This is a genomic window from Ornithinicoccus hortensis, assembly GCF_006716185.1.
Taxonomy (GTDB): domain Bacteria; phylum Actinomycetota; class Actinomycetes; order Actinomycetales; family Dermatophilaceae; genus Ornithinicoccus; species Ornithinicoccus hortensis.
Genome location: NZ_VFOP01000001.1, coordinates 1036098 through 1481076 on the forward strand (window position 1 = coordinate 1036098; position 444979 = coordinate 1481076).

Below are 444979 nucleotides of genomic sequence, written 5' to 3' on the forward strand. Positions count from 1 at the left end.
CCCGGGACGGCTCGACCTCGATGAACGCCCGCACCGTCAAGGCGCTGCAGGGTTACCTGAACAACAACGTCATCGGCTGACCCAGTCGGCGACCCCCACGGGCCCGGCGCGGACACTGTCCGTGCCGGGCCCGTGGCCGTCATTGGGTAGCATCGTCGTCGGCCATCCGGACCCACCGCGGGACCGGACGGACGGCATACGCCCCTGTAGCTCAGTTGGTAGAGCATCCGCCTTGTAAGCGGACGGTCGCGGGTTCGACTCCTGTCGGGGGCTCCACGCAGGCGTGCTGGGGGACTGCAGGATTATCGGGTGACCCGGTAATCCTGCGCCTCGTGGGAGAACCTTCCCGGGACGAAGCGCCAGGTTTCGGGGTGAAGCAGCCGGTGAGCCGGGGCCGCCCGGCCGTATGCCGTCAGCGCGGGGGCATCCGCAACGCGCCGTCGAGGCGGATCACCTCGCCGTTCAGCAGCGGGTTGTCCACGATGTGCCTCACCAGCGAGGCGTACTCCTCGGGCTTGCCGAGCCGGGAGGGGTGGGGGACCAGCGCCTCGAGGGAGGACTTCACGTCCTCACCGAGGCCGGCCATCATCGGGGTCTCGAACACCCCCGGGGCGATCGTCATCACCCGGATGCCCTTGTCGGCCAGGTCGCGGGCCGCCGGGAGGGTGAGCCCGGCGACGCCGGCCTTCGACGAGGCGTAGGCTGCCTGGCCGATCTGCCCGTCGAAGGCCGCGACGGAGGCGGTCATCACGATCACGCCGCGGTCCCCGTCGGCCGGCTCGTTGCCGGCCATCGCCTCGGCGGCCAGCCGCAGCACGTTGAAGGTGCCGATCAGGTTGATCTCGACCACCGTCCGGTAGCCCTCGAGCGGCAACGTCCCGCGCCGGGAGAGGATCCGGCCCGGGGTGGCGACGCCGGCGCAGTTCACCACGACCCGTAGTTCCCCGAACCCGGTGGCGCTCTCCACGGCCGCCCGCACCTGGTCCTCGTCCCGGACGTCGGCGCCGGCGAACAGGGCCTGCTCGCCCAACTCGCTGGCCAGCTCCTCGCCGCGGCCGCCCGGGAGGTCGACCAGGACGACCTTGCCGCCGTCGGCCAGGAAGCGGCGGGCGGTGGCCTCCCCGAGGCCGCTGGCCCCGCCGGTGATGAGTGCGACGGTGCTCTCGGTGATCTGCACGGGTGCTGCCTCCTGTTGCGGGTGGGTGCGCCGACGTCCTGCCGGGCGGTTCGGGTCGGTGCCGGCGGGGTGCGCCGGCGGCTGCTCAATCCTTGAGCAGGTGGCGGGAGATGACCAGCCGCTGGATCTGGTTGGTCCCCTCGAAGATCTGGGTCACCTTGGCCTCCCGCATGAACCGTTCGAGCGGGAAGTCCTTGGTGTAGCCGTAGCCGCCGAGGACCTGCACGGCGTCGGTGGTGACGCGCATCGCCGCGTCCGTGGCGACCAGCTTGGCGACCGACGCCTCCTGGGAGTGCGGCAGCCCCGCGTCCTTGAGTCGCGCCGCCAGCAGATAGGTGGACCGGGCCGCCCCGACGGCCGCGGCCATGTCCGCCAGCAGGAACGCCAGCCCCTGGTTGTCGGCGATCGGCCGGCCGAACTGCTCCCGCTCCTTGCTGTATGCCGTGGCCTCCTCCAGCGCCCGCTGCGCCAGTCCCGTGGCCGCGGCCGCGATGCCGAGCCGGCCGGCGTCCAGGGCGGCCAGGGCGATCTGCATGCCCTGACCCTCCCGGCCGATCAGCCGGTCCTGCTCGACCGGCACCTTGTCGAAGAGCACCTCCCGCACCGTGTCGCAGTCCAGCCCCATCTTGCGCTCGGGCTCGGCGAAGGTGAGACCGTCGGCGTCCGGGGGGACCAGGAAGCAGCTCAGGCCCCGGCCGCCCTCGTCGGAGGTGCGGGCGAAGGTGGTGTAGAAGTCCGCGTGCCCGGCATGGGAGATCCAGGACTTGCCGCCGGTGATCTGGTAGCCGTCGTCGGTCGGCGTGGCCCGGGTGCGGATGCTGGCGACGTCCGAGCCGGCCTGCGGCTCGGAGAGGCAGTAGGCGCCCAGCTGGTCGCCGGAGAGCATCCCGGTCAGGTACTTCTCCTGCTGCTCCGGGGTGCCGAAGTGGGCCAGCGGCGCGCAGGTCAGGGAGTGCACGGAGACCCCGACGGCCACGGACATCCACGCGTAGGCGATCTCCTCGACCACCTGGAGGTAGACCTCGTAGGGCTGGCCCCCACCACCCAGCTCCTCGGCATACGGCAGGGAGAGCAGGCCGGACCGTCCCAGGAGCTCGAAGGCCTCCCGTGGGAAGCGCGCCTGTGCCTCGGCAGCGTCCGCCTCGGGGAGCAGTTTCGTGCGGGCGATGTCGCGGACCAACTCGATGAGTTCGCCAGCTTCCTCGCTGGGCATCAGACGGTGCACTGCCATGGGCGCACTGTACCGACTGGTCGGGACCCTCATGTACACAGCGCAGGTGCGCTTATATGATCCGGAACATGCCGCAGTTGAGGATCAGTGAAGCCGCTGCCCTGCTCGGGGTCAGCGACGATACGCTCCGCCGCTGGGCCGACCAGGGCCGGCTCCCGGTCCACCGCTCCGAGACCGGTCGACTCCAGGTGGAGGGCAGCGATCTGGCGGTCCTCGCCCAGGAGATCGCCGTGGACCACCCCTCCGGCTTGCGGGCTTCGGCCCGCAACCAACTGACCGGCATCGTGACCAAGGTGACCACCGACACGGTGATGGCCCAGGTCGAGATGCAGTGCGGCCCCTACCGGGTCGTGTCCTTGATGAGCAGCGAGGCGGTGACGGAGCTGGGCCTGGAGCCCGGGGTCGTCACGGTCGCCTCGATCAAGGCCACGCACGTCGTCGTCGCACTACCCCCTGAAAGCTGAGGTCCACCATGACATCGACCCGTACCCTGCGCCGGCTGACCGTCCTGGCCTCCGTCCCGCTCCTGGCCCTCACCCTCGCCGCCTGCGGCGGTGACGATGGCGACGACGCCGGGTCCGGGGACGACTCGAGCGAGAACGCCGAGGACGCCGACGCGGGCGCGGACAGCGACGCCGACGACGGCGCCGACACGGATACCGATGACGAGGCGGAGAGCTCTGAGGACGCCGACGAGGCGGCCGGCGGGGTCTCCGGCGACATCGTGGTGTTCGGCGCGGCCTCGCTGACCGACACCTTCACCGAGCTGGGCGAGCAGTTCGAGGCGGAGAACCCGGACGCCACGGTGACCTTCAACTTCGGGGCGAGCTCGGCACTCGCCCAGCAGATCATCTCCGGGGCGCCGGCGGACGTCTTCGCCTCCGCCTCGCCGGCCACGATGCAGCAGGTCACCGACGAGGACCTGGCGGCCGGGGAGCCCGTGGTCTTCGTCAGCAACCGCCTGGAGATCGTGGTCCCCGCCGGGAACCCCGCGGGTATCACCGGGCTGGAGGACTTCACCAACGAGGACCTGACCATCGCCCTGTGCGCCGAGGAGGTGCCGTGCGGCGCCGCCTCGGTGAAGGTGTTCGAGGCGGCCGGGCTGACGCCCGCGCCGGACACCTACGAGGAGGACGTGCGCGCGACCCTGACCAAGGTCGAGCTGGACGAGGTGGACGCGGCGCTGGTCTACCGGACGGACGTGATCGTCGCCGGGGACTCCGTCGAGGGCATCGACTTCCCGGAGTCGGGAGAGGCGGTCAACGACTACCCGATCGCGTTGCTCTCCGAGGCCCCGAACAGCGAGGCGGGGCAGGCGTTCATCGACTTCGTCCTGTCCGAGGCCGGGCAAACGGTGCTGGGCGACGCTGGTTTTGACCTCCCCTGAGCCCCGGGGCCGGGGGACCGGCATCCCGCCGGTCCTCCTGGTCCCCGCCGCGCTCGGGCTGCTCTTCCTGATCCTGCCCCTGGTGGGGCTGCTGCTCCGCACCCCCTGGGCCGACCTGGGGGAGCACCTGGGCCGCCCGGCGGTCCTGGAGGCGCTGCGCCTCTCCCTGGTCTCGGCGGTGCTGGCGACCGGGATCTGCCTGGTCCTGGGGGTGCCGTTGGCCTGGGTGCTGGCCCGGGCCACCATCCCGGGGATCCGGCTGGTCCGGGCGCTGCTCACCCTGCCGCTGGTGCTCCCACCGGTCGTCGGCGGCGTGGCGCTGCTCCTGCTGCTGGGCCGGCGCGGCCTGATCGGGCAGCACCTGTACGAATGGTTCGGGCTCAGCCTGCCGTTCACCACCCCGGCGGTCGTGATCGCCGAGGCGTTCGTGGCGATGCCGTTCCTGGTGATCGCGGTCGAGGGCGCGTTGCGCGGTGCCGACCGGCGCTACGAGGACGCGGCCGCCACGCTGGGGGCCGGCCGGTGGCTCACCTTCCGCCGGGTCACCCTGCCCCTGGTCGCCCCGGGGATCTCGGCCGGGGCGGTCCTGTGCTTCGCCCGGGCGCTGGGCGAGTTCGGGGCCACGATCACCTTCGCCGGCAACTTCCCGGGGGTGACCCGGACCATGCCGTTGGCCGTCTACCTCGCGCTGGAGACCGACCCGGAGGCGGCGATCGTGCTCGCCCTCGTCCTGCTCCTGGTGTCGGTGGCGGTCCTGGTCAGCCTGCGGGGTCGCTGGATCACGGGGACGTCCTCGTGAGCGGGGTGCAGGCGGCGCTCACGATCAGGCGGGGCTCCTTCGACCTCGCGCTGGACCTGACCGTCGCCCCGGGCGAGATCGTGGCCCTCATCGGACCCAACGGGGCGGGCAAGACGACCGCGCTGCACGCCCTGGCCGGCCTGCTCCGGCTGTCGACCGGCTGGATCCGGATCGGCGACCGCGCCGTGGACGACCCCGGGGCCGGGATCTTCGTGCCGACCGAGCGCCGTCGGGTGGGCGTGGTCTTCCAGGACTACCTGCTCTTCCCGCACCTCACCGCGCTGGACAACGTCGCCTTCGGGCTGCGCACCCAGGGCCGCTCCAGGGCCGAGTCGCGCGAGGCGGCCCGGACCTGGCTGGAGCGGGTCGGCGTCGCCCGCCACGCCCACTCCCGGCCCGCCGAGCTCTCCGGCGGCCAGGCGCAGCGGGTGGCGCTGGCCCGGGCGCTGGTCACCCACCCCCGCCTCCTGCTGCTCGACGAGCCACTCGCCGCGCTGGACGCGGGGACCCGGATGGAGGTCCGCTCCGAGCTCACCCGCCACCTGCGCGACTACGACGGCGCGACCCTCCTGGTGACGCACGACCCGCTGGACGCGATGGCGATGGCGAGCCGGATCGTGGTGCTCGAGGGCGGACGGGTCGTGCAGGACGGTCCCCCGGTCGAGGTGGCCCGCGCCCCGCGCACGGAGTATGTCGCCACCCTGGTCGGTCTGAACCTGCACCGCGGTCGGGCCACGGACACCGTCGTGCAGGTGGACGGCGGGGGAGAGCTGCACGTGGCCGAACCCACCACCGGGCCCGTCCTGGTGAGCTTCCCCCCGTCGGCGGTGACCCTGCACGTCCACCGACCGGAGGGGTCGGCGCGCAACGTCTGGCCGGGACGGATCGTCAGCCTGGAGCAGCAGGCCCACACCGTGCGCGTGCAGGTGGACGGTGAGGGGCACCCCACCGTGCTCTCCGACGTCACGGCGCTGGCCGTGGCCGAGCTGGACCTGGCGGTCGGCGCACCGGTGTGGGTGTCGTTCAAGGCCGCCGAGACGCACGTCTACCCGGCCTGACCGGGCAGCCTGGTCGGCAGCCCCTACCGCTCCAGCTCCGGCGGGGGGCTGAGCGAGGGACGCTTGGGCTCGACGTGGTCGCCGGAGGAACGGCCGGTGAGCCGCCGGTGCACCCAGGGCGCGGCATACTCGCGGGCCCAGGCCGCGTTGTCCCGGAGGGCGTCGATCCGGCCCGGTTTCGGCTGCGGGGGCAGCGGCACCCGCCAGTCGGCCGTCTCGGGCGCGTGGCCGAGCGTCTCGTATGCCGCGAGCGCCACCCGACGGTGCCCCTCCTCGGTCATGTGGATCCGGTCCGGCGCCCACATCCGCCAGTCCCGGAGGAAGTCGAAGGACCACTGGTTCATCACGTAGCAGCCGTGCCGCTCGGCGATGGTCCAGATGTGCGCGACGTAGACGCCCACCCGGGGCCGGGTGCGTTCGATGACCGGGGCCCCGACGGGGTCGGTGGGGGTGGCCAGCAGGACGTCGGCACCCGTGGACCGGATGCGGGTGACCGCGGCCTCGAGCTGGTCGGCGATGGCGTCGACGTCGGCCTTGGGGCGCAGGATGTCGTTGCCGCCGCCGACCATGCTGACCAGGTCGGGTTCGAGTGCCAGCGCCGCCTCGACCTGGCGGGTGGTGATGTCCCCGATCTTGCGTCCCCGGATCGCGAGGTTGGCGTAGCTGAAGCCCTCGGCGTGCACCGACAGCAGGGCGGAGAGGCGGTCCGCCCAGCCGATGAAGCTGTCCTCGGTGTCGGGGTCGGCGTCGCTCATCCCCTCGGTGAAGGAGTCGCCGATCGCCACGTAGCGGGACCAGGCCCGGGGGGCGGGGCGGACCGAGCCGGCGCCCTGGCGTGCGTCGGGCTCCTCCTGGCCGGTGCGTTGCTGGTGGGCCGGGGCCTCTGGGGTCATCTCTCCTCCGGGATCTCTGTGGGGCGTATGCAGGGTGCGGGCGTATGCAGGGCGGGCGGTGGTCAGGGCAGGGACCAGTCCAGCGGCTGCCCGCCCTGGTCGGTGAGCAGCGTGTCGGCGCGGCTGAACGGCCGGGAGCCGAAGAACCCGCCCCGCGCGGACAGCGGGGAGGGGTGCGCGCTCTGGATCGTGGGGACGTCCCCCAGCGCGGGGGCCAGCGACCTGGCGTCCCGGCCCCACAGGATCGCCACCAGCGGCCCGCCACGCCGGGCGAGTGCCCCGATCGCCAGGTCGGTCACCTGCTCCCACCCCTTGCCGCGGTGGCTCGCCGGGGCGCCCGGACGCACCGTGAGGACCCGGTTGAGCAACAGCACGCCGCGCTCGGCCCACGGGGACAGGTCGCCCGTGGTCGGCGCCGGCACCCCGAGGTCGTCCACCAGCTCGGCGTAGATGTTCTGCAGGCTGCGCGGGATCGGCCGCACGTCGGGGGCGACCGAGAAGGAGAGCCCGACCGCGTGCCCCACGGTGGGGTAGGGGTCCTGCCCGACGATCAGCACCCGGACCGCGTCGAGTGGTTGCTCGAAGGCCCGCAGGACGTGTCCGCCCGCCGGGAGGTAGCCGCGGCCGGCCGCCAGCTCCGCCCGGAGGAACCGGCCCAGCTCGCCCACGGTCTGCGCGGCAGGTGCGAGCACGGACGCCCACGTCGGGTGGACCAGGTCGGTCAGCGGTGCGGCCTCCGGAGTCACCCCGGCACTGTATGACGAGGGGCCCGGCTCCGGTAATCACAGTCCTGTCATTCGGTGCGCTAGAGTGGCCCGAGCAGCACCGCCATCGAGGAGGACCAGCACATGGGAGCAGCGCCCGAGGTCGACACCGCCCAGTCGGTCGCCGAACTCAGCGACCGTGACCGCCGGATCATCGACTTCGAACGCCAGTGGTGGAAGTATGCCGGGGCCAAGGAGCAGGCCATCAAGGACCTGTTCGACATGAGTGCCACCCGCTACTACCAGGTGCTCAACCAGCTCGTGGACTCCCCGGCCGCCCTGGCGCACGACCCGATGCTGATCAAGCGGCTGCGCCGGATGCGCGCCCAGCGGCAGAAGAGCCGGTCGGCGCGCCGGTTGGGCTTCGAGCTCTGAGACACCGGCCGCCGGCACGACGGCGGCCGCCCCCCCGGACACGAGGAGGCGGGGCCACCCTGATGGGTGGCCCCGCCTCTGCATACCCCGCGGTCCTCGCGGAGGTCTGGCGGTCAGCGGCGACCGGCCCGGCTCCGGCGGGCGGCCGTCCCGCTGAGCGCCAGCGGGTCGCGGCTGAGGGCGCGGGCGTTGTCGAGTTCGAGCTCGTGGCTGCGCTCCCGGGCCCGGTCACGGGCGAGGTCGGCGTTCATCATGTGGAACATGGGGTTCTCCTTCAATCTCTGGTGTGGTGCGTACGGGTGTCGCTGTCTGGGATGGGTCCGGGGTGCCGGGTCAGCCGGGCTGGTGGGCTGCCTGGCGGTCCTGCGGGGCCGGCACGTGCCGGACGTGCACGTCGCCGCTGACCGTCCTGGTCCGCAGCTCGACGTAGTCCTGGTCCTCGGCCGGCTCGCCGAGTGATTCCAGCTCGGAGCGGACGGTGCCGGAGACGGTGTTCAGGTCGGTCCAGACCGGCACGCCGGCCAGCACCCCGACGGTGACGTCCCCGGACGCGGTGCGGGCCTGGATGGCGCCCCGGCGGGCCAGCCGGATGTGCAGGTCGCCGCTGGCGCCGGTGGCCGAGACCTCCTCGCCGGACTCCTCGATCCGGATGGTGCCGGACCCGGTCTTGGCGCTGAGCCGGCCGACGGAGCGGCTGACGGTGAGGTCGCCGCTGCCGCTGACGACCTGGGAGTCCCCGCCCAGCACGCCGACGACCAGGTCCCCGGACCCCGACTTGCTGGACAGGTCGTGCTCGATGTGCTCGATCCGCACGTCCCCGGACCCGGCCGTGACCTCGACCAGCTGGGCCCGCTCGAGGGTGACGTCGCCGGATCCGCTCCGCAACGAGCAGTCGCCCACCCGGCCGGTGACCGCCAGGTCGGCGGAGCCGAGCACGGTGCTCAGGTCGCTGCCCGTCGGGACGGTCGCCGTGACCCGCAGCCCGTTGCTGCCGAAGATCGAGGTGCCGCGCTGCTTGGGGGCGATGACCGAGATGGTCCGTCCGTCCTGCTCGACCCGGGTCTCCTCGGCGAGCTTGCCGGTCACCTCGATGGTGGTCTCGGTGGTGTCGGTCGCGTGCACGGTGACCTGGCCGGCGCCGAGCTCGGTGTGCAACACGATGGGCTCGGGGGTGCTGAAGGTGCGGTTCATGATGGCTGTCCTCGTCTGTGTGATGTCAGCGTGGTGTCAGGGTGGCGGCGGCGGGTCAGGCCCAACCGGTCACTCGGCGGCTCCGGCCGCGGGGCTGGCCGGGTCGACCCGGCGGGGTGGGTGGTGCCGGTGGGGTGAATCCGGGGATGTTGGGCAGGTCGACGCTCCACCCGGTGCCACCCAGGTGGATCCCGCTGCCGCGCGTGGCGGTGCGGACGGCCTCGACCAGCCAGCTGTTCAGCGAGGTCCCGGTCTCGGTGGCCAGTTCCTCGGCCCGGACCTTCAGGTTCTCCGGCAGCCGCAGCGTGATCCGGACCTGTGCTCCCGAGTCCTCGACCTCGGTGTCCGCCGGGCCCCGGCTCTCTGGCTCGTCCTCGGCCGGGGCGATCGACTCGACGACGAACTCGACGCCACGGCCGCGCAGCCGGGTGTCCACGTTGCCGGCGGGGAGCTCGGCGCTGATCTCCGCGGCCGCGTCGGTGATCGCCTCCATCAGGGTGAGGCGGACGGCTGGCTCGAGGGCCAGCAGCAGGCGGTCGGCACCGGCGACGACCTCGGGACCACCGAGCTCGGTGGCGGCGGCGACCTCCTGGCGAAGCCGGGCGATGTATGTGCTGAGTTCCATGACGCAACTATGACACCACTATGACGTCATGTCAACGTCAACGTGGTGTCGACTGCGTCTGGGTGGGGTCCGCCCCGGCCCGGGAGGAGTGGACCGCCTACCCTGGAGGCATGCAGGAGAGCACCTGGCGCGAGCTCGCCCCAGGGGTCTACGTGCGTCACCACGAGGAGCTGGAGCTCAACTGCGGCCTGGTCGTCGGGCGGGAGCGCGCCCTGGTCATCGACACCCGGAGCACGGCCGCCAGGGGGCGGGAACTAGCCGTCGCGGTCCGTGAGGTCACCGACCTAGAGCAGGTGGTCGTCAACACCCACGCGCACTACGACCACTGCTTCGGCAACGTCGCCTTCCGGGAGTCCCAGATCTACGCGCACGCCGACGCCGTCGAGGACCTGCGCAGCACCGCGGAGTACCAGCGGGAGCAGGTCGTGGCGCACCTGCGCCGCACGGACCGCGAGGAACTCGCCCAGACCTACCTGGACACCGAGGTCGTACTGCCCTTCTACCTGATCGAGGAGGACACCGAGATCGACCTCGGGGACCGCACGGCGCACCTGCACCACGCCGGCCCCGGGCACACCAACCACGACCTCGTTGTGTCGGTGCCCGACGCGGGTGTGGTCTTCTGGGCGGACCTCATCGAGCAGGGCGCTGACCCGGCGATGGAGGACAGCTATCCGCTGGTCTGGGCGGACACGCTCCGGGTGCTCCTGGAGCGGCCCGAGATCGCCGGGGCGGACATCCACGTGCCCGGGCACGGGGCCGTGGTCGACACCGCGTTCGTGGAGCGCCAGCAGGCCACCCTGGGAGCGCTCGCCGCGGCGCTGGCCGAGGGGCTGCTGGCCGGGGTGCGGGACGTGGACGCGCTGGTGGCCAAGACCAGGGGCCTCGGGCTGCAGGACGCCACGCTGCGCGACGCGGCCGTGCGAGCCCTCGAGACGGGGCGCTCGGAGCGCTGACGCATTTGCACTCAGGGGGTCCGAGTGCTAATCATGGACCTAGCACTCGGACCATCCGAGTGATAACAGTGACCGTCCTGTCGAGGGCGTGTGCGGTCGGGCGACGTGAGCCCGTCCCGCCACGGCCGTCCGTCGCGGGCGACCGGCCGGTCCCCAACCCGTTCATGTGTGGGAGGAACCACCCGAATGGCCAAGACCATTGCTTTCGACGAGGAGGCTCGCCGCGGGCTCGAGAAGGGTATGAACACCCTTGCCGACGCCGTGAAGGTGACGCTGGGCCCGAAGGGCCGCAATGTCGTGCTCGAGAAGAAGTGGGGCGCCCCCACCATCACCAACGATGGTGTGAGCATCGCCAAGGAGATCGAGCTCGAGGACCCCTACGAGAAGATCGGCGCCGAGCTGGTCAAGGAGGTCGCCAAGAAGACCGACGACGTCGCGGGTGACGGCACGACCACCGCGACCGTCCTGGCCCAGGCCATGGTCCGCGAGGGCCTGCGCAACGTCGCGGCCGGCGCCAACCCGATGGCCCTCAAGCGGGGCATCGAGACCGCCGTCGCCGCGGTCAGCGAGGAGCTGCTGTCGCAGGCGAAGGAGGTCGAGACCAAGGAGCAGATCGCCCAGTCCGCCTCCATCTCCGCCGCCGACAACGAGATCGGCGAGATGATCGCCGAGGCGATGGACAAGGTCGGCAACGAGGGTGTCATCACCGTCGAGGAGTCCAACACCTTCGGTCTGGAGCTGGAGCTCACCGAGGGTATGCGCTTCGACAAGGGCTACATCTCGATGTACTTCGTGACCGACACCGAGCGGATGGAGACGGTCCTGGAGGACCCCTACATCCTCGTGGTCAACTCCAAGATCGGCCAGATCAAGGACCTGCTGCCGGTGCTGGAGAAGGTCATGCAGTCCGGCAAGCCGCTGGTGATCATCGCCGAGGACGTCGAGGGCGAGGCGCTGTCCACCCTGGTCGTCAACAAGATCCGCGGCAACTTCAAGTCGGTGGCCGTCAAGGCCCCCGGCTTCGGTGACCGCCGCAAGGCCATGCTGGCCGACATCGCCATCCTCACCGGTGGCCAGGTCGTGTCCGAGGAGGTCGGCCTCAAGCTGGAGACGACCGAGCTCGACATGCTCGGCCAGGCCCGCAAGGTCGTCGTCACCAAGGACGAGACCACCATCGTCGAGGGTGCCGGGGACGCCGACCAGATCGCCGGTCGGGTCAGCCAGATCCGCGCCGAGATCGAGAACAGCGACTCCGACTACGACCGGGAGAAGCTCCAGGAGCGCCTGGCCAAGCTGGCCGGCGGTGTCGCCGTCATCAAGGCCGGCGCCGCGACCGAGGTCGAGCTCAAGGAGCGCAAGCACCGCATCGAGGACGCCGTCCGCAACGCCAAGGCGGCCGTCGAGGAGGGCATCGTCGCCGGTGGTGGCGTCGCCCTCATCCAGGCCGTCAAGGCGCTGGACGCGCTGTCCCTGCAGGGTGACGAGGCCACCGGTGCCAACCTGGTGCGCATCGCCATCGAGGCCCCGCTGAAGCAGATCGCCATCAACGGCGGCCTGGAGGGCGGCGTCGTCGCGGAGAAGGTCAAGAACCTGACCCCCGGCCACGGCCTCAACGCCGCGACCGGCGAGTACGGCGACATGCTGGCCTTCGGTGTGGCCGACCCGGTGAAGGTGACCCGTTCTGCGCTGCAGAACGCCGCCTCCATCGCGGCGCTGTTCCTGACCACCGAGGCGGTCATCGCCGACAAGCCGGAGAAGGCTCCGGCCATGCCGGCCGGCGATGGTGGCATGGGCGGCATGGGCGGCATGGACTTCTGATCCACCGCACCTGATCCACCGCGTTTCTCGCGGAAAGCACGGCGGGGCGGTCTCCCTTCGGGGAGGCCGCCCCGTTGTCATGCCCGGGCCGGAGCCGGGGGAGGGGAAAGGCCCCCGGCCCCGGCACCGGTCACTGCGGCGTGAACCGCATCCGGTTGGCCTGCTCGACCAGCTCGTAGTCCTGGCCGGCCAGCTTCAGGGCGGCCGAGATGTTCTGCAACGACACCCGCACCTTCTCCTGGGTGGCGTTCCACTCCTGTGTGACGCCGGCGAAGTTGGCGGCCGCCCCGCCGCGCCAGCAGTCCTGCAGCGCGTTCAGCTTGCCCATCATGGCCCGGACGTCGCCCTCGATCTGGGCGGCGATCCGCTCGATGTCTCCCGAGGCCGCCGCGATCCGTGCGGTGTCCACGGCAAAGGTGTTGCTCATGAGCCCTCCCTGGTGATCTGGCGCGACCCCCACGGCCGGCACCTGTCCACGACACTAGGCCGACGACGGGGTGCTCGTGCGCGTTGTCCACAGGCGCCCTAGAAATCGCCTGTCGCTAGGGTCGGGAGGTATGACGGTGACCCGCTCCATCCTGCTCTTCGTGCTGGCGGCACTCCTGGAGATCGGGGGCGCCTGGATGGTGTGGCAGGGGCTGCGCGAGCACCGCGGCTGGGTGTGGGTCGGGTTGGGCGCCATCTGCCTCGGCCTGTACGGCGCGGTCGCGACCCTCCAGCCGGACGCCAACTTCGGGCGCATCCTGGCGGCATACGGCGGGGTCTTCGTCGCGGGGTCGCTGCTCTGGGGGATGGTCGTCGACGGTTTCCGGCCGGACCGCTACGACCTGATCGGGGCGGCCATCTGCCTGGTCGGGGTCGCCGTCATCATGTACGCCCCGCGGGCGGTGGACGCCGGGTGAGCATCTGGATCGATCCGCCGATGTGGCCGGCCCACGACAGGCTCTGGTCCCACGTCATCAGCGACACCTCGCTGGAGGAGCTGCACGAGTTCGCCCGCACCGTCGGGCTGCCCGCCCGCTCCTTCGAGGGGGACCACTACGACGTGCCGCAGGAGCGGTATGCCGACCTGGTGGCGGCCGGCGCGACGCGCACCGGGGCGACCGACCTGGCCCGGAGGCTGCGGGCCAGCGGGCTGCGATTCCGCAAACGCAAGGGGGAACGACCGCTGGCCAGGGTCGTCGACGGGCTGTCCGCCGTCCACGGGGCCCACGTGCTCGACGTCGTGGCCTCACCGCACGAGCCGCCGGCGGATGCCGGTGCCGCGGTGGTCCTGGTCAGGGCCGGCGACGGGTCGCTGCTCCTGGTGCGCAGCGTCGGTCGGTCCGGCTGGGCACCGCCCGGTGGCAAGGCCGAGACCGGGGAGAGCGTCCGGGAGACCGCGGTCCGGGAGGTGCACGAGGAGACCGGGCTGTCCCTCGACCCTGCCGTGCTACGTCCGGTGGGCTACGAACGGATCACCATCAGGGCGGGGGAGGAGACCGGCCCGTGGCGTGCCGGCGACAACCACATCGGGGTCTTCGGCACTCACCTCGAGGACCGCCCACCGGTCGCGCCCGTGGAGGACGACGTCGACGCCGCCGAGTGGGCGACCGTGGCGCAGGCCCGCCGCCGGTGCGGTGACCAGCCGTGGTGGCTGCTCGTCGAGGGCTGGCTCGACCACGGTTTCCCGCGGTAGGGGCGGGCAGGCACGGAGGCGGTCAGCAGGGGCTCCGGCGCAGCAGGATCAGCCGGTGCCCAGCCGGGCCAGCTCCCGGGCGACGTTCGCCTCCGCCGCGTCCTGCCAGGCACCCGCGCCGTGCGCGGTGCGGTAGATCGGCCCCCGCCCGACGAGCGAGCGCAGGATGTCGCCCCGGGCCGCGGCATACAGCGGGTCCGGGACGTGGGCGAACTCCTCCCGCACCTGGGCGCAGTACTCGTCGAACCGGTCGGCGGGAGCGGCCAGGATCCACAGGTCCGCGTCGTGGAAGGCCGCCCGGGCAGCGGTCCCGCCGGCCGGTCCCGCAGGGAACCCCTGGTGGTCCAGGGTGAGCAGGATGAGCGACTCGATGAGTTCTACCGCCGGCCCGGCGACCCCCAGGCCGCGCAGGCGGTCCGTCGCGATCCCGGCGCTCCCGCGCTCGTTGTCACCGGGCTCGGCCCGCGGGTCGTAGACGAGGTCGTGGTACCACCCGGCGATCCGCGCCACGCGCGCCTCGGCCGGTGCCAGCGCGCCGACCGACTCCAACTCGGCGAGCACGGCGAACATCTCCGCCAGGTGGTCCAGCGTGTGGTACCGGCGGTGCGGCTCGCTCCACCCCCGCGCCAGGGCCTCGCCCTCGGCCGCGCAGCGGGCCGCGTCGGCGGACGGGGCGAGGGCGGCGATGTCGGTCCGCCACCGCTCCAGCAGGGCGGAGGGTCCGGTGCCCGGACTCACCGGGGACACCGGCCTGCGCTCATGCGCTGAACGGCAGGCTCTCCCGGGCGCTCTGGCCGAGGTCGCTCGCCTTCGCCTTGGCGCTGCGGGAGGCGCTCTTGGCCGCCGACTTGGCGCCGCTGAGGAAGCTCTGGGTGGCCAGGGTGAGGCCGGCACCCACGAGCCAGATGTCCTTGGCGATCGGCACGCCGTCCGGCGTGGGGCGGATGCCGTCGTCCTGGGTCAGGCCGGGGGTCCGCAGGTACATCCCGATCAGCCCGGCACCGAAGCCCGCCAGGGCCGCGCCGGCCACCGCCGAGGGGACCTTCGGGAAGAGCAGGGCCGCGCCGAGGGCGGTCTCGCCCGCCGCGAGGAGCTGGGCGAAGTCGGTGGGCTTGAGCGAGGACAGGAAGGGGTAGGCGCCGGAGGCCATCCCGTGCAGGCCGGCCGCGGTCTCCTCGTCGGCGCCCCACTTGGACAGGCCCGAGTTCAGGATGTAGGCGCCGGTGGCCAGGCGCAGCGGGATGTGGGTCGGGTGCATGGGTGAACTCCTCGCATCGTGGATGAAGCGGTCAGGCGTCGTTGCCCGCCCCGATCATGCCCCGAGAACACGGGTGAACTCCACCCGGGGGGCGTGACAGGATCGGCCCATGGGTGAGGTGAGGGCCTGGGGACGGACTGACGTGACCGCGCTGGCGCGGGCCCACCCGGAGTGGTTCGCCACGGGTGACCCGCGGGACGATAACGCGCTCGACGGTGACCTGCACGTCACCGTCACGCTGCTCGGCTCGGGGGAGTCGTATGCCGCCTGGCTGGCGGTCGCGCTCGCCGGCGACGAGCTGCACAGGCGAGGTCGCAGGACGGCCGTCATCCGGGTCCCGCGCCGTTCCCCGGACGACCTACCCCGGCCGATGGCCGAGGAGTTCGCCGCCCTGCTGCTGGCTCCCGAGGGGGTCGGCCCCCGACCCATCCATCTGCAGGAGCCGGGCGGCGGGGAGACCGGCCCCCCGGCATACCTGGTGGTGGACCAGGTGCCGGGCCAGGTCCGCCCCCGGGGGTCGTGGACCGACGAGCTGCTGGTGGCGCACGCGGGGCAACTCGCCCGGTTGCACACGCGGCAGTATGCCGGGCACGGCGCGGTCACCGAGATCTCGACCGGCCTGGTCCCGCGCCTGAGTATCGTCGAGAGCGGCGCGGCCTCCTGGGAGTGGTGGCGGCGGGCGCACCCGGAGATCACCGCGCTGCCCGAGGTCTCCCGGCTGTGGGACGGGGTGCGGCGGTGCTTCGACGAGGCGGAGCCGGCCTTCGCGGCGCTCACCACGTTCAGCCTGGTCCACGGTGACGCGGCGGTCCCCAACATCCTGGTGTCCGGCGGGGTGCCGCGCTACGTCGACTGGGAGTGGGCCTGCATCGGGGACCCGGCCCGCGACCTGGGCTACCTCGGCGGGCCGGTCTGGGCCGACCCCTGGTACCTCCCCCTGGAGCCGGGGCGGGTGGACCTGCTGCTCGATGCGTATGTCGATGCCGCCGGCCCTCCGCGCGACCGGGAGACGCTCGCGGTCCGACGGCTGGCGTGGCTGGTCCACGAGACGTTCTTCGTCACCCTCCACCTGCGCAGGCAGGAGGACCGCGACCGGTACGGCCGGGCCATCGCCCGGATCGAGGAGGGCCTGACCGACCTGCTGGTGCGGTAGCCGGCGAAGGATCGGTCAGGACGAGGACGACGCCGCGGCGGCCGCGGCCCGCCGCCGGATGATGTGCGAGACCCACAGCAGGAACAGCTGGTGGGCCGGCGGGACCGAGTCGTCGAGGTCGAGGGTGGCCCTGCCCGACCAGAAGGTCGCGGGGTCGCCGCTGCCCACCTGCCGGCCGTCCCGCAGCACCACGTGGGTGCGCCCGGTGAAGCCCTGCGGCTTCACCTCGTAGCGCACCCCGTCACCCTCGACGGTCCAGCTGCTGCCCCAGAATCCGGTCTTGGCGGCCCGGAGCACCGGGACGTCCGAGCCGGCGAGACGGGCCACCCGGTCCCGGCCGTCCCGCCCGAAGAGCCAGGTCTGCCCGGCGACCTGCAGCTCGGCACCCTCGCGCCAGAACTCCGGGTCGACCAGGGCGACCTGATGCCCGTCCAGCAGGATCGGCACCAGTCCGTCGCGCTTGGCTCCCCATTCCAACATGGGTCCACCCAAGCACGGTTCGTGCCGGTCCTGACGGGCGACCGTCGTCGCGGCGGGTCGGTCCGGCGTCCCGCTGTCCGGACCAGCGGCTACCGTCGGGGTATGTCCACGCTCATCGGTGCCCACGTCGACCAGACCGACCCGATCGCGCAGGCCCGCGCCCGCGGGGCGGACGCCGCGCAGATCTTCCTCGGCGACCCCCAGGACTACAAGGGCCCGCAGATCCGGTACCCCGGCGGCGCCGACGCCCTGCGGGCCGCGGCGGCGGAGGCCGGGATCCTGCTCTACGTCCACGCCCCCTATGTGATCAACGTGGCCACGACCAATAACCGGATCCGCATCCCCAGCCGCAAGCTGCTCCAGCAGCACGTCAGCGCCGCCGCCGAGATCGGGGCCGCGGGCGTCATCGTGCACGGCGGCCACGTCCTGGCCAAGGACGACCCGGAGAAGGGCTTCGACAACTGGCGCAAGGCGATCGACCAGCTGGACGCGGCCGTCCCCGTCCTCATCGAGAACACCGCCGGCGGTGACAACGCGATGGCCCGTGGCGTGTCGAAGCTCGAGCGGCTCTGGGCGAGCGTGCTGCAAGCCGACGGTGGCGACGAGGTGGGATTCTGCCTTGACACCTGCCACGCCTACGCCGGCGGGGAGGACCTCGCGGGCCTGGTCGACCGGGTGCGGGCCGCGACCGGACGGATCGACCTGGTGCACGCCAACGACAGCCGGGACGAGCAGGGGTCCGGCGCCGACCGGCACGCCAACCTCGGCCACGGCACGCTGCCCCCCGAGGAACTCGTGGAGGTGGTCCGGGAGGCGGGTGCGCCGGTCATCGTGGAGACCCCGGGCGGGGAGGCCGAGCACACCGCGGACATCTCCTGGTTGCGGGAGCGCCTGGACCCTTAGGCGAGGGGGCCCGGCAAGGGCTCGGCATGCAGGACGGTGAGGCCGGAGACGGCCCGGGTCAGCACGACGTAGAGCCGGCGCAAGCCGGTCCGTTCGTCCGGCTCCGCGGCGGCGATCGCCGCGGGCTCGACGACGATCACCCGGTCGAACTCCAGCCCCTTGGCCACCGTCGCCGGGACGAGTTGCACCTGGTGCACCTCGTCGTGTTCGGTCCCCAGCACGTCGTGCGCCACTCCCGCGGCCGTGAGTGCCCGAGCGGTCGCTGCCACCCGGTCGTCGGGCACGATGAGGCCGACCGAGCCGGGTTGGCGGGCCAGCCCCGCAGCCCGGTCGACGACGGCCGCTACCAGGTCGGCCGCGGCCACCCGGTCGAGGTCGAGCCGGCCCCGGTTCTCCCGGACGGAGACCGGTGCCCCGAGGCCGGGGGCCATGTGCGGGAGCAGCCGGGCGGCATACTCGATCACGGCGGCGGGCACCCGGAAGCCGCGGTCCAGCACCTCCACGTGGGCGCCGTCCTTGCCCAGGTGGCGCAGCGACTCCTGCCACGAGCCGGTCGCCCACGGGGTCGTGCCCTGCGCGATGTCTCCCAGGACGGTCAACGAGCCGGTCGCCGCGCGGCGACCCACCGCGCGCAGCTGCATGGGGGAGAGGTCCTGCGCCTCGTCCAGCACGATGTGCCCCAGGCTCGGCGTGCGCTCGAGGATGTCCCCGAGCTCGTCCAGCAACACCGTGTCGGCCGCTGTCCACCGCGCCGCACCCTTGGTGCGCGGGGGCCTGTCCCACAGCAGCAGCTCCTGCTCCTCCGCGGTGAGGTCGCTGCCCGCAGCCGCCGCCAGGGCCCCGGGTGAGGACCACAGCTCCCACAACACCTGACGGGGGTCGACGCGCGGCCACAACGTCGTCACGTAGTCCCGGACCGGTTTCGACCGGGCGACCGCGTCCTGCACCCGGTCGTCCGGGGTGTCCCCGGCCCGCTCCATCCGGACCAGCACGGCGTGCGCCAGCCGCTGCGGGAGCATCGCCCTGGCCGCGTCGTACCGGACGCCGCGGGTGCCCAGCTCGTCCAGGATCTCCTGGACCTCGAACGCGCCCACCCGCCACTTGCGGGCACCCCGGGGCACGACCAGCGGTTCCCCGGCACTCCCCACCCTCGCCCAGACGGCCCGGCGCAACACGTCCGCCAGGCGGGCATCGCCCTTCAGCGTCGCCACCCGGGGGTCGTCCGTGGCGCGGACCGGCACGTCCCCCACCAGCTCCTCGATCGTGGTGTGCCGCACCTCGATCTCGCCGAGCGCCGGGAGCACGGCGCCGATGTGTTCCAGGAAGGCCCGGTTCGGCCCGACCACGAGGACCCCGGTGCGGGACAACCGCTCGCGGAAGGCATAGAGCAGCCAGGCCGCCCGGTGCAGGCCGACCGCGGTCTTGCCCGTGCCCGGTGCACCCTGCACGCAGACAGTGCTGGAGACGTCGGCCCGCACGATCTGGTCCTGCTCGGGCTGGATGGTGGCCACGATGTCGCGCATCGGCCCGATCCGGGGTCGCTCGATCTCGCGGGCCAGGATGGCCGATCCCCCGGTCTCCCCGGCATCGACGTCACCATCCTGCGGGGCGAGCAGGTGCTCGTCCTCGTATGCCGTGAGCTCGCCCCCGTCGACCCCGAACCGGCGGCGCAGGACGACCCCCATCGGATAGGTGCGGGACGCCCGGTAGAAGGCAGTGGAGACCTCGGCCCGCCAGTCGATGACGACCGGGTCCCCCGCGGGGTCGGACACGTGCCGACGTCCGATGTAGTGGGGGCGGGCGGCGGAGCCATCGGTCAGGTCGACGCGGCCGAAGAACAGGGCGCTGCCAGGGTCGTCCAGCAAGGCCTTGGCCCGCTGCCACAGCGTGTAGGCGAGGTGCTCACCGGCGATCTTGTCGCCGGCGTCGGCCTGCAGGGAGAGGGTGTGCTCGCGCATCCGGGCGAGCTCGGAGCGGGCCCTGGCCAGGTGGGCCTGCTCCCGGGCGAGTTCGTGGGCAGGGTCGGGGGCGGGCGGAACGGACATGGAAAGGCCACCTCGGATCGACCAGGCGAAAGGGGGGAGACAAAGACCTTAGCCGATCCGAGGTGGCCTGGCTGGGGGAATTACTGCTGCTGGTCGTCCGGCCGGGCGTCCAGCGTCACGGTGACCTCGTGGCGTTCGCCGTCCCGGACGTAGCCCAGGACGACCTCGTCGCCGGTGGTGCGCTGGCGCACCTGCGCGACCAGGGCGAGGGCGCTGTCCACGCGCTCCCCGTCGATGTCGGTGATGACGTCGCCCTTCTTCAGTCCGGCGGACGCGGCGGGGGAGTCCTCCTCGACCTGGCTGATCCCGGCGGCGGCGCTGGTGCCGCTGTCCACGGTGGCCGTCGCGTCCTCGAGGCCCACGCCGAGGAAGGCGTGCTCGGCCGTCCCCTCCTCGATGAGCTGCTCGGCGATCGAGTCCGCCTCGCTCACCGGGATGGCGAAGCCGATGCCGATGCTGCCGCTCTGGCCGCCCATCGCACCGCTGGACAGGCTCGCGATGGAGGAGTTGATCCCGACCAGCGCGCCGGACGCGTCGACCAGGGCGCCGCCGGAGTTGCCGGGGTTGATCGCCGCGCTGGTCTGGATGGCGTTGGTCACGACCGGTGCGGCCTGGGCCTGCGACATCGGGTCCATCCCCTGCTCGGTCGACTGGGTGGTGACCGGGCGGTCCAGCGCGCTGACGATGCCGGTGGTCACCGTGCCGGACAGGCCGAGCGGGTTGCCGATCGCCATGACCGGCTGGCCGACGGTGAGTGCCTGGTCGTCGCCGAGGGCGATCGGGACGAGGTCGTCGGGCGGGTCCGTCAACGTGATCACGGCCAGGTCGGTGGAGGAGTCCTCGCCGGCCACCTCGGCGTCGTAGGCGCGGCCGTCGGCGAGGGTGACCCGCACCCGGTCGGCGCCGGCCACGACGTGCGCGTTGGTGACGATGTGCCCCTCGGTGTCCCACACGACGCCGGAGCCGGCGCCCTCGCTGGTCTGGGAGGAGACGCCGATGGAGACCACGCTCGGTCCCACCTTCTCGGCGATGGTGCCCCAGTCGGACTGGGTGCCCAGCGAGGCATTGGACGCCTGCGTGGTGGCCCGACCGGAGGACTCCACGACGACCGGCTGGTCATCGGCACCCGCCTGCACCACGGCATACGTGCCGCCGGAGGCAAGGCCCGCCGACAACAACCCGACGGCCAGGATGCCGCCCCAGCGGGATGCGCGTCCGCCCTGTCGCGGCGTGGTCTGCGTGCTCATGTCGTCCTCCTGTGCGCGGCTGGCAGGGCTCTGTGCGCTGCCTCGGACACCATGGAAACCCCTCCACATCGAGAAATCCTGGAAGAAATCTGGGAGTCCGCTGGGGATCTCGATCCGGAAACGATTTGGCCCGGAACCGGCCGATGCACTTGAAGCGCGCCGCGGAACTGCCTACGTTCGAACAGATCCTCAGCCCCACACGGGGCGCGCGCCCCACGGTAAGACCCGTGAGGTGGGAGCCGCGCCCCGGCAACCGAAAGGACCAGCATGAAGATCCAGGGACGCAACCGGGGAGGCGTGTTCGTCGCCTGCTTGGCGGCCGGAGCGCTCGTGCTCACCGCGTGCGGCAGCAAGGATGACGCCGGGACCGGTGGTGGCGACGGCGACGGCGGTGGTGACACCGGGAACTCCGAGGGAGCCGGCCTGCTGGAGGAACTGCAGGAGCAGGGCACGATCACCGTCGCCTTCGCCGGTGAGCAGCCCTACAGCTGGGAGGACGACAACGGCGAGCTGACCGGCGCCACGATCGCCCTGGACCGGGAGATCTACAAGGCCCTGGGCATCGACACCGTCGAGGGACAGTACGTCGACTGGAACGCCCTCATCCCCGGGCTGAACAAGGGCGAGTACGACTCCGTCTCGGCCGGTATGTCGATCCTGCCGGACCGCTGCGCGCAGGCCTCCTTCTCCAAGCCGACGCTGATGTACACCACCGGCCTGATGGTCCCCGAGGGCAACCCGATGGGGCTGACCGACCTGCAGAGCATCGTCGACGCCGACGCGCTGGTGGCCGTGCAGTCCGCCACCATCGAGCAGGGCTACCTCGAGGACGACATGGGCTACGGCAACACGATGAGCGTGGCCAGCTCCCTCGACGGCATGGAGGCCGTCGCCAGCGGCCAGGCCGACGCCTTCGCGCTGACGGCCATCTCGCTGCGCACGATGGCCGAGAACAACCCCGACCAGCCGGTCGAGGTCACCGAGGCGTTCACCGCCGAGATCGACGGTGTGCCGCAGATCAGCGCCGGTGCGACCGTCTTCCGCAACGAGGACAACGACCTGCGCGAGGCCTACAACGCCGAGCTGGAGAAGATCGTCAACGACCCGGAGCGGTTCGAGGAGATCGTCGGTGAGTTCGGCTTCTCCGACGCCGAGCGTCCCGCCGAGGGGCTCACGGTCGAGATGTTCTGCGATGGCAGCGACGAGAGCCTCACCGAGGCCAACGACATCCAGAACGCCAAGGGAAGTGGGGAAGACTCCGACTCCGGTGACGACGCCGGGGCGACCAGCGAGGACTGAGGACCACTCGCGTGGGTGACTTCTTCTCCGATGTTGGCACGACGCTGCCGAGGTTGATCGAGAACGGTCTCCAGACCACTCTCTACGCCTTCCTCGGCGGCGCCGTGCTGATGATGATCGTCGCGGTGGTCCTCGGTGTGACGCTGCACCAGGGACCCCGCTGGGCACAGGTGATCTCGCGGATCATCGTCGAGGTCTTCCGCGGGACCAGCCTGGTGGTCCAGTTGTTCTTCCTCTTCTACGTGATCCCCACGGTGGCCAGGGACATGGGCTACGACTTCGACCTGGGCGGCATGTGGAGCGCCATCATCGGTCTCGGGCTCAACTACGGCGCCTACGGTGCCGAGGTGGTCCGGGGGTCGTTGAACGCGGTGCCCAAGGGCCAGTGGGAGACCACGACGGCGTTGTCGATGCCGTGGTTCACCAAGTTCCGCCGGGTCATCTGGCCGCAGGCGTGGGCGCTGATGCTCCCCGGCTTCAACAACCTCGCCGTGATGCTCGTCAAGGGCACCGCCGCGGTGAGCCTGGTGCTGTTGCACGACGTGACCTTCGACGCCTCGATCGCTCGGCGTAGCGTCGGCACCTGGGTCTCCTTCGGCAGCGCCATGCTGATCTACCTGGTCATCGCGCTCATCGTGTCCTCGGTCTTCCGGTGGATGGAGCGCCGGGCCCAGCAACGGTTGGGCTTCAAGGTGAGCCGGCGGGATGCGGACGCTGCGGTCGCAGAGGCGGTCGCCTGATGGTTCTCTTCGATCCCGAGCTGTTCATGGAGGCCCTCCCGATCCTGCTGGAGGCCTTCCTCAAGGTGACCTTGGTCGCGACGGTGCTCGGCTCACTGATCGCCGTCGTGCTGGGTCTGGTCTGGGCCATCGGTGTCCGCCAGCTGCCGAAGGTGCTGGGGTACCCGTTGAAATGGGCGTTGGACGTGATCCGGATGACGCCGCTGCCGGTGCAGTTGCTGTTCGCCCTCGGCATCGTGGTGGGATTCGCCCCGCGCTTCGACCGCCTCACCATCGGCATCGTCGTCCTCGGCGTGCACTACTCGACCTACATGGCCGAGTCCTACCGGGGCGGCATCGAGTCGATCCGGCAGGGACAGTGGGAGGCCGCCACCGCGTTGAGCCTGCCCCAGTCGCGCACTTGGCGGGCGGTCATCCTGCCGCAGGCGATCCGCAACACCCTGCCCTCCCTGGGCAACTGGATGATCGCCATGTTCAAGGACACGCCGTTCTTGATCTTCATCTCAGTGCCGGAGATGGTCACCGAGGCCCAGGAGTTCGGTGGAAAGCACTTCACCTACATCGAGGCGTTCACGGTCGCCGGCCTGATCTTCCTCGCGGCCAGTTATCCGACGGCGCTCCTGATGAAGAAACTGGAGAAGAAACTTGCCTACTGACAACCAGCCGACCCCGGACGGGGCTACGACAACCCCCCGGATCGAGTTCAAGAACGTGGTGAAGAAGTTCGGTGACCTCACGGTGCTGAACAACCTCAACCTGACCGTGGGTCACGGGGAGCGGGTCACCCTCATCGGCCCCAGCGGCTCCGGCAAGACGACCATCCTCCGGTTGCTGATGACGCTGGAAGACCTCACCGACGGGTATATCTTCGTCGACGGCGCCCCGCTCACCCACGCCGAGCGAGGTGGGAAGCGGGTGGCGCTGAAGCCCAAGGAGGTCAGCAAGACCCGGCGGCGGATCGGCATGGTCTTCCAGCAGTTCAACCTGTTCCCCAACATGTCGGTGATCGAGAACATCATCGAGGCGCCGGTGCACGTGCTCGGCAAGAAGCCGGAGGAGGCCCGGGTCGAGGCCAAGGGCCTGCTGGAGAAGGTCGGGTTGGCCGCCAAGGCCGACGCGCACCCCATGCAGTTGTCCGGTGGGCAGCAGCAACGGGTGGCGATCGCCCGGGCACTGGCCATGCACCCCGAGATCATCTGCCTCGACGAGGTCACCTCGGCGCTGGACCCCGAGCTGGTCGGTGACGTGCTGAACACGCTGCGCGACCTGGCCCAGGAGACCGACATCACGATGCTCATCGTGACCCACGAGATGCAGTTCGCCCGGGACGTGTCCAACCGGGTCATGATGTTCGACGGCGGCCAGATCGTGGAGGAGGGGTCCCCGGACAAGATCTTCACCGACCCCGACCACAACCGCACCAAGAAGTTCCTGGAGGCCGTCCTCTGAGGACGGCGGGACGACCCGCGGACAGCCCCCCGGTCAGGAGGCGTCGGCCGGTTCGGTGGTGAGGTGCAGCGGCAGCTCGACACGGAACGTGGCGCCCCCGCCGGGGGTCTGCAGGTGGCGGACCGTCCCGCCGTGCCGGGCCACGATGGCCGCGACGATGGCCAGCCCCAGGCCGGTGCCGCCGCTGGACCGGTTGCGCGAGGGATCCGCGCGGTAGAACCGCTCGAACACCCGGTCGGCGACGTCCGGCGGGATGCCCGGCCCGTGGTCCCGGATCTCCACCACGGCGCGTCCCCCTGAGCTCCCGAGGGCCACCTCCAGCGGGGTCCGGTCCGGGGTGTGCTCCAGGGCGTTGGCCACCAGGTTGGTGAAGACCTGCCGCAACCCGTGGTCGTCGCCCATGGTGTGGACCCCGGAGAGGCCCTCCGCGGCGGGGTCCAACGGCACCAGCCGGATGTCCCGGTCGTCCCGGCGCACCCGGGCGTCCTGGACGGTGTCGGCGGCGAGCACGGTGAGGTCGACGTCCCGCGGCTGCGTGGCCGGTTGGCTGTCGAGCCTGGTCAGCAGCAGCAGGTCCTCCACCAACCGGGCCATCCGGCCGGCCTCGTTCTCGATCCGGCTCATCGCCCCGGCCACGTCCTCGGGCTCGCGCACGCCCCCCACGCGGTACAGCTCGGCATACCCCTTCACCGTGGCCAACGGGGTCCGCAGCTCGTGCGAGGCGTCCGCCACGAACTGCCGCATCCGCTGCTCCGAGGCCTCCCGCACCGCGAAAGAGTGCTCGATGCGCGCCAGCATCCTGTTCAGCGAGTCCGACAACGAAGCCACCTCGTCGTGGGCGGCCCGCGGCGGGATCCGGCTGGTGAGGTCCCCGGCGGCGATCGCCCGGGCGGTGTCCTCGATCCGGCCGAGCGGACGGAACGAGCGGCGCACCGCGAACCAGCCGAGCAGGGCGACGGCCGCGAGCGTGCAGAAGCCGACGATGCTGCTGAGGAGGACCAGTTGTCGCACGGTGCTCTGCACGGGGGCGAGCGGGACCGCGACGGCGACGGTCAGCTGGCCGCTGCGGTGCCGGTCGGCCAGCACCCGCCACTGCCCGTCGGACCCCTCGCCCCGCACCGTGAAATAGAACGGTCCCTCGGCGAACCGCGGGTCGTCCCAGGCCACGGCGCTCAGGTCGGGACGGATCTCCTGGCTGCGCGGCGCCCAGGCGATGGCCTGGTTCGTCTCGCGGTGCGTAATCACCAGGTAGAACGGGGTCGAGGGCAGGTAGTCCTCGCCGGGGTCCGGCTGGTTCATCAGCTGGGCCACCGCGCTGTCGGCCAACGGGTCCAGGTAGGAGCGCAGGTCCGAGTCCGTGCGGTCGGTCAGGTAGTCGCGCAGCAGGTATGCCGTGAGCGTGGTCGTGACGAGGAACGCGGTGAGGGTGAGCAGCACGACCACCGAGACGAGGCGTGCGGTCAGCGACAGGTTGTGCAGCCGGGTATAGACCCGGTGGCGGGCTCCGGCCAGGGGGGTCACGCGTTCTCGCGGGGCTCTCGCAGCACGTAGCCGACGCCGCGCTTGGTGTGGATCAGGGGCGGGCCGTCCACGTCGACCTTGCGCCGCAGGTAGGAGATGTAGGACTCCACGATGCCCATCTCACCACGGAAGTCGTAGTCCCACACGTGGTCCAGGATCTGCGACTTGGACAGCACCCGCCCGCGGTTGAGCATCAGGTAGCGCAACAGCTTGAACTCGGTGGGCGAGACCTCGATGACCTTGCCGTTGCGGCGCACCTCGTGGCTGTCCTCGTCGAGCTCCAGGTCGGCCACCCGCAGGGCGGTGTCGTCCTCGTCCTCGACGGCGGTCGTGCGACGCAGGACCGCACGGATCCGGGCGACCACCTCCTCCAGGCTGAACGGCTTGGTGACGTAGTCGTCGCCCCCGACGGTGAGCCCCTTGACCTTGTCGTCCAGGGAGTCCCGGGCGGTGAGGAAGACGATGGGCACCTGGCGTCCGGCCTCGCGCAGCCGGCGGGTGACGGTGAAACCGTCCATGTCCGGCAACATCACGTCCATCACGGCGAGGTCGATGTCGTGCTCGGAGGCCATCTTCAGGGCGGTGTTCCCGTCGGCGGCAGCGTGCACCTGGAACCCGGCGAACTTCAGGCTGGTGGCCAGGAGCTCACGAATGTTCGTCTCGTCCTCGACCACGAGCAGGGTCGCTTCAGGTGTACTCATGACTCCCAGTGTCCGGCCTTTGTCTGGGAGTTGTCTGGGAGCCACCTGACCGAGCCGGGTTATCGGGCACCCGAGAAGGCCGACAACTCCTGGGCGAGGACGTCGGCGAGGGACTGCGAGTAGCTGACGGTGATGTGGTCGTCGTCGCTGTAGACGACCACGTTGCCGATCACGGCCGGGCACTCGGTGTCGTCACAAAAGTAGGTGCTGAGATCGGCGAATGTCAGGTTGGCTGGTGCGGGGTCGAGTTGCGTGGTGGGGTCCACGGCCGCCAGGGTGCTCTCCCGGGCGATGGTGCACTCCGCGGACAGCGCCCCGTGCTCGGCCATGCAGTCCACCCGGTTGAACGGTGAACGGGGGTTGTCCCGGATGGCCAGGACCGGGATGTCGTGGTCGGCAAGTTCTTGCCACACGGGCAGATACATCTCGGGCACCTCCTCCGGGTCCTCGTGGTGGGTGACCGTCGAGGTCATCAGGACGAGGTCGGGGTCCAGCTCGACCAGGAGTGGGAGGGCGTCCTGATTCCAGGTGGCGCACGTGGTGAGCGAGGGGTGGTCCTCGCCTTCTGGGAGTTGGTAGCCCACGCGACAGCCGTTCTTGAGCAGGGTGTGCACCCGCCAGCCCTCGGCCTGGGCGGCCAGGTCCAAACCGGGGAGCCAGTGGGCGGAGTGGCTGCCGCCGATCAGGACCACCGTCCGCTCGGCGTCGACGTCGCCGTAGTCGCACTCCACCACGCCGCTCTCGTGGAGAGAGGTCTGGCAGTTGTCCTTGGCGACCGACGGGACGTCGTCGGAGGCGGCGAGGACACCGGGGACCGGGTCGTCGGTGTTGCCCAGGGACAGGTCGGTCCCGTCGGTCTGGTCGACCAGCGGCGCACCCACTACCCCGGATGCGACGGTGCGCTGCACCCCGCGGTTGGCCCCGGCGAGCGCGGCCCCGGCGACGAGTGCCACCAGGGCCGCCGACGCACCGAGGACCATCCACGAGGACCGGGGGAGCGCGAACGAGCGCACCGGCTGCTCGACCAGTCGGGTGCTCAGCTCGGCCAGCCCGACGGAGGCGGCAATCAGCACGGCCCCTTCCACCACTCCCACTGCGATGACGTCGCGCCAGTGCAGGTAGAAGACGAAGACCGGCCAGTGCCAGAGGTAGATGCCGTAGGAGATCCGGCCGAGGCGCACCATCGGCCGGCGGGACAGGAGACCCGCGGCCGACCAGCGCTGGCCGGAGTTGCCGGTCGCCAGGATGAACACGGCGCCCAGGACCGGCCACAGGGCGACCCATCCGGGGAACGCCTCGCTGACCGACAGCGCCACGCCGCAACTGACGATGAGGACCAGGCCGACCCAGCCCAGCGCCACGCTGAGCACACCCGAGGGAGCGGTCATCCGGCGCAGCACCAGGGCGACGAGGCCGCCGGCCGCGAACTCCCAGAGCCGCGTGCCGGTGTGGAAGTAGGCGATCGGCTGGTCGAGGCGGGTGAGGACGACCGAGTAGGTGAAGGACGCGAGGAAGGCCGCACCCAACACCCAGCCGAACCAGATATCCAAGGCGCGGCGGCCGCGGGTGGCGAAGGCGAGGACCGCGAGGGCGGCCAGGACCAGGTAGAACTGGCCCTGGATGGACATCGCCCAGAAGTGCTGGACCGGGCTGACCGCCCCGTCCCGCTGGAGGTAGTCGACCGAACGCTCGATGAGCTGCCAGTTCTCGTAGTACAGGGCCGAGGCGCCGATGTCGGAGAATACCGAGCGCCACAGCGTCGCCGGCAGGAGCAGCACCGTCGCGGTGGCGACGACCACGAGCACCACGAGTGCCTGGGGCAGCAACCTGCTGGCCAACCGGCTCAGGTAGCGGCCCAGGTGGAGGTAGCCCTGCCGTTCGTAGTGCCCCAGGATGGTCAGCACCATCATGAAGCCGGCGATCACGAAGAAGACATCGACGCCGCCGGAGACCCGGCCGAGCCACACGTGGTAGACCGCCACCAACAACGCCGCCACGGTGCGCAGACCCTCGATCTCGGGACGAAAGCGCACGCTTCCCGGGACGGCGGGGGTGACGATCGGGGCGAGCGGGCGATCCGCCCGGGCGGGTTGGGACGTGCTCGGCCTCGCGCTGAGGTCGGTGGACACGGATCTCCTCCAGGGCAACGCGGGGCAGGTCGGCCCCACGAAAGTACCCAGCCTGGTGCGAACTACCTAGCTTGGCGCGGGCGCGTCCAAAGACCCGAGGTCATCCGCGTCGACGATGCGGTAGGCGTAGCCTTGCTCGGCCAGGAACCGCTGCCGGTGCGCGGCGAACTCCGCGTCGACGGTGTCCCGCGCGACGATCGTGTAGAAGTGGGCGGTCCGGCCGTCGCCCTTGGGCCGCAGCACCCGGCCGAGGCGCTGGGCCTCCTCCTGGCGCGACCCGAACGTGCCGGAAACCTGGATCGCCACGGACGCCTCCGGCAGGTCGATCGAGAAGTTGGCGACCTTGCTCACCACGAGCAGGTCGATCTCGCCCTCCCGGAACTGCCGGAACAGCTTCTGCCGGGTCGCGACCCCCGTCTCGCCGGTGATCAACGGGGCGTCCAGGCGCCCGGCGAGGGTCTCCAGCTGGTCCAGGTACTGCCCGATGACCAGCGTCGGCTCGCCCCGGTGCCGGGCCACGAGCTGGTCGACGACGGGGTCCTTGGCCTCCGCGCACGAGGCGAACCGGTAGCGCTCCTCCGGCTCGGCCACGGCATACGCCATCCGCATCGACTCGGACAGGCCGACCCGCACCTCGACGCAGTCGGCAGGAGCGATATAGCCCTGGGCCTCGATGTCCTTCCACGGGGCGTCGTACCGCTTGGGGCCGATCAGCGAGAACACGTCGGACTCCCGACCGTCCTCGCGCACCAGGGTCGCGGTCAGGCCGAGGCGGCGGCGGGCCTGGAGGTCGGCGGTCATCCGGAAGATGGGGGCCGGGAGCAGGTGGACCTCGTCGTAGACGATGAGGCCCCAGTCCCGCGCGTCGAGCAGGTCCAGGTGCGGGTAGTTGCCCTTCCGGCGCAGCGTGAGGACCTGGTAGGTGGCGATGGTGACCGGGCGGATCTCCTTGCGGGCCCCGGAGTACTCCCCGATCTCGTCCTCGGTGAGGGAGGTGCGGGCCAGCAGCTCGTCACGCCACTGCCGGGCGGCGACGGTGTTGGTCACCAGGATCAGCGTGGTCGTCCCCGACTTGGCCATCGCGCCGGCGCCGACCAGAGTCTTGCCGGCTCCGCAGGGCAGCACCACGACACCGGAGCCACCGTCCCAGAACCCGTTGACCGCCTGCTGCTGGTAGGGCCGCAGCGACCAGCCGTCCTCCGCCAGGTCGATCCGGTGCTGTTCGCCGTCGACGTAGCCGGCCAGGTCCTCGGCGGGCCACCCCACCTTGAGCAGCTCCTGCTTGAGGCGGCCACGCTCGGAGGGGTGGACCTCGACGGTGTCCTCGTCGACGGTCTGGCCGATCATCGGCTTGATCTTCTTGTGCCGCAGCACCTCGGCGAGCACCGGACGGTCCGTGGTGCGCAGCAGCAGCCGGGGCTCGTCACCGGACTCGTCGCGGAGCAGGGTCAACCGGCCGTAGCGGGCCATCGTGTCCGCGACGTCGAGGAGCAGGGCGTTGGGGACCGGGTACCGGCTGTGGGTCACCAGGGCGTCCACGACTTGCTCGGCGTCGTGCCCCGCGGCCCGGGCGTTCCACAGGCCCAACGGGGTCACCCGGTAGGTGTGCACGTGCTCCGGGGCACGCTCCAGCTCGGCGAACGGTGCGATCGCTCGCCGGGCGGTCTCCGCGTCGGGGTGGTCGACCTCCAGCAGGAGGGTCTTGTCGCTCTGCACGATCAGGGGTCCGGTCATCGGCTGTGCAACGTCGGTCCGCACCGTCGTTGTTCCCGCGGTGACGGCCGCCGTGGTCTCCGTCGTGGTGTCCCTGTGTGCGAGGCCGGTGCGAGGATGGGGGTATGACGCGCACGTTGCCGATGGTCGAGCCGGATCCGGACCTGCCCGAGAGCGTGACCATCTACGAGGTCGGCCCACGGGACGGGCTGCAGAACGAGAAGTCCGTGGTCCCCGTCGAGGTGAAGGCCGAGTTCGTCCGCCGGCTCCTCGCGGCTGGCCTGCAGACCGTCGAGCTGACCTCCTTCGTGCCGGCGAAGTGGGTGCCCCAGCTGGGCGACGCGGAGGAGCTGATCGACCTGCTCGGGTCGGCCGGCACGGGCCGGCAGCGCCCCGTGCTCGTGCCCAACGAACGCGGCCTGGACCGGGCCCTGGAGAAGGGGGTCTCCTCGATCGCCATCTTCGGCAGCGCCACCGAGTCCTTCGCCCAGGCCAACCTGAACCGGTCGGTCGCCGAGTCGGTGCAGATGTTCGCCCCCGTGGTGGCCCGGGCGCTGGACGCCGGCGCCTGGGTGCGGGCCTACGTCTCGATGTGCTTCGGCGACCCGTGGGAGGGGCCGGTGCCGGTCGACCAGGTGGTGGACTCCTGCTCCCGGTTGATGGACCTCGGCTGTGACCAGCTCAGCATCGGCGACACCATCGGGGTAGCCACCCCCGGTCACGTGCAACGGCTCCTCGACGGGCTGGACGGGGCCGGGATCGGGGTGGACCAGATCGGGGTGCACTTCCACGACACCTACGGCCAGGCGCTGTCCAACACGCTGACCGCGCTGTCCCGCGGGGTCAGCGTGGTCGACGCCAGCACCGGGGGCCTGGGCGGCTGCCCCTACGCCAAGTCCGCCACCGGCAACCTGGCCACCGAGGACCTGGTCTGGGCGCTGGACGGTCTCGGGGTGGAGCACGGCACCGACCTGGACATGCTCGTGGAGACGAGCGTCTGGATGGCCGGTCAACTCGGCCGCCCCTCGCCGTCGCGGGTCGTCAAGGCGCTCAGCGGGACCTGATGGCAGGGCACTGACCGGCGGCCCTTACTGGGTCATCGTCCAGCCGCTGCGATGCGCTGGACGATCTCGTTGGCCCATTCGACGGCCTCGTCGACGGTCGGCAGGACGTCGAGCCCGTCGGCGGCCTCGGCATAGAGCGTGTCCCAGCCTGCACCGGGCACGATGGTCGGTGGCCAAGCCTGCTGACGACGGTAGTCGAACAGACGGATACAGGTCGTCGCCACCTGCGCGAGGTCGAGGTTCTCTTCCCTGTCGAGGAGTTGGAGGTCGACGAGATCGCGCGTACGTTCGCTCCTCTCGCCCGAGGCGGCGTGGAGCTTCTGCGCAATCTGATGATCCGATCGCATGACGGGCACTGGCTGGGGTGCTTCCAAGCCGATCTGGGTGAAGAGTCCCGCGAGGTCGGCGGCCAGCTGATACTCGGGCTCGTCGGCATCGCCGATCTCGTTGTGTCCCAGCTCGAACTTCACGGTGCACCACGGGCGCCCCCGGTAGTTGAGCTTCACCTCGAACGGTTGCATGACATGGGCCGTAGGTGCCGCCGGCGGTCGGGGTGGGGCCTTCTCGACCAGTCTCCCAGTGAACCCCGCCCACCCGGCTGACAGGGAGTCCTAGAAGTCGCTGCGGAATCTTGCAAGTGGTCTGACTCGCGCAGCATCGAGGTCTTGAGTGAAGCGAGTGGCCCGTCCGTAGCGCAGCGCCATCGCGCTCCCACCCTTGATCGCTCCTTCGGGCAACATCTGGCTGACCACGACCAGTGCCATCCCGACCCGCCGCCGCAGGGCGAGCCCTTCGCTGCCCTCCAGGTGGCGTATGCGCTGCTCCAGCGAACGCACGCTGGTCGGTGTGCCGGAGTAACTCACGACTGAAGTCCCTCCTGCACGCGCTGCCACTCGGCCGTGGTCAACAGCCCCTCCCTGCGAGCCTGCTTCGCCGCATCCAGAAGACGCTCGGTCTCGATGCGAGCGCGACACTCAAGAATGGCGTCGGCCACCGGTTGCGCTGCGAGTCCCTCGTAGAACGTCGTCCCTACGTCTTCCTTGACCTGGGTCAACTCGACGTACGGAGGTAGCTTTGGACGAGCGCGACGGCGAACGGCAACCTTGATCCTGCGCGGGTTCACGTCGGCCAGGCCCAACAGGGCAAGAACCGCCTCCCCGTGCAAGTACGCGCCTTCTCCCGCGCGCAAGAGTGCTTCGGCAAACTGGTCGTAGATGGTTGGCGGGATGTCCGGCACGCGATAGAGCCCGTAGGCGACGTTCACCAGGCCGCCACGTGCGGCAAGCTTCGGCAACTCGATCGCGGGTACCCCAGCCTCGGATGCCGCCCTCGTCGTTACGTAACCGTAGTGATCGAGCGCGATCTCGCGCACGATTTCCCGATATGTCCCGCCGGGCGCCATGTCACAACTATACCGAAAAGCGGTAGTGTTGTGACGGACGGTTCAGTCCTGGGGCTCCTCGGTGGGGTCGTCGTCACCCTCCGGGCGAGGGGAAACGCGCCTTCTCTGGAGGTAGCGCGCGGTCGGCGACCACGTCGATGGTGACCAGCCCGCCGTCCAGGTCCACCTCACCCTTCCCGTGCGGGTCGTCCGCGGGTGTGGGTGCCGGAGCCACCTTGTCGTGCTGCTCCTTGATGTCCTGCTGCGCCCGGTGACCGGCCGGGTTGAAGATCTCGTCGAAGACGCCGAAGCCCATGGGTTGCCTCCCGCCCGCCGGGCTCAGCCCTCGTCCGGCTCGTGGGCCGCGTCGGCGTCGGCGTTGCCCGACGCGTCGTCGCCGTAGTCGGGCAGGATCAGGACGCCAGCGTCCAGGTCGACCTCGGCGCGCCCCGCGTTCGGGTCGTAGCGCTCGCCCTTGCCGGTCTCCTCGGAGCCGGACTCGCCGGCGGGATCGAAGAGTTTGCCGAACATGCCCATGGTGGCCTCCCGTGATTGCCGTCCTGCCTACCGTATGCCGTGGGGCCGGCGGACGCACCCTCGCCGCCCGGGAACCGGCTGGGTCGCCGACGCCCCGAATAGGGCGCGCGGCGGGCCTGGGCTTACCGTGTGGCGAGAGAGAGTTCGTAGGTGCGGGGATCAGGAGGCCGGGGACATGGCGACATCAGGGATCGACCGGGTTCACATGGACGTCCGGGTACGCCCCCAGGACGACCTCTTCGGCCACGTGAACGGGCGGTGGCTGGAGACGGCCGAGATCCCTGCCGACCGCGGCCGCTACGGGGCCTTCGACATGCTCCGGGAGAACGCCGAGACCAGGGTGCGCGAGCTGATCGAGCGGGCCGCGGGGTCCGAGCCGCCGCTGGACAGCCCTGCCGGCAAGGTGGGTGCGCTGTACGCCAGCTTCATGGATACCGCGGCGGTCGAGGCGCAGGGCACCGAGCCGCTGGCCGACGACCTGCGCCGGATCGCCGCCGTCACGGACGCCTCGGGCGTGGTCCAGACGTCGGGGGTGCAGGAACGGCACGGCGTGGACGGCCTGGTGCACTTCTGGGTGACCTCGGACGCCGGCAACCCGGGCACCAACATCGGCTACCTGCACCAGGGCGGCATCGGCCTGCCGGACGAGGCGTACTACACCGACGAGGACCACGAGGCGACGCGCACGGCATACGTGGCCTACCTGCGCCGGCTGCTCGAACTGGCCACGGACGAGCTGGCGGCGGCCGGGCTCGACCTCGGACCCGACGCGGCCGACCGGGTGTTCGCCCTGGAGACCCGGATCGCCGCGGCCCACTGGGACCGGGTGACCGCCCGGGACGCGGTGAAGTCCTACACCCGGCTGACCCGCGCCGAGCTGGACGACCTCACCCCCGGGTGGGACTGGGCGGCCTGGGCGGGCGGCATCGGCGCGGCGGACGGCGCCCTGGACCACGTCGTCGTCCGTCAACCCGACGTGCTGACCGCGATCGCGACGGCGCTGACCGAGGTGCCGGTCGCCGACTGGCAGGCCTGGCTCGTGGTGCGTCTCCTGGACGCGACCGCCCGCTACCTGCCGGACGACTTCGTGCAGGCCCACTTCGACTTCCACGGCCGCACCCTTACCGGCACGCCCCAGCTGCGGGAGCGGTGGAAGCGGGGCGTCGGCCTGGTCGAGCAGCTGCTCGGCGAGGCGGCCGGTCAGCTGTATGTCGCGGAGCACTACCCGCCGGAGGCCGCGGAGCGGATGGAGCACCTGGTGGCCAACGTGGTCGCCGCCTTCCGCGAGCGCATCGCCGAGCTGGAGTGGATGGGGGAGCAGACGCGGGAGAGGGCGCTGGAGAAGCTGGCCGCGTTCCGTCCCAAGATCGGCCACCCGCCCACCTGGAAGGACTACTCGGCCTACGAGGTGCTGCCGGGCGACCTGCTGGGCAACGTGCGCCGCGGCCACGCCGTCGCGGCCGACCGGGAGCTGGCCAAGGTCGGGCAGCCGGTGGACCGCGACGAGTGGTTGATGACCCCGCAGACGGTGAACGCCTACTACCACCCGATGCTCAACGAGATCGTCTTCCCCGCCGCCATCCTGCAGCCGCCGTTCTTCACGGTGGACGCCGACGACGCGGTGAACTACGGCGGGATCGGGGCGGTCATCGCCCACGAGATCGGGCACGGGTTCGACGACCAGGGCTCCCGGTTCGCCGGGGACGGGTCGCTGACCGACTGGTGGACCGAGGAGGACCGGGCCAACTTCGACCAGCGGGCCGCGGCGCTGATCGCCCAGTTCGACGGGCTCTCCCCGCGGGACCTGCCGGACCGGACGGTCAACGGGGGCCTGACGGTCGGGGAGAACATCGGGGACCTGTGCGGCCTCAACATGGCGTTGGCCGCCTACCGGAAGGTGGACGGGGGAGGGTCCCAGGAGATCGACGGCTGGACGGGGGACCAGCGGTTCTTCCTCGGCTGGGCGCAGGTGTGGCGGGGCAAGGCGCGGGCCGAGGAACTGGCCCGGCTGATGACCACCGACCCGCACAGCCCCTCCGACCTGCGGGGCAACGTCGTGCGCAACGTCGACGCCTTCCACGAGGCGTTCGGCGTCACCGAGGGCGACGGCATGTGGCTCGCACCGAGCGGCCGGGTGCGAATCTTCTGACCCCGGCCGCCCGTCCCGCTGCCGGGGGACGGGCGCGATCAGTCGGTGGCCCGCACGCCGGTGATCCGGTGGAGCAGGAAGGTGCGCGGCTGGTCCTGGTCGCCGACGGTGCCGCGCACCCGGCCACCCTCCACGGCGACCGGGCGCAGGAGCAGGGGCTGGACGCCCCCGACCTCGTCCGCGTAGCCGATCCAGACCGCGAGCCGGTCGGCGGCGGCCTCGCGCAGCACGGCCAGGGTGACGACCGGGTCGGTGTTGCGGGGTGCCCCTCCGGCGCTCCCGTCGGCGCCCCCGCGTGCCTTCTCCCCGCGTTGCATCCCCGCGACCACCTTGCCGGCGATCTCGGGGCCGACCGTGCTGAGCTGGACCGGGGCGGGGGTCCGTCGGGTGGTGCGGTGGTCACGCGCGGCCCCGAGCACGACCCCGCCGTCGCCGCCCTCGGCGATCGGGCCGTACTGCCGCTCCCGGAGCAGGTCGAGCACGGTCGGTGCGGCCACCGGGCTGACCAGGACCGTCGGGGCGATCCGCCGCAGCTGGAGCAGCCCGAGCTCACGGTCGGCCAGCACCCGGTCCAGGAGGGCCTCGTCGTCCGAGCGCAGGTAGGACGAGGCCGACCCGACCCGGGCCACCCCGTGCCGCCGGGCCACGTCCCGGACCAGGTACTCCAGCGGCTGGGGGAGCCCGGTCCTGCTCACCGCCGCGATCTCGGAGAGCACGCGGTCTGCGGACCACCCGGCGTCCAGTGCCCGGCGCACGCTGGGCTCGGTGAACCGGTGCACCGTGGCGCCACCCCGGGACTCGATGTCGGCCACCAGGCGCAGCACGGTCCGGGCCTGCCCGTCGAGCCGCCCCGGCGCGACGGCGGTGAGGTCGGCTTGCAGCAGCACGTGGTCGACGGCCGGGGGGATGTGCTCGGCCATCACGGCCGCCGCGCCGGTCTCGTCCCCCGCGACCAGCAGCCTGCCGGCCGACGCCAACGCGCCACGGCCGGTCACCGCCGCCCACTCGGCCTCTCGGCGGACGGTCTCGAGGTCGGGGTCGCCGATCCGGGACAGGCGGGCGGGGTGCCGCCAGCGCAGCAGGGCGAGCAGGTCGTCGTCGGGCGGTGCCGTGCCCGGCTCCCAGGTGGCCAGCGCCGTGAGCGCGTCCTGGCGCCGCTGCCGGCCGCCGGGCCACGAGGTCTGCAGGCTCAGCGCGTTGACCCGGTTGCCGTCGCGGTTGCCCACCAGGGATGGTGCGGCGGACATGGTGAACCAGGCGCGGGCGAGGACCGCCCAGCGCTCGCTGGCGGGACGCTCCGCCCAGTCGTCGGAGTCGCCGGTCGGCATCCAGGCCGGGTCGACGGCGTCGTCGGCCGCGACCAGCCCGGCGGCCAGCATGACCTCCACCAGCCAGGCGGCGTGCCCGGTCTCCGTCTCGGTCAGCCTCGCCACGTGGGACAGGTCGCGGGCGGACAGCCCACCCGCCCGGAGCACCCGCGGCGGACAGGCGCCCCACTCGTCGAGGACCTCGGCCACCAGGGAGATCAGCTCGGCCGCGCGCCCTCCCGCGCTGGCGTCCACGACGGCGGGGTCGAGGGGAGTGCCACCGGGGGTCGGGGGCTCCAGGGCCGGGTGCCGGTGCAGCGTCCCACCCCTGAGGGCGAGGGCGACCTGGCGGGGCAGGAGGACGTGGGCGTCGTCGATGCGCTGCAGCAACCCCCGCTCGACCAGGGCGCGGCCGGCATCACGGATCGCCCGGTCGCCGCTGCCGCCCGCCGACAGCACGCCCGTCGGGGGGCCCCACGTCAGGGCCGACAGGATCGCGCGCTGCGGGCCGTCGAGGTCGGCCAGGGCGTCGGTCAGGTCGGGACCCTCCGGCACCTGCTCTCCGACTGGGCCGAGACCGGCGGGTTCGCCGAGCACCTCGGTCACGGTGCGCACCACGCGGACCCCCTCCGGCGACCGCCAGGCCAGCGCGAGGGCGACCAGGTCCTGGACCAGGCCGGCCACCGCCGCGGACCGGGCGGGTTGCCCCAGCAGGGCCGCGACGGCTGCCGGCTCCGCCGCGCCCGCCACGGTGATCGCCTCCAGAGCCTGCAGGTGCGCCAGGTCCAGGCCGTCGAGGGCTCGTTGGACGCTCGCGCGGGTGGTGGCCCGGGCAGCCAGCGAGGTCAGGTCCGCCGGAGCGGGCCGGGCCAGGTCGGGGCGCGACCGGAGCAGCGCCACCAGCTCTGCCTCGCTGCGCAGGCGCAGGTCCTCGGCGAGGCTCCGGGCAGGTGTGGGCACGCTGGACACGCTAGCGGCCACCGACCCCGAGGGCGGCCCTGATCAGCGGCACCTGGACCGGGAGACGGGCCAGGGACACCGCGAACCCGGTCCACGACCGCACGGTCCGGCGGCGCGCCGCCCGTCGACCGAGCGTCAGGCTCATCTGCACGTTGGCGGGGAACACCGCCACGAGCAGCCCGGCGCTGGCGAGTCCCGCGGGGGCACGGGTCGCCGGGTGGACCATGCCGGCGGCACAGGCCAGCTCGGCGACACCCGAGCCCAGGACCAGGAGCCGGCGGTGCCGGCGCAGCGGGGTGGGGATGATCCCCTCGAACACGCGGGGTCGCAGGAGGTGCAGGAGGCCGGACGCCCCGAACAGGGCGGACAGCGCAACGCCTCCGGGGGGCAGTGGGCGGTGGGACCTGGGCACCGCCCCAGGGTCCCACGCGCCGCGCCTCGCCGCGTGACGGGCTGGTCGGTCCGGCCGGTCAGAGGTGCACGGTCACCTCGGCCTCGGCACGCAGGTCCTCGACCAGTTGGAGGACGGCCTCGTTCTCCTTCTCGGACTTCAGCTGCGCCTCGAGCTGGTCCTTGACGTCCTCGTAGGCGGGCATCTCCTGCGCCGGCGCACCGGTCTCGGACGCCGCGTCGCCACCCTCGGAGCCGGACTCCTCGCCGCCACCGCCCTGCTGGGCGGACAGCTCGTCGTAGAGCGCCCTGATCTCCTCCTCGGTCGGGTCCTCGACGTTGGCCTCCTGCTCGACGAGCTGGTCGACCTTGATCTTCTTCTCGACCTCGGCATCCACCTCGTCGGCGGTCATGCCCTGCTCCTCGAGGGCCGCGACGAACTCGTCCGCGGACCCCAGGCCGTTGCCCTGGGCGAGCTCCTCGAGCTCGGCCTCGATGTCCTCCGCGCTGGCCTCGAAGCCGTGCTCGTCGGAGGCCTGGAGCAGCAGCTCGTTGCTGACCAGGCCGTCGACGGTCTCCTGCCGGAGGGATTCCTCGTCGACCGGCTGGCCGGTCATCTCCGCCTGCATCGACGCCTGCTCGAAGGTCGTCGTGTAGGCCTCCGTGAAGTCGTCCTTGGAGATCTCGGTCCCGTTCACCTCGGCGACCGGGTCGGGCACGTCCGAGAGGTCGGGCGCTCCGGCCTCGGCGCCCGGGTCGCCGGTCCCCGCAGCGTCGTCGGCGCCACCGCCGGCGGTGGCGCCAGCCTGGCCGTCGCTCTCCGACGCGTCGTCGGAACCCGGTGTGGCAGAGGTGCCCTGGGTGCTGTCGGCGCCGTCGGTGCCGTCCCCGGTGTCGGAGCTGCAGGCGGCGGCCCCGAGCAGGCAGACAGCCAGCCCCAAGCTGGTCAGCCATTTCTTGTTCTGCATTCTTCTCCCTCATGTCGAAAACGGTCGGTCAACGTATCACGAATCGATAAACTCGCTTGTTCGGAATTCTCAGGGAATTGCCAGGAATGGGGATTGTGAATATGAATACACGGATGTCCGCGGGGTGGCCGTCCGTCCGCCCTTGCCGGCCGTGGACCGGGTGGGATACTGTGAGGCTAACAGCGTTAGCCGAAGGGTCTGGCGCGAGACGGGAGTAGGACGATGCCATGACCGACCAGACCGCGGAACGTCCCCACTACCAGCGCCCGGGATGGGTGACCCGCAACGTCTTCAACCGCGCCATGTCCTTCCTGACCCGTCGCGGGGTGAGCGTCGTGGGCAGCCGGGTGCTGGAGGTCCCGGGGCGCCGCACCGGCGAGCACAGGCGGGTCCCCGTCAACCTCCTCGAGCACGGGGACGCGGCCTACCTGGTGGCCGCGCGGGGTACGACCGAATGGGTCCGCAACGTGCGGGCCAACGACGGACGGCTGGCGCTGATCCTGGGGCGCCGCCGGACGACCTACCGTGCGACCGAGCTCCCGGCGGGTGCCCGCGCGGAGGTGCTCCGGGCCTACCTGGCCCGGTGGAAGTTCGAGGTCGGGGCCTTCTTCGACGGTGTTGACGACCGCTCATCCGATGCCGAGCTGGAACGGGCGGCGACCCGGCACCCGGTCTTCCGGATCGACCCGGAGCCGGCCGGATGACGGTGCCGTCCCGACCGGCTCCGTCCCTGCCGGCGCGCACGCCCCGGTCCCGACAGATCCTCGCGGTCGCGCGGGATCTCCTCGAGGCGGAGGGGCCGGAGGGGCTGACCATGCGCCGGATCGGTGCGGCGCTGGGCATCAGGGCCCCGTCCCTCTACAAGCACCTGCCCGGCAAGGATGGGGTCCGCAAGGCCCTCATCGCCGATGCGCTCCTCGAGATCGGGACGAGCCTCCACGAGGCGGTCGCGGCGACGGAGGAGTCCGCGGGGCCCGCGGTCCGGCTGCTGCGCGCCTACCGGGCCTACGCCACGGCGCACCCGCACCTCTACCGGTTGTGCACCGTCGGGGAGCTGGACCGCGCCGCCCTGCCCGCGGGCCTCGAGGAGTGGGCCGGCACTCCGTTCTTCCTGGTGGCCGGGGAGCCGTACCGGGCGCAGGCGCTGTGGGCGGCCGCCCACGGGCTGGCCGTCCTGGAGATCGACAACCGGTTCCTGCCCGGCTCGGAGCTGGACCGCACGTGGGCCTCGGCCGCGGCGTTCGGTTAGCCTGCGCCAATGCCACGGCACCCTGAGCAGTCCGGTCCGGTGACCGCCAGCACCCCGGCCGGGGTGTCCGGCCGGACGCGGCCGGTGGGGCGGGCATGAACCCCTCGACCGCCCACGCCCGGGTCCTGGTCGACGAACTCCTCCGGTGCGGGGTCCGGGACGTGGTGCTGTGCCCGGGCTCCCGCTCCGCGCCGCTGGCGTATGCCGTGCTGGCGGCCGAGCGCGCCGGGTCGCTCCGCCTGCACGTGCGGGTGGACGAGCGCACGGCGGGCTTCCTCGCGCTGGGGCTGGCCAAGGTCTCCCGCAGGCCCGCCGCGGTGATCACCACGTCCGGCACCGCGGTGGCCAACCTGCACCCAGCGGTCCTGGAGGCCGACCACGGCGCGGTGCCGTTGCTCCTGCTCACCGCCGACCGCCCGTCCGAACTGCGCGGGACCGGCGCCAACCAGACGACGCGCCAGCCCGGCCTGTTCGGCAGGGCGGTGCGCTGGGAGGTGGACCAGCCGGCCGCGGAGCGGGGCGCCGACGGCTCCGCCGAACAGGCGGCCTGGCGCTCGGACGCGTGCCGGGCCTGGGTGGCCGCGACGGGTGGCCTCGGGGGCCGGCCCGGACCGGCGCACCTCAACGTCGCCTTCCGGGACCCGCTGCCCCCTCCCGAGCCGGCCGGGCGAGCCGGTGGGGTCCGGTCCGCGCTGCCGCCGGCCCTGGCGGGCCGTCCGGACGGCCGTCCCTGGACGGCGCCCGCCCCCACGGATGCTGCGGGTCTGGACCCCCGGGTGCGGACCCTGCTCGTGCTGGGGGACCTGCCCGATCCGGCGCAGGCCGACGAGGCGCTGCGGCTGGCGATGCGCAACGGCTGGCCGGTGATCGCCGAGCCGTTCGGCGCCGGCGACCGGCGCGGCGTCGTGCCGCACGGGCCGCTGCTCCTGGCCGCCCGGGACTGGGTCGACCGGCACCTGCCCGAACGCATCCTCGTCGTGGGGCGGATCACCCTCAGCAGGGACCTCGGCCGGCTGCTGCGCAGCCCGGGGGTCCGGGTCGAGCTGGTCACAACCGGACCCGACTGGCCCGACCCGTCCCACGTGGCGCAGACCGTGCACCCCTGGGCGGCGCTGCGCCGTGCGATGTCGTCGGCGGGTGCCGGACCGGGTCGGGGCACCGGCACGACCGACGTCCGCTGGGCCGCCGCGTGGGTCCAGGCCGGCATGGACGTCTCCCGTGCGGCGCGGCGCGTGGTCGCGGCGAGCTGGCCGTCGGGGCCCGCGATCGCCGACACCGTCCTGGGGTCGCTCGCGACGGGGGACACCCTGGTCGTCGGGTCCTCGAACGCCGCGCGCGACGTCGACCTCGCCGCGTCGTGGCGTCCGGACCACGGGACGACCCGGCCCACGGTGGTGGCCAACCGGGGGCTGGCCGGCATCGACGGCACGGTCTCGACCGCCCTCGGCATCGCCCTCGCGGCCCGGGCGAGCGAGCCGGACCGGGGCGCCCCCGGCGGCGGACCGGGGTGCACCGTGGCGCTGCTCGGTGACCTGACCTTCCTGCACGACGCCTCGGGGCTGGCGTTCGGCCCCGACGAGCCGCGCCCGGACCTGACCCTGGTCGTGGTGAACGACGACGGGGGCGGGATCTTCGCCACCCTCGAGTACGGCGCCCCAGCACGGTCCGCCGACTTCGAGCGGGTCTTCGGCACCCCCACGGGGACCGACCTCGCCGCACTCTGCCGGGCCCACGGCATACCGCACGAGGTCGCCGGGGGCGCCCCCGACCTCGCGGCCGCGCTCGCCGGGACGGGCGGTGGGGTCCGGGTGGTCGAAGTGCGGGTGGACCGCTCGCGGCACCGGGACCTGAGGGAGCAGCTGGCCGCCGCCGCGGCCGCCGCCGTGCGCTGACCGGCACCGACCCGCCGTCGACCGTGCCGGGTTAGAAGCCGATGGCGCCGAACGGGTCGCTGTCGGCGCGCATCGCCCGGCTCAGCCGGCGCACCGCACCCGGCGTCAGCTCGGTGACCTGCCCCGCTGCGGCCTGGGCGACGATCGGGCGGCCCCCGAGGTAGGCGGCACCCAGCGCCTGCACGGGCAACCGCACGTCGGCGTCGGCGTCCGTGGGCAGGCAGCTGCCGACCCCGTCGGCGCCCACGGACAGTCGCCAGCGGCGCGCGTTCCACGGGCAGACGTCGTCGACGACGTCCAGGACCACGTCCACCGGCCCGCTGTAGCCGCGGGCGGTGAGCGCCTTGTCGACGTCCACGAGCCGCAGCCACAGCCCGTCGTAGTGCCGCACCCGGACCGCCCGGGGACCACCGGCCCACCAGAGCAGCGGGTCGTCGGGCGAACGGTCGTAGAAGGTCACCTTGCCGGTCAGGTCGAAGTCGACCAGCCGGCGGGCCAGGGCCAGCAGCGAGCCGGGGTCGGTCGCCCCGAGCTCGCGCACGCGCACCTCGCCCTCGGGCTGGTGGTCGTCGTTCCACTTCGCGACGCGCCGGAACACGGCATACCCGGTGAGTTCGGTGCCGCGCTGGGCGAACATCGCCCGCAACGGCTCGTGGCCGCCGCGGGACGTGGGGTGGTCGGCGAACCAGCCCCGGGCGGTGTCCTCGCCGCGGGTGACCGTGCCGAGGGTATGCCGTGCCGTCGCCAGGTGGGCCCGGTGCAGGGCGGCGGCCGCCTCGTCCGAGTCGGCGTCCACGAAGTGCGTGGACACCTCGGACGCCGACGCGTCCAGCGTCTCGCCGGCCCGGAACTCGGTCCCCCGCCCCATGTCGAGCGAGACGTCGGAGGACGCCCCGCCGTAGCCGAACCGGCCGTAGATGCCCGGCTCGGAGGCGTGCAGACCGGCCAGGGGCGTCTCGTCGCGGTCGTGCAGACCGTGCAGGTGGTCGACCATCATCCGGCGCAGGATGCCGCGGCGACGGTGGTCCGGGTGCACGCCGACCCAGGTCAGGCCCGACATCGGCAGCGGGGTCAGGTCCCCGTCCGGCCCGGGCGCGGTGACCCCCATGAGCCAGGCGCTGTAGGTGCCGACCAGCGGCACCGGCCCGTCGGAGGGGGTGCCCAGCGGCGCGGGGCCCACGGGTTCCACCCCACGGGTGCGGGTGAAGTCGAGGTTGCGGACGTAGTCCGCACCGGTCTGACCGGGGGCGACCTCGAACCAGGTGAGGTCCTCGAAGTGGCGGATGCGCTCGGCGTCGGCCGGCGTCAGGTCGACCAATCGGGTCGCGTCCCCGGGGGATGCCTCGGATAAACTCACGGGGCCACTCTGGCCTCCGGCGAGCACGCCGCGCCACACCTTTTCCAGCAGCGTCGGCCCGGCCGGCGAAGGAGCCCGAAAGACCCCGTGTCCACACCCCTGCCTCCACCGCGCATGCCTGCTTCCGCCACCGTCCCGGACCGCCGGACGGCCGGATCGCCCCTGGCGGTCGCGGTCGTCTTCGCCGCGGCGGGGTTCGTGATGGCCCAGACGCTGGCGCGGGTGCCCGCGCTGCGCGACAGCGTCGGGGCGAGCCAGGCCGAGCTGGGGCTGGCCCTGGTGGGCGGCGGGCTGGGGTCGCTCCTGGCGATGCCGCACACGGCACGCCTGGTCAGCCGGTTCGGCAACCTCCGGGTGACCGCGGTCTCCCTCGTCCTCGCCTCGCTCGGCTGGGGCTCGGTCGCGTTCGCCCCGAACGTCTGGGTGCTGGCCGGGCTGCTGGTGCTCGCCGGCGCCCCGGTGGGGGTCTGGGACGTGTCGATGAACATCCAGGGCTTCCGGGTGGAGCAGCTGCGCTCCCGCACGCTGATGCCCTACCTGCACGCCGCCTTCTCCGCCGGGACCGTCGCCGGGGCGGGTCTGGGGGCGCTCGCGGCGTGGCAGGGCATCGGCCTGGGCCAGGTCCCCGTGGGCGCGGTGCTGGCGCTCCTGGCGGGGCTGGCCGCGGTCCGGGCCTTCGTCCCCGTCGAGGACACCACGGCGGGTGACGGTGCGCAGGATCCGGCCGAGGAGAGCAGCACTGGCCGTGGGATCAGCGTCCTGGAGATCCTGATCGGCGTGGTCTGCCTGGGGGCGGCACTGGCCGAGGGCGCCGCCAACGACTGGTTGGCGCTGCTGCTGGTCGACGTCCGCGGGGCCCCGGAGGCGTTCGGGGCGCTGGCCTTCATGGCGTTCAACGTCACGATGCTCCTGGGGCGCCTGGCCGGTGGCGCGGTGACCCGCTGGTGGGGGCGGGACGTCGTGGCCCGCGTCGGCGGCGTCCTGGCAGCCACCGGCATCCTGCTGGTCACCCTGGTCCCCTCGCTCCCGGTGGCACTGGTCGGCGGGCTGCTCTGGGGGCTGGGAGTCTCGACCATCTTTCCGGCCGCGATCTCCGCGGCCGGCGAGGTCCCCGGTCGCGGCACCCGCGCGATCGGGGTGGTCAGCACCATCGCCTACGGGGCCTTCCTGTTCGGGGCGCCGACGATCGGGCTGCTGGCCGAGCGGTTCGGGTTGGACCGCGCGCTCTGGCTGGTCGTCTGCTTCCTCGCCCTGATGGTGCTGCTCGCGGGGGCCCTCAGAGCGCGGCCGCCTTGGCGCGCAGCACCGCCTGCTCCCGCTCGTTCGCGGCCAGACCCGCAGCCGTGAGCAGCTCGGACCGGGCCTCCTCGGTCCGGCCCAGTCGGGCCAGCAGTTCGCCCCGGACGCTGGGCAGCAGGTAGGAGCCGCGCAGCGCCCCTGCGGAGGCGAGACCGTCCACGATCCGCAGGGCGGTGGCCGGGCCGGTGGCCATCGACACGGCGACGGCGCGGTTGAGGTCCACCACGGGGCTCGGCGCGATCCGGCCCAACGCCTCGTAGAGCACCACGATGCGATCCCAGTCGGTGTCTGCCACGCTCGGGGCGACGGCGTGGCACTGCGCGATCGCGGCCTGGAGGGCGTAGCTGCCACGGCCCCTGCCCACCCTGTCGGCCAGCGCCAGCGCGGACTGCCCGCGGCGGATCTGCGACCGGTCCCACCGGGAGCGGTCCTGGTCGGCCAGCAGCACCGGGGTACCGTCGGCCGCCACCCGCGCTGCGAATCGAGACGCCTGGAACTCCATCAGCGCCACCAGGCCGTGCGCCTCGGACTCTCGCGGCAGCAACCGCGCCACCACCCGACCGAGCCGCAGCGCCTCGAGGGCCAGGTCGGGTCGGATCCAGCGGTCGCCGGAGGTGGCGGCATACCCCTCGGTGAACACGGCATACACGACCCCGAGGACCCCGCTCAGCCGCTCCCGCCACTGCCCCGGCTCCGGCGCCTCGAACGGCACCGTGGCGGCGGCCAGGGTCTTCTTGGCCCGGGTGATCCGTGCCTGCACCGTGGGGACCGGCACCAGCATGATCCGGGCGATCTCCTCCGTGGTCAGGCCACCGACCACCCGGAGGGTGAGGCACACCTGCGCCTCGCGCGAGAGCACCGGGTGGCAGGCGGTGAACACCAGCCGCAGCATGTCGTCCTCGATCGGCTGCCACTCCTGCTCTGCCGCCTCGGTGAGGTCGTGGGCGATGGCCTGGTAGCGCTCGGCGAGCCGCTCCCGGCGGCGCCAGGCATCGATCGCCCGGCGTTTGGCCACCGCCGTGAGCCAGGCGCCCGCGTTGCGCGGGACACCGGACTCCGGCCACTGCGTCAACGCATCCGCCACCGCCTCCTGGGCGAGGTCCTCGGCGAGCCCGAAGTCGCCGGTCACCCGGGCCAGGGTCGCCACGACCCGGGCGCCCTCGATCCGCCAGACGGCGTCGACGGTGCGTCGGATGTCGGTCATCGGTCCGTATGCCGTGGGGCCGGGTGGGGCGACCCGACTCAGCCCTTGCCCCCGGCGCCCTTGCCCTCGGCGCGGGCGGCCTGCTCCTCGCGCCAACCCTCTTCCTTCTGGACGTACTCGTTGTCCGCGAAGTCGGCGAAGTCGCACTCGTCGGTCACCCGGCGCACCTCGAGCTTGCTGCCCGGGCCGAGCGGGGCACGGCTGGCCCACTGGGCGGCCTCCTCCTTGCTGGCCACCTCCAGGATCCAGAAGCCGTTGAACAGCTCGTGCGTCTCGCCGTAGGGGCCGTCGGTGACGATCGGGGTCTCCGCGTCGAAGTCGACGACGAAGCCCTCCTCGGCGTCGGCCAGGCCCTCGCCCGCCAGGAGGACCCCGGCGTCCATCAGGGACTCGTTGTAGGCACCCATCGCGTTGATGATCTCCTCGAAGTCCATCTCCTGGGATGCCTCGGCAGCCTCCTGGGTGGCCCGCATGATCAGCATGTACTTCATCGTCCTGCTCCTTCGTCGCGCAGGGCGCCTCGTGCGCCCTCCTGCCTACCCGTCGAACGGCCGCGCCGCGGATCGACATGGCCGACCAACTTTCTCCGCCCCCGCCGTGCAGGCCTTCACACATTCTGCACATCGCGCTGGCACCGCGGCCCCGTCCGGACTCCTAGGCTTCAGAACATGACCGAAGAACGCGGGGCAGGGGCGGGCAGTCACCGGCTACTGGTCGTCGAGGACGACCCCACGATCAACCAGGCGCTGGCCGACCGGCTCGCCGCCGAGGGGTTCGACGTCGTCCGGGCGTTCGACGGACCCGGTGCGGTCACGGCATACCAGGAGCACACGCCGGACCTGGTCCTGCTGGACATCATGCTCCCCGGCTTCGACGGCCTCGAGGTGTGCCGTCGGATCCAGGCGGAGCGGCCGGTGCCGGTCCTGATGCTCACCGCACGGACCGACGAGACGGACCTGCTGGTGGGCCTGGGGGTCGGGGCCGACGACTACGTGACCAAGCCGTTCCGGATGCGGGAGGTCGTGGCACGGGTGCGCGCGCTGCTGCGACGGGTGGACCGCGCCGCCGAGCTGGCCGCCGCCCGCCCGCCGGCGGTGAAGGTCGGTGACCTCGTGCTGGACCGCGCGACCCGCCGGGTGCAGGTCGGTGCGGACGAGGTGCACCTCGCGCCGTTGGAGTTCGACCTGCTCGCGGTGCTCGCGGAGGCGGCCGGGACGGTGCGCAGCCGGGAGTCGCTGATGTCGGAGGTCTGGGGCTGGGCCGATGCCCGGGGGACCCGCACGCTGGACAGCCACGTCCGGTCGCTGCGCGCCAAGATCGGCAGCGCGCGGATCCGGACCGTGCACGGCGTCGGCTACGCGCTGGAGGCCTGAGGTATGCCGTCCACTCACCTCCGGCGGGAACGCCCCCTCGACGGGGTCACCTCGATCACCGTCAAGATCGGGCTGCTCGTCGTGCTGAGCATCGTGGCGGCGGTCGTGCTGATGCAGGTCGGCAGCCGGGCGGGGGTGCCCGGCTGGATCACCCTGCCGGTCGCCCTGGCCGGTGCCCTCGGGGTCAGCCGGTGGCTGGCCCGCGGGATGACCTCACCGCTGCGGGAGATGACGCGGGCCGCGGGGCAGATGGCCGCCGGGGACTACTCGGCCCGGGTGCCGGCGACGTCCGCGGACGAGGTCGGACGGTTGGGGCACGCCTTCAACACGATGGCCGCCGACCTGGCCGCCGCGGACCAGGAACGCCGCCAGCTGGTCGCCACGGTGTCCCACGAGCTGCGGACGCCGCTGGCCGCCCAGCGCGCCCTGCTGGAGAACCTCGTCGACGGTGTCGTCACCCCCGACGACACCGCCCTGCAGACCGCCCTGGCCCAGTCCGAACGCCTCAGCGGCCTGGTCTCCGACCTGCTCGACGTGAGCCGGATCGACGGCGGGGCGGCCCCACTGCACCTCGCGCCGGTCCGGGTGGCCGAGCTGCTGGGGGCTGCCGCCGCCGAGGCCACCGTGGGGGGCCGGGACGTCCGGGTCGAGACCCGCGTCGAACCCACCGACCTGGTCGTCGACGCCGACTCGGCCCGTCTGGCCCAGGTCGTGGCCAACCTGCTGGACAACGCGATCCGGCACAGCCCCGCCGGCGGCACGGTGACGGTGCACGCCGCCGCGGCGGACGACCGCTGGTTCCTCGAGGTCGGGGACGAGGGGCCCGGCATCCCCGCCGAGCAGGCGCAGCGGGTGTTCGAGCGGTTCGGCGTCGGCGAGGACGGGGGCGGGGGCACCGGCCTCGGCCTGGCCATCTCCCGCTGGGTCTGCCAGCTCCACGGCGGCACCATCGCCGCACTCCCACCCCCCGGTGACGCCACCGGGGCACGGGTGCGTGCGGTGCTGCCGCGCCACCCCTCCGCCCGCGACGTCCAGCCGGCCGCACCCATCCAGCACCGCACACCCACCCAGCACGGCACACCCGAGGAGAACCCCGTGACCGCGACCCACCCCACCCCCTCGTCGACCACGGCCGCGACGGACGCGCCGCCGCTGCCGGCCGCGACGACCGACGCGCTGTTCGGCGACTTCTGGCCGGAGCGGGAGAGCCTGCGGACGGCGACCGGACAGTTGGCCGGGTCGGTGGCGGTCGGGGCGCTGGCCGCCCTGGTGCTGCCCTACCGCAACATCGGGCTGGGGGTCCTCCTGGTGCTGCTGCTGGCCGGCGGACTCGTGCTCGCGTCGTCGGTCTACCGACGGCGGCGGTGGACCGTCGTCTCGGCCGCCCTCTGCGTCGGCCTCGCCTCGCTCGTGGTGCTCCGCGCCGCCGAGTGGCTGGCGGTGCTGGCCGTGCTGGTGGCGGGCGTCCTGGTCGCGACGGCGCTGACCGACGCCCGGAAGGTGCTCTCGATGCTCGCGGCCGGGGCCACCTGGGTCGGCAGCGGCATCCGCGGGCTGCCCCTGCTCGGACGGACCCTGACCGCCGCGGGCCGCCAGGAACGGCTGTGGCCGGTGCTGCGGACCACCGCCCTGTCCCTGGTCGCGCTGGTCATCTTCGGCGGACTGTTCGCCTCCGGCGACCCGGTCCTCGGGTCGTGGGTCTCGGCGGTCCTGCCGGACATCACGATCGCCGACAGCCTCGTCTTCCGCGGCTTCGTGTGGTTCCTGGTCGGTGGGGTCGTCCTGGCCGCGTGCTACCTGGCGCTCAACCCCCCGAGGGTGGAGAAGGTGGCGCTGCGGGGTGCCCGTCCGGTGTCCCGACCGTGGGAGTGGGCGGTGCCCGCAGGCGTCGTGCTGGCGGTGTTCGTGGCCTTCCTGGTCGCCCAGGCCTCCGCCATGTGGGGTGGACACGACTATGTCCTGAACACCACCGGGATGCGGTATGCCGACTACGTCCACCAGGGCTTCGCCCAGCTGACCGCGGCGACCGCGCTGACCCTGGTGACCATCGCCCTGGTGGTGCGCAAGGCACCCCGGTCCGATCCGGGCGACCGCCGGTTGCTCCGGTGGATCCTGGGTGCGTTGTGCCTGCTCACCCTGCTGGTGGTCGTGTCGGCGCTGTCCCGGATGGCGGTCTACCAGCAGGCCTACGGGTTCACCGTCCTCCGGGTGCTGGTGGACGCCTTCGAGGTGTGGCTCGGCATCCTGGTGCTGCTCGTGATGGTGGCGGGGGTCCGGATGTCCGGCTGGTGGTTGCCGCGGGCCGCGCTGGCCTCCGGGGCCGCCCTGCTGCTCGTGATCGGCCTGGCCAACCCCGAGGCACGGGTCGCGCAGGCCAACATCGACCGGTTCCACGAGGTGGGCAAGCTCGACGTGGCCTACCTGGCCAGCCTCGGGGCCGATGCCACCCCGGTCATCGAGGCCGGTCTGCCGGCCGACCTCGCGGAGTGTGTCGTCGCGGGGCAGTACGCCTCCTCGCTGGAGGACGACTGGCTCGGCTGGAACCTGGGGCGGGCCAGGGCGGCCCAGGTGTCGGGCTACGGCACCGACAACAGCAGGGGACTGGCCTGCGAGCCGCAGATCGGGGAGTGATCCCGGCGCGCCGATGAGTTCCGGCCCCGCCCCGGGTCAGACCCGTATGGCACACCCCGAGGAGCAGACGATGACCGACCCGACCACGCACACCCTGGACCTTCCCGGCGTCACCCTGACCTACGACATACGGGGCGACCTGACGGAGGCGACGGCCGACCGGCCGGCGCTGCTGCTGGCCGCCTCGCCGATGGGCGCCTCGGGCTTCCCCACGCTGGCCGGGCACTTCACCGACCGACCGGTGATCACCTACGACCCGCGCGGGGTCGAGCGCAGCGTCCGCTCCGACGGGGCCGGTGAGCTCACCCCGGAGCAGCACGCCGCGGATCTGCACGCGCTGCTGCAGGCGCTGGACCTGCCGGCCGTCGACGTGTTCGCCAGCAGCGGGGGTGCGGTCAACGCCCTGTGCCTGGTGTCCGCCCACCCGGACGAGGTCCGCACCCTGGTCGCCCACGAACCGCCCGCGGCCGCGGCGCTGCCCGACGCGGGGCCGGCGCTGGCGGTCTGCGAGGACATCTACCAGACCTACCAGCACGAGGGGATGGGCCCGGCCATGGCCAGGTTCATCGCGATCAGCTCCCACCAGGGCCCGGTGCCCGAGGACTACCTGGACGGCCCCGCGCCGGACCCCGCGGCGTTCGGTCTGCCGACCGAGGACGACGGCACCCGGGACGACCCGCTCGTCGGCCAGAACATCCGGACGATCACCGCCTACCGGCCTGACGTCCCCGCCCTCACCACGACCGCGACCCGCGTGGTTTTCGCGGTGGGGGAGGAGTCCGGGGAGGAGCTGGCGGCCCGGGCCGGCCGAGCCGTTGCCGCCGCGATCGGCACCGAGCCGGTGCTCTTCCCGGGGAGCCATGCCGGATTCCTCGGCCAGGAGTACGGGCCGGAGATGGCCGGGCGCCCGGACGAGTTCGCCGCGGCGCTGCGCCGGGTCCTCGACGGCCGCTGAGCAGGAGCGACACGGGACGGCGCGCGTTACTGCGGTATGCCGTCGGCCGAGTGTGACCAGGATCGCACCGTTCCGGTTTGGTTCCGCGAGGGTATTTAGGTAAGGGTGGTCTTACCTAAATATTTTCGGAGGAGTTCTTCGTGCGAGACATCCGCGTCGCCGTCATCGGCGCTGGCCCGGCCGGGATCTATGCCGCCGACATCCTGACCCGGGAGCACCCCGGGGCCAGCGTCGACATCATCGAGCGACTTCCCGCGCCGTACGGGCTGGTCCGCTACGGCGTCGCGCCGGACCACCCCCGGATCAAGGAGATCGTCAAGGCGCTCCGTCGGGTCCTGGGCCGGGAGGAGATCCGCTTCCTGGGCAACGTCGACTACGGCACCGACCTCAAGCTCGCGGACCTCAACCGGTTCTACGACGCGGTGATCTTCGCGACCGGGGCCGCCACCGACCGTCCGCTGGAGATCCCCGGCATCGACCTGCCCGGCTCCCACGGGGCCGCCGACTTCGTCTCCTGGTACGCCGGGCACCCCGACGTCCCGCGCGACTGGCCGCTGGAGGCCGAGTCCGTGGCGGTGATCGGCGCCGGCAACGTCGCCCTCGACGTGGCCCGGATGCTCGCCAAGCCCGCCGACGAGCAACTGGGCACCGAGGTGGCCGACAACGTCTACCAGGGGCTGAAGGCCAACCGGGCCAAGGACGTGCACGTCTTCGCCCGCCGCGGCCCCGCCCAGATCAAGTTCACCCCGATGGAGCTGCGCGAGCTCTCGCACAGCCCGAACGTGGACGTCCTCGTACACCCCGAGGGGTTCGAGATCGACGAGGCCGGCCAGCAGGCGATCAACCGCACCAAGAGCACCCGCCTTGTGGTGGACACCCTGTTGAAGTACCTGGAGGCGGAACCGACCGGCGCCGACCACCGGATCCACATCCACCTGTGCCAGGTGCCGGTCCGCGTCCTGGGCACGGACCGTGTCGAGGGTCTGCGGACCGAGCGCACCGAGCTCCAGGGCGACGGGACGGTCCGCGGCACCGGCGAGTATGTCGACACCCCGGTCCAGGCGGTCTACCGTGCCGTGGGCTACCTGTCGACCCACCTGCCCGACGTGCCCTTCGACCACGCCGCCGGCGTGGTGCCGCACGACGCCGGCCGGGTGCTCGACCTGGACGGGTCGCAGCTCACCGGCAGCTACGTCACCGGCTGGATCAAGCGCGGACCGGTGGGGCTGATCGGGCACACCAAGTCCGACGCCGCCGAGACGGTCGCCAGCCTGCTGGCCGACCTGGACGGCCTGTCCGCGGCGGAGCTGCCCGACCCGGACGCCATCGTCGCCTACCTCCGGGACCGCGACGTCGACGTCGTCACCTGGGACGGGTGGGAGCGCCTCGACGCCCATGAGGTCGCCCTCGGTGAGGCCCAGGGTCGCGAGCGGATCAAGGTCGTGCCCCGCGAGGACATGCTCGTGCACGCCTCGGGTCGCCAGCTGGTCTGAGGGGGGCTAGCGGAGGTCGACCCCGGCTCGGGGAGCGGCCCGCGAGACGGTCCCCGGTAGGGGCAGCCGCAACCGCAGCCCCGTGCGCTCAGGCGTCGAGGGCATAGCGCATCGCGGCGAGCTTGGCCTCGGTCTCGGCCAGCTCGGCGTCCGGGTCGGACGCGGCGACGATGCCCCCGCCGGCGAACAGTCGCATCGAGGAATTGTCGGTGGCGAACTGGCCGCAGCGCAGCGCGATGCCCCAGTCGCCGTCCCCGTCGGCGTCCACCCAGCCGACGGGCCCGGCATACCGCCCCCGGTCCATCCCCTCGATCTCGGCGATCAACCGCGCCGCGACGTCGGAGGGGGTCCCGCACACCGCGGCGGAGGGGTGCAGCGCGGCGGCCAGGCGCAACGAGGTGGCGCCGTTGGCCGGCTGCCCGCTGATATCGGTGGCCAGGTGGTAGACGTCGGGGAGCTCCAGGACGAACGGCTCGTCCGGCACCTCCAGCGCGGTGCAGTGCGGGGCCAGTGCCTCGGCCACGGACCGGACCGCGAAGGCGTGCTCCTCCAGCTCCTTCTCGTCGGACACCAGGTGCAGCCGGGGGTCGCTGCGGTGGGCCGGTTCCAGCTCCGGGTGGGCCTCGGTGACCGACGGCGCGGGCGTCCGGTCCCGGCGGACGGTGCCGGCCAGGACCCGGGAACGGACCCGGCCGTCCTGTAGCCGGACCAGCATCTCGGGGGTGGCGCCCACCAGCCCGTCCACCGCGAAGGTCCAGGTCGCGCCGTAGCGGTCGGCCAGCCTGCGGAGCACCCCCACCGGGTCCAGCGGCCCGCTGCCCTCGGCGACGACGTCGCGGGCCAGCACGACCTTCTCGACCTCCCCGGCGCGGATCCGGCCGATGGCGGCGCGGATGACCTCAGGCCACCGGTGCGCCGGGACGGTGCCGTCGCGCAGCTCGACACCGGGGCGCACCCGGTCCCGGGCAGCGGGGGCGGGAGTCGGTGCCTCGACGGGCGCGGCGACGTGATCGCCCTCGGGCTCGATGGTGGTCACCCAGCACCGGCCGTCCCTGCGCCCCACGACCACCTCGGGGACGGCCAGCGTGCCGCCCCGCGCGGAGTCCGGGGAGAAGGCGAAGGACCCGAAGGCGAGCAGGCCGCTGCCCGGCTGCCCGATCTCGTCCTCCACGGTCGCGGCCGACACCAGCTGGGCCCACCACTCCTCGGCGGAGTCGAACCGGGCGGTGCCGTGCGTGGTGACCTCGGCAGCGCGGCCCCAGGCGACGATGCCCTCGCCCTCCCGGACCCAGGAGAGCACGCCCGACGGGTCGGCGCCGGCGGCCACCGCGGCCTCCACCCACCCGAAGAGGTCGACGAACGGGTCCACCTCGAGGGTGCTGACCCGGAGTCTGGGCGGGGCGATGACGGTCACGGCCAACCAGCCTATGTCCTCCCGTCGGGGCGGTCGGACCAGGTGCGAGGATGAGGGCATGATCCGCGCCAGCCTGGACAAGCAACCGCACGAGGTCGCCGAGATGTTCGACGATGTCGCGGGCCGGTACGACCTGACCAACGACGTGCTCTCCCTCGGCCAGGACCGGCTCTGGCGGCGCGCGGTGGTCAAGGCGGTGGCGGCGCGGCCGGGGGAGCGGGTGCTGGACATCGCCGCGGGCACCGGGACCAGCAGCGAGCCGTATGCCGACGCGGGGGTTGACGTGGTCCCGGCGGACTTCTCCCTCGGGATGCTCGGGGAGGGACGACGCCGCCGCCCCGACCTGCCGTTCACCGCGGCCGACGCGCTGGCGCTGCCCTTCGCGGACGGGTCGTTCGACGTGGTCACGATGTCCTTCGGGCTGCGCAACGTCGCGGACGTGGGGCAGGCGCTGGAGGAGTTCCACCGGGTCACCAGGCCTGGCGGGCGGTTGGTCGTGTGCGAGTTCTCCGCGCCCACGAACAAGGCCTTCCGCACCGTCTACCGCGAGTACCTGATGCGGGCGCTGCCCAGCGTCGCGCGCCGGGTGAGCAGCAACCCGGAGTCCTACATCTACCTCGCCGAGTCGATCCAGGAGTGGCCGGACCAGGCCTCCCTCGCCCGGCGGATCGGGGCGGCCGGGTGGGAGCGGGTGCGGTGGCGCAACCTCTCCGGCGGGATCGTCGCCCTGCACCACGCGGTGCGGTAGGGCCGGACGGGTCGGCCGGGCGGACCGGGGCAGCGGGCGGACGGCGATGGGTGCCGAGATCACCGCGGTGCGGGACTTCCTGGCCGGGCACGCCCCCTTCCGCGACCTGCCGCCCGAGGCGCTCTCCGCGCTGTCCCGGTCGCTGACCGTGCGCTACGTGCGGCGCGGCACCCGCATCCGGTCGGTGGGGGAGGCGGCCCACGAGATGTTCGTGCTGCGGTCCGGCGCGGTGGACATCACCGACCCGGAGGGTGCCCTGGTCGAGCGCAGCGACCCCGGCACCTCGTTCGGCATGTCGGCGCTGGTGGACCCGGCGCCGTCGCGCTACGACTTCACCGCCATCGAGGACAGCCTGCTCCTCGTGGTGCCGGCGGAGGTGTTCGCCCGGACCTGCGCCGAGCACGCAGGCTTCGCCACGTTCTATGCGCAGGCGCACACCGCCCGGTTGCGGCGGGCGCTCGGCGTCCTGCACGCGACGACCCGGGGCGGGGCAGTGTTCAAGACGTCGGTGCGGGACCTGGTCCGCCGGCCACCGGTCGGGACCGCGCCGAGCACGAGCATCCGCGAGGCGGCGCGGCTGATGGCCGACGAACACGTCTCCTGCCTGGTGGTCCTACGGGACGGGCGGCTGGTGGGGATCCTCACCGACCGGGACCTGCGCACCCGGGTGCTGGCCACCGGGCGCGACCCCGCGGACCCCGTGTCGGCCGTCATGACGCCGGACCCGGCGACCGTCCCGGAGGACGCCCTGACCTTCGAGGTGCTGATGGAGATGGTGGCGCGTGCCGTCCACCACCTGCCCGTCGTCGACCGTGGCGGCCGGGTGACCGGACTGGTCACCGGGACCGACCTGATGCGCCTGGAGCACAACAACCCGGTCTACCTGGTGGCCGACATCGCCGCGGCGCCGGACCAGCCGGCGCTCACCCGGCTCTCCCGGCGGATCCCGGTGATCCTGGAGCAGCTGGTCGCCGAGGACGCCAGCGCGGACGACATCGGGCGGGTCGTCACCGCGCTCGGCGACGCGCTCGAACGCCGGCTGCTGGTGCTCGCCGAGACGGACCTCGGGCCGCCCCCGGTGCCCTACTGCTGGGTGGTCCTCGGGTCCCAGGCGCGGCAGGAACAGGGACTGTCCAGCGACCAGGACAACGCGCTCGTGCTCGGCGACGACGCGGACCGCGCGGACGACGGGTACTTCCTGGAGCTGGCCCGCCGGGTCCGCTCGGGCCTGGCCGCCTGCGGGTATGCCGAGTGCCCGGGTGAGGTGATGGCCACCAACAGCCGGTGGCGCGCCCCGGTCGGCACCTGGCGGCAGCACTTCGCTGGCTGGCTGGACACCCCCCAACCGCAGGCGGTCCTCAACGGCGCCATCTTCTTCGACATGCGTCCCCTGCACGGCGCGACCGAGCTGGTGACCGGACTGCGCCGCGAGGTGCTGGGGCGGACCGCGGACTCCGACCTGTTCCTGGCCTACCTGGCCTCGCACGCCGTGGGGCAGCGGCCACCGATCGGCTTCTTCCGCGGCTTCGCCCTGGAGCGCCACGGCGAGCACCGCGACACCCTGGACCTGAAGCACGGCGGGGTGGCCGCCGTCGTCGACCTCGCGCGGGTGCACGCGCTGCGCCACGGCATACCCGAGGTCAACACCCGGGCGCGGATCACCGAGGCGGCACGGGCCGGGTCGCTCAGCGTCGGGTTGGCAGCGGAGCTGCGCGACGCGCTGGAGTTCCTGGCCTACGTGCGGCTGCGGCACCAGGGGCGGGCGGTGCGGGCCGGTCGGGAGCCGGACAACTTCGTCGACCCGGCCGACCTGACCGACTTCGACCGGCGGCACCTGCGGGACGCCTTCCGGATCGTCCGGTCCGCGCAGCAGGCACTGTCCCAGAAGATGGCACTGGGGCACCTGTCATGACCCTGCTGCGCCGGCGGCACGGGGGTGCCGACCCGATGCCCGCACCGGGGTGCCCGCTCCGTGACCTGCCGCTGCTCGCGCTCGACCTGGAGACCACCGGCCTGGATCCGGTGCGGGGCGAGATCGTCGCGGTGGGGATGGTGCCGGTCGATGGCACCGTGGTGCGGCTCGACGGGGCGTGGCAGAGCCTGGTGCGCCCGGCCGGGGGCCGCGGGGTCGGGGACAGTGCCACCGTCCACGGCCTCACCGACGACACCGTGGCGGCGGGCTCCGCGCTGTCGGACGTCGTGTCCCGGGTGCTCGGGGAGCTGGCCGGGCGGGTGCTCCTCGCCCATCACGCCGCCATCGAGGTCGGGTTCCTGAGCCGTGCCTGCCGGCGGGTGGGCCGGGACTTCCCCGACGTGCGCGTGGTCGACACCGTCCGGTTGCACCGCCGCGTGCTCGGGCGGGGTCGCCCGCTGGGGCACGTGGGCGAGGACGAGCTCCGGCTGGGGAGCGCCCGCGCCCACCTGGGCCTGCCGCCCTACCCCGACCACGACGCCCTCACCGACGCCCTGGCCTGCGCCGAGCTCTACCTGGCGCAGGTGGAGCACCTCGGCGGCGCGGACGGCCTGCGGCTGCGCCAGGTGGCCAGCCGGGTGCCGCCGAGCCGCTGACGGGGCAGGTCCACGGACCGCCCGGCGGCCACCGCCCGCGGGGCACCCGGGAGTGAGGCGAACCTTAGTGATCTGTGGTGAAAGGTGGACCTAGACTGACCCGAGTTCGTGAATCCCTTCACAAGCGAGGCGTCTTCGGTGAGTGAGCAGTCGGTCGCAACCGCCCAGGTCCGGTTCGACGAGACCGCCGACGTGATCGTGGTCGGCGCGGGTCCCGGTGGATCCGCCACCGCGGCATACCTGGCCGCCCACGGACTCGAGGTCCTGCTGCTGGAGAAGACCGCCTTCCCCCGCGAGAAGGTGTGCGGTGACGGACTCACGCCCCGCGCCGTCCGGGAGCTGGTCACCCTCGGGATCCCCACGCCGGAGGACGACGGGTGGATCAAGAACTGGGGCCTACGGATCATCGGCGGCGGCATGCGGCTGCAGCTGGACTGGCCGGACAACAGCGCCTTCCCGCCCTACGGGCTGGTCCGGACCCGGCAGGACTTCGACGACATCCTGGCCAAGCACGCCCAGTCCCGCGGGGTGAAGCTGCACCAGCTCACCAACGTCGTGGGCCCGGTCCTGGACGAGCGCACCGGCCACATCATCGGGGTGCGCGCCAAGGTGATGGGCAGCGACAACCGGCCCACCGGCGAGCAGGTCGCCTACGGCGCTCCCGTCGTCGTCGCGGCCGACGGCAACTCCTCCCGGCTCTCGCTGTCGATGGAGCGCCCCAAGCGGGACGACCGGCCGATGGGCGTGGCGGTGCGCACCTACTTCACCAGCCCCCGGCACGACGACGACTACCTGGAGTCCTGGCTGGAGCTGTGGTCGACCAACGACGAGGGGGAGAAGATCCTGCTGCCCGGCTACGGGTGGATCTTCGGGGTCGGCGACGGCACGTCCAACGTCGGGCTCGGCATCCTGAACACCTCCGACGCCTTCGGCAAGGTCGACTACAAGGACGTCATGCGCCGCTGGGTCGCGACGATGCCGGAGGAGTGGACCTACAGCGAGGAGACCCAGGTCGGCCCGATCCGCGGCGCGGCCCTGCCGATGGGCTTCAACCGGCAGCCGCACTACGACCGGGGGCTGCTGCTCGTCGGCGACGCCGGCGGCATGGTGAACCCGTTCAACGGGGAGGGCATCGCCTACGCGATGGAGTCCGGCCGGCTCGCCGCCGAGGTGATCGCCCAGGCGCTGGCCCGGAGCACCCCGGAGGCCCGCGAGCGGGTGCTGCAGTCCTACCCCCGGGTGATGAAGGACGCCCTCGGGGGCTACTACACGCTGGGTCGGCACTTCGCCCAGCTGATCGGGCATCCCGAGGTGATGCGGCTGGCCACCAAGTACGGTCTGCCGCGCAAGACCCTGATGAAGTTCCTGCTGAAGGTGATGGCGAATCTGGGCGAGCCCCACGGGGGGCGCGCCGACGACCGCATCATTGCAGCACTCACAAAGATCGCACCTGCGGCATGATGGGCCCCAGCACCCCTAGGATTGGGCCGCGCCGAGCCACCCGAAAGGAGCGCGGGCTATGAGCCAGACCTATCTGCCCCTGCTGATGTTCTTAGCGTTGGGACTGCTCTTCGCGGGGGGCTCGGTGGGCACCGCGGCGATCGTGGGGCGACGCACCTACAACAGGGCCAAGGCCGAGGCCTACGAGTGCGGCATCCAACCGACACCGCAGGCCCGGGACGGTGGCCGCATCCCGATCAAGTACTACCTGACCGCGATGCTGTTCATCGTCTTCGACGTCGAGGTGCTCTTCCTCTACCCGTTCGCGGTGGCCTTCGACCAGGTCGGGCTGTTCTCGCTGATGGCGATGGTGCTCTTCCTGGTGGTCGTGTCGGTCCCGTTCGTCTACGAGTGGAGCCGGGGTGGTCTGGAGTGGGACTGAGGGACGCGATGACAGACACGTATGCAGGGCAGAACCCGGTCACGGAAGGCACGGTGTGAGGAATGGGGCTTGAGGACAAACTCCCGTCCGGCTTCCTGCTGACCACGGTCGAGGGCCTGGTCGGCCAGATGCAGTCCCGGTCGATCTGGCCGGCGACCTTCGGGTTGGCCTGTTGCGCGATCGAGATGATGGCGGTCGGCACCCCGGACTACGACATCGCCCGGTTCGGGATGGAGCGCTTCGCGGCGACCCCCCGCCAGGCCGACCTGATGATCGTGGCGGGCCGGGTGAGCCAGAAGATGGCGCCGGTGGTGCGCCAGGTCTACGACCAGATGCCCAACCCCAAGTGGGTCCTGTCGATGGGGGTCTGCGCCAGCTCCGGCGGCATGTTCAACAACTACGCCGTGGTGCAGGGCGTGGACCACATCGTCCCGGTCGACATCTACCTGCCCGGCTGTCCGCCGCGGCCGCAGATGCTGCTCAACGCGATCCTGTCGCTGCACGAGACCATCCGGAACAGCAAGTTCGGCGTCGACCGGGTCGAGGCGGCGCGCAAGGCCGAGGCCGCCGCGCTGGCCGCCACGCCGACGCACGAGATGAAGGGGCTGCTGGCGTGAGCGAGACCCCCGAGGCACCCAAGGACGAGGCCGTGACCCCCGGCGCCGACGAGGCCAGCGCGAGCCCGGCCGAGGCCGGCACCAGCCCGCACGACGACCTGCCGGTGCAGGAGACCGCGCCCACCGAGCCCGGCGCGCCGGTGGTCGTCGCCCGCAAGCGGGGCATGTTCGGCTCGTCGCTGGGCAATGACACCAGCGGGTACGGCGGGCTGGAGCGTCCCGTCCTGTTCCCCGGTGCCTCTGCGCGCCCCTACGGCGGCTACTTCGACGCCGTGGCGGACGCCCTCGAGGACTCCCTCGGCTCCGGGTACGCGGCGGCCGTGCCCGCCGTCGTCGTGGACCGTGGGGAACTCACCCTGCACGTGGCCCGCGAGCAGCTGCTCGTGGTCATGAAGGCGCTCCGCGACGAACCGGCCCTCCGGTTCGAGATGATGAACGGGGTGTCCGGGGTCAACTACCCCGAGCACACCGGGGCGGAGCTGCACGCCGTCTACCACCTGCTGTCGATCACCAACGGCAGCCGCCGGATCCGGGTCGAGGTCACCTGCCCCGACGAGGACCCGCACATTCCCTCGGTCGTCTCGGTCTACCCGGCGGTGGACTGGCACGAGCGGGAGACCTTCGACATGTTCGGGATCGTCTTCGACGGGCACCCGGCGCTGACCCGCATCCTGATGCCGGACGACTGGCGCGGGCACCCGCAGCGCAAGGACTACCCGTTGGGCGGGATCCCGGTGGAGTACAAGGGCGCCACCATCCCGTCGCCCGACCAGCGCAGGAGCTACAGCTGATGGCTACGCAGACGCACGAAGACCTCTACGGCGGACCGGACGGGGCCGACGTCGGTGGCGTGTTCACCGCCTCGGGCGGCGACTGGGACCAGGTCGTGGAGGACATCCACGAGCTCGGCGAGGAACGCATCGTCGTGAACATGGGTCCGCAGCACCCGTCCACGCACGGGGTGCTGCGCCTCATCCTGGAGCTCGACGGTGAGTCCGTGCGTGAGGCCCGGGCCGGCATCGGCTACCTGCACACCGGCATCGAGAAGAACATGGAGTACCGCACCTGGGTGCAGGGCACCACCTTCTGCACCCGGATGGACTACCTGACGCCGATCTTCAACGAGGCGGCGTACTGCCTGGCCGTGGAGAAACTGCTCGGCATCACCGACCAGATCCCGCAGCGGGCCAGCGACATTCGGGTGCTGATGATGGAGCTCAACCGGATCGGGTCCCACCTGATCTGCATGGGCACCGGCGGGATGGAGCTGGGCGCCACGACGGTGATGACCGTCGGGTTCCGGGAGCGCGAGCGGATCCTGCGGTTCTTCGAGGCTGTCACCGGGCTGCGGATGAACCACGCCTACATCCGTCCCGGCGGCGTCGCCCAGGACGTGCCGGCCAGCGCCCTCGACCTGTTCGAGTCCGAGATCGACGACCTGCGCCTGGGCATCCGCGACCTGGAGAACCTGCTCCTGGAGAACCCGGTGTTCAAGGGCCGCACCGTCGACGTCGGCCACCTGGACCTGACCGGCTGCATGGCCCTGGGCATCACCGGGCCGATCCTGCGCTCCACCGGCCTGCCGCACGACCTGCGCAAGTCCGAGCCCTACTGCGGCTACGAGACCTACGACTTCGAGGTCGTCACCCGCGACGGTGCCGACGCCTACGACCGGGCCTGCATCCGGATCGAGGAGATGTGGGAGTCGCTGAAGATCGCCGAGCAGGCGATCGCCCGGCTGCGGGCCAGCGAGGGCGAGCCGGTCATGGTGGCCGACAAGAAGATCGCCTGGCCGGCCCAGCTCTCGGTCGGCGGCGACGGCCAGGGCAACAGCCTGGAGCACATCCGGGAGATCATGGGGGAGTCGATGGAGTCCCTCATCCACCACTTCAAGCTGGTCACCGAGGGGTTCCGGGTGCCGCCGGGGCAGGCCTACGCCGCGATCGAGTCGCCCAAGGGCGAGCTCGGCGTGCACGTCGTGTCGGACGGGGGCACGCGACCGTTCCGGGCGCACTTCCGCGACCCCTCCTTCCACAACCTGCAGGCCGCCTCGGTCCTGGCCGAGGGCGGTCTGGTCGCCGACGTGATCGTGGCCGTCGCCTCGATCGACCCCGTGATGGGAGGAGTGGACCGGTGAGCACGCCAGAGCCCGAGGGCACGATGCGCACGACATTCGGCGCCGGGATCGACAAGGAGGGCCCCGGCCGCTTCGAGGGTGCCCTGCACCGGCAGGACCCGCTGCACGCCAGCGACGAGGACTGGCCGGCGGACGTCCGGGCCCAGCTGGAGGCGGACGCCGCCGAGATCATCGCGCGCTATCCGCAGAAGCGGTCCGCCCTGCTGCCGATCCTGCACCTGATCCAGTCGGTCGACGGCTACGTCACCGGCCGGGGCGTGCAGTTCTGCGCCGAGCTGCTGGACCTGACCACCGCCGAGGTCGCCGGTGTCGCGACCTTCTACACCCAGTACAAGCGGCACCCCAACGGTGAGTACACCGTGGGCGTGTGCACCAACACGCTGTGCGCGATCATGGGCGGGGACCAGATCTTCGAGGCGGTCAGCGAGCGCCTCGGCATCGGCCACGACGAGACCACCCCGGACGGCAAGATCACCCTGGAAGGCGTCGAGTGCAACGCCGCCTGCGACTTCGCCCCCGTGGTGATGGTCAACTGGGAGTTCTTCGACAACCAGACCCCGGAGTCGGCCACCGAGCTGGTCGACGACCTGCGCGGGGGCAAGCCGGTCACCCCGACCCGGGGTGCCGGCCGGGTCTGCACCTTCAAGCAGGTCTCCAGGGTGCTGGCCGGGTTCAACGACGGGCTCTCCGACGAGGGGGTGGGCGCCGGCGCGCCGTCCCTGGCCGGGCTGAAGCTGGCCAAGGAGCGCGGGTGGACCGCTCCGGGCGACGAGGCGACCCCGGGGGACCAGGACGTCACGAGTGACGGAGCGCCGCAGGCCGGCGGCGAACACAGCTCCACGGACTCCCCGGCGACCGGGGACAAGGAGGTGGACCGGTGAGCACCACGCTGACGCCGATCCTGAGCAAGTTCTGGGACCACCCGCAGTCCTGGACGCTAGCGACCTACGAGGACAACGACGGCTACCAGGCGCTGCGCAAGGCGCTGAAGATGGACCCGGCGGACATGGTGCAGGCGGCCAAGGACTCCGGCCTGCGCGGCCGTGGCGGCGCCGGGTTCCCCACCGGGATGAAGTGGGGCTTCCTGCCCCCGCCGGACGGTGGACCCCGCTACCTGGTGGTGAACGCCGACGAGGCGGAGCCGGGCACCTGCAAGGACATCCCGCTGCTGATGGCCGCCCCGCAGTTCCTGATCGAGGGGATGATCATCACCTCCTTCGCGATCGGCTGTAACCACGCCTTCATCTACCTGCGCGGTGAGGTGGTGCACGTGCACCGCCGGGTGCAGCGGGCCATCGAGGAGGCGTATGCCGCCGGCTACCTCGGCAAGGACATCCTGGGCAGCGGGTTCGACCTGGACATCACGCTGCACTCCGGTGCCGGTGCCTACATCTGCGGTGAGGAGACGGCGCTGCTGGACTCCCTGGAGGGCCGGCGCGGTCAGCCCCGCCTGAAGCCCCCGTTCCCGGCGGTCGCGGGCCTCTACGCCCGCCCCACGGTCGTGAACAACGTGGAGAGCATCGCCAGCGTCGCCCCGATCTTCCAGCACGGCGCCGAGTGGTTCGCCGGGATGGGCACCGAGAAGTCGCAGGGCTTCGGCTTCTTCTCGCTGTCCGGACACGTGACCCGCCCGGGCCAGTACGAGGCCCCGCTCGGCATCACGCTGCGCGAGCTGCTCGACATGGCCGGCGGGATCCGCAAGGGCCACCAGTTGAAGTTCTGGACGCCCGGTGGCTCCTCGACCCCGATCTTCACCGACGAGCACCTGGACGTCCCGCTGGACTTCGAGTCCGTGGCCGCGGCCGGGTCCATGCTGGGCACCCGCGCGCTGCAGATCTTCGACGAGACCACGTCCGTGGTGCGTGCGGTGGCCCGGTGGACCGACTTCTACGCCCACGAGTCCTGCGGCAAGTGCACCCCCTGTCGGGAGGGCACCTACTGGCTCAAGCAGATCATGGCCCGCCTCGAGGCGGGCAAGGGCACCCAGGACGACATCGACAAGCTCGTCGACATCTGTGACAACATCCTGGGCCGCGCGTTCTGCGCCCTGGGAGACGGCGCGACCAGCCCGATCACCTCCGCCGTCCAGCACTTCCGGGAGGAGTTCGAGGCGGGGATGCACACGCCGGCCGACGAGTTGTTCCCGCCGGAGCGCTCCACCCTGTTCGCCAAGGAGGGCCAGCCCGCATGACCGTCAACTCCTCTCCCGCCTCCGGTGGAAACGCGGTGGACACCGGCGGGAACGCCGAGGTCCCGGCCGAGCCGGACGTGAAGATGGTCGAGCTCACCATCGACGAGGTCCCGGTGAGCGTGCCGGAGGGCACCCTGGTGATCCGGGCGGCCGAGCAGATCGGCATCCAGATCCCCCGGTTCTGCGACCACCCGCTACTGGACCCGGTCGGCGCCTGCCGGCAGTGCATGGTGGATGTGGCCACCCCGGACCGGGACGGCAACTACCGGCCGATGCCCAAGCCCCAGGCGTCCTGCACCATCGCCGTGTCGCCCGGCATGCAGGTCAAGACCCAGCACACCTCCGCGGTCGCCGACAAGGCGCAGCAGGGCCAGATGGAGTTCCTGCTGATCAACCACCCGCTGGACTGCCCCGTCTGCGACAAGGGCGGGGAGTGCCCGCTGCAGAACCAGGCGATGTCCAACGGCCGGCCCAAGAGCCGCTTCGAGGACGTCAAGCGGACCTACCCCAAGCCGATCAACATCTCCACGCAGGTGCTGCTGGACCGGGACCGCTGCGTCCTCTGTGCCCGGTGCACCCGGTTCTCCGACCAGATCGCCGGCGACCCGTTCATCGCGCTGATCGAGCGCGGGGCGCTGCAGCAGGTCGGGGTCTACGAGGAGCAGCCGTTCCAGTCCTACTTCTCGGGCAACACCGTCCAGATCTGCCCGGTCGGTGCGCTGACCGGTGCGGCCTACCGGTTCCGCTCCCGGCCGTTCGACCTGGTCTCCACCCCGAGCGTGTGCGAGCACTGCGCATCCGGGTGCTCCATCCGCACCGACCACCGCCGCGGTGTGGTGCTGCGCCGGATGGCGCTGGAGGACCCCGAGGTGAACGAGGAGTGGAACTGCGACAAGGGTCGCTGGGCCTTCCCGTATGCCGTGCAGCCGGACCGGCTGCGCGACCCCGTGGTCCGCGACTCCGACGGGCAGTACCGGGTGGCCTCCTGGGACGAGGCCTACGCCGCCGCGGCCAGTGCGCTGGGCGCGGCCCGGGCCGACCGCGGGGTGGGCGTGCTCACCGGCGGCCGGCTGTCCCTGGAGGACGCCTACGCCTACAGCAAGTTCGCCCGGACCGCGTTGGGCACCAACGACATCGACTTCCGCTCCCGTCCGCACTCGGTCGAGGAGACCGAGTTCCTGGCGGCCCGCGTCGCCGGCAACACCAGCGTGACCTTCGGTGACCTGGAGACCGCCTCCGCGGTCCTGCTGGTCGCGCTGGAGCCGGAGGAGGAGTCGCCCTCGATCTTCCTGCGGCTGCGCAAGTCCAACCGGGCCAACGGCACCCCGGTCTACGCGCTGGCCCCCTTCGCCACCCGCGGGCTGGAGAAGGTGAACGGCACCCTGCTGCCGGTCGCCCCCGGCACCGAGGCTGAGGTGCTCCGCGCGATGGTCGAGCACCCCGGCGACGAGGGGCTGCTGCACGAGGCCATCCAGGCGCTCGACGCCGGCGCGGTGATCCTGGTCGGCGAGCGTCTCGCGATGGTGCCCGGCGGGTTGTCCGCGGTCGCCGCGCTGGCCGAGAGCACCGGGGCCCGGCTCGCCTGGGTCCCGCGCCGGGCCGGTGAGCGCGGCGCGGTCGAGGCCGGCGCGCTGCCCAACCTGCTGCCCGGTGGCCGCCCCCTCGGGGACGCGACCGTGGCCGCCGCGTGGGGCGCCGAGTTGCCGCAGCAACCGGGCCGGGACAGCGGGGCGATCTTTGCCGCCGCCGCCTCCGGTGAGCTGTCCGCGCTCCTGGTCGCGGGGGTCGACCCCGACGACATGGAGGACCCGCGCACCGCCCGCGCCGGGCTGGAGAAGGCGTTCGTGGTGTCGCTGGACCTGCGCGAGTCCGCGGTGCACGAGTACGCCGACGTGATCCTGCCGGTCGCGCCGCAGCAGGAGAAGTCGGGCAGCTTCGTCAACTGGGAGGGTCGGGTCCGGCCGTTCCAGCAGGCGCTGGACTCCAACGCCCGCAGCGACGCCGGGGTGCTCGACCTGCTGGCCGGTGCGATGGGCATCGCCCTGGGCACCCTCTCCGTCGACCAGGTCCGGACCGAGCTGGAGGGCCTGGCCGGCGCGACCGACCGGCCGGCCGCTCCGCAGGTCCCGGCCTCGGGCCCGCCCCGCCCGGCGCAGGGCGAGGCCGTGCTGGCCACCTGGCACCACCTGCTGGACCTCGGGTCGCTGCAGGACGGTGAGCCCTTCCTGGCCGGCACCGCCAAGACGCCGGTCGCCCGGCTCTCCCCGGCGACGGCCGCCGCCGCAGGTGTGGCGGAGGGCGATCCGCTCCTGGTGAGCACCGACCAGGGGGCACTCACCCTGCCGGTGGCACTGACCGAGATGCCCGACCACGTCGTCTGGGTGCCGACCAACTCGACCGGGTCCCGGGTCCGCGCCACCCTCGGGGTGGACGCCGGGGCCGTGGTCCGGGTCGGGGCCGCCGAACACACCGGAGGTGTCGCATGAGTGCTCTGGCCGCGGTGGGCGAGTTCGCCGCCCACGGGCCGTCGGTCCTGGCCGCCGCGCCGGTGTCGATGACCGACTATCCCGTGGCGGACTTCAGCGACACCCCGTGGTGGCTGGCGCTGATCAAGACCGTCGGTGTCTTCGTCTACCTGTTGCTCTCGGTGCTCATCGTCATCTGGTTCGAGCGGCGCGTCATCGGCCGGATGCAGCAGCGGCCGGGCCCCAACCGGTTCGGTCCGATCGGCATCCTGCAGACGCTGGCCGACGGGCTGAAGCTGATGATGAAGGAAGACGTCATCCCCAAGGCCGCGGACAAGGTGATGTTCGTCCTGGCCCCGCTGATGGTCGGGTCGCTGGCGTTCGTCTCCTTCGCGATCATCCCGCTGGGCGGCACGGTCGAGATGTTCGGGCACACCACGCCCCTGCAGCTGACCGACACGCCCGTCTCGGTGCTGCTGGTGCTGGCCGTGGCCGGCGTCGGTGCCTACGGCTTCGTGCTGGCCGGCTGGTCCTCCGGGTCGACCTACCCGCTGCTGGGTGGTCTGCGCTCCACCGCCCAGGTGATCTCCTACGAGATCGCGATGGGACTGTCGCTGGTCGCCGTCTTCCTCTACTCCGGATCGATGTCGACCAGCCAGATCGTGGCGGCCCAGGACGGTCTCTGGTACATCATCCCGCTGTTCTTCTCCTTCGTGGTCTACGTGATCACGATGGTCGGCGAGACCAACCGGCTGCCGTTCGACCTCGCCGAGGGCGAGGGCGAGCTCGGTGGCGGGTTCCACACCGAGTACTCCTCGATGAAGTTCGGGATGTTCTTCCTCGGTGAGTACATCAACATGTTCACCGTGTCCGCGCTGGCCACCACCCTCTTCCTGGGTGGGTGGCAGGCGCCCCCCGGCATCGCCGCGATCAACGACGGCATGTTCAACGAGGGGTGGTGGGGCCTGCTCTGGTTCACCATCAAGATGTGGCTGTTCATCTTCTTCTACGTCTGGCTGCGCGGCTCCCTGCCGCGGGTGCGCTACGACCAGTTCATGAAGCTGGGGTGGAAGGTGCTCATCCCCGCCTCGCTGGTGTGGGTCGTCGCGGTGATGATGATCCGCGCCGCCCAGGTCGGCTACTTCGGCGACGGACGCTACGTGCTGCCGATCACCCTGGCCGCCGTGGGTGTCGTCGTGATCGGCGGACTGCTGCTCCTGGACAAGCGCAGCAGCGATGCCCGCGAGGCCAAGCTGGCCGCCCGCAAGCCCCCCGCCGAGGTCGACCCGTTCGCGGGTGGCTTCCCGGTGCCGCCGCTGCCCGGCCAGAAGCTGGTCGAACCCCGTCGCGCGGTGACCCGGGCCGAGCCGGTCACCGTCAGCGCCGGCGGCGCCACCGGCGACCCGACCGAACCCGACAGCACGGAGGACACTCGTGGCTGAGTCACAGACCCCCGACCCGGGCTCCAAGTCCTCGGTCAACAAGGGAAGCAACGCGAAGGCGAGCGAGCGCGGCGGCTTCTTCGCCGACCTGTTCGCCCCCGTCGCGGGCTTCGGTGTCAGCTTCGGCACCATGTTCCGCAAGGTGCACACCGAGGAGTACCCCGAGGAGCGTCGCCCCACACAGCCGCGGTTCCACGGACGCCACCAGCTCAACCGGCACCCCGACGGGCTGGAGAAGTGCGTGGGCTGTGAGCTGTGCGCCTGGGCCTGCCCGGCGGACGCGATCTACGTCGAGGGCGCGGACAACACCGACGCCGCCCGGTACTCCCCGGGGGAGCGGTACGGCCGCGTCTACCAGATCAACTACCTGCGCTGCATCTTCTGCGGGTTGTGCATCGAGGCGTGCCCGACCCGGGCCCTGACGATGACCAACGAGTACGAGCTGGCCGACAGCCGCCGTGAGCCGTTGATCTACGAGAAGCACCAGCTGCTGGCCCCGCTGCGGGAGGGCATGCTGCCGCCGCCGTTCCCGATGGCCGAGGGCATGTCCGAGCGTGACTACTACCGCGGCACGGTGACCACCGCCACCGCCGAGCAGCGTGCCTACGTCGAGGAGCGGGACACCCCGGCGGAGACGGACCAGTCCGAGGAGGTCACCCGATGACCGGAGCGGAAGCCCTGCTCTTCTGGGTGCTGGCACCGGCCACGGTGCTGGGCGCCCTCGGGCTGCTGTTCGCCCGCAAGGCCGTGCACGCCGCCATGTCGATGGCGCTGGTGATGGTCTCGATGGGTATCTTCTACATCGCCCAGCACGCCGAGTTCGTCGGCATCATCCAGATCTTCGTCTACTCCGGCGCGGTCATGATGCTCTTCCTCTTCGTGGTCATGACGATCGGCGTGGACGCCTCGGACTCGATGATCGAGCCGCTGGCCGGCCAGCGGGTCTGGTCCTGGATCCTGGGCATCCTCTTCCTCGCGCTGGGCGTGACGATCGTCGGCCAGGTCTCCTTCCCGGACACGGTCGAGGCCCTCGCCGCCGCCCAGGCCGAGGGATCGATCACCGCGCTGGCCCGGGAGATCTTCAGCGTCCAGGTCTTCGGCTTCGAGGTCCTCGGCACGCTGCTGGTGATCGCGGTCATGGGCGCCATGGTGCTGGCCCACCGGGAACGGCTGCTGCCGCGCCGCGACCAGCGCGCCTCGGCCGCGCGGCGGGTCCGGTCCGGCCAGTGGCTGTCGGGCAAGCCGAACCCCGGCATCTACGCCCGGCACAACGCCTCCGACACCCCGGCGCTGCTGCCCGACGGCACCCCGACCGAGATCTCCGTCCCCCGCGTGCTGGTCGCCCGCGACCAGCTGGTCGACCCGGAGATCTTCGCGGAGGCGACGGAGACGGCATACGACTCCATCGGCACCGGGTTCCCGCACCCGGACACCCCGGTGCCGGACGACGCCGACGACCAGGCCACCCGTGACTCTGCCGGCACCCAGTCCACCGAGGAGGCACAGCGGTGAACCTCTCGGCCTACATCTACCTGTCGATGATCCTGTTCACCATCGGTTCGCTGGTGGTGCTCACCCGGCGCAACACGATCGTGGTGTTCATGGGGATCGAGTTGATGCTCAACGCCTGCAACCTGGCGCTGGTCACCTTCGCCCGCATGCACGGCTCCCTGGACGGACAGGTCTACGCCCTGTTCGTGATGGTGGTCGCGGCCGCGGAGGTCGTGGTCGGTCTGGCGATCATCATGTCCATCTACCGTGCACGTCGCTCGGCCTCGGTCGACGACGCCAACCTGCTGAAGCTGTAAGGAGCGAGCGTGCCTTTGCTTGAGACGAGCGCGATCCTGCCGCTCGCTGATCCCAGTGCCGTCCGGGCGGTCGAGGCCACCGGCACGGCCGGCCTGGCCTGGCTGCTGGTCGCCCTGCCGTTGGTGGGTGCCGGACTGCTGCTGGTCGGCGGACGGGCCACCGACAAGTTCGGCCCGATGCTGGCCACCCTGCTGTCCTGGGGCAGCTTCGTGGTCGGCGCCCTGATCGTGGTCCAGCTGCTCGGCGAGCCCGAGGGCGAGCGGTCGCTGTCCCTCCAGCTGTGGGACTGGGTGAGCGCCGGTGACCTGTCGGTCCACGTCGGGTTCCTGCTGGACCCGCTGTCGCTGGCCTTCGTCCTGCTGATCACCTTCGTCGGGTCCCTGATCCACGTGTACTCGCTGGGCTACATGGCCCACGACCCGCACAAGCGCCGGTTCTTCGCCTACCTGAACCTCTTCGTGGCGGCGATGCTCGTCCTGGTGCTGGCGGACTCCTACCTGGTGCTCTTCGTCGGCTGGGAGGGTGTCGGTCTGGCCTCCTACCTGCTGATCGGCTTCTGGTACCAGAACCCCGAGTACGCCACCGCCGGCAACAAGGCCTTCGTGGTCAACCGGGTCGGTGACTTCGCGCTGCTCATCGGGATGGCGGTGATGCTGTCCACCTTCGGCTCGCTGGACTACGCCGGGGTGCACGGCAACGCCGCGGGGGCCAGCGAGACGACCCTGACTATCCTGGGGCTGCTGCTCCTGGTCGGTGCCTGCGGCAAGTCGGCCCAGTTCCCGCTGCAGAGCTGGCTGGGCGACGCGATGGCCGGTCCGACCCCCGTGTCCGCGCTGATCCACGCCGCGACCATGGTGACCGCCGGCGTCTACCTGATCGCCCGCAGCCAGGCGATCTTCGACCTCACGCCCGACGCCCAGTTGGCGGTGGCCATCGTCGGCACGATCACGCTGGTCTTCGGTGCCATCGTCGGCTGTGCCAAGGACGACATCAAGAAGGCGCTGGCGGCCTCCACGATGAGCCAGATCGGCTACATGATGCTCGCCGTCGGGCTGGGCCCGATCGGCTACGTCTTCGCGATCTTCCACCTGATCACCCACGGCTTCTTCAAGGCCGGGATGTTCCTCGGGGCCGGCTCGGTGATGCACTCCATGAACAACGGGGTCGACATGCGCCGGTTCGGTGACCTGTCCACGAAGATGAAGATCACCTGGCTGACCTTCGGCGCCGGCTGGCTGGCCATCATCGGCTTCCCGTTCCTGTCCGGCTGGTGGTCCAAGGACCTCATCATCGAGTCGGCCTTCGTCGGCGAGGGACTGCGCCCGTGGATCTTCGGGGGCGCCGCGATGCTGGCGGCCGGCCTGACCGCCTTCTACATGTCCCGGCTGTTCCTGATGACCTTCCACGGCGACGCGCGGTGGGAGGACGACGTTCACCCGCACGAGTCGCCGCTGACCATGACGGTGCCGATGATCATCCTGTCGGTGGGCTCGGTCGCCCTCGGCGCGGCCCTGTGGCCCACCGGGATCTTCAACGACTGGCTGGAGCCCGTCTTCGGTCACGTCGAACACCACGAGCCGGTGATCCCGGTCCTGGCGATCCAGGTCCTGGTGTTCGTGCTGATGGCGGCCGGTGTGGCGCTCGCCTGGTGGAACTACGTCCGGCAGGACGTCCCGCAGGTGGCTCCCGCGGGCTCCTTCCTCACCCGCGCCGCGCGGCGTGACCTGTTCCAGGACGACGTCAACGAGATCTTCCTGCGGCATCCCGGTGACCAGCTGGTCAAGGGGATGGTCGCGGCCGACGACGACGTCGTGGACGGCGGCCTGGTCGGCGGGGTCACCGGCGGCCTGTCCGGCCTCTCAGGAGTCCTGCGCCGCACCCAGAACGGGTTCGTCCGCAGTTATGCCATGACGATGCTGGCCGGCGTCGTCGCCATTCTCGGAGTCGTGTGGGTGATGCAGTGATGACCGACTTTCCGTGGATGACCACCCTGCTGCTGGTTCCGGCCGTCGGCGCTCTCGTGGTCGCCCTGCTCCCCAAGGGGTTCGGCCGGGTCCGTGAGGTCGCCCTGGCGTTCTCGCTGGTGACCCTGGCGCTGACCGCCGTCGCCGCCAGCAACTTCGACATCGGCACCGCCGGGCAGCTGCAGCTGCAGGAGACCTACTCCTGGATCCCCCAGTTCGGCGTCAGTTTCGCCCTGGGCATGGACGGCATCGCGCTGACCATGATCGTGCTCTCGGTGATCCTGGTCCCGATCTGCCTGGTCGCGGCCTGGGACGACGTGCCCAACGAGGGGCGCCGCCAGCACGGCTACTTCGCCTGGATGCTGCTGCTCGAGGCGTTCATGGTCGGCGTCTTCGCCGCCACCGACGTCTTCCTGTTCTACGTCTTCTTCGAGGCGATGCTGGTCCCGGTCTACTTCCTGATCGGCCGCTACGGCGGCAAGCAGCGGGCCGCGGCAGCCACCAGCTTCCTGCTCTACTCGCTACTCGGTGGCCTGGTCATGCTGGTCGCCGTCATCGCGCTGTACCTGCAGGGCCCCGGCGGCAGCGACGGATTCCTCCTGGAGCGGCTGACCGGCCTCGAGATCGGCGGCACCACCGAGATCCTGCTGTTCCTCGGCTTCTTCCTCGCCTTCGCGATCAAGGCGCCGATGTGGCCGCTGCACACCTGGCTGCCCAAGGCCGCCAGCGAGGCGCGTCCGGCCACCTCGGTGATGCTGGTCGCGGTGCTGGACAAGGTCGGCACGTTCGGGATGATCCGGTTCTGCCTGCAGCTCTTCCCGGAGGCCAGCGAGTGGGCCACCCCGGTGGTGATGGTGCTGGCCGTCATCTCGATCCTGTTCGGGGCGCTGCTGGCGATCGGCCAGACCGACATGATGCGACTGATCGCCTACACCTCGATCAGCCACTTCGGCTTCATCGTGCTCGGCATCTTCGCCATGACGACGGTGAGCCAGACCGGGTCGACCCTCTACATGGTCAACCACGGGTTCACCACCGCGGCGCTGTTCCTGATCGCCGGCATGCTCATCGTGCGCAACGGCGGCAGCCGGCACATCCCGTCCTACGGCGGGTGGCAGAAGGTCACCCCGCTGATCGCCGGCACGCTGCTCGTGGCGGGCCTGTCCGGCCTGGCGCTGCCCGGCCTGAACGCCTTCGTGTCCGAGTTCATGGTGATCGTGGGCACCTTCCAGCGGTACCCGGCGTTCGCCGTCGTCGGCGCCTCGGCGGTCATCCTGGCGGCCCTCTACATCCTGCTCTGGTACAAGAAGCTCGCGACCGGGCCAGCCCCGGAGCTGTCCGCCCCGGTGACGGACATGTCCGTGCGGGAGAAGGTGGTCGTCGTTCCGCTGATCGCCGCGTTCCTGGTCCTCGGGTTCTACCCCAAGCCCGTCATCGACGCGCTGGAGCCCGCCGTGACCACCACCTTGCAGACGGTCGGGATCACCGACCCTGCGCCGACCGCCGACCTCGAGGGGAGTGATCGCTGATGTTCACCGCTCCGGAGATCGACTACCTGGCGTTCCTGCCGCTGATCATCGTCTTCGCCGGCGGCCTGGTCGGTTGCCTGGTGGAGGGCTTCGCCGGCCGCGGCCAGCGCTACGCCATCCAGCTGCCGCTGACCGTGGGCACCCTGGTGCTCGCGCTGGTCGCGCTGGTCACCGTCAGCCGGGACCACACCGGCATCACCGCCGCCGGGGCCCTGGTCACCGACGACCCGGCCCTGGTCATCCAGGGGCTGGTCCTCGCCCTGGCCCTCACCGGCGTGATGGTGATGGGCGAGCGGCTCGGCGGCGCCACCCCCGACGCGTTCACCCAGGCCGGGGTCTCCATCCCCGGTTCGCAGGAGGAGGCGCTGGCGACCAAGCTCGGCGCCACCACCACCGAGATCTTCCCGCTGACCCTGCTGTCGGTGGGCGGCATGATGCTCTTCCCCGCGGCCAACGACCTGATGGTGATGTTCATCGCCCTGGAGGTCCTGTCGCTGCCGCTGTACGTCCTCTGCGGGCTGGCCCGCCGCCGCCGGCTGCTCTCGCAGGAGGCGTCCCTGAAGTACTTCATGCTCGGGTCGTTCTCCTCCGCGTTCTTCCTGTTCGGCGCCGTGCTGCTGTACGGCTACGCCGGGTCGATGCGGCTGGACGTGATCGCCGACACGGTCGCGACCGGGGTCGGGATGGAGGGGCTGCTGGCCCCCGGCATCCTGCTGCTCTCGGTCGGCCTGCTCTTCAAGGTCGGTGCCGTGCCCTTCCACGCGTGGACGCCGGACGTCTACCAGGGGGCACCCACCCCCGTCACCGGGTTCATGGCCGCGTGCACCAAGGTGGCCGCGTTCGGCGCCATGCTGCGCATCTTCTACGTGGCCGTCGAGGGCGCCCGGTTGGACTGGCAGCCCGTGCTGGCCGCCGTCGCGGCGCTGAGCATGGTGGTGGGCGCCGTCATGTCGATCCAGCAGACCGACATCAAGCGGATCCTGGCCTACTCCTCGATCGCGCACGCCGGGTTCATCCTGGCCGGCCTGATCGCCCTGGAGCAGACCGGTGCCTCGAGCACGATGTTCTACCTGATGGCCTACGGCTTCATGACGATCCCGGCCTTCGCCCTGGTTACCCTGGTGCGGACCGCAGGTTCGGAGGCCACCCACATCACCCAGTGGTCCGGCCTGGCCCAGCGCAGCCCCTGGCTCGCCGGCGCCTTCGCCTTCCTGCTGCTCGCGTTCGCCGGGATCCCGCTGACCTCCGGCTTCACCGGCAAGTTCGCGGTCTTCACCGCGGCGGTGGACGGTGGCTACTGGTGGCTCGCGGTGGTCGGTGTGCTGGCCAGCGCGGTGACCGCCTACATCTACTTCAAGCTCATCATGGTCATGTACTTCGGTGACGAGTCCGTCGGGACGCACGTGGTGCGGCCCTCCTGGCTGACCACCTTCGCGGTGGTGGCCGGCCTGGCGATCACCCTCGGCCTCGGCGTCGCGCCCTCCCCGCTCCTGGAACTGGCCGAGGGCGCGGCCACCTTCCTGCGGTGAGCCCCGTCCCGACGACGCACGACCCCGGACCGGCCACCGTCATCCCCGGGGTCGACCCTGCGCTGAACGAGCGGATCCTGGCGGGCCTGGAGACCGTCGACGCCCGACTCACCGAGGCGGTGTCCTCGGACGAGGAGTTCCTGGCCGAGGCCGGGGGCTACCTGGCCCGCGCGGGAGGCAAGCGGTTCCGCCCCCTGCTGGCGCTGCTGTGCGCCGAGGTCGCCGGTGGGATCAACGCCCGCGTGGTCGACGCCGCCGTCGGCGTCGAGCTGACTCACCTGGCCTCGCTCTACCACGACGACGTGATGGACGAGGCGGACCTGCGCCGCGGGGTCCCGAGCGCGAACCGGGCCTACGGCAACTCCACCGCGATCCTGGTCGGCGACCTGCTCTTCGGCACCGCCTCGTATGTCGTCGCCGGGCTCGGCGCCGAAGCCGTCCGGATCCAGGCGGAGACCTTCGTCCGGTTGTGCGCCGGGCAGATCCGGGACACCCGTCCCCCCGGCGAGGGGGAGGACCCGGTCGACTACTACCTCGGGGTCCTGGCCGACAAGACCGGGGCGCTGATCGCCACCGCCGCCCGCTACGGCGCGCTGTTCGCCGGGGCCGACGAGGAGACCATCCGGACCCTCACGGCATACGGCGAGCGGATCGGCGTGGTCTTCCAGCTGGCCGACGACCTGCTCGACATCGCCTCGGACGCCGACGACTCGGGCAAGACCCCGGGCACCGACCTGCGGGAGGGCAAGGCCACCCTGCCGGTCCTCCTCGCCCGGGCGTCCACGGACCCCGCCGACGCCGAGCTGCAGCAGCTCCTCGCCGGCCCGATCGGCGACGAGGCGGACCTGGAGCGGGCGCTGACCCTGCTGCGGGAGCACCCCGCCATGGAGCAGGCGCAGCGGCACACCCTGGAGATGGCGCAGGGCGCCGAGGAGCTGCTGGCCCGGCTCGAGGACGGGCCGGCGGTGCAGGCGCTGAGGGCCATGGTCACCGGCGTCGCGCTGCGCTCGACCTGAGCGCCTCGTCAGCTGGAGCGCAGTCCGGGGTTGAGCACGCCGCGGAAGTGGACCGCCCGCCACCCGAACCGCTCGGCCGCCTCCACGTTCGGCAACCGGTCGTCGGTGAAGACCACCGCGGACCGGGTGACCGGGCGCTCCAGGTGCCGTTCGACCGCGGCGTGCGCCGCGGCATACGCACCGGGGTCCGGCTTGGCGACGCCGAAGTCGGCGCTGTTCAGCGCCACCCCGGCCAGGTGCCCGAGGCCGATCTGGTGCAGCTCGGCGGGGATGTTGTCCGTGCCGTTGGTGAACAGGAAGACGCGCTTGCCGGCCCCCTGCAGCTCCTCGATGAGGGCCACCGTCGGCCGGATCGGCGTGCCGCGGTCGGCGAGCCACGCGTCGACGGCGCGGGTCGCGTCCTCGGCGTCGATCCCGTGCTCGACCAGGCCCTCGCAGATGCTGCTGCGCCACTGGGCGAAGGTGATGTCCCCGACGATGACCGCGCCGAGCCGGCTCTCGTGGAAGGCGATCGTGAAGAACTCCTCCGACGTCAGCCCGATCCGGGCGGTGACCTCCCGCGTCGTGGCGAGGTCGAAGTCCCGCACGACACCGTCGAGGTCGAACACGAAGACCTCGGCGTCGGCGGCCATCCCGCGCAGGGTGGTCAGCGGGTCGGGGGCCGGGTGGTCGCTCTGCACGCCGCCCATCGTGTCACGGGCGGGGCACCCGGCATACCGGGAAATGCCGACGCGGCGCGCGGGTGGGCGGGCGTCCCGGGTTAAGGTGATGGACGGCAACCAGCGGCAGGGGAGTAGGGAGTCAGGCATGGCGCAGGGCGGGTCCTCGCCGACGCCGCCGTCGGCGACCCCCGAGGGGGCCGACCGCGACGGGTGGGCCGGGACGGTCCGCACCACTGAGCGCCTCGACACGGTCGCCAACGGGGTGACGCTGGTCCGCACCGTGGTGTCCGTCGTGCTCGCCGTCTTCGCCCTCGTCGAGGCGTCCGTCCCCCTGCTCATCGTGGCGTATGCCGTCTACTGGGTCGGCGACATGGCCGACGGCTGGTCGGCCCGGGCCCTGGACCAGGAGACCCGGCTCGGTGCCGTCTTCGACATCATCAGCGACCGGGCCTGCACCATCCTGTGCGCGGCGGCGTTCATCCGGATCGAGCCCGAGGTCGCCGTCCCGATCGCGGTCTTCCTGGTGCAGTTCGCGGTCCTGGACACGATGCTCACGCTCGGCTTCCTCTACTGGCCGGTGAAGGGCCCGAACGACATGCACCAGGTCGACCGGACGATCTACCGGTGGAACTGGTCGCCGCCGGCGAAGGCGGTCAACACCTCCGTCGTGGTGCTGCTGTGCCTGGTCGGCTGGCCGGTCCCGGCAACCGTGGTGGCCGCGGCGGTCGGTGTGCTGAAGGTCTGGTCCCTGGTCCGCATGCGCGGGCTGTCCACCGGCACGATCACCCCGAACTGAGCCGCGCGGGTGGACTGGCTGGACGGGCAACCCGCGGTCGTGGCGGGGCTCACCTTCCTCTACGGCTTCGCCTCTGCGCTGTTCCCCGTCCTCAACATCGAGGTCGTCGCGCTGGCGCTGCCCGTGGCGCAGCCCACCGGCTGGTTGTTCTCGGTGCTGAGCATGACGGCCGGGCAGACGGTGGGCAAGATCGTGATCTTCCAGGCCGCCCGCGGCGGCGCGGTCTGGCTGGACAGGTGGAAGGAGCGCAACCCGGGCCGCAAGGCCGGCAGCGGGCCGGCCTGGTGGCAACGGATCGTGGAGTGGAGCAACAACCTGTTCCGGTTGTTGGACCACACCTGGCCGGCCGGCGGCGTGGTGCTGCTGTCGGCCGCCGTGGGCATGCCGCCGTTGGCGGTGGTCAGCGTGGTCGCGGGGGCCCGCAAGACCCCGCTGTGGATCTTCGTGCTCGCCACCTTCGTCGGGCGCGGCGCCCGGCTGCTCGTGCTGTCCGTGCCGGTCGCCCTCGCGTCGCACTGACCGAGGCGGTACAACTGTGCCCATGGATCCCGCCAGCACCCCGATCAAGGTCTTCCTCCTGGACGACCACGAACTCGTCCGGCGGGGCCTGCACGACCTCCTGTCCAGCGAGCCCGACATCGAGATCGTCGGGGAGTCGGGGTCGGCCCAGGAGGCCACCCGGCGGATCCCGGCGCTGCGCCCGGACGTGGCGGTGCTGGACGGCCGGCTGCCGGACGGCTCGGGGGTGGAGGTATGCCGTGACATCCGGGCCGTCGACCCGACCATCAAGGCGCTGATCCTGACCTCCTACGACGACGACGAGGCGTTGTTCTCGGCGATCATGGCCGGGGCCTCCGGCTACGTGCTTAAGCAGATCAACGGCACGGAGTTGGTGGACGGGATCCGCAAGGTGGCCGCCGGGATGTCCCTGCTGGACCCGGCGCTCACCGCGCGGGTGATGGACCGGCTGCGGCACGGGGACCCGCAGCAGGCGGCCCTGAGCAAGCTCACCGAGCAGGAACGCCGGATCCTGGCGCTGATCGCCGAGGGGATGACGAACCGGCAGATCGGCGCCCAGCTCTTCCTGGCCGAGAAGACGGTGAAGAACTACGTCTCCAGCCTGTTGGCCAAGCTCGGGCTGGAACGCCGCACCCAGGCGGCCGTGCTGGGCGCCAAGCTGTTCGACAAGTAGCCCCGGCCGCGACCGCCCGGGTCGGGACCTTGGTCCCGCCGGTTGCGGCCCCTGGACCCTGGGGCCCGACCCGCTCTCCCGCGAGCATGGAAGTGGCAGGAAAACCTGCCCGCCACGACGAGGAGAAGGACGATGGCTACCAGGATCACCCACCACACCACGAGCGCGACGGCACCGGTCGAGGTCCAGGGGGCCGGGGTGCTGAGCCCGGCCGCCCGCAAGGTCATGGCGGTGCTGCGGGTCATGTTCGGCTTCTACTTCCTCTGGGCCTTCCTGGACAAGACCTTCGGCCTGGGGTTCTCCACCCCGGCGGAGCGCGCCTGGATCAACGGCGGCGACCCGACCGCCGGGTTCCTGTCCAACACCGAGGGCACCTTCGCCGCCACCTTCCAGTCGCTGGCCGGCCAGTTCTGGGTGAGCCCGCTGTTCATGATCGGCCTGCTGGGCATCGGCATCGCGCTGATCGCCGGCGCCGGCCTGCGGATCGCCGCCGTGACCGGCGCGACGATGTACCTGCTGATGTACCTGGCCGCGCTGCCCCTCACGACCAACCCGGTCATCGACGACCACCTGACCGGTGCGGTGGCCCTGATCCTGTTCGCCGTCGCCCTCGCCGGGGACACCTGGGGCCTGGGCCGCTGGTGGGCCGGCACCTCCCTGGTGCGGCGCTACCCGATCCTGCGGTGACGCCGGTGCGCTAGCCCGGTGGGGTCAACGGGACCCGCCACGACACCTCGGTGCCGTGCGGGTCCCGATTCCTGATCTCCACCTCTCCGCCGCGGGCCCGGGCCCGGCTGCGGATGTTGCGCAGCCCGCTCTCCTTGATGTGGTCCGGGACGCCCACCCCGTCGTCGCTGATCCGGCAGGTCACCACGTCGTCGGCGACGGTCACCCGCACGGTCGTCGAGGACGCCCCGGCGTGCCGGGCCACGTTGGACAGCGCCTCCCGCAGCACCGCGAGCAGGTGGATCTGCAGGTCGTCGTCCAGCGCGCTGTCGACCGGGCCCTCGAACTGCCCGACCGGGGTGAAGCCGAGGGTGGAGGCGTAGCTGGTGATCAGGCTGCGCAGGTCGGCCCGCAGCGAGCTCTGCCCGGGACGGTGCTGCAGCTCGAAGATCGTCGCCCGGATGTCACGGATCGTGGCGTCCAGCTCGGTCACCGCCGACTGGAGACGCTCCAGCACCTCCGGACGCACGGCCAGCCGGCTGGCCCCCTGCAGTTGCAGGCCGGTGGCGAACAACCGCTGGATCACCAGGTCGTGCAGGTCCCGGGCGATCCGGTCACGGTCCTCCAGGAGCGCCAGGAGCCGTTGGTCGTTCTCCCGGTCCACCTGGTCCAGCACCAGGGTGACCTGCAGCGAGAAGGCCCGCAACAGGTCCTGCCCCTGGGCCTCGCCCATCCCGGCCGGCGGGCGCCAGCCACTCACCACCAGGGCCACGACCTGCCCGGAACGCGGGTGGACCGGGAGGACGGTCGTGCGGTCGCCCCGCGGGGCGGCGTCCGGCGCTGGCGGCGTCGCCGGGTCGGTCAGGTCCACCTGTTCGCCCGTCGCCAGGCAGTGCTCGAGCGCCTCCCGCCGCGCGGCGAGGGACGCGGCGGCATCCGCGCCCGAGGCAGCCAGCACCTGTTGCCGGCCGGTCTCGTCGACGGCCACGACCGCGACCGCGCCCGCTGCCGTGAGGTCGAGCAGGTGGGCGGTCACGGTGGGCAGCAGGACCTCGATGTCGACCTCGCTGAGCAGCTCCCGCAGCACGTCCCAGATGCCCTCCATCACCTGCCGTTGGACGGCGTTGACGGAGCGCTCCTGCAGCGAGTCGATGACCGAGCCCGCGACGAGGGAGAGCCCCTCGACCAGTTGCTCGTCCTCGACGGTGAACGGCTGGCCGTCGGCCTTCTCGGTCAGGTAGAGGTTGCCGTAGACCCGCTCGCCCACCCGCACCGGCATCCCCAGGAAGGTCCGCATCGGGGGGTGGCCGGGCGGGAAACCGGAGGAGTCCGGTGCCTGGGTCAGGTCGTCCAGGCGCACCGGGCGCGGGTCGTGGATCAGCCGCCCGAGCAGACCGCGGCCGCGCGGGAAGTCGCCGATCTCCGCCCGTTCCTGCTCGGTGAGGCCGTGCGTGATGAACCGTGCCAACCGGTCCGGCTCCCGCTCGTCGATCACGCCGAGGGCGCCGTAGCGGGCCCCGGAGGCCTCGCAGGCCAGCACGACGATCCGGTGCAGCACGGCGTCCAGGTCCGTGCCGGCGCCCAGGTCGTGCACGGCGGTCAGCAGCGTGCCCAGGCGGTGCGCGGTGTCGGAGCCGGGGGCGGGCACCCGGTCGTCCTCTGCGGTGGTGGCGTCCACCGGATGAACGCTACCGTCGCCGCGCCGGGAGCCGGAAGGACCCTCCGCGGCCGGCGCGACGTACCCTGCTGCCATGAGTCGGGTCCGCGGTCTGCCGCACGCCGGGGGCGCACGATGACCCCCCGTACCCGCCGACAGCTGGCCGGGGCCTGGGCGATGGTCCCGTTCGCGCTGCTCCTGGTGGGGGCGCGGGTGTGGCAGCCCCCGGGGGAGCTGCCGACCCGGTGGTCCGGCAGCTCCCCGGACGGCTTCACCGACGGTGGCACGGTGCTGCTCACGACGCTCACCGTGGCCGGCTTCTGCTCGATCCTGGCCGCGCTCGTCGCCCTGGTGCGGGTGTTCGTCCCGGGGCGGTGGTCCCGCTGGATCGTGGCCCTGTTGGCGACCGTGTCCGGTGCCGCGGCGGCCGCCTACGGCGTGGGTGCGTGGGCCACGTCGCTGGCCGGTTCGGCGGCAGCGGTCCACCCCTGGTGGGTGGCGCTCGTGGTCGTCCTGGCGGTGCTGTGCGGTGTCGTCGCGCACCGGGTGCACGGTCTGGAGGTGCCCTCGCGCGCGGAGCTGCTGCACGGCATACCGGAGCGGTCGCGGGTCGTCCCGGTCACCCGGCCGGACCCGGCGGTCGGTCGAGCGGCCGCGGGGGGCGACGGCGACGAACGGGCACCCGGGGAGTGGACCGGGCGGTCGGCCTCCCGGCTCCTGGTGGGGCTGAGCATCTACACCGGCCTGGTCTTCGCGGTGTGCGTGGCCCTCCTGCTGTTCGGCGGGCCGCACTACCGGCTGTTGCTGGTCGCCGTGCTGGTGGTCGGGGTGCCGCTGACCCTCTTCGTGCTGGCCTGGTCACGGGTCCGCGTCGTGGTCGACGCCGGGGGTCTGCGGGTCCGTTCCGAGCGGCTGCCGGTGACCCTGATGCGGGTGCGCCCCGCCGAGGTGCTCGGCGTCCAGGTGCTGGACGTCGACCCGATGGCCTGGGGCGGCTACGGGCTGCGGGCGACCGCCGGTGCCACGGCATACATCGTCCACGGGGGTGACGCGCTCGTGGTGCACCGTGCCAACGGCCGGCGGCTCGCCCTCGAGTGCGTCGAGGGCGAGCCGCGGGTCGGTGCTGCCGTGTTGCTGCGGGTGGCCGGTCAGGCGCTGGCGGACGCGCGCTCCGGCTCGGCGGTCGGCTGACCCTGCGCCACCCCGAGGGCGCGCTCCAGCTTGGCGCCCTCGACGTCGACCTCGGGCAGCAGCCGGTCCAACCATCGGGGGAGGGACCAGGCCCGCTCGCCGAGCAGGCTCAGCACGGCCGGGGTCAGCGTCATCCGCACCAGGAAGGCGTCGACCAGCACCCCGACCGCGAGGCCCAGACCGATCGGACGGATCATCATCAACTCGGCGAAGGCGAACCCGCCGAACACCGAGATCATGATGATCGCCGCCGCGGTGACCACGCGGGCGCTGTGGTTGAAGCCGCTGACCACGGCGCGGCGGGCGTCCTCGCCGTGCACGTGCGCCTCGCGCATCGCGGTGACCAGGAACACCTGGTAGTCCATGGCCAGCCCGAACAGGACGCCGATCAGCAGGATCGGCAGGAAGCTCAGGATCGGGCCGGGGTCGTTGACCCCGAAGAACGAGCCGAGCACGCCCCACTGGAAGACCGCCACGACCACCCCGAAGGCGGCGCCGATCGAGAGCAGGAAGCCCGCGGTGGCCAGCAGCGGCACCAGCACCGACCGGAAGACCAGGAGCATCAGCACGATCGACAGCCCGACGACCACCAGCAGGTAGACCGGCAGGGCGTCGGCCAGCTTCTGTGAGATGTCGATGTTGGCCACGGTCTGACCGGTCAGGCCCAGCTCCATGTCGTTGTCGGCCCCGATCCGGTCCGCGGCGGAGTCCAGGGACCGGACGAGGTCGACCGTCTCCTGCTCGGCGGGACCGCTCTTGGGCACGATCTGGAAGGCCAGGGTCGTGCGGTCGTCGCTGACCCCGAACGGCACGACGTAGCTGGTGCCGTTCACCTGGGCCAGGTCCTCGCCGATCTCGACCTGCGCGGTCATCAGCGCCGTCTCACCCTCGGCGAGCGGCTCGTCGAGGGTCGCGACCGCGACGATCGGCCCGTTGGCGCCCGCCCCGAAGTTCTCCCGGGTCAGGTCGTAGGCCTGGTATGCCGTGGTCTCGGCGCCCTCGGACCCGCCGTCGGGCAGCCCGAGCCGCAGGTCGGTGACCGGGAAGGCGGCGACCGCGACGACGGCGACCACGCCCAGGATGGACAGCCACGGGTGCCGCTGCACGAGCGCGGCCCACCCGCGGGGGGTCGCCTGCTCCTCGGGGTCCAGGTGCTTGGCCTTGCCCCGGGAGCGGCCGAGCGCGCGGTGGCCCAGCAGGCTGAGAATGGCCGGGGTGAGAGTGATCGCGACCAGCACCGCGACGACCACGGTGCCCGCGGCGACCAGGCCCATGACGCCCAGGAACGGGACGCCCGTGACGACGAGGGCCGCGAGGGCGATGATCACCGTCAGCCCGGCGAAGGTCACCGCGTTGCCGGAGGTGCCGTTGGCCAGCGCGATCGAGTCCACCACGCCCATCCCCTGGCGCAGCTGTCCCCGGTGGCGGTTGATCAGGAACAGTGAGTAGTCGATGCCCACCGCCAGTCCCAGCATCAGGGCCAGGGCGGGCGTCACGGAGTTCATCTGGACGAAGGCGGTCAGGCCCATCGCGGCACCGACCCCGACGCCCACCCCCACCAGGGCCATCACCAGCGGGAGACCGGCGACCAGCAGGCCACCGAGCATCACCAGCAGGACGACCGCCGCGACGACCAGGCCGACGACCTCCGCCGGGCCCATCACGCTGCTCAGGTCCTGGGTGATCACCTGGCTGTACTCCACGCCCACCCCGGCGTCGTCCAGCTGGCTGCCGATCTCCTGCAGCTCCTTGCCGGTCTCCGGGTCCAGGTCGGTGGCCTCGCCGTCGAACTGCACCTGGGCCAGCGCCACGGTGTTGTCCTCGTTGACGAAGCGGAGCCCGTCGCTGAGGGCGCTGAACCGCTGGCCCAGCGCCAGGCTCTCCCGCCCCTTGTCGATCTCCTGCTGCGCGGAGTCGAGTTCGTCGCGGCCGGCGTCCAGCTCGGCCTGGCCATCGGTCAGCTGTTGGTCCGCGGCGTCCAGCTCTGCCTCGGCCTGGGCCACCATGTCGGCGGGCAGCTGGTCCCGGTTGGCCTCGAGCTGCTCGCGGCCGGACTCCCACTGGGCGCGGCCCGCATCGATCTCGGCCTGTCCCGCGGCGAGGTCCTCCCGCCCCTTGTCGATCTCGGCCTGGCCGTCGTCCAGGTCCGCGGTGCCGGACTTGAGATCCTCGGCGCCGGCGTCGATGTCGTCCTGCGTGGCGAACGGGTCGACGACGTCCGCGACCCCGTCGACGTCGCGCCACTCCTCCAGGACCGTGGCGATCGCCTGGCGCTGGGCGTCGTCGAAGCCGTCCTCGCTGGTGAACACGACCGGGCCCATGGCTCCCGCGGCCTCGGGTATCTCCTGCTTGAGGTCCTCCAGGACGGTCTGGAACCGGCTGTCCGGCATGGTGAACTCGTTGGTCAGCGGCTTCATGAACACCGCGGCGGAGGTGCCCGCGGCGGCGATGATCACGATCCAGGCCGTGAGGGTGCGCCACGGGTGCTGGGCGCACCAACGTCCGAGGCGGTGCAGGAGGGATGCCACGGTGGTCCTTTCGGTCGGCCCGGGGGCGGCCCGTGCCAGGTGTCGTGCGGTCTGAGGTCTCGGTGTGAGGTCTAGGTCTGGGGTGTGGGGTCCGGGCGGCCGGCGGCCGCGGTGGTTAGGTCGTCCACCCGCTCCGGGCGTGCGCCAGGGCGCGCAGCATCAGGGTGTTGAACTCGGCGATGGCCGCCTCGTCGACGGTGTCCCCCACCCGCTCGACCCAGGCGGCCTCGACGGCCTCGAACATCCCCATGATGGCCGCGGCGAGGGTGGCGGTGTGCAGCGCGTCCCCGGCGCCGTCCCGCCGGGCGAGCAGGTTCTCGAGCCAGCCGCGGTGGTGCTGCCAGACGTTGAGCTCGACGGCAGATGGCCGACCTGCACGCCGACCGCCGGTCCGTTCGGTGGAGCAGGCCAGCGCATGCATCCAGGTCAGCAGGTCCACGCCGAGGGGTGAGGCCTCCACGGCCCGCGTGAGGGCGGTGAGCTGGTCCTCTTCGGCCGGTCGGGCGAGGAAGGCCTCCGCGACGGCCCCGAGCGGTGCGGAGGTGCCCTCGGCCAGGGCCGCCTCGATGCTGGGGAAGTAGTTGAAGAAGGTGCGTCGGGAGACCCCCGCCGTCTCGGTCACGTCCTCGACGGTGAGCGCCTCGACGCCGTGCGCGGAGACGTGCGACCGGAGGGCGCTCAGCAGTGCCTCCCGGGTGCGCGCCTTGTTCTGCTCGCGCCGGCTGGTGGTCGTGGTCACGGGTCGAGCGTAGAAGCCGCTTTGCACTCAGTGCAAATCTGCACAGGGTGCAAAGTGTGTGACCTTGCTCTCAGCCGGTCGGCACCTGGTCGCCGGTCTCGTAGCGCACGACCGACCGGAGACATCCGTCGGCGACCCGGAAGACGACCCAGGTCGGGGTGGGTTCGGTCGGGGCGGGGAAGGGCACGTTGTCGGCGGTCCACCGGGCCAGCTCCTCGACGACCACCCGGCCCGGGGTGGTCGCGTCCTCGGTGATCTCGTGCTGTGGGTCCAGCCGGATCCCGGAACGGCTCAGCCAGCCGCGCATCAGGTCGTGTCCGGAGCCGGTGCCCCGCGGCCCGCCGACCTCGACCTCGGGGTGGCAGCAGGCCACGGCTGCCTCGATGTCGCCGGCGTTCACCGCCTCGTGCCACCGGGTCACGGTCTCCGCTGCTCCTCGCATGGGGTCAGCCTGACGGCTGGGGCGGGTCCGGGCAAGCCGCAGGGACGCGACGTCGGGCGAGCCGCAGGGACGCGACGCCGGGCGAGCCGCAGGGACGGCGGGCGACTGCGACCCTCGACCCGGCGGACTAGATGGCGGCGCCCTGGGCTGCCCGGGCCAGGCGCCGCGAGCGGCCGGCTGCGTGCACCGAGTCGACCGTCAGGACCACCAGGGCGGCCCAGACCAGGGCGAACCCGATCCAGCGGGAGGTGGGCATCACCTCGCCCAGCAGCAGCACGCCGCAGAGCAGCTGCAGCACCGGGGTGATGAACTGCAGCATCCCGATCGTCACCAGCGGCACGCGCCTTGCGGCGCCCGCGAAGAGGAGCAGCGGGATGACGGTGGCCACGCCGCACGAGACGAGGAGGGCGATGTGTCCGGCCCCCTCGGTGGTGAAGGTCGCGTCCCCGGCGAGCTGGATCCAGACCAGCAGCGCGACCGCGAACGGGGCCAGCAGGAGGGTCTCGCCGGACAGCGACTGCCAGGCCGTCAGGGTGTCCCCGACCCGCTTCTTGAGCAGCCCGTAGGCGGCGAAGGAGAAGGCCAGGCTGAACGACACCCAGGGTGGGCGGCCGTAGTCGAGGGTCAGGTAGCAGGCGGCCACCGTGCCGATCCCGACGGCGACCCACTGCCAGGGACGCAACCCCTCCTTGAGCACCAGGACCCCCAGGCCGACCGTCACCAGCGGGTTGAGGAAGTAGCCGAGCGCGGCCTCGGTCACGTGCCCGGTGAGGACGGCGAAGATGTAGACGGTCCAGTTGGCCGCGATCAGCGCCCCGGCCAGGCCGACGGTGAGCGCCTGGCGCGGGGTGCGCAGCAGGGTCGCGAACCACCGGAACTGGCCCATCACGGCCATCGCCACCAGGCACAGCACCAGCGACCAGACGATCCGGTGCCCCAGGATCTCCAGCGGGCCGGCCGGCTTCAGCGAGGCGAAGTAGAGCGGGAAGGCGCCCCACAGGCCGTAGGCGGTCAGTCCGTAGAGCGTGCCCCGGCGCAGCGTTGAGGAGGCGTCGTTCCCAGGGTTCGGTGCCGGTGCCGGCGACGGGGTGCGATCGGTCAAGCGTCCACGGTCCAGGTGTCGTTGCCGTGGAGCAGGGTGGTGAGGTCGGAGGCGTCGGTGGGGCCGCCGGCGGCGAGGCGGGCGGCGTCGACCTGGGCGCGGACCTGGTCGTCGTAGGTGGGGCGGTCGATGGTGCGGTAGATGCCCATGGGGACGTGGGCCATGGTGGGGGTGTCGAGGCGGGAGAGGGCGAAGGCGTGGGTGGGGTCGGGGTCGGTCGGGTCGTGGACGACGACCTGGTCGCGGGTGGGGCCGTCTGGGGTGTCGATGGTGTCCTCGGGCACGACGGTGAGGCGGCCGGTGGCGGCGTCGCGGACGGTGATGTGGGCGCCGTCAGGGTGCTCGGGGTCGCCGAACCTGAGGGGCTCCCCGGGGGTGAGGTGGCCGATGCGGGCGGCCGCACTGTCGCGGTCCTTCAGGAGCTGGAAGGCGCCGTCGTTGAAGATGGGGCAGTTCTGGTAGATCTCGACGAGGGCCGTGCCGCGGTGCGCGGCGGCGGCGGACAGGACCTCGGTGAGGTGCTTGCGGTCGGAGTCCATGGTGCGGGCCACGAAGGTGGCCTCGGCGCCCAGCGCCAGGGAGATCGGGTTGAAAGGTTGGTCCACCGAGCCGGTGGGGGTGGACTTGGTGACCGTGCCGATCTCGGAGGTGGGGGAGTACTGGCCCTTGGTGAGGCCGTAGATCTTGTTGTTGAACAGCAGGATGGTCAGGTTCACGTTGCGGCGCATCGCGTGGATGAGGTGGTTGCCGCCGATGGAGAGGGCGTCGCCGTCGCCGGTGATCACCCAGACGGACAGGTCCGGCCGGGCGGTGGCCAGCCCGGTCGCGATGGCGGGGGCGCGGCCGTGGATGGAGTGCATGCCGTAGGTGTTCAGGTAGTACGGGAAGCGCGAGGAGCAGCCGATCCCGGAGATGAACACGATGTTCTCCCGGGCCAGTCCGAGCTGGGGCAGGAAGGACTGGACCGAGGCGAGGACGGCGTAGTCTCCGCAGCCGGGGCACCAGCGCACCTCCTGGTCGGAGGTGAAGTCCTTCTTGGTCTGGGCGGGGGCGTCCGGGTCCAGCGTCGGCACCCCGTGGGTGCCGGGGAAGGGGAGGTCGGCGTTCTCGTGGTGGCCGTGGTGTGCGTGCTGGTCGGTGGTGCTCATTCGGTGACCCGTTCGTATGTTTCCAGGACGGCTTTGTGCAGGACCTCGGCCAGGTCGGTGGCGTTGAACGGCAGCCCGCGCACCGCGGTGTGGGACCGGACGTCGACCAGGTAGGTGCCGCGCAACAGCAGGGCCAGCTGGCCCAGGTTCATCTCCGGCACGATCACGGTGTCGTAGCTGCGCAGGACCTGCTCGAGGTTGGCGGGGAAGGGGTTGAGGTGGCGCAGGTGGGCCTGGGCGATGTGGGTGCCGGTCGTGCGGACCAGGCGGGCCGCGGCGGCGATCGGGCCGTAAGTCGAGCCCCAGCCCAGGACCAGGACCCGGGCCTGCCCGCTGGGGTCCTCGACGGTGACCGGGGGCAGCGTGTCGGCGATCCTGGCGATCTTGGCCGCGCGCAACCGCACCATCGTGTCGTGGTTGTCCGGGTCGTAGGAGATGTTGCCGGTGACGTCGGCCTTCTCGATCCCGCCGATGCGGTGCTCCAACCCGGCGGTGCCCGGGACGGCCCACGGCCGGGCGAGCGTGGTCTCGTCGCGCAGGAACGGGTGGAACACCGGCTGGCCGGCGTCGTCGGTTCCGTTCGGGGCGGTCGCGAACTGCACGGTCAGGTCCGGCAGGTCCGACACCTGCGGGATCAGCCACGGCTCGGACCCGTTGGCCAGGTACCCGTCGGAGAGCACGATGACCGGGGTGCGGTAGGTGGTCGCGATCCGGACCGCCTCCAGCGCGACGTCGAAACAGTCCGAGGGCGACCTCGCGGCGAGCACCGCGACCGGTGACTCCCCGTTGCGGCCGTGCAACGCCTGGAGCAGGTCGGCCTGCTCGGTCTTGGTCGGCAGCCCGGTCGAGGGGCCGCCCCGCTGGATGTCGATCACGACCAACGGCAACTCGGTGGCCACCGCCAAGCCGATCGTCTCCGACTTCAGCGCCAACCCCGGTCCGGAGGTCGTGGTCACCCCGAGCGCCCCGCCGAACGAGGCGCCCAGCGCCATCCCGACCGCGGCGATCTCGTCCTCGGCCTGCAGGGTGGTCACCTCGTACCGCTTCAGCGCGGCCAGCGCGTGCAGCACGTCCGAGGCCGGGGTGATCGGGTAGGAGCCCAGCACCACCGGCAGCCCGGACCTGTGCCCGGCCGTGACCAGGCCCAGGGCCATGGCCTGGTTCCCGGTGATCGTCCGGTAGGTGCCCGGCGGCATCGGTGCCGGGCCGACCTCGAACCGGATCGCGAAGTCCTCGGTGGTCTCGCCGTAGTTCCAACCCGCCCGCAACGCCGTGAGGTTGGCCTCCAGCACCTCCGGCTCGGTGGCGAACTTGGCCCGCAGGTAGGTCTCGGTCCCGTCCAACGGGCGCGAGTACATCCAGGACAACAACCCCAGGGCCAACATGTTCTTGGCCCGTTCCTTCTCCTTGCGGGTCAACCCGAACTCGGCCAGCGCCTGCACCGTGATCGAGGTCAGCCCGACCTCGTGCACGTGCCAGGAGTCCAACGACCCGTCCTCCAGGGGCGAGACGGCATACCCCACCTTGGACAGGTTCCGCTTGGAGAACTCGTCGGTGTTCACGATGACCGTCCCACCGCGCGGCACGTCACCCAGGTTGGCCTTCAACGCCGCAGGGTTCATCGCGACCAGGACATCCGGACGGTCGCCCGGGGTCAGCACGTCATGGTCGGCGAACTGGACCTGGAAGCTGGACACCCCCGGCAACGTGCCGGCCGGGGCCCGGATCTCCGCCGGGAAGTTGGGCAGCGTGGACAGGTCGTTGCCCAGGCCCGCGGTCTCGGAGGTGAACCGGTCACCCGTCAACTGCATCCCATCACCAGAATCACCGGCGAACCGGATCACCACCCGGCCCAACCGCTGCAACGGCTTGACACTCATCCCGACACAGTCACCAGATCTCGTAACGACGGCGTGCGATCCGCGGGGTGCGGACCCCTTCATGCTAAGGGGCACCTGACCTGCCGGCCGTCGCGGGAGCGGCGTGGTGCCGAAACGGCCCGACCCGGCGAGGACTCACCCGGAAGGAGGGCGCGACTCATCCGCGCGGGGGAAGCGCCCTCCGGCAGCGCTCCCTACAGTGGAGGCATGGGTGTGGGATACGGCAGGGAGTTGAGCGAGGCAGGGCACGGCCGACTTCTGGGACGGCGCCGCCGACCGGGCACGGCGGCCGTGCCGCTGGTGGCGGCCCTCCTGCTGACCGGCTGCAGCGACGGCGCGGACGACGTGGCTGACCAGAGCGACACGACGGTCGACAGCACCGCCGGCCAGGACGGCGCGTCGTCCACCACGGACGGGTCGGCCACGACGGACGACGGCGCGGCCACCACGCGCGTCCCGGACGACCGGGCCGAGGGGGTGGAGCAGCCGCAGCTGCCGGAGGGCGCCCTGGGCGAGCAGGCGCAGTGGGTGCTGGACCAACTGGCACCGGACGCGACGCCCACCACCAGCGAGGAGGCGGAGGAACGGTTCAGCGCCGACTTCCTCGACGCGGTGCCTGCCGACCAGATCGAGCCGGTCTTCGCCCAGCTCCGGTCGGCGGAGCCGGTCACCCTGGTGGACGTCACGGAGCAGGCCGGCACGGGGGACGGGTCCGGCTCCGCGGTGCTGCGGGTGACGGGTACCGAGCCGCTGGTGATCACGATCAGCGTCGATGCCGACGACCGGATCAGCGGGCTGTTGCTGCAACCGGACACCACCGCCGACGTCCCGAACGTCTCCTCCTGGGAGGACCTGGATGCCGGCTTCGCCGGGCTCGGGGCAACCACCCAGGTCTACGCCGCCGACGTGACGGGGGGCACCTGCACCCCGGTGCACGAGACGCCCGAGTCGCAGGCGGCGCCGTCCGGGTCGGTGTTCAAGCTGATCGTCCTCTCGGCGGTGGTCGACGCCGTGACCGACGGGGACCTGGCCTGGGACGACGAACTCACCATCACGCCCGAGGCCAAGAGCCTGCCCAGCGGGGAGTTGCAGGACCGGGAGGACGGTTCGAAGGTCACCGTGCAGGAGGCCGCCGAGCTGATGATCGGCATCAGTGACAACACCGCCACCGACCTGCTGATGGACGCCGTGGGGACCGAGCGGATCGAGACGGCCGTGAACGGCATCTCCACCGAGCCGGAGCGGCTCACCCCGTTGCTGTCCACCCAGCAGTTCTTCCTGCTCGGCTGGGGCGCCCCCGAGGTCCGGGCCCAGTGGGCCGACGCCGACCCGACGGAGCGGGCCGACCTGCTCGAGGAGCTGCCGGAGGACGTGTCCGGGCTCAACCCGATGGCGGTGAACGGTACGGCGTGGACCGACGGTGTCGGCTGGTTCCTCACCGGCGCGGAGATCTGCGCCGCGCACGCGGAGTTGCAGGAGCAGGCGCAGACTGAGGCCGGGGCGCCGGTGCGGGAGATCCTGTCCGGGAACCCTGGCCTGGTCCCGCCGTCCGGCACGACGTACCAGGGCTTCAAGGGTGGCTCCGCCCCCGGGGTCCTCGCGCTCACCTTCTACCAGGAGGGGGAGGCGGCCGCGTCCGGGAACGACGTCTCCGGCCGGGTGCTGGTCGTCCAGGTCCGTCACGAGGGCACCATCCTGGACCAGCCGTTCGCCGAGCTCACGCAGGCCGGGTTGGCGTTGCTTGCCGCGGGGTAGGGTGCCCGCGGCGATAGGGTGACCGGCGATGACCGATTACCTGGTGGTGCTCGCCGTGGCGCTGGCCGGGGTGGCCCTGGTGGCCGCCGCGGCCGGTGGTCGGCGACTGCTCGCGCCGCACGACCCGCGCCCGACCAAGCTGACGACATACGAGTCGGGGGTCGACCCGGTGGGGTCCGGGTGGGGCCAGGGCAGCGTCCGATACTTCGGCTATGCGCTGTTGTACGTGGTGTTCGCGGTCGACGTGGTCTACCTGTTCCCGTGGGCGCTGGTGCTGCGCACCGACCTGGGGGTGGCTTCGCTGGTCGAGATGGCGATCTTCGTCGGGGTGCTGCTGCTGGGCCTGGCGCACGTGTGGCGCCGCGGCCTGCTGAGGTGGCTCTGATGACCGTCGACCTGCCCGAGCCGCGGGTCGGGCCGGCCGCGGACAAGGCGCCGGCCGCCGTGCGCGTGGTGCTGAACTGGGGTCGGAAGTACTCCCTGTGGGTGTTCAACTTCGGCCTGGCCTGCTGCGCGATCGAGTTCATCGCCGCGTCGATGGCCCGGCACGACTTCATCCGCCTGGGCGTCATCCCGTTCGCCCCCGGCCCGCGCCAGTCCGACCTGATGGTCGTCTCCGGCACGGTCACCGACAAGATGGCGCCCGCGATCCGGCGCCTCTACGAGCAGATGCCCGAGCCGAAGTACGTCATCTCCTTCGGCGCCTGCTCCAACTCCGGCGGCCCCTACTGGGACTCCTACTCGGTGACCAAGGGGGTCGACCAGATCATCCCGGTCGACGTCTACGTGCCCGGGTGCCCGCCCCGGCCGGAGGCGCTGCTCGCCGGGATCGTGAAGCTCCAGGAGCAGATCTCCGCGGAACGCCCGGGCCGGGCCCGGGCGGGGCTGCGGCCCCGTCCGTATGCCGAGGTGCCGGTCACCGCGGCAGAGGTCACCCGGGACCTGGTCGAGCCGCCCACGGCGGAGAAGCAGGACACCGGGGAGGGCTCGTGACCACGCTCGGCAGTGGGGCGCAGACGCGCGACCTGGCTCCGGACGAGTGGCTCTCCGCGGTCACTGCGGCGCGGGACGCCGGCTACGACTACTTCGACTGGTTGTCCGCCGTGGACCAGACCGACGCCGAGGCGGACCCGGGCATGGACGTCCTGGTGCACCTCATCGCCTCCAGCCCGGAGGCGCCCCGGCCGCTCGCCCGGCTGCTGCTGCGTACCCGCGTCCCCGACGGCACGGAGCTGGACAGCCTGACCGGCGTGTTCGCCGGGGCGGCCTGGCACGAGCGGGAGACGCACGAGATGTTCGGCGTCGGGTTCGCCGGGTTCGACGACGGCACGGGTCAGGGGCTACGCCCGCTGTTGCTGCCGGACGGCTTCGAGGGCACCCCGCTGCGCAAGTCCTTCCAGCTGGCCGCCAGGGCGTCCAAGGCCTGGCCCGGTGCGAAGGAGCCGGGGGAGTCCGACTCGAGCAAGAGCAAACGGTCCCCGAGCCGGCGCCGGCTCCTGCCGCCGGGAGTGCCCGACGCCTCCTGGGGCCCGCGCTGACCCACTGGACGCGCCGGGGGAATCGCGATGGCTGACCGTAGTGGGACCTGGGTGCCGGGAGCGCCGGGGATTCTCCGGCTGCCCTCGGGGCGGCTGGTCCGGGGACGTGCGGTCGGTGACACCCCCGACCACCCGGCGGACCTCACCCTGTTCCTGCTCGGTGCTCCGCCGCCCGAGGTCGACCACGACAGCCGCTGGGTCCGGTGGCGCGACTTCGGACTCCCCGCCGACCTGGAGGCCGCCGCGTCGATCCTCCGGGAGGCCTGGCAGCGGGCGGACTCCGAGCGGGTCGAGGTCTGCTGCAGCGGAGGGCGGGGCCGCACCGGCACGGCCCTGGCCTGTCTGGCCGTGCTGGACGGCGTCCCGGCGAAGGAGGCGGTCCGCTACGTCCGGGCCGGTTATCACCCCCGGGCCGTGGAGACGCCCTGGCAGCGGCTCTACGTCGCCCGGTTCCCCGGCCCTCGCTGACCGGCGGCGTGGCTGTGCAGGCCGCCCATGCTGTGCCGGGTCCGCAGCCTGCGCGCTGGGCGCCCTGGTGTGGAAACTTTTGGGGCCTATGACCCCCAAAAGTTTCCACACCCGCCCGAGGCCGCGGGCCGTCGGCGTCGTGGTCGGGTGACCCTCGTTCGACAGGGCGAGCAGGCCAGAATGCGGCGGCCGGGGGGTGGGGGTCGCCGGTGGCTGTTCGAGGGCATCAGCAGGGGTCTGCTGCGGTGGGTACCTCGACCCGCGGCGCTGTCAATCTGGTTGACCCCCAACGGTTGACCTGTCCGCGCCGGGGGGGGGGTACGGTCCAAAAAGGGGTGGCAACGGGGCCATCTCCTAGGGAAGGGGATTCACGATGAACCGTGTTGCATCTGCGCTCGTAGCAGCAGGAGCCCTAGTGTTGGGGGTGCTTCCGTTGCGTGGAGTCAGGGACACGAGCCACAGTGCAGTCTGCGCGTGGATGTGCCGAACAACTCCAACGAGGCTTGGCTGGGGCGGCAGAACTGCGCCAACAGCATCCACATCGACGCCTACATCAAGGAGGATCGTCCTGTTCTTCCTGATATCACGGTCGGTGAAGCACACTTCGTGGGTGGGATTCGCTGGGTCGACGGCAGTTGCGCGGTGGGAGTCGGGAATTTCTATTCGGAGGTTCAGTCCAGTTCTGGTGCGAGCGCCCAGTCCGCGAGGGCCCGCAACTGCGACTGACGCCGGTCGGTGACCGGTGTGCTGGACTTCGAGGACGTCACGTATTCATACGGCCGTCGAGGGGTACTCCGCGGGGTGACCGGCTCGGTGCACAGCGGGGTCACAGCTCTATTGGGCGAGAACGGTGCCGGCAAGACGACCCTCCTGAAGTGCCTCGTCGGGCTGCACCAGCCAGGCTCAGGTGAGATCCGGATCGACGGAACGGCCGTGGGCAGCCGGCGCTCCGACGACCTGTTGCGCGCCGTGGGCTACGTGCCCCAGGACGCCCAGTTGCCACGGTGGGCCAAGGTTGGAGACGTCCTCGCCTATGCCGGCTGGCTCAGCGGTTTGCGACGTGACGAACTTCCCGACGCCCTCGCCCGCACCGCGGGTCAGCTCGGGCTTGAGCAGTTCGTCAACCGGAGGGTGGGCTCGCTGTCCGGTGGTGAACGTCAGCGGGTCGCCATCGGGACCGGCATCGTCCACCAGCCCCGGCTGTTGGTCCTGGACGAGCCCACCGCTGGGCTCGACCCCAGCCAGCGGGCGCGAGTGCGAGAGGTGATCACGGACGTCGCGTCGGATCGCGCGGTGCTGGTGTCCACCCATCTGCTGGAAGATGTGGAGCGTCTGGCAGCGACCGTCATCGTGATTGCGGGAGGGCGCACGCGGTTCAGCGGCCCCCTGACCTCCATGGTGGCCGAGGCGGGGCCGCACGGGCCGAGCAATGCCCAGTTGGAGACCGCCTTCCTGGAACTGATCCGCCCCGCAGAGGAGAGCACGTGACGAGGACGGCGTGGCTGCTCGGCTGGCCGCTGCGTCCCTGGGTACTCCCGGCGAGTGCGGTCGTCGCCGCGGTGCTCTCCTGGGTGGTGACGCTCCGCTTGCTCTCGGCGCCCTACCAACTCTGGGCGACCACCTCCTCGGTGTGGCACGAGGCACTGTGGACCACCGCCCCGGTGTCTGCCGGAATGGCAGCGCTGTGTGCCACCCTGCTCGTGCAGCGGGGATCCGCCGTGTTCCAGTCGACGCGGGTGAGAGTCGGCCTGCCGGCGCTCACCCGAGCCGCGCTGGCGTGTAGCGGGTGGGCGGTGCTCGGTCACCTCGTCGGCGTGGCCCCGCTCACCATCGCCACGGTCAGCACCGCCACAACCGGCGGTCCCCGCGTGCAGGACCTGGCGCTCGCCGTGGTCGGCATGGGCGCGCTCACCGTGCTGGGATTCGGGATCGGTGTCGTGGCCCGTCACTGGGCAGTGGCGCCGGTGGTGGCAGCTGCCCTGTTCGGCATCCTGGCCCTGCCGCACGGATCCGACTTCCGGCCGGTGGCGCTGCTCATGCCCGTGCAACAGTGGCCCGCTTCGCCCCGCTTTGTCCTCACGCCGTGGACCACCCTGTTCACCCTCACATTCCTGATCCTGCTCGCCTGCTGGGCGCTCGCGGTCGCCGCCTCTCGGTCTGGGAGACCTCGCGACGGAGGCGCTCGATGGCTCACCGTTGCTGTGGTTGTGCTGGTGGTGGCTGCGTTTGGGTGGCGGCCGGAGTTCTACCGGGTGGACGAGCCGGTGCCGTCCATCTGCGACCAGGCGGCAGGTGCTCGGGTTTGTCTGCACACGGCCTACAGCCACAGCCTGCCCGAGGTGTCTGAGACCGTTCGCGCCCTGCAGGAATCGGGCACTTCCCCGGTGTTGACCCGGGTCACTGACACGGCCGTCGCTGACCACCTGGAGCCAGCGACCGGGGAGGCGCTGATCGCCATCGACCCGGTTCCGGAGCGGCCCAACTTCGTGACCCAGGGGATCGCCGACCAGGTAGCGCTCGCTGTCACCGAGCAGCTCTTCGAGGAACCATGCTCGCGGGCCGGGGCCAGCGTGGTCTCCTACGACGTCCTCCGCGCCCTACAGGTAGCGGTGCTCGAGCGCTCCGGACGAACGGACCTGAGTGCGCGACTGGGGTCGCCCGGGGACGCCGAGGCACTGCGCCTTCTTACCGCACCCGGCAGCGTGGAAGCCGTGGTGTCGACCTATCCGGCGGAAATCGCGGCATGCCGGCTGCAGGTCTCGGACATCGAGGCCGTCACGGGCACCCCAGCCCCGTGAGGTCGCTGCTCCGCGGCGTCATGGTGACGCGGGGGATCTGGGCCGCGCTGGCCGGCGTGGGGGTGACCTGGCTCGCGGTGGTGATCGGCTGGAGCATGATCATCTCCGTACAGGTGGACCCGATGCGGCCGCCGCGCGGCATCGGCGCCGTCGAGGTCTTCGGTGGCGCGCTGGCCGTCGTCCTCCCCGTGTTGACCGCCCCGAGGTACGACGGACGGGAGCGCCTCGCCGTGGCCTCCGCCCGGATGGTCCAGGCCAGCGTGACCACCCTGGTCGCGCTGCTGCCGTTGACCGTGCTCCCGGTGTGGTGGCTCACCCTGAGGATCGGCAGCCCCACCACCGAGACGCCGCCGGTCGTGCTGTTGACCGGCAACCTGGTCTTGTTCGGCGCGGTGTCTTCGCTGTTGGTGCTGCTGTTGGGCCGGGGGTGGGGTGCCCTCGGCGCGATCCTGGCCATCGTCGGCGTGGTCATCGCCCAGCAGGTGTGGCCGGAAACCGCCTGGACCGAACTGTTCTCCACGGGGACTGAGTGGCACACCCACTGGCCGCTGACCATTGGGTGGGTGGTCGGCCTGTTGCTGGTGGCCTACCGCCGCGGGTCGGTGCCCCGCCGGACTGGGTGACGCCGCACGGTCCGGCCGGTCCTCCCGACAGGGCGAGCAGGCTGGAATGCGGCGGCCGGGGGGTGACTGTCGATAGGCTGCCGACGATGCTCAGCGAGTTGCCGCTGCTGGCGGAGACCATCGTCAAGGCCGTCGTCGTGCTGGCGGCCTTCCTTGTGCTGCCCCTCGCGGTAGGGCAGACCGAGCACAAGGTGATGGGCCACATGCAGGGCCGGCTGGGTCCGATGGAGGCCGGTCCGCACGGCATCGCCCAGTTGGTGGCCGACGGCATCAAGTTCGCCCAGAAGGAGGACGTGGTCCCCGCGGCTGCCGACCGGTGGGTGTTCCGCCTGGCCCCGGCCGTCGCGCTGATCCCCTACCTGGTGGCGCTCGCCGCGATCCCCTGGTCGTCGACCTGGATCGCCGCCGACCTGCCGGCCGGGCTGCTGTTCGTGCTCGCCGTCTCCTCGGTCGGGGTGATCGGCACCCTGATGGCCGGGTGGGGCAGCGGCAACAAGTACTCCCTGCTCGGCGGGATGCGGGCCGCGGCGCAATTGGTCAGCTACGAGCTGCCGCTGGCCCTGGCCGCGGTGTCGGTGGCGCTCGCGGCCGGGACGCTGTCCCTGGGCGGGATCGTCGGCCAGTGGCAGTGGTGGTGGTTGCTGTGGCAGCTGCCCGGTGCCGTCGTCTTCCTGGTCGCCGCGGTCGCCGAGCTGCAGCGCACCCCGTTCGACGCCCCGATCGCCGACGGCGAGATCGTCTTCGGTCCCTACACCGAGTACACCGGGCTCCGGTTCGCCTTCTTCCTGCTCGCCGAGTACGCCGGCATCGTGGTCTTCTCGCTGTTGTTCGCGGTGCTCTTCCTCGGTGGGTGGGGCGGTCCGTGGTCCGACGTCCTCGGTCCCCTCTGGACCCTCCTGAAGGCCGGCCTGGTGGCCGTGCTGATCCTCTGGTTGCGCGTCGCCTGGCCCCGGGTGCGGGAGGACCAGCTGCAACGGCTCGCCTGGCTCGTCCTCCTGCCCGCCGCGCTCGGGCAGGTCGCGCTCACCGGCCTCGGGGTGGTGATCTGGGGATGACCGAGCAGGAGGTCCGCGCCGGGGGCGCCGAGCCACCCGGCCTGCTGGGCTCGGTGAAGGCGCTCGGCAAGGGCATGGCGACCACCGCCAGGGTGCTCGCCCGCAAGCCGCACACGACGCAGTACCCCCACGTCGAGCCGGACCTGCCGGAGCGCTCCCACGGTGTCATCGCCCTGTTGGAGAGCAACTGCACCTCCTGCATGCTCTGCGCGCGGGAGTGCCCCGACTGGTGCATCTACATCGACTCGCACAAGGAGACGACCGAGCCCGGGCCGGAGGGCGGGCGGGCCCGCTCGCACAACGTGCTGGACCGCTTCGACATCGACTACTCGCTGTGCATGTACTGCGGGATCTGCATCGAGGTGTGCCCGTTCGACGCGCTCTTCTGGGCGCCGGACTTCGCGTATGCCGAGGGAGACATCCGCAACCTGCTGCACGACAAGGACCGGCTCGAGGGCTGGATGGAGCGGGTCCCGGAGGCCGCGCTGCCCGAGGGCGGGCGAGGGGGCCGAGCAGCCGCCGCGGCGGCGAAGGCCGCGGCCGAGGCCGGCCCGGTGACGACGGAGCAGACGGAGCCCGGGCGGGGGGCCGAGTGACCAGCCGGGACGTGCTGTTCGTCGCGGTGGGTCTACTCACCGCTGCCAGCGCCATCCTCGCCGTGACCTCGCGACGGGTGCTGCACGCGGGGCTGTGGCTCGTGGTGAGCATGGGCGCGCTCGCCGGCTGCTACCTGGTGCTCGGCGCCGAGCTGGTCGCCCTCGTGCAACTGCTCGTCTACGTCGGGGCGGTCGTCGTCCTGGTGCTCTTCGCGCTGATGATGACCCGGAGCGGGACCACCCCCGAGGACGCGCCGCCGGGGGTGCGCGTCCTGTCGGCGGTGGTCGCGCTCGCGGTGACCGTGCTGCTGGGCGGCACCCTGGTCGCAACCTTCGGGTGGGACGGGGTGGCGGTGACCGGGCCGGACGGGTCGGCGGTCGGCGAGGCGGTCTTCGGCACCTGGGTCTGGCCGTTCGAGCTGCTCTCGCTGCTCCTACTGGCCGCGCTCGTGGCGGCCGTCGCGGTGGCCACGGCCGGGAAGGGGAGGGTCAAGTGATCACCCCCGCACTCCCGCTGCTGCTGGTCGCCGTGCTCGCCGGAGCCGGCGCCTACGGCGTCCTGGCCCGTCGCCACCTGGTCCTCGTCCTGATCGGCGTCGAGCTGCTCATCGGCGCGGCGGGGCTGCTGCTGGTGACCGTCGGCCAGCTGTATCCCGACCCGCTCGCGTCCGGGCCGGTCCTGACCCTGTTCCTGATCACCATCGCGGCCGCCGAGGTCGTCGTGGCGCTCGCGGTCATCATGGCGCTGTTCCGGACCCGCGGTGACGTCGACGGTCACCGGGAGGTGACCCGGACGTGATCCCGCACCGGAGCCTGCCCTGGCCCGACCTCGGCGAGTGGGAGATCCCCTCGCTGCCGATGCCGGACCTGCCCATCCCGGACCTGCCGATCCCCGAGCTGCCGGGGGTCGCCGCGCAGTACGCCGTGGCGATCCCGCTGGTGGCGGCGGCGCTCGGGCTGCTGCTCACCCGGCGCTCCAGCCGAGCCGCGGCGTGGGCGGCGGTGCTCGGCTCGCTGCTGACCCTGGTGGTCGTGGTCGGCCAGGCCTACGCCCTCACCCGGGTGGAGGGCCCCGGAATCCGCACCGCCGACACCATCGGGCCCCTCGCCTTCGGCGAACTCACCGTCCCGCTCGAGCTCACGGCATACCGTCTGACCGCGCTCACCGCCGTGGTGGTGGGGCTGGTCGCCGTCGTCGTCCAGCTGTTCGCCCGCTGGTACCTCTGGTACGACCCGCGCTACCGCCAGTTCTCCGCCACCGTCTCGCTGTTCACCGGCGCGATGCTGCTCGTCGTCCTGTCCGGCGACGTCCTGCTCACCCTGATCGGGTGGGAGGTGATGGGCTGGTGCTCCTACCTGCTGATCGGGCACCTGTCCGGCAAGGACTCGGCAAACCGCGCCGCGATCAAGGCCCTGCTGGTGACCCGGCTGGCCGACGTGGGGATGTGGCTGGGGCTGATCGCGCTGGCCGCGCCGGCCGGCAGCACCCGGATCACCGACATCATCGAGCACTGGGTGGTCGTCGACGCCGACGGCACCGTGGCGACCCGTCCCGGGGGTGGGGTGCTGTTGGCGCTGGCGATGATCGGCGTGGTCGTCGCGGTCGCCGGCAAGTCCGCCCAGGTCCCGTTCCAGGACTGGCTGCCCGACGCCATGGAGGGGCCGACCCCGGCCTCGGCGCTGATCCACGCCGCGACGATGGTCGCCGCCGGCACCGTCGTGCTGACCCAGCTCTTCCCGCTGCTCCAGGCCAGCGACCCGGCGCGGACGCTGCTGGCCGTGCTGGCCTCGGTCACCGTGGTGGGGGCCGCGCTGCTGGCCTTCGCCCAACCGGACCTGAAGCGGATGCTCGCCTGGTCCACCGTCAGCCAGATCGGCCTGATGCTGGCCGCGCTCACCATCGTCCCGGTCGGGGCCGGCCCGGACGCCGCGATCCTGCACCTGGCCTCGCACGGCGTCTTCAAGGCGCTGCTCTTCCTGGCCCTCGGTTGGCTCAGCGTGCTCACCGGCGGCACCGCCGTGGCGTATGTCGTGTCCGGGCTCACCCGCTACCGCAGCGTCCGCCGCCCGATGGCGATCGGCCTCCTCTCCCTGGCGGGGGTGCCGCCGATGGTCGGGTTCGTGTCCAAGGAGCTGATCCTGAGCCAGGCCGAGGTCGTGGTCAGCGGCGCCGGGGCCGGCTTCGCCACCACGCTCGTCCTGGCCGCAGTCGGGGCGAGCGTGCCGCTGACCGCCGCCTACTGCATGCGGGCCTGGCTGGTGCTCGCCCGGGACCAGCCGGTGCGGGCCCCCCGGAACACCGGCCACGAGCGGATCGACGACTTCTTCGCCGAGCCGGAGGTCGTGCACGAGGCGGAGGGGGTCGAGGAGGCCGAGGCCGCGATCTCGGCCAGCGCCCGGTTCGGGATCAGCGTGCTGGGCTTCCTCAGCGTGGTCGGCGGCGTGCTCGCCTTCACCCCGGTGATCGAGGTGGACGTGCACGTCGACCTGCAACTGCTGATCGCCGCCCTCGTCCTGATGGCCCTGGCCGCGTTCGCGGTGTGGATCGCCTCCCGGGGCATCCGGTCCCGGGACGCCGCCGCCCGGTTGCCGGTCGCCCTCAGCCTGGCCGCCGAGCGCGGCCTGGGCGCCGGCGCCCTCTACCAGCGGGCGGTCGTGCGGCCGGTCCTGGCGCTGGCCCGGGCGGTGACCTGGGCGGACCGGGACGTCCTGGACGGCTACGTGCGGGCCACCGCCCACGGCAGCCGGGTGTTCGGCCGGCTCGGTGACCGCAGCCAGCCGTGGCGCCCGGCCGGCGCGATGGCGCTGGTGCTGCTCGGGGTCGTCGTGCTGGGTGCCGTCGGGGTGGTGCTCGGATGATCGCCGACCTCCTCGACGTGCTCGACCCCGTAGCCCCCGCGCTCCCGGTCGTCGCCGTCCTCGCGCCCCTGGTCGTCGCCCTCGTGCTGGTGGTCGCCGACCGGTTCCCCGACCCCCCGACGGAGGGGCTCTCCCGCCCGATCGCCGTCGGCGGCGCCGTGGTGTCCGCCGTGGCCGCGGGGCTGGCCGTGGTGCAGCGCCCCGAGGTCGACCTGCCGTGGATCCCGGCGATCGGGGTCCGCCTGGACCTGGCGGTCGACGGGATCAGCGCGCCGTTGGTGCTGCTCACCGCGGTCGCCGGGGTCGTCGCCGTCGTCATCCGCTACCACGAGCCCGAGCGGGACCACCCCACGGAGGAGGTGACCGCACCGCTGGACCTGGGCGGACGGCATACGGCCCAGTCCCTGGCCACCTACTACGGCTGCCTGCTGGTGGTGATGTCCGGCGCCATGCTGGCCTTCCTGGCCCGCGACGGGATCGTCTTCTTCATCGCCTTCGAGATGGTGCTGGTGCCGATGTGGCTGCTCGTCGCCCGGCACGGCGACGGCACCCGGGCGGCCGACCGCGACGGGGCCGCCGTCCGGTTCATCCTGTTTACCGCCACCGGCTCGACCCTGATGCTGGTCGGCATCCTGGCCCTGGCCACCGCCACCGGCACCAGCGACATGGGCGCCTGGGTCGGGCGCGGGGACGCCCTGGACCCCCGCGCCCAGGTCGTCGTCGCGGCGCTGCTGGTGATCGGCCTCGGGATGAAGATCCCGGTCTTCCCGCTGCACACCTGGCTGCCGTGGGTGCACTCCACCGCGCCGACCGCCGGGTCGGTGCTCCTGGCGGCGGTGCTGCTCAAGCTCGGGGTCTACGGCATGATCCGGCTCGTCGTCGCCCCGCTCCCGGACGGCTTCGCCACGCTCTCCCCGGTCGTCGCGGGCTTCGCCGTCACCGGGATCGTCTGGGCGGGGTTGGCCTGCCTGGTCGAGCGCGACCTCAAACGCCTCATCGCGTGGTCCTCCATCGCCCACCTCGGCTTCATCGTGCTGGCCCTCACGGCCGGCACCGCCACCGGGCTGCAGGCGGCGCTGTTCGGCAACGTGGCGCACGGGCTGATCTCGGCGCTGCTGTTCGTCGTCGTCGGGGAGCTGAAGCACCAGTGGGGCACCGCCGACCTGCGCACCGCCCGCGCCGCGCTGCGTGAGGTGGCCCCGCGGATGGGCTTTGCCCTCGTCGTCGGGATGGCGGCGGCCATGGGGCTGCCGGGCCTCGCCGGGTTCTGGGGTGAGTTCGGGGCGTTGTATGCCGCGTGGTCGCCGGCCGCGGACCGGACCGAGGGCTGGTTCCGGGTGTTCGCCCTGGTCGCCGCCCTGGGTGCGGTGCTGGCCGCCGCGTATGCCGCGCGCGTGCTGCGCGAGGTGTGGGCCGGGGACCGGACCACCCCGCTCATCGGCGACGCCCGCCGGGTCAACGCCGTCGTACTCGGCGTGCTGATCGCCTGCGTGGTCGCGCTCGGGGTCTACCCGGTGCCGCTGCTCGACCTCACCGAACCGGCGGTCAGCGAGCTGTTCGCCCTGGTCGGGGGTGCCCGGTGAGCCTGACCCTCCACCTCGGGGCGCTGTGGCCGGTGTTGGCGCCGACCCTCGGCGTCGCGCTGGTGCTCCTCGTCGACGTCGCGCTGCCCAAGCTGCGCCAGGTACACCTGGGCCTGGCCGCGCTGGCCCTGCTGGGCGGCGCCGCCGCCACGCTGCCGGGGCTGCGGCTGCCCGCCGGCGACCGGCTGGACGCCTTCTGCCTCCCGGGTGGCCAGTGCCTCTACGGCGCCACCTCCCTGACCTCCGGCCTGCAGCTGCTGGCCCTCGGCGCCGCGGGCGTCGTCCTCGCCCTGACCTGGGCGGAGTGGAACGCCGAGGAACGCGGCTCCGGTCGCACCGCGGTGCAGGTCGTGCTGCTGCTGGCCGCCACGGCCGGGATCGTGGCGGTGCCGGCCGCGCGGGACCTGGGCTCGCTCCTGGTCGCGCTCGAGCTGGCCACCCTGCCAACGGTCGGCCTGGTGGCGCTGGAGCGCCGCCGGTCCCGCGAGACCGTGGCCGTGGAGGGCGCCGTCACGCTGCTCATCACCTCGCTGGTCTCGTTCGCGCTGCTGGCGATGGGCGCCGCCCTGTGGGTGGCGGCCACCGGCACCGGCCTGCTGACCCCGGCCGCCGCGGGCGCGGCAGTCCAGGCCGAGCGGACCCCGCTGCTGGTGCTGGCGGCGGTCTTCGCGCTGGCCGGCATCGGGTTCAAGCTCTCGGCGGTGCCCTTCCACGCCTGGACACCGCCCACCTACGGGGCGGCGCCGCTGCCGATCACCGTGTACCTTGCGGGGGCGTCCAAGGTCGCCGCCCTCGGCGGCCTGGTGGTCGTGGTGCAGGCGCTCGCCGGGGCCGCCGACTTCACCCTCGTGGCGGTCGGGATCGTCGCGGCGCTCAGCATGACCTTGGGCAATGTCGTCGCCCTGCGCCAGAACGACCTGATCCAGCTGCTCGCCTGGTCGGCGATCGCCCAGGCCGGCTGGATGATGCTGCCGCTGAGCGCCGTCTCCAACCGGGCGGTGCACGCCGCGGCGGGCTACCTCGCGGTCTACGTGGTGGCGACCCTGCTCGCGTTCACCGTGGTCCTGGCGGTCGGCCAGGCGGTCCGGATCCGGCTCGGTGCGGACGAGGAGGAGCCGGACGAGGCGACGGAGCCGGTCGCCCGGGGGTCGGCCGGGTCGGCCGGGCACACCCTGGAGGACCACCGCGGCCTGCTCCGGGCCCACCCGTGGACCGCCACCGCCCTGGCGTTCGCGCTGCTCACCCTGGCCGGGCTCCCGCCGGCCGTGGTCGGGCTGGTCGCCAAGGTCGTGGCGCTGCGCCCGGTGGCCGGTGACGGCACGTGGTGGCTGGCCGTCGTGGCGGCCCTCAACGTGGCGCTCGGCATCGCCGTCTACCTGCGCTGGCTCGCCGTCCTCGCCGCGCGGCCCCCGGTGGACGAGCACGGCCTGCCGGTGCGGTCCGCGGACGATGGGATCAAGGTCACCGAGTCGTGGTCCGGCCCCCACCCGTGGGTCATCGGCCTGCTCACCGCGCTCCTGGTGGTGGGCAGCATCTCGCCGGTCGGGATCTTCTAGCCGCCGGCAGGTCCGCGGACCGCCGGCGGCGGGATGCGGAACACCGGAGGTCAGACGGACGTTCCAGGGACATGCACAGGCATTTCAACGGGCTCAAGACGGCGCTGCTGTTCGGCGCCATCTGGGCGCTGCTGCTCGGGATGGGCGCGGTCATCGGCTCCGGGCGCTACATCTGGTTCTTCGCGCTCCTCGGCGTCGGGATGACCTTCTACGGCTACTGGAACTCGGACAAGATCGCGATCAAGGCGATGCGCGCCTACCCGGTCACCGAGCAGCAGCAGCCGGCGATGTACCGCATCGTCCGGGAACTCTCGGACCGTGCGGGGCAGCCGATGCCGCGCCTCTACGTGAGCCCGACCGCCGCGCCGAACGCCTTCGCCACCGGCCGCAACCCGGACAACGCGGCGGTCTGCTGCACCGAGGGGATCCTGCACCTGCTGGACGAGCGGGAGCTGCGCGGCGTGCTCGGCCACGAGCTGATGCACGTCTACAACCGCGACATCCTCACCTCCTCGGTGGCCGCCGCCATCGCCGGGGTGATCACCTCCGTGGCCCAGATGCTCATGTGGACCAGCGCCTTCGGCGGCAACCGGGGCAACGGCGGCAACCCGATCGCGATGCTGGCCATGGCGCTGCTGGCGCCGTTCGCGGCCACGGTGATCCAGCTGGCGATCAGCCGGACCCGGGAGTACGACGCCGACGAGGACGGCGCGACGCTCACCGGCGACCCGCTGGCGCTGGCCTCGGCGCTGGCCAAGCTGGAGCGGGGCACCCAGGCCGCACCGCTGCCGCCGGAGCCGCAGCTGCAGAACGCCAGCCACATGATGATCGCCAACCCGTTCCGGGCCAGGGACGCCGGGCGACTCTTCGCCACGCACCCGCCGATGGCCGACCGGATCGCCCGGCTGCACGCCATGGCGCAGCGCGGCCAGCAGGGCGGGAGCGGCACCGGATCCTGAGGACGGGCGCGGGCGTTTCCGGCAGCCGGACCCGACGTGATTACCTGTCCGTATGGCGAACCTGACCCGCACCGACGCCCAGGCCCGTGCCGCGCTGGTGGACGTGACGGCATACACCGTCGACCTGGACCTCAGCGGCGGCGACCGGGGTAGCCAGACCACCTTCGGCTCCACCGTCACCATCGGGTTCGGCTGCCGGGAGCCGGGGGCGAGCACCTTCCTGGACCTCGCGGCGGAGCAGGTCCACGAGATCACCCTCAACGGACGCAGCCTGGACCCCGCCGCGGTCAGCGACTCCCGGGTGACGCTGCCCGACCTGCGCGACCGCAACGAGGTCACGGTGCGGGCGACGATGGCCTACAGCAACGACGGCCAGGGGTTGCACCGGGCGCTGGACCCCTCGGACGGGCGCTACTACGTCTACGGCCACCTGTTCCTGGACGCCGCACCCCGGGTCTTCGGCTGCTTCGACCAACCGGACCTCAAGGCCCCCTACACGCTGACCGTCACCGCGCCGCAGGGCTGGACCGTGCTCGGCAACGGGGTCGCCACCCGCAGCGGGGAGACCCGCTGGGACCTGGCGACCACGCACCCGCTGGCCACCTACTTCGTCACCGTCTGCGCCGGGCCCTACGCCTCGGTGACCGACCACCACGACGGCATCCCGCTGGGGATCCACGCCCGCGCCTCGCTCGCTACGCAGCTGCGCGAACAGGCCCCGCAGATGCTCGAGGTGACCCGGGCCGCGTTCGACTACTACCACCGGCTGTTCGGCATCCGGTACCCGTTCGGTGCCTACCACCAGGTGTTCGTCCCCGAGTTCAACGCCGGGGCGATGGAGAACCCCGGGTGCGTCACCTTCCGCGACTCCTACATCTTCCGCGGCGCCGCCACCGAGGACGAGGTGCTGGCCCGGTCCAACACGATCGCCCACGAGATGGCCCACATGTGGTTCGGCGACCTGGTCACCATGCAGTGGTGGGACGACCTGTGGCTCAACGAGTCGTTCGCCGAGTACATGGCGCACCGTACCCTGGTGGCCGCTACCGACTTCCAGGCCGCCTGGGTCGACTCCGCGATGTACCGCAAGACCTGGGGCTACGCCGCCGAGCGCACCCCGTCGACCCACCCGGTCGCGGGCTCGCCCGCCCCGGACGCCGACACCGCCCTGCAGAACTTCGACGGCATCTCCTACGCCAAGGGCGCCGCCGTGCTGCGCCAGCTCATCGCGCACATCGGCGACGACGCCTTCGTCACCGGCATCTCGGCATACCTGCGGGAGCACGCGTTCGGCAACGCGGGGCTGTCCGACTTCCTGACCGCCATGGAGACCGCCTCCGGGGAGGACCTGGGGCCGTGGGCCGGTGGCTGGTTGCGCACCGCCGGGCTGGACACGATCGGCGCCGTCGTCGGTGAGGGGAGGCTGGACCTCACCCGGACCCCGCCCGCGGAGCACCCCGCGGACCGGCCGCACACCCTGGACGTCGCCGGGTGGTCCGGCGGCACCCGCACGCTGTATGCCGAGGCGCAGCTCGCGCAGGACGCCGCCACCCTGCCGGTGGTGCCCTCAGGCCCGGTGCGGCTGCTCATCCCGAACGCCAGCGACCTCACCTGGGCCCGGGTCCGGCTGGACGCGGCCAGCGTGGCCGCGCTCCCGGAGGAGTTGCCGGCAGTGCCCGAGCCGGTCCAACGGGCGGTGGTCTGGGTGGCGCTGGCCGACGCGCTCGCGGTGGCCGAGCTCGACCCCCAGCACCTGCTGCGGGTCTTCGAGACGGCCTGGCCGGTGGAGGAGGAGCCCTCCGTCCTGGGCAAGGTCGCCTGGCTGGTCGGGTCCCGGCTGCTGGGCGTGGTGCTGCGGCCGGAGGACCGACCGGACGCCCGCCGCCGGGTGGCCGGTGCCGCGCGGCAGAGGCTGGACGCGGCGGCCCCCGGGTCCTCCCAGTCGGTGACCGCGGCCCGGTTGCTGGCGCAGACCACCGACGACACCGACCTGCTCACTCGCTGGGCCGAGGGGGTCGACCGGCCCCTGGCGCTGGTGGACGACGTCGACTTCCGGTGGACGGTGCTGCGGGCGCTGGCGCTGCTCGACGCCGTGGACGAGGCCACCATCGCGGCCGCGGAGGAGCAGGACCGTTCGCTGCAGGGCAAGCTCGGTGCCCTGGCGGCCCGGGCCGCCCGCCCCACGGAGGCCGCCAAGGAGTGGGCGTGGGACCAGCTGACCGGCGACCACGGCCGCTCCAACTACGAGCTCAACGCCCTGGCCGGTGCCTTCTGGGCCGGTGGCGACCCGGACCTGCTGCGGCCCTACGTCGACCGGTTCCACGAGGAGGTGCCGGCGCTGAGCGGCCGGATCGGGCAGGACGCGCTGGCCCGGGTGGCCTCGCTGGCCTACCCCGGGGCGATCGCGGAGCCCGCGACGGACGAGGCCACCACGGCCCGGTTGGACCGTGGCGGCCTCTCGCCCGCCGTGCGCCGCGCGCTGGTGGACCAGCAGTCGCTGCTCCGGGAGGTCCTGGCGTCCCGGGCCGCCTACCCGCCCGTCACGGGGTGAAGTCCAGCGCCTCCTCGGACAGGGCCAGCACCGCGTGGTGCAGGCCGTCCTCGTCGACCAGGTCGTAGGCCGGCACGGCGACCTCCGTGCCGTCATCCAGCGACAGGATGCCGGTCTTCAACGTGGCGTCCACGATGGTCGCCTCGTTGACCGGGTACGGGATCGGTGAGCCGGCGGTCAGCTCGAAGCGCTCCGGCGCCTGGGCCGGGTCCGTCTCCTCCAACATGAGGGCCTCGTCGTCCAGCTCGGGGATCCACACCCCGGCCCAGGTGAACCGCGGGTCCGAGGCCCGCTCGACGGCCTCGGCGGGGGACAGCAACGGGTACTCACCGAGGGACTCGTACTCGCCCAGCGAGCCGTAGGCGCCCGAGACGCCAGCACCCGACAGGGTCACCTCGATGGTGTTGGCCGGGCGGTCCGGGCGCCTGCCGGAGACGTTCATCTGGGGGTCGTCCTCATAGCGGTACACCGACCACTCGACGTCGTCGAGCGGGATGCCGGTCGTGGCCATGAACTCCTGGGCCTGGGCGATCGCCTCCTCGTCGCTCGGCAGGTCCCCGGCCGGGAGGCAGTCCTCCCCGGAGAACGGCGCCGACCCGCCGAAGAAGATGTCGAGCGTGCTCTCGCCGTACATCTCCTCGCAGTACGGGTCGGTCAGCATGTTGCTGTAGCTGAAGTCCGTGGACGACAGGGACAGGTAGATCGCACCGGAGGTCAGGTCGGCGTAGTCATCGCCCTCCATCTCCTCAACGTCGCCCTCGACCCCGAGCTCGGCCGCCCAGGAGGAGAGGAACTCCACCGGGTCGACGTCCGCCGCGCGCAGCACCTTCACCTCACCCGTGCCGCCCTCGGTGGACAGCTCCGGTCCCGCCGAGAGCACGGTGGGCCCGTAGGGGTAGTAGCTGCCGGTCGCGCTCTCCGCGCTGCCCTGGTCGTCGGCATACTCGTCCTGGATGCCGGGCTCCGCCATCCCCGACGCGCTGTCTTCCCCGGCAGCGTGGTCGGGTGTCCCGGACCTGTCGTCGTCCGTGCCCGTGGCCGCGACACCGGTCCCGCCCGGTGCGTCGTCGGCCGTCTGGGCCCCGACCGCGTAGCCGCCCGCCGCGATCGCCAGCGCGGCGGCCGCGGCGGCGGCGACCAGGGTGCTCCGGCTCCCGCGGGTGGTGCCGTCCTGGACCCGCACCGCCCGGTCCGGGTCGGCGCCCGCGGACGACCCGCCGGTGAGCCCGGCCGCCCGGAGCCCCAGCGGGGTCCGGTCCATCAGCCGGCGCCTGAGCGAGGCCTGGTCGGGGTGGGCCCCGCGGGCCGGGTCGGCGGCCCGCAACCGGTGCAGCGCCTCGTCGTCGTGGTCGTCGAACATGTCATGCCTCCTTGGTCTGGACCGGGGTGCGGAGCCCCCTGCGGCTCCGGGACCCTGGTGGTACCCGTCGGGTGGATCGGTGGGCGGGACGAGTGGGTCCCGCCGGCGGCTCACTGCTCATCGGACCAGGCCTCCCGCAGCCGGGAGCGGGCCCGGGAGAGCGCAGCCGCCGCGCCGCCGCGGCTCACCCCCAGCGCCTTGGCCAGCCCCTCGCCGTCCAGTCCCTCCCAGGCGTGCAGCATCAAGATGGTGCGGTCCCGGTCGCTGAGCCGGGCCAGGGCCGCACGCACCTGGTGGTCCTCCACGACCAGGTCCGCGGGGTCGGCGGAGTGGCTGCGGTGGTGGCCGTGGTCGTCCGGACCGGAGTCGCCGAGCAGTGTCAGCGTCGGCCTGCGGCGATGGTTGGACAGCACGTAGGAGGCGGTCCGGTACAGCCACGGCAGGACGAAGTCGGACGGGATCCGGTCCCGGCGCCGCCAGGCCGTGGTGAACACCTCGGCGGTCAGGTCCTCGACGTCCTCGCGGGGTGCCCGGCGGACGAAGTAGCGGTGCACCGCCGTGGCGTGCTCGGCGAAGACCTGGTCGAACCAGGCCCCGTCGCGAGGCTGCGCGTCAGGGCCGCCCGTGGCAGCCATGCCCAGCACCATACGGTTTCCCCCTCCGGGGCCGGTACCCCGCGGCGCGGGGCGTCTCACCCCTCCTGTGTCCGGTGGGGTGCCGGTGTTGCACCGGGGGCGGCACTCCCGTGCCCCCGACGCGGGACGGGCCGGTGGGTAGGCTCCGGGAAATGCCCGTCCCCGTGCTCGCCCCGTCAGCGGTGGTCCCCGCCTACAGCGTGGCCAAGTCGTTCACCGCCGCGGCTGTCCTGGGCGACCGGCTGGGCATCGACCCGGACCGCCCGGTGGGCGACTACCTGCCCGCCTGGGTCCCCGACGGCTACCGCCGGTTCCCGGTCCGGGACCTGTTGGCGCACCGGTCCGGGCTGCCCGACTACACCGCCCTGCCCGCATACCGGGAGGCCGTGACGGCCCGGGAGGACGCCTGGGAGACCGCGGAGCTGCTGGACCGGGTGCTCCGGATGCCGTGGGAGGGGTCACCCGGGCAGTTCCGCTACTCCAACGTCGGCTACACGCTGCTGCGGTTGTGCCTGGAGGAGACCGGCGGCGGCTTCCTGCCGGTGCTGCGGGCCGCGGTGCTGGACCCGCTCGGGGTCACCGTGCACCCGCTGGCGACCCGGGAGGACTGGTCCGGGGTCACCGCCGGCGTCGCCCGCCCCTCGGACTACGACCCGGGATGGGTCTATCCGGGCACCTTCCTGGCCCGCGGCGCGGACCTCGCGGCCGGCCTGGCGGCGTTGCTGCGCAGCGACCTGCTGGCCCCGGACCGGCGGGCCCGGATGCTGGAGCCGCAGCCGGTGCCGGTGCACGGGCACCCGCTGGACCCGGCCGGCTACGGGATGGGCGTCATGACGGGCGGTGGCCCGACCCGACTCGTGGGCCACGGGGGAGGCGGCCCGGGCTTCACGCTTGCTGTGCTGGCCCTGGCCGACGGGACGGCGGGGACCGGTCGGGCGGTGTCCGCCGAGGTGGACGACCGCCCGCTGTTCGCCGCCTGCCGGGAGGAGTTGGAGACGCTCAGCGGTAGTTCGTGAACTGGAGCGCCACGTCCAGGTCGGCGCCCTTGAGCATCGCCTGCACGGCCTGCAGGTCGTCCCGGGACTTGGAGGTGACCCGCAGCTCGTCGCCCTGGATCTGCGCCTTGACCGACTTCGGGCCCTCGTCCCGGATCATCTTGGCGATCTTCTTGGCGTTCTCGGAGGAGATGCCCTCGGAGAGGACGGCGTCCAGGCGGTACTCCTTGCCGGAGACCCGCGGCTCACCGTCGTGGGAGTAGTCCAGGTGCTTCAGCGACACGCCCCGTTTGACCAGCTTGGTCTGCAGCACGTCGAGCACCGCCTTGACCCGCTCCTCGCTGTTCGCCTTCATCGCGATGGTCTCGCCGGACAGCTCCACCGAGGCCCCGACGCCCCGGAAGTCGTAGCGGGTGCTGATCTCCTTGGCGGCCTGGTTCACCGCGTTGGCGACCTCCTGCTTGTCCACCTTGCTGACGATGTCGAACGATGAGTCGGCCATGACCGGTCCCTCCTGGGTGTCTGTGGGCGGGACCCGATCGTATGCCGTGTGCCTGCCCGGGAGTCGACCGCCCGTTGCGGGCGGTTGCGCGGAACCCTCGGCGCCGCTGCGCGACGCCGTCGCCTCGTTTTCGGCGGGGCCAGTTCCCTTGCTATGGTGACACTCGCGTTTTGCCCTGGCAGGTTGTCCGAGCGGCCAATGGAAGCGGACTGTAAATCCGTCGGCGTATGCCTACGCAGGTTCGAATCCTGCACCTGCCACCACACGGACCGGCTGGTCACCGACTCGCGAAGAGTCGGTGACCAGCCGGTTTCTGGTTCCGGATACCCCGACCCGTGGAACGTTCCGGCGGCCCCGGCACGTCTTGAGGAGGGGCGCCGGACCGGCGCCGCGACGATGTGGGAGGGATGCATGATGAGGCTCAGGACGCTGGACAAGGTGCTGTGCACGGCCGCGTTGGCGGTGCTCCTCACCGCCTGCGGGAGCACCGAGGAGGACCCCTCGGTCCTCGAGCCCGCGGAGCCGCAACCGACGAGCACCGAGGACGCCGCTCCGACGACGGAGGACGCCGCGCCGACCACCGAGGACGAGCAGCCGACCACGGAGGCACCGGCGGACGGTCTGCCCAGCGAGCCGACGGCATACGCCCAGACCTTCGTCGCCGCCGTGCAGGAGGGCGACGAGGACCTCGCGCTGCGGCTCGGACCGGTGGACGGGTTCGCCGGCGTCGAGGCGTGGGCCGAGCTCACCGCCGGGCAGCCCGAGCTGTCCGAGGACCCCGAGGGCACCCTGGTGGTCGTGCCGTTCGAGGAGGGCGGCCAGCTCCAGGTCTGGCTCGACCTCGACCTGGTCGAGGGCCAGCAGGACCACGGCGTGGAAGCGGTGGTCTACGAGGAGTCGACCTCGGGCTGACCCGCGGCGCAGGAGGGGCGGGCCACGGCATACGCACGCGATGCCATCTGTATGATGATGCGTGTCCATGCATAACTATCGACTCCGTGGAGTCCCGCCCCACCTGCGCGAGGTAGCCCATGTCCTCTTCCACCCAGGCCCCGTACGCTGAGCCCATGACGACGCACACCGACGGGGCAGCCCCCACCACCAACGCCGACTTCATCCAGCTCGAGGACAAGGTCGCGGCGCACAATTATGCCCCGCTGCCCGTCGTCGTGGCGCAGGCTGAGGGGGTCTGGGTCACCGACGTGGAGGGCAACCGATACCTGGACGCACTGGCCGGCTACTCGGCCCTGAACTTCGGCCACCGCCACCCCGGCCTGGTCGAGGCGGCCAAGGCTCAGCTCGACCGGTCGACGCTGACCAGCCGCGCGTTCCACAACGACCAGCTCGGACCCTTCTGCGAGGCGCTGGCCAAGCTCGTCGGCAAGGACATGATCCTGCCGATGAACACCGGCGCCGAGGCCGTCGAGACGGCGCTGAAGCTGGCCCGCAAGTGGGGCTACCAGGTCAAGGGTGTCGCCGAGGGACGCGCCCACATCATCGTGATGGACGGCAACTTCCACGGCCGGACGACCACGATCATCAGCTTCTCCGACGACCCGGACGCCCGGGACGACTACGGGCCCTACACCCCAGGCTTCGAGTCGGTGCCCTACGGCGACCTGGCCGCGATCGAGAACGCGATCACCGACGACACCGTCGCCGTGCTGGTCGAGCCGATCCAGGGCGAGCAGGGTGTGCAGATCCCCAAGGAGGGGTTCCTGCCCGGTCTGCGCGAGCTGTGCACCGAGAAGAACGTGCTGATGATCGCCGACGAGATCCAGTCCGGGCTGGGCCGCACCGGCACCACGCTGGCCTGTGAGTACGAGGGTGTCGAGGCCGACATCTACACGCTGGGTAAGGCCCTCGGCGGTGGCATCGTGCCGGTCTCCGCGGTCGCGGCCGACGCCGACGTGATGAACGTCATCACCCCCGGCACCCACGGCTCCACCTTCGGCGGCAACCCGCTGGCCGCCGCCGTCGGCCTCGCCGTGGTGAACATGCTGGCGACCGGCGAGCACCAGGCGCACGCCGCGGAGCTGGAGACGGTCTTCCGCGACGGGCTGGAGGCGCTCGTCGGCCAGGGTGCCGTCGCGGTCCGGGTCCGCGGGCTGTGGGCCGGCATCGACATCGACCCCGAGCTGATGAGCGGCAAGGAGGCCTGCAAGGGCCTGGCCAAGCGCGGGGTGCTGGCCAAGGACACCCACGGCTCCACGATCCGGCTCGCCCCGCCGTTGGTGATCACCCGGGAGGAGCTCACTCAGGTGGTCGACGCCCTCGGTGAGGTGCTTGCGGAGGCCCGCAACAAGGCCTGACCCAGGTCCGCCATGACCTGCCGCAGCTCCGGCGGGTCCAGCACGGTGACCGGGGCGTCCAACATGGCCAGATGGGCCGCCGCCCACCGCAGGTCCATCGCCCCGGTCACCAGCTCGCTGGTCGTGTCGTCGACGGCGCGCACCCGACCCGCGGTCGGCGGGACCCGCTCGGCCAACTCGGCCGCCGGCATACCGACCAGGACCGTAGCCACCTCCCGGTAGGGCGCCTGCTGCACCGACCGCTGGACGTACTCCGCCGCGTCCGGTGCCTCCCGGGGGGTGAACCGCCACCCGCGACCCTGCGCCCGCGCCATGCGGTCCAGCCGGAAGGACCGCCAGTCCGCCCGGTCGGGGTCGAAGGCGAGCAGGTACCAACGGCGTCCGAGCGCCACCAGCCGGTAGGGCTCGACCCGACGCTCGCTGGGCTGCCCCGCGCGGTCGGTGTAGTCGAACCGCACCATCTCCAGGTCCCGGCAGGCGCGGGCAAGCGTGAGCAGGGTGTCCGGGTCGACCCCGGCGGAGAACCCCTCGATCGCGACCGTCGACTCCTGCACCGCGGTGACGTGCGCGCGCAACCGTGGCGGGAGGACCTGGTCCAGTTTGGCCAGGGCCCGGACCGCCGCCTCGTCCACGCCCGCCACCGTGCCACCCGCCGCCAGGCGCAGGCAGACCGCGACGGCCACCGCCTCCTCGGGGTCCAGGAGCAGCGGCGGCAGCGCCCTGCCCGGCCCGAGCTGGTAGCCGCCCCCGGCGCCGCGGCTGGCCCGCACCGGGTAGCCCAGGCCGCGCAGCCGCTCCACGTCGCGCCGCACGCTGCGGGTGGTCACGCCGAGCCGCCCGGCGAGTTCCTGGGCGGTCCACAGCGTGCGGGACTGGAGCAGCCCGAGCAGCTGCAGGACGCGGGCGGTGGTGTCGGTCACCCTCCCGATCCTGCCACCGATAGCGGACTGATCCTGTCCGGTAGGGAACCTAGGCTGGGTCTCGAGAAAGGCACCACCCGGCGCGGCGCACGCGCCGGTCACCCCGAGGAGGACCGCATGAGCAGCACGCCCGACAGCTTCCCGATCACCGCGCACACCTGGGCCGAGTTCGCCCTGGAGCAGCTCACCTGGCACTGGGAGGGCCAGCTGCGGCCCCGGCTCGAGGGGCTGACCGACGAGGAGTACCTCTGGGAGCCGGTGCCCGGCGCCTGGAACGTCCGACCCCGGGAGAGCGCCACCACCTCGCACGCCGCGGGGCCGGGTGACCTGGTCCTGGACTTCGCGATCCCCGAGCCCGACCCGGCGCCGGTGACCACCATCGCCTGGCGGCTGGCGCACCTCGTCGTCGGCGTCTTCGGCGCCCGCAACGCCTCCCACTTCGGGGGGCCGCCGGCCGACTACTTCACCTGGGAGTACGCCGCGACGGCCGACGAGGCGCTGGCCCAGCTCGACGCGACCTACCAGGGGTGGGTGGCCGGCGTCCGGGCGCTGGACGAGGAGGCGCTGTGGCGCCCGGTCGGGGAGGCGGAGGGCCCGTTCGCCGAGCACCCGATGGCCGAGCTGGTCCTGCACATCCACCGGGAGGCGATCCACCACGGCGCCGAGATCGCCCTGTTGCGCGACCTGTGGGCGCACCGGGCCTGAGGCGGGTCTACCCTGCCAGGATGAGCGAGGCCGCACCCGACATCCCGCCGGACACCAAGGACTGGACCTGGACGCTGGACCGGACCTGCCAGGAGTGCGGCTTCACCGCCGGTGAGGTGGCCGCCGAGGACGTGCCGGACCTGATCACCGCCCTCACCGCTCCCTGGCCGGAAGTTCTGCGGCGTCCCGACGTCGGCGTCCGGCGCCGCGCCGACCGCTGGTCCGACCTGGAGTACGCCTGCCACGTCCGGGATGTCTGCCGGGTGTTCACCGTGCGGCTGCGGCTCATGCGGGAGCAGGAGGCGCCCGCCTTCCCCGACTTCGGCCCGGACGATGCGGCCCTCGCCGGCCGGTATGCCGAGCAGGACCCGGCCCGCGTGGTCGGGGAGCTCGGCGCGGCGGCCGCCGGCCTGGCCGCCGACTACGCGGCTGTGCCGGGCGACGGCGCCGGGTGGGAACGCACCGGGCTCCGCTCGGACGGCAAGGAGTTCACCGTGCTGACGCTGGGCCGCTACCTCCTGCACGACCTGGCCCACCACCTGCACGACGTGGGGGCCGGGCCCGTCGAGGGCTGAGTGCTGGCTAGCGCAGCATCGCCGAGCCCAGCCAGCTCTGCGGGAACCCCATCCCCTCCACGATCGGGATGACGTCCTCGCGCAGCTGACCACACAGCTCGTTGATCGCCCGGGTGACCGCCTTGGCCCGCCCGGCGGACATCCGCTGGTGCCGCAGGAACCACCCGCTGTCGGCTTCCAGGTTGGACAGCACGTAGAGGTCGCACAGCCGGTCCAGGGTCGCCCGTGCTGCCTCGTCCTCGCAGGCGTCGATCGCCGCGACGAAGGCCTCCAGCACGACCCGGTCCATGTGTGTCCGGGCGGCCAGCAGCACGTGGTCCTGGGTGGTGTTGAACGCCACGAACGGGTCGTCGGTCTCCTTGGCCAGCGCCTGGATCCGCAGCGCCAGGGACTCCAGCACGTGGCTCTCCCGGGACTCGAACATCGTCAGGTGCCACCCGCGGTCCAGCAACGTCTCGTCCTCGCTGCGGCGGCTGGCCGCCTGGATGAGCCGTTCGATCAGCGGGTTGGCCACGGTCCGGGCGATCACCGAGCCGCCGAAGGACCGCACCGCGAACTGCACCATCCCGAGCATGTCGAGGTCGCCGACCATCTCCTTGTAGTTGGTCAGCAGCCCCTTGGCGAGCAGCTGCAACAGCACCGTGTTGTCGCCCTCGAAGGTGGCGAAGACGTCGGCGTCCTGGCGCAGCACCGTCAGCCCGTTCTCGGCCATGTAGCCGGCGCCGCCGCACGCCTCGCGGCACAGCTGGATGGTCTCGTTGGCGAAGGCTGTGCTCACGGCCTTCAGGCCCGCCGCGCGGGTCTCCAGCTCACGCTGCGCGGCGAGGTCGCGCTCGGGGGCCTCCTGCACCTCGGCCAACCGCTCGGTCAGCGTGTTCTGCGCGAAGGTGAGGGCGTATGCCGTGGCGATCGCCGGCAGCAACTTGCGCTGGTGGGCGAGGTAGTCCAGCAGGAGGACCTCCTCGTCCCGGCCCGGCGCGTCGAACTGCCGGCGCTGCACGGCATACCGCGTGGCGATCGACAACGCCTTGCGCGCCGAGACCGTGGAGGCCCCGCCGACACAGATCCGACCACGGACCAATGCGCCGAGCATGGTGAAGAACCGGCGGTTCGGGCTGTCGATGGAGGAGGCGTACGTGCCGTCGTCGGTGACCCCGCCATAGCGGTCCAGGAGCATCGACCGGGGCACCCGGACCTGGTCGAAGCGCAGCGTGCCGTTGTCCACGCCGGCCAGCCCGCCCTTGACCCCGTTGTCACCGATGGTGATGCCGGGGAGCGCCCGGCCGTCCTCCCGCACCGGCACGATGGCCGCGTGCACGCCGTGGTTCTCCTCGCCCACGACGAGCTGACCGAAGACGACGGCGAGCACGGCGTCCTCCGCGGCACCGCCGATGTAGGTCTTGGTGGCGTTCTCGGTGGGGGAGTGCACCACGATCTCGTCCGTCTCGGGATCGTAGGTCAGCGTCGTCTCCAGGGCGGCGACGTCGCTGCCGTGGCCGATCTCGGTCATCGCGAAGCAGCCCGGGGTGGCCAGCGAGATCACGCCGGGCAGGAACTCCTGGTGGTGCCGGTCGCTGCCCAGCGAGGAGACCGCGCCGCCGAACAGGCCGAAGTGCACGCCCGACTTGACCACGAGTGAGAGGTCGAAGTGGGCCAGCATCTCGAACTCGGCGACGGTGCCGCCCAGGTCGGCCTGACCGCCCACGGTGGTCGGGTACCCGCGTCCGCCGTAGCCCCGGTCGGCCAGCCCCTGCAGGCGGTCGCGGACCCACCGCCGGGCCTCCGGGATGCTCAGGCCGGGGTCGCGCAGCAACTCGGCGGGGTCCAGCTCGCGCCGCGCGGTCTCCCGGATCTCCCGCCGGGGTCCGTCGATCGCGTGCCGCAGCGCCGCCCCGAGGTCGCTCACCTGCTCGGCCGGCGCGGTGCTGGCCGGGGCCTGCGAGGTGCGGACGTCGGGCGTGTGCTGGGTGGTGGTGGTACTCATCGTTCCTCCCGGGTGGGGGTGGTGGTCGGGCTCGCGCCCTGGCCGGTGAGGGCCGGGCGGAACAGGTCGGTGACGGCCGCGACGACGTCGGCGCGCGGCGGCGGTGTCGGGTCGTTCAGCCAGTGGTCGGCGGCGGTGCTCACCGCGGCCACGACCGCCAGCGCCCACAGGGTGGCGGGAGCCGGGTCGCGCTGCTGGCGCCGCAGGTGTACCTCGAGGACGTCTGCGAGCTGCTTGCCGATCCGGCCGGAGATGGTGCGCACCGGGTCGCTGTCGGGGTCGACCAGGGGTCGGGTCAGCACGAACCGGTAGATGTCCGGGTCACGCTCCACCAGCCGCAGGTAGCCGTCGGTCATCGCGGCGACCAGCGCGACCATGTCGGTCGGGGTGCCGTCCGGCCCGCGTCCCGTCTCGTCCATCGCCCGCTCCAGGTCGGAGAGGACCAGTGCGTCGACCGCCTCGACCACTGCGAAGTAGACCCCGTTGCGGTCCCCCAGGTGCCGGTACAGCACCGTCTTGCTGGTGGCGGCCTCCGCCGCGATGTCGTCCATGCCGACGCCCGGGCCGTGCGCGCGGATCGCGCGCAGCGCCGCCTCGACCAGCTGCCGTCGGCGCAACCGGCGGTGCTCGGCCCAGCGGGCATCTCGCCCGTCGGTGACGGGCACGTCGGGTTGGGAACGGGACGACATGCCCCCACAGTACCCAGTACCGGCTGTACCTGCTACGGTCGGTACCGGATACCACCGGATCGGTCCGCGCGACCGCCCACCACCAGGAGCCCGCTCTTATGCCGCAAAGTCCCCGCACCGCCGTCGTCGTGGGCGGCAACCGCATCCCGTTCGGCAAGTCCGGCGGCGCGTATGCCGCCGCCTCCAACCAGGACATGCTCACCGCAGCGCTGGACGGGCTGGTCGCCCGCTTCGGCCTGGCGGGGCAGCGGGTCGGTGAGCTGGCCGCCGGGGCGGTGCTCAAGCACAGCCGCGACTTCAACCTGGCTCGGGAGACCGTCCTCGGGTCCTCGCTGGACCCGACCACCCCGGCCTACGACCTGCAGCAGGCCTGCGGGACCGGACTGGAGACGGTGATCCAGGTAGCCAACAAGATCGCCCTCGGCCAGATCGACTCCGGCATCGCCGGCGGCGTCGACAGCGCCAGCGACGCCCCGATCGCCGTCGGCGAGGGGCTGCGCCGGGCCCTGATCGCGGCGAGCAACGCCAAGAGCCCGATCGACCGGGTGAAGGCGCTCGCCTCGATCCGGCCGGGCGACCTCGCGCCGGAAACCCCGCGCAATGCCGAGCCGCGGACCGGGCTCTCGATGGGTGAGCACCAGGCCCGCACCGCCAAGGAGTGGGGCATCACCCGGGAGGCCCAGGACGAGCTGGCCGCCGCGAGCCACCACAACCTGGCCGCGGCGTGGGACGCGGGCTTCTTCGACGACCTGGTCACCCCCTACCTGAAGCTGACCCGGGACCAGGGGCTGCGCCCCGACACCTCGGTGGAGAAGCTGGCCAAGCTGTCCCCCGTCTTCGGCAAGGGGGAGGGCGCGACGATGACGGCGGGCAACTCCACCCCGCTGTCGGATGGTGCCGCGCTGGTGCTGCTGGCCGAGCAGGAGTGGGCCACCGAGCACCACCTGCCGGTGCTGGCCAGGTTCGTGGACGCCGAGGTCGCCGCGGTCGACTACGTCGACGGCGGGGAGGGCCTGCTGATGGCCCCGGCGTATGCCGTGCCGCGGCTGCTGGCCCGTCAGGGCCTGTCCCTGGGGGACTTCGACTTCTTCGAGATCCACGAGGCCTTCGCCTCGACCGTGCTGGCCACGCTCGCCGCGTGGGAGGACGAGACCTTCTGCACCGAACGGCTGGGGCTGGACGGGCCGCTCGGCACCGTCGACCGCAGCAAGCTCAACGTGCACGGCTCGTCCCTGGCCGCCGGCCACCCGTTTGCCGCGACCGGCGGGCGGATCGTGGCCGGCCTGGCCAAGATGTTGTCCGAGAAGGGCCCCGGCGCCCGCGGCCTGATCTCGATCTGTGCCGCCGGCGGGCAGGGCGTCGTTGCAATCCTGGAGGCTGTGTGATGCCCAACCTGTTCTCAACCGTCACGTCCAACCCGGTGGCCAAGGCCGTCGGCAAGCAACTCGGGCTGCCCCAACCGGTGACCCTGCGTCGCGGGCGGGACCTGCCGACCGGCGACGTCGTGCTGGGCACCGCCCCGGTCGGTGCGGCCGGCGGGATCGTCGCCGACGCGCTGGCCGCGCTCGGGGTCCCCGCCGTCGAGGCCCTGCGCGACGACCCGGCCGCGCGCACAACCGACGACGAGGGCAGGGCCCGTCCCCCGGCATACGAGCAGCGGATCGGCGCGGTCGTGGTCGACGCCACCGCGGCCACCACCATCGCCGACCTCGAGGCGGTGCGCGCCCTGCTCCGCCCCGCCCTCAAGGGCATGGGGACCTGCGGCCGGGTGGTGCTCGTCGGCACCGCACCCGAGCTGACCGACGCGACCGAGTCGGCCGCCACCCAGCAGGCGCTGGAGGGCATCGTCCGCAGCGTCGGCAAGGAGCTGCGGGCCGGCGCGACCGCCAACCTGGTGTGGACCGCACCGGGCAGCACGGGCGCCGACCTGGCCTCGACCCTGTCCTTCCTCCTCGAGGGCCGCTCGGCCTACGTCTCGGGGCAGCCGTGGCGGGTCGGGACCGCCCCCGAGGGCGCGGCGGTCCCCGCCGACTCGCCCTTCGACGGGCGCGTGGTCGTGGTGACCGGCGCCGCCCGCGGCATCGGGGCCGACATCGCCCGGGTCTTCGCCCGCGACGGGGCCAAGGTCGTGGTCGTCGACATCCCCGCCTCCGGTGAGGCGCTGGGCAAGGTCGCCAACGAGATCGGCGGCACCGCCCTGCAGCTGGACATCACCGCGACCGGTGCCGGCGACCGGATCGCCGACCACGTGACGCACCGGTACGGTCCCGACGCCCGGATCCACGCCATCGTGCACAACGCCGGCATCACCCGCGACAAGCTGCTGGTCAACACCGACGAGGACCGCTGGGGCAGCGTGCTGGACGTCAACCTGGCCGCCCAGTTCCGGATCAACGAGGTGCTGCTCGACAAGGGCCGCGCCGGCGGGCTGGCCGAGGACGGCCGGGTCGTCGGGGTGGCCTCCACCAGCGGCGTCGCCGGCAACCGTGGGCAGAGCAACTACGCCGCGTCCAAGGCCGGGGTGATCGGCCTGGTGCGGGCCCTCGCACCGCAGGTGGCCGACCGCGGCATCACCGTCAACGCCGTCGCCCCGGGCTTCATCGAGACCGAGATGACCGGCAAGATCCCGCTGGCCACCCGCGAGTTCGCCAGGCGGTTCAACAGCCTGCAGCAGGGCGGCAAGCCGGTCGACGTCGCCGAGACGATCGCCTACCTGGCCGCCCCCACCAGCGGCGCGGTCAACGGCCAGGTCATCCGGGTCTGCGGGCAGTCCCAGATCGGGGCCTGAGGTGGCCACCACCCCGGACCCCGGCGCGGACCGGCCGGTCGAGCTGCTCGGCTCCGTCCCCGGCGGCACCGGCCTGCTGGCCAAGGCGGCGCTGACCTCGGTCGGCCGCCGCGGCGCGGGTGCCGGCCTGCCCGACCGCGTCCTCATGGTCAAGGACCAGCGGCAGGACGTCGACCGGTTGGCGGACTACGCCCGGGTCTGCGGCTTCACGCTGCGGGACACCGTGCCGCCCACCTGGTTGCACGTGCTCACCTTCGGCCTGCAGATGGACCTGCTCACCCGCCGGGACTTCCCGTTCGCCGCGATGGGCATGGTGCACGTGGCCAACGAGATGACGCTGCACCGGCCGGTCGGGGTGGACGAGGACCTGACCCTGACGGTCCACGCCGCCGACCTGCGCCCGCACCGCAGCGGGGTGGCCTTCGACGTGGTGGAGCAGGTCCGGGTCGGGGCGGACCCGGTCTGGGACGGCCGCAGCGAGTATCTCATCCGGGGAGCTCGGCTCGAGGACGGGGCGGGCGCACCCGGCGAAGGGGCGGCGGCCACGGAGCGGGCCGCGACGGACCCCGGCGCGCGGATCCAGCCGTCGAGCACGTGGCGCCTGCCTGCCGACCTGGGGCGCCGGTACGCCCGCGCCGCGGGGGACTACAACCCCATCCACCTGCACCCGTGGTCGGCCAAGGCCCTGGGCTTCCCGCGCGCCATCGTGCACGGGATGTGGACGCACGCCCGGGCGCTCGCGGCGCTGCAGTCCCGGCTGCCGGCCAGCTACACGACCGCCGTGCAGTTCCGCAAGCCGGTGCTGCTGCCCTCCACGGTCGGCTTCGGCGTCCGCCGCGACGACGCCGGCGAGGGTTGGGACTTCGCGGTGACCTCCCGCGACGGCGCCAAGGACCACCTGCTCGGCACCGTCCGCTGAGCCCTTGCGCTGAGGGGTCTCCTGGGCCTTGGCTGACGCCCCGCCGTAGGCTTGTTGACGTCCCTTGACGCGGCCGGAGGAGTTGGTATGGCCACCACTACCTCCCATGGCCACGACCTAACGTGTGGATCGACCAGGTCAAGGCAGAGCTGAGGAAGGGCCCTGAGCGGGCGTTGCCCCCGCCGGAGCAGGCTGCGGAGGTCCTCCGCGGGCTGATGGCCACGGTCCCGCACCCCCTCGCCGATCGCATCGGCCCCGTGTGGACCTCCGTCCACACCCGTGAGCAACTCGGCCTCAACACCCGCCAGGCCCTCGACAGCCGCCGCCGCAGCGGCTCCGTCCTCGGCGTCAGGGCCTCCACCGGTGAGGTCTTCTACCCGCTCTCCCAGTTCCGCATCACCCACGGCACCGTGGAGGTCCGGCCGGGCCTGGTGGCCATGTTCAAGGCCTCCGTGACCAGGATCCCTGGGCGGTAGCCACCCTGCTCACCGTGCCCGCGCCCGAGATCGGCGACCACACTCCGCTGCAGTGGGAGCGTGAGGGTCGGAGCGCCGAGGACCTGGTGCGGCTGGCCCGTCGCGTCCGACACGAGTGGGCGGCGTGAGCCGGCGCGCGGCCCCTGCCCAGAAGCCGCCACCCGACCCCGAGGCGCTGCGCGCCGGCATGCCACGCAGCACGGTGCAGGGTGCATGGCACCGGGAACACGCCGACCGCCCCGGCCCAGAGCACGCGATGGCGCTGTTCGGTGCTGCCGGAGCCGCGCCCGACCTCCACCCGGTCGTCAGCCAGTACCTTGCCGCCGTCGTGGCGGACCTCGGATTCCGCACCGTGTCCCCGCCGAGTCCGCTGCAACTCTCCGTCACCTCTGCCCCGCCCAGCGACGAGGAGACGGGTGGCCCCGGTCGTAGTCGGCCCGATTTCGTGCGCGCCGGGGAGTCCGTGTAAAGTCTGCGGAGCGTCACGCGCCCCGGGGTGCCCCGGAGCGGCTGATGCAGGCCCCTATAGCTCAGTCGGTAGAGCGTCTCCATGGTAAGGAGAAGGTCAACGGTTCGATTCCGTTTGGGGGCTCTGGTGCCCCGACTCGCGTCGGCGGACCGCCGAGGCGGGATAGCTCAGCTGGTTAGAGCGCACGACTCATAATCGTGAGGTCGCGGGATCGAGCCCCGCTCCCGCTACGCAGGCGATTGGGTGTATGGGACCCCTATCGCGTATCCTTGTGTGTCGCCGCTCGGCCCCGTCCGGGCGGCTCACCTACGCAGAACCGACCACCAGAACATTTCCGAGAGCAGGTTGCCCCGTGGCCAGCAAGAGCGCCGACGTCCGCCCCAAGATCACTCTGGCGTGCACGGAGTGCAAGGAGCGCAACTACATCACCAAGAAGAACCGCCGGAACCACCCGGACCGGATCGAGCTCGCGAAGTTCTGCTCGCGCTGCGGCAAGCACACCGCGCACCGCGAGACCCGCTGAGCGCGCCGCACCAGCCCACCACGAGGCCGTCACCCGCACAGGGTGGCGGCCTTCGTCGTCCCGGGTCGGTAGGCTCGCCCCATGGGTGTGAACGCAGACTTCGCGGGGCGCAGCTACCCGCCCACCGAGCCGTATGCCGTGCAGGCCGAGCACATCGCACAGTTCGCCGACGCGGTCGGTGCCGCGAGCGCGCTGCACCGGGACGCGGAGGCGGCCCGCGCCGCCGGGTACCGCGATGTGGTCGCGCCGCCGACGTATGCCGTGGTGATCGCCCAGCAGTGTGACGCCCAGCTGGTCCGCGACCCCGAGGCGGGCATCGACTTCACTCGGGTGGTGCACGGGCAGCAGGCGTTCGAGCACCACCAGCCGATCGTCGCGGGCGACCAGGTGGTCGGCGTCCTGCACGTCGACGCGGTGCGCCAGGCCGGCGGCCACGCGATGGTCACCACCCGCAGCGAGCTGTCCACCACCGACGGTGCGGCACTGTGCACCGCCACATCGACCATCGTCATCCGGGGAGGCGAGTGATGAGCAAGCCACCGCAGGACGTCGTGGCGGGCGCCGAACTGCCCGCCCGCACCATCACCGTGGACCGGCAGCAGCTGGTGGAGTACGCCGGAGCCAGCGGCGACCAGAACCCCATCCACCAGGACGAGGACTTCGCCCGCAAGGTGGGCCTGCCCGACGTCATCGCGCACGGGATGTGGACGATGGGCGCGGCGATCGAGGTCGTCAGCGACTGGGTCGGCGACCCCGGCCGGGTGGTGTCCTACTCCACCCGGTTCACCAACCCCGTCGTGGTGCCCGCGGAGGGCGGAGCGCAGATCGAGGTCGGCGGCACGGTGAAGTCGGTGGACGAGGGGACCCACCGGGCCACCGTCGAGCTGACGGTCACCAGCGGGGGCAACAAGGTGCTCGGCCGGGCCACCGCGGTGGTCGACCTTGGCTGAGGTCGCCGCCGACACCGACCTCGCGCCGCTGACCACCATGCGGGTCGGCGGGCCGGCCCGCCAGCTGATCACCGCGCGGACCGCGGAGGAGGTCGTCGACGCCGTCCGGGAGGCCGACGCCGCCGGCACCCCGCTGCTCGTGCTGGGCGGCGGCTCCAACGTCGTGGTGGCCGACGAGGGCTTCCCGGGCACCGTCGTGCGGATAGCCGACCGGGGCGTCACCGTGGAGTCCGCCGACGCCTGCGGAGGGGTCCACGTCAGGGTCGCCGCCGGCGAGGTGTGGGACGACGTCGTCGCGCGCGCCGTCGCCGAGGGCTGGTCCGGCATCGAGGCGCTGTCGGGCATCCCCGGCAGCGTCGGGGCCACCCCGGTCCAGAACGTCGGCGCCTACGGCCAGGAGGTCGCCCAGACGGTCGCCAAGGTGCGCACCTGGGACCGCGAGGAGGGGCGGATCCGCACGCTCTTCGCCGCGGACTGCGGGTTCAGCTACCGGCACTCGGTGCTCAAGGAGTCGATGCAGGTCTCCGGGCAGTTCACCCCGCGCTACGTGGTGCTCGAGGTGACCTTCGCGCTGCGCCCGACCGGGTTGTCCCGCCCGATCGGGTATGCCGACCTGGCCCGCGGCCTGGACGTGGCCGTGGGGGAGCGGGTCCCGTTGGCCGATGCGCGGGCCGCGGTGCTCGAGCAGCGGCGGCGTCGCGGCATGGTGCTCGAGGAGGGCGACCACGACACCTGGTCGTGCGGGTCGTTCTTCACCAACCCGGTCCTGTCCGCGCCCGAGTTCGAGGTGCTGACCAGGCGGGCCGCCGAACGCCTCGGACCGGACGGGCCGGTGCCCCCGCAGTTCCCGTCCGCCGAGGGGAGCGTGAAGACCTCCGCGGCCTGGCTGATCGACAAGGCCGGCTTCGCCAAGGGCCACGGCCTGCCGGGCCCGGCCGCGCTGTCGACCAAGCACACGCTCGCGATCACCAACCGGGGCCAGGCAGGGGCGCGCGATGTCCTGGCGCTGGCCCGGGAGGTCCGCGTCGGGGTCCAGGAGGCCTTCGGGGTGACGCTGGTCAACGAGCCGGTCCTGGTCGGCCTGGCGCTGTGAAGCAGCCCGGTCCCGCCCGCACCCCGCGGGACACCGGCCGCGCCCTGCGCCCGCTGTGCTACCTCCTGGACGGGCTCGTCGTGGTCGCCTTCGCCGCGGCCGGCCGGTCCAGCCACGACGAGGGCCTCTCGCCCGCCGGCATCGCCGACACCGCCTGGCCCTTCCTGGCCGCGCTGGTCGCGGGCTGGCTGCTCGTGGCGCTGCGGGGCAGGCCGCCGACCTCGTTCCGGGCCTGGGGCGTCCTCTGGCCGGTGACCGTGGCCGGCGGGATGCTGCTGCGCTGGCTGACCGGGGACGGCACCGCGCTGCCGTTCGTGCTGGTGGCGACGACGGTGCTGGGCGCGGGACTGCTGGCGGTACGGGTCATCCTGTCAGCGGTTGTCAGGGCTCGATCCCGGCGGTGAGGGCGTCCTCGATCGCGGTGTAGTCCGCGGTCGGGTCCAGGCCCAGCACCCCGGCCCACACCGGCACCATCTCGGTGTGGTAGTTGTGCCCGTGCCCGCCCGGTGGGACCGCGGAGATCGGCATGTCGCTGGCGACCTGCCAGAAGGTGGCCCACGGCGCCCACCACATGGTTGGGGTGACGTCCCGGCCCACCGCCTCCCGCATCCAGTCCGGCTCGGTCCACAACAGGTCGGGTGACCACCACACCACCGGGTCGGACGCGTGCTGCACGTAGACGACCCTCGGCTCCTCCCAGTCCTCGTAGCGCCCGCCGTAGTAGTCGTGGACTAGCTCCTCCGGCCGGGTGACGAAGCGGATGTGCCGCCCGTTGTTCACGACCGGGGCGATCTCGGGGGAGCCCTCGCGGCGTCCCTGCGTGAGCTCGCTCCACAACGGCGAGAACCGTGGGGTCCCCGACCAGACAGCGCCGTCCACCTGGTCCAGCATCGTGGAGGCCCGGTCGAAGGCCGCCTGGCCGCCGAACGAGCCCAGTGACTCCCCGGAGACGAACAGCAGCGGGCGGGAGTCCTCCGGCAGCGCCGACCACTCGGCATACACCGCCTCGAACAGGTCCCGGCCGGCCGTCGCCGGGGTGGTGCGGTCGGTGATGTAGGCCAGGCCGCTGGGGAAGTAGGAGTACTGCATCGACGCCGTCGCGAGGTCGCCCCCGGTGAGGTACTCCAGCGCCTGCACCGACCACTCGGAGACCCACCCTGTGCCGGTGGAGGTGAAGATGAGCAGCACCTCCCGGTCGAACGCACCGGTCCGGTGCAGCTCCCGCACCACCGCCTCGGCGGTCTCCTCGATGTTCCGGTCGTCCTGTTTGCCGGCGTACACCCGGATCGGCTCGAGGGCCGGCTCACCCGTCACCCGTTCGATGTCGGCCGCGCGCGGGCCGGCCGAGGCGAACAGCTGGCCCTGGGAGCCGAGGGTGTCCCAGGGCTCGGCGGACCCAGGGCCACCGGACCGCTCCGGCTCCGAGGGGACGCTCGCCCCGGGCATCAGCTCGGCGTTGCGGGCCAGCGACGTGGACAGGGCGATCTCCATCGCCTGCCGGTAGAGCACCTGGTTGCTCACGAAGACGACGACGACCGCGAAGACGACGGCGGTGAGCCCGGTGACCAGCAGCCGGGGGACCCGGGGGCTGAACAGCGCGCGCAGCCACGCCCAGAACCGTTGCAGCCCGCGGAACAGCAGGACCACCACCAGGAAGAGCAGGCAGCCCGCCAGGATGCCGACCAGCTGGGGCAACCACCCGCCGTAGTCCACCCGCAGCAGCCGGGCGATCCGGCCCTGTTCATTCAGCCCCAGGCTCCAGGCGAGCAGCGTGGCCAGCGCCAGCCCGGTGTACCAGGCCCGCCAGAGCCAGGTCGCGGCCCGCGGGTCGACCGTCACCCGCAGGCCGATCAGCCGGGCCAGGTGGTGGGCGACCCACCCGATGAACAGCCCGACGGCATACCCGAAGGCGGTGCTGATGCCCACGTTGGCCGCCGTCATCCACCAGGTGCGGGGCAGCAGGCTGGGGGACAGCGCCACCCAGCCCATCAACAGCGCCACGGTCAACCCCACGTCGTCGAAGCCGCGGCGCAGGCCGGTCCGGGTGGGCTGGGGCACGCCACCAGGCTACGTGGCCCGTCCCCGATGCGGCCCCGTCGTCGGGGTGCCGGGCGGGGTCAGTCGGCCGGCACCGTGAGCCAGTCGTCCACCGCCGCGAGCATCTCGGCCTGCCGGTCGGCCGGGGCCCGGGACCCGCGGATGGAGCCGCGCGCCAGGTCGGCCAGCTCGGCATCGGTGAGCTCGTGGTCCTCGCGGGCGGTCTCGTACTGTGCCGCCAGCCGCGGCCCGAACAGCAACGGGTCGTCCGCGCCCAGCGCGACCCGGGCGCCCGCGTCGAGCAGCTGCCGCAGGGGCACCTCGGAGAGCTGCCGGTAGACCCCGAGCGCCACGTTGCTGCACGGGCAGACCTCCAGGGTGGTGCCGCGCCGGGCCAGCTCGGCCAGCAGCGCCGGGTCCTCGGTGCTGCGCACCCCGTGCCCGATCCGGTCCGGGGCCAGGTGCTCCAGGGCGTCGCGCACGTGCTCGGGGCCGAGCAGTTCCCCGGCGTGCGGCACGCTGGCCAGGCCCGCCCGCCGGGCGATCGAGAAGGCCTTGGCGAACTCGGCGGTGTCGCCGCGGCGTTCGTCGTTGGACAACCCGAAGCCGACCACCGTGCCCGGCCCCTCCCCGGCATACCGGGCCGCCAGGCGGGCCAGCGCCCGGGCGTCGAACGGGTGCCGGGTGCGGCTGGCGGCCACCACCACCGCGACCCCCGTGCCGGTCACCTCGGTCGCCGCGCGCGCCTCGTCCAGCACGATCTCCAGGGTCGGGGTGATGCCGCCGAGGAAGTGGGCGTAGGACGTGGGGTCGACCTGGATCTCCAACCACCGCGACCCCTCGGCCGCGTCGTCCTCGGCGGCCTCCCGCACGATCCGGCGCATGTCGTCCTCGTCCTGCACGCAGGCCCGTGCCGCGTCGTAGAGCCGCTGGAACCGGAACCAGCCCCGCTCGTCGGTGGCCGCCCGCAACCGGGGCGGCCAGTCGGCCGTCAACGCGGCCGGCAACCGGAGGCCGTGCTTGTCGGCCAGGTCCTGCAGGGTCTCGATCCGCATCGAACCGGTGAAGTGCAGGTGCAGATGGGCTTTGGGCAGAGAGTGCACCGGCCGCGTCATGACACTGGTCTATCTCATCGGCGGCTACTGTGTGCGCATGGGCGTGATCCAGACCGAGGGTCTGACCAAGAAATACGGCCAGGTGACCGCCCTCGACTCGCTCACGATCGACGTCGACGCGGGGGTGACCGGGCTGGTCGGTGCCAACGGCGCCGGCAAGTCCACCCTGATCAAGATCCTCCTCGGGTTGCTGCGACCCACCGGGGGCCGGGCCCAGGTGCTCGGGATGGACATCGCCGCGCAGTCCCAGCAGATCAGGACGGCCGTCGGCTACATGCCCGAGCACGACTGTCTCCCGCCGGACGTGCGGGCCATCGACTTCGTCGTGCACATGGCCCGGATGAGCGGCCTGCCCGCCCACGCCGCCCGGGAACGCGCGGCCGATGTGCTCCGCCACGTCGGGCTCGCCGAGGAGCGCTACCGCCTGATGGGCGGCTACTCCACCGGGATGAAGCAGCGCGCCAAGCTCGCCCAGGCGCTCGCCCACGACCCGAAGCTGGTGCTGCTCGACGAGCCGACCAACGGCCTGGACCCCGCGGCCCGGGACGACATGCTGCACCTGGTGCAGCGGATCGGGCACGACTTCGGCATCGCGGTGCTGGTCACCTCCCACCTGCTGGGTGAGCTGGAGCGGGTCAGCGACCACGTGGTCGTCCTCGACGGCGGCCGGCTGCTGCGGTCCTCGGCGACCCAGGACTTCATGGGTGACACCGGGATGCTGCTGGTGGAGGTGCTCGGCGAGGGCGACGCCCAGACCCGGATGGGGGAGGCGCTGGCCCGTGCCGGGGTGGCCTGCCGCCCCCGTGGCCGGCTCATCGAGATCGACACCCGGGGCCGACCCCCGGTGCACGACCTGGTGCGGGACACCGCCGTCGCCGAGCAGGTCGGGATCGTCCGGATCCAGGCCGACCACGCCCGGATCGAGGACATCTTCCGGGAGGAGGCGCCCCATGGCCAGCCAGCCTGACGCACCCGGCGGCGCCCGCGGCGTCATTCACGACATCGGCTACCGCCCCTACACCGGCCCCCGGTTGGGCACCGGGGCCATCGGCCGCTCGCTGTTCCTGACCGGACTCCTGAACGCCTTCGGCATCGGCCGGTCGGGCAAGGCCAAGATCTTCCCGGTGCTGCTGGTCGCGGTGATGCTCATCCCCGCGGTCATCATGGTCTCGATCATGGTCTTCGTGGGGCTCGGCGCGGGCTTCCTGGACTACGCCGCCTACCCGCTGCAGCTCTCGGTGGTGCTCGCGGTGTTCGTCGCGGCCCAGGCACCGGTGCTGTTCTCCCGCGACCTGCGCTCCGGGGCGATCGTGCTCTACCTGGCCCGGCCGCTGAGCGCGACCGGATTCGCGATGACCCGGTGGTTGTCGCTGTTCGTGGCGATCCTGGCGTTCATCACCATCCCGGTGCTGACCCTGTATGTCGGGGCGCTGGCCTCCGAGGCCGACATCAGCGACCACACCACGGACTTCCTCGTGGCGTGGCTGGGCATCGTGCTGCTCAGTGCCCTGCTGGCCACCCTGGCCGGCCTGGTCAGCGCCTTCACCACCCGCCGCGGACTCGCCGTCGGGGCCACCATCGTGGTGCTCCTGGTCAGCCTGGGGATGAGCACCGCGATCCAGGAGATCGCCCGCTCCAGCGGCAACGACACGGTCGCCGAGCTCGCCGGGCTGCTCTCGCCGTTCACCATGGTCGATGGGGTCACCCACAGCCTGCTCGACGGCACCTCCGTCTACCCCGCGGCGCCCGATGACGTGGGGGTGGGACTGCTCTACCTCGTGGCGGCGCTGGCCTGCATCGCCGGCGGCTGCTGGTTGTTGATCCGGCGCTACCGGAAGGAGGCGGCGAAGTGAGCCAGCTCGAGCTGACCAACGTCTCCCGGTGGTACGGCAACGTGGTCGCCGTGAACGACGTCACCATGGCGATCGGTCCGGGGGTGACCGGCCTGCTGGGCCCGAACGGCGCCGGCAAGACCACCCTGCTGGCGATGATGTCGGGCTTCCTGGCCCCGTCGGCCGGCACCGTGACGCTGGACGGCGCGTCCGTCTGGCGCAACATTGAGGTGTACCGCACACTCGGCCTCGTCCCGGAGCGGGAGGCCAGCTTCGGCTACCTGACCGGCCGCCAGTTCGTGGTGGCCAACGCCGAGCTGCACAAGTTGCCCTCCCCGGGGGCGGCCGCCGAGCGGGCGCTGGAGGTCGTGGACCTGGTGGAGCCGGCCAGCCGGGCGATCGGCACCTACTCCAAGGGGATGCGGCAGCGGGTCAAGCTGGCGGCGGCCCTGGTGCACGAGCCGTCGGTGCTGCTGCTGGACGAGCCGTTCAACGGCGTCGACCCCCGGCAGCGGATGCACTTCATGGCGCTGCTGACCCGGATGGGGGAGGACGGGCGCACCGTGCTGTTCAGCTCGCACATCCTGGAGGAGGTCGAGCAGATCGCCCGGCAGATCGAGGTCGTCGTCGCGGGCCGGCACGCGGCCTCGGGCGACTTCGGGGCGATCCGGCGGCTGATGACCGACCGGCCCAACCAGTACGCCGTCCGCAGCAGCGACGACCGGGCCCTGGCCGCCGCCCTGATGCGGCTGCCATCCGTCGGCGGGGTGGGGCTGCAGGGGCGCCGTGGCCTGGAGGTCCAGGTGACCGACTTCGGTGCGTTCGCGCTGGCCCTGCCCGGGCTGGCCAAGCAGGAAGGCATCACGTTGCGCGAGGTCACCCCGACCGACGAGTCGTTGGAGTCGGTCTTCACCTACCTGGTGTCCTCGTGAACCCCACCATCGCCCGGCTCAGCCTGCAGGCCCTCTACGGCCAGCGTCGCGGCATTGTGCTCGCCGTGTTGCCCGGCGTGCTGGTCCTGCTGGCCCTGGTCGTCACGGTCCTCACCGACGGCGCGCTCGCGTTCGGCGCGGTCGTGGAGGTGCTCGGCTTCGGCCTGATCCTGCCGCTCATCGCGCTGCTGGTGACCACCAGCGTGTTGGGTCCGGAGATCGACGATGGATCGATCGTCTTCCTGCTGTCCAAGCCGGTCTCCCGGTTCGTGGTCGCGATCAGCAAGTTCCTGGTCGCCGTGCTGGTGACGGTCGTCCTGGGCGCCGGCTCGCTCCTGGTCGCCGGCCTGCTGCTGGACCCGGGGGAGCCCGGGCGGGCCGTCGGCGTGGCGGTCGGTGGTGCCGTCGCCGGGGCTGCCTACTGCGCGGTCTTCGTCATGTTGTCGGCGCTGAACCGGCACGGGATGGTGACCGGCCTGATCTACATCCTGATCTTCGAGTCCGCCCTCGCCCCGCTGCTGACGGGACTGCGCTACGTGAGCGTCGGGATGTTCGGGCGCCGGATCGCCGAGGCCTTCGACGGCGACCTCACCGCGACCGGCATGGGCCTGACGTATGCCGTGGTGGCCAGCGTCGTCGTCGTGGTCGGCGGGGTCTTCCTCTCCGGCCAGCGGCTGCGCTCCTTCCAACTGCGCGGCGACGAGTAGCCCCGGGGGCGCGTCAGCGCAGCTGCGCGGCGAGACCACGCAGCGGGTCCAGTCGGGCCAGCAGGGTGGCCTGGTAGGCGTGGTAGACGTCCGGCTTGCCGGACCAGGTGACGGCCGTGGGGCGGTTGTCCGCGTCGAGCTCGTGGTGCCAGCTTCCACCTTCCCGGTCGACCAGGACGTCCTCGACGAACGCCCACCAGCGGCGGGCGTGCTCGGCATACCGCTCCTCACCCGTCCGGGCGTGCAGCGCGGCCGCCGCGGCGACGGCCTCGGCGTGCACCCAGTGCATCCGGCGGCGGACCACCGGGCGGTCCTGCCAGTCCACGGTGTAGCAGAAGCCGGGGGCCCCGTCGGCCTCCCAGCCGTGTCGCACGCCGACCTCGAACAGGTCGCGCGCGGTGGGGAGCAGCCAGGGCTCGGGCGCCTCGCCGGCGGCCTCGAGCTGCAGGAGCAGCCGGGCCCACTCCAGGCTGTGGCCGGGGGTCCAGCCGAACGGTCGGAAGGCGTCGTCCGGCCTGTCGCGGTGGTAGTCCGGCAGGGGTGTCCAGTGCGGGTCGAAGTGCTCGGGCAGCCGGTGCCCGAAGTCACCGGCGAACCCCACGAGGTGGCGCGCGATCGCCAGCGCTGCCTCGCGGCGTCCCCGGTCGCCGGTGACCTCGGCCACCGCGAGCAGCGCCTCGACGGTGTGCATGCTGGAGTTTGCGCCCCGGTAGGGCTCCGGCTCACCGAGGTCCCGCGGGTAGGAGTCGATCACCAGCCCGGCCCCGTCGAGGAAGTGGCGCTCGAAGGTCTGCCACGACCGAGCCAGCAGCTCGTCGGCGCCCTCGGTGCCGGCCGCGACGGCGCTGGAGGCGGCCAGCAGCACGAAGGCATGGTCGTAGGCCTGCTTCCCGGTCCCCACCGGCCGGCCCCGCAGGTCCACCGACGACAGCCAGCCGCCCGGCCCCCGGTCGCGCAGCGGGCCGTCGGTCAGCGCCCGGACGCCGCCCCGGGCCAGCCGGGCGGCGTCGGCGTCACCCTGCAGTGCGGCGAGGGAGAAGACGTGCACCATCCGGCAGGTCACCCACAGGTGCACCGCGCGGTCCGGGTCCGTGCGGCCGCTCCCGTCCAGCCAGCCGAAACCCAGCCCCTCGACATACGAGGCCCGGGCGAAGTCGACCAACCGGCGCCCCTCGACGGCGAGGTCGATCACCCCTTCACCGACCCCGCCATCAGCCCGCCGACGAACCACCGGCCCAGCAGGATGTAGACCACCAGCGTGGGTACCGAGGCGATGAGCGCCCCCGCCATGCTGGCCGAGTAGTCCTGCAGCTGACCGGAGGCCAGGAAGTTCAGCGCGATGGTGACCGGGCCGTTGCGGGAGTTGGAGAAGAACAGCGCGAACAGGTAGTCGTTCCAAGCCGAGGTGAACTGCCAGATCAGGACGACCACGAAGGCCGGGCCCGACAGCGGCAGCACGATCGACCCGAAGGTGCGCAGCATGCCGGCGCCGTCCACCCGCGCGGCCTCCATCAGCTCGTCGGGGACGCCCGCGTAGTAGTTGCGGAAGATCAGCGTGGTGATCGGGATGCCGTAGGCGACGTGCAGCACGATCAGGCTGGGGACCCCGGAGGGCACGCCGAGGCCCTGCATCAGCTGGATCAGCGGGATCATCACGGCCTGGTAGGGGATGAACATCCCGAACAGCAGCAGGGTGAACACCAGGTCGGCGCCCGGGAAGCGCCAGCGGGCCAGCACGAACCCGTTCATCGCCCCGAGGAAGGAGGAGATCACCGCCGCCGGGATGACCATGGCGAAGGTGCGGCCCATCGAGGGCAGCAGCAGCTCCCAGGCGCGCGCCCAGCCGGCGGTACTCCACTCGGTCGGGGGCAGCCAGGCTCGCGCCGGGGTGGCGTCGCCCAGGCCCTTGAAGCTGGTGACCAGGAGCACGTATGCCGGGACGAGGACCACGACGACGAAGAACAGCAGGAGGGTGATCCGGGCGATGCCCCACCCGCGCCGGGGAGCGTGTGCCGGGGGCGCGGCCTCGACGGGTGTGGTCAGCTCGGTCGTCGGAGCGCTCATCGGTTCCGCTCCTGCCGGTAGGTGGAGACCAGGTAGGGCACGATCAGCACCGCCACGACGAGCAGCAGGATGGTGCCGATGGCGGCCGACTTGGCGTAGTCACCGCGGGTGAACTCGATCCACATTTGGGTGGCCGGCACCTGCGTGGTGTGGTTGGTCTGTCCGGCGATCGCCATGATCAGGTCGAACACCTTCAGCGACATGTGGCCGACGATGATGATCGCCGACAGGGCGATCGGGCGCAGCTGGGGGAACAGCACGTGCCGGTAGAGCTGCCACTCCGAGGCCCCGTCGATCCGGGCCGCCTCGTGCAGCTCCCGGGGGATGCCCCGGAAGCCGGCCAGGAACAGCGCCATCACGTAGCCGGCGAGCTGCCAGATGGCCGGCAGGGCGATGGCCGCGATCCCGAACCGTGGGTGGGTCCACCAGGAGTTCTGCAGGAAGTCCAGCCCGACGACCTCGAAGAGCCGGTTCAGCCCGGAGGCCCGGTCACCCTGCGCGTTGTTCAGCAGCCAGCGCCACACCACGCCCGAGGCGATGAACGAGACCGCCATCGGGAACAGGTAGACCGCACGGAAGAAGCCCTCGCCCCAGACGCCGCGCTCCAACAGCCACGCCCACATGAACCCGATCAGCAGGGTGCCCACGATGAACACCACGGTGTAGATGAGCAGGTTCTGCAGGGAGTAGATGAAGGTGTCGTCCGCGAACAGCTCGCGGTAGACGTCGAACCCCACGTACTGCGTGGCCGGACCGCGGCCCCGGCGGTCCGTCAACGAGGTGTTCACGTTGATCGCGATCATCCCGTAGACGAACACGCCGACCACGACCAGCGACGGCAGGACGAGCAGGAACGGCGGCGCCCAGGAGCGAAGGCCTCTGTTCACCGGAGGACTCAGCCGGCGTTCTTCTCGGCGGCCGCGACGAGGCCCTCCTGGAACGATGCGACGTCGCCGTCCGAGCCGAACTTGCCGACCGCGGCGGTGATGTCGGTGAGCCAGCTGATCGGGGCCGCCGCGCCGTGGGCCAGCGAGGAGACGATCTCGTCGTTGGCGTAGGACTCGATCGCGGTCTGCTGGTACTCGCCGAAGTCGGCGGTGTCCGCCTCGGTGTTGGCCGGGATCGACCCCTTGGCGGCGTTGAACGCGGCCTGTCCCTCGGGTCCGGCGACGGTGCTCAGCCAGGCCTTGGTGCCGTCGGGGTTGGGCGCCCCGACCGGGAGGGTGAAGGAGTCGGCCAGGAAGTCGAACACCCCGTCGGTGCCGGGCACCGGGAAGGTGGTGAAGTCGGTGCCGAAGACCTTGTCCTGCTCCTCGAAGGCGGCGACCGCCCAGTCACCCATCACGTTGAAGCCGGCCTCGCCGTCGATCACCAGCTGGGTGGCGTCGGGCCAGTCCAGGCTCTGCCGGTCCTCGTTGGTGAACTCCAGCAGGGTGGCGTAGTCGTTGAGGGCGTCGGTGACCTCCGCGGAGGACCAGTCGGTCGAGCCGTCCCACAGGCCGTTGTAGGCCTCGGCGCCGAGGTCGGCCAGCAGCACGGTCTCCAGCAGGTGCACCTGGGTCCAGTCCATCGCCACGGACAGCGGGATCTTGCCGGCCGCGTCGAGCTTCTCCAGGTCGGCGATCCAGGCGTCCAGCGAGTCGTAGGTGGCGCTGGGGTCGATCCCGGCCTCCTCCAGGACGGCGGGGTTGGCCCAGACCACGTTGGCCCGGTGGATGTTGGAGGGGACCGAGTAGATCTTGCCGTCGACCGTCAGGCGGTCGAGCAGGCTCTCGGGGAAGGCCTCGGTCCAGCCCTCCTCCTCGTACATCCCGGACAGGTCCTCGACCTGGCCGTCGGCGATGTAGTCGCTGAGCTCGGCCCCGGCGTGCGCCTGGAAGGTGTCCGGCGGGTCGTTGGTCTGCAGCCGGGAGGCCAGCACGTTCTTGGCGTCGGAGCCGGCGCCACCGGCGACCGCGCCGTTGACGAACTCGAAGTCGGGGTGCTCCTCCTGGAAGACCTTGACCAGGGCGTCGAGCCCGGCCTTCTCGCTGCCGTCGGCCCACCAGGTGAAGACCTCCACCTCGCCGCCGGCGGCGCCGTCGCCTCCGTCACCGCCGTCGCTGCCGCCTCCGTCGTCGCCGCCGCAGCCGGCGGTCACCGCCAGGGCGCCCACCGCCAGTGCGGTGCCCAGAACGCGTCGCTTCGTTGCCATCTCGTCCTCCAAGTACGTAGCCGTCACCAGGGTGTGACGCGGGACACGGTACGAGGGGCTATTAACGCTAGTCAAGACATAAAACTGCTTCGTGATCCAAGATTTATCTTCACAGTCCACGCATAATCAAGTAGCCTCCCGCCATGGACCAGTCGGACGGAGGGGCGCTCGGGCGGCTGCGCGCGACCAACCGGGAACTGCTGGTGGGCCTGGTGGAGGGTGCGGGCCGGCTCAGTCGGAGCGAGTTGACGCGGCGCAGCGGGCTGTCCCGGTCGACCGTGTCCGGCCTGGTCAAGGAGCTGCTGGCGGACGAGGTGCTGGTCGAGCACGAGGACCGGGGCACCGCCCACGGCGGGGGCAGCGGTCGGCCGCCGATCCTGCTCGGCCTCCGGGAGTCCCCGGGCGTGGTGGTGGGGATCGACGTTGGACACCGGCACGTGCGGATCGGGCTGGCCGGTCTGGACGGCACCGTCCGGGACGAAGAACGCTTCGACATGGACGTCGACGAGACACCCGATGACACCCTCGACCGGCTGGAGGAGGTGTACCGCGGGTTGCTGGACGCGGCGGGCGCCTCCGGCGCGGACGTGCGGGCCGTGGCCCTCGGTCTACCGGGGCCGGTCGACCTCGAGGGGCGGATGACCTCCTCGATCCTGCCCCGCTGGCGGGGCCACACGCCCGCCGTGGAGCTGGAGCCCCGGCTCGGGATCCGCCCGACCGTGGACAACGACGCGCACATGGGGACGGCCGGGGAGGTGACCTTCGGCGCCGCCCGGGGAGTCGCCGACCTGATCTACGTGAAGGCGGCGACCGGGTTGGGGGCCGGCATCGTCGTGGACGGGCGGCTGGTCCGCGGCGGCACCGGGATCGCCGGCGAGATCGGGCACGTCCAGGTGGACGAGAGCGGCCGGGTATGCCGGTGCGGCAGCCGGGGGTGCCTGGAGACCGAGGTCGGCGCCCGGCGGCTCGTGGAGACCCTGCAGACGGCCCACCACGAGCGGCTCACCGTCGACTCCGTGCTCGCCCTGGAGACCGAGGGCGACGCGGGCGTCGCCCGGGTGCTCGGGGATGCCGGCCGGGCGATCGGCCGGGTGCTGGCCGACCTGTGCAACGTGCTGAATCCGCAACGCATCGTGGTCGGCGGCTCGCTCGGCGCCAGCACCGCCCTCCTCGGCGGGATCCGGGAGGCGGTCGACCGGTATGCCCAGCCCAACGCCGCCGACGCGGTGTCGGTGGTGCCGGGCGAGCTCGGCGAGCGCGCCGAGCTGATGGGCGCCCTCGCCACGGCGCTGGCACAGCAGCGGTCCGCGCTGCTGCGCTGACCGCGCCCGGGGCGGGGCCTTCCCGAGCCGTCAGGCGAAGAGCTGCTGGATCCGCCCGACGCCCTCGGCCAGGTCGGTGTCGCCCAGGGCGTAGGACAGCCGCAGGTAGCCACTCGGGCCGAAGGCCTCGCCGGGCACCACGGCCACCTCCACCTCGTCGAGGATGAGCTCGGCGAGCTCGGCCGAGGTCTGCGGGGTACGGCCCCGGACCTCGCGCCCGAGCAGGCCCGCGACGCTGGGGTAGGCGTAGAACGCGCCCCGTGGGGTCGGGCACTCGACACCGTCGATCGCGTTCAGCATCTCCACGATGGTGGCGCGGCGCCGGTCGAAGGCCGTCCGCATCTCCTCGACAGCCTCCAGCGAGCCCTGCAAGGCGGCGATCGCGGCGCGCTGGGACACGTTGGCCACGTTGGAGGTGGCGTGCGACTGCAGGTTGGTGGCGGCCTTGATGACGTCCGTCGGCCCCACCATCCAGCCCACCCGCCAGCCGGTCATCGCGTAGGTCTTGGCCACGCCGTTGAGCACGACGCAGGTGTCCGCCAGCTCGGGCACCACGACCGGCATCGACGGCGCGGTCGCCCCGTCGTAGAGCAAGTGCTCGTAGATCTCGTCGGTGACCACCCAGATGCCGTGCTCGAGCGCCCAGCGGCCGATCGCCTCCACCTGCTCGGGCGGGTAGACCGCGCCGGTCGGGTTGGACGGGGAGCAGAAGAGCAGCACCTTGGTCTGCGCGGTGCGGGCCGCCTCGAGCTGGTCGACGGTCACCAGGTAGCCCTGGTCGGCGCCGGCGAAGACCTCCACCGGGGTGCCGCCGGCCAACCGGATCGCCTCGGGGTAGGTGGTCCAGTAGGGCGCCGGGAGCAGCACCTCGTCGCCCGGGTCCAGCAGCGCCGCGAAGGTGTTGTAGACCGCCTGCTTCCCCCCGTTGGTGACGAGCACGTTGGCCGGCTCCACGGCATACCCGGAGTCCCGCAGGGTCTTCTCCACGATCGCCTTCTTCAGGTCGGGCAGGCCGCCCGCGGGGGAGTAGCGGTGGTTGACCGGGTCCTGCGCGGCCGCCACGGCCGCAGCCACCACGTAGTCGGGCGTGGGAAAATCGGGCTCACCGGCCCCGAAACCGATGACCGGACGGCCCTGTGCCTTCAGGCCCTTGGCCTTGGCGTCGACGGCCAGCGTCGCGGACTCGGCGATGGAGCCGATCCGGCTGGAGATGCGTGCTTTGTCGTTGCTCTGGGTCACCGGACCATTCAACCACCGGCACGGTCCGTGGCCCCTGCCGCGTCCGGGTCGGTGGCGGCTGCCGGGCGCGGGTTCGCGCAACCGTCGGCCGATCGCGTAGACTGCTGCGTCGGGTGTGACAGCACCCACGCTGGTGGCTGCTCCGCAGCCGCCCGCGACCCCAAGGGCAATAGCTCAATTGGTAGAGCACTGGTCTCCAAAACCAGCGGTTGGGGGTTCGAGTCCCTCTTGCCCTGCGTAGTGAACGAGCACGACGAACAGTTCGAGGAAGGTACTCAGTGGCGAACAGCAGCGCCTCCGGCACCCACGGTGTCGAGAAGGCCGGCGGCCGAGCCGGTGGGCCGACCCGTCCGAGCACCTTCGTGGCCCAGGTCATGGCGGAGATGCGCAAGGTCGTCCCGCCGACCCGGCGCGAGTTGATCACCTACACGATCGTGGTCATGGTCTTCGTGGCCGCGATCATGGCGTTCGTGTTCGGACTGGACCAGGTCTACCGCCAGGTGGTCTCGTTCGTCTTCGGGAGCTGAGCCCCCCCGGATCACCCCGCGCCGGCAGGTTGTCGGCCGCGGACTCGCCGGCCGCCCCGTGCGGTCGCAATACCTGAAGTGAGGAAGTAGGTCATGTCGCAAGAGTGGACCGAGGCCGACGAGGTCACGGAGACCCCCAACGACGTCGAGGAGACCCCGGCGGCGCCGGAGCCGACCGACGCCACCGACGCGACCCCTGCGCCCGTGGAGGACGCGGACGCCGAGACCGAGGGCGCGGAGGCCGAGACCGAGGTCAGCGACGAGTCGGAGGCCGAGGTTGCCGGGGAACCGGAGACCGACGTCGCCGAGGAGCCGGAGGAGCCCAAGGACCCGGTGGCCGAGCTGCGCGCCACCCTGGAGTCCCAGTTCGGCGACTGGTTCGTCATCCACTCCTACGCGGGCTACGAGAACCGGGTCAAGGTCAACCTGGAGACCCGGATCACCAGCCTCAACATGGAGGACTACATCTTCGCGGTCGAGGTGCCGATGGAAGAGGTCACCGAGATCAAGGGCGGACAGCGCAAGCAGGTCCGCCGGGTCCGGATGCCCGGGTACGTCCTGGTCCGGATGGACCTGACCGACGAGTCCTGGGGCGCCGTGCGCCACACCCCCGGCGTGACCGGCTTCGTCGGCAACGCGCACCAGCCGGTGCCGCTCAGCCTGGACGAGGTGATGACCATGCTGGCGCCGACGGTGCAGGCCCCCGCGGCCGCTCCCGCCGCCGGTGGGGCCTCCGCTCCCGCCGCGGGCGGCGCCGCGGCTGCCGGCGGTGCGCAGCCGCAGGTCGACTTCGAGATCGGCGAGTCCGTCACCGTCATGGAGGGCCCGTTCGAGACGTTGCCCGCCACCATCTCCGAGATCATCCCCGAGAGCCAGAAGCTCAAGGTGCTGGTCTCGATCTTCGGCCGGGAGACCCCGGTCGAGCTCTCGTTCAACCAGGTCGCCAAGATCTGACCGTCGAGAGCACTGCAACCGGGTCATCGCCCACGGCGTCGGCCCACAACAGGTAAGGAAACCAGTCAATGCCCCCCAAGAAGAAGGTCTCCGGCTTCATCAAGCTGCAGATCCAGGCCGGTGCGGCCACCCCGGCCCCGCCCGTCGGTCCCGCGCTGGGTCAGCACGGTGTCAACATCATGGAGTTCGTCAAGGCGTACAACGCCGCGACGGAGAGCCAGCGTGGCAACGTCATCCCGGTCGAGATCACGGTCTACGAGGACCGCTCGTTCACCTTCATCACCAAGACGCCCCCGGCCGCCGAGCTGATCAAGAAGGCCGCCGGCGTCGCCAAGGGTTCCGGTGAGCCGAACAAGACCAAGGTCGGCAAGCTGACCAAGGCCCAGGTCACCGAGATCGCCGAGTCCAAGATGCAGGACCTGAACGCGCACGACGTGGACCAGGCCGCCAAGATCATCGCCGGCACCGCCCGGTCGATGGGGATCACCGTCGAGGGCTGATCCCCGCACGGGGTCTGCCGGCCGCCCACCGGGGCGGCACGGCATACCCCTCCCGTGGCAGGGCCTGCGCTGGCCCGTTCACCACACCTCCACCCACGCAACGCAAGGAGCAACCATGAAGCGCAGCAAGGCATACCGCGCCGCCGCCGAGAAGATCGACGGCACCCGGTTCTACAGCCCCGCCGAGGCGATCAGCATCGCCAAGGGCGCCGCGAGCGCCAAGTACGACGAGACCGTCGAGGTCTCGCTGCGGCTGGGCGTCGACCCGCGCAAGGCCGACCAACTGGTCCGCGGCACCGTCAACCTGCCGCACGGCACCGGTAAGACCGCCCGCGTGCTGGTCTTCGCCAACGGTGACAAGGCCGAGGCCGCCCGTGAGGCGGGCGCCGACTATGTCGGCTCCGACGACATGATCGAGAAGGTCTCCGGTGGCTGGCTGGACTTCGACGCCGTCGTCGCCACCCCGGACCTGATGGGCAAGGTCGGTCGGCTGGGCAAGGTGCTGGGCCCCCGTGGCCTGATGCCGAATCCGAAGACCGGCACCGTCACGATGGACACCGCCAAGGCCGTCTCCGACATCAAGGGCGGCAAGATCGAGTTCCGCGTCGACAAGCACGCGAACCTGCACTTCATCATCGGCAAGGTGAGTTTCGCGGAGTCGGCACTGGTGGACAACTACACCGCCGCCATGGACGAGATCCTGCGGCTCAAGCCGTCGGCGTCCAAGGGTCGCTACGTCACCAAGGCGACGATGAGCACCACGATGGGCCCCGGCATCCCGCTGGACACCTCCGCCCGCGCCACGGGCGCCCCGGCGGCCCAGGGCTGAGCCCAGACGCACCACCTGCCCCGGCGCCCGGCGCCGGACCGCAGCCAGGACGCCCCCGACCGGACCGGTCGGGGGCGTCTTCGTCGCTGCGGTCGCATGTCGTCGCTGCGGTGGCAGGTCGCGTTGTGCGCGGCCAGCCACTCCTCGCGCTCTGCGGTCCCGCCTCCCACGCCATGCAGATTGGGTCATGCAGGTTGAGTGGCCCGCGACGCACAGTGCATGACCCAATCTGCATGGCGCCACTGCCCGGGCCGGCCGACGGGCGTGCGGGTCAGCCGACGGGCGTGAGGGTCGCCTCTCCGCGCAACACGGCCAGCACGTTGTCCGCGGCGAGCTGGGCCATGGCGGTTCGCGTCTCCACCGTGGCCGAGCCCAGGTGCGGGGCCAGGGCCACGTTCTCCAGCTCCAGCAGCCCCTCGTGCACCTCGGGCTCCTGCTCGAAGACGTCCAGCCCGGCCCCGGCGATGGTGCCGGCCCGCAGCGCCTGCACCAGGGCCTCCTCGTCGACGATGGGGCCGCGGGCGGAGTTGATCAGGTAGGCGGTGTCCTTCATCAGGGCCAGCTGCTCGGCCCCGATCAGGTGGTGGGTGGCCTCGGAGTAGGGGCAGTGCAGCGACACCACGTCCGAGGTCCGCAGCAACTCCGCCAGGTCCAGGCGGGTGGCGCCCAGCTCCTCGGCCAGTTCCGGGGCGCACGGCCTGCGGGAGTGGTAGACGACGTCCATCCCGAAGGCCCGGGCCCGGCGGGCCATCGCCGCGCCGATCCCCCCGAGCCCGACGATCCCGATCGTCTTGCCCTGCAGCCCCTGGCCGAGCAGGTAGAACATGCCCCACTTCCAGGGCGTGCCTGAGCGGATGATCCGCTCGCCCTCACCCAGCCGGCGGCTCACCATGAGCAACAGCCCGAAGGCGGTGTCGGCGGTGGCGTCGGTGAGCACGTCCGGGGTGTTGGTGACCAGCACGTCCCGCTCCCGGCAGGCGTCCACGTCGACGTTGTTGTAGCCCACCGCGACGTTCGCGACCACCTTCAGCTGGGGGCCGGCGGCGTCGAGCAGTTCGGCGTCGACCGACTCGGTGAGCAGCGTGACCAGGGCGTCGGCACCCCGCACCATCTCCAGGAGCGCCTCCCGGGAGACGGCGTCCTCCTCGTCGTGCGCGACCACGTCGTGCTCCGCGGCCAGCGAGTCGACGGCCTGCCGCGGGATCCGGCCGGTCACCACCACGCGGCTCATGCCGACTCCACCCACTCGCCGAGCCGGCCCAGGCCCTCCCGGATCGCGGATTCGTCGATGCCGGAGTAGGCCAGCCGGATGTAGTGCCGGTCCTCACCCGGGACGGGGCGGCCGAAGTGTCGCCGGGTGCAGAACGAGACGCCGGTGGCGTGCAGCGCCTGCTCGGCGAAGTCGCCCAGGTCCGCGGTGCCGACCCGCTCCATCGCCTCCGTGACGTCCGGGAAGACGTAGAACGTCGACCGCGGCACCTCGACGGACATGCCGGGGATGGCGTTGACCAGCTCGCAGGTGGCGTCCCGGCGGGACCGGAGCACCCCGAGCATGTCCGACACCGACTGCTGGCTGCCGCGCAGCGCCTCGATCCCGGCCCACTGCACGTAGTGCGTGGTGCACGACTCGTCGTTGGTGTTCAGGGTGCTGAAGACCGAGGCCACCTCGGGCGGGGCCACCGCGCAGCCCAGCCGGGAGCCGGTCATCGCGAACTTCTTGCTGAACGTGTAGAGGATCACGGTGCGCTCGGCCATCCCCGGCAGCGCGGCGATCGAGGAGGACTCGCCCTCGTAGCGCATCTCGAAGTATGCCTCGTCGGAGAGCACCCACAGGTCGTGCTCCACGGCCAGGTCGGCGATCGCCTGCCGCTCCTCGGGGGTCGACTCCGCCGAGATCGGGTTCTGCAGGTCGTTGTAGATGATCGCCACGGTCCGGTCGGTGATCGCGGCGCGCACCTGGTCCAGGTCGATCCGGAAGCCGTCCTCGGTCGGCAGGTAGCGGTAGGGCACCGCGGTGCCGCCGTGGTACTCGATCTGCGACTCGTAGATCGGGAAGCCGGGGTTGGGGTAGAGCACCTCCTGCCCCGGGTCCATCACCGTCTGGATGAACTTGGTGATCACCGGCTTGCCACCGGTCATCACGACGACGTTGCCGGGGTCGACCTCGATCCCGCGCTGCCCGCCGATGTCCTCGGCCAGCGCCTCGCGCAGCTCCGGTATGCCGGCGCCCGGGCAGTACCCGGTCTTCCCGTCGGCGATGGCCCGGTTCATCGCCTCGACGATGTGCGGAGCGGTCGGGATGTTGATGTCCCCCAGGTGGAACGGGTAGATGGTGTTGCCGCGGGAGCCCCAGTCGGCCGCGGCCAGGGCGACGGCGAAGGCGGTCTCGGTGCCGAGCCGTTCGAGTCGTCGGGCGAGTGTCATGACAGGTTCCTCCGTCGTCGGTGAGGCGGCCTTTGCCGCGGGTGTGGGCCGGTCAGCCCAGCAGCTCCTTGAGGTACTTGGGCAGCATCGCCCACCAGGTGGGCCACTCGTGCTCGAACTCCGGGCCCCAGTCGTCGACCCGGTTGGGCACCCCCTTCTTCCCGAGCACGCCGGCCATCCGCCACGACTCGTCGATGTTCTCCCAGGCCCCGGTGCCCGAGGCCAGCAGGACGAAGCGTTTCCGCAGCACCTCCAGCTGCGGCCCCTCCAGGCCCGGGAGGAACTTGGTGGGGGAGGAGAAGTACAGGTCGTCGGTGTAGCCGCCCAGGAAGCGTTCCACGTCGTAGGTGCCGGACATCCCGATCGCGGCGCCGAACAGCTCGGGGAACCGGCAGATCAGCGCGACCGAGTTGAACGCGCCGATCGAGGCCCCGGCCACGATCACCGAGTGGCTGGTGCCGGCGTCGGCCCGGATCGCCGGCACCACCTCGTGGGCCACCGCCTGGTGGAACTGGTTGAGCAGGGCGTTGCGGTACTGCACGGTGCCGGTGCCGAGCGTCATCGCCTTGCCGGCGACGCTGTCGCAGCTGAACAGGCGGATGGCGCCGGACTCGATGAGATCGCCCAGGTGCGTCACCAGGTGGTGTCGCTCGATCTCCTCGGCGTCACCACCCGCCGTCGGCAGGACGAGCACCGGGATCCCGCCGTGGCCCCACCGGGCCAACGAGATCTCCTGCTGCATACGGGGGGACACCCAGCGTTCGACGGCTTTCATGGACTAACACGTACCGGACTGCGGGGCTCAGCACCACCCCCCGGGCCCAGATTTGGTCGGGTTGCCCGTGGACCGGTACAGTTTCGGCATACCCATGACCGCCGGTTGTCGGCGTGCCCGCGACGAGAGTCGCAGGCGCCCGGCCGAAGGTCCCGCTCGACGGGCGACCCGCGCAGGTGAACGTGTATCGCAGCATGCCGTATGGCGTGCCCGAGCCCCGTGCGCCCGCGCCGGGGCTCTTGTCGTGTGTGGCCCGGAGGGTAACCGGCACCACGACGAAGGAGGCCCCATGGCGACTGCTGAGAAGGCTGCTGCCATCGCCGAGTTGACGGACCGGTTCCGCGACTCGGGTGCGGCCGTGCTCACCGAGTACCGCGGACTGACCGTGGCGCAGCTCAGCGAGCTCCGCACCTCGCTCCGCGAGCACGCGACCTATGCCGTGGTGAAGAACACGCTCACCAAGCGGGCTGCCGCCGAGGCCGGCGTCGCCGGCCTGGACGAGCACCTGCAGGGCCCCACGGCCATCGCCTTCGTCACCGGTGACCCGGTGGAGGCGGCCAAGGGCCTGCGTGACTTTGCCAAGGCAAACCCCCACCTGGTGATCAAGGCCGGGATCCTCGACGGCAAGCCGTTGAGCCCGGAGGAGATCACCAAGCTCGCCGACCTCGAGTCGCGCGAGACGCTGTTGGCCAAGCTGGCGGGCGCCATGAACGCCTCGCTGAGCCAGGCCGTCTACCTGTTCGCCGCTCCGCTGTCGCAGGCCGCTCGCACCGTCGACGCGCTGCGGGCGAAGGTCGAGCAGGAAGGCCCCGTGGCGGACGCCGCGCCGGCCAGCACCGAGGCCGCCGAGGCCGAGGCGGAGACCCCCGCCGCGGACGAGGTTGCCGCACCGGCCGAGGAGGCCACCACCAACGTCGCCGAGGGTGGCGACGAGAGCTGACGCGACCCCGCGCCAGCGCAACCACCAACGCCACTCACGGCACCACACGGAAGGAACGCCACCATGGCGAAGCTGAGCACTGACGAGCTCCTTGACGCGTTCAAGGAGATGACCCTGATCGAGCTGTCCGAGTTCGTCAAGGAGTTCGAGGACACCTTCAACGTCACCGCCGCGGCCCCGGTTGCCGTCGCGGGTGCGGCCCCGGCCGCCGGCGGCGGCGACGCCGCTGCCGCCGCCGAGGAGCAGGACGAGTTCGACGTCATCCTCGAGGCTGCTGGCGACAAGAAGATCCAGGTCATCAAGGAGGTCCGCGCGCTGACCTCCCTCGGCCTGAAGGAGGCCAAGGACCTGGTCGACGGGGCCCCGAAGCCGGTCCTGGAGAAGGCCGACAAGGAGGCCGCCGAGAAGGCCAAGGAGGCCCTCGAGGGCGCCGGCGCCACCGTCACCCTGAAGTGACACCGTCCGGGGCACCGCCCCGGGCTGCATGACCCCGCTGCGGGCGGGACGGACCACGGTCCGTCCCGCCCGCAGCTGCTTTGTGTGCACCGCCTCCGTGCACCGTCGCGTCCTGCCCGAAGGTGCCGGCCGCACGGCGTGCCAGGGGGGACACGCCGGGGGAGGGCTTGACGCAGCGGCGACGACCAGACATCCTGCTGGTCAACAACGCGTGTGCGTGGAGGCTCACGGACGCGGACATCGCCTGGAGGGGCCGGTTGGACTGGGCTGGGGGATCCGTGTATGCTGTCGCTTTGCGCTGCCCTTCACCCGTCCTGTCACCGTCGACCGCCGCTGCGTGTGCGATCATCCCGTCGCGCCCACGCGCCGGACGACGGTCTCCGAGCGAGTGTCGGGCCCGCTGACCCTGCACGCTTGTTAGGCCCGTGGAAGGACCATCCTTGGCTGCCTCGCGCACTGCGAAGAAGACTGTGTCCACCGCTCTCATGGCTTCTGGCCGTTTGAGCTTTGCAAAGATTCGGGAGCCGTTGGAGGTACCCGACCTCCTGGCGCTCCAGACCGAGAGTTTCGACTGGTTGCTCGGCAACGAGGACTGGCAGGCCCGGGTGGCCGCTGCCCAGGAGGGCGGCCGCGAGGACGTGCCCGACCGCTCCGGTCTGGAGGAGATCTTCGAGGAGATCTCCCCGATCGAGGACTTCTCGGGTTCCATGTCGCTGTCCTTCCGCGACCACCACTTCGAGGAGCAGAAGTACTCCCTGGAGGAGTGCAAGGAGCGGGACATGACCTACTCCGCCCCGCTCTTCGTCACCGCGGAGTTCATCAACAACAACACCGGTGAGATCAAGAGCCAGACGGTCTTCATGGGCGACTTCCCGCTGATGACCGACCGCGGCACCTTCATCATCAACGGCACCGAGCGGGTCGTGGTGTCCCAGCTCGTCCGCTCCCCGGGTGTCTACTTCGAGCGTTCCCTGGACAAGACCTCCGACAAGGACGTCTACACCTCCAAGGTGATCCCGAGCCGCGGTGCCTGGCTGGAGTTCGAGATCGACAAGCGGGACATGGTCGGCGTGCGCGTGGACCGCAAGCGCAAGCAGTCGGTCACCGTCCTGCTCAAGGCCCTCGGTTGGACCGAGGCCCAGATCCTGGAGGAGTTCGGCGACTACGAGTCGATGCGGCTCACTCTGGAGAAGGACCACACGGCCGACCAGGACGAGGCGCTGCTGGACATCTACCGCAAGCTGCGTCCGGGCGAGCCGCCGACCAAGGAGGCCGCCCAGACCCTGCTGGACAACCTCTACTTCAACCCCAAGCGCTACGACCTGGCCAAGGTCGGTCGCTACAAGATCAACAAGAAGCTGGGCATCGAGGCGCCGCTGAGCGAGTCGGTCCTCGGGGTCGACGACATCGTCGCCACGATCCGCTACCTCGTCGCGCTGCACGCCGGCGAGACCTCCCTGCCGGTGACCCACCAGGGCGAGAAGGTGGACCTGCCGGTCGAGGTCGACGACATCGACCACTTCGGCAACCGCCGGCTGCGCAGCGTCGGTGAGCTCATCCAGAACCAGGTCCGGACCGGACTGTCCCGGATGGAGCGCGTCGTCCGGGAGCGGATGACCACCCAGGACGTCGAGGCGATCACCCCGCAGACCCTGATCAACATCCGTCCCGTGGTGGCGGCGATCAAAGAGTTCTTCGGCACCAGCCAGCTGTCCCAGTTCATGGACCAGAACAACCCGCTGTCCGGGCTGACGCACAAGCGTCGTCTGTCCGCGCTGGGCCCGGGTGGTCTGTCCCGTGACCGGGCCGGCATGGAGGTCCGTGACGTCCACCCGTCGCACTACGGCCGGATGTGCCCGATCGAGACTCCGGAGGGGCCGAACATCGGTCTGATCGGGTCGCTGGCCTCCTACGGCCGGATCAACCCGTTCGGCTTCGTCGAGACCCCCTACCGCAAGGCGGAGAACGGCCGGGTCACCGACGAGGTGCACTACCTGTCCGCCGACGAGGAGGACCGCTACGTCATCGCGCAGGCCAACGCGCCGCTGAACGAGGACGGCACCTTCGCCGAGGAGCGGGTCCTGGTCCGCACCAAGGGCGGCGACGCCGGCGACGTGCCGAACGCCGACGTGGACTACATGGACGTCTCGGCCCGCCAGATGGTGTCGGCCGCGACCGCGATGATCCCGTTCCTGGAGCACGACGACGCCAACCGCGCCCTGATGGGTGCGAACATGCAGCGCCAGGCCGTGCCGCTGGTCCGCGCCGAGGCCCCGCTGGTGGGCACCGGCATGGAGTACCGCGCGGCGATGGACTCCGGCGACGTGGTCCGGGCCGAGAAGGCCGGTGTGGTCCAGGAGGTCTCCGCGGACCTGCTGACCGTGGCCAACGACGACGGCACCTACCAGTCCTACCGGATCGCCAAGTTCACCCGGTCCAACCAGGGCAACTGCTACAACCAGCAGGTCCGGGTCAACACCGGTGACCGGGTCGAGGCCGGCGCGCTGCTGGCCGACGGTCCCGCCACCGACGGCGGCGAGATGGCGCTGGGTCGCAACCTGCTCGTGGCGTTCATGCCGTGGGAGGGCCACAACTACGAGGACGCGATCATCCTGAGCCAGCGTCTGGTGCAGGACGACGTGCTCTCCTCGATCCACATCGAGGAGCACGAGATCGACGCCCGCGACACCAAGCTGGGTCCGGAGGAGATCACCCGGGACATCCCGAACGTCTCCGACGAGGTCCTGGCCGACCTGGACGAGCGCGGCATCATCCGGATCGGCGCCGAGGTCCGCGACGGCGACCTCCTGGTCGGCAAGGTCACCCCCAAGGGTGAGACCGAGCTGACTCCGGAGGAGCGGCTGCTGCGCGCCATCTTCGGCGAGAAGGCCCGCGAGGTGCGGGACACCTCGATGAAGGTCCCGCACGGTGAGACCGGCACGGTCATCGGGGTCAAGGTCTTCGACCGCGAGGACGGCGACGAGCTGGCCCCCGGCGTGAACCAGCTGGTCCGCGTCTACGTGGCCAACAAGCGCAAGATCACCGACGGCGATAAGCTCGCCGGCCGGCACGGCAACAAGGGCGTCATCTCCAAGATCCTGCCGGTCGAGGACATGCCGTTCCTGGAGGATGGCACCCCGGTCGACATCGTGCTCAACCCGCTGGGTGTGCCCAGCCGGATGAACATCGGTCAGGTGCTCGAGCTGCACCTGGGCTGGGCCGCGGCCCAGGGCTGGAACGTCGACGCCGCCGCGGAGTGGGCCAAGAACCTGCCCGAGGACCTGCTGCAGGTCGATCCCGGCAGCCGGGTCGCCAGCCCCGTCTTCGACGGCGCGAGCGAGTCCGAGATCACCGGCCTGCTGGACTCCACCCTCCCCACCCGGGACGGTGACCGGCTGATCGGTGCCTCCGGCAAGGCGCGCCTGCTGGACGGCCGCTCCGGCGAGCCGTTCCCGGAGCCGGTGTCCGTGGGTTACATGTACATCCTGAAGCTGCACCACCTGGTGGACGACAAGATCCACGCCCGCAGCACGGGTCCGTACTCGATGATCACCCAGCAGCCGCTGGGCGGTAAGGCCCAGTTCGGTGGCCAGCGGTTCGGTGAGATGGAGGTGTGGGCCCTGGAGGCGTACGGCGCCGCCTACGCGCTGCAGGAGCTGCTCACCATCAAGTCCGACGACGTCACCGGTCGGGTCAAGGTCTACGAGTCGATCGTCAAGGGCGAGAACGTCCCGGAGCCGGGCATCCCCGAGTCGTTCAAGGTGCTCATCAAGGAGATGCAGTCGCTCTGCCTGAACGTCGAGGTGCTCTCCAGCGACGGCACGCAGATCGACCTGCGCGACGCCGACCAGGAAGTGTTCCGTGCCGCGGAGGAGCTGGGCATCGACCTGTCCCGCCGCGAGCCGAGCTCGGTCGAGGAAGTCTGACGGTGACCCCGGCCCGGGTGGCACCCACCCGGGCCGGGCACACCCCGGACATACCCGCCTGATTTAACGAACTACCTGAGAATCACGAGTTCTCACGAAAGAAGGATCCACGTGCTGGACGTCAACTTCTTCGACGAGTTGCGCATCGGCCTGGCCACTGCGGAGGACATCCGCAAGTGGAGCCACGGCGAGGTGAAGAAGCCCGAGACCATCAACTACCGGACGCTGAAGCCGGAGAAGGACGGTCTCTTCTGCGAGAAGATCTTCGGTCCCACCCGGGACTGGGAGTGCTACTGCGGCAAGTACAAGCGGGTGCGCTTCAAGGGCATCATCTGTGAGCGCTGCGGAGTCGAGGTGACCCGCGCCGGGGTGCGCCGCGAGCGGATGGGCCACATCGAGCTGGCCGCGCCCGTCACCCACATCTGGTACTTCAAGGGTGTGCCCAGCCGGCTGGGCTACCTGCTCGACTTGGCGCCGAAGGACCTGGAGAAGGTCATCTACTTCGCTGCCTACATGATCACGCACGTCGACGAGGACGGGCGGCACGCCGACCTGCCCTCGCTCGAGGCGCAGATCGAGACCGAGCGCAAGGAGCTGGAGAACCGCCGCGACTCCGACGTGGAGACCCGCGCGCAGAAGCTCGAGACCGACCTGGCCGAGCTGGAGGCGGAGGGCGCCAAGGCCGACGCCAAGCGCAAGGTGCGCGACGGTGCCGAGCGGGAGATGAACCAGATCCGCCGCCGCGCCGACCAGCAGATCGAGCGCCTGGAGCAGGTCTGGGACCGGTTCAAGAACCTCAAGGTCCAGGACCTGGAGGGTGACGAGATCCTGTACCGCGAGATGCGGGACCGGTTCGGCATGTACTTCGAGGGCGGGATGGGCGCGGCCGCGCTGCAGAAGCGCCTGGAGACCTTCGACCTGGAGGCCGAGGCCGACTCGCTGCGCGAGATCATCGCCACCGGGAAGGGCCAGAAGAAGACCCGCGCCATCAAGCGGCTCAAGGTCGTCACCTCCTTCCTGTCCACGGCCAACAACCCGGCCGGGATGGTGCTGGACTGCGTGCCGGTCATCCCGCCGGACCTGCGCCCGATGGTGCAGCTGGACGGTGGCCGCTTCGCGACCTCGGACCTGAACGACCTCTACCGCCGCGTCATCAACCGGAACAACCGCCTGAAGCGGCTGTTGGACCTGGGCGCCCCGGAGATCATCGTCAACAACGAGAAGCGGATGCTGCAGGAGGCCGTCGACAGCCTCTTCGACAACGGCCGCCGCGGCCGCGCCGTGACCGGCCCGGGCAACCGGCCGTTGAAGTCGCTGTCCGACATGCTCAAGGGCAAGCAGGGCCGGTTCCGGCAGAACCTGCTGGGCAAGCGCGTGGACTACTCGGGCCGTTCGGTCATCGTGGTCGGTCCGCAGCTGCGGCTGCACCAGTGCGGCCTGCCCAAGCAGATGGCGCTGGAGCTGTTCAAGCCGTTCGTGATGAAGCGGCTGGTCGACCTGGACCACGCCCAGAACATCAAGTCCGCCAAGCGGATGGTCGAGCGCGGCCGTTCCGTGGTGTGGGACGTCCTCGAAGAGGTCATCACCGACCACCCGGTGATGCTGAACCGTGCGCCCACGCTGCACCGTCTGGGCATCCAGGCGTTCGAGCCGCAGCTGGTCGAGGGCAAGGCCATCCAGATCCACCCGTTGGTCTGCACCGCGTTCAACGCCGACTTCGACGGTGACCAGATGGCGGTCCACCTGCCGCTGTCCGCCGAGGCCCAGGCCGAGGCGCGGATCCTGATGCTGTCCAGCAACAACATCCTGAAGCCGGCGGACGGTCGCCCGGTGACCATGCCCACCCAGGACATGATCATCGGCCTGTTCCACCTGACCAGCGACAGCGTCAGCGGGGCCGACGACCTGATCGTCGACGAGGACGGCGGAGAGCACCTGCGCTCCTTCACCTCCGTCGCCGAGGCCCGGATGGCCTTCGACGCCGGCACCATCAAGATCGGCACCCCGATCTCGCTGCGGGTCACCGGCACCGCGGTCCCGCCCGGCCACGAGCTCCCCGAGGGCGCGGAGGTCAGCGAGGACGGCATCGCCGCCGAGTTCACCCTGACGACCACGCTGGGGCGGGCGATCTTCAACGACGCCCTGCCGCTGAACTACCCCTACGTCAACGACGTGGTGGACAAGAAGCGGCTCTCCGGCATCGTCAACGACCTGGCCGAGCGCTACTCCAAGGTCGAGGTCGCGGCGTCCCTGGACAGCCTGAAGGACACCGGGTTCTACTGGGCGACCCGCTCGGGCACCACGGTGGCCATCTCCGACGTCATGACGCCGGACCGCAAGGGCGAGATCCTGGAGGGCTACGAGGCCAAGGACGCCAAGGTGCAGACCCAGTACGAGCGCGGTCTGATCACCGAGGACGAGCGGCGCCAGGAGCTCATCGAGATCTGGACCCAGGCCACCAACGAGGTCGCCAAGGAGCTGGAGAACTCGATGCCGAAGGACTCGACCATCTACAAGATGGTCACCTCCGGCGCCCGTGGCAACTGGTTCCAGCTGCGTCAGCTGGCCGGCATGCGTGGCCTGATGGCCAACCCGCAGGGTGAGATCATCCCGCGTCCGATCAAGTCCAACTTCCGTGAGGGCCTGTCCGTGGTGGAGTTCTTCATCTCCACGCACGGTGCCCGGAAGGGTCTGGCGGACACCGCGCTGCGGACCGCCGACTCGGGTTACCTGACCCGTCGTCTGGTGGACGTCAGCCAGGACGTGATCATCCGCGAGGACGACTGCGGCACCGACCGCGGCCTGACCATGCCGATCGCCGTCCGGACCGAGTCCGGCCTGCGCGAGCACGACGACGTGGAGACCTCGGTCTACGCGCGCACCCTCGCCGAGGACGTCGTGCACGAGGGCACCACGCTCGCCGAGGCGGGCATGGACCTGGGTGACGTGGTCATCGACGCCCTGGTGGCCGCCGGGGTCGAGGAGGTCAAGGTCCGTTCGGTCCTGACCTGCGAGTCCCTCGTGGGTACCTGCGCCAAGTGCTACGGCCGTTCGCTGGCCAGCGGCAAGCTGGTCGACATCGGCGAGGCCGTCGGGATCGTCGCGGCCCAGTCGATCGGTGAGCCCGGCACCCAGCTGACGATGCGGACCTTCCACACCGGTGGTGTGGCCGGTGACGACATCACCCAGGGTCTGCCGCGTGTGGTCGAGCTGTTCGAGGCCCGCACCCCCAAGGCGGTCGCCCCGATCGCCGAGGCCGACGGCCGGGTGCAGATCGAGGAGACCGACAAGGCCCGCCGGATCCTGCTGGTCCCGGACGACGGCTCCGAGGAGCACGCCTACCCGGTCAGCAAGCGCGCCCGGCTGCTGGTGCAGGACGGCCAGCACGTCGGGGTCGGCACCCAGCTCGTGGTCGGTGCGATCGACCCCAAGCAGGTGCTGCGCATCCTGGGCCCGCGCCAGACGCAGATGCACCTGGTGGACGAGGTCCAGAAGGTCTACCGCCAGCAGGGTGTGTCGATCCACGACAAGCACATCGAGGTCATCGTGCGGCAGATGCTGCGCCGGATCACGATCATCGAGGCCGGCGAGGCGGCGGTGCTGCCCGGCGAGCTGGTGGAGCGTGGCCGGTTTGAGACCGAGAACCGTCGGGTGTTCGCCGAGGGCGGCAAGCCGGCCTCGGGACGTCCGGAGCTGATGGGCATCACGAAGGCCTCGCTGGCCACCGACTCGTGGCTGTCCGCGGCCTCCTTCCAGGAGACCACCCGGGTGCTCACCGAGGCGGCCATGCAGGCCAAGTCGGACCCGCTGCTGGGCCTGAAGGAGAACGTCATCCTGGGCAAGCTGATCCCGGCGGGCACCGGCCTGCCGCGCTACCGCAACCTCACCGTGGAGCCCACGGAGGAGGCCAAGGCGGCCGCCTACGCCGTGCCGGAGTACGAGAACTTCGACTACCCGGCGACCTTCGGCGAGGGCTCGCGCGAGGCCGTCCGCCTGGACGACCTGTCGCTCGGGGACGACCGCTACTGATCCGGGACCGGATCCGTTGACGGACGGGCGGGTATGCCGTGGGGTCACTCCCCGGCATACCCGCCCTTCGGCATACCGGCCCCCGGTGCCCCGGGCGCGGCCGGCGTCGATTTGGCCGCGGCCGACCGGTGCCGGTATCGTGGTCCTCCGTGTGTGCGGCGCTGTCGCATGCCGTCGTCACTTCGTCGGCCAAGCTGCCGGGGTGACAACCCCTCTCGCCGGGCAGTCCGGCCGGACCCACCACCTCTCCCACCCTGGGAGAGTGCTGCGGGGAATCGGCCGGGAAGTGCAGGGGAGAGCGTCGGACCGTCTCTCGTCCATCACGGACGGTGGCCGGGTCGGCTACACCAAGGAGCGTAACCCACCAGTGATGGCGGGGAGCGCGGACAACATCGACTGACGGAGAATCAGTGCCCACAATCAACCAGCTGGTCCGCAAGGGGCGGCAGGACAAGGTCAAGAAGACCAACAGTCCCGCCCTGAAGGGGAACCCCCAGCGCCGCGGTGTCTGCACCCGCGTCTACACCACCACCCCGAAGAAGCCGAACTCTGCCCTGCGCAAGGTCGCTCGCGTGAAGCTGACCAGCGGCATCGAGGTCACGGCATACATCCCGGGCGTCGGCCACAACCTGCAGGAGCACTCGATCGTGCTCGTGCGTGGTGGGCGGGTCAAGGACCTCCCCGGCGTGCGCTACAAGATCATCCGCGGGTCCCTGGACACCCAGGGCGTCAAGGGCCGCAACCAGGCCCGCTCCCGCTACGGCGCGAAGAAGGAGAAGAAGTAATGCCTCGTAAGGGCCCCGCTCCGAAGCGCCCCCTGATGGCCGACCCGGTCTACGGGTCGACCCTGGTGACCCAGCTGGTCAACAAGATCCTGGTCGACGGCAAGAAGTCCGTCGCCGAGACCATCGTCTACGGCGCCCTCGAGGGCTGCCGCGCCAAGACCGGCACCGACCCGGTGGCCACGCTCAAGCGGGCCCTGGACAACGTCAAGCCGGCCCTTGAGGTGAAGAGCCGCCGCGTCGGTGGCGCCACCTACCAGGTGCCGATCGAGGTCAAGGGCAACCGCGCCACGACCCTGTCGCTGCGCTGGTTGGTCGGCTACTCCCGGCAGCGTCGGGAGAAGACCATGACCGAGCGTCTGATGAACGAGATCCTCGACGCCAGCAACGGTCTGGGAGCAGCGGTCAAGCGCCGCGAGGACACCCACAAGATGGCCGAGGCCAACAAGGCCTTCGCGCACTACCGCTGGTGACCCGGTCCCCGGACCCCGTATCCGCACGTAACGCTAGGGAAGAGAAACTGTGGCACAGGACGTTCTGACAGACCTCACGAAGGTCCGCAACATCGGCATCATGGCGCACATCGATGCCGGCAAGACCACGACGACCGAGCGCATCCTGTTCTACACCGGCGTCAAGCACAAGATGGGCGAGACCCACGACGGTGCGTCGACGACCGACTGGATGGAGCAGGAGAAGGAGCGGGGGATCACGATCACCTCCGCGGCCGTCACCAGCTTCTGGAAGGGCTACCAGATCAACCTGATCGACACGCCCGGGCACGTGGACTTCACCGTCGAGGTGGAGCGCAACCTGCGTGTCCTGGACGGTGCCGTGGCCGTGTTCGACGGCAAGGAAGGTGTGGAGCCGCAGTCGGAGACGGTGTGGCGCCAGGCCGACAAGTACGGCGTGCCCCGCATGTGCTTCATCAACAAGATGGACAAGATGGGCGCCGACTTCTACTTCTCGGTGCAGACCATGGTCGACCGCCTCGGCGCGACCCCGCTCGTGATGCAGCTGCCGATCGGTGCCGAGGCCGACTTCATCGGCGTCGTGGACCTGATCCGGATGAAGGCGCTCACCTGGCACGGTGAGACCAAGCTGGGCGAGGACTACGAGCTCGAGGACATCCCGGCGGACCTGCAGGCCAAGGCCGAGCAGTACCGCAACGAGCTGATCGAGAAGGTCGCCGAGGCCGACGAGGAACTGCTCGAGAAGTACCTGGGCGGCGAGGAGTTGACCGAGGACGAGATCAAGGCGGGCGTGCGCGCCCTGACCCTGGCCGGCGAGGTCAACCCCGTCTTCTGCGGCACGGCGTTCAAGAACAAGGGTGTCCAGCCGCTGCTGGACGCTGTCCTGGACTACCTGCCCAGCCCGATGGACGTGCCCCCGACCGAGGGTCACAAGCCGGGTGACGAGGAGGAGGTCATCACTCGTCCGGCGGACGAGACCGCGCCGTTCTCCGCGCTGGCGTTCAAGATCGCGACGCACCCGTTCTTCGGGACGCTGACCTACATCCGGGTCTACTCGGGTCAGATCAGCGCCGGCCAGCCGGTGCTCAACGCGACCAAGGGCAAGAAGGAGCGGCTGGGCAAGCTGTTCCAGATGCACGCCAACAAGGAGAACCCGGTCGATGTGGCCCACGCCGGTCACATCTACGCCGTGATCGGCCTGAAGGACACGACCACCGGTGACACGCTGAGCGACCTGAACCAGCCGATCATTCTGGAGTCGATGACCTTCCCGGAGCCGGTCATCCACGTGGCGATCGAGCCGAAGACCAAGGGCGACCAGGAGAAGCTGTCCACCGCGATCCAGAAGCTGGCGCAGGAGGACCCGACCTTCACCGTCCGTCAGGACGAGGAGACCGGCCAGACCGTCATCGGCGGGATGGGCGAGCTCCACCTGGACATCCTGGTCGACCGGATGCGCCGGGAGTTCAAGGTCGAGGCCAACGTCGGTGCGCCGCAGGTGGCCTACCGCGAGACGATCCGTCGCACGGTCGAGAAGTACGACTACACCCACAAGAAGCAGACCGGTGGTTCCGGGCAGTTCGCGAAGGTGCAGGTCACCTTCGAGCCGCTGGACACCGCCGAGGGTGAGCTGTACGAGTTCGACAACGCGGTGACCGGTGGTCGTATCCCGCGGGAGTACATCCCCAGCGTCGACCACGGCATCCAGGAGGCCATGCAGCTCGGCGTCCTGGCCGGCTACCCGCTGGTGGGCATCAAGGCGACCCTGGTCGATGGTGCCTACCACGACGTCGACTCCTCGGAGATGGCGTTCAAGATCGCGGGCTCGATGGTGCTCAAGGAGGCCGTCCGCAAGGCGGACCCGGTCCTGCTCGAGCCGATGATGGCCGTCGAGGTGCGTACGCCCGAGGAGTACATGGGCGACGTCATCGGCGACATCAACTCCCGCCGTGGTCAGATCCAGGCCATGGAGGACATCAGCGGCGCCAAGGTGGTTCGGGCGACCGTGCCGCTGTCGGAGATGTTCGGGTACGTTGGGGACCTCCGGTCCAAGACCCAGGGTCGCGCCAACTACACGATGCAGTTCGATTCCTACGCCGAGGTTCCCCGGAACGTCGCCGAGGAGATCATCAAGAAAATCCGTGGTGAGTGAGCGTTAGACTCTCTCCCTGCGGTACGAAGCAGACCAACATCCACCAGACATCGTCACGTCCAAAGCCAGTGACGATACGCACAACCAGTCCTGAGGAGGACCCCAGTGGCGAAGGCTAAGTTCGAGCGGAGTAAGCCGCACGTCAACATCGGCACGATCGGTCACATCGACCACGGCAAGACGACGCTGACGGCTGCGATCTCCAAGGTCCTGCACGACACGTACCCGGACCTCAACGAGGCGTCCCCGTTCGACGCGATCGACAAGGCGCCCGAAGAGAAGCAGCGCGGCATCACGATCTCGATCTCGCACATCGAGTACCAGACCGAGCAGCGGCACTACGCCCACGTTGACTGCCCCGGTCACGCGGACTACGTGAAGAACATGATCACCGGTGCCGCCCAGATGGACGGCGCGATCCTGGTGGTCGCCGCGACCGACGGCCCGATGCCGCAGACCAAGGAGCACGTCCTCCTGGCCCGCCAGGTCGGCGTTCCCTACATCGTCGTGGCCCTGAACAAGTCCGACATGGTCGACGACGAGGAGATCATGGAGCTCGTCGAGATGGAGGTCCGCGAGCTGCTGTCCTCCTACGAGTTCCCGGGCGACGACCTGCCGGTCGTCCAGGTCTCGGCGCTGAAGGCGCTCGAGGGCGACGCCGAGTGGGGCGCCAAGATCATCGAGCTGATGACCGCGGTCGACGAGTACATCCCGGAGCCGGAGCGCGACATCGACAAGCCGTTCCTGATGCCCGTGGAGGACGTGTTCACGATCACCGGTCGTGGCACCGTCGTCACCGGTCGTATCGAGCGCGGTGTCCTCAAGGTCAACGAGGAGATCGAGATCGTCGGCATCCACGAGGGCCCGCCGGCCAAGACCACCGTCACCGGCATCGAGATGTTCCGCAAGCTGCTCGACGAGGGCCGCGCCGGTGAGAACGTCGGCCTGCTGCTCCGTGGCACCAAGCGCGAGGAGGTGGAGCGCGGCCAGGTCATCTGCAAGCCGGGCTCGATCACCCCGCACACCGAGTTCGAGGGCAACGTCTACATCCTGTCCAAGGACGAGGGTGGCCGTCACACGCCGTTCTACGACAACTACCGTCCGCAGTTCTACTTCCGGACCACGGACGTCACCGGTGTCGTCGACCTGCCCGAGGGCACCGAGATGGTCATGCCCGGTGACAACACCGAGATGAAGGTCGAGCTGATCCAGCCGATCGCCATGGAGGACGGCCTGAAGTTCGCCATCCGCGAGGGCGGCCGCACCGTCGGCGCCGGCCGGGTCACCAAGATCATCAAGTGATCTGAGCCCCCTCGGGGGCGACCCGGAGCGACCACGCTCTGCACGAAGGGCCCGGACCACTACGGTCCGGGCCCTTCGCCGTCCCCTGAGGGTCGCCGTCGCCCTGCAGGATTATCGGGTTACCCGAGAATCCTGTGCTTCGTAGGAGAAGCTTCCCGGTCGATAGCGCCAGGTTCCGGGGTGAAGCTCCTGCCGGAGGGCGTAGTGGGGTCCGGGCCGTGGCCGTCGCCTGAGGGTCGCCGTCGCACTGCAGGATTATCGGGTTACCCGAGAATCCTGTGCTTCGTAGGAGAAGCTTCCCGGTCGAAAGCGCCAGGTTCCGGGGTGAAGCTGCGTCCTGAGACCGTCGGGGAGGTCCGGGCACGACAGGGGGGACCGGCGTGGACCCAGCGCTGCCGCGCGCCCTTCGTATGCCGACAGCTGGCTCCAGCGGATCCGCGGCGGTGATCTCGGGTCGGGACAGCAGCGGTGCGGGCGGCCAGCCGACCCGTGACCGCTCAGGGGACCAGGTCCGGGTCCGGCCCGCCGGGGTTACAGGCGGCCAGCGCCATCGCGGACTCCGACACCACCGGGCGCCAGGGCTCAATGTGCCACACGTCCTTGAACGGGGCGAACCGGACGTGACACAGGTGCTGGTCCCGCATGCCGGGGGAGTCGGCATCGGGGACGGCGTCCAGCAGGTCGGACCACCCGGCGTCCGGACCGGCCAGGGAGCGACAGTCCCGCAGCTCCTGGGTGGGCACGATCTCCAGCGAGCTCTGGCCGTCGACCTCGATCCACGTGGCCGAGTCGATCAGGTCGCTCGCCTCGGTGCAGCCGCCCGCCGTCGTGTCGCTGGCGTCCTCCGGGGCCGAGCCGCTCGGCGCGGTCGAGGTGGCGGCACCGTCCGGGGCGGTCGAGGTGGCGGCGGCGTCCGGGGCGCTGCCGGTGCCAGGTGACGGATCCGGACCGGCAGCGGAGCAGCCGGCAAGGACGGCGGCGGACAAACCAAGCACGAGCAGCGGCGGACACTGCCGCCGCCCGCGGGCGTTCCCCATCCGTCGCATGAGCGCCATTGTGCCGCCGCCGAGCCGGGAGATCGGGCAGGGTGGGGCGGATCACACGATGGGGGACCGCCCGGATTTGGGTAGGTCGCCCCCGGCGTGGCACTATAGACAGGTTGCTTGACGCGCGGTGCTGACCCATGTCGGCGCCGCCAGCCATCTGGAACGGCCGGATCTCACCCGGACGGGCGGTGGCAGCGCAAGCCCCGACGGTTGACCGTCGGGCTCGGACATCACGCCCCAGCGGTTTCGATCACGGGTGCGTGCCTGCGGACAGGGCGACACGCCCGACCGCGGGGGTCGGGCTCGAGGGAGGCCGGCACCCGAAGTTGAACGACGAGAGAGAGTCAGACAAGCGATGGCGGGACAGAAGATCCGCATCCGGCTGAAGTCGTATGACCACGAGGTCATCGACAGCTCGGCGCGCAAGATTGTCGACACGGTGACCCGTGCCGGCGCGACCGTGGTCGGCCCGGTGCCGTTGCCGACGGAGAAGAATGTCTTCTGCGTCATCCGGTCGCCCCACAAGTACAAGGACAGCCGCGAGCACTTCGAGATGCGCACCCACAAGCGCCTCATCGACATCGTCGACCCGACCCCCAAGGCGGTCGACTCGTTGATGCGTCTCGACCTGCCGGCTGACGTCAACATCGAGATCAAGCTCTAAGGGCACCAGCAATGACTGCTACTACTGAACGCAGCGTCAAGGGCGTCCTCGGCGAGAAGCTCGGCATGACCCAGGTCTGGGATGCCGACAACCGCCTGGTCCCCGTGACCGTGATCAAGGCCGGCCCGTGCGTCGTCACCCAGGTGCGCGCCGAGGCGGACGGCTACAACGCGATCCAGATCGCCTTCGGCGCGATCGACCCGCGCAAGGTCAACAAGCCGATGAAGGGCCACTTCGACAAGGCCGGGGTCACCCCGCGCCGTCACCTCGTCGAGGTGCGCACCAGCGACGCGGGCGAGTATGCCGTGGGCCAGGAGCTCACCGCCGAGACCTTCGAGGGTGGCCAGACGGTCGACGTGACCGGCACCAGCAAGGGCAAGGGCTTCGCCGGCGTCATGAAGCGTCACGGCTTCCACGGCGTCAGCTCCTCCCACGGTGCGCACCGCAACCACCGCAAGCCCGGTTCGATCGGCGGGGCCTCCACCCCGGGTCGGGTCTTCAAGGGCATGCGGATGGCCGGACGCATGGGCGGCGTGCGCCACACCACCCAGAACCTGACGATCCACGCCGTGGACGCTGACAAGGGCCTGCTGCTGATCAAGGGCGCCGTTCCCGGCCCCCGTGGCAGCGTCGTCCTGGTCCGCACGGCGGCGAAGGGGGCCTGACGTCATGACGACGATCACCATCAACACCCCGACCGGCGGGAGCGCCGGCACCGTGGAGCTGCCCGCCGAGCTGTTCGACGTGCAGACCAACGTGCCGCTGATCCACCAGGTCGTCGTGGCCCAGCTGGCGGCCGCCCGTCAGGGCACGCACGCCACCAAGACCCGCGGCGAGGTCCGCGGCGGTGGGCGCAAGCCGTACCGCCAGAAGGGCACCGGCCGCGCCCGCCAGGGTTCGGTCCGCGCGCCGCAGTTCGCCGGCGGTGGCACCGTCCACGGCCCGCAGCCGCGCGACTACGCCCAGCGCACGCCCAAGAAGATGAAGGCCGCCGCCCTGCGCGGTGCCCTGTCCGACCGGGCCCGCAACGGCCGGATCCACGTGCTGTCCTCCGTGGTCGAGGGCGACGCCCCGTCCACCAAGACCGCCTGGACCGCGCTGTCCGCGCTCACCGAGCGGCCGAACCTGCTGGTCGTGGTCGACCGTGCGGACGAGGTCTCGCTGAAGAGCCTGCGGAACCTGAGCGACGTGCACGTGCTGTTCGTCGACCAGCTCAACACCTACGACGTGCTCTGCGCCGACGACGTGGTCTTCACCCAGTCCGCGCTGAGCGCCTTCATCGAGGGCCGCGCCAAGGCGCCGGCCGCCGCCGAGGCGCCCGCCGCCGAGGTGCAGGTCGAGACCGCCGAGGTCGAGGCCGCCCCCGAGGCGCAGCAGGAGGCCCCGCAGGTCGAGGCGACCGACGGTGGCTTCGGTGCGGACTCCGCGCCGGCGACCGAGGACGGTTCGGCCCCCGAGGGCTTCACCGTCAAGGGCAACAAGGACTCGATGAAGTACCACGTCGAGGGGTCCCGCTGGTACGACGCGACCGAGGCCGAGGTGTGGTTCCGCACCGCCGAGGCTGCCGCGGCCGCCGGCTTCGAGCCCGCGGGTGGCGCTGCCGCCCAGGGCGCGGACACCGGTGCCGAGCTGGGCACCGCCACCGAGGAGGACGCCAAGTGAGCACCGAGATCAACGCAGCCCAGACCACGAAGGACCCGCGCGACGTGCTGATCGCACCCGTCGTGTCCGAGAAGTCGTACGCGCTGCTGGACCAGGGCAAGTACACCTTCCTGGTGGACCCCCGTTGCAACAAGACGGAGATCAAGAAGGCCGTGGAGGACATCTTCGGCGTCAAGGTCTCGTCGGTCCACACGATGAACCGCAAGGGCAAGGCGCGCCGCACCCGCTTCGGGGTCGGCAAGCGCAAGGACACCAAGCGCGCCATCGTGACTCTCCGCGAAGGCAGCATCGACATCTTCGGCACCCTCTGAGCCGGTAGTCGAGACTTAAGAACCGAGGAATACCTACATGGCTATCCGTAAGTACAAGCCGACTACGCCGGGCCGTCGCGGCTCCAGCGTGGCCGACTTTGTCGAGGTGACCCGCTCCACGCCGGAGAAGTCGCTGGTCCGTCCGCTCACCAAGTCCGGCGGCCGCAACGCCTCCGGCCGGATCACCACCCGTCACATCGGTGGTGGCCACAAGCGGGCCTACCGCGTGATCGACTTCCGTCGCGCCGACAAGGACGGCGTGCCCGCGAAGGTCGCGCACATCGAGTACGACCCGAACCGCACCGCGCGGATCGCGCTGCTGCACTACGCCGACGGCACGAAGCGCTACATCATCGCGCCGAACCGGCTGAAGCAGGGCGACCCGATCGAGCAGGGCCCGGCCGCGGACATCAAGCCCGGCAACAACCTGCCGCTGCGCAACATCCCGGTCGGTACCGTCATCCACGCCGTCGAGCTCAAGCCCGGCGGCGGGGCCCGGATCGCCCGCTCCGCCGGCACCCGGGTGCAGCTGGTGGCCAAGGAAGGCGCCTACGCCCAGTTGCGGATGCCCTCGGGCGAGATCCGCAACGTGGACGCCCGGTGCCGCGCCACCATCGGTGAGGTCGGCAACGCCGAGCAGTCCAACATCAACTGGGGCAAGGCCGGCCGTATGCGGTGGAAGGGCAAGCGCCCGACCGTCCGTGGTGTCGTCATGAACCCGGTCGACCACCCGCACGGTGGTGGTGAGGGTAAGACCTCCGGTGGCCGTCACCCGGTGAGCCCGTGGGGCCAGCCGGAGGGCCGCACCCGCCGTCCGAACAAGCCCAGCGACAAGCTCATCGTGCGTCGCCGCAAGACCGGCAAGAAGCGCTGAGTAGGAGCAGATAGACGATGCCTCGCAGTCTGAAGAAGGGTCCCTTCGTGGACGACCACCTAGTCAAGAAGGTGGATGCGCAGAACGAAGCCGGCACCAAGACCGTCATCAAGACCTGGTCCCGCCGGTCGATGATCACCCCCGACATGCTCGGCCACACGTTGGCCGTGCACGACGGCCGCAAGCACGTCCCGGTCTTCGTGACCGAGTCGATGGTCGGCCACAAGCTGGGTGAGTTTGCTCCGACCCGGACCTTCAAGGGTCACGAGAAGGACGACCGGAAGGCACGTCGCCGCTGACCGCGGCGACTTCGGACCGGACAACGATGAGTACGAACGAAAGCAAAGGGACAGCGATGGAAGCCAAGGCGCAGGCGCGGTTCGTCCGTGTCACGCCCCAGAAGGCCCGCCGCGTCGTGGACCTGATCCGTGGCAAGCAGGCCGAGGAGGCCAAGGCGATGCTGCAGTTCGCCCCCCAGTCGGCCAGCGAGCCGATCCTGAAGGTGCTGAACAGCGCGATCGCGAACGCCCGGTTCCAGGCCGACCAGACCGCGACCGCCTTCGACGAGCGTCAGCTCGTGGTCAAGGCCGCGTTCGTGGACGAGGGGCCGACCATGAAGCGGTTCCGTCCGCGGGCGCAGGGTCGGGCGAGCCGGATCCTCAAGCGCACCAGTCACATCACCGTGCTGGTCGGACAGACCGAGCAGGTCAAGGGAGGTGCCCGCTGATGGGGCAGAAGATCAACCCGTACGGCTACCGCCTGGGCATTACCACCGACCACGTGAGCCGCTGGTTCGCCGACTCCACCAAGGAGGGTCAGCGTTACCGCGACTACGTCAAGGAAGACGTGGCGATCCGCGAGCTGATGTCGACCGGCATGGACCGGGCCGGCATCTCCAAGGTCGAGATCGAGCGCACCCGCGACCGGGTCCGCGTCGACATCCACACCGCCCGGCCGGGCATCGTCATCGGCCGCCGCGGCGCGGAGGCCGACCGCATCCGCGGTGAGCTGGAGAAGCTCACCGGCAAGCAGGTGCAGCTGAACATCCTCGAGGTAAAGAACCCCGAGGTCGACGCCCAGCTCGTCGCCCAGGGCATCGCCGAGCAGCTCGCTGCCCGCGTGACCTTCCGCCGGGCGATGCGCAAGGGTATGCAGACCGCGCTGCGGGCCGGTGCCAAGGGCATCCGGATCCAGTGCTCCGGTCGTCTCGGCGGCGCCGAGATGTCGCGCTCGGAGTTCTACCGCGAGGGTCGGGTGCCGCTGCACACGCTCCGCGCGAACATCGACTACGGCTTCTACGAGGCCCGCACCACCTTCGGCCGGATCGGCGTCAAGGTGTGGATCTACAAGGGTGACCTGACCGCCAAGGAGCTCGCCCGCGAGCAGGCCGCGGCCCCGTCGCGCCCGGGTCGTCCCCGCCGGGACGGCGACCGCCCGAACCGTGGCCGCCGCGGTGAGCGTGGCGACCGTCGTGGTGGCGAGCGCAGCGACGCCCAGCAGCCGACCGCGGCAGCCCCGGAGGCCCCGGCCGCCGAGGCCACCCCGGCCAGCAGTGAGGGAGAGCAGTCCTGATGTTGATTCCCCGTCGAGTCAAGCACCGCAAGCAGCACCACCCGAAGCGGACCGGTGTTGCCAAGGGTGGGACCGCGATCGCGTTCGGTGACTACGGCATCCAGGCCCTGGAGCCCGCCTACGTCACGAACCGGCAGATCGAGTCCGCCCGTATCGCGATGACCCGTTACATCAAGCGTGGCGGAAAGGTCTGGATCAACATCTACCCGGACCGCCCGCTGACCAAGAAGCCGGCCGAGACCCGGATGGGTTCCGGTAAGGGCTCGCCCGAGTGGTGGGTCGCCAACGTGAAGCCGGGCCGTGTCATGTTCGAGCTCTCCGGAGTCACCGAGGAGACGGCCCGCGAGGCGATGCGCCTGGCGATGCACAAGTTGCCGATGAAGTGCCGCTTCGTCGCGCGTGAAGGTGGTGACAACTGATGGCTTTCGGGAGCAAGAACCTGACGCCCGAGCAGCTGCGTGGTCTCGAGGACGAGCCGCTGGCGGACGCCCTGGCCGAGGCCAAGAAGGAGCTGTTCAACCTGCGCTTCCAGACGGCCACCGGCCAGCTGGAGAGCCACGGCCGGCTCCGTGCGGTCCGCAAGGACATCGCCCGGATCTACACCGAGATGCGGGAGCGCGAGCTCGGCATCGGTCGGGACGCGGCCGAGCAGGCTGAAGACACGAACGACACCACGACCGAGAAGGTTGGCTGACTATGAGCGAGACTTCGCAGCCCGCTGAGGCGACTGCCGCCGCGCAGACCGACGCCACCACCCGCAACTACCGCAAGCTCCGCCAGGGGTACGTGGTGAGCGACAAGATGGACAAGACCGTCGTGGTGCTCGTCGAGGACCGGGTCAAGCACGCCCTGTACGGCAAGGTCCTGCGGCGAAGCACCCGGGTCAAGGCGCACGACGAGGCCAACGCGGCCGGCGTGGGCGACCTGGTGCAGATCATGGAGACCCGCCCGCTCAGCGCGACCAAGCGCTGGCGCGTGGTGGAGATCCTGGAGAAGGCCAAGTAGTTCCTCCCGGGGGCCCTGCGTCCCCGGCGAGGCCGACACCTAATCATCCACAACGTTCGGCAAGGCTCACCTGGCGCGGGAGCGTCACGAGAACCAGCACGACGAAGGAGTTCGAGAAGTGATCCAGCAGGAGTCGCGACTGCGCGTCGCGGACAACACCGGTGCGAAGGAGATCCTCTGCATCCGCGTGCTCGGTGGCTCCGGCCGCCGTTACGCGGGCATCGGTGACACCATCGTGGCGACCGTCAAGGACGCCATCCCCGGCGGCAACGTCAAGAAGGGTGACGTCGTCAAGGCGGTCATCGTGCGTACCCGCAAGGAGCGGCGCCGTCCCGACGGCAGCTACATCCGCTTCGACGAGAACGCTGCGGTGATCCTCAAGGCCGACGGCGACCCCCGTGGCACCCGCATCTTCGGCCCGGTGGGCCGCGAGCTGCGTGACAAGAAGTACATGAAGATCGTGTCCCTCGCTCCCGAGGTGATCTGAGATGGCGAAGATGAAGATCAAGAAGAACGACCTGGTCCAGGTGATCAGCGGCCGCAAGCAGGACAAGGGCGGCGACCGGGGCAAGCAGGGTCGTGTCATCGCGGTCTACCCCGAGACCAACCGCGTGCTGGTCGAGGGTGTCAACCGGGTCACCAAGCACACCAAGGCCGGTAGCAGCCAGGGCATGAGCTCCGGCGGCATCCAGGTCATGGAGGCCCCCATCCACGTGAGCAACGTCGCGCTGGTGGACCCGGAGACCAAGTCGCCGACCCGCATCCGCACCCGTCTGGAGCAGGTCGACCGGGACGGCAAGACCAAGACGCAGCGCACCCGCGTTTCGGTGCGTTCGGGTAAGGACCTCTGATGAGCACCACGACCGAGACCACGACCGCGGCCCAGCCGCGCCTGAAGGCCCGTTACGCCAGCGAGATCAAGCCGGCCCTGGCCCAGGAGTTCTCCTTCGCCAACCCGATGCAGGTGCCGGGGGTCGTCAAGATCACCGTCAACATGGGTGTCGGGGACGCCGCGCGCGACAGCAAGCTGATCGAGGGCGCGATCCGTGACCTGGCGACGATCACCGGCCAGAAGCCGGCGGTCACCAAGGCCCGCAAGTCGATCGCACAGTTCAAGCTGCGCGAGGGTATGCCGATCGGCGCCCACGTGACGCTGCGCGGCGACCGCATGTGGGAGTTCCTGGACCGGCTGCTGTCCCTGGCGCTGCCCCGGATCCGCGACTTCCGCGGCCTGTCCCCGAAGCAGTTCGACGGGAACGGCAACTACACCTTCGGTCTCAACGAGCAGTCGATGTTCCACGAGATCGACCAGGACAAGATCGACCGCGTGCGGGGGATGGACATCACCATCGTCACCACCGCCAACAACGACGACGAGGGCCGGGCGCTGCTGCGTCACTTGGGCTTCCCGTTCAAGGAGAACTGACCGTGGCCAAGACCGCCCTGATCCAGAAGGCGAACCGCAAGCCGAAGTTCAAGGTCCGCGGCTACACCCGCTGCCAGCGGTGTGGTCGTCCCCACTCCGTCTACCGCAAGTTCGGCCTGTGCCGGATCTGCCTGCGGGAGATGGCGCACCGGGGCGAACTGCCCGGCGTGACCAAGTCCAGCTGGTAAAGCACTCAGCCGGGGGAACCGCCCCGGCAACCCGAAGCCACTCCATGACTCTCTACATCGCAGGTCGGCCCGGTCCGCTACGGACCGGACGAAACCGCGGTGAGGAAGGGCACGAAGCCCAATGACAATGACCGACCCGATCGCGGACATGCTGACCCGCATCCGGAACGCCAACTCGGCGCACAAGGATTCCGTCAGCATGCCGTTCTCCAAGTTGAAGTCCCACATCTGCGAGATCCTCCAGGCGGAGGGTTACATCGGCGGCTGGACCGTCGAGGACGCCGAGGTGGGCCAGACCCTGGTGATCGACCTCAAGTACGGCCCCAACCGGGAGCGCTCCATCGCCGGTGTGCGACGCGTCTCCAAGCCGGGCCTGCGGGTCTACGCCAAGTCCACCAACCTGCCGCGCGTGCTCGGCGGCCTGGGTGTGGCGATCCTGTCCACCTCCTCCGGCTTGTTGACCGACAAGCAGGCGGCCGAGAAGGGCGTGGGTGGGGAAGTCCTCGCCTACGTCTGGTGAGGGAGGAGTAACACATGTCTCGAATCGGACGACTTCCGGTCACCGTGCCCGGCGGCGTCGACGTGGCCATCGAGGGCCGCAACGTCACCGTCAAGGGCCCGAAGGGCCAGTTGCAGCACACGGTCGCCGAGCCGATCACGGTCGACAAGGCCGAGGACGGCTCCGTGGCGGTCTCCCGACCGGACGACGAGCGCGAGTCCCGCAGCCTGCACGGGCTGACCCGCAGCCTCATCGCCAACATGGTCGAGGGTGTCACCAACGGCTACACCAAGAAGCTGGAGATCCACGGCACCGGTTACCGCGTCGTGGCCAAGGGCTCGAACCTGGAGTTCGCGCTGGGCTACTCGCACCCGATCCTGGTCGAGGCCCCCGAGGGCATCTCCTTCCAGGTCGAGAACCCGACCCGGTTCTCCGTCTCCGGCATCGACAAGCAGCAGGTCGGTGAGGTGGCTGCGAACATCCGCAAGCTGCGCAAGCCCGACCCGTACAAGGGCAAGGGTGTGCGCTACGAGGGTGAGCACATCCGCCGCAAGGTCGGAAAGGCTGGTAAGTAAGCCATGGCAAAGATCACCAAGCGCCCCAAGGGCAAGATCGCCGCGCGCGGTCGTCGCCACCTGCGCCTGCGCAAGAAGGTCACCGGCACGGCTGCCCGTCCCCGCCTGGTCGTGAACCGCTCCTCGCGGCACGTCTTCGTCCAGGTCGTGGACGACTCCACCAGCAAGACGCTGGCCTCCGCCTCGACCATGGAGGCGGACCTGCGTCAGCTCGAGGGTGACAAGACCGCCAAGGCCAAGCGGGTCGGCGAGCTCGTCGCCGAGCGCGCCAAGGCCGCCGGCATCGAGGCCGTCGTCTTCGACCGGGGCGGCAACCGGTACGCCGGTCGCGTCGCCGCGATCGCCGACGGCGCCCGCGAGGGTGGGCTGTCCCTGTGAACCTGACCGACATCGCACAGAAGAGGAACGTCTGATGGCTGACTTCCAGCGTCGAGGGGCCGGCGACTCCAACGCCGACTCCGGTCGCGGCGGCCGAGACCGTCGTGACAACCGTGACCGCGACAACCGTCGCGGTGGCCGTGACGACGACCGCAACCAGTACCTGGAGCGCGTCGTCACCATCAACCGTGTCGCCAAGGTCGTCAAGGGTGGTCGTCGCTTCAGCTTCACCGCTCTCGTCGTCGTCGGCGACGGAGACGGCACCGTGGGTGTCGGCTACGGCAAGGCCAAGGAGGTGCCGGCCGCGATCTCCAAGGGTGTCGAGGAAGCCAAGAAGAACTTCTTCCGCGTGCCCCGGATCGCCGGCACCATCCCGCACCCGGTGCAGGGTGAGGCCGCTGCCGGTGTCGTCATGCTCCGTCCCGCCAGCCCCGGTACCGGTGTCATCGCCGGTGGCCCGGTCCGCGCGGTCCTGGAGTGCGCCGGCATCCAGGACGTGCTGAGCAAGTCGCTGGGCTCCGACAACGCCATCAACATCGTGCACGCCGCGGTGCAGGCGCTGAAGGAGCTGGAGACCCCGGAGGCCGTGGCCGCACGCCGCGGGCTCTCCCTCGAGCACGTCGCCCCGGCGGCCATGCTCAAGGCTCGTGCAGAGGCGGGTGCGTGATGGCGCAGCTCAAGGTGACCCAGATCAAGTCGGAGATCGGTGGCAAGCAGATGCACCGGGAGACGTTACGCTCCCTGGGCCTGAAGCGCATCGGTCAGACCGTCATCAAGGAGGACCGCCCCGAGTTCCGGGGGATGGTCCGCTCGGTTCGCCACCTGGTGACCGTTGAGGAGGTTGACTGACCATGGCTGACACCACGGCCAAGACCGAGGGGCGGGCGGGAAGCTCCGCGCTGAAGGTCCACCACCTGCGTCCGGCCCCCGGCGCCAAGACCGCGAAGACCCGTGTCGGTCGCGGTGAGGCGTCCAAGGGCAAGACCGCGGGTCGCGGCACCAAGGGCACCAAGGCCCGCTACCAGGTGCCGGCCCGCTTCGAGGGTGGGCAGACCCCGCTGCACATGCGGCTGCCCAAGCTGCGCGGGTTCAAGAACCGGTTCAAGGTGAGCTACCAGGTCGTGAACCTGGACAAGATCGCCCAGCTGTACCCGGAGGGTGGCGAGGTGACCGTCGAGTCGCTCGTCGCCAAGGGCGCGGTCCGCAAGGGCCAGCCGGTCAAGGTCCTCGGCGAGGGCGAGATCGCCGTCGCCGTCACCGTGACCGCGGACAAGTTCTCCGCCTCCGCCCAGGAGAAGATCCAGGCGGCCGGCGGCTCGATCACCGCCACCGGGGTCTGACCCCGACACCACTTGGTATGCCGACGCCCCGGAACGCCTTCCCGCGTCCGGGGCGTCGGCATACCACCGGGATTTCCCCCCGGCCGACCGCCAGAACCCTGACGAGTGTTATCGTCAGCCGGTTCGCTGCCTGACCCGCGACGCGGGGCACCCCAGGAGGATCCGCTGTGCTTTCCGCCTTTGTGCGGGCGTTCAAGACGCCTGATCTTCGCAAGAAGATCCTGTTCACCCTAGGCATCCTTGCGGTGTTCCGGCTGGGCTCCACCATCCCCTCCCCGGGGATCGACTACGGGCTGGTGCAGCAGTGCGCCAACCTGGCCCAGCAGACCAACTCGGTCCTCGGCCTGGCCAACCTGTTCAGTGGTGGCGCGCTCCTGCAGCTGTCGATCTTCGCGCTCGGCGTGATGCCCTACATCACCGCGGCGATCATCGTGCAGCTGCTCACCGTGGTCATCCCGAAGTTCGAGGAGCTGAAGAAGGAGGGCTCCGCGGGCCAGACCAAGATGACGCAGTACACCCGATACCTGACCATCGGTCTGGCGGTCCTGCAGTCCTCCACGCTGGTCACCTTCGCGCGCAACCCCTCCTCGCTGTTCGGCCCGACCTGTTCCACCGTGATGCCCGACGACGGCGTCGTGGTGATCCTGCTGATGGTGCTGACCATGACGGCGGGCACCGGCCTGATCATGTGGCTGGGTGAGCAGATCACCGAGCACGGGGTCGGCAACGGCATGTCGCTGCTGATCTTCACCGCCATCGCGGCCGGCTTCCCCGGCTCGCTGGCGGTCATCCAGCAGCGCTCCTGGAGCACCTTCGCGCTGGTGATGGTGATGGGTCTGTGCATCATGGCCCTGGTCGTCTTCGTGGAGCAGTGCCAGCGGCGCGTCCCGGTGCAGTACGCCAAGCGGATGATCGGTCGGCGCCAGTACGGCGGCACCTCCACCTACATCCCGCTCAAGCTGAACATGGCGAACGTGATCCCGATCATCTTCGCCAGCTCGATCCTGATGCTGCCCACCCTGATCGCGCAGTTCAACACCCCGTCGGACCCGACGCAGGCACCGCCCGGCTGGGTCACCGCGATCAACACCTATTTCGGCATGGGGATCGCCGGGCAGGACACGCACTGGGTCTACATGGCGCTCTACGTGACCCTGATCATCTTCTTCACCTTCTTCTACGTCGGCGTGACCTTCAACCCGGTCGACGTCGCCGACAACATGAAGAAGTACGGCGGCTTCATCCCGGGCATCCGGGCCGGCCGACCCACCGCCGAGTACCTGCAGTACGTCATCAACCGGATCACCACCCCCGGTGCGATCTACCTGGCCGCGCTGTCGCTGATCCCGTTGATCGCGTTCAACATCCTCGGCACCAGCCAGGACTTCCCCTTCGGTGGCGCCTCGATCCTGATTATCGTGGGTGTCGGGTTGCAGACGGTGAAGCAGATCGAGTCCCAGCTCCAGCAGCACGACTATGAAGGGTTCCTCCGCTGATGCGCATGATCATCCTCGGCCCCCCCGGGGCCGGTAAGGGCACCCAGGCCGCACTCATCGCCGAGAACCGGGGCATCCCGGCCATCTCGACCGGAGACATCTTCCGCGCCAACATCCAGGGCGAGACCGAGCTCGGCCTGCAGGTGAAGGAGATCCTGGCCTCCGGCGGGTACGTCCCCGACGAGGTCACCAACGCCATCGTCCGGGACCGGCTGGCCCAGGCGGATGCCGCGAGTGGCTTCCTGCTGGACGGCTACCCGCGCACCCCCGGGCAGGTCGAGGCGCTGGACGAGATGCTCGCCGAGCAGGGCCACTCCCTGGACCTGGTGCTGGAGCTCACGGTGGACACCGACGAGGTCGTCGGGCGCCTGTTGCAGCGCGCCCAGGAGCAGGGGCGTGCGGACGACACCGAGGAGGTCATCCGCAAGCGGATGGACATCTACGCCGAGGAGACCGCGCCGCTGGCCGCGATCTACTCCGAGCGCAACCTGGTCAAGCAGGTCGACGGCATGGGCAGCGTCGACGAGGTCACCGCACGGATCACCACGTTGCTGGACCAGGCCGGCACCGCCCCCGCCTGAGCCGGCACCCGGCATACCCGCATGTCGTTCCTGCGCAGACCCAAGATCCAGGCGAAGACCCGCGACCAGCTGCTGCTGATGCGTCGGGCCGGTCTCGTCGTCGGGCAGACCCTCGAGCTGGCCCGCGAGGCCGCCGTCGCGGGCACCACCACCGGTGAGCTCGACCGGATGGCCGAGGCCCACATCCGCGGGCGGGGCGCCGTCCCGTCGTTCAAGGGCTACCACGGGTTCCCCGGTTCGCTGTGCATCAGCGTCAACGAGGAGGTCGTGCACGGCATCCCGGGGGAGCGGGTGCTCCGCGACGGGGACCTGGTGTCCATCGACTGCGGGGCCATCGTCGAGGGCTGGCACGGCGACGCCGCCCTGTCCCTCGTCGTGGGCGGCCGGGAGGCCGCGCGCCCCGAGGACCTGGCGCTGATGGACGACACCGAGGCCGCGATGTGGGCCGGGATCGCGGCGCTTTCGGTGGGCGGGCGGTTGTATGCCGTGGGGGAGGCGGTCGAACGGTCCGCCCTGGCGGCCCGGGACGCGCGCGCCGCGGAGGGGCAGGACCTGACCTACGGCGTCGTCGAGGACTACGTGGGCCACGGCATCGGGCGGGAGATGCACATGGAGCCCCAGGTGCCCAACTACGCGGTCGACGCCAAGGGCCCCACCGTCCCTGACGGGGCCACCCTGGCGATCGAGCCGATGATCACCCTGGGCACCATCGAGACCCGCACGCTCGAGGACGACTGGACGGTCGTCACCACCGACGGCTCCCGGGCCAGCCACTGGGAGCACACGGTCGCGGTCACCGCCGCCGGCCTGTGGGTGCTCACCGCCCTGGACGGCGGGGCCGAACATCTGAGCACCGCCTTCGCCCCGGTGTCCTAGCGACGCTGCTGCGCCGGCCGATTCGCTCCGGGCTGGTGCTTTCGCGTAGACTGTCGTGTCGGTCCCGGTGTGGGCTCCCTCAGGGACGCCCGGCGCTGGGCCGCAGAAGTGCAATCAACCTTGCAGAGTGTCGTGGGTCGGGCATGACCCGGACCGCGCGCCCTGCTCAGAAATGCGGAGGACATGGCGAAGAAGGACGGCGTCATCGAGATCGAGGGCACCATTGTGGAGGCCCTCCCGAACGCGAACTTCCGGGTCGAGCTGACCAACGGTCACGTTGTGCTGGCTCACATCTCGGGCAAGATGCGTCAGCACTACATCCGGATCCTCCCCGAGGACCGGGTCGTCGTGGAACTCAGCCCGTACGACCTGACTCGCGGCCGGATCGTCTTCCGCTACCGCTGAGCCCCCGGGCCCAGCACAGCACCACCACCCATCCACCCACAGATCGAAAGACGGCAACCAGAACATGAAGGTTCAGCCGAGCGTCAAGAAGATCTGTGACAAGTGCAAGGTGATCCGCCGCAACGGCCGGGTCATGGTGATCTGCGAGAACCTGCGCCACAAGCAGCGCCAGGGCTGAGCAGCAGCACCACCGAGCACGAGTCACGGACTCGAGCGCACGACATACCAGAACACGCAGCACCCGACCCCCGACATGCGGGACGTCACCCTCGGACGCGTTGGCCGAGGACCGCGGGCGAGAGCCCACCACGAAGATGCGGACCGGTGTTGCACCAGACCATCGCGAGACTCACAGGAGCACAAGCCACATGGCACGACTCATCGGAGTCGACCTGCCGCGCGAGAAGCGCGTCGAGGTCGCCCTGACCTACATCTTCGGCGTGGGACGCACCCGCGCCGAGCAGACGCTGGCGGCCACGGGTGTTGACCCGTCCACCCGCGTCAAGGACCTGACCGACGAGCAGCTGGTGCAGCTGCGCGACCACCTCGAGGCCAACTTCCGGCTCGAGGGTGACCTGCGCCGTGAGGTCGCAGCCGACATCCGCCGCAAGGTCGAGATCGGCAGCTACCAGGGCCTGCGGCACCGCCGCGGGCTCCCGGTGCACGGCCAGCGCACCAAGACCAACGCACGCACCCGCAAGGGCCCGAAGCGCACCGTGGCCGGCAAGAAGAAGGCCACGCGCTGATCCCTCGGTCGAGGCACCGCCGCGACCGTCCCGCTGGGGCCCCGGCCCCGGACCCAGACTTCACTCGTCAGTTTCAGGAGTACATGAATGCCCCCCAAGAGCCGTAGCACGGCCGGCGCCCGCAAGGTGCGCCGCAAGGAGAAGAAGAACGTTGCCTTCGGGCAGGCTCACATCAAGAGCACGTTCAGCAACACCATCGTCACGATCACGGACCCGACCGGTGCGGTGATCGCGTGGGCCTCGTCCGGCCAGGTCGGATTCAAGGGCTCGCGCAAGTCCACCCCGTATGCCGCGCAGATGGCCGCCGAGGCCGCCGCCCGCCGCGCGATGGACCACGGCATGCGCAAGGTCGACGTCTTCGTCAAGGGCCCGGGCTCGGGCCGCGAGACCGCCATCCGTTCGCTCACCGCCGCCGGCCTCGAGGTCGGTGCGATCAGCGACGTCACCCCCCAGGCGCACAACGGCGTTCGTCCGCCGAAGAAGCGTCGGGTCTGAGACCGGAAGGGAAGGTAAAGGAGAATCATGGCCCGTTACACCGGACCCATCACCAAGAAGTCCCGCCGGCTCAAGGTCGACCTGGTCGGAGGCGACAAGAACTTCGACCTGCGTCCGTTCCCCCCGGGGCAGCACGGCCGTCGCCGCACCCAGGAGAAGGAGTACCTGACCCAGCTGCAGGAGAAGCAGAAGGCCCGCTTCACCTATGGCGTGATGGAGAAGCAGTTCCGTCGCTACTACGCCGAGGCGGCCCGCCGCCCGGGTCGTACCGGTGCGAACCTGCTCACCATCCTGGAGTCCCGCCTGGACAACGTCATCTACCGCGCCGGCCTGGCCCGCACCCGCCGCGCCGCCCGCCAGCTGGTGACCCACGGTCACTTCCTGGTCAACGGCCAGCGCGTCGACGTGCCGTCCTACCGGGTCGAGCAGTACGACATCATCGAGGTCCGTCCGAAGTCGGCCGAGAAGCTGCCGATCGAGCTGGCCCGCCAGACCTTCGGTGACCGTCCGGTCCCGGCCTGGATGAAGGTCGTGCCCGGCACGCTGCAGATCCTGATCCACCAGCTGCCCACCCGTGAGCAGATCGACACGATCCTCACCGAGCAGCTGATCGTGGAGCTCTACTCCAAGAACTAACCCGGTCGGGGGGCTGTGCCCCCCGCACCCCCGGACGGCCAGGTGCCCGCTTCGCTCGGGCGCCTGGCTGTTCCGGGCCCGTCACACACATCGCCTACGGACAGAGGTATGCGGTGTGGCCGGCCTGGCCGGCACCCTCACCGGGCGTCAAATAGCGGTCGCCCGATGGAAAGGAATCAACCGTGCTGATTGCACAGCGCCCCACCCTGTCCGAGGAGGTCGTCTCCGAGGCCCGTTCCCGGTTCGCCATCGAGCCCCTGGAGCCCGGCTTCGGCTACACCCTCGGCAACTCCCTGCGCCGGACCCTGCTGTCCAGCATCCCCGGTGCCTCGATCACCAGCATCCGCATCGACGGTGTGCTGCACGAGTTCTCCACGATCCCCGGGGTCAAGGAGGATGTCACCGAGATCATCCTGAACCTGAAGAACCTCGTCGTCTCCTCCGAGCACGACGAGCCCGTCGTGATGTACCTGCGCAAGCAGGGCGCCGGCGCGGTCACCGCCGCCGACATCGCCCCGCCCGCCGGGGTCGAGGTGCACAACCCCGACCTGCACATCGCCACGCTGAACGACAGCGGCAAGATCGAGATGGAGATGACCGTCGAGCGCGGTCGTGGCTACGTCTCCGCCCAGCAGAACAAGTCCGGTGACCTGGAGATCGGCCGCATCCCGGTCGACTCCATCTACTCCCCGGTGCTGGCCGTGACCTACAAGGTCGAGGCCACCCGCGTGGAGCAGCGCACCGACTTCGACAAGCTGATCGTGGACGTCGAGACCAAGAACTCGATGGCTCCCCGGGACGCGATGGCCTCCGCCGGCAAGACCCTGGTGGAGCTGTTCGGCCTGGCCCGCGAGCTCAACGTCGAGGCCGAGGGCATCGAGATCGGCCCGTCGCCGACCGACGCCGCGCTGGCCTCCGACCTGGCGCTGCCGATCGAGGACCTGGACCTGACCGTCCGGTCCTACAACTGCCTCAAGCGCGAGGGCATCCACACCGTGGGTGAGCTCGTCGGACGCAGCGAGGCCGACCTGCTGGACATCCGCAACTTCGGGGCCAAGTCGATCGACGAGGTCAAGGAGAAGCTGGCCGAGATGAGCCTCGCCCTCAAGGACAGCCCGCCCGGGTTCGACCCGAGCACCGCGGACTACACCGAGGGTCCGGACGACGAGGCCGACGCCGGCTTCGCCGAGGACGAGCAGTACTGACCTTTCGCTAGGAGATAACGAAGATGCCTACCCCGAAGAAGGGCCCGCGCCTCGGTGGCGGTCCGGCGCACGAGCGCCTGATCCTGTCCAACCTCGCCACCGCCCTGTTCGAGCACGACCAGATCACCACCACGGCGGCCAAGGCCAAGCGGCTGCGCCCGCTGGCCGAGCGCCTGGTGACCTTCGCCAAGCGCGGCGACCTGCACAACCGCCGCAAGGTGCTGGCCATCGTCCGCGACAAGGGCGTCGTCCACCGGCTCTTCACCGAGATCGCGCCGGACATGGCCGAGCGGCAGGGTGGTTACACCCGGATCACCAAGATCGCGCCGCGCAAGGGCGACAACGCCCCGATGGCCGTGATCGAGCTGGTCCGCGAGCCGGTCGCCAAGAAGGCCGTCGTCACGCAGGCCGAGGGCGCCACCAAGCGCGCCGCCAAGGACCAGGCCGCCGCGGAGGCGGAGGTCGACACGACCACCACCGACGTCGCGCCGCTGGCCGGCGAGGGTGAACTGGCCGAGGTCAACGAGACCGCGACCGAGGACACCACCGAGGCCGCGAACACCGCGAAGACCGACGACGCCGCCGACGGTGGCTTCGGCCCGGACTCCGCCCCCGTGACCGAGGATGGCTCGGCCCCCGAGGGCTTCACCGTCAAGGGCAACAAGGACTCGATGAAGTACCACGTCGAGGGTTCGCAGTGGTACGACGCCACGGTCGCCGAGGTGTGGTTCCGCACCGCCGAGGCCGCCGAGGCCGCCGGCTTCGAGCCCGCGGGCGGCGCTGCCGCCCAGGGTGCCGACACCGGTGCCGAGCTGGGCAAGGGCGAGGACGCCTGACCGGCTGACAGCTACGGCGTGAGGGCCGCGATCCCGACGAGGGGTCGCGGCCCTCACGCTGCTCGGTCGCGGTAGCGTCGGGGCGTGCGCATCCGGATCGACCTGGCCTACGACGGCACCGCCTTCTCCGGCTGGGCCCGGCAGCCCGGGCTGCGCACGGTCGAGGAGGAGCTGGCCACGGCGCTGGGGACGGTCCTGCGCACCGAGCCGCCGCGCCTGACCGTGGGGGGCCGCACCGACGCTGGGGTGCACGCCCGGGGTTCGGTCGCCCACGCCGACCTGGACCCCGTCGCCTGGGCGGCGTTGCCCGGCCGCTCCGACCGACCCCCGGCGCAGGCCGCGGTGACCCGGCTGGCCGGCGTGCTCCCGCCCGACGTGGTGGTGCGAGCCGTCCGGGAGGTGCCGGACGCCTTCGACGCCCGGTTCTCCGCGGTCCGGCGGCGCTACACCTACCGGATCTGCGACGACCCGCCCCGGCTGGATCCGCTGCGCCGGCACGACACGGTCCGGCATAAGCGCCCGCTCGACGTGGCCGCGATGGACGAGGCGGCCCGCGCGCTGACCGGGCTGCACGACTTCGCGGCTTTCTGCAAGCCGCGGGAGGGCGCCACCACCATCCGCACCCTGCTCACCTACGGCTGGGCCCGGGATCCCGACGGCACGCTCGTCGGAACCGTGGTGGCGGACGCCTTCTGCCACTCCATGGTGCGCGCGCTCGTCGGCTCCGTGGTCCCGGTGGGGGAGGGCCGGTATGCCGTGGGCTGGCCGGTCGAGGTCCGCGACGCCGGGCGGCGGGACCCGCGGGTCACCGTCATGCCGGCCCACGGGCTGTGCCTGGAGGAGATCAGTTATCCGCCGGACGACCGGCTGGGCGAGCGTGCGGCCCAGGCCCGCGCGCGACGGACCCCGGACGGAGGATCACTCAGGGGGCCGGCGTGAGCGCCCCCCGGTGGGGCGCCCACGGCCGCCGGTGGCCGCCGGCGGCGCAGCCGGACCGACCCGAGCAGCACCCCGGTGATCACGACCAGCCCCCCGAGCAGTTCGACCGGGCTGACGGTCTCCCCGAGGAACACCCAGGCCGAGAGCATCCCGGCGACCGGCACCAGCAGCGAGTAGGGCGCGACGACCCCCGCCGGGTGGCGGGTCATCAGCCAGGTCCAGACGCCGCTGCCGGCGACCGTGCCGATGAGCACCGTGTAGGCCAGCCCGAGCAGGGCCGGGAACGCGTCGGGGGTGAACGCGGTCGACACCGAGTCCCAGATCCGGTCCGGCCCCTCCACGACCCAGGACACGGCGAACATCGGTAGCGGCGGGACGACCGACATCCACATGGTCAGGTGCAGCGGGCTCTGCGGCCGTGCCTGCCGGTTGCAGATGTTGCCGATCGCCCAGCCGAACGCGCCGGCCAGGGTGAGCAGGAAGGGCAGGACCGCGGCGACCTGGGCCCGGTGGGAGCCCACGATCGCCAGGCCCCCGACCGCGATGAGGATGCCGACCACCTGCGTGGCGGAGATCCGTTCGCGCAGGAAGGTCGCGCCCAGCAGCACGGTGAACGGCGCGGAGGCCTGCAGCACGAGCGAGGCCAGCCCGACCGGCATCCCCGCGGCCATCCCCCAGTAGAGGAAGAGGAACTGGAGGGTGCCGAAGCCGATGCCGTAGCCGACCAGCCAGCGCACCGGGACCCGCGGCCAGGGCACGAACAGCACGGCCGGGACGGCGAGCAGCAGGAACCGCAGCGCCACCAGCAGGAACGGGGGGAAGTGCTGCAGGGAGGCGTGGATGGCGGTGAAGTTGACGCCCCACATCAGGGCGACGGAGACGGCGAGCAGGCGGTGGCGGACGGGCACGGACCCAGCCTCACCCCGGCATACCGTTCAGCACAAGCGAAATGTTGTTGATGGGATCTGTAGGCTGCCTACATGGATGTCCGGCACCTGGACCTGCTCCGTGAGCTCGCCGAGCGCGGGAGCGTCACGGCGGTCGCCCGGGCCACGCACCGCACGCCGTCCGCCGTGTCCCAGCAGCTGCAGACGGCGCAGCGGGAACTGGGAGCCCGCCTGGTCGAACCGGCCGGGCGCGGGGTGCGGCTGACCGAGGCGGGTGAGCTGCTCGCCCGGCGGGCCGTCGACGTGGCCACGGTGCTCGCCGACGTCCGCGCCGAGTGGGACGCCTACCTCGACGACCCGAGCGGCACGGTCTCGGTGATGGCGCTGCCCAGCGCCGGGGAGTTCCTGCTCCCGGGGGCGCTGGTCCGCCTGGAGGGCTCGGGCATCCGGGTGCGGTGCCACGACGCCGACGTGGCGGAGGCGGACTGGGCCGCGATGACCAACGACCACGACATCGTGATCGGGCACTCGCTGCGCGGGCACCGGCCGCTCGGGACGGTGGAACTGCTCGTCACCCCGATCGTGCGCGAGCCGCTGGACATCGCGCTCCCGGCGCACCACCCACTCGCCGTCAACCGGGCCGTTCGGCCCTCCGACCTGCTGACCGAGCGCTGGATCGGGGTGCCGGTCGGGTTCCCCTTCGACACGGTGCGGGAAGCCGTCGAGGAGAGCATCGGGGCGCCGCTGCAGGTGCACCAGCGGGTCCGGGACAACCGGTTGGTCGAGGCCCTGGTGGCCGCGGGTCAGGGCGTCGCAGTGCTGCCCCGGTTCACCACGCGACCCCGGGAGGACGTCGTGCTGCGCCCGCTGGCAGGCATCGACACCGGCCGGTACATCGTGGCGATCCAGCGGCCCGACCGGGCGCGGAGGCTCGCCGTCCGTCGCACCATGGAGGAGATCGGGCAGGTAGCGGAGGGGCTGCGCGGCGCGGCGGGGACCTCCCTGGCAGAGTAGGCCGATGGGCACCCAGGAGATCCGCGAGCAGCTCGAGGCCAAGGAGGCCGACCTGCTCGCGCAGATGGAGCAGCTGACCCGGCCGCAGCAGGACCAGGGCAGCATCAGCTTCGGCAAACGGGTCGGCGAGGGGACCTCGATGGCCGTCGACCGGCTCAGCGCGGTCACCGCCCACGACACGCTCGCGGGCAACCTGGACCAGGTGCGCAGGGCGCTGGCCAAGCTGGCCGACGGCAGCTACGGGCGGTGCGACGTCTGCGACGAGGAGATCGGGGAGGCCCGGCTGGAGGCCCGCCCCTGGGCGAGCCGCTGCCTGCGGCACTCCTGAGACGCGTCCCCACCGCGCCCCGCCCCGGGGCCGGATAACCCTTTCGCCGGGCCTCCGGCCGCGTGGCACACTGACCGCGAATCGCGTGGAGGTGAGTCGGTGGGACACCTGGAGATCAACGGTGTCGGCTTCGTGCTGCCCGACGGGCGGCCGTTGCTCGACGGGGTGTCGCTGCGGGTCGGCGAGGGTGCCCGCGTGGCGCTGGTCGGGCCGAACGGGACCGGCAAGACCACGTTGCTGCGGATCGTCTCCGGCGACCTGGCCCCGCACGAGGGCTCCTTCGGTCGCAGCGGGGGACTCGGGGTGATGCGCCAGTTCATCGGGACCATGGGGCGCGACGAGGAGGCCACCGAGCAGCCCACCGTCCGCGACCTGCTGGTCTCGGTCGCGCCGCCGGACCTGCGGGCGGTGGCGCAGCGGTTGGACGCTGCCGAGCTGGCGGTCATGGAGGTCGACGACGAGCCGGCCCAGCTGGCCTACGCGCAGGCCCTGTCGGACTGGGCGGACGTGGGCGGTTACGACTACGAGACCCTCTGGGACGTGTGCACCGTCTCGGCGCTGGGGGTGCCCTTCGAGAAGGCCCAGTGGCGCAGCACGGCGACCCTGTCCGGCGGCGAGCAGAAGCGGTTGGCCCTCGAGGCGCTGCTGCGCGGCCCGGACGAGGTGCTGCTGCTGGACGAGCCGGACAACTACCTGGACGTCCCGGCCAAGCGCTGGCTCGAGGAGCAGTTGCGGGCCTCGGGCAAGACGGTGCTGCTGGTCAGCCACGACCGGGAGCTGCTCGCCCGGGTCGCCACCCGGGTGGCGACGCTGGAGCCGGGGGCCGCCGGCAGCAGCCTGTGGGTCCACCCGGCGGGGTTCGCGACCTGGCACGAGGCCCGGCAGGAGCGCAACTCCCGGCTGGAGGAGCTGCGGCGCCGGTGGGACGAGGACCATGCGCGGCTGCGCGCCCAGATGCTGATGTACAAGCAGAAGGCGGCCTACAACTCCGACATGGCCGCCCGCTACCAGGCCGCCGCGACCCGGCTGCGCAAGTTCGAGGAGGCGGGCCCGCCGGAGGTGGTCGCGCGCGAGCAGAACGTGCGGATGCGGCTGCAGGGGGGTCGCACCGCCAAGCGGGCGGTGATCGCCGAGGGGTTGGAGCTCACCGGGCTGATGGAGCCGTTCGACCTCGAGGTGTGGTTCGGCGAGCGGGTGGCCGTCCTCGGCAGCAACGGGTCCGGCAAGTCGCACTTCCTGCGGTTGCTCGCAGCGGGCGGCAGCGACCCCGAGCCCGAGCACCGGCCGGTGGGTGACGTGGTGCCGGCCCCCGTGGCGCACCGCGGGGTCGCCCGGCTCGGGTCCAGGGTGCGTCCCGGCTGGTTCGCCCAGACCCACGACCACCCGGCGTTGGTCGGGCGCACGCTGCTCGACATCCTGCACCGGGGCGACGAGCACCGCCGGGGCCGCCCCCGGGACGAGGCGGCCCGCGTGCTCGACCGGTACGAGCTGGCCCGGGCGGGGGAGCAGACCTTCGACTCGCTCTCCGGCGGGCAACAGGCCAGGTTCCAGATCCTGCTCCTGGAGCTGTCCGGCGCGACCCTGTTGTTGCTCGACGAACCGACCGACAACCTGGACCTCCACTCGGCCGAGGCGCTGGAGGAGGGGCTGGCGGCCTTCGAGGGGACGGTCCTCGCCGTCACCCACGACCGCTGGTTCGCCCGCGGGTTCGACCGGTTCCTGGTGTTCGGCGCCGACGGGGTGGTGCGCGAGTGCCCGGAACCGGTCTGGGACGAGGCACGGGTCGCCCGGGCCCGCTGAGCCGGCCGGGGCGGGGTCCTCAGGGGCGGTCGGGCCGGTCGCGCAGGTCGGTGACCCGTTCCCCGGTGGGGTCGGAGGCGTGCGGGCGGCGCGGCCCCCCGAGGTCGAGCATCACCTGCACGGTCGTGCCCAGGACCTCACCGACGGTCAGCCGCCCGCTGCGGATGTCCCTGATGACGGTGGCCACGACCCTGCGCGGCGACAGGTGACGCTGCACCGTCCGGGCGTCGCGCCACGTCTTGCGGATCACCGGATCATGCTAGCGCCGCCACGCCGGGTCCCGGCCGATGAATCCGATCAGTCGGGTCTGCACGTCGGCGTCCGGCGGCACCAGCACCGCGGGGCCGTACTGCCCACTGCCCCGCAGCAACTCCTCCATCTCCTGCATGCCGCCGAGCAACTGCCCGGCGAAGTCGGGGTCCAGCGCCTCGTCCTGGCCCGTGGCGCGGGCCAGGTCCCAGGTGTGCATGAATACGTCGGCGGTGTAGAAGGCGCTCAGCGTCTGGCCCAGCGGCTGCTCCGGGACGTGCGGGTGCACGAACGGCGAGGCCGCGGTCGCTGCGTCCTCCAGCAGGGCCTGCACGCCGTCGGCCTGTACCTGCCAGGCGGCGACCGGATCGTCCTGCACGGACGGGCCGGGGGTGAGGGAGTGCGCGCTGCCGCCGGCCAGGAAGCCGGGCAGCCAGCCCACCAGGTGGCCGACCACGTCGCGGGCGGTCCATCCCGCCACCGGGGTCGGGACGTCCCAGTCCCGGACGCCGTGGACGCGGTCGGTGAACGTGCCGGCGACCTGGAGGTGCAGCTCGGCCGGGTCGGTCGGGAGGGTCACCGGGCACCCGCCTCGCCGGCGAGCATCCGGTCCAGCTTGGCGTAGCCCTCCCGGACCCCCACGTCCATCCCGGAGGACAGCATGCCGTCCCTGCCCTCGAAGGAGTCGCACAGCGACTGGCTGCGCAGCCGGGTCCACCCGTCGCCCAGGTCCTCGAAGGTCAGTGTCTCCAGGGCGATCGCCTCGGGCATCCCCTCGTAGGTGAAGGTCTGCACGATCCGGTGCTCGCCCACCTCGGGGAACGTCCCCCGGAAGGCGTACTCCTCGTCCCCGAGGTGGCTCAGGTAGCGGTAGGACCCGAGGGTGCGGCAGTCCCAGTGGTCGATCGTCGTCGTGGTCGAGTCCGGGCCGACCCACCGGGCGAACAGGTCCGGGTCGGTGTGTGCCCGCAGCACCTGCTCCGGGGTGGCCCGGAAGTCGCGGACGATGTGGATCATCGGGACGTCCGGGTCCGCCTCGATGGCGGCCTCGGCATACCGGGGGGTGCGGTCGGTGGTGGTCATGATGCGCTGCCTTCTCTCGTGCTGGATGGGTGGGAGTCCTGCAGGTCGGCCAGGACCGAGTCCAGCCGGCGGTAGCGGGCCTCGGCCTGCGCCCGGTAGCGCTCGATCCACCGGGTCATCAGGTCGAACACCTCGGCCTCCAGGTGGACGGGGCGCCGCTGGGCGTCCCGGGACCTGGTCACCAGGCCGGCGTCCTCGAGCACCTTCACGTGCTTGGACACCGCCTGCAGGGAGACGTCGTAGGGCTCGGCGAGGTCGCCGACGGTCGCGTCGTCCCGGCAGAGCCGGGCGACGATGTCCCGCCGCGTCGGGTCCGCCAGGGCCGCGAACGCCCGGGAGAGCTGGTCCTCGTCCATTGCTGAACCTTTCTCAACCGATTGGTTGAATAAACGTACGCCGGGCGACCAGCCGTTGTCAACCATTGAGTTGAATAGCGTATGGCGGTGGTCCGACCGTCACCCGGACACCCGCCGTTCACCAGGAGGGACTACCGTGCAAGCGACAGGGCCGTCGCGGCCGCGGTGGCCCACCACGGTGTCCGGGGACCGTTCCCGGTGCCAGGACGAGAAGGAGTGCCCCCATGCCCAACCCCGTTGTCAGCAAGGCCAGCACCGTCTGGAACGGCGACCTGTTCACCGGCAAGGGATCGACCTCCCTGGACAGCTCCGGCGCCGCGTCGTTCGACGTGGAGTGGAACGCCCGGGCCGAGGGCTCGGACCGCACGACCACCCCCGAGGAGCTGCTCGCCGCCGCCCACGCCACCTGCTACTCGATGGCGCTGTCCAACGAGCTGAAGAAGAACGACACCCCGCCGACCCAGCTGAACACCACGGCGGAGGTGACCTTCGTCGCCGGCACCGGGATCACCGGGATCCACCTGACGGTGGACGCCCAGGTCGAGGGGATCGACGCGGACGGCTTCGCGACCATCGCCGAGGGCGCCAAGACCGGGTGCCCCGTCAGCCAGGCGCTCGCCGCCACCGAGATCACCCTCACCGCGAACCTGGCCTGAGCCGCCGTGGTCACAGCCGAGCTGCCGGGGGACCCTGGGGGCGTCAGCGCCATCTGGTTGCCCGGGGTGGCCGAACGCACCGGACGCACCGCGGAGGAGTGGATCGCCCTCGTCGAGGCCTCCGGCCCGGACCCGCTGGACCAGAAGCGGGTCCGGGACTGGCTGCGCGACGAGCACGGCGTCCGCCAGAACACCCGGTGGGCGATCGCCGACGTCCTGGCCCGCAAGCACGGGTGGGAGCGACCGACCATCACCGGATACACCGACGGGCTGTATGCCGGGGCGAAGGCGTCCCTGCGCCCGCTGCACGACGCGGTGGTCGACCTCGCCCTCGGGCTGGGTGAGGACGTCGAGCCGCAGGGCCGGTCGACCTACATCCCGCTGGTCCGGGCCACCCAGTTCGCCGCCGTCGCGCCGGGGCCGCGCGGCACGCTGCGGGTCGGCCTGCGCTACCGGGACGACGGACCCGAGGACCCGCGGGTGGAGCCGGCCCGCAACTTCGCGCAGGCGAGCCACTGGGTCCACCTGCCCGGCGACACCGAACCGGCCGAGGCGACCCGTCTCGAGCCGTTGCTGCGCCGCGCCTACGACCAGAACGGCTGACCGGGCCCGCCCCGGACCCGGTAGCGTCGGCCCATGGCCGGAGAGCAGCGCAACGTGTTGGGCGGTGAGTTGCAGGAGTGCGGCTCCGACCCGGTGACGGGCTTCTACCGGGACGGGCGGTGCCACACCTCACCGGAGGACGTCGGGCGCCACACCATCTGCACCGTGGTCAGCAGGGAGTTCCTGGAGCACCAACGGTCCGTCGGCAACGACCTCTCCACGCCGCGCCCCGAGTACGGCTTCCCCGGGCTCCAGCCGGGTGACCGCTGGTGCGTCGTCGCGGCCCGCTGGTTGCAGGCCTGCGAGGCCGGTGCGCCGGCCCCGGTGCTGCTGGCCGCGACGCACGAGTCGGCGTTGGAGGTGGTGCCGCTGCAACTGCTCCGCACCTACGCGGCCGACATCCCCGACGACCCCAGCTCACTCTTCTGAGGCACCCGTACCCCGCCGGTCCCGTCGCGCGCGGGCCAGCCCGTGGGCGGTCCGGAGCAGGGCGCGCACCGTCTCCTCCGTGGCGGGTCCGGGGTTCACCACCGCCAGCCAACCCAGCGGACCGTAGACGGGGTGCGGCAGGACCGTGTCCTCGGCGGCAGGGTCGACGTCCTGGTCCTCCTCGCCCGGGTCGTGGCCGACGTGGGCCCGGTATGCCGTGCGGCCGGCGGCGATGTTGACCCGGAACGCTCCGGGGCGGTCCAGTCGCGACCCAGTGTCGTCGGGGTAGTCCTTGGTCACGACGGTGGCGAACGGCTGCCCGGGCGGCAGGACGCCGTCCGGTGCGTAGTAGAAGAAGAGGTCCCCCCAGGCGAGCTCGGGCGTCCCGTCGCCCTCCCGGGGCGCCAGGGTGAGGACGCCACCCAGCCCTTCGACGTGGGCGGTGATCGCTGCGATATCCATGGGTCCAGCCTCACATTCAGGTGCTCGTGGAGACTTGTGTCGCCTAGCCTGGGTCGGTGGGCCCCAGAACTCTCAACTCGGCGCTGCGCACCGTCGACGTGGCGCGGCGGGCCGGCTACTCGGTCCAGCAGGTCCGCAACCTGGAGCGGGACGGGGCCATCGGCCCGGCGCAGCGGACGGCGTCCGGTTACCGGGTCTACCGTGAGGAGCACGTGCGGGCGGCGCTGGCCTACCGCTGGTTGGCTGCCGGGCTGGGTCCGGTCCGGGCCAAGGAGCTGCTGCGCGTCGCCCACCGGTCGACCCCGGTCGAGCTGGCGGCGCGGCTCGACGACGCGCACGCCGAGCTGGCGGCCGAGCGACGCCTGCTGGCGCGGGCGGAAGAGGCGGTGGAGGCGATCGCCGGCGAGCGGATCGAGGATCCCCGGCCGTCTGACGCGATGACCGTCTCCGAGCTCGCCGGGGCGCTCGGTGTCCCGGCGTCGACGTTGCGGCACTGGGACGCCGAGGGCCTGGTCGTGCCGGGGCGGACGGCGCCGGGGGGAGCCCGGAGCTATCGGCCGGCCGATGTCCGGGACGCCCGCATCGTGCACCAGCTGCGGCAGGCCGACTACCGGATCGGGTCGGTGCGGGAGCTGTTGCCGGACCTGCGCGGCGCCGGACGGCTGGACCAGGTCGCCGCGGCCCTGAGTGCCCGGCACCAGGCCATCGCCTCCCGGTCCCTCGCCCTGCTCCGCGCGGCTGGCTACCTCGCGGACGTCCTGCGACCGGCGCCGGGCGGTGGCGGTCAGCCCGAACGTGGGGCCTGGTCGAGCGGGAGCGCGCAGGTGTAGACCACGACGCGCTTGGCCTGGGGGTTGCCCTGGCCGACCCGGCGGTACCTGCCCAGCACCTCGGACAGCTCGGCGCGCAGGGCCGTCAGCTGCTCGGCGGTGACCTGCACCAGGTGGTCCTCGAGCCCGGCGACCTGCCACTCCTTGGGCCACCGGGTGCGCTGGCCCAACCAGCCCTGCGCGCGCTCGTGGAAGTGCGCCAGGTAGTCCAGCGCCAGCCAGTCCGCGGCCTGGGCGTCCTCCTCGTCCAGGGGCTCCTGCTCGAGGCCGTCACCGGTCGGTGCGCCCTCCTGGGCGGCCCGCCAGACCCGCTCGCGGCCGACCCCGCCCCCGGTGTCCTCGACCAGGCCGACCTCGGCCAGCCGCCGCAGGTGGTAGCTGGTGGCGCCGCTGTTGGTCTCCAGGGCGCGGGCCAGGGCCGTGGCGGTGGCCTCCCCGTGGACCCGCAGCTCGGCGAGCAGGCGGGAGCGGAGCGGGTGGGCGAGGACGCGCAGTGCCGGCGCGGACGGGGGATGGCTGGGCATATCGTGCATAATAGTTGTGCACACTTTGTGTGCACAACCTCTCTGGATGTCCGCTCCTGGGGCTGTGACCTGCAGGGTTGTCGGATTTGGGTGACCCGCGAGGGCCCCGTAGAATGGATGACTGTTGCTTTCGCAGCACACCATCCGAACGACATACGAAGGTTTGCACTGTGCGTACCTACACCCCCAAGGCCAGCGAGATCACGCGCGCCTGGCACGTCATCGATGCCACCGACGTCGTCCTGGGCCGGCTCGCCTCCCAGGCCGCCATCCTGCTGCGCGGCAAGCACAAGACCACCTACGCGCCGCACGTGGACACCGGTGACTTCGTCATCATCATCAACGCCGAGAAGGTCGCCCTGACCGGCGCCAAGCTCGAGCAGAAGAAGGCCTACCGCCACTCCGGCTTCCCGGGTGGTCTGACCGCGGTCGGCTACGAGCAGCTGCTCGAGAAGCACCCGACCCGCGCCGTCGAGAAGGCCATCCGCGGCATGATTCCGAAGAACTCGCTGGGCCGCCAGCAGCTGAGCAAGCTGAAGGTCTACGCCGGCGACACCCACCCGCACGCGGCCCAGAAGCCGGTGCCGTTCGAGATCTCGCAGGTTGCGCAGTAAGTCCGCCACGGACTACGCGGCTTAAGAAGAAAGAGAGAACGTGGCTGATATGAGCGTGAACGAGACCGAGGTCCTCGACACCGACGAGCCGGAGCTGACCGAGTACACCTCGGAGTCCGAGGCTCCCGTCGAGGCCGCCCCCCGCCCGACCGCCTCCGCCCCCGGCGCCGGCACCGGCCGTCGCAAGCAGGCCATCGCCCGCGTGCGGATCGTCCCCGGCACCGGTGAGTGGAAGATCAACGGCCGCACCCTGGAGGAGTACTTCCCCAACAAGGTGCACCAGCAGATCGTCAACGAGCCGCTGACCGTGCTCGAGCTGGACGGCGCGTACGACGTGCTCGTCCGGGTGCACGGCGGTGGCCCCTCCGGTCAGGCCGGCGCGGTCCGCCTGGGCGTGGCCCGCTCCCTGAACGGCGTGGACGCCGAGCTGAACCGTCCGGCGCTGAAGAAGGCCGGGCTTCTGACCCGGGACGCCCGCGTCCCGGAGCGCAAGAAGGCCGGCCTGAAGAAGGCCCGCAAGGCGCCGCAGTACAGCAAGCGCTGATCGACGGCTCCCACGGGGAGCCTGGATCGGGACCGTCGGCGGTCCCGGGACCTGCATCCGCAGGCCTCCGGGGCCGCCGTCGGCGTGTCCGGGGCACCCCCCGGACGACGGACCTACGGCATACTGCTCGGGGGCCCGCTCACTGCGGCCTGGCACGGAAGGCAGACAACACATGGCACGAATCTTTGGGACCGACGGTGTGCGCGGTCTGGCCAACCGGGACCTCACCGCGGAGTTGGCGTTACAGCTGTCCGTGGCGGTGGCCCACGAGCTGGGGGGACGCAGCACCTACGGCGGTGCCCGGGCGATCGCGGTCGTCGGGCGCGACCCCCGGGCCTCGGGCGAGTTCCTCGGGCACTCGGTCATGGCCGGCCTGGCCTCGGCCGGCGTCGACGTGCTGGACGCGGGAGTGCTGCCCACCCCGGCGATCGCCTACCTGACCAAGCGGATGTCCGCGGAGATGGGCGCAGTCCTGTCCGCCTCGCACAACGCGATGCCGGACAACGGGATCAAGTTCCTGGGGGCCGGCGGGCACAAGCTGCCCGACGACGTGGAGGACGCCATCACCGGCCGGATGGGCAATGACTGGGAGCGGCCCACCGGGGCCGGGGTGGGCCGGATCCGGCCGTTCCCGCAGGGGAGCGAGTTCTACCTGGAGCACCTGCGCGAGTCCGTCCCCGCACGCCTGGACGGCCTGCACGTGGTCGTCGACGCCGCGCACGGCGCCGCCAGCCACGTCGGGCCCGAGGTGTTCCGCCGCGCCGGGGCCACCGTGGACGTCATCGGGGCGGACCCCAACGGGCTCAACATCAACGACGGCTACGGCTCGACCCACCTGGAGCAGCTGCAGCGCGCGGTCACAGAGCGCGGGGCCGACCTCGGGTTCGGCTTCGACGGTGACGCGGACCGCTGCCTGGCGGTCGACGCGGACGGCCGGGTCGTGGACGGCGACCAGATCATGGCGATCCTGGCCGTGGACCTGCACGAGCGGGGCCGGCTGGAGGACGACACCCTGGTGGCGACGGTGATGAGCAACCTCGGGCTGCTCCGGGCGATGGAGGCCCACGGCATCACCGTCAAGCAGACGAAGGTGGGGGATCGGTACGTCCTGGAGGAGATGCGGGCCGGGGGCTACAGCCTCGGCGGCGAGCAGTCCGGGCACGTCATCATGCTCGACCACGGCACCACCGGGGACGGGGTGCTGACCGCCCTCGCCCTGGCCTCGAGCGTGGTGTCCTCCGCCAAGCCGCTCAGTGCGCTCGCGAGCGTGATGACCCGGCTGCCGCAGGTCCTGATCAACGTCAAGGACGTCGACAAGGACGCCCTGGAGGGGGACGAGGGGGTCCGGGCCGAGTTGGCTGCGGTCGAGGAGGAACTCGGCCGCGGGGGACGGGTGCTGCTGCGCAAGTCCGGCACCGAGCCCGTCGTGCGGGTGATGGTCGAGGCCGACTCGAGCGAGCGCGCGCAGCAGTATGCCGACCGTCTCGTCGGCGTCGTCCGAGAGCGCCTCGCGCTGCGATGAGCGGCGCACCGGAGGATCCGCAGGGTGCCCGGCTGCGTTACGCCGATGTCCGGGCGGCGGCGGAGCGGACGACGGGACGGATCCGGCCCGTCGCGCTGACCCCCGCCGACCTCGGCCGGCTCCGCGCTGACGGGTCCTCCGCCGACGACGCGCCCCGCCTGCACCTGGCCCTGGAGCTCCTCCAGCACACCGGCTCGTTCAAGGCCCGGGGGGCCGTCAACTTCCTCCGCGCCCACCTCGCGGACGGCACGCTGCGTGGCGCCGGTGTCACGATCGCCTCCGGCGGCAACGCCGGGCTGGCCTGCGCCTGGGCGGCGCAGCAGCAGGACGTCGCCGCCACCGTCTTCCTGCCCGAAGGGGCCGCGGGTCAAGGTCTCCCGGCTCCGGTCCTACGGCGCCACCGTGCGCCTGGTCGGCTCGGAGTATGCAGAGGCGCTGGAGGCCTGCCGGGAGTTCGCGGCCGCCAGCGGGGCGCTGACCTCGCACGCCTACGACGACCCGCTGATCGCCGCGGGTGCGGGCACCCTGATGGAGGAGATCCACGCCGCCCTCCCCGACCTGGACACGGTCGTCGTCGCGGTCGGCGGCGGCGGGTTGTTCAGCGGCGTCGCCGCCGCGGCGGAGCACCACGGCGTCCGTGTCGTGGCCGTCGAGCCGGAGCACTGCCGGGCCCTCAACGCAGCGGTGGAGGCGGGCGCACCGGTCGACGTCCCCGTGGCCTCGGTCGCCGCGGACTCGCTCGGCGCTCGGCGCGCCTCCGCGATGGCCCTCGCCGCCGCCCAGCAGGCCGGTGCCACCTCGGTGCTGGTGCCCGACGACGCCATCGTGTCGGCACGCCAGCGGATCTGGGAGGAGCACCGGCTCGCGGTCGAGCACGGGGCGGCCACCGCCCTGGCGGCCCTGCTGGTCACCGGTGACGGTCCGGCTGGGGGCCCGCACGGCTACCGGCCGGAGCCGGGAGAGCGGGTCTGCGTCGTGCTCTGCGGGGCCAACACCGACCCCTCCGACCTGGCCTGACCCGGAGCGCCGCCTAGCACGCGCCCGCGGTCAGGGCAGTCCGGGGCGCCGCTGCTGGTCCGGTGCGTCGGGCGGTGCGTCCTCCTCCGTGTCCTGGGGGCGACGGATCGGGACCGCCACGGCCGCGTCCGCGACGGTCGTGTCCTCGACGGCCGTGTCCTCGACGGCTTGGAGGACACCGCCCTCGGTAGCCGGGACGACCTCGGCCCCGGCGGCCACCGTGGCGCCGTCCCCGGTCACGGTCTCACCCGCGTCCTCGGTGTCCGCCTCCTGGCGGGGACGGATGCGGATCCGGTCGGTGCGTCCGGCGAATCCCTCCAGGGACCGGATGGCGTCGCGGTGCGACAGCCCGGTCATCCGGAGCAGGTCGACCGCGGCCGACCTGACCTGCCAGACCATGACGTTGCTGGTGGGGCGCTGCGTCACGGTGAGCGTCGAGGACGCGGTCGCGGCGGCCCGCAGGGCGTGCTCGCGGACCACCTCGCCGCTGGTCTGCCCGCCCACCCAGCGGCGCAGGTCACCGATGGCGCGGGCGTACTGGTCGACCGCCGTGACGATCCGGCCGTCGGGCGCCTCGCCGTGCCGCACCGTACTCGCGGTGGCGCGCGCCATCGAGCGCGCGGTGGTGAGCAACAGGTCGAGGCGTTCGACGACCTGGTAGACCGCCCGGAGCCGCCGTCGCTCGCTGAGCCGGCGCCGTCCCCGGGACAGTTGCAGCCGTTCACCGACGGCCAGGAGGGCCTCCTCGATCAAGGCCCGGGCCCCGTCCAGTTCGTTGAGCTTGGTCTGGGCCTCCGTGGCGGGCCGGATGTCGGTGGTCTCCAGGGCCCGCACCATCAGGTGCAGCGCGCTGCTGACCTCCTCCAGGGTGTCCCGGGTCCGGTCCGCGGCCACCTTCTGCGGGTCGGGGGAGAGGAAGGCGTTGAGCACGATGGCCACGGCGCCACCGATCATCGCGTCGAACAACCGGACCTGCGGCGGCGCCTGTTGGTAGGGCGCGAGGGCGACCACGATGACCGCGGCGACGGCCGCCTGGTTGGCCATCAACGGACTGGCCCGGAAGGCCACCGCGCCCGTCATCGCCAGGAAGACCGCCAGCGACAGCTGCCAGGCACCCAGCCCGACGAAGCCCACCAGCACATCGGCCAGGATCAGCCCGAGCACGACCCCGGCGGTGATCTCGATGGCGCGCAACAGTCGTTGGCCCGCGGTGAGCCCGGTCGAGACGATCGCCGCGATCGGGGCGAACATGGCGTGCTGGGAGGAGAAGACGAGCAGCGCCAACAGGTAGGCGATCCCCGCCGCCGCCGCAGCGAGCAACAGGGAGGGCAGGTAGGCACGGACCCGGCGCACCATCTGGACCAGGGCCCGACGGGGCCGCAGCCGGAACCCGGTCGGGGCCCGGGTCATGTCCGGGTCGTATCTCACACCGCCAAATCTAGCGGTCCCGGGCCGACCCGTCGTAGGCCTCGAGGATCAGATCCGCCGCGCCCACGGCGGTCAGCTCGCCGGCGATCACGCGCTCCCGCACCGCCCCGCGGACCTCGGCGACGGCCGCGTTGGCCGCGAGCCGGGAGTCCAGTTCGTCGCGCACCAGCGCCCAGGTGAAGTCCAGTTGCTGCCGGGCCCGCTTCTGGGCCAGCCCGCGCCGGCCCAGGAACTCCCGGTGCCGCAACACCCTGCGCCATACCTTCTCCACCCCGGTCCCCTCCAGCGAGGAGCAGGTGAGCACCGGCGGGACCCAGTTCTGGGTGCCGGCGTAGACCAGGCGCAGCGCCCCGGCCAGTTCCTTGGCGGTCGCCTCCGCCTCGGTGACCCGGTCCCCGTCGGCCTTGTTGACGGCGATGACGTCGGCCAGCTCCAGGATGCCCTTCTTGATGCCCTGCAGCTGGTCGCCGGTGCGGGAGATGGTCAGGAACAGGAAGGTGTCGACCATCCCGGCCACGGTGACCTCGGACTGCCCGACGCCGACGGTCTCCACCAGCACCACGTCGAAGCCGGCGGCCTCGAGGACGGTGATCGCCTGCGCCGTCGCCCGGGCGACGCCGCCCAGGGTGCCGGCGCTGGGGGAGGGCCGGATGTACGCCGAGGGGCTCGCGGACAGCTGGGACATCCGCGTCTTGTCGCCCAGCACCGAGCCGCCGGTGCGGACGCTGGAGGGGTCGACCGCCAGCACCCCGACCCTGTGACCTTGTCCGATCAGCCAGCTGCCCAGGGCCTCGATGAAGGTCGACTTGCCGACGCCGGGGACCCCGGAGATGCCGACGCGCACGGCGCCACCGGCGTGCGGGGTCAGCGTGGCCAGCAGTTCCCGGGCGGCCAGCCGGTGGTCGGCACGGCTGGACTCCACCAGGGTGATCGTCCTGGCCAGCGCGGTGCGGTTGCCGGCCAGGACGTCCTCGGCCAGTTGGTCGATGTCGACGGCCATCGGGTCAGTGACCGAGGCCCGCGCGGAGCCGTTCCAGCAGCGACAGGGCGCTGTCGGCAATCACCGTGCCGGGCAGAAACACCTCGGCGGCCCCCATCTCCCGCAACGTGGCCACGTCGTCGGGCGGGATGACCCCGCCGATCACGACCATGATGTCCTCCCGGCCCAACTCGGCCAGCGCCGCACGGAGCGCGGGGAGCAGGGTGAGGTGGCCCGCCGCCAGCGAGGAGACGCCTACGACGTGCACGTCGGCGTCGACCGCCTGCTGGGCGACCTCTTCCGGGGTGGAGAAGAGCGGGCCGACGTCGACGTCGAATCCCATGTCGGCGAACGCGGTGACGATCACCTTCTGGCCGCGGTCGTGCCCGTCCTGGCCCATCTTGGCCACCAGGATCCGCGGACGACGACCCTCCGCGGCCTCGAACTCCTCGGTCGCGGCCACCACCTTCTCGACGTTGCCGGCGCCCCCGGCCTCCTGGCGGTACACGCCAGAGATGGTACGGATGACCGCCCGGTGCCGGCCCCAGGCCTTCTCCAGCGCGTCGGAGATCTCGCCCACCGTCGCCTTCGCCCGGGCGGCGTCGACGGCCAGCCCGAGCAGGTTGCCCTCCATCGATCCGCCGCCACCCTGCTCGGCGCTGCGGGTCAGCGCGTGCAGGGCGGTCTCGACCTGCTGCGGGTCCCGCTCCGCACGGAGCCGTTCCAGCTTGGCCAGCTGCGCGGCATACACCGCGTCGTTGTCGACCTTGAGCACCTCGAACGGCTCCTCGTCGGCGACCTGGAAGATGTTGACGCCGACGACCGACTGCTGACCGGAGTCGATCCGCGCCTGGGTGCGCGCGGCCGACTCCTCGATCCGCATCTTGGGGATGCCCTCCTCGATCGCCCGGGTCATCCCACCGGCCCGCTCGACCTCCTGGATGTGCTCCCAGGCCCGGTCCGCCAGGTCGTGGGTGAGCCGCTCGACGTAGTAGGAACCGCCCCACGGGTCGACGATGCCGGTGGTGCCGGTCTCCTGCTGGATCAGGAGCTGGGTGTTGCGCGCGATCCGGGCGCTGAAGTCCGTGGGCAGCGCGATCGCCTCGTCCAGGGCGTTGGTGTGCAGCGACTGGGTGTGTCCCTGCGTGGCGGCCATCGCCTCGATCGCGGTGCGCTGCACGTTGTTGTAGACGTCCTGCGCGGTCAGCGACCAGCCGGAGGTCTGGCAGTGGGTGCGCAGCGACAACGACTTCGGGTTCCGCGGGCCGAAGTCGGACACCAGCCGTGCCCAGATCGCGCGGGCGGCCCGCATCTTGGCGACCTCCATGAAGAAGTTCATCCCGATCGCCCAGAAGAAGGACAGCCGCGGGGCGAACGCGTCGATGTCCAACCCGGCGTCCAACCCGGTCCGGATGTACTCGACCCCGTCGGCCAGCGTATAGGCCAGCTCCAGGTCGTTCGTGGCCCCGGCCTCCTGGATGTGGTAGCCGGAGATCGAGATCGAGTTGAACCGCGGCATCTTGGCCGCCGTGTAGGAGAAGATGTCGCCCACGATCCGCATCGACGGCGCCGGGGGGTAGATGTAGGTGTTGCGGACCATGAACTCCTTGAGGATGTCGTTCTGGATGGTCCCGGCCAGCTGCTCCGGGGCCACCCCCTGCTCCTCGGCCGCCACGATGTAGAGCGCCAGCACCGGCAGCACCGCACCGTTCATCGTCATCGACACGCTCATCTGGTCCAGCGGGATCCCGTCGAACAGGGTCCGGGTGTCATAGATCGAGTCGATCGCCACGCCCGCCATGCCGACGTCGCCGCGCACCCGGGGGTGGTCGGAGTCGTAGCCGCGGTGGGTCGCCAGGTCGAAGGCGACCGAGAGGCCCTTCTGGCCGGCCGCCAGGTTGCGGCGGTAGAAGGCGTTGGACTCTTCCGCGGTGGAGAAGCCGGCGTACTGCCGGATGGTCCACGGCTGGGTGGTGTACATCGCCGGGTACGGCCCGCGCAGGAACGGCGCGATCCCCGGGTAGGTGTCGAGGGCGTCCAACCCGGCCAGGTCGGCGGCGGTGTAGAGCGGCTGGATGTCGATCCCCTCGGGTGCCGCCCACGGCTGGGTGTCGGCCACGGCCCGGTCGTATGCCGTCCGGTCGGGTGTGGGCGTCTGTTCGCCGGTCAGGGGGAAACCGGCGAAGGACTTGGGCACGTGGGTCACTGGTCGCCCTCCTGGCTCGTCTCGGGCTGGGGTCGGTCCAGGTGCTCGCGGGTGCGGTGCAGGAAGTCGAGCGCGTTGTCCCCGGCCGCCGCGTGGTCGTCGACCTGCTGGCCCGGGCGGGGGGTGCCGGCCAGGATCACGCGCCGGGCCCCGGCCGCGCGGAGGGCGGCGACCAGTTCCTCGCCCCACCCGGCATACGCGGCGTCGTTGCCGGCCAGCGCCACGACGGGCTCCCCACGGTAGGCCGCCAGGACGTCGTCGACGCCGGTCGTGGCCCCGACCGTGCGGGCGGTGATGCCGCCGGCGGTGAGCAGGTTGGTCAGGAAGGTGGCGCGGGCGGTGTGCTGGGCGACGGGGCCCATGGTGGCGACGAAGAGCGGGGTGGCCGCGGGCGCGTCGCGCAGCTCCTCGAAGTCCGCGCCGTTGCGGACGACCTCGCGGGGGACCGCATACGGGCGGCGCTGCGGCAGGGTCTCGGCGACCTGGGGGAACTCGCTCAGCCCCGTGATGGGGCGGGTGCGGAGGGCCACCTGCTGGCGGCGCCGCCGGACCACCGCGGCGATGGCGCGGTCCCAGGAGCCGTCCTTGAGGTCGTGGATCAGACCGCCGTTCTCCTCGACCCGGCCGAAGAGCTCCCAGGCCGCCTCGGCGAGGTCCTGGGTGAGCCGCTCGACGGCGTGCGCCCCGCCGGCCGGGTCGGTGACCGCCGCGACGTGCGACTCGGCGGCCAGCAGGCTGGAGGTGTTGCGGGCGATGCGGCGGCTGAAGCCCTCCGGCAGCCCGAGGGGCTCGTCGAAGGGCAGGACGGTCACGGCTCCGGCGCCCCCGACGGCCGCGGAGAAGGCGGCGACCGTGGTGCGGAGCATGTTGGTGTAGGGGTCGTAGCGGGTCATCATTGGGCGGGAGGTGACCGCGTGCTGGGCCTGCCCGCGGCGCTCGGCGGGCACCCCGCTGAGCTCCAGCACCCGCGCCCAGAGCTGGCGGGCCGCGCGGAACTTGGCGATGGTCGGGAACTGCTCGGCGGTGGCGGCGTACCGGAACTCGATGAGTCCGGCGGAGGTGTCCGGGCTGTGGCCGGCCTGGGCCAGCAGCCGCAGGTACTCCGCGCCGGCCGCGATCGTGTAGGCGAGCTCCTGGACGTCGGAGCCGCCGCGGTCGTGCACAGCGGTGCCGTCGACCATGATCGCCCGCAGGCCCTCGCGGGCGGCGAGGTCGGCGACGTCCCGGACGACCTCCTTGGCCATCGGGCGCTTGTCGCGGTGACCGATCGGGTTGGCGCCGAGGTTGGTGCCCGGAGCGGGGGTGAGTTCGCGGTGCACGAGGTGGCGGACGAAGGCCGACGCCGCCCGGACCGGCTCCTCGGGGGCGTCCAGCACGACCGGCGCCAGGTCCAGCAGCACCGGCTCCAGGACGGTGTCCAGGTCCTGGAGGTCGATGCCGCCCTTGCCGAGGACCAGCCACAGGGAGGTGACGCCGTTCTCCAGGTCGTCGGTGACGTGCTGGGCGGTGCGCTCCGCGTCGGGGTCCTCGAAGCGGGCACGGATGTCCCAGGCGCCGAACGGACGGGTCGCGCCCGCGCCCCGGGTGAACGGGGCCTGCCCCGGCAGGCCCGGGTCGGGCAGCCCGGCGTCGGCCTCGGGAATCCCGAGCGGGAGCACCGCGATGTCGTCCAGGGTGGTGCCGGTCAGGGCCTGCCAGATGTCGGAGTCCGGGGCGTCGGCGGCCAGTCGACCGCTCTTGCGCAGGACCCCGGCGACGGCCTTCTCCCAGTCCTCCCGGGTGGCCTCGTGGCCCGGCGCGAGCGGTAGGTGTCCGGTGCTGGGCGGCGTCGACATGTCTTGATCGTATGGGTCAGGCGTGCCGGGTGAGCAGGCCGGTGTCCACGTCGTACAGGAAACCGCCGATTGCGGTGGAGTCGGGGATCAGCGGGTGGGACTCCACGATGTGCACGTCGGCCCGCAGCGCCTCCAACTGGTCGGTGACCACCCGGAAGCGTTGCCACGAGGCGTCCATCCCCGCCGAGGCGCCGACCTGCCGCTGCAACTCCTCCTCGGAGCTGGACGACATGGCGCACCGGGTGTGCGGCAGCACCAGGATCCGGCGCACCCCGAGCAGGTGCACCCCGAGGACCAGCGCCTCCATCGCCTGCTCGGTCACGCGACCACCGGGGTTGCGGAAGATCTTCGCGTCCCCGTGGTGCAGGCCGAGCATCGCCAGCGGCTCGATCCGGGAGTCCATGCAGGTGACGACCGCCACCCCGGCGTGTGCGATGCCGTCGAAGCCGCCCTGGGCGAAGGACTCGGCATACCGCCGGTTCGCCGCCAGCAGGTCGGCGAACGGCTCTGTCCGTGGTGTCTCGGTCACAGTCCCGGCCGCCTCTCGATGGTCATTGCCAGTGGTTTGCTCACGCTCGCGAAGAAGTCGTTGCCCGAGTCGTCGACGACGATGAAGGCGGGGAAGTTCTCCACCTCGATCTTCCAGACGGCCTCCATACCCAGCTCCTCGTACTCCAGGACCTCGACGGACCGGATGCAGTCCTGGGCGAGCCGCGCCGCGGGCCCGCCGATCGAGCCGAGGTAGAACCCGCCGTGCCGCTGGCAGGCGTCGGTGACCTGCTGGCTGCGGTTGCCCTTGGCCAGCATCACCAGGGATCCCCCCGCCGCCTGGAACTGCTCGACGTAGGAGTCCATCCGTCCCGCGGTCGTGGGACCGAACGACCCGGAGGGCATCCCCTCGGGGGTCTTGGCGGGCCCGGCGTAGTACACCGGGTGGTCGCGCAGGTAGTCCGGCATCGGCTCGCCGGCGTCCAACCGCTCCTTGATCTTGGCGTGGGCCAGGTCCCGGGCCACGACGAGCGGTCCGGTGAGGGAGACGCGCGTCTTGACCGGGTGCTTGCTCAGCTCCTCCCGGATCCGGTCCATCGGCTGGTTCAGGTCGATCGGCACGGACGACTGCTTGCCGGTCCCGGAGACCCCGACCGTCTCGGCGTCCAGGTCGGCGTCCACCTCCTCGGGCAGGAACTGGGCCGGGTCGGTCTCCAGCTGCTCCAGGAAGACCCCGTCGGCGGTGATCTTGCCCAGCGCCTGACGGTCCGCCGAACAGGACACGGCGATCGCCACGGGCAGGCTGGCACCGTGCCGGGGGAGCCGGATCACCCGGACGTCGTGGCAGAAGTACTTGCCGCCGAACTGGGCACCGATCCCGAAGCCACGGGTGAGTTCGTGCACCTGCTCCTCCAGCTCGGGGTCGCGGATGCCGTGGGCGGCCATCGTGCCCTCGGTGGGCAGCGTGTCCAGGTACCGCGCCGAGGCGTACTTGGCCGTCTTCAGCGCGAACTCCGCCGAGGTGCCCCCCAGGACGATCGCCAGGTGGTAGGGCGGGCAGGCCGCCGTCCCCAGCGAGCGCAACTTCTCGTCCAGGAACTCCATCAGCCGCGACGGGTTCAGCAGCGCCTTCGTCTCCTGGTAGAGGAAGGACTTGTTGGCCGAGCCCCCGCCCTTGGCCATGAAGAGGAACTTGTATGCCGACTCGTGACCGGGGGTGGTGTCGGCATACAGCTCGATCTGGGCCGGCAGGTTGGAGCCGGTGTTCCGCTCCTCCCAGGTGGTGATCGGCGCCATCTGCGAGTAGCGCAGGTTGAGCCGGGTGTAGGCGTCGAAGACCCCACGGGAGATGGCCTCCTCGTCCGGTCCCGTGGTGAGGACGTGCTGCCCCCGCTTGCCCATCACGATCGCGGTGCCGGTGTCCTGGCACATCGGCAGGACACCGCCCGCGGCGATGTTGGCGTTCTTCAACAGGTCCAGCGCGACGAACTTGTCGTTGTTGGACGCCTCGGGGTCCCGCAGGATCGCGCGGAGCTGGCGCAGGTGCCCCGGCCGCAGGTAGTGCGCGATGTCGTGCATCGCGGTCTCGGTGAGCAGCCGCAGGGCCTCGGGCGCGACCTGGAGGAACCGCCGACCCCCGGGGCCGTCCAGCACCTGCACCCCCTCGGTGGTCACCAGACGGTACGGGGTGTCGTCCGCACCGATGGGGAGCAGATCGGAATACCGGAAGTCGGGCATGGCTACAGGGTAAACGGGACCCGCGCAGCGATGGTTCTGGCAATGTCGGGGCGTGGGGTGTTTGATGACAGCACGAGCGCGGCCCGTCCGCGCACGGATCAGACGAAGGAGTCCGATATGAGGCAATCCCGATATCGCTCCCGGGTGGCCGTGATGCTGTGTGCGGCCTCAGCGACGATGGGACTTGCGGCATGCGGCGGTGACGACGGCGGCACCGCCCAGTTGAACTGGTACATCAACCCGGACGGCCAGGACACGCTGGCGGCAATCGCGGACCGGTGCAGCACCGACGACTACAACATCGCCATCCAGTTGCTCCCCGCGAGCGCCACGGACCAGCGGACCCAGCTGGCCCGCCGGCTCGCGGCCGAGGACAGCTCGACCGACCTGATGAGCCTGGACCCGGTGTTCGTGGCCGAGTTCGCCAACGCCGGCTGGTTGGAGCGGTTCCCCGACGACGTGGCCGGCCGGGTGGTCGACGACGACGTGCTCTCCGGTGCCGCCGACACGGTCCAGTGGGACGACGGTGTGTATGCCGCTCCGCAGTGGGCCAACACCCAGGTCGTGTGGTACCGCAAGTCGCTGGCCGAGGCGGCCGGTCTGGACATGGAGCAACCCGTGACCTGGGACCAGATCATCGACGCCGCCGCGGAGAACAACGGCACCGTGGGCGTGCAGGCCAACCGCTACGAGGCGTACACGGTCTGGATCAACGCGATGGTGCTCGGCGCTGGGGGCGACATCGTCTCCAACACCGAGGCCGGGCGCGAGGCGCAGGTCGACATCGACTCCGAGGCCGGGACGGCGGCGGCCGAGATCATCGCCAAGCTCGCCGACTCGGAGGCCCGGCAGCCGGACTTCACGGTGTCCAACGAGGGCACCAGCCTGGGCCGGATGTTCCCGGCCGACCCGGACGCCCCTGGTGGAGCCGGTGAGTTCATGCTCAACTGGACCTTCGTCTACAAGAACTACGAGGGCCAGGTCAGCGACGAGGAGTTCGCCGACCTCGGCTGGGCCCGCTACCCGCAGACCATCGAGGGGCAGGACTCCAAGCCCCCGATCGGCGGCATCGACATCGGCGTCGGGGCCTACTCCGAGCACACCGACTTCGCCCTGGAAGCGGCCGAGTGCATCACCGACGCCGACGCGCAGACCGAGCTGGCCGTCAACGACGGACTGATGCCGGCCCGGCAGTCGGCCTACGAGTCCAGCGAGTTGCAGGAGGCCTACGACCCGAGCCTGCTGGAGCTCTTCCAGGTCAGCATCGAGGAGGGCGGCCCCCGCCCGAAGAGCGCGTTCTACAGCCAGATCTCCTCGGCGATCCAGTCGGTCTGGCACTCACCCACGGCGGTGGACCCCGCCACGACACCGCAGGAGTCGGCCACCTTCCTGCGAGACGTCCTTGACGGAAGGAGGCTGCTGTGAGCGTCACGACGGCCCCGACGACGGGCAAACACGCGCAGCGCAAGCCGGAGCTCTCCGACCGGGCGCGGGCAGAGAACCGGTTGGGCATGCGGCTGGTGGCACCGGCCGTCGTGCTGATGCTGGTGGTGACGGCGTTCCCGATGCTCCGGGCGCTGTACCTGTCCATCACCAACTACAGCCTGACCGCACCGGATGACACCGAGTTCGTCGGTGTGGCCAACTACCTGACGGCGTTGTCCGACCCGCTGTTCTGGAAGGTCACCGCCAACACCGTCTTCATCATGGTCGTCACCGTGGCGGTCGAGCTGGTGATCGGGTTCATCTTCGCGATGGTCATGCACCGGGTGGTCTTCGCCCGCGGGCTGATCCGCACCTCGATCCTGATCCCCTACGGGATCATCACGGTGGTCTCCGGCTTCGCCTGGCAGTTCGCGTTCAGCAACAACAACGGCTTCGTGAACGCCTGGCTGCCGTTCGTCGAGGACGGCTTCAACTGGTTCGGCCAGTACGGCTCGGCGATCTCGGCGATCATGGTCTCGGAGATCTGGAAGACCACGCCGTTCATGTCCCTGCTGCTGCTGGCCGGGCTGGCCACGGTCTCCGAGGACATGCTCGAGGCGGCGAAGGTCGACGGGGCCACCTGGTGGCAACGGCTGTGGAAGGTGATCCTGCCCAACATGCGGGCCGCCATCATGGTGGCCATCCTGTTCCGGGCGCTCGACGCCTACCGCATCTTCGACAACATCTTCGTGATGACCGCCGGGGCCCAGGGCACGGAGTCGGTCTCGTTCCTGACCTATAGGCAGGTGATCGAGCAGTTCCAGCTCGGCATCGGATCCGCACTCTCGGTCCTGTTGTTCCTCTCGGTCCTGGTGGTGGCCTTCCTCATCGTCAAGATCTTCCGGGTGGACCTCGGCGCAGCACGGCAGGAGTCCTGATATGGCTACCAAGAATCGCATCGGCATCGTCATCGGCGCGGCACTCATCCTCATCTGGTGCCTGCTCCCGGTGGCGTGGATCATCTCCCTGTCGTTCAAGTCCCAGGACGCGATCACGACGGGGAGCCCGGGCTTCCTGCCCACCTCGGACGGCGGCGCCGGCTGGCAGAACTATGCCGACGTCATCGCCGACGAGCAGTTCCGCAGGGCGATCCTGAACTCCATCGGCATCTCGCTCATCGCCACCCTCGCCTCGGTGATCCTGGCGACGCTGGCGGCCTACGCGATCGCCCGGCTGGAGTTCAAGGGCAAGAAGTTCGTGTTGACCACCGCCCTGGTGATCGCGATGTTCCCGGTGGTCTCGCTCGTCGGGCCGCTGTTCGACATGTGGCGCACGCTCGGGATCTACGACACCTGGTTGGGGTTGATCATCCCCTACATGTCGTTCACCCTGCCGCTGGCGATCTGGACCCTGTCGGCCTTCTTCCGCGAGATCCCGTGGGAGATGGAGCAGGCGGCCCAGGTCGACGGCGCCACGTCGTGGCAGGCGTTCCGCAAGGTCATCGTGCCGCTCGCCGCACCCGGCGTGTTCACCGCGGCGATCCTGACCTTCTTCTTCGCCTGGAACGACTTCGTCTTCGGGATCTCGCTGACCTCCACGGAGGCCGCCAGGCCGATCCCGGCGGCGCTTTCCTTCTTCGTCGGGTCCGACCCGTTCAACCGACCGGCCTCGCTGCTGGCGGCGGGCGCGGTGGTCTCCACCATCCCGATCATCATTATTGTCCTGCTGTTCCAGCGAAAGATCGTCGCCGGTCTGACCTCCGGCGCAGTGAAGGGTTGATGTCTCATGGCTTCCATCGAAATGAAGAACATCGTGAAGCGGTATGGCGACGGCTTCCCGGCTGTGAACGACGTCAGCATCGACGTCGGGGACGGGGAGTTCATGATCCTGGTCGGACCGTCCGGCTGCGGGAAGTCCACCCTGCTGCGGATGATCGTCGGGCTGGAGGACATCACCGACGGCGACATGGTCATCGGCGGTAAGCGGGTCAACGACCTGGCACCACGGGACCGCAACCTGTCGATGGTGTTCCAGAACTATGCGCTCTACCCGCACCTGACGGTCTACGAGAACATCGCCTTCCCGCTGCGGCTGGCCAAGGGCAAGTTCACCGAGGACGAGGTGACCGCCCGGGTCAAGCGGGCCGCGGAGATGCTGGAGCTGAACGAGCACCTGGAGCGCAAGCCGGCCAACCTCTCCGGTGGTCAGCGCCAGCGGGTGGCGATGGGCCGGGCCATCGTGCGGGACGCGGACGCGTTCCTGTTCGACGAGCCGCTGTCCAACCTCGACGCCAAGCTGCGCGGGCAGATGCGCACCGAGATCTCCCGGATGCAGCGGCGCCTCGGCACCACGACCATCTACGTCACGCACGACCAGACCGAAGCGATGACCCTCGGTGACCGGGTCGCCGTGTTGAAGAAGGGCGTCCTGCAGCAGTGCGCGTCGCCGCGGGAGTTGTACGAGCAGCCGGTCAACCTGTTCGTGGCCGGCTTCATCGGGTCCCCGCCGATGAACTTCCTGCCGGCCCGGGTGGAGGAGGGCAAGCTCGTGCTGCCGTTCTGCGAGGTCCCCTACGGCCCGGAGTTCGCGGCGAAGGTCAAGGGCAAGGACCTGGTCATCGTCGGCATCCGGCCGGAGTACTTCAAGGACTCCAAGGTCAACCCGCCCGGCGACAACTCGATCGGCTTCGAGGCGACGGTGGACGTCACCGAGTGGCTGGGCAACGAGCAGTATGCCTACATCCCGTTCGAGTCCGACCCGAGCGTCCAGTCCAAGCTGGACGAGCTGGAGCGTGACCTGGACGGTGAGGGGATGCGCACCCAGATGGTGGTCAACCTCGATGCCCGGTCGCGGATCCTGGAGGGTGACCACACCGCCTTCCACTTCGACCCGATGCAGATGCACGTCTTCGACCCGGAGAGCGGCGACAACCTCACCCGGAACGAGGAGGAGGCCGCCCGGATTTCCCGGGAGAGCGAGGAGGAGCGCAAGCGGGCGCTGGAGCGGGCCCAGCGGCTCGACAAGGAACAGGCCAGCTGACCGGCGCCGGGTCGGTGACCGATCGGTCACCGACCCGGCGGGTCAGTCGGTGATCCCCAACTCGGAGCGGGTCGGTGCTGCAGCACCGGCCCGCTCCACCGTGTAGCTGGCGCAGTCGACCGCGCGCTCGACGGCTGGCAGGACGTCCTCCAGGGAGGCAGCCCGCAGCCGTTCCCGTGCCTGCGTCCCGCCGAGCAGGTCGGCGTCCAGGAGGCCCGAGAGCAGCCCGGTCATGAACGAGTCCCCGGCCCCGACGGTGTCGACGACCTCCACCCGCCGCCCGGCCTGCTGGTGGTCGGTGTCGGTGGAGGTCAGGTGGACCAGCGCCCCGTCACCGCCCCGGGTCACGACGACGACGGAGGGACCGAGCAGCCCCCAGAGGTGGGCGACCTCGGCCAGCGGCGCCCCGACATACAGCCACTCGATGTCCTCCTCGCTGGCCTTGACCACGTCGGAGCGGCCGATGCACTCCTCGATCCGCCCGCGCACCTCGTGGGGCTCACCCATCAGCGTCGGGCGCAGGTTGGGGTCGTAGGAGACCGTCACGGAGTCGCGGGCCCGGGACATCAGCTCCAGGACCGCGGAACCGCCCGGCTCGACGGTCGCCCCCAGCGAGCCGGCGTGCAGGTGCCCCGCACCGGTCAGGTCGACCTCCGGCGCCTCCCAGGTCAGGTCGAAGACATAGGTCGCCCCACCGGCCCCGCCCTGGGGGTCCAGCCGGGCCGTCGCCGTCGAGGTGCGGACCGCGCGGTCGCTGCCGTCCACCAGACCGACCCCGTGCTCCTGCAGGTGGTCGACGATCCGGCGCCCGCGGTCATCGCGTCCGATGTGGGCCGCGAGCCGGGTCCCGTGCCCGAGGGTGGCCAGGCCGACGGCGACGTTCGCGGGGGAGCCCCCGACGTGTTCCCGGGCCGGTCCGTCCGTCGGCTCGACGACGTCGATCAGCGCCTCGCCGATGACGACGACCCGGTCGGCCCGAGCCATCAGGAGCCGCCCTGCCCGGCCAGCGCCGCCACCTTGTCCAGCCGGTGGTGTGCCTCGATCATCCGGATCGTGCCCGACTTGGACCGCATCACCAGCGAGTTGGTGATCGCGATGCCGGAGCCGTAGCGCACGCCCCGCAGGAGTTCCCCGCTGGTGATGCCGGTGGCGACGAAGAAGCAGTTGTCGCCCGTGACCAGGTCGTCGGTCGCCAGCACCCGGTCCAGGTCGTGCCCGGCATCGATGGCGCCCTGGCGCTCGTCGTCGTCCTTGGGCCACAGCTTGCCCTGGATCACCCCGCCGAGGGCCTTGATGGCGCACGCGGTGATGATCCCCTCGGGGGTGCCGCCGATCCCGAGCAGCAGGTCGACGCCGGACTCCTCGCGGGCCGCGGCGATGCCGCCGGCGACGTCGCCGTCGGTGATGAACCGCAGCCGGGCGCCGGCGTCCCTGACCTCCTGGGCCAGGTCCTGGTGCCGCGGGCGGTCCAGCATGATCACCGTGACGTTCTCCAGGTCCTTGCGCTTGGCCTTGGCGACCCGCCGGACGTTCTCGGCGACGGGGAGGCGGATGTCGACCACGTCCGCGGCCTCGGGTCCGGTGACCAGCTTGTCCATGTAGAACACGGTGCTCGGGTCGTACATGGTGCCGCGCTCGGAGACCGCCAGGACCGAGATGGCGTTGTCCATCCCCTTGGCGGTCAGGGTGGTGCCGTCGATCGGGTCGACGGCCACGTCCACGCCCGGCCCGGTGCCGTCCCCCACGCGCTCGCCGTTGAACAGCATCGGCGCCTCGTCCTTCTCGCCCTCACCGATCACCACCACGCCGTCCATGGCGACCCGGGAGATGACGGTGCGCATCGCCTCGACGGCGGCCCCGTCCGCCCGGTTCTTGTCGCCCAGACCGACCCAGCGGCTGCCGGCCAGGGCGGCCGCCTCGGTTACGCGGACCAGCTCGAGGGCCAGGTTGCGGTCGGGGATGACCGCATCTCGTTTCGCGGGGCGGGTCTGCTCGGGTGCCATGTGGTCTCCTCCGGGGTGCGACGGTGCTGGCCCCGACGATACCGTCCGCACGGGGTGGGACGATGGGGGTGTGAACGCGCCGCAGGACACCACACCAGCCGCCGCCCCCGCGACCGCCCCGTCGGCGGACAAGCGGATGCAGCGCCTGCTGTCCTACTCGACCAAGAACATGATCTACTCCCTGGTCGCGGTGTTCGCCCTCGCGTTCGGGGTGTGGGCGCTGATGCCCGGGGACCGCGGGGTGCAGCACCAGGAGGCCAACGTGGTCAGCGTCGCCTCGTACGCACAGACCCAGGTCGACTGGCCGCTCTACGTTCCCGGGGAGCTCGGTGCGGACTGGACGGTGACCACGGTGCTCTTCGAGACCCTCGCCGACCAGCAGACCTGGCGCCTCGGGGTGGTGACCCCCAGCGACGGCTACCTGGCCCTGTCGGTGACCGACCGGGCGCAGGACCCCTGGCTGGAGATGGCCCTGCGGGACACCGCGCAACTGGGTGAGATCCCGCTGGACGCCCCGGACGGCGAGCACACCTGGCAGCAGTGGGCAGGCAACGGGACCACCGCGCTGGTGCTGCCGGCGGAGGGCGACCGCACGACCACCGCGGTGGTGCACGGCTCGGCGACCGATGCCGAGATGGTGGAGTTCGTCGAGCAGCTCGAGGTGTTCAGCGAGTAGTCCGGGCCGGGCCGCTCACCGGTCGACCGGGAGCGGGGCCACGGTCGGCGCCGGGTCGGTGGCCAGCCGGCCGTAGGTGAGGACGTCCACGCGGACCCCTTCCACCAGGAACTTGCCCCGCTCGACCCCTTCCTGGACGAACCCGGCGGCGCGGGCGACCCCGCCGGACTCCGGGTTGTTGGCGCGGTGGCCCAGCTCCAGCCGGTCCAGCCCACCGTCGGTCAGTGCCCAGGTCGCGGCGGTGGCGGCCGCCCGCGAGGTGAGTCCCCTGCCGCGCTGGTCCTCGCGGGTCCAGTACCAGAACCACCCCGTCCGGTTGGCCCGGTCGATCGGGCCGATCCCGATGCAGCCCACCATCGTGCCGTCGACGTCGATGGCGAAGACCACGCGGTCCTCCTCGCCGGGCAGCATCCGGCCGACCCACTCCCGGGCCTGGTCCGGCGTGGTGACCTCGCCCTGCCGGTCCATCCCCGCGCCCCGGAACGCCTCCAGCACGGCGGGGGCGTCGTCCGCCCGCACCGGTCGCAGGCGTGCTGTGCCCGGGTCCGGCGACGGACTCAGGAGTCCTCCCCGGCCTCGTCCATGGGCGGCGCGGGCTCGTCGTCTTCGCCATCGCCGCTGCCGCTGCCGTCGGCCCCGGCCTCCTCGGGTCCCTGTCCCGTGGCGGTCGCCGCGTCCAGCCGGGTCTGCGCCTGGTCCAGCTTGGCCTGGCAGTGGGCGGCGAGTGCCTCCCCGCGTTCCCAGAGGGTCATCGACTCCTCCAGGGGTGCGTCCCCGCTCTCGATCCGGGCGACGATCCGGACCAGTTCGTCCCTTGCCTGTTCGTAGGTCAGGTCGGAAACGTCGGTCCCGTCGCTGGGCTGCTCGGTGGTGTCGGCCATCCGAGCAGCCTAACCGCGCGGAAATTCGCGCGTCGCCACGGCGCCCGGGACGTAGCCTGGGGCCGATGAAGATCTGTGCCACCTGCGCGGTGGAGTATGCCGAGCCGCTGCCGGACGTCTGCCCGGTGTGCGCCGACGAGCGCCAGTGGGTGCCGGCCGCCGGCCAGCTCTGGACCGACCTGGCCGAGCAGCGTGCGGCGGGGGCCCGGCTGGTGTGGGAGGAGACCGAACCCGGGCTGGTCGGCATCACCGTCGAGCCGAGGGTCGGGATCAACCAGACCGCGCAGCTGGTGACCACCCCGGAGGGGTCCCTCCTGTGGGACCCGACCGGATACCTGGACGACGCCACGGTCCAGCGGGTGCTCGGGCGGGGCCCGGTGCTGGCGGTGGCCGCCAGCCACCCGCACATGTTCGGGGTCCAGGTGGAGTGGGCCCGGGCGCTGGGTGCGTCGGTGCTGGTCAACGAGGCGGACCGGGAGTGGGTGGGACGCCCCGACCCGGTCCTGGAGTACTGGTCCGGCCGTCGCGAACTCGCCGACGGGCTCACCCTCCTCCAGGTGGGCGGCCACTTCGCCGGCAGCTCCGTGGCGCACTGGTCGGCGGGCGCGCAGGGGAGGGGCGTGCTGCTCACCGGTGACTCGGTCTTCCCCAACCCGGACCGCGCGTCGGTCGGCTTCCTGCGCAGCTACCCCAACAAGATCCCGCTGTCCGCCGCCGTGGTCGAGCGCCTGGCCAGCCAGCTGGGGGCGCTGGAGTTCGACCGGATCATCGGCAACTTCGGCAACCGGATCGAGGCCGGCGGCAGGGAGGTGCTGCGCCGCTCGGCGGACCGGCACATCGGGTGGGTGCGCGGCGACTTCGACCACCTCACCTGAGCGCACCCCTCAGCTGGCGGGGAGGGACCGCGCGACGAACTCCGCGACGAGGGCATCGGGGTCCATGTCCTCCAGCACGGCCGGCAGCGTGAGGTGCTCCAGGATCAGTCCGGTCATCGCGTAGTAGAGCAGGACGGTCATCGTGTCGTCTCCTGCCAGGCCGCTCTCGCGTCGCCCCGCGACGTTGCCCATCAGGTTGTCCCGGAGGGTCCGGGTGAGCGCCGCCCGGAGCCCGGGTCTGCGGGTGGCCTCCAGGCGGAGCTCGAGCAGTGCCAGCCACCCGGTCCGGTCCTCGGCGATCCGCCAGAACAACGCCTGCATCAGTGCGGTGAGCACCTCCCGGGGCTCCGCGCCGTCGACCCCGGTCGGGGCGATCCGCAGCCGCAGGTGGATCCGCTCGGCGACCTGGTCCAGCAGGTCGTCCCGCCGTGCGAAGTAGTTGGATGTCGTGCCGACGGGGACTGCCGCCTGCCCGTCGACGGCGCGGAAGGTGAGGCCACGGGCGCCCTCGCGGGCGAGCACGTCGATCGCCGCGTCGACGAGCGCCGTCCGGCGCTGGGGATTGCGTGCCACGGAAACCTACCTCCTGCGTCGAACGGCCCGCGCGGGGTCGTCGCGGAATCTCTGTTGCTTCACCACGACAAGCAGAGTACTACTAGTGAAGTACTTCAATCGTAGTGAATGACTCTCCATCAAGGACTGATCCCATGCGAAAGCTCACCTACCTGGTCGCCACCACCCTCGACGGGGTCATCACCGGCCCGGCCAACGACAACCCGGACTTCTTCCTGTTGGAGGGGCCGCACGCCGAGCCGCAGATGCGCGAGTACCCCGAGATGGTCCCGACCCACCTGCGGGCACAGGTGGGGATCGAGGACGTTCCCCACCGGCACTTCGACACGGTCCTGCAGGGCCGGGCCAGCTATGAGGTGGGGTTGCGGGAGGGCACCACGAACGCCTTCCGGCACCTGCGGAGCATCGTCTTCTCCACGACGATGGTCCAGAGCCCCGACCCGTCGGTCGAACTGGTCCGGACCGACCCGATCGCGAAGGTGCGAGAGCTCAAGCAGGAACCAGGGAGGGGCATCTGGCTGTGCGGGGGCGGGCGGATCGCCGGCGTCCTCCGCCCGGAGATCGACGAGCTGGTGCTCAAGCTGCATCCGGTCGTGGCAGGGTCCGGCGTCCGGCTCTTCGACGGGGACTTCGCGCCCGAGCGGTGGACGTTGACCGATCAGCGGGCCTGGGACAACGGCGTGATGATGCTCAGCTACGCCCGGAGCGCGACCTGAGGACGGCACGGCTCAGCCGACGGCGCGCACCGCGAAGTCGCCCCGCGCGACGGTGACCCGCAGCAGGCCCTCCACCTCCACCTCGTCCTGGTCCCGCACGATCGTGCCGTCGGGGTGCCGCACCACGGCATACCCCCGCTCGAGCGTGTGCTGGGGGGAGACGGCCCGCAGGTGCCGGGCGAGGTGGGCGACGCGGTCGTGCTCCCGGTCGAGACGGGCGGCGAGCACGCTCCGGCCCCGGTGGGTCGTGGCTTCTACGTCGGCGCGGTGCCGGTCCAGGATCGCGGCGCGGTCGGTCATCACCGGCCGGCTGGTCAGCGCGGTCAGGGCGCGCCGTTCGGCGGCGATCCGCCGGGACAGCGCCTGGCGTCCCCGGGTGACGGCCGTGTGCAGCCCGCCGAGCTCCTCCTCGCGGTCGGGCACCACCCGGCTGGCCGCGTGGGTGGGGGTGGAGGCGCGCAGGTCGGCCACGAAATCCACCAGGGGGGTGTCGGTCTCGTGACCGATCGCGCTCACCACCGGGGTGGTGGCCTGGGCCACCGCGCGCACCAGGGCCTCGTTGCTGAACGGCAACAGGTCCTCGAACGACCCGCCGCCCCGGGCGAGGATGATGACGTCCACGTCGGGCCGGGCGTCCAGCTCGGCCAGCGCCGCGCTCACGCCGGGCACGGTGTCCGGACCCTGGACCGCGACCTGCCGGATCTCGAAGGCCGCCGAGGGCCAGCGCCGCCGCACGCCGGCGAGGACGTCCCGCTCGGCGGCGGTGTTGCGACCGCAGACCAACCCGATCCGCCGGGGGAGGAAGGGCAGGGGCTTCTTGCGGCCCGGCTCGAACAACCCCTCGGAGCGGAGCAGCTGCTTGAGGTGCTCCAGCCGGGCCAGCAGCTCGCCGACGCCGACGTGCCGCATCTGCCGGGCGTCCATCTGCAGGGTGCCCCGCTTGGTCCAGAACTGGGGCTTGAGGTGCACCACCACCCGCGCCCCCTCCTGGGGCGGGGACGGCATCGCGTTGATCGCGTTCACCGGGATGGACACCGACAGGGACATGTCGACGTCGGTGTCCCGCAGGGTCAGGTAGGCGCGGGACATGCCCTGCCGGTGGTTCAGCTGGACGATCTGCCCCTCGACCCACAACGGGCTCATCTTGTCGACGTAGTCGGAGATCTTCATGGACAGCGTCCGGACCGGCCACGGCTCCTCGGCGGTGGTGTCCCGGGCGGTCGCCGGCAGCGAGCGGGGGGTGTTCACACCCGTTAGCGTAGGCGGCGTGCGGCCCCGTCTCGTCCTGATCCACGGGACCCGCATGTCCCACCGGCAGTGGGCGCCGTATGCCGAGCTGCTGCCGCGCGCGGAGGTGGTCGCCCCGGACCTGCCGGGCCACGGCAGCCGGCTCGGGGAGACCTTCACCACCGACGCGGCCGTCGCCGTGATCGCGGACGCCGTCGCCGGTGCCGCCCCGGGCCAGCCGGTCGTGCTGGCGGGGCACAGCCTCGGCGGGTACCTGGCCTCGGCGTATGCCGCCACGCACCCGGACCGCCTCGCCGCCCTCGTGCTGATCGGCGCCAGCGCCGACCCGGGCAGCCGTGCCGCGGTCGTCTACAAGGCGTTCGCGGCGGTGTTGCCGCGCATCGGCTACGAGCGAATGGGCGGCGGGGTCGACCGGTTGCTGCGCCGGTTGGGCACGCCCGAGGAACAGCTACCCGAGCACGCCGCGTATGCCGCGATGGCGGACGCCTGGACCGCGGTCATGCAGGACTGCCGTCCCGCGCTGCTGTCGGCCGTCGACTGCCCCGTCGTCCTGGTCAACGGGCAGTACGACCAGATGCGGATCGGGGTCAGGCAGTTCCGGGCCCACTGCCGGCGGTGCGAGGAGGTGACGGTGCCGCGGGCGACCCACCTGCTCCCGCTGACCCACCCGGTCGAGCTGGCCGGGGTGCTCGGCCGCGCCGTCGACGCGGTTGCTGACGAATCCGTGTCCTGACGACGCGGTGTCCTCGCGAAGCGGTGTCCCCAGGACGGCGACCGGCCGGTCTCAGAGCCTGCCCAGCTCCCGCTCCAGGTCGTCCAGGCCGAGCGCGCCGAGCGAGAGGCCGGCCATGTGCCAGGCCTTGAGGTCGAAGGTCTCTCCCCGCGACTCGTGGGCCTTCCGGGCGGCCTCCCGGCCGGCGAGCCAGGCCCGTTCGCCCAGCTTGTAGGAGATCGCCTGCCCGGGCCAGCCGAGGTAGCGGACGATCTCGGAGTCGATGAAGTCCTGGGGTCGGCCGGAGTGCGCGGCGAAGAACTCCGCCGCCAGCTGCGGGGTCCAGGTCTCGCCGGGGGCGATGGGGGAGTCCTCCGGGATGGTCAGGCCCAGGTGCATCCCCAGGTCCACCACGACGCGGACGGCCCGCATCATCTGGCAGTCCAGGTAGCCCATCCGCTCCTCGGTGTCGAGGTAGCCGAGCTCGTCCATCAGCCGCTCGGCATACAGCGCCCACCCCTCGGTGGCGCCGCTGGAGGAGCCGATGGAGGTCTGGTAGATCGAGAGCTGTGGGGCCACGTGCACCCACTGGGCGAGCTGCAGGTGGTGGCCCGGGACCCCCTCGTGGTACCAGGTGCTGACCAGGTCGTAGACCGGGAACGTGGTCCGCCCCATCGTCGGCAGCCAGGTCCGACCGGGCCGGCTGAAGTCCATGGAAGGGCGGGAGTAGTACGGTGCCGCCGCGCTGCCCGGCGGCGCGATCATCGCCTCTACGGTGCGGATCGGCTCGGCGATGTCGAAGTGCGTGCCGTCCAGGTCCCGGATCGCCCGGTCCATCATGTCCTGGAGCCACTGCCGCACCTGCTCGACGCCCTCGACCGACCGTCCGTGGTCGTCCAGGTGACGCATCGCCTCGACGGGGGTGGAGCCGGGCAGGATCTCTCCGGCCAGCTCCTGCATCTCGGCGTTGATCCGCAGGTACTCCTGCCAGCCCCAGGCGTAGGTCTCCTCGGGGTCCAGGTCGGCGCCCATCCAGCGTCGCGCGTTGAGCAGGTAGCGCTCCCGGCCCACCTCGTCCGGGGTGCCCTGCGCGGCGGGCAGGTAGGTCGTGCGCAGGTAGTCCCGCAGGTCGGCCACCGCCCGGACGGCCGTGTCGGCGGCGGCCCGCAGGTCGCCCGACTGCTCGTCCGGTGCGCCGGCCACCAGGTTGTGGAACCAGGTCTGCCCGGGCTCCGTACCGACCCACTCGTCGTACTGGCCGATGACCGTCTCCACCTGGAGCGGCGCGGCGAACAGACCCCGCCGCCGCCCTTCCTCCAGGGACTCCACGTAGGAGTCGTAGGCCTGCGGGAAACCGGCCATGCGGCGACCGAGGCAGGCCCAGTCCTCCGGCGTCGAGGTCGGCATCATGGTGAGCAGCTGCCGGACGGCGTGGGCCGGGGAGAAGATGTTGCGGATCGCCCGGAGGTGCTCCCCGGCGGCCGAGGCCTCCAGCTGCACGCCGAGGCGCTCGCGCAACAGGGTGGCGCACCGCGCCTCCAGCGGTTCCAGACCATCGCTCCCGGCCGACGCCTCGATCCGGTCCAGCGCCGCGAGCGTCTCCCGGTCCAGGTCGTCCTTGGCCTCCTGGCCGGCCGGCGAGTAGTCCGGCACCCGGTCGTCGTGGGGGCGCAGACCGAGCGACGTGGCCACACCCGGGTCCAGGTCCGCCAGCCGGTGGACGTATCGGTCCGCGAGTTCCCGTGGGGTGGTGGCGGGTCGGTCGGTCGCTGGGGCAGGTGTCTGCGTCATCACACCATCATCGGTCGGTGGGTCCCGGCGCCGGCGAGGGGGCTCCCGGAACACCCCCGGTGGTGGGCCGGGTCAGGCCGGATCACCGTCCTCAGTCAGCAGGGGGTAGACCCCGTGCTCGTCGTGGACCTCCCGCCCGGTGACCGGTGGGTTGAAGACGCAGGCGCAGTGGATGTCCTCGACGACGCGGAGGGTGTGCCGTTCGTGCCCGTCGAGCAGGTACATGGTGCCGGGGCCTAGCGGGTGCTCCTCCCCGGTCTCCCGGTTCACCAGGGTGCCGTGTCCGGCATACACGTAGACGCACTCGACGTGGTTGGCGTACCACATCTCGGTCTCGGTCCCGGCCCGGAGCACGGTGTCGTGGAAGGAGAAGCCGACCCCGTCCTTGGCGAGCACGAACCGGCGGCTGCGCCAGTTGCCGTGCTCGACGTCGTGCTCGGTGCCGTCCAGGTCGTGCAGGTTGATGACCTTCATCGGTGTCCTCTCGTGGTGGGGTGTTCAGGCCGCCACGGCGAGCACGGAGCGGACGGACCGGTCGAGGATGTCCAGCCCGCGCTGCAGTTCCGCCGCGGTGACGGTCAGCGGGGGCATCACCTTGACGACCTCGCTGTCCGCACCAGAAGTCTCCACCAACAGGTGCTGGTCGAACGCCTCGGTCGCGACCCGCCCGGCCAGGGTGGGGTCCTCGAACCGGAGTCCGGCCAGCAGGCCACGCCCACGGTAGGCCGAGCCCGGCACTCGGGCGGAGATCTGCTCCAGGCCGGTCCGGAGCTGGGCACCCCGCTCCCGCACCTGCGCGGCGAAGGTGTCGTCGGACCAGAACTCGCGCAGCGCGGCGGTCGCGGTGACGAACGCGGGGTTGAACCCGCGGAACGTCCCGTTGTGCTCTCCCGGCTCCCACAGGTCCAGCTCCGGCTTCAGCAGTGTCACGGAGAACGGCAGCCCGAGGCCGGAGAGGGACTTGGACAGGCAGACGATGTCCGGCACGATGCCGGCCTCCTCGAAGGAGAAGAAGCGACCGGTCCGGCCGCAGCCGGCCTGCACGTCGTCCACGATCAGGAGCACGCCGAACCGTGCGCACAGGTCGGCCAGGGCCCGCAACCACTCGGGTCGGGCGGCGTTCAGCCCGCCCTCGCCCTGCACCGTCTCGACGATGACCGCCGCGGGCAGGGCGAGGCCGGAGCCGCCGTCCGCCCAGACGCGCTCCAGCCAGGCGAAGTCGGGTGTGGACCCGTCCAGGTAGTCGTCGTAGGGGGCGGTGGAGGAGTGGTAGAGGGGGGTGCCGGCGCCGGCCCGCTTCATCGAGTTGCCGGTCACCGCGAGCGAGCCCAGCGTCATCCCGTGGAAGGCGTTGGTGAAGGAGACGACATCCGTGCGACCGGTGGCCTTGCGGGCGATCTTGAGGGCCGTCTCGACGGCGTTGGTGCCGGTCGGCCCGGGCAGTTGGACCCGGTAGTCCAACCCGCGGGGCCGCAGGACCGTCTCCTCGAAGGCCCGCAGGAAGTCCCGCTTGGCCACGGTGAACATGTCCAGCGAGTGCACGACCCGGTCCTCGGAGAGGTAGTCCAGCAAGGCGGTCTTGAGGGCCGGGTGGTTGTGCCCGTAGTTCAGCGCGCCGGCCCCGGAGAAGAAGTCCAGGTAGCGGTCGCCGTCCTCGGTGACCTGTTCGGCTCCGGAAGCCCGGTCGAAGACGACCGGCCAGTTGCGGCAGTAGCTCCGGACCACCGACTCGCGGTCCTCGAAGACGTCTGTGCCCGTCGTGTCCGGGATGGTCATGGTGTCCGTCACGAGTGACTCCTAGCTCGGGCGTCGACGCCCGGTTGGTGGTGGGATCGTGCGGTGGTGCGAAGGGGGGTGATCCGGTGCAGTTGCTCGGGCTTCCAGTCCTGGTCGTCCGGGAAGTGCTCCGTGGCGAAGAGCCCGGACACGCTGTGCTGTGCCGCGTGGCGGGCGGCGAACGCCTCGAAGAGGCGTCGCGAGGCGGGGTTGTCCGCGGTGATCGTGGTCTCCAGCGTGTAGGCGCCGGTCCGCCGGGCCAGCTCGTCCAGCATCTGGCCGGCCAGGCCCTGTCCCCGCTGGGACCGGTCCACGGCGACCTGCCAGACCATCAGGGTCGTGGGCTCCTCCGGACGCAGGTAACCGGTGACGAAGCCGACGACCGCGCCGTCGACCTCGGCGACCACGGAGGTGGAGTGAAAGTCCCTGGCCCACAGGATGTAGGCGTAGGGCGGGTTCAGGTCCAACCGGACCGAGTCCCGCGCCACCCGCCACATCTGCGCCCCGTCGTCGACGTGCGGGTGGCGGATCAGCGGGGACGCCGGACGGGTGGTCGGTCGGCTCCCGGTGGCGGTCGGCGTGCTCATCGGCCGCTCCCGGCGTGCGCGAGGGCCCGCGGACTGCCGTCCAGCGGTATGCCGTCCGCGTCGAGTTCCAGGTCGAGATCGAAGGCGGTATGCACCGCCAGGGCCGCACGCTCGAGCTGGGACTCGTCGACGACGACGGACATCCTGATCTCCGACGTCGAGATCAGGTGCACCGTGATGCCCTCACCGCTCAACGCGTCGAACAGCCTGGCCGGGACCTCCGGGGAGGACCGCATGCCGGATCCGACGATGGACAGCTTGGCCACCCGCTCCTCGACGGAGACCCGGGTGAAGCCCAGGTCTGTCTGCTGCTCCCGCAGGGCGGTCGCGGCGCGGCGGGCGTCCTCCAGGGGGAGGGCGAACGAGAAGTCGATGACACCGGTATCGCTGGCGGTGTGCGTCTGCCCGATCATGTCGAGGGCGGTCACCGCATCGCTGAGCACCGAGAAGATCGCGGCGGCGCGGCCCGGGACGTCGGGGACGTTGACCACGGTCACCGTGGCCTGGTCCCGGCTGTGGGCCAGGCCTCGGACGAGGGGTTCTTCCATCGCATCCTCCTGTGTGGGATGGGTCTCGGGACGGGACCGGGCGACGACGCGCTCGTCGTCGGTGACCCAGGTCCCCGGTAGGTCGGTGAAGCTGGAGCGCACGTGCAGCGGGACGCCGTGGCGTCGCGCGTACTCCACCGAGCGCAGGTGCAGCACCTTCGCCCCGTGGGCGGACAGTTCCAGCGCCTCCTCGGTGGACAGCACGGGGAGTTGTCGGGCGGTCGGCACCATGCGCGGGTCGGCCGAGAACATCCCGTCGACATCGGTCAGGACCTCGCAGGCATCGGCCCCCAGCGCGGCCGCCAGGGCCACGGCCGTGGTGTCCGAGCCGCCCCGGCCCAGCGTGGTCACGTCGTCCTCGGGTGAGCCGCCCTGGAAGCCCGCGACGATCGCGACCGCACCGTCGGCGAGGGTCTGCCGGATGCGGTCGGGGCTCACCTCGATGATGCGGGCCCGGCCGTATTCGTCGTTGGTGCGCAGTCCCGCCTGCACGCCGGTGAAGGAGGCGGCGGGTTGGCCGTACTCGTGGATCGCCATGGCCAGCAGCGACATGGCGATCCGCTCCCCGGCCGTGAGTAGGATGTCGAGCTCACGGGCCGTGGGTCTGTCGGTGATGTGTCGGGTCAGATCGAGGAGGTCATCGGTGGTGTCCCCCATCGCGGAGACCACGACGGCGACGTCGTGGCCCGCCTCACGGGTGGCCACCACGCGACGGGCTACCCGACGTAGCCCTTCCGCATCGGCGACCGAGGAACCACCATATTTCTGAACGACCAGAGCCATGCATCTCCCGCAGGGGTTGAGGACTGGACGTGGCACGACGTTACGAGGCGGTGACGTCTCCGCTGGGCGGGGGGACCCCCTTCGCAACCATGTTCGTGGTGTTACGCAGCGGGCGCGCGCGGGGGATCGCGCGCGCGAGGCCTGCGAAGAGCCCTGGTCTGGGACGGCTGGGTTTCGACGGGGGCCTCGACCTACACTGGAGCGGTGACTTCCCCGACCACCAACCCCAGCACCGTGACCGTGCCCGGGGCCACCGCCGAGGCGGGGGCCAAGCGGGTCCTGTTGGCCGCGCCGCGTGGATACTGCGCCGGCGTCGACCGGGCGGTGGTGACCGTGGAGAAGGCGCTGGACCTGTACGAACCGCCGATCTACGTCCGCAAGCAGATCGTGCACAACAAGCACGTGGTGCGGACCCTGGAGAAGCGCGGCGCGATCTTCGTGGACGAGACCGACGAGGTGCCTGAGGGCGCGACCGTCATCTTCTCCGCCCACGGGGTGTCCCCGGCGGTGCACGCCGAGGCCAAGGCGCTGAGCCTGAAGACGATCGATGCCACCTGCCCCCTGGTCACCAAGGTGCACCGGGAGGCGGTCCGGTTCGCCCGCGACGACTTCGACATCCTGCTCATCGGGCACGAGGGCCACGAGGAGGTGGAGGGTACGGCGGGCGAGGCGCCCGAGCACATCATCCTGGTGCAGGGTCCGGACGAGGTCGACGACGTGGAGGTCCGTGACCCGGAGAAGGTGGTCTGGCTGTCCCAGACCACGCTGTCCGTCGACGAGACGATGGAGACGGTGCGCCGGCTCCGCGAGAAGTTCCCCAAGCTGCAGGACCCGCCCAGCGACGACATCTGCTACGCCACCCAGAACCGTCAGGTGGCCGTGAAGCAGATGGCCGGCGAGTGCGACCTGATGATCGTGGTCGGCTCCACCAACTCCTCCAACTCGGTGCGCCTGGTGGAGGTCGCCCTGGACCACGGCGCCAAGGACGGCCACCTGGTCGACTACGCCGACGAGATCGACGAGGCCTGGCTCGAGGGTGTCACCACGGTCGGCGTGACCAGCGGGGCCAGCGTGCCGGAGGTGCTCGTCCGGGACGTGCTCGACTGGTTGGCCCAGCGGGGCTACGAGGACGTGTCGGCGGTGACCGCGGCCGAGGAGTCGTTGTTGTTCGCCCTGCCCAACGAGATCCGGCGCGACCTCAAGGCCCGGGACGGCAAGGAAGCAGTCAAGATCCGGCACGACGCCGGGTCGCTGCACTGACCGGCCTCGGTCACGGGTTGATAAAAGTTTCCGCCCTCCCGTAGCCCGATGACCGCGGGCTCCCACCGGCCCCAAGGCGCGCGCGATAGCGCACCCAAGGCCTGCTGTCGAGCGGCTCCCTCCCCGTTTGACCCTGCCCGGACCTCTCCCTAGGTTCAAAGACGTCGTCCTGCCGGCGAGGCCGGGCCCGATGTCCACGTCGGGCTGCCCGCGACAGCGACGACGAGCCCGCCCCAGCGCCGTGCCGGGGCACGACGGGGCCGGGACCGAGGAGATGAGAACAGACATGAGCAAGACCCAGAAGACGGTGCGCCGCGTCGGCGCCATGGCCGCGGTCGCCACGGCGGCCCTGACCCTGACCGCCTGTGGTGGGGGTGACGCCAAGCTGCTCAACGACGGGGAGCTGGTGGTCGCGATGAGCGGTGAGTTCCAGCCGTTCAGCCACTTCGAGGGCGACCAGCTCACCGGCTTCGACTACGACATCGCCGCGGCCATCGCCGACGAGCTGGGGCTCGAACTGAAGACCGAGACCGGGGCGTTCGACAGCCTGATCCAGGGCGTCAAGAGCGACCGTTACGACGTGCTCATCGCCTCGATGACCCCGACCCCCGAGCGGGACGAGCAGGTCGACTTCAGCGACCCCTACTACACCTCGGGTGCCCAGGTCTTCGTCACCAACGACAGCGACTGCCAGGACCCGACGCAGCTGGACAGCCCCTCCATCGGGGTCGCGACCGGCACCACCTACGAGACCTTCCTCCAGGAGGAGGACTGGGTCGGCGAGATCGTCACCTTCTCCTCCGACATCACCGCGCTGGAGGACACGGAGGTCGGCCGGCTCGACGGCGGCATGACCGACCGACTGGTCGGGCTCTACCAGATCGACCAGGCGGGCCGGGACCTGCGCGCCTGCGGCGACCCGCTCTACACCGAGGAGCCCGCCTTCGCGGTGCGTGAGGGCAACACCGAGCTGCTCGACGAGCTCAACGAGGCGCTGGCCACGATCATCGAGGACGGCACCTACACCGAGATCTCGCAGGAGTGGTTCGGCGTGGACATCCTCGAGGGCGCCTCCGGTGGGCCCGGCGACGACGCCGAGCAGACCAGCGGTGACTGAGCCCGGCGCATGAGCTTCATCGACAGGTTCGTCGAGTACGCACCACTGTTCCTCGATGCCAGCCTGATCACGTTGCGGCTGACCGCGGTGGCCCTGGTCATCGCGATGGTCCTGGGTGCCGTCATCGCCTGGATGGTGATGAGCAAGTGGGCTCCGCTGCGCTGGCTGGCCACCGCATACATCGGCCTGATCCGCGGCACCCCGCTGATCGCGCAGATCTTCGTGCTCTACTTCGGGATCTCCGAGATCCTCCGGCTGGACGCGTTCTGGGCCGGATCGTTCGCCCTGGCCGCGCACAACTCGGCCTACATCGCCGAGATCTTCAGGTCCGGCTTTCAGTCGGTGCCCAAGGGACTGGTCGAGGCGTCCCGCTCGTTGGGCATGGGCAGACGCGACACCCTGCGACGGGTCCAGGCCCCGTTGGCCCTGCGGACCACGCTGCCGGTGTTGGGCAACCAGTACATCATCGCGGTGAAGGACTCTTCCCTGGTGTCCTTCATCGGGATGAGGGAGCTGTTCAAGACCTCCCAGAACCTCCAGGCGCAGAACTACGAGCCGTTGCAGATGTACCTGATGGTGTCGGTCTACTACCTGGTCATCGTGCTGATCCTCACCTTCGTGGTGAACCGGCTCGAACGCAGCCTGAACAAGCATCGGAGGGTCGCCGCATGAGCGCACAGTCCCCGTCGGCACAACCCCTGGTCAGCATGCGCGGCATCGTCAAGAGGTTCGGCGACAACGTCGTGCTCGACGGGGTGGACCTCGACGTCTTCCCCGGTGAGGTCGTCGTGCTCATCGGGCCCTCCGGTGCCGGCAAGAGCACGTTGCTGCGGTGCATCAACGGGTTGGAGCGGATCTCCGAGGGGACGATCACCATCGACGGGGACGAGCTCACCTACGCGGAGGGCACGATCAACCGGATCCGGTCCCGGATCGGCATGGTGTTCCAGTCGTTCAACCTGTTCCCGCACATGACCGTGGCCAGCAACATCATGATGGCCCAGCGGGACGTCCTCGGCCGGTCCGCCAAGGAGGCCCGGAGCAGGGCGCTCGAGCTGCTCGATCGGGTCGGGCTCGTGGACAAGGCCGACGCCTACCCGGAGAGCCTGTCCGGCGGGCAGCAGCAGCGGGTGGCGATCGCCCGGGCGCTCGCGATGGACCCGGCCGTCATGCTGTTCGACGAGCCGACCTCGGCGCTGGACCCCGAGCTGGTCGGCGAGGTGTTGCACGTGATGCGTGAGCTGGCTACCGCCGGGATGACGATGGTGGTGGTCACCCACGAGATGCGCTTCGCCCGGCGGGCGGCCGACCGGGTCGTCCTGATGGCCGACCGGCAGATCGTCGAGCAGGGCACCCCCAAGGAGGTGCTCGAGCACCCGAGCAGCGAGCGGGGACAGGCCTTCCTGCGGCAGCTCAGCGAGGAGTAGGCCCGCCGGAGCGCCACCCGGCGTGCCTTCCTGCCCGCCGGGCTGCGGCCCGCCGTCACCCCGAGCGGCGTTGGCCGCCCCGCTCCGACCGGCGGGCCAGGGCGTCCTCGATCGCCGCCTCCGGGTCCGCCGACCCGGGCCCGGCGACCTCGTCGAGCTCCCCGAGGAGCAACTCGGCGGTGGTCACGGGCCGCGGCGTCTCCTCCACCGGCGGGACCGTCGGCACCGGCGCCTCGGCGACGCCCAGCTCCTGCATCCGGCGGGAGGTGACCAGCACCCGGCTCTCCAGCGCGCCGACCATCTTGTTGTAGGCCTCCACCGAGCGGCGCAGCGCCCCGCCCATGTCCCCGACGTGCTTGCCCAGGGTGGCCAGCCTGCGGTGCAGCTCCTGGCCGAGCGCGAGCAGTTCGCGGGCGTTGTCGGTGAGCGCCTGCTGCTGCCACCCGTAGGCCACGGCCCGCAGCAGGGCGAGCAGCGTGGCCGGCGAGGCCAGCACGACCTTGCGGGACTGGGCGTGGTCGTAGAGGTCCGGCTGGGCGTGCAGCGCCGCCGCGAGGACGGCGTCGCTGGGGACGAAACAGACGACCATCTCGGGAGCGGTGGTGAACGCGGTCCAGTACGCCTTGTCGGCGAGCGAGTCCACGTGCCGGCGGACCGCGTCGGCGTGTGTGCCGAGCAGGGTGGCCCGGTCGGCGGGGGAGAGCTCGGGCGCCTGCGCCTGCAGGAACTTGGTCATGGGGGCTTTGCTGTCGATCACCAGCGAACGCTCGCCGGGCAGCCACACCACCGCGTCGGGGCGGATCCGTGCCCCGTGCCCGCTGACCGAGCTGACCTGCTCGTCGAAGTCGCAGCGGGTGAGCATGCCGGCGTGCTCGAGGATCCGGCGCAGCTGCTGCTCGCCCCAGGTCCCGCGGATGCCGGAGGAGTTCAGCGCGCCGGCCAGGCTCGCCGTCTCGCTGCGCAGGTCAGCGGTCGTGCCGGCGACCTCGGCGAGTCGCTCGCCGACCTGGCCGAACTGCTCCAGCCGGTCCCGCTCCAGGGCCTGCACCTGCTGCTCCACCCGGTCCAGGGTGCGGCGCAGGGGTGCCAGCTCGGCGGCGGTATGGCGGTCCTCCTCGTCGGAGGCCTGCATCGTGCGCACCTGGGAAGCGAGCACGTCGCGCTCGGCCGTGACGCGGGCGAGCCGTGCCGTTCCCGACGCCCGGGCGAGCAGCCAGCCCGTCGTCATACCGAGGACGCACGCCACGACCACCACCACGGCCACCCACTGGATCTCCATACCCAGACCATCCCAGCGGGCACCGACACAGCGGCCTTGCGACACCCCACGTTGACACATTCCCGGGAAGCCATCTACCTTGTACCCGAAACCTGAATCGTCTTTCAGGTTAGCTCGCCGACAAAGGAGTTTTCCGTGGGTTCCTCGCGCCTCATCGCCCTCGCGGCGGTCACCGCCTTCGCCCTTTCCGCCTGCGCCCCGTCCGAGTCCGACGACTCGGGTGAGGGTGACAACGGCTCGGCCGGCGGCGACGCCGGGAGCGAGACCGCTGCCGCCGGTGGCGAGCCCACCGAGACCGTCAAGGTCGGCATCATCTACTCCGAGACCGGCCCGCTGGCCGCCTACGGGGCCCAGTACAAGGCCGGCCTGGAGGCGGGCATCGACTACGCCACCGAGGGCACCGGGGTGATCAACGGCAAGGAAATCGAGATCACCTACCGGGACGACACCGGCAACCAGGACACCGCCATCGCCGCGGCGAAGGACCTGATCGGGCAGGAGTACCAGATCCTGGGCGGCACGATCGTCTCCGGCATCGCCATGGCCATGGCGGAGCAGGCCGAGCAGAACGAGATCCTCTACATCTCCGGGCCCGCCGCCGTCGACGGCCTGACCGGCATCAACGACTACACCTTCCGCTCCGGCCGGCAGAGCCTGCAGGACGTCGCGACGGCGGGTTCCTTCCTCGAGGGGGACTCCCAGAAGGTCGTCGTGTTCGCCCAGGACAACGCCTTCGGGCAGGGCAACCTCGCCGCCGTCGACGCGATCCTCGGTGCCCAGGGCGCCGAGGTGAGCAGCGTGCTGGTCCCGGAGGACGCGACGGAGTTCACCCCGTTCGCCACCCAGCTCGTGGACGCCGACCCCGACATGATCTTCGTCGCGTGGGCCGGTGCCTCCTCCGCCAACATGTGGCAGTCGCTGGAGCAGCAGCAGGTGTTCGACGTCGCCCCCGTGGTCACCGGCCTGGGCGACAGCGTCACCTTCGACGCCTACGGCCCGGTCGCGGAGCACATCAGCTTCCTCAACCACTACTTCCCGGGCGCCCCCGACAACGAGATCAACGACACGATGGTCGCGGCCATCGAGGAGGCCGGCGAGACCCCCGACCTGTTCAGCCCCGACGGGTTCGTCGCCGGCCAGATGATCGTGCAGGCGGTGGCCGAGGGTGACGACGTCGACGGCATGATCGCCGCCCTGGAGGGGTGGACCTTCGACGGACCCAAGGGGGAGTACACGATCCGCGAGAGCGACCACGCCCTGATCCAGGACATGTACACCGCCAAGCTGGTCGCCGACGGCGACAGCTGGGTCCCCGAGCTGATCGACGTGGTCCCGGGCGCAGACGTCGCGCCGCCGGAGGCCACGGGCAAGTGACCGACGTCGGCGGCGCCGCCGACAGCAGCCCTAACCCCACCACCGCCGGGACGGACCCCGGGGCCGGGACACCGGCCCTGGAGGTCCGTGGGGTAGGCCTGCAGATCGGCGGCGCGAGGATCCTGCAGGACATCTCCTTCCAGGTCGGCTCCGGCCGGATCGTGGGTGTCATCGGCCCGAACGGCGCGGGCAAGACCACGCTGTTCAACCTCATCTCCGGGGTGCGTCCGCCCACCGAGGGCACGATCCACCTGCACGGCAGGGACATCACCGGCAGCAGCGTGACCCAGCGGGCCCGTGCCGGCCTGGGCCGGACGTTCCAGACGTCCTCGCTGTTCCCGGGCCTGTCGGTGCTGGAGAACGTCCGGCTCGCCAGCCAGGCCGAGCAGGGCGGCGCCCTGTCGCTGGTCCGGTTCCCCCGGGCGGGCGACGACGCCACCGGTCGGGCCAGGGAGCTGCTGCAGGAGGTCGGTCTCGGTCGCCGCCTGCGCCACCGGGCCGGCGACCTGCCGCACGGCGACAAGCGCAAGCTCGAGATCGCGATGCTCCTGGCCACCGACTCCAGCGTGGTCCTGCTGGACGAGCCGATGGCCGGCGTCGCCTCCGGGGACGTCCCGGCCCTCACCGACATCATCGCCCGGCTGCACCGGGACCACGGCCGCACCGTGCTGATGGTCGAGCACCACATGGAGGTCCTGCTGGGCCTGGTCCAGGAGGTCGCGGTGCTTCATTTCGGCACCCTGCTGGCGATGGACACGCCGGAGGCCGTGATGGCCGACCCGACCGTACAGAGCGCCTACCTGGGAGAGACCGTATGACGACCGCAGAGCCGGTCCTGACCGTCCGGGGCCTCAGTGCCCGGGCGGGCGGGCAGCAGGTCGTGGAGCACGTCGACCTCGACGTGGCCGCCACCGGCGTGACCGCCCTCCTCGGCCGCAACGGGGTGGGGAAGACGAGCACGATCAAGGCCATCATGGGGCTGGTCGAGCGCACCGGCGAGGTCACCCTCGCGGGGAAGCGGATCGACGGGCTGGAACCGCACCGGGTCGCCCGGCTCGGGGTCGGCTACGTCCCCGAGGACCGTGAGGTGTTCTCTGCGCTGACCGTCACCGAGAACCTGCGGATCGCCGAACGCCCCGGCGTCGAGCACCGCTACGACCTGGTCTACGAGGTGTTCCCGGAGCTGAAGGAGCGTGGGGGCCAGGCCGCGGGCACGCTGTCCGGGGGCCAGCAGCAGATGGTCGCCCTCGGGCGGGTGTTGATCAACGACAACGCGGTCCTGCTCATCGACGAACCCACCAAGGGCCTCTCGCCCCGGCTGGTCCAGGAGGTCGGCCGGGTGCTGGCCACCGCCGCCGAGGTGGCCCCCGTGCTGCTCGTGGAGCAGAACCTCAAGGTGGTCCGGGACCTGGCCCGTGACGTCGTCGTGCTCACCGGGGGGCGCAGCGTGCACCACGGGGACGCGCGGGAGTTCCTGGAGGACGACCGGCTGACCCAGCGCTTCCTGGGGGTCCACGGCGGGGAAGGGGAGAGCGCGTGAGCACCATCGTCCTGTTGCTGATCACCGGGCTGGGGCTCGGTGCCATCTACTTCCTGGTCTCCTCGGGGCTCTCGCTGATCTACGGGTTGATGGGCGTGCTCAACTTCGCGCACGGCGTCTTCCTCAGCTTCGGAGCCTTCCTGGGCTGGGAGGTCGCCTCGCGGGTGGGCGCCACCTCCTGGGGCGGTTTCGCGCTGTCCCTGGTGGTCGGGGCGCTGGCCGGAGCGGCCTTCGCGGCACTGACCGAACGGTTCCTCGTGCAGCGCCTCTACAACCGGCACATCGAGCAGGTCCTGGTCACGGTGGGTCTGGCGCTCGCCGTGGTCGCGCTCTTCGACGGCATCTGGGGGACGGACCCCACCTTCGTGCGCGGCCCGGGCTGGCTGGACCAGACCACGACGGTCCTCGGGGCCCGGGTGCCCAACGACCGGTTCGTCTCGATCGTCGTCGCCGTCCTCGTGCTGCTGGCGATCGTGCTCTTCCTCAAGCGCACCCGGTTCGGCATGATCATCCGGGCCGGCGTGGAGAACCGCTCCATGGTCACGGCGCTCGGCATCGACGTGCGCAGCGCCTTCACCCTGGTGTTCACCATCGGCGGCGCGGCCGCCGGGCTGGGCGGGGTGCTCGCGTCGCACTACTTCGGGTACGTGTCCCCGGTCCTCGGCCAGACCCTGCTGATCTTCGCGTTCATCGTCACCGTGATCGGGGGCCTGGGGTCGCTCACCGGTGCGGCCATCGCCTCGGTCCTGGTGGCGCTCCTGCAGCAGTTCGCCAACTACTACCTGTCGGGCACCGGCGACTTCGCGGTCGTCGTGCTCCTGGCGGTCGTGCTGCTCACCCGACCCTCGGGTCTGATGGGGAGGAAGGCACTATGACCTTCGACCGCTCCACCGTGATCCGCACCGGCGGCGGGATCCTCCTCGTCGTGCTGATGGCCTGCCTGCCGCTGCTGAACATCACCATCCCCGGGATCCTGCCCGGCCCGACCTACCAGCCCGGTGCGCTGCACATGCTCGCCCTGGCGATGCTCATGTCGGCCGTGGCGCTCAGCTACCACCTGCTCCTCGGGGTGGCGGGACTGCTCTCCTTCGGGCACGCCCTCTACTTCGGTGCCGGCGTCTACGGCCTCGGCATCGTGCTGCGGCAGTGGGACATCCCGCTGCTGCCGGCGATGGGCCTGACGATGGTCATCGTGATCGTGCTGGCCCATGTGTTCGGCGCGATCAGCCTCCGGGTCACCGGCATTCCGTTCGCGATGGTCACCCTGGCTTTCGCGCAGGCCGGCTCGGTGCTGGCCCGGCGGGACCCGGGCAAGCTGACCGGCGGGGAGGAGGGCCTGTCGCTGAACACGGCCAACGTCCCCGACTGGCTGGTCGGTGTCTCGGACACCCGCAACGTCTACTGGCTGGCGCTCGTCGCGCTCGTGCTCACCTACCTGCTCGTCCTGTGGGTGCAGTCCTGCCGCGCCGGGCACGTCGCCGAGGCGACCCGGGAGAACGAGCTGCGGGTCCGCGTCCTCGGCATGCAGCCGTATGCCGTGAAGCTGGTGATCTTCGTCGCGGCGGCCACCATCGCCGGCGGGGTCGGGATGATCTACCTGCTGCTGCAGAGCAGCGCCGTCCCCCACGCGGTCTCGGCTGACTTCACCATCTCGCTGCTGCTGATGGTGGTGCTCGGCGGCGTCGGGTCCCGCTGGGGCGCGATCGCCGGGGCGGTGGTCTACGTCGTGCTCACCCAGCGCCTGGCGGTGCTCGCGTCCTCGGATTGGATCCGGGACCTCCCGGCGGTGCTCCGCATCCCGCTCTCGGAGCCGATGTTCATCCTGGGCACGCTCTTCGTCCTGGTCGTGATGTTCGTCCCCGGCGGCATCGCCGGTGCCGCCGGGAAGGTGACGGGTCGGCGCCACGATTCGGAGGAGGACGACGCCCCCATCACCGACGTCGTGGCAGAACCGTGACGAGCAGCGCCGCGGGTGCCCACACGCTGGGTCGGTGGACCACCGACCGCGCCAGGGTGCGCCCCGACGCGGTGGCCGTCGTCGACCGGGGCATCGAGCTGGGCTACGGCGAGCTGGAGCGCCGGGCCGAGGCGTTGGCGGCCTCCCTCCGGGGGGCCGGCTACCGGCGCGGCGACCGGATCGCCACGCTCACCGGCAACACCGCGGACCACGTCGTGGTCTTCTTCGCCTGCGCCAAGGCCGGCCTGGTGCTGGTGCCGATGTCCTGGCGGCTGACCGTCGCCGAGCTGACCGCGCAACTGGAGCACGCCGACCCCGCGGTGCTTCTGGTGGAGGAGGAGTTCGCCACCAGCGGCGAGCAGGCGGTGCGGCGGCTCGCCGCACGGGTCCCGACCGCCCGGCTGGGGGAGTCCGGTGTCGAGGCGGACCCACCCGCCCCGTGGCGCAGCGACGACACGGAGCCGACCCCCGGCATACCGGGTCCGGTCCGGGACGACGACCCCCTGCTCATGGTGTTCACCTCCGGCAGCTCGGGCCGGTCCAAGGCCGCCGTGCTCACCCACGCCACGTGTTCGTGGACCAACCTGTCGCTGTCCCGCACCCTGGGCCTGTCCGAGCAGGACGTCGTGCTGGCCGTGCTCCCGCAGTTCCACGTGGGCGGGTGGAACATCCAACCGCTGCTGGCCTGGTGGCACGGGGCGACCGTGGTGCTGGAGCGCACCTTCGACGCCGGCCGGGCGCTCCGGCTGATCGCGGACCGCGGGATCACCACCATGATGGCCGTCCCGACGCAGTACCTCCTGATGGCCGAGCACGCCGACTTCGCCACCACCGACTTCTCCCGGATGCGCAGCGCCGTCGTGGGCGGTGCCCCGATGCCGGCGCCGTTGCTGCGGACCTACCACGCCCGCGGCGTCGCGCTCACCCAGGGCTACGGCCTCACCGAGGCCGGGCCCAACGTGCTCTGCGTCCCCCCGCAGGACGCGCACGCCCGGGTCGGCTACGCCGGCAAGCCCTACCCGCACGTGGACGTCGCGATCGCCGACCCGGCGACGGGCCGGCACCTCGACGGACCAGGCACCGGCGAGCTGTTGGTCCGTGGTCCTGGCATGTTCGCCGGGTACTTCCGCGACGAGGAGGCCACCCGGGACGCCTGGCGCGACGGGTGGCTGGCCACCGGCGACGTCGCCACCCGGGACGCGGACGGGTACCTGAAGATCGTCGACCGGCTGAAGAACATCTACATCTCCGGGGGAGAGAACGTCTCACCGGCCGAGGTCGAGCAGGTGCTGCGGCAGCTGCCGTTCGTGGCCGACGTCGCGGTCGTCGGGGTGCCCGACGACCGTTGGGGTGAGGTCGGGGTCGCGCTCGTCGTGCGCCGGGCCGGGGTCGCCGGGGACGAGGCCGAGGTGATCGAGCACGTCCGCAGCCAGCTCGCGGCATACAAGGTGCCCGCCGTCGTGCGCGTCGTCGACACCCTGCCCTACGTGACGCTCGGCAAGGTCGACCGCGTCCGGGCACGGGAACTGGCGCTCGCGGCGTCGACCGGACGACAGGAGACACGGTGAGTTCAGCACCCCGCACCAGCCGGGGCACCCGCACCCGGGCCAAGATCCTGGCCGCCGCCGAGCAGGTGTTCGCCACCCTGGGCTTCCACGACGCCTCCATCGTGAAGATCACCGAGGAGGCGGGTGTCGGGCTGGGGACCTTCTACCTCTATTTTCCCGGCAAGACCGAGATCTTCGAGGAGGTCGTGCGGGACCTGAACCACCGGGTCCGGCAGGCCATGTCGGTGGCCTCCTCGGAGGCATCGACCCGGATCGAGGCCGAGCGGGCCGGGTTCCGGGCCTACTTCCGGTTCACTGCCGAGCACCCGGCGCTCTACCGGATCATCCGGCAGGCAGAGTTCGTCGCGCCGTCGGCGATGCGCGCCCACTACGCCAGCATCGTCGAGGGCTACATCGCGGGCTTGCGCACGGCGCAGGCACGGGGCGAGGTGCGCGAGCTGGACCCGACCGTGGCCGCCTGGGCGCTGATGGGTGCCGGCGAACTGATCGGTATGCGGTGGGTGCTGTGGGAGCAGGAGAACTCCGACCAGCCCGCCGGCGTGCCCGAGCCGGTCTTCGAATCGTTGATGGACCTGATCGAGGTGGCGCTGAGCGCCCCGGACACCGCGCACGACACGGACAAGGAGTCCCCATGACACCCACCCCAGAGCCGATCCCGTCGGGCGGCGCAGCCCCCGACCGCTACCGCTCGGAGGACGTCGACGTCCGGGGCGGCACGTTGCACCTCGGGGTCTGGGAGCCTGCCTCCGGCGCCGCCGAAGCGCCCACCGTGGTCGCGATCCACGGCATCACCTCCAGTCACCTCGCCTGGCCGCTGCTGCCCGAGGCGCTGCCGGAGGTCCGCGTCGTCGCCCCCGACCTGCGCGGCCGGGGACGCTCCAACGACCTGCCGGCCCCCTACGGCATGCCCTCCCACGCGGACGACGTGGCCGCGGCCATGGATGCCCTCGGCATCGGGCAGGCCGTCATCGTTGGGCACTCGATGGGCGCCTTCGTCGCCCTGGTGCTCGCCGACCGGCACCCCGAGCGGGTCCGCTCCCTGGTGCTGGTCGACGGCGGTATGCCGTTGCTCCCCCCGGAAGGGGTGTCCCCGGACCAGCTGGCGCAGGCGGTCCTCGGACCGGCCGCCGACCGCCTGCAGATGGAGTTCCCGGACCGCGAGTCCTACCGGCAGTTCTTCCGTGAGCACCCCGCCTTCGCCGGGGGCTGGACCGACCTGGTGCAGGACTACGTGGACTACGACCTGGTCGGCCAGGAACCGCGGTTGCGGCCCGCCACCGCTGTCGCGGCGCTGCACGAGGACATCCGCGAACTCGTCGACGGCGACTCCCTGCTCACCGCGCTGGCCCACCTGCGCCACGACGCCACCTGGCTGGTCGCGCCGCGGGGGCTGATGGACGAGGTCCCACCGCTCTACCCGGACGCTGCCCGCGCGCACTGGACCGCGCAGTACCCCGGCCTGGAGATGATCGAGGTCTCCGACGTCAACCACTACACGATCGTGATGGGTGAGACGGGGATGCGGGCGATCGCGCCGGTGGTCACGCGGGCCCTGGGGTCCTGACCCGCTGATGGCGCACCCGGCGCGCTACCCGGCCAGCCCGTCCTCGTCGTCCCCACCCGCATCTGCCCAGAGCGCCGCCATCACGTCGTCCTCCAGGTCGTAGGGGTCGGCGGCCCCGGCCTCCTCGTCCCGGTACTCCTCGACCAGCCGCTGCCAGGCCTCCACGGCCGCCCGGAGGTCTGCCTCCGGTGTGTCGGCGGGCCCGTCGCGGGCCGCCGCCCAGTCGGTCGGCAGGTCGGTCATCGAGTCCAGGCAGGGCGGAGCCGCGGAGCGATAGAGGTGTCCCGTCGGGGTGGTCGTCTCGACGACATCGCGCCCGTCCGGCTGGCGCACCACCTGACTGGACCAGCCGAGGGTCTCCTTGATGTAGTTGCACGCCTCGCAGAGGCCCTGGCCGTTGCGCGTCGTGGTCCGCCCGGCACCCGAGACGGGCACCACGTGATCGGCATGCCGGACGGGTGCCCCGCACCACGGCGTCCGGCAGACCTGGTCGCGGGCGACGACGAGGCGGCGCAGGCGACCGTCGAAGGCCCTCCTGCCCGAGTCCAGGTCGCGGACCGAGGCATCCTCCGGCGCCAGGAACACCCGGCGGATCCACGCGCGCGCCACCTCGCGGAGCGGGTCGTCCGGGACCTCCGGACGGGTCGTGCCCCTGCGTGCGAGGTCCCGGGCAAGCTCGGCCGGGATGGGACCGAAGCCGGGGATGCGCCCGGACGTCTCGGCGCCGGCGAACAGCGACCGGTCGGTCATCACGACCTGCACCTCGACGTCCACGCCCGTGGCTGGGGACCGTCCCGTGACGCGCTCCACGAAGGTGTCGGCCGCGATCTGCCCGCGGGTCCGTTCGTCGCCGGACCGGCGCAACGCGTCCGCCTGCTGGGTGAGCGCCGCGTAGCAGGCGACGCCCTCCTCGACCGGGAGCAGTGCCGTGACGTAGGACATGACGTCGGGGGCGGGCCGGATGGTGACCCTCCGATCGGTAGCGGCCTTGCGGGCACGGGCCACGAAGGCCTCCGGGTCGAGCTCGTAGGCCAGGGCCCGGGCGGTCGCCTCCAGCTTCGTCTCGGACACCGTCACCAGGGAGTCCGCCAGCCGGGCATCCACCGCGGCCCGGTCCGCGGGACTGAGCCCGGCCGTGGCCCGCACCACCAGACCGGCAGCGAACTCGGTGATCCGGCCGTCCAGGAGGGCCCGGTGCGTCGTGGGCATGTCGGCGATCAGGGCCTGCGCGAGCCTCAGGTGGCCCCGCCCCCGCGCCGGGGACTCCCGGCGCGCGAGGGCGACCTCCGCACCGATGCTGCGCTGGGCATCGCGGGTAGACACGCCCCGGTGCCGCATGTCGTCCCGGCGACTCGTGGCGTAGTCCACGGCGAGCCTGGCTTGGGCGCCGGCACAGGCGCCCTTCAACCGCTCGAGGACCTCGATCTGGTCGATCCGCCCCATGTCGTCGAGGTCCGGCGCGGGGTGGGCGAGACGGCGCAGCAGGGCCTCCAGCTCACCGACCGCCACCGGCCGGTCGCTGGGTGTTGTCGTCGTCGACCCCTCCATGCGACAACTGTACGAGTGGCCACCGACAGAGCGGCTGACCTGCGCTTCGGCGCCCGGACGGAGAACGGGGAGAATGGTCGCTATGCCACGCGCCGATCCCCGGGAGAAGGTGTTCTTCGCCTTCGGCATCGCCGGCCGGACGGAGCTCCCGGCGGCTGCCCTGGTCGCCATCCTGGGTGACCTCGGGTTGACCGCTCCCGGGGCCCGGAGCCTGCTCGCGCGGATGGAGCGCACCGGCGCGGTCGAGGGGATCAGGGCCGGGCGCCGGGTGACCTACCGGCCGGCCGGGCCGAGCAGGAGTGGCTTCGAGCGGGTCAGGGCCAAGGGGGAGTCGCCGGGCGCGGACTGGGACGGCAGCTACGAGGCGGTGTTCTTCTCCGTCCCCGAGACGGAGCGTGCCTATCGCGACGACCTGAGACGCAAGGCGCGCAACCTGGGGTTCGGTGCGCTGCGCCCCGGCGTGCTGATCCATGCCGACCACGGTCGCGGAGACGTCCTGACCCGCCAGGTGGGTCCACCGCCCGCGGGTGGTCGGGTGTTCGCCGGGCGCTTGGTGATGGATCTCCCCGACGCGCGGACCGCCGCGCAAGAGGCGTGGTCCCTCGACGGCCTGGCTGCGCGGTACCGGACCTTTGCCAGCGCCTGCCTGGCGGCCGTGGCGGGTGCCTCCCGCGTCCGGGTCGAGGACGCCGTGGCGGAGTATGCCCGGGTCTCCCTCGCCGCCCACGCGGTGCTGCTGGAGGGTCCGGAACTGCCCGCCGAACTGCTGCCGACGGACTGGCCCCACGCCGAACTGGCGGCGGCGCTGCGGACCCTGCACTCGGCATACGAGCCGGCGCTCTCGGCGCGGCTGGCGATGCTCCTGACGTAGGCCGTCCGGGGGCTATGCGGCGCTGTGACGGCCGCCGATCACTCCCGCGACCAGCGCCGTGACCACCGCACCACCGATGAGGAAGCCGAAACCGCCGCCGACGATGGCGGCGTCGCTGAACCCGTCCAGCAGGACCGTGATGACCATCCAGATGAAGCCCGCAATGAGTCCGGCGAGCAGCGCACTGCTGAACCTGGCGCCAGGACCCGCCCCTTGAGTCGTTGTCATGGCTCACGATCGTATGCCAAGTCAGCGCATCGCGCAGGAGGTCACCCTCCCGTGCCCAAACCCCGGACCGTCCGGCGCCGCCGCGACGGTAGACTCCTGTCCCCGTGGCCCTCACCATCGGAATCGTCGGACTGCCCAACGTCGGCAAGTCCACGCTCTTCAACGCGCTGACCAAGAACACCGTGCTCGCGGCGAACTACCCGTTCGCCACCATCGAGCCCAATATCGGGGTCGTGCCGCTCGCCGACCCACGCCTGGCCCGACTCGCCGAGATCTTCGGCAGCGCCCGGATCCTGCCGGCGCCGGTCAGCTTCGTCGACATCGCCGGCATCGTGCGCGGCGCCTCGGAGGGGGAGGGGTTGGGCAACAAGTTCCTGGCCAACATCCGTGAGGCCGACGCGATCTGCCAGGTGGTGCGCGCCTTCGTCGACGACGACGTGGTGCACGTCGACGGCAAGGTCTCGCCCAAGGACGACATCGAGACGATCAACACCGAACTGATCCTGGCCGACCTGCAGACCCTGGAGACCGCCATCCCGCGGCTGGAGAAGGAGGTCAAGGGCAAGAAGACCGACAAGGAGGTCCTCGACACCGCGCTCGCCGCACAGCGGGTGCTCGAGGAGGGGACCACCCTGTTCGTCGGTGGCGAGGCGGCCGGCGTGGACGCGAAGCTGGCCAAGGGGCTGGGCCTGCTCACCACCAAGCCGTTCCTCTACGTCTTCAACCTCGACGAGGACGGCCTCACCGACGCCAGTCTGCACGACGAACTCGCAGCCCTGGTCGCCCCGGCCGAGGCCATCTACCTCAACGCCAAGCTGGAGGCCGACCTGGCCGAGCTCGACCCGGAGGACGCCGCCGAGCTGCTCGAGTCCGTCGGCGTCACCGAGCCCGGGCTGGAACAGCTCGCGCGGGTGGGTTTCCAGAACCTCGGGCTGCAGACGTACCTGACCGCCGGCCCCAAGGAGACCAGGGCCTGGACGATCACCAAGGGGTGGACCGCGCCGCAGGCCGCCGGGGTCATCCACACCGACTTCCAGCGCGGCTTCATCAAGGCGGAGGTCGTCTCCTTCGACGACCTCGATGCGGCCGGGTCGATGGCCGAGGCCCGTGCCGCCGGCAAGGTGCGCATGGAGGGCAAGGACTACGTCATGGCCGACGGTGACGTGGTGGAGTTCCGATTTAACGTCTAGGTGCCGCCGCGCGCGCGGCTCAGTTATCAACACTGCCGCAGCCGGGGCTCCGTTCATGCATCGAGGGGATCGAGCGCGAGACCGACGGTATCCAGAATCTCCGCATCCGGACGCTCAACGGTGGGCTGTCACTGGGCCGCGCCCTCCGCCCACCGCGTGATGATGGTGCGGGCCTCCTCGACGGTGATCGCACCTGCCAGCACGTCGATCGTGAGACCGTCGGCGAGGGCAAGCACCGTTGTCGCACGCGCGTTGACGTTCTCTGCATCGGTGTCACATTCGGTGATCAAGGTTGCGACCTCGGCGCGTAGGCGTACCCAAAGATCGCGGTAGACCTCACCGATCTCCGGGTCTGTCAGGGCACGTGCCGAGAAGGCGACCCACACACGCGCAGTAGGGTCGTCGATCCCTGACGGGATGAGCAGCTTGAGCAATGTCACAAGGCGACCCCTGGCGTCCTGCGCGGACGTGGCCTGACCATACCGTTCGGCCGATCGCGCGATTACAGTGCGCAGCGCCGCTCTCAGCATGGCTGCTTTCGTCGGGAAGTGGTGCTGTACGGCCCCGATCGAGACACCGGCCCGACTCGCCACCGACCGAACACTGAGGGTCTCGAGCCCGGACTTTGAGATCAGGTCGATGACGTGCTCGGTGAGTGCGTCAGCGGCGGTTGACATGAGCACGATCGTAGAACTGTTTGGCCTTGATAGCGGCGTTTGCCACAGCGGCCGCGGGTTCCCGCCGTCCATCCGCGGTTGGCCGACCGCTGACTACCGCGAGACACAGCAGAAGGACGCCGAGGCCGAGCAGAGCGAACTGCGCCGTCTCGACGAGCAGCCCCAAGATCTCGGACAGATCCTCGTTGTTCGTCCCCAAGCCCACGTGTACGAAAGTCAGCGCAGATCCGACCGCCACCAGTGCGAGCCCCGTCGAGAGCCATGCGACGGGGGTCCGTCCGCCCTGGCGGCCCGCGAATGCGCCGATCACGACCAAGATCACGCTCACGGCGAGCAGAGCTACCCGCAGCAGCGCCCACGCTCGCATAGTGCCAAGGAACGCCTCGCCTGAGGCTCCTCCGCCGCTGAAGAGGGACAGGCGCGGCCCGAGGAATCCGACGATCGACGCTGCTAGCGCCACGACGGCACCTGCTATTCCCCACGTCACGCCCGTCCGGGCCCTTTGCCGGTACATGATCATCAACACGATGCCGCCGATCGGTGCCAGCACCCCCACTGCTTCTAAGGCCCGGAACACAGACCACTCCTTCCTTCAGACCCATACGTGCGTATGGTTGAACCACATTACCATACGCCCGTATGGATCGCTTTTGGGGTTGGTGGCGTGTAGGCTTGAGGGTGGCGACAGGCGGCTCGCCGGCAGGGCTGATTTCGAAGGGCAGCGCCGACAGAAGGGTGTTCAGAGTGCGCCTGGCTGTGGTCCGCAGGCGCGAAGCGACGTAACCCGGGGTATCCTGCGCCGCGAGACTGCCCTATGTGTGGAGACGCGGTGGAGTTCCGCTTCAACGTTTAGTCACGCGGCGCGAACATCTCCCGCTATTCAGTGGACGAGCCCGGTGAGACGCTCGCTGATGCGGCGCAGCTGCGCGCGTGCATCGGTGTCGTACGCCTGCGGATGCATCCGGCTTCTGCGCGTGCCGTCGAAGTAGTGCCCAGTCGTGTCCGCCAGCGAGGGGTCGGTCGCCAGTCGGAACACGGCCTGCGCTCCTTGGTCGGCCGAGCCGGATGGGGCGATGCCTGCGGCTCGGACCATCGTCGTATCGAGGTGCGTTCCGGGATGCAGGCAGTTCGCGGTCAAGACACTGGTTGCATGCTCCTGGGCGAGATCGAACGTGAGCATGCCGAGTGCGACTTTGCTCTGACCGTAGGCACGAGTGCCGCTATAGCCGCTATTCAGCATGAGGTCATCGAAGCTGATGCTGCTCTGGCCGGCCGAGACGACGTTGACGATGCGGGACGGCCGCGCAGCGCTGAGCGTCGGCAGTAGGAGCCGCGTCATGAGGAACGGTGCGAGGTAGTTCACCGCGAGGTGTCGCTCGAAGCCCTCTGGGGTCTGTTCGCGAGGTCCACCGGGGACCGAGATGCCGGCGTTGTTGACAAGGATGTCCAGCTGGTCGCAGGTGTCGAGGACGGTGTGGGCCAGCACTCGTACGTCGTCGAGCGAAGCGAGGTCGGCGGGTAGAAAGTGTGCCGAAGCGCCCGCCGATTCAGCCTCGGCGACCGCGTCAGCTCCTCGACGAGCATCACGGCCGTGGAGGAGCAGGTGGTTCCCGGGGCGCGCGAACCGCGTGGCGAGTCGACGTCCGATGCCGTCTGTTGCTCCAGTGATCAGGACGGTGAGGTCGGGCATGGTGCTCCTAACTCGAAACGGAGGGATACTACGGATTGTGATCCGTAGTGACTCTACGCTTACGCTGGGTCGATGGGAAGCGTTGTGCCATGAGTCCGCCCACTGGCCGTAGGCCGCGCGCCGACGCGCAACGCAACCGGTCTCGGCTCATCGCCGCCGCGCGAGCGGTCGTCGACGAGGACGGCGGTCTCGGCAGCTTGGACCGCGTTGCGCAAGAGGCCGGCGTGAGCATTGCGACGTTGTATCGGCACTTTCCTCAGCGTGACGCGTTGATCGAAGCGATCTACACCGAGGAAGTCGACGCTCTCGTGACCGCGGCCCGAGAGCTTGGAGCCGAACGCGACCCAATCGAGGCACTTCGCGAGTGGTTGCTGCTGTTCGTCGAGTTCCTCGACACCAAGAGGGGGATGTCGGAAGTCCTCGGCACGCTGTTGCGTGGCCCTGACGCGCTCTTCCGTGACTCGACCGAGCGGTTGTCGTCCAGCGTCGCTGAGCTGGTTCTTCAGGCTCAGAGCTCTGGGCAGTTGAGTGCTGGTATTGACCCGGTCGATCTGTTGCGCGCGCTCGGCGGTGTCGCGTCGGTGAATCCCAGCGAAGCGTGGCGGGCCTCTGCGGTCGGACTCGTCGATGTCCTGCTGCGAGGACTTCAGCATCGAGACGACGCCGGGAACGAGACGCGGCCGTGATGGCCGCTTCAGCGGGCTGGGCCAGCTCGCTGTGCTAACTGGATGGCCGGCAAGGCGTCACTCTGCAGATCGAGCCCGGCGTAGCCAGATGGTTCTACGTGCTGGAACTCGGTGGAGTTCCGGTTTAACGTCTAGCCCGCCGTTCAATCCCACCTTGAGTGCGACACCCATCGGGCGGATAGTGTCATGGACACAGGGGAAGGCCACGGCCGTCGCCGGCAGGCCCGACCTCACGCCGCGCGGTGCACCTGGCGGCGTCGACGATGACCATCACCGACAGGCACGGGGAGTGGCACATGGCTGAGGCGACCGAGATCCCTTCCTTCCGACCCAGCAGCGACTGGTACGAGGACTGGCCCTTCGGCGTGGACACCTCCGTTCAGGTCGAGGCGTGCGTCACCGGTTCCGCGGCGGATCGCGCGGTGGAGGCGTTCCTGGAGCCTCTCACGCGCGACCCGGGCGCCGACGGCGCGGGCGGGGTCCGCGTCCATTACTGGGGCGGGTTCACCGTCGAGTCCGCGCCCTTGACCGACGAGGACGGGTGGCGGATCGTCCTGGCCTCGGCGGGGGAGGACGGCTTCGACTCCTTGGAGACGGCGGCCGACGCGCTCGTCGACGCGCTTCGCGGGACGCCAGGCGAGGTCCGGCTGGCCTGGCATGAGCTGCCGGCAACCCGCGTGACGGAGGCGGACCAGGGCGACCGCTGACCGCGAGCGGGTGACCCGGACAGGGCCCGCGCAGCCCGCCCGATCGGCGCAGCCACCTACGATTGCGTGGTGCCACAGATCGAATCTGGTCACTGAGATTCGTGCATTGCCGGAGCGGTGCTTCGAGCTCAGCCTGTCCGTGGATGCGCATCAGGCGTCGATGTCCGACTCCGGGGAACGCGTCGTCGACGGGGTGGCGACCGGTGTGATGCATCTTGGGGACTTCGTGACGTGGAGGGCTAGGCACTTCGGGCTCCCTTTCACCGATGACGTCGGTCATCAGCGAATACGAAGCTCCTCATCGATTCGTGGACGAGCAGGTTTCGGGCCCATTTCGACGCTGGTGGCACGAGCACCGATTCAGCGCGACGGCAGAGGGGACTCGCATGACCGACATCGTCGAGTTCGAGTCGCCAGCCGGACCGCTCGGGCGGGCCGTGAACTCACTCGTCCTGACCCAATACATGACAAAGCTGTTGCGTCAGCGAAACGCCTGGTTGCTGGAGGCGCTGTCTCCTCCGGGAGCCTGACGCGCTGCACAGCGGGTGGGAAGTTGTGGTGAGGGCTCAAAGCCGGTGCTATCGTTGGTGATAGCGCAGGAGGTGATCGCTGATGTCATCCATTATCGTTCGAGGTCTCGACGAGGCGGTGAAGCGGCAACTCGCCAAGCAGGCAAAGGAGCGCGGTCGCTCCATGGAGGCCGAGGTCCGCGACATCCTCACCAGGGCTGCTCGGCGGCCACACATCGGCATGGCATTGCTGGCGGCCGCGCAGGACGTCGGGGGTGTCGAGGGCCTGGCGGTTCCAGAACGCGATGACGTCGCCCGGTGGGTGGACTTCGAGTGATCGTCCTCGACACGAACGTCATCTCGGAGATCTTCCGGCCCACGCCGGAGCAGCGCGTGGTCCGGTGGCTCGCGTCATTGACGGACGATGTTGCGATCACATCGATCACTCTCGCGGAGTTGCTGGCTGGGGTGCGCCGGCTTCCGGACGGCCGGCGCAAGGATGCACTGGCCTCACGGATCGACGCGGCGATCGAGCCGTACCGGGGGAGTCGTTCGATACTGCCCTTTGACGATGCTGCGGCCGAGCACTACGCGACTGTGCTCGCGGCTCGTGAGGCGGCGGGCGCCGCGATCAGCACCGCGGATGCCCAGATCGCTGCCATCTGCCTGGCGCACGACGCCAGGTGTGCGACGCGTAACGTGAAGGACTTCGAGCACACGGGCGTGACGCTGGTCGATCCGTGGAGGTGCGACGTGTGAAGCCTCGTTCGATCGAGATGCTCGCTCACTAAGACCTCGCCCTTGCCGATCGCATGACTGCCGGGTCCAACGTGTGGCGGCATTGTCACTGACGCATCAAACCCGTGGCAGGAGGCCGCGGACCGTGCGAGCCTGGCCGCGTGGCCATCACGATGACGACCCCCTCGACCGCTGACCTTCCCCGGGTGATCGACACGGTGGCGTCGTGGCAGCGCGACGGCGCCCCCGTCCAGGTCCATCCCGGCGACCTGGGCTGGTACCAACGCTTCGGCGCCGAAGCGCTCGCGGGGGCATTGCGGGAGTGGGCTCGCGATGGGGAGACGGTGGCGGTCGGGTTCCTCGACGAGTCGGAACTGATCCGTATGGCGATCGCCCCCGAGGCGGGTGGGGACGAGGGCATCGCCCACCACGTCGCCGACGACTTCGTCGAAGCCCTGGGCGAACTGCTGCCGCCGGGCCGGGCGATCGTCGAGGCCAGGTTCGGGACCGCGCTCCAGCAGGTCCTGACCGACCGGGGTTGGGGAGCCGACGACCCGTGGACGCCGCTGCACCGGGACCTCGCGCAGCCGGTTCCGCCCTCCACACTGCGGATCGAGGTCGTCGGGCCGGGGTTGGTGCAGGAGCGGGTCAGGGTCGAGGTGGCGGCCTTCCCCGGATCGTCGTTCTCGGTCGATCGCTGGCGGCAGATGGCCGACGGCCACGCCTATCGCCACGCCGCGTGTCTCCTCGGGTATGATGAGCAGGGGGTCGCCGTCGCCGCGACCACGGTGTGGTCGGCGGGTCGCGACCGACCGGGGGTCATCGAGCCGTTGGGCGTCCACGGCGGTCACCGCGGGCGCGGGCACGGACGCGCGATGACCCTGGCGGCAGCCGGGCAGATGCGCCGGATGGGGTGCTCGAGCGCCAGGGTGGCGACGCCGTCGTCGAACACGGCAGCCGTCGCGACGTATCAGGCTGCGGGCTTCGTGACGCCGGGCGAGGTCACCGACTTCTGTCGGCCCTGACCGGCGGCCCGGGGATGCGTGACTTTGAGGAGCTGGTCGCCGAGGCAGTCGCGGCCGACGTCACGGGTTGGGGCTTCGCCTGGCTGGCAGGACGGGCGACGGAGGAACGACCGCCGTGGGGCTTCTCCCGACAGGCGGCCGGGCGCCTCGCGCGGGCCGAGTGCGGGTTGGACATCGACACCGGCGGCGGTGAGGTGATCGACGAAGCACCCGTCCTGCCGCCGCGCATGGTGGTGACCGAGTCCTGGCCGCCCAACGCACAGCGAGCACGGGAGCTGTTGGGGCCGCGCGGGGTGCGCGTCGTCGAGACCCGGCCAGGGGCCCCGTTGCCGTTCCGGGACGGGACGTTCGACCTGGTGACCGCGCGACACCCGGTCGCACCCGACTGGGCAGAGATCCACCGCGTCCTGCGTCCCGGCGGGCACTACTTCGCCCAGCACGTGGGACCCGGTTCGGCCTTCGAACTCATCGAGTACTTCCTGGGGCCACTGCCGGAAGAGCGTCGGGGCCGCGATCCGCGGCGTGAGACGGCACAGGCCGAGGGGGTCGGTCTGGAGGTCGTGGGGCTGGGGACCGCCCGGTGCCGGATGGAGTTCTTCGATGTGGGAGCCATCGTCTGGATCCTGCGCAAGTGCGTGTGGTGGGTGCCGGACTTCACCGTCGAGCGGTACGAGGACGCCCTCCGTGCACTGGACCGGATGATGCGCGGGGGACAACCGTTCGTGGCCCACTCGACCCGGCACCTCCTCGACCTGCGCCGCCCCGGCGACCGGGCCTGACGCCCGATCACCGCGGGGGTGGTTGCCCCGCGTAACGCTCGTGCACGGCTATGAGCAGGTCCCGGACGCAGCGCGGCCCCGTCTCATAGTCCTGCCGGAGTCCGATGACCCCGGGTTCCCTCGGGAGCAGCCACGGTGGCCGTGTCCGTCACACTGGTAGACGGTCCGGGCCACTGGTGCACCGTCCGGACATTCCACCAGTGCCTCCAACCGTCTACCAGTGGGCCGAACTGCGCACTCTCGCTGCAGGCAGGGAGGGAACCGCAGGCGCACATCGACCGTCGCAGTATCGGCTCCGACCGAGAGCCACACACAACGAAAGGGGAACGGGACGGGTCGTCATCGGCCCGGCACCGGACGATATGGAACCTATGACAATCAGGTACAGCAAGCCGCTGGCGATCACGCTCCTCGTGGTGGGTCTCCTGCTGCTTGGGGTCTCGCTCATGACCGAGCAGTGGATCTCGGTGGTCGCGGGCGGGATCCTGGCCCTGGTCGGCGCGCTGAACCTGGCCAACCCGACCATCAAGATCGAGCCGCACGAGGTGCAGCTGCGCAACCCGCTCGGCATGACCCTGAAGCGGTTCCCCGTGACGGGTCCCGCCGACCTCCGCTTCGAGGGCAACCGGCTGGTGCACGTGCCCCAGGGCAAGCGGATCACCAGCCTCGGGTTCGGCTTCGACAAGGGCGACGTCAGCGCGCTCCGGTCCCAGGTCCAGCCCGGCGCCTGATCCCAGCAGGTATACCCGGCGCGTGACGGCGTCAGCCGTCGGCGAGCCAGGCGAGCGCCGCCGTGACCAGGGCCCGGGTGCCCGTGTCGAGGGTCGGTTGGACGACCGGTGCGAAGAACGGTGAGTGGTTGCTCGGGACGTCCCGGGCCAGGGTGCCCGCGGCCTGTGCCTGCGCATAGGCCGCCGGGTCCACCCCGCCGATGCCCCAGTAGGAGTAGGGGGCACCGAGCGCCGCGGGGATGTCGCTGAAGTCCTCGCTCGCCGACTGCAACGCCAGGTCCACGGAGGCCTCCCCGAACTCGGCGTCGAAGGCGTCCCGGACACGCCCGGTCGCGGCCGGGTCGTTCTCGGTCACCGGGAACGACCCGAACACCCCGATGTCGGGCTCCCGGGGAGAGCCGGACGCCTGGCACTCGGCGACCACGATCCGGCGGACCGCGGCGATGAGGGCCTCCCTGGTCTCCGGCTGGTAGCTGCGCAGATTGAGCTGGAGCACCGCCCGGTCGCCGATCACGTTGCTCTTGGACCCGCCCTGGATGCTGCCGACCGTCAGCACGGCCGGGTCGGTGGGCGCGACCTCGCGGGAGACGACGGTCTGGAGACGGACCACGATCATGGCCGCGAGCACGACGGGATCGACCCCGAACTGTGGCATCGAGCCGTGGCTGCCCCTGCCGTACACCGTGATCCGCATGCTGTCGGAGGCGGACAGGGTCGGGCCGGGGCGGGTCGCCACCTGCCCGGCGGGGAAGGCCAGCACGTGTTGGCCCAGGGCGACGTCCACGGTGCCGACCAGGTCGGCCAGCCCGTCCTCCACCATGCCCTTCGCGCCGTCGCCCACCTCCTCGGCCGGTTGGAAGAGCACGACGACCGTGCCCTGCCATGCGGTCCGGTCGGCGGCGAGGAGGGCCGCGGCGCCCAACAGGCAGGTGATGTGCACGTCGTGTCCGCACGCGTGCATGACGGGGACCCGGTTCCCCTCCGGATCCGTGGCCTCGACCGTGCTCGCGTAGTCGAGGCCGGTCTGTTCCTGCACCGGGAGCGCGTCGATGTCAGCCCGGAGCAGCACCGTGGGGCCGTCTCCGTTGCGCAGGAGTCCGACCACGCCGGTCCCGCCGATGCCGGTGTGCACGGCATACCCCAGCTCGGTCAGCTTCTCGGCCACCTGGGCGGCGGTGCGCTCCTCCTGGTGCGAGAGCTCGGGGTTGGCGTGCAGGTCGCGGTAGAGCGCCTCCTGCCACGGCCGGGTCCGCTCGATGCCTGCCAGCACGGTCGCGGTTGCTGTCGCCTGATCCATCGGTCACCCTCCCGATCGGTATGTCGTCCGCCGGCGCGGCACTCCTAGCCTCTCGCAGATCCCGGGGATCCGCCTCACCCGGGCCAGTAGTAGCTGTCCGGGGTGGCGCGCGGCCCGAAGATGGCCTGCCCCACCCGGACGACCGTGGCGCCCTCGGTGATCGCCAGCTCGTAGTCGCCGGACATCCCCATCGACAGCTCGTCCAGCCCCACCCCGTCCGGGGCGGTGTGCCGGAGGCGGTCGCGCAGCTCGCGAAGGAGCCGGAAGCAGGCCCGCACGCGTGCCTGGTCCGGGGTGAACTCGGCCAGGGTCATCAGCCCCCGCACCCGCAGCGCGGTGAAGGCCGGCAGTTGCTGGAGGAAGGCCCCGACCTCCTCGGGTGGCAGGCCGTACTTGCTCTCCTCGGCGGAGGTGTTGACCTGCACCAGCACGTCCAGTCCGCGGCCGAGCGTCTGCAACCGGCGGTCCAGGGCTCGGGCCGCCCGCACCGAGTCCAGGGCCTGGAACTCGGAGGCGAACGCGGCCACGTCCTTGGCCTTGTTGGTCTGCAGGTGCCCGATCACCGCCCACTCCAGGCCCAGGTCCGACAGCGCCGCCGACTTGCGGGAGGCCTCCTGGACCTTGTTCTCACCGAGCCGGGTCAGACCGGCCGGGACAGCCGCCCGGATCCGTTCCTCGGGCACCGTCTTGCTGACCGGGAGCAGCCGGACACCGGCAGGGTCGCGGTCCACGCTTCGCGCGGCCTCGGCGATCCGGCGCCGGACCTCGGCCAGGTTGTCCGCGACCTGGTCGGCTGTCGGGGGCTCCGGGACCGGCCGGGAGCCCGGCGGCGTCGGCGTGCTCACCGGTCCAGCCCCAGCCCGCGCAGCACCAGGGCCGCGAAGGACGCCTCGTCGAGCCGGTCGTCGACCAGCGGGGTGAGGGGGAAGGCGCTGAGCCCGGTGAACATGCCTCGACCATAGCGAGGCGCCCCGGCTGGGCCCGCGGGCCCTTCCCCCGTAGCGTGCCGGTCATGTGGACCAGTCGGTCGTGCCGATGAGCCCGGGCGGGCGCGCGCCGGTCGTGTTCGTCTTCGAGCACACCTGGTCGGTGCCGGCTCCGCCGGAGGAGGTGTATGCCGTGCTGGCCGACCCCGAGGGGTACCCGCGGTGGTGGTCCGAGGTCCGGGGTGCCGGCCGCCTCGATGGGGAACGTGGCCGGGTCCGGATCCGGAGCCGCCTGCCGTACACCCTGCACCTGGTGCTGACCCGACAGGTCCAGGACCCGATGGCCCGGGTGCTGTGGGTCTCGATCGAGGGGGACCTCCGCGGGTGGGCGCAGTGGCGGGTGGAGGCGGACGGGTCCGGGGGCACGCGGGCGCATTACGACCAGGAGGCCGTCGTGGCGGTGCGCGGCCTGTCCCGATGGGCCCGCCTCGTCGGGCCGCTGCTCCGGGCCAACCACACCGCGATGATGCGGTCGGGGGAGCGGGGCCTGCGGGCCTGGTGCGCCGGGGGACAGCACCCGGCGTGAGCCCCGTGCGCCCGTCGGGCCCGGGTCAGCGCCCGCGGTTGCGCGGGTGGTTCTTGGCGACCCGCTCGTTGCCGTGGCGGTAGTTGCCGGTTAGCCGGGCCATCAGCTGCTGGTCGTCGCCGGCCCCGACGTCCTCCAGGAAGTCGGCCGCACGGCGCCCGCGCAGCGTCGTCGCCACCCGCCCGTGGTGCAGGATCTGCACCACGGACCCGTCCCGCACGACATACTCGAACCCCGCTGGCCTCCCGCTCATGACCCCGACCCTGCCCTGGCCCGCGGTCGACCGTCTACCGGGTTTCCCGGGCCCGGAGCACGACCCCGAGCACGAGGAGGGCCTGTGCCAGCACATACGTGAGCATCACCCAGAAGCCGTGGTGGGCCAGGTGGTAGCCCGGGGCGAAGGCGTCCAGCGCGATCAGCCCGTCCGAGACCAGGAACAGCCCGCCGCCCACGCCCGCGGCCGGGTGCACGCCCGTGGCCAGGACGGCCATCGCCCCCAGGCACAGGCCGTAGACGAGCACCGGCACCAGGAGCGGCCCGGCGTGCGGGGCGCAGGCCCACACCAGTGCCGCGACGGCCAGCACGAATGCCGTCAGCAGGGGCCGGCGCACGAGGAGGACACTGCGCCGACGGTCGGGCCAGAAGGCCGCGATGTAGGCGAGCTGGGCGAGCAGGAAGGCCCCGACCATCACCAGGAACGCGGCGTCGCCGTCGGTCAGGTCGGGCGCGGTGTCACCCACCCAGGAGCACCCGAGCGCGACCAGGGTCAGCACCATCAGGCGGGGGCGGGGACGCGCGGTGAGCGTCAGGAGCGCGCCGGCCAGCGCGGGCATCAGCAGCCACTGGGTGATATCGGCCAGGCGGGTGGCCCCGGCCAGCTGGGCCGCCAGGTGCCCCACCGCGAGCACCCCGAAGGCGGCGAGCAGGAGGGTTGCGAGCACGCGCCGGTCCGCCATGGAGCCCATGCTAGGCAGCGGGTGCCGGCCAGGCCGGGAGGCGTGGTGATGGGCCATAATGGGGCATGACTTCCGAGGGTGGAGAGCAGCAGAGCACGAGCCCCGCGCCGGTGCGCCCGATCGTGGCCGGGGTCGACGGCACCGGAACCGACTCCGCCGCCGTGTTGTGGGCGGCGAAGGCGGCGGCGCTGCACCAGGTCCCGCTGCGCCTGGTGCACTCGGCCGAGGTCACCGCGGTGGGGGCGCTGGAGGACGACCCGTCGATGAGCAGCCAGGCCGTCATGGAGGTCCTGCGCAGGGAGGGGCAGGCCCCGCCGTACGCGCGGGATGCCGCCGCCACGGTGCAGAAGATCTACCCCGACCTCCCCGTGGAGGTCGTGGAGGCCTCCGGTGCGGCCTCCGCCGCCCTGGTCGGGTTCCAGGACGAGGCCCTGATGATCGTCGTGGGCTCGGGCCAGAAGGGTGGCATCGGACAGTTCCTGCTGGGCACCACCTCGCTCAACACGGCGATGCACGCGACGTGCCCGGTGGCGGTGGTCAACCGCGAGGTCAAGGTGACCGAGGCGTTCGCCGACCGGGTGCTCGTCGCCGTCGACGGCAGCCGGGACAGCGCCGCCGCGGCCGTCGTCGCCTTCCGGGAGGCCGCGCTGCGCTCGGTGCCGGTCGTCTGCCTGAGCACCTGGTACCTCGAGGTGGTCGACGGGTATGTCGTGACCGAGCCGGACAGCCCGGAGTGGCAGGCGATCGAGGAACGCCAGCGGGGGCGTGTGGAGGCATCCATCAAGGTCGCCCGCAGTCGCTACCCGGACGTGGAGGTGCAGGTCGAGATCCTGCACGGACCGAGCACGACCACCCTCGCCGCCGCCACCGGACGCACCAACCTGATGGTCATCGGCACCCGGGGCCGGGGCGGCTTCGCCGGCAAGTTGCTCGGCTCGGTGAGCCACAAGGTGCTGGAGGCCGCGGCGTGCCCGGTCATCGTGGTGAAGGCGCCCCGCGACTGACCGGCCTCAGTCGCCGGCCGACCCCCTGACCACCTGTGCGAACCGCTGCGCGAGCGGCTGCCAGGACCTGCGCAGCTGGGATTCGGCGGCACGCACCCGGTCGCCCAGTTCGCCGAAGCCCGCCCGCACCTCCGGGGTCACCTTCGGTGCCTCGTGGTCCAACCACCCGGCGAAGACGTCGGCGTTGGCCTCCGGGTGGAACTGCACCCCCCAGGCGCGCTCGCCGAACCGTGCCGCCTGCACGGTGCCGTCGGCGAAGGTGGCCAGCACCCGGGAGCCCGGGGGCAGGTCCAGGACGACGTCCTGGTTCGATTGGATGGCCGGGGCCCCGGGCAGCACGGCCCGGAGCAGCGGGTCCTCCCGCCCCTCGGCGGTGGGGTTGAACGGGCTCAGCCCCCGGTACCGGCCGTGCGGGTTGCGCCCGACGGTGCCGCCCAGGGCCAGTGCCGCGAGCTGGTGGCCTAGGCAGATGCCGAGGAAGGGCAGCCGGCCGGCGATGGTCGTGGCGATCAGCGCCCGGGTCGCGGGCAGCCAGGGCGTGCCCTCGTCGTCGGCGTCCATCGAGCCGCCCAGCACGACCAGCCCGTGGTGATCGGGGAGCGCGGCCGGGATGGCCCGGCCCGAGGATGCGTCGAGCACGTCGGTCTCGATCCCGGCGCCGTTCACCCAGGCGCCGAACCACGCCGGTGGACACATCTCCTGGTGCTGGATCACCAGCAGGCGGTGCTTCATCCGGGCAATGTAGCGGTCAGCCGACCTCGCTCACGGAGGCGGGGCCGAAGAACTCCTCACCCGTGTCGCTCGCACCCTCGGTCGGGTCGGTGACCTGGATCTCGACGGCGTGCGGTTGCAGTTCACCGGACGCGATCTGCTCGGCCCAGTGGCAGGCGACCCGGTGGCTCTGCGTCGCGCCCTCGACCTGCAGCGTGCGCAGCTCGGGACGTTCGGTGTCACACCGGGTCTCCTGCCGCCACGGGCAGCGGGTGTGGAACCGGCAGCCGCTCGGCGGGTTGGCCGGGCTCGGCAGGTCGCCGGCGAGCAGGATCTGCTCCCTGCTGTCCTCCACGACCGGGTCCGGGACGGGCACGGCGGACATCAGCGCCCGGGTGTAGGGGTGGAGGGGCAACGCGTAGAGGTCGTCCGCGTCCGCCTCCTCCACCAGGGACCCGAGGTACATCACGCCGACCCGGTCGCTGATGTGCCGGACCACGGCGAGGTCGTGCGCGATCACCAGGTAGGTGAGACCGAACTCCTCCTGCAGGTCCTCCAACAGGTTGACCACCTGCGCCTGCACCGAGACGTCGAGGGCGCTGACCGGCTCGTCGGCCACGATCAACTTGGGGTCGACGGACAGTGCCCGGGCGATCCCGACCCGCTGCCGCTGACCGCCGGAGAACTCGTGCGGGTACTTCTGCAGCGCCGTCTTGGGCAGCCCCACGGCCTGCAGGAGCCCCACGAGGCGCTCGTGGGCGTCCTGGCCCTTGACCAGCCCGTGTGCCTTCATCCCCTCCAGCAGGAGCTGCTCCACGGTCTGTCGGGGGTCCAGGCTGCCGAGCGGGTCCTGGAAGACCATCTGCATGTCGTGGCGGCGACGTCGCAGCGCCTCGCCCTTGAGGGAGGCCAGGTCGGTGCCGTCGAAGACCACCTCGCCCTCGGTGAGTTCCTCCAGCTGCAGCAGCGCCCGGCCGAAGGTCGACTTGCCGCACCCGGACTCGCCGACCAGCCCGTAGGTCTCACCGCGCAGGATCTGCAGGTCCATGCCGTCCACCGCGTAGACGTGGCCGACGGTCCGGTCGAAGATGATCCCGCGCTTGATCGGGAAGTGCACCTTGACGCCGCGGACGTCGACCAGGACGTCCCGCTCGGCGGTCGCGGTCGTGGCGCCGCCGTCCGGCTCGGTCGCGGGGTCGGGCGTCTGCTCGCTCATCAGCTGGCCTCCGTCGTCGTGGTCGGGTCCGCCGGGGCGGTCGGGGCCTGGCTGCCGTCGACGGGCAACGGGTTGTGGCACCGGAGCAGCCGGGCGTCCGGTACGGCGTCGTCGGCCACCAGGTCAGGGGTGACGGTGCGGCACGTGTCGATCGCGCTGCTGCACCGGGGGGCGAAGGCGCAGGCGGAGTCCCACGGGATGTTGTCGGCGACCGAGCCGGGGACCGGGCTGAGCCGGCGCCCGCGGGGGTCGTCCAGCCGGGGGATGGAGGCCAGCAGGCCACCGGTGTAGGGGTGCCGCGGGACCTTGAACAGGTCGTGTCGCTGGGCGCGCTCCACGATCCGGCCCCCGTAGAGCACGTTGACCTCGTCGCACAGACCGGCCACGACGCCGAGGTCGTGGGTGATCATGATCAGGGCGGTGCCGGAGTCGACCACCAACTCGCGCAGTAGCGCCAGGATCTGCGCCTGGATGGTGACGTCCAGGGCGGTCGTGGGCTCGTCGGCGATCAGCAGCCGTGGCTCGCAGGCCAGCGCCATCGCGATGAGTGCCCGCTGCCGCATCCCGCCGGAGAGCTGGTGGGGATACTCGCTGAGCCGTCGCGTGGGGTCCGGGATGCCGACCTTGTCGAGCAGTTCGGTGGCCCGGGTCTTGGCCGGCCCGCGCTTCATCCCCTTGTGTCGCTGCAGCACCTCGGTGACCTGGGTGCCCAGCGGCACCACCGGGTTCAGCGAGCTGAGCGGGTCCTGGAAGATCATCGCCAGGTCCCGGCCACGACGGTCCCGCATCTCACCGTCGGACAGCGAGAACAGGTCCTGACCGGCGAACCGGACCGAGCCGGTGACGGTGTTGCCGCGGTTCGGGAGCAGGCGCATGATCGCCAACGAGGTGACGGACTTGCCGCAACCTGACTCGCCGACCAGGCCGACGGTCTCGCCCGGGTTGACGGTGAAGCTCACGCCGTCCACGGCGGTGAACTGCCGCTTGCCCTTCTGGCCGAAGGTGACCCGGAGGTCCTCGACCTCCAGGAGTGCACCGGTTGTCGCAGAACTCACCGTCGTCACCTCCGTGACTTGGGGTCGAGGGCCTCGCGCAGCGACTCACCCATCAGGGTGAAGCCGAGCGCGACCACGATGATGCAGATCGCCGGGTAGACCGCGATGTGCGGGAAGGTGTTGAAGAACCGCTGCGCTGCGCCGAGCATCTGGCCCCACTCCGGGACGGAGTCGTCCGGGTTGCCCAACCCGAGGAAGGACAGGGCGGCGGCGTCGATGATCGCCACGGCCAGCACCAGGGTGCCCTGGACGATCACCGGACCGAGCGAGTTGGGCAGCATGTGCCGGAAGACGATGGCGGCCGGTTTCACGCCGAGGGCGCGGGCGGCGAGCACGTGGTCGCTGTGCCGCTGGGAGAGCATCGACCCGCGCAGCAGCCGGGCGAAGATCGGCACCTGGATGATGGCGATCGCCAGGATCACCGTCCACTGGCTGGGGCGGGCGAACATCGCCGCGATGGAGAAGGCCATCAACAGGGACGGGATGGAGAGCATCACGTCGACCACCCGCATGACCGCGCTGTCCATCCACCCGCCGATGCCGCCGGCCAGGGTGCCGAGCAGCATCCCTCCGGCGAGACCGCCGAGGGTGGCCAGCACGCCCACGATCAGGGTCTGTCGGGACCCGACCAGCAACCGGGAGAAGAGGTCGCGCCCGGCATTGTCGCCACCGAGCAGGTGGCCCTCCTGGGCGGGCGGGATCGGGGTGGCCGGGCTGATCTGGGACCGCAGCTCCGGCACCGCCTTCGTCGGGTCGAACGGGGCCACGAACGGGGCGATGATCGCCACCAGGACGAAGACCGAGACGATGGTCAGCCCGATCAGGAAGACCGGGTCGCGGCGCAGCCGGCGCCACGCGCTCTGGAGCAGGCTGACCCCTTCGTCCTTGGACAGGGTGCCGGCCTCGGCCAGGCTGTCGATCCGGTCCTTCTTGCGTTGACCGAACGTGGTGTCTGTCGCCATCACAGCCCTTTCACCGGGTCCGGACGCGTGGATCGATGATCGCGTAGGCGATATCGACCAGCAGGTTGACGATGATGTAGATCAGCGCGGCCATCATGATGACCACCTGGAGGATGGGGTAGTCCCGCAACGTGAAGCCCTGGGCCAGGGCGTCGCCGATCCCGGGGAAGGCGAAGACCTTCTCGGTCAGCACGGCGCCGGCCAGCAGGGCACCGATCTGCAAGCCGATGATCGTGACGACCGGGATCAGGGCGTTGCGCATGATGTGCCGGCCCCGGATGGTCGAGGAGGTCAGGCCCTTGGCCCGCGCGGTCCGCACGTAGTCCTCGTCCATCACCTCGATCACCGAGGCCCGGGTGATCCGGAAGATGATCGCGAACGGGATCGAGCTGAGCGCGAGCGCCGGCAGGATCAGGTGCTTGAGGGCGTCCCAGACGGCGTCCCACTCCCGGGTCATGATGCCGTCGAGGATGTAGAAGTTGGTGATGTGCGTGGCGTTGATCCCGACGCCGGACCTCCCCGACGGGGGCAACAGGCCCCACCGGACGGCGAAGATGTACTTCAGCACGTAGGCGAGGAAGAAGACGGGGACGGCGACACCCACCAGGGAGAAGATCACGCTGCCGGTGTCGAAGATCCCGCCGCGGCGCCGTGCCGCCAGGTAGCCCAGCGGGATCGCCAGGACCAGGGCGATCGCGATCGCGATGATGCTCAGCTCGATGGTGGCGGGGAAGCGCTGGAGGAAGACCTCCATCGCGGGCTGGCCCCGGAAGACCCCGTTGGAGATGCCGAAGTCGCCCTGGACGGCCCGGGTCAGGAACCGCCAGTACTGCACGAAGATCGAGTCGTTGAGCCCCAGCTGCTCGCGCAGCGCCGCTGCGGACTCCGGGGTGCCGCGCTCGCCGAGCAGGGCGGAGACGGGACCACCGGGCAGCGAGCGTAGCCAGGCGAAGAGCAACAGGCTCATCATGAACATGGCCAGCACTGCTTGGAGCAGCCGGCGCACGATGAATTTCAGCACTTGTCCTCCAGTGGTCCGGTACGGCTGGGTGCCCGGACACGGCGACGGGCTGGGCCAGAGTAGCCCAGCCCGTCGTGTGTCCGGCTGCGTCAGCGCTGACGCAGGGCGGGTGGTGGTGCTGTGCTGCTTACTCGGTGACCGTGACCGTGGAGAAGTCCTCGGCCGTCAACGGGCTGGCGATCAGCCCCTCGACGTTCGGACCGACCACGATCGCCGGCGGGCTGTGCGAGATCGGCAGACCGGGCAGCCAGTCCTCGCTCATGATGTTGGCGTTGAGCTCCTCGTACATCGCCGTGCGGGTCTCCTCGTCCGGCTCGCCGTCGGCGGCCCGCAGCGCGTCCTGCAGCTCCTGGTGGAACGGCAGCGGCTCGGTGCCGAACTGGTTGTCGTCACCGCAGAAGAAGGCGCACAGGAAGTTGTCCGCCGAGTTCAGGTCTCCGGTCCAGCCGAGGAAGAAGGCCGGGGCCTGCGACTGCTGGGTGCCGTCGATGTAGCCACCGGACCAGGGCTTGGACACCGGGTTCACCGTCACGCCGACGGCCTCCCAGTCGGCCTTCACCGCGTCGTAGATGCGCTGCGGGTCCGGCAGGTACGGGCGGGTGACCTCGGTCGGGTACCAGAGGTCGATGGTCAGGTCGGAGGCGCCGGCCTCGGCGAGCAGGTCCTTGGCCAGGTCCGGGTCGTAGGCGTACGGCTCGATCGAGCTGTTGTAGCCGCTCACCGTGTTCGGGATGAACTGGGTGGCCACCTCGGCTCCCTCGGGCAGCTGGTTCTGGACCAGCGTCTCGCGGTCGATGGCGTGGTAGAGGGCCTGCCGGATCAGCGGGTCCTCCAGCTGCGGGTCGGCCACCGAGTTCAGCGCCAGGTAGAGGATGTTGAACGGGTCACGGATCATCACCTGGTTGCCGCCCTCCTCCAGGGAGGCCCAGTCGACCGGGTTCGGCAGGTCGTAGCCGTTGATGGTGCCGGCCTCGAGCTCCTGCCGGCGGGCGTTCTCGTCCGGGATGATCTTGAAGACCAGGTTGGCCACGCCCGCGGCGTCGCCCCAGTAGTCGTCGTTGCGGACCAGGGTCACCGTGGCGCCGGCGTTGTCGTAGGACTCGAACTTGAACGGGCCGGTGCCGGTCGGGTGCTCCTCGGCATACTCAGGGTAGACGAATGCCTCACCCTCGGCCTTGACGTCGTTGGCGTTGTACTCCTCCATCGCCGTGGGCGACTGGATCGCGTATGCCGACTGGCTGAGCACCATCGGGAACTTGCCGGTGGGGCGGGTGATGGTGATCTCGGCGGTGAGCTCCTCGGTCGCCTCGCAGCCACCGTAGAGCGAGTCGTCGCCGAAGCCGAAGTCGTTGCCGTAGTAGTAGGCCACGGCCGGGTTCTGCCCGACCTCGTTCTGGTCGGCCCACCGCTCGAAGTTGGCGCAGACGGCCTCGGCGTTGAAGTCCGTGCCGTCGTGGAAGGTCACGCCCTCCTGGAGGTTGAAGGTCCAGGTCAGGCCGTCCTCGCTGCCCTCCCAGTCGGTGGCGAGCTCGGGGACTCCCTCGGTGCCGCCGGCCTCGATACCGACCAGGTTCTGGAAGATCTGCCGGGACACCCGGAAGGTTTCGCCGTCGCTGGCGTAGAACGGGTCGAAGGTGGTCGGCGCACCCGCCGCCCCGAAGACGAACGTGCCGTCGGTGGGCTCGGGAGCCTCACCGGAGCCGCCGTCGGTCTCGCTGCCGGCGTCGCCACCACCGTCGCCGCCGGTGTCGTCGTCGCGCTGGGACTGCGCGCAGGACGACAGGACCAGCGCCATGGCGGCTACGCCGGCGGCTGCCGCAAACTTGCGGTTGATCATCGTGCCTCCTCGAAGGGGCTCTCCAGGGCCTTGACGCCTGGGACGAGCCTGGTCGGAATGGGCGGAACCCTACGCGCAGCCACGGGGGTGGGGAAGCATTCGCCACCACTCGTTGCAGAACCTTGATCGACTTGAGACACGGGACGACACGGCATACTGACGCACCGTGCCCACCATGACCGTCGTCGCCGCCCTGTTGGTCGACGACCTGGTGCGGCCCACCCGGCTGCTGGCCGCCCGGCGCAGCGCGCCGCCGGAGCTGGCTGGCTGCTGGGAGTTCCCCGGCGGCAAGGTCGAGCCGGGCGAGGACCTGGTGCAGGCCCTGCGGCGCGAGCTGCGCGAGGAGCTGGGCACGGAGCTGACGTTGGGGGACCGACTGCCCGCGCCGCACGAGGAGGGGTGGCCGTTGACCGGCGCCTGGCGGATGCACCTGTGGTGGGCGGTCCCGCAGCACCGACCGGAACCGCTGGAGGACCACGACGCACTGCGGTGGCTGGCGCCGGAGGACCTGCACAGCGTGCCCTGGCTGCGCACCAATGTGGCGATCGTCACGGCCGTGGCGCAGCGGATGCTCGCGGGCTGAGACAATGAGCAAATGCCTTTAGCCTCACGCGACGACGTCCGTAACGTCGCCATCATCGCCCACGTCGACCACGGCAAGACCACCCTGGTCGACGCCATGCTCTGGCAGGCCGGCGCGTTCGCCGAGCACGCTGCCGCCGCCCACGCCGTCGAGCGGGTGATGGACTCCGGGGACCTGGAGCGGGAGAAGGGCATCACGATCCTGGCCAAGAACACCGCGATCTCCTACGCCGGCCCGTCCGCGGCGGCCCTGGGCCAGGTCGACGGCGTGACGATCAACATCATCGACACCCCCGGCCACGCCGACTTCGGCGGTGAGGTCGAGCGCGGCCTGTCCATGGTCGACGGGGTGGTCCTGCTGGTCGATGCCTCCGAGGGCCCGCTGCCGCAGACCCGCTTCGTGCTCCGCAAGGCGCTCGCGGCCAGGCTCCCGGTCATCCTGTGCGTCAACAAGGTGGACCGTCCGGACGCCCGGATCGAGGCCGTGGTGGGCGAGGTCGAGGACCTGTTTCTGGACCTGATGGACGACGCGGGGCTGGAGGAGGGCCTGGACTTCCCGATCGTCTACGCCTCGGCCAAGGCCGGACGGGCCTCGCTGACCCGTCCCGCCGACGGCGAGCTGCCCGAGGAGGAGAACCTCGAGCCGTTGTTCCGCACCCTCCTGGAGACCATCCCGGCCCCGTCCTACGACCCGGAGGTCCCGCTGCAGGCGCACGTGACCAACCTGGACTCCTCTCCGTTCCTGGGACGTCTCGCGCTGTGCCGGGTGCGTTCCGGCACGATCCGCAAGGGTCAGCAGGTGGCCTGGTGCCGCCGGGACGGGTCGACCGAGAAGGTCAAGATCACCGAGCTGCTGCTCACCGAGGCGCTGGAGCGGGTGCCCGCCGACGAGGCCGGCCCGGGCGACATCATCGCGATCGCCGGGATCCCGGAGATCACCATCGGGGAGACCCTGGCCGACGCCGACGACCCCCGGCCGCTGCCGTTGATCACGGTCGACGAACCGGCGATCTCGATGACCATCGGCACCAACACCTCCCCGCTGGTCGGGCGGGTGAAGGGCGCCAAGGTCACCGCCCGCCTGGTCAAGGACCGGCTGGACAAGGAGCTCGTCGGCAACGTCTCGCTGCGGGTGCTGCCGACCGAGCGTCCGGACACCTGGGAGGTGCAGGGCCGCGGCGAGCTGGCGCTGGCCATCCTGGTGGAGCAGATGCGCCGGGAGGGGTTCGAGCTGACCGTCGGGAAGCCGCAGGTGGTGACCAGGACGGTCGACGGCGCCCTGCACGAACCGGTCGAGCACCTGACCATCGACGCCCCCGAGGAGCACCTGGGGACGATCACCCAGCTGCTGGCGGCCCGCAAGGGCCGGATGGACCAGATGAGCAACCACGGCACGGGCTGGGTCCGGATGGAGTATGTCGTGCCCTCCCGCGGTCTGATCGGGTTCCGCACCGAGTTCCTCACCGAGACCCGGGGCACCGGCATCGCGCACCACGTGTTCGACGGGTACGCGCCGTGGTTCGGGGAGATCCGCACCCGGCAGAGCGGCTCGCTGGTCGCCGACCGGTCCGGCGCCGCGACGACATACGCGATGTTCAACCTGCAGGAGCGGGGAACCCTCTTCGTCGAGCCCACGACCGAGGTCTACGAGGGGATGATCGTCGGGGAGAACTCCCGCGCCGACGACATGGACGTCAACATCACCAAGGAACGCAAGCTCACCAACGTCCGGTCAGCCGGGGCCGACGTCCTCGAACGGCTGATCCCGCCGCGCCGGCTGAGCCTGGAGCAGAGCCTGGAGTTCTGTCGCGAGGACGAGTGCGTCGAGGTGACGCCGGAGGCGGTCCGGATCCGCAAGGTGGTGCTGGACCACGTGGAGCGCAACCGGGCCACAGCGAGGGCCCGCAGGTCATGAGCGCCGGGCGCCGACCGCTGCTCCCGGGGGATTCCCCCGGGGTGCTGGTCGCCGTGCACGCCCACCCGGACGACGAGACCCTGGCGACCGGGGTCGCGCTGGCGCACCACGTGGCCCGCGGCGACCGGGTGCACGTGATCACCTGCACCCTGGGGGAGGAGGGGGAGGTCATCCCGCCGGACCTGGCGCACCTGGAGGGGAGCGACGCGCTCGGCCCCTACCGCGCCGGGGAGCTGTCGGCCGCGATGGCCCGCCTCGGGGTGGACCACGAGTACCTCGGTGGCCCCGTCCCGCGCTGGCGCGACAGCGGGATGGCCGGCACCGCCAGTGCGGAGCACCCGCGGGCGTTCGTGGGGGCCGACCTGGCACAGGCCGCGGAACTGTTGGCGGCCCGGCTGGCCGAACTGGCCCCCGACGCCGTCCTCACCTACGACCCGCAGGGTGGCTACGGGCACCCGGACCACATCCGCACCCACGAGGTGACGGTGGCCGCGGTCCGCTCGCTGCCCCCGGCCGCGCGTCCGCTGCTGTATGCCGTGCTCACGCCGTCCTCCTGGGCGCGGGAGGACCGCGCCTGGCTGGCCGGGCACGTGCCCGCGGACGCCGGGCTCACCGTGCCGGGCCCGGACGAGCCGTATGCCGTGTCCGTCGTGGACGACGACCTGGTCACCCACGCGGTGGTGGACCCGGCGGCGCTGGGGTCCCAGGTCGCCGCGCTGCGGGAGCACGCGACGCAGGTCACCGTCTACGACGGCTACTATGCACTCTCCAACGACATCGCCGCGCGGCTCGCGGGGCGGGAGGGATATGCCCTGCTGGACCCCGACGGGACGTTCCCGGGGGGACCGGCTGGCGCCGGGAGGTCGTCGGGCGCGGGTGAGCCGACCGGAGGGGGAGCACCGTGAGCGGGCAGCCGGTGCCGTCGGACGGCACCGGGGCGGCCGGGGAGCCGGTGGACCCGCTGGAGTACCGCCGGGCGATCGGCCGGTTCGCCACCGGGGTCACGGTGGTGACGACCTTCGCCGGCCGGCACGACCACGCGATGACCGCCAACTCGGTGACGAGCGTCTCCCTGTACCCGGTGCTGATGCTGGTCAGCGTCGAGCAGGACTCCCGGTGGCACGAGGCCGTCGCGGAGTCCGGGGTGTGGGGGGTGAGCATCCTCGGCGAGCACGGCCGACCCACGGCCGAGTGGTTGGCCTCGCCGGGACGTCCCCTGCACGGCCAACTGGACCGGATCGCCCACCACCGGGGCCCGCAGACCGGGGTCGCGCTGCTCGACGGGGCACTGGCCACCCTCGAGTGCCGCACGGTGGCCGCCCACCCCGCGGGCGACCACACCCTGGTCGTGGGCGAGGTGCTCTCCGTGGAGAGCCCGGCCCGGGTCGAGGCCGCCCTGGTGCACTTCCGCGGGCGCTACGGGATCCTGCCCTGAGCCGCGACTCGCAGGGAGGTTCATGTCACCATGAGGGCACGTCTGGCCGAGCCCGGTGATCTCGAACTGCTCCTTCCGATGCTCTTGGACATGGGGTTCGTCGATGATGAGGCCGCACTGCGCGATCGATTCCCACTCTTCTGCGCATCCGTCGACCACCCGATCCTCGTCGCCGTCGACGAGGGCGGAGCGCTCCTTGGCTATGCCGCCCTACACGACCTGGGACAGCATCTGCGATCCGGGAACACGCACCGCACGGTCAAGCTGGACGACCTCTACACCGCACCCGCTCACCGACGCCGAGGAGTGGCAAGACTCCTGATGGAGGCGGTGGAGTCCTGGGCGCGCTCGCAACCAGTTCGCTACGTGTTCTGGTACGCGAACCAGGGGCCCGCAGGCGCCGCATACCAAGCCATGGGCTACGAGCCCGATGGGTCTGGGCAGGAAGGGTTCGACTTCTACGAGATCGATCTCGGTGATCCCCACGACAGATTGGCTCATCCTCAGCGGGGAACGTGACCGGGCATTCAACGTGGCAGTAGGGAACACCGGCGGCGTGACCGGGCCGGGGTCCCCGAGACTGTCAGGCGGAGCAGGCATACTGCTGGCGGGCGGGAGCGCCGCGACCACGAGGGACAGCCGATGAGGGAAAGCTGACGATGGAGACCGAGAGCACGCTGCACGAGGAGCCGCAGCGCAATGAGTGGTTGGGGATCACCATCCGCACCCTGCTGGCGCTGGCCGTGCTGGGCGCGGCCTACTTCGGGATCGCGCAGTACTTCGGCAACCGGATCCCCAACGGCACCACCGTGCACGGCGTGGACATTGGCAACATCACCCCAGAGGACGCACGGGAGACCGTCACCGCCAAGCTGGAGGACCTGGCCACCGACCCGGTCGTGGTGGAGATCGACGGTGAGCAGATCTCGTTGGACCCGGCGACCGCGGGACTCGGGCTGGACGTGGACGCCACGCTGGAGGGGATCGCCGGGGTCAGCTACGACCCGCGGGTGCTCTGGAGCCGGGTGACCGACAGCGGCAGGGAGCTCGAGCTGGTCGACACCGTGGACCGGGCCCAGCTCGAGGACGCCGTCGCCGAGCACGCCGACGCCTTCGGGCAGGAGGCGAAGGAGGGCAGCGTCGCGCTCAAGCTCGGCACCGTGGACGTCAAGGAACCGGTCGAGGGGCGCAGCCTCGACGTCGCCGGCACGGCCGATGCCGTCGAGGCCGGATGGCCGGACACCCGCGAGGTGGAGGGCAGCTGGGAGCCGGTGCTCCCCGCCCTGTCCGCCGAGGAGATCGATCGGTTCGTCTCCGAGGAGGCCGAGCCGGCCCTCGACTCCTCGATCGTGATCAAGGTCGGCAGCAAGTACGACGCCGCCATCACGCCCAACCAGCTGTCGCGGCTGCTGACCGTGGAGGAGAGCGAGGACCACACGCTCTCCCTGGTGCTGGACGAGGAGGGGACCGTCGAGGTCGCCCGCGGCGCCCTCGGCAAGGCCGAGAAGACCCCGCAGAATGCCTCCGTCCGGCTCGGGAGCAACGGCAAGCCGCAGTTGATCAAGGCCGACAAGGGGCGGGTGCTGGACTCCGAGGAGCTGTTGACCAAGGTCAACCGTGCCCTGTTCGAGGACGGGTCGCGGTGGATCCGGGTCGGCACGACCCCGGTCGACCCCAAGATCACCGACGAGGACGCCGCGAAGTGGACCATCGACGAGAAGATGGGTGAGTTCCGCAGCCAGTTCCCCACGACGCCGGGCAACGAGGACCGCACCGAGAACATCCGGGTCGGCCTGGGCCACGTCAACGGCACCGTGGTCATGCCGGGGGACCAGTTCAGCCTGGGCGACGCGCTGTCCCCGATCACCGAGGACGCCGGGTACGTCAAGGCCGGTGTCATCTCCGACGGGCGGCTCGTCGAGGGCCTGGGCGGTGGCCTGTCGCAGGTCTCCACGACCGTGCTCAACACCGCGTGGGAGTCCGGCGTGCAGCTGGACGAGTTCACGCCGCACTCCTACTACATCTCCCGCTACCCGGAGGGACGCGAGGCCACCATCTCGGTCCCGGTGATCGACAACAAGTGGACCAACGACACCGACAGCCCGATCATCGTGCAGACCCGGATCGAGGGCGACGAGATCGTGATGCGCTTCTGGGGCGACCGTCAGTACACGGTCCAGACGCACACCAGCGGGCGGTCCAACGTCGTGCAGCCCGGACGCAAGACCGACGACAGCCCGAACTGTCTCTACCAGTCACCGCAGGTCGGGTTCGACGTCACCGTGACGAGGGTGCTGTTGCGCGGCGGTGACGAGGTCGACCGGCGCTCCTACACCACCCACTACAACGCCTCGGACGAGGTCGTCTGCACCGGCGGATGAGCCCCGGCCAGTGGGCCTGGTTCGGCCGGCAGTGCTGCCCCGGCATACAATCGGCGGAGTATTCCGGCCCGGGGTGCCCCGGTGCCGGACCGCCGCACCAGCAGTTCCACGAGCAGGAGTTGTCCCCATGACCTACGTGATCGCCCAACCCTGTGTCGACCTCAAGGACAAGGCATGCATCGAGGAATGCCCAGTCGACTGCATCTACGAGGGTGAGCGCTCGCTGTACATCCACCCGGACGAGTGCGTCGACTGCGGTGCCTGCGAGCCGGTGTGCCCCGTGGAGGCGATCTACTACGAGGACGACGTCCCGGAGCAGTGGGCGGACTACTACAAGGCCAACGTCGAGTTCTTCGACGACCTCGGCAGCCCGGGCGGCGCAGCCAAGCTCGGACTGATCCCCAAGGACCACCCGATCATCGCGGACCTACCTCCGCAGGAACACGACGAGTGACTCCGCCCGCAGGGGGCGGGTGCCCACGCGTCCACTCCTGCACCACATCCATCCATCGAACCAGGGCCGCGCGTCGGCCCGCTGCCCGAAGGGCACGAGCAGGAGGAATATATGAGCGAGAACGCCACACTGCGACACGGTGACCACGAACTGGACCTCCCCTTCGTCCCGGCGGTCGAGGGCAACAACGGTCTCGACATCTCCGCACTGCTCAAGGAGACCGGCGACGTGACGCTGGACGTGGGCTACGGGAACACCGCCTCGTGTTCCTCGGAGATCACCTACATCGACGGCGCCCAGGGCATCCTGCGCTACCGCGGCTACCCGATCGAGCAGCTGGCCGAGAAGTCCAACTTCCTGGAGACCAGCTACCTGCTCATCTACGGCGAGCTCCCGACCGCCCAGCAGTTGGACGACTTCGACCAGCGGATCCGCAAGCACACGCTGCTCGTGGAGGACATGAAGGGCTTCTTCGGCGGTTTTCCGCGCGACGCCCACCCGATGCCGGTGCTCTCCTCCGCGGTCTCCGCGCTGGGCACCTTCTACCAGGACAGCCTGGACCCGTTCGACCCCGAGCAGGTGGAGATCTCCACCATCCGGCTGATGGCCAAGCTGCCGACCATCGCGGCCTATGCGTTCCGCAAGAGCCAGGGCCAGCCGTTCCTCTACCCGAACAACGACTACAACCTGGTCGAGAACTTCCTCTGGATGACCTTCGGCCAGCCGACCGAGGCCTACGAGCTGGACCCGACCGTCGCCCGGGCGCTCGACCAACTGTTCATCCTGCACGCCGACCACGAGCAGAACTGCTCCACCTCCACCGTGCGTCTCGTCGGGTCCTCCGAGGCCAACCTGTTCTCCTCGATCTCCGCCGGGATCCACGCGCTGTCCGGCCCGCTGCACGGTGGGGCAAACTCCGCGGTCCTCACCATGCTCGAGGAGATCAAGGCCAACGGCGGCGACGTCAAGGACTTCGTCAAGAAGGTCAAGAACAAGGAGGAGGGCGTCAAGCTGATGGGCTTCGGCCACCGGGTCTACAAGAACTATGACCCGCGCGCCGCCATCGTCAAGCGCACCGCCCACGAGATCTTCTCCAAGGTCGGCGGCGGCAACCCGCTGCTGGACCTGGCCCTGGAGCTGGAGCAGACCGCCCTCGAGGACGAGTACTTCGTCGAGCGCAAGCTCTACCCGAACGTCGACTTCTACACCGGCCTGATCTACGAGTCGATGGGCTTCCCCTCCAACATGTTCACCGTGCTGTTCGCGATCGGTCGGCTGCCCGGCTGGATCGCCCAGTGGCGCGAGATGATCAACGACCCGCAGACCCGGATCGGTCGCCCCCGGCAGCTGTACACCGGGTCCCCCGTCCGCGACTGGACGCCCTCCGACCAGCGCTGAGAGGGTGGGGCCGGGCTAACCGGCAACCGTGATGAGGACGGTGGCGCCGCTGGCGCCGCCGTCCTCATCGTTGTGCCAGGTCGGGGTCTCCTGGGACCGGTCCCACTGCATACCGTCGACCTGCACCGAGACCACCGACTCGGCCTCGGCGTGCGCGACGGCCCATGCGGCGACCGCCCAGGCCGAGTCCTCGGAGGCGGCGGTGATCGTCAGCGTGGTGCCCTCCACCTGCCCCGAGGCACCGAACGTGCGCTCGGCCTTGGCGAGCAGGTCGGTGGCCGACCCGGACTCCCCGGCCGGGTCCAGCGAGCACCCCATGCCGGCAGGGGTCTCCCCGGTGAGCGTGGAAGCGAGGACCCGGCCCTCCCACTCGTGGTCGGCATACGCGTCGGGGTAGGCGCTGCGCTGCACCTCCTGGGCCGCGACGGTGATCTCCAGGTCCTGCCAGCCCGGGACCTCGAGCAGGGCGTCGTAGAAGGCGTGGGAGGCGTAGACGGGGTCCAGGATCTCCTCCTCGGTGCCCCAGCCCTGGCTGGGGCGCTGCTGGAACAGTCCGACGGAGTCGGCGTCCCCGTAGGTGATGTTGCGCAACCCCGACTCCTGGATGGCGGTGGCCAGCGCGATGGACACGGCGCGCCGCGGCAGGTCACGCTCGACCGCGACCATGGTGATGGTGGCGGCGTTGGCGGACTGCTCGGGGGTGAACGTCTCGGTCCGCTCCGCCGCCCGGAACTCGCACTCCTGCGACCGGAGCTCGGTGAGTACCCAGCGGGCTCCCAGGACCCCGCCGGCCCCGGCGGCCAGGAGGGCCACGGCGAGCACGGCGGTGCCCGCCGCGGACCGACCGCGGCGGGTCGTGCGACCGCTCTCGGGCAGCCGGTGGCCATGGTCGTCGGGGGGCATGACGCTCAGTGTAGGTCGGCAACCTAGGGTGGTCCGCCATGAGCACCGACGCCCCCGCGACGCACCCCGGGCTGGACCTGACCGCCGACGTGGTGACCCTCACCGCCGCCCTGTGCGACATCCCCTCGGTGAGCATGGAGGAGCAGGCGATCGCCGACGCCGTGCAGGCGGCGCTGACCCCGCTGCCGCACCTGGAGGTGGTGCGGGACGGGAACGTCGTGGTGGCCCGGACCGACCTCGGCCGGGCGGAACGGGTCGTGCTGGCCGGGCACCTGGACACGGTGCCGCTGACCGACCCGCCGAACCTGCCGGTGCGCATCGAGGAGGACTACCTGGTCGGACGGGGGACCACCGACATGAAGGGCGGGGTGGCTGTGCAGCTGCGGTTGGCCGGGCAGTTGACGGCGCCCACCCGGGACGTCACCTACGTCTTCTACGACGGCGAGGAGGTGGCCGACGAACACAACGGTCTCGCCCGCTTGTCCCGGGAGCGTCCGGAGCTGCTCCGGGGCGACTTCGCGGTGCTGCTGGAGCCCAGCGACGACGGGGTCGAGGGCGGCTGCAACGGGTACGTCACCGTCCGGGTGCACACCCGCGGCACGGCCTGCCACTCGGCCCGGCCGTGGATGGGGCACAACGCCGTGCACGACCTCGCCGGGGTGCTCGACCGGATCACCGCCGCGGACCTGCCGGACGTCGACGTCGACGGCCTCACCTACCGCCAGTCGCTGAACGCGGTGGCGGTGAGCGGGGGGATCGCCGACAACGTCATCCCCGACCACGCGGTGGTCACGGTGAACTACCGGTTCGCCCCGGAGCGCGACGCGGCGGCCGCGGTCCGACACCTGCAGGAGGAGGTCTTCGCCGGGCTCGAGGTGGAGGTCGTGGACGCGGTCGACGGCGCCCGCCCGGGGCTGCACCTGCCGGCCGCCGCCGACTTCGTGACCGCGCTCGGCCTCCCGGTGCGGGCCAAGCAGGGCTGGACGGACGTGGCCCGGTTCAGCGCCCTCGGGATCCCGGCGGTGAACTTCGGGCCGGGCGAGAGCAGGTTCGCGCACATGGCCGACGAGCGGTGCCTGCTGCGCCAGCTCGGCGAGTGCGAGCAGGCGCTCCTGCGCTGGCTGTCCTGACCCACCGGGGCGGACGTCCCGACCCGGGACGTGCACGGCACAGCGTCGCCGACTAGGTTCGTGCCCGTGACTGATCAGAGGGAACACCTCCAGGGACCGGTGACCCTGCGGGGCCGCCAGGTGCCGGCCACCACCACCGACCAGCGGCTGCTGGACAGTGCCGGGCCCGCTGACTGGGTGCACACCGACCCCTGGCGGGTGCTGCGGATCCAGGCCGAGTTCGTCGAGGGTTTCGGCACGCTGTCCGAGATCGGCCCGGCGATCAGCGTCTTCGGCTCGGCCCGGACCGAGCCCGGCCACCCCACCTACGAGCTGGCCGAACGGGTCGGGCGGACCGTCGTGGAGCGCGGCTTCGCGGTGATCACCGGGGGAGGCCCGGGCACCATGGAGGCGGCCAACAAGGGCGCCACCGAGGCCGGGGGCACCTCGGTCGGGCTGGGCATCGAACTGCCCTTCGAGGCGGGCCTGAACCCCTACGTCAACCTCGGCATCAACTTCCGGTACTTCTTCGCCCGCAAGACGATGTTCGTCAAGTACGCCCAGGGCTTCATCGTGCTCCCCGGGGGGTTCGGCACGCTGGACGAGATGTTCGAGGCGGTCACCCTCGTGCAGACCGGCAAGATCACCAGGTTCCCGATCGCGCTGCTCGGCACCCGGTTCTGGCGGCCCATGGTCGACTGGTTGCAGGAGGCCCTGCTGGCCGAGGGCACGATCTCGCCGAAGGACCTGGACCTGCTCCACCTGACCGACGACGTCGACGAGGCGGTGGACCACGTGGTGGGATCCCGCGGGGCCGGGGGCGAGCCGTGATCATCCTGCTCGTGGTCGTCGTGGTGCTGCTAGCCGGGCTCGTCGCCGCGGTTCTCGCCGGACGCATCCCGGCCGGCGGCCTCCTCCCGCCGGTGAGCTCGGAGTCCGCGGCCGGGCTGCCGCGCGGGGGCATGGAGCCCGCCGACCTGGCCGCGCTCCGGTTCGACATGGTCCCCCGCGGCTACCGGATGTCGCAGGTGGACGCGGTCCTGGAGCGGCTCGTCGACGAGGTGCGGACCCGGGACGCCGAGATCGCGCTGCTCCGTGCCGAGAGGGCCGGGGAGGAGCCGGGCGCGGGGGACGACCTGGCCGTCACCGGGGACGAGGGCGGCGGTCTCCCGGGCGGGGGCGAGGAGACCGGGCATGGGGGCCGTTGAGCTGGTCCGGGTGGTCCCCGCCGACCTGGAGGCCACGTTCGCCGTCGTCGGCGACCTCACGGCATACGGACGGTTCGTCGTGGCCACCACCCTGGAGACCGACCCGCTGCCGGTGGGGGTGGGCTGGTCGTTCACCGCGCGCACCGGCGTCGGACCGCTCGTGGTGGTCGACCGGATGACGGTCACCGCGTGGGAGCCGCCGCACCGGTTCAGCGTCCGCAAGCTCGGCCCCGTGCTGGACGGCTGGGCCGACGTCCGGTTCGTCGCGGGGGCGGCCGGCACCACGGTGCGGTGGACCGAGGAGATCACGGTCCGTCCCCCATGGTTGGGACGCCGCCTGACCCTGCTCAGCGACCTCGTCACCCGGTGGCTGTTCGGGCGTGCCCTGGACCGGATGGTCGCGCAGGTCCGCGCCGCATGACCACCCGGCCCACCGGACGGTTCCTGCTGACCGTCCTCGCGATCTATACCGTCCTGCGGCTGTTCACCACCGCCGTGCTGCTCTGGATCACGCACAGCCAGCAGGACCCGGTGATCTTCACCGACGAGTACCCCCGCTACTTCGACGTGGCCACCGCCTGGGACGGCAAGTGGTACCGCGAGATCGCCGAGCAGGGCTACCCGCCGGAGCTGCCGCGCTACGAGGACGGCACGGTGCGGCAGAACCCCTGGGCGTTCTACCCGATCTTCCCGAAGACCGCGGCCCTGCTCATGCACCTGACCGGTCAGCCCTTCGAGGTCGTCGCCCCGCTGTTGGCCACGGTCATCGGGTATGCCGCGGTGCTGGTCATGGCGTTGCTGCTGCACGAGCGGGTGGGTCGGGTCGGCACCCTGGCGGCCGTCACGCTGTATGCCGCGTTCCCCGCCTCGCCGACGCTCCAGGTCGCCTACACCGAGTCGCTGGCCATCCTGCTGCTCTGCCTGGTGCTGCTGCTCCTGAGCAAGGAACGGTGGCTGTGGGCCGCCGGAGTGGCCGTGCTCACCGGTCTGGCCCGCCCGATCGCGCTGCCGCTGGGGGTCGTGGCACTGGTGGCCGTCTTCCTGCGCTGGCGGGCCCGCGGCGAGCGTCCCCTGGGTGCCGGGGAGGTGCTGCGGATGCTGGCCGCCCTGGTGGGCTGCGGGGTCTCCGGGTTGATCTGGCCGGCCCTGGTCTGGCGGGGCACCGGGGAACCGGACGGCTACACGACCACGATGTCTGCCTGGCGCGGCGGGGAGGAGATCTCGCCCTTCCAACCGACCTTGGACCTGCTGGAGTTCCTGTTCGGCGACCGGGGGACCTGGTTGCTGCTGGGCGGGACGGTGCTGCTCCTGGTCGCCGTGCTGGGGCCGTGGGCGCGGGCGCTCGGTGCCGAGCTGCGCGCCTGGCTGTTGGCCTACCCGTTCTACCTGGCGGCGGCGCTCGACCCGTGGACGAGCATCTACCGCTACCTGCTGATGATGTTCCCGCTGTTCGTGGTCTTCGTCGGCGCGGGCTGGCGACCGGGGGACCGCAAGGGGTACGTCCAGCCCACCTGGCTCACCGGTACCCGCCTGGTGGTCCTCCTGGTGCTGTTCCTGGGCTGGCAGGTCTGGTGGACCTGGGAGCTGTTCATGTTCGTGCCACCGCGCGACGACCCGCCGTGACGGTGGGTGCTCACTCGCCGGTGAAGACCGGCGTCTCCTTGGCCAGGAAGGCCGCGACGGCGGCGCGGTGGTCGGCGCTGGCACCCGTCTCGGCCATCAACCCGGCCTCGTGCTCCAGCGCCTGCTCCAGCGGGGCCCCGGCCGAGACCTCCACGGCCCGCCGGACCGCACCGTAGGCCCGGGTCGGCCCGGCCGCCAGCCGGGCGGCGAGGGCGGCGACGTGGTCGGCCAGCTGGTCGGCGGGGACGACCTCGGTGGCCAGCCCGATCGCGGCCGCCTCGTCCGCGGGCACGGTGCGCGGCAGCAGCAGCAGTTCCTTGGCCTTGGCGGTGCCGACCAGGCGCGGGAGCGACCAGGAGGACCCGGAGTCGCAGGACAGCGCGATCCCGACGAAGGCCAGGTTGAACCCCGCCGTGTCGGCGACGATCCGCAGGTCCGCGGCCATCGCGAACGCGGCCCCGGCCCCGGCGGCCACCCCGTTGACCGCGGCGATGACCGGCTTGTCCATCGTGGCCAGCAGGGTGACGATCGGGTTGTAGTGCTCGGGGACGGTGCGCCACAGCGACTGGTCCTCGGCTTGCAGGAGCTTGATGTGCTCCTTGAGGTCCTGCCCCACGCAGAAGGCCCGTCCCGACCCGGTCAGGACGACGCACCGGACCCCGGGGTCGGCCGCGACGTCCTGCAGCGCCTCCAGCAGCGCGACCTTGGTCGGCGTGTCCAGGGAGTTCATCGCCTCCGGGCGGTTGAACCGGACCGTGGCCACCCCCGCGGCCCGCTCGACGACGACGGTGTGCTGCTCCGGGCTCGCGGGCTGGTCGGCGGGCGGTTGGGTCATCACTCGGCTCCTGTCAGTGGCGCCCCGGCGAGGGCGAGGGTGTCGCTGACGAATGTACGGGCTGCCGGTCGCAGTGTCTCGGCTGCCTCCAGGAAGAGGGCCCGTGCCGCGTTGCCCGGCCACCCCTGCGGGAGCACCCCCGCGGGCAGCTCCGGGTCGATGAAGAGGAAACTGCGCCACCGGTGCACCAGCTCGGCACGGATCGGGTAGGCCTCCTCCGGGGTCAGGTCGGCACGGCCGCCGGCCACCAGCTCGGCATACCGGTCGAGGAACCCGTGGTAGCGCGCCGCCAGGTCGGTCAGGTCCCACGCCTGGGCAGCCAGCGTGGCCGGCTCGCCCAGGTGGTCGGCCGCGAAGGACTGCCAACCGACCCCGAGCGGCCCCAGCGCGGACTCCAGCTCCGGGTTGGGATGGGCCGCCACCCAGGTCTGGGCCGCCAGACGTCCGTACCCGAGGTAGCCGAGCGTCGCCGCCACCCGGTCCCGCTGCGCCCGGTCGCCGGCCCGGTCCAGCACGATGACCCGCCACCGGCCGTCCCAGGGCACCTCGACCGGCCGGTAGATGCGTTGGTGGGCGGCCGCCAACCGGGCGGTGGCGGCCGGCGTCGCGAGGTAGCCCCGCACCCCGTTGCGGCGCGCCGGGGCCAGCCAGTCCTGGGTCACCATCCGGGATACCGCGGTACGGGTCGCCGCAGGACGGATCCCGCAGGACCCCAGCAACGTCACCACGCTGGAGATGGGTGCCCACGAGCCGAACTCGGTGAGGTGGTCACCGTAGAGGTCGAAGACAGCCGATCGCGCGCGCACCGCTCCAGTGTGCCGTAGGGAGGATTTCGACCATCGGCACGGACAGGGGATAATGGGGGCAGTGATCGTAGCCCGCGGCACTTCGGCGGCGGGCACCGCGGTGCGCCGCGGCAGGAGGAAGGGTTCACGATGGCAGCGATGAAGCCGCGTACGGGGGACGGCCCCCTCGAGGTGACCAAGGAGGGCCGTGGCATCGTGCTTCGGATGCCGCTCGAGGGTGGCGGCAGGCTCGTGGTGGAGATGAACGCCGAGGAGGCCGGCGCCCTGGGCGCCGCCATCGAGGAGTGCCTGGGCGGCTGAGCCCGGGTTCCCACCCACACACCTCACGGGCTCCGGCCCGAGACGAAGACCCCCTCGCGCCGGTCGTCGGCGTGGGGGGTCTTCCTTGCTCAGCGCTTGACGGCGGCGAGCAGCCCGTCCCCGACCGGGAGCAGGGTCGGGATCAGCCGCTCGTCCTCACGCAGCGTCTTGCCCAGGTCCCGCAGGATCGTCGTGGTCTCGTCCCGGGCCGCGGGGTCGGCGACCTGGTCGTGCCACAGCATGTTGTCCATCACCAGGACACCGCCGGACCGGAGCAGCCGGATGGCCTGCTCGGCATACACGGGGTAGCTGGGCTTGTCCGCGTCGACCAGCACGAGGTCGTAGGCACCGTCGGTGAGCCGCGGCAGCACCTGACCGGCGTCCCCGCCGATCACCCGGGTCCGCTGGGTGGGGATGCCCGCTGCGGCGAAGGCCTCCTTGGCGGCCCGCTGGTGCTCCGGCTCGATGTCGATCGAGGTCAGGATGCCGTCCGGGGCCATCCCCTCGAGCAACCACAGGCCGGAGACCCCGGCGCCGGTGCCGATCTCCACCACGTGCGTGGCGCGCAGCGAGGCGGCCAGCAGCCGCAGTGCCGCACCGACCCCGGCGCTGACCGGCATGCAGCCCAGCGACTCCCCGCGACCCCCGGCCTGCTCGATCACCTCGGTCGGCGTGATGAAGTCCTCGGTGTAGGCCCACGAGGCCGGTTTCTGTGCACCCATGGGGCCAACCCTAACCTCCCCGGGGCGCTCAGGTAATTCCCAGGATCTGCTGCCAGTCTGGTCACCACGAATCACGCCGACCCCGGCAGTCGGCGGAGCCACGGAGGACACGATGGACGAGCGGACGCACGAGGAACAGGACTGGCAGCCGCCGTCCTGGGACGAGATCGTGCGTGACCACTCCGCCCGCGTCTACCGGCTCGCCTACCGGCTCACCGGCAACCAGCACGATGCCGAGGACCTGACCCACGACGTCTTCGTCCGGGTCTTCCGCTCGCTGCAGACCTACCGCCCCGGCACCTTCGAGGGTTGGTTGCACCGGATCACCACCAACCTGTTCCTGGACAAGGCGCGGCGCAAGCAGCGGATCCGCTTCGACGCACTCAGCGAGGACGCCGCGGCCCGGATCCCCAGCCGCTCGCTCGGCCCGGAGGCGGCGTACGACGCCACCCACTTCGACGACGACGTGCAGCGTGCCCTGGACTCGCTCTCGCCCCAGTTCCGCGCCGCCGTCGTGCTGAGCGACATCGAGGGGTTCACCTACGAAGAGGTGGCCCAGACGCTGGGCATCAAGTTGGGCACCGTGCGCTCGCGGATCCACCGCGGCCGTGCCCAGTTGCGCCAGCAGCTGGCCCACCGGGCGCCGCAGCCGGCCCGCCGCGGCCCGACGACCGCCCCCCTGCCCGTCCTCGGCTGAGTCGCGGAGTGCCCGCATTGCCCGGTCGGGGCGGCGATCAGGCAGAATCACCGATCATGGCCGAGCGCGAGGACGACACCCAGGGGATCCCGGTCGACCGCACCCTGCAGTGGCGCAGCGCCCCGCCCCGCAACGTCCCGGAGGCGACCCCGCCGGAAGGCAGCGGATCCGCCGCACCGGCACCCACGGCATACCACTCGGCGTTCGGGCCGGACCGTCCGGCAGCGCCCGTGAGCAGCAGCTCCGTGGCCGAGACACCCCCCGCCGCTCCGGGCCGGGGCCGTCGACGTGCCGGTGCCGGCTGGCTCGCAGCCGGCCTCTGCCTGGGTCTGGTCGGTGGCGTGGCCGGCGGGGTCCTCTCGGACCGCTACCTCGGGACGGAGTCGGAAACCCCGCGGGTGGTGGAGCCGGCGATCGGGGCGCAGATCGGCACCGGGGGCACCGCGCCGGTCACCGCCATCGCCACGACGGCGCTGCCGAGCGTGGTCTTCATCAGCGTCGAGGGGGACGACGGGGCCGGGGTGGGCTCGGGGTTCGTGGTGCGCGAGGACGGCTACATCGTGACCAACAACCACGTCATCGAGGGGGCCGCCGACGGGGGGACCATCACCGTGGAGTTCTCCCACGACCAGGAGCCGCTCCCGGCCGAGATCGTGGGCCGGGACGTGCCCTACGACCTGGCGGTGCTCAAGGTGGACCGCGCGGGGCTGCCGGCGCTGCGGTTCGGTGACTCCGACCAGCTGGAGGTCGGGGAGGGCGTGGTCGCGGTCGGCGCCCCGCTGGGCCTGGACAGCACGGTGACCGCCGGGATCGTCTCGGCCGTCAACCGGCCCGTGGTGGCCGGTCAGGGGGAGTCCACCTCCTACATCAACGCGATCCAGACCGACGCCGCGATCAACCCGGGCAACTCCGGCGGCCCGCTGCTGGACATGGCCGGACACGTCATCGGGATCAACTCGGCGATCGCGCAGATCCCCGACATGACGGTCAGCCAGTCCGGCAGCATCGGGCTCGGCTTCGCGATCCCCGGCAACCAGGTGCAGCGCACCACCGAGCAGCTCATCGAGACCGGGACCAGCGAGCACCCCGTCATGGGGATCCTGGTGGACACCACCTACCGCGACGGCGGGGCACGGGTGCTGGACCAGGCGCAGGCCGGGGACCAGGACGCGGTCGTCGACGGGGGACCGGCCGACAAGGTCGGGATCGAGCCTGGCGACATCATCCTGGCCATCGACGGGACGCGGGTGGACGACTCCAACCACCTGATCGTGCTGCTGCGGTCCCACAAGGTGGGCGACACCGTCGAGGTGCTGATCCGCGAGGCGGACGGGGCGGAGCGGACCGAGCAGGTCACCCTGGCAGGATCTGGGGAATGAACGACCCCTCGCAGCCGGCGGGAGCCTGCTGATGTGGAACCTCAACGGGACCGAGCTGCTGATCCTGATCGTGCTCGCCCTGGTCATCCTCGGCCCGGACCGGCTGCCTGAGTATGCCTCGCGGCTCGCCAAGGGGGTCCGGCAGCTGCGGGACCTCGCGGAGGGCGCCAAGGTGCAGCTGCGCGAGGAGATGGGGCCCGGCTTCGACGACGTGGACTGGAAGCAGCTGGACCCCCGGCAGTACGACCCGCGCCGGATCGTGCGGGAGGCCCTGCAGGACGAGCCGCCAGCCGCCGCCAGCGCCGACGCCGGGCAGGCGCAGCCGCCGCAGCGGGAGGTCGACCATGCCTCCGGCGGGGGCCCGACGGTCCGGTTGATGGACCCCTCCCTGCCCACGCCGTTCGACCCCGAGGCCACCTGAGGCCCGGATGAGGCCGGCGGCGTGGGAGGCGCTGGCGCGGGTCCGCTCCCGGAGCGTGGGACCGCCGCTGGACCCGGACCTCCGGGTCACCCTCAACTTCCACCCCGACCGGCTCAGCCGCGGTCGGACCGTGCTGGAGCACCTGCGGCTCGACGGGACCTACCGGTCGCAGTTCGAGACCGGGACCAGCAACGGTGGCCTGACCGCCCACGAGGGTGGCGCGCGCTGGCGGTGGGAGCGGGACATCTTCGGTGGCGCCTACGACGACGCGCCGGCCGCCGAGCGTCCGGTCTACGGTGCCCTCGACCACCGCAGAGGACCGCTCGGTGGCGCCCCGAGGTTCGGGTCGGCCTACCTGCGGCTGACCCCAGAGGTCCTGGGAAGGACGTCCTTCTGCTTCCCCGACTCGGTCTTCGGGCCCGGACTCTTCGGCACGGCAGATGCTTGCGACCTGGTGCGGCACGCCGAGGAGTATGCCCGGCGCGTGCGTGATGGCGTCGACGAGGCCGACGAGGCGCGCGAGGGCGGACTGCTCGACGCGTATGTCGAGGCGCACGTCCACGGCCGCGTCGAGCTGGCCCGGGACGTCGAGGTGCTCGCGCTGGACCCCTGCTACCGCGGCACCGAGATCGAGGAGCAGGCCCGGGCGTTGCCCGTCTCGGTCCGCTGGCACGAGGGCCGGCGCTTGACGGTGCAGGAGGCGGAGCGCCACGTGGCCTTCCGCGGACCCGAGGCAGTCGAGCTCGCGCGACGGATCGCCCGGCACGGTGAGCTCGATGCGCGGGTGATCGGACTGGCGGCAGCGGCCGGCGCGGACGGGCAGCTGCTCAAGCGGGTGTGGCACCTGGTCGCGCGGTACGGCCGGCCACGGGGCCTGACCGATCCATGGGCGGGCCCCAGCCGGGGGTGACCGTCAGGTGGGGGAGATGCTGAGCTTGCGTCCGGCCAGGCCGCGGCTGCGGCCGGACAGGCCACGGGCGACGGCGCGCAACGCGGTCGCGGCCGGGGAGTCCGGCTGACCCAGGACGACCGGGAGCCCCTGGTCGCCGCCCTCGCGGACGGTGACGTCCAGCGGGATCTGCCCGAGCAGCGGCACCTCGGCACCGATCGAGCGGGACAGCGACTCGGCGACCGTGCGCCCGCCGCCGGAGCCGAAGATCTCCTGGCGGGTGCCGTCCGGCAGTTCCAGCCAGGACATGTTCTCCACCACGCCGACCAGGCGCTGGTGCGTCTGCAGGGCGATCGACCCGGCCCGTTCGGCCACCTCGGCGGCGGCCTGCTGCGGGGTCGTGACGACCAGCAGCTCGGAGTTCGGCAGCAGCTGGGCCACGGTGATCGCGATGTCGCCGGTGCCCGGGGGCAGGTCGAGCAGCAGCACGTCCAGGTCGCCCCAGAAGACATCGCCCAGGAACTGCTGCATCGCCCGGTGCAGCATCGGGCCGCGCCACACCACCGGCTGGTTGCCGGGCACGAACATCCCGATCGAGATGACCTTCACGTCGTGCTGGATCGGCGGCAGGATCATGTCGTCGACCTGCGTGGGCTGGTGCTCCACCCCGAGCATGCGGGGCACCGAGAAGCCGTAGATGTCGGCATCGACCACCCCGACCCGCAGGCCCTCGGCAGCCATCGCCGCGGCCAGGTTCACGGTGACCGAGGACTTCCCGACCCCACCCTTGCCGGAGGCCACGGCATACACCCGGGTCAGGGAGTCCGGGCGGGCGAACGGGATCTCCCGCTCCGGGGCGTTCCCGCGCAACTGCTGCTTCAGCCCCTGGCGCTGCTCGTCGCTCATCACCCCGAGCTGGACCTGCACGTCGGTGACCCCCTCGACGGCGGACACGGCCGCGGTGACGTCCCGGGTGATGGTGTCCTTCATCGGACAACCGGGGACGGTCAGTAGGACGGTGGTGGAGACCAGGCCCTCGGGGGAGACGTCGACCCGTTCGACCATGCCCAACTCGGTGATCGGTCGCCGGATCTCCGGGTCGTTCACCGTCGCGAGGGCTGCCTGGATGGTGTCAAGGGTAGGAACGGGCATAACCCCATGGTAGGTCGCGCCGCGGCGCGCTCTGCACGTGGTCTCCCGCGGCTAGGTCCGCGGTGCCGCTCGGTCGGGCGCGGTCCCGGATCAGTCGCGGGCGTCTTCCGTCGCGTCCTCGCCGTCGTCCGGGTCGAACCTGCGCTGACGCTCGTCGAGCTCCTCCAGCAGGTTACGCAGCTCGGAACGGACGAAGTCGCGGGTTGCGGTGTCTCGTAGCGCGATCCGGAGCGCTGCGACCTCGCGGGTGAGGAACTCGGTGTCCGCCAGGTTGCGCTCGTCCCGGGTCCGGTCCTGCTCGATCATCACCTTGTCCCGGTCGGCCTGCCGGTTCTGCGCGAGCAGGATGAGCGGCGCGGCGTAGGACGCCTGCAGGCTGAGCATCAGGGTCAGGAAGATGAACGCGTAGGGGTCGAACCGCAGGTTGTCGGGGGCCAGCACGTTCCAGACCAGCCAGACCGTGACGAAGATCGTCATGTATGCCAGGAAACGGGCGGTGCCCATGAACCGGGCGAACCCCTCGGCGAAGGCGCCGAACTGCTCGGGGTCCATCTGCGGCCGCCACCGCCACGACCTGGCCTGGGCCAGCGGCTGGTCCAGGCGGTCGTCCCGCCCGGCCGCCCGGTCCACGGAGCGCTCGGCGAGGCGCTCGCGGCGGGGCCGGTTGGTGGGTTCAGACATGGTGGGCCTCCGGGGTCGCGTCGTCGTCGCGGTCCTCGCGCCAGTCGTCGGGGAGCAGGTGGTCCAGGACGTCGTCGACGGTCACCGCGCCCAGCAGCCGCCCCTCCTCGTCGGTCACCGGCAGGGCCACCATGTTGTAGGTGGCCAGGGTCCGGGTGATCTGGCCCAGATCGGCGTCGGGGCCGATCGGTTCGATGTCCTTGTCGACGACCGAGCCGACCGTGTTGTGCGGGGCCTCGCGGAGCAGCTTCTGGATGTGGCAGATGCCCAGCAGGCGGCCGGTGGGGGTCTCCAGGGGCGCCCGGGTGACGTAGACCAGGGAGGCGAGCGCGGGGCTGAGCTCCTCCCGGCGGACCACGGCGAGGGCCTCGGCGATGCTGGCCTCCGGGCCGAGGATGACCGGCTCGGTGGTCATCAGACCTCCGGCGGTGTCCTCGTCGTAGGCCAGCAGCCGGCGGATCGGGGCGGCCTCGTCCGGCTCCATCAGCTGCAGGAGCTCCTCGACCGCGTCCTCGGGCAGGTCGCCCAACAGGTCGGTCGCGTCGTCGGGCTGCATCGCCTCCAGGATGTCGGCCGCCCGGTCGGTGCTCAGCCGGGTCAGGATCTCCACCCGGTCGTCGTCGGGAAGCTCCTCCATGACGTTGGCCAACGTCTCGTCGTCGAGCGCGTCGGCCACCTCGGAGCGGCGCTTCGGGCTGAGGTCGTGGATGGCACCGGCGAGGTCCTGGGGCTTGAGGTCCTCCAGGCTCTCCAGCAACCGGTGTGCCTCCTGCCCGGGGGCGTCCAGGTGCAGGCCCTCGACCTGCTCGATCCCCACCAGCACGGTCTCCCCGCGCCGGCGCCGGAGTCGCAGCGCCGAGCTGGTGGACCCGGTGGGTCGTTTGCGGACGAACACCTTGGTCACCCGCCAGTCGCGGCTCGGTGTCATCTCCAGCGCGAGGTCCTCCACGACCGCGGGGAAGGTCTCCTCGTCCTGGGTGGCGGTGACCTCGCGGTCGAAGAGCTCGGCGACCACGAGCGTCTCGCCCGGCCGCTGCTCGAAGCGGCGCATGTTGACCAGGCCGGTGGTGATGACCTGCCCGGAGTCGATGCTGGTCACCCGCGTCATCGGCACGAAGACGCGGCGCCGGCCGGGCACCTCCACCACCATGCCGATGGCCCGTGGCCCGCGGGTGCGGACGGCACCGGCCAGGCTCACCACGACGTCCCGCACGCGGCCGACCTCGTCCCCCAGCGGGTCGAAGACACTGAGCCCGTTCAGGCGGGCGACGAAGACACGAGGGCTCACGGGGGCAGACTACCGACCGGATCGAGGATCCTCGGGACAGTGGTCCGGATCACATCACGATATGGAATACCTGACGCGATCCGTGGCTTGAACCGTGTAGCCGGGTGGCGTCTGCGAGGGAGCAGACGGTCTGGCGCCCGGCGGAATTCGACCCACCGAGCACCACACCGACGCAGGAGAAGCACACGCCCATGGGCATCATCACTGGCAACACCTACGACACCGCGACGCTGCGCGCCTACCGGCACCCGCTGCGGGCGCAGGAGATCGCGCGCCGGCCGGTCAAGCCGCGGCGCGGGCTCTTCCAGCGCTGAGCCTGCGGCGCACCGCACGAGCCGGTGCCCGCCACGATCACGAGACCCTCGACCCCCTCGGTCGGGGGTCTTGCTGTGTCAGGAGGTCGGGGCTCCGGCGTGGTGCGACACCGGCCCCCGAGGGTGCAATGATGGGCGGGTGAGCAGCCATCCGCAGATGGGATCCGCCGGGCGCATGACGGGCCTGACGCTGAACTACCCGATGTCCCTGGGCGTCTTCGACCAGTACCAGGACGCGCAGCGGGCCGTCGACTATCTGTCCGACCAGCAGTTCCCGGTCGAGAACTGCATGATCGTGGGGACCGACCTGCGTCAGGTCGAGCGGGTGACCGGTCGGCTGACGATGGGGCGGGTCGCCCTCGGCGGCCTGGTCTCCGGCATCTGGCTCGGCCTGTTCGTAGGGCTGATCTTCGCGCTGTTCGGCACCGTGGGGGACACCCTGGTGACGGTCCTCTCCTGCGTCGCCTTCGGCGCCGTCTTCGCGTTGATCTGGGCGATGCTCGGCTACGGGATGACGCGGGGCAAGCGCGACTTCACCTCGGTCTCCCAGGTGGTGGCGACCCGCTACGAGGTGCTCACCGAGCACAAGTTCGCCCAGCAGGCACGCGACCTGCTCGCCGACCTGCCCGCCCGCGAGCGGAACTGACCGCGGCGGCCGAACCCTACAAGCGTCAGCGGCGTCCGCCCGAACGGACCCAGGCCTCGACCTCGTCGGCGGTCCGCGGGAGCGCGGACGACAGGTTGCGGTGGCCGTCCTCGGTGATGACCACGTCGTCCTCGATCCGGACCCCGATGCCGCGGTACTCCTCGGGCACCAGTTCGTCGTCGGCCTTGAAGTAGAGGCCGGGCTCGACGGTCAGCACCATGCCGGGGGTCAGCGTGCCCTCCATGTAGTCCTCGCGGAGCGCCAGCGCGCAGTCGTGCACGTCGATGCCCAGGTGGTGGCTGGTGCCGTGCACCATCCAGCGGCGGTGGAACTGGCCGTGCTCGGGGTCCAGGGTCTGCTCGATGGTCACGCCGTCGGGCAGCAGGCCCCACTCGTGCAGCTTGGTGGCGATCACCCGGATCGCCGCGGCGTGGACGTCCTTGAAGGTGTTGCCGGGCTTCGCCGCCGCCAGACCCGCCTCCTGGGCCTCCAGGACGGCGTCGTAGACCTTGCGCTGGGTCTCCGAGAAGGTGCCGTTGACCGGCAGCGTGCGGGTCACGTCCGCGGTGAACAGCGAGTCGGTCTCGACGCCGGCGTCGAGCAGGAGCAGCTCACCGTCGGAGACGTCACCGGTGTTGCGGATCCAGTGCAGCGTCGTGGCGTGGTCACCGGCGGCACAGATCGAGTCGTATCCCACGCCGTTGCCGGAGTGCCGGGCGTGCAGTCCGAAGACCCCCTCCACCCAGCGCTCGCCGCGTCCGCGACGGACCGCCTCGGGGAGTTCGGCGACCACCGCGTCGAAGGCGTCCGCGGTCGCGTCGCACGCCTCCTGCATCCGCTCGATCTCCCACTCGTCCTTGACCAGGCGCAGCGTGGACAGGAAGCGGGCCAGCTCCACGTCCTCCTCGGTCTGCGCCTGCGCCTCGTCCTGCGGCTGGGTCCCGGCCTGCGTCCGGACCGAGGCGACCTGGGCGGTCACGTCCTGGTCCGCATCCGGCACGACCCGCAGCCGGACCACGCCGGCGTCCTTGGCCAGTGCGTCCGGCAGTTCGTCCAGGTGCCGGGTGGTGATCCCGAGCTCGGCGGTCATGCTCTCCAGCGTCGGGCGGGCGCCGACCCAGAACTCTCCGACGCGGGAGTCGGCGAAGAACTCCTCGCTGTCCCGGTCGGCGAGGGGGAGGAAGTAGAGGACCGCCTCGTGGCCGCCCTCCTCGAGCGGGTGCAGCACGAGCACGGCGTCCGGCTCGCGGTCCGCGCCGAGCCCGGTCAGGTGGGCGAAGGCGCTGTGCGGCCGGAACACGTAGTCGGTGTCGTTGCTGCGCACCTTCAACCCGCCGGCGGGGACGACCAGCCGTTCCCCCGGGAAGGCGTCCGACAGCGCCTGCCGGCGACGGGCGGCATACGGCGCGAAGGCTGCCTCCTGCGGCAACGTGTCCGGGCGGGGAGCCCACCCCGAGGCCACGAAGGCACGGAACTCCTCGCTCGTCGGACGGCTGCGGTGGCCCACCTTGATCTGCTTCTCACTCACCCTCCCATCGTCGCACGGTCGGTTCGGTGGCGGGCTGCGGTGGTGCCTACGCTTGGTCCGTGGCCACACGTCCCGAGCGCCGACCAGCCAGCCCGCCCTCCGGCGCCGACATCACCGGGCCCCAGGTCAGGCCGGTCCCTCGGGTGGGCAAGGTGTGGCGGGACCGGGCGCAGTGGGTGGTCCGCGGCGTGGGTCCGCCCACCGTCCCGATCGGCCTGCCCGGTCACGACGACGAGGTCACCCAGCGGCACGCCCGCATGGTCATCGACCTCGCCCTCCGGATCGGGGAGGCGATGCTCTCCACCGGGGCGTCCGCGGCCGACGTGGTCACCAACGTGCTGCGGGTGATGACCAGCTACGACATCCGCCAGGCGCACATCGACATCACCTTCACCTCGATCGAGGTCTCGATCAACCGGGGCGTGGACGAGGACCCGCTGACCGTGATGCGGGTCGTCTCGGTCCGGTCGCCCGACTACTCCCGCCTGCAACGGGTCCAGGACCTGGTGTCCCGCATCGTGGAGCCGGACGGCCTCGAGGACCGGATGCTGGTCCAGGAGGCCCGCCAGGAGCTGGGCAAGGTGCTGGCCCAGCCGCACCCCTACCGCCGGTGGGTGGTCACGGCCGGTTTCGCGCTGCTCGCGGCCGCCGTCACGGCCCTGTTCGGTGCCCAGCCCGGGATGTGGCTCGTCGCCGCGATCAGCGCCACCGTGGTGGACCGGGTCACCCGGGCCCTGGCCCGGTTCGGCGTGGCCGCCTTCTTCAACCAGGCGATCGGTGCGGCGATCCCGACGACGATCGCGGTGCTGCTCTCCTGGGCGATGGACCAGGGCATCAACGTGGCCGGGGTGCAGTCACCGTCCCTGGTGGTCATCTCCGGGATCATCGTGCTGCTGGCCGGGCTCACCGTGGTCGGTGCCGCCGAGGACGCGCTGGACGGGTACTACGTGACGGCCGGGGCCCGGGGGCTGGAGGTGCTGATCCTGACCGCGGGCATCGCGACCGGGATCTCGGTGGTGCTCGCCATCGCCGGCGCCTTCGAGGTGCCGATGGAGGTCGTCCCGACGGTCCGGGTCGACGGCTCCGCGGTGACCAACACCTTCGCGGCCGTCCTGGTCGGCATCGGCTTCGCGATGTCCACCTACACCGGCTTCCGCGGGATCGTGGTGGCCGCGGCGGCGGCCGGCACCGGGTGGGTCGCCTACGAGCTGATGGCGCTCCTGGGATTCGGCAACGCGATGACGGTGGGGGTGGCCGCCGCGGTAGTCGGGGCGTTCGGGTATGCCGCGCACCGCACCTTCCGGGTGCCAGAACTGGCGATCACCACGGCCGGGATCGTCTCGTTGCTGCCCGGACTCGCGGTCTACCGGGCGCTGTTCTGGATGATGGAGGACTCGGCCGGGCTGGTGAGCACCGCGATGGTCGAGGGGTTCCGCGCGGTCTCGATCGCTCTCGGGTTGGCCGCCGGTGTCTCCATCGGCGGCTTCGCCGCCCGGCACGCCTTCGGCCTGGACCGGGCCGCGGTGCGGGCCCGGAGGCGCGCGCGGGGCTCCTTCAGCTGAGCGGGGTGACCACCCGAGCGGGGGCACCGGTCGCCCGGCGCCCCCGTCCGACGGAGGTCAGTCCTGCCACTCCCAGGTGTCGAGGATCTCGGTGAGGAGGGCCTCACCCTCCTCCTGCTGGCTGGCCGCGGTCGACAGGGTCAGCACGTAGAGGGTGTCCCCGTGGTTCACCCAGCGCTGCGTCTGCGCGATCTCGGTGCCGTTCTGCTCGCGCAGCAGCGTGTAGCCGAAGGCCTCCTCGCCACCGATCTCGATCGGGTCCAGCAGCTCGTAGGAACCGTCGTCACCCACGAGGTCCTCGGCGGCGGCCTCGATGGTGCCCTCGATGTCGTCGATCGCCGGCTCGCCGGTGATCACCACGTTGTTGAAGAAGTCGTCGCTCATCTCGCCGGCGCGGACGGCGACCTCGACGTCCTCCGCCACCAAGCTCCGCACGTCGGTCCAGCCGTCGGGCACGGTGAGGGTGAAGGCGCCGTCGGCGGAGGTGACCGGTCCGGTCGCCCCCTCCTCCGGGGCCTCGGTGGTCTCCTCCGCCTCGTCCGCGGGGGCCTCCGTGGTCTCCTCGGCATCGTCGGCCGGGGCCTCCGTGGTCTCCTGCGCCTCGTCGTCGCCGGCGTCCTCGGTGGCCGAGGAGGTGTCGGTCGTGGTCACCACGGGGTCGTCGTCCCCAGAGCATCCGGCCAGCAGGGCGGTGGCCAGCAGGGCCGCCGCGAGCGGGGTGGTGCGGGCGAGGTGACGACGCGTCATAGACAAGCTCCTTGGGTCGGGCGGTGGGCCGCCGCGGGGTTCGTGGTCCGTTCCCAGTATGACCGGCCCCGGCCTAGGGTGGCGTCGTGAGGATCGACCTGCATACCCACTCAAACCGTAGCGACGGCACGGAAACCCCTGCCGTCGTGGTGGAGACGGCCGCCGCAGCGGGTCTCGATGTGATCGGTCTCACGGACCACGACGTGACCAGCGGGTGGGCCGAGGCCGACCGGGTGGGGCAGCAGTTGGGGGTGAGCGTGGTCCCGGGGATCGAGGTGTCCTGTAGCCACCGCGGCATCTCGGTGCACATGCTGGGCTACCTCTTCGACCCGACGAGCGCGGACCTGGTGGCCGACCTGACCCGGTCCCGGGAGTCGCGGGTGGGGCGGATCAGGAAGATGGCCGAACTGCTACAGGCCGACGGCTACCCGGTGAGCTACCAGGCGGTGCTGGACCACGCCCGGGACGAGGCCACCCTCGGGCGCCCGCACCTGGCCGACGCGCTCGTCACTGCCGGTGTGGTCGAGCACCGCAATGCCGCCTTCGAGTCGCTGCTGGCCCGGGACGGCGGGTACTACGTGTCACACTACGCCCCCACCCCGCGGGACATGGTCCGGTTGATCGAGGCCGCGGGCGGGGTGACCGTGCTGGCCCACCCGTTCGCCCAGACCCGGGGCGAGGTCGTGGGCGACGAGGTGATCGAGGAGCTCGCCGAGGCGGGGCTGACCGGCATCGAGGTGGACCACCGGGACCACTCGCCCGCGGCACGGACGAGGGCAGCCGACCTGGCGGCGCGGCTCGGGTTGCTCCCCACCGGCTCCAGCGACTACCACGGGGACACGGGCAAGCCGAACCGGCTGGGGGAGAACACCACCTCGCCCGAGGTGCTGACCGCACTCCTGGAGCGGGCCAGCGGGCACCCGATGCTCGGGGCCCCGCTGGGCTGACCGGCCGGAGCCGGCCGGGTCCTACTCGCCGGCGGTACCCGAGGGCTGGGTGCTGGGGCCGCGACGGCGACGCTGCCGGCTCCGGGTGCGCTTCGGGGCGCCCTCCGTGCCCTCGCCGCGGCGTCCACCGTGGCCGTCGCCCCGGCCGTCCCGACCCTGGCCACCGGAGCGACCACCGCCGGACCGGCCCCCGCCCGAGCGGCCGCCGCCGGAGCGACCGCCACCGGAGCGCCCGCCCCGGTCGCCACCACGACGACCACTGCGCTGACCGCCACCGCGACCCGTCTCGCCCAGGTCCTCCAGGACCTCGGCGTCCAGGCCCTCGCGGGTGCGGGCGCTGCGGGGCAGCGTGCCCTTGGTGCCCGCGGGGATGTACAGGTCCTCGTACAGGTGCGGGGAGGAGGAGTAGGTCTCGACCGGCTCCGGGATGCCCAGGTCCAGGGTCTTGTTGATCAGTCCCCACCTGGGCATGTCGTCCCAGTCCACGAAGGTCACGGCCACGCCGGTGGCGCCGGCGCGGCCGGTCCGGCCGATCCGGTGCAGGTAGGTCTTCTCGTCCTCGGGGCACTGGAAGTTGATCACGTGCGTGACCGCCTCCACGTCGATGCCGCGGGCGGCCACGTCGGTGGCGACCAGCACGTCGACCTTCCCGTTGCGGAAGGCGCGCATCGCCTGCTCGCGGGCGCCCTGGCCGAGGTCCCCGTGCAGGGCGGCCGCCGCGAAGCCCCGGGACGACAGGTCGTCGGCGACCTTGGCCGCGGTGCGCTTGGTGCGCGCGAAGATCATCGTGAGGCCGCGGCCCTCCGACTGCAGGATCCGCGCGACCATCTCGACCTTGTCCATCGCGTGGGCCCGGTAGACGAACTGCTCGACGGCGGCGACGGTGTGCCCCTCGTCGGTCTCGCCCATCGCCCGGATGTGGGTCGGCTGGGTCATGTAGCGGCGGGCCAGGGACACGACGGCCCCGGGCATGGTGGCGCTGAACAGCATCGTCTGCCGGCCCGCCGGGGTGAGCGCCAGGATCTTCTCGACGTCGGGCAGGAAGCCCAGGTCGAGCATCTCGTCGGCCTCGTCGAGGACGACGATCCGGGCGTGCCCCAGGTCTAGGTGGCCCTGGTTGGCGAGGTCGAGCAGCCGGCCGGGGGTGCCGACCACGATCTCCACGCCCTTGCGCAGCGCCTCGACCTGCGGCTCGTAGGCGCGACCGCCGTAGACGGTGAGCACCCGCATCCCGCGCTTGGCGCCGGCCTTGGTGAGGTCGGCCGCGACCTGGACGGCCAGCTCACGGGTCGGGGCGACGGCCAGCGCCTGGGGCTTCCCAGGGGCGGCCAGGTCGGCGAAGCCGTCGTCGTTCGGACCGACCGCGTTCTGCAGCATCGGCACCCCGAAGCCGAGCGTCTTGCCGGTGCCGGTCTTGGCCTGGCCGATGATGTCGTGACCTCCGAGGGCCACCGGCAGGGTCATCGACTGGATGGGGAACGGGTGGACGATGCCCTGGTCGGCCAGGGCGCTGACGATGTCGGGGTGGACGTTGAAGTCCGCGAACGTGCGGGTTTCTTCCATGGTGGGACTGTCTTTCCGGTCGGGGGGCACGCGGGTCAGTGGGCGCGTGGCAAAGTCAACGCGAGGTGTGCCCCTGCACTGTGGGCCGATCGGAGTCAAGTCCTTCGGTGGCTGCCTCTGACAGCCGGTGCATCGTGCCGACCGGGCACCGTATGTCCGGCCAGTGTATCGCCCGATGGCAGTAGGTTGGCACCATGACTGGTGATGTGGTGTCGCAGGAGCCCCCGCAGGGGTCCGGGACGGTGGACCAGGGTGCGCTGGCGGACCTGTTCGGCGCGCTGGCGTATGCCGAGCTGACGGCGAGCCTGCAGATGGCCGCGGACGCGGCGCGGGCGCCCAGCATCCCGGTCCAGTCGGCGCTCGGCCGGATGATGACGGTCGAGTTCGGGCAGTTCGAGCGTCTCACGGCCCGACTCGCCGAGTTGGGGCGGGACCCGGAGGAGGCGATGGCTCCGTTCGTCCCCGCGATCCGGGCGTACCACGACCGGACGACCCCCAGCGACTGGCTGGAGGGCCTGGTGAAGGCCTATGTCGGGGACGGGATCGCACGCGACTTCTACCGGGAGGTCGCTGTCCACCTCGAGCCGCTGGACCGGGCGCTGGTCGAGCAGGTCCTCGGGGACGGCGACCAGGACGACCTGGTGGTCGCCTCGGTCACCGAGGCCATCGAGAAGGACCCCAGGCTCGCCGGCCGGCTGGCCCTGTGGGGTCGACGGTTGGTCGGCGAGGCGATCGCCCAGACCCAGTACGTCATGGTCGAGCGGGACTCCCTGGCCTCGGTGATCGTCGGGGGAGGGCTGGGGTCCGGTCTGGACCTAGCCGAGTTCGGCCGGATGATCACCCGGCTCACCGAGGCCCACGCCGCGCGGATGCAGCGGCTGGGGCTGACGGCCTGAGCGGACTGCCGCTGCCGGCACCGACACAGCCAGAGGGCGCGGCCGCCGGTGCGGTCGCGCCCTCTGGCTGTGCTGTGCGTGGCGTGTGTCAGACCTTCTTGCCCGCCACGGCGCCGTAGATGAGGATCAGCACCGCAGCGACCACGATGCCGATGAAGAAGGCGATCCAGTCGATGCCCTTGGTGTCGGTGTTGCCGCTCAGCCAGGTGTAGATCAGCGAGCCGCCCAGCGAACCCAGGGCTCCGAGCCCGATCGTGATGGGAACGGAGATGTTCTGCTTGCCCGGCAGGACCAACCGGGCCAGGGGACCGATGATGCACCCAGCGATGAGTGCCCCGATGATGGTTCCGATCATGTTCGTGCCTTTCGAGCTGGATACCCCAGACAGCGGATATCGGATGTCTCACCTGTCACAGGAGTCACAGATGACGCGCCCCCAGCATAGGACCGGGCGGTAGGCGGCGCAGCCCGACACGCTTCCGTGACCGGGTCGTGACCTGTCGGTGCGGCGTGCGCCGACGGGGCACGCGGCACCGGCCTCTGGCTCAGCCGCGGCCGAAACCGACCCGCGGCTGCTCGGGGGAGCCGATCTCGACGTAGCCCACGGAGCTCACCGGGACGATGACCTTGCCGCCCTTCTCGTCGGTCAGGCTCAGCACGCCGGTGCCGCTCTCCACCGCGGCGGACACCGCGGCCTCCACCTCTTCCGCCGACTGTGCCGACTCCAGGCTGACCTCGCGGGCCACCTCGCGCACACCGATCCGAATTTCCATCACGACCTCCTCATGGGGGCGGACCGTCCCGTGGGCCGGTCCGACGAACTGTGTTGTGGGACGTATGTCTGTCGCCAGGGACAACTCACCTAGCCGGCGGATCCTTCCGCGCGGATCAGCGGCATCGCGCCCAGACCGCGCCAGGCGACCTGTGCGACCAGGTCGGCGGCCTGCTCCCGGGCGACCGGCCGGCCCTCGGCGACCCAGCGCTCGGCGCAGGACTGCGCGAGGCCGATGCAGGCCGTGCCCAGCAGCGCCGCCTGCTCCCCGGGGAGCCCGGTGTCCTCCTGGATGGTCCCGGCGACGGCTCCGGCGCAGGCCTCGACGACCCGGGTGAGCCGGGAGCGCACCTCCGGGTCGGAGGACTGGTCGGAGTCGAAGATCAACCGGTAGCCGGGGTCGTGGTCGACGAACTCGAAGTAGGCGCCCACGCAGGCGGCCACCCGTTCGGCATTGTCCGACGTGGAGTCCAGCGCCGCCCGCACCAGCGCGACCAACCGGTCGGCCTGCAGGTCCACCAGGCCCAGGTAGAGGTCCTGTTTGCTGGCGAAGTGCTGGTAGAGCACGGGTTTGGACACGCCCGCCCGCTCGGCGATGTCGTCCATGGCCGTGGCGTGGTAGCCCTTGTGCACGAACGACTCCTGGGCGGCTTGTAGCAACTGGGCGCGACGTTCCGTGCGGTTCATCCGCCGCCGGGTCGTGCTGATGGGTCTGCTCACGGTCCTCCTCCTCAGCAGTTCGCAATCCTACGTGGCCCCGAGGGCGATTCCCGCCCCGCCTATCCTGGCGCGATGGGACGGGCGCGGTCGAACGGAGCGGGGGACCTGCCGGAGTTCGCCGAGATCGTCCTCGACCTCGTCGACCGGGTGCCGCCCGGACGGGTACTCAGCTACGGCGATGTCGCCGAGCTGGTGGAGCGCGGCGGGCCGCGGCAGGTGGGTCAGGTGCTCGGCCGCTACGGCAGCCTCACCTGCTGGTGGCGGGTGGTCATGGCCGACGGGTCGCCTCCGCCCGGTCACGAGGACCGCGCCAGGGCGCGCTGGGACGCCGAGGGGATCCCCCGGCGGGGCGGCCGGGTGGACATGGGCCGCGCCCGGTGGTCCGGCCCGACGCCTGCCGACGGTGGTGTCGGTGGGTCCTGATGGACTGTCCGGGATGACTGCACCAAGACTCGACGCCGGACAGGCCGCCGCCGTTGCCCACCGCGGCGGGGTCCTCCAGGTCGTCGGGGGCCCCGGCACCGGCAAGACGACGGTCGCGGTCGAGGCCGTCGCGGACCGGGTCCACCGGGACGGCCTCCCGGCCGACAGCGCCCTGTTGCTGGCCCCGACCCGGGTGGCAGCCGGCGCGCTGCGGGTGGCCGTCACCCGGCGGCTGGCGGCCACCACGACCGAGCCGCTCGCCCGGACCCCTTCCGCCCTGGCATTCGCGGTCCTGCGCCAGGCGGCGGCGCTCGGTGGTGAGCCGGCGCCCCGCCTCCTGTCCGGCGCGGAGCAGGACCTGATCCTGTCCGACCTGCTGGCCGGGCACGCAGCGGGGAGTGCTCCCGCGCCGGAGTGGCCCGACTCGGTCCGGGGGGCGCTGGGCACTCGCGGCTTCCGTGACCAGTTGCGCGACCTGCTGATGCGCGCGGTGGAGCACGGCCTGGACCCCGCCGACCTGATGGACCTGGCGCAGCGCCACCAGCGCCCGGAGTGGCGGGCCGCGGCGCAGGTCCTGGAGGAGTATGACCAGGTCACAGCCCTGCGCAGCCCCGGGGCGTTCGACCCCGCCTGGATCTGCACGGCCGCGGCGGACCTGCTGGAGGAGGACCCGGCAGCGGCGCGGCGGGTCCGCCGGGCGCTGCGCCTGGTGGTCGTCGACGACGCCCACGAACTCACCGCATCCGCCTCCCGGCTGCTGCGCGCGATGCACGACCCGGCGACGGACCTGCTGTTGCTGGGCGACGGTGACCTGACGGTGCAGGGCTTCCGCGGGGCCGACCCGGCGCGGTTCGACCGGGTCGCGGCCGACCTCGCGGGCCCGGACGGACCGACCAGGGTGGTGCTGACGACCCAGCACCGGATGCCCGAGGACCTCGCCACGGCGGCACGGCGGGTGGCCGACCGGATCGGGGTCAGCACCGGCACCGCCCACCGAGCGACAACGGCCAGCCGTCCGGGTGGTGGGTGCGCGGTGGTGACCGTCCGCACCACCGCCCAGGAGACGGCATACGTGGCGGACCGGCTGCGGCGGGCCCACCTGCTGGAGGGGGTGCCGTGGTCCCGGATGGCGGTGATCGCCCGGAGCCGCGGCCGACACGACGGGTTGCGGCGCGGCTTCGCCTCGGCCGGGGTCCCGGTGGTGGTGCCCGGGGGCACCCTGCCGCTGCGGGACGAGCCCGTGGTCCGCGCCCTGCTCACGGCGTTCGCGGTGGCGCTGCGGGACGCGGCACCCGATGGTCAGCAGCCGGGGCCCACCCCGGAAGAGGCCGTCGACCTGGTCACGTCGGTGCTGGGGGGTGCCGATCCCGTGACCCTGCTCCGATTGCGGCGCGCACTGCGCGTCCGGGAGCACGGCCTCGGCTCGATGAGGGCACCCGAGGAGGCGCTCGCGGAGCTGCTGGCGGGGCCTGTCGCGGAACTGGCCGATGATCCGGACCTCGGAGCGGCGCGCGCCGTCGCGCGGGTGTTGCAGGCGGGTCGCGCGGCGGCCCCGCGGCTCGACTCCGGGCACCTGGCCGCGGACGTGACGGCCGAATCGGTCCTGTGGTCCTTGTGGCAGGCCTCCGGGCTCTCCGACCGCTGGGCCCGGCAGGCGGTGGAGGGCGGCGCCGCGGGGGTCCGGGCCGACCACGACCTCGACGCCGTGATGATGCTGTTCGACGCGGCCTCGAGCTATGTCGAGCGGTTGCCGGGGATGGGGCCGGCCGGCTTCCTCGAGCACGTCGCCGCCCAGGAGGTGAGGCCGGACAGCCTCGTCGCCCGGGCCCGGCCTGACGAGGCGGTGGAGATCCTCACCCCCCAGGGGGCGGCCGGGCGGGAGTGGGACCTCGTCGCCGTCGTCGGCGTGCAGGAGGGGGTCTGGCCCGACCTCCGGCTCCGCGACACCCTGCTCGGGTCGGAGGCGCTGGTCAGCGCCCTGCGCGGTCGACCCTTCGAGGGACCGGAGGGGGTCCGGGCCGCCCAGGGCCAGGTCCGGGCCGACGAGACCCGGCAGTTCTACAGCGCGATCACCCGTTCGCGCGCCGACCTGGTCGTGACCGCGGTGGCCGGCACGGAGGAACAGCCGTCGTCGTTCCTGGACCTGCTGGACCCGGACGGCACCGGGCGCCGGGTCGAGGTCGTGCCGCCCGCACTGACCCTCCGGGGGCTGGTCGCCGGGCTCCGGCGGGACCTCGTGCTGGCGCACCGTGGCGGTGACCTCGCCGCCCGGGACCGGGCCGCGGCCCGGTTGGAGCGGTTGGCCGCCGAGGGGATCACCGGGGCCGACCCCGACTCGTGGTGGGAGGCGCGGGCGGTGTCCGACGGGCGGCCGCTGCAGGAGACGGGCCCGGTGCGGGTATCCCCATCGCGGGTGCAGACCTTCGACGAGTGCGCGCTGCGGTGGCTGTTGTCCAGCCGTGGTGGCGACCCGGGGGGCGCGGCGTCGGCTTCCCTCGGGACGCTCGTGCACGACGTCATCTCCGAGCAGCCGGAGGCCGACCTGGAGACGCTCGACGCGGCGCTGGAGGAGCGTTGGCCCGAACTGGGGCTGGGGCACGGCTGGGCCGACCGGCGGGACCGGGACCGGGCCAGGGACATGCTGCGTCGCTATGTCGGCTATGTCGACAGCAGCCGGGCGGCCGGCTACGAGTTGGCGGCGGTGGAGATCGACCTCGACGTCCCGGTCGGGTCGGCCCGGATCACGGGGCGGGCCGACCGGGTGGAGCGCGACCCCGAGGGCAGGTTGCGGATCGTGGACCTGAAGACCGGGGCCAGCAAGCCGACGGCGCCGGAGGTCGCGCGGCACCCCCAGCTCGGGGTCTACCAGGTGGCGGTGAGCGCCGCCGAGGACCTGGTGGGCGAACCGGGCGACGAGGGGCCCGTCCAGGACCCTGCCGAGTCCGGTGGCGCGGCCCTCGTGCACATCGGCCGCGCCGCCGGCAAGGCCGCGTCCGTGCAGCCGCAGCGGCCGCTCAGGGACGATGACGATCCGCGGTGGGCGCACGACCTGCTGGAACGCACCGCCGTCGGCATGGCCGGGTCCAGCTTCCCGGCCACGGTGGGTGGCTGGTGCCGCACCTGTGCGGTCAAGTTCAGCTGCCCGCTGCAGCCGGAGGGGAGGACTCTGCGATGAGCCTGTCCGCGCACGACATCGCCGCGGCCGTGGGCAGTCCGCCCCCCACCCCCCAGCAGACCGCGGTCATCGAGGCGCCCCTCGAGCCGACGCTGGTCGTCGCGGGCGCCGGGTCGGGCAAGACCGAGACGATGGCGGCGCGGGTCGTCTGGCTGGTCACCAACGGACTGGTCCGTCCGGAGGAGGTCCTCGGCCTGACCTTCACCCGCAAGGCCTCGATCGAGCTCGCCGAGCGGATCGGCACCCGGCTGCGTGCGGTGCGGGATGCCGGGCTGTGGCGGACCGAGGACGACGGGGAGGCGTCGGCGCTGCCGACGGTCTCCACCTACCACGCCTACGCGGGACGGCTGGTGACCGAGCACGGGCTGAGGATCGGCATCGAGCCGGAGTCGCGGTTGTTATCGGAGGCGGCCAGCTGGCAGTTGGCCGGGCAGGTCGTGCGCACCTACGACGGCGATATGGACGAGGTGCCGCTGGCGGTGTCCACCGTGACCGAGGCCCTGCTGTCGGTGTCGGGGGAGCTCGCCGAACACCTCGTCGAACCGGACCAGGCCCAGGAGTTCCTGAGCCGGCTGGCGGAGCGGGTGGCGGCGTTGCCGGGCAAGGACCACCGGAAGCCGCTGAAGGTCGGCGCCGAGATGGCGCGGGACCTGCGCAACATGGCCAGGGTCTACCCGCTGGTGCAGGAGTACCGCGCGCTCAAGGCATCGCTGCGCTCCCTCGACTTCGCCGACCAGATGGCGGCGGCCGCCCGGATCGCGCGTGATCTCCCGGCGGTCGGTGTGCTGGAGCGGCAACGGTTCAGGGCGGTCCTGCTCGACGAGTTCCAGGACACCAGCGAGGCGCAGATGGTCCTGCTGGAGTCGCTGTATGCCGGGCACCCCCTGCCGGTCACAGCCGTCGGGGACCCGAACCAGTCCATCTACGGCTGGCGCGGCGCCAGCGCGACCACCCTGACCCGCTTCCCGGAACGCTTCCGTGCCGGGGGCGCTGCGGCGCCGGTCCTGGCGCTGAGCACCTCCTGGCGCAACGCCGACCGGGTGCTCAGCGCCGCCAACCGCACGGCCCGGCCGCTCCGGGACGCCAGCCGGGTCCCCGTGGAGGAGCTCGTGTCCCGGCCGGGTGCGCCGACCGGCGACATCGAGGCCGCGCGCCTGGTCACCCACGAACACGAGGCCGAGCACGTCGCCGGCTGGATCCACGCCCGATGGCTCGACGCGTCCGGGGAACGCACCGGCACCTCCGCGGCGGTGTTGTGCCGCAACCGGGCCCAGTTCGACGGGATCGTCCACGCGCTCCGCCGGCGGGGACTGCCGGTCGAGGTGGTCGGCCTGGGCGGCCTGCTCAGCGCCCCCGAGGTGGCCGACCTCGTCGCGCTGTTGACGATCACCCAGGACCCGGGCCGGGGTGACCAGTTGATGCGGTTGCTCACCGGACCGGTCTGCCGGTTGGGCGCCGCCGACCTCGACGTGCTGTGGGCCTGGGCGCGGGCCCTGCACCGCCAGGCGGGAGCCCCCGAGTCCGACCCCGCGCTCCTCGCCGAGGCACTGCATACGCCTCCTGCCGAGACCTGGACGGCGCCGACCGGACAGTCGATCTCGGCCACGGCCCTCGCCCGGGTGACCGCGCTCGGGCGGGTGCTCGACCGGCTGCGCGGCCTCGTCGGGCTCCCCGTGCCGGACCTGCTCGTGGAAGCCGAACGGCTGCTGGGCCTGGACATCGAGGTCGCGGCCGACCCGGACCAACCGGCGTCCTGGGCGCGTGCCCAGCTGGACGCGCTGGTCGAGGTCTCCGCCGGGTTCGCCGCCTCCGCGCAGCGCCCCACCCTCGGCGGGTTCATCGACTGGCTGGAGGCCGCGCGGGACCGCGAGCGGGGGCTGGAGCCCGCCGAGGTCTCGGTGTCCTCCGAGGCCGTCCAGGTGCTGACCGTGCACGCGGCCAAGGGGCTGGAGTGGGACGTCGTCGCCGTGCCCGGGCTGGCCGAGGCGGTCTTCCCCTCGCACACCCAGCGGGCCCGGGTCGAGGACGGCGGGTGGGTGGTCCCCGAGCCCCGTGACCGGGGGTGGCTGACCGGGATCGGGTCCCTGCCCTACCCGCTGCGCGGTGACGCCGACGGGCTCCCGACGATGCCGTGGGACAGCCTGAGCGACACGACACACCTGCGCGACGCACTCGAGGACCACCGCGCTGCCGGGGGCAGGCACCAGCTCACCGAGGAACGCCGGCTCGCCTACGTGGCGTTCACCCGGGCCAGGAGCGAGATGCTCTTGACCGCACCGGTCTGGTCGACCGGCTCCACACCACGGGTGACCTCACGGTTCCTCGAGGAGTTGATCGCCGACCCCGCCGTGCCGGTCCGGATCACTCGGTGGGACCCGATGCCCGACCCCGCGGACCCGGGGGAGGCGGTGAACCCGCTGCTGGAGGAGGAGACCCGGGCGGGGTGGCCGGTGGGGCCCGACGCGCGCAGGACCGAGGCGCGCGACCTGGTCCGCGCCGTGCTGGACGCCCGCACCGGAGCCGCACCGGCGGGCGCCCCGGCCGACGGGGCTGCGGCCGACGGACCGCCGGAGGAGCCGGCCGATGCCGACCGGGACCACCAGATCGCCCTGCTGCTCGCCGAACGGGCCCGGAAGCGCTCCGGGCGGGACGGCTGGCGACCGGCGAGCCCGGAGCACCTGTCCACGTCGGCGCTGGTCGAGCTCTCCGCGGACCCCGACGGCTATTGGCGGCGGCAGCGCCGGCCGGTGCCCGCACCGCCGGCCGTCGCGGCCCGCACCGGCACCGAGTTCCACAGCTGGGTGGAGCAGCACTTCGCCGCGGCCACGCTGGTCGACCTCGCGGACCTGCAGGACCTGGAGGAGGGGACGGGATCCTCCTCGGGCAGCGGGGTGCCGGACCTGGCCCGGCTCCGACAGAACTTCCTGGACTCGCCCTGGGCCGCCCGGACCCCCCATGCCGTGGAGGTGGCCGTCGAGACCCTCGTGGCGGGGATCCCGGTCCGGGGCCGGATCGATGCGGTGTTCGTGGGGGAGGACGGGCGCCACACCATCGTGGACTGGAAGACCGGCACACAGGGCGACGACGCCGCACGGCGGCGGCGGGCCGTCCAGCTCTCGGCTTACCGTGTGGCGTACTCCCGGCTCACCGGTGTCCCGGTGGACCGGATCGAGGCGGCCTTCTTCTTCGCCGCCAACGGGGTGTCGGAGACACCGGACCTGCTGGGGGAGGACCAGCTCGAGGACCTGGTGGGGGAGCTGCTCGGCGGCACCCCTCAGGCGCGGTCGGCAGACGTCTCCCCGTCCTGACCGTCGGGGTCGTCGGCCGGATCCTCAGCAGCGGCGTCCTCGGCGTCGGTGGCGGACGCGTCCGGCTCCGTCGGCATGCCGTAGAGGGTCTGCAGGCGATCCGCTGCGTCGTCCGCGTCGTCTTCGCCGGCCTCGTCGCTTTCGTCGTCGCCGAGGTCCGGCGTCGCGTCGGCGGAGTCCTCCGGTGCATCTGCCCCCTCCGCGGGGTCTTCCGGCACCTCCGGGTCCTCCGCTGCCTCCGCCTCCTCCGGAGTGACGGGCTCCGCTGTGACGGTCTCCTCCGGCGCCCCGGTCCCCTCCGGGGCGGGGATCTCCTCGGTCGGGTCCTCGGCCGGCTCGGCCTGGCGGCCCTGCACGGTCTGCCAGGCAGCAGGGCGGTCCGAGACCTCGACGACGCCGCCGTCCAGGGGGTCTGCGTCGTCCGTCTCGTCCACGTCTGCAGCGCCGTCCGCGTCCTCGGTCCGGCCCTCGGCGACGTCCTCCTCGCCGGGTGGGGGCACCGGGCCCGTCGCGTCCGGGTCGTGGTCGTCGGCCCCTGCGGAGGATCCGCCGTCCGCCTCCGTCGCCGCGTCCGGCTGCACCACCGGCTGCGGTGAGACGTTCGCCTCCGGGGCGGTCGTCACGGTGCTGTCGGACCTCGGGGTGGCGACGAGCGCGGTCCGCGGGACCAGCGAGTCGTCGACCGAGGTCAGCCGGTCCAGCTTGCGCAGCTTCTCGGCACGCTCCCGGATCACGGCGGTGTTCTCGGCGTCGACGGCGTGGGCCAGGCCGGCGACCAGCTGGAGCTCGGAGGCCAGGCGGGCCCGGTGGATCAGGTAGCCGTCGGGGCGCTGGGACCGGGCGATGGCGTAGCTCTCCAGCACGGCGTCGACCACTTCCGGGCTGGCCTGCTTGACCAGGGCGGCGAAGTCGTCCGCCGGGTCGGCGACCTGGGCGTTCTCCCACCCGGTCAGCGCGACCACGCGGCCGGTCGCCGCGTCGTCCTCGGCGAAGGCCACGAGGAACGACCCACCGTCCAGGGACCCGTGGGTGGCCGTGGTCGAGAACTGCCACAGGGGCGCGGCCTCCAGGGCCTGCTCCCACCGGGTCAACAGGCCGGTCGGGACATGGCCGGTCTCGGCGGCGCGGTCCAGCTCGGCCAGCCGCCGGGCCCGGTAGGCGGCCGCGTCGAAGACCGGCGTCCCGGCCTCCTCGAACAGTTCGCGCTGGATGTTGTGCACGGCCGCGAGCGCCCGCCCGACCGCGCTGGTCAGGCCGGGACCCACCGGGAGGTGCCGGAAGTTCAGTGCCGAGCCCTCGACATACGGGTAGACCGCGGCCCGGCCGGCGGCGCCCAGGTCGGCGTAGCCCGCCGCGGCGGGCACCTTGAACGGCAGGTGCCGGCCCAGCATCCGGATCAGTTCGTCGTTGCGCTCCAGCTCCGCGCCCCCGGCGGCATCCAGCGGGGCCCGGACGACCCAGGTCCGTCCGGTGGCGTCCTCGACGAAGGCAACCTGGTAGCGCGGGGTCGATTGGTCGGTCGCCGGCCGCACGCCGGCCACGGAGACGGGTTTCATCCCGGGCACGGCGGCCGTCGCCAGCGCGGCAAGGGCGAGGTCACTACGGGTCACCCCAACACCGTATGCCGTGTGCTTGCCCAAGCGTGGCAGGACGCCCCGTCCGGTTGTCACCCGAGCCGCCTACAGTGACCGGGTGAGCCCTTCCGTCGACTACCTGTTGGACCTCTCGCTCTCCCGGGGGACCCTCGACCGGTCCCACACCAGGAGGCGTGACCCCGGCCTGATCAAGGCCGTGCTGGCCGATCCGGAGACGCAGGTCCTGGACATGGTGGACAAGCAGGCACCGACCTGCCGTGTCGACGGGACGCTGCAACTGGTCTTCCGTCCGCCGCAGTTCGGCGACGGCGACCAGTTGGTGCTCTACCTCGGGGTGGACGGCGACGGGGTGTCCTACGTGGCGCTGCCCCGGGACAGCGCGGACGGTGGCGCGGAGGACGGCGCTGCCGAGGCACCCGGTCCGGGCTGGCGCACGCTCCGCGAGGCCGGTGCGGAGCTCGACGACACCCACGCCGGGGTGTTCACCAGCGCGCTGGCGCTGGCCCACTGGCACGCCCGGCACCCGCGATGCCCGCGGTGCGGGGCGGAGACCGTCCCCGAGCAGGGCGGGTGGTCCCGCCGGTGCACCGAGGACGGGTCGGAGCACTTCCCCCGCACGGACGCGGCCATCATCGTCGCGGTGACCGACCGGGAGGACCGGCTGCTGCTGGCCCGCGGCCCGCACTGGCCGGAGAACAGGCTGTCCGTCCTCGCCGGCTTCGTCGAGGCGGGGGAGTCGCTGGAGGCGACCGTCGCGCGCGAGGTCTTCGAGGAGGTGGGCGTGCACGTGGAGGACGTCGTCTACCGCGGCAACCAGCCGTGGCCGTTCCCGGCCTCGCTGATGGTCGGCTTCTCGGCCCGCGCGACCGACACCGGGCTCGAGCTGGACGAGGAGGAGATCGTCCGGGCGGAGTGGTTCACCCGGGGCGAGCTCAACTGGGCGGTGCGCAACGGTGACGTGCAGCTCCCGCCGAGGGTGTCCATCGCCCGGCGGCTCATCGAGGACTGGTTCGGCGGGGAGATCGAGGCCTCCGAGGAGGTCAGCCAGCCGTTCCGGGGGCGGGACTCGTGACCGTCCCGGGCACGGCCGACGACATCCTGGTCGCCCTCGACCCCGACCAGCGGCGGGTGGCCGAGCAGCCGTTGGGGCCGATGTGCGTGCTGGCCGGCGCCGGGTCGGGCAAGACCCGGGCCATCACGCACCGGATCGCCTTCGGTGTCTGGTCCGGTGCCTACCCCGCCCACCGCGTGCTCGCCGTGACGTTCACGGCACGGGCCGCCGGTGAGATGCGGACCAGGCTGCGCGGGCTCGGGGTGCCGGGGGCGCAGGCCCGCACGTTCCACGCCGCCGCGTTGCGGCAGTTGCAGTACTTCTGGCCCCAGGCCGTCGGCGGGGCACCCCCGGAGGTGCTCGGGCACAAGGCGCCGGCGGTGGCCGAGGCGGCCGGACGGCTGCGGCTGCGGACCGACCGCACCGAGCTCCGGGACCTGGCCGCCGAGATCGAGTGGGCCAAGGTCAACATGCTGACCCCGGAGACCTACCCGGCCGCGGCGCGGCGGGAGTCCCGGCAGCCGGCCGGCTACGAGCCGACCGCGGTGGCCCGGCTGATGCAGACCTACGAGGAGGTCAAGGGGGAGCGCCACGTCATCGACTTCGAGGACGTCCTGCTCCTCATGGTCGGCATCCTGGCCGAGCACCCGCAGATCGCGGCCGCGATCCGCGACCAGTACCGGCACTTCGTGGTGGACGAGTACCAGGACGTCAACACGGTCCAGCAACAGCTGTTGGACCTCTGGGTGGGGGGCCGCAAGGACATCTGCGTCGTGGGTGACCCCGCCCAGACGATCTACTCCTTCACCGGGGCCTCCCCGCGGCACCTGCTCGGCTTCGCCAAGGCACACCCCGACGCCGACGTGGTGCGCCTGGTCCGCAACTACCGGTCCAGCCCCCAGGTCGTCCAGCTGGCCAACACCGTCCTCGCCGCCGCGCCGGGGGCCAACCCGGTCCGGCTCCAGGCCGCGGGGGAGCCCGGACCCGACCCCCGGGTGACCCGCTACGACGACGACGTGGCCGAGGCGGCCGGCATCGCCGCCCAGATCGGGAAGTTCGTGGCCTCCGGGCAGGAGGCGGCTGGCATCGCCATCCTGTTCCGGACGAACGCCCAGTCCGAGGCGATCGAGAACGCCCTCGCGTCGGCGGGCCTGCCCTACCTGGTACGTGGCGGCGAACGGTTCTTCTCCCGGACCGAGGTGCGGCAGGCGATCCTGCTACTCCGGGGGGCGGCCAGGTCCGATGACGTGAGTATGCCGTTGGGCCGGGTGGTGCGGGACGTGCTGAGCGGTGCGGGGTGGACCCCCGAGCCGCCCTCGGCCTCGGGGGCCACCCGCGAGCGGTGGGAGTCGCTGCAGGCGCTGGTCCACCTCGCGGACGACCTGTCTGCCGCGGACCCCGAGTTGCGGCTGCCGGCACTGGTCGCCGAGCTGGACCGCAGGATCGCCGAGCAGCACGCGCCGACCGTGCAGGGGGTGACGCTGGCCTCGTTGCACGCCGCGAAGGGCCTGGAGTGGGATATCGTCTTCCTGGCCGGCTGCAGCGACGGGTTGTTGCCGATCTCGGTGGCCGAGGGGCCGGACCGGATCGAGGAGGAGCGGCGGCTGCTGTACGTCGGGCTCACCCGGGCGCGTCGGGAGATCCGGCTCAGCTGGGCCGGGGCGCGTGGGCAGGGCGGCCGCGCCACCCGTCGGATGAGCCGGTTCCTGCTGCCGGCGGCGGGACTGCTCGGGATGGCCCGGGAGGAGGGCGGGCCCGGACGCAGCCGTGCCGCCGGGAAACCGAAGAAGCGCAAGGTCTGCCGCGGGTGCGGGGGTGAGCTGGCGACGGCCGCCGAGCGCAAGATCGGGCGCTGCGAGGCCTGCCCGCCCACCTACGACGAGGCGACCTTCGAGGCGCTGCGGGAGTGGCGCCTGGCGACCGCGAAGGAGCAGGAGGTTCCCGCCTACGTCGTCTTCACGGACGCCACCCTCACCGCCATCGCGGAGGGGACCCCTTCGGACACTGCCGAACTCGGCCGGATCGCGGGCGTCGGACCGGCGAAACTCGAGCGATACGGGCCCGACGTGCTGCGGATTCTGGGCTCGTCCGCGGAAACTCGTTAAATACCTTGCACGGCCCTTCGCGGGGGTCGTACTCTGTTTCCTGTCCAGCCCGTAGGGATCGCTTGCGGTCGCGTGCGGGGCAGCAGTCGGAAGAGAGAGGAGGATGGAAATCATGAGGAACATCACCGTGATCGATGTGGTGGACCGGGGCGTCACCCTGCCCGATTCCATCCTCTGCGGCTCTCGGCTGCGTGGGATCGGCGGCTTTGCCGCCGGAGGAGTCGCTCCGTCCCCCGCCCCCGTCGCAGATGCGGCGTTCCCTGCTGACCAGGTGAGGTAGCCACCTAGCGCTACCGACCTCGCCGGCCGCGGAACCCGATCTGGGATCCGCGGCCTTCGTGTGTGTGCCACTACTCGCACCTGCCGGCCGTGGATCCTCCCCCAGAAACTCGGAGAGGACCCGCCATGACCGATCACGATCGGTGGCCGCAGCAGGGCCACCGACACACCGCCCAGCACACCCGCGAGGAAAGGATCAGCGTGTCTAGCCACGCAGGCGTCGTCGACGCCGCCCCCAGTTGGGACACCGCAGCGCACACCAGGGCGACGAACCTCTCGGAGGAGATGGACCTGCCGTGCCGGCAGAACCCGGCCGACCTGTGGTTCGCCGAGCTCCCCGAGGACGTCGAGATGGCCAAGGCGCTGTGTGGCGACTGCCCGCTGCGCGCGCAGTGTCTCGAGGGCGCCCTGGAGCGGGCAGAGCCGTGGGGCGTCTGGGGAGGCCAACTCGTGCTCCAGGGCACGGTCGTCCCCCGCAAGCGGCCCCGGGGCCGTCCCCGCAAGAACCCTGTCGCGGCCTAACCGCCCCGACAGTGACATCAACCGTCGTGACCACTCTTGGAAGGAGAGCGTCATGTTCCACGCCATGGATCAGGAACTCGCGCGCGCTCGGCACGTGGAGCGGATGCAGTTGCTGCAACCCGAGTACAGCAACCGTTCCGGCCGCATGCAGCACGTCCGCGTGGCATCCACGCGCGGCCGCCGCACCCGCCGCACCCGGTGAACCGTCCGATGACGGCCACCGGGGCGGACGGGATCCCGGACCGCCAACTGCCGATCAGCACGCCGACCACCTGAGGCGGAGCCACTCCTGGCTCCGCCTCAGGTGTGTTCCGGGCCGGTCAGCGGGCCAGCGGGGGCAGGTCGATCCCCGGCAGGTACCGGTCGACCACGGCACGGGTGGCCACGTCCACACCCATCTGGGCGAGCACGGCTGTGCCACCCAGCCAGACCCGGTGGATCAGCAGGTACTGCGGGGGGAGGTTGAGCCGCAGCGAGACCTGGAAGGCGGTGCCCCGGGGGTCGTTGATCTCGGAGGTGACCGACCGCAGCCAGTCCCGGGTGAAGGAGAAGCGGTCCACCCGGCAGGGCGCGACGAAAGGCTCCAGGAAGGCCAGGAGCTCCACGGGGTCGATGTCGACCGCGTCCCTGATGAACCCCTCGTCGCGCAGCCCGTCCACCAGGGTGTCCGCCTCCTCGCGCAGCGCGACGGCCAACAGCCGGCCCATCGGCACCGGCAGCCCCTCGGGCAGCCGGTCGACCGCGCCGAAGTCGACCACGCCGAGCCGGCCGTCCGGGGTGAGCCGGAAGTTGCCGGGGTGCGGGTCGGCGTGCAACAGCCCCACCCGGCTGGGGGCACCCAGCAGGAAGGAGATGTAGCGCTCGGCGACCCGGTCGAGCCCGGCCCGGTCCTGCTCGCGGATCAACTGGTTCAGCGGCACCCCGTCGAGCCACTCACTGACCACGACCCGTGGACCCGAGGCCAGGACCCGGGGGACCACGACGTCCGGGTCGTCGGCATACGCCTCGGCGAAGGCGTCCTGTGACCACGCCTCCCGGCGGTAGTCCAGCTCCTCGACCATCCGTTCCTGGAGTTCGGTGATCACCGGCGACAGGTCCATCCCGGGCAGCAACGGCCCGATCATCCGGCTGATCCGACCGAGCTGGCGCAGGTCCGACTCCAGGGCGACGCCGGCGCCCGGATACTGCACCTTCACCGCGACCGTTGTCCCGTCCTCCCACACGGCCCGGTGCACCTGGCCGATCGAGGCGGCGGCGGCCGCGTCCTCGTCGAACTCGCGGAACCGTTCGCGCCAGTGTTCCCCCAGGGACTCGGCGAGCACGTCCCCCAACTGGCTGTGTCGCATCGGCGGCGCCTGGTCCTGCAACCGGGTCAGCGCCTCGCGGTAGGGCCCGGCCATCTCGTCCGGCACGGCCGCCTCGAAGACCGACAGCGCCTGACCGACCTTCATCGCCCCGCCCTTGAGCTCACCCAGTGCCGCGAACACCTCCTCGGCCGTCCGCTGGCGCAGCTCGGCGGTGACCGACTCGCCGCTGGCCCCGCCCATCCGTCGACCCAGCCCCACGGCGGCCCGCCCGGCGACGCCGAGCGGCAGCCGGGCCAGGCGCAACGCCCGACCGGCCCCGGAGAGGGGTAACGGCGGCGGATCCTCGGCCACGGTGATCTCCTCCCTGCGGTCGGCGCCCAGCACCTGCCAGCCTAGGCGCTCGTCGCGGCCTGACACGGGCACCCGGGGTGGGCAGGCCACTGCCGGGCGGTCACCTCACCCCGGGGCAGCCGGACCTCCCACGCGACGCCCGGAGGCACCGGGCGCTCCGACAGGTGGTCGCGCACCACCATCGCGCAGACCGCGGCGGCCGCGCTCGCCAGGGCGGGGTCGACGGTGACCGGACCCGCCAGGTCGGTCGCGGCCGGTGCCACCTGCGCCAGCACCCGTGGCCAGGCGCCGTCCCGGTCCCGCCGGTGCAGGTCCAGGCAGTGCAGGCAGGGGCCATGACGGGGCAGCACCAACGGCCCGACCACGACCCGTCCACCCTGCGCCACGGCGGGTAGGTGGCCCAGCCCGCGGGCCCACCAGACCGGTGCCTCCTGCGGTGCGACGGCGCCACCGGCGACCAGGACCACCAGGTCGACGGTGCTGCCCTCGGTCCATGCCTCGCCGACCCGTCCCACCCCGCACCGCCGGAGCTCCTCCCGGACCCGGTCCGGGAACTGTCCCTGCCCCAGGACGCAGACGTAGCGTCCCTGCAGGGCACCGAGCGTCGACCGGTCCGGCTCACCCCGGGCGAGGAGCCCCTGCCGACCGAGGAGGGCCAGGAGCTCCTCCGCCCGCTCCGGCGTCACCCCGTGCCGCCGGGCGATGGTGGCCAGCTGACCGGTCGACCGGACGTCCCGGAGTGCCAGCAGCAGGTCGGTCTCGTCCTCGGTCAGACCGGTCACCACGCACCCGGGTCCCGGCCACAGCCCGAACTGCACGGTCCCGGGAGCCCGCCGGGCCGGTCGGGCGTCGGGTCGCAGGCGCAGGGGGGTGGACACCCAGGCAGCGTGGCACGCCCCGGACCGCTCCGGCCGACGCATCCACAGGACCCGGTCCCCCCGGTCACAAACGACGCGGGGCGGGACCGACGTCGTGTCGGTCCCGCCCCGCGTCGGGTGGTCTGTGGGTCAGGCGCTGGCGGCCTTGCCCAGGATGCGGTTCAGGTTCGTGCCGCAGACCGGGCACTTGCCCTTGGCCATACGCCGGCCGTTGGTCTCCACGACGTTGCCCTCGGCCTCGCGCTTTTCCTTGCACTTGACGCAGTAGAACTCGCCCTTGTAGGTCTCGCCGGTCTCGGCCATGTCACTCTCCTTCATCGCTCGGACAACTGTCCGATCTCGGGGGCCGTGTGGCCCTGTCTGCACCTCACAGTAACCGGAGCGTGCGTGCGGGCCGTGGTCCTGTGCCGAACGGGGTCCGGCGTGTCGCTGCGTGCGGGAGCCGTGCGGCAGCTCTGTCGGTGCCGCCGTCTACGGTGCTGTCATGGTCACGAGGGACTCGGTGGACGCTCCGCCGGAGCGGGTGGAGATCAGGCGCAGCGCGCGCCGCAAGCGCACCGTCTCCGCGCGGGTCGAGGGGGACCAGATCGTGGTGCTGATGCCCGCGGGCCTGAGCCGCGAGCAGGAGGAGAAGCACGTCGCGGCCCTGGTGGAGAAGCTGCGCAAGGGACACCAGCGCCGTCGGCTGACGGGGCAGGACCTCACCGCCCGGGCGGCCCGACTCTCCCGCGAGTACCTCGGCGGCCGGGCGGTGCCCACCGAGGTCAAGTGGGTGACCAACCAGGGGAGCCGGTGGGGGTCGTGCAGCCCCGACAGCGGCCGCATCCGGATCTCCAGCCTGCTGGACGGCATGCCCGGGTGGGTGGTCGACGCGGTGCTGGTGCACGAGCTGGCCCACCTGCTCGAGGCCAACCACGGCCCGCGCTTCCAGGCGTTGGTCCGCGGCTTCCCCCGGTATGCCGAGGCGTCGGCCTTCCTGGACGGTGTCAGCTGGGCGCGGGGCAACCCGGGTGGCGCCTTCGAGGGGGACGACGTGGGGGCCGGTTAGGCCGGACCCGCGGAATCGGACGGACCGTCTCCGCGGTCTGCGTCTGGCCCCTCCTCGCCCTCGCCGGTAGCGCCCCGCAGCAGCCGGTCGAGCTCAGCGTCCATGGCGTCGCCCTGGGCGGCCGCCCCCGAACCGTGCCGCTCGACATACCCGAGCGGGTCGTCCAGGTCGGCGCCGGTGGGCGCGACGTCGGGGTGGGCCCAGGCCCTGTCCCGCTCCGCCTGGCCGTGCGCGGACTCCAGGGCCGCCCACAGGTTGGCCGCGTCGCGCAGGCGGCGCGGGCGCAACTCCAGACCGACCAGGGAGGCGAATACCTTCTCCGCCGGCCCGCCCGTGGCGCGCCGGCGCCGGACGGCCTCGGCCAGGGCGGAGGCGTGCGGCAGGTGCGCCGAGACGGCCTTCTCGCAGACCAGGTCCACCCAACCCTCCACCAGGGCCAGGTAGGTCTCCAGGCGACCCAGCGCGGCCTCCTGGGCCGGACTCGGCTCCGGCGTGAACAGCTGGTCCGCCAGCGCCTCCTGCATCGCCTGCGGATCCTGGGGGTTGACCGAACGCAGCGTCTCCTCGATCCCCTCGGTGTTGATCGAGATGTCCCGGGCGTAGTCCTCGACCGCGGTGAGCAACTGCGGGCCGAGCCACGGCACCCCGGCGAACAACCGGACCCGGGCCGCCTCGCGGACGGCGAGGTAGAGGTGCACCTCGCCGGCATCTACGGACAGCCCCTCGGCGAACGCGGAGACGTTGGCGGGCAGGATCGCGACCACCTCGCCGGACAGCAGCGGCAGCCCGACCTCGGTGCCGCTCACCGTCTCACCCGCCAGCGCACCCACCGCCTGGCCCACCTGGGCGCCGAACATGGCGCTGCTCATCTTGCGCATCATCGGCTGCATCTGGCCGAGCATCGCCGCCGGGTTCATCCCCGGCGGCAGGCCCGGGATCTCGGGAAGGCTCCCGTCGGCGCCCTCCTCGCCCAGCATCTTCAACTGGTCCTGCATCGTGCTGGTGATGGCCGCGCCGACCCCCGCGGCCACAGGCTCGGTGACCCGGCGCCAGACCGGCATGGTCTCCTCGACCCACTCGGCGCGGCTGAGCGCCCGGGCCCCACCGTCCGGCGGGTTGAACTCGGTCACCTGGTCGAGCCACAGGTTCGCCACCTGGACGACCTGCTCGACGTCGCGGGTGGTGGCCGGCCCCACGGACCGGTCGCCCGCCTCCGCGACCAGCCGGCGCGCGGTGTCGGTGGCCAGCGTCTGGTTCATCGCCCCGCCGTCGTCCGCGGCCATCATGGCCTGCACCTGCGACTGGATCATCTGCATCATCCCGGGGTCCGCCGAGTCCAGACCGAGGGAGCTCAGCGCTTCCCGCAGTTCGGGGGGCAGCTGGCCGCCGAACAGGGCGGCGAACGGGTCGTCCCCGGAGCCTGCGCCGCCCGAGGGTTCCACGGGCCCTTCCCCCTCGGGGCGCTGCTCGTCGTCGGAGGAGGGGTGTTGGTCGGCCACGGTGGTTCCTTCCCGGCTGGTCCGCGAATGTCAGCAGGCTGGGGCCTGACAGGATGAGTCTTCACCATGACAACCACGAGGAGGTGCCCGTGAGTTCCCCAGGTGCACGGGTTCGCTCTCGGCGTAGCGCGGGGGCCCTGCGGGTCGGCGTGACCAAGGCGGGCTCCGGCCTGGCCGCCGTCCTCGCGGAGCAGGTCGCCGGGTCGGGGGACCACGTCGTCGGCCTGGACCAGCAGGCGGGTGCCGCCGGGGTGGTGGAGTGGCGGCTGTGCGACATCGCCGCGCCCGAGGTGGTCGAGGCGCTGCGGGACGTGGACGCGGTCGTCCACGTCGCCCACGACGCCGACCTCGTGCGCTCCCTGGCCTCACCCTCGGCGGTCCGACGGGCCCGGCTGGTGCGGGAGATGCAGACCCTCAGCACCGCGGCGGCCGCCGCCGGGGTGGGGCACCTGGTCGTGGTGAGCTCCGTGCTGGTCTACGGCGCGCGGGCCGACAACCCGGCACCGGTCCCGGACGACAGCCCGCTGCGCGCGGACGACGTCGAGGGCGTGGTGGCCGACCTGGTCGAGGTCGAGGCCATCGTGGAGACGGCGCGGACCGTCCACCCCGGTCTGGAGATCACCGTCGTCCGCCCGGCGGCGCTCGTCGGACCGTCGGTGGACACCATCATCACCCGCCACTTCGAGGCCCCGCGCCTGCTCGTGGTCCGGGACCACGAGCCGACCTGGCAGTTCTGTCACGTGGAGGACCTGGGCCGGGCCCTGCTGACCGTCCTGCACGCGGACGTCCCGCCGGTGGTGACCGTCGGGTCGTGGGGGAGCCTGACCCAGGCGGAGGTGGAGGAGATCTCGGGGATGCGCAGGATCGAGTTGTCCTGGTCCGCCGCCTACGGCGCCGCCGACCGGCTGCACCGGATCGGGGTGCTGCCGTTGCCGGCCTCCGATCTCGCCTATGTCTCCCACCCGCTCGTGGTGGAGCCGCGGGCGCTCGCCGAGCGCGGCTGGGCCCCCGCATACGACAACACCGCCGCCCTGGGCGTCCTGCTGGAGGGGGTGCGCGGGCACCACGCCGTGATGGCCCGGCGGGTGCAACGCAAGGACGCGGCGGCCCTGGGCGCCGCAGCCGGTGCCGCCAGCGCCGCGGTGGCCGCGGCGGCGACGGCGGCGCTGATGCGTCGCCGGAAGCGCCGGACCTGACCACCCGGTCCCGGTGCCCTTCAGGTTTTCGCCAGGCTGATGGGAGATGATGGCGCGGTGAGCGACTCGACCTCCCCACCCACCGGCCCCGGCGCCACCACCGTGCGGCACGCACGGATCAGTGCGGAGCCGCTGTCCGTCGACGCCGTGCTGGCCGAGGTCGGGCACGCGCGCGCCGGGGCGGTGGTCCTGTTCATCGGGACGGTGCGCAACCACGACGGTGGCAAGGACGGGGTCGTCACCCTGGACTACTCCGCCCACCCCGAGGCCGGCACCGTGCTGCAGGAACTCGTGGACTCCGCGGCGGCGCGCGACGGCGTCCGTGCCGTCGCTGCGACACACCGCATCGGCAGCCTCGCCGTCGGTGACCTCGCCGTCATCTGCGCCGTGTCGGCGGACCACCGGCCGGCCGCGTTCGAGGTGTGTCGCGGGCTGATCGAGGAGTTGAAGCAGACCGTGCCGATCTGGAAACACCAGGCGTTCGTCGACGGCGACACCCAGTGGGTAGGCCTGTGAGCGCCGGGCACGACCACACCGGCCAGGGCGGGGCGGACGGCTACTACCGGGGGTATGCCACGGCCGACACCTCCGGGCCCACCGGTGCCGGGGGCACCCGGGTCACGGTCGGGATGGCGATCGGGCTGGTGCTGTGCGTGCTGCTGGTGGCGGGGGTGGCGATCATGAACATGGTCGATGTCGCCAAGGTGCTGTACCGCCCCGGCCCGATCTACAACACCCTCGGGGAGACCAACGGGCACCCCACGGTGGTGGTGGAGGACGCCGAGACCTACCCGACCGGGGGAGAGCTCAACTTCACCACGGTGACCCTCTACGGCGGCCCGCGCTACCCGGTGAGCGCCTGGGACTGGTTGCTGGCGGAGTTCGACCCGAACACCGACATCGTGGACGAGGACCTGGTCTACCCGCCCGACATGACCGCCCAGCAGGTGCAGGAGCAGAACACCGAGCTGATGATGGAGTCGCAGGACGCCGCGGCGGTGGTGGGGGTGCGCGCAGCCGGGGTCGAGGTGCCCGAGCAGGTCAAGGTCGCCCAGATCATCGTGGACGCCCCGGCCGCCGACACCCTCGAGGTCAACGACGAGATCCGCTCCGTCGGGGGCACCGAGATCCACAACCCGGCGCAGGTCCGCGACGTCCTGCAGGGCTTCGAGCCCGGTGACGAGGTGGAGTTCGTGCTGGTCCGAGACGGCGAGGAGATCACCCTCCAGGTCCCGACCGGGGAGGACGACGTCGAGGCCGAGGACGGCAGCACGGAGACGCGGACCGTGATCGGGGTCTACCTCGCCTCCGACTTCGACCTGCCGTTCGACGTCACCATCGACGCCGGCAGCGTCGGTGGCCCGTCGGCGGGCCTGATGTTCTCCCTGGCGGTGTACGACAAGCTCACGGAGGGGGAGCTCACCGGGGGCCACGTCTTCGCCGGGACGGGCACCATCGACTCCTCCGGCACCGTGGGGCCGATCAGCGGGATCCGGCAGAAGATGATCAGTTCGGCGAACCACGGGGTGGAGTACTTCCTGGCCCCCGCCGGCAACTGCGACGACGTCCGGGGCAACGAGCCCGACGGGATGGAGGTCGTCAAGATCGAGACCTTCGACCAGGCCCGGGACGTCGTCGAGGCGATCGGCCAGGGCGAGGACGTCGACCTGCCCCGCTGCTAGTCCCGCGGGGCCCGGTCAGTCCTGCAGGGTGGCCTGCAGGGCGTGGACCAACCCGGGCGCGATGTCCTGGCCCCGCGCCACGGCGTCGTCCTCGTCGTGGCGGCGCTGCCGGAGCAGGCAGACCGACTCCCCGCTGCGCAGCACCGCCGCGAGCAGGCGCACGTCCTGACGGTCTGGGTGGGCGGCCAGCGCCTCCGTCGCGGCGACCGGGTCCGTCGGCAGGTCGCGCTCGGCCTCGGGCGGCACGACCAGGCGTTCGACCGCGAGGGCGACGCCGTCCACCTCGGGCGGCCAGGCGATCCGGCCGAGCAGGGACTCCAGGTTCGAGGTGCGCAGCATCCCCTCCTGCTCGATCGCGGTGAACCCCTCCGGGGATCCCTCCTCGAGCTGGGGGCGCAGGGTGGGCTCGCGTTCGAGCAGGTCAGCGGTCCGCACCAGGGCGAACATCCGGGGCGCCTGGTCCCACCCCAGGCGGGCCACGTGCCGCTCGGTGTCGGCGGCGGCGTCCAGCAGGAATCGCTCGGTGTCGGTCTGACCCGCCGGATCCGGAACACGGGGGCCGGCGGGTTCGTTGTCGGGAGACTCGTTCAGCGTTGCCACCAGGCCATGGTGTCACCGGATGCGGGAGGACGACCCACCGCTAGGTAGGTTAGTCCCACGGACGAACCAACTCCCGGGCCAACTCGCGGCCCGGCGGGGTACGAGCGACAAGGATTTTCGGTGAGCCAGGACAACGACCCGGACCCCGGCGACGGACGCCGGCCGGACGGCGCGGGTGCCGCTGACTCTGCAGGCGGCCCGGGCAGCGGAAGACCAGGCGGGGTGGCGACATCCCGGCGCGGCCTGTTCGGCGGGGGGCGGATCGGACCCACCCTGCTCATCCTCGTGGTGGGCGTGGTGCTGCTGGGCTGGCTGGCCACCCTCTGGACGGACTTCCTCTGGTACGACTCCCTCGGGTACCGGTCGGTGCTGACCACGAGGCTGCTGACCCAGGTCCTGTTGTTCGTCGCGGCGGCGGCCCTCACCGCCCTGGTGATCTGGAGTGCCCTCCACGTCGCCTACCGGTCGCGGCCCATCTACGCCCCGGTGAGCCCCGAGCAGCAGAACCTCGACCGCTACCGCGCCGCGTTGGAGCCGATGCGCCGGCTGGTCTTCATCGGGGCACCGGTGGTGCTCGGTCTGTTCGCCGGGTCGGCCGCCGCGTCGCAGTGGCAGACGTTCCTGCTCTGGTGGAACCGCCAGCCGTTCCTGGACGCGGACGGTGAGGTCATGACCGACCCGCAGTTCCACATGGACATCGGCTTCTTCGTGTTCACCCTGCCGTGGCTCAACGTGCTGGTCAGCTTCGCCACCCTGGTGCTGGGGCTGGCGGTCATCGGGGCCCTGCTCACGCACTACATCTACGGGGGCATCCAGCTCCAGGGCCCGGGGGAGCGCACCACCAAGGCGGCCCGGATCCACCTGTCGGTCCTCATCGGGGTGCTCATCCTGGTCCGCGCCGTGGCCTACTGGCTGGAGCGCTACGACCTGGTGACGGCCGAGCACGCCCGGATGACGGGCATGACCTACACCGACGTGCACGCGGTGCTGCCCACCCGCGGGGTCCTGGCGATCGCCGCGCTGCTGTGCGCGGTCCTGTTCATCGCCACGATCTGGAGCAAGTCCTGGCGGCTGCCGATCATCGGCCTGGTGGGCCTGGTCGTCGTGGCGGTCCTGGTCGGTGGGGTCTACCCCTCGCTGATCCAGTCGCTGCGGGTCCGTCCCTCCGAAGCGCAGATGGAAGAGCCGTACATCCAGCGAAACATCGACGCAACGCTGGCCGCCTACGGCCTCGAGGACGCGGAGATCATCGACTACCAGGCCGAGACGGAGGCGACTCCCGGCCAGCTGCGCAACGACGCGGACACCATCCCCGGCATCCGCCTGGTGGACCCCTCGATCGTGTCCCCGACGTTCCGTCAGTTGCAGGGCGTGCGCAACTACTACCAGTTCCCGGACACCCTGGACGTCGACCGTTACGAGGTGGACGGTGAGACCGCCGACACGGTCGTCGCGGTCCGCGAGCTGAACCTGGACGGTGTGTCCGAGGGCCAGCGCAACTGGGTCAACGACCACACGGTCTACACCCACGGGTTCGGCCTCGTGGCGGCATACGGCAACCAGCGGTCGGCCGATGGTGAGCCGATCTTCTACCAGCGCAACATCCCCCCGGTCGGCCCGCTGGGTGACTTCGAGCCGCGGATCTACTTCGGGGAGTACTCGCCGAACTACTCGATCGTGGGTGCGGCCGAGGGTGCGACCCCCCGCGAACTCGACTACCCGGACAGCGGGAGCGAGTCCGGGGAGACCCGGAACACCTACCAGGGCAATGGTGGCGTGGCGATCGGCTCCTTCCCCCGGCAGCTGGCCTACGCGCTGAAGTACCGCCAGATGGAGATCCTGCTGTCCGACAGCGTCACCGGTGACTCCCGCCTGCTGGACCACCGGGAGCCGCACGAGCGCGTGGAGCGGGTCGCCCCGTGGCTGCGGCTGGACGGCAACCCCTACCCGGCCGTGGTCGACGGGCGGATCCTGTGGATCCTGGACGGCTACACGGTGAGCGCCAACTACCCCTACGCCCAGCGGGAGCAACTGGGTGACGTCACGACCGACTCCCTGGTGGCCGGCTCGGACAACATCCGCTCCATCGGCAGCGGCGAGGTGAACTACATCCGCAACTCGGTGAAGGCGACCGTGGATGCCTACGACGGCTCGGTGAAGCTGTATGCCTGGGACGAGGACGACCCCCTGCTCAAGGCCTGGTCGGCGGCCTTCGACAACACGGTGCTGCCGATGGATGAGATCGATGGCGACCTGATGAGCCACCTGCGCTACCCCGAGGACCTGTTCAAGGTCCAGCGGGACGTCATGGCGCGCTACCACGTGGACACCGCCGAGGCGTTCTTCACCGGTCAGGACTTCTGGCGGGTCTCGGAGGACCCGAGCGTCGGTGGTGACGTGGACGTGCCGATGCCGCCCTACTACCTGAGCATCGCGATGCCCGGGCAGGACGAGCCGACCTTCTCGCTGACCACGAACTTCATCCCGCAGGGTGAGCGGCAGAACCTGATCGGCTACATGGCGGTCGATGCGGACGCCGGCTCCGAGGGTGGGCAGCGACGGGAGGACTACGGCAAGATCCGGGTCCTGGACCTGCCCCGCGACACCACGGTGATGGGGCCGGGTCAGTTCCAGAACGACATCGAGTCCTCCAACGAGACCTCGGAGGCGTTCACCCAGACGCTGTCGCAGTTCCTGTCGCTGAACCGGCAGCAGGGCTCCAACGTGCACATCGGCAACCTGTTGACCCTGCCGGTCGGTGGTGGTCTCCTCTACGTCGAGCCGGTCTACGTGTCGGCCCGCAGCGGGTCCTCCTACCCGCTGCAGCGTCTGGTGGTCGTCGCGTTCGGTGACCAGTTGGCCTGGTCCGACACCCTGGACGGGGCGCTGGACGAGCTCTTCGGCGGTGACTCCGGGGCTACCGCGGCGGACGAGGGCACCGGCGGCGAGGAGCCCGTCGACGAGGGCGCCACACCCCCCGACGAGGGCGACACACCGCCGGACGAGGGCGATACGCCTCCCGACGACGGTGAAACGCCGCCGGACGAGGGGACCGACCAGTCGGCCCTCGACCAGGCAATCGCCGACATCCAGCAGGCCTACGAGGACGGTCAGGCCGCCCTCGCCGAGGGTGACTGGGAGGGCTACGCCGAGGCGCAGAACCGTCTGGAGGACGCCATCAGCCGCGCGGTCGAGGCCGCGCCGGACGGCGGGTCGGTAAGCGTTGACCCGAGCGAGCCCGGTGACGGAGCCGACGACGCGGAGCAGACCTCGGCTCCGTAGCGGATTTGGTCCGCCCCGCACCGGTGACGTATGGTGGTCTCACCGTCGCGGGGTGGAGCAGTTCGGTAGCTCGCCGGGCTCATAACCCGGAGGTCGCAGGTTCAAATCCTGCCCCCGCTACCAAGAAAGTCCAGGTCAGCCACAGGTTGACCTGGACTTTCGCTTTGGGGCAAACGTGCGACCGCATCCTTTACCCATCACATGGACCGTCTGTGGTTGAGTAGCCCGCTCTTCAGGTCGGTCGACGTCGCGTGCGGCCATGGAGTGGAGGAATTCCTCTACACGAGATGCAGTGGTGTTGAGGTTTCCCTACGTAGGAGTTCCGGTCATGGCACACACGATGGATGAGTTGCTCGACCGTCTACCCGAGACCTTCAGTTACTCCCAGGCCCTGGAGCATGTCAGCCAGCGCCAGCTTCGCCGCCTGGTCGATGTGGGCAGCATCATCGCGTTCTCGCGGGGGCTATACCGCAAGAGTGATTGCCTCGGCGATGAAGATCTCATCGAAGTTGCCGCCAAGGCCGCCCGGGCCACGCTGTGCTTGCGGTCGGCCTTGGCCCGGCACGGGCTGATCGATGACATCCCTGCAGAGATCGACATCGCGATCCCGCGCGGATCGTGGACCCCGCAGACGGTCGCGCCAGTCAGGTGGCGACACTTCGACCCCGGCACCTTCGAGGCTGGTCGCGAGCAGTTCGACATCGGTGGTGGCCGCAGAATGGGCATCTATTCACCCGAGCGCACCATCATCGACGCCCTCCGGATGCGGCACCTGAAGGGAGGACCTGGTATCGAGGCACTCAAGCGGTGGCTGCGCCGCGGCGGGCAGCCTTCTGAGCTGCTCGCCATGGCCCGGTCCTTCCCACGTACCCAGTCCGTGCTGCGCGACCGACTGGGAATCCTGCTATAAGTCGGGTGAACCGCCTGCTCCTCTCCCGCCCGTGGTGAGGCACCCAGAACAACGGCCACCGGGCACGGATGAGCCAAGGGGGCGAGCCTGCGGGCGCGTGGCGTACCTCACGACATACTGGGAACCCCCAGGGTGTTGACGCTGGTGGAGGAGGCACACATGACGACACAGGCCGGCCACCGCCCACGGGTGGTCATCATCGGATCCGGATTCGGCGGGCTGTTCGCTGCCCGGGCACTCAAGCGCGACGCCGTGGACGTGACGCTGGTGGCGAAGACGACGCACCACCTGTTCCAGCCGCTGCTCTACCAGGTGGCCACCGGGATCATGTCGATGGGCGAGATCGCGCCCGCGACCCGGGAGGTGCTCTCGCGGCAGGACAACGTCGAGGTCGTCCTCGGTGACGTGACGGACATCGACCTGGAGAAGCGGGTGGTCACCGCCAACACCCTGGGTGAGGTGCACACGCACGACTACGACCATCTCATCGTGGCCGCCGGGGCCAACCAGTCCTGGTTCGGCCGGGACGAGTTCGCCGAGTACGCCCCCGGCATGAAGAGCATCGACGACGCGCTGGAACTGCGCGGCCGGATCTTCGGGGCGTTCGAGCTGGCCGAGCAGGCCGCCGCGGAAGGGCGGCTCGAGGACGTCAAACGGTTCACCACCTTCGTCGTCGTGGGCGCAGGCCCGACCGGGGTGGAGATGGCCGGCCAGCTGGTGGAGCTGTCCAAGCGCACGCTCAAGCACGACTTCCGCCACATCGACCCCACCGACTCCAGGGTGATCCTGCTGGACGCCGCCCCGGCGCTCCTGGGGAGTTTTGACGAGAAGTTGCAGGACAAGACCCGGCAGGCGCTGGAGAAGCTGGGTGTCGAGGTCCGGCTGGGGGCCAAGGTCGTGAACGTCGACGGCCGGGGCCTGGAGACCGAGGACAGCGAGGGCAACCGGACCAGGATCGAGGCACTGACCAAGGTGTGGGCGGCCGGTGTCGCGGCGAGCCCGCTCGCCAAGCAGCTGGCCGACCAGGTCGGGGTCACCGTGGACCGGGCGGGACGGATCCCCGCGCAGCCGGACCTCACCCTCCCGGGCCGGCCCGAGGTGCACGTCGTGGGGGACATGGTGACCCTGGACGGGCTGTCCGGTGTCGCCCAGGTCGCCATCCAGGGCGCGCGGCACTCTGCCAAGGAGATCCGGCGCCGGATCAACGGTGAGCCGACCGGGGCACCGTTCCGGTACAAGGACAAGGGGAGTATGGCGACGATCTCCCGGTTCCGGGCGATCGCCGAGGTCGGCAGCCTGAAGCTCACCGGGTTCGTCGCCTGGCTGATGTGGCTGGCGGTGCACCTGGTCTACATCATCGGCTTCAAGTCCCGGATCACCACGCTGCTCCACTGGTTCGTGAGCTTCATCGGGCGCGGACGCTCCGAGCGTGCGGTCACCGAGCAGCAGACCTTCGCCCGGCTCGCCATGCAACAGATGGAGCGTCCGGTCGACCTCCGCAAGGTCTCCGAACGCCCACCCGCCTCGGTGGACTGATCCAAGGAGGTGCACGGGGCGGTTCCTCGCCCGTGTGAGTTGTCGGGGGGTGCACGGGGGGGCGGAGCCCCCCGTGCGACGTCCTACAGTGGGCGGATGCCGTTGACCTACCCGATCGTCACCCGCACGCTGGACAACGGCCTGCGGGTGGTCGTCAGTGAGGACCGTTCCGTCCCCGCCGTGACCGTCAACCTCTGGGTCGACGTCGGCTCCCGGCACGAGGTGCCCGGGCAGACCGGGCTGGCCCACCTGTTCGAGCACCTGATGTTCCAGGGCTCGGAGAACGTCGCGGAGGGCGAGCACTTCGCCGCCCTCATGGCGCACGGGGGCCGGCTCAACGCCACGACCTGGTTCGACCGGACGAACTACTTCGAGACGGTTCCCACCGGGGCGCTCGACCTCGCGCTCTGGTTGGAGGCCGACCGGCACGGCCGGCTGCGCTCCGCGCTGACCCAGGAGAACCTGGACAACCAACGGGACGTGGTCAAGGAGGAGAAGCGGCAGCGCTACGACAACCAGCCGTACGGCAACGCCGTGAACGACCTCGTCGGGTTGGTCTTCCCGCAGGGACACCCCTACCACCACCCGACGATCGGCTCGATGGAGGACCTCGACGCCGCGTCGTTGGAGACCGTGCACGCCTTCTACGACCGGCACTACGGGCCGGACACCACCGTGCTCACCCTGGTGGGGGACGTTGCCGCGCAGGAGGGGTTCGCGGCGGCCGAACGCTACTTCGGGGACCTGCCGCGCACCAACCGCTCGCCGCAGCCCCGTTCCGCACCGCTCGGACCCCTGCCTGCCCCGCAACGCGTCGTCCGGGTCCAGGAGGTTCCCAACGACCGGATCTACCTGGGCTTCCGGTTCCCCCAGGGGCACACCGCCGAGTACCTCGCGGGGGCCGTCGCCCTCGACGCCCTCGGTGGGCTCGCTATCAGCCGGCTGCACCGGCGGCTGGTCCGGCGCGACGACGTCGCCACCGGTGTCTCCGCCTCGAGCATGGGACTGGTCGACGGGACCTCGCTGGCCTTCATCGCCGTCGACGTGAGCGAGGGACGGGACATCGCGGAGGCGGAGGAGACGCTGCTGGAGGAGCTGCTCGAGTTCGCCCGCACCGGTCCCACCGAGCTGGAGCTCGAGGCCTCGCTGGCCGACACCGAGCGGTCCTGGCTGGAGGCCCTGGCCGGGATGGACGAGCGGGCCGACCTGATCGGCCACTCGACCTGCCTGTATGACGACCCGCACTTCGTCAACACCTTCCTGGACGAGGTCGCCACGGTGACCGCGGAGGAGGTCCAGCTGGCCGCGCAGCGGTGGCTGCAGCCCGAGCACCGGGCCGCCGTCATCTACCGGGACGGCGATCCCGTCGACCAGGACGTGCCGCTCGGTGACCTGACCGCGGGGGAGAGCGGACCGCATACGGAAGGAGTGGCCTGATGACCACCGCCACCCCGTTGCCTGCCCGTCCCGGCGTGCGCCCGCCCGCCGCCTGGTCCTTCCCGGTGCCCGAGGTGTTCACCCTCGACAACGGCCTGTCCGTGCAGACCTTCCATCTGCCCGGCCAGCACGTCGTCTCGGTGCGGCTGGGCATCCCGGCGCCGCTCGCCGCCGAGCCCGTGGACGTCGAGGGGGTGGCCACGATCCTGTCCCGCACCCTCGACGAGGGGACGGAGGCGCACGACGCCGAGGAGATGGCCGGTCTGCTGGAGCGCAAGGGCGTCTTCCTGGGGGCCGGGGTCGGCGAGCGCGGCATCCTGGTGGACCTCGACGTCGCCGTGCGCAACCTGGGGGCCGGGCTGGAACTGCTCACCGAGTGCCTCACCACCCCGACCTTCCCCGAGGAGGAGGTGGCCCGGCACGTCCGTAACCGGATCGCCGATATCCGGCACGACCTGGCCGACCCGATGAGTCGGGCCGCGCTCGAGTTCCTGCCGACCTACTTCCGGCCCAGCAGCCGCGCGTCCCGCCCGTCCGGGGGCAGTCTCGAGTCGGTCGCGGCGATCACCTCCGAGGCGGTGCGTGCGCACCACCGGCGGATGGTGCACCCGGACCGGTCGCACCTGGTCGTGGCGGGGGACCTGACCGGGGTGGATGTGCCGGCCCTGTTGGGCCAGACGCTCTCGGCATGGGCCCCCGGCGGTGCGGACGAGGGTGCCCCACCGGCAGGGGGCGACGAGCGCGCCGACGACGCGGCCCGGATCGTCCTGGTGGACCGCCCCGGCTCCGTGCAGACCGACCTCTACCTGGGGTGTTCGGGTCCGGACCGCCGCGACCCGCACGGGTGGGGGGCCTACCAGGTCCTGTCGCTGGCGGTCGGCGGGTCTCCCCAGTCCCGGCTCGACCGGGTGCTGCGGGAGGAGAAGGGCTACACCTACGGGGTGCACGCCGGCTTCCGTCCGCGCACCCGGGGCGGCCTGTTCCTGGTGAGCGGCTCGGTCCGGGCCGACGCCACCGTCCCCGCGCTGGACACGCTCCTGGACCTGCTGGCGATGCCGGGCAGCGACCTGACCGAGGCCGAGGTGCGGGAGGCGGCCGACTTCGTCGCGCAGACCGCGCCGGGTCGCTACGCGACGGCGGACGTCCTGGCGGGTGAGGCGATCGGGCTGGCGATGGACGGGTTGGCGACCGACTTCGTCACCCGCACGCTGACCCAGGTGCGGACGATGGACGCCGCGACGGCCGGCGCCGCCTGGGACGCCCACGTGGACGGGCGCTGGACGGTGATCGCCGTGGGTGACGCCGCGGCGCACGGCTCCGCGATCGAGGCGCTGGGCCGGGGCCCGGTCGAGGTGCGCAGGAGCGGCGGGCGCAGGTAGCCGTCGCTCAGACGGGGCGTGCCCGGCCCGGCCGGCGCAGCGCGGGCCGGAGCGCCTCCGCGGCCAGGTAGTCCTCGAGCAGCAGGAACCCTTCCCGGTGCATGTCCCCGGCCACCGTCGGGCCGACGTAGCGCACGTGCCACGGCTCGTAGGTGTAGCCCGTGCGTTCGCGCTGGCCCTCGGGGTAGGAGATCACGAACCCGAACCGGTGGGCCTCCTCGGCCAGCCAGCGGCCCTCGGCGGTGTCCCCGAAGCACTGGTCCAGGTAGCAGGTGCCCTTGTCGTTGTCGAGGTCGACGGCCAGGCCGGTCTGGTGCTCGCTGTGCCCCGGTCGGGCGCTGGTGGCGTCGGCCGCCTTGCGTCCCGTGGTGCGCACCCAGTAGTCGTAGGTCTCCCGCTGGGTCTCATGGGAGCGGTATCCGCTGATCACCCGCAGCCGGTGGCCCTCCTCCTGCGCCGCGTCGAACAGGTCGGACAACTGGTCGGCGACCTCCGCGCGCAGTTGGTAGTCGGGGTCACGCCAGTCGACCAGGTCGTCCGGAGCGTAGTCGACGGGGTCCAGGGGTCGGTCCTTGGTCACCACGACGAGGAGGTTGTCCCGGTCGTGGCGCTCCAGGTCGGTGGGCGAACCGGCGCGACGGACCTGCCGGGGCAGTCGCCCACCGGTGGCCGGCGCGGCGTCCGCGCTCGCGTGGGGGGCGAGCAGACCTGTCGCGGCAAGCCCGCCCAGCGCCAGCACGGCGCGTCGGGTCAGGGGTGCCATCGGCCCCATTATGGCGCGTCGGGCCCCCCGAGCGCACGGAGCACCTCGTCGTGGAGCAACCCGTTGGTGCTCACCCCGGCGTCCCCGAAGGGACCGTCGGTGCCCTCCAGGTCGGTGAACCGGCCACCGGCCTCGGTGACGATCGGGGCCAGCGCGGTCATCTGGTGGACGTCGAGATCCGGTCCGAGGGCGACGTCGGCGGCTCCCTCGGCCACCAGCACGTGGGACCAGAACTCCCCATAGGCCCGGCTGCGCCAGGCCCGGTCGACGACCTGGAGGAAGCCGTCCCTGCGGGGGGAGTCCAACCAGGGCGAGAGGTCGCCGTAGCTCACCGAGGCGTGCTCCAGGCGGGAGGTGTCGGCCACGTGGATCCGGCGGGCCCGGGTCAGCGCCCGGCCCGTCCAGGCGCCCGACCCGATCGCCGCCCACCAGCGGCGGGCCAGGGACGGCGCCGCCACCAGGCCCAGCACCGGCGCGTCGTCCACCAGCAGCCCGATCAGGGTGGCCCACACCGGGACCCCGCGCACGTAGTTCACGGTGCCGTGGATCGGGTCCAGCACCCAGCGCCGGTTGCCGTGCCCCGTGGTGGGCAGCTGCTCCCCCTGGACGACGTCGCGGGGGCGGGTGCGCTGCAACTGGTGGCGCAGCAGTTCCTCGGTGTGCCGGTCGGCGTCGGTGACCAGCGTGCCGTCCTCGGTGACCTCGACCCTCAGCTCGGGGGAGGCGAAGGTGTCCAGGGTCGAACGTTCGACCGCGTCCGCCAGGACGTGGGCCAGTCGTAGGTCGTCCTCGAAGGTAGCCACGCCTGGCAACCTACCTGCCCGGGGGCCGGTTCAGGCCGGGGACTCACCCGTGCGGCTGCGGAGCAGCCGGCGCAACGATTCCAGCCGGGCCGCCCCGTGCGGTCCGGCCGCGCCGCCCTCGACCCAGGCATCCAGCTCACAGTCCGGCTCGTCGTGGGAGCACCCGCGGGGGCACTGCGCGGCGCCCGGGGCCAGGTCGGGGAAGTGCTCGACGAAGGTCGCCGGGTCCACGTGGCCGAGCCCGAAGGACCGCACGCCGGGGGTGTCCACCACCCAGCCGCCCTCGGGCAGCTCCAGCGCCACCGCGCTGGTCGAGGTGTGCCGGCCGCGCCCGGTCACCGCGTTGACCACCCCGGTGCTCCGCCGTGCGTCCGGCACCAGGGCGTTCACGAGGGTGGACTTGCCGACCCCGGAGTGCCCGACGAGCACGCTGACCCGTCCGGTGAGGTGGGCACGCACCTGGTCCACCCCGGAACCCGCCGCGCCGGTCCGGCCCGGGTCCGCCCCCGGCGCGAGCGAGCTGACCACGTGGGGCACGTCCAGGGCGTCGTATGCCGACAGCAACTCCTCCGGGTCCCGCAGGTCCGCCTTGGTCAGCACCAGCAGCGGGTCCAGTCCGGCGTCGTAGGCGGCGACCAGGCAACGGTCGATCATCCGGGGCCGGGGCTCGGGGTCGGCCAGGGCGGTGACCACCACCATCTGGTCGGCGTTGGCCACGATCACCCGCTCCACCCGGTCCGAGTCGTCGGCGCTGCGTCGCAGCACCGACGTGCGCTCGTGGACGCGGACGATCCGGGCCAGCCCGTCCGGGTTGCCGGTGACGTCACCGACCATGCCGACCCGGTCGCCCACGACGATCTGCTTGCGACCGACCTCCCGGGCCCGCATCGCCACGACGTCCACGTCCTCGTAGCGCACGGTGAACCGGCCCCGGTCCACCCCGGTCACCAGGCCGGTGACGGCGTCCTCGTGGGCGGGCCGCTCCTTGGTCCGGGGACGCGAGCCACGTCGGCTGGGGCGGACCCGCACCAGGGACTCGTCGTAGTGGTCGTACTTGCTCACCCGTGCACCAGGTCCGTCCAGGCGGCGGCGAAGCCCGGGAACGTCTTGTCGGTGGTCTCGACGTTCTCGATCTCCGTGCCGGGCACGGCCAGGCCGAGCACCGCCGCGGCCTGCGCCATCCGGTGGTCGTGGTAGGTCTGCAGCACGGCCGGACGCAGCGGCGCCGGCGTGATCCGCAGGCCGTCCGGGGTCTGCTCCACGCCGCACCCCATCCGCCCGAGCTCGGCCTCCAGGGCCGCCAGCCGGTCCGTCTCGTGGCCCCGCAGGTGCGCCACGCCGCGCAGCACCGACGGGCCCTGCGCCAGGGCGGCGACGGCCGCCACCACTGGCGTGAGTTCCCCCACCTCGTGCAGGTCGAGATCGACGCCACGCAGCGCGTCCCGGCCCGGCCCCTCGACGGTCAGGCCCTCCTCGGTCCACTCGGTGCGGGCGCCGAACTGCTCGAGGATCACCCGGAAGGCGGCGCCGCCCTGGGTGGTCTCCTCGGGCCAGTGCCGCAGCATGACCTGACCGCCGGTGACGGCCGCGGCCGCCAGCAGGGGAGCAGCGGTGGACAGGTCGGGCTCGACGCGCACGGACAGCCCGTGGACCGGTCCGTGGTCGACCACCCAGGTGGCCTCGCTCAACCGTGCCGCCCGCACGCCGGCCTCGCGGAGCACCTGCAGCGTCATGTCGATGTGCGGCACGCTCGGCAGCGAGGCGCCGGTGTGCCGGAGCAGCAGGCCCTCGGTGAAGCGGGCCCCTGCCAGGAGCAGAGCGCTCACGAACTGCGAGCTGGCGGAGGCGTCCACCTGGACCTCACCGCCGCGGACCGAGCCCGTCCCGTGGACGGTGAACGGCAGCGTGCCGCGTCCCTCGTCCTCGATCCGGATGCCGAGCTGGCGCAGTCCCTCCAGCAGCGGGCCGACCGGACGCACCCGGGCCTCGGCGTCACCGTCGAAGGCGACCTCGCCGTCGGCCAGCGCGGCGACCGGGGGCACGAAACGGATGACGGTGCCCGCCAGGCCGCAGTCGATCCGGGTGCCCGCCCGCAGGGTGGCCGGTGGCGTCAGGGTCCACCGGTCGTCGTCGGCGGACCGCTCGACCTGCACCCCGAGGGACTGGACCGCCTGCAGCATCAGCAGGGTGTCGCGGGAGACGAGCGGGCCCCGCAGGGTGCTGGGGCCGTCGGCCAGGGCCGCGAGCAGCAGGTAGCGGTTGGTCAGCGACTTGCTGCCCGGGACGGTGACGGCACCGTGGACGGGGCGGTCGGACGCGGGCGCGGGCCAGGCGGTCACGGTGCTCAGAACGGGAGCTTGTCGGAGACGTTGCGGCTCACGGTGCGGGCCGCGAGCTCGGCCTCCAGCCCGGCGATGCGGGCGGCATTGCGCGAGCGCCAGACCAGTCCCGGGGCCCCGGCCGTGTCCGCGGAGGCGATGAGCACCCCGCCGAGCAGCCCGAGGTTGGTGAAGAAGGCCTTCTTCTCGGCGGCCTTCACCTCGGGGTCCTCCTCCTGCCAGAACCGGTGCGCGAAGAGGGTGCCGGGCACCAGGCTGACCGCCAGCGCGGCCCCGGCCAGGCGGGGGGCACGTCCGAGGGCGAGCAGGGCGCCGGCGCCGGCGAGCACCGCGCCGTTGACCCGGACGAGCAGCTCGGGGTCGGTGGGTGCCCCCAGCGGCTCGGCCACCGTGGCGGAGAACCGCTCCGCGGCGGGGATCCGGCTGGTCGGCTGTTGCAGGGCGTCGACCCCGCGGGCGATGAAGGCGCTGGCGAGCAGCGGTCGGGCGATCTTGCGCAGCAGCATCTGGTCTCCTCGGTCGGGCATGGGTTGCCGCCTACGGTAGTCCGTCCGTGTGGGCGTCCAACCAGTCGGCAACCGTCCCGCACATCGCGACGAGACTCGTCGTCGGCGAGTGGTTGCCCGGCACCGGGTGCACGGTGACCGGACCGGGGTCGGCCCCCAGCGCCTCGGTGACCTCCGTGGGCGGGCCGAACGGGTCCTTCAGACCCTGCACGACCAGGGTCGGTATGCCGTCCGCCAGCGGGGTCTGCAGCTCGGCCACCCGGGACTTCTCCGGTCGGCCTGGCGGGTGCAGCGGAAACGCGAGGCAGACCACCGCGACCGCGCGCGGGAGGCCGATCGCGGCGTCCCCGGGGGCGTTGCGGCACGCGACGCGGGCCCCGGCGCTGCGGCCCCCGACGACGACGCGGGGTGCGGGGTGGTGCTCCAGGTAGCGGGGCACCAGGTCGCGCCAGGCGGCGTCGAGCGCGGGCGGTCGGGTCGCGACCTTGCGGCCGGCGACCCGCCACGGCTGCTCGACCAGCCCGATCTCCCAGCCGTGGTCCACCAGCCGGGTGAGCACCTGGAGGTCGGCGGCCCCGACGCCGCCACCGGCCCCGTGCCCCAGCAGCAGCAGACCCCGGGAGGTGCCGGACACGGCATACCGGTGGACCCGCGCCGGCCCCTGGGAGGTCTCGACCTCGACGACGGCGGTGGGGTCAGGCACCGAGCACCTCCCCGGTGGTCGGGTCGACGACCCCGTCGAGCGACTCGGGCGAGACCGGCTCCAGCAGGGCGGCTCCGTTGTTGCGGGTGGCGTTGACCGCGGTCCCGACCGGCCAGGTGACGAAGCGGCCCGCCCCGGGGGACTGCGCCAGCGTCCGCACCGCGTCGGGGTCCGTGGCGGTCGGGTCGAGCCAGTCGGCCCACCGGTCCCGGTCCAGGACGACCGGCTGGCGGTCGTGGATCCGGTCCAGGCCGGGCTCGGCCTCGGTCGTCAGGATGGTGAAGCTGACCAGCCAGGCCGCCGGGTCCGTGGGGTCCACGGCCCGGTCCCGCCAGAACTCGTAGAGCCCGGCGAAGGCCACCACGTCCCCGTCCTCCCTGGTCAGGAAGAACGGTTGCTTGCGCGGCTTGCCCTTGCCGTCCCGGGCGACGGGGGAGGCCTGCCACTCGTACCACCCACGGGCCGGGACGATCGCCCGGCGGGACAGGGCCGCCTTCTTGAAGGCCGGCTTCTCCAGGGCCGACTCCAGGCGGGCGTTGATCATCCGCATGCCGACCTTGGGGTCCTTGGCCCAGGAGGGGACCAGTCCCCAGCTGAGCAGCCGGAGCTGCCGGAGCGGCTCGGCGTCGTCCTGCCCCCGCGGCGGCCGGGTCAGCACGACGGGTGCGAGCTTGGCCGGGGCCATGTTGTAGTCCGGCGTCCCGGCCGGGGGATCCTGCGGATTGACCAGGGTCGACCGGGAGGGCTCACCGGTGCCGTCGACGTCGACCTCGAACTCCTCGATCAGCTCGTCGGGGTTGGCGCTCGCCGCATACCTTCCGCACATGTCTCGTCAGCCTACGCCCACCGGCCGACCCGCCGCCCGCCATAAGTTACCCGCGAGTCAGTAAAGGTTTGGCCGGATCGCTGTCTTTCCCGGATGCGAATGGATCACGGTGTTGCGGCAGGCATCCCGCCCCGGGGGTGCCGATTCCGCTCAATGAGGAGTAGTAGTGATCAGACAGTCGAAGAGGCAACGTCACGCCGCCGTGCTGGGGTCCCTCTGCATCGCCGCCGCGCTCGCGGTGCCGGGTGCCGCAGCAGGTGCCGCGCCCGGCGCCGGCGACGGGTTCGGGTCGGACCGGGTCGTCGGACAGCGCGACGGCCGGGCACCCCTGGTCGAGCCCGCGTCAGGGGCGATCGAGGGCCGCTACATCGTGCTGCTGGAGGCCGGCGCCGAGGGCACGATGGCGCCGCAGACGGTCGAGAACGCGGTGGACCGGGCCCGCGCCCAGGGCATCTCGGTGCAGCGTGAGTACGGCGAGCTGGGTGGCTACGTCGCCGACCTGGACGAGCGGCAGCTCGAGCAGGTCCGCAACGACCCGGCCGTCGCGCTGGTCGAGCAGGACGCGGTCGTCTCCCTGTCCGCCGACCAGGGCAATGCCACCTGGGGCCTGGACCGGATCGACCAGCGCAACCTTCCGCTGAACGGCACCTACAGCTACGGCGCCACCGGCTCGGGGGTGACCAGCTACGTCATCGACACCGGCATCCTCTCCGGGCACCAGGAGTTCGGCGGCCGGGCCAGCTCGGGCTACACCGCGATCCAGGACGGGCGGGGCACCGAGGACTGCAACGGCCACGGCACCCATGTGGCCGGCACCGTCGGCGGCAGCACCTACGGCGTGGCCAAGGCCACCTCGCTGGTCGCCGTGCGGGTGCTGGGCTGTGACGGCAGCGGCACCAACTCCGGGGTGATCGCCGGGATGGACTGGGTGGCCGACCACGCCTCGGGCGACTCGGTGGCCAACATGAGCCTCGGCGGCGGCGCCTCGACGGCGACCGACCAGGCCGTGGACCGGATGGTGGCCGGCGGTGTCACCGTGGTGGTCGCGGCGGGCAACGAGAACCAGAACGCCTGCAACGTCTCGCCGGCCCGTGCCGCCTCGGCGATCACGGTGGGCTCCACGACCAGCACCGACGCGCGGTCCAGCTTCTCCAACTGGGGCAGTTGCGTCGACATCTTCGCCCCGGGGAGCGACATCACGTCGGCCTGGTACACCGGCACCACCGCCACCAACACGATCAGCGGGACCTCCATGGCCTCGCCGCACGTGGCCGGCGCGGCGGCGCTCTACCTGGCGGACAACCCGGGGTCCAGCCCGGCCCAGGTGGCCGCGGGCCTGACCGGCAACGCCACGTCCGGCGTGGTCGGCTCGCCCGGCACCGGGTCGCCGAACCTGTTGCTGTTCACCGGCACGGGTGGTGGCTCCGACCCGGACCCCGACCCGGACCCGGAGCCCAGTGACCTGGTCAACGGCGGATTCGAGGACGGCAGCACCGGGTGGACGACCACCAGCGGCGTGATCAGCACCAGCGGCCCGGCCGCGCGCAGCGGGTCGGCGAAGGCGTGGCTGAACGGCTACGGCACCAGCTCGACCGACAGCGCCGCGCAGCAGGTGACCGTCCCCGACGGGGCGGACCTGTCCTTCTACCTGCGGGTCGCGACGGCGGAGACGACCGGCACCACGGCATACGACACCCTGCGCGTGCAGGTGGTGACCGGTGCCGGTGAGACGACCCTGGCGACCTTCTCCAACCTGGACGCCTCCTCGTCGTACGTCGCGCACAGCGTCGACCTGTCCTCGTATGCCGGGCAGTCCGTGACCGTGCGCTTCCTCGGGGTGGAGGACCAGTCGCTCGGGACGTCGTTCTTCATCGACGACGTGGCCCTGGGCTGACCCGATCCCGGAGGCCGTGATCCGGCCGGTTCCCGCAGGTCCCTCCCGGGCCTGCGGGGACCGGCATCACTGCCGGTAGGAGGACAGGAAGTTGCCCATCCGCTCCAGGGCGACGCGCAGGTCGCGGGCCCAGGGGAGGGTGACGATTCGCAGGTGGTCGGGGGAGGGCCAGTTGAAGCCGGTGCCGTGCACCACGAGGATCCGCTCGCGCTCCAGCAGGTCCAGGCACAGCTGCATGTCGTCGTGGATCTCGTGGACCTCCGGGTCCAGGCGGGGGAAGGCGTAGAGCGCGCCGGCCGGCTTGGTGCAGGACACCCCGTCCATCGCGTTGAGCATCTCGTGAGCCAGGTCGCGCTGCTCGTGCAGCCGGCCGCCCGGCTGGATGAGGTCGGTGATGCTCTGCAGGCCGGAGACCGCCACCTGGATGGCGTGCTGGGCCGGGACGTTCGGGCACAACCGGGTCGAGGCGAGCAGGTCGATGCCCTCGAGGAAGCCCGCGGCGTGGTGCCGGGGCCCGGAGACGACCATCCACCCGGCGCGGTAGCCGGCCACGCGGTAGGTCTTGGACAGCCCGTTGAAGGTGAGGACCAGCAGGTCGTCGGCGAGGGTGGCCAGCGAGACGTGCTCGGCGTCGTCGAACAGGATCCGGTCGTAGATCTCGTCGGCGAGCAACAGCAGCGAGTGCTCGCGGGCGACCTGCACCAGCTCGGTCAGCAGCTCCTTGCTGTAGACGGCACCGGTGGGGTTGTTCGGGTTGATCACCACCAGCGCCTTGGTGCGCGGGGTGATCTTGCTCCGGATGTCCTCGATCGAAGGCTGCCAGCCGTCCTCCTCGGCGCACAGGTAGTGCACCGGCGAGCCGCCGGCCAGGCTGGTCGCCGCGGTCCAGAGGGGGTAGTCCGGTGCCGGGACCAGGACCTCGTCGCCGTCGTCCAGGAGCGCCGACAGGGTCATCATGATCAGCTCGGAGACGCCGTTGCCCAGGTAGACGTCATCGACGTCGACCCGCGGGAACCCGGGCACGTCCTGGTAGCGGCTGACCACCGCCCGCCGGGCGGACAGGATCCCCTTGGAGTCGGAGTAGCCCTGCGCGATCGGCAGCGCCGCGATCATGTCCTGCAGGATCGTGTCGGGGGCCTCGAAACCGAACGGTGCCGGGTTGCCGATGTTGAGCTTGAGGATCCGGTGACCCTCCATCTCCAGCTGTGCCGCGCGGGCGGCAACCGGTCCCCGGATCTCGTAGAGCACGTTCTGCAGCTTGCGGGGCTGGCGGAGGGGGCGCAGGTCGACCCCGGTGGTGGCGGCGTTCACCGACACATGGTCGCACTGCCGGGGCCGTGACCCGGCACCGGTCGGATCACGGTGGGTCGCTCCGGGGGCCCGGGAATGTACCCGGGGGCAGGCGTCGTTGGACCGATCGCACGACCTGCCCACCGCCCACAACCACCAGGAGCCCGCCCGTATGTCGGTTTCGCTGCTCGCCGCCCCGGACCACCAGGCGGTGGCTCCAGGAGCCCTCCGGTTCGCCGGCCCGGGCGGTGGTCGGCACGGAGGTCTAGGCTGGGCGACGATGAGCCAGGACCAGACACCCGAGAGCACGAGCATCGACCCGGCCACGGCTGATGGTGCGGACGAGGTCGTCGACGTCGCGACCGAGAGCCCCGAGGACCGGGCGGCCCGCTTCGAGCGCGAGGCGATGCCGCTGCTGGACCAGATGTACAGCGCGGCCCTGCGCACGACGCGCAACCCCACCGACGCCGAGGACCTGGTCCAGGAGACCTACGCGAAGGCGTTCGCCGCCTTCCACCAGTACCGTCCCGGGACCAACCTGAAGGCCTGGATGTACCGCATCCTGACCAACAGCTACATCAACAGTTACCGCAAGAAGCAGCGGCAGCCCAAGGAGTCCGACGCTGCCGAGGTCGAGGACTACCAGCTCGCGCGCGCTGCTCAGCACACCTCCACGGGGCTGCGCTCGGCCGAGGCCGAGGCGCTGGACCACCTGCCCGACTCCGACGTGACCCGGGCGCTGGCCCAGATCCCCGAGGACTTCCGGCTCGCGGTCTACCTGGCCGACGTCGAGGGGTTCGCCTACAAGGAGATCGCCGAGATCATGGACACTCCCATCGGCACGGTGATGTCCCGCCTGCACCGGGGACGGCGCCAGCTGCGCGACCTGCTCACCGACTACGCGTTGGAGCGCGGGTTCATCTCCGGGGAGAAGGTGCAGTCGTGAACGGCACACCCACCCCTGGCCGCGAGCCGGACTGCACCGAGGTGGTGCTGCGGCTGTTCGAGTTCGTGGACAACGAGGCCGGCCCCGACGACTGCCGCTGGATCCAGGCCCACCTGGACGAGTGCGGCTCCTGCCTCCGGGAGTACGAGCGGGACCGGGTGCTCAAGGAGGTCGTGCGCCGCGCGTGCGGGTGCGAGCCCGCCCCGGAGCAGCTCCGCACCCAGATCATGGCCCGGATCACCCGTGTCTCGGTGACCAGGACCATCACCGAGCACTAGGCGGGCGGCACCGCCGGGCACCGATTCCCCAACAACACGCCGACGGCCCCCGACACCGAGGTGTCGGGGGCCGTCGCGTATGCCGGATGACCGGGAATCAGGCGTTCGGCTTCTTGCCGTGGTTCGCGCCCTTCTTCTTGCGGTCACGACGCTTGCGCGCGCGCTTGCTCATTCTGGCCTCCTGCAGGCTGATTGGGGTGCGCCGCCCGGACGGGTGCCGACCGGGAGACGTGCGCCACCATGATCGCACACCGTGGACGACCCCCGGTGTCACTCTTCAGCGGTACATCACCGGTGGGTAAATACTCCGTCAAGATCGGCAGGAGGACCTTCTGGCACACTCCCGCTCTTGGCAGATCTGTGACATTCTTGACATGTCTCCTGAGAGTCGGCCGGCCCCCAACCGGCCGCAGGAGTTTGCTGACCCGGCCACGGAAGGACCCAACTATGCTGCAGGCACTCTTGGACCTGGTGACGAATGGCCAGTTGGCCGACGTCCTGAACCTCATCGGGGACGTCGTCACCTGGGAGGAATGATCCCTCGGTCTGATCGGCACTGATGAGCAAGGACAGTTCCGGCACAGGCCGACCTCCCAAGCACCCATCGGAGGCGCGGTCCCCTGGAGGGGCCGCGCCTTCCGCGTCCCCTGAGCCGTCCGCGTCCACGGAGGCGAGTCCCGCCTCCCGCTGGGTCGTCAACAGCTACGTCGGCCTGCTCAACGTCGCCGCCTTCTCCATCATCCTGGTCGGTGGTTTCTCGCGGGGGATGGACCTCCGCTGGGGCAGCATCGCCATGCTGACCGCGCTGGCGGCCCTCGGCGCCTCCATGCGCGAGCGCGAGCTCGGCCCCCACGTCGGGGTGTCGTTCGGCACGGTGATCCTGGCCGCCTCGCTCCCGCTGGCCGGGCCGATCGGGGCCGCGATCGTCGGCTACGTGAGCCACATCGTCGGCGCCCGCAACTCCCGGTCGCGGGCCCGCCTGTTCAACGCGGGCATGACCGCCTGTCTGGGCGCCGGCGGCGGCCTGGTCTACCGGCTCTGCGGGGGAGAGTCACCCCTCGACCCCGACGCGACGGCCATGGCGCTGCTGCTGGGCGTCGCCGCCCCGATGGTGGTCGGCTACGCGGCGATGACCCTGCTCAACGTGACTCTCGTGGCGGTGATGGCCCGCCTGGCCGGAGGTATGTCCTTCAGCCAGGTGTTCGGCCGCACGATCCGCGGGCTGGGCTGGGGCTACGTGACCCACGCGGTGGTCGCCTTCCTGTTCGTGGTGCTGTGGGTCCCGGCCAAGGTCGGCATGTTCAGCGCCGCCCTGGTGCTGCTGCCCCTGCTGATCGCCCAGTGGACGCTGAGCCGGGACACCTACGAGCGGCGGTCGCACACCCGGACGGTGAGCACGCTCGTGGCCGCCCTGGAGGCCGCCAACCCCTATTCGGTCGGTCACAGTGCCCGGGTCGCGGAGTTGTGCCGACGGATGGCCCCGCGCCTGGGCATCACCGGCTCGACCGCCGAGGAACTGCACTTTGCGGCGCTGCTGCACGACATCGGCATGGTGGCGGTGCCGCCGCAGGCGCCCCGGGCGTCCGGTCCGGTGGACGTGGGCTTCCTGGTGGCGATGAGCGAGCACCCCCAGGCCGGCGTCCGGATGCTGCAGGACATCGACTTCCTGGCCAACGCCCTCCCCGGGATCCTGCACCACCACGAGCGGTTGGACGGCAAGGGGTACCCCGCCGGACTCCGGGGCGAGGAGATCCCCTGGTTCGCCAGGGTCATCGCGGTGGCCGACGCCTTCGACTCGCTGACGACGACCCGGTCCTACCGGGACCCGCTCGACCAGGCCGCCGCGCTGAGACAACTGCGGGGTCGGGTCGGGACCCACCTGGACGGCGAGGTCGTGGGAGCCCTGGCCGACGCGCTGGCGGCCCGGGCCTGGGAACCGACCCTGATCCACGAGGACCTGCGGTCGGCGCTCGGCGACGTCCACGACCACGACGACCCGTTGGTCAGTGACCAGTACGCGCAGTGGTCACCCGACGCCGACCACGCCGCCCCGGGGCAACAGGTCCAGGCCGCCGTCCGGCAGGGCGAGATCGACGGGACCGTCCGATGAGGGTGCAACTGTCCGGCGAGACCGTCGACCGTATCCTGGTGACCGTCGCCGCGCTGATCGTCCTCGGGTCCCTCGTGCTGCTAGTCGGCACCGTGCAACCGGTCGGTTCCGCCGCGGTGGCGCTGCACCTGATGTTCCTGGTCACGATCGCGCTCAGCGAGAACTGGCGGGTGCGGATCCCGAACTCGCGGGAACTCGCCCCGTTGGCGGTCGCCTCGTCCGTCGCGTTCGCCGTGACGGCCGAGCTCCCGCAGAACGTCACCGTCACCCACGTCCCGGGCCTGGTGATCGTGGGCACCGCGCTGGCCAGCTTCGCCGGGCACGCGCTGTATGCCCGCACCGCGGACCTGCCGATGGACCTCTCGCTCGTCGCGACCCGGGTGATCGTCGTCGCGCTGGCGGCGATGCTGGCCCGGACGGTGCCCTATGAGGGGGCGACCCTGGTGGACCGGATCGACACTGTCGGCGACGACCGCTGGTGGGTGGCGCTGGCCCTCTTCGTGGTGGCCGGCCTGGCCATCGGCTGGCAGATCCTGCTGATGAGCGTGCAGCGCTCGGCCAGGACGCACGCCATCCTGCGCCGCGCATTCCTCGAGGAGGCCACCGCGGTGGGGCCGCTGGCCGCCGCCACCACGTCCACGGCGGTCGTCGTCGCCCTGGCCGTGGGCACGCTGGGTCCGATCGCCGTCCCGCTGTTCCTGATCCCGCTGATGCTGCTCAATCTGGCGGTCGCCCGCCAGGCAGGGGTCCGCACCGCCCAGCGCCAGACGATCTTCGCGCTGTCCCGGCTCACCGACCTCAGCGGGTACACCTCCCCGGGGCACGCGGCGCGGGTGGCCGACTACTCGGTCGCCATCGGCCGGGACATGGGGATGTCGGAGCGGGAGCTGGTGGACCTGCAGGCCGCCGCCCTGCTGCACGACCTCGGCCAGGTATCGCTGCGGCGCCCGATCCCCGGCGGCGCGACCCTGCTCACCTCCCCGCTGGACCAGCGGCGGATCGCCGCGGCGGGTGCGGCGATCCTGTCCCGCACGGCGGAACTGTCCCGACTGGCCACCGTCGTGCAGGACCAGGCCGTCGCCTACCGACGGACCACGGACACCGGGATTGTCTCCCTGGCGAGCCGGACACTGAAGGTGGCCAACGCCTTCGACGACCTCGTGGGGCCCGATCGCGAGCCCGAGGCGGTGCGGCGGGCCACCCAGCGGCTCCGGCTCAGCGCCGGGTACGAGTACGACCCGCTGGTCTTCCGCTCGCTGTGCCGCGTCCTGCAGCGGGAGGGGCTGCTGTCGGGCCGGGACGTGGTGCGGCTCGACGTGTGAGCCCGGCCGGTTAGCCTGGGACGGTGCTGCTCGCTCTCGACACCGCCACCGCCTCCGTGGGGGTGGCCGTCCACCATGACGGGCGGCTGCTGGCCGAGGTCGCCACGCAGGACGACCGGCGCCATGGCGAACTGCTCGCCCCGACGCTCAGCGCCGCGCTGGACCGGGCCGGGGTGCGCACCGGTGACCTGGATGCCGTCGTGTGCGGGGTCGGCCCGGGACCGTTCACCGGGCTGCGGGTCGGCGTGGTCACGGCACTCGTCCTCGCGCACGCGGCGGACGTCCCGGTCTACGGCGTGTGCTCCCTCGACGCGATCGCGCACGACGGGGTCGGGTCCGGACTGCTCGACGATGAGTTCCTGGTGGCCACGGACGCCCGGCGCAAGGAGGTCTACTGGGCGCGGTATGCCGTCTCGGACGGTCTCGCCCTGCGGGTGGCCGGGCCGGAGGTGGCTCGCGCCGCCGACCTGCCGGCACCGTTGCGGGCCCTGCCCTGCCTCGGCCGTGGCCCGCTGCTCTACCCGGACAGCCTGACCGCGCCCGGCGGGACCGGCGCCGGGGCCCCGGAGGGGACGGTCGACGTGCGCGCCGGTGCGCTGGCAGCGGTGGCCGCCGGGGCGCTCGCCGACGGCGACCCGCACGGGGTGCTGCTCGACCCCGAGCCGCTCTACCTGCGCCGCCCCGACGCCGCCGTCCCGGGCCCCGTGAAGCAGGTGCTGGCGCCCGGGCCGTCCCCGAGGGGGAGCCGGTGAGCGCCCCCACGAGCGCCGTCGTGCGCCCGATGCGCTGGACGGACCTGCCGGCGGTGAGCGCGCTGGAGGCGCGGCTGTTCCCCGAGGACGCCTGGTCGACGGGGAGCTGGTGGGCCGAACTGGCCGGCCGTCCACGGCGCGACTACGTGGTGCTCGGCGACTCCGCCGGGACCGTCCTGGGTTATGCCGGCCTCGACCTCGCCCCCGACGTGGCGGACGTGATGACCGTCGCGGTCGATCCCGACCGGCAGGGCGCCGGTCTCGGCCGTCTGCTGCTTGGCGCGCTCGTCGACCGGGCGACCGCGCAGGGGGTGCGCTCCCTGATGCTCGAGGTCCGGGCCGACAACGCGCCGGCCATCCGGTTGTACGAGCGCCACGGGTTCGTCCCGGTGCACACCCGTCGTGGCTACTACCCGGGCGGGGTCGACGCACTGGTGATGCGACGGGACGTGACCCGACAGGGCACGGGGGTACTCCCGGGAGAGGTGTCGGTCGATGGCTGAACCGCTGGTGCTGGGCGTGGAGTCCAGCTGTGACGAGACGGGGGTGGGGCTGGTGCGCGGCACCACCCTGCTCGGGCACGCCGTGGCGAGCAGCGTCGAGGAGCACGTCCGGTTCGGTGGGGTGGTACCCGAGGTGGCCAGCCGGGCGCACCTGGAGGCGATGGTGCCGACCCTGGACCGTGCCTGCGCCGAGGCCGGGGTCCGGTTGCGCGACGTGGACGCGATCGCGGTCACCAGCGGTCCCGGCCTGGCCGGGGCGCTGCTCGTGGGGGTCGGTGCGGCCAAGGCGCTGGGCATCGCGCTGGACCGCCCCGTGTATGCCGTGAACCACCTGGCGGCGCACGTGGCGGTGGACATCCTGGAGCACGGACCGCTGCCGACCCCGACGATGGCGCTGCTGGTGTCCGGGGGACACACCAACCTGCTCCTGGTCCGGGACATCGCCTCCGACATCCAGTCGCTCGGCACCACGATCGACGACGCGGCCGGGGAGGCCTTCGACAAGGTGGCCAGGGTGCTCGGGCTGCCCTACCCTGGGGGGCCGCACATCGACCGGGCGGCCCGCGACGGCACGCCCTCGATCCGGTTCCCGCGCGGGCTCACCTCCGGCCGGGACATGGAGCGGCACCGCTACGACTTCTCCTTCTCCGGGCTCAAGACGGCGGTGATCCGCTGGGTCCAGGCCACCGAGCGCGCCGGTGAGGGCGTGCCGGTGGCCGACGTGGCCGCCAGCTTCCAGGAGGCCGTGGCCGACGTGCTCACCCGCAAGGCGGTGCTCGCGTGCCGGGAGCACGACGTCCACGACATGGTCCTCGGTGGTGGGGTCGCGGCGAACAGCCGGATCCGGGGACTCATCGAGCAGCGCTGCGCCGAGGCCGGGATCCGGCTGCGGGTGCCCAGGCCGGGCCTCTGCACGGACAACGGCGCGATGGTGGCCGCCCTGGGAGCCCAGGTCCTGCGGGCCGGTCAGGACCCGTCACCGGCCGACTTCCCGGCCGACTCCTCGTTGCCCGTGGAGCAGGTGCGCGGATGACGCGGCCGCTCCGGCTGCTCGTGCCGCTGGTCGTGCTGGGGGTGCTGGCCGCCGGGTGCGCCGGGTCCGGCGACGCGGACCGGGGGGCGGGCTCCGGCCCGACGCCCGCGCCGACGACCCCTACGGGCGAGGCCACGGGAGACTCCGGGGCCGGCGCCACCGCCGAGCCGCCGGACGGGGAGACCACCTCGGGACCCGGGGAGGACACGTCGACGGGGACCTCGTCGGGCGGGGAGGCCACCGACGCGCCACCGGCCATCTCCGGTCGGCCCTCGCCGGAGGAGCTGGACCGGGCCCGCCGCGAGGTCAGCGAGCTGTCCCTGGAGGAGCTCGCCGGCCAGCTGGTCGTGGCCTCCTACGGGGGCACCGACGCCCAGGGCGCCGCGGACCTGGTGGGTCGCTACCACCTGGCCGGCGTGATCACCCTCGGGGACAACGTGCCGGAGGACCCGGAGCAGAGGGTGGGGGCACTCCAGGACCTCACGGCGGCGGTTGATGGTGCCGTGGCGGCCGACGGACGGGACTGGCCGGCGTTCCTGGGGATCGACCAGGAGGGTGGCCCGATCACCCGGGTCGGTGCTCCCCTGCCCCGGTGGCCCTCGGGCATGGCACTGGGAGCCGCCGGCGACCCGGGGCTGGCCCACGCCGTGGCAGCCGCCTCGGGGGAGCAGGTGCGGGCCCTCGGCTACACGGTGGTCTTCGCCCCCGTCGCGGACGTCACCTCCGGTCCCGACGACCCCACGATCGCCGCGAGGTCGCCGGGGGCCGACCCGGTCCTGGTCGCCGAGATCGCCGGGGCACAGGCCGACGGGTATGCCGATGCCGGGCTGGTCCCCGTCGCGAAGCACTTTCCGGGGCACGGGTCGGTGACCGCCGACACCCACCTCGGGTCGGCCGTGCAGGACGCGGACCTGGCGACCCTGAGGGCCCGGGACCTGGTGCCCTTCGAGGCCTTGGCGGACCAGGGGATCCCGGCCATGATGACCGCGCACATCGAGGTGCAGGCGCTCGATCCCGGGCGACCCGCGACCCTGTCCGAACCGGTCCTGACCGGCCTGCTGCGCGACGACCTGGGCTTCGACGGGCTGATCATCACCGACGCGCTCAACATGGGGGCCATCGTCAACACCTACGGGACCGGCGACGCGGCGGTCCTGGCGGTGCAGGCCGGCGCCGACGTCCTCCTGATGCCCGCCGACCCCGGGGCCGCGACGGCCGCCCTGGTCGGCGCGGTGCAGGACGGGACGCTGGAGCGCGAGCGGCTCGAGGAGTCGGCCGCACGGGTCGTGGCCACCCTGCGACAGGGCGAGGAAGTGCCGGCGCCGGACCCGGGCGTCATCGGGAGCGGGCACGACCTCGCGGTCGCGGCGGCCGCCGCCTCGATCACCCAGCTGGACGGTACCTGCGGCGACCGACTGGTGGGTGATGCCATCCAGGTGGTCGGTGGCACCGAGACGGACCGGGCACGACTGGCCGCGGCGGCGGAACAGGCCGGCCTGGGCACCGGTTCCGGCGACGTCGTGGCCCTGGTCGGCGCTCCCACCTACCAGGCCGGTGGGGGAGGCGGCGGGACCGACGGTGTCACCGGGGACGTGGTCGTGGCCCTCGACGTGCCCTACCCGCTGGCCGCGAGCACGGCCCGGACCGCCCGGCTGGCCGCCTACGGCCGGGACGAGGCCACCTTCGAGGCCCTGGTCCGGGTGCTGCTGGGTGAGGCCGAGGCGGCCGGTCAGCTGCCGGTGCCGGTCGGTGACCTCCCGATCGGGTCGGGCTGCGACTGAAGGTCAGTGCGGCTGGACGTGCAGCACCACCGGACGGCCCACGATGCGGGTGACCACGACCACGGCCTCCGCCGACCCCTTCAGGCGCAGCTGTCGGCGCAGCTCGTCCGCGTCCAGCCGGACACCACGCTTCTTGATCGTCAACCGGCCCAGGTCGTGGTCCCTGGCCCAGGACCGGAGCCGCTTCGGGTGCAGCGGCAGCACCTCGAGCACGCGCCAGCGCCGGGCCCACGGCAGGTCGGTGACCTGGTCCGCGCCCACGTAGCCGACGCCGCCGTCGAGCTCCGAGCCCTGCACGGCCGCGGCCAGGGTCCCGACGAGGCCGGCCTGCAGGACGGCCCGGTCCGGCTCGTACAACCACCCGCCGATGTCCTCTGCGGTCGCCAGGGTCGGCGCCGGACCGGTGCCCGCGTCGTGGATCTCGACCCACCCGTCGTCCGTGTGCACCGCCGCGGTCCGCCCGGGCACCCGCACCGCGTCGCCCCACCAGACCGTGCACTCCAGCGCCTCGCCCCGGTAGGAGGTCCACTGCGCCTCCGCCCCTTCGGGGACCCGGGCGTGCGGGAACGCCGGGCTCAGCTTGGCGCCGGCCGCCGGCACCCGGCTGGCCACCTCGCGCACCGTGTCCCAGGACGGGGAGATCTCCTCCAGCCGGAAGATGCGCCTAGTCCGCCCCCCGGCGTCGGTCGCGCCCGGCACCCGTCGCGCCGGGTCGAGCCAGGCACCGCACCCCACCGCGTCCGGTCCGTGGGGCAGTTCCGGGAGGACCTCCTCCACGGTCGCCTGCCGGACCCGTGCCGAGGGCCACCCCCGGAGGTTGACCTCGGCGACCGCGACGGTCGCCGGGTCCGAGTCGACGGCGCTGACCGTCAGGCCCGCCGCGGCGGCGCCCATCGCGTCCGCACCGATACCGCAACCCAGGTCCCACACCCGGGTGACGCCCGCACCGACGAACCGGGCCGCGTGCCGGGCCGCGATCTCCGACCTGGTCGCCTGCTCCACCCCGTCCGGGGTGAGCAGCATCGCGTCCACCCGGTCGCCGAACTTGTCCCTGCCCCGGGCCCGCAGCCGGGACTGGGTCAGCGCGGCCGCCACCAGTTCGGGGTCGAAGCCCTCACCCCTCAGCCGGTCCCCGAGCGCGATGACCTGCTGCTCGTCATACGGAGGAAGCGCCTGGAGCAGCCCCCAGCCCTCGCCGCTGCTCAGGCGGCGCACCAGGTCCGGGCCCATCACCCCATTATCCACCAGCGCCCGCGGTGCCCGGGCCGGGTAGGTTGGCCGCATGTCGATACTGCGGTCCCGGGTGCGTTCGGCCCGGCGCGTGCTCGTCGGGGCGGCGGCCGCCACCTTCGCGGCCCAACTGGTCGCTGCGGGCACGGTGGTCGGGGTCGACGCGCTCCGCAAGCGGCGCACCACCGAGGCGCACGGAGCACCCGACCACGAGCCGAGCTCCACGGCAGTGGGGGAGAACGCGGTCACCACCTACACCTACGGCGAGCACCTCTACGACGCCATGCTCGAGGCGATCGACGGCGCGACCGAGTACGTCTACCTGGCGAGCTACATCTGGAAGGGCGACGACCTCGGCCAGCGGTTCAAGGACGCCCTGATCGCCGCGGCGGGCCGTGGCGTGCAGGTCTGCGTCGTCTTCGACGGGTTCGCCAACGTCGTGGTCCCGCGGGAGTTCAAGAAGTTCCCCGAGCCGCTAGCGGTGCTGAAGTTCCCCACGGTCCGCGGCGGGTTCCTGCTCAACCTACGGCGCACCGGCCGGGACCACCGCAAGATCCTCGTGGTCGACGGCCGGGTCGGGTTCGTGGGCGGCTACAACATCGGTGGCCTCTATGCCACGCAGTGGCGGGACACCCACGTCCGGGTCGAGGGCCCCTCGGTCTGGGAACTGACCAACACCTTCGTCGACTTCTGGAACCGGCACCGCAAGCGCATCCACCCGGACCTGCCCAACTCGGGCAACGACGACTGGACCGGTCCGGTGCGGGCGGCGCGCAACGAGCCGAGCCGGCTGGTCTACCCGGTGCGGGGGATCTATCTCGAGGCGATCGACCGGGCCACCCAGCGGGTCTGGATCACCCAGGGCTACTTCATCCCCGACCGGGAGATCGTGGACGGCCTGCTGACGGCGGCCGAGCGCGGAGTCGACGTGCGGGTCATCATGCCGGCGGTGTCCAACCACGTGATCGCCGACTGGGTCGCGCGGTCCCGGTTCTCCGAGCTGCTGCGGGGCGGTGTGCGGCTCTACCTCTACGAGGGCGCCATGGTGCACGCCAAGACCGCGACCGTGGACGGGCGGTGGAGCACCGTGGGCACCGCCAACATCGACCGGCTCTCGCTGCTGGGCAACTACGAGGTCAACCTGGAGTTCCGCGACCGCGACCACGCGGCCGAGATGGAGGCGATCTTCCGCCGGGACCTGGAGAACTGCCACGAGCTCACCGCTGAGGAGTGGGCCGACCGGAGCCTCCTGGCCAGGGTCGCCGAGGGTCTGCTGGACCCGTTCAGCCCGCTGCTCTGAGCACCGGGACCGACGGATCCTGGCACTCGGCTTGACCGAGTGCTAATGAGCGACATAGATTCGGTGTTGGCACTCGCCCCCGGCAAGTGCCAACGAGGTCAGGTCGAAGCCGACCCCCGCGACGGCGGCCCAGATCGGACCAGACAGACAGACATCTGCCAGACATTTGTCGACACACCTGAAGGGAAGGCCCCACCGTGTCGGTTTCTATCAAGCCGCTCGAAGACCGGATCGTCGTCCAGGCCGTCGAGGCCGAGCAGACCACCGCCTCCGGCCTGGTCATCCCGGACACCGCCAAGGAGAAGCCCCAGGAGGGCGAGGTCCTGGCGGTCGGCCCGGGCCGTTGGAACGAGGACGGCGACGAGCGCATCCCGCTCGACATCGCCGTCGGCGACCGCGTGATCTACAGCAAGTACGGCGGCACCGAGGTCAAGTACGGCGGCCAGGAGCTGCTGATCCTGTCCGCGCGCGACGTGCTGGCCGTCGTCGCCAACTGACGCACCGAGCCGCCCCGGTGACCCAGCGTTCGTCGCGGGTCCCCGGGGCGCTCGTCATACCCGTGCACGTGGAAGGAAGTAGGCCGATCAATGGCTAAGCAGTTGCAGTTCAACGACGACGCCCGCAAGGCGCTCGAGCGGGGCGTCGACGCCCTCGCCAACGCCGTCAAGGTGACCCTGGGCCCCAAGGGCCGCAACGTCGTCCTCGACAAGAAGTGGGGCGCCCCCACGATCACCAACGACGGCGTGACCATCGCCCGCGAGGTCGAGCTGGAGGACCCCTACGAGAACATGGGCGCCCAGCTGGCCAAGGAGGTGGCCACCAAGACCAACGACATCGCCGGTGACGGGACCACCACCGCGACCGTGCTCGCCCAGGCCCTGGTCAAGGAGGGCCTGCGCAACGTCGCCGCAGGCGCCGCCCCGGCCGCGCTGAAGCGGGGGATTGACGCCGCCGTCCAGGCGCTGTCCGACCAGCTCCTGACCAACGCCCGCGAGCTCGAGGGCCGCGACGAGATCGCCCAGGTCGCCAGCCTCTCCGCCCAGGACGAGGTCATCGGCAACCTGATCGCCGACGCCTTCGACAAGGTCGGCAAGGACGGCGTGATCACCGTCGAGGAGTCCTCGACCGCGGTCATGGACCTGGAGTTCACCGAGGGCATGCAGTTCGACAAGGGCTACCTCTCGCCGTACTTCGTCACCGACACCGAGCGCATGGAGGCCGTCCTCGAGGACGCCTACGTGCTGTTGCACCAGGGCAAGATCTCCTCGGTCGCGGACCTGCTGCCGCTGCTGGAGAAGGTCGTCGGCGAGAGCAAGCCGCTGTTCATCATCGCCGAGGACGTCGAGGGCGAGGCCCTGTCCACCCTGGTGGTGAACAAGATGCGCGGCACCTTCAACGCGGTGGCCGTCAAGGCCCCCGGGTTCGGCGACCGCCGCAAGGCGATGCTGCAGGACATGGCCACCCTCACCGGTGGCCAGGTCGTCGCCGAGGAGGTCGGCCTCAAGCTCGACCAGGTCGGCCTCGAGGTGCTGGGCCAGGCCCGGCGGATCGTCGCCACCAAGGACAGCACGACCATCGTCGACGGCGCCGGTGCGGCCGACGAGGTGCAGGCCCGGGTGGACCAGATCACCGCGGAGATCGCCGCCACCGACTCAGACTGGGACCGCGAGAAGCTGCAGGAGCGGCTGGCCAAGCTGTCCGGCGGCGTCTGCGTCATCCAGGTCGGTGCCCACACCGAGGTGGAGCTGAAGGAGAAGAAGCACCGCGTCGAGGACGCCGTCTCGGCGACCCGGGCGGCCATCGAGGAGGGCATCGTCGCCGGCGGTGGCTCGGCCCTGATCCACGCCGCCACGGCGCTGGACGCACTCACCCCGGAGGGCGACGAGGCGGTTGGTGTCGCGCTGGTCCGCAAGGCGGTCCAGGAGCCGCTGCGGTGGATCGCCGAGAACGCCGGGCTCGAGGGCTACGTGGCCACGGCCAAGGTGGCCGAGCTGCCCGCCGGGCAGGGCCTGAACGCGGCCACCGGCGAGTATGTCGACCTTGTCGCCGCAGGTGTGCTCGACCCGGTCAAGGTGACCCGCTCCGCCCTGCGCAACGCCGCGTCGATCGCCGCGATGGTGCTCACCACCGAGACGCTCGTCGTGGACAAGCCGGAGGACGAGGAGGAGGCGCACTCCCACTGAGGGTCCCCCCCACGCACTGATCGGGCCCGTCCCACCGCAGACAGCGGTGGGGCGGGCCCGATCAGGTAGGTCAGTCTCGGTGTCGTCGGGCTCGGCGTGGTCGGTGCCGGCGACGCCTCAGTTCAGCGAGGCCCGCGTCGGCATCCGGTGGGCGGCTTCGAGCAGGTCCTCGCGCTCGGCCTCGGTCATCGCCCCCCACACCCCGAACGGTTCGTGCACCCGGAGCGCGTGCTCCCGGCACTGCTCCAGGACGGGGCACTCGTGGCAGACCCTCTTGGCCATCTCGTCGCGGCGGCGACGGGCGGCGCCCCGCTCGCCCTCGGGGTGGAAGAAGACCTCCGGGCTGACGTTGCGGCACAACCCGCGGTACTGCCACTCCCAGAGTTCGGCTACCGGTGCTGGCTCGGCGCTCATCTCACGCAACCTCCCACTTCGTCTGCTGTCCTGGCGTCACCGTCGACGCCCCTGCTGGCTGACGTTCCCCAACACCCGTCACTCTAGGTGGATCGCTGCGCCTGGGGAAGCCATCGGGCAAAGACGTTGTGGCCCAGTGTGTTCGGAGGGTCCGTCGAGCCTCGGAGGCGCGGTCGGCCCACTCAGCCGGCCGACCTACACTGGACCAATGACCTCGGCTGACCCGACCCCCGACGTTCCGGCTGCGTTCAGCACGATCGGACTCACCTTCGACGACGTGCTGCTGTTGCCGGGGGAGACCGACGTCATCCCGAGCGAGGCGGACACCGGGAGCCGGCTGACCCGCAACATCAGCGTGCGGATCCCGTTGCTCTCCGCCGCGATGGACACCGTGACCGAGGCCCGGATGGCGATCGCGATGGCCCGCGAGGGCGGGCTGGGCATCCTGCACCGCAACCTGTCCATCGAGGACCAGGCCACCCAGGTCGACCGGGTGAAGCGCTCCGAGAACGGGATGGTCACCGACCCGGTCACCATCGGACCGGACGCCACGCTCCAGGAGATGGATGACCTGTGCGGCCGGTTCCGCATCTCCGGGTTGCCCGTGGTGGACGACGCGGGCGCACTGGTCGGGATCATCACCAACCGGGACATCCGCTTCGAGTCCGACTTCTCCCGTCCGGTCCGGGAGGTGATGACCCGGTCGCCGCTGGTCACCGCCCCGGTGGGGGTGGACAAGGACGAGGCGTTGCGGTTGCTGGCGGTCAACAAGATCGAGAAGCTGCCCATCGTCGACGAGCGGGGCCAGCTGCGCGGTCTCTTCACCGTCAAGGACTTCACCAAGACCGAGAAGTACCCGCTGTCCACCAAGGACGGGGCGGGACGGCTGCGGGTGGGTGCCGCGGTCGGCTTCTTCGGCGATTCCTGGAAGCGGGCGATGACGCTGGTGGAGGCCGAGGTCGACGTGCTGGTGGTCGACACCGCGAACGGGCACGCCCGCGGGGTCACCGACATGATCCGCAAGCTCAAGAGCGACCCGGCGACGTCCGGGGTCGACGTGATCGGCGGCAACGTGGCGACCCGGGCCGGTGCCCAGGCGCTGGTCGACGCGGGCGCCGACGGCATCAAGGTGGGGGTCGGGCCGGGGTCCATCTGCACCACGCGCGTGGTCGCCGGGGTCGGCGTGCCGCAGGTGACCGCGATCCACGAGGCCGCCCTGGCCGCGGGGCCGGCTGGGGTGCCGGTCATCGGCGACGGTGGGTTGCAGTACTCCGGCGACATCGCCAAGGCGCTCGTGGCCGGGGCCGACACGGTGATGCTCGGGTCGCTGCTGGCCGGCTGCGACGAGTCCCCGGGCGACCTGGTCTTCATCAACGGCAAGCAGTACAAGTCCTACCGGGGCATGGGCAGCCTGGGCGCCATGCAGTCCCGGGGACGGGGCGTGTCCTACTCCAAGGACCGCTACTTCCAAGGTGATGTCGCCGACGACGACAAGGTCATCCCGGAGGGGATCGAGGGCCAGGTCGCCTACCGCGGCCCGCTCGCCGCGGTGGCCTACCAGTTGGTGGGCGGCCTGCGGCAGTCGATGTTCTACGTCGGGGCGCCCACGGTGCCGGCGCTGAAGGAGCGCGGACGGTTCGTGCGGATCACCGCGGCCGGGCTCAAGGAGTCCCACCCCCACGACATCCAGATGACGGTCGAGGCGCCCAACTACTCCCGGAGCTGAGTCAGCCGAACTGCCAGGAGCGCTTGGACAGGCCGAACCAGAAGCCCTCGACCGCGTTCTCACCGGCCAGGTCGCCGGTGGTGTCCGCCGCGCCCAGCGCCACGTACAACGGGGCCCAGTGCTCGGTCCGGGGGTGCGCCTCGTGTGCCGCCGGTGCGACCGTTTGGAAGGTGAGCAGGGCGTCGATGTCCTGCGCCGCGATCGCCTCTGCCGCCCAGTGGTCGAACTCCGCCGACGCAGCGGGAGGGGGCGTGTCCGCACCGGCCCGCGGGACGAACCAGCGCAGGTTGTGCGTGGTGAAGCCCGACCCGATGATCAGCGTGCCCTCGTCGCGCAGTTCGGCGAGCTGACGGCCCAGCCGGAACAGTTCGCGCGGTTCCAGCGTGGGCAGCGACATCTGCAGCACCGGCACGTCGGCGTCGGGGAACATCTCGACCAGCGGCACGTAGGCACCGTGGTCCAGCCCCCGACCCTGGTCGTGCCGCACCTGCCCCCGGTCGGCGACCAGGGCGGTCACCCGGTCGGCCAGGTCCGGCGCGACGGGCGCGTCGTAGGTGACCTCGTAGTACTTCTGCGGGAATCCCCAGAAGTCGTAGAGCAACGGCACCCCGGGACGGGTGGCGCTCAGCGAGAGCGGGTTGTTCTCCCAGTGGGCGGAGACGACCAGGATGTTCTTCGGCTTCGCCAGGGTCCGGGACCACTGCGCAAGCTCGGCGCACCAGCGGGTGTCGTCGGCCAGCGGAGGGGCACCGTGGGACAGGTACAGGACGGGCTGCCGGGTGCTCGGGGCGGTGGCGTTCGACACGGTGCCATCATGCCGCGCCACGCGCCCCGGCGGGAGGGGGCGGCCGTCCGGGACCGCTGCGGATAACCTGAGCGGGTGAGCGAGATCGAGATCGGACGTGGCAAGCGCGGGCGGCGCGCATACTCCTTCGAGGACATCGCCGTGGTGCCCTCCCGGCGCACCCGTGACCCGGAGGAGGTGTCCATCTCCTGGCAGATCGACGCCTACCACTTCGACCTGCCGGTCATCGCGGCCCCGATGGACTCGGTGGTCTCGCCGGCGACCGCGATCGAGGTGGGTCGGCTCGGCGGTCTCGGGGTGCTGGACCTCGAGGGCCTCTGGACCCGGTACGAGAACCCGGAGGCGCACCTGGCCGAGATCAGCTCGCTCGACGCCCCGGGCTGCACCGCCCGGCTCAAGGAGCTGTATGCCGCACCGGTGCGCCCCGAGCTGATCACCGAACGGCTCCGGGAGATCCGGGACGCCGGCGTCACTGTCGCGGGGGCGCTCTCGCCGCAACGGACCCAGCAGTTCTGGAAGACCGTGGTCGACGCGGGGGTCGACCTGTTCGTGATCCGCGGCACCACGGTCTCCGCCGAGCACGTCTCCAGCAACGCCGAGCCGCTGAACCTCAAGCGGTTCATCTACGAGCTCGACGTCCCCGTGATCGTCGGCGGCGCCGGCACCTACACGGCGGCGTTGCACCTGATGCGGACGGGGGCCGCCGGGGTGCTCGTCGGCTTCGGCGGCGGGGCCGCCCTCCGCACCCGCAGCACGCTGGGGATCCACGCCCCGATGGCCACCGCGATCGCCGACGTCGCGGCCGCGCGCCGGGACTACCTGGACGAGTCCGGGGGCCGCTACGTGCACGTCATCGCCGACGGCGGTGTCGGACTGTCCGGCGACATCGTCAAGGCGGTGGCCTGCGGCGCCGATGCCGTGATGCTCGGTGCGGCGCTGGCCCGCGCGGCCGAGGCGCCCGGGCAGGGCTACCACTGGGGGTCCGAGGCCCACCACCCGCTCCTGCCCCGCGGGGAGCGCGTGCACGTGGGCACCTCCGGCAGCCTGGAAGAGATCCTGCTCGGCCCGGGCGTGGACGCCTCCGGCACGACCAACCTGATGGGCGCGCTGCGCCGGGCCATGGCGACCACCGGCTACAGCGACGTCAAGGAGTTCCAGCGGGTGGAGATCGTGGTCGCGCCGTACCAACCGCGCTGACCGCGGGCACCGCACGCCGCCGGTGACGGCGTGTCGGTCCGTTCGGGCGGTTGGCGGCGCCGGTCCACGTACGCTGACCCCGAGCGAAGGGAACATCGGGTATGCAGATACGCCAGGAACGTCGGTACCGGCGTCGTCGCAGGGTCGCCGGGGGAGCGGTGGCACTCGTGGTGGCGGGGGTGACCCTGACCGCCTGCCTCGGCGGCGAGGACGACGAGGGCTCCGACGAGGGGTCGGTGGCCCAGACGGACCAGTCCTCCGGTGACGGCGCCGGGGACGGTGCGCTGATGACCGGCGGGGGGCTGCTCGCGGGGGACGAGGACACCGCGAGCGCGACCGGGGACGAGGACCCGGCCGGCGGGGGGTCGGGGGAGGACACCGGGGACGACACCGGCGAGGAGGACGCGGTATCCCCGGCCGAGCAGGCGCTGCCCTCGGACGAGTCGACCATGGAACGGGTCGACTACATCACCGGCGGGATCACCCCGAAGTCGGTGGTGGCCTCCGGCCACGGCCTGGTGATCGCCAACAACATGATGTACAGCCACACCATGACGGTGTACGACTCCACCAGCCGCGAGCTGCTGGAGACCCTCTCCGACAGCGTCGTGATGGAGGACTTCGGCATCCCGGACCACCCCGGGGAGTCCAGTGGCTCGCCGGTGGAGGCGGCCTGGACCGACAACGGCAAGTACGCCTACGTCTCCCAGTACACGATGTACGGCCAGAACTTCGGGGTCGAGGGGTTCGACGACTGCAGCCCGCAGAGCGGCGTGGGGGCCTCCTACCTCTACCGGTTCAACGCCGAGCTGATGGACTGGGACCAGGTGATCAAGGTCGGGGCGGTGCCCAAGTACGTCGACATCACCCCCGACCAGACCAGGGTGCTGGTCAGCAACTGGTGCGACTCCACCATCTCGGTGGTCGACCGGGAGAGCGCCACCGAGGTGGAGGTCATCCCGGTCGACGCCGCGCCCCGGGGGATCGAGGTGTTGCCGGACAACCGGACCGCCTACGTCGCCGCGATGTATGCGAACAAGTTGTTCAAGGTGGACCTCGAGGAGGGCACCTCCGAGCTGATGATGGACACCACCCGCAAGCCGCGGCACCTGAACCTCTCGCCCGACGGCAAGTACCTCTACATGGCGGTCAGCGGGGCCAACACGATCTACAAGATCGACACGGAGACCGAGGAGATCGTCGACGAGGTCGTCTCGGGGGCCGAGCCGCGCAGCATGAGCATCTCCCCGGACGGGACCGCGCTCTACGTGGTCAACTACTACGAGCCCTCGGTGGCCAAGATCGCCACGGAGGACATGGAGGTGCTCCAGACCGAGCCCACCGACGCCAACCCGATCGGGATCACCTACGACCCGGTGACCCACCAGGTCTGGGTCGCCTGCTACGGCGGCAGCCTCTACGTCTTCGACGACCAGGCGGGCGCCGCCGGCGACTGACCCAGGGCCTACCCTGGAGGGGTGTGGCGCACCCTGATCAAACCCCGGTGGCTGCTGCTCCTCGCCGTGCTGGCCGTCGTCGTGGTGGCCTTCGCCCGGCTCGGCCTGTGGCAGCTCTCGGTCGCCCAGGACGACGCCGTCGAGCAGGCCCGTGCCGAGCAGCTGGCCCGGCCGGTGGTCCCGGTCGACGAGGCGCTGGTACCGCACCAGCGGTTCCCCGACGACGGCGCGGGTCGTCCCGTGGTCGCGACCGGTCACTACGTCGGCGACCAGCAGTTCCTGGTGCCCGACCGGGTGCTGGACGGTGAGGCCGGCTACTGGGTCGTGACGCCCCTGGTCGTCGCGGACACCGGCGCCAACCTCGCGGTCGTGCGCGGCTTCGTGACCGACCCGGCCGCCGCCGACCGGCCGGACGACACCCCGGTCGCCGTCAGCGGCACGCTCGCCCCGGGGGAGGCCCCGGAGGTCCGCAAGGACCTGCCGGAGGGGCAGCGGGACAGCATCGACCTGTCCGCGCTGGCCAACGAGTGGCCCGGGGAGTTCTACAACGCCTTCATCTTCGCCACGGACGAGGAGCCCCAGGTCACCGCCGAGCAGGTCAGGCTCATCCCGCCGCCGTCCTTCGGTGGCGAGGTCGACTGGCGCAACTTCGGCTACGCCCTCCAGTGGTGGGTCTTCGCGGCCTTTGCGGTCTACATGTTCGTCCGGTTCGTGCGGGACGACCACGAGCTGGACCGGGCGCAGGCGGGTGCCCTCGCGCAGGAGGTCCCGGCGGCACGGCATACAGTGGAGGTGCCGGACGACCCCGGCGCCAACCCCGCGGAGAGGACCCCGTCCCACCATGTCTGACCAGGCAAAGCTCGTGTTCTTCAGGGTGATGGCCTTCGTCGTCGGCGTCGCCCTGTTGGTGCTCACCCTGCACATGGTGCTGCGCTACGGCTTCGGCAACCACGTGCTCGACTGGTGGGCGATGCCGCACGGCTTCCTCTACATGGTCTACCTGGTGGCGGTGATGATGCTCGGCTTCGAGCTGCGCTGGGGGATGGGCCGGATCGTCGGGGTGATGCTCGCCGGGGTGGTGCCCTTCCTGTCCTTCTACGTCGAGCACCGGGTGAGCCGGCAGGCGCGGGCCCAACTCGCGGCACGGGCGGACGCACCGCCCACCGTGCGCCGGTAACCTGTAGCGGTGACAGACGCCCTGCATGAGCGCCCGGTACTCGTCGTCGACTTCGGTGCGCAGTACGCCCAACTCATCGCCCGCCGGGTCCGCGAGGCGGACGTGTACAGCGAGATCGTCGGGCACGACACCCCGGTCGAGCAGATCCTGGCCCGCGACCCTGCCGCGGTCATCCTCTCCGGTGGCCCGTCCTCGGTGTATGCCGACCGCGCGCCGGCGGTCGACGCGGCCCTGTTCGAGGCGGGGGTGCCGGTCCTCGGGATCTGCTACGGCTTCCAGGCGATGGCGCGGGGGCTCGGCGGCACGGTCGCCCAGACCGGGATGCGCGAGTACGGCGAGACCAAGGCCCGGATCAGCGACACCGACAGCACCCTGTTCGACGGGCAGCCCGCCGAGCAGACGGTGTGGATGTCGCACGGGGACTCGGTCTCGGCCGCGCCCGAGGGGATGAAGGTCACCGCGACCACCCCGGGTGCCGAGGTCGCGGCCTTCGAGGACGACGACCGTCGCCTGTACGGCGTCCAGTGGCACCCCGAGGTGTTGCACTCCTCGTTCGGCCAGCGGGTGCTGGAGAACTTCCTGCTCCGCGGTGCCGGGATCGAACCCACGTGGACCAGGTCCTCGATCGCCGAGGAACTGGTGGCCTCCGCACGGGAGACCATCGGGGACGCGCGGGCGATCTGCGGGCTCTCCGGCGGCGTGGACTCCGCGGTGGCCGCGGCCCTGGTGAACCGGGCCGTCGGGGACCAGCTGACCTGCGTATTCGTCGACCACGGGCTGCTCCGCGAGGGCGAGGCCGAGCAGGTCGAGAAGGACTTCGTCGCCGCGACCGGCGTGGACCTGGTGGTCGTGGACGCCCAGCAACGCTTCCTCGACGCGCTCGCCGGGGTCAGCGACCCGGAGGAGAAGCGCAAGATCATCGGGCGGGAGTTCATCAGGGTCTTCGAGCAGGCGGCCCGGGACATCGCCGGGTCCGCCGACGACGAGGGACACCCCGTCGAGTTCCTGGTCCAGGGCACCCTCTACCCCGACGTGGTCGAGTCCGGGGGCGGCAGCGGCACGGCCAACATCAAGAGCCACCACAACGTCGGCGGACTGCCGGACGACCTGCAGTTCACCCTGATCGAGCCGCTGCGCACCCTGTTCAAGGACGAGGTGCGCCAGGTCGGCCTCGAGCTCGGGGTCCCCGAGGAGATCGTGTGGCGCCAGCCGTTCCCGGGGCCCGGCCTCGGGATCCGGATCGTCGGCGACGTCACCCGGGACCGCCTCGACACGTTGCGGGTGGCCGACCGGATCGCCCGCGAGGAGCTGACCAAGGCAGGGCTGGACCGCGACATCTGGCAGTGCCCCGTCGTGCTCCTGGCGGACGTCCGCTCCGTCGGGGTGCAGGGTGACGGCCGTACCTACGGCCATCCCATCGTGCTCCGCCCGGTGTCCAGCGAGGACGCCATGACCGCGGACTGGACCCGGGTGCCGTATGACGTGCTGGCCCGGATCTCCACCCGGATCACCAACGAGGTGGCCGAGGTGAACCGCGTCGTGCTCGACGTGACCAGCAAGCCGCCGGGCACGATCGAGTGGGAGTAGCCGTGGCAGGACGGACGACGGACCGGCAGCGGTCCTGGCGGGCCACCGGCCGGATGACGCTGGCGCTGGCCGCCGGGAAGGTGGCCCGGGTGGCCTCCCGGCTGCGGGGCGGGGGTTCGGCGCTGCCCGGGCTGGTCACGGAGCGGGTCGACCCGGCCGTGCTGCGGCACACCCTGGCGGGGCTGCCCCGCGGGATCGTGGTCGTCAGCGGCACCAACGGCAAGACCACCACCACCAAGATGCTCGTCGCGGTGCTGCGCGGCCACGGGGTGCGGGTCTTCACCAATCCCACCGGGAGCAACTTCACCCGCGGGGTGATCAGTGCGATGCTCGGCGAGGTCACCCTGCGGGGGCGGCTGGACGCGGACTGCGCGGTGCTCGAGCTGGACGAGGCGCACGCGCTGAAGTTCGCCGCGGAGGTCGCGCCCACGCACGCCCTGCTGCTCAACGTCGCGCGGGACCAGCTGGACCGGTTCGCCGAGATCGACCACACGGCCCGGCTGCTGACCACCCTGGCCGAGCAGACCACCGACGGCGTGGTGCTGAACGCCGACGACTCCTTCATCTCGCGGATCGTGGACCACGTGGGGGACGGGGTCGCGGTCCACTGGTTCGGGGTGGACCCCGAGATCGCCGACCGGCTGCCGGAGCTGCAGGAGGCCGACGTCCGGTTCGCCGAGGACGAGGTGGCCCCGCACATCCGCGACGGCGACCCGGTCGGGCTGCTGCACCCCGACGACGAGCGGGCCTTCTCGGTGCTCCTGGGCGGACAGACCGTGGGTCCGGTCACGCTGAAGCAGCGGGGGCTGGCCGCGATGATCAACGCGACCGCCGCGACGACCACCGCCCGGGCCCTGCTGGGTGGGGACTTCGACGCCGCCAGCGCCGTGCGGGCCCTGCAGGCCGTCACCCCGCCGTTCGGCCGGGGCGAGGTGATCGACGTCGACGGCCACCCGTTGGAGCTCGTCCTGGTGAAGAACCCGGCGGGCTTCACGGTGGCGCTGGGGACCTACGGCAGCGAACCGGTCGCCACGATGATCGCGATCAACGACGACTACGCCGACGGCCGGGACGTCTCGTGGCTCTACGACGTCTCCTTCGAGAGCCTGCGGGAGACCGGGGTCGCGATGACCTCCGGGTTGCGCGGCTGGGACATGGCGCTGCGGCTGCGGTACGACGGGGTCGAGACGGGACGGGTCGAGACCGACCTGGACGGGGCGCTGGACTCCTTCCTGGCCGAGCACCGCGGTGGACCCACCCGGATCTTCTGCACCTACACCGCGATGATGCACCTGCGACGACGGCTGGCCGCCCGGTTCGGACTCGCCCGGTTCGGAGAGGACACCCCCGGATGAGCCTGGAACCACCGGTCGCGCCGCCCCCGACCCGGGACAGCAAGGGCGAGGTGCACGTGGTGCACCTGTACCCCCGGGAGATGAGCATCTACGGGGACCTGGGCAACACCCGGTGCCTGGCGGCACGGCTGTCCTGGCACGGCTACACCCCGGTGGTCCACGCGCACCACCCCGGCGCGCCGTGGCCGGAGCGGGTCGACCTGGTCGTGGGCGGTGGGGGACAGGACTCCGGGCAGGTCCGGGTGCAGGAGGACCTCGCCCGCCACGCCGACACGCTGCGCTCGCTCGCCGCGGACGGTGTCCCGATGCTGATGATCTGCGGGATGTACCAGCTGTTCGGGAAGGCGTTCATCACCGTGGACGGGGCCCGGCTGCCCGGCCTGGGCATCCTCGACGTGACCACCCAGGGCAACGCCACCCGGATGATCGGCCCGGTCGTGCTGGACACCGAGTTCGGCACCGTCGTGGGGTACGAGAACCACTCCGGCTCCACGATCCTGGAGGACGGGCAGCAGCCGTTCGGCACGGTCCGTCACGGGCAGGGCAACAACGGCACGGACGGCACCGAGGGGGCCCGCTCCCACCAGGTGATCGGCAGCTACCTGCACGGACCGATCCTGCCCGCCAACCCCGCGCTCGCCGACGCCCTGCTGGCCACCGCCGCCACCCGGGCGACCGGTGCCTTCGCCCCCGGAGAGGTGGACGACACGATCGCCGAGCAGGCGCACGCCCGGCAGGTCGACCGGCTGCTCCGGGCCTGAGCGCGCAGCAGCGCTACGGGGTGTCCGGGGGTGGACCGGTCTCCGGTCCCGCCCCGGTGGCGTCCGGCGCGGGTTCGGTGTCGAGCGGCTGGGCCTGTGGCAACGACTCGGTCGGGACCAGCTCCTCCCCACCGGCGCCCAGCTGCTCCGTGGTCGGGTGGTTGGGGCCGAACCACCAGAGCAGCACGGCACCGATGCCCAGGGGCACCTCGAGCAGGTGGGTGAACACGGCATACAGCAGGGCGGCGGAGGCGGCCGACGCCGGCTCGGCGCCGAACGCCACGAGGACGCCGGCCGTCCCGGCCTCGGTGATCCCCAGACCACCGGGCGTGATCGCCACGACGGTGAGGAACTGGCGGAAGGCGTAGGCGGCGAACATCTCCACGTAGGGCAGCTCCACCCCCACCGCGTGGCAGGCGACGGCATACAGGACGAAGAAGAAGCCGAACATGCCGGCCAGACCCAGGGTCATCCGGACCCCGTGGACCCCGACCACGTTGGACATCCGGTCCCGCTGGTCCTGGATCAGGTGGTCGAAGTCGCGGCCCTCCCGGACCCGCCGGGAGAACGGCCTGGCCAGCCGGCCGACGGCGCGACCGACGAGGTGGGAGACCTTGTCGGAGTAGATGACGGCGATGAACAGCCCGAGGATGGCCAGCCCGATCGCTGCGGCGATGCCGCTGCCGATCAGCACGGACCGGGGCGCGTTCACCGGGCCGACCAGGATCACCAGGCAGGCGAGCACCGGCAGCACCAGGCGGGCCAGCAGGTTCCACACCCCGGTGACCACCAGCGAGGTGGAGATGTTGCGCTTGGTGAACCCCCAGGTGCGGTACATCATGTAGGTCAGCGCGACCCCGACGGCGCCACCGGCCGGCAGGATGTTGCTGACCATCGACCCGGCGGCGTTGACCATGAGGGCGCGGAAGTGGGTCAGGCCGGGCAGCGACCCGATCAGCGTGTAGGTGTAGCAGTAGAGCCCGATCAGCATCAACGCCATCATCAGCGCCGCCACCGGCCAGCCGACCAGGGTCAGCTGGTGGCCGATCTCCGGCCAGGTGGTCTCGGCCACCCGTGGCAACCCCCACACCAGGAGTGCCCCCGCGATCGCGAACCCGACGAGGGACTGCAGGACCTGGCGCCAGCCGATCCCCCCGAACTTCGGCTCGAAGTCCGGGCCGTCGGCGGCGGTGCCGCTCATGCCGGTGCCCCGAAGATCTGGCCCTGCACGGTCCCGGGCGTGGCCGCCGGGTCGACGAAGTACTCTCGCCCCAGGGCGCGACGGTAGGCCGCGAGGGGCAGTTTCAGCACGGCCGCAAGGTTACGCCCTCCGGACCCGTCGTCGCCGCTCGCCTGCGACAGGTGGGCGGCCATGGCGGCCCGTTTCGCGGCGATCACCGGGGTGACGTCGATCCGGTGGGTGATCCGGGCGCGCGGGGTGAACCCGTGGGCCCACTCGGCCGGGTCGAACCCGGTGGGCAGGGCGTGCAGGCGGGCGGCCAGCCGCAGCGCCGTGGTGATCGGCTCCCGCGGGGCGGTCGCCTCGAGCAGCCGGGGGACCCCGGCGAGCTGCTGGGCACCTCGGACCACCTCGTGCACCCGGACGTGGTCCGGGTGCCCGTAGCCCCCCGCCGGGTCGTAGCCCAGGACCAGGTCGGCCCGTTCGCGGCGCAGGACCACGGCCAGCGCCTCGGCGGCCTCCTCGACGGGTACGTCCACGAACCGGCGTCGACCCGGTGGCGCCACCGCGGGGTCCGCGTCGAGCCCGCTGTCGGAGTAGCCGAGGTGGATGACCTCGGCCGCACCCAGCGCCTCCGCGCTGGCCCGCAGCTCCGCCAACCGCCTGGCGCCGAGCTCCCCGCCGGTGCCGAACTGCGCGGCGGCGGGCCCGGCGTCACCGTCCGTCGCGGTGACCAGGACGACCCGGTGGCCGGCCGCGGCGAGCTTGGCGAGGGTGCCCCCGGTCAGGATCGCCTCGTCGTCGGGGTGGGCGTTCACCGCCACGACGGTATGAACCATGGCCCACCTCCTCCTGCCCCCGCGACCCGCGCACAAAACCCAGTTCCGATCCGTCCACGGTACCTGGCGTGGCAGGCTGGCCCGGTGAGGATCCTGCTGGTGTCCGACTGTTACCTGCCCCGACTGGGCGGGATCGAGGTGCAGGTGGACGACCTGGCCCACCACCTGCGGGAGGCCGGTCACGACGTGCGGGTGGCCACGGCGACCCCTGGTCCTGAGACGCCCGGGGTGGTCCGCCTCCTGCCGCCGGTGCGGCTGCCGGTCCCGATCAACCCCTGGGCGGGCGCCGACCTGCGTGACCTGATGGCGCAGGCGGAGGTCGTCCACGTCCACCTGGGGATCGTGGCGCCGTTCGCCTCCATGGCCGCGACCCGGGCCACCCGGATGGGCCTGCCGACCGTCGTCACCTGGCACAGCATGTTCGGTGCCCTCACCCCGTTGCTCCGGTATGCCGAGCCCTGGCGCCGGTGGGTCCGTGGCGGGGCGGTGCCCACCGCCGTGGGGCGCGCCGCGGCCGACCAGGTGGAGCGCGCCACCGGCTCGGTGGCGCCGGTCCAGGTGCTGCCCAACGGCATCGAGGTGGCCGACTGGGCGGCGCCGGCGCCCCCGCCGGGCGGCGGACCGGTGCAGGTGGCGTGCGCGATCCGGTTCGCCCGTCGCAAGCGGCCGCTGGCGGTGCTCGACATGGTGCACCGGATGCGGGACGAGCTGGCCGGCGAGGTGGACGTGCAGGTGGTGGTCGCCGGCGACGGCCCGCTGCTGGCGCCGATGCGCGAGGTCGTGCGCCGGCAGGGGTGGGCGGACTGGCTGCACCTGCCGGGTCGGTTGCCGCGCCCGGAGCTGGCCCGGCGCTACCACCACAGCCACCTCTACCTCTCACCGGCCCGGCTGGAGTCGTTCGGCATCGCCGCCCTGGAGGCGCGGACCGCCGGGCTGCCGGTGGCGGGGCTGGAGGGCAGCGGGATCGGGGAGTTCGTCGAGGACGGGGTCAGCGGGGTGCTGGCCCCGGACGACGACGCCCTGGTGACCCGGGTCGTCGAGCTCGTGCGGGACCGCCCGCTGCTCGACCGGATCGCCGGGCACAACCGGACCACCCCGCCGGCGCAGGCCTGGCCGGCCGTCGTCGAGGCGACGGTGTCCACCTACGAGCAGGCCAGGGGGCGCCGTGCTGCGGCTCCGCGCGACTGACCCGTCCGGCGCCGTGCGGCGCGAGCGGCCGGTGCGGCACGGCGCGGACCCCGTGGAGCTGCTCCGCGCCGAGGGGCTGGAACCCACCTTCCGCGGTGCCGCCCGGGACGGCGCGGGCGATGTCGTCCTGCACTTCGAGGTCGTGCCGCGGGAGCGCCCGCACCCGTACCAGCGGATCGCCGCCTACGCGGTGGTCCCGGCGACAGTCGACGGCGTGCGGTGCGTGCTGCTCACCTCGTTCCGGGGGACCCGACGGGACGGCTGGTGGGGCCTGCCCGGCGGCGGGTTGGACCCGGGGGAGGACCCGCTGGACGGGGTGCGCCGGGAGGTCCACGAGGAGACCGGCCAGCAGGTCACCGGGCTGACCCCGGTGACCGTGGTGACCGCGCACTGGACCGGACCCTCACCCGCCGGCCGGGTGGAGGACTTCCACGCGGTCCGGCTGATCTACCACGGCGTGTGTGAGCGACCCGGCACCCCCGTCGTGCACGACGTCGGGGGGACCACCGCCGACGCGGCCTGGGTGCCGCTGGCCGACCTCGACCGGATACCGGTGCTGGAGTGGGCGCGGCCGGTGATCCTCGACGGGGTCGCCACGTCCTAAGGTTGGGCCCATGGAGTTCGTCTACAACCTGGTCGTCGGCCTGCACTTCGTCGGGCTCGTCGCCCTCCTGGTGGGGTATGTCATCGCCGTGACGCGCAAGACCGAGCCGGTGGCCCCCGGCCCGCTCATGGTGTGGGGTGCCCGGGCGCAGGTGCTCACCGGGCTGATCCTGGTCGGTCTCGGCGAGGCCGCGCTGGACCACGACTTCAACCACACCAAGATCGGGGTGAAGCTGGTCGTGGCGATCGCCGTCGCCGCGCTCGTGGAGATCTCCAACGGCCGGAACCGGCGGGGCGCCACGGCGTCGCCCATCCTGGTGCACGTCGCCGCGGTCCTGGTGATCGCCAACATGCTGATCGCCTTCACCTGGAACTGAGCCACGGGCGGGTCCGCCACAGCCACCAGAGGCCGGCGACCGGCAGCACCAGCGGGACGTAGAGGTAGCCCCGCCCGAACCCGCTCCACACCGTGTCGTCGGGGAAGCTCTCCGGCGACAGCACGCTCCACAGACCCACGGCGAGCACGCCGACCAGCTCCGTGCTGATCGCGCAGAGGCTGACCCACCAGGCGCGGGGGCCGGAGATGCACAGCGAGACCGTGGCCAGGACGTACACGGCGGCGGCGAACGCGGACAGGCCGTAGGCCAACGGCGCCTCGTGCCACCGGGTGGAGATCTGCACGGCGGCCCGGGACGCCGACCCGATCACGAACACGGCATACACGGCGATGATCAGCCGGCCCGGGCCTGAGGTGCGGGGCGAACTCACGACAGCCCCACCCCGTACCAGACCTGCCCGGCCCGCGCGGTCATCACCGCGGCGACGAACCCGGCCAGGGCCAGGACGAAGGTGCTCCACCGGCTCGGCTCCTCCCGGGCCCAGACGACCGCCAGGACCGGCAGCAGCAGCACGGTCACCAGGTAGGCCCACAGCTCCCAGGCCGGACCGACCGGGCTCTCGCCACGCAGCGAGCGGACCAGGAAGCTGCCGACGACGAGGAGCAGCACGGCCTCGAGGACGGCGGCGGCCCCCAGGCTCCACCGGTCCGGGGAACGTCCCCGCAGACCGGCGACGACGCAGACGGCGGCGGCGACCAGGCCGACGGTCAGCCCGGTCGTGGTCCACACGTCCAGGTAGCCGGACGACCCCGCTGCGCCCGTCATCCGGCCGTCCCCAGCCGGTGCAGGGCGTCCCCGGTCAACCGCTGGGTAGTCCACTCCCGCATCGGCTCGGCGCCGACCCGCCGGTAGACCTCCAGTGCCGGGGTGTTCCAGTCGAGCACGGTCCATTCCATCCGCCGGTAGCCGCGCTCGACGCAGACCGCGGCGAGGGTGGCCAACAGCGCCCGGCCCAGGCCCTTGCCGCGGTGGTCGGGGGAGACGTAGAGATCCTCCAGCCACATCCCGTTGGTGCCCTCCCAGGTGGAGAAGGTGAGGAACCAGATCGCGATGCCGACGACCTCGCCGTCCTCCTCCGCCACGTGCGCCCACGCGGTCGGGGAGCCGTCCGCCGGCCACAGGCAGTCCGTGAACGACTCGGGAGTGCCGGTGACCGCGTCGGGCTCGCGCTCGTATGCCGCGAGTTCGCGGACGAGGTCGAGCATCCTCGGCAGGTCGGCGGGTCGGGCGGGTCGGATCACCGGCCCAGCGTAATCCGTGGCGACCGGTGGAGGACGGGGCGGCCGTGTCGGGCGCGCGACCTAGACTGGCGACACGATGAGCAGCCTCTTCGACGACCTCCCGCTGCCCGGGATGGACCCCGCCCGGGCGAGCGGCACCGTTCCCCGCGAAGACACCTCCCACGGCCCGGTGGACGACTCCGGTGTGCCGTTGTGGGCGCTCGACGGGGGAGCCGCCCCCGCCCCGGAGTTCGTCGGCGACGGTCCCGCGGGGCGCTCGCCGGGTCGCGGCCGCGCGGTGGACGTGGAGGCGCTCCTTGCCGGGCTCAACGGGCCACAGCGCGAGGCGGTCGTCCATGCGGGGTCGCCGTTGCTCATCGTCGCCGGTGCGGGCTCGGGCAAGACCCGGGTGCTCACCCACCGGATCGCCTACCTGCTGGCCGAGCGCCACGTCCAGCCGGGGCAGGTCCTGGCGATCACCTTCACCAACAAGGCGGCCGCCGAGATGCGCGAGCGGGTCGCGGCGCTGGTCGGCCCGAAGGCCGCGGCGATGTGGGTGTCCACCTTCCACTCCGCCTGCGTGCGGATCCTGCGCCGGGAGGCGGCCTCGGTCGGGCTGAAGTCCACCTTCTCGATCTACGACGCCGCGGACAGCCAGCGGCTCATGGCGATGGTGGTGCGCGACCTGGACCTGGACCCCAAGCGCTACCCGCCCCGGGTGTTCACCACCAAGGTCTCCAACGCCAAGAACGAGCTGATCGACGAGGAGACCTTCGCCGCCCAGGTCGGCAACAACCCCTACGAGGCCACCGTGGCGCGGGCCTACACGATGTACCAGCAGCGGCTGCGGCAGGCCAACGCCCTGGACTTCGACGACCTGATCGCCAGCACCGTCAACATCCTGCGCGCCTTCCCCGCGGTCCGGGAGCACTACCGGCGCCGGTTCCGGCACGTCCTGGTCGACGAGTACCAGGACACCAACCACGCCCAGTACGCCCTGGTCAAGGAGCTGGTCGGGAGCGAGGACGACATCCCCGACGCGGCGGTGCACCAGGTGCCACCGGCGGAGTTGTGCGTGGTGGGCGACGCGGACCAGTCGATCTACGCCTTCCGCGGCGCCAGCATCCGCAACATCATCGAGTTCGAGCAGGACTACCCGCAGGCCAGGACCATCCTGCTGGAGCAGAACTACCGCTCGAGCCAGCGGATCCTGCGGGCCGCCAACGCGGTGATCTCGCGCAACCCCAAGCGCCGCGACAAGAAGTTGTGGACCGACTCCGGGGACGGCCCGATGATCGTGGGCTACGTCGCCGACGACGAGCACGACGAGGCGTCGTTCGTCGCGGGGCGGATCGATGAGCTCACCGACAAGGAGGGGGTGCGGCCCGGGGATGTCGCGGTGTTCTACCGCACCAACGCGCAGTCCCGCGCGCTGGAGGAGGTCCTGGTCCGGCGGGGGCTGCCCTACAAGGTGGTCGGCGGCACCAGGTTCTACGAGCGCCGCGAGGTCAAGGATGCGCTGGCCTACCTCAAGGTGGTCGCCAACCCGGTCGACGACGTGAGCCTGCGCCGGATCATCAACGTCCCCAAGCGGGGGATCGGGGACCGGGCCGTGGCCGCGGTCGCGGCGCTCGCGGAGCGGGAGCGCATCCCGTTCGTGGCGGCGCTCGGCCGCCCCGAGGACGCCCCGGGCATCGTGACCCGGTCGGTCACCGCGCTGCGCGCCTTCACCGCCCAGCTGGAGGGGCTGCAGGAGGTGGCCCGGGACCCGGAGGCTGGGGTGGCCGACCTGATGGAGGCGATCCTGGACCGGTCCGGTTACCTGGCCGAACTCCGCGCCAGCCACGACCCCCAGGACGAGACCCGGGTGGAGAACCTCGAGGAGCTGGTGGCGGTCGCCCGGGAGTTCGACGACAACTACCCGGACGGGAGCCTCGTCGACTTCCTCGAGCAGGTCTCGCTGGTGGCCGACGCCGATGAGATCCCGAACGGCAGCGACGCCGACGCCGGGGTGGTGACGCTGATGACGCTGCACACGGCCAAGGGGCTGGAGTTCCCGGTGGTCTTCCTCACCGGTATGGAGGACGGCACCTTCCCGCACCAGCGCTCGCTGGACGACCCGGACGAGCTCGAGGAGGAGCGCCGGCTGGCCTACGTCGGTATCACCCGGGCCCGGGAGCGCCTGTTCCTGAGCCGCGCCGGGACCCGCGCCGCCTTCGGTGCCCCGCAGTGGAACCCCCCGTCCCGGTTCCTCGACGAGATCCCCGCGGACCTGATCGACTGGGAGCGCACCGACTCCGACCGGGCCAGCATGTCGGGCCGTCCCAGCGCGGCGGCGACGCAGTGGTCCGGCTCGTGGTCGGGCGGCACCGGTGGCACCGGTGGCTTCGGGGGAGGCGGGCGCTCGGGTGGCGGCGGCCGCGGCGCCGGGGTGGTGCGCCTCAACCCGCGGGGGTCGGGTCCCGCCCCGCAGCGCCAACCCGTCTCCGTCACCACCGGGGACCGGGTGAGCCACGACGCCTTCGGCCTGGGCACCGTCATCCGGATGGAGGGCCAGGGCGACCGGGCGATGGCGCACGTCGACTTCGGCGGGGAGACCGGGGTGAAGCGACTGCTGCTGCGATTCGCCCCCCTGGACAAGCTCTGAGGGCCGCTACCAGCCCTCGGTGCCGAAGCGTTCGGTGAGCCAGGGGCCCGGGTCGAGGGGTTCGTCGGCGACCCGCACCTCGAAGTGCAGGTGGGCCCCCGTGGACCGTCCGGTGCTGCCGACCTCACCGAGGACCTCGCCCGCGGCCACCTCGTCACCGACCTTCACAGCCAGCGTGGACAGGTGGCCGTAGACCAGGACCGTCCCGTCGTCGAGCGTCAGCTTCACGTGCAGCCCCAGCCCGCCGGAGAACTCGGCCGTGGTCACCCGTCCCTGCCCCACGGCATACAGCGGGGTCCCGTGGTCCGCCGCGATGTCCATCCCCTCGTGCATCCGGCCCCAGCGCCAGCCGTAGGACGAGGTCCGGGTGCCTTCCAGGATCGGCCGGTGCAGCTGGCGTGCGGCGACGATGTCGGCCAGCTGCGCGCGGCTCTCGCCCGCGGTCTCGACCCCGGTGCGGAGCGAGCTCGCGCTGACCCGCGCGGTCTCGGCCAGGTCCCCCGCCGCGGTCGCGGTCCGCGCCAGCACCTGCTGCGGGACGGGCGCCGCGACCGCGGTCCGTCCGGTCGAGCGCTGGGCGGCGGGGCTCTGCCGCTGCGAGGTGTCGACCGGGGCGAGCAGGACGTCCCCTCCCGAGGGCCCGGCGGCCTGACCCGGCGGGCTGACCGCCGCACGGGGCACCGTGCCGGGACCTGCCGTCTCGGCCCCGACGCCCAGCAGGACACCGGCCGCGAGGGCGGTGAGCGGCACCGCGCGCAGCAGCGGCCGTCGCCTGCGGGGCGGTCGGTGCCGCCCCTGGGGGCGACGTCGGCCGGTGGCAGGGCTCACGGGTACTCCCGTCGGTCGTGGGCTGGGCAGGCGGCGTGCGCCCGCGACGAGGGGTGCGGGCAGGCACGAGGCGGTCCTCGACCCTAGTACGACACCGACCGGCTTGAGAATCCCCTTCCACGATGCGGAACGAACCGCGGGCGGCTGACCCTCCGGCCTGCGATACCCTGCGGATGCACCTTTCGTGGGGTGGCACCCGCCGACACCTACTCACCTGATGGGATAGCTGACTCGTGGATCTATTCGAGTACCAAGCGCGTGACATGTTCGAAGCCCACGGAGTGCCGGTCCTGCCGGCCGCCGTGGTCACCGAGGCCGGGGAGGCGGCAGCGGCCGCCGAGCAGGTCGGCGCCGCGAGCGGCGGAGTCGTCGTGGTCAAGGCCCAGGTCAAGACCGGGGGCCGGGGGAAGGCCGGCGGTGTGAAGCTGGCCAAGTCCCCGGAGGAGGCCGTCGAGGCCGCCGGGGCCATCCTGGGGATGGACATCAAGGGGCACACGGTGCACCGGGTGATGGTGGCCCAGGGCGCCAAGATCGCGCAGGAGTACTACTTCTCGATCCTGCTGGACCGCGCCAACCGCTCCCTGCTGGCCATGTGCAGCAAGGAGGGCGGCATGGAGATCGAGCAGCTCGCCGTGGAGCGGCCGGAGGCGCTGGCCAAGGTGCCGGTCGACGCCAACACCGGCATCGACGACGCGAAGGCCACCGAGATTCTGGAGACCGCCGGCTTCACCGCCGAGGAGCAGCCGGCCCTGGTGCCGGTCCTGAAGCAGCTGTGGGACGTCTACGCCGGCGAGGACGCCACCCTGGTCGAGGTCAACCCGCTGGTCAAGACCGAGGACGGCGCGGTCATCGCGCTGGACGGCAAGGTCACCCTGGACGGCAACGCCGAGTTCCGGCACGCCGACCACGCCGCGCTCGAGGACAAGGACGCGACGGACCCGTTGGAGGCCGCCGCCAAGGAGAAGGACCTCAACTACGTCAAGCTGGACGGCAGCGTGGGCATCATCGGCAACGGGGCGGGCCTGGTGATGAGCACCCTCGACGTCGTCGCCTACGCCGGCGAGGAGTTCCCCGGGTCACCCAAGCCGGCCAACTTCCTGGACATCGGCGGCGGGGCCTCCGCCGAGGTGATGTCCAACGGGCTGCACATCATCCTGGGCGACGAGCAGGTCAAGAGCGTCTTCGTGAACGTCTTCGGCGGGATCACCTCCTGCGACGCCGTCGCCAACGGCATCGTGGGGGCGCTGAAGAACCTCGGTGACGCGGCCACCAAGCCGCTGGTCGTGCGGCTGGACGGCAACAACGTCGAGGAGGGCCGGCAGATCCTCGCGGACTTCGGTCACCCCCTCGTGACGATCGAAGAGACCATGGACGGAGCGGCCCGCCGGGCCGCCGAACTGGCCGCGGCCGCCAACTGAAAGGCCGGGAGGACACACACTTATGGCTATCTTCCTCAACGCTGACTCCAAGGTCATCGTCCAGGGCATGACGGGCTCCGAGGGTATGAAGCACACCCAGCGGATGCTCACGTCCGGCACCAACATCGTCGGCGGGGTGAACCCGAAGAAGGCCGGGCAGACGGTGGAGTTCGAGGGCGGGACCTCCGTGCCGGTCTTCGGCACCGTGGCCGACGCGATCGCGCAGACCGGTGCCGACGTGTCGGTGGTCTTCGTGCCCCCGGCGTTCGCCAAGTCGGCCGTGGTCGAGGCGATCGACGCCGAGATCCCGCTCGCGATCGTGATCACCGAGGGCATCGCGGTGAAGGACACCGCGGAGTTCTACGCCTACTCCACCGACAAGGCGACCCGGATCATCGGCCCGAACTGCCCGGGCCTGATCAGCCCCGGGAAGTCCAACGCCGGGATCATCCCGGCCAACATCGCCGGCCCGGGCCGGATCGGGCTGGTGTCCAAGTCGGGCACGCTCACCTACCAGATGATGTACGAGCTGCGGGAGTTCGGTTTCTCCTCGGCCGTCGGCATCGGCGGTGACCCGATCATCGGCACCACCCACATCGACGCGCTCGAGGCCTTCCAGCAGGACCCGGAGACCGACGCGATCGTGATGATCGGCGAGATCGGCGGCGACGCCGAGGAGCGCGCCGCGGCCTACATCAAGGAGCACGTGACCAAGCCGGTGGTCGGCTACGTCGCCGGCTTCACCGCCCCGGAGGGCAAGACGATGGGCCACGCCGGCGCCATCGTCTCCGGCTCCTCGGGCACCGCGGAGGCCAAGAAGGAGGCCCTGGAGGCCGCCGGTGTCAAGGTGGGCAAGACCCCCTCGGAGACCGCCGCGCTGATGGCCGAGATCATGCAGTCGCTCGGCGGCTGACCCACCCCTGCCGTCGGAGGCGCACCGGGACCGAATCGAGCGTCCCCGGTGCGCCTCCGTCGTCCCCGGGGCGGGGCGGGTGAGCATGGGACCCGACATGACGCTGCTGCAACGCCCCCCACGGGCCACCACCGAAGCGACCGGGCAGGACCAGGCCACGGTCCTGCGCCGGGTGCGCACCCTCGGCCTGGCCGCCGTGGCCGGGTCCCTCGCCGCCTTCCTGTCGCTGATGGTGATCAGCGTCCCGGTCCTGCTGGCCTGGTTCGCCGAGTCCCTCAGCTCGGTGAGCCTGTGGCAGGCGATGGGCATCTCCGTGGACCTGTGGGCCCTGGCGCACCGGGCCACGGTCCTGGTGGGGCAGACCGAGGTGGTGCTGGCCCCGCTGCTGCTGACCTTGGTCCCGCTGCTGGCCTGCCGGTATGCCGTGAACCAGGTCCTCGTGGACCGGCCGGAGACCCGGGGCGCGCTCCGTGAGGTGTCGGGGGCCCGGGCGGCGTGGCAGGCCCTGGCCGGCACCGAGCTGTCCCTCTTCGTCGGCGGCTACGTGCTCAGCGGCCTGCTGCTGTGCGTCCTGGCCGGGCTCGGCCAGGCACCGGTGAGCGTGGCCAGCGCCGTCCCCGGCCTGGTGCTGGTCCCGGTCGTCGCGGTGCTGTGGGGCCTGTGGCGCGAGCACCGCGTGCAGGAGCAACCGACCATCGACCGCGGGCTGCGCTGGGTCGAGGACCACACGCCCGTCCTGGTCCGGCGCGGGCTGCGCCCGGCGGCCCACGCCCTGCTGATCCTGACCGTGGGTGCCCTGGTCGTCGTGGGGCTGCTCCTGGTCCTGCGCTGGGACCGGATCGCGCTGCTCTACACCACGGTGGACGCCGGCGTGGTGGGCGCTGGCGTGCTGACCCTGGCGCAGGCCGCGGCGCTGCCGAACCTCACCGTCTGGGCGGCCGGCTGGACGACCGGCGCCGAGGTCTCGGTCGGCACGGTGACGGTCGGGTGGACCGGCTCGACCGAGGGCGACCTGCCGCTCATCCCGGTCCTGGGGGCCCTGCCGGAGCCCGGCCCGCTGCCCGCCTGGATGTGGGCCGCCATCGCCCTGCCGCTGCTCGCCGGCTGCTGGGTCGGCTGGCGGTCGATCGCCGCCGCGCCGCGACTGGCCAGCTGGTGGGCCAAGGCCCAGATCGCCGGCTCCGCCTGCCTGTTCACCTCCCTCGCCCTGGGGGCCCTGTCGCTGTTGACGAGCGGTGGGATGTCGCCGGGTTACCTGAGCACCGTGGGCACCGACGCCCTGCGGGTGACTGGAGGGGCGCTGGTGCTGCTGCTCGCCGGGTCGTTGACCACGCTGAGCCTGCTGCACCTGGTGCGGGCGCGCCGGCTCACCCGCTGACCGGGCTGCGGGATCACGGCCCCTCCGGGCTACAGTGCGCGGGTGGCCGCACCGACCGATCCGTCCGTCAGCAACGCCGGCCCAGCCTCCCCGGGGCCGGTCCCCGTGGTCGTCCTGGTCTCCGGCAGCGGCACCTTGTTGCAGGCCTTGATGGACGCCTCGGCGGACCCCGCCTACGGCGTGCAGGTCGTCGCCGTCGGTGCCGACCGGCACGGGGTCGAGGGCCTGCGCCGGGCGGAGCAGGCCGGGATCCCCACCTTCGTGCACCGGGTGCCGGACTACCGGACCCGGGAGGAGTGGGACCACGCGCTGACCGCCGCCGTCACGGCATACCGGCCGCGCCTGGTCGTCTCCGCGGGCTTCCTCAAGCTGGTCGGCCCCGCCTTCCTGGCGGCCTTCGGCGGCCGCTACCTGAACAGCCACAACGCCCTGCTGCCGTCCTTCCCCGGGATGCACGGCCCGCGGGACGCCCTCGCCTACGGCGTGAAGGTGACCGGTGCGACACTGTTCGTCGTCGACGAGGGGGTCGACACCGGTGCGATCGTCGCGCAGTGCACCGTCCCGGTCCTGGCCGAGGACACCGTCGACGAACTCACCGAACGCATCAAGGCTGCCGAGCGGCCCCAACTGGTCGAGTACGTCGGCCGGATGGCCCGCGACGGCTTCACCGTCACCGGACGAAAGGTCACCATCCCATGACTGACGAGGGTCGCCGCCCGATCTCCCGGGCCCTGATCTCGGTCTATGACAAGACCGGCCTGGAGGAGCTCGTGCAGGGCCTGCACGCCGCCGGGGTCGCCCTGGTGTCCACCGGTTCCACGGCCGGGAGGATCGAGGCGGCCGGGGTGCCGGTCACCCGGGTCGAGGAGGTCACCGGCTTCCCCGAGTGCTTGGACGGCCGGGTCAAGACGCTGCACCCGAAGGTGCACGCCGGGCTGCTCGCCGACACCCGCAACCCCGAGCACGTCCGCCAGCTGGCGGACCTGGAGGTCGAGCCGTTCGACCTGGTGGTGAGCAACCTGTACCCGTTCGCGGACACCGTCGCCTCCGGCGCCACGCCGGAGGAGTGCGTCGAGCAGATCGACATCGGGGGGCCCTCGATGGTCCGCGCGTCCGCCAAGAACCACGCGAGCGTCGCCGTGGTCACCGACCCCTCGGCATACCTGCAGGTCCTGGAAGCCGTCGCCGCCGGGGGGTTCACCCTCGCGGAGCGCACGCAGTTGGCTGCCCTGGCGTTCCGGCACACCGCGACCTACGACGTGGCGGTCGCCTCCTGGATGGGCAACGTGCTCACCGACACCAGCGAGGGGACCGGCTTCCCGTCCTGGGTCGGGGCGACCTGGGAGCGGCAGGCGGTGCTGCGCTACGGCGAGAACCCGCACCAGCGGGCCGCCCTGTATGCCGACGGCTACCTCACCGAGCCGGGCCTGGCGCAGGCCGAGCAGCTGCACGGCAAAGAGATGTCCTACAACAACTACATCGATGCCGATGCCGCCCGGAGGGCCGCGCACGACCACGGGGACCAGCCGACGGTCGCGATCATCAAGCACGCCAACCCCTGCGGCATCGCGGTCGGGCAGGACATCGCCGAGGCGCACCGCAAGGCACACGCCTGCGACCCCGTCTCGGCCTACGGGGGCATCGTCGCCACGAACCGGCCGGTGACCCTCGAGCTCGCCCACCAGCTCCAGGACATCTTCACCGAGGTCGTGGTGGCCCCGGACTTCGAGCCGGCCGCGGTCGAGGTGCTCACCGCGAAGAAGAACCTGCGGCTGCTCCGGGCCACGTCCCCGTCCGGCGGTGGGATCGAGACGCGGCCGGTGTCCGGGGGGATGCTGATGCAGGCCGTGGACGCCATCGACGCCGAGGGCGACGACCCGGCCACCTGGACCCTGGCGGCCGGTGCGGCCGCCGACGAGGCGACGCTGGCCGACCTGGCGTTCGCCTGGCGCTCGGTGCGCGCCACCAAGTCGAACGCGATCCTGTTGGCCCGGGACGGCGCCAGCGTCGGGATCGGGATGGGGCAGGTCAACCGGGTCGACTCCTGCCAGCTGGCGGTCTCCCGGGCCGGGGCGGAACGGGCGGCCGGGTCCGTCGGTGCCTCGGACGCGTTCTTCCCGTTCGCCGACGGCCTGCAGATCCTGCTGGACGCGGGTGTCCGGGCCGTCGTCTCGCCCGGCGGCTCGATCCGCGACGCGGAGGTCGTCGCCGCGGCCGAGCAGGCCGGTGCCACCCTGTACTTCACCGGGACCAGGCACTTTGCGCACTGAGTCCTCGTCGCGTTGAGCGCGTCCACGTCCGGTCGGACGTTGTTCCTGGCGCTCCTGGCGGCGTTCACCTGCGGGGCGCTGCTGGCCATCCAGTCGCGGATCCACGGCATCCTCGCGGGCGGGATCGGCACCTTCCAGACCGCCTGGTGGAGCTTCGGCTCCGGGGCCCTGCTGCTGTGCCTGTTCCTGCTGGCGCCCCGCTACCGGGAGCACGTCGCGCGGATCCCGGCCGCGCTCCGGTCCGGGGGGTTGCGCTGGTGGCAGCTGCTCGGTGGGGTGTGCGGCGGCCTGCTCGTCGCCGTGCAGGCGTATGCCGTGCCCCTGGTGGGGGTGGCCGCCTTCCTGATCGCGATCGTCGGTGGCCAGGTGGTCAGCGCCCTCCTGGTGGACAAGTGGGGACTGGGGCCGGCCGGCGCCAAGGCGCTGTCGACCGCCCGGGTCCTGGCGGCGGCCGTGGCCGCGACCGGGGTCGCCATCGCGGCCACGGCCGGGGGTAACGGGGGCGGCACGTTCGGCGTCGTCCCGGTGGCGCTGGCCTTCGTCATCGGGCTCGGGTCGGCGGTCCAGCAGGCGTTCAACGGGCAGGTCGGGGTGGCCGCGCGGGACTCCCTGGTCACCGCCCACCTGAACTTCGCCACCGGGTTGCTCACCCTGCTGGTCGTGGGGGCCGTCGCGGTGCTGCGAGCCGGCCCGCCGGACCCCTCCGGGCAGCCGTGGTGGGTCTGGGTCGGCGGGATCCTGGGGATCTGCTACATCGCCCTCGCGGCATGGGCTGTCCGGCACATCGGGATCCTGCTCTTCGGGCTCGTCACGATCACCAGCCAGATGTCGATCGCCCTGGCGCTCGACCTCGCCGTCGCCGAGACCCGGGCGCTGATCGGTCCCCAGCTGCTGATCGGCATCGGGCTGACCGTGCTGGCGGCCTGCGGGGCGGCGCTGGCCGCCAACCGCGAGCGGCGCCCGCTGCCCGCTGCCCGGTGAGACCCGTGAGGCCCGGCGGCCGGCCCCACCCGCGCCGTCCCGGCGGCAGCTCCGCACACCTAGACTGGCCGGCATGACGGCACAGATCCTTGACGGCAAGGCCGGGTTGGCGACCATCAAGGAGGAGCTCGCGCTCCGGGTCCGGGCGCTGCGGGAGCAGGGGGTCCGCCCCGGGTTGGGCACCGTGCTCGTGGGGGACGACCCCGGGAGCACCTGGTACGTGAACGCCAAGCACCGCGACTGCGCCGAGATCGGCATCGAGTCCATGCGCCGCGACCTCCCCGCCGGCAGCACCCAGGCGGAGGTGGAGGCGGTGGTCGACGAGCTCAACGGCGACGACGCCTGCACGGCCTTCCTGGTGCAGCAACCCACCGGCCTCGACGAGTTCGCGATCCTGTCCCGCGTGCTGCCGGAGAAGGACGTCGACGGACTGCACCCGGTCAACCTGGGCAGCCTGGTCCTCGGGCGGGCCGCTCCGCTGCCCTGCACCCCGGTGGGGGTCGTGGAGCTGCTGCGCCGCCACGACGTCGAGGTCGCCGGGGCCGAGGTCGTGGTGGTGGGGCGTGGCCTGACGGTCGGCCGCCCGCTCGGCCTGATCCTGACCCGTCGCTCGGAGAACGCCACGGTGACCCTGTGCCACACCGGGACCCGCGACCTGGCCGCCCACACGCGGCGGGCCGACATCGTGGTGTCCGCTGCCGGGGTGCCGGACCTGGTCACCGCCGACATGGTCCGTCCCGGGGCAGCCGTCCTGGACGTGGGAGTCGCCCGGGTGGACGGCAAGATCGCGGGCGACGTCGCCGCCGACGTGGCGGAGGTGGCCGGTTGGATCTCGCCCAACCCCGGCGGCGTGGGCCCGATGACCCGCGCCATGCTGCTGACCAACGTGGTCGAGGCCGCCGAGCGTCAGGCTGCGGCCGGTGGCGCCCCGTCGATCCCTGCGGGCCCCGCCCCGACCCCGTGACGGAGCACCAGGACACCCCGGCCCCGGGCCCGGACGAGGACGCCGCGGCCGACGGGGTGGAGGTGGGGGACCAGGCGGTGGCTCCGCCGCTCCCGACCTGGCGGCGCCGCCAACCGCTGGGCTGGTGGTGGATCCTGCCGGTCGGCCTCGTCGCAGCGTTCGGGGTGCTGCTGCAGGGCGAGCTGCGCGAGTTCGGCTACGTCGTGGCGGGCACCCTGGCGACCGCCGGTCTGGTCCGGTTGGTCCTGCCCCGGGGCGCCGTCGGCGGCCTCCTGGTGAGGTCCCGGTGGCTGGACGTGGCGTGCCTGTGGGGTTTCGCGCTGGCGGTGGCCTTCCTCAGCGCGACCCTGCGGATCCGCTGACCGGCGGACGGCGCCGTCGATCCGGCATACGACGCCGTCCGGCCGCTCAGATGAGGCCGAGCTCGGTGACCGCCTGACGCTCCTCCTCCAGCTCGGCGACCGAGGCGTCGATCTTGCCGCGGGAGAAGTCGTCGATCTCCAGGCCCTGGACGATCGAGACCTCTCCGCCGGAGGTGGTCACCGGGAAGGAGCTGATCAGGCCCTCCGCGACGCCGTAGGACCCGTCGGAGGGGACCGCCATGGACAGCCAGGACCCCTCGGGGCTGCCCTGCAGCCAGTCGCGGGTGTGGTCGATGGTGGCCGATGCGGCGGAGGCTGCGGAAGAGGAGCCGCGAGCCTCGATGATGGCGGCGCCGCGCTTGGCCACGGTGGGGATGAAGGTGTTCTCCAACCAGTCCTGGTCGTCCACGACCTCGGCCGCGCTGCGGCCGCCGATCTCGGCGTGGAAGATGTCGGGGTACTGGGTGGCGGAGTGGTTGCCCCAGATCGTCATCTTGGAGATGTCGGACACGGTGACCCCGGCCTTGGCGGCCAGCTGCGCCAGGGCGCGGTTGTGGTCCAACCGGGTCAGCGCGGAGAACCGCTCGCGCGGGATGTCGGGGGCGTTGCTCATCGCGATGAGCGCGTTGGTGTTGGCCGGGTTGCCGGTCACGGTGATCCGGACGTCGTCGGCCGCGTGGTCGTTCAGCGCCTTGCCCTGACCGGTGAAGATGGCCCCGTTGGCCTCGAGCAGGTCGCCACGCTCCATGCCCTTGGCGCGCGGGCGCGCCCCCACCAGCAGCGCGATGTTCGCGCCGTCGAAGATGGTGTTGGGGTCGTCGCCGATCTCGACCCCCGCCAGGGTGGGGAACGCGCAGTCGTCCAGCTCCATGACGACGCCCTCGAGGGCCTTGAGCGCGGGGGTGATCTCCAGCAGGCGCAGCTGCACCGGGGTGTCCCGGCCGAGCAGGTCACCGCTGGCGATGCGGAACAGGAGGCTGTAGCCGATCTGGCCGGCGGCGCCGGTGACGGCGACCTTGACGGGAGTGGTGTTCACGATGTCGTGACCCTTCGTCGAGCAGGAATCTGGTCTGTGGTGACGGTAGCAGCGGGCGGGACCGGACGGGACACCCAGGTCCGTGGGGGAGCGCGATAACCTCGGGGTGCACCGAGCACCCAACCTGTCCGAGGAGTCGGCACATCCATGGCCACGATCATCTATACCCTGACCGACGAGGCGCCCATGCTGGCGACCCACTCGCTCAAGCCCGTCATCGAGGCGTTCGCCTCCACCGCGGGCGTGGAGGTGGAGACGCGCGACATCTCCCTGGCCGGACGCATCATCGCGGTATTCGGGGACCTGCTGCCGGAGGAGCAGCGGGCCGGTGACGCCCTCGCCGAGCTGGGTGAGATGTCGCACGACCCGTCCGCCAACATCATCAAGCTGCCCAACATCAGCGCCTCGCTGCCGCAGCTGAAGGCCGCCATCGCCGAGCTGCAGGAGAAGGGGTACGCGCTGCCGGACTACCCGGAGGACCCGAGTACCCCCGAGGAGGAGGACGCCCGGGCCCGCTACGACAAGGTCAAGGGGAGCGCGGTCAACCCGGTCCTGCGCCAGGGGAACTCCGACCGGCGTGCACCGGCCGCGGTGAAGAACTACGCCCGCTCCCACCCGCACTCGATGGGGGTCTGGTCCGCCGACTCCAGGACCAACGTGGCCACGATGGGTCAGGACGACTTCGCCAGCAACGAGAAGTCCGTCGTCCTCGCGGCCGACGACACGCTCACCATCGCCCACCTCGCCGGGGACGGCACCCGCACGGTGCTCAAGGACGGGCTGAAGGTCCTCGAGGGCGAGGTCGTCGACGCGACCGTGCTGCGGGCCGCCGCGCTCGACACCTTCCTCGCCGCGCAGGTCGCGCGGGCCAAGGAGGAGGGCGTCCTCTTCTCGGTGCACCTCAAGGCCACCATGATGAAGGTGTCCGACCCGATCATCTTCGGGCACGTCGTGCGCGCCTTCTTCCCGCAGGTGTTCGAGCAGTATGGCGAGCAGCTGGCGGCGGCGGGCCTGTCACCCAACAACGGGCTGGGCTCGATCCTGGCCGGGCTCGACTCGGTCGAGGGCGGGGCGGAGATCAGGGCGGCCATCGAGCAGGGGCTGGCCGACGGCCCGGAGCTGGCGATGGTCGACTCCGACAAGGGCATCACCAACCTGCACGTGCCCAGCGACGTCATCGTCGACGCCTCGATGCCGGCGATGATCCGCACGTCCGGGAAGATGTGGGGCCCCGACGGTGAGCAGGCGGACACCCTCGCGGTGCTCCCGGACAGCAGCTACGCCGGCATCTACCAGGTCGTCATCGACGACTGCCGCGCGCACGGCGCGTTCGACCCGACCACGATGGGCTCGGTGCCCAACGTCGGCCTGATGGCCCAGGCCGCCGAGGAGTACGGCAGCCACGACAAGACCTTCGAGATCGGGGCCGACGGGGTGGTCCAGGTCGTCGACTCCTCCGGCGCCGTGCTGCTGGAGCACGAGGTCGCCGCCGGTGACATCTGGCGGGCCTGCCAGACCAAGGACGTGGCGATCCGGGACTGGGTCAAGCTCGCCGTCACCCGGGCCCGCGCCTCGCAGACCCCGGCCGTGTTCTGGCTGGACCGCGAGCGGGCGCACGATGCCAACCTGATCGGCAAGGTCGAGACCTACCTGGCGGACCACGACACGGAGGGACTCGAGATCTCGATCAAGTCCCCGGTGGAGGCCACGGCATACACCCTGGAGCGGATCCGCCGCGGCGAGGACACCATCTCTGTCACCGGCAACGTGCTGCGTGACTACCTGACCGACCTGTTCCCCATCCTCGAGCTGGGCACCAGCGCCAAGATGCTCTCGGTGGTCCCGCTGATCGCCGGTGGCGGACTCTTCGAGACCGGGGCCGGCGGGTCGGCGCCCAAGCACGTCCAGCAGCTGGTCAAGGAGAACTACCTGCGGTGGGACAGCCTCGGTGAGTTCCTGGCGCTCGCGGTGAGCCTGGAGCACCTGGCCACCAGCACGGGCAACGCCCGGGCCCAGGTGCTGGCCGACACCCTCGACCGGGCCACCGAGAAGGTGCTCAACGAGAACCGTTCCCCGGCCCGCAAGCTGGGCAGCATCGACAACCGCGGCAGCCACTTCTACCTCGCGCTCTACTGGGCCCAGGAACTGGCCGCCCAGACCGAGGACGCCGAGCTCGCGGCGGCGTTCGCCGGGGTGGCGGGCGCGCTCGCGGACAACGAGGAGAAGATCACCGGGGAACTGCTGGCGGTCCAGGGCCAGCCGGCGGACATCGGTGGCTACTACCGACCGGACGAGGCCAAGGCCGCCGCGGTGATGCGCCCGTCGGCCACCTTCAACGAGGTGCTGGCCACGCTCGGCTGATTACCCGTAGCTGGGCAGCACCGGCAGGGGCTTGTCGCTCTGCACGCCGCGGTCGATGCCGCGGGTGACCCAGAGCAGGATCCGGCCGGTGTTGCCCTCCACCACCTGACCGCCGCCGCCGAGGTGGATCTTGCGGCCGTCGGACGGGATGAGGGTGACGTGCGGGCAGCCGACCTTGCCGTTCAGCCGGTCGGCGGCCTCGACCAGGGCGGCGTGCACGACCTCGGTGGGGCAGTCCTTGAAGAGGAAGCCGACATCGAGGTCGACGTGGTGCATGGTCACCTCGCGCAGCCGCATCCACGGGACCTGGCTGCCGGCCATCGTCACCGCCGTGCTGCCGGTGCGGACGTCCGTGAGGTCGGTGCGCCCGCGCAGGCGCTCGGCGCGCTGCCGGAACGCGCTGGAGGCCGTGGTCACGTCGGCGCGGAGACGCTGGAGCGACTGCTTGGCGCCCTCCTCGATGTCGGCCTCCCGCTGCTCCAGGGAGGAGTAGGCCGGCACCTCGCGCCCGGTGGACGCCCAGCCGACGAGGTGCTGCAGGGCGTCGGCGTTACGGGCCAGGTGGGCCAGGACGTGGGCACGGGTCCACCCGGGGAGCAGCGACGGGCCGCGCAGGGTCTCCTCGTCGAGCTTGCCCAGGGTGGCCGCGAGGGCCTTGTCCGCCTCGTCCAGCCGGGCCAGCGCTCGATCGACGCTGAGGTACACGGGCAGTGTCATGGGCCAACCTCCGTCTGCAGGGACCTGTCGTGTCGATCCTGCCCCCGCCCGGGCGGCCCCGCAACCGTCCGCCGGCACGGCGCGCCGGACCGGCGCGCGGTCTCCGGTGTCCTGGGGCCTCAGTCCCCGCGGCCCATCGCCCGACGCACCCGGCCGAGCCAGCTGCCCGCGGCGGCGGCGCCGCTGCTGCTGCCCAGGCCCCGCCCCACGCTGCGGTTCCTGAGCCGGCGGTGACAGCGGCGGCACAGGTAGCGCCCGGTCACCGAACGCTGGGGGTTACCCATCTGTCGCTTCCGGCAGTTGTCGCAGGTGAAGGCCACCGGTCAGGACCTCCCGCTCGCCCGGGCGACGAAGTCGGCCAGGTCCGCCGACTGCTGGAGCCGGGACGGCTCGTGGACGTACATCATGTGGCCCGCCTCGTAGTACTTGTGCTCGATGTTGGCGTCGAGCTCCGCGGGGATGGCCAGGTGCTGCAAGACCTCGCGTGCGGCGTAGTAGGGGGTCGCGCCGTCGAACCAGCCGTAGGCCACGTGGACCTGGAGGTGGGGGTTGGCCCGCATGGCCCGTGCCAGCTTGGGGGTGACGTCGACCGACCGTCCCTCGAACTCGGCGAACGACCACGGGTGGACCTTGCCGGAGATCTGCTCGTAGTGCAGGTCCGACTCGTAGCCCAGCTCGGACCGGACGTGGTGGTTGAAGGCGGCGGCGTACGGCCCGGCGATGGCGTCGTGGGAGGGGTCCGCGTCCATCAGCTCGGCGTTTCCGGCGGCCGCCGGCCCGGTGAACCTGGAGTCCAGCCGACCGACGACCCGGCCCTGGTCGCGCAGCAGCTCGGTGAAGAACCGCAGGTGCTCGATCCGCAGGTCGGCGCGGTCCACCCACTCGGGGGAGAGCCCGGTGAGCCCGGCGACCTTCCGGACGTGCTCGGCGCGTTGCGCCCCCGTCAGACGACGCCCCTGCGCCAGCGCCCAGGGATAGTCGCGCTCGCAGTACTCCTCCGCCTCGCGGACCACGGTGGACAGCGCCTTGCGCCCGTGCTTGCCGTGGTAGTGGGCGACCGCCGCGTAGGTGGGCAGGAAGCCGACGAAGGCGCGGTCGCTGTCCGGCTCGTGCAGGCCGATCGACCCCATGTCGAGCACCGAGGAGATCAGCATGATGCCGTTCAGGTACATCCCGTAGCGCTGCTGCAGGTGCTCGGCCAGGGCCGCGGCCCGGGTGGTGCCGTAGGACTCGCCCGCGAGGAACTTGGGCGACATCCACCGCTGGTTGCGGGAGGTCCACAGCCGGATGATCTCGCCGACCGACTCGATGTCACCGGTGAACCCGTGGTAGCTCTTGGCCTTGCCACCCTTCACCGCGCGCGAGTAGCCCGTGGAGACCGGGTCGATGAAGACCAGGTCGGAGACGGCCAGCAACGACTCGGCGTTGTCCACCAGGGCATACGGCGGGGCCTCCAGTGCCCCCACGTCGCCCATCTGCACCCGGCGCGGTCCGAGCAGCCCCAGGTGCAGCCACACCGAGGAGGAGCCGGGGCCACCGTTGAACGCGAAGGTCACCGGGCGCGGTGGGGCGCTCGCCGGCTGGTCCAGCACGTAGGAGGTCAGGAACACCTCCGCCTTCGCCTCGACGCCGGTGAAGACGTCGTCCTTGACCACCTCTTCGCGCAGCACGACCCGTCCGGTCGTGGCGGAGTAGCGCAGCGTGCGCCGACCGACCTTCAGGGTGTGCTGGGTGGTGACGAGGTCGTCCTCGGGTGGCGCCGGGGTGCTGCTGCGCCCCTCCTGACCTGGGTCGGGGGCGTCGGCGGCGGTGCCGTCCGGGTCCTGCGCGGGGGTTCCGTCCTGAGCGTCGTCGACCATGGGCCCGACTCTACGTCCTGCGGCTCGGCGGCACCGGCCCGTCCCCGGGGTATGCCGTGCCGCGGGTGTCCGGGCGGCCCTGCGGGGTAGGGTCGGTCGGGTGACAGCCCGTGTCGAGCAGAGCCTTACCGTGGGGGTCGCGCTGCCGATCCCGGAGCCCTGGGGAGAGCAGTTGCGTCAGGTCCGGCTCGGGTTCGGCGAGGAGCGAGCGGCGCACATCCCCACCCACGTGACCCTGCTGCCACCCACCCAGGTGGCGGTCGACCGGTGCGCCGACCTCGAGGAGCACCTGGCGGGTGTCGCCGAACGGCACGCCGCCTTCCCCATGGTGCTGCGGGGCACCGGCACCTTCCGTCCGGTGTCGGACGTGGTCTACATCCAGGTCGCCAACGGGGTGGCGCCGTGCGAGGAGCTGGAGCGCGCGGTCCGGGAGGGGCCGGTGTCGCGGGAACTCCAGTTCCCCTACCACCCACACGTCACGGTGGCCCACGACATGGAGTCCGCCACCCTGGACCGTGCCTTCGAGGAGCTGTCCTCGTTCCACTGCGAGTTCACCGCCGACCGGTTCACCCTCTACGTGCACGACGGCGACGAGGTGTGGCGCACGCTGCGCCGTTTCCAACTCACCGGGTGACCGGTCCGACGGGGGCCGGGTCGGTCAGGCCACGTGCGCGGGCACGTGGCCGATGACCTGCCGGTAGTAGTCGAGCAGCTGGTCGGTGAGTGCTGGCCAGGACCGTTCCTGCACCCGCTCCCGCCCGACAACGCCCATCCGGTGCCGGCGGTCGGCGGCACTGCCGTCCCCGGCGTCGTCAGCCAGCAACGAGGCCACGGCGGCGCGCAGGGCGCCGGGACGGTCGGGGTCGAAGAGCAACCCGGTCACGCCGTCGTCGACCAGGTCGATGGGTCCGCCGCGGCGGGGTGCGACGACCGGGAGCCCCGCGGCGGCACCCTCCTGCAGCGTCTGCCCGAAGGTCTCCCGGGTCCCGGTGTGCACGAAGACGTCGAAGGCGCCGTAGGCACGGGCCAGTCCCTCACCCTCCTGGCGGCCCAGGAACGCGGCGCCCGGGAGCATCGCCTCCAGGTCGGGGCGGCTCGGGCCCTCACCGACCAGGACGAGACGGGTCCCCGGCAACCGGTTCAGCTCGGCCAGCCGGTGCAGCTCCTTCTCCGGCGCCAACCGCCCGACGTAGCCGAGGAGGACCTCCCCGCGGGGGGCGAGCTGGCGCCGCAGGGCGATCGTGCGCGGGTCCTGCCGCCGGTCCGGGTGGAACAGGTCGGAGTCGACCCCGCGACCCCACAGCGCGACCCGGGTGACGTCGTGTTCCTGCAGGTCCGCCAGGGCCGACGCGGACGGGGCGAGGGTCAGGTCGGCCTGCGCGTGGATCCGTCGGATCCACCGCCACGCGGCCCGCGCGGTCAGGTCCCCGACCGGGCCGGAGTGCTGCCGGATGTAGCTCGGCATGTCCGTCTGGTAGATGGCCACCGACGGCAGGCCCAGCCCCCGGGCCGCGGTGAGTCCGCGCACGCCGAGCACGAACGGTGAGGCCACGTGCACGACGTCGGGCGCGAACCGGTGCAGCACCGTCTCCATCTCGTAGGAGGGCAGTCCCACCCGGAACTGCCGGACCGGGACGCTGGTGACGGGATGGATCGGGAAGCCCGCGTAGTGCTCGGGGGTGGCGGTGGTGCTCCACGGGCTGGTCCCTGGCGCGATGACCAGGGCCTGGTGTCCCTTGTCCCGCAGCGACTCCAGGACCTTGCACACGCTGTTGGTCACGCCGTTGAGGGCGGGGAGGAAGGACTCGGTCACGATCGCGATCCGCATGGGTCCGAGCGTCCCGCCCGCGGGTGGTGGGTCACCGACGTCCTGGGGGGTGTTGCGTGAGCGGGAGGTGGCCAGTGGGTGACCCAGTGCGTCGCGCGCGCCCCGGGTGCGCGGCGGGCGATCCGCCCGGACAGGCTCGGGCGGCGGCGCGGTGCGTCGCGGGGGTGGCTGGCGGGTGCTCAGGTGAGGTCCTCCCGGCCGATCCGCTGCAGCGTCTCCACGATCCCCTTGACGTCCTGGACCCGTTCCCGGGTGGTGACGAGCAGGGCGTCGACAGTGTCGATCACGACCACGTCGGGCACGCCGAGCGTCACGACGGTTCGTCCGGCGTGCGCCGCGACGACGCCGGAGCTGTCCTGGCTGATCACCTGGTCGCGGGGCCCCAGGATGCGCAGGCCGGGGTGGTCGCCGGATTCCTCCAGGAGGGTGGCCAGGGACGCGAAGTCACCCACGTCGTCCCACGGGAAGTCGCCCGGGATCACCGCCACCTTGCCGGCGGCCGCCGCCGGCTCGGCCACGGCGTGGTCGATCGCGATCTTGGTCATCGAGGGCCAGACGTCCTGGATCCTCCGGGGCTCGGCCGCGATCAGCCGGGCCCCCTCGACGAGGTCGGGGTGCCAGGTCCCCAGCATCTCCAGCAGCACGGCGGCACGGACCACGAAGATGCCGGCGTTCCACCGGTGCCGACCCCCGGCCAGGTAGCGCTCCGCGGTCGCCCGGTCGGGCTTCTCCACGAAGGTGTCGACCCGGTGCGCCGAGGGCGCCCCGTCGACCCGCCAGGGCCCGCCGACCTCGATGTAGCCGAAGCCCGTCGAGGGGTAGGAGGGCTGGATGCCGAGGGTGACCAGCGCCCCGGCGCGGGCCACCTGCACGGCCTCGCGCACGCAGCGGCGGAACGTCTCCGGCTGGCCGATGACGTGGTCGGCGGCGAACGAGCCGAGCACGGCGTCCGGGTCGATCCGCTCGATCGTCGCCGCGGCCAGGGCGATGGCCGGCATCGAGTCGCGGGGGGAGGGTTCGACGAGCAGCCGGTCCTCGGCCAGCTCGGGCAGCTGCTCCCGCACGGCGTCGGCGTGCAGGATGCCGGTGACCACGACCAGGCGGTCCTGCGACAGCGGGGTCAACCGGGCGGCGGTGTCCTGCAGCAGCGAGCGACCGCTGCCGGTCAGGTCCTGGAGGAACTTGGGGGCGGAGCGGCGGGACAGCGGCCACAGCCGCGTGCCGGATCCCCCGGCGGGCACCACCGACCAGAAGTCCGGGATCGCTTCCTCACTGCTCATCCTGGTCAGTGTAAGGACGGTTCGGGTCGCGGTCGCCACGGCCGTGCGGCTGGCGTGCCGCCGTAGGGTGAGGTCGTGCCCCAGGACCTCACCACCCGAGCCCTCGCGACCGGCTATGCCCGGGTCGCACGTCCGGTCTTCTTCCGCGCCGGGGGAGGCGACGCCGAGACCGCCCACCACCGGACCGTCGCGGCCGTGGGGGCGCTGGGCAGGAGCCGCTCCGCCGTGCGGCTGACCCGGGCCGCCCTGGCCGCCCCGTCGGGTGACGGCCCGGTGGAACTCTGGGGCCTGCGCTTCCCCAACCGGGTCGGGCTGGCCGCCGGGATGGACAAGAACGGCGTCGGGGTGTCCGCCTGGGGTGCCCTGGGATTCGGCCACATCGAGCTGGGCACGGTCACCGCCCTCCCGCAGCCCGGCAACCCGCGGCCCCGACTCTTCCGCCTCCCGACCAGTGGCGGGGTGATCAACCGGATGGGCTTCAACAACCACGGGGTGCGCGCGCTGGCCGAACGCCTGCGGGCGGCCCGTGCCGCCGGCGCCGTCGACATCCCGGTCGGGGTCTCCATCGGCAAGAGCAAGGTGACACCGCTGGAGGATGCCGTGGGGGACTACCTGACCTCGGTGGACGCACTGGCGGGGCTGGCCGACTACCTGGCCGTCAACGTGTCCTCGCCGAACACCCCGGGCCTGCGCAGCCTGCAGGACGCCGGGCCGCTGCGCGAGCTGCTCGCCGCCGTGGTGGACCGCGCCGACGCCCCGGTCCTGGTCAAGCTGGCACCCGACCTGACCGACACCGCCCTCGACGAGGCGTTGGAGGTGGCGACGGGGGCGGGAGTGGCCGGCATCATCGCGACCAACACCACCCTGGCGCGCGACCACCTGGCGCCGTCCGACCGGCCGACCGGTGACCGGGAGGCGGGCGGCCTCAGCGGTGCCCCGCTCACCGCCCGGGCGCTCCAGGTCGTCCGGCGGGTATCCACCCAGACCGGGCTGCCGGTCATCGGCGTGGGGGGCATCATGACGGCCGGGGACGCTGCCCGGATGTTGGATGCGGGGGCCCGGCTCGTGCAGGTCTACACCGGCCTGATCTACGCCGGCCCGGCACTGGTCCGGGAGATCGCGTCGGGGACGCGGTCCGGCACAAGGTAACGTGGCCGCCCAGAAACCAACCCCTCCACAGTGAAGCAGCCAGTGACAGCAACGACCCCGCCAGAACTCCAGCCGGTGCCCTCCATCGACGACCTGATCGAGCGTGTCGTCCAGACGGTCGAGGGCCGACGTGACGACCTCGTGCAGTGGCGCCGCACCATCCACCGCCACCCCGAGGTGTCCTACCAGGAGCACCAGACCACCGCCCTGGTCAGCCAGCGGATGCAGGAGGCGGGGCTGGTCGTCAGGACGCTGCCGGGCAGCGGGGCGACGGTGGACCTGGGCGCCGCCGAGCCGCGGGTGCGGATCGCGCTGCGGGCCGACCTGGACGCGTTGCCGGTGGACGAGATGACCGGGTTGCCGTTCGCCTCCCGCAAGCCGGGCGTCTGCCACGCCTGCGGACACGACGTGCACACGGTGGGCGTGCTGGGTGCGGGACTGGCCCTCGCCGCCATCGAGGAGGAACTGGTCGCCCTCGGCGTGGGGGTGCGGTTGATCTTCCAGCCCGCCGAGGAGTCGATGCCCGGGGGTGCGCACGACGTCATGGCGGCCGGTGGCCTCGACGGGGTCGACCGGCTGTTCGCGGTGCACTGCGACCCGTCGGTGGACGTGGGATCCATCGGGCTCAAGGTCGGACCGATCACGGCCGCCTCCGACTCGGTGCACGTGACCCTGACCGGCCGGGGCGGACACACCTCCCGCCCCCACCTGACCCAGGACATCACGTATGCCCTCGGCAAGGTGATCACCGACGTCCCGGCCGCGCTGTCGCGCCGGTTGGACCCCCGCTCCGGCACGGCGCTGGTCTGGGGAGCGGTCAAGGCCGGCTCGGTGGCGAACGTGATCCCGGCACGCGGGGAGTGCGTCGGCACGCTGCGGATGTTGGACTCCGAGACCTGGGACACGGCTGGTCCGCTGATCAAGGAGATCGTGCAGGGCGTGGTGGCCCCCTACGGCGTCACCGCCGAGGTGCGCTACGTCAAGGGTGTCCCGCCGGTGGACAACGACGCGGCGACCGTGTCGGCGTTCACCGCGGCGGCGACCGCCGTCGCCGGTCCGACCTCGGTGGTCTCGACCCGGCAGTCGTTGGGCGGGGAGGACCTCGGCTGGTACCTGACCAAGGTCCCCGGCGCGATGGCCCGCCTGGGCACGCGGGCCCCCGGCGGGCCGACCTATGAGCTGCACCAGGGCGACCTCGTGGTCGACGAGGAGGCGATCGGCATCGCCGCGAAGTTGCTCGCGGCCTGCGTGCTGACGTCGGTGGATCCTGCGGGCCTGGTCTGACCCGCCGGCCCGACCCGGCCGGCCCGACCCGGGACCGGCTCCCGACCTGAGGAGGGTGTCGTGGGACGGGTGTGACGGGAGTGGTAGAAGTGACACGCTTGGTCACGTCTCCATTACCTTCTGGTTACGGACAGGTGGTCTTGCCGAGAAGTTCGCGTGGGACCGGCTACGATCCCCCTCGTTACGTCCCCCCGACTTCAAGGAGTGCCCGTGCGTAGGGTGATGAAATTTGCGGCCCTGACTGCGGCCGCCACGTTGGCTCTGTCCGCCTGTGGCGACGCGCCGGAGGAAGAAGACAGCGGAAACAATGCCGACGCGGGTTCCGACGGGGGCGAGTCCACCGAGGGATCCGGTGCCGGCGACTTCACCGCCTGCATGGTGTCGGACTCTGGCGGGTTCGACGACCAGTCGTTCAACCAGTCCGGCCGGATCGGTATGGAGAATGCCGAGGCCGACCTGGGCGTCGAGACGGTGCTGGTCGAGTCCCAGTCGGACGCGGACTACGTCACCAACGTCAACGGCCTCGTCCAGCAGGGTTGTGGCCTGACCATCGGCGTCGGCTTCCTGCTGCAGGAGTCGATGACGGCCGCGGCACAGGAGAACCCGGACACCCACTTCGCCCTGATCGACTCCACCTTCAGCGAGGAGCTCGACAACGGCAAGCCGATCCTGTTCAACACCGCGGAGGCCTCCTTCCTGGCCGGCTACCTGTCCGCCGGGATGACCGAGACCGGCACCGTGGCGACCTTCGGTGGCCTGCAGATCCCGTCGGTGTCCATCTTCATGGACGGCTACGTCGACGGCGTCAACAAGTACAACGAGGACAACGGCACCGACGTCAAGGTCCTCGGCTGGGACAAGGAAGCGCAGAACGGCTCCTTCTCCGGTGACTTCGAGAACCAGTCCCAGGGGCAGACCCTCACCGAGCAGTTCATCGCCCAGGGCGCCGACATCGTGATGCCGGTCGCCGGGCCGGTCGGCCTGGGTGCGGCCGCGGCCGCCCAGGGCAGCGACGGCGTCAAGATCGTCTGGGTGGACTCCGACGGCTACGAGACCACCGAGTACGGCGACATCATGCTCACCTCGGTCGTCAAGCAGATCGCCCCGGCGGTCGAGGACACGATCGCCGCGAGCATGGAGGACTTCACCAACGAGCCGTATGTCGGCACGCTGGAGAACGAGGGCGTCGGCCTGGCGCCGTTCCACGACTTCGACGGCGACGTTCCGCAGGAGCTCAAGGACCAGATCGCCGACTACCAGGAGCAGATCATCTCCGGCGAGCTCGTCATCGAGTCGCCGAACGCCCCGTGAGGTGACCCTGCCCTGAGCAGACACACCCGCTCGGCGTAGCGGCCCGGCCTCGAGGGGCCGGGCCGCTACGCTGTCACCGCATTGATCAGTGCCGATCGCAGACCCACCGTGACGGGAGCAGGACACCCATGAAGCTGGAGTTGCGTGGCATCACCAAGACCTTCGGGCCCCTGGTAGCCAACGACCACATCGATCTCGTCGTCGAACCCGGGGAGATCCACGCGCTGTTGGGGGAGAACGGTGCCGGCAAGAGCACGTTGATGAACGTCCTCTACGGCCTGTACGAGCCCGACGGGGGTCAGATCCTGCTCGAGGACCGACCCGTGACCTTCTCCGGACCCGGGGACGCGGTCGCGGCGGGCATCGGCATGGTGCACCAGCACTTCATGCTGGTCCCGGTCTTCACCGTCGCCGAGTCGGTGGCGCTGGGCTACGAGCCCGCCGGGCCGGGCGGGCTGCTCGACCTAGGCACGGCGCGCCGCCGGGTGCAGGAGATCTCCTCCCGGTTCGGCTTCGACGTCGACCCGGACTCCGTGATCGAGGACCTGCCGGTCGGGGTGCAGCAACGCGTGGAGATCATCAAGGCGCTCTCCCGCGACGCCAGCGTCCTCATCCTGGACGAGCCCACCGCGGTGCTCACGCCCCAGGAGACCGACGAGTTGATCAGCATCATGGAGGAGCTCAAGCAGGCCGGGACCTCGATCGTCTTCATCACCCACAAGTTGCGCGAGGTGCGCGCGATCGCCGACCGGATCACCGTCATACGGCGTGGCAAGGTGGTGGGCGAAGCCAGCCCGACCTCCAGCGAGACCGAGCTGGCCTCGATGATGGTCGGCCGCTCGGTGAGCCTGACCGTCGCCAAGGAATCGGCCCAGCCGGGGCCGGAGTCGTTCCAGGTGCGGGACCTGACCGTGCACGACGCCAACGGCACGGCGGTCGTCGACCGGGTGAGCTTCTCGGTCCGCGGTGGGGAGATCCTGTCGATCGCCGGGGTCCAGGGGAACGGTCAGACCGAGCTCACCGAGACCATCCTGGGGATGACCGACGCCTCCGCCGGCGAGATCGAGCTCGACGGGAAGAACCTGCTGGACCTCGGGATCAAGAAGCGACTGCGGGCTGGGCTGGGGTTCGTGCCCGAGGACCGGTCGACCGACGGCGTGATCTCCACCTTCTCGATCGCCGAGAACCTCATCCTCGACCTCTACGACACCGAGCCGTTCGCCCGGGGCGTGCAGATGTCGCCCTCGGAGGTGCACACCAACGCGCTGCACCGCACCGAGGAGTTCGACGTCCGCTACACCAACGTGGGTGACCCGATCTCCACCCTCTCCGGCGGCAACGCGCAGAAGGTGGTGCTCGCGCGGGAGATGTCCCGACCACTGAGCCTGCTCGTCGCCTCGCAACCCACGCGTGGCCTGGACGTCGGCTCCATCGAGTTCGTGCACAAGCGGATCGTCCGGGAGAGGGACCAGGGCACGCCGGTGATCATCGTGTCCACCGAGTTGGACGAGGTGCTCGCGCTCGCCGACCGGATCGCGGTCATGTACCGCGGCAAGATCGTGGGCATCGTGGACAATGTCGACGTCGACCGTGACGTGCTCGGACTGATGATGGCCGGTGTGCCGTTGGAGGAGGCGCAGGCCGAGGCGGCCAAGCACCACTCCACGCTGGCCGCCGCCGATCTCGCTGTTGACAACGAGGAGGGCCTGTCGTGACCGAGGAACGTCCCGCGACCAACCCCGAGACACCCCCGAACGAGACACCTCCCAAGGACCCAGCCGCGAGCACCGACCAGGAAGGCCTGGGCGGCGACCAGGGACGGGCTGCCCTGCGGCAGATCGTCAACGGCAACGCGGCCATCTCCTTCCTGGCCATCGTCGTGGCCCTCGTCCTCGGCGGGTTCCTGATCGCGCTGGCCGACGAGCGGGTCCAGGAGGCCGCCGGCTACTTCTTCGCCCGGCCCTTTGACCTGCTCGGGGCGGCCTGGACCTCGGTGAGCGACGCCTACGTCGCCATGTTCCGGGGCGCGGTCTTCGACTGGCGCGCGGCGTCCTTCGCCGACTCCATCCGGCCGATCACCGAGTCCTTCGTCTACGCGATCCCGCTGATCCTGGCGGGGCTCGGGATCAGCGTCGGCTTCCGGGCGGGCCTGTTCAACATCGGCGCCCAGGGCCAGATCATCGTGGGTGCCATCCTGGCCAGCTACATCGGCTTCGCCTGGGACCTGCCGATCGGCCTGCACCTGATCCTGGCCATCCTGGGTGCACTGGTCGGGGGCGCGCTCTACGGCGCGATCCCCGGTGTCCTGAAGGCCACGTCCGGCGCCAACGAGGTGATCGTGACGATCATGCTCAACTGGATCGCCGTCTACGGCATCGCCTGGACCCTGAAGCAGGCCGTGTTCAACCCCGGCCGCTCGGGCCAGCGCAGCCCGGCCGTGCTGGACTCGGCCCTCTACCCCCGGCTGATCCCGGACTGGTTGGTCCCCGGCAACAGCTTCCGGCTGCACTGGGGCCTCGTCGTGGCGATCCTGGCGACCCTCTTCGTGTGGTGGCTGCTGGAGCGCTCGACCATCGGGTTCCAGCTGCGCGCGGTGGGTGCCAACCCGCACGCGGCCCGGACCGCCGGTATGTCGGTCGGCAGGATCACCGTGATCACCATGGTGATCGCCGGTGGCCTCGCCGGCCTCGCGGCGACCGCACAGGTGCTCGGCACTGAGAGGTCGTTGACGGCCGGGGTCGCCGCCTCCTACGGATTCGACGCGATCACCGTGGCGCTGCTGGGCAGGTCCAGACCGTTGGGCACCTTCCTGGCCGGCCTGCTGTTCGGTGCGCTGAAGGCCGGTGGCTCGCTGATGCAACGGATCACCGCCACCGAGATCGACATCATCCTCGTCGTGCAGTCCGTCATCGTGCTCCTCATCGCGGCCCCGCCGTTGGTGCGCAGCATCTTCCGGCTGCCCGATCCTGATGCGCCCTCCCGGGCACCCGTCACGAAGAAGGAGGCGGCGGCATGAGCACCCCCGTCGTCCCGCTGGCCGCCGGGACCCCCGCCGACGACATGAGCGCGGTGGCCCAGCGGATCAGCTACAAGACCCCCATCGTCTTCGCGGTGGCCACCCTGGTCTGCCTGCTCGGGTTCGCCGTCGGGGCGCCCGAGGGGGAGACGACCTTCCAGATCGCGTCGGGGTCGGGCTGGTTCACCATCCCGAACTTCGGGGTCCCTGCGGCGGCCACGGCCTGGGTCCTGACCCTGCTGCTGGCGGCGGCCACCGCCTACGCCTTCTGGCTGACCCGTGCCCGCCGCCCGATCCCGATGTGGCTGAACGCCACCGTCGGCCTGCTGTTCGTGGTCGGGTTCCTGGTGTGGGTCGGCGCGGGCAAGACCAGCGTCATCCCGGTCACCTCCCTGCTGGCCGGCGCGCTGGCGCTGTCCGTCCCGCTGATCTTCGGCGCGCTCTCCGGGGTGGTGTGCGAACGCTCCGGCATCATCAACATCGCCATCGAGGGCCAGTTGCTGTTCGGTGCGTTCGCGGCCGCGGTCATCGCCTCACTGTTCGCCCAGCCCTACCTGGGCCTGGTCGGGGCGCCCCTGGCCGGTGCGTCGGTCGGCGCCGTCCTCGCCTGGTTCTCGGTGAAGTACCACGTGAACCAGCTCATCGTCGGGGTCGTGCTGAACACCCTGGTGCTCGGACTGACCGGGTTCTTCTTCTCCACGGTGCTCCGGGCCGACGTGTCGACCTGGAACAGCCGGCAGCCGCTGGGGATCCTGGAGATCCCGCTGCTCAGCCAGATCCCCGTGCTCGGCCCCGTGCTGTTCCGGCAGACGATCCTGGTCTACATCATGTATGCCGTCATCGTGCTGCTGCAGATCATGCTGTTCCGCAGCCGCTGGGGGCTGCGCACCCGCGCGGTCGGCGAGCACCCCAAGGCGGCCGACACGGTCGGCATCAAGGTCAACCCGCGGCGGGTGTGGAACACCATCCTGGGCGGCGCGATCGCCGGACTGGGCGGGGCGTTCTTCACGGTGGGCTCCGGGCTCGCGTTCGGCCGCGAGATGTCGGCCGGCAACGGCTTCATCGCGCTGGCCGCGATGATCCTGGGCAAGTGGAACCCCAAGGGTGCGGTGGTGGCCGCGCTGCTCTTCGGCTTCTCCAAGAACCTGGGCAACGTGCTGAGCACCATCGGCTCCAGCGTGCCCTCCGAGCTGCTCCTGATGCTGCCCTACGTGATCACCATCTTCGCGGTCGCCGGATTCGTCGGACGGGTCCGCCCGCCGGCCGCCGAGGGCATCCCGTACACCAAGTGAGGGGAGACCGACCGTGACGCAGGACCATTCGACCGGACCGGACTGGGCGCTGTTGCAGGACCGCGCCCGTCAGGTGGCGGCCCTGGCCTACGTCCCGTACTCGCACTACCCGGTCGGTGCAGCCGGCCTGGTGGACGACGGCCGGGTGGTCGTGGGCTGCAACGTGGAGAACGCCGGCTACGGCGTCACGCTCTGCGCCGAGTGCGGCATGGTGTCGGACCTGGTGGCCGGTGGCGGCGGTCGTCTCGTCGCCGTGCTGTGCGTGAACCGGGACGGGGCACTGATCATGCCCTGCGGACGCTGCCGCCAGCTGATCTGGGAGCACGGCGGCGCGGCCTGCCGCATGCTCACCCCCGAGGGGGAGCGCACGATGGAGCAGGTGCTGCCCCAGGCCTTCGGGCCGGAGGACCTGGACGCCGTGCGCTGAGCCGGCGCCGTCGCCGTCCGGGCGCTCAGTCGGCGCCGTGCCCCAACAGCAGCTCCTGCGGCATCCCGTGGCCGAGCAGGTTGGTCGCGTGGGCCGGCGATCCCGCCAGGAACAGCACGCTGCCCGCGACCCCCTTCACCTTGCCGAGCAGCGCCGTGGCGGTGCTCGAGTCGAGCACGTGGCGGCCCCGCTCGGCGGGCAGGTAGACCTTGTCCCCCTTGGCGCCGGATGCCTGCTTGTCGACCACGGTCGCGGGGTCGAGGGGCTGGTGCGACATGGCGCCGGCGAGGGCATCCATCACGGAGCGGTCCTGCGGTTCGGCCTTGGCCGGACGGCCGAAGAGGAGTTCCCCGTCGGGACCGGGCGCATACCGCTGCACCGCCATCGCGGCCTGCCGGTCCCGGGACATCGTCGTGTAGGCCAGCCCCGACCCGGCCTGCTGACCCTCGTGGTCCTCCGTGGCCTCCTGCGCCGGCAGGTTCACCTGGGCGGCGAAGACGAGGGACTGCGGAGCCAGCCCCACCGCCACCGTGGGGGCGCAGGACAGCGTGATGGCCGGCCGTGGTGCCGTGACCACGCACAGCACCCGGTCGTCCCGGAGGGCGACCAGCGTGGGGAACAGCGTCTGCTCCCCGTCGCTGCGGGTCATCGACCTGCGCTTGAAGTCCTGGACGGCCGGCACGACGAGGGAAAGGGTCTGGGCGACATTCACCGGCTCAGGATGGCACACGCCTGGCAGGATGGGCCCATGAGCGAAGCCTTCGACACGGTCGACATCATCCGCGCCAAGCGGGACCGGCAGCAGCTGACCAGTGAGCAGATCGGGTGGGTGATCGACGCCTACACCCGCGAGGTGGTGGCCGACGAGCAGATGTCCGCGCTGGCCATGGCGATCCTGCTCAACGGGATGGACCGGCGGGAGATCGCCGACTGGACCGCGGCGATGATCGCCTCGGGCGAGCGGATGGACTTCGGGGCCCTGTCGCGCCCCACCGCCGACAAGCACTCGACCGGAGGGGTGGGCGACAAGATCACCCTGCCGCTGGCCCCTCTCGTGGCCGCCTGCGGCGTCGCGGTGCCCCAACTCTCCGGCCGGGGGCTCGGGCACACGGGAGGCACCCTGGACAAGCTCGAGGCGGTCCGCGGCTGGCGGGCCGACCTGAGCAACGAGGCGATGATGAGCCAGCTCGAGGACGTCGGGGCCGTGATCTGTGCGGCCGGTGCCGGGCTCGCCCCGGCGGACAAGCGGTTGTACGCGCTGCGGGACGTCACCGGGACCGTGGAGGCGATCCCGCTCATCGCCTCCTCGATCATGAGCAAGAAGATCGCCGAGGGCACCGGGACCCTGGTCCTCGACGTCAAGGTGGGGTCAGGGGCGTTCATGAAGGACGCCGCGTCGGCCGGGGAACTGGCCAGGACCATGGTCGGGCTGGGCACCGATGCGGGTGTCACGACGGTCGCCCTGCTGACCGAGATGGGCACCCCGTTGGGGCTGACGGCCGGGAACGCCCTCGAGGTGCGGGAGAGCGTCGAGGTGCTCGCCGGCGGCGGACCGTCCGACGTGGTGGAGCTGACCGTGACCCTGGCCCGCGAGATGCTCCAGGCCGCCGGGGTGACCGACACCGACCCGGTCGATGCGCTCGCCGACGGGCGGGCGATGGATGTCTGGCGGCAGATGATCTCCGCGCAGGGCGGGGACCCCGACGCCCCGTTGCCGGTCGCCCGGGAGACCCAGGTGGTGACCGCCGAGGCCGACGGGGTGCTCAGCCGGCTGGATGCCCTCGCGGTCGGGGTGGCGGCCTGGCGCCTCGGCGCGGGGCGGGCCCGCAAGGAGGACCCGGTGCAGGCCGGCGCGGGCGTGGAGCTGCACGCCAAGCCCGGCGACCAGGTCCGCGCCGGGCAGCCGCTGCTGACCCTGCACACCGACACCCCCGAACGGTTCGCCCGTGCTACCGAGGCGCTGGACGGTGCCTGGGACATCGCCGACAGCAGCGTCCAGCCCGGGCCGCTCGTGATCGACCGGGTCTCCGCCTGAGGCCGACATCCTCCGAGTCGACCAGTACAAAACTTGAGGAAACCAGACACAAGTTAGACGCGAACTTGCTTTTTCTTTAACTTCCCTTTACGTTACTGCTGGGTCGCCGGTCGGCGCACCCAACAGAGCGGCTTCGAAGGGAGCCCCTCTGGTCACTGACTGCTGACCCGCAGGACGGGGGACTTTCCCCTGCCCTGGGGCCCGAGGGGAGTTCTCATGGCTGGTGCTGCCGTTCCCATCCATGCGCTCGTGCCGGCGCACAACGAGGCGGCCGGTATCGGGGCGACCATCGAGGGCCTATTGACCCAGACCCGGCCGCCAGACTCGATCCTGGTGGTTGCGGACAACTGCACGGACGCCACTGTCGCGATCGCGGCCTCGTACGGGGTCGAGGTGATGGAGACGGTCGGGAACACGGCCAAGAAGGCGGGAGCCCTGAACCAGGCCCTGCGCGAACTCCTTCCGCGCGTGGGGGAGGACGCACTGGTGCTGGTGCAGGACGCCGATTCGGTGTTGTCCCCGGACTTCCTGGAGAACGCCGAACGCCACCTGGTCCGGCGTCCCCGACGCCACCCGAACCTGGGCGCCGTGGGCGGCGTCTTCGCCGGGTCGGAGGGTGGCGGCTTCGTGGGGCACCTCCAGCGCAACGAGTACGCCCGGTACGCCCGAGACGTCCACCGGCTGGGCGGCCGGTGCCTGGTCGTCACCGGCACCGCCGCACTCTTCCGGGCCGCCACCCTGGGCGCGGTCTCCCGGGCGCGTCTGGAGGGGCGGATCCCGGCCGGCGACGGGGCGGGCGGGGTCTATGACACCACCGTCCTCACCGAGGACAACGAACTGTCCTTCGCGCTCCTGCACCTCGGCTACACCATCGCCTCGCCGACGGACTGCACCTTGGTGACCGAGGTGATGGATTCGTGGGGGGACCTGTGGAAGCAGCGGCTGCGCTGGAAGCGCGGGGCCGTGGAGAACTGCTTCCAGTACGGGCTGACCGCCGTCACCTGGCGCTACTGGGGCCGGCAACTCCTGACCGCCCTGGGTGTCCTGGTCACCTTCATCTACCTGGGGACGCTCGTCTGGGCACTGGCCGCCGGTGGGGTGCACATCCACCCATTCTGGCTCGCAGTGACCGGCGTCTTCGTGATCGAGCGCGTCGTGACGGTGCGCTATCGGGGCTGGCGGCAGATGGTCCTGTCAGCCTCGATGTACGAACTGACCATCGACCTCTTCCTCCAGATCGTGCACGCCAAGGCCTACGCCGACGCTGCACTCAACCGCACGAGAGATTGGTGACCCATGTACAACAACATCTCCGCCCCGATGGCCGCCGGTGGTTCGGGTGGCATGCTGGCGATGACCGGGACGAACAGCCTGTGGCTGGGGTTGGCGGCGTTCGCGCTCCTGGCCCTGGGCGCGGCCGTCCTGCGGATCGGTCCGCGCCGGGCGTCTCGTGCCTCGATCGACTCGGGCCACTGGGCCTGAGCCTGCCGTGCGCTCTCGGTGGGTGGGCAGCCTCCTGCTCATCGCCGGCCTGGTCCTGCTCGGGATCGCGCTCTGGGTGCACCACGACTCGGAAGGCGGCCTGCGCTCACGGGCCGCGGCCGCGGTCGCGGCAGCGCGCGAGGAGGCGCCTGCCCCCGTCGGCCCGGGAACACCTGTCGGACCGACCCAGCTGAGCGCGCCGCCGGCAGGGGCCAGCGACCGGGGTGGCCCGGACAGCGAGGACGGATCGGCCAACGTCGTCGGTCCGGTCGACAGGGACCCTCCGCCGCTGGCCACGGCACCGTCCGTCGTCTCCGGCCTGGTGACCATCCCCTCGCAGGGGCTGGAGGCGGTGCTCCGACCGTCGGTATCGGCGACCGACCTCGATGTCGGCGTCGGACACTACCCGGGGACCGCCAGGCCCGGCCAGGAGGGCAACTTCGCCGTCGCAGCCCACCGCGGGCTGGTACCCGACCTGGACGGCCTGCAAGCCGGCGACGTCATCTCTGTGGAGTCCGCCGGTCGGGTCTACACCTACACCTGGGTGGAGTCCTTCGTCGTGGCGCCCGAGGACGTCTGGGTCCTGGACCCCGTGGCGGACGAGCGGGTCCTGACGCTGACCACCTGCCACCCGCGCTACAGCAACGCCCAGCGGCTGGTGGCCAGGTTCGAGTTGACGGGGGCGGCGCCCGCGTGAGCGCCGCCCGGTCGGTGGCGGGTGGTCAGCGCCCCTTCGGGTGCCAGACGGTCTTGGTCTCCAGGAACGCCTCCAGCCGGTGCAGGTCCGGGACCTGGGTGAAGTCCGGCTCGACCGCCGTGGTGCCGCTGCCGGCCGGGCGCAGGACGCGCTTGAGGTTCTCGGCGGCGGCCTCCTCCAGGTCGCCCCAGGCCAGCCCGTCCACGCCCGCGGACCCGGTCAGGTCGATCGCGTTGACGTCGCGGTGCGAGGCCAGCCACGGGGCGACCTCGGCGGTGCGACCGGTGATCAGGTTCACCACGCCGCCGGGGACGTCGGAGGTGGCCAGTGCCTCGGCGAGGGTGATCGCCGGGACGGGTCGGTCCTCCGAGGCCAGCACCACCGCGGTGTTCCCCGAGACCACGATGGGCGCGACGACCGAGACCAGACCCAGCAGGGAGGACTGCTGCGGTGCCAGGGCGGCCACCACGCCGGTCGGCTCCGGCGCCGAGATGTTGAAGAACGGTCCGGCGACCGGGTTCAACCCGCCCAGGACCTGGGCGTACTTGTCGGACCACCCGGCATACCAGACCCACCGGTCGATCGCGGCGGAGACGGTGGCCTCGGCCTTCGCGGCGGTGAGCCCCTCGGCCGCCTGGACCTCGCCGACGAACTGGGCGCGTCGGGACTCCATGACCTCGGCCACCCGGTAGAGCACCTGCCCGCGGTTGTAGGCCGTGGCGCCGGCCCAGCCGGACAGGGCGCCGCGCGCTGCCTTCACCGCGTCGCGGGCGTCCTTGCGGGACCCCTGCGCGGCGTTCGCCAGGAACGCGGGGGAGCGGCCGGAGGAGAAGACCTCGTAGCTGCGACCGGACTCGCTGCGGGGGAACTTGCCCCCGATGTAGAGCTTGTACGTCTTGCGGACATCCACCCGGCTCATGCGTCTGCTCCCGTCCTGACGTAGGCCGCCAGCCCGTGGCGCCCGCCCTCCCGGCCGTAGCCGGACTCCTTGTACCCACCGAAGGGGCTGGTCGGGTCGAACTTGTTGAACGTGTTGGCCCACACCACCCCGGCCTTCAGCTGGTCGGCCATCCACAGGATCCGGGACCCCTTGTCGGTCCAGATCCCGGCGGACAACCCGTAGGGGGTGTTGTTGGCCTTGGCCACGGCCTCCTGCGGGGTGCGGAAGGTGAGCACCGACAGCACCGGCCCGAAGATCTCCTCCTGGGCGATCCGGTTGGTCTGGCTGACCCCGGTGAACACGGTGGGGCGGAACCAGAACCCGTTGCTGGGCAGCTCGCACTCGGGGGACCAGCGGGTCGCCCCCTCCTCCTCGCCGATCCTGACCAGGTTGTGGATCCGGTCGAGCTGCTCGCGGGAGTTGATCGCACCGATGTCGGTGTTCTTGTCCAGCGGGTCGCCCACCCGGAGGGTCTCCAGCCGCCGCTTGAGCTTGCGCTCGAACTCCTCGGCGACCGACTCCTGGACCAGCAACCGCGATCCGGCGCAGCAGACGTGGCCCTGGTTGAAGAAGATGCCGTTGACCACGCCCTCGACCGCCTGGTCGATGGGCGCGTCGTCGAAGACGATGTTGGCGGCCTTGCCGCCCAGCTCCAGGGTGGCCTTCTTGCGGGTGCCGGCGATGGCCCGCGCGATCGCCTTGCCGACGGCCGTCGAGCCGGTGAAGGCGACCTTGTCCACCCCCTCGTGCTCGACCAGGGCGCGGCCGGTCTCCCCGGCGCCGGTGAGGATGTTGACCACCCCGGGGGGTAGCTCGGCCTGCTGGCACACCTCGGCGAACAGCAGCGCGGTCAGCGGCGTGGTCTCCGCCGGCTTGAGCACGACCGTGTTGCCGGTGGCCAGGGCCGGCGCGATCTTCCAGGAGAGCATCAGGAGCGGGAAGTTCCAGGGGATGACCTGGCCCACCACCCCGTAGGGCTTCGGGTCCGCGCCGAGCGAGGCGAACCCGAGCTTGTCGGCCCAGCCGGCGTGGTAGAAGAAGTGCGCCGCCGCGGTGGGGATGTCGACGTCGCGGGACTCCTTGATCGGCTTGCCGTTGTCCAGGCTCTCCAGCACCGCGAACTCCCGCGCCCGCTCCTGCAGGATGCGCGCGATGCGGAAGAGGTACTTGCCCCGGTCCGCACCGGACATCCGGGACCAGACCCGGCTGTATGCCGTGCGGGCCGCGGCCACTGCCTTGTCGACGTCGGCGGGGCTCGCGTCGGTGACCTCGGCGAGCACCTCCTCGGTCGCCGGGCTGATCGACTTGAACGTCGAGCCGCCATCGGTCTCGACGAACTCGCCGTTGATGAACAGCCCGTAGGAACTCTTGAGGTCGACGACGGCGCGGGACTCCGGCGCCGGTGCGTATTCGAACGTTGCCATCTGGGTGGTCCTCGGTCCTTCTGCCTCTAGTAGAGGCTGGGGGTGTCGTCGGCGATGTAGTCGGCGCCCGAGTAGGCGCCGGTGCGGATCCGCTGACGCTGCAGCAGCAGGTCGTTCAGCAGGCTGGAGGCGCCGAACCGGAACCACTGCGGGTCCAACCAGGCCTCGCCGGCGATCTCGTTGACCGTCACCAGGAACTTGATCGCCTCCTTGCTGCTCCGGATCCCGCCGGCGGGCTTGACGCCCACCTGGGTGCCGGTCAGGTCCTGCCAGTCCCGCACCGCCTCGAGCATGATCAGCGTGACCGGCAGGGTCGCGGCGGGCGACACCTTGCCGGTGGAGGTCTTGATGAAGTCGCCGCCCGCCAACATCGACAGGTAGGAGGCGCGACGGACGTTGTCGTAGGTGACCAGCTCACCGGTCTCCATGATGACCTTCAGCCTGGCGTCGCCGCAGGCCTGCTTCACCTGGACGATCTGGTCGAACACGGTCAGGTAGTCGCCGGAGAGGAAGGCCCCCCGGTCGATCACCATGTCGATCTCGTCGGCCCCGGCCGAGACGGCGTCGGCGACGTCGGCCAGCTTGACCGCGACGCTGGCGCGCCCGCTCGGGAAGGCCGTGGCCACGGCCGCGACCTTGATCCCGCTGGAGCCCAGGGCGGCCTTGGCGGTGGCCACCATGTCGCCGTACACGCATACGGCCGCGGGCCGGGGTGTGCTCAGGTCGCTGGGGTCCGGGGTCAGCGCCTTGGTGCACAGGCCCCGCACCCGGCCGGCGGTGTCCGCGCCCTCCAGGGTGGTCAGGTCGATCATCGAGATCGCGGCGTCGATCGCCCAGGCCTTGGCCGTGGTCTTGATGGAACGCGTGCCGAACGTGGCGGCGCGGGCGTCGGCCCCCACCTCGTCTACCCCCGGCAGGCCGTGCAGCCAGGAGGTCAGCGCGCTGTTGGTCAGTCGGGAGACCCCGAGGATGTCGCGGGCCCGTTCCCGGGTCGTCGCGGTGGCGTCGGGGTCGACGGCGGTGTCGGTGCTCACCTGCCGGAGTCTAACGGCCCCTAGACTCGGGGCATGCCGCTCCGACTCGACCCCGTCCGCATCCCGGTCCCCGGTGGCAAGGTCATCGAGGAGCTGGCCGGCAAGGCCAGCACGCAGCACGGGAACTACTCGGTCGCCCACATGGTGGCCCCGGCCGGTTGGCAGGAGCCGGGTCAACGACCGGACTTCGACGAGGTGACCTACGTGATCGCCGGCGAGGTCCGGGTGGAGCACGACGGGGGCAGCGAGACGGTGGCGGCCGGCGAGGCGATCCTGACCCGGTCCGGGGAGTGGGTCCGCTACTCCACCGGCGACCAGGGCGCCGAGTACCTGGCCGTGTGTGTCCCCGCCTTCACCCCGGAGAGTGCCCATCGTGACGACTGAACCCCCGACCCCGACGACCGCGCCGAGTCCGGAGCAGATCCGGGCGCTGCCCAAGGCGCTGCTGCACGACCACCTGGACGGTGGGCTCCGGCCGCAGACCATCATCGACCTGGCCGACGAGGTCGGCTACGACGGGCTGCCGGCCACCGAGGAGTCGGCGCTCGCGGACTGGTTCGCCGAGTCGGCCGACTCCGGCTCGCTGGAGCGCTACCTGTCGACCTTCGACCAGGTCCTCGCCGTGATGCAGACCCCGGAGGCGCTGACCAGGGTGGCCCGGGAGTGCGTGCTCGACCTGGCCTCGGACGGTGTGGTCTACGCCGAGCTGCGCTACGCCCCGGAACAGCACCTGCGCGGCGGACTGGACCTGGACGAGGTCGTGCTGGCCGTGCACCGGGGGGTGCAGGAGGGCATGGAGGAGGTCGCCGGGTCCGGCCGACGGCCCATCGTCGCCCGGACCCTGCTGACCGCGATGCGGCACGCGGCCCGCTCCCGGGAGATCGCCGAGCTGACCGTCCGGCACCTGGGTGACGGAGTCGCCGGGTTCGACATCGCCGGTGCCGAGGCGGGGTTCCCACCCAGCCGGCACCTGGACGCCTTCGAGTTCCTGCGCCGGGAGAACGCCCACTTCACGATCCACGCCGGGGAGGCGTTCGGGCTGCCGAGCATCTGGGAGGCCATCCAGTGGTGCGGGGCCGAACGGCTCGGGCACGGGGTGCGGCTGGTGGACGACCTGACCCTGGACGGCGTGCCGGTGACCGAGGTCGAGACCCCGTATGCCGAGTGGACCGACGACATGCTGGCCGCGGTCCGCCTGGGCGCCCTCGCGGCCTACGTGCGGGACCGACGGATCCCGTTGGAGATGTGTCCCTCGAGCAACCTGCAGACCGGTGCCGCCCCGACCATTGCGGCGCACCCGATCACGCTGCTGGACCGGCTGCGCTTCCGGGTGACGCTGAACACCGACAACCGGTTGATGAGCCGCACCTCGATGAGCGGGGAGATGGGGCTGCTGGTGGACCGGGCGGGCTGGGAGCTCGCGCACCTGCGGCGCGTCACGGTCAACGCGCTGAAGTCGGCCTTCCTGCCCTTCGACGAGCGGCTGGCGATCATCGAGGACGTGGTGAAACCCGCCTACGACGGCTGACCGAGCGGTGCCCGGCGCGGTCCTCGCGCCGGTCAGTCGGGCCGGACCTTGTTCCGGAGTGCGTCCCCCAGGGCGGAGCCCACGAGCAGCCCGAGCGCGATCGCCGCCATCAGCCCCAGGACGCCCAGCACGGACTCCACCGCGGACGAGGGATCGACCACGAGCTGGCTCACCCCGACCAGGCCCAGGCTCCCGGGGACCAGCAGCCAGAACGCCGGCAGGAAGAGCACCAACCGGGCCACGTTGGGCCGACGCAGCTCGACGAGCGTGGCGCCGAGGCTGGCCGCGACGGCACCCAGGAACCCGCCCAGCGACACGCTGCCGAGGTGCTGACCCAACAACTGCGCTCCGTACGCCAGCAGCAGCACCACCAGCACCCAGGGCGCCTCCCGCACGGCCACGCTCTCCATCAGGCTGATCCCGATCGCGATGAGCAGCAGCCCCACCGGAGGACCCCACCACCCCAGGTCGTCGACCCGCACGTTGAGCAGGGTGGTCGCGGGCAGGCCCAGGAGGTACAGGGCGGAAACGATGCCCAGGGCGAACAGGCCGAGCTGGACGACGCCGTGGACGAGTCGGGCCGAGCCGGCCTGCATCTGCCCCGCGGCCAGTTCGGACATCCCGGTGACGATGAGGGCGCCCGGGAGCAGCGGCGCGATCGGCGGGAGGATGGTCCGCAGTGCCCCCTCCAGGAGGCCGGCGCGGGCCGCGGACAACACGAGGACCGCCACCACCAGCGCCGCGAGGGTCGGCAGCAGCGTGGCGACCAGGTGGTGCCGCCGCGCCAGCCGCATCAGCGCGTCGACCGCCAGGGCGCCCAGCGCCGCGGCAACCAGGTTCGGCCAGCCGGGCTGGAGCAGCCCGGCGATCCCCACGGCGACCAGGACCAGGGCCGGACCGGATGCCCAGGAGGGATAGCGGGGCCGCAACCGGCGCAACTCCGTGAGCTCGGCCATCGCCGTCGTGCCGCTGATCTGCCGGTGGTGCAGCTGGTGCCGGATCCGTCGCACCTGCGTCGCCTGGTCCAGCCGCAGCGGTGAGGTGACCTGCTCGAAGGTGGCCGGGTCGCCGCTGGCGAGCGCGATGGTCAGGCTGGTCGGGCCCGCGCCGATCTGGGCGTCGGGGTGCCCCAGCCGGGCCGCCAGGGCCACCAGCTCGGCCTCGATCTCGTGGACCGGCTGCCCGGTCGCGATCATCGCTGCGCCGAGCTCGGCGAGCAGGGTGCGGGCGTCCCCGTCGGTCATCGGGCCAACGGGTCGGGGCCCAGGACCCTGGCCCGGAGGCGGTCCTGCCGGTCGAGCCGGATCATGTCGCGGCGCCGCCGCTCGGCCATGACCGCGGACATCACCGCCTCGGGGTGCGCCCCCTGCGGAGGCGGCGGGGCCACGTGACGCATCAGGTCGGCATACAGCGCCGTCCCGGTGGCGGCCCTGGCCGGCGGGGTGAGGTCGCCGCTGCGGGCGAGGAACTGGCGCACGGCCACGGCCAGCGCGTCCGGCACCACCCCGATGTCGGTGTCCTGGGCCCACCCCATCAGCAGGTCGGGCATCGCCGGGGGAGGCGGCAGCTGGAGCCGGCTGCGGTCGCGGACCACGTAGGTGCCGGCCAGCAGGTCGCCCAGGCGCTTGCCCTTGTCGTTGGTGGCCGCGACCAGGACGGCCACGCCACCGAGCGTCAGCCAGATCTCGACCCACCCGGTGAGCCCCCGGATCAGGGCGTGCCGGAAGCCGATCGGGCCGGTGTCGTCGCGGACCGTGCGCAGCCCGAGGGCGAGTTTGCCGACGGTGCGTCCCCGGGTCAGCGTCTCCTGGGTGACCGGGACCGCGACGAAGGCCGAGACGACGATCAGGATGACCAGGGCCTGGAGCAGCGCCAGGTCGCTGCCGACCAGCGACCAGGGCGCTATCCAGACGATGAGGGCCAGCAGCACGAAGACGATGATCAGGTCGATCGCGCCCGAGGCGATCCGGAGCGGCAGGGTCGCGGGGGGCAGGTCGATCTCGACGGCCTCGGAGGTGACGAAGCCGTCGCGTTCGAAGATGCCCCGAGCCGCCATGGTGCGGTCAGCGTACCGACCCGTGGGTCCCCGCCGCCTATCCTGGGACGGTGGATCTCGACGCGCTGGTCTCGCGCAGGCAGGGTGGGTGGCAACGGCTGTCCGACCTGTCCCGGCAGCGGCGGCTGGACGGGGAGCAGGCCGACGAGCTGCTCGACGGCTACCAGCGGGTGGCGACCGACCTGTCGATGGTCCGCTCGACCGCTCCCGACCCCTCGCTGGTGACCCACCTGTCGACCATCCTGGCCGGGGCCCGCCAACGCTCGGCGGGGGCCCGGAGCATGTCGTGGGCAGGGGTCGGCCGGTTCTTCGTCGAGGACTTCCCCGCGGCGCTCTACCGGCTCCGCTGGTGGTGGGGGCTGACCGCGATCATCAGCGTCCTGGTCGGGCTGGCGCTGGGGTCCTGGCTGTACTACCACCCCGTCGTCGAGAACACCCTGTTGTCGCCGGTGGAGGTCCAGCAGCTGGTCGACGTGCAGTTCGAGTCCTACTACTCCGAGCACGCCGCCAGCAGCTTCGCCACCCAGGTGTGGGTGAACAACGCGTGGGTCGCCGCGCAGTGCATCGCCCTCGGGGTGCTCGGGCTGCCGGTGGTCTACGTGCTCTGGCAGAACGTCTCCAACGTCGCCGTCATCGGCTCGCTGATGCACCAGCACGGCCGGGCGGACGTCTTCTGGGGGCTGATCACCCCGCACGGGCTGCTCGAGCTGACCGCCGTCTTCGTCGCCGCCGGGGTGGGGTTGCGCCTGTTCTGGGCGTGGGTGGATCCCGGGCCGCAGACCCGCCTGGCCTCCCTCGGCAGGGAGGGCCGCACCGCCGCGGGGGTCGCCCTCGGCCTCGTCGTGGTGCTGCTCGTCTCCGGCCTCATCGAGGCGTTCGTGACCCCCTCGCCCCTGCCGACCTGGGCCCGGGTGGGCATCGGGGTGCTGGCCCTCCTGCTGTTCCTCGCCTACGTCTTCACCCTCGGGCGTGCGGCGGTCCGCCGGGGCGTCAGCGGGGACGTGGACGAGTCCTTTGTCGCGGCCTCCGCCCCGACCGCCGGCTGAGCGCCGGCGGCGGCCCCCGGACACCGGCAGGTGCAGGCGCTACAGCAGGCCCTGGGCCTTGAGCGCCAGGTAGTGGTCGGCCAGCATCGGGGGTAGCGCCTCCGGGTCGGCCTCCAGGACGTGCACGCCCATCCGCTCCAGCGCGTCGCCGGTGCGCCGCCGCAACGAGATCGTGCGTTCGGCCGCGGCGGCGTCGTAGACGTGTTCCAGGTCCGAGAGGTCCTCCCGCATCCGGCCCAGTTCCGGGTCGGCCACCGATGCGAGGACGACCCGGTGGTGCGCGGTCAGGGCGGGCAGCACGGGGAGCAACCCCTCCTCGACGGCCGCGGGTTCCAGGGCAGTGAGCAGCACGACGAGGGCGCGGCGCCGGGTGAGGGCGGTGACCCGGCCGGCCAGCATCGTCCAGTCCGCCTCCACGAGCACCGGCTCGATCGGTGCCATCACGGTGACCAGCTGGTGCAGCAGCGCCGTGCGGTCGGTGTTGGGGGTGACCCGTCCCCGGATCTGCCGGTCTCCGGCGATCAGGTCGATCCGGTCGCCGGCCCTGGACGCCAGGGCGGCCAGCAGCAGGGCGGAGTCCATCGCCGCGTCGAGCCGCGGCTGGTCCTCGATCCGGGCCGCGCTGGTGCGTGAGGTGTCCAGCACCAGGATCACCCGGCGGTCCCGCTCGGGCTGCCAGGTGCGCACCACCACGTGCTGGCGGCGGGCGGTGGCCCGCCAGTCGATGGAGCGCACGTCGTCCCCCTCGACGTAGTCGCGCAGGGAATCGAACTCGGTGCCCTGCCCGCGGGTGCGCACCGCCGACCGGCCGTCGATCTGCCGCAACTGGGCGAGCCGGCTCGGCAGGTGCTTGCGCGAGTGGAACGGGGGCAGCACCCGGACCGAGCCCGGGACGCGGAACGACTGCTGCCGCGCGGCGATCCCGAGCGGGCCGGTGAGCCGGAGGGTGACCGCGTCGGTGCGGCGGTCGCCGCGGCGGGTGGGGAGCAGGTCGGTGGTGAACCGGCGCCGCTCGCCACCCGGGATGTCCACGGTGTGCGGGTCGCCGCGGGCCCCGGCCGACGGGACCCAGGCGTCCCGCATCCTGCCCCGGACCCGGCGCCGTCCGGGGTTGCCGACCCGCAGCGTGGTCGAGGCGGGCTCGCCGAGGCGCACCTGGGTGTCCGCGGAGCGGTCCAGGGAGAGCGAGGACGGCTTGGGGGCGAGGAGCAGGTCGGCCAGGAAGACCAGGAGACAGCCGAGCACCCACCACCGGACGGTGGTCATCGAGGGCCACTGGGCCACCGGGAACAGCCCGAGCAGCACCAGCGCCGCGGCCCGCCAGGTCAGTGCCACCGGTCCTCCTCCGTGCGTGGGTGTGGTCAGGTCTGTCGTGGCCGGTGCGTCAGCGGGGGACGGGCACGGCGTTGAGGGCGCTGTCCAGCACCGAGGTGACCGAGACGCCCTCCAGCTCGGCCTCGGGGCGCAGCGACAGCCGGTGCGCGAGCGTGCCGTGGGCGAGGGCCTTGACGTCGTCGGGGGTGACGAAGCCCCGGCCGTTGAGCCAGGCCCAGGCCCGGCTGGTGCCCAGCAGGGCCGTGGCGCCCCGGGGGCTCACCCCGAGCTGCAGCGAGGGGGACTGCCGGGTGGCCCGGGCGATGTCGACGATGTAGGCCGCGACCTCCGGGGCGACCTGGACCGACCGCAGGGCCGCGGACCCGGCTGCGAGGTCGGCCGGGCCGGCCACCGGTCGCACCCCGGCGGCGGCCAGGTCCCGGGGGGTGAAGCCGCCCGCGTGCCTCCGGAGGACCTCCAACTCGTCCTCCCGCGGCGGGACCGGCAGGACGACCTTAAGCAGGAAGCGGTCGAGCTGGGCCTCCGGCAACGGGTAGGTGCCCTCGTACTCCACCGGGTTCTGGGTGGCGGCGACGAGGAACGGGTCGGGGAGCGGGCGCGGCGACCCGTCCACCGTCACCTGCCGTTCCTCCATCGCCTCGAGCAGCGAGGACTGCGTCTTGGGTGGCGTGCGGTTGATCTCGTCGGCCAGCAACAGGTTGGTGAACACCGGGCCCGGACGGAACTCGAAGTCGCTGCTGCGCGAGTCGTAGACCAGCGACCCGGTGACGTCCCCGGGCATCAGGTCCGGGGTGAACTGGACCCGTTTGGTGTCCACGTCCAGGGCGGTGGCCAGGGTGCGCACCAGCAGAGTCTTGGCCACCCCCGGCACCCCCTCCAACAGGATGTGCCCCCGCGCCAGCAGCGCCACGATCATCCCCGACACGGCCGCGTCCTGACCGACCACGGCCTTGGCCACCTCGGCGCGGACCCGGTGCAGCGCCTCCCGTGCCTGCTCGGGGCTGCGCTGTCCGTGCTCCTGCTGCGACGTCGTCATCAGCCGATCATCCCTTCCTCGATGGACCGCACCTCGCGGGCGATCCGGACCAGTGTCTCGTCATCGGGCGCGGTCGGGTCCGCGAGCACCCGCCGCAGTTCATCGGTATGCCGACCGGTGGCCAGGGCCGTCTGCTGCACCACGGTCCCGGGGTCGGAGGTCGCCGGGAGCCCGAGCCGGACCGCGATCCGGCGCCGGGCCGCGAGCTGCAGCGAGGCCAGGGCCCGCTGTCGGTCCCCGGCACGCTGGTACATCCGGCTGCGGCTCTGCGTGGTCTCCACCGAGCGGACGACCGCGGGCAGCGGCTCGGTCACCACCCGGCCCAGGCGGCGGCCCCGCCACACCATCGTGGTGGCCAGGGCCACCAGGAGCAGCACGGTCGAGGGGACCACGAGGTCGGGCAGCACGTCGATCAGCGACTGGGCGGTCGCGTCCTCGCCGGCGTCCCCGGGTGCCGGGACGTACCAGACGAGCCGTTCGCTCGCGCCCAGCAGCCGGAGGCCGATCGCGGCGTGGGCCTCGGTCTCGATGTGTTCGTTGGTCAGCGCGCTGCCGATCCCGGCCAGCACGACCAGCGGCCGGTCGGTGTCGCCGGCCAGCTGCACGACATACCCGGACATCGCGCCACCCGCGTTGTAGCCCGGGCTGGGCGGGAAGCAGGCCCGCGCCAACTCGCGGTCCCCCGTGACGTCGACGAGCACGTCCCCCCTGGCCAGCCGGTCCCCCTCGCGCCAGTTCGTGGCGGTGTCCTCGCACCCGGCCCCGGCGGGAGAGCTCAGGCCGCGTTCGGTGACCCGCACCGGGAGGTCGAGGAGGTCGCCCACGTTCTGCGAGGGGTTCAGCACGAGGAGGGTGTCGGCATCCCGGGTGCGGGCCATCAGGGTGTCGCCGGCCTGGGTCCCGAGCAGCGAGGTACCGGAGACCAGGACCGTCGTCCCTGGGCCGGTGTCCTGCCGCTCCAGGGCGGGGAGCCCGCGGGCGATGGTGACCTCCACGCCCTGCTGCTCGAGCACCCGGGCGAGCGCCGCCATGCCCCCGTCCTCGGGGTTCTCCGGGTCCAGCGGCAACTGGTTGCTGCCGCGCATCCCGGCGAGGACCGCGGAGGCCACGGCCACCACGAGCAGCACGCCGACCCAGAGGGCGAGACGGCGGGTGCGCGCCCCGGTCATCCGACGAGTGCCCGGGCCGGACGGGTGCGGGCCAGGACGCGGTCGAGCTCACGCACCCGCTCCGCCTCCTGCTGATCGGTGTGCTGGTCGCCGTAGCAGACGGCGTCGAACAGGTCGGCTGCCTGGCCGATCTGGTCGGCGTGCTGGGGGAACGGGCCGCGCAGCCCCACGGCCACCTCGTGCGCGGTGGTGCCGGGCAGCTCGTCGAGCAGGGTGCGTTCCTCGGCGCCGGCCGCGATGGCCCGGTAGGAGTCGAGCAGCACCGCGTCCCAGTCGCCGGCCCGGACCGCGGCTGCTGCCCGGTCCCGGTAGTCCTGGGCCGACATCCCCGGCTCGTCGAGGACGGGGCGCGCCCCCGGCTCGCGGAGCCGGCTACCGCGGCGCGTCCCCCGGACCGCGAAGCCGACGGCCACCAGGACCAGCGCCAGGACCGCCCCGAGCAACAGGGTCGACAGGCCGGAGGAACCGGGCAGGATCTCGATCAGCCCGTCGATCCGCTCCAGCAGCCATCCGACGGCCTTGCGGACGAAGGACTCGGGACGGTGGTAGTCGCTCTTGCTGAGCTCCCGGGAAAGCAGGTCGCGCGCCTCGTCCCGGTCCGGGTCGAGGAAACCGGCGAACACGTCAGGCACCGCGGCCGGCCGCACGCTCCTGCGCCGCCTTGACCAGCCCGACGTCCAGGCCCTCCCGCCGGATCCGCTGGTCCAGGTAGAGCAGGGCGGCCACGCCGGCGGTGAACGGGGTCACCACGGCGTTGACGACGAGGGAGACGACGTGGTCGAGGACGACCTGGCCGTAGAAGAGGGCCGTGCCGTCGCCGGTGCCCAGGTTCAGCAGGGCCCCCAGGGCGAACACGAAGACCGAGCTGACGGCCACCGAGAAGATCAACCCCAGGATCCCGGCGAGGATGGTGATCCCCAGCACCCGCCAGGCCTGGCTGCCGGTGGTCAGCGCCCAGGAGCGCTTGATCCCGGTGACCGGCCCGGCCTTCTCCAGGACGACCGCGGCGGAGGCGAGCGACAACCGAGCGTAGAGCCACAGGAACAGGGGGACGCACCCGATGATCACGGGCACCAGCAGGACGGCGCCGACCGGGCCGAGCGCGACGACCAGGAGCGTGGAGACCAGGACGATGGCGAGCGCGACGGCCAGCAGCCCCACGAAGACGAGCAGGGTCACCCCGACGAGCGCCAGCAGCCGGCCGCGGACCGCCCGCCAGGTCTGGCCGATCCCGACCCTGTCGCCGAGCGCGGCCTCGCTCACCACGTAGATCACGAACCCGCTCAGCGCCAGCGTCGCGATGCTGGTCAGCAGGTTCGGGATCAGGCTGGCGAGGGCCACCTGGTCGGTCAGCGCGAGGTCGAACAGCCGCGGCAGGTACAGCGAGAGCAGCAACGAGGGCACCAGCATGATGCCCAGCACGAGGACGGCCATCCCGATGGTGGCCTCGGGATTGCGCCGCATGGTCCGCAGCGACCCCTCGAAGATGTCGCCCATCGTGAGCCGCCGCAGCGGGATGACCCCGGGCTTGTTCAGCCGCATCAGCTGCTCCGGGGGCAACTGGTGCCAGGCGCCCCCGGTGGGTGAGCCGTACTGTCCGGGTTGGGCGTACCCGGGGGGCTGCTGCCCGTAGGCCGGGGGTTGTCCGTAGGAGGGAGGTTGGGCGTACCCGGGGGGCTGTTGCCCGTATGCCGGGGGTTGGCCGTATGCGGGAGGCTGCCCGTATGCCGGGGGTTGGCCGTACTGCGGGAAGGGCCGGGTGCCGTCCTGCGGGATGGGCCGGGTGCCGTCCTGGGGGATGGGCTGGGTGCCGGAACCGTCGTCGTGGCCGGCTCCCGGGCCGGGGTCCGGGTCGTCGTCCGCCCCGGGCACGCGCCAGCCGCGCGGCTCCTGCGGCGGCTGTCCCATCTGCTGCCCTCCCTAGGCGTGTGAGGCGCTGGGCAGGTCCCGACTCAGTTCCTCCGCCTCGCGTGCGGTCATCGGCTCGGCACCCAGGGCCTGTTGCGCCCCGACGATACCTGGTTCGGCGCGACGCAGGGCCAGTCCCCGGCGCACCAGGGTGAGCGGTGGCTTGCGGCGCTCGGCGAGATCCCGGGCGAGGCGGCGGGCGAAGGTCTTCCACGGTCGGCCCCGGACGCACCAGGCGGCGCCGAGCAGTCCGCGGTCCCGCAGCGGGGCGATGGTGTGGGCGGCGAAGATGCCCTCCGCGATCACGATCGGATGACCGCCGGTGATCACCCGGTGCCGACCGGACACCCGAGAGGTGGAGATGTCGTAGACCGGCACCTCCACGGAGCCCTCCCGGCAGAGGGTCGTCAGGGCGTCGACCGCGTCCGTCAGGCACCAGGACCGCACGTCGTCCCAGTCCGGCAGCCCCTCCAGAGGACTCATCGGCAGGTCGGGGTCCCCGAGCTCGCGGTAGAAGTCGTCCAGCTGGACGACGGGCCACCCGTGCGTGTCGTGCAGACGCCGCGCCAGCCGCGACTTGCCGGCGCCGCTGGGGCCGCAGAGCACGACGACGCGGGTGGGGCTGGGGGAGTCGGCGGCCGTCACGGAGCGACAGTGTAGGTGGACCGGTCGCGTCGCACCTCACCCGTCGGGGCCCGGCGGTGCTGCCCCTGGTGAGGGTGCGGGTTCCCTAGACTGGCCGGACCATGACGATGCGACCGCGCTCCGACTCCCACCAGGACGGCGTCGACCGGACCTTCCGCACCCTGCCCGCCCGCGTGATCGGGCTGGGCCTGGTCGTCGTGTGCGTCGTGATGGGTGTCCTGCTGACCCGGGGGGAGCAGGAGCGCGACCTGAGCGTGCTGACCCCGATCGCGGTGATGGCCCTGGTGATCGCGGTCGTGTGGGTCGTGCTGCTGCGTCCCTGCGTGCGGCTCAGCCGGACCGGGATCCACCTGAGCAACCTGGTGACCGACGTCGACGTGCCCTTCGAGCACGTGGCGCGGATCGGCAACCGGTGGGCGCTGGAGGTGGTCGACACCGCCGGGCGGACGCACAGCTCGTGGGCCGTCCCGGCCCGCCGCGACTACGGTCTGCGCCGCCCGATCGACAGCTACGCCGAGGCCACCCAGAAGGGCAGGGCCCGGGAGTCGGTGCACGCCGAGCACGTCCGTGGGCACGTGGAACACGCCGTGCAGCGGTGGCAGATGGAGGGCGGGCGCACCGAGGAGGGCCAGCCGGCCCGGGTCCGGTGGGCGTGGTCCGCCCTCGGACCACTGGCCGCGACGCTGGTGTTCCTCGTCGTGGCGCTGCTCGCCGGCTGACCCGCGCACCACACCGGCCGGCGCCGCTCGGTGATCCGGCGTCAGACCCGGGTGAGGACCTCCAGGTCCGCCCGCACGGCCGCCAGGCGGCGGGCCGCCTCCTGCCTGGCCGTGGCGAGCTCACCCTCGACCGGGACGATCGCCTCGAGGTACACCTTCAGCTTGGGCTCGGTCCCGCTCGGACGCACGATCGCCCGGGTGTCGTCGGCCAGGTAGTAGCGCAGCCCCTCGGTCGGTGGGAGGTCGTCGCTGCCCTGCGCCAGGTCCTCCGCCCGTGCGACGGCCACCCCGCCGAGTTCCTGCGGCGGCGTGCTGCGGAGCCGGTCCATCACGGTCCCGATCAGCGTGAGGTCCTCCACCCGCACGGCGAACGCGTCGGTCTGGTGGACGCCGTGCTCGCGGGCCAGGTCGTCGAGCACCTCCCGCACCGTGCGCCCCTCGCGCCGCAGGCCCGCCACGATCTCGGCGATCATCAGGGCCGCGGAGATGCCGTCCTTGTCGGGCACGGTGCCCGGGTCGACGCAGTAGCCCAGCGCCTCCTCGTAGCCGAAGGCCAGGTGCGGGACCCGGCCGATCCACTTGAAGCCGGTGAGCGTCTCCGCGGCGGGCAGCCCTGCAGCCGCCGCCATGGTGCCCAGCAGGCGGGAGGACACGATGGAGCGGGCCAGCACCGTGCGGTCCGACGTCGGGTCGATCCGGCGGGCGATCACGTGCCAGCCCAGGAGGGCGCCCACCTCGTCACCACGCAGCATCGCCCAGCCGTCCGGGCCGGGGGCCGCGACGGCGCACCGGTCCGCGTCGGGGTCGTTGGCGATGACGATGTCCGGGGACTCCTGCTCGGCCAGCGCCAGCGCGGCGTCGATCGCCCCGGGCTCCTCGGGGTTCGGGAAGGCCACGGTGGGGAAGTCCGGGTCGGGTGCCGACTGCGTCAGCACGGTGGAGGGCTCGGGGAAACCGGCCGCCCGGAAGGCCTCCACCAGGACGGCCGAGCCGACGCCGTGCAGCGCGGTGTGCACGATGGAGACCTCGCGCGGGCCGGCCGGGTCGAGCACCCCGACCGCGGCGGCGACGTAGGCCTGCACCAACCGGTCGTCCAGGGTCTGCCACCCCTGCGTCGCCAGCGGCACCGAGGCGGCCGACGGCACCGCGCCGATGTGCGCGGCAATGTCGGCGTCGGCGGGTGGCACGATCTGCGACCCGTCGCCGAGGTAGACCTTGTAGCCGTTGTCCTGCGGCGGGTTGTGGCTGGCCGTGACCATCACCCCGGCATCGGCCGCCAGGTGGCCGATCGCGAAGGCGAGGACCGGCGTGGGCAGCGGCCTGGGCAGCACCATCGCCCGCCCGCCGGCGGCGGTGACCACGGCGGCGGTGTCGCGGGCGAAGACGTCGGAGTTGTAGCGCGCGTCGAACCCGATGACCACGGTCGGCTCGGGGTCCACCCGCTCCTTCAGGTAGGCCATCAGGCCGGCCGCGGCCCGGATGACGACCACCCGGTTCATCCGGTTGGGACCCGCGCCGAGGGCACCGCGCAACCCGGCGGTGCCGAACTGCAGCAGCCCGGCGAACCGGTCGGCCAGGTCCTCGGTGGCCTCGGCAGCGTCGGCCTCGTCGGTGCCCTGGACGCGGTCCAGCAGGCGGGCGAGCTCCGCGCGGGTCACCTCGTCGGGGTCGTCGTCCACCCAGGCCCGGGCCCGGGCGATGAGGTCTGCGCGGCCGGACGGGTCGGCATACGGCTCGGTCATCCCGGCCTCAGATCCGGCCGACGATGTCGGCGAGCAGGCGGCCGCACCGCTGGGCCGCGGCCTGGCCGGCCTCGAGGACCTCTTCGTGGGACAGCGGCTCCGGGCTGATCCCCGCGGCCGGGTTGGTGACCAGCGAGATGCCCAGCACCTCCAGGCCAGCCTGCCGGGCGGCGATCGCCTCCAGCGTGGTGGACATGCCGACGAGGTCGGCGCCCAGGATCTTGGCCATCTGCACCTCGGCCGGGGTCTCGTAGTGCGGCCCGCGGAACTGGGCGTACACGCCCGAGTCGAGATCCGGGTCGACCTCCAGGGCCAGCTCGCGCAGCCGCGGCGTGTAGAGATCGGTGAGGTCGACGAAGGTGGCCCCCTCGATCGGGGAGGCACCGGTCAGGTTGAGGTGGTCGCGGATGAGAACCGGGGTGCCGGGCGCCCAGTCCGGGTTCAGCCCCCCGCAGCCGTTGGTGAGCACGATGGTGCGGCACCCGGCGGCGGCTGCGGTGCGCACCCCGTGCACGACGGCCCGCAGGCCGCGCCCCTCGTAGAAGTGGGTCCGGGTGCCGAAGACCAGGGCGTGCCGGTCCGTGTCACCGATCCGGACCGACCGCATCGCGCCGGAGTGTCCCGCGACGGCGGCGGCGGAGAAGCCCGGGACGTCGGTGTTCTCGATCGTGGCCACGGTCTCGCCGATCAGGTCCCCGGTCGCTCCCCAGCCGGAGCCGAGGACCAGGGCGACGTGGTGGTCGGGCACGCCGCTGCGCTCGGCGATGACATCGGCCGCGGCCTGCGCCACGGCGAACGGATCCACCTGGGGATCGGACAGGTCGGGGAATCGGGAGTTCACCGGCTCAGCGTACCGATGGTTGGATGGTCCGGTGAGTACTCAGAAGTCAGTCGTGGTGATCGGTGGCGGACCCGGGGGGTACGAGGCGGCACTGGCAGCGGCGCAGCTCGGCGCCCAGGTGACGGTGGTCGAGCGGGAGTCCGTGGGAGGGGCGGCGGTGTTGACCGACTGCGTCCCCAGCAAGGCGCTGATCGCGACCGCCGACTTCATGGACCGGTTCTCGGCGGCGAAGCGGATCGGGGTCGGCTTCGACGGGGCGCCGGGGGACCAGGGGGTCACCGCGCACCTGGGTGAGATCAATGCTCGGATCATGACGTTGGCCACCGCCCAGAGCACCGACATCGCCGAACGGCTGGAGTCCAACGGCATCGACATCGTCCGGGGCGCCGGGCGGCTGCTCGAGCCGGGCCTGGTGGAGGTGGCGACCGAGGTCGACGCGGTCGAGTCGGGGGAGCAACCGGCGCCCTCCGAGGGCGAGGTCCGTGCGGGACGGACCGTGCAGCTGCCCGCCGACGTCACCCTGATCGCGACGGGTGCCCGGCCCCGGGTGATGGACACGGCCGTGCCCGACGGGGAGCGGATCCTCACCTGGCAGCAGATCTACGAGCTCCAGGAGCTGCCGACCCGGCTGATCGTCATCGGGTCAGGTGTCACCGGTGCCGAGCTGGCCCACGCCTACCTCGGGTTGGGCTGCGAGGTCGTGCTCGTGTCCTCCCGGGACCGGGTGCTGCCCGGCGAGGACGCCGACGCGGCGAACGTGCTGGAGGACGTCTTCCGGCGCCGGGGGATGGAGGTGCTGAACCGCTCGCGGGCCGCCGGGGTCCAGCGCGCGGGGGACGGGGTGGTCGTCGAGCTCGAGGACGGGCGCACCGTCGAGGGCAGCCATGCCCTCCTCGCCGTCGGGTCCCTGCCGAACTCCACCGACATGGGCCTGGAGGAGGCCGGGGTCGTGCTGGGCCGGGCCGGCCACATCGAGGTCGACCGGGTGTCCCGGACCAACGTCAACGGGATCTATGCGGCCGGTGACGTCACGGGCGTGCTGCCGCTGGCCTCCGTCGCGGCCATGCAGGGCAGGATCGCGATAGCGCACGCCCTGGGCGACGCGGTGGCCCCGCTGTCGCTGGGCCGGGTGTCCTCCAACATCTTCACCGACCCCGAGATCGCGACCGTCGGCATCTCCCAGGCCGACATCGACGAGGGCCGGGTCGAGGCCCGCGGCGTGATGCTGCCGCTGACCAAGAACCCGCGGGCGAAGATGCAGAACGTGCGCGACGGCTTCGTGAAGATCTTCGCCCGCAAGGGCAGCGACACCATCCTGGGCGGCGTGGTCGTGGCGCCACGCGCCAGCGAGCTGATCTTCCCGATCGCGCTCGCCGTCGCCAACCGGCTCAACGTCGACCAGTTCGCCTCCACCTTCACGGTCTACCCCTCGATGTCCGGCTCCGTCGCCGAGGCCGCCCGGCAGCTGCACTCGATGGCCGACTGAATGCCCGACTGATTGGCCCGCTGACCGTCCCCGGTCGGGCGCGTCGGGCAGACTGGGGGGATGGCTGACGGACCCCGGCCGTGGGTGCTGCACGTCGACCTCGACGAGTTCATCGCCGCGGTGGAGGTGCTGCGGCACCCCGAGCTCGCGGGCCGACAGGTGATCGTCGGCGGGCGCGGCGACCCGACCGAGCGGGCGGTCGTCGCCACCGCCTCCTACGCCGCCCGGGAGCTCGGCATCCGGTCCGGTATGCCGTTGCGCGTCGCGGTGCGCAAGGCGCCCCGGGCGGTGCTCCTGCCTGTGGACCACCCCGCCTACGAGGAGGCGTCGGAGCAGGTCATGGCCACCCTGCGCGAACTCGCAGTGGTGGAGGTGCTCGGCTGGGACGAGGCCTTCCTCGGGGTGAGCACCGACGATCCGGAGTCGTTCGCCCTGCGGGTGCGCGAGACGGTGCTGGCCGCCACCCGGCTGCACTGCTCGGTCGGGATCGGTGACACCAAGGTGCGGGCCAAGATCGCCACCGGCTTCGGCAAACCGCGCGGGATGTTCCGACTGACCGCGGAGAACTGGTTCCCGGTGATGGGGGAGCGCCCGGTGATCGACCTGTGGGGCGTCGGCCCCAAGGTGTCCCGCAGGCTGGAGGGTCACGGCATCCGGACCGTCGCGGAGCTCGCCGCGGCTCCGCGGGAGGAGCTGGTCGCCGAGTTCGGACCCAGGATGGGTGCCTGGTACGCCGACCTCGGCCACGGGCTCGGGCCGACCGTGGTCGACGACAGCCCGTGGATCGCCCGCGGGCGCAGCCGGGAGACCACCTTCCAACAGAACCTCACCACCCCGGACCAGGTGCGGGAGGCTGTCCGGGAACTGGCCGAACGCGTCGTCGAGGACACGGCGGCGGAGGGGCGGCCGGTGTTCCGGGTGGGGCTGAAGGTGCGCTACGCCCCGTTCCAGACCTTCCTGCGCAGCCACAAGCTGCCGGCGCCGACCCGGCGCCCGGAGGACGTCGTCCAGGCCGCCCTGGACCTGGTCGACCGCCTCGACCCCGAGCGGGAGGTGCGGCTGCTGGGCGTGCGGGCCGAGCTGGTCATGCCCGAGGAGGGCGACCCTGCCGAGCGCACCCCGGTGCGCGGGCGGCTCTGAACCCACCCGCATGACGGTCCCCGGGCGACGGGGCGGTGCGACGGGCGGTGACGGTGGGGACCGGGCCGACCCCGGTCAGGCGATCTCGCAGATGGTGGCGCCGTTGCCGACCGTCTCCCCGACCGAGGCGCTGAGACCGGTGACGGTGCCGGCCTTGTGGGCGTTGATCGGCTGCTCCATCTTCATCGCCTCCAGCACCACGACCAGGTCGCCCTCGGCGACCTCCTGACCCTCCTCGACGGCGATCTTGACGATCGTGCCCTGCATGGGGGCGGTGACCGCGTCTCCGGAGGCCGCGGCCGCGGCCGAGCCGCCACGAGCCCGCTTGGGGGCCTTCTTGCGGGCCCCGCCGGTGCCGCCCCCGCCCCCGAGGGCGAGATCGCCGGGGAGCGAGACCTCCAGCCGCTTGCCGCCGACCTCGACCACGATGGTCTGCCGGGGCTCCGCCTCGGACTCCCCGTCCGCGGTCGGGCCGGAGTAGGGCTCGATGGTGTTGTCGAACTCGGTCTCCATCCAGCGGGTGTGGACCGAGAACGGCGTGGTCGGGTCCGCCGGGGCGAAGGCCGGGTCGTCGACGACGGCGCGGTGGAAGGTGAGCGCCGTGGGCATCCCCTCGACCCGGAACTCGGCGAGCGCGCGACGGGAACGGGCCAGCGCCTCGGCGCGGTCCCGGCCGGTCACGATCAGCTTGGCCAGCATCGAGTCGAACGCGCCGGAGATGACGTCGCCCTGCTCGACACCGGAGTCCAGGCGGACGCCGGGCCCGCTGGGGACCTGGTAGGTCAACACGCTGCCGGGGGCCGGCAGGAAGCCGCGCCCCGGGTCCTCGCCGTTGATCCGGAACTCGATCGAGTGTCCGCGCACGGTGGTGTGGTCGTACCCCAGCGGCTCGCCGTCGGCGATCCGGAACTGCTCCCGGACCAGGTCGATCCCGGTGACCTCCTCGCTGACCGGGTGCTCCACCTGGAGCCGGGTATTGACCTCGAGGAAGGAGATCGTGCCGTCCTGCCCGACCAGGAACTCACAGGTCCCGGCGCCGACGTAGCCGGCCTCGGTGAGGATCGCGGTCGAGGCCCGGACCAACTCGTCGTGCTGCTCCTGGGTGAGGAAGGGTGCGGGCGCCTCCTCCACGAGCTTCTGGTGCCGGCGCTGCAGGGAGCAGTCGCGGGTCGAGACGACCACGACCGTGCCGTGCTGGTCGGCCAGGCACTGGGTCTCCACGTGTCGGGGCTTGTCCAGGTAGCGCTCGACGAAGCACTCACCGCGGCCGAAGGCGGAGACGGCCTCGCGGACGGCCGAGTCGAACAGCTCGGGGATCTCCTCGATGGTGCGGGCCACCTTCAGGCCGCGTCCCCCGCCGCCGTAGGCCGCCTTGATCGCCACGGGGAGGCCGTGCTCCTGGGCGAAGGCCACGACCTCGTCGGCGTCGGCCACCGGGTCCTTGGTGCCGGGCACCAGGGGCGCGCCGGCGGCGGTGGCGATGTGCCGCGCCTTGACCTTGTCGCCCAGCGCGTCGATCGCCTCGGGACCAGGCCCGATCCAGGTCAGCCCGGCATCGATGACCGCCTGGGCGAAGGAGGCGTTCTCGGCGAGGAAGCCGTAGCCGGGGTGCACGGCGTCCGCGCCGCTGCGCCGGGCCACCTCGAGCAGCTTCTCCTGCACCAGGTAGGAGTCGCCGGGTGTGCTGCCGCCCAACGAGTAGGCCTCGTCGGCCACCTTGACGTGCAGTGCGTCGCGATCCGGCTCGGCATACACGGCGACCGAGCCCAGGCGGGCGTCCGTGCAGGCCCGGGCGATGCGCACGGCGATCTCGCCGCGGTTGGCGATGAGGACTTTGCTGATCGGCATGCGCCGAACTCTAGTGCCCCCGCCCGCGACAGGGGCAGCGCGCCCGCCCGGCGGGGTCGTCGGTTCAGCCATCGGTGCCCGCCAGCCGGGTCAGGTCGGCGCGGCAGCGCTCGGCGACCCCCTCGAGCTCGCCCAGCGCCGCCTCGATGTCCCGCTGGCGGGCGAGGAGGTCCTCCCGCTGGCGCTCGATCTGCTCCAGCAGGTAGCGCAACTGGCCCACCTCGCCGGGCTGCTCGTCATACATCCCGATGATGCGGCGGATCTCCTCCAGGGAGAAGCCGAGCCGGCGTCCCCGCATGATCAGCTGCATCCGGATGTGGTCCCTGCGGTGGTAGACGCGCACGGTGCCCCGCCGCTCGGGGGAGACCAGCCCCAGGTCCTCGTAGTGCCGGATGGTGCGGTGCGTGATCCCGAATTCCTCGGCGACCTGGGCGATCGTCCAGGTCCGGCCGGGGTCCGGGGTGCGGTCGTCACCCGGGTCGGTGGGGCGCAGGGCCGGTGCACTTGTCATGGACACCAGAATGCTTTACGTTTACGTCAACGTCAAGCAGTGCGCCGACCGGTGCACGACCCTGCAGCGAAAGGCCGGCACCGATGTTCGAGCTGACCAAGGACCATGAGGACTTCCGCAACCTGGTGCGCGACTTCGCCGAGGGCGAGGTGGCCCCGCACGTCGAGGCGTGGGACCGGGACAGCCACTTCCCGGCCGACCTGGTGCCCAAGATGGGTGAGCTGGGCCTGTTCGGCCTGAACGCCCCCGAGGAGTTCGGCGGGGCCGGGCTGGACGAGGGCGGGTTCACCTACCTGTGCCTGGCGATCGAGGAACTCGGCCGGGTGGACCAGTCGATCGGCATCACCCTGTCCGCGGGCGTGGGGCTGGGGATCAACCCGATCCTGACCTACGGCAACGACGAGCAGAAGCAGACCTGGCTGCCGGACCTGATCGCCGGACGGGCGCTGGCCGGCTTCGGCCTCACCGAGCCCGAGGCGGGCTCGGATGCCGGGGCCACCCGGACCCGGGCCACGCTGGCCGACGGACAGTGGACCATCAACGGTGCCAAGGCGTTCATCACCAACTCCGGCACGGACATCACCTCCGTCGTCACCGTCACCGCCCGCACCGGCGAGACCGCCGACGGCAAGGCCGAGATCAGCGCGATCATGGTCCCCGCGGGCACGCGCGGCTTCACCGTGGAGCCGGCCTACCGCAAGCTCGGCTGGCACATCTCCGACACCCACGGCCTGACCTTCGAGGGCTGCCAGGTCCCGGAGACCAACCTGCTCGGCCAGCGGGGGGAGGGGTTCAAGCAGTTCCTGAAGACCCTCGACGACGGCCGCATCGCGATCGCCTCGTTGGCCGTCGGCTGCGCCCAGCGGATGCTCGAGGAGTCCACCGAGTACGCCAAGACCCGGATCGCCTTCGGCAAGCCGATCGGGGTCAACCAGGGTGTGTCCTTCCAGCTCGCCGACCTGGCCGTCAGCGTCGAGGCCGCCCGGCTGCTCACCTACAAGGCGGCCTGGCTCAAGGACGAGCAGGAGGCCGGCCGGCGGGGCGTCGCCGAGGTCAAGCACGCGGCCTCGATCGCCAAGCTGTACGCCACGGAGGCGGCCGTCACGGCCACCCGCACCGCCACCCAGATCTTCGGCGGCAACGGCTTCATGGAGGAGTACCCGGTCGCCCGGTTCTTCCGCGACGCCAAGATCCTCGAGGTCGGTGAGGGGACCTCCGAGGTCCAGCGGATGCTGATCGGCCGGGGCCTGGGCCTGCCCACCGCCTGACCGTCCGGCACACCGACGCGACGGGACCTGACACGATGACACCCATGACACCCCGGACCGACCGCGGACGCACCCCCTTCGCCGACCCGTCGGAGGGCGGCGACGCCAAGGTGGGCGACCTGCGCCGGCGGCTCGCCTCGGCATACCTGGCCTCTGAGGCGCCCACCGACAAGGCGCGCGCCAAGCTGGACGGCCAGCACAAGCTCTACGTGCGGGACCGGATCGCGCTGCTCTTCGACGAGGGCACCTTCGTCGAGGACGGGCGGTACGCGAACGCCACCGCCCAGGGGTTACCGGCCGACGGCGTGGTCACCGGGCGTGGGGAGGTCGACGGCCGGCCCGCGATCGTGGTGGCCAACGACCCCACCGTCAAGGCGGGCTCCTGGGGGGCGCGCACCGTCGAGAAGATCATCCGGGCCACCGAGGCGGCGCTGCGCGAGGAGCTGCCGATCTTCTGGTTCGTCGACTCCGCCGGTGCCCGGATCACCGACCAGGTCGACCTGTTCCCCGGGCGGCGCGGCGCGGGCCGGATCTTCCACAACCAGGTCGCGCTCTCCGGGAAGGTCCCGCAGATCTGCTGCCTGTTCGGTCCGTCGGCCGCCGGCGGCGCCTACATCCCCAGCTTCACCGACATCATCATCATGGTCGAGGGCAACGCCTCCATGTACCTCGGCAGCCCCCGGATGGCCGAGATGGTCGTCGGCGAGAAGGTCTCCCTGGAGGAGATGGGCGGTGCCCGGATGCACTGCACCGTGTCCGGCGTGGGGGACCTGCTGGCACAGGACGACACCGAGGCGATCGAGCTGGCCAAGCTCTACTTCTCGTACGTCCCGGACACCTGGCAGGCTCCGGCACCCCGCTACGTGGCGGAGGCCCCCGCGGCGCCGCTGACCCGGCACACCGTCCCGGAGGCCGAGTCCCAGCCGTTCGACGTGCACGAGGTCATCGACGGCCTGGTGGACGACGACAGCTTCTTCGAGATCAAGCCGCTGTTCGCGGCCGAGCTGGTGATCGGCTTCGGCCGGATGGACGGCGAGACCGTCGGGATCGTGGCGAACAACTCCGCCGTCAAGGGCGGGGTGCTGTTCACCGACTCCGCCGACAAGGCGGCCCGCTTCATCTGGCTGTGCGACGCCTTCGGCATCCCGCTGCTCTACCTGGCCGACGTGCCGGGCTTCATGATCGGCTCCGAGGTCGAGCGGGGCGGGATCATCCGGCACGGCGCCAAGATGGTGTCCGCGGTGTCCGAGGCCACCGTCCCGCAGTTCTGCGTCGTGCTCCGCAAGGCCTACGGCGCCGGGCTGTACGCGATGGGCGGACCCGGCTTCGGGCCGGACGCCACGCTGGCGCTGCCGACCGCAAAGATCGCGGTGATGGGCCCAGAGGCCGCGGTCAACGCGGTCTTCGCCAACAAGATCGCCGAGATCGAGGACCCCGACGAGCAGAGCGCCTTCGTCGCGGCCCGGCGCTCCGAGTACGAGGAGGACGTCGACCTGGAGCGGCTCGCCGCCGACCTGGTCATCGACGGCATCGTCGAGGCCGACGCGCTGCGCGAGGAGTTGCTCCACCGGCTGCGCTACGCCGCCCGCCGGGACCGGCACTTCTCGACCAAGCGGCACGGGGTCCCGCCGGTCTGATCCCCCGGTCCCGGCCGCGCTCCGGCCGGCCCGGGCGTAGATTGCCCGGATGACTCGCGCCTCGCGTCCAGGGTCGCCCGGCGGGGCCGGGGTGGCGTCGCTGCACGGGGTGCTCGGGCGGCTGCGCACCGAGTCCGGCGCTGCCGGGCTCCTGGTCGTGGTCACCCTCGTGGCCCTCCTGTGGGCGAACTCGCCCTGGTCGGGCTCCTACACCGCGCTGTGGCACACCCCGGTGAGCCTGCGGGTGGGCGACCTCACCCTGGACATGGACCTGCACCACTGGGTGAACGACGGCCTGATGGTGATCTTCTTCTTCCTGATCGGGCTCGAGGTGCGGCAGGAACTCGCGGTCGGCGCGCTCCGCGACCGCAGCCGAGCACGGGTCCCCCTGGTGGCCGGACTGGCCGGGGTGCTCGTGCCCGCCCTGATCTACCTGGCCGTCGTCGGGGGCGGTGAGGCCGCCCGGGGGTGGGGCGTCGTCGTCGGGACCGACACCGCGTTCCTGCTGGGGGCGCTCGCCATCGTCGGTCCCGCCCTGTCCAACCAGCTGCGGATCTTCCTGCTCACGCTCACCGTGGTCGACGACTTCCTCGCGGTCTCCATCATCGGGCTGGTCTACAGCGAGGACCTCGAGGTGGTGCCGCTGCTGGTGGCGGTGGGGTGTCTTGGCGCGCTCTGGCTGCTCGCCCGCACCCGGCAGTGGCGCAGCGCCCCGTATGTCGTGGTGGTGGTCCTCCTCTGGTACGCCACCGTCACCGCGGGCGTCCACCCCTCGCTCGCGGGGATGGCCGCGGGGCTGCTGGTGCCGGCCTACGCCACGCAGCGGCACAAGGTGGAGGCGGCCAGGACCCTGTTCCGGGACTACTGGCAGTCGCCGCAGGCCGGGGTCGAACGGTCGGTCCGCCGCGGGCTGGCCCGGTCCATCTCGGTCAACGAGCGGCTCCAGGAGTCGCTCCGGGGGGCCTCCGCGCTGGTGATCGTGCCGGTCTTCGCCCTGGCCAACGCGGGCGTCGACCTGCGCGGCGGGTTGCTCGGGGAGTCGCTGGGGTCGACCGTCACCTGGGGCGTGGTGCTGGGCCTGGTGGTCGGCAAGTTGGTCGGCATCGCGCTCGCGACGTTCGCCGCCGTGCGGCTGGGACTGGGCCAGCTGCCCGAGGGGGTGGGACGGGGGAGCGTGCTGGGAGGTGCCGCGCTCTCCGGCATCGGGTTCACCGTCTCGTTGCTGATCATCGGCCTCGCCTTCGACAGCGCCTCCGACCTCGGCCGGGAGGCGACCGTCGGCGTGCTGCTGGCCATGGTGCTGGCGGCCGCGCTCGGGTGGGCCATCTTCCGGCTCGCGGCGCGCAGGTGGGGGGAGACCACGGCCGACCTCCCGACGACCCTGGAGCCGGCGGCGGGGTCCGGGGCGGACCACGTCCGCGGCGAGCCGGACGCGCCGCTGACGCTGGTCGAGTTCCTCGACTTCGAGTGTCCGTTCTGCGCCCGGGCCACCGGGATGTGGCGGGACCTGCACGCGCACTTCGGTGCCGACCTGCGGTATGTCGTCCGCCACCTCCCCCTGGAGGACGTGCACCCGCACGCGTGGGGCGCCGCGGTCGCGGCCGAGGCGGCCGGGCGGCAGGGCCGGTTCTGGGAGATGCACGACCTGCTGTTCAGCAGGCAGGACGCCCTGGAGACGTCGTCGCTGCTGGGGTATGCCGACGAGCTCGGCCTGGACGTCGAGCAGTTCGCCTTCGACCTGGAGGACCCCGACGTCGCCGACCTGGTGCAGCGGTCCGCCGACAGTGCCCGGGTGAGCGGGGCGCGCGGCACCCCCACCTTCTTCGTCAACGGGCACCGGCACCGCGGACCGCACGACGCGCGGACCCTGATCGAGGCGCTCGAGCGCGCGAGGCGGGGTTAATCGGCCGGGCCGTCGACCGCGGCCAACGCGACCAGGGCACGCTCCGCGGCGGCCCGCACGCGGGCGTTCGGGTCCTCCCGGAGCCGCGCCACGGTCCCGGTGAGGTCCGCCAGAACACGCGCCCTGGCCACCTTGAGCCCCATCTCCCGCACCCGCCAGTGCTCGTCCCGCAGCGCCTGCCCCACCACGTCCACGGTGCGGCCCCGCCCGGCCTCCCCGGGCGGCCACACGTAGAGCAGGCCGCGACACCCCCACACGCGACACCAGTAGCCGGGCCAGTCCTCGCTGCCGCCCAGCCACCGGAGGTCGGGGTCGTCCGGTCGCTCGCGTTCCCCGACGAGCCGGCAGCACCAGTCCACGACCGCGTCCTCCCCGAAGGCCGCGGCCGCCGCGGCCAGCAACACCCGGGGGTGCGCGCCCGCCGGCGGCGCGGTCGGGGAGGACGGGGTCATCCCCGGCCCACCCCGTGGTCCCGGAGCTCGTGGAAGAGCAGGCCGAGCTGGCCGAGCAGGTCCCGCAGCAGCGGCAGGCTGAGCCCCACGACGGTGTGGAAGTCCCCCTCGATGGCGGTCACGTAGGGGCCACCGAGCCCGTCGACGGTGAAGGCACCGGCGACCTGCAGCGGCTCACCGGTCGCGACGTAGGCCTCGATCTCGGTGTCGGACAGCTCCGCGAAGTGCACGGTGGTGGAGGCGGTCCCGCCCACGGTGCCCCCGCTGCCGCCGGCGTCCGGGTCCCGCAGGTCGGTCAGCCAGTGCCCGGTGTGCAGCACCCCGGAGCGCCCCCGCATTGCACGCCACCGGGTGGTGGCCTCCGCCGCGTCCCGGGGCTTGCCGTGGATGCTCCCGTCCAGCTCCAGGACCGAGTCGCAGCCGAGGACGAGGTCGGCCGGGGGGAGGCCGGCCGCGACCGCCTCGCACTTGGCCCTCGCCAGGGTGAGCGCGACGTCGGCCCCGGGGAGCGGTCCGTGGACCTGCTCGGCGCGGTGCAGGGCCGCGTCCTCGTCGACGTCGGAGACGATGACGAGGGGGTCCACACCCGCGGAGCGGAGGGTGCTCAACCGGGCAGGGGAGGCGGAGGCGAGGACGAGGCGGGTGGACACCGCGTCAGGTTAACCCGGCGCCGACGCGCCCGGTCAGAGCTCTCCGAGCACGGCCCCGCGCAGCGTGTCCAGCCCGACGCTGCCGATGTCCAGGGCCCGGCGGTGGAAGGCCTTCAGGTCGAAGGCGGCGCCCTCCCGCTGCCGGACCTCCTCGCGCAGCTGCAGCCAGAGCCGCTCGCCGATCTTGTAGGACGGCGCCTGGCCGGGCCAACCCAGGTAGCGGTCCAGCTCGAACCGGGTGTAGTTCTCCTCCCCGTGGGTGTGGGCGGTGAGGTACTGCCAGGCCTTGTCGTAGGTCCAGTCACCGCCCCCGACCTCGGTCGGTGCCTCGAACCCGCAGTGCACCCCGATGTCGAGGACGACGCGCACCGCCCGCAGCGCCTGGCCGTCGAGCAGCCCCAGCCGGTTCCCGGGGTCGTCCATGAACCCCAGGTCGGCCATCAGCCACTCCGCGTACAGCGCCCACCCCTCGCCGTGCCCGGACGTCCAGGAGGCCAGCCGCCGCCACCGGTTGAGCAGCTCGCTCCGGTAGACGGTCTGGCCGATCTGCAGGTGGTGGCCCGGCGCGCCCTCGTGGTAGACGGTGGTCAGCTCGCGCCAGGAGGTGAACTCGGTGACCCCCTTGGGCACCGACCACCACATCCGACCGGGCCGGCTGAAGTCCTCGCTGGGACCCGTGTAGTAGATGCCGCCGGTCTGGCTCGGGGCGATCATGCACTCGATGGTGCGGACCGGTCCGGGGATGTCGAAGTGGGTGTCGGCGAGCGCCGCCACGGCCTCGTCGGCCTTGACCTGCATCCAGGCCCGGAGCTCCTCGGTGCCGTGCAACTGGTAGGCGGGGTCGGCGTCGAGCACCTCGATCGCCTCGGTGACCGAGGCGCCGGGCTGGATGGCCTCGGCGGTCTCGCGCATCATCGCGTCGATCCGGGCGACCTCCTCCAGGCCCCACGCGTAGGTCTCGGCGAGGTCGACGGCGGCACCCAGGAACGACCGGGACTCCAGCCGGTAGCGGTCGATGCCGCAGGCGTCGGACTCGGGCGCCCGGTCCAGCAGGGTGCCGGTCAGGAAGTCACCCAGCTCGCCGTAGGCGGCGCGTGCCTCGCGGACGGCCCCGTCCAGGTCCTGCCTCAGCGACTCCGGCAGGTCCTGGGCCGCTGCCTCCCGCACCAGCGCCTGGTAGGTGGTGTCCTCCCCGGCCTGGTCGGCACACTGCTGCGCGACCTTGGACACCTGGCGGCGGGGCGCGACGGCGCCGCGTTCGGCCGAGTAGGACAGGGTCTGCTGGTACTGGCGCAACGCGCTCGGCACGGCCCGGAGCCGCGCGGTCACGTCGGCCCAGTGGGACTCCCCGTCCTTGGGCATGATGTCGAAGACGTCGCGCAGTTCCTGCACCGCGCAGGCGACCACGTTCAGCGGGGCCGGGTCGGCGCCGTCGACCACGCGCTGCCACTGCTCGCCCGCCAGGCCCAGGCGCTCCCGGAGCGCCGCGACGGTGACCCGGTCGACGTCGTCGACGGGGCTGACCCGCTCCAGGGCGGCCAGCGTCGAGCGGTCCAGCTCGGCGCGCGCGCCGAGGCCCTCCATGGTGAGGTCGTCGATCTCCCCGTGGCGGCCCTCTGTCCCCAGGTAGGTGGCCGTGATCGGGCTCAGCCCGATGAAGGCGTCCAGGTGCGCCTCGGCGATCCGGTCGATCTCGGTCTGCGGTCGTGTGGTGTCGGTCACCCGCCGAACCTAACCCAGGCGGGGGAGCGCGCGGTACCGGATTCCGGTGCGCCGCGACGGGCCGGACACGGCATACCGTGGTCGTATGCCGTCAGCCCGGGTCCTCTCAGTCAACGTCGGCTCCGCGGTGCCGTCCGACGCCACCAGCGCGCCGACCGGGACCACCGGGATCGACAAGCGCCCGGTGGACCGGTTGGTCGTGCGCGACCCCGGCCCCAAGCACGGCGGGGCGGGCAGCGGTGTCCTGGGCGACCACATCGGTGACCAACGGCACCACGGCGGGCGCACCCAGGCGGTGTACCTGTTCGCCGAGGAGGAACTGGACCACTGGGGGACCGAGCTCGGTCGGCAGGTCGCGCCGGGGGGCTTCGGGGAGAACGTCACGACGACCGGGATCGCGATCGACGACCTCGAGCTGGGCACCGTGCTGGGCTTCGGCCCTCCGGGTGGGGACGGCGCCGTGCTCACGGTGTGCGGGCCGCGCATCCCGTGCCGCACCTTCGCCGCACACATGGGCATTGCGGGGTGGGTCAAGCGGTTCACCCAGCACGGACGCACCGGCGTCTACTGCGCTGTCGACCGGCCGGGCCAGATCGGGCAGGGTGACGCGATCACCGTGCTGTCGGCGCCCGGGCACGGCGTCGACGTGGTGTGTGCCTTCCGCGCGTTCACCGGTGACCTGGCGGCGGCGACCCGGGTGCTGGAGGCCGGGGCGCTGGACCCGGAGCACCACGCGGAACTGGCCGAGGTGGTGGCGCGCCGCACGCGGCGCCCCGCGTCCGCCCGGTAGCCGAGGATGCCGCAGCCGTCGACGGGTTGTCCGGGAAACGGCCGGATCCGTGCCAGACTTGTCCGTTGAAATCTGTTTGCCGATGCCCTCTAGCGAATGGTTGAGATGAGTCTCGTCGTCCACGTCACCGGTGCCCGCCCGAACTTCCCCAAGGCCGCCCCGGTCCTCGAGGCGCTCGCCGACTACGACGTCGAGCAACTCCTCGTGCACACCGGCCAGCACTACGACGACGCGATGTCGGACATCTTCTTCCGGCAGCTGGGCATCGCCAAGCCGGACGTGAACCTCGGGGTGGGGTCCGGCGCCCACGGGGCACAGACTGCCAAGGTGATGATCGCCCTGGAGGAGCTGTTCACCCAGCGGCGCCCGGACCTGGTGGTCGTCTACGGCGACGTGAACTCCACCGTGGCGGCGGCGCTGGTCGCGGCCAAGCTGGGGATCACCTTCGCCCACGTCGAGGCGGGGTTGCGGTCCTTCGACCTGACGATGCCCGAGGAGATCAACCGGATGGTGACCGACCGGCTCTCCGACCTGCTGCTCACCACGAGCACCGACGCCATCGCCCACCTCGGCAACGAGGGCACCGACCCCGACCGCATCCACTTCGTGGGCAACCCGATGATCGACACCCTGCTGAAGCACAGGGACCGGTTCGACGCGGCCGGGGTCCGCGAACAGCTGGGCCTGGAGGGTGACTACATCGTGGCCACCCTGCACCGGCCGGGCAACGTCGACGACCCGGCCGACGTGCGGGAGCTGGTCGCGGCCGTCCACGCGGTCGCCGACCAGGCGCAGGTCGTCATCCCGCTCCACCCGCGGGGCCGGGCGCGGTTGGAGGAGGCCGGGTTCCTCGACCACGACGGGATGCGGGTGATCGACCCGCTGGGGTACCTGGAGTTCATGGGCCTGGTCCGCGGCGCCGCCGCCGTGGTGACCGACTCCGGCGGGGTCCAGGAGGAGACCACGATCCTGGGTGTCCCGTGCCTCACCCTGCGACCCAACACCGAGCGACCGGTGACGATCACCCACGGCACCAACCAGTTGGTGACCCGGCAGACCCTGCCGGACCGGGTGCGCGAGGTCCTGGCCGCGGGACGCCTGGAGACCTGGCCCACGCCACCGCTGTGGGACGGGCAGGCCGGCCCCCGGATCGCCGCGGTGCTGGCCGGCTCGGTCGGCGCCGGGCGGCGTGCGGAGGCGTGACGGGCTCGGTCCGGGGGGAGGTCGACTCCGCCCGCGAGCAGGCGGCCGGGGCACACCACGGTCAGCGGGGGAAGTCCGCCTTCCGTGGTGACATCGAGGGGCTCCGGGCCGTTGCCGTCGGCACGGTCCTGATCTTCCACGTCGGGGTGCCGTTCATGCGGGGCGGCTTCGTCGGCGTCGACATCTTCTTCGTCATCTCCGGGTTCCTGATCACCTCGCTGCTGATCAGGGAGGCCACCGCCACCGGTCGGATCTCGCTCGCGGACTTCTACGCCCGCCGTGCCAGGCGGCTGTTGCCGGCGGCCTCGCTGGTGCTCCTGTTCACCGCGGTCGCCGGCTGGCTGGTGCTGCCGGGCCAGGACCGCGCCAACGTGGGGACCGACGTCGTCGCGGCGACCTTCTACGTCGTGAACTGGGCGCTGGCCGCCCGGTCGGTGGACTACCTGGCCGAGGACGCGGCGCCCTCGGCGGTCCAGCACTACTGGTCCCTCTCGGTGGAGGAGCAGTTCTACGTCGTCTGGCCGTTGCTGATCATCCTCGGGCTCTTCCTGGCCCGGCGCACCGCGGCCCGACCCAAGCCGTTGCTCTTCGGCCTCCTCGCCGTGGTCGCCGCGGCCTCCTTCGTCTACTCGGTCCGGCACACGGCCGCCGACCCTGCCACCGCATACTTCTTCACCACCACCCGGATCTGGGAGTTGGCGATCGGGGCGCTGCTGGCCTTCCTGGTGGTGCGGCTCACCCGTCTACCCCGGGGGCTGGCCGAGCTGCTCGCCGGCGTGGGGCTGGTGCTGACCGTCGGCTCGGCGTTCCTGCTGACCACCAGCACGCCCTGGCCGGGCTCGGCGGCACTGGCCCCGACTGTCGGCGCCGCCCTGGTGATCGCGGGAGGTTGCGCCAGCCAGTCCACCGTCACGGCCCGCCTGCTGAGCCTGCGGCCGATGGTCTGGATCGGCGGGCTCTCATACGCCATCTACCTGTGGCACTGGCCGCTGCTGGTGCTGGCCAAGGTCTGGAACCCCGACCTGCGGATCCGGCACCTGGCCCTCCTGGGCGTGCTCTCGGTCGTGCTGGCCTGGCTGACCAAGCACCTGGTGGAGGACCCCATCCGGTTCCACGCCGGGCTGAGCGCCAAGGCCGTCCGGGGACTGCTCTTCGGGCTCGCGACGATGCTGGTCACCGCGCTCGTCGGACTGGCCGTCTGGGCCACCGTGCCGAAGCTGGACCCGGACGCACCGGTGGAGGGGGCGACCGAGCTCATCGCGGACCCGGGAGCCACGGACTGGACGCTTCGGGAGGACCTGTCCGCGGTCCTGACCACCACTGGAGAGGTCACGCCGGACCCGGCCGTGGCCGCCGCCGACGCCCCGACCTACTACGACGACGACTGCCAGGTCCTGGAGGGTGACCCCGAGATCAACCCGGACTGTGTCTACGGCGATCCCGACGGGGACCGCACGCTGGCCCTGCTCGGCGACTCGAAGATGGGCCAGTGGTTCCCGGCCGTGGAGTACATCGCCGAACAGGAAGGGTGGCGCCTCGAGCTCTACCTGAAGTCCGCGTGCGCCGTGACCGAGCAGGGGGCCGCCGTCGACTGCGAGGAGTTCACCGGCAACGTGCTGGAGCACTTCGCCCAGGAGGGCGCCCCCGACGTCGCCCTGATCTCGCAGGGGTCCGACCGGACCGGGGGTGGGCTCCCGGAGGGGCTGACGGCCGCGCTGGAGGAGATCTCGGGGATGGGCACCCAGGTCGTGGTGCTCGCCGACTCGCCGCGCCCGGCGAACGGTCAGGTCTACACGTGCGTGGAGGAGAACCCGGAGGACTTCTCGGCGTGTGCCTTCGACGCGAGCGGTCAGGGCCGTGACGGTCGGGGCAGCGGCATCCTGCAGGATGCCGCGAACGAGCTCGACCTGCCGTTTCTGGACCTCAACGAGTGGATCTGCCCGCCCGGGGACCGGTGCCCTCCGGTCATCGGGCAGACCCTGGTCTACCGGCAGGGTAGCCACGTCACGGCCAGCTACATCCGGTCCCTGACGCCCTTCCTCTACCGGGGGCTGGCGACGGAGGGGCTGACCGAACGGGAGGTCGGGGAGATTACGGTCGAGGACATGCCCTGACCGAGCGTCTCCTGCTCAGCCCAGGAGCTGGTGGTAGGCCTCGTCCGCGATCCGGGTGATGTCGCTCCAGTCCCGCTCCGCCAGCACCCACTCGCGGGCCTGGTGTCCCATCTTCTCCCGGAGCCCGGGGTCGTCCAGGTAGCGCGCGAGCTGGCGGGCGAGGTCCTGGGCGTCGCCCTTGTCGAAGACCAGGCCCCGCACCTCGGGTTCGACGATCTCGGTGAGGGCGGCGACCGAGCTGGCGATGCAGGCCTTGCCCATCGCCATCGACTCGAACGGCTTGATCGGGCTGATCAGCTCCGAGACCGGCAACGGCAGCCTGGGGAAGGGGGTGATCTGGAAGATCGACAGGTAGCGGGCGACCTGGTCGTGCGGCACCCGCCCGGTGAAGGTGACCACGTCGAGCACGTCCAGGTCCTGGGCCATCCGCTGCAGTGTGTCCTGGTAGTGGCCGTCCCCGACCAGGATCACGGCGAAGTCGTCGCGCACCTTCTTGAGCGTGGCGGCGGCCTCCAGCAGCAGGTCCAGACCCTCGTAGTCGACCAGCCCCCCGGCATACCCGATCACGGTCTTGCCCTCCAGCCCGAGCTCGGCCACCAGGGCCTCGTCGCGCGGACGCGGCTCGAACTGGGCGGTGTGCACGCCGTTGGGCAGCACCCGGATCCGCTCGGCGGGACCGCCCCGGCCGATCATCTCCTCCCGGAGCGCCTCGGTGATCACGAAGGTGAGGTCGGCGTGCTGGACGACGTGCAGCTCCAGCCCGGTGAGGTAGCGGTAGGCGTCGGTGTCGGCGAACCCGGGGTTGCGGGAGACCTTCATCAGGTCCTCCAGGCCGCGCATCTCGTAGACGAACGGGATGCCCAGCCGTCGCGCCGCCCGCAGCCCGGCGAGGCCGTTGTTCTGGAAGCTGCTGGCGTGGATGAGCGAGGCCCGGTGCTCCCGGGCGACCTCCTCGAGCCGGGTGGCGAACCGCTCGATGTAGCCGGCCATCGGCGTGGTGCCGTAGTCCGTGCGGCCCGGCTCCAGCAACCGGACGTAGGTGAGGCGGTCGATCTCGTCGCGCTCGGCCACCTCACGCTGCCCCGACGCGCCCCAGAAGTCGTGGGGGAACCCGAGCCGGGTCGCCGCCTGCGCGTCCCAGCCCAGGCCCCTCAGGCCGGTCAGCAGGCCGTGGCTGCGGGTGGCGTAGCCCCCCGACCGGTGCGGCAGGGACTGGGCGAGGACGGACAGGACGGCACGGGGCCTCGGCTCGTAGGACCGGGCGCGCGGCTCGTCCACCGGCCAGCCGGTCCGGGAGATGTGGATCTGGTCGGACACCTGGTCGTGGGTCTGCCGGGCGCCCTTGTGGTTGCGGTTCCGGATGATCCGGTCGGTCATCACCTGCGCCGTGTCCAGCCAGCCGGCCCGGGCGGCCCGCTGGGCCAGCGCGACCGCGGTCCGGACGGGCACCGCCCCGACCGTCTCGGGGTCCGCCGCCGTGTAGAGCTCGCGCAGTTCGTCCCAGGCGTCCAGCGAGCCGAGCAGGCGGCTCGCGGCGCGGAACCCCTGGGGGCTGGCGGCGCCCACCCGGAGCGCCTCGGCCCGCTGCTCCGCGGGTTCACCGGCCTCCCGGATCCGGGACTCCGCGCGGATCACCTCGAGGGCCGCCGGGTCGTGGGCGACCTGCCAGGTGTCGACGTTGGCCAGGAACGCCCTGGCCTCCTCGGGGTCGTCGGTGGCGAACCAGTCCAGCAGCCTCCGGGCGTCCCGCACGGTGCGCGGCTGGGTGGTCGCGGCGAGGTCGTGGGTGGCCGCCAGCAGGTCGCGGTGCCGGCTCCGCTGCGCCACGGCCAGTGCCAGGCCGAGCGCCTCCGGGTCGGGGTCGAGCGCGAGGGTGCGGTGCGCCTCCTGAACCGCCTCCTCCAGGTCCCCGAGGGACAGGTAGGCCCAGGCCATCAGGCCGTGCCCGCTCGCGCCCAGCGCGGACTCCGGCAGCTGGCCGAGCAGCCGGAGCCCCTCCCGGAACTGCTTGCCCTCCAGCACCTGCAGCCGGGCCTTGGCGAGGACCACCCGGTGGCCGGCGGCGCCGCCGTGTCCGGGCAGGGCGGTGACCGGGGTCAGGGGGATCCTGCGCAGGGCTGCCCGGGCAGCGCGCTTGGACGTGGTGCGCAGGGCGCGCACATCGAGGTTCGGCATGGGCTGGCCTTTCTCCGGTGACCGTGGGGGCGGCGGTCACCGGCGGTGGTGGTGTTACAGGCTCACGTGGGTCGTGGGGTCGCCGTAGAAGAGCAGTCGGCCGGTGGCGGTCAGGAAGGTCGAGTCGGTCACCGTCCAGGTGTGGGCATGCCGGTCGGACCCACGCACCGACACGTAGTTGTAGCGGTCGCCGGAGTAGATCCGGATGCCCTCGGCGATGGCGCGGTCCAGGATGTCGGAGTCCACCGCCCGGGGGATGTCGCTGAACCGCAGCGACCTGACGACGTCACCGGCGAACAGCATGGAGCCGCCCTGGATGCGTCGCTCGTAGCGGTGCTCGGAGTCCGGGTAGCGCAGCACGACCCCCCCGGTCGAGCGCAACCACACGTAGTGGGCCCACTTCCCGGCGATCCCCGCGTCCGTGTAGCCGAACGTGGCGAGCAGGTCCGACACGAAGTGCGGGCCGTAGAAGTTGTCGTCGTCCATCTTGGCGATGAAGCTCCCGCCGGCCGCTTCCACCCCCAGGTTCATGCAGGACCCGAGGGTGAGGTCGGCGGCGGCGTGCACGATCTGCAGGTCCGACACCCCCGCCGCCGCGGCCCGGCGCCGCAGCTCGGCGTCGTCGGTCTCCAGGCCGTGCAGCACCAGCACGAGTTCGAGGGCGGGGTGGTCCTGGCGCGCGATGTTGCCGAAGACGTTCTCCAGCTCGTGCTCGCGGTTGGTGGGCACGACCGCCGAGACGGTCGCCGGCGCCGACGCCTCGACCTCCAGTCCGGCGGCGCCGGCGAGGGCGCGGGCCCGGTGGGCGGCGGTGTGCCCGGCCAGCACCGCCCGTTGCAGCAGCAGGCCCTCCCGGGCCACCAGTTCGGGCTGGTGGATGCGGGCCACCAGCTCGCTGCGCAGCAGCTTGGGGTCATCGACCCGGGGGATGAGCCGGGCGAGGTCGTCGGGTAGGTCGGCCTCCCGGTCCGGGCCGACCACGGGGGTCTGGGCGGCGGCGGCCTCGACCGTGGTCCAGGCTCCGCCCGGGGCGGTGGCGGACAGGTCGAGCAGCACGCTGGCCTTCCCGACGGGCGCGCGGTCACCCTCGAGCCGTTCGGCCAAAGCTCCGGGGAGCGTCACGGAGGAGGCCTTCCCGGGAGAACGGACTACCGTCGTCTGGGTCCGCGGCATGGGGGAGACCGCGCCCGAGACGAGCCGGAGCACCGAGTCGTCGGTGAGCCGGGACAGGCCGTCGACGACCACCAGGGCGCCCGCCCTCCGTGAGGTGGTGTCGTCGTCCCGGGCCAGACCGTTCGCCCGTGGCTGCGCCGCAGGGGCCCAGTGGTGCACCTCCCGGCCGGAGCCCGACAGGGCCTCGACGGTCCGCAGCGACGAGGCCCCGAGCACCTGCACGGTGCCGGCCCAGTCACCCGGCATCGTGTCGTCGGTCACCCAGAGGACGGTCGGGACGGAGGCGGCCGAGGCCGCCTGCAGGACGGGGGCCAGCGGGGTCCCGTCCCCCCAGCCGGGCACGGAGCCGTTCACGCCCTCCAGGACCACGAGGTCGGCGCCCTCGAGGGCAGCCCGCCAGGTGCGACGCTCCAGGGTGCGCTGGCGCCACTCCGGGGCGAGGAGGTCGGTCAGGCGCGGCCCGGCCGCGACCGCCACGGTGAGGGGCAGGGGCGCCGTGGGGCTGTGGGGCGCGGTCACCGCCTCGGCGGGTGCGGAGGGCGTCTGCGGCGTCGACCCGTCCGTCGGGGGAGCGGTGGGGGCCGCCGGTCGTGGAGCGCCGCCGCGGACCTCGCGGCCGGCTGCCTGCACTGCCCGACGGAGCCGTCGTCCGGCCTGGGTCACGGTGATCTTGGGAGCCATCGCGCGACATCTTCCCACGGTCGCGCCGCTCCGGTGCCGGGACGTGCCGTCCTCGAGCGTGTCCTATCCGGCAGGCCGCTCGACGGGCTGTTCAGCGGGCTGCTCTGCGGGCGCGCCGAGGTCGCGCACCAGGTAGACCCACGGGAACGCCCGGGCGCCCACCTGCCACCCTTCCTGCTCGTACCGACGCACGGCGCCGGACCACACCGCGCGGCGGTGCTCCCACTGGGTGTCCGTGCGGACCATCCGGTGGCGCAGCATGCCGGCCTCGACGGTGTGCCAGCCCAGCCGGCCGGCGATCTCCAGCTCGGCCATCTCCTCGAAGGCGGTGACCGGGCCCAGCCAGCGGTACTGCGCCGACGGCTCGGGCTCGGTGCGGGAGCCGAACCGCTGCTGCACCCCCTGGCGGCTCAACCCGAGCTCGGCACCGATCGCCGCCCAGCTCAGTCCGGCGGCGCGGGCCGCCCTGACGGACTGCTGCAGGAGCTCCCGCGACACGGACTCGGCGGCCGCGGCGCGGCGCACGAGGTGGAGCTGGTCGTCGGGGTCGGCCGGGTCGAGGCCGGGGAGCTGGTCAGCGCCGCCGCCGATGATCGCCTGCCCCACCGCCTGCCCGATCGCGTGGGACAGCGCCCCGTCCGGTGCCGCGGCGTCGGTCACTGCCGGCCACCTGCGGTGTCGCCCCCGGCGTTGTCGCGGCTGGGCAGCCACTGGGCGCCGTCGTCCAGCTCCTGCTCACCCTTCCGGGCGTGCCACAGGCCGGCGCCGATCAGGTAGGCGCCGATCACCATCAGCGCGATGGTGGCGCCCTGGAACAGGCCGCGGAGGAAGCCGCCGTCGAAGAGGTCGGCGAGGAAGTAGCACGCGAAGCCGACCAGGATCGCCGGGACGCCGGCGGCCAGCTGGAACCTGGCGCTGGCCCGGGGGCTGCGGGACTCGGGTGTAGGTGTCGTCATGACGTCAACGATAGGTTGACACTCACCAGGTGTCAACACCACCTTGACATATCGGGCGGGAGCCCGGCTACCGCGGAAGACCCGAACTGCGCCATGCGCCCGGGCCGGGGGAGAGCCGGGGGCGGGCGGCGCGGGCGTGCGAGTTCCACAGCGACCGGACCTCCCGCGCAGGAGTCGCTCCTGCCCGGGTGCCGAGGGCGGTGAGCACGGCGACGAGTGCCGCGGACTCCTCCGCCGTGGGGCGCCCGTGCTCGATGCGCACGGTGGGTGCCGGTGGGTCGGGGTGCGTCGCCGCGGGGTCCTGGTCCGCAGCCGGGGAAGGAGTGCTCACAGCGGGATGTTCCCGTGCTTCTTGGGCGGGCGGTTCTCCCGTTTGGTGCGCAGGGTGCGCAATGCCTTGGCCACCTGCACCCGGGTGTCCGAGGGAGCGATGACCGCGTCGATGTAACCCCGCTCGGCCGCGATGTAGGGGTTGGCCAGGGTGTCCTCGTACTCCTGGATGCGGCGGGCGCGCTCGGCCTCCACGTCGCCGCCGGCCTCGGCCACCTCGGCCAGCTGTTTACGGTAGAGGATGTTCGCGGCGCCCTGGGCGCCCATCACCGCGATCTGCGCGGTGGGCCAGGCGAAGTTGAGGTCGGCGCCCAGGTGCTTGGAGCCCATCACGTCGTAGGCGCCGCCGTAGGCCTTGCGGGTGATCACGGTGACCAGCGGGACGGTCGCCTCGGCATACGCGAAGAGCAGCTTGGCCCCGCGGCGGATGATCCCGCCCCACTCCTGGTCGGTGCCGGGCAGGAACCCCGGGACGTCGACGAAGGTGAGGATCGGGATGTTGAAGGCGTCGCAGGTGCGGACGAACCGGGCCGCCTTCTCCGAGGCATCGATGTCCAGGGTGCCGGCGAACTGCGTCGGCTGGTTGGCCACCACCCCGACCGAGTGGCCCTCGACCCGGCCGAAGCCGCACACGATGTTGGGGGCGAAGAGTTCCTGCACCTCCAGGAACTCGCCGTCGTCGAGCACGTGCCCGACGACCGTCTTCATGTCGTAGGGCATGTTCGCCGAGTCCGGCACCAGCGTGTCCAGCTCCCGGTCCTCATCGGTGACCTCGAGCCCGTCCTCGGCCTCGAAGACCGGCGGGTCCTCCAGGTTGTTCTGCGGCAGGTAGGCCAGCAGGTCCCGGACGTACTCGATCGCGTCGGACTCGTCGGTCCCCATGTAGTGCGCCACCCCGGAGCGGGTGTTGTGCGTCCGCGCACCACCCAGCTCCTCGAATGTGACGTCCTCGCCGGTCACCGTCTTGATCACGTCCGGACCCGTGATGAACATGTGTGAGGTCTGGTCCACCATCACGACGAAGTCGGTGATCGCCGGAGAGTAGACGGCACCCCCGGCGCACGGCCCCATCACCAGCGAGATCTGCGGGATCACCCCGGAGGCGTGCACGTTGCGACGGAAGATCTCGGCATACAGGCCGAGCGCCACCACACCCTCCTGGATCCGCGCCCCGCCGGAGTCGTTGATGCCGATCACCGGGCAGCCGATCTTCATCGCCAGGTCCATCACCTTGACGATCTTCTCCCCGAAGACCTCGCCGAGGGAGCCCCCGAAGACCGTGAAGTCCTGGGCGAACACCGCCACCGGACGACCGTCGACGGTGCCGTAGCCGGTGACCACGCCGTCGCCGTAGGGACGGCTCTTCTCCTGGCCGAACGCGGTGGACCGGTGCCGGGCCAGCTCGTCCAACTCGGTGAACGATCCCTCGTCGAGCAGTTCACCGATCCGTTCCCGGGCGGTCTTCTTGCCCTTGGCGTGCTGCTTCTCCACCGCCCGGCTCGAGCCCGCGTGGACCGCCTCGTCCGCGCGACGACGGTGTTCGGCCAGTCGCCCGGCCGTGGTGCGCATGTCCGGCGTGACGTCCTCAGTCATGGGGACAACCTACTTGTGGGCGCACCCGACTCCCGCACTCGGTCGTGCCCTCTAGCCTGAGCGGGTGCAGCAGTTGCGATGGGGCACCCCGGAGTGGCACACCACGGTGCCCTCGACGAACACCGAGGTGCTCGCCGACCCCCGACCCGGCCGGGTGGTCGTGGCGCACCACCAGAGCGCGGGGCAGGGGCGTCGCGGACGGACCTGGACCGCCCCGCCGGACACCGCGCTGGCGGTCAGCGTGGTGCTGCCCGCGCCGGAGGGTGCCGACCTGGGGTGGGTGCCGCTGGCCAGCGGGCTCGCGGTGGCGGAGGCGTTGACGGACAGTAGGTATGCCGTGTCCGCGCGGCTGAAGTGGCCCAACGATGTGCTGGTTGCCGAGGCGGGGGAGCTGCGCAAGGTCTGCGGGGTGCTGGCCCAGGCCGTCCCGGGCAGCCCGCACGGCTCCGTCGTCGTGGTCGGGGCCGGCCTCAACGTCGACCAGCAGCGCGAGGACCTGCCGGTCCCCACCGCCACCTCCTGGCGGCTGGCCCGTGGCGGCGGGGCGCCGCTGCCGGACGGAGCCCGGGAGGAGTTCCTCGCGGCCTACCTGGACCATCTGGCCCGTCACCTCGCCGACCTGCCGGCCGCGCGGCCGGCCTACCGGTCCCGCTGCGACACGCTGGGCCGGGTGGTCACCGTGCACCAGCCCGACGGGTACCAGCGGACGGGACGGGCCGTGGAGATCACCGACGAGGGGCTCCTGGTGGTGCAGTCGCGCGACACCCGGACGGTGCACCACGTGGGCGACGTGGTGCACGTGCGACCGGCTGGCTAGCCTGCCTCCATGACCTCCGACGAATCGATGCTGCAGGTCACCCGGCACGGGCCCGAGGGGCACGTGGTCGAGGTGGCGTTGAACCGACCCCAGGCGATGAACGCGATCTCCACCGCGTTCGCCGAGCAGATCACCGCGGTCACGGCCGAGTTGTCGGCGGACCCGAGCGCCCGGGCAGTCGTGCTGACCAGCACGCACGAGCGCGCCTTCTGCGTCGGGGCGGACCTGAAGGAACGCAACAACTTCACCGACCAGCAGATGACCGAGCAGCGGCTGATCACCCAGCTGGCCTACACCGGCGTGCTCAACCTGCCGATGCCCGCGATCGCCGTGGTCGAGGGGTTCGCGCTGGGCGGTGGCTTCGAGATCGCTCTGTCCTGCGACCTGATCGTGGCCGGGGAGGAGGCCACGGTCGGCCTCCCCGAGGTGTCGGTCGGGGTGATACCCGGCGGGGGTGGCACCCAGCTGCTCACCCGCCGGGTGGGCTGGTCCCGCGCCGCCTCGATGATCTTCACCGCCCGCCGGCTGACCGCGGCGCAGGGGCACCAACTCGGCGTGCTGGACGAGGTGGTGCCCGCCGGGACCGCGCGGGAGCATGGTCTGGACCTCGCCTCGACCATCGCCGGCAACTCGCCGGTGGGGGTGCGCAACGCCAAGCGGGCGATGCGTTTCGGCTCGGACGTGGACCTCGCGACGGGGCTGCAGATCGAGGACTCCGGGTGGCGGGCGACGGCGCTGTCGGCCGACCGGCAGGAGGGAATCGCGGCCTTCGTGGAGAAGCGCGCCCCCCGGTGGCCCGGAAAGTGAACCCCAGCCAACTAGGATTGAGAACATGACCCGTGTGCTGTTGGCCGAGGACGATGAAAACATCTCCGAGCCCCTGGCCCGTGCGCTGCTGCGCGAGGGCTACGACGTCGAGGTGGCGGTGGATGGCCGTCAGGCGCTGAAACTCGCCGGCGGCACGCCGCCCGACCTCGTCGTCCTGGACCTTGGACTGCCCTTCGTGGACGGGCTGGAGGTGTGTCGTCGGATCCGCCAGCAGGGCCTGACCTGTCCGGTCCTGATCCTCACCGCCCGCGGAGACGAGGTGGATACCGTCGTCGGCCTGGACGCCGGTGCGGACGACTACGTCACCAAGCCGTTCCGGCTCGCCGAGCTGCTGGCCCGGGTGCGGGCCCTGCTGCGACGCGGCGGTGAGGGGCCGGAGTCCGGCGGTGACCGTCCGGTCACCATCGACAACAACGCCCGTCGCGCCTTCCTGAACGGCCAGGAACTGCAGCTGACCGCCAAGGAGTTCGACCTGCTCCGCGTGCTCATGCGGGAGGGCGGCAAGGTCGTCTCCCGCGAGGACCTGATGCGCGAGGTCTGGGAGAGCACCTGGTACGGGTCGACCAAGACGCTGGACATGCACGTGTCGGTGCTGCGTCGCAAGCTCGGCGAGGACGCCAACGACCCCAAGCACATCGTCACGGTGCGCGGGGTCGGATTCCGGTTCGAGAACGAACCGGAAGGCTGAGCCCCCAACCCGACGTGGGTAAGGCCCTCCGCGCCCTCGCGATCCAGTCGGCGGCCATCACGGCCGGCCTGGTCGTCCTGGTGGCGTTCATCCTCGGGGCAGTCCTGTACCAGCTCGAGCAGGCCCAGGGCCTGGCCTCCGTCAGCGGGCTGGCGCCCTGGATCCTGGTCGTCTGCGCGGTGGTCCTGGTACTGCTGGCCGGTGGGATCGCGGTCTGGGTCGGCTACCTGGTCGCCGAACGTGATGCCCGCCGGCTGCTGGAGCCGTTGCGCCTGCTGGCCCAGCGCGCGGAGGAGTTCGGCAGCGGGGGATTCGCGTTCGACTCCCTCACCTCCGGCGAGGGCCGCAGCAGCGTCACCATGTCCGGCATCGAGGAGATCGACAACGTCTCCCGGATCCTGGACCGCAACTCCCGGGCGTTGTCCCGGGCGCTGTCCGCCGAGCGGTCCTTCGCCGCCGACGCCTCGCACCAGCTGCGGACCCCGCTCGCCGCGCTGCTGATGCGGCTGGAGGAGATCGCGCAGTCCGACAGCGTGCCCGAGATGCACAACGAGGCAGTCATCGCCATCTCGCAGACCGAGCGGCTCGCCGGTGTGGTGGACGACCTGCTCCACCGCACCCGGGCCGGCCACGCCGACGGTGGTCGCTCGGTGTCGCTGGACACGGTGCTGTCCACCTTGCAGAACGAGTGGACGCAGGCCTTCGCCTCGGCCGGTCGTTCAGTCTCGGTGACCCTCGAGCGCGGGATGATCGTGCGCTCGTCCGCGTCGGCGATCTCCCAGATCATGAACACGCTGCTGGAGAACGCTCTGGTGCACGGAGCGGGTGACGTGCGGGTCACCGCCCGGCGCAGCGGCCCCTCCGCGGTCCTGGAGGTCCAGGACGAGGGCAAGGGGATCCCCGACGAACTGGCCCGCCGGATCTTCGAGCGCGCGGTCAGTGGTGGCGGGGGCACCGGCCTGGGGCTGGCGGTCGCCCGGGAGTCCGCCGAGCAGTTCGGTGGCCGGCTGGAGCTGGTGCAGGCCCGCCCGGTGGTCTTCGCGCTCTACGTGTCGATGGCGCCGGCGCGCTGAGTCCCGTCGACCTGACGGTCGTCCGTGCTGTGCCCGTCGCTGTCCCGCACCAGGTGGGTGTCGAGGTCGGCCAGGGCGTCCCCGCGGAAGACGAAGGTGCGGTAGGCCCAGAACCGGAACAGGGTGCCCAGGACGAGACCCACGCCGTTGGCGCTGACGTTGTCGGCCAGCTGGCTGTGCAGGTCCAGCACGTAGCGGGAGAACCCGAGGCAGGCCACCGCGATCGCTAGGCCCAGCACGTTGAAGACGACGAAGAGGGCGAACTCGCGCGCGACGGCGGTCCGTCGGCGGTGTCGGAAGGTCCAGTACCGGTTGCCCAGCCAGGCGACCACCATGGCCACCGCGGTCGCCGCGACCTTGGCCCGCAGCGGGATGTCGTGCATCGGGCCCTCGCCGGCCCCCGGGAGGCCGAAGACGAAGTAGTTGTAGAGGGCGGTGTCGACCACGAACGCGACCAGCCCCACCACGCCGAACTTGGCGGCCTCCCTGACCAGGACGTCGAGCGTGGAGCGGGCGCGCTCGAACACGCTGGGGTGGTCACGGGTCACCGATCCAGTCTACGACCAGCACAGTAGGCTGACCCGTCGTGAGCGCCCCCGCCCAGAAGTCCTCCGCCACCCTCCCCGCCGACGCCGGTCCGCTGCGTGCCGAGGGTGGTTTCCCGGTCGTCGGCATCATCGGGGGTGGGCAGTTGGCCCGGATGTGTCAGCCGCCGGCGGTCGGGCTGTCCCTGACGCTGTCCGTCCTGGCCGAGTCGCCCACCGCCTCCGCGGCCCTGGTGGTGCCGCACTCGCCGGTGGGGGAGCACACGGACGTCGAGGAGGTGCGCCGCTTCGCCGCGGCCTGTGACGTGGTCACCTTCGACCACGAGCACGTCCCCGCCGAGGTGCTGGCCGCGTTGCGGGCCGACGGGGTGGTGCTGCACCCCGGGCCGGAGGCGCTGACCCACGCGCAGGACAAGCTGGTGATGCGGCGTCGGCTCACCGAGCTGGGTATCCCGTGCCCCCGGTGGACCGCGGCCAGCACGGCCGAGGAGGTCGACGCGTTCGCCGCGGACACCGGCTGGCCGGTGATCGCCAAGACCCCGCGCGGGGGCTACGACGGCAAGGGCGTGCGCCTGGTGCACTCGGCCGACGAGCTGTCCGACTGGCTCGCCGAGGCCGGCCGCCCGGGCCCGCTGCGCGACGGGGTGCTCCTGGAGGAGGCGGTCGACTTCACCCGTGAGCTGGCCGCCCTCGTCGCCCGCAGCCCCAGCGGCCAGGCCGCCACCTGGCCGGTGGTGGAGACCGTGCAGACCGACGGGATCTGCACCGAGGTGCTCGCTCCGGCACCCGGGCTGGACCCGGACCTGGCCGCCGAGGTGGGCGAGGCGGTGCTGCGGATCGCCGGTGAGCTCGGGGTGACCGGCGTGATGGCGGTCGAGCTGTTCGAGGTGCGCGACCGGGAGACCGGCGCCCCGGCATACCTGGTGAACGAGTTGGCGATGCGGCCGCACAACAGCGGTCACTGGACCATCGACGGGGCCGTCACCAGCCAGTTCGAGCAGCACCTGCGCGCGGTCCTGGACCTGCCGCTCGGCGACCCGACCGCGCGCCAGCCGTGGACGGTGATGGCCAACGTGCTGGGCGGGGAGCACCCGGACCTCTACCCGACCTACCGGCACCTGCTCGCCCGGGACCCGGGGCTGCGGGTCCACCTCTACGGCAAGGGGGTGCGCCCGGGGCGCAAACTGGGCCACGTCACGGTCTACGGCGGGGCGGACGAGCTGGACTCCCTGCGGGAGCGCGCGGGGCACGCGGCCGACTACCTCCAGGGAGTGATCACCGAATGACACAGCAGCACGACGGCGGGCCGGGGCCGGTGGTCGGCCTCGTCATGGGCAGCGACAGCGACTGGCCGGTCATGGAGCAGGCCGCGCTCGTCCTGGACGACCTGGGCATCGGCTACGAGGCCGACGTGGTCTCGGCGCACCGGATGCCGACGGAGATGATCGACTACGGCCGCACCGCCGCCGACCGCGGCCTGCGGGTGATCATCGCGGGGGCGGGGGGCGCGGCCCACCTGCCCGGGATGCTCGCCTCGGTGACCGTCCTGCCGGTGATCGGGGTCCCGGTGCCGTTGAAGCACCTGGACGGGATGGACTCCCTGCTCTCGATCGTGCAGATGCCGGCCGGGATCCCGGTCGCGACGGTGTCGGTCGGGGGCGCCCGGAACGCCGGCCTGCTCGCGGCGCGGGTGCTGGCGGCGGGGACGGACGCGGACGCCACCGCGCTGCGGGACCGTCTGGCCGCCTTCGCCGAGGATCTGCGCGGCCAGGCGCACGCGAAGGGGCAGCGGCTGCGCGACCTCACCCGGCAGCGCCGGGACGACCGCTCCCCGGACCGGCAGGGCTAGCCGGCCGGTCCCGGCCTCAGACCCGGAACCGCGGGTACTCGATCTTGGGGCAGGTGTTCATCACCACGTCCAGCCCCGCCTCCGCGGCGCGGGCGGCGGCCGCCTCGTCGACCACCCCGAGCTGCAGCCACAGCGCCTGGATGCCCAACCGGTCCTTCTGCGCGATGGCCTCGTCGACGATGGTCCCGACCAGGGAGGAGTTCACGAACAGGTCGACGACCTCCACGGCGGTGCCGTCGGGGATGTCGGCGAGAGCGGCATACCCGGTCTCGCCGAGCGCCTCCTCGGCACGGGGGTGCACCGGGATGATCCGGTGCCCGAGCGTGGACCGGAGGAACTGGGACACGCCGTAGGCGGTGCGCTGGGTGTTGGCCGACAGCCCGACGACCGCCCAGGTCGCCGGAGTCGTCAACAGGTGACGGATGACGGTGTCGTCGTTGCGGTGCGGACTGGTCGACATGTCCCGATTGTCTCCCGGTGCCGTCGCGGGCAGCACGCGCCCCCTGGCGCACGGCCGGGCCCGGCCAGGCCGTAGCGTGGGCCCATGCGCTTCGGAATGTTCGTGCCACAGGGCTGGCGGATGGACCTCCTCGGGATCGAACCCGCCCGGCAGTGGGAGGTGATGAAGGGCCTGGCCGTCCGTGCCGACCAGGGGCAGGCGTGGGAGTCGATCTGGGTCTATGACCACTTCCACACCACCCCCGAGCCGACCGAGCACGGCAACCACGAGGCCTGGACCCTGATGGCGGCCTTCGCGGCGGTGACCGAGCGGGTCCGGCTCGGCCAGATGTGCTCCTGCATCAGCTACCGGGAGCCCACCTACCTGGCCAAGGTCGCGGCCACCGTCGACGCCGTCTCCGGGGGGCGCACCGAGATGGGGATCGGGGCCGGCTGGTACGAGCAGGAGTGGCGGGCCTACGGCTACGGCTTCCCGGGTGCCGGGGAGCGGCTGGCCCGGCTGCGCGAGGGCGTGGAGATCTTCCGGCAGATGTGGACGACCGGGTCGGCCACCCTCGACGGTGCGCACTACCAGGTGGACGGGGCGCTGTGCTTCCCGCGACCGTTGCAGGGGACCGCGCTGCCCGGCTCGGAGCTCAACGGGATCCCGATCTGGGTCGCCGGTGGCGGGGAGAAGAAGACGCTCCGGATCGCGGCCGAGTATGCCGACTACACCAACTTCGCCGGTGACCTGGAGACCTTCACCCACAAGTCGGAGGTGCTCCGGGAGCACTGCACCGCGGTGGGGCGGGACTTCGGGTCGATCGTGCGTACCGCCGACTACAACGTCGTCATCGGTGAGAACGACGCCGAGGTCGAGGAGCGGCTCGGCTGGCTGCGCGAGCAGACCGTCCGCAGCGGGCTCTCCCAGGAGCGGGCCGACAAGGCCGTGGCCGCCGCGCGCAAGGGCCCGCTCGTGGGCACCCCGGAGCAGATCGTCGAGGCGCTGCGCGGCCTGGGCGACGCGGGCCTGGGCTATGCCATCACCTACTTCGCGGAGACGGCCTACGACACCACGGGCATCGAGTTGTTCGAGCGCGCGGTGATCCCCGAGCTCGCCTGAGCCGGTGACGGTCGACCGGGCCGTTGGTCCCGGGCAGTGCCCGAGCCTGGGTAGGCTTCCGGCATGAGTGATTTCGACCTCTTCCGCATCTCCGAGGACCACGAGGCGCTGCGCGAGGCAGTGCGCGAGGTGGCCGAGGCCCAGATCGCGCCGCACGCGGCCCGGGTCGACGAGGAGGGCGTCTTCCCGCAGGAGGCGTTGGACGCGCTGACCGCGACCGACTTCCACGCCCCCCACATCCCGGAGGACTACGACGGCGTGGGTGCCGACGCCCTCGCCACCTGCATCGTGATCGAGGAGGTCGCGCGGGTGTGCGCCTCCTCGTCGCTGATCCCCGCGGTGAACAAGCTGGGCACCATGCCGATCCTGCTCGGCGCCTCCGAGGAGGTGAAGGCGAAGTACCTGCCGCCGGTCGCCAGGGGCGAGGCGATGTTCTCCTACGGGCTGTCCGAGGCCAATGCCGGCAGTGACACCGCGGGGATGCGGTGCAAGGCGATCGCCGACGGTGACGACTTCGTGCTCAACGGACAGAAGTCCTGGATCACCAACGCCGGGGTCTCCGAGTACTACACGGTGCTGGCGGTGACCGACCCGGACGGCGAGCGGGGCCGCAACGTCACCGCCTTCGTGGTGGAGAAGTCCGACGAGGGGTTCACCTTCGGTGAGCCGGAGAAGAAGCTCGGGATCAAGGGCTCGCCGACCCGGGAACTGCTCTTCTCCGACTGCCGGATCCCCGGGGACCGGATGATCGGGGCACCGGGTGAGGGGTTGAAGATCGCGCTGCGCACCCTCGACCACACCCGCGTCACGATCGGTGCGCAGGCGGTGGGGATCGCCCAGGGCGCCCTCGACTTCGCGCTCGGCTACGTCAAGGAACGTCAGCAGTTCGGCAAGAAGATCGCCGACTTCCAGGGTGTGCAGTTCATGCTCGCCGACATGGGGATGAAGCTCGAGGCGGCCCGGCAGCTGGTCTACAGCGCGGCCGCCCGGTCCGAGCGCGGTGACGCGGACCTGCCGTTCTTCGGGGCGGCGGCCAAGTGCTTCGCCTCCGACGTCGCGATGGAGATCACCACGGACGCGGTCCAGCTGCTGGGCGGCTACGGCTACACCAAGGACTTCCCGGTGGAGCGGATGATGCGCGACGCCAAGATCACCCAGATCTACGAGGGCACCAACCAGGTGCAGCGCGTGGTCATGGCCCGGCAGCTGCTCAAGGGCTGAGAACCGCCTCCACCTGCCGGGCCAGGGTCCTGTCCTGGTCCTCGGGGACGCACCGGAGGTCGAGCAGCAGTTCCCCGTCGACGACGCGCCCGACAACCGGAGGGTCGCCCGCCCGGAGCGGTCCGGCCAGGTCCGCGGGCACGGCCACCGCCCACCCGGGGAGCACCACCCCCGGGGCGCCACCGCCTCCGACGACCCCGTCGTGCCGGCGCACCCGACCGCCGACCCGCTGGGCGAGGACATCGGCCCGCGCGCGCAGGGTGTCGGGGTCGGCGGTGCGGTAGGCCGTGACCGGGACCGTCGCCTCCCGCAGGGTCGCCTCGAGGGCAGCCAGGGTCAGTTTGTCGACCCTCAGGGCGCGGGCCATCGGGTGCCGCCGCAGCCGCTCCACGAGGTCGGGGTCGCCCAGCACCAGCCCGGCCTGGGGTCCGCCGAGGAGCTTGTCGCCGCTGGCGGTCACCAGGGAGGCACCCCGGCGCAGGGCCGTCGTGGCGTCCGGCTCCTCCGGCAGGGCCGGGTCGGGGGCGAGGAGCCCGGACCCGATGTCGACCACGACCGGCACCCCGAGTCCGGTGAGTTCCTCGACGTCGGGGGTGCCGACGAATCCGTCGACCCGGAAGTTGCTCGGGTGGATCCGGACGATGCACCCGGTGTCCGGGCCCACTGCGCCCGCATAGTCGGCGAGCCGGGTGCGGTTCGTGGTGCCCACCTCGCGCAGCCGCGCCCCGGCGCTGGCCATCAGGTCGGGCAGCCGGAAGCCGTCGCCGATCTCGACCAGTTCGCCCCGGCTGACGACGACCTCCCGGCCCGGCCCGGCGACTGCGGTGACGGCGAGCAGCAGGGCCGCGGCGCCATTGTTGAGGACCAGAGCCCTGGCGTCCCCCGGGAGCACCGCGGACAGCGCGTCCAGCACCGCCGCCCCGCGCGGTCCCCGCCGACCGCTCGCCACGTCATACTCCACGGTGGCGTAGCCCGCTGCGCGCACGACGGCCTCGACCGCCGTGGGCGACAGCGGGGCCCGGCCCAGGTTGGTGTGGACCACGACGCCGGTGGCGTTCAGGACGGGGCGGATCGCGCCGGCCCTGCCGGGCAGCAGCGCGAGGGCCTCCTCGAGGACCGCCCCGGGCGCGATCACCCCGGAGCGGGCCCGGTCCTGGGCGGCCCGCACGGCAGCGCGGACCCGGGCCTGACCCACACCGGTGGACGCGGCGCGCAGGCGCGGGTCGGCGAGCAGCCGGTCGGTCCGCGGGATGTGTCGTCGCGGGTCGGTCTCGGTCACCCTCCGAGGGTAGCCAGGTCGCCCCGCGGGACCGGCGGGGTCACCGGACGATCGTCACCGGGCAGGAGGCGCGGTGCAGCACGGCGCGGCTGGTCGAGCCCAGCAGCAGGCTGGCCAGGTCACCGCGGCCACGGGCACCGACCACGAGCAGGCCCGCATCGGCGGAGGCCTTGGCGAGCACCTCGTCGGGTCGGCCGGTCTCCACGAGGAGCTCGACCGTGGCGTCCGGGGTGCGCTCCAGGAGCCGGGCGCGGGCCTTGTCCACGAAGTGCTCGGCGCCCGCCTTGCGGTGCTCGGAGGCCTCGTCCACCGAGGCGAATCCGGAGGGCGGATTGCCCAGGGCGTCCTTGGTGGCCTTGCTCCAGGCGACCACGATGGTGACCGGCGCCCCGGTGTAGCCGGCCATGTTGGCGGCCCGGTCCACGGCCCGCAGCGAGGCCTCCGACCCGTCCACCCCGACCATGATCGGGCTGTCCGGCCCCGGCAGGTCCGCCTTGGCGGTGGGCACGATGACCACCGGGCAGCGCGCGTGCTCGCTGGTGTTGAACGCCGTCGAGCCCATCAGCGTGCCGCTGATCCGGCCCCGCCCGCGGTTGCCGAGCACCACGCACCGGGCCCGGATGGAGGCTTCCTGCAGGGCCAGCGAGGCGCTGCCCAGCGAGGTCGCGGTCGTGGCCTCGACCTTCGGGAAGTCCTTGGTCGCGAGCTCCACGCCGTGCTCGGCGATCTTCTGGGCCTGCGCGTTGGCCCGACCGGCGTCGAAGTTGCCGACACCCTTGTCCTGGGCGTGGACGATCACCCCCGACGCGTGCAGCACGACGAGCGGGAGGTTCTCGAGGTCGGCCAGCGAGGCTCCCCAGTGCAGGGCGGCCTTGCTCCGGTCCGACCCGTCGTAGCCCACCACGACGGCATCTTCGGCGATCTGCATGCTCTACTCCTGTCGTTGGTGGGGTAGATCTTGTCGGTTTTCGTGGCTCGGGGCAAGAAGCGCGCGGCCGTGCGTCGGGACGGCCCACCGGTGCGCTCGGCGGGCATGGCAGGCTGGGCGGTATGAGCCACCAAGGTGCCGGACGGGTGCGGTTGACGGAGTATGCCGCGGGCGGGGGCTGCGCCTGCAAGATCCCCCCGGGGGAACTGGAGACCCTGGTCGCCGGACTCCCGGTGGCCGCGGCGGGCCCGGATGTCCTGGTCGGGACGGAGACCGGGGACGACGGAGGGGTCGTCCTGGTGCGCCCGGACCTTGCGGTCATCGCGACGGCCGACTTCTTCACCCCCGTGGTCGACGACCCGTATGACTTCGGGCGGGTCGCGGCGACCAACGCGCTCTCCGACATCTACGCGATGGGGGGCACCCCGGTCATGGCGATCAACCTCGTGGGCTGGCCCCGGGGCACGCTGGGCACCGACGTCCTCGCCGAGGTGCTCCGGGGCGGCGCCGAGGTGGCGGCGCTCGCCGGGTGCCCGCTCGTCGGGGGTCACTCGATCGACGACCCGGAGCCCAAGTACGGCCTGGCCGTGACCGGGACGGCCGATCCGGCACGGCTGCTGCGCAACGACGCCGCGACCGCCGGGCTGCCGCTCACCCTGACCAAGCCGCTCGGGATCGGGGTGCTCAACACCTGGCACAAGCGCACCGGCGAGCGGTCGGCCGAGGCGATCACCGCGATGACCGAACTAAACGCCGCGGCCGCCGCCGCGGCCACGGACGCCGGTCTCGCGGCCGCCACCGACATCACCGGGTTCGGTCTGCTGGGCCACCTGCACAAGATGATGCGGGCCTCCGGGGTCAGCGCCCGGATCGACGCCGGGTCGGTGCCCTACCTGCCCGGGGCCCGGGACGTCGCGTCGGACGGCCACGTCAGCGGGGGGACCCGGCGCAACCTGGACTGGGTCTCGCCATCGCTGGACGCCGACGGTGTCGGGGAGCTCGACCTGTTGCTGCTCGCCGACGCCCAGACCAGTGGGGGGCTGCTGCTGGTCGGTGAGGTGGACCTGCCGGGGGCCGTCGTGGTCGGCGAGGTGCTGCCTCCCCGGGCGGACGGCGTGACCGTCCAGGTCCGCCCCTGAGGGGCCCGGCCCCGGGTCAGCGGCGCCGTGCGGTGAGGTGGCTCTTGACGACCAGCAGCTCCTTGACCGGTAACTGGTCGTAGGGGGGCACGAGGTCCAGTCCGTCGAGTGCGGTCTTGGCACGGCGCGTGTTGCGGGCCTGCAGCAGGTCCCAGCCGGTCTCGTCCAGCAGCGCCTTGTAGTCGGCGATCTGCAGGCGGTTCTGGTAGTGCAGGCGGTTGTTCGCCCACCGCCACCGCCGCTCGGTCAGCGTCAGGAAGTTGAACTCGGTGATGGTCGGGTCCACGGCGGCATAGTGGTCCGCCAGGTCCACGTAGTGGCTCATCCGCGCGTCCGGTGCACTGACCCTGGCGAATTCGGTGAAGATGTCGCGCAACACGTCCCCGGGGATGTGTTCCAGGGTGTTGTTGGAGACCACCAGGTCGGCCCCGTGGGTCTCCGGCAGGCGCCCCAGGTCCCTGGCGTCGGCCACCCGGGGGGTGATCCCGAACGGGGCCAGGTTGTCGGTGACCGGACGCCCCATCGCCCCCGGTGCCAGCCTCCGCAGCAGTTCCTGCCGCGGGCCGTCCGGGACGCTGATCTCGCCCTGGTCCACCAGGTCCAGGGTCACTTGGAGCACGCGGGCCACCCGGCGACGGTCCAGGTGGGCGTTCGCGTCCACGCTGATCACCTCGGCACCGAACAGGGCCAGCCCCAGCGGCACGATCGGGAACCACCCGGTGCCGAGCTCGACCACGGTGCTGCCGGTCAGGTCGCCGTCGAGGCGGCCGGTCAGGGCCCGCACGTGGGCGGTCACGTGGTGCCACTTGGTCAGGAAGTAGTCCTCCGCCAGGGCGTGGCCGGACCGCTTGCCCCGGACCCACTCGTCCACGCGGGGTGCCCCCGGCAGCACCGACAGGGCCCCCTGTGCAGCGGCCTTCAGCCACCAGCGCGGGACGGCGGGAGGTTTCACGGCGAGGGCTTCCTCAGGGCTCGATCGACAGCGGCTCGTCGTTGCGCAGCGCCTCGAACATGGCCTCCGCCTTGACCGTGTCCCAGAGGACGGCGCTGCCGGCGGGGGTGCTGTAGTTGGCGTTCTCGATCGGGACGGTGACCGACTGCCCGTTGCCGCCGGAGACCTTGCGCATCGCCAGGGCCATCTGGATCGTCTCCCACATCGAGGTGTCCTCGCCGATGGCGAGCGCGGAACCGGTGGCGGTCCCCACGTCGTGCAGCCGCCACGGCACCAGGATGGTCTGCGGGGTGGCCATCTTGGACACCAGCGCGGAGAGGAACTCGCGCTGCCGCTCGACCCGGCCCAGGTCGCCGCGCGGGTCGGAGTAGCGCATCCGGACGTAGTTCAGCGCCTCGGCGCCGGCCAGGTCCTGGCACCCCGCGGGAAGGTCCAGCTTGGTCTTCTCGTCCACCACCGGCTCGTCGAGGCACATGTGGACGCCCCCAGCCACCTTGACCACCTCGACGAAGCCGCCGAAGCCGATCTCGAGGTAGCCGTCGATCCGCAGGCCGGTGCTCTGCTCGATGGTGTCCACCAGCAGCGGCGGTCCACCGATGGAGTAGGCGGCGTTGATCTTGTTCTCGCCCTGCCCGGGGATCTCGACGTAGCTGTCGCGGGGCAGCGACAGGAGCGTCGGCTCGCCGCTATCGGGCAGGTGCAGCACCATGATCGTGTCGGCGCGGGCACCCTCCGTGCTGTGCCCGGCCACGAGCTCGTTGCGCTCCGCGCGGGTCAGGTTGTCCCGGCTGTCGGTGCCGACCAGCACGAAGTTCGACCCGCTGCCGGCGGCGGGACGGTCGGCGGAGGTCGGGGTCGCGGGCACCCGGTCGATCGAGTTCCAGGTGGCCGTGACGGCCCAGATCATCGCGCCGACATAGGCGAGCACGAGGACCAGCAGGACCACCATGAAGCGGCGCAGCCCGTAGCGGGGGCGCTTGCGACGCCGCCGCGGCCCGCCCGGGGGTGGTCCACCCGGGGGGCGCCCGCCGGGCGCCGGGGGTGGCCCGCCCTGCCCCCGGTAGACCTCGCGGTCCTCGGGCTGGTCGTACGCCTCGTCGTAGGAGTCGGCATACCCGTCGTCGGCATACCCACCGTCCGCGTACCGGTCATCTGCGTACCGGCCGTCTGCGTATTGGCCGTCGTACCGTCCGGCGTAGGCGGCGTCCTGGTACCCGCCGCGGTCGTATGACTCCTGGCCTTCCAGCTCGCGGTAGTCGATCTGCTGGGTCTCGTCCGCGGTCCCGTCCCCGGACAGGTAGCCGGGCAGGTCGGGGTCCACGGGGTCCGGCCGCCGGTTCCGCGGGGTGCGGGGGAGCGGTCTGGTCCAGTCGTCCTCGGGGTGGTGCGGCACCGGCCCAGAGTAGGCGAGGTCCCTGGGCGGGCCGAACCCGCCACACCGGCAGTACGTGGCGGCGGGCCCGGGCGGATACCCTTCCAGCGTGACCTCAGCGCATCCGCCCGTCTCGGTGATCATGCCCATCCTCAACGAGGAGCGGCACCTGCGGCACGCCGTGCGTTCCGTGCTGGCACAGGCGTATCCGGGGGTATTGGAGGTCGTGCTGGCGATCGGTCCCAGCACGGACCGGACGATGGAGGTGGCCCGGGAGCTGGCCGCCGCGGATGCCCGGATCACCATCGTGGAGAACGCCTCGGGGCGCACACCCGATGCGTTGAACCGGGCGCTGGAGGCGGCGGCCCACGAGATCATCGTGCGGATGGACGGTCACGGGGAGCTGTCCGAGGGCTACATCACCCGGGCGGTGGAGGTGCTGCTCGAGACCGGCGCCGCCAACGTGGGCGGCATCATGCTAGCCGAGGGGCAGAGCGACTTCGAGAAGGCCGTCGCGGGGGCGATGCGCTCGCCGCTGGGCATCGGCGGCGCGCGGTTCCACGTGGGTGGCACGGCCGGGCCGACCAAGTCGGTCTACCTCGGGGTGTTCCAGCGGGAGTGGCTGCGCCGGGTCGGCGGCTACGACACGACCTACGCGAGGGCCCAGGACTGGGAGATGAACTACCGGATCCGGCAGGAGGGCGGCACGGTGTGGTTCACCCCCGACCTGACCGTCACCTACCGTCCGCGGCCCGACCTCGGGGCGCTGGCGCGGCAGTTCTACCGCACTGGTCAGTGGCGCCGCCGGCTCGCCCGGCAGCACCCGAAGTCGCTGAACTACCGCTACCTGGCCCCGCCGGTGGCGGTCGCCGGTCTGGCCCTGACCACGGTGGGCGGCCTGGCGTGGCGGCCGTTGTGGCTGGCGCCCGCTGCCTATGCGGCGGCGGTGACCGTCGGCGGACTGGCGATCGGCGCCAAGGAGGGACCGGCCGTCGCCGTCCGGGTGCCCCCGGTGCTGGCCGTGATGCACCTGGCCTGGGGGGCCGGGTTCCTGCGCGGCACCGGGGACTGAACGGCGGGACCGACCGGCCGGCGGACGAGAGTGTGCTCAGGCGTCCTGGAGCGCGACGGTCAGCTCGGGACCGGTCTTCTCCACGACCTCCTCGACCGTGACACCGGGCGCCAGCTCGCGCAGCACCAGGCCGTCGTCGGTGACGTCGATGACCGCCAGGTCGGTGATGATCCGCTGGACCACCTGCAGCCCGGTGATCGGCAGCGAGCACTCCTGGACGATCTTGTGGGAGCCGTCCTTGGCCACGTGCTCCATCAGCACGATGACCTTCTTGGCGCCGTGGA

General features: G+C 71.8%; 450 protein-coding genes, 6 tRNA genes and 1 pseudogene (2 of these 457 only partly in view). 288 read left to right on the forward strand and 169 right to left on the reverse strand.

The features are described 5' to 3' along the window. Together FB467_RS19275 and FB467_RS04745 are read left to right on the forward strand one after the other, a co-directional pair. Window positions 1-80, forward strand: partial view of a transglycosylase family protein gene (locus FB467_RS19275; RefSeq protein ID WP_141784071.1) — the end only. It extends 886 nt beyond the left edge of the window; the window shows 80 of its 966 coding nt (coding positions 887-966); its start codon lies off the left edge, out of view; its stop codon occupies window positions 78-80. 120 nt (window positions 81-200) lie between these two features. Next, a tRNA-Thr gene (locus FB467_RS04745) sits at window positions 201-276 on the forward strand. A gap of 136 nt (window positions 277-412) precedes the next feature. Here the strand turns inward: FB467_RS04745 and FB467_RS04750 are convergent. Both FB467_RS04750 and FB467_RS04755 read right to left on the reverse strand, forming a co-directional pair. Then, window positions 413-1177, reverse strand: coding sequence for an SDR family NAD(P)-dependent oxidoreductase (locus FB467_RS04750; RefSeq protein ID WP_141784072.1), 765 nt, complete (start codon window positions 1175-1177; stop codon window positions 413-415). 85 nt (window positions 1178-1262) lie between these two features. Beyond that, complete coding sequence (locus FB467_RS04755) at window positions 1263-2408, reverse strand: acyl-CoA dehydrogenase family protein (RefSeq protein WP_141784073.1); 1146 nt, start codon at window positions 2406-2408, stop codon at window positions 1263-1265. A gap of 68 nt (window positions 2409-2476) precedes the next feature. On the opposite strand from FB467_RS04755, the gene FB467_RS04760 reads away from it, so the two are divergent. The 4 genes from FB467_RS04760 to FB467_RS04775 are packed head-to-tail and all read left to right on the forward strand — an operon-like array spanning window position 2477 to window position 5652. Next, a complete protein-coding gene (locus FB467_RS04760) occupies window positions 2477-2872 on the forward strand; it encodes a TOBE domain-containing protein (RefSeq protein WP_141784074.1) in 396 nt (131 codons plus the stop codon). Window positions 2873-2880: 8 nt separating this feature from the next. Continuing rightward, window positions 2881-3795 (forward strand): molybdate ABC transporter substrate-binding protein, encoded by a 915-nt coding sequence (gene modA, locus FB467_RS04765; RefSeq protein WP_141784075.1) that lies wholly within the window; start codon window positions 2881-2883, stop codon window positions 3793-3795. Continuing rightward, complete coding sequence (locus FB467_RS04770; protein ID WP_141784076.1) at window positions 3782-4594, forward strand: ABC transporter permease; 813 nt, start codon at window positions 3782-3784, stop codon at window positions 4592-4594. Before modA ends, FB467_RS04770 begins: the two co-directional genes overlap by 14 nt. Continuing rightward, entirely contained in the window at window positions 4591-5652 is a 1062-nt protein-coding gene (locus tag FB467_RS04775; protein WP_141784077.1) for an ABC transporter ATP-binding protein, read from the forward strand. Before FB467_RS04770 ends, FB467_RS04775 begins: the two co-directional genes overlap by 4 nt. 23 nt (window positions 5653-5675) lie before the next feature. Here the strand turns inward: FB467_RS04775 and FB467_RS04780 are convergent, their stop codons facing one another. Together FB467_RS04780 and FB467_RS04785 are read right to left on the reverse strand one after the other, a co-directional pair. After that, window positions 5676-6545, reverse strand: coding sequence for an SGNH/GDSL hydrolase family protein (locus FB467_RS04780; protein WP_141784078.1), 870 nt, complete (start codon window positions 6543-6545; stop codon window positions 5676-5678). Window positions 6546-6607: 62 nt separating this feature from the next. Beyond that, window positions 6608-7291 carry a uracil-DNA glycosylase gene (locus tag FB467_RS04785; RefSeq protein WP_141784079.1) on the reverse strand — a complete coding sequence of 228 codons (684 nt, stop codon included), beginning with the start codon at window positions 7289-7291 and terminating at the stop codon, window positions 6608-6610. A 102-nt stretch (window positions 7292-7393) separates the two neighbouring features. Here FB467_RS04785 and FB467_RS04790 point away from each other — a divergent pair, with 102 nt between their 5' ends. After that, complete coding sequence (locus tag FB467_RS04790; protein ID WP_141784080.1) at window positions 7394-7684, forward strand: DUF3263 domain-containing protein; 291 nt, start codon at window positions 7394-7396, stop codon at window positions 7682-7684. A gap of 113 nt (window positions 7685-7797) precedes the next feature. Here the strand turns inward: FB467_RS04790 and FB467_RS18430 are convergent, their stop codons facing one another. The 3 genes from FB467_RS18430 to FB467_RS04800 form a co-directional block, all read right to left on the reverse strand. Beyond that, window positions 7798-7947 carry a hypothetical protein gene (locus tag FB467_RS18430; protein ID WP_153390246.1) on the reverse strand — a complete coding sequence of 50 codons (150 nt, stop codon included), beginning with the start codon at window positions 7945-7947 and terminating at the stop codon, window positions 7798-7800. A 70-nt stretch (window positions 7948-8017) separates the two neighbouring features. After that, on the reverse strand, window positions 8018-8875 hold the full coding sequence (locus FB467_RS04795) for a DUF4097 family beta strand repeat-containing protein (RefSeq protein ID WP_141784081.1): 858 nt from the start codon (window positions 8873-8875) through the stop codon (window positions 8018-8020). Window positions 8876-8930: 55 nt separating this feature from the next. After that, a complete protein-coding gene (locus FB467_RS04800) occupies window positions 8931-9500 on the reverse strand; it encodes a pilus assembly protein HicB (RefSeq protein WP_141784082.1) in 570 nt (189 codons plus the stop codon). 110 nt (window positions 9501-9610) lie between these two features. Between FB467_RS04800 and FB467_RS04805 the strand changes: the two genes are divergently transcribed. Together FB467_RS04805 and groL (FB467_RS04810) are read left to right on the forward strand one after the other, a co-directional pair. After that, a complete protein-coding gene (locus tag FB467_RS04805) occupies window positions 9611-10456 on the forward strand; it encodes an MBL fold metallo-hydrolase (RefSeq protein ID WP_170230563.1) in 846 nt (281 codons plus the stop codon). A gap of 186 nt (window positions 10457-10642) precedes the next feature. Continuing rightward, on the forward strand, window positions 10643-12274 hold the full coding sequence (gene groL, locus FB467_RS04810) for a chaperonin GroEL (RefSeq protein WP_141784084.1): 1632 nt from the start codon (window positions 10643-10645) through the stop codon (window positions 12272-12274). A 130-nt stretch (window positions 12275-12404) separates the two neighbouring features. On the opposite strand, the gene FB467_RS04815 is transcribed toward groL (FB467_RS04810), so the two are convergent. Further along, window positions 12405-12701 (reverse strand): WXG100 family type VII secretion target, encoded by a 297-nt coding sequence (locus tag FB467_RS04815; protein ID WP_141784085.1) that lies wholly within the window; start codon window positions 12699-12701, stop codon window positions 12405-12407. A gap of 130 nt (window positions 12702-12831) precedes the next feature. Between FB467_RS04815 and FB467_RS04820 the strand changes: the two genes are divergently transcribed. Together FB467_RS04820 and FB467_RS18435 are read left to right on the forward strand one after the other, a co-directional pair. Then, entirely contained in the window at window positions 12832-13176 is a 345-nt protein-coding gene (locus FB467_RS04820; protein ID WP_141784086.1) for a YnfA family protein, read from the forward strand. Continuing rightward, window positions 13173-13952, forward strand: a complete 780-nt coding sequence (locus FB467_RS18435; RefSeq protein WP_170230565.1) for a DUF4031 domain-containing protein — start codon at window positions 13173-13175, stop codon at window positions 13950-13952. Before FB467_RS04820 ends, FB467_RS18435 begins: the two co-directional genes overlap by 4 nt. A gap of 48 nt (window positions 13953-14000) precedes the next feature. Here the strand turns inward: FB467_RS18435 and FB467_RS04830 are convergent, their stop codons facing one another. After that, the gene (locus FB467_RS04830) at window positions 14001-14690 is read right to left on the reverse strand and encodes an HD domain-containing protein (RefSeq protein ID WP_141784087.1); all 690 of its coding nucleotides are present in this window, start codon (window positions 14688-14690) and stop codon (window positions 14001-14003) included. Between the two features lie 19 nt (window positions 14691-14709). Continuing rightward, entirely contained in the window at window positions 14710-15210 is a 501-nt protein-coding gene (locus tag FB467_RS04835) for a hypothetical protein (protein WP_141784088.1), read from the reverse strand. A 109-nt stretch (window positions 15211-15319) separates the two neighbouring features. Between FB467_RS04835 and FB467_RS04840 the strand changes: the two genes are divergently transcribed. After that, window positions 15320-16363: a phosphotransferase family protein gene (locus FB467_RS04840; protein WP_141784089.1), complete on the forward strand. Its 1044-nt coding sequence runs from the start codon at window positions 15320-15322 to the stop codon at window positions 16361-16363. 15 nt (window positions 16364-16378) lie between these two features. Here the strand turns inward: FB467_RS04840 and FB467_RS04845 are convergent, their stop codons facing one another. Next, window positions 16379-16843, reverse strand: coding sequence for a hypothetical protein (locus FB467_RS04845; protein WP_141784090.1), 465 nt, complete (start codon window positions 16841-16843; stop codon window positions 16379-16381). A gap of 102 nt (window positions 16844-16945) precedes the next feature. Between FB467_RS04845 and FB467_RS04850 the strand changes: the two genes are divergently transcribed. Continuing rightward, window positions 16946-17746 carry a deoxyribonuclease IV gene (locus FB467_RS04850; protein WP_141784091.1) on the forward strand — a complete coding sequence of 267 codons (801 nt, stop codon included), beginning with the start codon at window positions 16946-16948 and terminating at the stop codon, window positions 17744-17746. Here FB467_RS04850 and FB467_RS04855 read toward each other — a convergent pair. Together FB467_RS04855 and FB467_RS04860 are read right to left on the reverse strand one after the other, a co-directional pair. Then, the gene (locus FB467_RS04855; protein WP_141784092.1) at window positions 17743-19791 is read right to left on the reverse strand and encodes a HelD family protein; all 2049 of its coding nucleotides are present in this window, start codon (window positions 19789-19791) and stop codon (window positions 17743-17745) included. The genes FB467_RS04850 and FB467_RS04855 overlap by 4 nt on opposite strands. An 80-nt stretch (window positions 19792-19871) precedes the next feature. Beyond that, complete coding sequence (locus FB467_RS04860) at window positions 19872-21038, reverse strand: S1C family serine protease (protein WP_228393276.1); 1167 nt, start codon at window positions 21036-21038, stop codon at window positions 19872-19874. 267 nt (window positions 21039-21305) lie between these two features. Here FB467_RS04860 and FB467_RS04865 point away from each other — a divergent pair, with 267 nt between their 5' ends. Genes FB467_RS04865 through ehuA form a run of 4 tightly spaced genes read left to right on the forward strand, consistent with a single transcriptional unit; the run spans window position 21306 to window position 24526 of the window. Further along, window positions 21306-22337 carry a transporter substrate-binding domain-containing protein gene (locus tag FB467_RS04865; RefSeq protein WP_141784094.1) on the forward strand — a complete coding sequence of 344 codons (1032 nt, stop codon included), beginning with the start codon at window positions 21306-21308 and terminating at the stop codon, window positions 22335-22337. 11 nt (window positions 22338-22348) lie between these two features. Next, window positions 22349-23077, forward strand: a complete 729-nt coding sequence (locus tag FB467_RS04870) for an amino acid ABC transporter permease (RefSeq protein WP_228393277.1) — start codon at window positions 22349-22351, stop codon at window positions 23075-23077. Continuing rightward, the gene (locus FB467_RS04875; RefSeq protein ID WP_141784095.1) at window positions 23077-23733 is read left to right on the forward strand and encodes an amino acid ABC transporter permease; all 657 of its coding nucleotides are present in this window, start codon (window positions 23077-23079) and stop codon (window positions 23731-23733) included. The genes FB467_RS04870 and FB467_RS04875 overlap by 1 nt, the downstream gene beginning before the upstream one ends. Beyond that, entirely contained in the window at window positions 23723-24526 is an 804-nt protein-coding gene (gene ehuA / locus FB467_RS04880; RefSeq protein ID WP_280525427.1) for an ectoine/hydroxyectoine ABC transporter ATP-binding protein EhuA, read from the forward strand. The genes FB467_RS04875 and ehuA overlap by 11 nt, the downstream gene beginning before the upstream one ends. A gap of 33 nt (window positions 24527-24559) precedes the next feature. Here ehuA and FB467_RS04885 read toward each other — a convergent pair whose 3' ends face one another. The 4 genes from FB467_RS04885 to FB467_RS04900 form a co-directional block, all read right to left on the reverse strand. Next, the gene (locus FB467_RS04885; RefSeq protein WP_141784096.1) at window positions 24560-26047 is read right to left on the reverse strand and encodes a sensor histidine kinase; all 1488 of its coding nucleotides are present in this window, start codon (window positions 26045-26047) and stop codon (window positions 24560-24562) included. Then, entirely contained in the window at window positions 26044-26748 is a 705-nt protein-coding gene (locus FB467_RS04890) for a response regulator transcription factor (protein WP_141784097.1), read from the reverse strand. Before FB467_RS04890 ends, FB467_RS04885 begins: the two co-directional genes overlap by 4 nt. 59 nt (window positions 26749-26807) lie before the next feature. After that, the gene (locus tag FB467_RS04895) at window positions 26808-28877 is read right to left on the reverse strand and encodes an acyltransferase family protein (RefSeq protein ID WP_170230567.1); all 2070 of its coding nucleotides are present in this window, start codon (window positions 28875-28877) and stop codon (window positions 26808-26810) included. Between the two features lie 66 nt (window positions 28878-28943). Then, window positions 28944-30611 carry a DNA repair helicase XPB gene (locus FB467_RS04900; RefSeq protein ID WP_141784099.1) on the reverse strand — a complete coding sequence of 556 codons (1668 nt, stop codon included), beginning with the start codon at window positions 30609-30611 and terminating at the stop codon, window positions 28944-28946. Between the two features lie 104 nt (window positions 30612-30715). On the opposite strand from FB467_RS04900, the gene FB467_RS04905 reads away from it, so the two are divergent. Continuing rightward, on the forward strand, window positions 30716-31654 hold the full coding sequence (locus FB467_RS04905) for a hydroxymethylglutaryl-CoA lyase (protein ID WP_141784100.1): 939 nt from the start codon (window positions 30716-30718) through the stop codon (window positions 31652-31654). Between the two features lie 32 nt (window positions 31655-31686). Here the strand turns inward: FB467_RS04905 and FB467_RS04910 are convergent, their stop codons facing one another. The 5 genes from FB467_RS04910 to FB467_RS04925 form a co-directional block, all read right to left on the reverse strand. Then, window positions 31687-32175: a nucleotidyl transferase AbiEii/AbiGii toxin family protein gene (locus FB467_RS04910; RefSeq protein WP_211350555.1), complete on the reverse strand. Its 489-nt coding sequence runs from the start codon at window positions 32173-32175 to the stop codon at window positions 31687-31689. A gap of 90 nt (window positions 32176-32265) precedes the next feature. Next, window positions 32266-32517: a hypothetical protein gene (locus tag FB467_RS18705; protein WP_211350556.1), complete on the reverse strand. Its 252-nt coding sequence runs from the start codon at window positions 32515-32517 to the stop codon at window positions 32266-32268. Next, window positions 32514-33056 carry a hypothetical protein gene (locus tag FB467_RS04915; RefSeq protein ID WP_141784101.1) on the reverse strand — a complete coding sequence of 181 codons (543 nt, stop codon included), beginning with the start codon at window positions 33054-33056 and terminating at the stop codon, window positions 32514-32516. The genes FB467_RS18705 and FB467_RS04915 overlap by 4 nt, the downstream gene beginning before the upstream one ends. A 73-nt stretch (window positions 33057-33129) precedes the next feature. Then, entirely contained in the window at window positions 33130-33351 is a 222-nt protein-coding gene (locus tag FB467_RS04920; RefSeq protein WP_141784102.1) for a hypothetical protein, read from the reverse strand. A gap of 23 nt (window positions 33352-33374) precedes the next feature. Further along, window positions 33375-33572 carry a hypothetical protein gene (locus FB467_RS04925; RefSeq protein ID WP_141784103.1) on the reverse strand — a complete coding sequence of 66 codons (198 nt, stop codon included), beginning with the start codon at window positions 33570-33572 and terminating at the stop codon, window positions 33375-33377. Between the two features lie 175 nt (window positions 33573-33747). On the opposite strand from FB467_RS04925, the gene FB467_RS04930 reads away from it, so the two are divergent. Further along, complete coding sequence (locus tag FB467_RS04930; RefSeq protein WP_141784104.1) at window positions 33748-35721, forward strand: M13 family metallopeptidase; 1974 nt, start codon at window positions 33748-33750, stop codon at window positions 35719-35721. 38 nt (window positions 35722-35759) lie between these two features. Here the strand turns inward: FB467_RS04930 and FB467_RS04935 are convergent, their stop codons facing one another. Genes FB467_RS04935 through FB467_RS04945 form a run of 3 tightly spaced genes read right to left on the reverse strand, consistent with a single transcriptional unit; the run spans window position 35760 to window position 39346 of the window. Next, window positions 35760-37988 (reverse strand): helicase-associated domain-containing protein, encoded by a 2229-nt coding sequence (locus FB467_RS04935; protein WP_170230569.1) that lies wholly within the window; start codon window positions 37986-37988, stop codon window positions 35760-35762. Between the two features lie 10 nt (window positions 37989-37998). Then, window positions 37999-38400 (reverse strand): DoxX family protein, encoded by a 402-nt coding sequence (locus tag FB467_RS04940; protein WP_141784106.1) that lies wholly within the window; start codon window positions 38398-38400, stop codon window positions 37999-38001. A gap of 58 nt (window positions 38401-38458) precedes the next feature. Further along, a complete protein-coding gene (locus FB467_RS04945) occupies window positions 38459-39346 on the reverse strand; it encodes a SurA N-terminal domain-containing protein (protein ID WP_141784107.1) in 888 nt (295 codons plus the stop codon). Window positions 39347-39573: 227 nt separating this feature from the next. On the opposite strand from FB467_RS04945, the gene FB467_RS04950 reads away from it, so the two are divergent. The 3 genes from FB467_RS04950 (at window position 39574) to menD (ending at window position 42487) form a co-directional block, all read left to right on the forward strand. Further along, window positions 39574-40050, forward strand: coding sequence for a nitroreductase family deazaflavin-dependent oxidoreductase (locus FB467_RS04950; RefSeq protein WP_141784108.1), 477 nt, complete (start codon window positions 39574-39576; stop codon window positions 40048-40050). Beyond that, entirely contained in the window at window positions 40047-40595 is a 549-nt protein-coding gene (locus FB467_RS04955; protein ID WP_141784109.1) for a TetR/AcrR family transcriptional regulator, read from the forward strand. The genes FB467_RS04950 and FB467_RS04955 overlap by 4 nt, the downstream gene beginning before the upstream one ends. Window positions 40596-40690: 95 nt before the next feature. Continuing rightward, window positions 40691-42487, forward strand: a complete 1797-nt coding sequence (gene menD, locus FB467_RS04960; protein ID WP_141784110.1) for a 2-succinyl-5-enolpyruvyl-6-hydroxy-3-cyclohexene-1-carboxylic-acid synthase — start codon at window positions 40691-40693, stop codon at window positions 42485-42487. A 31-nt stretch (window positions 42488-42518) separates the two neighbouring features. Here the strand turns inward: menD and FB467_RS04965 are convergent, their stop codons facing one another. Further along, complete coding sequence (locus tag FB467_RS04965) at window positions 42519-43844, reverse strand: GNAT family N-acetyltransferase (RefSeq protein ID WP_141784111.1); 1326 nt, start codon at window positions 43842-43844, stop codon at window positions 42519-42521. Between the two features lie 114 nt (window positions 43845-43958). Between FB467_RS04965 and FB467_RS04970 the strand changes: the two genes are divergently transcribed. Beyond that, entirely contained in the window at window positions 43959-45191 is a 1233-nt protein-coding gene (locus FB467_RS04970; protein WP_141784112.1) for an MFS transporter, read from the forward strand. On the opposite strand, the gene FB467_RS04975 is transcribed toward FB467_RS04970, so the two are convergent. Together FB467_RS04975 and FB467_RS04980 are read right to left on the reverse strand one after the other, a co-directional pair. Next, on the reverse strand, window positions 45121-46347 hold the full coding sequence (locus FB467_RS04975) for an RNA polymerase sigma factor (RefSeq protein ID WP_141784113.1): 1227 nt from the start codon (window positions 46345-46347) through the stop codon (window positions 45121-45123). The two genes, FB467_RS04970 and FB467_RS04975, sit on opposite strands and share 71 nt — an antisense overlap. A gap of 38 nt (window positions 46348-46385) precedes the next feature. Continuing rightward, entirely contained in the window at window positions 46386-46838 is a 453-nt protein-coding gene (locus FB467_RS04980; protein WP_141784114.1) for a YciI family protein, read from the reverse strand. 177 nt (window positions 46839-47015) lie between these two features. On the opposite strand from FB467_RS04980, the gene FB467_RS04985 reads away from it, so the two are divergent. From FB467_RS04985 to FB467_RS05000, 4 genes are all read left to right on the forward strand, one after another. After that, the gene (locus FB467_RS04985) at window positions 47016-47720 is read left to right on the forward strand and encodes a response regulator transcription factor (protein ID WP_141784115.1); all 705 of its coding nucleotides are present in this window, start codon (window positions 47016-47018) and stop codon (window positions 47718-47720) included. A gap of 3 nt (window positions 47721-47723) precedes the next feature. After that, a complete protein-coding gene (locus FB467_RS04990; RefSeq protein ID WP_141784116.1) occupies window positions 47724-50351 on the forward strand; it encodes a DUF4153 domain-containing protein in 2628 nt (875 codons plus the stop codon). A gap of 70 nt (window positions 50352-50421) precedes the next feature. Further along, window positions 50422-51306 carry an alpha/beta fold hydrolase gene (locus tag FB467_RS04995; protein ID WP_141784117.1) on the forward strand — a complete coding sequence of 295 codons (885 nt, stop codon included), beginning with the start codon at window positions 50422-50424 and terminating at the stop codon, window positions 51304-51306. 140 nt (window positions 51307-51446) lie between these two features. After that, complete coding sequence (locus FB467_RS05000; protein ID WP_141784118.1) at window positions 51447-52799, forward strand: FAD-dependent oxidoreductase; 1353 nt, start codon at window positions 51447-51449, stop codon at window positions 52797-52799. 88 nt (window positions 52800-52887) lie between these two features. Here the strand turns inward: FB467_RS05000 and FB467_RS05005 are convergent, their stop codons facing one another. Beyond that, window positions 52888-54213, reverse strand: a complete 1326-nt coding sequence (locus FB467_RS05005) for an isochorismate synthase (protein ID WP_141784119.1) — start codon at window positions 54211-54213, stop codon at window positions 52888-52890. A 58-nt stretch (window positions 54214-54271) separates the two neighbouring features. Here FB467_RS05005 and FB467_RS05010 point away from each other — a divergent pair, with 58 nt between their 5' ends. The 19 genes from FB467_RS05010 (at window position 54272) to FB467_RS05100 (ending at window position 76110) form a co-directional block, all read left to right on the forward strand. Then, complete coding sequence (locus tag FB467_RS05010) at window positions 54272-54961, forward strand: demethylmenaquinone methyltransferase (protein ID WP_141784120.1); 690 nt, start codon at window positions 54272-54274, stop codon at window positions 54959-54961. Window positions 54962-55007: 46 nt separating this feature from the next. After that, window positions 55008-56873, forward strand: coding sequence for a putative nucleotidyltransferase substrate binding domain-containing protein (locus tag FB467_RS05015; protein ID WP_141784121.1), 1866 nt, complete (start codon window positions 55008-55010; stop codon window positions 56871-56873). Then, window positions 56870-57529, forward strand: coding sequence for an exonuclease domain-containing protein (locus FB467_RS05020; RefSeq protein ID WP_141784122.1), 660 nt, complete (start codon window positions 56870-56872; stop codon window positions 57527-57529). The genes FB467_RS05015 and FB467_RS05020 overlap by 4 nt, the downstream gene beginning before the upstream one ends. Before the next feature lie 138 nt (window positions 57530-57667). After that, a complete protein-coding gene (locus FB467_RS05025; protein WP_141784123.1) occupies window positions 57668-58990 on the forward strand; it encodes a geranylgeranyl reductase family protein in 1323 nt (440 codons plus the stop codon). A 58-nt stretch (window positions 58991-59048) separates the two neighbouring features. Continuing rightward, a complete protein-coding gene (locus FB467_RS05030; RefSeq protein ID WP_141784124.1) occupies window positions 59049-59411 on the forward strand; it encodes an NADH-quinone oxidoreductase subunit A in 363 nt (120 codons plus the stop codon). Between the two features lie 62 nt (window positions 59412-59473). Further along, entirely contained in the window at window positions 59474-60028 is a 555-nt protein-coding gene (locus FB467_RS05035; RefSeq protein WP_141784125.1) for a NuoB/complex I 20 kDa subunit family protein, read from the forward strand. Next, the gene (locus tag FB467_RS05040; protein ID WP_425325824.1) at window positions 60025-60819 is read left to right on the forward strand and encodes an NADH-quinone oxidoreductase subunit C; all 795 of its coding nucleotides are present in this window, start codon (window positions 60025-60027) and stop codon (window positions 60817-60819) included. Before FB467_RS05035 ends, FB467_RS05040 begins: the two co-directional genes overlap by 4 nt. Beyond that, on the forward strand, window positions 60819-62165 hold the full coding sequence (locus tag FB467_RS05045; protein ID WP_141784126.1) for an NADH-quinone oxidoreductase subunit D: 1347 nt from the start codon (window positions 60819-60821) through the stop codon (window positions 62163-62165). Before FB467_RS05040 ends, FB467_RS05045 begins: the two co-directional genes overlap by 1 nt. Window positions 62166-62188: 23 nt before the next feature. Continuing rightward, window positions 62189-63046: an NADH-quinone oxidoreductase subunit NuoE gene (nuoE, locus tag FB467_RS05050; RefSeq protein WP_141786474.1), complete on the forward strand. Its 858-nt coding sequence runs from the start codon at window positions 62189-62191 to the stop codon at window positions 63044-63046. Then, window positions 63043-64356: an NADH-quinone oxidoreductase subunit NuoF gene (nuoF, locus tag FB467_RS05055; RefSeq protein WP_141784127.1), complete on the forward strand. Its 1314-nt coding sequence runs from the start codon at window positions 63043-63045 to the stop codon at window positions 64354-64356. The genes nuoE and nuoF overlap by 4 nt, the downstream gene beginning before the upstream one ends. Then, window positions 64353-66842, forward strand: a complete 2490-nt coding sequence (locus FB467_RS05060; protein WP_141784128.1) for an NADH-quinone oxidoreductase subunit G — start codon at window positions 64353-64355, stop codon at window positions 66840-66842. The genes nuoF and FB467_RS05060 overlap by 4 nt, the downstream gene beginning before the upstream one ends. Continuing rightward, on the forward strand, window positions 66839-68263 hold the full coding sequence (gene nuoH, locus FB467_RS05065; protein WP_141784129.1) for an NADH-quinone oxidoreductase subunit NuoH: 1425 nt from the start codon (window positions 66839-66841) through the stop codon (window positions 68261-68263). Before FB467_RS05060 ends, nuoH (FB467_RS05065) begins: the two co-directional genes overlap by 4 nt. Further along, window positions 68256-68927: an NADH-quinone oxidoreductase subunit NuoI gene (gene nuoI / locus FB467_RS05070; RefSeq protein ID WP_141784130.1), complete on the forward strand. Its 672-nt coding sequence runs from the start codon at window positions 68256-68258 to the stop codon at window positions 68925-68927. Before nuoH (FB467_RS05065) ends, nuoI begins: the two co-directional genes overlap by 8 nt. Continuing rightward, on the forward strand, window positions 68924-69775 hold the full coding sequence (locus tag FB467_RS05075) for an NADH-quinone oxidoreductase subunit J (RefSeq protein ID WP_141784131.1): 852 nt from the start codon (window positions 68924-68926) through the stop codon (window positions 69773-69775). The genes nuoI and FB467_RS05075 overlap by 4 nt, the downstream gene beginning before the upstream one ends. Then, window positions 69772-70071: an NADH-quinone oxidoreductase subunit NuoK gene (gene nuoK, locus FB467_RS05080; RefSeq protein ID WP_141784132.1), complete on the forward strand. Its 300-nt coding sequence runs from the start codon at window positions 69772-69774 to the stop codon at window positions 70069-70071. The genes FB467_RS05075 and nuoK (FB467_RS05080) overlap by 4 nt, the downstream gene beginning before the upstream one ends. Before the next feature lie 15 nt (window positions 70072-70086). Continuing rightward, a complete protein-coding gene (gene nuoL, locus FB467_RS05085) occupies window positions 70087-72036 on the forward strand; it encodes an NADH-quinone oxidoreductase subunit L (protein ID WP_141786475.1) in 1950 nt (649 codons plus the stop codon). Then, window positions 72036-73565: an NADH-quinone oxidoreductase subunit M gene (locus tag FB467_RS05090; RefSeq protein WP_141784133.1), complete on the forward strand. Its 1530-nt coding sequence runs from the start codon at window positions 72036-72038 to the stop codon at window positions 73563-73565. Before nuoL ends, FB467_RS05090 begins: the two co-directional genes overlap by 1 nt. Then, window positions 73565-75094 (forward strand): NADH-quinone oxidoreductase subunit NuoN, encoded by a 1530-nt coding sequence (gene nuoN / locus FB467_RS05095; RefSeq protein ID WP_141784134.1) that lies wholly within the window; start codon window positions 73565-73567, stop codon window positions 75092-75094. The genes FB467_RS05090 and nuoN overlap by 1 nt, the downstream gene beginning before the upstream one ends. Then, window positions 75091-76110, forward strand: coding sequence for a polyprenyl synthetase family protein (locus tag FB467_RS05100; RefSeq protein WP_228393261.1), 1020 nt, complete (start codon window positions 75091-75093; stop codon window positions 76108-76110). The genes nuoN and FB467_RS05100 overlap by 4 nt, the downstream gene beginning before the upstream one ends. Window positions 76111-76118: 8 nt before the next feature. Here FB467_RS05100 and FB467_RS05105 read toward each other — a convergent pair whose 3' ends face one another. Next, entirely contained in the window at window positions 76119-76790 is a 672-nt protein-coding gene (locus FB467_RS05105; protein ID WP_141784135.1) for an HAD family hydrolase, read from the reverse strand. Window positions 76791-76917: 127 nt separating this feature from the next. Between FB467_RS05105 and FB467_RS05110 the strand changes: the two genes are divergently transcribed. From FB467_RS05110 to FB467_RS05125, 4 genes are all read left to right on the forward strand, one after another. After that, window positions 76918-77568: a CDP-alcohol phosphatidyltransferase family protein gene (locus FB467_RS05110; RefSeq protein ID WP_141784136.1), complete on the forward strand. Its 651-nt coding sequence runs from the start codon at window positions 76918-76920 to the stop codon at window positions 77566-77568. Between the two features lie 9 nt (window positions 77569-77577). After that, window positions 77578-78087 carry an SNARE-associated domain-containing protein gene (locus FB467_RS05115; protein WP_141784137.1) on the forward strand — a complete coding sequence of 170 codons (510 nt, stop codon included), beginning with the start codon at window positions 77578-77580 and terminating at the stop codon, window positions 78085-78087. 22 nt (window positions 78088-78109) lie between these two features. Next, window positions 78110-78760: a response regulator gene (locus tag FB467_RS05120; protein ID WP_141784138.1), complete on the forward strand. Its 651-nt coding sequence runs from the start codon at window positions 78110-78112 to the stop codon at window positions 78758-78760. Window positions 78761-78892: 132 nt separating this feature from the next. Further along, window positions 78893-79447: a hypothetical protein gene (locus FB467_RS05125; protein ID WP_141784139.1), complete on the forward strand. Its 555-nt coding sequence runs from the start codon at window positions 78893-78895 to the stop codon at window positions 79445-79447. 10 nt (window positions 79448-79457) lie between these two features. On the opposite strand, the gene FB467_RS05130 is transcribed toward FB467_RS05125, so the two are convergent. Continuing rightward, entirely contained in the window at window positions 79458-81104 is a 1647-nt protein-coding gene (locus tag FB467_RS05130; protein WP_170230571.1) for a GAF domain-containing sensor histidine kinase, read from the reverse strand. 114 nt (window positions 81105-81218) lie between these two features. Here FB467_RS05130 and FB467_RS05135 point away from each other — a divergent pair, with 114 nt between their 5' ends. After that, window positions 81219-82274 (forward strand): hypothetical protein, encoded by a 1056-nt coding sequence (locus FB467_RS05135; protein ID WP_141784141.1) that lies wholly within the window; start codon window positions 81219-81221, stop codon window positions 82272-82274. On the opposite strand, the gene FB467_RS05140 is transcribed toward FB467_RS05135, so the two are convergent. The 6 genes from FB467_RS05140 to FB467_RS05165 form a co-directional block, all read right to left on the reverse strand. Then, window positions 82232-84802, reverse strand: coding sequence for an MMPL family transporter (locus FB467_RS05140; RefSeq protein ID WP_141784142.1), 2571 nt, complete (start codon window positions 84800-84802; stop codon window positions 82232-82234). The two genes, FB467_RS05135 and FB467_RS05140, sit on opposite strands and share 43 nt — an antisense overlap. Before the next feature lie 115 nt (window positions 84803-84917). Next, window positions 84918-85541: a TetR/AcrR family transcriptional regulator gene (locus FB467_RS05145; protein WP_170230573.1), complete on the reverse strand. Its 624-nt coding sequence runs from the start codon at window positions 85539-85541 to the stop codon at window positions 84918-84920. A 70-nt stretch (window positions 85542-85611) separates the two neighbouring features. After that, a complete protein-coding gene (locus FB467_RS05150) occupies window positions 85612-85983 on the reverse strand; it encodes a nuclear transport factor 2 family protein (RefSeq protein WP_141784144.1) in 372 nt (123 codons plus the stop codon). Between the two features lie 127 nt (window positions 85984-86110). Further along, window positions 86111-87085 (reverse strand): EamA family transporter RarD, encoded by a 975-nt coding sequence (rarD, locus tag FB467_RS05155; RefSeq protein ID WP_228393262.1) that lies wholly within the window; start codon window positions 87083-87085, stop codon window positions 86111-86113. Next, entirely contained in the window at window positions 87082-88233 is a 1152-nt protein-coding gene (locus FB467_RS05160) for a 2-oxoacid:ferredoxin oxidoreductase subunit beta (RefSeq protein WP_141784145.1), read from the reverse strand. The genes rarD and FB467_RS05160 overlap by 4 nt, the downstream gene beginning before the upstream one ends. After that, window positions 88230-90113: a 2-oxoacid:acceptor oxidoreductase subunit alpha gene (locus tag FB467_RS05165; RefSeq protein WP_141784146.1), complete on the reverse strand. Its 1884-nt coding sequence runs from the start codon at window positions 90111-90113 to the stop codon at window positions 88230-88232. The genes FB467_RS05160 and FB467_RS05165 overlap by 4 nt, the downstream gene beginning before the upstream one ends. A gap of 207 nt (window positions 90114-90320) precedes the next feature. Here FB467_RS05165 and FB467_RS05170 point away from each other — a divergent pair, with 207 nt between their 5' ends. From FB467_RS05170 to pepN, 18 genes are all read left to right on the forward strand, one after another. Continuing rightward, entirely contained in the window at window positions 90321-91868 is a 1548-nt protein-coding gene (locus FB467_RS05170; RefSeq protein ID WP_141784147.1) for a serine hydrolase, read from the forward strand. A gap of 28 nt (window positions 91869-91896) precedes the next feature. Beyond that, window positions 91897-92253: an NADH-quinone oxidoreductase subunit A gene (locus FB467_RS05175; RefSeq protein ID WP_141784148.1), complete on the forward strand. Its 357-nt coding sequence runs from the start codon at window positions 91897-91899 to the stop codon at window positions 92251-92253. After that, entirely contained in the window at window positions 92253-92861 is a 609-nt protein-coding gene (locus FB467_RS05180; RefSeq protein ID WP_141784149.1) for an NADH-quinone oxidoreductase subunit B, read from the forward strand. The genes FB467_RS05175 and FB467_RS05180 overlap by 1 nt, the downstream gene beginning before the upstream one ends. Further along, window positions 92858-93406, forward strand: a complete 549-nt coding sequence (locus FB467_RS05185; protein ID WP_141784150.1) for an NADH-quinone oxidoreductase subunit C — start codon at window positions 92858-92860, stop codon at window positions 93404-93406. The genes FB467_RS05180 and FB467_RS05185 overlap by 4 nt, the downstream gene beginning before the upstream one ends. Before the next feature lie 27 nt (window positions 93407-93433). Further along, the gene (locus FB467_RS05190) at window positions 93434-93874 is read left to right on the forward strand and encodes a protein-tyrosine phosphatase family protein (protein ID WP_141784151.1); all 441 of its coding nucleotides are present in this window, start codon (window positions 93434-93436) and stop codon (window positions 93872-93874) included. Window positions 93875-94348: 474 nt separating this feature from the next. Beyond that, complete coding sequence (locus tag FB467_RS05195; RefSeq protein WP_141784152.1) at window positions 94349-94600, forward strand: hypothetical protein; 252 nt, start codon at window positions 94349-94351, stop codon at window positions 94598-94600. A gap of 9 nt (window positions 94601-94609) precedes the next feature. Beyond that, window positions 94610-95362 carry an ABC transporter ATP-binding protein gene (locus FB467_RS05200; RefSeq protein ID WP_141784153.1) on the forward strand — a complete coding sequence of 251 codons (753 nt, stop codon included), beginning with the start codon at window positions 94610-94612 and terminating at the stop codon, window positions 95360-95362. An 83-nt stretch (window positions 95363-95445) separates the two neighbouring features. Then, complete coding sequence (locus tag FB467_RS05205; RefSeq protein ID WP_141784154.1) at window positions 95446-96672, forward strand: hypothetical protein; 1227 nt, start codon at window positions 95446-95448, stop codon at window positions 96670-96672. Beyond that, a complete protein-coding gene (locus FB467_RS05210; RefSeq protein WP_141784155.1) occupies window positions 96669-97295 on the forward strand; it encodes a hypothetical protein in 627 nt (208 codons plus the stop codon). Before FB467_RS05205 ends, FB467_RS05210 begins: the two co-directional genes overlap by 4 nt. Window positions 97296-97381: 86 nt before the next feature. Further along, window positions 97382-98350, forward strand: coding sequence for an NADH-quinone oxidoreductase subunit NuoH (nuoH, locus tag FB467_RS05215; RefSeq protein ID WP_141784156.1), 969 nt, complete (start codon window positions 97382-97384; stop codon window positions 98348-98350). After that, a complete protein-coding gene (locus FB467_RS05220) occupies window positions 98347-98946 on the forward strand; it encodes a NuoI/complex I 23 kDa subunit family protein (RefSeq protein ID WP_141784157.1) in 600 nt (199 codons plus the stop codon). The genes nuoH (FB467_RS05215) and FB467_RS05220 overlap by 4 nt, the downstream gene beginning before the upstream one ends. Further along, window positions 98943-99443: an NADH-quinone oxidoreductase subunit J family protein gene (locus FB467_RS05225; RefSeq protein WP_141784158.1), complete on the forward strand. Its 501-nt coding sequence runs from the start codon at window positions 98943-98945 to the stop codon at window positions 99441-99443. Before FB467_RS05220 ends, FB467_RS05225 begins: the two co-directional genes overlap by 4 nt. Then, window positions 99440-99745, forward strand: coding sequence for an NADH-quinone oxidoreductase subunit NuoK (gene nuoK / locus FB467_RS05230; RefSeq protein ID WP_141784159.1), 306 nt, complete (start codon window positions 99440-99442; stop codon window positions 99743-99745). Before FB467_RS05225 ends, nuoK (FB467_RS05230) begins: the two co-directional genes overlap by 4 nt. Further along, complete coding sequence (locus tag FB467_RS05235) at window positions 99742-101805, forward strand: NADH-quinone oxidoreductase subunit 5 family protein (RefSeq protein WP_228393263.1); 2064 nt, start codon at window positions 99742-99744, stop codon at window positions 101803-101805. The genes nuoK (FB467_RS05230) and FB467_RS05235 overlap by 4 nt, the downstream gene beginning before the upstream one ends. Next, the gene (locus tag FB467_RS05240) at window positions 101802-103388 is read left to right on the forward strand and encodes a complex I subunit 4 family protein (protein WP_141784160.1); all 1587 of its coding nucleotides are present in this window, start codon (window positions 101802-101804) and stop codon (window positions 103386-103388) included. Before FB467_RS05235 ends, FB467_RS05240 begins: the two co-directional genes overlap by 4 nt. Beyond that, window positions 103385-104944, forward strand: a complete 1560-nt coding sequence (locus FB467_RS05245; RefSeq protein ID WP_141784161.1) for an NADH-quinone oxidoreductase subunit N — start codon at window positions 103385-103387, stop codon at window positions 104942-104944. The genes FB467_RS05240 and FB467_RS05245 overlap by 4 nt, the downstream gene beginning before the upstream one ends. A 71-nt stretch (window positions 104945-105015) precedes the next feature. Beyond that, a complete protein-coding gene (gene htpX, locus FB467_RS05250; RefSeq protein ID WP_141784162.1) occupies window positions 105016-105903 on the forward strand; it encodes a zinc metalloprotease HtpX in 888 nt (295 codons plus the stop codon). A 52-nt stretch (window positions 105904-105955) separates the two neighbouring features. Next, on the forward strand, window positions 105956-108454 hold the full coding sequence (gene pepN / locus FB467_RS05255) for an aminopeptidase N (RefSeq protein WP_141784163.1): 2499 nt from the start codon (window positions 105956-105958) through the stop codon (window positions 108452-108454). Here pepN and FB467_RS05260 read toward each other — a convergent pair. Together FB467_RS05260 and FB467_RS05265 are read right to left on the reverse strand one after the other, a co-directional pair. After that, on the reverse strand, window positions 108444-109814 hold the full coding sequence (locus FB467_RS05260) for a hypothetical protein (protein WP_141784164.1): 1371 nt from the start codon (window positions 109812-109814) through the stop codon (window positions 108444-108446). The genes pepN and FB467_RS05260 overlap by 11 nt on opposite strands. A 110-nt stretch (window positions 109815-109924) precedes the next feature. Continuing rightward, complete coding sequence (locus tag FB467_RS05265) at window positions 109925-110449, reverse strand: RNA polymerase sigma factor (protein ID WP_141784165.1); 525 nt, start codon at window positions 110447-110449, stop codon at window positions 109925-109927. A gap of 152 nt (window positions 110450-110601) precedes the next feature. Here FB467_RS05265 and FB467_RS05270 point away from each other — a divergent pair, with 152 nt between their 5' ends. Then, complete coding sequence (locus FB467_RS05270) at window positions 110602-111465, forward strand: serine hydrolase domain-containing protein (RefSeq protein ID WP_141784166.1); 864 nt, start codon at window positions 110602-110604, stop codon at window positions 111463-111465. Here FB467_RS05270 and FB467_RS05275 read toward each other — a convergent pair. Next, complete coding sequence (locus tag FB467_RS05275; protein ID WP_141784167.1) at window positions 111449-111946, reverse strand: YajQ family cyclic di-GMP-binding protein; 498 nt, start codon at window positions 111944-111946, stop codon at window positions 111449-111451. The genes FB467_RS05270 and FB467_RS05275 overlap by 17 nt on opposite strands. Window positions 111947-112123: 177 nt before the next feature. On the opposite strand from FB467_RS05275, the gene FB467_RS05280 reads away from it, so the two are divergent. The 3 genes from FB467_RS05280 (at window position 112124) to rocD (ending at window position 114258) form a co-directional block, all read left to right on the forward strand. Continuing rightward, window positions 112124-112209, forward strand: a tRNA-Tyr gene (locus FB467_RS05280). A gap of 151 nt (window positions 112210-112360) precedes the next feature. Beyond that, window positions 112361-112858: a PspC-like choline-binding domain-containing protein gene (locus FB467_RS05285; protein ID WP_141784168.1), complete on the forward strand. Its 498-nt coding sequence runs from the start codon at window positions 112361-112363 to the stop codon at window positions 112856-112858. Between the two features lie 155 nt (window positions 112859-113013). Next, window positions 113014-114258 carry an ornithine--oxo-acid transaminase gene (gene rocD / locus FB467_RS05290; RefSeq protein WP_141784169.1) on the forward strand — a complete coding sequence of 415 codons (1245 nt, stop codon included), beginning with the start codon at window positions 113014-113016 and terminating at the stop codon, window positions 114256-114258. Here rocD and FB467_RS05295 read toward each other — a convergent pair. Continuing rightward, complete coding sequence (locus FB467_RS05295; protein WP_141784170.1) at window positions 114204-115178, reverse strand: helix-turn-helix transcriptional regulator; 975 nt, start codon at window positions 115176-115178, stop codon at window positions 114204-114206. The two genes, rocD and FB467_RS05295, sit on opposite strands and share 55 nt — an antisense overlap. 117 nt (window positions 115179-115295) lie before the next feature. Here FB467_RS05295 and FB467_RS05300 point away from each other — a divergent pair, with 117 nt between their 5' ends. Together FB467_RS05300 and FB467_RS05305 are read left to right on the forward strand one after the other, a co-directional pair. Continuing rightward, window positions 115296-115883: a DinB family protein gene (locus tag FB467_RS05300; protein ID WP_141784171.1), complete on the forward strand. Its 588-nt coding sequence runs from the start codon at window positions 115296-115298 to the stop codon at window positions 115881-115883. 20 nt (window positions 115884-115903) lie between these two features. After that, window positions 115904-116458, forward strand: a complete 555-nt coding sequence (locus FB467_RS05305; protein ID WP_141784172.1) for a DinB family protein — start codon at window positions 115904-115906, stop codon at window positions 116456-116458. A 7-nt stretch (window positions 116459-116465) separates the two neighbouring features. On the opposite strand, the gene FB467_RS05310 is transcribed toward FB467_RS05305, so the two are convergent. Both FB467_RS05310 and FB467_RS05315 read right to left on the reverse strand, forming a co-directional pair. After that, entirely contained in the window at window positions 116466-118442 is a 1977-nt protein-coding gene (locus FB467_RS05310; RefSeq protein WP_141784173.1) for an acyl-CoA dehydrogenase family protein, read from the reverse strand. Next, entirely contained in the window at window positions 118439-119131 is a 693-nt protein-coding gene (locus FB467_RS05315; RefSeq protein WP_141784174.1) for a TetR/AcrR family transcriptional regulator, read from the reverse strand. Before FB467_RS05315 ends, FB467_RS05310 begins: the two co-directional genes overlap by 4 nt. 98 nt (window positions 119132-119229) lie before the next feature. Here FB467_RS05315 and FB467_RS05320 point away from each other — a divergent pair, with 98 nt between their 5' ends. From FB467_RS05320 to FB467_RS05375, 12 genes are all read left to right on the forward strand, one after another. Further along, window positions 119230-120516 carry an acetyl-CoA C-acetyltransferase gene (locus FB467_RS05320; RefSeq protein WP_141784175.1) on the forward strand — a complete coding sequence of 429 codons (1287 nt, stop codon included), beginning with the start codon at window positions 119230-119232 and terminating at the stop codon, window positions 120514-120516. Beyond that, window positions 120516-121919, forward strand: a complete 1404-nt coding sequence (locus tag FB467_RS05325) for a 3-oxoacyl-ACP reductase (RefSeq protein WP_141784176.1) — start codon at window positions 120516-120518, stop codon at window positions 121917-121919. The genes FB467_RS05320 and FB467_RS05325 overlap by 1 nt, the downstream gene beginning before the upstream one ends. Before the next feature lies 1 nt (window position 121920). Continuing rightward, window positions 121921-122838: a MaoC family dehydratase gene (locus FB467_RS05330; protein WP_141784177.1), complete on the forward strand. Its 918-nt coding sequence runs from the start codon at window positions 121921-121923 to the stop codon at window positions 122836-122838. 122 nt (window positions 122839-122960) lie between these two features. Beyond that, window positions 122961-123314, forward strand: a complete 354-nt coding sequence (locus tag FB467_RS05335) for a hypothetical protein (RefSeq protein WP_141784178.1) — start codon at window positions 122961-122963, stop codon at window positions 123312-123314. A gap of 124 nt (window positions 123315-123438) precedes the next feature. Next, on the forward strand, window positions 123439-123783 hold the full coding sequence (locus FB467_RS05340) for a hypothetical protein (RefSeq protein WP_141784179.1): 345 nt from the start codon (window positions 123439-123441) through the stop codon (window positions 123781-123783). A gap of 50 nt (window positions 123784-123833) precedes the next feature. After that, a tRNA-Thr gene (locus FB467_RS05345) sits at window positions 123834-123906 on the forward strand. A 33-nt stretch (window positions 123907-123939) separates the two neighbouring features. Further along, window positions 123940-124013: transfer RNA gene (locus FB467_RS05350), tRNA-Met, on the forward strand. A 122-nt stretch (window positions 124014-124135) separates the two neighbouring features. After that, entirely contained in the window at window positions 124136-124306 is a 171-nt protein-coding gene (gene rpmG / locus FB467_RS18440; RefSeq protein WP_170230576.1) for a 50S ribosomal protein L33, read from the forward strand. Between the two features lie 81 nt (window positions 124307-124387). Beyond that, a complete protein-coding gene (locus FB467_RS05360; protein ID WP_141784181.1) occupies window positions 124388-124834 on the forward strand; it encodes an FAS1-like dehydratase domain-containing protein in 447 nt (148 codons plus the stop codon). Further along, window positions 124834-125256: a MaoC family dehydratase gene (locus tag FB467_RS05365; RefSeq protein ID WP_141784182.1), complete on the forward strand. Its 423-nt coding sequence runs from the start codon at window positions 124834-124836 to the stop codon at window positions 125254-125256. The genes FB467_RS05360 and FB467_RS05365 overlap by 1 nt, the downstream gene beginning before the upstream one ends. Before the next feature lie 37 nt (window positions 125257-125293). Next, window positions 125294-126349, forward strand: coding sequence for a UDP-N-acetylmuramate dehydrogenase (locus FB467_RS05370; RefSeq protein ID WP_141786479.1), 1056 nt, complete (start codon window positions 125294-125296; stop codon window positions 126347-126349). Beyond that, entirely contained in the window at window positions 126346-126753 is a 408-nt protein-coding gene (locus FB467_RS05375) for a DUF3054 domain-containing protein (protein ID WP_228393004.1), read from the forward strand. The genes FB467_RS05370 and FB467_RS05375 overlap by 4 nt, the downstream gene beginning before the upstream one ends. On the opposite strand, the gene FB467_RS05380 is transcribed toward FB467_RS05375, so the two are convergent. Beyond that, window positions 126731-128407 carry an alpha/beta hydrolase gene (locus FB467_RS05380; RefSeq protein ID WP_141784183.1) on the reverse strand — a complete coding sequence of 559 codons (1677 nt, stop codon included), beginning with the start codon at window positions 128405-128407 and terminating at the stop codon, window positions 126731-126733. The two genes, FB467_RS05375 and FB467_RS05380, sit on opposite strands and share 23 nt — an antisense overlap. A 59-nt stretch (window positions 128408-128466) precedes the next feature. After that, window positions 128467-129501 (reverse strand): adenosine deaminase, encoded by a 1035-nt coding sequence (locus FB467_RS05385; RefSeq protein WP_141784184.1) that lies wholly within the window; start codon window positions 129499-129501, stop codon window positions 128467-128469. A gap of 37 nt (window positions 129502-129538) precedes the next feature. Between FB467_RS05385 and FB467_RS05390 the strand changes: the two genes are divergently transcribed. From FB467_RS05390 to FB467_RS05405, 4 genes are read left to right on the forward strand one after another with little or no spacing between them, the layout of a single operon-like run. After that, window positions 129539-130468 carry an ABC transporter ATP-binding protein gene (locus FB467_RS05390; RefSeq protein WP_194288299.1) on the forward strand — a complete coding sequence of 310 codons (930 nt, stop codon included), beginning with the start codon at window positions 129539-129541 and terminating at the stop codon, window positions 130466-130468. Continuing rightward, entirely contained in the window at window positions 130452-131354 is a 903-nt protein-coding gene (locus FB467_RS05395; RefSeq protein ID WP_141784185.1) for an ABC transporter permease, read from the forward strand. Before FB467_RS05390 ends, FB467_RS05395 begins: the two co-directional genes overlap by 17 nt. Further along, the gene (locus FB467_RS05400; protein WP_141784186.1) at window positions 131351-132265 is read left to right on the forward strand and encodes an ABC transporter ATP-binding protein; all 915 of its coding nucleotides are present in this window, start codon (window positions 131351-131353) and stop codon (window positions 132263-132265) included. Before FB467_RS05395 ends, FB467_RS05400 begins: the two co-directional genes overlap by 4 nt. Beyond that, window positions 132262-132972 carry an ABC transporter permease subunit gene (locus FB467_RS05405; protein ID WP_141784187.1) on the forward strand — a complete coding sequence of 237 codons (711 nt, stop codon included), beginning with the start codon at window positions 132262-132264 and terminating at the stop codon, window positions 132970-132972. The genes FB467_RS05400 and FB467_RS05405 overlap by 4 nt, the downstream gene beginning before the upstream one ends. A gap of 13 nt (window positions 132973-132985) precedes the next feature. Here FB467_RS05405 and FB467_RS05410 read toward each other — a convergent pair whose 3' ends face one another. From FB467_RS05410 to FB467_RS05425, 4 genes are read right to left on the reverse strand one after another with little or no spacing between them, the layout of a single operon-like run. Further along, entirely contained in the window at window positions 132986-134164 is a 1179-nt protein-coding gene (locus FB467_RS05410; protein WP_211350557.1) for an AGE family epimerase/isomerase, read from the reverse strand. Then, window positions 134161-135036, reverse strand: coding sequence for a carbohydrate ABC transporter permease (locus FB467_RS05415; protein WP_141784188.1), 876 nt, complete (start codon window positions 135034-135036; stop codon window positions 134161-134163). The genes FB467_RS05410 and FB467_RS05415 overlap by 4 nt, the downstream gene beginning before the upstream one ends. Further along, window positions 135033-135923: a carbohydrate ABC transporter permease gene (locus FB467_RS05420; RefSeq protein WP_211350558.1), complete on the reverse strand. Its 891-nt coding sequence runs from the start codon at window positions 135921-135923 to the stop codon at window positions 135033-135035. The genes FB467_RS05415 and FB467_RS05420 overlap by 4 nt, the downstream gene beginning before the upstream one ends. Window positions 135924-135931: 8 nt before the next feature. Continuing rightward, the gene (locus tag FB467_RS05425; RefSeq protein WP_141784189.1) at window positions 135932-137230 is read right to left on the reverse strand and encodes an ABC transporter substrate-binding protein; all 1299 of its coding nucleotides are present in this window, start codon (window positions 137228-137230) and stop codon (window positions 135932-135934) included. Between the two features lie 143 nt (window positions 137231-137373). Between FB467_RS05425 and FB467_RS05430 the strand changes: the two genes are divergently transcribed. After that, the gene (locus FB467_RS05430) at window positions 137374-138552 is read left to right on the forward strand and encodes an ROK family transcriptional regulator (RefSeq protein WP_141784190.1); all 1179 of its coding nucleotides are present in this window, start codon (window positions 137374-137376) and stop codon (window positions 138550-138552) included. A 30-nt stretch (window positions 138553-138582) separates the two neighbouring features. On the opposite strand, the gene FB467_RS05435 is transcribed toward FB467_RS05430, so the two are convergent. Further along, the gene (locus FB467_RS05435; protein ID WP_141784191.1) at window positions 138583-139791 is read right to left on the reverse strand and encodes a pyridoxal phosphate-dependent aminotransferase; all 1209 of its coding nucleotides are present in this window, start codon (window positions 139789-139791) and stop codon (window positions 138583-138585) included. A gap of 163 nt (window positions 139792-139954) precedes the next feature. Between FB467_RS05435 and FB467_RS05440 the strand changes: the two genes are divergently transcribed. The 5 genes from FB467_RS05440 to rplA all read left to right on the forward strand — a co-directional run bounded on the left by FB467_RS05440 (window position 139955) and on the right by rplA (window position 142601). Further along, window positions 139955-140027: transfer RNA gene (locus FB467_RS05440), tRNA-Trp, on the forward strand. Between the two features lie 42 nt (window positions 140028-140069). Next, a complete protein-coding gene (gene secE / locus FB467_RS05445) occupies window positions 140070-140318 on the forward strand; it encodes a preprotein translocase subunit SecE (RefSeq protein ID WP_141784192.1) in 249 nt (82 codons plus the stop codon). Between the two features lie 93 nt (window positions 140319-140411). Continuing rightward, window positions 140412-141272, forward strand: coding sequence for a transcription termination/antitermination protein NusG (gene nusG, locus FB467_RS05450; RefSeq protein ID WP_141784193.1), 861 nt, complete (start codon window positions 140412-140414; stop codon window positions 141270-141272). A gap of 68 nt (window positions 141273-141340) precedes the next feature. Next, window positions 141341-141772 carry a 50S ribosomal protein L11 gene (gene rplK / locus FB467_RS05455; RefSeq protein WP_141784194.1) on the forward strand — a complete coding sequence of 144 codons (432 nt, stop codon included), beginning with the start codon at window positions 141341-141343 and terminating at the stop codon, window positions 141770-141772. A gap of 115 nt (window positions 141773-141887) precedes the next feature. Beyond that, window positions 141888-142601, forward strand: coding sequence for a 50S ribosomal protein L1 (gene rplA / locus FB467_RS05460; RefSeq protein ID WP_141784195.1), 714 nt, complete (start codon window positions 141888-141890; stop codon window positions 142599-142601). Window positions 142602-142872: 271 nt separating this feature from the next. Here the strand turns inward: rplA and FB467_RS05465 are convergent, their stop codons facing one another. Genes FB467_RS05465 through FB467_RS05475 form a run of 3 tightly spaced genes read right to left on the reverse strand, consistent with a single transcriptional unit; the run spans window position 142873 to window position 145800 of the window. After that, window positions 142873-143832 carry a 2-hydroxyacid dehydrogenase gene (locus tag FB467_RS05465; protein WP_141784196.1) on the reverse strand — a complete coding sequence of 320 codons (960 nt, stop codon included), beginning with the start codon at window positions 143830-143832 and terminating at the stop codon, window positions 142873-142875. Then, entirely contained in the window at window positions 143829-145025 is a 1197-nt protein-coding gene (locus tag FB467_RS05470) for a pyridoxal phosphate-dependent aminotransferase (protein ID WP_141784197.1), read from the reverse strand. The genes FB467_RS05465 and FB467_RS05470 overlap by 4 nt, the downstream gene beginning before the upstream one ends. Before the next feature lie 52 nt (window positions 145026-145077). Further along, on the reverse strand, window positions 145078-145800 hold the full coding sequence (locus FB467_RS05475) for an esterase family protein (protein ID WP_141784198.1): 723 nt from the start codon (window positions 145798-145800) through the stop codon (window positions 145078-145080). Between the two features lie 289 nt (window positions 145801-146089). Between FB467_RS05475 and rplJ the strand changes: the two genes are divergently transcribed. The 8 genes from rplJ (at window position 146090) to tuf (ending at window position 159860) form a co-directional block, all read left to right on the forward strand. Continuing rightward, window positions 146090-146740: a 50S ribosomal protein L10 gene (gene rplJ, locus FB467_RS05480; protein WP_141784199.1), complete on the forward strand. Its 651-nt coding sequence runs from the start codon at window positions 146090-146092 to the stop codon at window positions 146738-146740. Between the two features lie 63 nt (window positions 146741-146803). Next, window positions 146804-147196, forward strand: coding sequence for a 50S ribosomal protein L7/L12 (gene rplL / locus FB467_RS05485; protein WP_141784200.1), 393 nt, complete (start codon window positions 146804-146806; stop codon window positions 147194-147196). Between the two features lie 440 nt (window positions 147197-147636). After that, window positions 147637-151122 (forward strand): DNA-directed RNA polymerase subunit beta, encoded by a 3486-nt coding sequence (gene rpoB, locus FB467_RS05490; RefSeq protein WP_141784201.1) that lies wholly within the window; start codon window positions 147637-147639, stop codon window positions 151120-151122. Window positions 151123-151233: 111 nt separating this feature from the next. Continuing rightward, window positions 151234-155151 (forward strand): DNA-directed RNA polymerase subunit beta', encoded by a 3918-nt coding sequence (locus FB467_RS05495; RefSeq protein WP_141784202.1) that lies wholly within the window; start codon window positions 151234-151236, stop codon window positions 155149-155151. Between the two features lie 410 nt (window positions 155152-155561). Then, window positions 155562-155936, forward strand: coding sequence for a 30S ribosomal protein S12 (rpsL, locus tag FB467_RS05500; protein ID WP_141784203.1), 375 nt, complete (start codon window positions 155562-155564; stop codon window positions 155934-155936). After that, window positions 155936-156406, forward strand: a complete 471-nt coding sequence (gene rpsG / locus FB467_RS05505) for a 30S ribosomal protein S7 (RefSeq protein ID WP_141784204.1) — start codon at window positions 155936-155938, stop codon at window positions 156404-156406. Before rpsL ends, rpsG begins: the two co-directional genes overlap by 1 nt. Before the next feature lie 49 nt (window positions 156407-156455). Beyond that, entirely contained in the window at window positions 156456-158558 is a 2103-nt protein-coding gene (gene fusA, locus FB467_RS05510) for an elongation factor G (protein ID WP_141784205.1), read from the forward strand. 105 nt (window positions 158559-158663) lie between these two features. After that, window positions 158664-159860, forward strand: a complete 1197-nt coding sequence (tuf, locus tag FB467_RS05515; RefSeq protein ID WP_141784206.1) for an elongation factor Tu — start codon at window positions 158664-158666, stop codon at window positions 159858-159860. A 497-nt stretch (window positions 159861-160357) separates the two neighbouring features. Here tuf and FB467_RS05520 read toward each other — a convergent pair whose 3' ends face one another. Then, window positions 160358-160906, reverse strand: coding sequence for a DUF2599 domain-containing protein (locus tag FB467_RS05520; protein ID WP_141784207.1), 549 nt, complete (start codon window positions 160904-160906; stop codon window positions 160358-160360). Between the two features lie 355 nt (window positions 160907-161261). Here FB467_RS05520 and rpsJ point away from each other — a divergent pair, with 355 nt between their 5' ends. From rpsJ to truA, 32 genes are all read left to right on the forward strand, one after another. Further along, a complete protein-coding gene (rpsJ, locus tag FB467_RS05525; RefSeq protein ID WP_006946210.1) occupies window positions 161262-161570 on the forward strand; it encodes a 30S ribosomal protein S10 in 309 nt (102 codons plus the stop codon). Between the two features lie 11 nt (window positions 161571-161581). Then, complete coding sequence (gene rplC / locus FB467_RS05530; RefSeq protein WP_141784208.1) at window positions 161582-162235, forward strand: 50S ribosomal protein L3; 654 nt, start codon at window positions 161582-161584, stop codon at window positions 162233-162235. 4 nt (window positions 162236-162239) lie between these two features. Next, a complete protein-coding gene (gene rplD / locus FB467_RS05535) occupies window positions 162240-163232 on the forward strand; it encodes a 50S ribosomal protein L4, sunset domain variant (RefSeq protein ID WP_141784209.1) in 993 nt (330 codons plus the stop codon). Beyond that, window positions 163229-163543, forward strand: a complete 315-nt coding sequence (rplW, locus tag FB467_RS05540) for a 50S ribosomal protein L23 (protein WP_170230577.1) — start codon at window positions 163229-163231, stop codon at window positions 163541-163543. Before rplD ends, rplW begins: the two co-directional genes overlap by 4 nt. 37 nt (window positions 163544-163580) lie before the next feature. Then, window positions 163581-164417: a 50S ribosomal protein L2 gene (gene rplB, locus FB467_RS05545; RefSeq protein WP_141784210.1), complete on the forward strand. Its 837-nt coding sequence runs from the start codon at window positions 163581-163583 to the stop codon at window positions 164415-164417. A 17-nt stretch (window positions 164418-164434) separates the two neighbouring features. Then, window positions 164435-164716, forward strand: a complete 282-nt coding sequence (gene rpsS / locus FB467_RS05550; protein ID WP_141784211.1) for a 30S ribosomal protein S19 — start codon at window positions 164435-164437, stop codon at window positions 164714-164716. A gap of 56 nt (window positions 164717-164772) precedes the next feature. After that, a complete protein-coding gene (rplV, locus tag FB467_RS05555; RefSeq protein WP_141784212.1) occupies window positions 164773-165144 on the forward strand; it encodes a 50S ribosomal protein L22 in 372 nt (123 codons plus the stop codon). Then, on the forward strand, window positions 165144-165989 hold the full coding sequence (gene rpsC / locus FB467_RS05560) for a 30S ribosomal protein S3 (RefSeq protein WP_141784213.1): 846 nt from the start codon (window positions 165144-165146) through the stop codon (window positions 165987-165989). Before rplV ends, rpsC begins: the two co-directional genes overlap by 1 nt. After that, complete coding sequence (gene rplP / locus FB467_RS05565; RefSeq protein WP_141784214.1) at window positions 165989-166408, forward strand: 50S ribosomal protein L16; 420 nt, start codon at window positions 165989-165991, stop codon at window positions 166406-166408. The genes rpsC and rplP overlap by 1 nt, the downstream gene beginning before the upstream one ends. Continuing rightward, window positions 166408-166683, forward strand: a complete 276-nt coding sequence (gene rpmC / locus FB467_RS05570) for a 50S ribosomal protein L29 (RefSeq protein WP_141784215.1) — start codon at window positions 166408-166410, stop codon at window positions 166681-166683. Before rplP ends, rpmC begins: the two co-directional genes overlap by 1 nt. Before the next feature lie 2 nt (window positions 166684-166685). Then, entirely contained in the window at window positions 166686-166994 is a 309-nt protein-coding gene (gene rpsQ / locus FB467_RS05575) for a 30S ribosomal protein S17 (protein ID WP_141784216.1), read from the forward strand. A 118-nt stretch (window positions 166995-167112) separates the two neighbouring features. Beyond that, window positions 167113-167481, forward strand: coding sequence for a 50S ribosomal protein L14 (gene rplN, locus FB467_RS05580; protein ID WP_141784217.1), 369 nt, complete (start codon window positions 167113-167115; stop codon window positions 167479-167481). A 1-nt stretch (window position 167482) separates the two neighbouring features. Beyond that, window positions 167483-167845 carry a 50S ribosomal protein L24 gene (rplX, locus tag FB467_RS05585; RefSeq protein WP_211350559.1) on the forward strand — a complete coding sequence of 121 codons (363 nt, stop codon included), beginning with the start codon at window positions 167483-167485 and terminating at the stop codon, window positions 167843-167845. Then, on the forward strand, window positions 167845-168420 hold the full coding sequence (rplE, locus tag FB467_RS05590; protein WP_141784218.1) for a 50S ribosomal protein L5: 576 nt from the start codon (window positions 167845-167847) through the stop codon (window positions 168418-168420). Before rplX ends, rplE begins: the two co-directional genes overlap by 1 nt. Window positions 168421-168422: 2 nt before the next feature. Then, window positions 168423-168608, forward strand: coding sequence for a type Z 30S ribosomal protein S14 (locus tag FB467_RS05595; RefSeq protein ID WP_141784219.1), 186 nt, complete (start codon window positions 168423-168425; stop codon window positions 168606-168608). Window positions 168609-168729: 121 nt separating this feature from the next. Continuing rightward, window positions 168730-169128 (forward strand): 30S ribosomal protein S8, encoded by a 399-nt coding sequence (rpsH, locus tag FB467_RS05600; RefSeq protein ID WP_141784220.1) that lies wholly within the window; start codon window positions 168730-168732, stop codon window positions 169126-169128. 14 nt (window positions 169129-169142) lie between these two features. After that, entirely contained in the window at window positions 169143-169682 is a 540-nt protein-coding gene (rplF, locus tag FB467_RS05605) for a 50S ribosomal protein L6 (protein WP_141784221.1), read from the forward strand. A 3-nt stretch (window positions 169683-169685) separates the two neighbouring features. Next, the gene (gene rplR / locus FB467_RS05610) at window positions 169686-170060 is read left to right on the forward strand and encodes a 50S ribosomal protein L18 (protein ID WP_141784222.1); all 375 of its coding nucleotides are present in this window, start codon (window positions 169686-169688) and stop codon (window positions 170058-170060) included. 34 nt (window positions 170061-170094) lie between these two features. Continuing rightward, the gene (gene rpsE / locus FB467_RS05615) at window positions 170095-170727 is read left to right on the forward strand and encodes a 30S ribosomal protein S5 (RefSeq protein ID WP_141784223.1); all 633 of its coding nucleotides are present in this window, start codon (window positions 170095-170097) and stop codon (window positions 170725-170727) included. After that, window positions 170727-170909 (forward strand): 50S ribosomal protein L30, encoded by a 183-nt coding sequence (gene rpmD / locus FB467_RS05620; RefSeq protein WP_141784224.1) that lies wholly within the window; start codon window positions 170727-170729, stop codon window positions 170907-170909. The genes rpsE and rpmD overlap by 1 nt, the downstream gene beginning before the upstream one ends. A gap of 2 nt (window positions 170910-170911) precedes the next feature. Beyond that, entirely contained in the window at window positions 170912-171400 is a 489-nt protein-coding gene (gene rplO, locus FB467_RS05625; protein WP_141784225.1) for a 50S ribosomal protein L15, read from the forward strand. A 167-nt stretch (window positions 171401-171567) separates the two neighbouring features. Beyond that, window positions 171568-172896 carry a preprotein translocase subunit SecY gene (secY, locus tag FB467_RS05630; protein ID WP_141784226.1) on the forward strand — a complete coding sequence of 443 codons (1329 nt, stop codon included), beginning with the start codon at window positions 171568-171570 and terminating at the stop codon, window positions 172894-172896. Continuing rightward, window positions 172896-173477, forward strand: coding sequence for an adenylate kinase (locus tag FB467_RS05635; protein WP_141784227.1), 582 nt, complete (start codon window positions 172896-172898; stop codon window positions 173475-173477). Before secY ends, FB467_RS05635 begins: the two co-directional genes overlap by 1 nt. A gap of 21 nt (window positions 173478-173498) precedes the next feature. Continuing rightward, on the forward strand, window positions 173499-174353 hold the full coding sequence (gene map, locus FB467_RS05640) for a type I methionyl aminopeptidase (RefSeq protein WP_141784228.1): 855 nt from the start codon (window positions 173499-173501) through the stop codon (window positions 174351-174353). 183 nt (window positions 174354-174536) lie between these two features. Continuing rightward, window positions 174537-174758: a translation initiation factor IF-1 gene (gene infA, locus FB467_RS05645; RefSeq protein ID WP_134773969.1), complete on the forward strand. Its 222-nt coding sequence runs from the start codon at window positions 174537-174539 to the stop codon at window positions 174756-174758. 64 nt (window positions 174759-174822) lie between these two features. Beyond that, on the forward strand, window positions 174823-174936 hold the full coding sequence (gene rpmJ / locus FB467_RS05650; protein WP_006592630.1) for a 50S ribosomal protein L36: 114 nt from the start codon (window positions 174823-174825) through the stop codon (window positions 174934-174936). A gap of 190 nt (window positions 174937-175126) precedes the next feature. Further along, a complete protein-coding gene (rpsM, locus tag FB467_RS05655) occupies window positions 175127-175504 on the forward strand; it encodes a 30S ribosomal protein S13 (RefSeq protein WP_141784229.1) in 378 nt (125 codons plus the stop codon). An 87-nt stretch (window positions 175505-175591) separates the two neighbouring features. After that, the gene (gene rpsK / locus FB467_RS05660) at window positions 175592-175999 is read left to right on the forward strand and encodes a 30S ribosomal protein S11 (protein WP_141784230.1); all 408 of its coding nucleotides are present in this window, start codon (window positions 175592-175594) and stop codon (window positions 175997-175999) included. 27 nt (window positions 176000-176026) lie between these two features. Continuing rightward, a complete protein-coding gene (rpsD, locus tag FB467_RS05665) occupies window positions 176027-176635 on the forward strand; it encodes a 30S ribosomal protein S4 (protein WP_141784231.1) in 609 nt (202 codons plus the stop codon). A 182-nt stretch (window positions 176636-176817) separates the two neighbouring features. Then, window positions 176818-177840 carry a DNA-directed RNA polymerase subunit alpha gene (locus tag FB467_RS05670; protein WP_141784232.1) on the forward strand — a complete coding sequence of 341 codons (1023 nt, stop codon included), beginning with the start codon at window positions 176818-176820 and terminating at the stop codon, window positions 177838-177840. 23 nt (window positions 177841-177863) lie between these two features. Then, the gene (gene rplQ, locus FB467_RS05675) at window positions 177864-178676 is read left to right on the forward strand and encodes a 50S ribosomal protein L17, sunset domain variant (protein WP_141784233.1); all 813 of its coding nucleotides are present in this window, start codon (window positions 177864-177866) and stop codon (window positions 178674-178676) included. Window positions 178677-178760: 84 nt separating this feature from the next. After that, window positions 178761-179615, forward strand: coding sequence for a tRNA pseudouridine(38-40) synthase TruA (truA, locus tag FB467_RS05680; protein ID WP_141784234.1), 855 nt, complete (start codon window positions 178761-178763; stop codon window positions 179613-179615). Here truA and FB467_RS05685 read toward each other — a convergent pair. After that, a complete protein-coding gene (locus FB467_RS05685) occupies window positions 179525-180523 on the reverse strand; it encodes an EamA family transporter (RefSeq protein WP_141784235.1) in 999 nt (332 codons plus the stop codon). The genes truA and FB467_RS05685 overlap by 91 nt on opposite strands. Before the next feature lie 72 nt (window positions 180524-180595). Here FB467_RS05685 and FB467_RS05690 point away from each other — a divergent pair, with 72 nt between their 5' ends. From FB467_RS05690 to FB467_RS05700, 3 genes are all read left to right on the forward strand, one after another. After that, window positions 180596-181516 (forward strand): LysR family transcriptional regulator, encoded by a 921-nt coding sequence (locus FB467_RS05690; protein ID WP_141784236.1) that lies wholly within the window; start codon window positions 180596-180598, stop codon window positions 181514-181516. A gap of 4 nt (window positions 181517-181520) precedes the next feature. Then, window positions 181521-181844 carry a TraR/DksA family transcriptional regulator gene (locus FB467_RS05695; protein ID WP_141784237.1) on the forward strand — a complete coding sequence of 108 codons (324 nt, stop codon included), beginning with the start codon at window positions 181521-181523 and terminating at the stop codon, window positions 181842-181844. A gap of 99 nt (window positions 181845-181943) precedes the next feature. Beyond that, window positions 181944-183644: an ABC-F family ATP-binding cassette domain-containing protein gene (locus tag FB467_RS05700; RefSeq protein WP_141784238.1), complete on the forward strand. Its 1701-nt coding sequence runs from the start codon at window positions 181944-181946 to the stop codon at window positions 183642-183644. Window positions 183645-183663: 19 nt separating this feature from the next. Here FB467_RS05700 and FB467_RS05705 read toward each other — a convergent pair whose 3' ends face one another. The 4 genes from FB467_RS05705 to FB467_RS05720 are packed head-to-tail and all read right to left on the reverse strand — an operon-like array spanning window position 183664 to window position 185332. Next, a complete protein-coding gene (locus FB467_RS05705) occupies window positions 183664-183894 on the reverse strand; it encodes a hypothetical protein (protein ID WP_141784239.1) in 231 nt (76 codons plus the stop codon). Between the two features lie 9 nt (window positions 183895-183903). Next, window positions 183904-184473, reverse strand: coding sequence for a TIGR03086 family metal-binding protein (locus tag FB467_RS05710; protein WP_141784240.1), 570 nt, complete (start codon window positions 184471-184473; stop codon window positions 183904-183906). Further along, window positions 184470-184976 carry an SRPBCC domain-containing protein gene (locus tag FB467_RS05715; protein ID WP_141784241.1) on the reverse strand — a complete coding sequence of 169 codons (507 nt, stop codon included), beginning with the start codon at window positions 184974-184976 and terminating at the stop codon, window positions 184470-184472. Before FB467_RS05715 ends, FB467_RS05710 begins: the two co-directional genes overlap by 4 nt. Next, window positions 184973-185332, reverse strand: a complete 360-nt coding sequence (locus FB467_RS05720; protein WP_141784242.1) for an ArsR/SmtB family transcription factor — start codon at window positions 185330-185332, stop codon at window positions 184973-184975. The genes FB467_RS05715 and FB467_RS05720 overlap by 4 nt, the downstream gene beginning before the upstream one ends. Before the next feature lie 224 nt (window positions 185333-185556). Between FB467_RS05720 and FB467_RS05725 the strand changes: the two genes are divergently transcribed. The 3 genes from FB467_RS05725 to FB467_RS05735 are packed head-to-tail and all read left to right on the forward strand — an operon-like array spanning window position 185557 to window position 187020. Then, window positions 185557-185988, forward strand: a complete 432-nt coding sequence (locus FB467_RS05725; protein ID WP_141784243.1) for an OsmC family peroxiredoxin — start codon at window positions 185557-185559, stop codon at window positions 185986-185988. Between the two features lie 6 nt (window positions 185989-185994). After that, window positions 185995-186591 carry a DUF5655 domain-containing protein gene (locus FB467_RS05730; protein ID WP_228393002.1) on the forward strand — a complete coding sequence of 199 codons (597 nt, stop codon included), beginning with the start codon at window positions 185995-185997 and terminating at the stop codon, window positions 186589-186591. Between the two features lie 33 nt (window positions 186592-186624). Then, complete coding sequence (locus FB467_RS05735) at window positions 186625-187020, forward strand: DUF2237 family protein (RefSeq protein WP_141784244.1); 396 nt, start codon at window positions 186625-186627, stop codon at window positions 187018-187020. Here FB467_RS05735 and FB467_RS05740 read toward each other — a convergent pair. Continuing rightward, the gene (locus FB467_RS05740; RefSeq protein WP_141784245.1) at window positions 187009-187482 is read right to left on the reverse strand and encodes a DUF6194 family protein; all 474 of its coding nucleotides are present in this window, start codon (window positions 187480-187482) and stop codon (window positions 187009-187011) included. The genes FB467_RS05735 and FB467_RS05740 overlap by 12 nt on opposite strands. A 56-nt stretch (window positions 187483-187538) precedes the next feature. Here FB467_RS05740 and FB467_RS05745 point away from each other — a divergent pair, with 56 nt between their 5' ends. After that, window positions 187539-188312: a MerR family transcriptional regulator gene (locus FB467_RS05745; protein ID WP_211350560.1), complete on the forward strand. Its 774-nt coding sequence runs from the start codon at window positions 187539-187541 to the stop codon at window positions 188310-188312. On the opposite strand, the gene FB467_RS05750 is transcribed toward FB467_RS05745, so the two are convergent. Next, window positions 188267-188836, reverse strand: a complete 570-nt coding sequence (locus tag FB467_RS05750; RefSeq protein WP_342354703.1) for a helix-turn-helix domain-containing protein — start codon at window positions 188834-188836, stop codon at window positions 188267-188269. The genes FB467_RS05745 and FB467_RS05750 overlap by 46 nt on opposite strands. A 170-nt stretch (window positions 188837-189006) precedes the next feature. Here FB467_RS05750 and rplM point away from each other — a divergent pair, with 170 nt between their 5' ends. From rplM to FB467_RS05770, 4 genes and pseudogenes are all read left to right on the forward strand, one after another. Then, window positions 189007-189450: a 50S ribosomal protein L13 gene (gene rplM / locus FB467_RS05755; RefSeq protein ID WP_141784247.1), complete on the forward strand. Its 444-nt coding sequence runs from the start codon at window positions 189007-189009 to the stop codon at window positions 189448-189450. Window positions 189451-189499: 49 nt separating this feature from the next. Next, complete coding sequence (gene rpsI, locus FB467_RS05760; RefSeq protein WP_194288295.1) at window positions 189500-189994, forward strand: 30S ribosomal protein S9; 495 nt, start codon at window positions 189500-189502, stop codon at window positions 189992-189994. A 172-nt stretch (window positions 189995-190166) separates the two neighbouring features. Beyond that, entirely contained in the window at window positions 190167-191516 is a 1350-nt protein-coding gene (glmM, locus tag FB467_RS05765) for a phosphoglucosamine mutase (protein WP_141784249.1), read from the forward strand. Then, window positions 191513-192533, forward strand: a pseudogene (locus FB467_RS05770) (serine/threonine dehydratase). Before glmM ends, FB467_RS05770 begins: the two are co-directional and overlap by 4 nt. Window positions 192534-192563: 30 nt before the next feature. Here the strand turns inward: FB467_RS05770 and FB467_RS05775 are convergent. From FB467_RS05775 to FB467_RS05800, 6 genes are all read right to left on the reverse strand, one after another. Further along, a complete protein-coding gene (locus FB467_RS05775) occupies window positions 192564-193961 on the reverse strand; it encodes an FUSC family protein (RefSeq protein WP_141784250.1) in 1398 nt (465 codons plus the stop codon). A 10-nt stretch (window positions 193962-193971) separates the two neighbouring features. Further along, entirely contained in the window at window positions 193972-194961 is a 990-nt protein-coding gene (gene meaB, locus FB467_RS05780; RefSeq protein ID WP_141784251.1) for a methylmalonyl Co-A mutase-associated GTPase MeaB, read from the reverse strand. Between the two features lie 4 nt (window positions 194962-194965). Continuing rightward, window positions 194966-197059 carry a methylmalonyl-CoA mutase gene (scpA, locus tag FB467_RS05785; RefSeq protein WP_228393008.1) on the reverse strand — a complete coding sequence of 698 codons (2094 nt, stop codon included), beginning with the start codon at window positions 197057-197059 and terminating at the stop codon, window positions 194966-194968. 83 nt (window positions 197060-197142) lie between these two features. Further along, complete coding sequence (locus FB467_RS05790) at window positions 197143-198981, reverse strand: methylmalonyl-CoA mutase subunit beta (protein ID WP_141784253.1); 1839 nt, start codon at window positions 198979-198981, stop codon at window positions 197143-197145. Window positions 198982-198997: 16 nt separating this feature from the next. Further along, window positions 198998-199510 (reverse strand): beta-class carbonic anhydrase, encoded by a 513-nt coding sequence (locus FB467_RS05795; RefSeq protein WP_141784254.1) that lies wholly within the window; start codon window positions 199508-199510, stop codon window positions 198998-199000. Next, the gene (locus FB467_RS05800) at window positions 199507-201207 is read right to left on the reverse strand and encodes a fumarate hydratase (RefSeq protein WP_141784255.1); all 1701 of its coding nucleotides are present in this window, start codon (window positions 201205-201207) and stop codon (window positions 199507-199509) included. The genes FB467_RS05795 and FB467_RS05800 overlap by 4 nt, the downstream gene beginning before the upstream one ends. Window positions 201208-201324: 117 nt before the next feature. Here FB467_RS05800 and FB467_RS05805 point away from each other — a divergent pair, with 117 nt between their 5' ends. Genes FB467_RS05805 through FB467_RS05820 form a run of 4 tightly spaced genes read left to right on the forward strand, consistent with a single transcriptional unit; the run spans window position 201325 to window position 205671 of the window. Further along, window positions 201325-202632: an extracellular solute-binding protein gene (locus tag FB467_RS05805; protein WP_170230578.1), complete on the forward strand. Its 1308-nt coding sequence runs from the start codon at window positions 201325-201327 to the stop codon at window positions 202630-202632. Next, window positions 202629-203570 (forward strand): carbohydrate ABC transporter permease, encoded by a 942-nt coding sequence (locus tag FB467_RS05810; RefSeq protein WP_280525430.1) that lies wholly within the window; start codon window positions 202629-202631, stop codon window positions 203568-203570. The genes FB467_RS05805 and FB467_RS05810 overlap by 4 nt, the downstream gene beginning before the upstream one ends. 1 nt (window position 203571) lies before the next feature. After that, the gene (locus tag FB467_RS05815) at window positions 203572-204411 is read left to right on the forward strand and encodes a carbohydrate ABC transporter permease (protein WP_141784257.1); all 840 of its coding nucleotides are present in this window, start codon (window positions 203572-203574) and stop codon (window positions 204409-204411) included. A 6-nt stretch (window positions 204412-204417) separates the two neighbouring features. Continuing rightward, on the forward strand, window positions 204418-205671 hold the full coding sequence (locus FB467_RS05820) for an ABC transporter ATP-binding protein (RefSeq protein WP_141784258.1): 1254 nt from the start codon (window positions 204418-204420) through the stop codon (window positions 205669-205671). A gap of 42 nt (window positions 205672-205713) precedes the next feature. On the opposite strand, the gene FB467_RS05825 is transcribed toward FB467_RS05820, so the two are convergent. Both FB467_RS05825 and glpX read right to left on the reverse strand, forming a co-directional pair. Continuing rightward, window positions 205714-206655 carry a carbohydrate kinase family protein gene (locus FB467_RS05825; protein ID WP_141784259.1) on the reverse strand — a complete coding sequence of 314 codons (942 nt, stop codon included), beginning with the start codon at window positions 206653-206655 and terminating at the stop codon, window positions 205714-205716. Further along, window positions 206655-207674, reverse strand: coding sequence for a class II fructose-bisphosphatase (glpX, locus tag FB467_RS05830; protein ID WP_141784260.1), 1020 nt, complete (start codon window positions 207672-207674; stop codon window positions 206655-206657). The genes FB467_RS05825 and glpX overlap by 1 nt, the downstream gene beginning before the upstream one ends. A gap of 70 nt (window positions 207675-207744) precedes the next feature. On the opposite strand from glpX, the gene FB467_RS05835 reads away from it, so the two are divergent. Beyond that, a complete protein-coding gene (locus FB467_RS05835; RefSeq protein ID WP_170230580.1) occupies window positions 207745-208350 on the forward strand; it encodes a DUF4245 domain-containing protein in 606 nt (201 codons plus the stop codon). Between the two features lie 15 nt (window positions 208351-208365). On the opposite strand, the gene FB467_RS05840 is transcribed toward FB467_RS05835, so the two are convergent. Together FB467_RS05840 and FB467_RS05845 are read right to left on the reverse strand one after the other, a co-directional pair. Continuing rightward, window positions 208366-208869 (reverse strand): GNAT family N-acetyltransferase, encoded by a 504-nt coding sequence (locus FB467_RS05840; protein ID WP_228393001.1) that lies wholly within the window; start codon window positions 208867-208869, stop codon window positions 208366-208368. Window positions 208870-208907: 38 nt separating this feature from the next. Continuing rightward, the gene (locus tag FB467_RS05845; protein WP_141784262.1) at window positions 208908-209231 is read right to left on the reverse strand and encodes an exodeoxyribonuclease VII small subunit; all 324 of its coding nucleotides are present in this window, start codon (window positions 209229-209231) and stop codon (window positions 208908-208910) included. A gap of 65 nt (window positions 209232-209296) precedes the next feature. Between FB467_RS05845 and FB467_RS05850 the strand changes: the two genes are divergently transcribed. Beyond that, on the forward strand, window positions 209297-210106 hold the full coding sequence (locus FB467_RS05850) for an MBL fold metallo-hydrolase (RefSeq protein ID WP_141784263.1): 810 nt from the start codon (window positions 209297-209299) through the stop codon (window positions 210104-210106). A gap of 9 nt (window positions 210107-210115) precedes the next feature. Here FB467_RS05850 and FB467_RS05855 read toward each other — a convergent pair whose 3' ends face one another. Then, window positions 210116-210679 (reverse strand): TetR/AcrR family transcriptional regulator, encoded by a 564-nt coding sequence (locus FB467_RS05855; RefSeq protein ID WP_141784264.1) that lies wholly within the window; start codon window positions 210677-210679, stop codon window positions 210116-210118. A gap of 134 nt (window positions 210680-210813) precedes the next feature. Between FB467_RS05855 and FB467_RS05860 the strand changes: the two genes are divergently transcribed. Further along, on the forward strand, window positions 210814-211395 hold the full coding sequence (locus tag FB467_RS05860; protein WP_141784265.1) for a dihydrofolate reductase family protein: 582 nt from the start codon (window positions 210814-210816) through the stop codon (window positions 211393-211395). Between the two features lie 12 nt (window positions 211396-211407). Here the strand turns inward: FB467_RS05860 and xseA are convergent, their stop codons facing one another. Further along, window positions 211408-212643, reverse strand: a complete 1236-nt coding sequence (gene xseA / locus FB467_RS05865) for an exodeoxyribonuclease VII large subunit (RefSeq protein WP_228393000.1) — start codon at window positions 212641-212643, stop codon at window positions 211408-211410. Window positions 212644-212662: 19 nt separating this feature from the next. Here xseA and FB467_RS05870 point away from each other — a divergent pair, with 19 nt between their 5' ends. Then, window positions 212663-213376 (forward strand): alpha/beta fold hydrolase, encoded by a 714-nt coding sequence (locus tag FB467_RS05870; RefSeq protein ID WP_228392999.1) that lies wholly within the window; start codon window positions 212663-212665, stop codon window positions 213374-213376. Window positions 213377-213427: 51 nt separating this feature from the next. On the opposite strand, the gene FB467_RS05875 is transcribed toward FB467_RS05870, so the two are convergent. The 5 genes from FB467_RS05875 to FB467_RS05895 all read right to left on the reverse strand — a co-directional run bounded on the left by FB467_RS05875 (window position 213428) and on the right by FB467_RS05895 (window position 218840). After that, window positions 213428-215146: a DUF885 domain-containing protein gene (locus FB467_RS05875; protein ID WP_141784268.1), complete on the reverse strand. Its 1719-nt coding sequence runs from the start codon at window positions 215144-215146 to the stop codon at window positions 213428-213430. A gap of 72 nt (window positions 215147-215218) precedes the next feature. After that, entirely contained in the window at window positions 215219-215620 is a 402-nt protein-coding gene (locus FB467_RS05880) for an ectoine synthase (protein WP_141784269.1), read from the reverse strand. Window positions 215621-215644: 24 nt separating this feature from the next. Beyond that, complete coding sequence (gene ectB, locus FB467_RS05885; RefSeq protein ID WP_141786490.1) at window positions 215645-216922, reverse strand: diaminobutyrate--2-oxoglutarate transaminase; 1278 nt, start codon at window positions 216920-216922, stop codon at window positions 215645-215647. Between the two features lie 8 nt (window positions 216923-216930). After that, window positions 216931-217509 carry a diaminobutyrate acetyltransferase gene (gene ectA / locus FB467_RS05890; protein ID WP_141784270.1) on the reverse strand — a complete coding sequence of 193 codons (579 nt, stop codon included), beginning with the start codon at window positions 217507-217509 and terminating at the stop codon, window positions 216931-216933. Further along, window positions 217506-218840, reverse strand: a complete 1335-nt coding sequence (locus tag FB467_RS05895; RefSeq protein WP_141784271.1) for an aspartate kinase — start codon at window positions 218838-218840, stop codon at window positions 217506-217508. Before FB467_RS05895 ends, ectA begins: the two co-directional genes overlap by 4 nt. A 234-nt stretch (window positions 218841-219074) precedes the next feature. Here FB467_RS05895 and FB467_RS05900 point away from each other — a divergent pair, with 234 nt between their 5' ends. From FB467_RS05900 to FB467_RS05915, 4 genes are all read left to right on the forward strand, one after another. Further along, window positions 219075-220100: a 4-hydroxy-3-methylbut-2-enyl diphosphate reductase gene (locus FB467_RS05900; protein ID WP_425325847.1), complete on the forward strand. Its 1026-nt coding sequence runs from the start codon at window positions 219075-219077 to the stop codon at window positions 220098-220100. A 286-nt stretch (window positions 220101-220386) separates the two neighbouring features. After that, on the forward strand, window positions 220387-221217 hold the full coding sequence (locus FB467_RS05905) for a transporter substrate-binding domain-containing protein (protein ID WP_170230586.1): 831 nt from the start codon (window positions 220387-220389) through the stop codon (window positions 221215-221217). Window positions 221218-221226: 9 nt separating this feature from the next. Next, window positions 221227-221889, forward strand: a complete 663-nt coding sequence (locus FB467_RS05910) for an amino acid ABC transporter permease (protein WP_141784273.1) — start codon at window positions 221227-221229, stop codon at window positions 221887-221889. Then, complete coding sequence (locus tag FB467_RS05915) at window positions 221886-222644, forward strand: amino acid ABC transporter ATP-binding protein (protein WP_141784274.1); 759 nt, start codon at window positions 221886-221888, stop codon at window positions 222642-222644. The genes FB467_RS05910 and FB467_RS05915 overlap by 4 nt, the downstream gene beginning before the upstream one ends. Window positions 222645-222699: 55 nt before the next feature. Here the strand turns inward: FB467_RS05915 and FB467_RS05920 are convergent, their stop codons facing one another. Further along, on the reverse strand, window positions 222700-223923 hold the full coding sequence (locus FB467_RS05920; protein WP_141784275.1) for a DNA recombination protein RmuC: 1224 nt from the start codon (window positions 223921-223923) through the stop codon (window positions 222700-222702). A 135-nt stretch (window positions 223924-224058) separates the two neighbouring features. On the opposite strand from FB467_RS05920, the gene FB467_RS05925 reads away from it, so the two are divergent. The 8 genes from FB467_RS05925 (at window position 224059) to FB467_RS05960 (ending at window position 231926) form a co-directional block, all read left to right on the forward strand. Continuing rightward, entirely contained in the window at window positions 224059-225297 is a 1239-nt protein-coding gene (locus FB467_RS05925; RefSeq protein WP_194288294.1) for a substrate-binding domain-containing protein, read from the forward strand. 77 nt (window positions 225298-225374) lie between these two features. Further along, on the forward strand, window positions 225375-226115 hold the full coding sequence (locus FB467_RS05930; protein WP_170230842.1) for an ABC transporter ATP-binding protein: 741 nt from the start codon (window positions 225375-225377) through the stop codon (window positions 226113-226115). Beyond that, the gene (locus FB467_RS05935) at window positions 226112-226837 is read left to right on the forward strand and encodes an ABC transporter ATP-binding protein (protein ID WP_141784277.1); all 726 of its coding nucleotides are present in this window, start codon (window positions 226112-226114) and stop codon (window positions 226835-226837) included. The genes FB467_RS05930 and FB467_RS05935 overlap by 4 nt, the downstream gene beginning before the upstream one ends. After that, window positions 226834-227712, forward strand: a complete 879-nt coding sequence (locus FB467_RS05940; protein WP_141784278.1) for a branched-chain amino acid ABC transporter permease — start codon at window positions 226834-226836, stop codon at window positions 227710-227712. Before FB467_RS05935 ends, FB467_RS05940 begins: the two co-directional genes overlap by 4 nt. After that, complete coding sequence (locus FB467_RS05945) at window positions 227709-228794, forward strand: branched-chain amino acid ABC transporter permease (RefSeq protein WP_141784279.1); 1086 nt, start codon at window positions 227709-227711, stop codon at window positions 228792-228794. Before FB467_RS05940 ends, FB467_RS05945 begins: the two co-directional genes overlap by 4 nt. After that, window positions 228791-230362, forward strand: coding sequence for a class I adenylate-forming enzyme family protein (locus FB467_RS05950; RefSeq protein WP_141784280.1), 1572 nt, complete (start codon window positions 228791-228793; stop codon window positions 230360-230362). The genes FB467_RS05945 and FB467_RS05950 overlap by 4 nt, the downstream gene beginning before the upstream one ends. Further along, on the forward strand, window positions 230359-230997 hold the full coding sequence (locus FB467_RS05955; protein WP_141784281.1) for a TetR/AcrR family transcriptional regulator: 639 nt from the start codon (window positions 230359-230361) through the stop codon (window positions 230995-230997). Before FB467_RS05950 ends, FB467_RS05955 begins: the two co-directional genes overlap by 4 nt. Further along, the gene (locus FB467_RS05960; RefSeq protein WP_141784282.1) at window positions 230994-231926 is read left to right on the forward strand and encodes an alpha/beta fold hydrolase; all 933 of its coding nucleotides are present in this window, start codon (window positions 230994-230996) and stop codon (window positions 231924-231926) included. The genes FB467_RS05955 and FB467_RS05960 overlap by 4 nt, the downstream gene beginning before the upstream one ends. Window positions 231927-231950: 24 nt before the next feature. Here the strand turns inward: FB467_RS05960 and FB467_RS05965 are convergent, their stop codons facing one another. Then, window positions 231951-233474, reverse strand: a complete 1524-nt coding sequence (locus FB467_RS05965) for an HNH endonuclease (protein WP_170230588.1) — start codon at window positions 233472-233474, stop codon at window positions 231951-231953. Window positions 233475-233556: 82 nt separating this feature from the next. On the opposite strand from FB467_RS05965, the gene FB467_RS05970 reads away from it, so the two are divergent. Further along, window positions 233557-234345, forward strand: coding sequence for a PaaX family transcriptional regulator C-terminal domain-containing protein (locus tag FB467_RS05970; RefSeq protein ID WP_170230590.1), 789 nt, complete (start codon window positions 233557-233559; stop codon window positions 234343-234345). 12 nt (window positions 234346-234357) lie between these two features. Here FB467_RS05970 and FB467_RS05975 read toward each other — a convergent pair whose 3' ends face one another. Next, entirely contained in the window at window positions 234358-234573 is a 216-nt protein-coding gene (locus tag FB467_RS05975; protein WP_141784285.1) for a hypothetical protein, read from the reverse strand. A 104-nt stretch (window positions 234574-234677) separates the two neighbouring features. Here FB467_RS05975 and ychF point away from each other — a divergent pair, with 104 nt between their 5' ends. Then, window positions 234678-235763, forward strand: coding sequence for a redox-regulated ATPase YchF (ychF, locus tag FB467_RS05980; RefSeq protein WP_141784286.1), 1086 nt, complete (start codon window positions 234678-234680; stop codon window positions 235761-235763). Window positions 235764-235891: 128 nt separating this feature from the next. Here ychF and FB467_RS05985 read toward each other — a convergent pair whose 3' ends face one another. From FB467_RS05985 to FB467_RS05995, 3 genes are all read right to left on the reverse strand, one after another. After that, on the reverse strand, window positions 235892-236440 hold the full coding sequence (locus tag FB467_RS05985; RefSeq protein WP_170230592.1) for a TetR/AcrR family transcriptional regulator: 549 nt from the start codon (window positions 236438-236440) through the stop codon (window positions 235892-235894). Next, entirely contained in the window at window positions 236424-236990 is a 567-nt protein-coding gene (locus tag FB467_RS05990; protein WP_141784288.1) for a hypothetical protein, read from the reverse strand. Before FB467_RS05990 ends, FB467_RS05985 begins: the two co-directional genes overlap by 17 nt. 330 nt (window positions 236991-237320) lie before the next feature. After that, window positions 237321-238130: an SDR family NAD(P)-dependent oxidoreductase gene (locus tag FB467_RS05995; RefSeq protein ID WP_141784289.1), complete on the reverse strand. Its 810-nt coding sequence runs from the start codon at window positions 238128-238130 to the stop codon at window positions 237321-237323. A gap of 89 nt (window positions 238131-238219) precedes the next feature. On the opposite strand from FB467_RS05995, the gene FB467_RS06000 reads away from it, so the two are divergent. The 8 genes from FB467_RS06000 (at window position 238220) to FB467_RS06035 (ending at window position 243305) form a co-directional block, all read left to right on the forward strand. Next, window positions 238220-238816, forward strand: coding sequence for a TetR/AcrR family transcriptional regulator (locus tag FB467_RS06000; protein WP_141784290.1), 597 nt, complete (start codon window positions 238220-238222; stop codon window positions 238814-238816). 263 nt (window positions 238817-239079) lie between these two features. Further along, window positions 239080-239523 (forward strand): hypothetical protein, encoded by a 444-nt coding sequence (locus FB467_RS06005; RefSeq protein WP_211350561.1) that lies wholly within the window; start codon window positions 239080-239082, stop codon window positions 239521-239523. Between the two features lie 386 nt (window positions 239524-239909). After that, the gene (locus tag FB467_RS19450; protein ID WP_342354704.1) at window positions 239910-240053 is read left to right on the forward strand and encodes a hypothetical protein; all 144 of its coding nucleotides are present in this window, start codon (window positions 239910-239912) and stop codon (window positions 240051-240053) included. A gap of 82 nt (window positions 240054-240135) precedes the next feature. After that, window positions 240136-240369, forward strand: a complete 234-nt coding sequence (locus tag FB467_RS06015) for a FitA-like ribbon-helix-helix domain-containing protein (protein WP_141784291.1) — start codon at window positions 240136-240138, stop codon at window positions 240367-240369. Continuing rightward, window positions 240366-240791 carry a type II toxin-antitoxin system VapC family toxin gene (locus tag FB467_RS06020; protein ID WP_141784292.1) on the forward strand — a complete coding sequence of 142 codons (426 nt, stop codon included), beginning with the start codon at window positions 240366-240368 and terminating at the stop codon, window positions 240789-240791. Before FB467_RS06015 ends, FB467_RS06020 begins: the two co-directional genes overlap by 4 nt. A gap of 140 nt (window positions 240792-240931) precedes the next feature. Further along, window positions 240932-241795, forward strand: coding sequence for a GNAT family N-acetyltransferase (locus FB467_RS06025; protein WP_211350562.1), 864 nt, complete (start codon window positions 240932-240934; stop codon window positions 241793-241795). 14 nt (window positions 241796-241809) lie between these two features. After that, window positions 241810-242574, forward strand: a complete 765-nt coding sequence (locus tag FB467_RS06030) for a class I SAM-dependent methyltransferase (protein ID WP_141784293.1) — start codon at window positions 241810-241812, stop codon at window positions 242572-242574. 371 nt (window positions 242575-242945) lie between these two features. Continuing rightward, window positions 242946-243305 (forward strand): hypothetical protein, encoded by a 360-nt coding sequence (locus FB467_RS06035; RefSeq protein ID WP_228392998.1) that lies wholly within the window; start codon window positions 242946-242948, stop codon window positions 243303-243305. Window positions 243306-243336: 31 nt separating this feature from the next. On the opposite strand, the gene FB467_RS06040 is transcribed toward FB467_RS06035, so the two are convergent. Further along, window positions 243337-244602, reverse strand: coding sequence for an amidohydrolase (locus FB467_RS06040; protein WP_141784295.1), 1266 nt, complete (start codon window positions 244600-244602; stop codon window positions 243337-243339). Window positions 244603-244676: 74 nt separating this feature from the next. Beyond that, entirely contained in the window at window positions 244677-245447 is a 771-nt protein-coding gene (locus FB467_RS06045) for a YggS family pyridoxal phosphate-dependent enzyme (RefSeq protein ID WP_141784296.1), read from the reverse strand. A 169-nt stretch (window positions 245448-245616) separates the two neighbouring features. Between FB467_RS06045 and FB467_RS06050 the strand changes: the two genes are divergently transcribed. Next, a complete protein-coding gene (locus FB467_RS06050) occupies window positions 245617-246114 on the forward strand; it encodes an SRPBCC family protein (RefSeq protein ID WP_211350563.1) in 498 nt (165 codons plus the stop codon). 25 nt (window positions 246115-246139) lie between these two features. Here the strand turns inward: FB467_RS06050 and FB467_RS06055 are convergent, their stop codons facing one another. Both FB467_RS06055 and FB467_RS06060 read right to left on the reverse strand, forming a co-directional pair. Next, window positions 246140-246367 carry a hypothetical protein gene (locus tag FB467_RS06055; RefSeq protein ID WP_141784297.1) on the reverse strand — a complete coding sequence of 76 codons (228 nt, stop codon included), beginning with the start codon at window positions 246365-246367 and terminating at the stop codon, window positions 246140-246142. 34 nt (window positions 246368-246401) lie between these two features. After that, on the reverse strand, window positions 246402-247070 hold the full coding sequence (locus FB467_RS06060) for a lysoplasmalogenase (protein ID WP_141784298.1): 669 nt from the start codon (window positions 247068-247070) through the stop codon (window positions 246402-246404). A gap of 65 nt (window positions 247071-247135) precedes the next feature. Here FB467_RS06060 and FB467_RS06065 point away from each other — a divergent pair, with 65 nt between their 5' ends. Continuing rightward, window positions 247136-248074 (forward strand): universal stress protein, encoded by a 939-nt coding sequence (locus tag FB467_RS06065; RefSeq protein ID WP_141784299.1) that lies wholly within the window; start codon window positions 247136-247138, stop codon window positions 248072-248074. A gap of 6 nt (window positions 248075-248080) precedes the next feature. Here FB467_RS06065 and FB467_RS06070 read toward each other — a convergent pair whose 3' ends face one another. The 6 genes from FB467_RS06070 to FB467_RS06095 all read right to left on the reverse strand — a co-directional run bounded on the left by FB467_RS06070 (window position 248081) and on the right by FB467_RS06095 (window position 254876). Beyond that, window positions 248081-248806 carry a type 1 glutamine amidotransferase gene (locus FB467_RS06070; protein ID WP_141784300.1) on the reverse strand — a complete coding sequence of 242 codons (726 nt, stop codon included), beginning with the start codon at window positions 248804-248806 and terminating at the stop codon, window positions 248081-248083. A 16-nt stretch (window positions 248807-248822) separates the two neighbouring features. Next, entirely contained in the window at window positions 248823-250001 is a 1179-nt protein-coding gene (locus tag FB467_RS06075) for an ABC transporter ATP-binding protein (RefSeq protein ID WP_141784301.1), read from the reverse strand. After that, window positions 250001-251065 (reverse strand): ABC transporter ATP-binding protein, encoded by a 1065-nt coding sequence (locus FB467_RS06080; protein WP_211350564.1) that lies wholly within the window; start codon window positions 251063-251065, stop codon window positions 250001-250003. Before FB467_RS06080 ends, FB467_RS06075 begins: the two co-directional genes overlap by 1 nt. Beyond that, window positions 251062-252018, reverse strand: coding sequence for an ABC transporter permease (locus tag FB467_RS06085; RefSeq protein WP_141784303.1), 957 nt, complete (start codon window positions 252016-252018; stop codon window positions 251062-251064). The genes FB467_RS06080 and FB467_RS06085 overlap by 4 nt, the downstream gene beginning before the upstream one ends. Window positions 252019-252028: 10 nt before the next feature. Further along, window positions 252029-253039, reverse strand: a complete 1011-nt coding sequence (locus FB467_RS06090) for an ABC transporter permease (RefSeq protein WP_141784304.1) — start codon at window positions 253037-253039, stop codon at window positions 252029-252031. A gap of 127 nt (window positions 253040-253166) precedes the next feature. Beyond that, window positions 253167-254876, reverse strand: a complete 1710-nt coding sequence (locus tag FB467_RS06095) for an ABC transporter substrate-binding protein (RefSeq protein ID WP_141784305.1) — start codon at window positions 254874-254876, stop codon at window positions 253167-253169. Window positions 254877-255051: 175 nt separating this feature from the next. Between FB467_RS06095 and FB467_RS06100 the strand changes: the two genes are divergently transcribed. The 8 genes from FB467_RS06100 to FB467_RS06135 all read left to right on the forward strand — a co-directional run bounded on the left by FB467_RS06100 (window position 255052) and on the right by FB467_RS06135 (window position 263041). Continuing rightward, window positions 255052-255459, forward strand: coding sequence for a (deoxy)nucleoside triphosphate pyrophosphohydrolase (locus FB467_RS06100; protein ID WP_141786496.1), 408 nt, complete (start codon window positions 255052-255054; stop codon window positions 255457-255459). A gap of 12 nt (window positions 255460-255471) precedes the next feature. Next, the gene (typA, locus tag FB467_RS06105; protein WP_141784306.1) at window positions 255472-257373 is read left to right on the forward strand and encodes a translational GTPase TypA; all 1902 of its coding nucleotides are present in this window, start codon (window positions 255472-255474) and stop codon (window positions 257371-257373) included. Beyond that, entirely contained in the window at window positions 257370-258278 is a 909-nt protein-coding gene (gene mshB, locus FB467_RS06110; protein ID WP_141784307.1) for an N-acetyl-1-D-myo-inositol-2-amino-2-deoxy-alpha-D-glucopyranoside deacetylase, read from the forward strand. Before typA ends, mshB begins: the two co-directional genes overlap by 4 nt. Beyond that, window positions 258275-258808: a flavin reductase family protein gene (locus FB467_RS06115; RefSeq protein WP_228392997.1), complete on the forward strand. Its 534-nt coding sequence runs from the start codon at window positions 258275-258277 to the stop codon at window positions 258806-258808. The genes mshB and FB467_RS06115 overlap by 4 nt, the downstream gene beginning before the upstream one ends. Before the next feature lie 30 nt (window positions 258809-258838). After that, window positions 258839-259327, forward strand: a complete 489-nt coding sequence (locus FB467_RS06120) for a GNAT family N-acetyltransferase (protein ID WP_211350565.1) — start codon at window positions 258839-258841, stop codon at window positions 259325-259327. A gap of 140 nt (window positions 259328-259467) precedes the next feature. Next, window positions 259468-261189, forward strand: a complete 1722-nt coding sequence (locus FB467_RS06125) for a VanW family protein (protein ID WP_141784308.1) — start codon at window positions 259468-259470, stop codon at window positions 261187-261189. Window positions 261190-261316: 127 nt separating this feature from the next. Then, complete coding sequence (gene fdxA, locus FB467_RS06130; protein WP_056883366.1) at window positions 261317-261643, forward strand: ferredoxin; 327 nt, start codon at window positions 261317-261319, stop codon at window positions 261641-261643. Between the two features lie 111 nt (window positions 261644-261754). Next, window positions 261755-263041 (forward strand): citrate synthase, encoded by a 1287-nt coding sequence (locus FB467_RS06135; RefSeq protein WP_141784309.1) that lies wholly within the window; start codon window positions 261755-261757, stop codon window positions 263039-263041. Window positions 263042-263056: 15 nt separating this feature from the next. Here the strand turns inward: FB467_RS06135 and FB467_RS06140 are convergent, their stop codons facing one another. Next, on the reverse strand, window positions 263057-263944 hold the full coding sequence (locus tag FB467_RS06140; RefSeq protein WP_141784310.1) for a hypothetical protein: 888 nt from the start codon (window positions 263942-263944) through the stop codon (window positions 263057-263059). A 38-nt stretch (window positions 263945-263982) separates the two neighbouring features. Here FB467_RS06140 and dapE point away from each other — a divergent pair, with 38 nt between their 5' ends. From dapE to FB467_RS06165, 5 genes are all read left to right on the forward strand, one after another. Then, complete coding sequence (dapE, locus tag FB467_RS06145) at window positions 263983-265074, forward strand: succinyl-diaminopimelate desuccinylase (protein WP_141784311.1); 1092 nt, start codon at window positions 263983-263985, stop codon at window positions 265072-265074. Between the two features lie 66 nt (window positions 265075-265140). After that, window positions 265141-265884 carry an LOG family protein gene (locus tag FB467_RS06150; protein WP_141784312.1) on the forward strand — a complete coding sequence of 248 codons (744 nt, stop codon included), beginning with the start codon at window positions 265141-265143 and terminating at the stop codon, window positions 265882-265884. Next, window positions 265881-266261: a DivIVA domain-containing protein gene (locus FB467_RS06155; RefSeq protein ID WP_141784313.1), complete on the forward strand. Its 381-nt coding sequence runs from the start codon at window positions 265881-265883 to the stop codon at window positions 266259-266261. The genes FB467_RS06150 and FB467_RS06155 overlap by 4 nt, the downstream gene beginning before the upstream one ends. Next, a complete protein-coding gene (locus tag FB467_RS06160; protein WP_141784314.1) occupies window positions 266248-266682 on the forward strand; it encodes an SRPBCC family protein in 435 nt (144 codons plus the stop codon). Before FB467_RS06155 ends, FB467_RS06160 begins: the two co-directional genes overlap by 14 nt. Next, a complete protein-coding gene (locus FB467_RS06165; RefSeq protein ID WP_141784315.1) occupies window positions 266679-267884 on the forward strand; it encodes a hypothetical protein in 1206 nt (401 codons plus the stop codon). Before FB467_RS06160 ends, FB467_RS06165 begins: the two co-directional genes overlap by 4 nt. A 10-nt stretch (window positions 267885-267894) precedes the next feature. Here the strand turns inward: FB467_RS06165 and FB467_RS06170 are convergent, their stop codons facing one another. Beyond that, window positions 267895-268719 (reverse strand): enoyl-CoA hydratase/isomerase family protein, encoded by an 825-nt coding sequence (locus FB467_RS06170; protein WP_141784316.1) that lies wholly within the window; start codon window positions 268717-268719, stop codon window positions 267895-267897. After that, window positions 268719-269525 (reverse strand): PaaX family transcriptional regulator, encoded by an 807-nt coding sequence (locus FB467_RS06175; protein WP_170230593.1) that lies wholly within the window; start codon window positions 269523-269525, stop codon window positions 268719-268721. The genes FB467_RS06170 and FB467_RS06175 overlap by 1 nt, the downstream gene beginning before the upstream one ends. A gap of 129 nt (window positions 269526-269654) precedes the next feature. On the opposite strand from FB467_RS06175, the gene FB467_RS18445 reads away from it, so the two are divergent. Continuing rightward, window positions 269655-269825 carry a DUF3117 domain-containing protein gene (locus FB467_RS18445; protein ID WP_170230595.1) on the forward strand — a complete coding sequence of 57 codons (171 nt, stop codon included), beginning with the start codon at window positions 269655-269657 and terminating at the stop codon, window positions 269823-269825. Window positions 269826-269914: 89 nt separating this feature from the next. On the opposite strand, the gene FB467_RS06180 is transcribed toward FB467_RS18445, so the two are convergent. Continuing rightward, complete coding sequence (locus tag FB467_RS06180; protein WP_141784318.1) at window positions 269915-270547, reverse strand: O-methyltransferase; 633 nt, start codon at window positions 270545-270547, stop codon at window positions 269915-269917. Window positions 270548-270659: 112 nt separating this feature from the next. Here FB467_RS06180 and sigE point away from each other — a divergent pair, with 112 nt between their 5' ends. From sigE to FB467_RS06200, 4 genes are read left to right on the forward strand one after another with little or no spacing between them, the layout of a single operon-like run. Then, window positions 270660-271244, forward strand: a complete 585-nt coding sequence (gene sigE, locus FB467_RS06185; protein ID WP_141784319.1) for an RNA polymerase sigma factor SigE — start codon at window positions 270660-270662, stop codon at window positions 271242-271244. Between the two features lie 56 nt (window positions 271245-271300). Further along, on the forward strand, window positions 271301-272623 hold the full coding sequence (locus tag FB467_RS06190; RefSeq protein ID WP_141784320.1) for a S1C family serine protease: 1323 nt from the start codon (window positions 271301-271303) through the stop codon (window positions 272621-272623). 31 nt (window positions 272624-272654) lie between these two features. Continuing rightward, window positions 272655-273044 carry a twin-arginine translocase TatA/TatE family subunit gene (locus tag FB467_RS06195; RefSeq protein ID WP_141784321.1) on the forward strand — a complete coding sequence of 130 codons (390 nt, stop codon included), beginning with the start codon at window positions 272655-272657 and terminating at the stop codon, window positions 273042-273044. Between the two features lie 7 nt (window positions 273045-273051). Further along, window positions 273052-273954: a DUF3626 domain-containing protein gene (locus FB467_RS06200; protein ID WP_141784322.1), complete on the forward strand. Its 903-nt coding sequence runs from the start codon at window positions 273052-273054 to the stop codon at window positions 273952-273954. 3 nt (window positions 273955-273957) lie between these two features. On the opposite strand, the gene FB467_RS06205 is transcribed toward FB467_RS06200, so the two are convergent. The 3 genes from FB467_RS06205 to FB467_RS06215 all read right to left on the reverse strand — a co-directional run bounded on the left by FB467_RS06205 (window position 273958) and on the right by FB467_RS06215 (window position 277054). Beyond that, window positions 273958-275085, reverse strand: coding sequence for an Mrp/NBP35 family ATP-binding protein (locus FB467_RS06205; RefSeq protein ID WP_141784323.1), 1128 nt, complete (start codon window positions 275083-275085; stop codon window positions 273958-273960). A gap of 90 nt (window positions 275086-275175) precedes the next feature. Then, window positions 275176-275766: a DUF1003 domain-containing protein gene (locus FB467_RS06210; protein ID WP_141784324.1), complete on the reverse strand. Its 591-nt coding sequence runs from the start codon at window positions 275764-275766 to the stop codon at window positions 275176-275178. Next, on the reverse strand, window positions 275759-277054 hold the full coding sequence (locus FB467_RS06215) for a magnesium transporter MgtE N-terminal domain-containing protein (RefSeq protein WP_141784325.1): 1296 nt from the start codon (window positions 277052-277054) through the stop codon (window positions 275759-275761). The genes FB467_RS06210 and FB467_RS06215 overlap by 8 nt, the downstream gene beginning before the upstream one ends. 191 nt (window positions 277055-277245) lie before the next feature. On the opposite strand from FB467_RS06215, the gene FB467_RS19280 reads away from it, so the two are divergent. After that, window positions 277246-277368, forward strand: a complete 123-nt coding sequence (locus tag FB467_RS19280; RefSeq protein WP_267128630.1) for a hypothetical protein — start codon at window positions 277246-277248, stop codon at window positions 277366-277368. Between the two features lie 139 nt (window positions 277369-277507). Next, a complete protein-coding gene (locus tag FB467_RS06220; protein WP_228393458.1) occupies window positions 277508-278014 on the forward strand; it encodes a YflT domain-containing protein in 507 nt (168 codons plus the stop codon). A gap of 25 nt (window positions 278015-278039) precedes the next feature. On the opposite strand, the gene FB467_RS06225 is transcribed toward FB467_RS06220, so the two are convergent. After that, window positions 278040-279542, reverse strand: coding sequence for an aminopeptidase P family protein (locus tag FB467_RS06225; protein ID WP_141784326.1), 1503 nt, complete (start codon window positions 279540-279542; stop codon window positions 278040-278042). 59 nt (window positions 279543-279601) lie between these two features. Between FB467_RS06225 and FB467_RS06230 the strand changes: the two genes are divergently transcribed. Beyond that, window positions 279602-281104, forward strand: a complete 1503-nt coding sequence (locus FB467_RS06230) for a threonine/serine exporter family protein (RefSeq protein ID WP_141784327.1) — start codon at window positions 279602-279604, stop codon at window positions 281102-281104. Window positions 281105-281161: 57 nt separating this feature from the next. Here the strand turns inward: FB467_RS06230 and FB467_RS06235 are convergent, their stop codons facing one another. After that, complete coding sequence (locus FB467_RS06235; RefSeq protein ID WP_141784328.1) at window positions 281162-281851, reverse strand: DUF1795 domain-containing protein; 690 nt, start codon at window positions 281849-281851, stop codon at window positions 281162-281164. Between the two features lie 86 nt (window positions 281852-281937). On the opposite strand from FB467_RS06235, the gene FB467_RS06240 reads away from it, so the two are divergent. After that, the gene (locus FB467_RS06240) at window positions 281938-282798 is read left to right on the forward strand and encodes a PHP domain-containing protein (RefSeq protein WP_141784329.1); all 861 of its coding nucleotides are present in this window, start codon (window positions 281938-281940) and stop codon (window positions 282796-282798) included. A 21-nt stretch (window positions 282799-282819) separates the two neighbouring features. Here FB467_RS06240 and FB467_RS06245 read toward each other — a convergent pair whose 3' ends face one another. Further along, the gene (locus FB467_RS06245) at window positions 282820-284361 is read right to left on the reverse strand and encodes a DEAD/DEAH box helicase (protein ID WP_141784330.1); all 1542 of its coding nucleotides are present in this window, start codon (window positions 284359-284361) and stop codon (window positions 282820-282822) included. A 194-nt stretch (window positions 284362-284555) separates the two neighbouring features. On the opposite strand from FB467_RS06245, the gene FB467_RS06250 reads away from it, so the two are divergent. After that, the gene (locus FB467_RS06250; RefSeq protein WP_141784331.1) at window positions 284556-285257 is read left to right on the forward strand and encodes a ferritin-like fold-containing protein; all 702 of its coding nucleotides are present in this window, start codon (window positions 284556-284558) and stop codon (window positions 285255-285257) included. 88 nt (window positions 285258-285345) lie between these two features. Here the strand turns inward: FB467_RS06250 and FB467_RS06255 are convergent, their stop codons facing one another. From FB467_RS06255 to FB467_RS06265, 3 genes are all read right to left on the reverse strand, one after another. After that, a complete protein-coding gene (locus tag FB467_RS06255; protein ID WP_141784332.1) occupies window positions 285346-285612 on the reverse strand; it encodes a GlsB/YeaQ/YmgE family stress response membrane protein in 267 nt (88 codons plus the stop codon). A 190-nt stretch (window positions 285613-285802) separates the two neighbouring features. Further along, window positions 285803-286030: a DUF3107 domain-containing protein gene (locus tag FB467_RS06260; RefSeq protein ID WP_141784333.1), complete on the reverse strand. Its 228-nt coding sequence runs from the start codon at window positions 286028-286030 to the stop codon at window positions 285803-285805. A gap of 89 nt (window positions 286031-286119) precedes the next feature. Further along, on the reverse strand, window positions 286120-286749 hold the full coding sequence (locus FB467_RS06265; RefSeq protein ID WP_228393523.1) for a TetR/AcrR family transcriptional regulator: 630 nt from the start codon (window positions 286747-286749) through the stop codon (window positions 286120-286122). A gap of 72 nt (window positions 286750-286821) precedes the next feature. Here FB467_RS06265 and FB467_RS06270 point away from each other — a divergent pair, with 72 nt between their 5' ends. The 3 genes from FB467_RS06270 to FB467_RS06280 are packed head-to-tail and all read left to right on the forward strand — an operon-like array spanning window position 286822 to window position 293655. Beyond that, window positions 286822-287172, forward strand: a complete 351-nt coding sequence (locus tag FB467_RS06270; RefSeq protein ID WP_141784334.1) for an MGMT family protein — start codon at window positions 286822-286824, stop codon at window positions 287170-287172. A gap of 13 nt (window positions 287173-287185) precedes the next feature. Continuing rightward, window positions 287186-290347 (forward strand): ATP-dependent helicase, encoded by a 3162-nt coding sequence (locus tag FB467_RS06275; RefSeq protein WP_141784335.1) that lies wholly within the window; start codon window positions 287186-287188, stop codon window positions 290345-290347. Continuing rightward, entirely contained in the window at window positions 290344-293655 is a 3312-nt protein-coding gene (locus FB467_RS06280; protein WP_141784336.1) for an ATP-dependent helicase, read from the forward strand. Before FB467_RS06275 ends, FB467_RS06280 begins: the two co-directional genes overlap by 4 nt. Here FB467_RS06280 and FB467_RS06285 read toward each other — a convergent pair. After that, complete coding sequence (locus FB467_RS06285) at window positions 293622-295265, reverse strand: phosphotransferase (protein WP_141784337.1); 1644 nt, start codon at window positions 295263-295265, stop codon at window positions 293622-293624. The two genes, FB467_RS06280 and FB467_RS06285, sit on opposite strands and share 34 nt — an antisense overlap. Before the next feature lie 82 nt (window positions 295266-295347). On the opposite strand from FB467_RS06285, the gene nudC reads away from it, so the two are divergent. The 5 genes from nudC to FB467_RS18455 all read left to right on the forward strand — a co-directional run bounded on the left by nudC (window position 295348) and on the right by FB467_RS18455 (window position 299409). Further along, the gene (nudC, locus tag FB467_RS06290; protein ID WP_141784338.1) at window positions 295348-296322 is read left to right on the forward strand and encodes an NAD(+) diphosphatase; all 975 of its coding nucleotides are present in this window, start codon (window positions 295348-295350) and stop codon (window positions 296320-296322) included. Between the two features lie 80 nt (window positions 296323-296402). Beyond that, window positions 296403-298406, forward strand: a complete 2004-nt coding sequence (locus FB467_RS06295) for an ATP-dependent DNA helicase UvrD2 (protein WP_141786501.1) — start codon at window positions 296403-296405, stop codon at window positions 298404-298406. A gap of 112 nt (window positions 298407-298518) precedes the next feature. Continuing rightward, window positions 298519-298686, forward strand: a complete 168-nt coding sequence (locus tag FB467_RS18450; protein ID WP_153390465.1) for a hypothetical protein — start codon at window positions 298519-298521, stop codon at window positions 298684-298686. A 284-nt stretch (window positions 298687-298970) separates the two neighbouring features. Beyond that, window positions 298971-299207, forward strand: a complete 237-nt coding sequence (locus FB467_RS06300; RefSeq protein WP_141786502.1) for a WhiB family transcriptional regulator — start codon at window positions 298971-298973, stop codon at window positions 299205-299207. A 52-nt stretch (window positions 299208-299259) separates the two neighbouring features. Then, window positions 299260-299409 carry a hypothetical protein gene (locus FB467_RS18455; RefSeq protein ID WP_153390467.1) on the forward strand — a complete coding sequence of 50 codons (150 nt, stop codon included), beginning with the start codon at window positions 299260-299262 and terminating at the stop codon, window positions 299407-299409. Window positions 299410-299527: 118 nt separating this feature from the next. On the opposite strand, the gene FB467_RS06305 is transcribed toward FB467_RS18455, so the two are convergent. From FB467_RS06305 to FB467_RS06315, 3 genes are all read right to left on the reverse strand, one after another. After that, window positions 299528-300898, reverse strand: a complete 1371-nt coding sequence (locus FB467_RS06305; RefSeq protein ID WP_228393506.1) for an ABC1 kinase family protein — start codon at window positions 300896-300898, stop codon at window positions 299528-299530. A gap of 8 nt (window positions 300899-300906) precedes the next feature. Continuing rightward, window positions 300907-301743, reverse strand: a complete 837-nt coding sequence (locus FB467_RS06310) for an Rrf2 family transcriptional regulator (protein ID WP_141784339.1) — start codon at window positions 301741-301743, stop codon at window positions 300907-300909. A 129-nt stretch (window positions 301744-301872) separates the two neighbouring features. Continuing rightward, complete coding sequence (locus FB467_RS06315) at window positions 301873-302061, reverse strand: DUF5679 domain-containing protein (RefSeq protein WP_153390525.1); 189 nt, start codon at window positions 302059-302061, stop codon at window positions 301873-301875. 166 nt (window positions 302062-302227) lie between these two features. Between FB467_RS06315 and FB467_RS06320 the strand changes: the two genes are divergently transcribed. Continuing rightward, the gene (locus tag FB467_RS06320; RefSeq protein ID WP_141784340.1) at window positions 302228-302791 is read left to right on the forward strand and encodes a M48 metallopeptidase family protein; all 564 of its coding nucleotides are present in this window, start codon (window positions 302228-302230) and stop codon (window positions 302789-302791) included. Here FB467_RS06320 and FB467_RS06325 read toward each other — a convergent pair. After that, window positions 302788-304290 carry a zinc-dependent metalloprotease gene (locus tag FB467_RS06325; protein ID WP_228393524.1) on the reverse strand — a complete coding sequence of 501 codons (1503 nt, stop codon included), beginning with the start codon at window positions 304288-304290 and terminating at the stop codon, window positions 302788-302790. The two genes, FB467_RS06320 and FB467_RS06325, sit on opposite strands and share 4 nt — an antisense overlap. An 89-nt stretch (window positions 304291-304379) precedes the next feature. Between FB467_RS06325 and FB467_RS06330 the strand changes: the two genes are divergently transcribed. The 3 genes from FB467_RS06330 to FB467_RS06340 are packed head-to-tail and all read left to right on the forward strand — an operon-like array spanning window position 304380 to window position 307168. Next, entirely contained in the window at window positions 304380-305486 is a 1107-nt protein-coding gene (locus tag FB467_RS06330; protein WP_211350566.1) for an NAD-dependent epimerase/dehydratase family protein, read from the forward strand. Between the two features lie 57 nt (window positions 305487-305543). Then, window positions 305544-306002 carry a molybdenum cofactor biosynthesis protein MoaE gene (locus tag FB467_RS06335; RefSeq protein ID WP_228393451.1) on the forward strand — a complete coding sequence of 153 codons (459 nt, stop codon included), beginning with the start codon at window positions 305544-305546 and terminating at the stop codon, window positions 306000-306002. After that, on the forward strand, window positions 305999-307168 hold the full coding sequence (locus tag FB467_RS06340) for a YlbL family protein (protein ID WP_141784343.1): 1170 nt from the start codon (window positions 305999-306001) through the stop codon (window positions 307166-307168). The genes FB467_RS06335 and FB467_RS06340 overlap by 4 nt, the downstream gene beginning before the upstream one ends. Window positions 307169-307183: 15 nt before the next feature. On the opposite strand, the gene FB467_RS06345 is transcribed toward FB467_RS06340, so the two are convergent. Continuing rightward, window positions 307184-307681 (reverse strand): PPA1309 family protein, encoded by a 498-nt coding sequence (locus tag FB467_RS06345; protein ID WP_141786506.1) that lies wholly within the window; start codon window positions 307679-307681, stop codon window positions 307184-307186. A gap of 207 nt (window positions 307682-307888) precedes the next feature. Here FB467_RS06345 and FB467_RS06350 point away from each other — a divergent pair, with 207 nt between their 5' ends. From FB467_RS06350 to FB467_RS06375, 6 genes are all read left to right on the forward strand, one after another. Further along, window positions 307889-311050: a UPF0182 family membrane protein gene (locus tag FB467_RS06350; protein ID WP_244932728.1), complete on the forward strand. Its 3162-nt coding sequence runs from the start codon at window positions 307889-307891 to the stop codon at window positions 311048-311050. A gap of 46 nt (window positions 311051-311096) precedes the next feature. Next, window positions 311097-311173 (forward strand) — tRNA-Met (locus FB467_RS06355). 205 nt (window positions 311174-311378) lie between these two features. After that, window positions 311379-311960: a type IV toxin-antitoxin system AbiEi family antitoxin domain-containing protein gene (locus tag FB467_RS06360; protein WP_141784344.1), complete on the forward strand. Its 582-nt coding sequence runs from the start codon at window positions 311379-311381 to the stop codon at window positions 311958-311960. Window positions 311961-312119: 159 nt separating this feature from the next. Then, window positions 312120-313496 (forward strand): NAD(P)/FAD-dependent oxidoreductase, encoded by a 1377-nt coding sequence (locus FB467_RS06365; protein ID WP_141784345.1) that lies wholly within the window; start codon window positions 312120-312122, stop codon window positions 313494-313496. Between the two features lie 96 nt (window positions 313497-313592). Then, window positions 313593-314933 (forward strand): M16 family metallopeptidase, encoded by a 1341-nt coding sequence (locus tag FB467_RS06370; RefSeq protein WP_141784346.1) that lies wholly within the window; start codon window positions 313593-313595, stop codon window positions 314931-314933. Continuing rightward, window positions 314933-316312, forward strand: a complete 1380-nt coding sequence (locus tag FB467_RS06375) for a M16 family metallopeptidase (RefSeq protein WP_141784347.1) — start codon at window positions 314933-314935, stop codon at window positions 316310-316312. Before FB467_RS06370 ends, FB467_RS06375 begins: the two co-directional genes overlap by 1 nt. A gap of 7 nt (window positions 316313-316319) precedes the next feature. On the opposite strand, the gene FB467_RS06380 is transcribed toward FB467_RS06375, so the two are convergent. Genes FB467_RS06380 through FB467_RS06410 form a run of 7 tightly spaced genes read right to left on the reverse strand, consistent with a single transcriptional unit; the run spans window position 316320 to window position 322252 of the window. Continuing rightward, window positions 316320-317075, reverse strand: a complete 756-nt coding sequence (locus FB467_RS06380) for a M15 family metallopeptidase (protein WP_170230599.1) — start codon at window positions 317073-317075, stop codon at window positions 316320-316322. Window positions 317076-317083: 8 nt separating this feature from the next. After that, complete coding sequence (locus tag FB467_RS06385; RefSeq protein ID WP_141784349.1) at window positions 317084-317878, reverse strand: inositol monophosphatase family protein; 795 nt, start codon at window positions 317876-317878, stop codon at window positions 317084-317086. Between the two features lie 30 nt (window positions 317879-317908). After that, a complete protein-coding gene (rsgA, locus tag FB467_RS06390; RefSeq protein ID WP_141784350.1) occupies window positions 317909-318940 on the reverse strand; it encodes a ribosome small subunit-dependent GTPase A in 1032 nt (343 codons plus the stop codon). Continuing rightward, window positions 318937-320217 carry a 3-phosphoshikimate 1-carboxyvinyltransferase gene (gene aroA, locus FB467_RS06395; RefSeq protein ID WP_228393453.1) on the reverse strand — a complete coding sequence of 427 codons (1281 nt, stop codon included), beginning with the start codon at window positions 320215-320217 and terminating at the stop codon, window positions 318937-318939. The genes rsgA and aroA overlap by 4 nt, the downstream gene beginning before the upstream one ends. Window positions 320218-320222: 5 nt before the next feature. Then, window positions 320223-320744: a DoxX family membrane protein gene (locus FB467_RS06400; protein ID WP_228393454.1), complete on the reverse strand. Its 522-nt coding sequence runs from the start codon at window positions 320742-320744 to the stop codon at window positions 320223-320225. 10 nt (window positions 320745-320754) lie between these two features. Next, window positions 320755-321426, reverse strand: a complete 672-nt coding sequence (locus FB467_RS06405) for an alpha/beta hydrolase family protein (RefSeq protein WP_141784352.1) — start codon at window positions 321424-321426, stop codon at window positions 320755-320757. Further along, on the reverse strand, window positions 321419-322252 hold the full coding sequence (locus tag FB467_RS06410; protein WP_141784353.1) for an SOS response-associated peptidase: 834 nt from the start codon (window positions 322250-322252) through the stop codon (window positions 321419-321421). Before FB467_RS06410 ends, FB467_RS06405 begins: the two co-directional genes overlap by 8 nt. 166 nt (window positions 322253-322418) lie before the next feature. Here FB467_RS06410 and FB467_RS06415 point away from each other — a divergent pair, with 166 nt between their 5' ends. After that, window positions 322419-324146, forward strand: a complete 1728-nt coding sequence (locus tag FB467_RS06415) for a S8 family serine peptidase (RefSeq protein ID WP_228393499.1) — start codon at window positions 322419-322421, stop codon at window positions 324144-324146. A gap of 66 nt (window positions 324147-324212) precedes the next feature. Here FB467_RS06415 and FB467_RS06420 read toward each other — a convergent pair whose 3' ends face one another. Next, the gene (locus tag FB467_RS06420; RefSeq protein ID WP_280525432.1) at window positions 324213-325457 is read right to left on the reverse strand and encodes a pyridoxal phosphate-dependent aminotransferase; all 1245 of its coding nucleotides are present in this window, start codon (window positions 325455-325457) and stop codon (window positions 324213-324215) included. Window positions 325458-325716: 259 nt separating this feature from the next. On the opposite strand from FB467_RS06420, the gene FB467_RS06425 reads away from it, so the two are divergent. Together FB467_RS06425 and rsrA are read left to right on the forward strand one after the other, a co-directional pair. Further along, window positions 325717-326382, forward strand: coding sequence for a sigma-70 family RNA polymerase sigma factor (locus FB467_RS06425; protein ID WP_141784355.1), 666 nt, complete (start codon window positions 325717-325719; stop codon window positions 326380-326382). After that, complete coding sequence (rsrA, locus tag FB467_RS06430; RefSeq protein ID WP_141784356.1) at window positions 326379-326660, forward strand: mycothiol system anti-sigma-R factor; 282 nt, start codon at window positions 326379-326381, stop codon at window positions 326658-326660. The genes FB467_RS06425 and rsrA overlap by 4 nt, the downstream gene beginning before the upstream one ends. A 97-nt stretch (window positions 326661-326757) precedes the next feature. Here the strand turns inward: rsrA and FB467_RS19525 are convergent, their stop codons facing one another. Further along, the gene (locus FB467_RS19525) at window positions 326758-326832 is read right to left on the reverse strand and encodes a 50S ribosomal protein bL37 (RefSeq protein WP_390623317.1); all 75 of its coding nucleotides are present in this window, start codon (window positions 326830-326832) and stop codon (window positions 326758-326760) included. Window positions 326833-327219: 387 nt separating this feature from the next. Between FB467_RS19525 and FB467_RS06435 the strand changes: the two genes are divergently transcribed. The 6 genes from FB467_RS06435 to FB467_RS06460 are packed head-to-tail and all read left to right on the forward strand — an operon-like array spanning window position 327220 to window position 334161. Continuing rightward, the gene (locus FB467_RS06435) at window positions 327220-328770 is read left to right on the forward strand and encodes an HD-GYP domain-containing protein (RefSeq protein WP_141784357.1); all 1551 of its coding nucleotides are present in this window, start codon (window positions 327220-327222) and stop codon (window positions 328768-328770) included. Then, window positions 328767-330092, forward strand: a complete 1326-nt coding sequence (locus FB467_RS06440) for an HD-GYP domain-containing protein (RefSeq protein ID WP_141784358.1) — start codon at window positions 328767-328769, stop codon at window positions 330090-330092. The genes FB467_RS06435 and FB467_RS06440 overlap by 4 nt, the downstream gene beginning before the upstream one ends. 23 nt (window positions 330093-330115) lie before the next feature. Continuing rightward, window positions 330116-330844 (forward strand): tRNA (adenosine(37)-N6)-threonylcarbamoyltransferase complex dimerization subunit type 1 TsaB, encoded by a 729-nt coding sequence (gene tsaB, locus FB467_RS06445; protein ID WP_141784359.1) that lies wholly within the window; start codon window positions 330116-330118, stop codon window positions 330842-330844. After that, window positions 330841-331347, forward strand: coding sequence for a ribosomal protein S18-alanine N-acetyltransferase (rimI, locus tag FB467_RS06450; protein ID WP_228393381.1), 507 nt, complete (start codon window positions 330841-330843; stop codon window positions 331345-331347). Before tsaB ends, rimI begins: the two co-directional genes overlap by 4 nt. Next, entirely contained in the window at window positions 331340-332380 is a 1041-nt protein-coding gene (tsaD, locus tag FB467_RS06455; RefSeq protein WP_141784360.1) for a tRNA (adenosine(37)-N6)-threonylcarbamoyltransferase complex transferase subunit TsaD, read from the forward strand. The genes rimI and tsaD overlap by 8 nt, the downstream gene beginning before the upstream one ends. Continuing rightward, entirely contained in the window at window positions 332377-334161 is a 1785-nt protein-coding gene (locus tag FB467_RS06460; protein ID WP_141784361.1) for a glycoside hydrolase family 3 protein, read from the forward strand. The genes tsaD and FB467_RS06460 overlap by 4 nt, the downstream gene beginning before the upstream one ends. 3 nt (window positions 334162-334164) lie before the next feature. Here FB467_RS06460 and FB467_RS06465 read toward each other — a convergent pair whose 3' ends face one another. Beyond that, window positions 334165-335391, reverse strand: coding sequence for a THUMP-like domain-containing protein (locus FB467_RS06465; protein WP_141784362.1), 1227 nt, complete (start codon window positions 335389-335391; stop codon window positions 334165-334167). 52 nt (window positions 335392-335443) lie between these two features. Between FB467_RS06465 and FB467_RS06470 the strand changes: the two genes are divergently transcribed. The 3 genes from FB467_RS06470 (at window position 335444) to groL (FB467_RS06480) (ending at window position 338874) form a co-directional block, all read left to right on the forward strand. Then, window positions 335444-336691 carry a phospholipase D-like domain-containing protein gene (locus tag FB467_RS06470; protein WP_141784363.1) on the forward strand — a complete coding sequence of 416 codons (1248 nt, stop codon included), beginning with the start codon at window positions 335444-335446 and terminating at the stop codon, window positions 336689-336691. Window positions 336692-336888: 197 nt separating this feature from the next. Next, the gene (groES, locus tag FB467_RS06475; protein ID WP_141784364.1) at window positions 336889-337188 is read left to right on the forward strand and encodes a co-chaperone GroES; all 300 of its coding nucleotides are present in this window, start codon (window positions 336889-336891) and stop codon (window positions 337186-337188) included. A gap of 90 nt (window positions 337189-337278) precedes the next feature. Continuing rightward, window positions 337279-338874, forward strand: a complete 1596-nt coding sequence (gene groL / locus FB467_RS06480) for a chaperonin GroEL (protein WP_141784365.1) — start codon at window positions 337279-337281, stop codon at window positions 338872-338874. 117 nt (window positions 338875-338991) lie between these two features. Here the strand turns inward: groL (FB467_RS06480) and FB467_RS06485 are convergent, their stop codons facing one another. Further along, window positions 338992-339297, reverse strand: a complete 306-nt coding sequence (locus FB467_RS06485) for a WhiB family transcriptional regulator (RefSeq protein ID WP_280525433.1) — start codon at window positions 339295-339297, stop codon at window positions 338992-338994. Window positions 339298-339496: 199 nt separating this feature from the next. Between FB467_RS06485 and guaB the strand changes: the two genes are divergently transcribed. After that, window positions 339497-341014: an IMP dehydrogenase gene (gene guaB / locus FB467_RS06490; protein ID WP_141784367.1), complete on the forward strand. Its 1518-nt coding sequence runs from the start codon at window positions 339497-339499 to the stop codon at window positions 341012-341014. A gap of 1 nt (window position 341015) precedes the next feature. Here guaB and FB467_RS06495 read toward each other — a convergent pair whose 3' ends face one another. Next, window positions 341016-341819 carry a dioxygenase family protein gene (locus FB467_RS06495; RefSeq protein WP_141784368.1) on the reverse strand — a complete coding sequence of 268 codons (804 nt, stop codon included), beginning with the start codon at window positions 341817-341819 and terminating at the stop codon, window positions 341016-341018. Window positions 341820-341894: 75 nt separating this feature from the next. Between FB467_RS06495 and FB467_RS06500 the strand changes: the two genes are divergently transcribed. The 7 genes from FB467_RS06500 (at window position 341895) to FB467_RS06530 (ending at window position 349353) form a co-directional block, all read left to right on the forward strand. Then, a complete protein-coding gene (locus tag FB467_RS06500) occupies window positions 341895-343016 on the forward strand; it encodes a GuaB3 family IMP dehydrogenase-related protein (protein WP_141784369.1) in 1122 nt (373 codons plus the stop codon). Between the two features lie 158 nt (window positions 343017-343174). Continuing rightward, a complete protein-coding gene (locus FB467_RS06505; protein ID WP_228393382.1) occupies window positions 343175-344473 on the forward strand; it encodes a YncE family protein in 1299 nt (432 codons plus the stop codon). Window positions 344474-344494: 21 nt separating this feature from the next. Then, window positions 344495-345322 carry an SURF1 family protein gene (locus FB467_RS06510; RefSeq protein WP_141784371.1) on the forward strand — a complete coding sequence of 276 codons (828 nt, stop codon included), beginning with the start codon at window positions 344495-344497 and terminating at the stop codon, window positions 345320-345322. Next, window positions 345315-345650: a DUF3817 domain-containing protein gene (locus tag FB467_RS06515; protein WP_141784372.1), complete on the forward strand. Its 336-nt coding sequence runs from the start codon at window positions 345315-345317 to the stop codon at window positions 345648-345650. The genes FB467_RS06510 and FB467_RS06515 overlap by 8 nt, the downstream gene beginning before the upstream one ends. Window positions 345651-345659: 9 nt before the next feature. After that, complete coding sequence (gene guaA / locus FB467_RS06520) at window positions 345660-347237, forward strand: glutamine-hydrolyzing GMP synthase (protein WP_141784373.1); 1578 nt, start codon at window positions 345660-345662, stop codon at window positions 347235-347237. A 53-nt stretch (window positions 347238-347290) separates the two neighbouring features. After that, on the forward strand, window positions 347291-348592 hold the full coding sequence (locus FB467_RS06525; RefSeq protein WP_141786511.1) for a Mur ligase family protein: 1302 nt from the start codon (window positions 347291-347293) through the stop codon (window positions 348590-348592). Then, window positions 348589-349353, forward strand: a complete 765-nt coding sequence (locus tag FB467_RS06530) for a type 1 glutamine amidotransferase (RefSeq protein WP_141784374.1) — start codon at window positions 348589-348591, stop codon at window positions 349351-349353. Before FB467_RS06525 ends, FB467_RS06530 begins: the two co-directional genes overlap by 4 nt. A gap of 13 nt (window positions 349354-349366) precedes the next feature. Here FB467_RS06530 and FB467_RS06535 read toward each other — a convergent pair whose 3' ends face one another. Continuing rightward, window positions 349367-350554, reverse strand: a complete 1188-nt coding sequence (locus FB467_RS06535; RefSeq protein ID WP_141784375.1) for a lysylphosphatidylglycerol synthase transmembrane domain-containing protein — start codon at window positions 350552-350554, stop codon at window positions 349367-349369. Further along, window positions 350551-351372 (reverse strand): PIG-L deacetylase family protein, encoded by an 822-nt coding sequence (locus tag FB467_RS06540; protein ID WP_141784376.1) that lies wholly within the window; start codon window positions 351370-351372, stop codon window positions 350551-350553. The genes FB467_RS06535 and FB467_RS06540 overlap by 4 nt, the downstream gene beginning before the upstream one ends. An 84-nt stretch (window positions 351373-351456) precedes the next feature. Here FB467_RS06540 and FB467_RS06545 point away from each other — a divergent pair, with 84 nt between their 5' ends. Genes FB467_RS06545 through FB467_RS06555 form a run of 3 tightly spaced genes read left to right on the forward strand, consistent with a single transcriptional unit; the run spans window position 351457 to window position 353540 of the window. Continuing rightward, window positions 351457-352560 carry a glycosyltransferase gene (locus FB467_RS06545; RefSeq protein WP_170230601.1) on the forward strand — a complete coding sequence of 368 codons (1104 nt, stop codon included), beginning with the start codon at window positions 351457-351459 and terminating at the stop codon, window positions 352558-352560. Beyond that, a complete protein-coding gene (locus tag FB467_RS06550; RefSeq protein WP_141784378.1) occupies window positions 352538-353164 on the forward strand; it encodes an NUDIX domain-containing protein in 627 nt (208 codons plus the stop codon). Before FB467_RS06545 ends, FB467_RS06550 begins: the two co-directional genes overlap by 23 nt. A gap of 10 nt (window positions 353165-353174) precedes the next feature. After that, window positions 353175-353540 carry a hypothetical protein gene (locus FB467_RS06555; RefSeq protein ID WP_141784379.1) on the forward strand — a complete coding sequence of 122 codons (366 nt, stop codon included), beginning with the start codon at window positions 353175-353177 and terminating at the stop codon, window positions 353538-353540. On the opposite strand, the gene FB467_RS06560 is transcribed toward FB467_RS06555, so the two are convergent. The 3 genes from FB467_RS06560 to FB467_RS06570 are packed head-to-tail and all read right to left on the reverse strand — an operon-like array spanning window position 353527 to window position 354766. Continuing rightward, window positions 353527-353931: a hypothetical protein gene (locus tag FB467_RS06560; RefSeq protein WP_244932729.1), complete on the reverse strand. Its 405-nt coding sequence runs from the start codon at window positions 353929-353931 to the stop codon at window positions 353527-353529. The genes FB467_RS06555 and FB467_RS06560 overlap by 14 nt on opposite strands. Continuing rightward, the gene (locus tag FB467_RS06565; protein WP_141784380.1) at window positions 353928-354326 is read right to left on the reverse strand and encodes a hypothetical protein; all 399 of its coding nucleotides are present in this window, start codon (window positions 354324-354326) and stop codon (window positions 353928-353930) included. Before FB467_RS06565 ends, FB467_RS06560 begins: the two co-directional genes overlap by 4 nt. After that, the gene (locus tag FB467_RS06570) at window positions 354323-354766 is read right to left on the reverse strand and encodes a GNAT family N-acetyltransferase (protein ID WP_211350659.1); all 444 of its coding nucleotides are present in this window, start codon (window positions 354764-354766) and stop codon (window positions 354323-354325) included. The genes FB467_RS06565 and FB467_RS06570 overlap by 4 nt, the downstream gene beginning before the upstream one ends. A gap of 112 nt (window positions 354767-354878) precedes the next feature. On the opposite strand from FB467_RS06570, the gene pcrA reads away from it, so the two are divergent. Next, window positions 354879-357428: a DNA helicase PcrA gene (gene pcrA, locus FB467_RS06575; protein ID WP_141784382.1), complete on the forward strand. Its 2550-nt coding sequence runs from the start codon at window positions 354879-354881 to the stop codon at window positions 357426-357428. A gap of 6 nt (window positions 357429-357434) precedes the next feature. Here the strand turns inward: pcrA and FB467_RS06580 are convergent, their stop codons facing one another. Then, window positions 357435-358256, reverse strand: coding sequence for a M23 family metallopeptidase (locus tag FB467_RS06580; protein WP_141784383.1), 822 nt, complete (start codon window positions 358254-358256; stop codon window positions 357435-357437). 233 nt (window positions 358257-358489) lie between these two features. Here FB467_RS06580 and sucC point away from each other — a divergent pair, with 233 nt between their 5' ends. The 8 genes from sucC (at window position 358490) to FB467_RS06620 (ending at window position 366542) form a co-directional block, all read left to right on the forward strand. Continuing rightward, window positions 358490-359674: an ADP-forming succinate--CoA ligase subunit beta gene (sucC, locus tag FB467_RS06585; protein WP_141784384.1), complete on the forward strand. Its 1185-nt coding sequence runs from the start codon at window positions 358490-358492 to the stop codon at window positions 359672-359674. A 22-nt stretch (window positions 359675-359696) separates the two neighbouring features. Continuing rightward, window positions 359697-360587 carry a succinate--CoA ligase subunit alpha gene (gene sucD, locus FB467_RS06590; RefSeq protein WP_141784385.1) on the forward strand — a complete coding sequence of 297 codons (891 nt, stop codon included), beginning with the start codon at window positions 359697-359699 and terminating at the stop codon, window positions 360585-360587. A gap of 97 nt (window positions 360588-360684) precedes the next feature. Further along, complete coding sequence (locus FB467_RS06595) at window positions 360685-361965, forward strand: cell division protein PerM (RefSeq protein ID WP_141784386.1); 1281 nt, start codon at window positions 360685-360687, stop codon at window positions 361963-361965. A 42-nt stretch (window positions 361966-362007) separates the two neighbouring features. Then, on the forward strand, window positions 362008-362664 hold the full coding sequence (gene purN, locus FB467_RS06600; RefSeq protein WP_211350567.1) for a phosphoribosylglycinamide formyltransferase: 657 nt from the start codon (window positions 362008-362010) through the stop codon (window positions 362662-362664). Continuing rightward, window positions 362661-364235: a bifunctional phosphoribosylaminoimidazolecarboxamide formyltransferase/IMP cyclohydrolase gene (gene purH, locus FB467_RS06605; RefSeq protein ID WP_141784387.1), complete on the forward strand. Its 1575-nt coding sequence runs from the start codon at window positions 362661-362663 to the stop codon at window positions 364233-364235. The genes purN and purH overlap by 4 nt, the downstream gene beginning before the upstream one ends. A gap of 12 nt (window positions 364236-364247) precedes the next feature. After that, complete coding sequence (locus tag FB467_RS06610; RefSeq protein ID WP_141784388.1) at window positions 364248-365216, forward strand: DMT family transporter; 969 nt, start codon at window positions 364248-364250, stop codon at window positions 365214-365216. A 73-nt stretch (window positions 365217-365289) separates the two neighbouring features. Further along, a complete protein-coding gene (locus FB467_RS06615; protein ID WP_141784389.1) occupies window positions 365290-366180 on the forward strand; it encodes a bifunctional methylenetetrahydrofolate dehydrogenase/methenyltetrahydrofolate cyclohydrolase in 891 nt (296 codons plus the stop codon). Continuing rightward, complete coding sequence (locus FB467_RS06620) at window positions 366177-366542, forward strand: DUF3017 domain-containing protein (RefSeq protein WP_170230603.1); 366 nt, start codon at window positions 366177-366179, stop codon at window positions 366540-366542. The genes FB467_RS06615 and FB467_RS06620 overlap by 4 nt, the downstream gene beginning before the upstream one ends. Window positions 366543-366588: 46 nt before the next feature. Here FB467_RS06620 and FB467_RS06625 read toward each other — a convergent pair whose 3' ends face one another. Next, entirely contained in the window at window positions 366589-367578 is a 990-nt protein-coding gene (locus FB467_RS06625; protein ID WP_141784391.1) for a malate dehydrogenase, read from the reverse strand. A 147-nt stretch (window positions 367579-367725) separates the two neighbouring features. Here FB467_RS06625 and FB467_RS06630 point away from each other — a divergent pair, with 147 nt between their 5' ends. Then, window positions 367726-369939, forward strand: coding sequence for an NADP-dependent isocitrate dehydrogenase (locus FB467_RS06630; RefSeq protein WP_141784392.1), 2214 nt, complete (start codon window positions 367726-367728; stop codon window positions 369937-369939). On the opposite strand, the gene FB467_RS06635 is transcribed toward FB467_RS06630, so the two are convergent. From FB467_RS06635 to FB467_RS06640, 3 genes are all read right to left on the reverse strand, one after another. Beyond that, window positions 369940-370656 (reverse strand): maleylpyruvate isomerase family mycothiol-dependent enzyme, encoded by a 717-nt coding sequence (locus tag FB467_RS06635; protein ID WP_141784393.1) that lies wholly within the window; start codon window positions 370654-370656, stop codon window positions 369940-369942. It lies immediately after the preceding gene. Window positions 370657-370775: 119 nt separating this feature from the next. Continuing rightward, complete coding sequence (locus tag FB467_RS18460) at window positions 370776-370940, reverse strand: hypothetical protein (protein WP_170230605.1); 165 nt, start codon at window positions 370938-370940, stop codon at window positions 370776-370778. Window positions 370941-370979: 39 nt separating this feature from the next. Continuing rightward, on the reverse strand, window positions 370980-372515 hold the full coding sequence (locus FB467_RS06640) for a S10 family peptidase (protein WP_141784394.1): 1536 nt from the start codon (window positions 372513-372515) through the stop codon (window positions 370980-370982). Window positions 372516-372615: 100 nt separating this feature from the next. Here FB467_RS06640 and FB467_RS06645 point away from each other — a divergent pair, with 100 nt between their 5' ends. Further along, the gene (locus tag FB467_RS06645) at window positions 372616-373149 is read left to right on the forward strand and encodes a 2'-5' RNA ligase family protein (RefSeq protein WP_228393270.1); all 534 of its coding nucleotides are present in this window, start codon (window positions 372616-372618) and stop codon (window positions 373147-373149) included. Between the two features lie 24 nt (window positions 373150-373173). On the opposite strand, the gene FB467_RS06650 is transcribed toward FB467_RS06645, so the two are convergent. Beyond that, entirely contained in the window at window positions 373174-374343 is a 1170-nt protein-coding gene (locus tag FB467_RS06650) for a glycosyltransferase family 4 protein (protein WP_141784396.1), read from the reverse strand. A 179-nt stretch (window positions 374344-374522) separates the two neighbouring features. Next, the gene (locus FB467_RS06655) at window positions 374523-375623 is read right to left on the reverse strand and encodes a mannose-1-phosphate guanylyltransferase (protein WP_141784397.1); all 1101 of its coding nucleotides are present in this window, start codon (window positions 375621-375623) and stop codon (window positions 374523-374525) included. A 75-nt stretch (window positions 375624-375698) separates the two neighbouring features. Here FB467_RS06655 and FB467_RS06660 point away from each other — a divergent pair, with 75 nt between their 5' ends. The 7 genes from FB467_RS06660 (at window position 375699) to FB467_RS06690 (ending at window position 384102) form a co-directional block, all read left to right on the forward strand. Next, a complete protein-coding gene (locus tag FB467_RS06660; protein ID WP_141784398.1) occupies window positions 375699-376772 on the forward strand; it encodes a quinone-dependent dihydroorotate dehydrogenase in 1074 nt (357 codons plus the stop codon). Between the two features lie 42 nt (window positions 376773-376814). Next, window positions 376815-378056 carry an amidohydrolase gene (locus FB467_RS06665; protein WP_425325825.1) on the forward strand — a complete coding sequence of 414 codons (1242 nt, stop codon included), beginning with the start codon at window positions 376815-376817 and terminating at the stop codon, window positions 378054-378056. A gap of 222 nt (window positions 378057-378278) precedes the next feature. Beyond that, window positions 378279-379367 (forward strand): BMP family lipoprotein, encoded by a 1089-nt coding sequence (locus FB467_RS06670; protein ID WP_141784399.1) that lies wholly within the window; start codon window positions 378279-378281, stop codon window positions 379365-379367. A gap of 128 nt (window positions 379368-379495) precedes the next feature. Further along, window positions 379496-381082: an ABC transporter ATP-binding protein gene (locus tag FB467_RS06675; RefSeq protein ID WP_141784400.1), complete on the forward strand. Its 1587-nt coding sequence runs from the start codon at window positions 379496-379498 to the stop codon at window positions 381080-381082. Then, window positions 381079-382383 carry an ABC transporter permease gene (locus FB467_RS06680; protein WP_141784401.1) on the forward strand — a complete coding sequence of 435 codons (1305 nt, stop codon included), beginning with the start codon at window positions 381079-381081 and terminating at the stop codon, window positions 382381-382383. Before FB467_RS06675 ends, FB467_RS06680 begins: the two co-directional genes overlap by 4 nt. Beyond that, on the forward strand, window positions 382380-383675 hold the full coding sequence (locus tag FB467_RS06685; RefSeq protein ID WP_141784402.1) for an ABC transporter permease: 1296 nt from the start codon (window positions 382380-382382) through the stop codon (window positions 383673-383675). Before FB467_RS06680 ends, FB467_RS06685 begins: the two co-directional genes overlap by 4 nt. 13 nt (window positions 383676-383688) lie before the next feature. Next, window positions 383689-384102 carry a cytidine deaminase gene (locus FB467_RS06690; protein WP_141784403.1) on the forward strand — a complete coding sequence of 138 codons (414 nt, stop codon included), beginning with the start codon at window positions 383689-383691 and terminating at the stop codon, window positions 384100-384102. Window positions 384103-384127: 25 nt separating this feature from the next. Here the strand turns inward: FB467_RS06690 and FB467_RS06695 are convergent, their stop codons facing one another. Further along, on the reverse strand, window positions 384128-384814 hold the full coding sequence (locus FB467_RS06695) for a hypothetical protein (RefSeq protein ID WP_141784404.1): 687 nt from the start codon (window positions 384812-384814) through the stop codon (window positions 384128-384130). Window positions 384815-384850: 36 nt separating this feature from the next. On the opposite strand from FB467_RS06695, the gene FB467_RS06700 reads away from it, so the two are divergent. From FB467_RS06700 to FB467_RS06715, 4 genes are all read left to right on the forward strand, one after another. Beyond that, a complete protein-coding gene (locus FB467_RS06700; RefSeq protein ID WP_141784405.1) occupies window positions 384851-386137 on the forward strand; it encodes a thymidine phosphorylase in 1287 nt (428 codons plus the stop codon). A gap of 216 nt (window positions 386138-386353) precedes the next feature. Beyond that, window positions 386354-387430 carry a glycosyltransferase family 2 protein gene (locus FB467_RS06705; RefSeq protein ID WP_141784406.1) on the forward strand — a complete coding sequence of 359 codons (1077 nt, stop codon included), beginning with the start codon at window positions 386354-386356 and terminating at the stop codon, window positions 387428-387430. A gap of 3 nt (window positions 387431-387433) precedes the next feature. After that, window positions 387434-387619 carry a hypothetical protein gene (locus tag FB467_RS06710; RefSeq protein WP_141784407.1) on the forward strand — a complete coding sequence of 62 codons (186 nt, stop codon included), beginning with the start codon at window positions 387434-387436 and terminating at the stop codon, window positions 387617-387619. A 22-nt stretch (window positions 387620-387641) separates the two neighbouring features. Further along, window positions 387642-388316 carry a sortase gene (locus FB467_RS06715; RefSeq protein ID WP_170230607.1) on the forward strand — a complete coding sequence of 225 codons (675 nt, stop codon included), beginning with the start codon at window positions 387642-387644 and terminating at the stop codon, window positions 388314-388316. Window positions 388317-388341: 25 nt separating this feature from the next. On the opposite strand, the gene FB467_RS06720 is transcribed toward FB467_RS06715, so the two are convergent. From FB467_RS06720 to deoC, 3 genes are read right to left on the reverse strand one after another with little or no spacing between them, the layout of a single operon-like run. Beyond that, window positions 388342-389235, reverse strand: a complete 894-nt coding sequence (locus FB467_RS06720) for an aldehyde dehydrogenase family protein (protein ID WP_141784409.1) — start codon at window positions 389233-389235, stop codon at window positions 388342-388344. Beyond that, window positions 389232-390680 carry an aldehyde dehydrogenase family protein gene (locus tag FB467_RS06725; RefSeq protein WP_141784410.1) on the reverse strand — a complete coding sequence of 483 codons (1449 nt, stop codon included), beginning with the start codon at window positions 390678-390680 and terminating at the stop codon, window positions 389232-389234. Before FB467_RS06725 ends, FB467_RS06720 begins: the two co-directional genes overlap by 4 nt. 26 nt (window positions 390681-390706) lie before the next feature. Next, on the reverse strand, window positions 390707-391714 hold the full coding sequence (gene deoC / locus FB467_RS06730; RefSeq protein WP_141784411.1) for a deoxyribose-phosphate aldolase: 1008 nt from the start codon (window positions 391712-391714) through the stop codon (window positions 390707-390709). A gap of 33 nt (window positions 391715-391747) precedes the next feature. On the opposite strand from deoC, the gene FB467_RS06735 reads away from it, so the two are divergent. Both FB467_RS06735 and FB467_RS06740 read left to right on the forward strand, forming a co-directional pair. Further along, a complete protein-coding gene (locus tag FB467_RS06735) occupies window positions 391748-392098 on the forward strand; it encodes a cupin domain-containing protein (RefSeq protein WP_141784412.1) in 351 nt (116 codons plus the stop codon). Then, on the forward strand, window positions 392088-393242 hold the full coding sequence (locus tag FB467_RS06740; protein WP_211350569.1) for an adenosine deaminase: 1155 nt from the start codon (window positions 392088-392090) through the stop codon (window positions 393240-393242). Before FB467_RS06735 ends, FB467_RS06740 begins: the two co-directional genes overlap by 11 nt. Window positions 393243-393274: 32 nt before the next feature. On the opposite strand, the gene FB467_RS06745 is transcribed toward FB467_RS06740, so the two are convergent. Further along, window positions 393275-394486, reverse strand: a complete 1212-nt coding sequence (locus FB467_RS06745; protein ID WP_141784413.1) for a threonine/serine exporter family protein — start codon at window positions 394484-394486, stop codon at window positions 393275-393277. Continuing rightward, a complete protein-coding gene (locus FB467_RS06750; RefSeq protein WP_141784414.1) occupies window positions 394483-395298 on the reverse strand; it encodes an RDD family protein in 816 nt (271 codons plus the stop codon). Before FB467_RS06750 ends, FB467_RS06745 begins: the two co-directional genes overlap by 4 nt. Before the next feature lie 50 nt (window positions 395299-395348). Here FB467_RS06750 and FB467_RS06755 point away from each other — a divergent pair, with 50 nt between their 5' ends. Continuing rightward, window positions 395349-396344 carry a stage II sporulation protein M gene (locus FB467_RS06755; protein WP_141784415.1) on the forward strand — a complete coding sequence of 332 codons (996 nt, stop codon included), beginning with the start codon at window positions 395349-395351 and terminating at the stop codon, window positions 396342-396344. Between the two features lie 39 nt (window positions 396345-396383). Here FB467_RS06755 and FB467_RS06760 read toward each other — a convergent pair whose 3' ends face one another. From FB467_RS06760 to FB467_RS06785, 6 genes are read right to left on the reverse strand one after another with little or no spacing between them, the layout of a single operon-like run. Further along, a complete protein-coding gene (locus FB467_RS06760) occupies window positions 396384-397679 on the reverse strand; it encodes a DUF58 domain-containing protein (protein WP_141784416.1) in 1296 nt (431 codons plus the stop codon). Between the two features lie 49 nt (window positions 397680-397728). Further along, entirely contained in the window at window positions 397729-398715 is a 987-nt protein-coding gene (locus FB467_RS06765; protein WP_141784417.1) for an AAA family ATPase, read from the reverse strand. Then, entirely contained in the window at window positions 398715-399884 is a 1170-nt protein-coding gene (locus FB467_RS06770; RefSeq protein WP_141784418.1) for a DUF4350 domain-containing protein, read from the reverse strand. The genes FB467_RS06765 and FB467_RS06770 overlap by 1 nt, the downstream gene beginning before the upstream one ends. Continuing rightward, a complete protein-coding gene (locus FB467_RS19285; RefSeq protein WP_141784419.1) occupies window positions 399881-400516 on the reverse strand; it encodes a DUF4129 domain-containing protein in 636 nt (211 codons plus the stop codon). Before FB467_RS19285 ends, FB467_RS06770 begins: the two co-directional genes overlap by 4 nt. Then, window positions 400509-401792 (reverse strand): DUF7847 domain-containing protein, encoded by a 1284-nt coding sequence (locus FB467_RS06780; protein ID WP_141784420.1) that lies wholly within the window; start codon window positions 401790-401792, stop codon window positions 400509-400511. The genes FB467_RS19285 and FB467_RS06780 overlap by 8 nt, the downstream gene beginning before the upstream one ends. A 12-nt stretch (window positions 401793-401804) precedes the next feature. Beyond that, on the reverse strand, window positions 401805-402437 hold the full coding sequence (locus tag FB467_RS06785; protein WP_228393269.1) for a uridine kinase family protein: 633 nt from the start codon (window positions 402435-402437) through the stop codon (window positions 401805-401807). 101 nt (window positions 402438-402538) lie between these two features. Between FB467_RS06785 and FB467_RS06790 the strand changes: the two genes are divergently transcribed. Further along, complete coding sequence (locus FB467_RS06790) at window positions 402539-403156, forward strand: hypothetical protein (protein WP_141784421.1); 618 nt, start codon at window positions 402539-402541, stop codon at window positions 403154-403156. Between the two features lie 41 nt (window positions 403157-403197). Here the strand turns inward: FB467_RS06790 and FB467_RS06795 are convergent, their stop codons facing one another. Together FB467_RS06795 and FB467_RS06800 are read right to left on the reverse strand one after the other, a co-directional pair. Then, window positions 403198-404898: a phospho-sugar mutase gene (locus tag FB467_RS06795; RefSeq protein WP_141784422.1), complete on the reverse strand. Its 1701-nt coding sequence runs from the start codon at window positions 404896-404898 to the stop codon at window positions 403198-403200. A gap of 7 nt (window positions 404899-404905) precedes the next feature. Then, on the reverse strand, window positions 404906-405739 hold the full coding sequence (locus FB467_RS06800) for a purine-nucleoside phosphorylase (protein ID WP_141784423.1): 834 nt from the start codon (window positions 405737-405739) through the stop codon (window positions 404906-404908). A 31-nt stretch (window positions 405740-405770) separates the two neighbouring features. On the opposite strand from FB467_RS06800, the gene FB467_RS06805 reads away from it, so the two are divergent. After that, on the forward strand, window positions 405771-407225 hold the full coding sequence (locus tag FB467_RS06805) for an NAD(P)H-quinone dehydrogenase (protein ID WP_228393268.1): 1455 nt from the start codon (window positions 405771-405773) through the stop codon (window positions 407223-407225). A 60-nt stretch (window positions 407226-407285) separates the two neighbouring features. Beyond that, the gene (locus tag FB467_RS06810) at window positions 407286-408365 is read left to right on the forward strand and encodes a DNA polymerase IV (protein WP_141784425.1); all 1080 of its coding nucleotides are present in this window, start codon (window positions 407286-407288) and stop codon (window positions 408363-408365) included. 75 nt (window positions 408366-408440) lie between these two features. Here FB467_RS06810 and FB467_RS06815 read toward each other — a convergent pair whose 3' ends face one another. Further along, window positions 408441-410213 (reverse strand): acetyl/propionyl/methylcrotonyl-CoA carboxylase subunit alpha, encoded by a 1773-nt coding sequence (locus FB467_RS06815; RefSeq protein ID WP_141784426.1) that lies wholly within the window; start codon window positions 410211-410213, stop codon window positions 408441-408443. A 64-nt stretch (window positions 410214-410277) separates the two neighbouring features. Continuing rightward, a complete protein-coding gene (locus FB467_RS06820; protein WP_141784427.1) occupies window positions 410278-410724 on the reverse strand; it encodes a MerR family transcriptional regulator in 447 nt (148 codons plus the stop codon). 83 nt (window positions 410725-410807) lie between these two features. On the opposite strand from FB467_RS06820, the gene FB467_RS06825 reads away from it, so the two are divergent. Genes FB467_RS06825 through nhaA form a run of 3 tightly spaced genes read left to right on the forward strand, consistent with a single transcriptional unit; the run spans window position 410808 to window position 415532 of the window. Beyond that, the gene (locus tag FB467_RS06825) at window positions 410808-411992 is read left to right on the forward strand and encodes an acyl-CoA dehydrogenase family protein (RefSeq protein WP_141784428.1); all 1185 of its coding nucleotides are present in this window, start codon (window positions 410808-410810) and stop codon (window positions 411990-411992) included. A 44-nt stretch (window positions 411993-412036) separates the two neighbouring features. Beyond that, a complete protein-coding gene (locus FB467_RS06830; RefSeq protein ID WP_141784429.1) occupies window positions 412037-413629 on the forward strand; it encodes an acyl-CoA carboxylase subunit beta in 1593 nt (530 codons plus the stop codon). A 49-nt stretch (window positions 413630-413678) separates the two neighbouring features. Beyond that, the gene (gene nhaA / locus FB467_RS06835; protein WP_141784430.1) at window positions 413679-415532 is read left to right on the forward strand and encodes a Na+/H+ antiporter NhaA; all 1854 of its coding nucleotides are present in this window, start codon (window positions 413679-413681) and stop codon (window positions 415530-415532) included. On the opposite strand, the gene FB467_RS06840 is transcribed toward nhaA, so the two are convergent. Genes FB467_RS06840 through FB467_RS06850 form a run of 3 tightly spaced genes read right to left on the reverse strand, consistent with a single transcriptional unit; the run spans window position 415529 to window position 418356 of the window. After that, window positions 415529-415984: a hypothetical protein gene (locus FB467_RS06840; RefSeq protein ID WP_141784431.1), complete on the reverse strand. Its 456-nt coding sequence runs from the start codon at window positions 415982-415984 to the stop codon at window positions 415529-415531. The genes nhaA and FB467_RS06840 overlap by 4 nt on opposite strands. Further along, the gene (locus tag FB467_RS06845) at window positions 415981-416634 is read right to left on the reverse strand and encodes a Maf family protein (protein WP_141784432.1); all 654 of its coding nucleotides are present in this window, start codon (window positions 416632-416634) and stop codon (window positions 415981-415983) included. The genes FB467_RS06840 and FB467_RS06845 overlap by 4 nt, the downstream gene beginning before the upstream one ends. Window positions 416635-416667: 33 nt before the next feature. Next, window positions 416668-418356 (reverse strand): DUF885 domain-containing protein, encoded by a 1689-nt coding sequence (locus FB467_RS06850; protein ID WP_141784433.1) that lies wholly within the window; start codon window positions 418354-418356, stop codon window positions 416668-416670. An 85-nt stretch (window positions 418357-418441) separates the two neighbouring features. On the opposite strand from FB467_RS06850, the gene FB467_RS06855 reads away from it, so the two are divergent. The 3 genes from FB467_RS06855 (at window position 418442) to FB467_RS06865 (ending at window position 422463) form a co-directional block, all read left to right on the forward strand. After that, window positions 418442-419146 (forward strand): MOSC domain-containing protein, encoded by a 705-nt coding sequence (locus FB467_RS06855; RefSeq protein ID WP_141784434.1) that lies wholly within the window; start codon window positions 418442-418444, stop codon window positions 419144-419146. 105 nt (window positions 419147-419251) lie between these two features. Beyond that, window positions 419252-420349 carry a non-hydrolyzing UDP-N-acetylglucosamine 2-epimerase gene (gene wecB / locus FB467_RS06860; RefSeq protein ID WP_194288328.1) on the forward strand — a complete coding sequence of 366 codons (1098 nt, stop codon included), beginning with the start codon at window positions 419252-419254 and terminating at the stop codon, window positions 420347-420349. Then, on the forward strand, window positions 420346-422463 hold the full coding sequence (locus FB467_RS06865; protein ID WP_170230609.1) for an acyltransferase family protein: 2118 nt from the start codon (window positions 420346-420348) through the stop codon (window positions 422461-422463). The genes wecB and FB467_RS06865 overlap by 4 nt, the downstream gene beginning before the upstream one ends. 15 nt (window positions 422464-422478) lie before the next feature. Here FB467_RS06865 and FB467_RS06870 read toward each other — a convergent pair whose 3' ends face one another. The 6 genes from FB467_RS06870 to FB467_RS06895 all read right to left on the reverse strand — a co-directional run bounded on the left by FB467_RS06870 (window position 422479) and on the right by FB467_RS06895 (window position 429371). Next, entirely contained in the window at window positions 422479-424638 is a 2160-nt protein-coding gene (locus tag FB467_RS06870; protein WP_141784437.1) for a glycosyltransferase family 4 protein, read from the reverse strand. Window positions 424639-424692: 54 nt separating this feature from the next. Then, complete coding sequence (locus FB467_RS06875; RefSeq protein WP_141784438.1) at window positions 424693-426492, reverse strand: glycosyltransferase family A protein; 1800 nt, start codon at window positions 426490-426492, stop codon at window positions 424693-424695. Window positions 426493-426555: 63 nt separating this feature from the next. Then, on the reverse strand, window positions 426556-427152 hold the full coding sequence (locus FB467_RS06880) for a hypothetical protein (RefSeq protein ID WP_228393475.1): 597 nt from the start codon (window positions 427150-427152) through the stop codon (window positions 426556-426558). Further along, entirely contained in the window at window positions 427149-427448 is a 300-nt protein-coding gene (locus tag FB467_RS06885) for a hypothetical protein (RefSeq protein ID WP_141784439.1), read from the reverse strand. The genes FB467_RS06880 and FB467_RS06885 overlap by 4 nt, the downstream gene beginning before the upstream one ends. A 67-nt stretch (window positions 427449-427515) precedes the next feature. Beyond that, a complete protein-coding gene (locus FB467_RS06890) occupies window positions 427516-427779 on the reverse strand; it encodes an acyl-CoA carboxylase subunit epsilon (protein WP_228393476.1) in 264 nt (87 codons plus the stop codon). Further along, window positions 427776-429371, reverse strand: coding sequence for an acyl-CoA carboxylase subunit beta (locus FB467_RS06895; RefSeq protein ID WP_141784440.1), 1596 nt, complete (start codon window positions 429369-429371; stop codon window positions 427776-427778). Before FB467_RS06895 ends, FB467_RS06890 begins: the two co-directional genes overlap by 4 nt. 64 nt (window positions 429372-429435) lie before the next feature. Between FB467_RS06895 and FB467_RS06900 the strand changes: the two genes are divergently transcribed. From FB467_RS06900 to FB467_RS06915, 4 genes are read left to right on the forward strand one after another with little or no spacing between them, the layout of a single operon-like run. Further along, window positions 429436-430188: a biotin--[acetyl-CoA-carboxylase] ligase gene (locus tag FB467_RS06900; protein WP_141784441.1), complete on the forward strand. Its 753-nt coding sequence runs from the start codon at window positions 429436-429438 to the stop codon at window positions 430186-430188. 9 nt (window positions 430189-430197) lie between these two features. Then, window positions 430198-430995 carry an enoyl-CoA hydratase/isomerase family protein gene (locus tag FB467_RS06905; protein WP_141784442.1) on the forward strand — a complete coding sequence of 266 codons (798 nt, stop codon included), beginning with the start codon at window positions 430198-430200 and terminating at the stop codon, window positions 430993-430995. 25 nt (window positions 430996-431020) lie between these two features. Next, on the forward strand, window positions 431021-431704 hold the full coding sequence (locus FB467_RS06910) for a response regulator transcription factor (RefSeq protein ID WP_141784443.1): 684 nt from the start codon (window positions 431021-431023) through the stop codon (window positions 431702-431704). Between the two features lie 14 nt (window positions 431705-431718). Continuing rightward, the gene (locus tag FB467_RS06915; protein ID WP_141784444.1) at window positions 431719-432777 is read left to right on the forward strand and encodes a sensor histidine kinase; all 1059 of its coding nucleotides are present in this window, start codon (window positions 431719-431721) and stop codon (window positions 432775-432777) included. Here the strand turns inward: FB467_RS06915 and FB467_RS06920 are convergent. Then, entirely contained in the window at window positions 432750-433325 is a 576-nt protein-coding gene (locus tag FB467_RS06920; protein ID WP_141784445.1) for a GtrA family protein, read from the reverse strand. The genes FB467_RS06915 and FB467_RS06920 overlap by 28 nt on opposite strands. 38 nt (window positions 433326-433363) lie before the next feature. On the opposite strand from FB467_RS06920, the gene FB467_RS06925 reads away from it, so the two are divergent. Then, complete coding sequence (locus FB467_RS06925; protein ID WP_228393477.1) at window positions 433364-434608, forward strand: 5-(carboxyamino)imidazole ribonucleotide synthase; 1245 nt, start codon at window positions 433364-433366, stop codon at window positions 434606-434608. Further along, a complete protein-coding gene (gene purE, locus FB467_RS06930) occupies window positions 434605-435171 on the forward strand; it encodes a 5-(carboxyamino)imidazole ribonucleotide mutase (RefSeq protein WP_141784446.1) in 567 nt (188 codons plus the stop codon). Before FB467_RS06925 ends, purE begins: the two co-directional genes overlap by 4 nt. Before the next feature lie 16 nt (window positions 435172-435187). On the opposite strand, the gene FB467_RS06935 is transcribed toward purE, so the two are convergent. Further along, a complete protein-coding gene (locus FB467_RS06935; protein ID WP_141784447.1) occupies window positions 435188-435631 on the reverse strand; it encodes a CoA-binding protein in 444 nt (147 codons plus the stop codon). An 84-nt stretch (window positions 435632-435715) separates the two neighbouring features. Between FB467_RS06935 and FB467_RS06940 the strand changes: the two genes are divergently transcribed. Together FB467_RS06940 and FB467_RS06945 are read left to right on the forward strand one after the other, a co-directional pair. Next, a complete protein-coding gene (locus FB467_RS06940; protein ID WP_141784448.1) occupies window positions 435716-436732 on the forward strand; it encodes an LLM class F420-dependent oxidoreductase in 1017 nt (338 codons plus the stop codon). A 63-nt stretch (window positions 436733-436795) separates the two neighbouring features. After that, window positions 436796-437953, forward strand: coding sequence for an acyl-CoA dehydrogenase family protein (locus tag FB467_RS06945; RefSeq protein WP_141784449.1), 1158 nt, complete (start codon window positions 436796-436798; stop codon window positions 437951-437953). Here FB467_RS06945 and selA read toward each other — a convergent pair. After that, window positions 437943-439232, reverse strand: coding sequence for an L-seryl-tRNA(Sec) selenium transferase (gene selA / locus FB467_RS06950; protein WP_141784450.1), 1290 nt, complete (start codon window positions 439230-439232; stop codon window positions 437943-437945). The two genes, FB467_RS06945 and selA, sit on opposite strands and share 11 nt — an antisense overlap. Before the next feature lie 40 nt (window positions 439233-439272). Then, a complete protein-coding gene (locus FB467_RS06955; RefSeq protein WP_141784451.1) occupies window positions 439273-440160 on the reverse strand; it encodes a universal stress protein in 888 nt (295 codons plus the stop codon). Between the two features lie 122 nt (window positions 440161-440282). Here FB467_RS06955 and selD point away from each other — a divergent pair, with 122 nt between their 5' ends. Next, entirely contained in the window at window positions 440283-441299 is a 1017-nt protein-coding gene (gene selD, locus FB467_RS06960; RefSeq protein WP_141784452.1) for a selenide, water dikinase SelD, read from the forward strand. A gap of 16 nt (window positions 441300-441315) precedes the next feature. Here the strand turns inward: selD and FB467_RS06965 are convergent, their stop codons facing one another. Both FB467_RS06965 and FB467_RS18945 read right to left on the reverse strand, forming a co-directional pair. Then, the gene (locus FB467_RS06965; RefSeq protein WP_141784453.1) at window positions 441316-442251 is read right to left on the reverse strand and encodes an SAM-dependent methyltransferase; all 936 of its coding nucleotides are present in this window, start codon (window positions 442249-442251) and stop codon (window positions 441316-441318) included. 13 nt (window positions 442252-442264) lie between these two features. After that, entirely contained in the window at window positions 442265-443644 is a 1380-nt protein-coding gene (locus FB467_RS18945; protein ID WP_228393501.1) for an LCP family protein, read from the reverse strand. An 88-nt stretch (window positions 443645-443732) separates the two neighbouring features. On the opposite strand from FB467_RS18945, the gene FB467_RS06975 reads away from it, so the two are divergent. Further along, a complete protein-coding gene (locus FB467_RS06975; protein ID WP_228393502.1) occupies window positions 443733-444695 on the forward strand; it encodes a glycosyltransferase family 2 protein in 963 nt (320 codons plus the stop codon). Between the two features lie 36 nt (window positions 444696-444731). On the opposite strand, the gene FB467_RS06980 is transcribed toward FB467_RS06975, so the two are convergent. Beyond that, on the reverse strand, window positions 444732-444979 hold the 3' end of the coding sequence (locus tag FB467_RS06980) for a 3-oxoacid CoA-transferase subunit B (protein ID WP_141784454.1). It continues 397 nt past the right edge of the window; 248 of the gene's 645 nt are visible here — the last part of the coding sequence; its start codon lies off the right edge, out of view; its stop codon occupies window positions 444732-444734.

What these genes read in the sequence shown, in the direction of transcription:
- FB467_RS06380 (WP_170230599.1), bottom strand. Translation starts at nt 317,075, where the DNA reads ATGGCACCCCTGACCCGACGCGCCGTGCTGGCGCTGGGCGGGCTTGCC.
- groL (WP_141784365.1), top strand. Translation starts at nt 337,279, where the DNA reads ATGGCTAAGCAGTTGCAGTTCAACGACGACGCCCGCAAGGCGCTCGAG.
- FB467_RS04925 (WP_141784103.1), bottom strand. Translation starts at nt 33,572, where the DNA reads ATGGGCATGTTCGGCAAACTCTTCGATCCCGCCGGCGAGTCCGGCTCC.
- rpsG (WP_141784204.1), top strand. Translation starts at nt 155,936, where the DNA reads ATGCCTCGTAAGGGCCCCGCTCCGAAGCGCCCCCTGATGGCCGACCCG.
- FB467_RS06070 (WP_141784300.1), bottom strand. Translation starts at nt 248,806, where the DNA reads ATGAAGCACCGCCTGCTGGTGATCCAGCACCAGGAGATGTGTCCACCG.
- FB467_RS04815 (WP_141784085.1), bottom strand. Translation starts at nt 12,701, where the DNA reads ATGAGCAACACCTTTGCCGTGGACACCGCACGGATCGCGGCGGCCTCG.
- nuoH (WP_141784129.1), top strand. Translation starts at nt 66,839, where the DNA reads ATGAGTGCTCTGGCCGCGGTGGGCGAGTTCGCCGCCCACGGGCCGTCG.
- FB467_RS06270 (WP_141784334.1), top strand. Translation starts at nt 286,822, where the DNA reads ATGGGACGGGCGCGGTCGAACGGAGCGGGGGACCTGCCGGAGTTCGCC.
- FB467_RS06055 (WP_141784297.1), bottom strand. Translation starts at nt 246,367, where the DNA reads ATGAGCGGGAGGCCAGCGGGGTTCGAGTATGTCGTGCGGGACGGGTCC.
- FB467_RS06470 (WP_141784363.1), top strand. Translation starts at nt 335,444, where the DNA reads ATGTCGATACTGCGGTCCCGGGTGCGTTCGGCCCGGCGCGTGCTCGTC.
- FB467_RS06060 (WP_141784298.1), bottom strand. Translation starts at nt 247,070, where the DNA reads ATGGCGGACCGGCGCGTGCTCGCAACCCTCCTGCTCGCCGCCTTCGGG.
- FB467_RS04800 (WP_141784082.1), bottom strand. Translation starts at nt 9,500, where the DNA reads ATGGAACTCAGCACATACATCGCCCGGCTTCGCCAGGAGGTCGCCGCC.
- FB467_RS04985 (WP_141784115.1), top strand. Translation starts at nt 47,016, where the DNA reads ATGACCGAAGAACGCGGGGCAGGGGCGGGCAGTCACCGGCTACTGGTC.
- FB467_RS04760 (WP_141784074.1), top strand. Translation starts at nt 2,477, where the DNA reads ATGCCGCAGTTGAGGATCAGTGAAGCCGCTGCCCTGCTCGGGGTCAGC.
- rpsI (WP_194288295.1), top strand. Translation starts at nt 189,500, where the DNA reads ATGAGCGTGAACGAGACCGAGGTCCTCGACACCGACGAGCCGGAGCTG.
- FB467_RS05945 (WP_141784279.1), top strand. Translation starts at nt 227,709, where the DNA reads ATGACCTTCGACCGCTCCACCGTGATCCGCACCGGCGGCGGGATCCTC.
- FB467_RS06705 (WP_141784406.1), top strand. Translation starts at nt 386,354, where the DNA reads ATGGCTGGTGCTGCCGTTCCCATCCATGCGCTCGTGCCGGCGCACAAC.
- FB467_RS06100 (WP_141786496.1), top strand. Translation starts at nt 255,052, where the DNA reads ATGACCGTCGTCGCCGCCCTGTTGGTCGACGACCTGGTGCGGCCCACC.
- sigE (WP_141784319.1), top strand. Translation starts at nt 270,660, where the DNA reads ATGGACGAGCGGACGCACGAGGAACAGGACTGGCAGCCGCCGTCCTGG.
- FB467_RS06245 (WP_141784330.1), bottom strand. Translation starts at nt 284,361, where the DNA reads ATGGAAGAAACCCGCACGTTCGCGGACTTCAACGTCCACCCCGACATC.
- groL (WP_141784084.1), top strand. Translation starts at nt 10,643, where the DNA reads ATGGCCAAGACCATTGCTTTCGACGAGGAGGCTCGCCGCGGGCTCGAG.
- FB467_RS06535 (WP_141784375.1), bottom strand. Translation starts at nt 350,554, where the DNA reads ATGAGCGGCACCGCCGCCGACGGCCCGGACTTCGAGCCGAAGTTCGGG.
- tsaD (WP_141784360.1), top strand. Translation starts at nt 331,340, where the DNA reads ATGGCTGAACCGCTGGTGCTGGGCGTGGAGTCCAGCTGTGACGAGACG.
- rpmD (WP_141784224.1), top strand. Translation starts at nt 170,727, where the DNA reads ATGGCGCAGCTCAAGGTGACCCAGATCAAGTCGGAGATCGGTGGCAAG.
- FB467_RS06565 (WP_141784380.1), bottom strand. Translation starts at nt 354,326, where the DNA reads ATGACGGGCGCAGCGGGGTCGTCCGGCTACCTGGACGTGTGGACCACG.
- FB467_RS06750 (WP_141784414.1), bottom strand. Translation starts at nt 395,298, where the DNA reads ATGGCGGCTCGGGGCATCTTCGAACGCGACGGCTTCGTCACCTCCGAG.
- FB467_RS06745 (WP_141784413.1), bottom strand. Translation starts at nt 394,486, where the DNA reads ATGACCGACGGGGACGCCCGCACCCTGCTCGCCGAGCTCGGCGCAGCG.
- rplR (WP_141784222.1), top strand. Translation starts at nt 169,686, where the DNA reads ATGGCAAAGATCACCAAGCGCCCCAAGGGCAAGATCGCCGCGCGCGGT.
- FB467_RS06365 (WP_141784345.1), top strand. Translation starts at nt 312,120, where the DNA reads ATGACGACACAGGCCGGCCACCGCCCACGGGTGGTCATCATCGGATCC.
- FB467_RS04995 (WP_141784117.1), top strand. Translation starts at nt 50,422, where the DNA reads ATGACCGACCCGACCACGCACACCCTGGACCTTCCCGGCGTCACCCTG.
- rpsS (WP_141784211.1), top strand. Translation starts at nt 164,435, where the DNA reads ATGCCTCGCAGTCTGAAGAAGGGTCCCTTCGTGGACGACCACCTAGTC.
- FB467_RS05915 (WP_141784274.1), top strand. Translation starts at nt 221,886, where the DNA reads ATGAGCGCACAGTCCCCGTCGGCACAACCCCTGGTCAGCATGCGCGGC.
- FB467_RS06005 (WP_211350561.1), top strand. Translation starts at nt 239,080, where the DNA reads ATGACCATCACCGACAGGCACGGGGAGTGGCACATGGCTGAGGCGACC.
- FB467_RS05220 (WP_141784157.1), top strand. Translation starts at nt 98,347, where the DNA reads ATGACCGAGCAGGAGGTCCGCGCCGGGGGCGCCGAGCCACCCGGCCTG.
- FB467_RS04795 (WP_141784081.1), bottom strand. Translation starts at nt 8,875, where the DNA reads ATGAACCGCACCTTCAGCACCCCCGAGCCCATCGTGTTGCACACCGAG.
- FB467_RS05720 (WP_141784242.1), bottom strand. Translation starts at nt 185,332, where the DNA reads ATGGACGAGGACCAGCTCTCCCGGGCGTTCGCGGCCCTGGCGGACCCG.
- FB467_RS04915 (WP_141784101.1), bottom strand. Translation starts at nt 33,056, where the DNA reads ATGGCGCCCGGCGGGACATATCGGGAAATCGTGCGCGAGATCGCGCTC.
- FB467_RS06140 (WP_141784310.1), bottom strand. Translation starts at nt 263,944, where the DNA reads ATGCCCCCCGACGACCATGGCCACCGGCTGCCCGAGAGCGGTCGCACG.
- FB467_RS05160 (WP_141784145.1), bottom strand. Translation starts at nt 88,233, where the DNA reads ATGAGCACCACCGACCAGCACGCACACCACGGCCACCACGAGAACGCC.
- pcrA (WP_141784382.1), top strand. Translation starts at nt 354,879, where the DNA reads ATGAGCAGCCTCTTCGACGACCTCCCGCTGCCCGGGATGGACCCCGCC.
- FB467_RS06675 (WP_141784400.1), top strand. Translation starts at nt 379,496, where the DNA reads ATGAAGCTGGAGTTGCGTGGCATCACCAAGACCTTCGGGCCCCTGGTA.
- FB467_RS06200 (WP_141784322.1), top strand. Translation starts at nt 273,052, where the DNA reads ATGAGGCCGGCGGCGTGGGAGGCGCTGGCGCGGGTCCGCTCCCGGAGC.
- FB467_RS06720 (WP_141784409.1), bottom strand. Translation starts at nt 389,235, where the DNA reads ATGAGCCGGGTGGATGTCCGCAAGACGTACAAGCTCTACATCGGGGGC.
- FB467_RS06075 (WP_141784301.1), bottom strand. Translation starts at nt 250,001, where the DNA reads ATGAGCGAGCAGACGCCCGACCCCGCGACCGAGCCGGACGGCGGCGCC.
- FB467_RS04930 (WP_141784104.1), top strand. Translation starts at nt 33,748, where the DNA reads ATGGCGACATCAGGGATCGACCGGGTTCACATGGACGTCCGGGTACGC.
- rpmJ (WP_006592630.1), top strand. Translation starts at nt 174,823, where the DNA reads ATGAAGGTTCAGCCGAGCGTCAAGAAGATCTGTGACAAGTGCAAGGTG.
- FB467_RS04955 (WP_141784109.1), top strand. Translation starts at nt 40,047, where the DNA reads ATGACGGTGCCGTCCCGACCGGCTCCGTCCCTGCCGGCGCGCACGCCC.
- FB467_RS05075 (WP_141784131.1), top strand. Translation starts at nt 68,924, where the DNA reads ATGACCGGAGCGGAAGCCCTGCTCTTCTGGGTGCTGGCACCGGCCACG.
- FB467_RS06040 (WP_141784295.1), bottom strand. Translation starts at nt 244,602, where the DNA reads ATGGATCAGGCGACAGCAACCGCGACCGTGCTGGCAGGCATCGAGCGG.
- FB467_RS05695 (WP_141784237.1), top strand. Translation starts at nt 181,521, where the DNA reads ATGGGCACCCAGGAGATCCGCGAGCAGCTCGAGGCCAAGGAGGCCGAC.
- FB467_RS06795 (WP_141784422.1), bottom strand. Translation starts at nt 404,898, where the DNA reads ATGACCGAGCCGTATGCCGACCCGTCCGGCCGCGCAGACCTCATCGCC.
- FB467_RS06465 (WP_141784362.1), bottom strand. Translation starts at nt 335,391, where the DNA reads ATGGGCCCGGACCTGGTGCGCCGCCTGAGCAGCGGCGAGGGCTGGGGG.
- FB467_RS04905 (WP_141784100.1), top strand. Translation starts at nt 30,716, where the DNA reads ATGACGCGCACGTTGCCGATGGTCGAGCCGGATCCGGACCTGCCCGAG.
- FB467_RS06085 (WP_141784303.1), bottom strand. Translation starts at nt 252,018, where the DNA reads ATGGCGACAGACACCACGTTCGGTCAACGCAAGAAGGACCGGATCGAC.
- FB467_RS05895 (WP_141784271.1), bottom strand. Translation starts at nt 218,840, where the DNA reads ATGGCTCTGGTCGTTCAGAAATATGGTGGTTCCTCGGTCGCCGATGCG.
- FB467_RS19450 (WP_342354704.1), top strand. Translation starts at nt 239,910, where the DNA reads ATGACCGACATCGTCGAGTTCGAGTCGCCAGCCGGACCGCTCGGGCGG.
- map (WP_141784228.1), top strand. Translation starts at nt 173,499, where the DNA reads ATGTCGTTCCTGCGCAGACCCAAGATCCAGGCGAAGACCCGCGACCAG.
- FB467_RS04855 (WP_141784092.1), bottom strand. Translation starts at nt 19,791, where the DNA reads ATGTCCGTTCCGCCCGCCCCCGACCCTGCCCACGAACTCGCCCGGGAG.
- FB467_RS05310 (WP_141784173.1), bottom strand. Translation starts at nt 118,442, where the DNA reads ATGAGTACCACCACCACCCAGCACACGCCCGACGTCCGCACCTCGCAG.
- rplF (WP_141784221.1), top strand. Translation starts at nt 169,143, where the DNA reads ATGTCTCGAATCGGACGACTTCCGGTCACCGTGCCCGGCGGCGTCGAC.
- FB467_RS05370 (WP_141786479.1), top strand. Translation starts at nt 125,294, where the DNA reads ATGCGGGTCGGCGGGCCGGCCCGCCAGCTGATCACCGCGCGGACCGCG.
- rplL (WP_141784200.1), top strand. Translation starts at nt 146,804, where the DNA reads ATGGCGAAGCTGAGCACTGACGAGCTCCTTGACGCGTTCAAGGAGATG.
- rplB (WP_141784210.1), top strand. Translation starts at nt 163,581, where the DNA reads ATGGCTATCCGTAAGTACAAGCCGACTACGCCGGGCCGTCGCGGCTCC.
- FB467_RS05285 (WP_141784168.1), top strand. Translation starts at nt 112,361, where the DNA reads ATGAGGCTCAGGACGCTGGACAAGGTGCTGTGCACGGCCGCGTTGGCG.
- FB467_RS05715 (WP_141784241.1), bottom strand. Translation starts at nt 184,976, where the DNA reads ATGACCACCACCGACCGCACCCCCCGGTATGCCGAGGCCGCCATCGAG.
- modA (WP_141784075.1), top strand. Translation starts at nt 2,881, where the DNA reads ATGACATCGACCCGTACCCTGCGCCGGCTGACCGTCCTGGCCTCCGTC.
- FB467_RS06205 (WP_141784323.1), bottom strand. Translation starts at nt 275,085, where the DNA reads ATGCCCGTTCCTACCCTTGACACCATCCAGGCAGCCCTCGCGACGGTG.
- FB467_RS05910 (WP_141784273.1), top strand. Translation starts at nt 221,227, where the DNA reads ATGAGCTTCATCGACAGGTTCGTCGAGTACGCACCACTGTTCCTCGAT.
- FB467_RS06570 (WP_211350659.1), bottom strand. Translation starts at nt 354,766, where the DNA reads ATGCTCGACCTCGTCCGCGAACTCGCGGCATACGAGCGCGAGCCCGAC.
- FB467_RS06195 (WP_141784321.1), top strand. Translation starts at nt 272,655, where the DNA reads ATGTGGAACCTCAACGGGACCGAGCTGCTGATCCTGATCGTGCTCGCC.
- FB467_RS05015 (WP_141784121.1), top strand. Translation starts at nt 55,008, where the DNA reads ATGGGTGCCGAGATCACCGCGGTGCGGGACTTCCTGGCCGGGCACGCC.
- ectB (WP_141786490.1), bottom strand. Translation starts at nt 216,922, where the DNA reads ATGACCATCCCGGACACGACGGGCACAGACGTCTTCGAGGACCGCGAG.
- htpX (WP_141784162.1), top strand. Translation starts at nt 105,016, where the DNA reads ATGCACAGGCATTTCAACGGGCTCAAGACGGCGCTGCTGTTCGGCGCC.
- mshB (WP_141784307.1), top strand. Translation starts at nt 257,370, where the DNA reads ATGAGCGCCGGGCGCCGACCGCTGCTCCCGGGGGATTCCCCCGGGGTG.
- nusG (WP_141784193.1), top strand. Translation starts at nt 140,412, where the DNA reads ATGTCGCAAGAGTGGACCGAGGCCGACGAGGTCACGGAGACCCCCAAC.
- FB467_RS05985 (WP_170230592.1), bottom strand. Translation starts at nt 236,440, where the DNA reads ATGTCAACCGCCGCTGACGCACTCACCGAGCACGTCATCGACCTGATC.
- FB467_RS06120 (WP_211350565.1), top strand. Translation starts at nt 258,839, where the DNA reads ATGAGGGCACGTCTGGCCGAGCCCGGTGATCTCGAACTGCTCCTTCCG.
- FB467_RS18460 (WP_170230605.1), bottom strand. Translation starts at nt 370,940, where the DNA reads ATGGGTAACCCCCAGCGTTCGGTGACCGGGCGCTACCTGTGCCGCCGC.
- guaB (WP_141784367.1), top strand. Translation starts at nt 339,497, where the DNA reads ATGACCTCGGCTGACCCGACCCCCGACGTTCCGGCTGCGTTCAGCACG.
- rpsM (WP_141784229.1), top strand. Translation starts at nt 175,127, where the DNA reads ATGGCACGACTCATCGGAGTCGACCTGCCGCGCGAGAAGCGCGTCGAG.
- FB467_RS06530 (WP_141784374.1), top strand. Translation starts at nt 348,589, where the DNA reads ATGAGCCTGGAACCACCGGTCGCGCCGCCCCCGACCCGGGACAGCAAG.
- FB467_RS06320 (WP_141784340.1), top strand. Translation starts at nt 302,228, where the DNA reads ATGGTCACGAGGGACTCGGTGGACGCTCCGCCGGAGCGGGTGGAGATC.
- FB467_RS05045 (WP_141784126.1), top strand. Translation starts at nt 60,819, where the DNA reads ATGGCTACGCAGACGCACGAAGACCTCTACGGCGGACCGGACGGGGCC.
- FB467_RS05520 (WP_141784207.1), bottom strand. Translation starts at nt 160,906, where the DNA reads ATGCGACGGATGGGGAACGCCCGCGGGCGGCGGCAGTGTCCGCCGCTG.
- FB467_RS06725 (WP_141784410.1), bottom strand. Translation starts at nt 390,680, where the DNA reads ATGGCAACGTTCGAATACGCACCGGCGCCGGAGTCCCGCGCCGTCGTC.
- FB467_RS05385 (WP_141784184.1), bottom strand. Translation starts at nt 129,501, where the DNA reads ATGACGCGGCCGGTGCACTCTCTGCCCAAAGCCCATCTGCACCTGCAC.
- FB467_RS06640 (WP_141784394.1), bottom strand. Translation starts at nt 372,515, where the DNA reads ATGGTCGACGACGCTCAGGACGGAACCCCCGCGCAGGACCCGGACGGC.
- FB467_RS05790 (WP_141784253.1), bottom strand. Translation starts at nt 198,981, where the DNA reads ATGTCGACGCCGCCCAGCACCGGACACCTACCGCTCGCGCCGGGCCAC.
- FB467_RS05920 (WP_141784275.1), bottom strand. Translation starts at nt 223,923, where the DNA reads ATGGAGATCCAGTGGGTGGCCGTGGTGGTGGTCGTGGCGTGCGTCCTC.
- FB467_RS05690 (WP_141784236.1), top strand. Translation starts at nt 180,596, where the DNA reads ATGGATGTCCGGCACCTGGACCTGCTCCGTGAGCTCGCCGAGCGCGGG.
- FB467_RS04835 (WP_141784088.1), bottom strand. Translation starts at nt 15,210, where the DNA reads ATGCACCCGACCCACATCCCGCTGCGCCTGGCCACCGGCGCCTACATC.
- rpmC (WP_141784215.1), top strand. Translation starts at nt 166,408, where the DNA reads ATGGCTTTCGGGAGCAAGAACCTGACGCCCGAGCAGCTGCGTGGTCTC.
- FB467_RS06260 (WP_141784333.1), bottom strand. Translation starts at nt 286,030, where the DNA reads ATGGAAATTCGGATCGGTGTGCGCGAGGTGGCCCGCGAGGTCAGCCTG.
- FB467_RS06710 (WP_141784407.1), top strand. Translation starts at nt 387,434, where the DNA reads ATGTACAACAACATCTCCGCCCCGATGGCCGCCGGTGGTTCGGGTGGC.
- FB467_RS06830 (WP_141784429.1), top strand. Translation starts at nt 412,037, where the DNA reads ATGACACCCCGGACCGACCGCGGACGCACCCCCTTCGCCGACCCGTCG.
- nhaA (WP_141784430.1), top strand. Translation starts at nt 413,679, where the DNA reads ATGACTCGCGCCTCGCGTCCAGGGTCGCCCGGCGGGGCCGGGGTGGCG.
- FB467_RS05300 (WP_141784171.1), top strand. Translation starts at nt 115,296, where the DNA reads ATGAGCAGCACGCCCGACAGCTTCCCGATCACCGCGCACACCTGGGCC.
- FB467_RS05165 (WP_141784146.1), bottom strand. Translation starts at nt 90,113, where the DNA reads ATGAGTGTCAAGCCGTTGCAGCGGTTGGGCCGGGTGGTGATCCGGTTC.
- FB467_RS05845 (WP_141784262.1), bottom strand. Translation starts at nt 209,231, where the DNA reads ATGGCCGACACCACCGAGCAGCCCAGCGACGGGACCGACGTTTCCGAC.
- wecB (WP_194288328.1), top strand. Translation starts at nt 419,252, where the DNA reads ATGAGTCTCGTCGTCCACGTCACCGGTGCCCGCCCGAACTTCCCCAAG.
- rpsQ (WP_141784216.1), top strand. Translation starts at nt 166,686, where the DNA reads ATGAGCGAGACTTCGCAGCCCGCTGAGGCGACTGCCGCCGCGCAGACC.
- FB467_RS04860 (WP_228393276.1), bottom strand. Translation starts at nt 21,038, where the DNA reads ATGAGCACGCAGACCACGCCGCGACAGGGCGGACGCGCATCCCGCTGG.
- FB467_RS06700 (WP_141784405.1), top strand. Translation starts at nt 384,851, where the DNA reads ATGAGCGAAGCCTTCGACACGGTCGACATCATCCGCGCCAAGCGGGAC.
- FB467_RS05860 (WP_141784265.1), top strand. Translation starts at nt 210,814, where the DNA reads ATGCGAAAGCTCACCTACCTGGTCGCCACCACCCTCGACGGGGTCATC.
- FB467_RS05935 (WP_141784277.1), top strand. Translation starts at nt 226,112, where the DNA reads ATGACGACCGCAGAGCCGGTCCTGACCGTCCGGGGCCTCAGTGCCCGG.
- FB467_RS06840 (WP_141784431.1), bottom strand. Translation starts at nt 415,984, where the DNA reads ATGACCCCGTCCTCCCCGACCGCGCCGCCGGCGGGCGCGCACCCCCGG.
- FB467_RS04820 (WP_141784086.1), top strand. Translation starts at nt 12,832, where the DNA reads ATGACGGTGACCCGCTCCATCCTGCTCTTCGTGCTGGCGGCACTCCTG.
- FB467_RS05120 (WP_141784138.1), top strand. Translation starts at nt 78,110, where the DNA reads ATGGATCCCGCCAGCACCCCGATCAAGGTCTTCCTCCTGGACGACCAC.
- FB467_RS05020 (WP_141784122.1), top strand. Translation starts at nt 56,870, where the DNA reads ATGACCCTGCTGCGCCGGCGGCACGGGGGTGCCGACCCGATGCCCGCA.
- rpsH (WP_141784220.1), top strand. Translation starts at nt 168,730, where the DNA reads ATGACAATGACCGACCCGATCGCGGACATGCTGACCCGCATCCGGAAC.
- FB467_RS05815 (WP_141784257.1), top strand. Translation starts at nt 203,572, where the DNA reads ATGGCTACCAAGAATCGCATCGGCATCGTCATCGGCGCGGCACTCATC.
- rplO (WP_141784225.1), top strand. Translation starts at nt 170,912, where the DNA reads ATGGCTGACACCACGGCCAAGACCGAGGGGCGGGCGGGAAGCTCCGCG.
- FB467_RS04805 (WP_170230563.1), top strand. Translation starts at nt 9,611, where the DNA reads ATGCAGGAGAGCACCTGGCGCGAGCTCGCCCCAGGGGTCTACGTGCGT.
- FB467_RS05995 (WP_141784289.1), bottom strand. Translation starts at nt 238,130, where the DNA reads ATGCCCGACCTCACCGTCCTGATCACTGGAGCAACAGACGGCATCGGA.
- FB467_RS05360 (WP_141784181.1), top strand. Translation starts at nt 124,388, where the DNA reads ATGGGTGTGAACGCAGACTTCGCGGGGCGCAGCTACCCGCCCACCGAG.
- nuoH (WP_141784156.1), top strand. Translation starts at nt 97,382, where the DNA reads ATGCTCAGCGAGTTGCCGCTGCTGGCGGAGACCATCGTCAAGGCCGTC.
- FB467_RS05270 (WP_141784166.1), top strand. Translation starts at nt 110,602, where the DNA reads ATGCCCGTCCCCGTGCTCGCCCCGTCAGCGGTGGTCCCCGCCTACAGC.
- FB467_RS05390 (WP_194288299.1), top strand. Translation starts at nt 129,539, where the DNA reads ATGGGCGTGATCCAGACCGAGGGTCTGACCAAGAAATACGGCCAGGTG.
- FB467_RS06630 (WP_141784392.1), top strand. Translation starts at nt 367,726, where the DNA reads ATGGCCACGATCATCTATACCCTGACCGACGAGGCGCCCATGCTGGCG.
- selD (WP_141784452.1), top strand. Translation starts at nt 440,283, where the DNA reads ATGAGCCACCAAGGTGCCGGACGGGTGCGGTTGACGGAGTATGCCGCG.
- FB467_RS06315 (WP_153390525.1), bottom strand. Translation starts at nt 302,061, where the DNA reads ATGAAGGAGAGTGACATGGCCGAGACCGGCGAGACCTACAAGGGCGAG.
- FB467_RS05850 (WP_141784263.1), top strand. Translation starts at nt 209,297, where the DNA reads ATGAAGATCTGTGCCACCTGCGCGGTGGAGTATGCCGAGCCGCTGCCG.
- dapE (WP_141784311.1), top strand. Translation starts at nt 263,983, where the DNA reads ATGAGCACCGACGCCCCCGCGACGCACCCCGGGCTGGACCTGACCGCC.
- FB467_RS04950 (WP_141784108.1), top strand. Translation starts at nt 39,574, where the DNA reads ATGACCGACCAGACCGCGGAACGTCCCCACTACCAGCGCCCGGGATGG.
- FB467_RS05030 (WP_141784124.1), top strand. Translation starts at nt 59,049, where the DNA reads ATGAGCCAGACCTATCTGCCCCTGCTGATGTTCTTAGCGTTGGGACTG.
- FB467_RS06825 (WP_141784428.1), top strand. Translation starts at nt 410,808, where the DNA reads ATGTTCGAGCTGACCAAGGACCATGAGGACTTCCGCAACCTGGTGCGC.
- FB467_RS06735 (WP_141784412.1), top strand. Translation starts at nt 391,748, where the DNA reads ATGCCGCTCCGACTCGACCCCGTCCGCATCCCGGTCCCCGGTGGCAAG.
- FB467_RS06280 (WP_141784336.1), top strand. Translation starts at nt 290,344, where the DNA reads ATGAGCCTGTCCGCGCACGACATCGCCGCGGCCGTGGGCAGTCCGCCC.
- FB467_RS05880 (WP_141784269.1), bottom strand. Translation starts at nt 215,620, where the DNA reads ATGAAGGTCATCAACCTGCACGACCTGGACGGCACCGAGCACGACGTC.
- FB467_RS06250 (WP_141784331.1), top strand. Translation starts at nt 284,556, where the DNA reads ATGACTGGTGATGTGGTGTCGCAGGAGCCCCCGCAGGGGTCCGGGACG.
- FB467_RS05465 (WP_141784196.1), bottom strand. Translation starts at nt 143,832, where the DNA reads ATGAGCCGCGTGGTGGTGACCGGCCGGATCCCGCGGCAGGCCGTCGAC.
- rplJ (WP_141784199.1), top strand. Translation starts at nt 146,090, where the DNA reads ATGGCGACTGCTGAGAAGGCTGCTGCCATCGCCGAGTTGACGGACCGG.
- purE (WP_141784446.1), top strand. Translation starts at nt 434,605, where the DNA reads ATGACACAGCAGCACGACGGCGGGCCGGGGCCGGTGGTCGGCCTCGTC.
- FB467_RS05060 (WP_141784128.1), top strand. Translation starts at nt 64,353, where the DNA reads ATGACCGTCAACTCCTCTCCCGCCTCCGGTGGAAACGCGGTGGACACC.
- FB467_RS05750 (WP_342354703.1), bottom strand. Translation starts at nt 188,836, where the DNA reads ATGCCCAGCCATCCCCCGTCCGCGCCGGCACTGCGCGTCCTCGCCCAC.
- FB467_RS04850 (WP_141784091.1), top strand. Translation starts at nt 16,946, where the DNA reads ATGTCCACGCTCATCGGTGCCCACGTCGACCAGACCGACCCGATCGCG.
- FB467_RS18445 (WP_170230595.1), top strand. Translation starts at nt 269,655, where the DNA reads ATGGCAGCGATGAAGCCGCGTACGGGGGACGGCCCCCTCGAGGTGACC.
- FB467_RS04920 (WP_141784102.1), bottom strand. Translation starts at nt 33,351, where the DNA reads ATGGGCTTCGGCGTCTTCGACGAGATCTTCAACCCGGCCGGTCACCGG.
- FB467_RS06170 (WP_141784316.1), bottom strand. Translation starts at nt 268,719, where the DNA reads ATGACCCAACCGCCCGCCGACCAGCCCGCGAGCCCGGAGCAGCACACC.
- FB467_RS06525 (WP_141786511.1), top strand. Translation starts at nt 347,291, where the DNA reads ATGACGCTGGCGCTGGCCGCCGGGAAGGTGGCCCGGGTGGCCTCCCGG.
- FB467_RS05275 (WP_141784167.1), bottom strand. Translation starts at nt 111,946, where the DNA reads ATGGCCGACTCATCGTTCGACATCGTCAGCAAGGTGGACAAGCAGGAG.
- FB467_RS05825 (WP_141784259.1), bottom strand. Translation starts at nt 206,655, where the DNA reads ATGGCTCGGGCCGACCGGGTCGTCGTCATCGGCGAGGCGCTGATCGAC.
- FB467_RS05800 (WP_141784255.1), bottom strand. Translation starts at nt 201,207, where the DNA reads ATGCCCGACTTCCGGTATTCCGATCTGCTCCCCATCGGTGCGGACGAC.
- FB467_RS05325 (WP_141784176.1), top strand. Translation starts at nt 120,516, where the DNA reads ATGCCCAACCTGTTCTCAACCGTCACGTCCAACCCGGTGGCCAAGGCC.
- FB467_RS05035 (WP_141784125.1), top strand. Translation starts at nt 59,474, where the DNA reads ATGGGGCTTGAGGACAAACTCCCGTCCGGCTTCCTGCTGACCACGGTC.
- FB467_RS05635 (WP_141784227.1), top strand. Translation starts at nt 172,896, where the DNA reads ATGCGCATGATCATCCTCGGCCCCCCCGGGGCCGGTAAGGGCACCCAG.
- FB467_RS06875 (WP_141784438.1), bottom strand. Translation starts at nt 426,492, where the DNA reads ATGGCTCCCAAGATCACCGTGACCCAGGCCGGACGACGGCTCCGTCGG.
- FB467_RS05970 (WP_170230590.1), top strand. Translation starts at nt 233,557, where the DNA reads ATGCCACGCGCCGATCCCCGGGAGAAGGTGTTCTTCGCCTTCGGCATC.
- FB467_RS06810 (WP_141784425.1), top strand. Translation starts at nt 407,286, where the DNA reads ATGGCTGACGGACCCCGGCCGTGGGTGCTGCACGTCGACCTCGACGAG.
- FB467_RS19280 (WP_267128630.1), top strand. Translation starts at nt 277,246, where the DNA reads ATGGGCATCATCACTGGCAACACCTACGACACCGCGACGCTGCGCGCC.
- FB467_RS06160 (WP_141784314.1), top strand. Translation starts at nt 266,248, where the DNA reads ATGGGGGCCGTTGAGCTGGTCCGGGTGGTCCCCGCCGACCTGGAGGCC.
- FB467_RS04755 (WP_141784073.1), bottom strand. Translation starts at nt 2,408, where the DNA reads ATGGCAGTGCACCGTCTGATGCCCAGCGAGGAAGCTGGCGAACTCATC.
- FB467_RS06910 (WP_141784443.1), top strand. Translation starts at nt 431,021, where the DNA reads ATGACCCGTGTGCTGTTGGCCGAGGACGATGAAAACATCTCCGAGCCC.
- rplA (WP_141784195.1), top strand. Translation starts at nt 141,888, where the DNA reads ATGAAGCGCAGCAAGGCATACCGCGCCGCCGCCGAGAAGATCGACGGC.
- FB467_RS06670 (WP_141784399.1), top strand. Translation starts at nt 378,279, where the DNA reads ATGAAATTTGCGGCCCTGACTGCGGCCGCCACGTTGGCTCTGTCCGCC.
- nuoE (WP_141786474.1), top strand. Translation starts at nt 62,189, where the DNA reads ATGCGCACGACATTCGGCGCCGGGATCGACAAGGAGGGCCCCGGCCGC.
- FB467_RS06555 (WP_141784379.1), top strand. Translation starts at nt 353,175, where the DNA reads ATGGAGTTCGTCTACAACCTGGTCGTCGGCCTGCACTTCGTCGGGCTC.
- rplK (WP_141784194.1), top strand. Translation starts at nt 141,341, where the DNA reads ATGCCCCCCAAGAAGAAGGTCTCCGGCTTCATCAAGCTGCAGATCCAG.
- FB467_RS06360 (WP_141784344.1), top strand. Translation starts at nt 311,379, where the DNA reads ATGGCACACACGATGGATGAGTTGCTCGACCGTCTACCCGAGACCTTC.
- FB467_RS04875 (WP_141784095.1), top strand. Translation starts at nt 23,077, where the DNA reads ATGGTTCTCTTCGATCCCGAGCTGTTCATGGAGGCCCTCCCGATCCTG.
- FB467_RS04975 (WP_141784113.1), bottom strand. Translation starts at nt 46,347, where the DNA reads ATGACCGACATCCGACGCACCGTCGACGCCGTCTGGCGGATCGAGGGC.
- purH (WP_141784387.1), top strand. Translation starts at nt 362,661, where the DNA reads ATGACTGACGAGGGTCGCCGCCCGATCTCCCGGGCCCTGATCTCGGTC.
- FB467_RS05365 (WP_141784182.1), top strand. Translation starts at nt 124,834, where the DNA reads ATGAGCAAGCCACCGCAGGACGTCGTGGCGGGCGCCGAACTGCCCGCC.
- FB467_RS04945 (WP_141784107.1), bottom strand. Translation starts at nt 39,346, where the DNA reads ATGCAGAACAAGAAATGGCTGACCAGCTTGGGGCTGGCTGTCTGCCTG.
- FB467_RS06515 (WP_141784372.1), top strand. Translation starts at nt 345,315, where the DNA reads ATGTCTGACCAGGCAAAGCTCGTGTTCTTCAGGGTGATGGCCTTCGTC.
- FB467_RS06440 (WP_141784358.1), top strand. Translation starts at nt 328,767, where the DNA reads ATGAGGGTGCAACTGTCCGGCGAGACCGTCGACCGTATCCTGGTGACC.
- FB467_RS05965 (WP_170230588.1), bottom strand. Translation starts at nt 233,474, where the DNA reads ATGGAGGGGTCGACGACGACAACACCCAGCGACCGGCCGGTGGCGGTC.
- FB467_RS04890 (WP_141784097.1), bottom strand. Translation starts at nt 26,748, where the DNA reads ATGAGTACACCTGAAGCGACCCTGCTCGTGGTCGAGGACGAGACGAAC.
- FB467_RS05315 (WP_141784174.1), bottom strand. Translation starts at nt 119,131, where the DNA reads ATGTCGTCCCGTTCCCAACCCGACGTGCCCGTCACCGACGGGCGAGAT.
- FB467_RS04900 (WP_141784099.1), bottom strand. Translation starts at nt 30,611, where the DNA reads ATGACCGGACCCCTGATCGTGCAGAGCGACAAGACCCTCCTGCTGGAG.
- FB467_RS05470 (WP_141784197.1), bottom strand. Translation starts at nt 145,025, where the DNA reads ATGACACTCGCCCGACGACTCGAACGGCTCGGCACCGAGACCGCCTTC.
- FB467_RS06655 (WP_141784397.1), bottom strand. Translation starts at nt 375,623, where the DNA reads ATGAGCAGTGAGGAAGCGATCCCGGACTTCTGGTCGGTGGTGCCCGCC.
- glmM (WP_141784249.1), top strand. Translation starts at nt 190,167, where the DNA reads ATGGCACGAATCTTTGGGACCGACGGTGTGCGCGGTCTGGCCAACCGG.
- FB467_RS05415 (WP_141784188.1), bottom strand. Translation starts at nt 135,036, where the DNA reads ATGAGCGCTCCGACGACCGAGCTGACCACACCCGTCGAGGCCGCGCCC.
- FB467_RS06400 (WP_228393454.1), bottom strand. Translation starts at nt 320,744, where the DNA reads ATGCCCGACCGAGGAGACCAGATGCTGCTGCGCAAGATCGCCCGACCG.
- nuoN (WP_141784134.1), top strand. Translation starts at nt 73,565, where the DNA reads ATGTTCACCGCTCCGGAGATCGACTACCTGGCGTTCCTGCCGCTGATC.
- FB467_RS06815 (WP_141784426.1), bottom strand. Translation starts at nt 410,213, where the DNA reads ATGCCGATCAGCAAAGTCCTCATCGCCAACCGCGGCGAGATCGCCGTG.
- FB467_RS06015 (WP_141784291.1), top strand. Translation starts at nt 240,136, where the DNA reads ATGTCATCCATTATCGTTCGAGGTCTCGACGAGGCGGTGAAGCGGCAA.
- FB467_RS06375 (WP_141784347.1), top strand. Translation starts at nt 314,933, where the DNA reads ATGACCACCGCCACCCCGTTGCCTGCCCGTCCCGGCGTGCGCCCGCCC.
- FB467_RS05725 (WP_141784243.1), top strand. Translation starts at nt 185,557, where the DNA reads ATGCCCAACCCCGTTGTCAGCAAGGCCAGCACCGTCTGGAACGGCGAC.
- FB467_RS05960 (WP_141784282.1), top strand. Translation starts at nt 230,994, where the DNA reads ATGACACCCACCCCAGAGCCGATCCCGTCGGGCGGCGCAGCCCCCGAC.
- FB467_RS06895 (WP_141784440.1), bottom strand. Translation starts at nt 429,371, where the DNA reads ATGACTGAGGACGTCACGCCGGACATGCGCACCACGGCCGGGCGACTG.
- rplC (WP_141784208.1), top strand. Translation starts at nt 161,582, where the DNA reads ATGACTGCTACTACTGAACGCAGCGTCAAGGGCGTCCTCGGCGAGAAG.
- FB467_RS05180 (WP_141784149.1), top strand. Translation starts at nt 92,253, where the DNA reads ATGACCGTCGACCTGCCCGAGCCGCGGGTCGGGCCGGCCGCGGACAAG.
- FB467_RS06035 (WP_228392998.1), top strand. Translation starts at nt 242,946, where the DNA reads ATGACAATCAGGTACAGCAAGCCGCTGGCGATCACGCTCCTCGTGGTG.
- FB467_RS18430 (WP_153390246.1), bottom strand. Translation starts at nt 7,947, where the DNA reads ATGTTCCACATGATGAACGCCGACCTCGCCCGTGACCGGGCCCGGGAG.
- FB467_RS05475 (WP_141784198.1), bottom strand. Translation starts at nt 145,800, where the DNA reads ATGAAAGCCGTCGAACGCTGGGTGTCCCCCCGTATGCAGCAGGAGATC.
- FB467_RS06295 (WP_141786501.1), top strand. Translation starts at nt 296,403, where the DNA reads ATGTGCGTGCTGGCCGGCGCCGGGTCGGGCAAGACCCGGGCCATCACG.
- FB467_RS05805 (WP_170230578.1), top strand. Translation starts at nt 201,325, where the DNA reads ATGAGGCAATCCCGATATCGCTCCCGGGTGGCCGTGATGCTGTGTGCG.
- FB467_RS05110 (WP_141784136.1), top strand. Translation starts at nt 76,918, where the DNA reads ATGGCGCAGGGCGGGTCCTCGCCGACGCCGCCGTCGGCGACCCCCGAG.
- rplQ (WP_141784233.1), top strand. Translation starts at nt 177,864, where the DNA reads ATGCCTACCCCGAAGAAGGGCCCGCGCCTCGGTGGCGGTCCGGCGCAC.
- infA (WP_134773969.1), top strand. Translation starts at nt 174,537, where the DNA reads ATGGCGAAGAAGGACGGCGTCATCGAGATCGAGGGCACCATTGTGGAG.
- FB467_RS05170 (WP_141784147.1), top strand. Translation starts at nt 90,321, where the DNA reads ATGGGTGTGGGATACGGCAGGGAGTTGAGCGAGGCAGGGCACGGCCGA.
- rpsD (WP_141784231.1), top strand. Translation starts at nt 176,027, where the DNA reads ATGGCCCGTTACACCGGACCCATCACCAAGAAGTCCCGCCGGCTCAAG.
- FB467_RS04865 (WP_141784094.1), top strand. Translation starts at nt 21,306, where the DNA reads ATGAAGATCCAGGGACGCAACCGGGGAGGCGTGTTCGTCGCCTGCTTG.
- sucD (WP_141784385.1), top strand. Translation starts at nt 359,697, where the DNA reads ATGGCTATCTTCCTCAACGCTGACTCCAAGGTCATCGTCCAGGGCATG.
- FB467_RS06820 (WP_141784427.1), bottom strand. Translation starts at nt 410,724, where the DNA reads ATGACAAGTGCACCGGCCCTGCGCCCCACCGACCCGGGTGACGACCGC.
- FB467_RS06435 (WP_141784357.1), top strand. Translation starts at nt 327,220, where the DNA reads ATGAGCAAGGACAGTTCCGGCACAGGCCGACCTCCCAAGCACCCATCG.
- FB467_RS06275 (WP_141784335.1), top strand. Translation starts at nt 287,186, where the DNA reads ATGACTGCACCAAGACTCGACGCCGGACAGGCCGCCGCCGTTGCCCAC.
- rpsJ (WP_006946210.1), top strand. Translation starts at nt 161,262, where the DNA reads ATGGCGGGACAGAAGATCCGCATCCGGCTGAAGTCGTATGACCACGAG.
- FB467_RS06955 (WP_141784451.1), bottom strand. Translation starts at nt 440,160, where the DNA reads ATGCAGATCGCCGAAGATGCCGTCGTGGTGGGCTACGACGGGTCGGAC.
- rpsK (WP_141784230.1), top strand. Translation starts at nt 175,592, where the DNA reads ATGCCCCCCAAGAGCCGTAGCACGGCCGGCGCCCGCAAGGTGCGCCGC.
- FB467_RS06210 (WP_141784324.1), bottom strand. Translation starts at nt 275,766, where the DNA reads ATGTCTGAACCCACCAACCGGCCCCGCCGCGAGCGCCTCGCCGAGCGC.
- FB467_RS06685 (WP_141784402.1), top strand. Translation starts at nt 382,380, where the DNA reads ATGAGCACCCCCGTCGTCCCGCTGGCCGCCGGGACCCCCGCCGACGAC.
- rocD (WP_141784169.1), top strand. Translation starts at nt 113,014, where the DNA reads ATGACGACGCACACCGACGGGGCAGCCCCCACCACCAACGCCGACTTC.
- FB467_RS05190 (WP_141784151.1), top strand. Translation starts at nt 93,434, where the DNA reads ATGGCTGACCGTAGTGGGACCTGGGTGCCGGGAGCGCCGGGGATTCTC.
- FB467_RS18455 (WP_153390467.1), top strand. Translation starts at nt 299,260, where the DNA reads ATGTTCCACGCCATGGATCAGGAACTCGCGCGCGCTCGGCACGTGGAG.
- FB467_RS06635 (WP_141784393.1), bottom strand. Translation starts at nt 370,656, where the DNA reads ATGACACTGCCCGTGTACCTCAGCGTCGATCGAGCGCTGGCCCGGCTG.
- typA (WP_141784306.1), top strand. Translation starts at nt 255,472, where the DNA reads ATGCCTTTAGCCTCACGCGACGACGTCCGTAACGTCGCCATCATCGCC.
- rpsE (WP_141784223.1), top strand. Translation starts at nt 170,095, where the DNA reads ATGGCTGACTTCCAGCGTCGAGGGGCCGGCGACTCCAACGCCGACTCC.
- FB467_RS06540 (WP_141784376.1), bottom strand. Translation starts at nt 351,372, where the DNA reads ATGGTTCATACCGTCGTGGCGGTGAACGCCCACCCCGACGACGAGGCG.
- FB467_RS06940 (WP_141784448.1), top strand. Translation starts at nt 435,716, where the DNA reads ATGCGCTTCGGAATGTTCGTGCCACAGGGCTGGCGGATGGACCTCCTC.
- FB467_RS04910 (WP_211350555.1), bottom strand. Translation starts at nt 32,175, where the DNA reads ATGCAACCGTTCGAGGTGAAGCTCAACTACCGGGGGCGCCCGTGGTGC.
- rplV (WP_141784212.1), top strand. Translation starts at nt 164,773, where the DNA reads ATGGAAGCCAAGGCGCAGGCGCGGTTCGTCCGTGTCACGCCCCAGAAG.
- FB467_RS06460 (WP_141784361.1), top strand. Translation starts at nt 332,377, where the DNA reads ATGACGCGGCCGCTCCGGCTGCTCGTGCCGCTGGTCGTGCTGGGGGTG.
- FB467_RS05260 (WP_141784164.1), bottom strand. Translation starts at nt 109,814, where the DNA reads ATGTTCGACGACCACGACGACGAGGCGCTGCACCGGTTGCGGGCCGCC.
- FB467_RS05735 (WP_141784244.1), top strand. Translation starts at nt 186,625, where the DNA reads ATGGCCGGAGAGCAGCGCAACGTGTTGGGCGGTGAGTTGCAGGAGTGC.
- FB467_RS06650 (WP_141784396.1), bottom strand. Translation starts at nt 374,343, where the DNA reads ATGCGGATCGCGATCGTGACCGAGTCCTTCCTCCCCGCCCTCAACGGC.
- FB467_RS06165 (WP_141784315.1), top strand. Translation starts at nt 266,679, where the DNA reads ATGACCACCCGGCCCACCGGACGGTTCCTGCTGACCGTCCTCGCGATC.
- FB467_RS05010 (WP_141784120.1), top strand. Translation starts at nt 54,272, where the DNA reads ATGATCCGCGCCAGCCTGGACAAGCAACCGCACGAGGTCGCCGAGATG.
- ectA (WP_141784270.1), bottom strand. Translation starts at nt 217,509, where the DNA reads ATGAGCACGCCGACCGCCACCGGGAGCCGACCGACCACCCGTCCGGCG.
- FB467_RS18450 (WP_153390465.1), top strand. Translation starts at nt 298,519, where the DNA reads ATGAGGAACATCACCGTGATCGATGTGGTGGACCGGGGCGTCACCCTG.
- FB467_RS05395 (WP_141784185.1), top strand. Translation starts at nt 130,452, where the DNA reads ATGGCCAGCCAGCCTGACGCACCCGGCGGCGCCCGCGGCGTCATTCAC.
- FB467_RS05740 (WP_141784245.1), bottom strand. Translation starts at nt 187,482, where the DNA reads ATGGATATCGCAGCGATCACCGCCCACGTCGAAGGGCTGGGTGGCGTC.
- FB467_RS06885 (WP_141784439.1), bottom strand. Translation starts at nt 427,448, where the DNA reads ATGACGACACCTACACCCGAGTCCCGCAGCCCCCGGGCCAGCGCCAGG.
- FB467_RS06770 (WP_141784418.1), bottom strand. Translation starts at nt 399,884, where the DNA reads ATGACCGGGGCGCGCACCCGCCGTCTCGCCCTCTGGGTCGGCGTGCTG.
- FB467_RS06370 (WP_141784346.1), top strand. Translation starts at nt 313,593, where the DNA reads ATGCCGTTGACCTACCCGATCGTCACCCGCACGCTGGACAACGGCCTG.
- pepN (WP_141784163.1), top strand. Translation starts at nt 105,956, where the DNA reads ATGGCGAACCTGACCCGCACCGACGCCCAGGCCCGTGCCGCGCTGGTG.
- FB467_RS06855 (WP_141784434.1), top strand. Translation starts at nt 418,442, where the DNA reads ATGCCGTCAGCCCGGGTCCTCTCAGTCAACGTCGGCTCCGCGGTGCCG.
- FB467_RS06595 (WP_141784386.1), top strand. Translation starts at nt 360,685, where the DNA reads ATGACGCTGCTGCAACGCCCCCCACGGGCCACCACCGAAGCGACCGGG.
- FB467_RS06935 (WP_141784447.1), bottom strand. Translation starts at nt 435,631, where the DNA reads ATGTCGACCAGTCCGCACCGCAACGACGACACCGTCATCCGTCACCTG.
- FB467_RS05265 (WP_141784165.1), bottom strand. Translation starts at nt 110,449, where the DNA reads ATGGCTGCCACGGGCGGCCCTGACGCGCAGCCTCGCGACGGGGCCTGG.
- FB467_RS04990 (WP_141784116.1), top strand. Translation starts at nt 47,724, where the DNA reads ATGCCGTCCACTCACCTCCGGCGGGAACGCCCCCTCGACGGGGTCACC.
- FB467_RS05150 (WP_141784144.1), bottom strand. Translation starts at nt 85,983, where the DNA reads ATGCGAGGAGCAGCGGAGACCGTGACCCGGTGGCACGAGGCGGTGAAC.
- FB467_RS06095 (WP_141784305.1), bottom strand. Translation starts at nt 254,876, where the DNA reads ATGATCAACCGCAAGTTTGCGGCAGCCGCCGGCGTAGCCGCCATGGCG.
- rplE (WP_141784218.1), top strand. Translation starts at nt 167,845, where the DNA reads ATGAGCACCACGACCGAGACCACGACCGCGGCCCAGCCGCGCCTGAAG.
- FB467_RS05320 (WP_141784175.1), top strand. Translation starts at nt 119,230, where the DNA reads ATGCCGCAAAGTCCCCGCACCGCCGTCGTCGTGGGCGGCAACCGCATC.
- FB467_RS05090 (WP_141784133.1), top strand. Translation starts at nt 72,036, where the DNA reads ATGACCGACTTTCCGTGGATGACCACCCTGCTGCTGGTTCCGGCCGTC.
- menD (WP_141784110.1), top strand. Translation starts at nt 40,691, where the DNA reads ATGAACCCCTCGACCGCCCACGCCCGGGTCCTGGTCGACGAACTCCTC.
- FB467_RS06180 (WP_141784318.1), bottom strand. Translation starts at nt 270,547, where the DNA reads ATGGGTGCACAGAAACCGGCCTCGTGGGCCTACACCGAGGACTTCATC.
- FB467_RS05975 (WP_141784285.1), bottom strand. Translation starts at nt 234,573, where the DNA reads ATGACAACGACTCAAGGGGCGGGTCCTGGCGCCAGGTTCAGCAGTGCG.
- fdxA (WP_056883366.1), top strand. Translation starts at nt 261,317, where the DNA reads ATGACCTACGTGATCGCCCAACCCTGTGTCGACCTCAAGGACAAGGCA.
- FB467_RS04980 (WP_141784114.1), bottom strand. Translation starts at nt 46,838, where the DNA reads ATGAAGTACATGCTGATCATGCGGGCCACCCAGGAGGCTGCCGAGGCA.
- FB467_RS06000 (WP_141784290.1), top strand. Translation starts at nt 238,220, where the DNA reads ATGAGTCCGCCCACTGGCCGTAGGCCGCGCGCCGACGCGCAACGCAAC.
- FB467_RS06945 (WP_141784449.1), top strand. Translation starts at nt 436,796, where the DNA reads ATGAGTGATTTCGACCTCTTCCGCATCTCCGAGGACCACGAGGCGCTG.
- FB467_RS06615 (WP_141784389.1), top strand. Translation starts at nt 365,290, where the DNA reads ATGACGGCACAGATCCTTGACGGCAAGGCCGGGTTGGCGACCATCAAG.
- meaB (WP_141784251.1), bottom strand. Translation starts at nt 194,961, where the DNA reads ATGGCCGTCGACATCGACCAACTGGCCGAGGACGTCCTGGCCGGCAAC.
- FB467_RS06255 (WP_141784332.1), bottom strand. Translation starts at nt 285,612, where the DNA reads ATGATCGGAACCATCATCGGGGCACTCATCGCTGGGTGCATCATCGGT.
- FB467_RS05240 (WP_141784160.1), top strand. Translation starts at nt 101,802, where the DNA reads ATGATCGCCGACCTCCTCGACGTGCTCGACCCCGTAGCCCCCGCGCTC.
- FB467_RS05175 (WP_141784148.1), top strand. Translation starts at nt 91,897, where the DNA reads ATGACCGATTACCTGGTGGTGCTCGCCGTGGCGCTGGCCGGGGTGGCC.
- FB467_RS06300 (WP_141786502.1), top strand. Translation starts at nt 298,971, where the DNA reads ATGGACCTGCCGTGCCGGCAGAACCCGGCCGACCTGTGGTTCGCCGAG.
- FB467_RS04840 (WP_141784089.1), top strand. Translation starts at nt 15,320, where the DNA reads ATGGGTGAGGTGAGGGCCTGGGGACGGACTGACGTGACCGCGCTGGCG.
- FB467_RS04970 (WP_141784112.1), top strand. Translation starts at nt 43,959, where the DNA reads ATGCCTGCTTCCGCCACCGTCCCGGACCGCCGGACGGCCGGATCGCCC.
- FB467_RS04790 (WP_141784080.1), top strand. Translation starts at nt 7,394, where the DNA reads ATGGGAGCAGCGCCCGAGGTCGACACCGCCCAGTCGGTCGCCGAACTC.
- FB467_RS06780 (WP_141784420.1), bottom strand. Translation starts at nt 401,792, where the DNA reads ATGGGACAGCCGCCGCAGGAGCCGCGCGGCTGGCGCGTGCCCGGGGCG.
- FB467_RS06870 (WP_141784437.1), bottom strand. Translation starts at nt 424,638, where the DNA reads ATGCCGAACCTCGATGTGCGCGCCCTGCGCACCACGTCCAAGCGCGCT.
- rpsC (WP_141784213.1), top strand. Translation starts at nt 165,144, where the DNA reads ATGGGGCAGAAGATCAACCCGTACGGCTACCGCCTGGGCATTACCACC.
- FB467_RS06410 (WP_141784353.1), bottom strand. Translation starts at nt 322,252, where the DNA reads ATGTGCGGAAGGTATGCGGCGAGCGCCAACCCCGACGAGCTGATCGAG.
- FB467_RS06765 (WP_141784417.1), bottom strand. Translation starts at nt 398,715, where the DNA reads ATGACGACGTCGCAGCAGGAGCACGGACAGCGCAGCCCCGAGCAGGCA.
- FB467_RS05425 (WP_141784189.1), bottom strand. Translation starts at nt 137,230, where the DNA reads ATGGCAACGAAGCGACGCGTTCTGGGCACCGCACTGGCGGTGGGCGCC.
- FB467_RS05430 (WP_141784190.1), top strand. Translation starts at nt 137,374, where the DNA reads ATGGACCAGTCGGACGGAGGGGCGCTCGGGCGGCTGCGCGCGACCAAC.
- FB467_RS04780 (WP_141784078.1), bottom strand. Translation starts at nt 6,545, where the DNA reads ATGACCCCAGAGGCCCCGGCCCACCAGCAACGCACCGGCCAGGAGGAG.
- FB467_RS06125 (WP_141784308.1), top strand. Translation starts at nt 259,468, where the DNA reads ATGGAGACCGAGAGCACGCTGCACGAGGAGCCGCAGCGCAATGAGTGG.
- FB467_RS05305 (WP_141784172.1), top strand. Translation starts at nt 115,904, where the DNA reads ATGAGCGAGGCCGCACCCGACATCCCGCCGGACACCAAGGACTGGACC.
- FB467_RS06065 (WP_141784299.1), top strand. Translation starts at nt 247,136, where the DNA reads ATGACTTCCGAGGGTGGAGAGCAGCAGAGCACGAGCCCCGCGCCGGTG.
- glpX (WP_141784260.1), bottom strand. Translation starts at nt 207,674, where the DNA reads ATGGCACCCGAGCAGACCCGCCCCGCGAAACGAGATGCGGTCATCCCC.
- rplD (WP_141784209.1), top strand. Translation starts at nt 162,240, where the DNA reads ATGACGACGATCACCATCAACACCCCGACCGGCGGGAGCGCCGGCACC.
- FB467_RS06030 (WP_141784293.1), top strand. Translation starts at nt 241,810, where the DNA reads ATGCGTGACTTTGAGGAGCTGGTCGCCGAGGCAGTCGCGGCCGACGTC.
- FB467_RS06425 (WP_141784355.1), top strand. Translation starts at nt 325,717, where the DNA reads ATGAGCCAGGACCAGACACCCGAGAGCACGAGCATCGACCCGGCCACG.
- FB467_RS05125 (WP_141784139.1), top strand. Translation starts at nt 78,893, where the DNA reads ATGGCTACCAGGATCACCCACCACACCACGAGCGCGACGGCACCGGTC.
- FB467_RS06135 (WP_141784309.1), top strand. Translation starts at nt 261,755, where the DNA reads ATGAGCGAGAACGCCACACTGCGACACGGTGACCACGAACTGGACCTC.
- FB467_RS04845 (WP_141784090.1), bottom strand. Translation starts at nt 16,843, where the DNA reads ATGTTGGAATGGGGAGCCAAGCGCGACGGACTGGTGCCGATCCTGCTG.
- rplX (WP_211350559.1), top strand. Translation starts at nt 167,483, where the DNA reads ATGGCGAAGATGAAGATCAAGAAGAACGACCTGGTCCAGGTGATCAGC.
- FB467_RS06190 (WP_141784320.1), top strand. Translation starts at nt 271,301, where the DNA reads ATGGCCGAGCGCGAGGACGACACCCAGGGGATCCCGGTCGACCGCACC.
- FB467_RS05905 (WP_170230586.1), top strand. Translation starts at nt 220,387, where the DNA reads ATGAGCAAGACCCAGAAGACGGTGCGCCGCGTCGGCGCCATGGCCGCG.
- FB467_RS05135 (WP_141784141.1), top strand. Translation starts at nt 81,219, where the DNA reads ATGACCCCCCGTACCCGCCGACAGCTGGCCGGGGCCTGGGCGATGGTC.
- FB467_RS05820 (WP_141784258.1), top strand. Translation starts at nt 204,418, where the DNA reads ATGGCTTCCATCGAAATGAAGAACATCGTGAAGCGGTATGGCGACGGC.
- FB467_RS05875 (WP_141784268.1), bottom strand. Translation starts at nt 215,146, where the DNA reads ATGACGCAGACACCTGCCCCAGCGACCGACCGACCCGCCACCACCCCA.
- FB467_RS06905 (WP_141784442.1), top strand. Translation starts at nt 430,198, where the DNA reads ATGACCTCCGACGAATCGATGCTGCAGGTCACCCGGCACGGGCCCGAG.
- rplP (WP_141784214.1), top strand. Translation starts at nt 165,989, where the DNA reads ATGTTGATTCCCCGTCGAGTCAAGCACCGCAAGCAGCACCACCCGAAG.
- FB467_RS06235 (WP_141784328.1), bottom strand. Translation starts at nt 281,851, where the DNA reads ATGACGCGTCGTCACCTCGCCCGCACCACCCCGCTCGCGGCGGCCCTG.
- FB467_RS06790 (WP_141784421.1), top strand. Translation starts at nt 402,539, where the DNA reads ATGACGATGCGACCGCGCTCCGACTCCCACCAGGACGGCGTCGACCGG.